The organism is Nocardia sp. NPDC050630 (assembly GCF_044457245.1).
GTDB lineage: Bacteria > Actinomycetota > Actinomycetes > Mycobacteriales > Mycobacteriaceae > Nocardia.
In genome coordinates this window covers 1170672-1632044 of sequence record NZ_JBITGN010000001.1, presented here as the reverse complement: position 1 = coordinate 1632044, position 461373 = coordinate 1170672, and the positions used below count along the sequence as shown (strand labels likewise).

Sequence of the window (461373 nt, the reverse complement as noted above, 5' to 3'; positions counted from 1 at the left end):
TCGTTCGGATTCAATCGTCCGGAGTCGAGTCCGGCCTGGATTGCGGCGAGGGCGCGCTGGTCGGCTTCGGGGACGTCGGCGGCGAAGAAGTCGAAGAATGCGCAGGCCGGGTCGTCGAAGTCGTAGTGCGCGCGCATGCCTTCGGCGACGGCACGGCAGTAGCGGCCGAATGCGGCGACATTCGCGTAGATGCCCGCCGCCGCGGCGGAGAGTTCGGCGTTCAACGCCAACCAGGCGACATAGGCGGGATAGGCCTGGCAACCCGCTCTGGGCAACTCCATGCCTTGGTCTGGCCCGACCGCCGCCACGAGCGCGTCCAACAGAGCGAGTGCCTGCCGCTCGCCCGGCGGGAGGGCGTCGAGGAATGCTCTGACGTGCGGTTCGTCCTCTCGTGCCGCCATGGCGTGGAAGCTGCGCCAGTCGCTGCTGGTGATGCGTTGCTCCTCGGCGGCGATCGCTGCGAAGACCGCGCGCGGCGCTTTGCCCACCGAGATAAGCGGAACCATGCGGTTGTCGTTGTCGTGCGGGGCCAGCTCGGCGTGGATCCCGTCGAGCAGGTCACGAGCGGTAAGGGTCATCGGAACCTCCCTGGGGAATGCTTCCATTCAAGCGCTGTTGGCCCGCCCGCGACAGGTGTTCAATCGCCGTGCTCGGCATCCCAGAGTTGGCGGGCGTCGGCGATGCGGTCCTTATGATCGCGCGACCAGTCGGCCAGTGCGCCGATCGCCGCCGCAAGGCTCTGGCCGGTCTCGGTGAGCCGGTATTCGACCTGCGGCGGAATCGTCGGATACGCGATCCGCTCCACCATGCCGTCGCGGCACAGCCGCTTGGTGGTCAGTGTCAGCATCCGCTGGGAAATGCCGGGAATCGCCCGCTCCAACTCACGGAAACGCCGCACCCCTTTACGCAATTCGACGATCACCAATACCGTCCACCGATCCCCCAACCGGTCGAGCACATCGCGAATGCCACAGTCGTCATCTCCACAGGGCCCATCGGGAATAGTGCCCGCGACCTGCGCGGTGACCGCCGTGTTCGTGACCGACATGAAAGTGCCTCCTTATGCCGCGCTCCGCGGCCGCCGATGCTGGGACGAATCCAGTAACTACAACAATCGGGAGCGTTGCGATGATCCTGGTAACCGGTATCTCCGGAGCCCTCGGCAGCCTCGTCCACCAAGGCCTGTCCACCCTCGACGGACTGACAGTAGCGGGGGGCAGCCGCTCCGGTGACGACACCACCACGCGCCGAATCGATTTCGACGACCCGGCAACGCTGTCCGCGGGACTGCGGGATGTCGATGTCCTCGTCCTGATTTCGGCCGGATATGCCGAAGACGATGTGGTGTTGGCCCGGCACGGTGCGGTGATCGACGCCGCCGCGGCAGCCGGGGTCCGGCACGTGATCTACACCAGCCTCGCGGGTTCCGGCGATCTGATGACCATTGCCCTAGCGCATCGGTGGACCGAAAAGCGCTTGGCGGCAGCACCATTCGACGTGACCGTTTTGCGCAATGGCCTCTACGCGGAGGTGCCGGTCGGGCTCGCCGTCGCCGGTGCGGCCTCGTCGGTCGAATCCGGGGTGTTCGCCGCGGCATTCGGCACCGGCCGGATCTCGGTAGTAGCGCGCGAGGACCTGGCCGACGTGGCGGTTCGGGTGGCCGCGGAGACCGAGCGCGATCTGGCCGAGGGACGGCGCAGCAGGCATGCGGGCAAGGTGTACGAGCTGGCGGGTGTGACCGCGATCGGTGGCGCGGATATCGCCGAGATTCTGACCGAATCCCTCGGTCGCCCGGTGCGATACGTGCCCATCTCGGTCGGCGAAATGCGGAATATGTTGCAGGGCAGCGGATTGTTGCCGTATCAGATCACGCACACACTCTCGTTGTTCGCCAATCTCGGTGCCGGACTCCTCGAAGCGGCAAGCACCGACCTGCTCGAGTTGCTACCGGGGGCACCGCGCGATGTTCGGGCACTCATCACCGGCGCGGTGCAGGCGGGCGGGTATCAGTCGGTATCAGTGAACGCAGCGGGCTGAGCAGGCCGCGGCCCGACTTGCTCCGCCTACGTCTATTTCGGCAAGTTCTGCGGCGCGGTCGTCCGCACGGCATCCTGGCGTGGGCCTAGGGGTGAAGATCTCGCCGATGCCGAACAATCTGCCGTCAAACGGGCTCGGCCTGCGCGCCCCGAAATTTCCGAGCACCGACTCGGCCGTGCCGGGACCCGCCGATGTCGTTCTCTCAGATGCACAGACCGGGGCGGCTCCTGCGCGCTGCCGGGCGCAGGCTCCCCCGCACCTAGAGACTCCTAATTCGGTGGCCGCGTGCTTCGGTCCCGAATAGGCTCGGGTAGATGCGCTTGCTCGTGCCGTACCACCTCGATGAATACCGGCCGGAGATGGATGTTCCGATCACTCCGGACGCGGTGGTCACGGCCGAGTTGCCGGATGTCGATGATCCATGGGCGCGGATGGCCGTGCTCTATGACGCGGTGGCGGACCGGGTTGCCGAGTCCGCGATTCGCGGTGAACGCGCGATCGTCGCATCCGGCGATTGCACCACCGCGCTCGGCACGGTGGCCGGATTACAAAGGGCCGGATCGGATCCCGCGCTGGTCTGGTTCGACGCGCACGGTGATGTGCAAACCCTCGAGACCTCCGCATCCGGCTACCTCGGCGGCTTCCCGCTGCGCATGCTGGTCGGCTACGGGCGTCACCTCATGGCCGACCGAATCGGCTTGCGCGACATCCCCGAACAGCGCGCCGTCCTGGTCGGTGGCCGCGACCTCGACCCACCGGAAGCCGAATACCTGCGCGCCGCACAGATCCGGCACCGCCCGGTGGACGACCTCGGCGACCTCCCGGACGGCCCGCTCTACCTTCATGTCGACTTCGATGTAGTTACCCCGGAGGATCTCCCGGGCCTACTCTTCCCTGCCCCCAACGGCCCCACCCTGACCGACGTCTCAGCGTCCGTACGAGCCGTTTTGGCCACCGGCCGAGTAGCCGCCTTCGGCCTCGCGTGCACGTGGCGCGACGACGCCTCCGCCGCCGCGCATGTCCGCCCTCTCGTCGACTCTGCCTGATCCCTATCCCGCGGCCTTGTACTTTCGCAGGTACTCGCCGGTGAGAGAGGTCGGGTGGGTCAGTAATTCGGCGGGAGTTCCGGTGAAGACGATTTCGCCGCCGTCCTTGCCGCCGTCGGGGCCCAGATCGATCACCCAGTCGGAATGGGCGACAACATCGAGGTTGTGTTCGATCACCACCACCGTATTGCCGCGGTCGACCAAGCCGTCCATCAGGGCGAGCAGGGTATCCACATCCGACATGTGCAGGCCGGTGGTCGGTTCGTCGAGAACGTAGACGGTGCCGGTGTTCTGGAGTTGGGTCGCCAGTTTGATGCGTTGACGTTCGCCGCCGGACAGGGTGCTCATGGCCTGACCGAGGCTGAGATATTCCAGACCCACTTCGTTCATCGTGCGGAGCTTTGCCGATAGTGCCTTTTCGGTGAAGAAACCGAGGGCTTCTTCGGCCGACATCGCCAGCACATCGGCAATCGACTTGTCGCGCAAGGTCAGTGCCAGCACCTCGTCGGAGAACCGTCGTCCGTCACAGGCATCGCAGTGCGTGGTGACCGGGTCCATGTAGGCGACCTCGGTGATGATCACGCCGCGACCCTCGCACTGTTTACACGCACCGGTCGAGTTGAAACTGAACAGGCCGGGCGACTCCCCCGTCGCCTTGGCGAACAGCTTCCTGATCGGATCCATCAGGCCCAGATACGTTGCCGGGGTGGACCGCGATGATGCCCCGATCGCCGACTGGTCGACGAAGATCGCATCCGGATGCTCCCGGACGAATACATCGCGGATCAGGCTGCTCTTACCGGAACCCGCGACGCCGGTGATCGAAGTGAGAATGCCGGTCGGCACCGCGACGGTGACATCTTTCAGGTTGTGCACATTCGCATGCTCGATCAGCAACGCGCCGGTCGACTTGCGGAAGGTCTGCTTCACCGTGAACGGCCTGCGCAATCCCGCACCCGTCGGCGTATCCGCGGTCCGCAGTTCGGCGAAGGTGCCCTCGAACACCACCTGCCCGCCGTGCAGCCCGGCGCGCGGCCCGACATCGACGATATGGTCGGCGATCTGGATGACATCCGGATCGTGCTCGACCACCAACACTGTATTGCCCTTGTCCCGCAGTGCCTTCAGCAGATTGTTCAACCTGCCGACATCACGCGGATGCAATCCGACACTCGGTTCGTCGAATACATAGGTCATCCCGATCAGCGTGCTCGACAGATGTTTGATCATCTTGAGACGCTGTCCCTCACCGCCGGACAGGGTCGATGTCGGCCGGTCCAGGCTCAGATAGCCGAGTCCGATATCGGTCACCCGCTGCAATGCGGTCCGGATCGCGGCGGCCAGTCCGAGCGCGGCCGGATCGGTGATCTCATCGAGTACCGCCATCAGATCGGTGATCTGCATTCCGGACCAGTCGGCAATATTGCGTCCACCGATCTTCGTGGCCAATGCCGCTTCGTTGAGCCGTGCACCACGACAGGTCGCGCAGACACCCTCGGTGAGGAACTTCTGCATTTGTTCGCGCGTTTTCTCGCTGAGTGTGGAGGTGTCGCGCTGCAAGCGGGTGCGGGTGAATTTGGCCGCCAGCCCTTCGTAATTCGCCTTCCAGGTGCCCTTGGCGAAGGTCAGTTCCACCTTGCCGCCGGTGCCGTAGAGCAGGTCGGTGAACTCGTCGTCGGTGTAATCGGCCAGTTTCTTATCCGGATCGAAGCGCCCGGATTTGCCGTACATCTGCCACTCGCCGCTGTCCACCGCATAACCGGGCAGCAGAATCGCACCCTCGTTCAGTGATTTGCTCCGGTCGACCAAGCGGTCGGGATCGGCCCGCACCGTGACCCCAAGTCCGTCGCAGTCCGGGCACATGCCCTGCGGCACGTTGAACGAGTAGTTGTAGACGAATCCGGCTGACGGCGAACCGAATCGGGCGAACATCGCCCGTACCATCGAGTAGATATCGGTCATCGTCCCGACGGTCGAGCGCGGCCCACCGCCGACGGGCTGCTGGTCAATGATGACCGGAGCCGTTAGATTCTCGATCGCCTCGGCGTGCGGCCGCTCATAGCGTGGCAGGAAGTTGAGCAGGAACGCGGGAAATGTCGCATACAGCTGACGCTGAGACTCGACAGCAATGGTGTCGAAGACGATCGACGATTTGCCCGATCCGGATACGCCGGTAAAGACGGTGATCTTGTTCTTGGGGATTTCCAACGAGACATTACGCAGGTTGTGCTCACGGGCACCGAGCACACGAATGACATCCGTGGCGACGACGGAATCGGCGAAAGGCATGTCGCACACCATGCCATGCATGACCGACAAAATGCCCGACGTTATGTGATGCAGATCACATTAATGTCAGATGCGCATGGACTGTCGATCGGGCCGTGACCAGCGCATTCTTCGGCTACGCCCGAGAGTTGAACGGCTCGACGGATTCCGTCGATGCTCTTGGATTTCGGCAACCTTGGGTCTCCATCTCATCTCATGAGTCGAGAAAGAGGCGTTCGCACGGAAGACGCGGATAGCGACTGATGTCGCCGAGGTCGACCGTGACCGCGTCAGCGTAATGCCGCCGCTGGTGCTCACGCGTGAATATCAGCGCGGCGGTGAGGCAGGCGACGTAGTCGAGGCGCACGCCGTGCAGGAACACACTCAGATGTACATCCGGTTCGTTGGGTCGAGGCGAAACATGTTCGGGCTCTTGATGTTGCAGGCTCACGATTCCTCGATGTCGCGAACATCGTTGGGCTGGAGGGGGATTGCGTCGGACTTGTCGAGATCGGCGTCCGAATCGGAAATCCATCCGTCCTCGTCGACGGGCATCAGCGAGCCGTCCGCACCTTGAAACAGCGGACGGCTGTCGATGGGAGCGAGGTCCAGTTTTTGCGGGGTGTTCTGGTGGAAATCGTCGAGCAGACGACGCACGGATGGAGCTATTGCCGGGCCTGCCCACTCCCGGACCGCGGCCGCGACCTGCTCGACCAGTTCGGGCGGCGCGCCCGTGTACGCGACTGGCGGCCCGGTGAACGGATCTCGTTGCGGAAGCTCTCGTTTCGGCGTGGACATGATGCAAAGGGTGTGTCAAGTGCCAACGTTCGGACAGGCGCAATTACGAACTGGCGAAACCCAACAGAAAGCGCAGTAATCCTTCCGCTGTCACAGTTACGCTCCTTCCGCCACGGAAGGAAGCTGCATCGCAAGACGGAAGGGGATCGCAAGGGGTGACCAACCACGATGACGGGCCAGAGGACAACGGATCCACCTTGCCACGTAGGCAACTGGGCCGTTTATTGCGAGAAGCACGGACGCGGGCGGGCCTGAGCTTGGAGGTGGCTGCGCGGGCACTCGGCTGGGGTAACGCAACGATTAGCAGACTGGAGAACGGCCGCAACAAAACCGTGAGGGCGACAGATCTTGACGCCCTGGGCGGACTGTACGGGGTTGACGCGGAAGACCTTGCGGCGTGGAAGGAACTGGCAGGACAGGCCCCGGTCCGGTCCTGGCTGCGAACCTACAGCGACGTACTAAGTCCGAATTTCAACACGTACGTCGAACTTGAATCTGCGGCAAGCGAATTGGCTGTATTTCAGCCGCTCATCATCCCCGGCCTGCTCCAAACTAACGACTACGCGCTGGCCATGAACCGAGCCGTGCAGCCGCGAGTCTCGGAGGCGGATTTGGAACGGTTGGCAGCCGTTCGGGCTCGACGTCAGCATCTGCTCACGCGGCCCCGGAACCCGTGCAAACTCACGGCCGTGATCCATGAGAACGCGCTCCGGACCATCATCGGCAATCCGAAGGTGATGGCTGACCAGTGCCGACATACGGCGGACATGAGTACGCTCGACAACATCGAGCTACGCATACTCAGGCAAGAGGCTGGCTTGCCAATCGGCAGGCTGGTCACCCCGTTCATTGTGATGACCTTCCCGAAGAACGCACAAGGCAAACCAGTGGAACCGTCTGTCATCTACGCAGAGAGCTACACGGGGGATGCGTATCTCGAGAAGCGTGACGACGTCGAACGCTGTCGCCACACGTTCCGTACGCTGGTTGGGGCGACGATGGATGCTCGGTCGAGCCGTGTCCTATTGAGAGAGATAGCAAGGAGTTACAACGGTGAACGCTGAAGTCGACCTGACGGGGGCGAAGTGGTTCAAATCACGCCACAGTTCGGGGGGCACAGGCGAATGCGTGGAGGTCGCGCACCTTGACGGAGGCATGGTCGGTATGCGGGACTCCAAGAACCCAACCGGCCCCGCGCTGGTATTCACTCCATCCGAATGGGATGCCTTCACTGCTGGCGTCACCGACGGCGAGTTCGACCGGGCATAGGTTGGAATAGAGCGGCCCCCACATTGGGGGCCGTTTGCGTATCCGGCAGGCGGCCCGTTCCGAACCGGTCGGCATCCGCCTGCCGCGTCTCGGACTACTTGTTGAGGAAAATGCCTGCGATATCGGCCTTTTTGATCGGGGTGTCCTGATTGACCTGCGCACCGCAGAGCAGATCCACCTGGATCATCGTGGCGTCGACCGCCGTGCCCGCGGGCTCATGATCATCCTTGGTCTGCTGCTTGATGAATTTGGTGATCGTCGTGCGCTTGCCGTCCTGATCCTGTTTGACGTAATCGCGGCAGGTGGTGTCGCCGCCCTGGTTGAGCGCCCGCTCGATATCGGTGCAACCGGCCAGCAGTGCCGCGATCGCCGCGACCCCGAGTCCGGTCCGTAACAGCGTGGCGTTCATCTAGATCCTCCTGGCACTTCGGCGGGCGACCATGCCCGCGACGACGCAAACAGCCTAGGGCAACGGGCGGTTACGGGCGGAACACGCGCAGCGGCACATTCATCTCCGCGGACGTGAGCGAACCGTGGTGGCCGATCAGCATGGATTCCAGCGGTTCGGCGCCGGTGCGTACGACACCGCGCAGACCACGGGCCGCGACCACGAGATCGCCGATGCGCTCGGCGATATGTGGTGCCACGGTGGGGCCGAACCAGCCCCGCTCGATCACCTCGGCGCGGGCGACGACATCGAAGTCGTAGCCTAAAAATTCCTGCCAGGTCGCCGCCACGTCCTCGGTGGCTCCGTCCACGGTAAAGATGTGCCGGGCGCGCGGTTCGCCGCCGAGTAGGCGTACGCCGTCGCGCAGCATCTCCGCCTTGTCGTAGTCGATGCGATCGGCGAGTTCGACCATGCCGTGATCGGCGGTCACGATAAGCGCGGCATCGGGTGGCAGATGTTCGGCGATGGTCGCGGCCAGTCGGTCGACGTGTGCGAGCTCCAAAAGCCAAGCGTCCGACGATGGTCCGCGCACATGACCGGTCGTGTCGAGGTTGCCGTGGTAGGCGTAGACCAACGAGCGCGGGCCCGCGCGCAAGGCGGTCGCGACGCCGTCGACGAAATCGCCGACAGACACATGGGGGCGGAATTCGCAACCGCGCAGCACGGCCCTGGTCAGCCCGGACCCTGCCTGCAGGCGCGGCGCGACATGGGTCACCGCGATACCATCGGCCGCAGCGCGTTCGAAAACCGTTGCGGCGGGCTGGAATTGCTCCGGCACCAGCTCGCGCAGCAGATCGATCTTCGGTCCCGCGCCGTGGAGCCGCCAGGTCAGCGCATTCACCAGCCGGTCGTAGCCGGGCACGTGGATCAGGTATCCGGTGAGCCCGTGCTCGCCGGGCGGCACCCCGACACCGAGCGAACTCAGACTGACCGTCGTCGTGCTCGGGAAGCCCGCCGTCAGCGTGCGCTGCGCCAGCGCCGACAGGAACGGCGCCACATCCGAATTCGCGACGAGCGCATCCGCGCCGAGACCGTCGATCAGCAGCACGCAGATCCGGTCGGCGGCGAGTTCGAGGCCGAGTAGGTCGACCTCGCCGGGGACACCGAACCCGGCCAGGATGGAGGGGAACAGATCAGCCAGAGAACCCGTGCCGTAATTAGGGACTACAGCGTCACGAATCGACTCCGTGGGGGGTGGGCTGAACACGAACTCAGGTTACTCAGGCCTGGCCGGTCTCGAATCGACTGATCTTGCCGTCGCGCACGATAAAGCGCCAGGCGGTGCGCATCGAGCCCCAGCGAGAATTCGTGTAGTCGGCAACCAGTTCGGTGCCGTTGTCGCCGACTGATTCGACATTCATGCGCCCATTGCTGCCGAAGATCTCGGAGTCGGTCCACTGGACCAGGTTGCGCTCCACACCGTCATCGGACATGGTCGCGTCGTCGGTGAGGAGGGCGTAGAAGCGGTCCTGGTCGCTGTCGTTGAGTGCGGCGACGAATTCCTGGACCGTGGGATCGAGCTGCTGTGTCATCAAAACATCCCTCTCGAAGAGTGCGGGTGCATCGGACAGCAAACGTTCGGTTTCACTCTAGTGGCGGGTGCGCCCGCGCACGTGTCACGCGCCGGAACCGACCAGCGCGGTGAACGTGCGCATGATGTCTTCGACGAGCGTGGGCGCGGTGGTCCCGAGCTGGATGCTGCGCTTTTCGAGCTGACCGTCCAGCCATAGCGAGGCCATGCCGTGCGCCAGACTCCACCACATGACGGCCAGTGTGTCGGCCTTATCGGCGGGCAGCAATCCGTCGGCGACGGCATCGCCGATGGTGTCGGCAAGGACATCGAAGGCCGCATCGCCCGCGACCCGCGCGTCCGGATGCTTATCGGGCTGTGAGAGTTCCGGACGGAACATCAAACGGAAGTAGCCGGGATTTTCCTGGGAGAACCGCACATAGGTTTCGGCTAGCGCGGTGAGTGCTTGCAGCGGGCTGTCGGCAGCGGCGCGCGCGTCGGCCAAATCGCTGCCCAACTGTCGGAAGCCCTGGGTGGACAGGGCGGCGAGCAGGGCCGAGCGATCAGCGAAATGGTGATACGGCGCTCCCGTGCTCACGCCCGCCTCGCGGGCCACCCGCCGCAGGCTCACCGCGCCAAGGCCCTCGGTTTCGATCAGCCGCAGGCAGGCGGCGAGGAGCGTGTCGCGCAGCGCGCCGTGGTGGTAACTGGTCCGCGTCACAAAATCGAGCGTATTCGACACCCGCTGGACAGCCTAACTATGCAGTGCTTAGATTATCTGAGCGGCGCTCAGATGAGCGGGCCGTGTTCCCTCCTTCGAAGCGGGTAAGCATATGAGCTCACGGGTACTCGTCACCGGCGCAACGGGATTCGTCGCCGGACACGTCATCGCGGAACTGCTCGAGCACGGATATGCCGTGCGTGGCACGGTTCGCGACCTCGGAAAAGCGGATAAACGCGCACATCTGGTAGCGCTGGCGGATCGCCTCGGCGGCGAGTTGGAGTTCGTCGCGGCGGATCTGAACGACGATGCGGGGTGGGCGGCGGCCGTTTCGGGCTGTGCGTTCGTACTGCACGTGGCGTCTCCGTTTCCGGTGACGCCGCCGGAGGACGAACGGGAACTGATCGATACCGCGGTCGGCGGGACCTTGCGGGTATTGCGGGCGTGCGCTAACGGCGGCGTTCATCGGGTGGTGCTCACCTCTTCGATCGCCGCGGTGACCTACGGCCACGAAACGGACGCGGTGCGCACCGAAGCCGATTGGTCGGTGGTCGAAAGCAGTGCGGCCTATCAGAAGAGCAAGACATTGGCCGAGCGGGCGGCATGGGATTTCGCGGCGAATTCGGATCTCGAACTGGTAGTAGTGAATCCCGGAATGGTCTTGGGTCCATTGCAATCCGCAGCGACGAGCACCTCACACGAACCGGTGCGCCGACTGCTCGCCCGCGACGCGCCGGGTTCACCTCAGGTGGGATGGGCCGTGGTGGATGTGCGGGATCTGGCGGTGGCGCATCGGCTGGCATTGGAGTCCGCCGCGGCGGTCGGGAATCGGTATATCTGTGCGGGCGAACATGTCTGGATGGCGGATATGGGGCGGATGTTGGCCGATGAATTCGGACCGCGTGGATATCGCGTGCCGACTCGAGTGCTTCCGAATGTTCTCGTGCGGGGGATTGCCTTGTTCGACAAGGGGATTCGATTGACCGTGCCGATGTTGGGTCGCACCGAACAGCTCAGCTCCGAGAAGGCGCGGCGAGACCTCGGGTGGTCGATGCGACCGGTGCGAGAGACCGTGCTGGACACCGCGGAGAGTCTGATCGAGTTCGGCGTCGTGCCACGGGCGGCGGGGGCATCGTCGCATCGGACAGCCGTGAATGCGTAGGGGCGGGCTGTGCTGATCGCGACACTTGTCATCGGCACCATCGGATTGGTGCGTCGCTGGTTGGGCAGGCGGACACCGGAAAGGAAATCCGACGTGCCGCAATGGCGAAATACGCTGCGGCGGACCGTGCGGACGGCCAAGCGGCCGGGCCCAGCATTGGCGGCTGTGGTGGCATTGGCCGGGATGGTCTGGGCGGGACTGCTGCTCGCGCCCTGCTGATGGGGCCTGGTAAACAGGAAGGGTGACGGCTGCGCGAGGCAAGTTCCGGTTCGGTGTCACTCTCCTTGCTCCCGCTTCGAGGGCAGAGTGGATACGAAAGTGTCGCAGAGCAGAGGAACTCGGGTACGACGTGATCGGCGTGGCCGATCACCTCGGGTTGCCCGCGCCGTTTCCGGCAATGATTCTGGCGGCCGAGGCGACCGAGCGGGTTCGGCTGACCACCCTCGTCTTGAACACACCGTTCTACAACGCGACGCTCTTGGCGCGCGAGGCCGCTACAGCCGATCAATTCACCGATGGACGCGTCGAGTTGGGGCTCGGAGCCGGATATGTCCGGGAGGAATTCGAAACGGCCGCAATCACTTTCGAGAGTGCAGGCAAGCGGGTCGAGCAGTTGGCAACGACCGCCGCTACATTGCGACGGTTGTTCGCCGATCCGGAGTTTCAGCCGCGGCCCGCGCAGCCTTCCGGCCCGCCGCTGGTCATCGCCGGTTGGGGTGATCGGCTACTGCGGGTCGCAGCCGAATATGCCGATATTGTCGCGCTGCCCGGTGCCGCACCGGCGTACAACGGCGGACCGCTGCAGTTCGCCGGGCTCGACGCCACCGACGCGCGGATGGCGTTCCTGCGAGAGTTGCTCGGTTCCCGGGCCGAGGATGTCGAGCTGAACATCCTGCTGCAGCGGGTGATTCCGCCGGAGGAGCGCTCGGCCGCACTGGAACTGTATGGGCCGTATCTCCCCGCCGATGTCGCCGACCGCCCGGAAGAGTTGCCTGCATTGCTGATCGGTACACCGAAGGAAATGGCGCGGCAGCTGGAAGAACGCCGGGAACGATTCGGATTCGGCTACGTCTCGGTGCTCGAGAGCAGTATGGAGCCGATGGGCGCGGTCATCGAGCTGCTGCGCTGAATACCGGACACGCCACGGCAGGTCAGTCCGCGACATTGTGCGCGGCCAGCCAGTCAGCGGCGCGTTTGCGCGAGGCCCTGCTGAGCCAGGCGTCCTGGATGACCTCGGCCAACTCCTGCTTGCTGAGTTCGCCGATGCGGCTGCCGCGCACCAGGACCGATAGATGCCCGTCGAAATGCGGGGTGGTGAAGAACGGTGAATCCGGATCCTGCACCAGCGCGAGTTTGTCCGATTCCGAAGGCACCCAGATCACGATCACATCCGTATAGCGTTCACCGGTGCCCGGATCGAATGCGTCGGGGCGCGGGTTGCGGAAGAAGACGAAGGATTTGCCGCCGACCTGGTACACCGCATTACCGTGTGGCCCGTCCACACGGTTGACGAACGGCATGCCAGTGGCCAATTCGTGCACGTCGGCCACCTTGGCTCGTCGTGAAGCCCTTGCCATATCAGCAGCGTAGACCGAGCTCGCGCATCAGAGTTGAATCTTCAATGGGGAACGGTCGGTTTGCCATCGGACTCTCGACTCGACCGAACGGGCACGGTGCATCCGCGGGCGGCCATCCGGTGATCGGCCAAAGGGTCCGCAGCCCCGGGCCGACACCGCGAAGCCTGGCCGTCCGCTGCACACCGGGACGACCGGCCAGGTCCGTGTCTTACCGGCCGGGCAGGAAACGGAAACCGCGGGTCAGCGACATCAGTAGCCGCTGCCATTTGTCCCGCGAAATCACCGGCGGCGCATCGAGATTCATGAATCGCGTGACCACAACAGTCTGGGGTTCGGTGAACTTCAGCAGACCGTCCGGACCGTGCCTGCGCCCGACACCGGAGATGCCCATACCGCCCATCGGCGCTGCCGTTGTACCCCACGCGGGGGCATACCCCTCGTCGACGCAGACGGTGCCCGCGTGCAGTCGCTCGGCGATCCGCTCCCCCGCCACCTTGCTTTCGGCCCAGACGCTCGCGTTCAGACCGTATTCGGTGTCATTGGCCAGCCCGATTGCCTCCTCCACGCTCTCGACCGGGTAGATCGAGACCAGCGGACCGAAGGTTTCGTTGCGACCGCATTCCATCTCGTCGGTGACATCGGCGAGCACGGTGGGTTCGAAGAACAGCGGGCCCAGATCCGGACGCGCCTTGCCGCCCACTAGCACCTGAGCACCCTTGGAGGTCGCGTCCGCGACGTGCTTGGAGACAGTCTCCAATTGGGCCTCGGAGATCAGGCTGCCGATATCGGCCGAATAGTCGTAGGCCGCACCGAGTTTCGCGGCCCGCACGGCGGCGACGAACTTCTCGGTGAACTCCGCGGCGACCGCCTTGTCCACATACAGCCGTTCGATCGAAATACACAGCTGACCCGCATTGGAGAAACAGGCGCGTACCGCCGCCTTGGCGGCCTTGTCCAGTTTCGCGCCGCGGGTGACGATCATCGGGTTCTTGCCGCCGAGTTCGGCGGAGAAGCCGATGAGCCTGCGCCCGCACTGTTCGGCCAGGGTGCGCCCGGTCGCTGAGGAACCGGTGAACATCAGGTAGTCGCAGTCGTCCACGATGGCGGTGCCGACGACGGTGCCCGGTCCGGGGACGACGGCGAGCAGATCGCGGGGCAGTCCGGCCTGGTACAGCAGTTCGGCGCTGGCCAGTGCGGAGAACGGGGTCTGACTATCGGGTTTGACGATCACCGCATTGCCCGCGAGCAGCGCCGGAATCGAATCGCCGATGGACAGCAGCATCGGATAGTTCCACGGCGCGACCACACCGACGACGCCCTTGGGCTGGTGACGCACGGTCGCCCGGTTGAGCACCGGAAAGGCGCCGGGCACACGGTGCGCGTCGAGCAGATCGGGCGCGACCCTGGCGAAATAGCGGGCCGCGAACATCAAGCCCATGATTTCTTCCTGGGCGGCCCAGCGCGCCTTACCGGTTTCGGCCTGGATCACGTCCATCAGGAATTCGCGCTGTTGGACGACCAATTCGCGGTAGCGCTCCAGTACCGCGGCACGATCCTTGGCCGAGCGCGCGGCCCATCGCGCCTGCGCCGCCCTGGCCTTGCCGATTGCGGCCGCGACGTCATCGGCGGTGCCGACCGGCACGCTGCCGAGCGGATTGCCGGTGAAGGTTTCGGCGATGGTTTTGCGCGCACGGGCATCCGGATCAGCGATGGCGGCGAGCGCACTCAGGCGGTCGAAGACTTCGGCATTCGGCGCGGGCATCGGTGCCTCCTACTTGTGTGTAACCCCCGGATACACACAACATACGCCGCATACGTTCTCCGCAGGAGCCTCTCCCCGGATGACGGCTCCTATCCCGGTCCGCTCGGCAAATCCGGAAACCGCGAGTCCTGCAAGTACACCCTGCCGACACTGTTCAGCATCTCATCGAATGGGCGCCGGAACTGTCACAGGAATGTCAACTCGAGTCCCGCTGAGCGGGACATGAGCAACGAAATGGTCACAACTGGTTTAGATTATGGCGATGTTCAGAGCGAGGCTCGGGGTCCGAACGCGGATTCTGGCGATCGCGCTCGTGCCGAGCCTGACTCTGCTCGTGGTCGGCGTGGGTGCGGCGGGATATCTTGTCGCCGAGGGAAATAAGGCCAAGGACTGGGCGGCGCAGAATCAGCAGGCCATACCCTCCACCCGCGAATTGCTGGAGGCGGTCCAGAGCGAACGTCAGCTGACGTTGGCCGCGCTGACCGGGGACGAGGCCGCGACCCCCGCGCTCGGTGTGGCCCGGATGCGCCTCGACGGCGCATTGAAGGGCCTGATCGATGCCTCCGCCGGACTGCGGGCGGTGGACGATTCGAAGATCGGCGATAACGCGGCGAACTTCATGACGCTGTCGACCTCGATGAACCAGGTCCGCACGCTCGCCGATGCCGGTACTTTGCCTGTCCCGGACGCCTACAACTTCTACAACCGACTGCTCGATATCATTTCCTTCGGCACGGAGATCGCTGAGCAGTCCGCGCCGGATGCCGCGATCGGCGTGCATATCGCCGACGGTATGCGGATCTTCCTGGTGGCCGAGGCGATGTCGCGCAGCACGGCGCTGGCGGGCATGATCGTCAATGCGAACGGGCCGACCCCCATTCCGATGGAGGAGTACCTGCGCCAGATCGGCTTCTATCACGCCGAGGCCGCCAATCTGGCGGGCGAACTGGACCCCAAGCAGCAGGAGAGCCTGCACACGCTGATGGCGAGCCAGTCCTGGCAGCAGCTGACCGCCATGGAAAACGCGCTGGCCCAACGCAATACCACGGCGACGAGCAGCAATGCCAGCTCGTCGAGTTCATCCAGTTCGTCGAGCAGCTCCACCAAACAGCCGACGCCACCCGCCCTGCCATTGAGCACCCAGGAGTGGCACGGTGCGGCCAGCGAGGTGAACCGCGGGCTGATCGATGTGTGGATCGCCCAGAACAAGTACTCGCAGCAGTTGGCCGAGGACGAGGCCGACGATGCCACCGCGCGATCGGCGTGGGCCGGTGGCGGTGTCGTCGTGGTCAGCCTGCTCGCGTTCGTGATCGCGATCGTGCTGGCAAACCGAGTCATCAATCGGCTCAAGCGGCTTCGCGGTGAAACCCTGGCGTTGGCCGATGAGCGACTGCCCGAGCTGATGCGCCGGCTCGGTGAAGGTGAGCTCATCGATCCGGCGGCCGAAGCCGCGGAACTGGATTACGGGCACGATGAAATCGGTCAGGTCGCCAAAGCCTTCCAGCACGCGCATGCCGCGGCCGTCGAGGGTGCGGTGACCGAGGCGCGCACCCGTGAGGGTGTGAAGGCGGTCTTCCTGAATATCGCGCATCGCAGCCAAATCGTCGTGCACCGACAGTTGGAGATCCTCGACAAGGCCGAAGCACGCCAGGAGGATCCGGCCTTGCTGGATACCCTGTTCCGGCTCGATCACCTCGCCACTCGCGAACGCCGCAATGCCGAGAATCTGATCATTCTCGGCGGTGGCCAGCCGGGGCGGCAGTGGCGCAATCCGGTGCCACTGATCGATCTGGTGCGCAGCGCGGTCGGTGAAACCCTGGACTACGCAAGGGTTCGTGTGGCCAGGCTGCCGGAGACGTATGTGCTCGGTGCGGTGGTGGCCGACCTCATCCATCTGCTCGCCGAGCTGGTTGACAACGCGACTTCGTTCTCCCCGCCGCAGTCGCGGGTGGAGGTGAGCGGCAATATCGTCGGCAAGGGCGTGGTCACCGAGATCAGCGACCAGGGCATGGGCATGACCCAGTCCGAGATCGACCGGGTCAACGAGATGCTGCGCAAACCACCGGATTTCGGTGTCGCGGCATTGTCTTCTGATTCCCGGCTCGGATTGTTCGTGGTCGCGCAGCTGGCCGCCAGGCACGGAGTATCGGTTCGGCTGTCGGAGTCCGACTACGGCGGCATCCGCGCCATCGTGCTCATCCCCTCGGCTCTGCTCTCCACTGAACAACCCGCTCTGGCAACGGGTTCCGAACCGCTGGAATCGGCGCGCAGGCGACGGCATCCGGTCCCCTTCGTCGACTCCTCCCCCTACGGTGGCGTCGAATCCGAGTCCGCGGTGCTCACCGCGCCACCGCTGGCGCCGCCCGCCGTCGAAGCACCGCCCGCGTTCGAGGCGCCGCAGCCCACCGCGCCCGACACCAGGCCAGCCCTGCCCCGACGCAACCGGCAGGCCAGCATCGCGCCGCAATTGGCGCAATCGACCCAGCCCGAAGCCGAAGCCGAGCAGCCGCCGGAGCGGGAACGCTCGGCGGAGCAGGCGCGAGATCTGATGTCCGCCATCGAAAACGGGACCAGGCAGGGCCGCCGCGCCGTCCCCGATGCCGTGCCGCCCGAGGTGACCGCCGCCGAGCAATTCGACACATATCAGGAACCGAGCGGTAAACACTCCGATGAACAGGAAGGCAACGGTGACTTCTTCCAGCCCCGGTGATCTCAACTGGCTGCTCGACGATCTCGTCGACCGACTCGCTGGCGTACGGTATGCGGTGGTGCTGTCCACCGATGGCCTGCTGCTCGGCCGCTCCACCGCGATGACCCGCGAGGACGCCGAACATTTCGCCGCCATGTCCTCCACCCTCTACGGCCTGGCCCGCAGCGCCGGCGCCCGCTTCGACGGCGGCGGCGTCCGCCAAGCCGTGATCGAACTCGATCGTGCCGTACTGTTCGTGACCTCCGCGGGCGACAACGCCTGCCTGGCGCTGCAGGCGGCCGAATCGGCGAATCTCGGGATGGTGGCATACGAAATGAATGTCACCGTCCAACGTGTCGGCACCTATCTATCCACCCCAGCGCGTTTGCCATGACACACGGCGGTGGGCAATGGTTCGACGAGGAGGCCGGTCCGCTGGTCCGGCCTTATGCGGTCACCCGCGGTCGGGTGATGGGGGCAGGCCATGACCTGGACATGCTCACCGTGGTCGTCACGGCCGATCCGCCGCCCACCCTGCGACGGACCGAGCCGGAATACGCGGACATCGTGCGACTGTGCCGCGCACCGCAGTCGGTCGCCGAGGTGGCGGCATATCTGAAACTTCCCTTGGCGGTGACCAAGATCCTCGTCGGCGATCTGATCGGCGAGGGCCACTTGATCTTCCGGGCGCCGGTGCAGCCGGAGGCGGGTCCCGGCGATCTCAACATATTGCGAGCGGTACTGGATGGCATCCGAAAGCTTTGACCCGACCCGGCCCGGTGTGACACCGCAGCTGGCGGCCTCGGTCAAGATTCTCATCGCCGGTGGATTCGGCGTCGGCAAAACGACCATGGTGTCCTCGATCAGCGAGGTCGCACCACTGCGCACCGAAGAACTGATCACCGAGGTCAGCACCGGCGTCGACGACCTGTCCGGCGTCGAACACAAGACCACCACCACCGTGGCTCTGGACTTCGGGCGCATCACCATCGACCAAGATCTGGTGCTCTACCTGTTCGGCACACCCGGCCAGGACCGGTTCTGGTTCCTCTGGGACGAACTCTCCCGCGGGGCGTTGGGCGCGGTCGTCATCGCCGACACCCGTCGGCTCGGCAACTCCTTCGCCGCCGTGGACTTCTTCGAACGTCGCGGACTGGCATTCCTGGTCGCGGTGAACTGCTTCCAAGGCGCGCCGGTCTACACCATCGACGAGGTCCGCGACGCACTCGACCTCGACGACCACATCCCGGTCATGCTGTGCGATGCCCGCGACCGCACCTCCTGCAAGGAGGTACTACTGAACCTGGTGCAGCACCTGATCGAACGGGCCGGGCGTTCCCCGGTCGCCAGCTGATCGCGGAGGCGAGTAGGTCGTCGACGGCTTCCTGAGCCCCCACCGATCGCGCACGTGCAGGACCGAGGTGAACAGTCTGGGCCCTATGGATTATCAGGCCGCGATGTATCGGAGCCACCTCGAAAGGTTGTGCTGCTCATGCCCCATTCAGGCTTGATGCCACCAGGAGATGAACAGCAGCACGCCACCAGCGGCCAGTAGCAGCGATACCGGAATCGGCCACCATGGACCGTGCCGACCAAGCAACCGGCGGGTCGAACGCACCTGCACCGCGCCGAGTCCGGCCAGCGCCAGACCCCATACGGGCAGTAGTCCGACCCCGAGCAGCGCGTGCACTGCCCAGGCCCCGGCCAGCGTGGGACCACCCCATGAGTGCTCGAGATCGTTGTCCGCGATGAGTGGATAGCAGATTCCGCGCACGGCGGCGATGGCTGCCAGGAAGGCCAGAAACCAGGTCAACAGGCCGACCGCACCGGCCAGCACCGAATGCACGACAGCACGCGCTGCCAGGCGGTCTCGCGGCGCGATGAAAATGCCGAGCAACCGGCGTGGGACCCGAAACCGGCTCGCTATCGGGCCGAGACCGATCACCGGTGCAACCAACGCGTATGCGGCCCAACGCAACAGTGAGCGAACCGTGGTCATGGCATCGACCGTATCCCGCCCGGCGGATGCGCGGGCACCTCAGGCCAATCGACCCGCATCGACGAGGTCGTCGAACAGCAGCTGATCGACCGGCGGCACCAGCGCGCGATCGGCGTAGCAGAACCACGCGACCTCTTCGATCTCACTGCTCGCCGCGAGGGTGCCGCGATAGTCGGCGGTGTAGCAGCTCATCCGCACGACCACATCGCTGGCCGGTCCGTGCAGTGCGGCCTCGTATGTGCCGACGTGGGCGACAGTTTCCGGAATCAGCGCGACGGTCAGTTCCTCTTCGATCTCGCGCAGCAGCGTCTGCAGATCGGACTCCGCACCCTCGCGTTTGCCGCCGGGAATGTAGAAGATTTCCTTGCCCTTAGGGCGCGCGCACAGGATCCTGCCGTCCTCGATCCGCACCCACGCGACCGTGTCGATCAGCTTCCACGCTCGCCCATTCGCCACCGCCGCAGCCTAATGGACGTATCGATCAGGAGACGTGCTGGAGGTCGGCGGGCAGTGTCGAGCGCCCGCCCGCCGCGCCCGGACCTGCTACGCCACATGCACGGTGAAACCGGTGTGGCCCATGGCGGCGGCGACGTGGTCGGCGGCGGCTTTCAGGTCGAGGGTCGGTGGCAGTGAGCCGTTGAAGGTGGTGACGGAAAGGTCGTCGGCGGTGGTCTCCCAGGTACCTGCGATGCGGCCGTCGAGGACGAGGATGGGAGAGATCCAGCCTGCTGCCCGGCTTACTCGGGAGCGATGTTCGGTGGGAAGTAGTTCGGTGTCGCCGGTGCCCGGCCCCAGGACGTATTGATCGAAGGCGCCCAACAGATGTACCGAGGTGCGTGCCGGTTTCGTGGCGGCCAGTTCGTCGGCGTGTTCGGTGCGTATGTAGGCGCGCCTGCCTTCGATATCGACCTCGGTGAGTGCGTCGCCGAGGTCGGAGAACCACCGGCGCACCGTCGTCTTCTTCAGACTGTTGCGGCTGAGCCAGGCATCGAAGGCTTCCGGGGTCGCCGGGCCGTAGGCGCCGAGGTAACCAGTAATGGCCACGGGGGCAGCGGCATCGGGTTCGGGCAGGCCGCGCCAACCGTTGATCAGATGGGCCGGGCTGGTGAAGGTGACCCGATTGCCTTGGGCGGGACCGTGACACAGCGCCCCCTGCCAGGCCAGCGGTTTGAGCAGCGCACCCCAGCCGGAGCGCAACTCCTCACCGAGCCGATGGAATGCGCGGTTGGCGACCAGTGCGTCGACCAGTTCGTCCCGGCTGAGCACCACGCCATCGAGTACCTGCCCCACCGCGTCGGCCAGGGCCGCGACCTCCTTCGGCGACGCCCCGAATGTGCGCTGCCAGGCGGGTTTCTCCCAGGTACGGGCGGAACCGATCAACGAAAGCACCGCGGCCGCCATATCGGGGGTGAGCGCGTGCAGAGTTCCGCGCATGGCCCAGGTCTTCATCAGGGTGCCCGCCATCAATTCCGGTAGTAGCGCACCGGGATCGGGTTTGCTGCGCCGCAGCGCTACCGCGAGATCCGCGGCCGCGGTCACTTGGGCTTGCACACCGCACAGGCGCTCGACGATCTCGGTGACCCCGGCATCGTTGGGCGACATGACGAATTGCCTGCGCAGCCGCCAAGTGAAAACCTGCTCCCAGGTGACCTGCACTGCCCCTCCTCTGTTCTTCCGCCAGCCAGACCCAGCCCTCACCGGATCCGGTCCGGTACCGGATTCATCCCAGCACTGTGCTGCAGAACAGTACTCCGACCGCGATCTCGAGAAGACCCACTACGGTCGCGCCCATCACGGCGAGCAATGCGGTCCGATTCGTCGCGCGCCGCAGCGCGCCGACCGGTGCGACCAAACGCTCGGCCCGATCCAGTACGGCGGTGCCCGCCGCGCTCAACGCGGCTATCGGCAGCGGTTCGGTCGCGCCGACAATCGCGAGCAAACCCCCGAGCAGCGGCTCCCGGCCGTGCGTACGCGCCGCCGTATCGTCGGCGCACATTTCGAGTAGTCGGGCGATCTCGTGCACGCCGTCGGTCACCAGACGCATCCCGGGCAGGGTGATCGCGATTCCACGCAGGAATCGCAGCAGTCCCGCATGCCGCTCGCTCAGATGTGCGTGCTCATGGGCGAGCACCGCGGCGAGCTGTTTCTCGGTCAAAGCGTCGACGGCCGCGCTGGTGACGACGATGGTGTCGGGCCGTCCGGCCACGCAATAGGCTTGGCGCTGCGGCGAATCCAGCACGACCGCACCGACGCCGGGCACGCGACGACCGACCATGCGGACGGCGCGTCCGTGTGCGATCGTTTTGCGTCGCATGTACAGCATCGCCTGCGCGGCGTGCGCCAGGAGGGCCAGCAGCGCAACGGCGACCAGCGCCGCGCAGGTCAGGGTGCCCAATTGGACCAGTAGGCCACCGTGCAGGTGCATCGGCGTGCCCAGCGCGTTGTAGCAGTCACGCAGCGTATCGGCGGGGTGCCAGTAGGTGGCGAATTCGACGATCAGCATGCCGGCAGCGATGACCCAGGCGCCCAGTGCGCCCGCGATCGCCACCAGCCAGGCAAGCACCCCGAGCCGGGGCGCGACGCCGCGCCGGGTGAGTCTGCGCAGCACGGTCGGGCCGAAGGTGGCTACCAAGCTGCCGTAGATCATCAGGCTGACGGCTACGTTCACGGCGCCTCTGGGGTTTTGCGCGAGGTTAGCCGGCGCAGTGCGGCCCGCAGTCCGGCCGACTCCTCCTCGCTGATCCGATCGACGAAATGGCTGAGCACCAGATCCGAGCGGCCACCGGAGCCGAGCGCCTCGAGCATGAGCCGAGCGCTGTGTTCCTCTCGGGTGAGCGTCGGCCAATATCGATATGCCTTGCCCGCGCGTTCGCGCGCCAACCACCCCTTGCGGTGCAAGTTGTCCATGGTCGACATGACCGTGGTGTAGGCAATACCGCGCTCGGCTGCCAGTTCGTCGAAAATTTCGCGGACCGTTGTGGTCTCCGCGTCCCGGTCCCAAATGCGGTCCATGATCACCGCCTCCAAATCCCCGAATCCACGCACGATGCCGTCTCCCTCATCAACTTCTGGACATCTCTGACGTCTCAGGGTAGCTGGCTGGGCCGGTTACTACGTAGTCATACCGTAGATTCGCTCATCAGGCGGCACACTCCGCACGAGGCAGAACACGTTCTCGGGGTCATCTCCGGCCCGCGTCTGTGGTAGCCACTCGCGGCTGGCTCCGTAGTTCTCGCGTTCGCGATCCAACACTCGTCGTCCGTTTCTCGGGGCGCTCATTCACTCAATGCTCGAAGAGGCAACTTCAGGCTATTGCGGGGTGCGTCAACTTCACAGTGGCGCAGTGGGATACGGCCAACGTAGTTTTGCTTGTCACCTGCCGCGAGATGGCCAGAATCGAGCATAGGTATGGGCCGTCGAACTGCCCGCACGGCCGCCGAGCCATTCACCTCGTCGGTCGTCGCTCTTCGCACCTTGTCCTCGCCCGGACATAGAGTGCTGCCGTGGACGTGGTGGTCGTTGTGGGAGTCGTCGTCGGTGCGGTAATCGTCGTTTTGGGAGTGGTCGGCGTGCACTGGTATCTGTGGCGACGGCTGGTATGGGATACGACGGAGCGCGGGTCGACCGCTCGCCGGGTGGGTACCGGCGTGATCGTCGCGGGGACAGCACTTTTGATCGGTGCGTTCGCGTCCGAATCGGTCGGTGTTCCGTTTCGTATCACCCAGATCATCGCCTGGCCAGGCTATATGTGGGGCGCGCTTTTCGTCTATCTCGTGCTGTGGCTGTTGGTGGGTGAGCTGGTGCGGCCGCTTTTGCGGCGTTGGATGACGCATTCGAGGACGGCCGATGACATTGCGGCAACCGTGGCCGCGGATCATCCCGCGCCGGTTTCGCGGCGACTCTTCGTCTCTCGGGCGGTAGGCGCGGCGGCGAGCCTGGCGGCGGTGAGCACGGTCGGCTACGGCACCCATAGCGTGCTGACCGGCCCGCGAGTAAAGCAGTTGACGGTGCCGCTGGCCAATCTGCCACGCGCCGCGCACGGCTACCGGATCGCCGTGGTCAGCGATATCCATCTCGGTCCGATTCTGGGCCGAGGATTCGCCGAGCGGGTGGTGGAGACGATCAACGACACCCAACCGGATCTCATTGCCGTAGTGGGTGATCTGGTCGACGGTAGCGTTGAACATCTGCGCTCGGCGGTCGAACCGCTTGCGCGGTTGCAGGCACGACACGGCGCCTATTTCGTCACCGGCAACCACGAATACTTCTCCGGTGCCGAGCAGTGGATCGAGCATGTGCAGGAGCTCGGACTGCGGCTGCTGGCGAACAGCCGCACCGAGCTGCCGTATTTCGACCTAGCCGGGGTCAACGATATTCAGGGCGAAAGCATCGGACAGGGACCGGATTTCACCGCCGCGCTCGGCGACCGTGATCTCGCGCGTACCGCGGTGCTGTTGGCGCATCAGCCAGTGCAGATCCACGATGCGGTCGAATTCGGCGTCGACCTGCAACTATCCGGCCACACCCACGGCGGCCAGTTATGGCCAGGCAATTACCTTGCTGGCCTTGCCAATCCGACCGTCGCGGGCCTGGACCGCTACGGCGACACCCAGCTCTACGTCAGCCGCGGCGCGGGCGCGTGGGGACCCCCGGTCCGCGTCGGCGCACCCTCCGATATCACCGTGATCGAGCTCGCGTCGAAACAGGCGTGACACCCAACGTGCTGCCACGCCACCGTCGACCGAGCCGAGATCAGGCGAGATCGAACCGGTCGTTGTCGACCACCTTGACCCACGCGGCGACGAAGTCGTTCACGAACCTCTCTGCGGCGTCGCGCTGCGCATAAACCTCGGAGATCGCGCGCAGCACCGAATGCGAACCGAAAATGAGGTCGTTTGCGGTGGCCGTCCACTTGGGCTGGCCGGAGGACCGGTCGAAACCGTCGTAGACGTTCTCCGCGGACTCGGACGGCTTCCATTCCGTGCGCATGTCGAGCAGGTTGACGAAGAAGTCATTCGTCAGCAGGCCCGGACGCTCGGTGAGCACACCGTGCTTGCTGCCGTTGTAATTGGCGCCGAGGGCGCGCAGGCCGCCGACCAGGACTGTCATCTCCGGAGCCGTCACGTCGAGCATGTAGGCGCGATCGAGCAGCAGACGCTCCAGCGGAGCCTTCTCGCCGGAGCGCACATAGTTGCGGAATCCGTCCGCCCGCGGTTCGAGCACCGCGAACGATTCCACATCGGTGTTGTCCTGCGTGGCGTCGGTCCGCCCAGGTGTGAACGGCACCGTGATGTCGTGGCCGGCGTCCTTGGCCGCCTTCTGCACTGCCGCTGACCCGGCGAGGATGATCAGGTCGGCCAGCGACACCTTCTTGCCGCCGGCGGCCGAATCGTTGAACTCCTGCTGGATCTGCTCGAGCACGGGAAGTACCTTCGCCAACTCAGCGGGTTCGTTGACCTCCCAATCCTTTTGGGGCGCGAGCCGAATCCGGGCGCCGTTGGCACCGCCGCGCTTATCGGTGCTGCGGTAGCTCGCCGCCGCCGCCCACGCGGTTTTGACCAGCTGCGTGACCGAAAGGCCGGAGTCGAGGACCTTGCGCTCGAGCGCCGCGATGTCCTGTTCATCGATCAGTTCGTGATCGACGGCCGGAACCGGATCCTGCCACAGCTGCGGCTCGGGAACCCATGGCCCGAGGTAGCGGCTGAGCGGTCCCATATCACGGTGCAGCAGCTTGTACCACGCCTTGGCGAACGCCTCGGACAGTTCCTCGGGATGATCCAGCCAGCGGCGGGTGATCTCCCGATAGATCGGATCTTCCCGCAGAGACAGGTCCGTGGTCAGCATGGTCGGGGTTCGGGCTGGGCCGCCGAACGGATCCGGAATGGCGCCCTCCCCCGCACCGTCCTTCGGCTTCCACTGCCACGCCCCGGCCGGGCTCTTGGTCAGCTCCCACTCGTAGCCGTACAGGTTCTGCAGGAAGCCGTTGTCCCACTTGGTCGGAGTGGCGGTCCAGACGACCTCGAGACCGCTGGTGATGGCGTCCCTACCCTTGCCGGTGCCGTAGGAACTCTTCCAGCCCAGGCCCTGCTGCTCGAGTGGGGCCGCTTCGGGTTCGGGACCGACCAGGTCGGCATCGCCGGCCCCGTGGGTCTTGCCGAAACTGTGGCCGCCGACGATCAGTGCGGCGGTCTCCTCGTCGTTCATCGCCATCCGCCCGAATGTCTCTCGGATGTCCCGCGCGGCGGCCACTGGATCCGGGCGGCCGTTGGGCCCTTCCGGATTCACATAGATCAGGCCCATCTGGACAGCGCCGAAAGGCTTCGCCAGCTCCCGGTCACCGTTGTAGCGCTCATCGCCGAGCCAAGTGTCCTCCGGGCCCCAGTACACCTCTTCCGGCTCCCAGATATCGGGGCGGCCGAAACCGAAGCCGAAGGTCTGGAAACCCATCGATTCGAGAGCGACATTGCCGGCGAACACCAACAGGTCGGCCCAGGAGATCTTATTTCCGTACTTCTGCTTGACCGGCCACAGCAGCCGACGAGCCTTGTCCAGGCTGGCGTTGTCCGGCCAGCTGTTGAGCGGTGCGAAGCGCTGTGCGCCCTGACCGCCGCCGCCGCGCCCGTCGGCGATTCGGTACGTGCCCGCCGCATGCCAGCTCATCCGGATGAACAGACCACCGTAGTTGCCGTAGTCCGCGGGCCACCAGTCCTGCGAGTCGGTCAGGACCGCGGCGACATCGGCCTTCAGAGCGTCGACATCGAGTTTTTTGAACTCTTCGGCATAGTTGAAGTCCTCGCCGAGCGGGTTGGACTTGGACGAATGTGCGTGCAGCATCGAGACATCGATCTGCTCGGGCCACCAGTCCTTGTTGGTGCGGGGGCGATGGTCGGTCTTCGGCGTCGGGGACGGGATGGCCGGGTTCTCGCTCTCGCTTGCGCTTCGAGTTCCGGTCTCAGGAGCGGGCGGGCGGCTGTCGGATGTCATGACATTCCTTCCTGATCAGGTAAGCGGGCTGCGGTCGGGACATATCAATCGGCGTGGGATGCGGCGCAATCAGGACACATGCCCCAGTAGATGACCTCGGCCTCGTCGATGGCGAAGCCGCGGTCGTCGGACGCGGTCAAGCACGGGGCCTCGCCGACCGCGCAGTCGACATCGGCGATCGATCCGCAGCCCCGGCATACGAGGTGATGGTGATTGTCACCGACCCGTGTTTCGTACCGTGCGACCGAGCCGGACGGTTGGATGCATCGAAGCAGGCCCGCGGCGGTGAGCACGCGCAACGAGTCGTACACCGCCTGGTGCGACACCGCTGACAGGCGAGATCGCACGGCGCGGATGATCGAATCCGTGTCGGCATGTGGATGGTCGTGCACCGCACTCAACACCGCGATACGCGGAGCGGTCACGCGAAGCGAAACTCCCCGCAGCAGCTGCTGGAATTCCGTGGCCGTGGACACGCCCAGAGTCTCGTCCGCTTTCTGGAACGAGTCAAGCATCGCCGCGTCGTCGGGAGTGCCAGCAACCTTGTCGCGCCGCAGAGCTGTCCTGCGTCAAGAAGTTGGCAGGGTCTCGATGCTCATGAGGTTACGCCAGAACGCGACATGCTCGAGCGCGCAATCGACGCCGCCGAGGTCTCGCCCGAACTCGGGGTCGACGCCACGCTCGATGCCCTACTCGGCCCGCTCGTCTATTGTGCTCTGACCAGGGCATCCCTCGCGCTCTCGCCAGCAGCCTGGTCGAGGACCTGCTGAAACCTCGCTCGAGATAACTCTCCGATATTGCGGTGAAATAGCTATCGAGCGGTGTATGAGCCAAGTATTTGCCCTGAAATGCGATATTGTCCGAAAGCAAGAAGGTAGCCGGGATCGATCCTGGTCAGTGTCGTTCGCCTGGGAGCATCCGAAAATGGAACGAATGGAAGTGTGGTGAAGACCAAGAAGCTCCTGGCGTCTGCGATCTTGGCCATTGCGGCCACCGGAACAACCACCGTTATGGCCAACGGCCAGGCCGAGGTGGTCTCGGACGTCACCGTCGGCGTGAATGTGCCCGTCGCCTACACCACCACCCTCGCCGCCGATCACACCAGCGCGCTGGTCCGGGTGGCCTCCGGCAGATTCGAGCTCGGCCCCGACGCGGTCACCGTGACTGCGGATGACGGCACCGTCCTCGGCACCATTCCGACGACGTTGCAGGCCCAGACCGGGCAGACGTTCAACCTCACGCCGGCGCTGGACAACACCGGCACGGAATTGACGCTGACCCCGGCGTCGGCCCCCGTGCCCGGGCTGCACCAGGCGCAGGGATCCTTCGCCGTCGTCGAGGTCGGCGAGATGATCGGTTGTGTCATCGGCATTCTCATCGGGATCTGGTTCTTCCTGGTGGGTGCCATCATCGGCTGTGCGGTCGGTGCGATCATCGGCCAGTTCATCGGCTAGGGCTGCCCCTCCGTCGGCTGGGGCCTCGCCGCCGCCAACTGAGCTGCCCGGCAGCCGGCGTCTCCTGTAGGGAACTTCCTCCCGTAGACAGACGTCAGCTGACGTCCCCACAACGCATTCCTTCGCATCGCCACGAAGCGACTCGGCGGTTCACTGTTCCGGGACGAACTCAGTGCGCAAAGGACAGTTCGGGGGTTCGAGCGATGAGAAGGCGCCGCACCTTGCCGTCGGCATCGAGCTGTGCGGTGGCGTTGAAGGAAGCTTCGAACGCCCCGTCGCGGGTTGTCCGGCCGAGTACCAACTCGTAATCACCCACGACCGCACCGGTGTCGATGTGATGGACCAGCGTGCTCTTCTCGCGCTGCGCCAAGTAGCCGATCAACCCCTCGCGGTCTCCCACGAATTCGGCGGACTGCCCGGCACCTTTGGAGAATTGCACCGACATCGCGAAGTCGCCCGAGATCATGCCGAGCACGCGATCGGGATCGTCCGAATCCATGTATTCGAACCACCTGGCCAGCACCGGTGGCGCCGCAATCATCGTCAGAGCCCTTTCTCGACGGCGAAATCTGTTGGTATCAGCGCGAATTCGGTGCTGAACGCTACCTGGTAGCGATCGATCAGCCCGTCGGCATCGATATGCATCGCGCCGACGAAGTAACCGGTCGTCGTCACGCCGTTCTCGGTGACGGCGCCGTGCGCGAACTCCACACCGTTGTCCGCGGCCACCCGCAACAGCCGGTGCTTGCGGTTCACCTTCGGCCGGCCCTCCAGGTACTCGAGCATGGCCGCGCGACCGTGTCCGAGGTTCACTCCAGTGGGCAGCAGCATCGCGAACTGGACGTCTTCGGCGAGTAGCGCCACCGCGTCGGCCAGTCGCCCGGTGTCCAAGGTTGCGTAGTAGCCCTCGATGGCCAAATTCATGAAATGAACTTAGTTCAGTATCTCCCTTCTTGTCCAGGCTTCGGCACGATACGCTCGACCTATCAAACTGAACTCAATTTAGGTAGGTGAGATGTTCGCATCCGCGATAGAACTGCCATGGCCCCGCACGGATCCACCTGCGCTGACACCCGGACCGGAGCAGTCGGAGCTGCGCGCGGCCATCCGCGGCCTACTCGCCAAACACAGCGGACTCGAGCAGGTGCGAACAGTCGCTTCCACCGAACTCGGCTATTCACCGCAGCTGTGGAAAACACTGGTCGACGAAATGTCGGTGACCACGCTGACAGTCCCCGAAGGCCGCGGCGGCCTCGGCTACGGGATGGTCGAGATGGGGATCGTGCTCGAGGAATGCGGGCGCGCGCTCGCATGCGAGCCGGTGTACACCTCGGCAGTGCTCGGCGTCCACGCATTGCTCTCGGCGGATCCCATCCAGGACGCGGACCTGCTCGCCGGAGTTCTCGACGGAAGCCTGCTGGCGACGGTCAGCGCCTTGTCCGCCGCCACTGATCACGTACATGCGGAGTCGACGCCGACCGGATGGCTATTACACGGCACTGCTACCCACCTGATGAGCGGCGGAAATACCGATGTGGCCGTTGTTTCGGCGCAATGCCCGGACGGACGCCGGCTGTTCGCTACCCAACCGGGCGCATCGCTCGTCCGAACCGAGCGTCGCGTACTCGACCCCACGCGCCGTCGAGCCGATCTCACCTTCGATCGATGTCCAGCGATCGCGCTCACCGACGTCGATGCCGCCGAGGCGACCGCCGCACAGCTGGGCGAACTGGCAACGCTGGCGCTGGCATGTGAGAACACCGGCATTGTCGACCGCCTGCTCGAAATGACCGTGGAGTACGTGCGGACCCGGCACCAGTTCGGTCGTCCCATCGGCTCGTTCCAGGCCGTCAAACATCGGCTCGCCGATCTGCTGGTCAATCTCGAACGCGCTCGATCGGCCTCCCGGTATGCGGCGGCTATTTATGCGCAGGACCCGCGATCGGCCTCCTTGGCCGTGGCGGTCGCCGGCGCCGTGTGCACCGATGCGGCGGTGCACACGGCGGCAGAAGCGATCCAGTTGCACGGTGGTGTCGGTTTCACCTGGGAACACCCCGCCCACTCCTACTTCCGCAGGGCAATGGGAAACGAAGCGCTACAGGGCGATTCACGTGCGCACAGAGCGCGAATCGCCACCCTGATCGGTATCTGAACCAACCGACGACGCCAGCGCTGCTGTTGACGTGGAGCGGTCGACTGAGTAAAACTGAATTGAATCCAGTTCAAGTTCAAGAAAGAGGTTCGAGATGGTGGACACCGACCACATCGTGTTGGAAAAGGACGGTGACGTCGCACGCGTGTGGCTCAACCGCCCGCACAAGAAGAACGCCGTCACAGTCGAACTTCTGCACCGACTCGACGAAATCATCGTCGAGGTCGATAAAGACCCGGAGCTCAAGATCCTCGTGCTACGCGGCCGCGGCAATACGTTCTGCTCGGGCTTCGACCTGGATGAACTGCTCGCCAACTACGTCGGCAGTACCAACGCGATGGATGTCGCGGTGCTCTCGGCCAAGGTGTGCGACCGCCTGTACTCGATGAACACGCCGTCCCTGGCGGTCCTCGAGGGTCATGTGACGGCCGGTGGATTCGAGCTGATGATCTCCTGCGACTTCGCTGTGGCATCCGAGGACGCGCTGATCGGCGACTTCCACATTCGCCGTGCGCTTTTCGGTGGCGCGGGTCCGATCTACCGGTTGCCCCGCATGATCGGTATCCGCAAGACCAAGGAACTGATGCTGACCGGAAAGCTGCTGTCCGGCAAGCAAGCCGTGGACTTCGATCTGATCAACGCTTCGGCGCCAGCGGCCGAACTCGACGAACTGGTCGCCGAGTTCATCGCACCGATCGTCGACAAGAGCCCGTTCACCATGAAGCTCACGAAGATGACCATCGACCGCGGTCTGGATGCGGACATCCAATCGCTCATGGTGATGGAGCATCTCGCGGTGGGCAATGCCCTGCAGTCCGAGGACGCACGCGAGGGCGTGAACGCATTCCTCGAGAAGCGCGAACCGAAATGGGTCGGTCGCTGAACGACGCCGCCGGCGTACGACTCGAAGAGGAGATCGACATGGGCGAGCACGCAACGTCGGTGCTAGAAGGTAGCCGGTGCACGGTCTGTGACACGGTCGCATATCCGGCAACCACCATGTGCGCACGATGCGTCCAGCCGACGGCCATCGCAACGGAGTTGAGCACGCGGGGCGTGGTGTGGGCCTACACCGTGCAACGGTTCCCGCCGAAGTCACCACCGTATATCCCTCCTGCCGACGGCTTTTCCCCATTCGCGGTGGGCTATGTCGAACTTCCGGAAGGTATTCGCATTCAAGCAATCCTGGAATGCGAGGACTTCACCGAGTTGGACCGGGCACCGGTGCACCTCGTCGGTACCGAACCGGTGCCCCGGTTCGCGGTCGTTCCACAGCAAAGAGAAGCGCAGTGACACAAACAGTTTCGATCATCGGAGCCGGGCTGTCGAAGTTCGGCAGGCAGCCCGGCATCACCGGACGTCAGATGGCGGTCAGCGCGATCGCCGCCGCGCTCGACGATGCCGGGGTGACCTGGCCCGATATCGAAGTGGCCTTCGGCGGCAGCGACGGTTCGGGACTCGCCGACACCCTCGTCGCCGAACTCGGTTTCACCGGAATACCTTTCAGCAATGTGAAGAATGGCTGCGCCACCGGTGGCAGCGCACTGTTCTCGGCGGTCAATGCGGTCCGTTCCGGAACCGCCGAAATCGCGCTGGCGGTCGGATTCGATAAACACCCGCGCGGAGCCTTCGATCCGACACCCGCCGAATGGGGACTGTCCGAGGGATACGGTTCGGCCGGGCTCATGGTCACCACGCAGTTCTTCGGCGCCAAGATCGGCCGATATATGCGCCAATACGGGATTTCCGGCACGACCTTGGCGAAGGTTGCCGAAAAGGCGTATCGAAACGGCGGCCTGAACCCGAATGCCTGGCGACGTGAAGCGATCTCGGCCGACGAGATCGCCGCCGCCGATATGGTGAACGACCCGTTGACGCGATATATGTTCTGCTCTCCGGGCGAGGGCGGGGCCGCCGTCATCGTCGCCACCGAGGCCGCCGTGCGGCGACTCGGCGGACGCCCGGTTCGGTTGCGCGCGATCAGCCACCGCACCCGCCGATTCGGCTCTTTCGAAGTATTCAGCCCGGCCGTCCAAGGCGGGGGTGAACCGACCAGTGTGAGCGCCGACGCGGCCGCGGCCGCCTTCGAACAGGCCGGCATCTCCCCCGCCGATGTCGACGTCGCGCAATTACAGGACACCGAGAGCGGTGCCGAGATCATGCATATGGCCGAATGCGGCTTCTGCGAGCACGGCGAACAGGAGTCGATGATCGCGGCAGGCGACACCGAGATCGGCGGACGGCTGCCGGTCAATACCGATGGTGGCTGCATCGCCAACGGTGAACCCATCGGCGCATCCGGTCTGCGCCAGGTGCACGAGATAGTCACCCAGTTGCGTGGCGAAGCCGGGGATCGGCAGGTACCCGGAGCACCGCGGGTCGGCTTCACGCACGTGTACGGGGCGCCCGGAATCAGCGCCTGCACCGTGCTTTCGGTGTGAGATAACAACACGTTTCGAGGTAAATCAGTGACCACACAGACACTTCCCGACCTCGTCCACTTCACCGATGAGGCCCTCGCCTGGTTGAGCAGTGTGGCAGTTCCCCGAGCGGAATCGGTCTGGGGTTCGGGTTCGGATTCGGTAGCCGTTTTCGAGAGTTGGAACGCCGAGGAGGAACGCGCGCATACCGACCGGATCCGCGAGTACGAGCGCGCCAAATTCGACGCGGGCTGGGGCGCACTGAACTGGCCCGAGACCTACGGCGGCCGCGGTCTGCCGCTGTCGTACGTCCTCGCCTTCCGGCGCGCCGAAGCGGCTTTCGATGTGCCGCGGCGCACCGAAATGTTCTCGGTGACACAGCAACTCGTCGCTCCCACTATCGAGCAGTGGGGCACCGACGAGCAGCGGTCACGCTATGTCCGGGCCATGCTGCGCACGGATATCATTGCCTGCCAGTTGTTCTCGGAGACCGAGGCCGGTTCCGATCTGGCCGCGGTACGGACGCGCGCCGTCCGATCCACCGATGGCACATGGACGCTCGACGGCCACAAGGTGTGGACCTCGGGCGCGCGGGTGTCCGATATCGGTGTCGCCGTGTGCCGAACCGATACCGCGGCAGCGAAACACGCCGGGCTCACCGTCTTCCTGGTGCCGATGACCACACCCGGGGTGACCGTTCGCCCGATCCGGCAGATGACCGGTGGCAGCTCGTTCAACGAGGTCTTCCTCGATGGCGTCCGACTCGACGACAGCTACCGGCTCGGACCGGTGGGCCAGGGCTGGCCGGTAGCGCTCACCGTACTGGCCGCCGAACGCCTCGACGGCGGCAACCTCGGTCTGGCGAACGCGGATCAGGCGGTGGCGCTGGCCCAGCATCTCGGACGGGAGTTGACCGAGATCGAACGCGATAAGGTCGCCGACCTCGTAATACGCAGCTATCTACAGCGAATCGGCAATATGCGGGTGGCGGGCGCGGTCGTCGCGGGCAGGGACCCGGGACCTGAGGCCTCGATCGGGAAACTACTGGCCACCGACACGATGGCTCGCACGTCCGAGGTGGTGCGCCTGCTACTCGGGCAAGACCTCACGGTGGACTCCGGTCGCTGGGGAACCTTCGCGTGGGCCGAGCACATTCTCGGCGCGCCCGGCTATCGGATCGCCGGGGGAACCGACGAGATTCAGCACAACATCATCGCCGAGCGAGTTCTCGGACTACCGAGGGAGCCACGCCCATGAATTCAGGTAGCGATTCGGCCGGGGGGCGGGCGACGGGTGGGCACGGCAACATCGAACAACGCGTCCATACCCGGTTGCAGGCGGACCTCGACGTCCTGGTCACCGCGTTCGAGCCGCTGCTCGGTGGACATTCCGGCTTGACGTACCGGGTGCGAACGACCGGCGGCGACTTTGTGATCAAGGCAGTTCCCGAAGGACAGCAGGCCATCGGCCGACACGACATGCTGCGGCAGGCCCGGATCATGCAGGCCTTGGCGCACACGCCTGTTCCCGTACCAGTAATCGTTGCGATCGACGACGTCGAACCCGCCTGGTTCGCCATGGAATTCGTAGCCGGGCAAGCATTGGAACCGGTACTGGACGATCCGGCCGTCGAACCCGGCTTGGCCGCTGCCCGGATGCGGCGTGCCGCGGAAATTCTGCCGCGCCTGCACGCGATAGATCCGAACACCGTGCCCGGTGTACAAGCACCACTCACGCCGGGCGACGAGCTCGCCCGCTGGGCACGCACCCTTGGCGCGGTCCCGCCCGACCTCGTCGCCGGTGGCGACCGGCTGGTCGAACTGCTCGGCCGGACCACCCCCGAACCGACCACACCGACACTGGTACATGGTGATTACCGCCTCGGAAACATCATCTCCGACGGCGTCGAACCGGTCGCGTTGATCGATTGGGAGATCTGGAGCGCCGGTGACCCCCGGGTCGAATTGGGCTGGTTCCTAGTCTTCGCCGACGGCAGCAACTTTCCCGGCGTCGGCCGGGACGTGCCCGGGCTGCCTTCGGCGCAAGAGTTGATCGACCTGTACGTCGGCGAGGGGCCCGCGCTCACCGATATGGCGTGGTTCGACGCGCTGGGGCGCCTGAAGATGGCGGCGATCATGGGCCACAACCTGCGCCGCCATCGCGAAGGTCGGCACTACGACCCCGATCAGGAAAAGCTGCCGGCCACCATCAACCGCCTGATCGAGACCGGAACCGCGCTACTCGCCGGTTGATATCGACCGCACCAGTTCAGGAGCCGCATCGTGGATTTCTCCTACTCCCCCCGCACGCAGGATCTGCTCGGCAAACTCGAAGCCTTCATGGACGAGTACGTCTATCCCGCGGAGCAGGTGTTCGACGCCCAGATCGCGGCGAACGACAACCCGCATGAGCAGCCGCAGGTCATGCGCGATATGCAGGTCAAGGCCCGCGAATCAGGTCTGTGGAATCTATTCATGACCCACGGCGGGCTCGGCGCCGGACTCACCAATCTGGAGTACGCGCCATTGGCCGAGGTAGTCGGTCGATCCATCATCGGCAACGAAGCCATCAACTGCTCGGCTCCCGACACCGGCAATATGGAAATTCTGGCCATGTACGGGACCGAGAAACAGCGCCAGCTTTGGCTGAAACCTTTGTTGGACTGCACTATTCGCTCCGCATTCGCGATGACCGAACCCGCGGTGGCCAGCTCCGACGCCACCAACATCACCTCCACCATCGTCCGCGACGGCGACGAGTACGTCCTCAACGGCCGCAAGTGGTACACCTCCGGCATTCTCGACCCGGACTGCAAACTCATCATCTTCATGGGCAAATCGGATCCGCAGGCACCCACATATCGCCAGCAGAGCATGATTCTGGTCCCCCGTGACACCCCCGGAATCGAAGTGCTGCGCGATCTTCCGATGTTCGGCTTCCATGACCGGCTCGGCCACGGCGAAGTCCAGTTCACCGATGTCCGGGTCCCCGCCGAGAATATGCTCGGCGCCGAAGGTGACGGATTCGCCATCGCCCAGGGCCGGTTGGGACCGGGCCGAATGCACTACGCGATGCGCGCCATCGGCATGGCCGAGCGGGCGCTCGACATGATGTGCCAACGCTCCCTGGAACGCATCGCATTCGGCGGTCCACTGGCCGATCGCGGGGTCATACGCGAGTGGATTGCCCGCAGCCGCATCGAGATCGACCAGATCCGCCTGCTCGTCCTGAAGTCGGCCTGGCTCATCGACAACTACGGCAACGCCGCCGCTCGATCGGAAGTCGCCGCCATCAAGGTTTCGGCGATGGAGGTGGCGCACACCGTCGTCGACCGCGCGGTGCAGACCTACGGTGCGGCCGGCGTCAGTGACGACACCGTCCTGGCCCGCCTGTACGCCATCACCCGGGCGCTGCAGATCGCCGACGGTCCCAACGAAGTACACCTGCGTACCATCGCCCGCCTCGAATTGAAGAAGCACAAATGAGCACAACGGAATTGACCGGAAAGGTTGCCCTGGTCACCGGCGCCAGCCGCGGCCTCGGACTGGCGATCGCGCGCGGACTGCGGGACGCGGGCTGCACGGTTATCGTGTCCAGCCGCAAACGCGACGCCTGCGAGCAGGCCGTTGCCGCGCTCGGCGACGGCGAAGGGCCGGGCAGCGCGCACCCATTCGAATTACATGTGGGCAAATGGGATTCGATCGAGCCGGCCGTGGATCGAATCATCGCCGATTTCGGCGGTCTGGATATCGTCGTGAACAATGCGGGTATCGCACCGCTGGCCGACAATCTGGTGTCGGTCTCGGAAGGATTGTGGGACAAGACCATCGAGGTCAACCTGAAGGGCCCGTTTCGCCTGATGGCGGTTGCCGGTGCCCGGATGGCCGCCGCCGGTGGCGGGTCGATCATCAATATCTCGAGTATCGGGGCCGTCCGGCCGAGTCCGCCGGAGGCGATGTACGCGGCGGCCAAGAACGGGCTCAACGCATTGACCATGGCGTTCGCACAGGAATACGCGCCCACTGTGCGCGTCAATTGCGTGATGCCGGGCGGATTCGCGACAGATATGGCCGAGAACTGGGATGAGGAGTTCGTCGGGAAGATCATCGATCGCCTGCCCGCGGGCCGGCTGGGGCGGCCGGAGGAAATCGCCGGTCTGGTCACCCATTTGGCGAGTGCCGCCGCCGGTTACACCACCGGTGCGATCATCCCGGTCGATGGTGGCCGGACCGCGGTGTACTGACATGAGAAACGATATGAGTGCCACCGGAACGACACTGGACGATCTGTTCGGGTTGTCCGGCCGAGTCGCCATCGTCACCGGCGCTTCCTCCGGCCTCGGAATGGGCTTCGCGAACGCTCTCGCCGGTGCCGGGGCCACCGTGTACGCGGCGGCCCGCAGGCTCGACCGGTTGGCCGCGCTGGCCGCGGATAACCCCCGGCTCATTCCGGTTCGTTGTGATGTGACATCCGATGAGGACCGCCGGATGTTGGTCGACCGCTGCTATGAGCAGTCCGGACGGCTCGATGTGCTGGTCAACAACGCGGGCAAGCCCGGCCCCCCGCATGCCGAAGACGAAACGGCAGCCGGGTTCGCATCGATTCTCGAGGTCAACCTCGTCGCGGGATTTCACCTCGCCACCTACGCCGCGACGCGACTGCCCGAGGGCGCACGCGCGTCGTATATCAATATTTCTTCGGTGATCGGGCTGGTTTCGACCGCACCGATCGGCGGCGCGAGCTACGCCGCATCCAAGGCCGGGATACTCGGACTCACCAGGGAACTCGCCGGGCAGTGGGGGCGCAAAGGGATCCGGGTGAACGCGGTAGTGCCGGGCTGGTTCGACACCGAGATGACCGATGGCCTGTTCGACAACGAGAAGTCGGCCGGGTGGGTGCGCCGCAACACCATGCTCGGCCGTGGTGGCAATGCCGGTGAAGTCGACGGCGCGGTCCTGTTTCTCGCCTCCGACGCGTCGTCCTATATGACTGGGCAGACGCTCATTGTCGATGGCGGCTGGACGGCTCGCTGATGCTGGCCGTCCAACTGACCGAGTGGGGTAGCGAACCACAGTTGCGTGAAGTCGCGGTTCCGGAGCCGCGTGGAGAAGAACTCCTGTTACAGGTCACCGCGGCGGGGCTGTGTCGCTCCGATCTGCACGTCATGGATGCCGCCGAATCGAGCTTCGACTATCCGCTGCCGCTCACCCTCGGCCATGAAGTCGCGGGCACGGTGATCGATGCCGGTCCCGGTGCGGACCAGTCCTGGCTCGGTGAAGCCGTTGTGGTCCATGGCATCTGGGGCTGTGGCCGCTGCCGCAATTGTGCGCATGGACGCGAGAACTACTGTCTGACGCTGCGGCCTCGTCCGGACGGCAGACTGGCTGCGATCGGCAATGGCCTCGGCTATCACGGCGGTCTGGCACAGGCCATGGTTGTGCCCTCGGCCCGATTCCTTGTTCGCACAGGTGATCTCGAACCCGCCATCGCCGCTCCACTCGCGGATGCTGGGACAACCGCTTACCACGCCGTGCGCCAGCACGCCGATGTCATCGACGAATCCGCGATCTGTGTCGTGATCGGTGTCGGCGGGCTCGGTCACCTGGCGATTCAGATCCTTCGCCACTTCGGTGCCGGACGTGTCCTCGCCATCGACAACCGGCCGGAAACACTCCATACCGCATTGCGGCTGGGCAGCGATGCGGCGTTTGCCGATCTCGCCGCGGCGCTTCCGGCACTCGACGGCGGCGCCGACCTGATCCTGGATTTCGTCGGCGCCTCCGACACGATGGAGTCGGCCGCGCGAGCACTCGCGCCAGGGGGGCGACTCGCGGTCGTTGGCAGTGCGGGCGGTCGCCTGGCCGTGGGCAAACGCATCGGCCTCGCCGCCGGGTGGCAGGTGGACGCACCATTTTGGGGTGCCCGATCGGATCTGCAGGCGGTGGTCGATATGGCTATCGGCGCGACACTCCACGTCGAGTCCACGACGTATCCCCTCACCGATGCGGTCGACATCTACCGGCGCCTTCGGGCCGGAACCGTCGCCGGACGCGCGGTACTCGTGCCGCCTCTATTGAGGAGCCGAGCACCGAAGCGAGTCGAAGCGAGTAGACAGATATCGAGCGTCGCGAGAGAAGTAGGGCGATGAAGACACTTGCACACGAATTGATCGAGCGGGCACAGCGCACGCCAGAACAGACGGCAGTTGTGGACGAATTCGGTCGCCACACCCTCGGAAAGATCGTGGCAGCGGCCCGAGCGCTGGCCGAGCGGATCGAGTCCATCGATCCGGCCCCGCCCACCGTCCTCATCCAGGCCGATAACACCTGGCACACTGTGGCGGCGGCCGTGGCGGTCGGTCTGCGTGGTGGTGTCGTCGCGGTATTCGGCGCGCATGCCACCGAATCCGAGTTCGCACTGGCTGTCGAGGATATCGCCCCGGATCTAGTGGTCGCGGCACCCGACTCGCTGCTGCGCTGGGGTGTGCGGGACAATCGCTTCCCGATTCGGGATACCGCCTTCGATGCGCGCGTGTTGCGCTCGCGAACGGGCCCGTTCGACTCGGTGGACAGATGGCACGGGGGTACAGCCATTGCGATGACTTCCGGCTCGACCGGGCGTCCCAAATGTGTTGTGCAATCCGAAGAAGCCATCCGCTATGCCTGCCAGTGCACCATCGACACCGTTGGACTGGAGCCGGATGCGGCTGTGGGAGCCTTCGTGCCGCTGTCTTCGGTAGCCGCCTTCTGTTTCGGCATGTACCTGCCTGCCTATCTCGGCGGCACAATGGTGTCGATCGGCAAATGGGAACCCGCCGCCGCGCTGGCGGCCATGGCGGAAGACCGCGTCGCATGGACGATGCTGGTTCCGACCATGGCCCTGCAGTTGTCGGTGGCCGAGGGCTCCGAAGGCATGTTGTCCGCCCTGCGGGCGATGACCGTCGGCGGTGGTCCGATGAACGAACGCGCACTGCGTGCGGCCGAGGAAAAGCTCGGTACCACGTTCCTGCGGGTTTTCGGTATGTCCGAATGTCTCGGACACACCACGCCACAACTCGACGACCCGCCGGCCATCAGGCTCGGCCGGGACGGGCGACCGTTTCGCGGCACCGTCGTACGGGCGGTCGACACCACCGGGAACGTCGTGGCCGCCGGCGAGGTCGGCGATGCGCAGGTGCAGGGCCCGTCCCTGTTCGTCGGTTACGCCCGAGGCGGTGTCGCGATTCCCCCGACGCTCACCGCGGACGGTTTCCTCCCGACCGGCGATCTGGTCGAGGTCGCCATCGATGGCTCGATCCGGGTGACCGGGCGCCAAAAGCAGATCATTATCCGAGGCGGCCGCAATATCGATATCAACGAACTCGAATCCGCCATCGCGAACGTGCCGGGCATCGTGCAGGTGTGCGTGGTCCCGGTACCCGATGCCATGCTCGGCGAACGAGCGGCAGCACTGGTGGTCACCGACGGCGAATCGCTGACATTGGCCACTGTCACCGATCAGCTTGCGGCGGCGGACTTTCCCAAGTCGAAGTGGCCCGAGTACCTGTTCACGGTGCAAGACCTGCCGCAGAACACCGTCGGAAAATTGTCCCGGCCCGACGCGGTGCGGTTAGCGACACAGCTGGCCACCGCAGTTGACCCGAGTTCACCTCAGTTCCGGTAGAGTCATGTCGAATCCACACCATCGAATGCGGGGGTATGAGAGCTGATGACCGTCGACTCGGAGGTCCGCCGCGAAAGCGCGCGCTCGAAGCGAAGCGGAATTCTCACCGCCGCCATCAAGCAATTCGGGAAAGTCGGTTACGAGCACACCAAATGGGCGTCGATCGCCGACGAGGTGGGTATCGGTCAGACCGCGCTGTACCACTATTTCGAGTCGAAGGCCCACTGCCTGCTGACGATCATGCGACTGGAACTGGCCGACTCGGCCGAAAGATTCAACGCCGCGGTCGCTGATCAGGCCGACCCGGAGCAAGCGTTGCGCGCCGCCATCGCCGCGGCGCTGACCGCCTCGCCGACCGATGCCCTGCAGCGCCGGATCCTGCAGAACCATATGGATTTGCTCGCCGCCCCGCGTCAGTCGGCCAAGGAAGAGGCCGAACGCCTGCGGTCGCGTGAGCTCGTGCGACAGATCGAGCAGAATTGGACCGGGCTGATCTCGGACGGAATCGAGGCCGGCGTCTTCACTCCGGGCGATCCACGCATGCTCGGTCGAATGGTCCTCGGCCTGGTGATCAGCGTCTGGCGCTGGTACCGGCCGAAGGGCAACGTCACCCTCGCGCAGATCACCGAGTCGGTCACCGAAGCAGCAGTACGGATCGTGCGTAACTGAGATCCCACCTCCCGCAGGGGGATCTCTACGCCCGCCGAAACTGAACAGAATTCAGTTAGGAGTCGCATGTACAACCTGATCGTCCTCGCATCGCGTCCCAGCGATTGGACCCATGAGCAGTTCATCGAATGGTGGCGGGGTGAACACGCGGAGGTGACCTACCCGCTGCCAGGCCTGCTGCGCTGGCAGCACACCGATCTCCTCGAATCCTTCGACGAGAAGTCGTCCGGCTGGGACGGTCTGTCGATTCTGAGTTTCGAATCCCGCGGGGCGCTCGACGCCGCATTGGCGAGCCCGGAATGGAAGGCCGCCGTCGAGGACGTGGGCACCATGCGGGGACGTCGCATGATCTGGTACGGCGAGGAGAAGACAATGGTGCCGCTCGCCCCGGCGGTCGAATGAGCGCCGAATGGGCCGAACCCGGGTGTTATCCGATAACCGAAGGGATCCACCGCATCCCGCTGCAGATGCCGCAGGACGGCCTGCGCGCGGTCAACGTCTACGTACTGGAAACCGACGCCGGCCTCGTACTCATCGACGGCGGCTGGCACCGACCCGACACCTACCGGGAGCTCTCCGACGCATTGGCCCGAATCGGCCGGTCGGCAGCCGAAATTCACGATGTCTTCGTCACCCATATCCACCGCGATCACTACACTTTCGCCATTGAACTGCGCCGCCGGCACGGCTGTCGAGTTCATCTCGGCGCCGATGAAGCCGGCGGACTCAACGCCATCCACAAACTGAACAGCAACGTCCCTGACAGTTCGCTACGGGAACTGCGGCGGGCGGGCGCGGACGATATCGCGCGACGAGCTCATGCGGCAGGCATCGCCGAACCGTTCGAACGCGACGATTGGGAACAGCCCGATCACTGGCTGCGCCCCGGCGCACTGCCCATCCCCGGGCTCGATCTCCATGCGGTAGCGACCCCCGGACATACCAAGGGCCACATGATCTTTCAGGATCGCGAGAGAGGGCTGATCTTCACCGGAGACCACGTGCTGCCCACGATCACCCCATCGATCGGATTCGAATTGGGCCCGTGGGAACTGCCATTGGATAACTTCCTCCGGTCATTGGTGCTGCTACGCGACGATGACGGGCAGAAGATGCTGCCCGCACACGGGCCCACCGGAGGCAGCGTCGGGCAACGCGCTCGTGAACTTCTCGCCCACCACGACCACCGGTTCGAGCAAATCGTCACCGTCGTCGGCGATCTTGGCCCGTGCACCGGCGTGGCAGTGGCCCGAGCATTGACGTGGACGCGGCGCGACCGCGCGTTCAGCACCCTCGACGACTTCAATCAAATGGTCGCGACGTGCGAGACGATGGCGCATCTGGATGTCCTGGTCGCTCGAAATATGTTGTCCGCGAAGGATGTGGACGGCGTTATAGCCTTCCGGGTGGCCGCATGATGCGCCTGAGAGCCCGCTGGGCGGGAACGCAGCGAACGTGACGAGCCGATCCCACACAGAAAGCCCGCACCTCTGATGTGATCGAGGTACGGGCTTTCTGCTGCACAGGGATCGCATCGCCATCGACGCCAACAGCTTCGCCGGTCAGGCGCAGGTCCAGCCGCCGTCCACGTAGAGTTCGGTGCCGGTGATGAAGGTCGAATCGTCGCCCGCCAGGAATGCGACGGCGGCGGCGACCTCTTCGGCGCGACCGAGTCTGCCCATCGGTGTGTTCGCGACCATCGCCCGGTGTCGCTCGGTGCCGTCGTATCGTTCGAGGAGTTGTGGGGTTTCGATGAAGCCCGGGTGGATCGAGTTGACCCGCACTCCCTTTGTCGCCCAATGCAATGCGGCGTTCTTCGTCATGCTGCGCACGGCCCCCTTCGCCGCCGCGTAGGCCACGCTGTTGCCCAGGCCGCCGACGGTGCCGAGGATCGAGCAGATGTTGACGATCGATCCGCCGCCGGTCTGCTCGATCAGCCCACCCGCGTGCTTCATGCCCAGCCAGGTGCCGGTCTGACTCACCTCGATCACCCGGTTGTATCGATTCAGATCTTCGTCCACCACCGATGCCAGGCTGCCGATGGCACCGTTGTTGACGACGGCATCCAAACTCGAGAAGCGTTCGGCCACCGCGGACATCGCCTGCTGCCACTGCGACTCCTGGGTGATGTCCAATCCGAGAACCTGATGCCGCGCACCGTGTTCCAGGCCGGCACTCAGCTTCTCGCACGCCTCGACGTCGACGTCGGTCACCACAACCGAGGCCCCCTCCTCGGCCAGGCGGCGCACGATTTCGACGCCGATCCCCCCTGTCGCACCGGTCACCAACACAACCTTGCCATCGAGCCTCGAAACACCGAGAGTCATTGCTGTGCAGTCCTTTCGCAGTCGGAGCTGGGGTCCGACTGTCAGAGCTTGCTGAGTACGTTGCGGCCGCCGACCAGCATGGCGAGCGCAACACCGATCGTGGTCACCGCGGTCATGAGCAATGCCATCGCCGCGACCAGCGGGTAGGAACCGTTCTGCCACATATCGAACAGCAGGGTCCCCATCACCTGAGTGGTGGACGCGCGCACCAGCAACGAGGCCGCGAATTCGTGGGTGAGCAGGATGAACATCAAGGCGACCGCGCTGAGGATGGTGGGACGCATCAACGGCAGCATGATCCGCGCGTTCGTCACGAATGGTGATGCTCCGCTGGTTGCCGACGCCTCGGTATAGGTGTTGCCGAGGGCAAGCATCGCAGTCATCTGCATTCGCGTCGCGAAGGGCAACATCAGTACGACGTAGACGAGGATGATCACTGTTCGTGTCCCGTACAGGATCAGTGGCGGCTCGGTATAAGTGAGCAAGAAACCGACGCCGAAGATCACCGCCGGGATGCCGAGCGGCAATGCTGTGATGAAATCACCGATGAGCGCCAGAATTTTGTGGCGTCGGCCGCGTACCAACAGGTTGGCCATCACGTAGCCGATGGGTACACAGATCGCCACCGCGCCCAGCGATGTCAGCACACTGGTGATCACCGATTCGACAATCGCTTCCGTACCGGCCAACTCTCGGAAATTATTGAGCGTGAACAGGTTCCACGACAGCGACCCCGACCAGTACCGCGTCGAGGACACGATGATCAACCCGACCAAAGGGATGACGAGGGCGAACAACGCGTAGCCGATGATCGTCACTACGGCCCAGGTAGCGCGGCCGGTGGATGGCGCGAATGCCTTGCCGCCGTGCGTGACGAAGCGAGTCTGATTGCCCAGCAAAGCCTTCTGAATCAGTACCAATACCAGCCCGAAGATCACCAGTGGCGAACCGGCCGCGGCGGCCGCGGCGAAGTCCGACGGTGATTCGGAGACTCGCCGATACATTTCGGTGGTGAGCACCTTGACGCCACTGTTCTGGCCCAGCAGCAGAGGACCGGTGAACTGGCCGAGGCCGAGCAGCAACGCGATTCCGCCGCCGTAGATCAACGACGGGCGCAGCAAAGGCAGCACCACCCGGAAGAACACTCCGAGTGTGGACGACCCGCTCACCTGTGCGGCCTCGAGATGTTCCGAGCTGATGTTCTGCATGCCCGCGCTGACGAAAAGGTAGACGAACGACGTCAGCCCCAAGGCGGTGAGAATGATGATCCACGGAACGGTGTAGACATCGATCGGTCCGGTATCCGATCCGCTCCACCACGGCAACTTCCTCAGCACCAGATTCAAATAGCCGGGCCCCGGCGACAGCAGAAAGGCCCAGCCGACGACGTTGGCGACCGCGGGCATGACGATCGGCAGGATCGGAATGATCCGCAGGAAGCCGAGTCGGTCCGGCAGTCGGCTCGCCGCGAACGCCAGCACCGTGCCGAGCACCATCGCGATCACGAGCGAGCCGAGCGCCAGCGCGATGGTGGTCCCGATCGTTTCCGCGATATCGAAGCGCCCGTACTGGTTTCGATAACCTTGCGCGCCGTTTTCGAACGACAGCGATTGCAGCCGGATCATCGGCAATACGACCAGATAGGCGAGAACTGTCAGCAAGGCCAGATATCCGATTCTGGCTCGCACTTGCGCGGGTATCGCAAGGGACCGGGTGGCCGCAGCGGTAATCGTGGCCATCACGACTGCCCTCCCGCCCCCGCCGCGGCCAGCACCGGCACATCGGCGCCTGCGGCGTCGGGCTGCGCGAATACCCGCAAACTCGCCGGCGAGAAACTGACGATCATGGGATCTGCTGGGCGGCTTCGGCGCAACATGGCGCCATGGGTGGCCGCATCGACTCGTACCGCGAGCTGTTCGCCACCCGTTCGGACGGTGACGTCGAAGTGGCGGCCGCCATATTCGTATGTCACCAACTCGGCATGCAATGCCACATCGCCCTGCGGCACTTCGGCGATCGACGAATGCACCATGACATCGTCGGGACGTAGCCGTGCGACCGCGGACGTACCTTCGTCGGCTCGTCCGCGCACCACCGCACGCGTCAGGTCGATATCGTCGCCGGCCGAGGTGATCCAGCCACCGGGACCGCGGCGCAGTTCCAGCCGGTTTGCCATACCGATGAACGCGGCCACGTACTCCGATACCGGATGCTCGAAAACCTGCTCGGGCGCATCGTACTGTTCGATCTTGCCCGCCTTCATAATGGCGACGCGGTCGCCGAGGGCGAATGCCTCGGCCTGATCGTGAGTGACGAAAACCGCTGTGAATCCGAGGCTTCGATGCAGCTGATGGATTTGTGAGCGAACCTGATCCCGCAATCTGGCATCAAGGTTGCTCAATGGTTCGTCGAAGAGCACCAGATCGGGCCGGGCCACCAGGCCACGGGCCACCGCGACGCGCTGTTGCTGTCCACCGCTGAGCTGCGCCGGGTACCGGTCGAGCAGCTCCGTGCAATCGACCATGGCGGCGGCAGTTTCGACGGCTCCGCCGGAGATCTCCTTCCGCAACTTGCGGACCTGCAGCGGATATCGGATGTTCTTGCGCACGGTCATATGTGGCCACAGTGCGTACGACTGGAACACCATTCCGATATTCCGTTGGTGGACAGGCACATTCAGCTTCGCCTCGGCGTCGAAGACGCGCCGGTCCTTGAAAGTGATCGAACCATCCTGGGGTGTCTCCAATCCGGCGAGACAGCGCAGGGTGGTTGTCTTGCCGCAGCCACTCGGGCCGAGCAGTACGAGGAGTTCGCCTTCCTCGATCGCGAGGTCGAGCTGGTCGACGACGACATTCGATCCATAGGTCTTGGTGAGACCGGAAACTGTGAACTGCGAGCTCATCTCATGCCTTCTAGGTCTGCTTCTTGGGTGTGCGGGCGCCGGCGGCGGTGCCGCCATCGACCAGCAAGTCGATCCCGGTGACATAGCTGCTGTCGTCACCGGCAAGGAACAAGATCGCCTTCGCGACCTCCATCGGGCTGCCACGTCGCTTCATGGGGATGCTCTGCACATAGGCTTCGACATCGTCTGCGGCGAAGTCGGGAACCGCGGTGATCTCGGTGTCGATGCTGCCCGGGCACACCGTGTTGACACGGATACCACGATCGGCCAGTTCGAGTGCCGCGACCTTATTCAGGGCGCGAACACCGAATTTCGACGCGCCGTAGGCACCGAGTTCGGCGGTCGCGAGCACGCCCCGCAGCGACGAGATGTTGATGACCGAGCCACCTGCGACCATCGCCGCGGCGGCCGCCCGCAGTCCGAGGAATGTGCCGACCAGATTGAGGTCGATCATCCTGCGGAACTGCTGCAGCGTGGTTTGCGTCAGTGGCGCTTTCATTGCCGCTCCGGCGCTGTTCACCAGCACCTGGAGCGGGTGTCCCGCGCGATCCATATCGGAAGTGACTGCCCGCCAATCGGATTCGGCAGTCACATCGAGTCGACGGTAATGCGCAGTCGGACCCAGTTCGTGGGCGCGGCGCTCTCCCGCCGCGTCGTCGAGGTCGGTGAGGTACACCGTCGCGCCCTTGCTCGTGAACAGTTCGGCGGTCGCGCCGCCGATTCCGCCGGACGCTCCGGTGACCAATACGTTGACTCCGCGCATCAATGCAGCACTCCCGTCCACTGTCAGCTCTGGAAAAGTTGTGACCACTCTTGGGAGTACTTCTCGATCTTCTCCGCGGTCAGATCACTGGTGTCCGGTGCAGCGATGTCTTGCGCTCGGGCTACCGCGCCGGGGATATCGGCCAACGCCGCCGCGTATCCCCCGTTGAGCGCTGTCTGTCCTTCGCGGGTGACCATGAAATCCGCCAGTACCTGTGCGGCATTGGGATGCGGCGCCACACTCGTCACCTGGCTGTACCAGGGGGTGCCCCACGGCGACGATGGCAGAGCCCAATTGACCGGGGCCCCTGCGGCCACTTCGGTCACCAAGGGTTGAACCGAAGGCGTCACGACAATTTCACCGGAGGTCAGTGCCTGGGCGACACCCAGAGCGCTCGGGTAGATCCGTGGCTTCAGAGCGGCGAGTTGCTTCCAGTAGTCCTCGCCATAGGTGCGCGCGTAGTACCGGTACAGATCGACATACGAGGCGATGCCGGACGGATTGACGATTCCGATCTTGCCCCGATAGGCGGGATTCAGTATGTCCTGGGCAGATTTCAGGCCGTTCGGGACCGCACCGGTGTTCCAGCCCAGGGCGAAAACCGCCGCGCTCGTCAGGAAGAATCGGTTGCTGAGCACACTCTTGTCCGGCTGATACTCGGGAGCCTTCAGATCCGGCCCGACCAACTCGGTGGAGTACGACCCCGATTTCGCGGCATTGGTAATCCACGCCGCATCGGTCAGCATGTGCACATCGGCGGTGCCCTTCCCGGTCTTCTTCTCGGTCTCCACCCGAGGGTTGATGTCGGCGTCGGTACCGCGCACGAAGTCCAGCTTGATCCGCGGATACTTTGCCTGGAACGCGGCCTTGAGGGCTTCGAGGTTGGCTGGCTTCTGGCTCGAGTAGAGCATCACGGCGCCCTCCCCGTTGGCCGCGGCGACCACGTCCTCCCAGCTGCCTGCGACGGGCTTCGAGGCGGACGAATTCCCGCCGCAGGCGGCCAGGCCGAATGTCGAGGCGACAATCGCGAGCGCTGCGACCGCCTTGGTCAGAGATTTCATGAGGGAATCTATTTCCTTACCTGATCGAGAAGAGCGGCCAGATCGTTCGGGATCGAGACCATCGGCATATGGCCCGATTCGAGAAATCGGGTGCTTCCACCGACGAGGTCGGCCGACCGTGATTGCAGATCCGGCGAGTAGCACGCATCTTTGGTGAGGCGAATGTAGGTTCGCGGAAGGTCGGCCGACAGACCCGAGAGATCTACTGTTTCCTCGAGCAATGCCGCCGAATCATCGATGACCTGATCGGCAGTCCATTCCGTCTGCTCGGGTGACATGTCGTTGCACAACATGGCAATCGCGGCAGCACGGTCCTGGTGATAAACCCCGCCGACGATCGACTGCCGCACGGCGGCCTGGACAGCCGGATCGATCTGGTCGAGCACGCGTGTCCCGTGCGGCGGTACGACGGCGGACAGGAACACGATGTGCTGGATGCGATCGGCCAACTCCGGTAGCACCCGCGGAACCGACACTCCGGCGAACGAATGCGCGACCATCACAATGTCGGTGAGATCGGCCGCGTCCTCGACGATCGCCGCAGCACAGTCGTCCAGGGTTACTCCGCGGACGTCCCGGTCGGACCGCTTTCCGCGGCCGGGCAGGTCGACGGCGACCGTCGGCCCAGTGAGCAACGGCAGCAAGCGATCCCAGCAGGAGGCGGCCATACCCGCTCCGTGCACGAGTAGAAACGACATCGAACCTCCGAAACTGAACTGATCTCAGTTTGAGAATCTATCCGCAGCCACTTGTGGTGTCAATCACATGGAGACAAACTTATGAAGTGAATCCAGTTCAAGTAGATCTTGTATCCGCTGGCCAGGCATCCCTGCCGCTGTGGATCGGTGCAGTACAGCTGCGGAATCGTCTGGTCGCCACCGCGCACGGATCCGGGGTGGTCGGTGGCGGCCTGGCACAGCCCGGCGACGCGGAGTACTGGCGGCGCTGCGCCGCCGGGGGTGCGGCGATGGTGATCGCGGGCGGCACGGTGGTGAGTCCGGAATCGGCGAATCGAATCGGCAATATCACCGAGGCATGGCGACCCGAGGCGATCAGCGGGCTGCGGGCGCGCGCGACCGCGATCAGTAGCGAAGGTGCCGTTCCGGTATGCCAGCTCGTACACCTGGGACGCGAAACACTCGGCGCCGAGATCTGGGAGCACCCGATCGCGCCGTCGAGCATCAGATCGCCGCGAGAGCCGGTGCGCGCCAGGACAATGACCGACACCGACGTCGATCGAATGATCGCGAGTTTTGTCGCCAGTTCCCGCCATGCTGTCGAAGCGGGGTTCCCCGCGATCGAACTGCATGCGGCACATGGCTATTTGCTGGCTCAGTTCCTTTCGCCCTCTTCCAACGTCCGGGCTGAGTCCGGCACGGTTGCGGGGCGGGTGCAGGTTCTGTACCGGCTGTATGCCGAGATCAAGGCGTCTTGTCCGGAAGTGGTGCTCGGGGTGCGTGTTTCGATCGATGGTGCGGAGGAGGCTGGTCTGGACCTGGACGGGCTGTGCGAGTTGATGCCGTTGCTCGACAGGTTCGACTATGTGAATGTGACCGCAGGGGTGCGGACGACATATGTGCGCGATATGGCGACCTCCGAGCCGCCGCTGCTCACGCACGTGCGGAGGCTGCGCGCGGCATCGGCGCGGCCGTTGCTGGTGTCGCAGGCGTTTCGCTCCAGGGCGGACATCGAATCCGCGTTGGCGGCCGGAGCCGATATGGTCGGGCTGGCCCGGCCGCTCATCGCCGACCCGCAACTGCCGCTGAAATTGCTGCGGGGCAATGACTCTCAGATCCGGCCGTGCGTATCCTGTAATGAGGACTGCCGCTCGTTCACTCCGGTACTGCTGTGCTCGGTGAATCCGACCCTGGCCCCGCCTGGCCACGATGCCCGCCCGGCATCGCCGCTCCGGTTCGGACCGTCACCGGCAGCGTCGGGGCGCGTCGCGGTGGTGGGTGCCGGACCGGCAGGCCTGGAGGCAACGCTCCAACTCACCGCGACGCACGACGTGACACTGTTCGAAGCGCGCGAGCGGATCGGTGGGCAGCTGGCCGTGGCGGCGCAGGCGCCGAACCGGGCGGGCTGGTCGAAGCTACTGCGCTTCTACACAGACAATCTCGGCAATGCCGATGTCCGACTCGGACACCGCGTAACACCCCATGAACTGGGCGATTTCGCTCAGGTCATCATCGCGACCGGCGCCACTGAGCTACCAACGCCCGATGCACTGTCCTCGACAGGTCTCATCGCCGATCGGCATGCGATAACACCGGGAGATCGGGTGGTCATCGCCGACGACGGCTTCGGCTCATGGCTTACCGTCGGCGCGCTGGAAGCCGCGCTGGCAGCAGGAGCCGCACAGGTGACGGTAGTGGTCCCGGGACCCGCATTCGCGGCCACCATCCCTCCGGAAAGCCGGGTCCAACTGATGAAACGCCTTGCCGGGAGCCCGGTGGAGTTCGTCGTCGGCGCGACGGTGACAGAGATACGAACGAACAGCGCAGGTACCGTAGCGTTCTGCCGACATGTCCTGTCTGGCAGGCCATTCGAAGTTGGATGCGAACATGCTGTTGCCGTCGGAGAAAGGATAGCCTCAGACTGGCAGGACATAAAGCAGGCCCTTCCGCTGGCACGAGTGCAGGTAATCGGGGATGCAGTAGTGCCACGGCGCGTCTCGCACGCGGTTGCGGAGGGATACGCTGCGGCGCAGGCGATCACGGACGCGGTTGTCCGATCGGGTTAGCCGGTATACCTACTCACGCCCCGCTCGGCACGGGATCCGAGCGGGGCGTGAGCTTTCCGTTGCTTACTGTCGCACTCGGCGAACTACTTCGGGGTCGGCATCGGCTGGTTGATGGTGGTGAAGTACTGGATCGCCGCACCGATCGCGACCGGCGCGGTCACCAGGATCTGACCGGCCAGGGTGCCCAGCGCACCGACAGCGACGATACCGCCCAGGCAGCCGATGGCGGCCGCCGGAATGAAGGGACCGAACAAGCCGGCGATGGTCGCCGCGGCGACCGTCGCACCGGCGATGCCACCGAGTACGCAGCCTGCCGCACCGCCGGCCAGACCACCGACCAGCGTGCCGATCGTGGCACCCGTGCTGATGGTACTGGTCAGGCGGTTCCAGGCGGCCTGCTCACGGTCATACGGGGTCTTCCACGGCGCCTGATCCTCATACGGCAACGCGACCGGCTTGTAGGTCGCGTGTGCCATATCGAACTGTGGGGCCAGGGTCGCGGTGCGGTCGTTGATCTCCGCGGCGATCGGGAATTCGAAATCATCGACACGGAACCGCAAGTCGGCACCGGCCAGGGTGGCCCCATCGGCCGCCTTGATCTTGAATACACCATCCTCGACAACCATCGCTCCCGCGCTTGTCGTAATGATCGTGGACCGGTCGGTCGCCGAAGCGGTGAAATCGACGTCACCGTGGCCGGAGGTGGGCGCGGCATGGACGGTCCCGGCGCTGATGCCCAGTCCGGTGGTCACCAGCGCAGCCGTTACCGCGAACTTCTTGAATTCCATTGCTTGAATCCTCATCGATTCTTCATGTGTCGAAACAAGTTGGCACCACTCCTGATTCTGGAATCAGGCGGTAATGCCCGGACCGCGTCCGACTGGTACGCCGGACACGACTTCTTGAGGGAGGTCGAGGCTGGGATCGATGGAGATCGTCTTCTGCAGCAGGTATTCCTGCACCGCATCGACGCCGTGCTCGCGCCCGAGTCCGGACTCTTTGTAGCCACCGAAAGGAGAGCCGAGATCCGCGGCGAATGTGTTCACCGAGAAGGTTCCCGTTCGAATTCTCCGTGCGACCTCGAAACCATGTGCGCAGTCGGCCGTGAAGACCGATCCGGCAAGACCGAAGCGACTCTGATTGGCGATCCGGACGGCATCTTCTTCACCGTCGTGCGCGATCAAAACTGCCACCGGCCCGAATATCTCGTTCTGCGCGATGTCCATATCGTTCGTGACGCCGGTGACCAACGTCGGTTCGATGTACCAGCCCTCGGAGAGATGCGCCGGTCGTCGGCCGCCGGTGCGTATCGTCGCTCCTTGCTCGACAGCCCGGGCCAGATGCGCTTCGATGCGTTCGAGATGCGACTTGGTGATCACCGGTCCCACCACTGTGTCGGCGTCGCGCGGATCGCCTACCTTCAGCGCCTCGAACGCACGCGTGAACGCATCGGCGTAGAACTCGTACTGTTGCGCGGGCACCAGGAATCGTGTCTGCGCGACGCAGCTCTGGCCGGAATTGGTGGCGACACTGGCGCCGACGAGAGTAGGGACGACGATCTGGGGATCGGCATCCGACAGGACGATCGCCGCCGATTTTCCGCCGAGTTCCAGGACCACCGGTCGAATCAGTTCGCCGCACGCCGCACCGATCTTCTTGCCGACCTCGGTGGATCCGGTGAAGCTCACCATATCGACACCGGGATGTCCGACGAGATACTCGGACTCCCCTGCTCGCGCCGCCACGATATTGATTACTCCAGCAGGGAAACCGATCTCCTGCAACAGATTCCCGAGCGTGAAGATCGCCAACGGGTTCGGCTCCGTCGCCTTCACAACGACCGTGCACCCGGCGATCAGCGCGGGACCGATCTTTTGCGCCACGGCGGGAAGAGCGAAGTTATAGGCGGGAAATACCGCGACAACGCCCACCGGCTCCTTGACGACCAGGCTCTTGCCCGCCATCGGAATGACGCCGACCGCATCCCCCGATCCCGCGAACGGGGTCAGATCGCTGACACGGAGCTCGCTGATCTGCAGCGACTTCGCTACTTCGGCGACGTAATTCAGGCTCATTACCGGCGCGACGGCCTGGTACACCTGGGAGAGCAGATGGCTGCAGCCCAGTTCGTCGGTGATGAGCTCGGCGAGTTCCTCCCCGTGTGCGGCGATCGCCGCGGCAAGTCGAACGAGGTGCTCACCGCGCTGCGCCGGACTGAGTTTCGGCCAGTCGGACCCGTCGAAAGCCTCTCGGGCGGCGGCAACGGCCGCGTCGATATCCGCTTCGGTGGCCGCGGGCACCGAACCGATCGGCTTTCCGCTGGCCGGCGAAATCACCTCGAATCGGTCATCGGAGGACGTCTTTCGCCAGGATCCCCCAATAAAGAATCCAGTGAATTCGCGATCGATCACGCGAAGCTCCTCTCGAAGACAAGGTTCCTATCGTCGACGCGCTGTCGCCGACCGAACTGAGTTGAACTCGGTTCGGGTTTCACCGTACATGCCCCGTGATCCACTTCACAAGCAAATCAAGACTTGAACTGACTTCAGTTTTAGAGTTACGGTGACCGGCACGCTGGGCAGCACCACGACGCGTGAGGAGCATCTAATGCCGCAGGTCCACACCGACGTCCTTGTCATCGGCGGCGGGATGGCCGGGCTCACCGCGGCGGCTCGATCGCTGCATCGAGGCAATTCGGTGATCGTCGTCGAGAAGGCCGCCGCCGTAGGCGGATCCGCGCAATTCGCGGGATATGCATGGACCGCCCCTTCTCACGCGATCATGGACGAGGTCAACCCGCGCGGCGATATCGAGCTGCGCCGCGCACTTGTCGACGGATTCGACCCTGGTATCGCTTGGATCCGCTCGCTCGGCGTCGAATGCGCCGATGCGGTCACCGTCCTGCGCTACGGTTCCGGCCATCAATTCGACACCAACCGGTACCTCGACGAGTGCCGCCGACGGATCCGTGCCGAGGGTGAGTTGCTGACCGAGACCGACACTCGAGCCCTGCTCACCGAGAACGGTTCCGTCGTCGGCGCTCGGGTTCGACTTCCGGACGGTACCGCCCGCGAGATTCGCGCTGGCGCAACGATACTCGCGACCGGAGGGTTCCAGGCGAATCCAGAGCTGGTCGACAAGTACATCCATCCCGATGCGAGCGCGATGCAGTTGCGGTCCAACCCGACCAGCGTCGGCGACGGACTTCGGCTTGCCGAGTGCGTCGGGGCCGCGACGGGCACGGAACGCTCCGGTTTCTACGGTCACCTCATTCCCGCCGGGGTAGAGTTGCGCGATCCGTCCGACTTCGTCGCGCTGTCGTTGTACTACAGCGAGCACGCCCTGCTGTTCAACCTCGACAACCGCCGGTTTACCGATGAAACCGTCGGCGATCACCTGACCACCATGGAACTGCTGGACCAACCCGAGTCCCGAGGATTGCTCGTCGCCGACGAGCGGGTCTACCGAGACTGGATCACCGGAAGTTACGTCAAGGGCGCGCAGGCGCTCGACAAGTTCGATCTGGCACAACGCCGCGGCGGCCGTTGTGGCATCGCCGAAAGCCTCGACGACTTCGTATATCTGCCCGCCGAATGGGGCTACGACGGCGTCGATATCTCCGCGCAGATCCGGGCTGTGAACGCGGCGGGCGCAGCCGCGCAGCCCTCGCGCACCTACGACGCGCGAGCGCTCGACCACGGCCCGTATTACGTCATCGAGGTATGCCCGGCCCTGACATTTCCATTTCACGGCATTCGCATAGACCGGTACGGCCGGGTCCTTGCCAGAAGCGGGGGAACCATCGATGGACTCTTCGCGGCGGGCGCCGATATCGGCGGTCTCTACGACCGCGCGTACACCGGCGGAATCGCCGCCGCTCTTGTATTCGGACTTGCCGCGGCCGACCGAGCGACAGCCGACCGTGCCGTCGCGGCTGGCTGACCGCCGTGGTTCACCTCCGACGTAGTGCCCGTAAGCCTGCGGCCATGAACTCCGGTGTCGCCTCGGCCGCAGCGGCCGCGCCGTTCCCGGCGTCGGCACCTTGCCGAGCCCGGTGGGCGATTCCCTCACCGATGACCGCGAGCTTGAAGTTGGCGAGGGCGAGATAGAAGTTCCACTCGCCCAAGTCTCTCCCGGATGCATCGGCATACCGCTGTGCTAGTGCATCCGCAGGAGGAAACCGCGGGCTCGTCCACGCGGCTTCGGCTCCGAGGACCTGATCGAATGCCGGAGACCGGTAGACACACATGAGCGCGACATCGGTGAGCGGGTCGCCGATCGTCGAGAGCTCCCAGTCCACCACGGCGCGGACGATATCCGGTCCAGCGAGATCGAGAATGGAGTTGTCGATCCTGAAGTCGCCGTGCACAATTGCGGCACTCGATGCCTTCGGGACACGCTCCGCGAGGGCCTGAAACAGCGTCATCGCGTCACCGAGTTCGCGCGTCTTCACCCGTTCCCATTGACTTGCCCACAACGTCACTTGACGGGTGAGGAATCCGTCGGGCCGACCGAACGATTCGAGTCCGACGGCGCGATAGTCGACAGCGTGGAGTTCGACCAGTGCCGCCACCAACGCCGAGGTGCTCATCTCCACCTGTGCGTCGGTCAGGCCGGCGAGATCGTATCGATCCCGCACCACTTGGCCCGCAACGAATTCCACGACGGTCATGGGTACGCCGAGTGCGGTGCCCGCCGCATCGAACGCCACGGTTGCGGCGATCGGCACCCGGGTGCCTTGCAAGGCGTGCGCAACGGTGTACTCGCGGGCCATATCGTGTGCGGATGGTGTCAGCCCGCTGACCGGCGGGCGACGGACCACCCACGTCGACTCGTCGTCGCGAACCTTGTAAGTCAGGTTCGAGCGGCCGCCGCTGATCGGTTCGATCACCAGCTCGCCACGTATCTCGACCCCGCTGTACACCAGGAACCGGTGCAGCGCTTCGGCATCCATACCCGGCAGCGTCATGCGGAATCCTCACGAATCGCGCGTTCGGCCGCACCGACGCTCCGTTTGGCGATAGCCCAGCGATGGACCTCGGAGGGACCGTCGTACACCCGAAACGGACGCACCTCACGTGCCAGCCGCGCCAGCGGCAGATCCTCGGCAACGCCGAGGCCACCGCACATCTGCGCCGAGCGGTCGACGATTCGGAATATCGCCTCTGCGGCAAAGGTTTTTGCGATCGATGTGGCATTGGACGCGGCACCGCCGCGGTCGAGTTCCCAGCACGCCCGCACGAGCAGCGACCGGGTTGCCGCGATATCTATCTCGTTGTCGGCGACCATTTGCTGAATCATGCCGAGATCACCGAGTTTCGCACCGAATGCCTCGCGCCGCGCCACATGGTGTACGGCGATATCGTGGCCGCGGCGCGCGGCTCCCAGCCATCGCATGACGTGCGTCATCCGGGCCGGTCCGAGCCGAACTTGCGCATACTCGAAGCCTCTATCGACTGCACCGAGCACCGCGGAATCGGGCACCATCAGATCCTCGAAGGTGACCTCACAGTGACCACCGAGCATCGAGCGGTCCGCTGTCGGGATGTGCCGCCCGACGTGCAGACCTGGTACATCGGTCGGCGTCAGGAACATCGTTGCGCCGCCACGCTCGCCCGGCTGACCCGACGTACGCGCCATGATGATGAAGAACCCGGCGCCGTCGGCCCCGGTGATGAACCATTTGCGTCCGTTGATGCGCCACCCGCCCGCTGTCCGCTCGGCCCGGGTCGTCAGCGCCGATGGATCCGAGCCCGCGCCCGGAGCGGGCTCGGTCATCGCGAACGCCGACCTGATCTCCCCAGTCGCCAAGGGCGCAAGGTATTGCGACTTCTGCGCCGGGCTGGCGACATGCGCGAGCAGGTGGACATTTCCTTCGTCGGGCGCCGCGATGTTCAATGCCATGGGACCGAAGAGTGAATACCCGGCCTCCTCGAAGACCGGCGCCCGATCCGACATCGACAATCCCAGCCCGCCGTAGTCGACCGGCGCATGCGGGGCGAACACGCCTGCGAGCTTGGCGGCCGCCTGTAGATCCTTGCGCACGATATCGCCACCGGCGGCGGTGATATCGCCACCATGCCGGTCCTCGATCGGAAGGACGACCTCGCGGGTGAATGCCCTGGTCCGTTCGACCAATGCCGCGATCTCAGCCGAATACGCCAAGTCGATCGCCATATACCTACCTATCGCCTGATCAGTACGACACGAATTGCCTTGATCTACTTGGATATTCCTTTGATGAAGTCCGCACACCGTTCGGCGATCATCATCGTGGTGGTGTTGGTCGGCACACCGACGATGGTCGGCATCACCGACGCATCGGCGATGTACAGCGCATCGAGACCGTGCACCTTGCAGTCCTGTCCGACCACCGCCCACGGACTGCCCGCTTCGCCCATAGCCGCGGTGCCCACCGCATGCGCATAGGTGTTCTTGGCTTCCAGGACCGCTTGCGTGAGTTGACCGGTCGTCACCGCCGACGGCCCGGGCCACACCTCTTCGCCGACGTATTTCGCGAGCGGTCCGGACTTCATCACCTGCCGCGTGAGTTCGATGCCGCGCACCAGGCGGCGCAGATCGTCGGGGTGATGCAGGAGATTCAGCAGGATGCGCGGGTCGGTGCCGGGATCAGCGGATCTGATCTCGGTGGAACCGATCGAGTACGGCCGAACAAGACCGACCGCGACCAGAATCGAACCGGGCTCGAGGGTGAACGGGATCATGTGCAGGTCGATCTCCGCGGAACCGCCCGGCCCGGCCGCGCTGGTCGTCAGCACGACCTGCAGCGGTGGCAGGAGTTCGCCGATGGCCTCCGCATCGCCGGTATAGGTCATGTACACGAGGGGATGATCGCGGAGATTGCGCCCAACGCCTTCCAGTGGCACTTCAACCGGGATGTCCAACTCCTCGAGCACTTCCGCGGGTCCGATTCCGGATCGCATCAGGATCGACGGCGTACCGATCGATCCCGCGCACAGCACCACCAGGTCCGCGTCGATGCGTTCGCCGTCGGCGAGCACGACCGCACGTGGTCGGCCGTCCACGATCTCGAGCCGGTCGACATCGGCGCCGCCGCGCACCGTGAGGTTCTTGCGACCACGCGCGGCCGCGAGATAGGTCACCGCGGTGCTCTGTCTTATTCCGTCCTGCTGGTTCATCGGGACCGGGCCGACGCCGAGCTGGCTTTTCCCATTGAGATCGTGGACAACCTGGTAGCCCAGGCTGGCGGCCGATTCGACGAAGGCCGCCATGAACGGCCGCAGACCGTCGCCTTCACTCCATCGTCTTATCGGGACAGGTCCGTCGGTGCCGTGCAGTGGACCGCCGACCGGATCGCGCTCGAGTCGCTTCAGATACGGCAGGACCTCGTCCCAAGACCATTTGTCCAAGCCGAGGCCCACCCACTGTTCGAAATCGCGCGGGGTCGGGCGCAGCGCGTTCGTGGCGTTGACCGAGGACGAGCCACCCATCACTTTGCCGCGCAGCACCGGAAGTACGCCCTGCTCGACAATGGCGAATGTCGGCGCATTGGCGGAACCAGGGATGTGGTCCTCCGAGACATAGCCCCAGTCGTGTGAGGTGAACCCGAAGGTGAAGGCATCTTTCACATGCTCATGCAGGTCGTCGAGCGTCGGATAGTCCGGCCCAGCCTCGACGAGCACAACGTTATTGTCTTCGTCCTCGGACAGCCGGGCGGCCATGACACAACCGCCGGAGCCTCCGCCGACCACCACTATGCGTCTTGCCATTTTTACGTCTCCTCGATGAGCGGGTGGGCATTCGGGTAGCGACAAGTCACTACGCGCCCAAGGTGATGGCCCCTTCGGGGCAGGTCCCGGCCGCGTCGGCCGCGGCCCCGGCCTGATCGTCGGGCACCTCGATCGGCTGATCCCGCATGGCGACGAAACCCTCGTCATCGCAGGTGAGCAAGTCCGGCGCCATCGAATAGCAGCGGCCGTGCCCGGTGCAGCTCGCGCCGTCGATCGTCATTCTCACGACTGCACCGCCCACGCCAGCGGCAGCCGGGTCAGCGTCATCATCGCGCCGCCGCCGCGCTCGGTCAGCTCTTCCTCGCCCGCGATATGGAAGTCCGGGATCACCCGCAGCCACTCCTCGACCGCGATCCGCAGCTCGCGCCGCGCGAGATGGGAGCCGAGGCACCGGTGCGGGCCGTTCGCGAAGCCCATGTGCTGATTGCGCTGGCGATCGATGACGAACTCGTCGGCCTGGTCGTACGCACGCGGATCTCGGTTCGCGCCGGAGACGAGCGCATAGACCATATCGCCCTGCTTCAGCTGAACACCGTGAAACTCGATGTCGCGAGTCACCTTTCGGCCGTCACCGAAAACGATCGTGTACAAACGCAGCACCTCTTCCACCGCGGACGGGATCAGCTCCGGCTGTTCGATCAGCTGCCTGCGATGCTCGGGGTGCGTAGCGAGATGGCGGAACAGGTAGCCGAGGGTGCCGCGGGTCGTGTCGAGCCCGGCCAGCACCAGCACCGTGAGCATGTCGAGCATCTCGGCGTCGGTGAGCGGACGATCGTCGAAGGTCGAATGCAGCAGGTGCGTGGCGAGATCGCCTTGACGAGGCACCGGATCGGCCCGTCGCTGCGCGAGGGCGGCGACCCAGTAATCGCGGATCCCCTCGAGCGCCTTGCCCATCGGCTCCAAACCGGCGGGGTCGCCGCCGAACCCGCCGAAGAAGTCCTCGACCCACGGCACGAACAGGTCCGCGTCGGAAGGATCGATGCCGATCACGCTCAGGAACGCCTCGGTGGGAAAGCGCAAGGCGAACTCGCCGACAAAGTTGGACCTACCCGTGGGGGCCACCTCCTCGACGAGTTTGCGGCACCGATCGCGCATCGTCTGTTCCGCCTCGTCGATCGCGTGCGGCGAGAACCACGCGTTGACGATCTTGCGGTACTTGATGTGGTCGGGCGCGTCGATCTGCGTCGGGACGAAGCGGTAGATCGGATCCGGCTCCCAAGGTGTGATCGACTCGCTCGAGAACACCTCCGGCAATTTGTAGATGTCGCGTACCGCGTCATGCCGGGTGAACACCCAATAGCCCTGGGCGAAGGTATTGAAGAAGACCGGGCTCGTCTCGCGCAGTTCGTCCGCCAGCTCCCAATGTCGGCCAGCCGCCTGCGGGGATGCGAAGTCGCGATGCATGACGGGGCATCCGCCCAGGTCTCGATCGGGTGCCTCGGAATGGTTTGTGGTCTGCGTCATGGCGACGTCTCCTCGGTCGGTTTCGACGCCAGCATACTGAACTGATTTCAATTTGACTAGCACAATGAAATGCCTGGATAGAGCCCTGTCGATAGGATCTTGATGTCAACCCATTCTCTTCGAAGCGTCAACAAACAATGTCTAGAGGCTATTAATCGACAGCTCTCTGGTAGTCCATCGGGCCCCCGAAGGACTCGCTACTGCTCTACGGATAGCGCTCGGACTCAATGGTTCTCGTGCGGGGCGGGCGGTCGCCTTCTGTGGCCCTTGGAACGAGTTCGCGGGCTGAGGCAGGACAGTTTTTGCATCTCCCCGTCAGCGCGGATGAACCCAGACCGCCGATGAGCCATCGACGGCGTAGTCATAGTTGAACTCCACCTACGGAATTCACCGCCGGAACCATGTCGACGCAATTGTTCTTGTGCCACTCCTGGGCGAGGTCCGCCTGCGGAGAGCGGGGTCGGGCAAGCCGACGCCAGACCGCCGGGTGGGCGACGCCCACGGTGGTCCGCCGAATATTCGCCCTGTTCCTGATTCCCGCCACCCTGGTCTGGATACACCCCCGGCACGGCGCGGACTGGCGCGGATCCAGCATGCCTCTAAAATAGAGGCATGACCGAAAGTCTCATACTGCGGGTGTGGCAATCGAAAAACTCCACACGACTGCCGGCCTTGCTCGCCGAGGAGGCGACCTTCTCGAGCCCGGTCGCCGATTACCACGGCCGGGCCCGCGCGGCACATCTGCTGGCCACGATCGCGACGGTGCTCGACTCGGTGCACCAGACCCGGCAGTGGACCGACGGGCAGCAGGGGATATTCGCCTTCACCGCACGATTCGCCGACCAGGAACTCCAGGGGGTGCTGCGGGAAGAGCTCTCCGAGACCGGCAGCCTGACCCACGTGACACTGTTCCTGCGACCGTATCGGGCACTGCGCGCGGCCATCGCGGAAATGGCACGACGACTGGAAGCTTCACCCCCGCCGCAGGCGGCGTGACCGTGGCAACCGAAACGCCACGCCCGGGACGCCCGGTGCGCGGATCGACCACCGGGCGCCCGATCATGGCCCTGTTCGATCTGATCGGGCGGCGCTGGGTGCTGCGGGTGATCTGGGAACTCGAGCGGGCCCCAGGCCCGCTCACCTTCCGCGAACTGCGCACCGCATGCGGCGACCTCTCCTCGAGCGTGCTGACCCGTCGGCTATCCGAGCTCACCGAGGCGCGCCTCGTCGAACATGAGGAGGGGTACCGGCTGACCCGCGCCGGGCGCACACTCGTCCAGCGGCTCGCGCCGCTGACGCAGTGGGCGGCGGAGTGGCAAAACGACGATGGATGAGTCGACGCTCCGACCGAACGTACGAACATGCCGATGGCCGAACTTCCTGGCCGACACCGATCCCGCCGCGCGTCGCCATGGCCGGCAGTCGGGCGAATAGTCCGGGGCCGGAGAGGAACATGACTGAGATATCTATCCCGTTGTGCGAAGCGGCTTTTCATGGCCTGTGCTAATGGAGTTGGCCCACTACTGACGCTGTGACCTGGGATGGGCCGTCCTCGATGGCACGACGAGTGCGTGACTTTGCCGGTGCGGGTGGTCGGTTCGACTTTCCCGTTGTGCGAAGAGGCGTTTTATGTCCTGTGCCGCTGGCCAATAACGTCGGACTCATGGAGTGGAATTTTCAGTCGGCCGAAGAACTCGCGGCCGCTTTGGATGCTGGTGAAGTGACCTCGGTGGAACTGACAGAGGAGGCGATCGCGCGCATCGAGCGTGACGACAAGGCGATCAACGCGATCTGTGCCCCGGACTTCGATAATGCGCGGGCCTCCGCACGCGCTGCCGACCAGGCGCGCGCCCGCGGCGAGAACCGGCCGTTGCTCGGTATTCCGGTGACGGTCAAGGAGTCCTACAACATGGCCGGGCTGCCCACGACCTGGGGCATGGCGCAGTATAAGGATTATGTGCCGGCCGAGGACGCGGTACAGGTGTCGCGGTTGAAGGCGGCCGGCGCGGTGCTGCTCGGTAAGACCAATGTGCCGGTGATACTGCGAGATATCCAGAGCTTCAACGAGATCTACGGCACCACCAATAATCCGTGGGATCACGCCCGCACGTCGGGCGGGTCGTCCGGCGGTTCGGCGGCGGCGCTGGCGTCCGGATTCGGCGCGCTGTCCATCGGCTCGGACCTGGCCGGCTCGCTGCGCACCCCCGCGCATTTCTGCGGCGTCTACGCACACAAGCCGACACTTGGACTGGCGCCGACCCGCGGCATGGTCGCGCCGCCCGCGCCGGCATTGCCGATCGACCTCGACCTCGCCGTCGTCGGTCCGATGGCGCGCACCGCCCGCGACCTCACCCTGCTGCTCGACGTGATGGCCGGACCGGACCCGCTGACCCACGGCCTCGCCTACGACGTCGCACTGCCGCCCGCTCGCTACGAGCGGCTGTCGGACTTCCGTGTCCTGATCATCGAGGACCATCCGCTCATTGCGACCGGATCGGCGGTGCGGGCGGGGGTGAACCGGGTCGCCGAGGCGCTCGTCGACGCGGGCGCCCGCGTCGAACGACACAGTCCGCTGCTACCCGATCCGACCGAAGCGGCGACGCTCTACATGCTGCTGATGCTGTCGAATGCCGCCACAAGTCTTTCCGTCGACGTGTACGAGCAGCTGCAGACCCACGCCGCCGCCCTGAGCGCGGACGACCGGAGTCTCGATGCGGCGCGGCTGCGCGGCATGGTGCTCAGCCACCGCGACTGGGTCGAGGCGAATAACCGTCGCGAACTCCACCGCCACGGCTGGCGGCAACTCTTCGCCGAGTTCGATGCCGTGGTGTGCCCCATCACGCCGACACCGGCCTTCCCACACGACCACAACGGGGATCTGGAGAACCGGCACATTGACATCGACGGCGTCGAGTACCCGTACTTCGACCAGCTCGTCTGGGCCGGTGTGGCCACCATGCCCGGCCTGCCCGCCACCGCCATCCCCGCGGGCCGGTCCTCCGAAGGCCTGCCGGTGGGAGTGCAGCTCATCGGTCCGATGTTCGAGGACCGCACCCCACTGCGGCTGGCCGAACTACTCGAGCAGAAGATCGGCGGCTTCCAGGCACCGAAGTAAGCCGCACCACCGGGTGCCCACCCAGGACGAAGCGCCCGCAGAAAACCGCAACCGACCACGACGACCCGAGCGTCGTTGCAGAAGTCAACATCCGCCACTACCACGGGGCGTTCTCGGCAACGCGCGGCATTGCCGCATATCGAGCGGTTCTCAGCTGCTCGCAGCCGTGAAGGCTGAGCTGTCGTCGATGGCCTGGTGTGGCCTGATCGTGTTGTAGATGACCCGGAATCGGTGAACATCCAGGTCCAGGGCATCGCCTTCGGCGATCACGCCACGAAACAGGTGCTCGTATTTCAAGGTGCCGAAGAACCGCCACACCGTTCGTCTGCGGTGACCGGACCCGGGTACGGACGTGTCGCAGTAGCGGGTCCGGTTCGGCGAACGGGGTCTTGAAGATCTCGCCGCGGAAGCATGGACCGTTGTTCGACACCACAGCGATCGGCCTCTACTCGCTAGAGCGTTGTCTATGCGAACATATGTTCGTGTCCGAGTCTGCCCGCCCGAATTCGCCGCGTCCCCGACGGCCGCGGATCGAGGCGCGGGCCGAGGCGTCGATCCTGCATGCGGATCTCGACTCGTTCTATGCCTCGGTGGAACAGCGCGATAATCCGCGGCTGCGGGGGCGGCCGGTGATCGTCGGTGGTGGGGTTGTGCTGGCGGCCAGCTATGAGGCGAAGGCGTTCGGGGTGCGCACGCCGATGAATGGTGGTGCGGCGCTGCGGCTTTGCCCGCATGCGATGGTGGTGCCGCCGCGGATGTCGGCCTATGCCGAGGCGAGTAAGGCCGTCTTCGAGATCTTCCACAACACCACGCCGATCGTCGAGGGCATTTCCATCGATGAGGCGTTTCTCGATGTGGGGGGTCTGCGCCGGATCGCGGGCGAACCCGTCGAGATCGGGCAGCGGTTGCGAGATGCGGTGCGCGAGCAGGTCGGGCTGCCGATCTCGGTCGGTATCGCGCGCACGAAATTCCTGGCCAAGGTGGCGAGCGCAGTCGCCAAACCGGATGGATTGCGTCTGGTGCCGCCGGAATTCGAACTCGATTTCCTGCATCCACTGCCGGTCGAACGACTGTGGGGCGTCGGCGAGGCCACCTCCCGCACCCTGCGCGAACACGGGATCACCCGCATCGGACAACTCGCCGAACTCGGCGAATCACCGTTGCGCGCCATCCTCGGACCCGCCGCTGCCCGGCACCTGTACGCACTGTCGTGGGCGCGCGATCCGCGTCGCGTCGAAACAGGGGTCCGCCGCCGCTCCATCGGCGCGCAACGCGCACTCGGTCGTCGGTACCGACCGCCCGACGAGATCGAGGCCTATCTGCACGGCCTCACCGACCGTCTCGGCCGTCGGCTGCGCGCGGCCCACCGGGTGACCCGAACCGTGGTGCTGCGCATGCGTTTCGACGATTTCACCCGCGCCACCCGCTCGCACACCCTGCCCGAGGCCACCGATCACACCGAGACCATCCGCTACGCCGCACGCACCTTGCTCAGCACCGCGATGCCCATGATCCAGGAGCGCGGCCTCACCTTGATCGGGCTGGCACTGGCCAATCTCGAGAACGCCGACGCCGTCCAGCTCACGCTGCCGTTGGAACCCCGCGCCACCAACACCCTCGATGCCACCCTCGACGACCTGCGCCGCCGCTTCGGCTCATCGGCCGTCACCCGAGCCGCCCTGATCGGCCGCGGCGAAGGTCTCTCGGTTCCGCTGCTGCCGGACTGATGCACTAGAACCCGGACGATGACGAAGCCTTCCTGCGCGGTCTGCGCGAACGCGCCGAGTCCCAGCGCCGCGAGGCCCGTCGCCAAGAGGAAGAGCGCCAACGCGAGCTGGACCGCCGCCGCGAGCAGGGCGATCTGTAAGCCGCAGCGCTTGCGTGTCATGTCGTCGAGGGGGGCGCGTATCTGTGCGCGACGCCGATCCAGCGACCGCTTTTCGGGTTACCTGCGTTAAAAACTCGACTTCGAGCTGTTCATGGGGTACAAGGCGCGGAAAGACTACGTGGGAGCGGTTTGCAGTTACGCGACTGAATTGATCGGCCGACAATGGAAAATGGTGGGCAAAAATCATAGGAAAGGGACATAACGGATATAGGTCAGCGCATGTTTTCGAATTCGAGCAAGACGCTGACCCCGGAAAAACTCTTCGATAGCTAGAATCTTCCGATGCCGGGGTTCGGGTCAAAGGTCCCTTGTTGATGGACACGAATACGCGGACGATGGTTGCGTAGCACAAAATGTCCGAGGCGCTCGCTTCTCGCGCTTCCTTCTTCCGCACCTTCTGGCTACACCCCACATGAGAAGAGACAATCAGATGTTTACCAGAATCGCCGGTTCCGTCGGCGCAACCGTAATCGCACTGAGTCTCGGCGTCATTGGTGCATCCACCGCCTCCGCCAGTGAGACTTCCGCTACGCCCGTAGATGGCTCGATCGGCCTGTGCTTCACGATTCCTATGCCAGGATCAGCGAACTTGGTCTGGTGCCTCTGAATATATGGCGGCCCAGTGCGGCTCGTTTGCTTCTTCTTCGCCGGAATCCGAAGCGACCACCATGGCGGTGGTCGCTTCGAGTCTCCGGGGTAGCGGGTATGACGGCAGTGAGCGCACCTGCGGGGACGAGTTCTTTGTCGAAGGCACCTGCCGCTGCGGTTTCGGCGGTCAAGCCGCGGCGCACATCGATCGGCGGCATCGCGAACATCTGCCCGTCCAGGCGACCGATGCGAGCGGGCAGCGAAGGTGTCGAGCGTCTCGCGGTCCAGCTTCCAACGCGGGGTGGTGATATCGACGAATGTCCCGTCCGATAAGACCTGCGGGAAGCGGTGGGCCAGCGGGCCCGTTGGCATCGTTGCCCCTTGAAATCGGAGAAGCGCGGCGCACCGCCGATCAGCGAGAACGCTTGGGGCGCTTATCCATCAGTCGCAGGATGAGGGGTGTGAAGATGAGTTGCATGGCCAATTCCATTTTGCCGCCGGGTACGACGATGCAGTTGGGGCGGGACATGAAGGAGTCGTGCAGCATGGACAGCAGGTAGGGGAAGTCGATGACCTTGGGGTCGGCGAAGCGGATGACGACGAAACTTTCGTCAGCGGTGGGAATGGTTCTGGCGATGAAGGGATTCGAGGTATCGACAGTGGGGACGCGCTGGAAGTTGACGTAGGTGTGGGAGAACTGGGGGCAGATGTATTTCACGTAATCAGGCATGCGGCGTAGGATCGTATCGATCACAGCCTCACTGGAATAGCCGCGTTCGGTCTTGTCGCGGATGACCTTCTGGATCCATTCGAGATTGACGATCGGCACCACTCCGACCAGCAGATCGGCGTATTGGGCGACATTCACCGAATCGGTGACGGCGGCGCCGTGCAGTCCCTCGTAGAACAGCAGATCGCTGCCTGGTGTCAGATCTTCCCACGGCGTGAAGGTGCCCGCCGGTTGCCCATAGGGTTTGGCTTCCAAATCGTCGTGCAGATACTTGCGCACCGAACCCACGCCGGTCTCACCGTAATCCCGAAACAGCGTCTCGAGCTCTTTCAGCAAATTCGCCTCCTCACCGAAATGCGAAAAGGTGCGATTGTGGCTCTGCTCCGCCTCGGCCATCGCGAGCTTCATCTCGTTGCGGTCATAGCGATGGAACGAATCCCCCTCCACGACCACCGCATTGATGCCCTCGCGCCGGAATATCTCCTGAAAGGTCCGCGTGACGCTGGTCGTGCCAGCACCGGAGGATCCAGTAATGGCGACAACGGGATGTTTCACCGACATGACATCTCCTCGACTCAGCGCCCGGACGGACGGAACAACGACCGCGACCCGAACAGTGAACTGTCGAAGCTGGGACCTGCTTCGGGCTCGCTGTGATAGCGCTCGATCCGCGCGACCTCATTGCGCGAACCGAATATCAGCGGCACCTGCTGGTGCACCTGCTCCGGCACCACCTCCAGCACCCGATCACCACCGGTGGTGGCCCAGCCTCCGGCCTGTTCGACGATGTAGGCGATCGGATTCGCACCGTAGAGCAACGACACCCGCCCCGGTCGCCGAGTATCGTGCGGATACAGGTAGACCCCGCCGCGGGTCAGGATGTGGAAGGTGTCCGCCACCAAGGACGCGACCCAGCGCATATTGAAATCCCGTCCCCGCGGCCCGTCCACGCCATCGAGACATTCGTGGACATACCGCCGCACCGGCCGTTCCCAGAACCGCTCATTGGCGGCATTGATCGCGAATCCCGATGTCTCCTCTGGAATTCGCATCCGCGGATGCGTCAACACGAATGCCCCGATCTCCCGGTCCAGGGTGAATCCATCGACACCACTGCCGGTGGTGAGCACCAGCATCGTCGCCGGTCCGTACAGCGTGAATCCCGCGCAGACCTGCCGCACGCCCGGCTGCAAGAATTCCGCGGTGCTCGGCGCAGTGTTGTCCGATGCCCGCAGCACACTGAAAATCGTTCCGACCGGCAGGTTCACATCGATATTCGAGGATCCGTCCAATGGATCGAAGGCCAGCAGATATTTGCCGCGCCGGTGTATGTCCGGCACCGGATGGATATCGGTCATCTGCTCCGACAGCAGCGCCGACAGATGCCCCGTCCATTGGGTCTCGGCCACCATGATGTCATTGGCGATGGCGTCGAGTTTGCGGTGCACCGTCGGCGGCAGGTTATCGGGTTCGGAGGCGCCCAGTGAGCCGACAATGGCACCCCTGGTCACCTGGTTGGCGATGATTTTCGTCGCGGTCGCGACGACATTCACCAGAGCGGAGAATTCACCGGACGATCCGGGATGCCGGTGCTCCTCCTCGATCGTGTATCGGGTGAGGGTCTTCAGTCCTTCTGGCATGAGTTCTCGATCTCGTCACGCGGGGGCCCTTGCGGTCGGCCCATCCGGCTGCGGTCCTGCGGTGTCCGATTGACGGCGTTCCCGGGGCCCTGCGTGCTCATGCGAGCTACCGCCTCCGGGCCTGTCGCTCACGCCGCGGAATACACTGCTGCCGTAGACATCTGCGTCGGTCAGCGTGATCAAGTCGGTTTTGGTGAGCGGTCGCCGCAACTCGACCAACCGCTTGGCCTGCCGTAACCGGCAGCGGTCCAGGGCGTTGCGCACGCTGCGCGCATTGGAGAATCGGGGGCGGGTCATCCGCAGTGTGAGATATTCATCGAAGGCGGCGTATCCGGGATCGTCGAAGCGGAAATTGTCCCGTGCCACCATGAGTTCGGCGATACGTACCAACTCGTCGTGGGTGTAGTCGCTGAATTCCAGATGATGGGCCACCCGTGAAGACAAACCTGGATTGGCGGAGAAGAATCTGTCCATCCGATCCGGATAGCCCGCGAAGATCACCACCAGACTGGTGCGCTCGCTCTCCATCTCCTGCAGCAGGATTTCGATGACTTCCTGTCCATAATCGCGTTCGTTCTCCGGCCGGAACAAGTAGTAGGCCTCATCGATGAACAGCACTCCCCCGGCTGCCTTGGCCAGCGCCTCCTTGGTTTTGGGCGCGGTGTGTCCGATGAACTGGCCCACCAGATCGTCACGAGTTACCGTGTGCACCTTGGGTTTACGGATATAGCCGAGTGCGTGCAGCATCTCGGCCATCCGCAGGGCGACGGTGGTCTTGCCGGTGCCGGGACCGCCAGTGAAGCTCATATGCATGGTCGGGCGGGATGCCTGCAGGCCGAAGCGCTGCCTGGCCCGATCGATCAGCAGCAGCGCCGCGATCTCACGCACCCGCCGCTTCACATTCGCCAGACCGACGAGTTCGGCATCGAGCCTGGTCAATACGTCCGCGACGTCATTGCCCGCGATATCGCTGGACAGATCCAGCACCGCGTCCTCGGCCAGCAGTTCTTCCGGCGGTGCGTCCGCGGGTACAGCTCGCACCGGCCTGCCGTCGTCCGCACCGGGCCGGTGCAATCGGAAACCGCCTGCCGCGCTCGACCTTTCAGCCACCATACCGAGCACCCGGCCGTTCGTCGGTGGCATACGAATGCAGACCGTAGGTCTGACGCCGGTCCGGCCCCTCGGTGCGGGTCAGCACGAATCCGGGCTCATCGACAGGACGCTGCACCAGAAAGCTCAGTGCGGTGGTCTGCCTGCCGTAGCGCGCGTCGTAGGCGAGAACCCGAATGTAGTGCCGCGGAAAGGTACTGCGGCACGCGTCGATCTCGGCGAGCACGCCGTCGGGCTCATCGAGATCGAACAGTGGCAGTCCCCACATCTCCCAGTAGGCGTTGCGAGGATGCGGATCATCGGTGTATTCGATGGACACCGGCCAGTTGTTGAGCAAGGCGTAACGCACCTGGGCGGCGATTTCGGCGTCGGTGAGTTCGGGCAGATACGAGAACGTTCCGTGACGCAGATACATGTGCGGGGTCCTGTCGTTCAGCGGCTGGCCGTCGGAACGGCATCCGGCGCGTCGGTGGAGGTGTAGTCGAAGGTGACATCGCCCCAGGTCGAAAGCGCGACCTCGAGCGGGCGGCACATCTGCGCCGCCTTGCGCAGCACATCCGGACCTTCTTCGAGCAGATCGCGACCCTCGTTGCGGGCCTTGACGACCACCTCCAGCGCCACTCGGTTCGCCTCGGCCCCCGCGGCGATGCCGAGCGGATGGCCGATGGTGCCGCCGCCGAATTGCAAGATCACGTCATCGCCGAAAAGGTCGAGCAGCTGGTGCATCTGGCCCGCGTGAATGCCGCCGGAGGCCACCGGCATGACACCGCCCAGGCTGGCCCAATACTGGTCGAAGAAGATGCCGTTGCCGGGATTGGTCGGAATATGGTTCTCCCGCAATGTGTCGTAGAAGCCGCGGGTGGTCGCCGGATCACCCTCGAGCTTGCCGACCACGGTGCCCGCGTGCAGGTGATCGACGCCGATCAGCCGACACCACTTAGCCAGTACCCGGAAGCTCACGCCGTGGGTTTTCTGCCGCGTGTAGGTGGAGTGCCCGGCCCGATGCAGGTGCAGCAGCACGCCATTGCGCCGCGCCCAGTGCGACATCGACTGCATGGCAGTGAATCCCACCGTCAGATCCATCATGATCACGACGCTGCCCAGTTGCTTGGCGAACTCGGCGCGTTCGTACATTTCCTCCATGGTCGCCGCGGTGACATTGAGGTAATGCCCCTTGATCTCACCGGTTTCGGCCATAGCGCGGTTGACGCCCTCCATGGCGAACAGATACCGGTCGCGCCAACGCATGAACGGCTGGGAGTTGATGTTCTCGTCGTCCTTGGTGAAATCCAGGCCGCCCTTGCATGCCTCGTAGATCACCCGGCCGTAGTTCCGCGCGGAGAGCCCGAGTTTCGGCTTCACCGTCGCACCGAGCAGCGGCCTGCCGTATTTGTTCAGGTACTCGCGTTCCATCACGGTGCCGTGCGGCGGGCCCTGGAAGGTTTTGACGTAGGTCACCGGAATCCGCATATCCTCGAGGCGCAATGCCAGCAGTGGCTTGAAGCCGAAGACATTGCCGATGATCGAGGAGGTGAGGTTGGTGATCGAACCCTCTTCGAACAGGTCGAGGTCGTAGGCGATATAGGCGAAGTACTCGCCGGAGCGGCCGGGAACCTCATCGATGTGGTAGCACTTGGCCTGATAACGGTCGTGTGCGGTGAGACGGTCGGTCCATACGACAGTCCATGTGGCAGTGGATGATTCGCCCGCGACGGCGGCCGCGGCCTCGATCGGATCCACCCCCTTCTGCGGGGTCACGCGGAAGACGGCCAGGACGTCGGTATCTTTGGGGACATAGTCCGGGGCGTAGTAGCCCATCGAAGCGTAGGAGTGGACACCCGGATCCCAGCGGTTGGGTTCGGTTTCGTCGGTCATCATTGCTCCGCTCGTTTTGCGGGTGATCCGCGCTCGGGATGAGTTGCGCGAGGCACCCGCGCCCGGGATATCGAGCAGGACACCTCGGCTCGGGTGTTGTGCGGGATGCTGCGCCTGAGACGTGGGGTGAACGCCTACTGAGTTCAAGGATGACGGCGTTGCCGATGACAAACAATTTGATTGTTCCTCGGAATACTCAACGGATTCATTGAGTTTGATATCGTCGGATTGTGGGCATGGTGAGTGCGACGAGGATGGAAACATTCCTGGCCGTAGCTCGACACGGCAGCATTCGCCGTGCTGCGACCCAGCTGCACATCACCGAGGCCGCCGTCTCCGCGGCCGTCGCGCACATCGAAAAACAGCTCGGGGCAAAGCTCATCGCCAAGGCGGGGCGCGGTATCGCGCTCACCGAGGCCGGGCGGGTCTACTCCGAATATTGCCGCACCATCCTCGGCCTGATGAAAGAGGCCAATGCCGCGGTTCGCCGGGCCGAAACCGGCAAGCTGCGGATCGGTGTGGTCGCAACGGCGGGTGAGTATGTGCTGCTCGGGCCGCTGGCGTCATTCCGGAATCGCTATCCGGATATCGAACTGAGTCTGTCGGTGCACCCGCGCGACGTGTTGTTCCTCGAATTGCACCACCACGAAACCGATCTCGTCATCGCCGGGCGCCCGCCACGCGACACCGGGCTGGTCATCCGTGCCCGACGGCCCAGTCAGCTCGTCGTCGTCGGCGCGCCCGGCTGCCCCGATCCGCTGCGCAGCACCTGGCTGCTACGTGGCCGCGGCTCCGGCACCCGCGACGCCACCCTCAGCCTCATCGATCACCTGGAAATCTTCCCACCCACCCTCACCCTCGGCAGCCACGGTGCTGTCCTGGCCGCCGCCCGTGAAGGTTTGGGCGTGACCCTCATTCACACCGACGCATTGGCCCAAGACTTGGAATCCCGTCTGCTGCAGGTTCTTCCGGTCGACGGCACCCCCATGGACCGTCCATGGCACGCCGTCACCACTCGCACTCCCACCCCGACCGCCCGCCTGTTTCTCGCCCATCTGCTCGATCCAACCGAAGTGGGCGCGCACGCCTTCCACCCCGGCTAGCGCCGCGGCCGGATAGCTCCTGCCGTCTCGAGCCGTGGCTCGGGGGGTACGTCGAACGCAGTCGAATGGTGGTCGCCCACGCCGGATCGACCGCTACATCACTGCGCTCGCCGAGCAGCCGAAGCGGGTGGCGCACAAGCTATCCGGATCCCCGGGCGGTGGAGTCCGGGGGCACGGCACCCGGACTCCACCCGACTGGCGATCAAAATGATCGCGCAGGTTGTCGGCGGTGAATTCGCCGCTGGAATGATTCTGAACCGAATACCAGCTCAGCAGCAGGTTTCGCTGTTACAAGCCCGTGAATATCATGTGGCCCGATTTCTCGGCCGCAATTCTATCGGATGCCCCGCGGGGGACCCTGCCCCGGCAGAGGGGCACCGCTGTGCCAGACTGGCGCGCATGGCTGGTGGGGAAGCGTTGATTTCGAATGTGTCCGATACCGCGCGCTGGGTGGCCGCCTATCGCGCGATGGAGACCGCGCGCGAGGATGCGCTCTTCCGCGATCCGCTCGCCGAACGCCTGGCCGGTGCGCGCGGATATGCCATGGTGGCGGCCGCGTCGCGGATGATGCGCAACGGCTGGCCGGTGGTCACCCGAACCAAAATCATCGACGACCTGATCGCGACTGCTATCGCCGAGGGCTGCGACCGCGTGCTCAATCTCGCCGCCGGACTCGACACCCGACCCTACCGCCTGGATCTGCCCGACGATTTCGTCTGGGTAGAGGCCGATCTGCCCGCGCTCACCGCGGAGAAGGAGGCCGCCCTCGCGGATGAGAACCCGCACTGTGCGCTGATCCGCCGTAGTGTCGACCTGGCCGATCCGGCCGCGCTCGCGACGTTCCTGGATTGGGCGCTCGGCCCTCTCGGGCCCGAAAATACGCCCGCCACAAAGGCTTTGGTGCTCACCGAAGGTCTGCTGATGTATCTGGAGGAGGCGACGGTCCGCATCATTGCCGCCGCCCTCTCGCGGCCGGAGATCCGCTGGTGGGTCATGGACGTCACCGTGGCGATGCACCGCATGCGCTCGGGTTCGATGTTCGAGAACGCACCCCTTATCTTCGAACCACGCAACGGCGTCGCCTACTTCGAGGATCTCGGCTGGCATCCGCGCGAAATCGAACATCTGCTCGTGCACGCCCGCAAACTCGACCGCGCCCCTTGGTACCTGCGCCCGTTCACCTATCTCCCCCAGCCCAACCCACGCAAACCCGGCCGCAACCCCTGGTCCGGCATCGTCCGCTTCCAGCGCGACTAGTGCCCGCGTCCGGGTCTACTTCGTTTCATCCCGACAGCCGCAACTGCGCTGGTTCGACAGTTGATCGAAAAGGAGCTGGCAGATGCCTCCCCGTCGCCAACGACTACAGCTGGCCTGCTAAGGACAGGTTCCGGGTCAGAACTGGCTGTGTTGGGAGTCGAAGGTGAGGATGCGGCCACCGAGCAGGATCTGGGCACCGGCGACCAGCGTGGTGAGCTGGTTCGGCATGGCGCGGATCCAATCCTGGTGGCCGGGCATGCGGATGTAGGTGCCGTTGGCCGAACCCTGATCGACCACCGCGACATCCCATTCGACGAGCCGAACCTCCACATGCGCCCGTGACATCGCCCCCGAACTGTCCGGCAACCGGATCGGTCGCGCGCCGCGCCGCGCCGCCTCGGCGTGTTCGGGTTCTCGTCCGAGGACGATGTCGTTATCGAGTACGAACGATGTCCCGTCATCGAGCATCAACAATCCCAGCGGAGGTCGTACTCCCTCGGTCAACACACAGGTCAGTTGATCCATCCGAATCCCACATACCGCGCAGAACGACACCCGCGGGTCGTTCAGATGCTGCCGCGAGCACATGAACCCCCGAACGACCGCCCTTCCGTTGCCGCCGACCCCATTCGGAGACACTTCCGGCACGCCGATCTCGAACTGCGTGCCCTTCCGCAGACCAACCCGCCGCCGTTCTCCGACGCTCGATACCGCATTCCTCGGCGCCATATTTCGCATGCCCATCGCGGACGCGCGCTCCCATGGCGCCGCCTTTCCCGCCGATCCGCCCCCGATCGGCGGCCGCACCGCACCGCCTTCCAGCTGCGGCTCGACCTGGACTTGCGACCTGATCGCCACCGGACCGATAACTTCGACCGGTTGACTCGCGAATTCGTGCCGGTCGGCATCCTCGACCCGCGGCACTGCTGCCACACCGTCCGCCGATGCGACGGCCTGAAGCACTCCATCTCGCACCGAGTCGACCTCAGGAGAGCTCCGCACCGCCGGCGCACGACCCGACACAGGCACCCCGAACCACAACACCGCCCCGGCACCAGGCACCGTTCCGTCACCGAGTCCGGCGATGCCGCGGCCGGGCAGCGCCGACTCGGTCATCCCGTCTTCGTCCACGAACAGCCCGATCCCGATCTCGGGTGCCGGGATCACCACGCGGTCGACCGTGAATCCGGCGTCCCTGCCGCGCAATATTTCGGTGCGGTCCGAGCTCTCCAGCACCGCGGTCACCTCGCCGTGCAGGAATAGCGCCACGCCGGTCGCGCTCGGGGTGATCACTCCGAATTCCACGTGGTCCTCGTCGTCGAGACTCATCAGCCACGTGGTGGCAAGTCGTGCGAACAGGCGTCCGCTGCGCGGCAACTCCGCGGCACCGGCCTCGCGCACCAGCTCGAGCAGGGCCGCCATCGTCCGCGCCGCAGGCGATTCGGCGTCGGCGGCAATGTCGGAACGGTGCACGACGACCAGCACAACGCCGCCATCGTTCGCGATCAGGTGTGTACCTCCCGGCAGCACTTCGAGCTGCGGACTCACAGAAATCGCCCACCCTGGAACCGCCACCGATGCAACACCACCCGCATCGGCCCGTTCACGATGAGCCAGAACACGATCCACGTCACGATGAATTGGATGAGGAATGCCGTCAGCGACGGATGCAACGCACGCGGCAGCACAATGGTGGTGTGGTCTACGAGGACCCACATCAGCGCCGCCTCGTTGATCACCGTCCAGAAGCCGAACAGCGTGGGCCAGTCCTTCTCCCACCGGAATTGCTGCAGAAAGTGGTAGAGCAATTCCCACAGTACGCCGATGAGCACGGTCGCCAGCAACACCGACAACGTCACCCGATAGGCATTGCCCAGTGACAGCGGTCCGATCGGCAGAACCGGTGTAATGATCGCCGCGACCAACAATCCGATAATGCCGAGCGCGAGTACGCGGGTCTGGATCCGCCCGTTCAAGGTAAGCAGCATCGATCAGATCTTCTTGTTCGTAGCCCACAACCACCATTGCCGAGTCGACCGCAGCGGTCCCATCCGCTCGCAGAAACCCAGTGCCGCAAGGTCGTCCGCGATCTCCTGCGCCGCGATTTGCAACCCGAGGAAGGTGTCCACTCCCGGAAACGGTCCACCCAGCGTCGCACTACCTGATGCATAGATGCGTCCGCTGCCACTTCGGGTACCGATCAACTCGAAGGTGGTCGCCACATCCATGCGTCCCACCGGATTGCGCCCGGCCCCGGCATGATCCAGCAGATCCGCCAGCAACCGATGTTCGCGCACATCGGCCTCCAGCCCGGTGCAGTCGATGATGTAATCGGCCGAAATGTCGAACGGCTGGGTCGGCGGCGGAAACGGCAGTGCCGCCGTGGGATCCGGCACGATCGTGGTGGTCACCCCGCTCTGCCCGCGCGCGGGGCGCAGATCGCGCGCACTACCCGCCATCACCTGATACCACCCCTGCTTCCGTCCGCGCCGCAGTTGCTCCTGCCAATTCGAGCGCAGCGGGGTGTTGGTCCCGCCCATCTCCTGGTAGGCCTGCGCGCGCTGCGCTCCTTGCAGTGCGCGCATTTTCGCTTTGAGCTGTCCGCCCCAAACCGACTTCGGATAGTTGAATCCCTGGTAGGACCAGCCGTCGCCGCCCCTGCGTCGACTGAAAATATTCGGTCCGTGTGCTGCGGCCACATAGTGCCGAAACAGATGCAGTATCTGGGTATCGAGCCGCAGTTTGTCTCGGTCATCGATGAGACGCTGCAATACCCGGCTGGCCACGATCCCACTACCACGGATCATCACCTTCCCCGGCCTGCGCTGTAGTGCCTGATACACGTGTTCATGCGGTTCATACGCATTGACTACCCGTGTGGGATCCCGGTACTTCTCCCGATACTCCTGCAAATCCGGCAACAACTTCAGCCCTGGATAACCGACGCCCAGGTGGACATACGTGCTGCGAAAGGCGATCCGCTTGGTCGGGGCCGCACCCGAGGGCGGGGGTGAGGATGCTGAAATACCCACCGCCAGCACGTTTGCGCACCATGCGCACATGCCCTTTGTGCAACGAATCCGCGTATCCGATCCGATGGAACTCCCGTTCCATCGCGACGAACGCCTGCCCCGCCCGGGGTGTGTAGTAATTGCTGAAGATCGGCTCGGTGAACACATTCCACAACGGCCGGACCGTTTTCTCCGCCAATGCCTCACGCACCGCATAGGACGGAAAGCCCCAGATATTGTCCGGCGTCGAAGCCGAGTCGCTGCGCAATCGCTCCCCGCGTGGAATCTGCGAGACCCGCGTCAGATACTCATACGACGACCACGGCACCTCCTGCGGGCCGAGCACCGCCATCGCTGCCGCGGGAACGCCGTAGATGCGCAGGGTGTCATAGGTGACGAAGGAACCGATCCCGCTGCCGATGGTCACGAACGGCACATCCACCACCGGAATGCCCGCCCGGCCCACCATCTCGTCGGTCCACACGTCGGTTTCGACGAGTTCGCGCGTGATATCTCCCCGCATTTTCGGGATGCTACCGGCCCGAACTGAGCTCACCCACCCCGCCGGCTGCGCCGGCTGCCATCCCCCAGGCAATCACTTTCGATCACCTTGCCCCCGCACGCATTCCACGCCCCCGTCCGGCGACAGGGTGACGCGCGCTGACCAATCTGGGCCAACCTGCCACGCCGCACCCCCGCCCCGACGTACCATCCCTGCGTGGCCGACGCGATTCGTTCCACCCCACTGCGGGTCCTGGTCTACAGCAACGACGCCGATACCCGGCGTCAAGTAATGCTGGCCCTGGGCAGAAACCCGCACCCCGAGCTGCCCGCCTTCGAATACCTCGAGGTGGCGACCGCGCCCGTGGTCATCGAGCAGATGGATGCGGGCGGTATCGACCTGGCCATCCTGGACGGGGAATCCGCCCCGGCGGGCGGGCTCGGCATCGCCAAGCAACTCAAGGACGAGATCGCCGAGTGTCCACCGGTTCTGGTGCTCACCGGACGCCCCGACGACGCCTGGCTCGCGAACTGGTCGCGCGCCGAGGCTGCCGTGGCTCATCCGATCGATCCGCTCCGGCTGACCGAGGCCGTCGTCGCGGTATTGCACAATCGCCCGGCGGCCTGACCCGATCACCGAATCTCGTGCCCGCGTCTTCTCGCAGGACGCGGGCACTTCGATGTCACGTGACGGTGCTATCACCTAGCGATCCGACGGGTCGGATTACCCCGATTCAGTCATAAATAGCAGTCCGGTTTTCGATCAAAGTCCCCAATCGAATAAACGGTCGAACCCTGGCGTCGGTTGTAGGCTGTGCCGTAGCTCACATGAGCGCGGGCCTCGATATGACAGACCCGCGCGGTGCGAGCAGGCCATGAGGCGAGTCTGACCGAGGCGGACAACGAAGTCAGCCCGCCTCGGAAGCTGCCGTCATGATTCCGACGCCGACCATCACACCCCGGCGCCGTCGGAGGACATGACGCCCACCGCCAGCTACAGCTCGCAAGGAGGGGAAGTGCAGTCGTGAATATCGAGATGCCCACTCTGGTCCTCGGCGCGGTCGCCGCCGCGTTCGCGGTGTTCTCCGTCATTCTCTCGGCCCTCGTCGGCCCCAAGCGCTACAACCGGGCCAAACAGGAGGCCTACGAGTGCGGCATCGAACCGACACCGCACGCCGTCGCGGGTGGGCCGGGAAATGTTACCGGACAACGCTTTCCGGTGAAGTACTACCTCACCGCCATGCTGTTCATCATCTTCGATATCGAGATCGTGTTCCTCTACCCGTGGGCTGTCCACTTCGATGCGCTCGGTCTCTTCGGTCTCGCCGCGATGGCGCTGTTCATCTTCAACGTCTCGGTGGCCTACGCCTACGAATGGCGCCGTGGCGGTCTCAGCTGGGACTGATCGCCCATACGCAAGGCCCACAAGGCATTTCGCCGCGTCGGGCCGCACGCACAGTGGAAGTGAGAGTTAGTCGAACATGGGTCTCGAGGAAAAACTGCCCAGCGGCTTTCTGCTGAGCACGGTCGAAGATTTCGCTGGATATCTGCGCAAGGGCTCGCTGTGGCCGGCCACCTTCGGGCTGGCCTGCTGCGCCATCGAGATGATGGCCACCGGCGCAGGACGTTTCGATATCGCCCGTTTCGGTATGGAGGCGTTTCGCGCCTCACCGCGGCAGGCCGATCTGATGATCGTCGCGGGCCGGGTCAGCCAGAAGATGGCGCCGGTGCTGCGTCAGGTCTATGACCAGATGACCGAACCGAAATGGGTGCTGGCCATGGGCGTTTGCGCGTCCTCCGGCGGCATGTTCAACAACTACGCCATCGTGCAGGGCGTGGACCATGTGGTGCCGGTGGATATCTATCTGCCCGGCTGCCCGCCGCGGCCGGAAATGCTGTTGAACGCGATCCTGACACTGCACGCGAAGATCCAGCAGATGCCACTCGGCGTCAACCGCGAGGAGGCCATCCGCGCCGCCGAAGCGGCGGCGCTGGCGTCCACGCCGACCATCCGGATGGAGGGTCTGCTGCGATGACCTTCGACTCCCCCGACAATACCGAAACCAGGACACCGCAGGAGTTCGTCGACGCCGCGGCCACCGCGGGCCCGGAAGGCACACCACCGGAGCCGGATTCGCCACCTGCCGAGGTGATCGGCGTGCGCCGCGGCATGTTCGGTGTCAGCGGCACCGGCGACACCTCCGGTTACGGCCGCCTGGTCCGACCGGTGACGCTGCCCGGCAGCACCCCGGCACCCTACGGCGGCTACTTCGACGAGCTGGTCACCGAATTGCACGCCGCACTGGGCGCGCTCGGCACCAGTTGGGAGACCGTCATCGAGAAGGTGATCGTCTTCCGCGGCGAACTCACCCTGCACGTGCGGCGCGAACATCTGGTGACGGTCGCCAAGGCGTTACGCGACTACGCCGCACTGCGTTTCGAGCTCTGCCTCGGCGTGAGCGGCGTGCACTACCCGGACGACGCGGGCCGTGAATTGCACGCGGTCTATCACCTCATGTCCATCACCCACAATCGGCGCCTGCGCGTCGAAGTCTCCGCACCGGACGCCGACCCGCATATTCCGTCGCTGTTCAGCGTGTATCCGACCACCGACTGGCATGAGCGGGAAACCTACGACTTCTTCGGCATCCTGTTCGACGGGCACCCGTCGCTGACGCGCATCACCATGCCCGACGACTGGCGTGGCCACCCCCAGCGCAAGGACTACCCGCTCGGCGGGATCCCGGTCGAGTACAAGGGCGCGCGCATTCCGCCGCCCGACGAGCGGAGGGCGTACAAGTAATGAGCGACATCGACACCCGGCCCGGCGTCCACCACGACACCGGGCCCGAACCCGCTGTGGTCACGGTCGCGGGCCAGGACTGGGACGCGGTCACCGAAACCCTCGACGGCGCGGGTGAGGAACGCATCGTCGTCAACATGGGCCCGCAGCATCCCTCCACACACGGCGTGCTGCGGCTCATCCTGGAAATCGAGGGCGAGACGGTCACCGAGGCCCGCTGCGGCATCGGCTACCTACACACCGGCATCGAGAAGAATCTGGAGTTCCGGAACTGGGCGCAGGGCACCACCTTCGTGACCCGGATGGATTATCTGTCCCCGTTCTTCAACGAGACGGCGTACTGCCTCGGCGTCGAGCGGCTGCTCGATATCGAGGATCAGATTCCCGAGCGCGCCACCATCGTTCGCGTCATGCTCATGGAGCTCAATCGCATCTCCTCCCATCTGGTCGCGCTGGCGACCGGTGGTATGGAGTTGGGCGCGCTCACCCCGATGCTTTTCGGTTTCCGGGAACGCGAACTGATCCTGGATGTCTTCGAGAACATTACCGGCCTGCGCATGAATCACGCCTACATCCGGCCCGGTGGTCTGGCCCAGGATCTGCCCGACGATGGCGTCACCAAGGTCCGTGAGCTGCTGAAGCTCTTACCGAAGCGGCTGCGCGATATGGATCATCTGCTCACCCAGAATCCGATCTGGAAGGCACGCACCCAGAACATCGGCTACCTGGACCTCACCGGCTGCATGGCACTCGGCATCACCGGTCCGGTACTGCGGTCGACCGGTCTGCCGCATGATCTGCGCAAGGCCGCGCCGTACTGCGGTTACGAGAACTACGAATTCGAGGTGCCCACCACCACCGGGTGTGATTGCTACGGCCGCTACTGGATTCGGGTCGCGGAGATGAAGGAGTCACTCAAGATCGTCGAGCAATGCCTGGACAAACTGCGCCCGGGTCCGGTGATGGTGGATGACAAGAAACTCGCCTGGCCTGCGGACCTGCAGCTGGGACCGGACGGCCTCGGCAACTCCCCCAAGCACATCGGCCGCATCATGGGCACGTCGATGGAGGGGCTCATCCACCACTTCAAACTGGTCACCGAGGGGATCCGGGTCCCAGCGGGACAGGTGTATGTGGCGGTGGAGTCGCCGCGCGGCGAACTCGGTGTGCATATGGTCAGCGATGGCGGCACCCGCCCGTATCGGGTGCACTATCGCGACCCTTCGTTCACGAATCTGCAAGCGGTGGCGGCGATGTGCGAGGGCGGCATGGTCGCCGATGTCATCGCCTCCGTCGCCAGCATCGACCCGGTGATGGGCGGAGTTGACCGATGACCGAGATCCTGTTGAAGCTGTCCACCCGGCCGCAGCCGTTCGCGGCTTTCGTGCGCGAGCGATTGGAGGTCGATGCCAAGGAGATCATCGCCCGCTATCCGGAGCCGCGCTCGGCGCTGCTGCCGCTGCTGCATCTGGTGCAGGCCGAGGAGGGCTGTGTCACCGGCACCGGCATCGAATTCTGCGCCGAGCAGCTCGGACTGACCGGTGCGGAGGTCACCGCGGTGGCGACCTTCTATTCGATGTATCGGCGCACCCCGACCGGCGACTATCACGTCGGCGTCTGCACCAATACCCTCTGCGCGGTAATGGGCGGCGACGCCATTCTCGAGACCCTGCAGCGCCAACTCGGCATCGGGCACGGCGAAACCACAGCAGACGGTTCGATCACCCTCGAACACATCGAATGCAACGCGGCCTGCGATTTTGCGCCGGTCGTGATGGTCAATTGGGAGTTCTTCGACAATCAGACCCCGGAATCGGCTGCCGCACTGGTGGATTCGCTGCGCCGCGGCGAACAGGTGACACCGACGCGCGGTGCGCCGCTGTGCACGTTCAAGCAGACCGCGCGCATCCTGGCGGGGTTCCCGGACGAGCGCCCGGGCGTGCTCGACGGTGCGGCGGGCGAGGCGACGCTGGCCGGTCTGCGCGTTGCGCAGGAACAGAATATGCAAGCGCCGCAACCGAAGCCGGGCGAGGAATGAACATGACACTGACTCCCGTACTCACCCGGTACTGGGACGACCCGCAGTCCTGGACCATCGAGCACTACCGCGGCCACGACGGCTATCAGGCGGTGCGCAAAGCCCTGCGCATGGATCCGGATCAGGTCATCCAGACCATCAAGGACGCGGGTCTGCGCGGGCGCGGCGGTGCTGGCTTCCCGACCGGGATGAAATGGAGCTTCATTCCGCAGGGGCCTGGGCCGGATGGGGTCACCAAACCGCACTATCTCGTGGTCAATGCCGACGAGTCGGAACCCGGTACCTGCAAGGACATTCCGCTCATGCTGGCCACCCCACACACCCTCATCGAGGGCGTCATCATCGCGGCATATGCGATTCGGGCCGCGCACGCGTTCATCTATGTGCGCGGTGAGGTCGTACCCGTATTGCGGCGGCTGCAGGCCGCGGTGGCGCAAGCGTATGCGGCCGGATTCCTCGGGAAGAACATTCTGGGCTCGGGCTACGACCTGGAACTCATCGTGCACGCCGGTGCCGGGGCATATATCTGCGGTGAGGAAACCGCGCTGCTGGATTCGCTGGAGGGCCGGCGCGGGCAGCCGCGACTCCGGCCGCCGTTCCCAGCAGTCGCGGGTCTGTATGCCTGCCCGACGGTGGTCAACAATGTGGAATCCATTGCGAGTGTGCCGCCGATCATTCTGAACGGCACCGCTTGGTTCCGGTCCATGGGCAGTGAGAAGTCCCCGGGTTTCACGCTGTACTCGCTGTCGGGGCACGTAGCCCGGCCGGGGCAGTACGAAGCGCCACTGGGCATTACCTTGCGCGAACTGCTCGGCTATGCCGGTGGCGTGCGTGCCGGACATGAGGTGAAGTTCTGGACGCCCGGTGGTTCGTCGACGCCGCTGTTCACCGATGAACACCTCGACGTGCCGCTCGACTACGAGGGTGTCGCCGGTGCCGGATCCATGTTGGGCACCAAGGCATTACAGATTTTCGACGACACGACCTGCGTAGTGCGCGCGGTGCTGCGGTGGACCGAGTTCTATGCCCACGAGTCCTGCGGTAAATGCACACCCTGCCGTGAAGGCACCTACTGGCTCGTCCAGTTGCTGAAGCGGATCGAAGCGGGCCGGGGAACCGAATCGGATCTGGACAAGCTGCTCGATATCAGCGACACCATCAACGGCAAATCGTTCTGCGCACTCGGCGACGGTGCGGCCAGCCCGATTATCTCCTCGCTGAAGTACTTCCGCGAGGAATACGTCGACCATCTGCGGCTCGACGGCTGCCCGTTCGATCCCGCGCGATCCACCGCCTGGGCCGAAGGAGTGAAATGAGTACAGCATCGCGCAGCGATTCGATGGGGAGCGGCAGCCGGGTGACGGGTGGGCCTGCCACTGTGCATACCAATACAAGCGGACTCGTGCCCGCCGACCTGATCACCGTCACCATCGATAACACCCAGGTCAGCGTCCCGGCGGGAACCCTGCTGATCCGGGCCGCCGAACTCATCGGCATCCAGATTCCGCGCTTCTGCGACCACCCGCTGCTCGACCCGGTCGGCGCATGCCGCCAGTGTCTGGTCGAAGTGGAGGGACAGCGCAAGCCGGTCGCCTCCTGCACCATGACCGTCACCGACGGCATGATCGTGCACACCCAGCTGACTTCCCCTGCGACCGCGAAGGCCCAGGAGGGGGTGATGGAGCTGCTGCTCATCAACCATCCCCTCGACTGTCCGGTCTGCGATAAGGGCGGTGAATGCCCGCTGCAGAACCAGGCGATGTCCAGCGGACGGCCCGAAACCCGATTCGATGGTGTGAAACGCACCTACCCGAAGCCGATTCCGCTGTCCACGGCGGTACTGCTGGACCGGGAACGCTGCGTGCTGTGCGCCCGCTGCACCCGCTTCTCGCAGCAGGTCGCCGGGGATCCGTTCATCGAACTCATGGATCGCGGAGCGCTCGAACAGGTCGGCACCGCACAGGCCGAACCGTTCGACTCCTACTTCTCCGGCAACACCGTGCAGATCTGCCCGGTGGGTGCGCTCACCGGCACCAGTTATCGGTTCCGGGCCCGCCCCTTCGATCTGGTCTCCAGCCCGAGCGTCTGCGAGCACTGCGCATCGGGCTGCGCCCAGCGCACCGACCACCGACGCGGAAAAGTATTGCGCCGCTTGGCAGGTGACGACCCGCAGGTCAATGAGGAGTGGAATTGCGATAAGGGACGGTGGGCGTTCACCTACGCGACCGAACGCGACCGGCTCACCACACCGCTGGTGCGCGGATGGGACGGCAACCTCGCCCCCGCATCCTGGTCCGAGGCCCTGGCCGCCGCCGCGGAGGGGCTGGCATCGGCCTTCGGCAGCGCGGGCGTGCTGGTCGGCGGTCGCGTGACCGAGGAAGACGCCTACGCCTACGCCAAATTCGCCCGAGTTGCCCTGGGCACCAATGACATCGACTTCCGCACCCGGGTGCATTCGGCCGAAGAGGCGGATTTCCTGGCCGCCCGCATCGCCGGACAGGGTGTCACCGTCGACTACGACGCCCTGGAGAGCGCTCCGGTCGTGCTGCTTGCCGGATTGGAGCCGGAAGAGGAGTCACCGATCATCTACCTGCGGCTGCGCAAGGCGGCACGCAAGCGCGGTGTGCCGATCTTCTCGCTCACCGCATACTCTTCGCGCGGGCTGGACCGGATGTCGGGCACGCTGTTGCAAGCCGTGCCCGGTGCCGAGCCACATCTGCTCGATGGCCTGCGCACCGGTGAGACGGATTCCGCCGCTTCGGCGACAGCAGCACAGCTATTGCGCCAGCCGGGTGCGGTCATACTGGTCGGTGAGCGGATGGCCGGAATTCCGGGCGCACTGTCCGCGGCCGTGCGGCTCGCCGATGAAACTGGTGCCGCCTTGGCCTGGGTGCCACGGCGTGCAGGTGAACGCGGTGCGGTCGAAGCGGGCGCGCTGCCCGGCCTGCTGCCCGGTGGTCGCCCGGTCGTGGATCCCCGTGCGCGCCAACAGGTTCGCACCATCTGGAATGTCGATGAACTGCCGGTCACCGCGGGTCGCGATACCGCAGCCATCCTGGAGGCCGCGCCGAACTTGGGCGCGCTGGTCATCGGTGGTGTCGATATCGCCGACCTGCCGGATCCCGAAGCGGCGCTGGAGGCGATCGACGCCGCCCGGTTCGTGGTCAGCCTGGAGCTGCGGCACAGCGCGGTCACCGAACGCGCCGATGTCGTCTTCCCGGTGGCCTCGGCGATGCAGAAATCCGGCACCTTCCGTACCTGGGAGGGCCGACCGCGGCAATTCGATGCGGCACTCGGCGATTCGATGGTGCGCCGTGAACCCGCGCCGCTATCCGATCAGCGGGTGCTGCAGGCCATCGCGAGCGAGATGAAGGTGACGCTCGGACTCCCCGATACCGAATCCGCGCGCGCCGAACTCGCCGAACTCGGCGCCTGGGCCGGTCCGGCGGCGCCCGCACCCGCGCATCGGCCGCATCCGGTGACCCAGCCCAATCCCGGCACCGCCATCCTGTCCGGCTGGCGGATGCTGCTGGATCAGGGCCGCATGCAGGACGGCGAGCCGAATCTGGCCGGTGTCGCGCGGCCGCCGGTCGCGCGCTTGTCTCCCACCACCGCCGCCGAAATCGCTGCCGCCGATGACGATCTGATCGTCGTCGCCACCAATCGCGGCGCTGTCACGCTGCCGCTGCTGATCACCGATCTGCCCGATCGAGTGGTGTGGCTGCCGCTGAATTCGCCGGGCTGCTCGGTCAACGAACAGCTCGCCACCCAGCCGGGCGGCGTGGTGCAGCTGTACCGCGCCGACGAGAGGATGAAGGAACACCGTCATGAGTGATCTCTCTCTTTTCGGTCACGACCCGCTGTGGCTCGTCATCGGGAAATCCCTGGCGATCTTCGCCTTCCTGCTGCTCACGCCGATGATGGCGGTGTATCTGGAGCGCAAGATCGTGGCCTGGATGCAGATGCGCGTCGGACCGAACCGGGTCGGGCCCAAGGGCACGCTGCAGGCCGTCGCCGACGGTGTGAAGATGGCGCTGAAGGAAGATATCGTCCCGGCCATCGTCGACAAGCCGATTTTCATTCTGGCGCCGGTCATTTCGGTGGTGCCCGCATTCATGGCGTTCGCGGTCATCCCGATCGGCCCGGAAGTATCGATCCTGGGCCACCGGACCGCGCTGCAGCTCACCGATCTGCCGGTGGCGGTGCTCTACATCTTGGCCATCACCTCGATCGGCGTGTACGGCATCGTGCTGGCGGGCTGGTCGTCGGGTTCGACCTATCCGCTGCTCGGCGGGTTGCGCTCGACCGCGCAGGTGATCTCTTACGAGATCGCGATGGCGCTGTGCTTCGCGACGGTGTTCCTGCTCGGCGGCACCATGGCTACCTCCGGCATCGTGAAGGCGCAGGAAGGCACTTGGTATGTCTTTCTGCTGCTGCCGTCGTTCCTGATCTACTGCGTGTCGATGGTCGGGGAGACCAACCGTGCGCCATTCGATCTGCCCGAGGCCGAAGGCGAGCTGGTCGGCGGTTTCCACACCGAATACTCCTCGCTCAAATTCGCCATGTTCATGATGGCCGAATACATCAACATGGCAACGGTTTCCGCGCTCGCCACCACCCTGTTCCTCGGCGGCTGGCACGCACCGTTCCCGATCAACCTGTGGGACGGCGCGAATTCCGGCTGGTGGCCCGCGCTGTGGTTCATCGCCAAGATGTGGACGTTCCTGTTCGTCTTCATCTGGTTGCGCGGCACGCTGCCCCGCCTTCGCTACGACCAGTTCATGAATCTCGGTTGGAAACTGCTGATTCCGACCTCGCTGCTGTGGGTGATGGTGGTCGCCACCGCGCGGCTGCTGCAGAACGAGGGCTACGAAGTCCAGACGCCGCTGCTGGTGATCAGCGGAATCATCATCTCTGGACTGATCCTGCTGATGTTCCTGCGGGCCGGGCGCAGACAAGCCGCGCCACCGACGGTCGAGGAACCCGCCCCGGTGGCATCCGGCACGGCGGTCTTCCTCGGATTCCCGACGCCGCCGCTGCCGGATCCATCGACACGGCGTCCAGAACCCAAAGCGGGACTGCTGGAACCGTTGATGGGCTTCGCAGTCACCTTCCTGACCATGTTCAAGAAGCCCAATACCGAGTCCTATCCGGAACAGAAGGTCCCGACCGCGCCCCGCTACCACGGCCGCCACCAGCTCAATCGGCATCCGGATGGTCTGGAGAAGTGCATCGGCTGCGAACTGTGCGCATGGGCCTGTCCCGCGGACGCGATCTATGTCGAGGGCGCGGATAACACCGAGACCGAACGCTTTTCACCCGGCGAGCGCTACGGACAGGTCTACCAGATCAACTATCTGCGCTGCATCGGCTGCGGATTGTGCATCGAGGCGTGCCCGACCAGGGCGCTCACCATGACCAATGAGTACGAGATGGCCGATGACAACCGCGCCGACCTGATCTATGAGAAGGACCGGCTGCTGGCCCCGTTGCAGCCCGGCATGACCGCACCGCCGCACGCCATGTATCCCGGTACGACCGAAGGCGATTACTACCGCGGCAAGGTGCCGGGCGGTGAAAGCGGTTCGGATAGGGAGCCCGCCGCCGCGGGCGCGGAAGGAGGCCCGCGGTGACCGAATTCATCCTGGCCGCCCAGACATTGGCCGCCGAGCCACTGACCCACACCTCCACCGGCGAGGCCGTCCAATTCTGGATCCTCGGCCCGCTCGCCGTCATCGGCGCATTCGGCATGGTATTCGCGGGCAAGGCCGTCCATTCGGCGATCTGCCTGGCCGCCACCATGATCGTGCTCGCCACCTTCTATATGGCCCAGGACGCGCTGTTCCTGGGCGTCGTGCAGATCGTCGTCTACACCGGCGCGGTCATGATGCTGTTCCTGTTCGTGCTCATGCTGGTCGGCGTCGACTCCCCCGAATCGCTCGGGGAAACACTGCGCGGTCAGCGGCTCTCGGCCGCCGCGGTCGGACTCGGCTTCGGGCTGCTGCTGATCAGCGGTATCGCCAACGGCATCCGCAACTCCGGAATCAACCATCCGGCAATGGGATTCGCCTACCAAGACGTGATCGGCCAACTCGCCGAACTGATCTTCGTCCGATATGTGTGGGCCTTCGAACTCACCGGCGCACTGCTGATCACCGCCACCATCGGCGCGATGATCCTGGCGCACCGGGAGAATTTCGGGCCGCGCCTGGATCAGCGAGAGCTCTCGCGCCGCCGCTTCCGCGGCGCCTACGATCCGGCCCGGCCCTCCGATCGCGCCACGCCGCTGCCGACACCCGGTGTGTACGCCAGGCACAACGCGGTCGATATTCCGGCGCGGCTGCCGGACGGATCCTTCGAGGAGCTGTCGGTCAGCACCATCCTGCGGCACCGCCGCACCAGGGCCCTCACCGAGGCGGCGGTCATCTCGGTCGGTACGACCCCGACCTTCGCCGCCGAGGTCGATGAGTCCGAAACCCCCGCCCGCGAGGCAGACGAGGAAGGCAAGCGGTGAATCCTGAGAACTACCTGTTCCTGTCGGCCCTGCTGTTCACCATCGGCGCGGCCGGTGTGCTGCTGCGACGCAACGCCATTGTGGTGTTCATGTGCATCGAGTTGATGCTCAATGCGGTCAACCTCGCCTTCGTCACCTTCGCCAGGCTGCATTCGAACCTGGACGGTCAGGTGTTCGCGTTCTTCACCATGGTGGTCGCCGCGGCCGAAGTCGTGGTCGGACTGGCCATCATCATGACCATCTTCCGCGCCCGCCGCTCGACCTCGGTCGACGACGCCAACCTGCTGAAGTTCTGACGTGGATACCGCAACGCTCTGGGTGCTGCCCGCACTGCCGCTGGCCGGTGCCATCGTTCTGCTGCTGGTCGGACGCTACAGCGACAAGTGGGGGCATCTGCTGGGCTGTGCCACCGCGCTGGCCTCGTTCGGCTTCGCCGCCGTCGCCTTCTTCCACATGCTCGACCGTGGCGATGCTGCCCGCGCAATCCACAAGGACTTTTTCAGCTGGGTGCCGGTCGACGGGTTGCAGGTGGACTTCAGCCTCCAATTGGACCAGCTGTCGGTGTGTTTCGCGCTGCTGATCACCGGCGTCGGATCGCTGATCCACATCTATTCCGTCGGCTATATGAACCATGATCCGGGACGGCGGCGGTTCTTCGCCTACCTGAATCTGTTCCTCGCGGCCATGCTGCTGCTGGTGCTGGCGGATAACTACCTGGTGCTGTATCTGGGCTGGGAAGGCGTCGGTCTGGCCTCGTACCTGCTGATCGGTTTCTGGTACCACAAGCCGACCGCGGCGACCGCCGCCAAGAAGGCGTTCGTGGTCAACCGGGTCGGTGATATGGGGTTGGCCATCGCCATGTTCACCATGTTCGCGACCTTCGGTTCGATCGACTTCGGCTCGGTGTTCGCGACCGCACCGCAGGCGGGTGAGGGCACGCTCACCGCGATCGGGTTGTTGCTGCTGCTGGCCGCCTGCGGTAAGTCCGCGCAGGTGCCGCTGCAGTCCTGGCTCGGTGACGCGATGGAGGGTCCGACACCGGTCTCCGCACTCATCCACGCGGCCACCATGGTGACCGCGGGTGTGTATCTGATCGCGCGCTCCGGGCCGATCTTCGATCTCGCGCCCAACGCGCGGCTCGGCGTGGTGCTGGTGGGTGCGGTGACGCTGTTGTTCGGTGCGATCGTCGGTTGCGCGAAGGACGACATCAAGAAGGCACTGGCGGCATCCACCATGAGCCAAATCGGATACATGGTGCTGGCCGCGGGCCTCGGCCCGGCCGGATACGCGGTCGCCATCATGCACCTGCTCACCCACGGCTTCTTCAAGGCCGGGCTCTTCCTCGGCGCCGGATCGGTCATGCACGCGATGGACGACGAAACCGATATGCGCCGCTACGGTGGGCTGCGCACACTGCTACCGGTCACCTACATCACCTTCGGGCTCGGCTATCTGGCGATCATCGGAGTGCCGCCGTTCGCCGGCTTCTTTTCCAAGGATCGGATCATCGAGGCGGCGTTCAACCAGGGCGGCGCAAGCGGTTTGGCCTTGGGCGCGGTGACGCTGCTGGGTGCCGGGCTGACCGCGTTCTACATGACGCGCGTCATGCTGATGACGTTCTTCGGCGATCGCCGCTGGAAGCCCGATACGCACCCCCACGAGGCACCGGCGGTGATGACCGGCCCGATGATCCTGCTCGCGATCGGCTCGGTGGCCGCGGGTGGGCTGTTCGTGCTCGGATCGTCGCTGCAGAACTGGCTCGAACCCGTTGTCGGGGCGCATCACGGCGAGGAGGTCGTGCCCGCTGGCGTGGTGACAGCCCTGGCACTGCTCGTGGTCGCCATCGGGATCGGCTTCGCCTACAACCAGTACGCGCAGCGTGAAGTTCCCGAGACCGCGCCGGAAGCCGTATCGGCATTGACCGTCGCGGCACGCAAGGATCTCTACGGCGATGCGGTCAACGAGGGCGTATTCATGCGTCCCGGCGCGTATCTGACCCGGTCACTGGTCTTCCTCGACAACCGCGGCATCGACGGCATCGTCAACGGGACCGCCGCACTGATCGGCGGACTGTCCGGGCGCATCCGGAAGGTGCAGTCCGGGTTCGTGCGGTCCTATGCCCTGTCCATGTTCACCGGCGCGGCACTGGTGGCCGCCGCCCTGCTGGCAGTGAGGCTCTGGTGAGTGACTATCCCTGGTTGACCACGCTGTGGTTGTTGCCCGTCGTCGGCGCGGTGGTGGTGCTGCTGTTGCCCGCGTCGCGGCGCACCCTGGCGCGCGGGCTGGCATTCGGTGTCGCATTGGCGGTGCTGGTGCTCGGCATCGTCTTGGCCGTGCGCTTCGAACCCGGTGCGGCGCAATATCAGTTCGTCGAATCGCACGAGTGGATTCCGGCTTTCGGCGCGGGTTACACACTCGGGTTGGACGGGATCGCACTGGTGCTGGTGCTGCTCACCACGGCGCTGGCGCCGCTGCTGATCCTGGCCGGTTGGAACGATGAGCGCGAGGTCGGCAGCGGGCGCCGGGTTTCGCACACCTATGTCGCGTTGACGCTGCTCGTCGAGGCGATGGTGCTGATTTCCTTTGTCTCGCTCGATATTCTGCTGTTCTACGTGTTCTTCGAGGCGATGCTCGTCCCGATGTACTTCCTCATCGGCGGATTCGGACCGCGCAGTGCCGATCTCGCACATCGTCAGCAGCGTTCGCGGGCAGCGGTGAAATTCCTGTTGTACAACCTGTTCGGCGGTCTGATCATGTTGGCGGCGGTGATCGGGCTGTATGTGCTCACCGCGCGGCAGGGACTCGGGTCCGGATCGTCGGGCACCTTCGATTTCCGCACCGTGGTGGCGGCGGCCAATGCCGGACAGCTCGGCGCCGGTCCTGCGGTGTTGAATGCCCTGTTCCTCGGTTTCATGTTCGCCTTCGCGGTGAAGGCGCCGCTGTGGCCGTTGCACACCTGGCTGCCGGATGCGGCGGTGGCCGCGACGCCGTCGAGTGCGGTGCTGATGATGGCGGTGGTCGACAAGGTCGGCACCTTCGGCATGTTGCGCTACTGCCTGCAGTTGTTCCCGGATGCCTCGGGAACCTATGCACCCCTGGTGATCACGCTCGCGGTGATCGGCATCATCTACGGCGCGCTGCTGGCGATCGGACAAACCGATGTGATGCGGCTGATCGCCTACACCTCGATCTCACACTTCGGATTCATCATTCTGGGTATCTTCGCGATGACCAGTCAGGGGCAGACCGGGGCCACGCTCTACATGGTCAATCACGGCATCTCGACCGCGGCACTGTTCCTGATCGCGGGATTCCTGGTGTCGCGCAGGGGAACTCGGGCCATCGCCGCCTACGGCGGGGTGCAGAAGGTGGCGCCGGTGCTGGCGGGCACCTTCTTGATCGCCGGTCTCGCCGCCTTGTCGCTGCCGGGGCTGGCACCGTTCATCAGCGAATTCCTGGTGCTACTCGGCACATTCACCCGTTACGGATTCGCGGCGGTGATCGCGACCGCAGCGTTGGTATTGGCGGCACTGTATGTGCTGTGGATGTACCAGCGGATGATGACCGGGCCGGTCAAGGAGGGCAACGAGCGGCTCTATGACCTGGTGCCGCGCGAAGTGGCGGTGGTGGTGCCGTTGATCGCGGCGCTGCTGTTCCTCGGTATCTATCCGAAACCGGTGCTGGATTTCATCAATCCCGCGGTGGGTCAGACACTCACCACCATTGGCGTCCACGATCCCGCGCCGAAGACGCCCGCGATCCCCGCAGCGGGGGCCGATCACGGAGGTGCCCACAAATGAGCAGTCTGCTCGCGGCAAGTATGCCCGCGCCGAGTATCGAATACGCAAAGTTGTCGCCGATGCTGATCGTGTTCGGGGTGGCGGTGGTCGGGGTGCTCGTCGAGGCGTTCGCGCCGCGCCGGCATCGGTATGCCATCCAGGTGCCGCTCGGGCTGGCCGGGTTGGTCGCGGCGCTGGTGGCGGTGGTGCGGTTGTCCGGGACCGAGGCGACCGTGATGGTCGGTGCGGTGGCGATCGACGGTGTGACACTGTTTCTGCAGGGCACGATTCTGGTGGTGTCGATTCTGGCGCTGCTGTTCATGGCCGAGCGCGGTGCGCAACCGCGACCGCGGGTACGTTCGGGTCCCGGGACGTGGAGTGTGGCCGCGGCCGCCGTCGGCGGTGGGGTGGACGCGTTCACCCCACAGGCTTCCGCGGTGCCCGGTAGCGCGGGTGAAATGGCCGCTGTCCGTGCGGGTGTCGCGACCACCGAGGTGTTCCCGCTGGCCATGCTCGCCATCGGGGGACTGTTGCTGTTCCCGGCGTCGAATGATCTGCTGACGATGTTCGTGGCGTTGGAGGTGTTGTCGTTGCCGCTGTATCTGCTGTGTGGGCTGGCACGGCGCAAGCGGCTGCTCTCGCAGGAAGCGTCGCTGAAATACTTTCTGCTCGGGGCGTTTTCGTCCGCGTTCTTCCTCTACGGGGTCGCACTGCTGTACGGGCAGGCGGGGACGGTGAAGCTCGGTGGGATCGCCGATGCGATAACGCAGCATCCGCAGAACAGCACCCTGGGGTTGCTCGGGGTGGCGATGTTGGCGGTGGGGTTGCTGTTCAAGATCGGTGCGGTGCCGTTCCAGTCCTGGGTGCCAGATGTGTATCAGGGCGCGCCGAGTTCGGTGACCGGCTTCATGGCCGCGGCGACGAAGATCGCGGCAGTCGGTGCGCTGCTGCGGGTGCTGCAGGTCGCGGTGCCCGGTCTGCGTGACGACTGGCGGCCGGTGCTCGCCGCTATCGCCATCGCCACCATGGTGATCGGCGCGATCATGGCGATCACCCAGACCGACGTCAAGCGCATGCTCGCCTACTCCTCGGTCGCGCACGCCGGATTCATCCTGACCGGTCTTGCCGCGGCGAACGAGGCCGGTACCTCGGCCATCCTGTTCTATCTGTTGGCCTACGGTCTGGGCACGCTCGGCGCGTTCGCGGTCGTCAGCCTGGTCCGCGATGTCGAAGGTGACGAAGCTACCGCCATGTCCCAGTGGGCGGGCCTCGGCCGCCGCTCCCCCTGGCTGGCAACGATTTTCGCGCTGTTCCTGCTCTCGTTCGCGGGCCTGCCCCTCACCGGTGGCTTCGTCGCGAAGTTCGCGGTCTTCCAGGCCGCCGCCTCCGGCGACGCTGCCTATCTGGTCATCGTCGGTGTCGTCTCCAGCGCCATCGCCGCATTCTTCTACATCCGCGTCATCGTCCTGATGTTCTTCACCGATCCACCCGCCGACGCCCCGACCGTCGCCTCGCCATTCCTCACCACCACGGTCGTCGCATTCACCGCGGGCGCCACGGTCCTGCTCGGAGTCATCCCGCAAATGCTGCTGGACTTGTCCGACCGCGCATCGACTTTCGTTCGCTGACCCCGTCACGACACTGCCGCATCCCACTCGGGTGCGGCAGTGTCGTGTTTCCAGGGATACCCGCCTATCGCGTGGTGGCGTAGAGCTGCATGTCGTGTCGAGCCTGTCGCGGTTCAGTGCAGGTATGAGGCTCCGTTGACATTCAGGACCGCCCCGGAGCTCCAGGTTGCTTCGGGCGAGGCGAGGTAGCGGACGGCGGAGGCGATTTCCTCGGGTTGGGCGACACGATCGAAGGGGCTTTGAGCGCGGACCTCGTCGGTGACGCGCGAGGCGACGCGTTCGGTTGCGACGAAACCCGGTGCCACCGAGGCGACCGCGATTCCATAGGGGGCCAAATAGACCGCGAGCGATTGGCCGAGGGCGTGGACGGCTGCCTTGCTGGCACCGTAGGCGGGGTAGTCGGGTTCACCGCGGAATGCGCCGCGCGAGCCGATATTGATGATGCGGCCCCGCACCTTGTTGTCGATCATGTGGCGGGCGGCGCAGTAGGAGATATTGGCCGTGCCGAACAGGTTGACGTCCATGGTCTTGCGCCACACGTCCTGCCAGTCCGTGTACGAAGTCTTCGCGAGGGGATGCGGAAGGTTCACCGCGGCGTTATTGACCAGCACGTGCACTGTGCCGAGTTCCTCTACCGCCGCCGCGACGATCGCTTCGGCCGTTTCCGGCGCACCGATATCACCGTCGACGAGCACATGCCCGTCGCCGGGCAACTGCCGCAATGTCTCCTCGGCATCGGCCCGCGCGGAGGAGTAATGCACCGCCACCCGATCACCGTTCTCGGCGAATGCCACCGCAACCGCCCGCCCGATCCCCCGCGAAGCCCCCGTCACCAACACACCACGATTCATCCCACCACCCTGCCACGGCCATTTCGTTCCCAGCACGATCGGGGCAAGCGAATGTGGTTGTCGTGACGTACAACGCGCCTAGGCATTTCGAGCCCACGACCGGGTCGGTGCCCTGGGCTACCATCCGGTGCGTTCGCGAAGAATTCGCGCGATGCTCACACGGCGGGGCACGGTAGCAGGGGTTCAGCGGTGGTGCGGCGAATTCCGATGGAGTGGTGGCCGCTATCCAGAACACTCCGACCTTCGGAGTGCTCGCCGACAGCGGCTGATCCGTAGCCTGTTACGGAGCACCTCCGAGCACCTCGCGCAATCGGACGGCGAATGTGGCTGGGTCCTCGACGAATCCGGTGTGTCCGCCGGGGAATATGGTCGGAGTCACCCCGATGGCTTCACCGAGCGCCCGCGATGTGCGGTCGCAGTATTGGCCGGTCGATTCGGTGCCGATGCCGATCACAATCCGTGCCGGAGTCGATTGCAGCACAGCGATATTCGGCTCCCACGTGGTCGTGCCGCGCAGCTCGTGATCGAACCAGTAGCGTTCGCTGGCCAACTGGCGCGGGTCGCGCTCGCCGCCGAACACCTGCTGTAGCACCGGTTCCGGCATCACGATGTTCGCATTGACCATGAACTTGCGCCACGCGCCGAGCGTGTCGCCGCCGCGGTAGGTGGCGATGACGTCCTCGGTTCCGGCGCGCAACTGGTCGCTGTCCTCGAGCAGTTCACCCAGCGGCGGTTCGTGCGCGATCACGGTGGTGACCAGGTCCGGCTGGGATTGGGCCAGTGCCAATGCGGTCACCGCGCCGCCGCTGGAACCGAATACCACCGCGGGGCCGATGCCGAGGTGGGTGATGAGGCAGGCCAGGTCGTCGGCGCGCAGCTGCGGTGTCGAGTCCTGTTCGGGGTCGTCGAGCACGCTGCCCTGATGGCCGCGCGGGTCGGTGGTGAGCACGGTGCGGTCGGTGGCGAGCAGTTCCGCCAGCGGCGCGAAGGCCGCCGCGTCCATTGGAGCGCCGACCAATACGACCAGCGGTCCGGTGCCACGCACCTCGTAGTGCAGTCGCGCCCCGGGCACGTCGAGGCTATGTGCGGTGGCGGTCGAAGTCGGGGTCATCAAGATCTCCTCGAACAAATAGTCATGGGTCTGCCGAGAATGTTGACCGGCTTGCCCACACGAATTCATCGGTCCGCCACCAATGCCTGCTCGAGACTCCCCGAGCCGAATTGGCGCACGGGCTCTGGTCGGAGCGGGATATCCCGAGCGAGCGTGGGTTGAGGTCGAGCTGGTCGGTGGCTTCCGGACCGACGACGCAGTCACGACAGGGTGGTGCGGCATTCCGACGCTTGCAAAACCTAGGGGTATTAGTTTATAAACTAAGCACCATAGTTTCAGGAGATGTGATGTCGCCACGCGCCGGGTTGACCACCGAGCGGATCACCATGGCCGCGGCGGAACTCGCCGATGAGGTCGGTTTCGACAACCTCACCGTCGCCGCACTGGCCAGGAGGTTCGGCGTCAAGGACGCGAGCCTCTACTCGCACATCAAGAACCTCGAAGACTTGCGCAACAGGGTGGCCATGCTGGCAAGCGACGAGAAGACCGACCGCATTGCCGCGGCGGTGGCCGGGCGTGCGGGACGGGACGCACTCGCGGCATTTGCCGACGAGTGGCGCCGCTACGCGTTGGAACATCCCGGCCGCTATGCCGCCACCCAGATGCCGATGGACCCCGCCGTCACCGCAGCTTGGACCGGCGGATGGCGGGCCGTAGACCTGACCTATGGGGTGCTGCGCGCCTACGGGCTCGACGAACCCGATGTCACCGACGCGGTTCGGCTGTTGCGCAGCACTTTTCACGGATATGCCAACCTGGAGGCGAGCGGCGGCTTCGGTCATGCCCGCTCCACCGCCGCCTCCTGGGATCGCATCATCGACGCCTTGCACGTCACCCTCACCCACTGGCCCACCGACGAGAAAGCGAATTCGCAGTGAGATCCGAAAACCTGAAAGTGCCCGGTGCCACCTTGTATTTCGAGGTGCGCGGCGACGGCCCGGTGCTGCTCCTGTTGCCGGGCAGCGGCGGCGACGCCGGGATCTTCGACCCGATCGCCGATGCGCTCGCCGAGCACTTCACGGTCGTCGCCGCCGATCCGCGTGGTTACTCGCGCAGCGTTCTCGACGCTCCCGAACCCGTGGACCAGCGGATGGAAGTGCTCAGCGATGACGCATACCGTCTGCTCGAACACCTCACGCCCGCAGGAGAATTCGCCTATGTCGCCGGGGTCAGTGGCGGCGCGGTCGTCGCGCTCGACTTGCTCGCCCATCATCCGGACCGGCTGCGCCTGGTCGTCGCCCACGAGCCGCCGTGCTTCGCGGTCCTGCCCGATGCGGACGCGCACCGGGCCATGGTCGAGGAGGTGGTCGAACTCGCCCGTGACCAAGGACCGGCCGTCGCGGGCGGGCGCTTCATGCAGGCGGTGGGCGTCACCTCGAAGCCGCTGCCCAATGCGGCCGAGGTCCCGGCTCGCACCGCCGAAATGCTCGGACGGCTGATGGGCAACGCGCCGCTGATGTTCGCTCATGAACTGCGCGCGGTCACCGATTACCGGCCCGACAGTGCCGCACTCGCCGCTGTAGCGGACCGCCTTGTGCTGGCCGCAGGTCGGGAAACCCGTGGCCAACTCCCCTATCGGACCGCGCAAACCCTTGCGACCGAGTTGCACCGACCGCTGGTGGAGTTCCCGGGTGGGCACAGTGGAGTCCGGGAAACCCCGACCGAATTCGCTCGTGCTCTGCTGGAAGCGCTGACGGTGACCGCTGATCGTTGACGCCGGTTTCCATCAGCGGAGGCCGAGCCGGAACGGAAACGATACCGAGCGTGCGCGTTTCGTCGAGATGGCAGATCGCCGGTTCCGACGGGCCGATGCACGCTCAGTATCGTCAAACCAGTCGATCCCGCTGCACCGGAACATATTCCGGCCGCCGCCGCCAAGCCGGAACCGACAAATAGGTCGCGGTGCGCAGCACCCATTCCACCGGACCATACTCATGCCCGCGCAACCACCAATGACTGGAGGCGAGCTGCGCGCCATAGGTCAGCAACGCGATCCCGATGACACCCGCCGGTGGCACATCATCGGCCAAGGCGAATCCGTAGCCGGTGTAGATCACCATCAATACCACCGACTGAATAATGTAGTTGGAGGCCGCCATCCGACCGGCTGGGGCGAGCAGCGCGATATGCCGCGCTGTGCGGGCTGATCGCGCCAGCATGACGACCCCCGCGATATAGGCGAACGTCATGAGCGGGTTGACGACTTCCTGGATCCCGTTCCAGTACGACGGCGGTTCCAGCCACCCCATCCCAGCGGAGAATGTCACCGCCGATACCGGCAGTCCGACCGCCAGCCCACCGAGGAATACCCGAGGTGACCAGCGGCGCAACATCTCCACTTCGGTGAACACCTTGCGCTTACCGGCCGCCATCCCGATCAGGAACATGCCGAGCGCCGGAACGCCCTGAGTGATCCAGATCAGGATGATCCACCACGGCGCCTCGGACACTTGCATCGTGAAGGTCTCCCCGAAGCTGCCGGTGTATCCCTCGTGCAAAGCCACCACATCGAGCAGCTCCGCGACCGCGGCAATTCCACCGGAACCCGGCAGAAACGCCCATATCGACCACACGAGATACAGCACAACCCCGGCGACGATCGCTACCCGAGGCCGCAGCCATCGCAGCAGGATCAGAAATAGACACAGAAACGCGTAGAGCGTCAGGATGTCGCCGATCCACAGCAGGAAGACATGCGCCAACCCGATCACCATCAGCGCGGCACATCGCCGCAGCAGCCGCGGATTCGCCGATACCCCGGCCCGCTGCGCGGCCGCGATCTGCAGGGTGAACGAATAGCCGAACAGGAATGCGAACAGCAAATAGAACCTGCCGCTGAACAGCGCCTCCACCACCGCGTTGACGAAATGGTCGAATGGCCCGTCGAATCCCGGTCGCGGATCGTCCGCAGTGCCGCCGAACGACCAGAGCAGCGTGGCGACGGCGACATTCACAATGAGGATCCCGAAGAGTGCGAATCCCCGGAGTATGTCTACTTCGGCTATCCGCCGCGATGCGGTTGCGGCTACGACCGATTCGGACATGATCCGAAGATTAAACGGCCGGACTTCGCGCGGTCGTCCTCCCACCGACCGATTCGCACCCTGACCGGATCCGCCCCGAGCAACTACCTCCGGCGTATTGACATCACACCAGGTCGGCGACCTCCAAGTAGAGCTGCCGCTCAATGGCGATGTCGACGAGGAAGCCCTGCTTCCCGTCGGCGGTATCGGTCGCATGGAATGCGGCCACCGCGATCTCGCCGACCCGCAACCGCTGGCCCGCGAAATCTCGCTGTCCCAGGATGATCGGCTGCGCCTGATCGAATACCAATTCGGTGACATCGACGGACAGCGGGGCACCAACCAGGTCGGTGACGGTGCCGGGGATCAGCCGGACCGAGACGATTTGATCGAAGCTGGGACGCCGTCCGATCCGGTGCGCCACATACATTTTGCCCGCCCGGCCGAAGCACAGATGAGTCAGCAATTCCGCGGTCCGCACGGGATGCGGATCGAGCTGTGTGAAGGATACGACGTTGCGCACGGTGGCCACGACATCGCGTGCGATCACGATGCCACGGCGATCCAGATGCCCACGAATCAGGTTGCCCTGGAACGTAGTTCGCGGACTATCCGCGCGCGGATCGAGCTCGGCGAGCGAAAGGTCCGCCGGTTCGAAGGCGTGTCCGCCGCGGAATCCGGTGCGCCGGTCGGCGCCGAGTGCCCGACTACCGCGCTCGTCCAATTCGACGTCGAGCAGTACCTGGAAGTCGAATGGCGAAAAGAACATGGGCCGATGGGAGAAAAAGCAGTCGGTGCCGGTCCCGAAAACCACCATCCCGTGCGTGCCGACCGTCGGTGCCGACCGATATGGACCCGCATATCTGGCCGTGTATCTGGCCGTCCTGGTGAACATCCCGCTCATGGGACGCTCCTTTCTTCATCCCCTCCCATAGCGTGGCCCGAGTACACCCCCCTGCCACGAGTGTCCGGCTACTCGAATCCCCCGACCCCCGCTACTCGACCTCCGAACCGATATGTCCCTTTTGTGTCCACGATCCTCCGATCGCGCCGCCTCGGCAATCGGTCATGACCTGGACATATGGGTCGCCGGTCAATGCCCTGGCGAGAAGACGGCGCACGGCTCGGCACCCGAGGTGTGCGCAGTGGCCCGCCACCTCGGATGCGATCTCAGTTGTAGGACTTGGTGACGCTGTCGATGAGGTGTTCGAGGGTGTCGATGGTGGGGGTGTCGATCACATCGATCACATCGCCGGCCACCGGAACGTGGTTGTCGGCGGCGACCTTGGCGAATCGGCTGGGCTCGCTGGTGCGGAATCCGTGTTCGGCGGCGAGTCGTTGCAGGTCGGGGTCGGTGGCCAGCAGGCGGCCGACGCGATCGCCGCGCGTGGTGAGTGGCACCAGGGTGTGCTGGGAGACCACGGTCGGGGACGGGTAGATCAGCATCATGCCGGGTTTGATCTGGCCGCGCACGCTCGCCTCGACGAACTGGGCTTCGTAGATCCAGACCATGGGCGTCGGGCCCATACCCGCAGCCAGGTATTCGCGGAACGGGCCGTCGGTGGAGTTCTCGGTGTAGCCCTGGCGCACGAACAGCCGCGACACCGTCGGCAGCACGGCCTGCTCGGCGGCCGGGCCCTGCACGATGGTGTTGTCATTGGCAACGTGGCTGGCGATGGCCAGGTACATGGCAGCGGAGTTGGAGGTCCGCGGATCGGTCGTGGAGACCAGGATGTTCTTGTGCACCGGGTAGACGGTGTTGTCGCGCAGTTTGTCCCATTCGACATCGTTGCGCACGAGTTGGAGGTACCTGGCCATATCGAAGGTCGGCACGGGCCCCGGACGCACCACGCCCGCCGCGGTCAGCAGATCGGCGATGGGCTGGTAGGTCGCGATCGCCATGGGTGAGGAGAACGGCGTGTACTTGGTGCTGATATTGCGTGCCCGCTGAATCCGTTCCGCCGCGGGCGCACTCGACGGAAATGCGAAGTCGTAGTTCCCGAGATCGACAGAGGTCGCGATCTGTCGCGATCCGGCCGGATCGACCCGCGCCTCGAGGCCCTTGTGGGCCAGGGCTTCCACGACGCGCGGGTCGTCGAAGAAGGCCATCTTCTCCGAGCCGACCACCCCGTGCACGGTGGTCAGCGCGGCTGTCGCGCTGGTCGCAGTGGGCTGGTCGGGCTGCCGCACCACGAAGGCGACGACCAACGCGAGAACAACGACCAGAACCGCCGCCGCGAGCGCCATGAGCCGCTTGTCCACGGCGAATTCGGCGCCAGCTGTGCGGATTCGGCTCATCCCCCGCGCCGGATCGGGCTGTTGGTTCGGGTCCCGCTGCGCGGCAACGTTTTCCGTCTCGACCTGTTTTGTCGAGGCCTCGAGTTCCCTGCGGGCGATCCGTTCGATCAGAATCGGAACGAATTCCCGCACCGGATGGCCTTCGAACCGCTGCCGCGCCGTACCCACCGCGCTCTCGACCTGATCGGCCGGGTAGTCGTCGACCAGACGGTCGGTCAACCGCGCGATTGCCTGCTCTTCGCGGACAGTAACGACACCCACCACAGTCTCCTCGGCGTCACATCGATCTCCGGTCGCGACGGATCCGCCCCGTCCGCGCCGCCGAACCCTACCGAAATTTTCGGCCGGGACTACACCGGTGAAACCCCCATCGCTGGCGGTTGGATCCCACTTCGACTGTGCCCGTGGACATCTGCCGTTGAGCGCTAGGTGCCACTGCCGTCCAGGTCAGGGCGGGATTCGCGGCCCGAATGGCGGCTCGTCGATGGTTGGCCCGAACCCGGAACATCGCCGAATGCACGTCGAAAGTTCAACGGGCCATTCACCTTTCGCTACTAAACGTTGTCCATAAGTTTCCATCTCCACCCGCGCGTCGCGTCGGATCGGCAAGTCGTTCACGAACAGGCGCGCAACGCGGTGGTCTGGTCGAGACGGATGGCGATGGCGATGGCGATGGCGATGGCGATGGCGGTGATACTGGCTGCTGGTCAGCATCGCACGGGAGCCGTGTCTCGACACTTCGGTCGAGGACGGGGTGAACTCGCGCCACTTTGCCGGGTGCTGCCGGCCACCTGGGCAATTGTCCACAGAACCAGTGCGGACAGGGAGTAGGCCGCACCGACCCAGCAGGACCCCGACCATCCAAAGATGCTGTATGCCCAGGTGGTCGTGATCGCGCCGAGGGCGGATCCGAGGGAATAGAAGGCCATGTACGCGCCTATGACGCTGCTGGCGCGGTGCGGATGTGCTGCGGTCAGCAGGTGTTGGCTACTGACATGTACTGCCTGGACGGCGAAGTCGAGTAGAACGATACCGATGATGAGCAGCCACAGGGTCGCTTCGGTCCGGGCGATGAGCAGCCAGGAGCCGGTAAGCAACGCCAGCGATGAACCGGTGATCGCCTGTGCGAGACCGGAATCGGCCCATCGTCCCGCGCGGGCCGCGCCGAGCGCTCCGGCCATACCCGCCAATCCGAATAGGCCGATCTGCGTGGTGCCGAGATTCCAGGGCTCGGTGCCGAGTGGGAGGGCGAGTCCGCTCCAGAGGGTGCCGAAGGCGGCGAAAAGGAAGAAGGCAATCAGTCCTCGGCTCAGGAACAGGCGATCCGTGCGCGCGAGCCGCCCCATCGATGCCAGCACCTGGGCGTACCGTGCGCCGGGAGTTCGGCGGTCCGGGGTGAGCATCGCGCGGACGATGAGGGCCAGGGCTATGCAGAGCACGGCAAGCAGCGCGTACACGGCGCGCCAGCCGACCGTATCGCCCAGGACCCCCGCGAGGACGCGGACGCCGAGGATGCCGATCACCACACCGGAAGTGACCGCGCCGATATTGCGGCCCCGCTCGCCCGGCGCGGAGACTGCGGCGGTATAGGCGACGATCACCTGAACCACGACCGCGAACAGACCCGCGATCGCCAGCCCCGTCACCGCGACGGCACCGTCGGGGGCGGCGGCCGCGACCGCGGCCCCAGCGGCGGTGAGTACCAGATGCACGGTGATGAGCCGACGACGATTCAGCACGTCTCCGAGCGGGACCAACAGGACCAGACCGGCGAAGTAGCCGATCTGACCGGCGGCGACCAGCACGCCGAGCGACTCGCGGGCCAATCCCAGACCGGTGCCCGCCGCTGCCAGTACCGGCTGGATCGCATAGATCGTCGACACGGCCACTGCGCACACCAGCGCCAGGACCAATCGCTGCGATCTTGTGACTCTTGCCGCCACCACACCTCCCAAAATCAGTAGCAAAATGCAACCATTTGAGCGTAGGTAATAATGGTTTCGAATTGCAACCGACTGGGAGAAGGCTCATGACCATGACGCTCGGTTCCGGCCGCGACTGGACCGATCCCACCTGCCCGGTCGCGCGCACTGTCGACCTCGTGGGCGACCGGTGGAGCCTGCTGATCGTGCGCGACGCCATGGACGGCGCGGCGACCTTCACCGAATTCCAGCAACGGCTCGGGATTGCCCGCAACATCCTCACCGATCGTCTGCGCAGGCTCTGCGACCATGGCATCCTCATCACGAGCAGCGCCCCCGGAGGCAAGCGGCACATCTACGAACTCACCGAAGCCGGGCAAGACCTGTTCACCATCGTCGTGGCATTGCGCCAATGGGGAGAACGCCACACCTTCACCGAGAACGAACCGCACTCGACACTCGTCGACCGTAACGGCAGCCCCGTCGCCGAGCTCCGCACCGAAAACCACGACGGCAAACTCGTCAGCGCGGCGACAACCCGAGTTCGCAAGGTCGGTGAATACAACGCCTCGGTGACGGATGCGTGAGCGGCGCGTCCGCTGATCTACGGGGCGATCATCGCCTGGATGTCGGGCAGGTTGCCGATCCGCTGGGTCGCGGGGCGGCCTGGAGCGTCGAGTTGGGGTGAACCTGTTGCCCGCAGTCGCGCCCGCACCTCCGCTGGTGTTTTGCGCCCGATGGCTGCGGCGGCCAAGCCTTGGTAGCTGGCGATGGAGCCGACGACAATCGGGGATGCGCTGGAGGTTCCGCTGAAAGTGTCTGTGTACCAGTAGTCTTCGTCGGCACCGCCCTGCAGGTCGCCGTATCCGGTAGTGGTCACCTCGAGGCCCCAGCCCTGTGCATCGACGCGGGATCCGTAGTTGGAGAAGGCCAGTCGTGATCGTGCGGGCCCGTGGTCGCGGCCGTGGAATCCCGGTGGCGGGGCACCCGCGCCGACCAGGATGGCGCCGGAGTCGGCGGCGCCGCCACGAAACGGATTGCGCCAGGAGGTCGGGAACTCGGCGGGGCGCGTGTCGTACAGGGCGCTGTCGAGGTCTTCCGAACCGTTGCCTGCCGCGCCCACGACAATGACACCGCGTCCGATCGCGTAGCGGATGGCCGCCCAGTCGTCGGGCCACCACTCGATCGCGATGTATCCGGCCTGGTCCTCGCGATTCTGGAAGTTGTTGCGCGGTCCGGGGCGATGCAGTTCGAGCAGGATGATGTCGCCGGCGCTCAGTGCGTCGGCAGCTGTGCGGATGGCGGCCGCGGAGCCCGCGTCGAATACCGAGACCGCGCGGATGGCGGCATCGGCGGCAATCCCGGTGATGCCGAAGGTGTTTACATCACCGCTGATCTCCCCGGCCACCGCGGTGCCGTGATTGCGCCAGCCCGCATCCGTCGACGGCGCACCGCCGATCACTCCACCCTGGTTCGCCAGCAGGTCTTCGTGGGTGAATCGCCACGCGCCTTCCACATCCACGATGCGCACGCCCGCGCCGCGACCGCCGGGTCGGGTCCAGGCCCAGCGCGCGTTCACACCTTGCGGCGCGGCCTCCAGATAACCTTGCCGGGCTTCGAAATTCGGTGTCACGGGCGGCGCGTCCTCCAGCCGACGGGCCGCGATATCGGCCAGTACGACCGGTGGCGCGATCGGCGGTTCCGCGGGCGGTTTGACATAGGCCGCCTCGACCGCGTCATCGGCGCGCAGTCGCTCCGCGACCGCCTCGAGTTCATCCCTGATCCCGCGCACGGTGAAGTAGTTCAGATATTCCGCGCCCACGCCTTCCTGAGCGGTGCCCGCGATCCGCCGCGGCAATCGATGGGGCGGTCCGAAAATGCGCACCGGCGCACCGCCTTCCGGTAGCAGTTCGACCAGCCGCGATTGCGCCGCGAGACTCTCGCGCACCGCATTCGGATCGATACCCGCCCGGGCACCGTGGGTGACGACGATCAGTTCCGAACCACTATCGGTGCGTGCCATGACGACAGTTAACCCGTCCCATGATCATCGCGCCAGCGCGATCGAACACCAACTCGGTTGTGCGCCAGTTCAGTTCGGCGCCGCCGGAATCCGCGCGGCCCGCGCGACCGGATCGGCCTCGCCGTTTCCACGCGCGACCGTGAGAATTTCCAGCATGCCGATCACGATCGCGCAGCCACCGGCCGCCATGCCGAGGACGTCCAGCGAATCGAACGGCAGGGCGATCATGATGAATCCCACCATCATGGTCAATAGGCCGAAGACCTCTTGCCAGCCACCCTCGGGCAACTCATCGGCCCAGACCGCCACGGTTGCCTGCGTGATTCCGCGCACGGCCCAGCCCAGACCGATCCATACCGCGAGCAGCAGGATCGAATCCGCGCTGTGGAATGCCATCACCGCCAACGCAATCGAGACGGCGCCGCTGAAGAGCACGAATATCCGCAGCGCCGTTCCGAACCGGGTGCCCATCGCGATGATCAGCTGCAGCGCAGCGCTCAATAGGAGATAGAGGCCGAATAGCAACTCCGCCATCGGCTCGGTCTTGTCCGGCCACACGGCGATCAGCACTCCGAGAACCACAGAGCCGATACCCGCGACCAATACCGCCAGCCGAGCCTCGTCGGCAAGCGAAACCCCTCGACCCGCACTCTCGTTTTCGGGCATAGCTTCATAGTATGGCCCGAGGATGCGGATAACCGAACGTTTGCTTTCGGGTCGCGATATTTCCACGGCGACTGAGCGTGTCGCGGTTGCGCGTGTCCTCGAGTGCCTCACCACCGCAGGCGAGATCCTCCCGAGCAGCGTCAGCGGCACATGTCGGGCAGGCAGGTTCTCGCCCAACGGGTTACGTATCAGCGGCTAGCTCGCGACGATCATCACGAACCTCTCGCAGAGCCGATACGAGCGCAGCCTCGACTGTCGGCCGCCACGCGGCGGTTCCGCTCGACCGGCCGACCCGCGCTGCCGAGCAGCGCACACCCGAATCCGATGAGCGAGGTACCGAACGCCACCGTCGGTGCGTCGACGACTCCAATGGTGGTGGCCGCGAACACCAGCAGCCCGAATCCGAGGATGCCAGCGTCCAGGACCACCGCCGCTGCTCGGATACGGTTATGCGTCGATCGCCAGAACGATGCCGCGGACAGAGGAACCATCTGCGATCTGCCACGGCACGGTTACTCGGGCGGCATCCGTGGGACCGGAACCCGGTGTGGCGGGCTCAGGACGCAGTACCCGCTCGACCCGCACGCTTCGACCACTGCTGACGGCGATCTCGGTGTGGGTCGGTGTATCAATGGCTGAGCGAAGTTCTGTTGCGGCGGAGGAGAACTGGCCCGTTGTGGCGACAATGGAGGGATCCGGGGTGTCACTTATGCCCTGCGCTTGCGGCTGGGCCTGTCCGGCCAGCAGCGCGACGATCTGAGCGACTGCCACCGGGTCGCGAGTCGCGTCGTAGATCCAGCGCTGTCCGAGCACACCGTGTATCGAGGTACCGACGAGAGCGTCATCGGCACCGTCGAGTGGTGCGCCGCGGTAGGTGAGCGGCACGTGATAGGTGATCTGTTCCTGTTCAGCGCCATCGTTCACCAGCACGAATTCGATGCCGACCGCACCGGCCGGATCGTCGAGCCGGAAGCCACCGGCCTTGCGCAGCTGCGGCGCACGTCCGTTGTCTCGATACCACGGCCGCGTCGGCAACCAAACGGTCAGCAGTTCGAGCTTGCTGGGCGACATGGTCGTACGGTGAATAACAGCCATGAGGCACCCTATCCTTCAACGGCGAGTAGAGGTTTCACGCGGCCTGAAGTTCGTGGGTGCACGATGCCCACAGCTGGACCGCCATCCACACCGCGCCCATATGAATGCCCGGGGTAGCAGCTCGGTGACCACTGTTCTGGTCTCATCGGCGACCGCGCGGGCGATCTGGCGCCCGCTCATATCCCTCGCGGTCGCCACCGCATGCGCTCGGCGGTGCGGATGCGGACGGTCAACCCGCTCATGAGCCGTCCTCCGGCCCGTAGCGGAGCCGCACATCGTGGGTGGCTTCGCCGCCGGAAACGGTGACCTGGCTGGTCACCGGGGGGTAGCCGCGAGCGACGACGGTATAGCGGCCAGCTGGCAGATCGGACACGATATAGCGGCCGTCTTCGTCGGTGCGTGCCGTCGCGGTCACCTCGCCCGCCTCATCGAGCACGCTGATGTGGATGTCCGGCGCGGCTCGGTTGTCGGCCCACGCCGATCCAGTCAGTGCTGCCAGCGGAACCAATTCGATGTCGTGGCGGGAGAGCCCGGTGTCCGGGACGGTCAGCGTGGTCGCGCTGGGGCGCATGTGCTCGGCAACCGCGACCACGGTGTAGGTCCCCGAGACCACGCCGCGGCAAACGTAGGTGCCGTCCTCAGCTGTTGTGGCCGTTGCGAGGACGTCGCCTCGCAGGTCTGTCAGTGTGATGGTCGCACCGGGCAGCGGCTCACCGTGTCCAGCCGTGCGCACCACGCCCGACAGTTCGCAGGAGCCCGTAAGGCTGAGGTCGAACTGCTGCGAGCGCTGGCCGATTGCCACGTTGACGGCCGTGGGCTGGTGCCCTGTCGCCGATACGATCAGCACATAGTGTCCTGCTTGCGGTGCGCTGAGCGCATAGCTGCCGTCGGCGTCGCTGGTTGCGCGCGCGACTTGATGGCCACGTGGGTCGATCAGCGTCAATGCGGCACTCGGCACCGGGTGGCCGTCTTCGCGGTGGATGCGACCACACACCAGCCCACCGTCGAACTCGGCCGGGGAGGATTGCCCGATGGGCGATGAGGCATCGAGATGACCGGCGGCTCGACCATTGTGTTCGACCGACTCGGGCGGCCCTACCGGCGCGGTCAGCATCGGTTCGGTCCCGGACAAGACCGGCGCTGTCGCCTTTCCCATCGGGATGCAGGCCGTCAGCACGATTGCCACCACGGCCCCCGCCATGCAGATGAAGAATGTGGTGTGGAACCCCTTGCGAGACGGTAAAATGTGCGGGCCTAGCAACATTGTCATGTGCGCCAGCACCACCCCGATCACCGCGGCGGAAACCGATGTGCCGATCGCGCGCATGAGCGAGTTCAGACCATTGGCCGCTGCGGTCTCGGTGATCGGCACCGCGCCCATGATCAGCGAGGGCATTGCCGCGTACGCCAGACCGACACCGCCAGCGACGATCACCCCTGCGATCACAATCCCCCACACGCTGTTCATCAGCAGCACCGCGCACAGGTAGCCGATGGCGATGACCGCGGAGCCGAGCGCCAAGGTGAGCTTCGGACCCCGGCTCGCCGACAGCCGCGCCGACACCGGCGAGAGCAGCATCATCACCAAACCGGTTGGCGCGAGTGCCAATCCGGCGTTGATCATGGACAGCCCGAAGCCGTAGCCGCTCTGCTCCGGCGCCATCAGCAATTGCGGGAAGGTCAGCGACATGCCGTAGAGCGCGAATCCGACCGCAATGGATGCGAGATTGGTGAACAGCACCCTGGGCCGCGCCGAGACCCGCACATCGACCAGCGGCGCCGGCCGCCGCAGTTCGTAAGCGCTCCAGCCGACAAACACCACCAGCGCCACCGCGGCGAGGACCAGAATGCGCGCGCTGTCCCAGCCCCAGTCCGCGCCCTTGGTGATCGCGATGAGCAGCGCGACCAGCGCCACCACCAGTCCTACCGCACCGCCGAAGTCGAACCGCGCGGGCGTGCGCACCGGCGACTCCGGCACGAACACGAAAACCATTGCGGCACAGATGATACCGAGCCCGGCCGATATCCAGAACAGCATATGCCAGTCCGCGTTCTGGGCGATGGCCGCCGCGACCGGCAGGCCGATCGCGCCGCCCACGCCGAGTGTCGCGCTCATGATCGCGATCGCCGAACCAACCCGCTCGGGCGGCAGCTCGTCGCGCATGATGCTGATACCCAGCGGGATCGCGCCGACCGCCGCGCCCTGCAAGGTGCGTCCGACGATCTCGGGCACCAGTGTGGAGAAGCAGGCGCAGACCGCTGAGCCGACTATCACCATAAGCAGATTCGCGAACAGGATCCGCCGCTTGCCGAACATGTCACCGAGGCGGCCACTGATCGGAGTCGACACCGCACCAGCCAGCAGCGTAGCCGTCACGACCCAGGACGCGTTGGACGCCGAGGTGTTCAGCAGCGTGGGCAACGACGGAATGATCGGAATTACCAGCGTCTGCATGAGCGCGACGACGACACCGGCACCACCTAGTGTCGCGATGAGCACGCCCGGCGCGGGAGCGCGCCGGCCGTCGGAACCGGAAACGGTCGAGGACGCATCGACAGCAACAGCCACGTATGTACGGTACATATCACGTGTAACATACACAATCGCGCAGCTCGGCGGGCTATGGCCTGTCTCGAAGTCACTCTCTGAGGCCATCATCCGGCGTCGAGCCGAGCTGAAAGGCGGTTACGGACAGTGTGGGGGTACGACTGGGCTCAATGGACGCCCCGCCAGTCATATGGACATGCTGTTCGACCCCAACGGACCGCTCGCTGCCTGTTCCATGCACAACGGACACACCGACCGCGTCTGGCCGCTTTCCGTGAAATCCCCTCCTCTCGATACATTTTCAGCCGCTGGTTCGGTTGGGCGGATCGAGGACAATCCGTCCGCCGCCCGCTCGTCAGGGCACTCGCTCAGCGACGCCTTATCACCTCACTGAGCCATGTTCGGACACAGAGCCTCGCTAACCAGATGTGCCGTCGGGCACCAATCCGGCTGGGCCGCGACGGGATTCGGCGACCAGCTGGTCGAGTTGACGTTCGGCGCGTTCGGCGCGGGCCAGGGTTTGGGCGCGGGCGTCGTCCAGTGCGGCCAGGCGTTCGGCGGCTTCGCGCCGTGCCTGCTCGAGTGCGGTCGTCGACTCGGCTCGCACTGTCGCGACCTCCGCACTTGCCGCGCGACGCACCTCGACGAGTTCGCTGCGCGTGTGATCCAATTCCGCGCGCAGTCGGTTCAACTCCTCGCGTGCCTGCGCGACGGCCTGATTGCGTTCGGCCACCGCCTGTTCGGCGCGTTCGATGGCGCGTTCGGCATCGGCCGCGCGCTGCACCGCCAGATCGCGTTCGGCTCCGGCGGCGGTGATCTGCTGGGCCGACTCGCGCCGGATCTGTTCGATTTCCGTCGCCGCCTTCCGTCGGGCCAGTTCCACATCCTCGGTGGCCTGTTGCCGGGCGCGTTCCACATCGTCGGCGGCCTCGCGACGGATGGTGCGGATCTCGGCGTCGGCCTCACTGCGCGCCGCGAAGACATCGTCGGCGGCCTGTTTGGTCACCCGCTCGACCTCACGCAGCGCATCCGAGCGCGCCGCATCCGCCTCGGCGACGAGTGATTCCGCATGTTCGGCGGCACTGGCCGCATCGTCGGCGGCCGACTCCGCGGCCGCGCGCGCCTGCTCCGCTTCGCGCCGCGCCTGGTCGGCGGCCACCGTGGCGACCTCCGCCTCCGCGATGCGTCGTGCCGCGTCCGCCTGCACGGCCTGCACCTGCGCTTCGGCGATCGCCGGATCGGCCAGCGTGGACAACTCGGCCACCGCGGCACTCAGTGTGTTCCCCAATTGATCGGCCAGTCCACGAAATTGCGTGAGCAGCTCATCCGCGCGCAGGCGAGCCACCGTCACCGGCCCCTGTTGCGTCACAGTGACAGCAGCCGCCGGTGCTTGCGACTCCTGTTGCTGCCGTTGCCGTTCCCGCCAGGCACGCCACCGAGTGTGCTCCGGATGATCACAGTATTCCGAGGGCCGCCCCGGCCCGCCCCCGCGCGTAATCGGTCGAGCACATCCGGGGTAGTTGCAAACGTTGGACACCCAAGAATCGTAGCGTTTGTTTCGTCGAATCCAACGTATTCATACGAAACGAAATCCGTGTCGGCCCAACACCTTCCGCCGCAAACCTGCTAATCCTGACCCCCGATAAGTGAACCTTATCGGCGGTCAGGATTACTTCGGTACTCGCAATCCGTCCGCGCTCGTTTCGTTTTCGTTTGGTTTGCACATACGAAACGAAACACCAATGGAACCGGTGAAAAACTGGGTACCCAATGATTCGGACAGCATCGGCCACAGTTCTGGACCGCGTGCCGCAAAGCAGCACGCGCGGGTAACCGCTGGGCGTGCTTGCGGTTTCGGCGGGTCAGGAGTCGTCGCCTCAGGAGTTGATCTGGCCGTGGACGCTGATCCGTGACGATGTCGGTACGAGGAGTTCCGGTAGTAGCCGCGCGTAAAACAACGACAATGGCTTGACCAGCATCGATGTCGTGTGTCGGTTCAGGCTGCGGGTGTGCTCGGCTGGTGGTTGGCTTGGCCGCCGATGAGGTTGGTCGGTGTGCTGGAGGTCGGGTGAACTCGTGCGCCATTCGATGCCGAGCTGGCCCAGCTCGGCCCCACCGGATACCGACCCCTACGGGTCCGCGACACGCTCTTCTGACGCGGAGGCGCGCATCGATGGGCTCGTGTAATCACCTGTCGCGAGGTCGGGGTGGCCAGGCTGATAGCGGGCCGCAGCGTCGAAGACAAGCGCCGCTCACGGCATGCTCACAGAGAGCGTACGGCCGTGGCAGGCACTTTCCACGGCGTCCATATAGACCTGGGCGACATCGGCAACCGGGGTCCCCTCAGCCGGATCCATGCCCAGGCTGAGGAGGGTCTCGCTCACCCAGCCGGGGCTGACGGTATTCAGGCGAACGCCACGCGGCATCTCGGTCGCCGCGGCATGCACGAACGCCTCCAGGCCCGCATTGACCAGATAGCCGAGTGAGCTCCCTGGGACGGGCTCGGCGAACCGACCACTGGTGAGCGTCACCGATCCACCGTCGCGGACGCGAGTGAGCGCTCGCCGGACCAGGCTCACCTGGCCGAGGAGTTTTCCGTCGAGACCGCTCCAGAATTCCTTGTCCGACAAGGCATTCAGCGGTGTCAGACCCCCGCTCGCAGCACAGCACACCACCGCGTCCACGTCCCCGACCTCCGCGAACAGGGCGTCGATCGTCGCGGCATCTGCCATGTCCACCCGCACCGGTCCACGGCGTGACGCACGCACTACCTCATGGCGCGCCGCCAAGCCATCGGCGACGGCGCTGCCGATGGTCCCCGTCGCACCGATCACAAGAATCTTCATCGCGTGTCCTTTCATCCGGTCCAGATCGTGGCTGGTCTGCCAGAAACCAGCCTGCAACAATCGACATGCCGGACCCAGACCCTTGCCGGATCTACACCTGCGGTGACTACACCTGGCAGGTGCAGGATCGACGGCTGCAGATCCGCGACACTGGTACGCATGAGCGCACACACGGAGCTGGGCGAGTTCCTGCGGTCGCGGCGGGCACGGCTCCAGCCGGACGACGCCGGGCTTCCCACCTACGGCGGACGCCGCCGGGTGCCTGGCCTGCGCCGAGAGGAGCTTGCTCAGCTCGCCGGGGTGAGCGCCGGCTACTACACCCGTCTCGAACAGGGACAAAGCCCCAATGCCTCGGACGCCGTTCTCGACGCCGTCGCCCGCGTCCTGGGTTTGGACGAGGCCGAGCGTGCCCACCTGTACTCCCTGGCCCGGCCGAAGCCGAAGACCCGCCGCCGGACCCTCAGGCCCGAGCAGGTGCGGCCGGGGGTAAGGCTCATGATCGAGTCGTTCGGGGACGTGCCCGCCCTGGTCATGGGGCGCTTCGTCGATGTCCTAGCGTGGAACCCGATGGCACACGCTCTGCTGGCTGGTCATCTCGACTTCGACGCGCCGAACCGCCCCGGCGACGACCGCCCCAACATCGCCCGCATGGTGTTCCTCGACCGCCACACGCGTGAACTCTATGACGACTGGCCCGGCAAGACCCGGTCCACCGTCGCCGACCTGCGACTGATCGCCGGACAGCACCCCGGCGCCCCCGCTCTGAGCAACCTGATCGGCGAACTATCACTCGGAAGCCCCGAGTTCGCGAAACTTTGGGCCGCGCACACGGTGGGTGACTGCGGTGGCGCCACCCGCACCTACCACCATCCCACCGTAGGCACCATCGCGCTCATGACCGAGTTCATGACCCTCCCGAACGACGAGGGGCAACGTGTGGCCGTGTTCAATGCCGAACCAGACTCACCCTCCGAAGCCGCCCTACGAATCCTTTCCGATCTGACCGCAACCACTATGCCGATCGGCAGGCCATCGGATATCCCGGCGGACCGCAGTCCTGCCCGACGCGGCTGAACCAATCCACTGGGACCCCGCCCTACGGGGCTGCACTGTTCCGTAAGCCGATCGGCCAACGAACGGAACACCACAGCCGCAAGATTCCGGCCCAGGTCAAGTGGCTCGCCGCTCGAAGCGGACGACCCGGGCGGATCAGGCGTGGATGTGCAGGCCGAAACCGCTGTGGCCCGCCGTTTCCAGTCTCTCACGCAGTCGCGCCGCGGGAATTTCGTAGTCACCGCCGTTCTGGCTGCGGTGCGGGATGGGGTCGGTGTCTTCGAGCCAATGTGGTCAAGGACGATGAGGCAGACTGCGGAGCTCGAGCGTGTTCGTGGCCGCCGGTGCGGTTGAGCGTTGAAGGTGGCGTAGGGATTCCGGCGCTCCTCGACAACTGCCGACCCTCGAACATGCTGGGTGCGAACCGATGTGGGGCGACAACGCATCATCGAAGGTGCGATGAGGAGACAATGCGGATCGTACGGACCGACCCCGTCGACGATCTCGCGTGCAGAGTCGGTCGCCATGCGGGGTAGCTGCTAATTCGCGGTCTTGTTGAGGGCGCCGCTGACGTAGAGCATGTCGCCCATGCGCATGTCGTCGTCCGTCAGGGGCGGAAGATTGTTGGCGGCGAACAGGTTTCGGATGCTGACTCCGTTCAACGCCCAGCCGCGCTCGGTCAGGTAGGGAGCTGCTTCGTTGCGCTCACCGAAATATCGCAGCCTCGCCATATCGGGATCGAAACCGTGCGCGCGCCAGTGTTCGGAAATGCGGTGCAGGCGTTGCTTGGTCTTGTCCTCCTCGCCCGGTTCCGGATTGGGCTTGCTTTCGGTCGCCACCCGGCTTCCGGGCGCGCTGAGTTCGGTCACGGTGTCCAGCAGTCGGTCCTGTGCCTCGGGTGGCAGATAGCCCAGCAGTCCTTCGGCGCTCCACGCGGTCGGCTGGGCCGGGACGAATCCGGCGGCGCGCAGCACGGCGGGCCAATCCTCGCGCAGATCGACCGCGGCCACTCTCCGGTCAGCGGTGGGCGCAGCGCCCAATTCGGTCAGTGTGCGGGTCTTGAATTCGATGACCCGCGGCTGGTCGACCTCATACACCACGGTCCCGGCTGGCCAGGACAGTCGGTAGGCGCGGGAATCCAGCCCTGATGCCAGGATCACGACCTGTGTGATGCCCGCGTTCGTCGCATCGAGGAAGAACTCGTCGTAGAACTTGGTACGTACCTTGGCTACGTCGATCCATACCTGCTCGACCAAATCCTCGGCGGGCACTTCGCCGGTGGCCAGCCGGGTGAGGAAATCGATGCCGACCGCCCGGACAAGCGGTTCGGCGAACGGGTCGTCGATGAGCGCTCCATCCGCCCGGGTCGCTATCGCCCGGGCCGCCGCGGCCGCCGTGGCGGTCGCGCCGACGCCGGATGCCAGGTCCCAGGTGTCTCCGTCGTACCTGGTGGAAGTCATCTTCGGCCCCTATCCTTCGTTCGACTCAGGTCGCGTTCGAGAAGTGGCGTACCACATGCCGCCGACATGAGGCTCTCCCGAGGCCACCGGTCCGCGGTCGTGCGGATCGGTGGCCTCGGGCTCGGACTGCTTTCAGGCGGCCGCGTCACCGGGTGACGAACTGGTGCTCCGCGGCGCCGGTTGCCATGAGGTGGCGGCGACGGCTCGGCAGCATCATGGTCGGGTGCGCGATGCTCCAAGCCGTGGACGCGCAGACGAGCTCCTTGATGCGAGCGCCCATACGCCCCGTGATCACCGTGGACGTGGGCTGATCGTCGGGGGTTACCTTCTGCACGATGCCATCGCGACGCCCGAGGCTGATGCACTGGCTGGCGTAACCGATCGGGGCGTCGGGAACCTTGCGGCCGGTCAAGCGAGCGGCGATGGCGTCGGCGCCCTGCCACGCCATGGGGGTCGCGGTGGCGCAACCCATCCGTAGTGGTTTGCCACCAACCCCTTCGGCGTACGCGGCGTCGCCGACTGCGTACACATCGGGGTGCGAGACCGAGCGGAGAGTGGCGTCGACGACGATCCGCCCGGAATCCGACACCGCAAGTGTGGTCGCGGCCGCGATCGGGTGCACCGTGAAACCCGCTGTCCAGACGGTCATTTGGGCCGGGATCTGTGCGCCCGCACCGGTGACCACGCCGTTCGCCGTGACATGGGTGATGTCGGTGTGTTCGCAGACGGTGATGCCGAACCGCTCGAAAGCTGCGCGCAGGTGGCGCTGCGCCTTCTCCTCCAGCCAATCGCCGACACCGCCACGCGCGGCGATCGAGACCTCGAGGTCCCGACGGGCCTCAGCGATCTCGGCGGCCACTTCGATGCTGGTCAGACCGCCGCCCACGACCAGCACGGTCTGACCCGGTCCCAATTCGCTCAGGCGCGCCCGCAGCCGCATCGCGGCCTGCTTCCCGGCGACGTTGTAGGCGTACTCGGCCACGCCGGGGATGCCGTAATCGGCGATGGTGCTGCCGAGGGCGTAGACGAGGGTGTCGTAGCCGAGAGTCTCGACCTCGCCGGTGAGCTCGACGCTCTTGCGGTCCACATCGACCGCGGTGACCCGCGCGATCCGGACCTGCACACCGGTGCCCGCGAACACCTCGCGCAGCGGACGAACGGGCAGATCCTGCCCGCTGGCGAGCTGGTGCATGCGCACCCGTTCGACGAATTCGGGGTCGGCATTGACCAGGGTGATCTCGACGTCGTCGCGGTGCAGCCGCTTGGCGAGGCGTCCGGCGGTGATGGCTCCGGCGTATCCGGCTCCGAGGACGACGATGCGGTGCTTCATGGTCTTGCTCCTGTCTGGATGGGTTCGCTTCCTGAACCGGACAGCGCCGCGAATGCTGACAGGAATGGACTGTGATGTGGGTCACCAGGATTCGATGATGGGTGCTCCGTGTTCCGAACTCGCCCACCCGCGGGTGGCGCGCTCGAGCTTTTCGGGATTGACCTGGGCGTGGATGGCCGCGATGCCGTCGGAGGTCACCTCGAGGCACACGATGCCGACGACCCGGTCACCGACCACCACCACCAGCGCGGGGCCGCCATTGGCGACCGCGGAAAATATGGCGGGGCTGCCGCCCAGCATGCTCCGCTTGCCGTCGGTCGGTTTGATGGCCAGACGCAGGAACCGTATGACGCGCAGCGCACCGATAAGCGGCCGGTTGAGGGTCGGGAAGAAGGCGCCGCCGTCGCCGATGCTGATGGCGTCATCGGTCAGCAGGCCGATCAGTGTCTCGGTTCGGCCGCTGACCGCCGCGGCGAGGAACTCCTCGACGATCTTGCGGGCGGCGGCCTCGTCGACCTGCACGCGCACCCGGTCGGTGGCCATATGCTGTTTGGCCCGCCGATAGATCTGCTGGCAGTTCGACTCGGTGATGTCGAGCATCTCGGCAATCTCGTTGTGCGCGTACCCGAATGCCTCCCGCAGCACGTACACCACGCGCTCTTTGGGCGAGAGCCGCTCCATCAGCGTGAGCATCGCGATCGATATCGATTCACGCTGCTCGACGGTATCGGCCGGGCCGAGCATCCGGTCCCCGGCCAAGACGGGTTCGGGCAACCATTGGCCGACATAGGTCTCCCGCCTGGCCCGCGCCGAGGTGAGCTGATTGAGGCACAGGTTGGTGAGCGCCTTGGTCAGCCACGCCTCGGGCGTCTCTATATGGTCCCGGTCGGCGCCCTGCCACCGCAGAAACGCCTCCTGGACCGCGTCCTCGGCGTCACCGGCCGATCCGAGCAGTCGGTAGGCGATCGCCTCCAGACGGCCCCTGCTGCTCTCGAACAGATCGACTTCGTACGTGCTGAGCGACATCCGCCCATGGTCGGGCATGTACGCGGCCGACGTCCAGTTTCCGGCCCGGTCAGGAAACGCTCACGCAGATAGGGAATGGTGGGACGGTGCCGAACATCAGTCTGGATCGGGTCAGCGTGAGCCACGGCGAAACGTCGATACTCACCGATATCTCCGTGACGTTTCCGGAAGGTCGGTGCACGGCGGTGGTCGGGCCCAGCGGCACCGGCAAGACCACACTGCTGCGGCTGCTCAACCGGCTCGCCGAACCCACTCGCGGCCGCATCCTGCTCGATGACACCCCGATCACCCAGTTCCCAGCACCGCAGCTGCGCCGCCGCATCGGATTGGTGCCACAGCGACCGACGCTGCTGACCGATACCGTCGCCGATGAGATCCGGGTCGGCCGTACCGATCTCACATCCGATCGCATCGATGCACTGCTCGCCCGGGTCGGCTTACCCGACTTCCGCGATCGGCGCTGCCTCGAACTGTCCGGCGGTCAAGCGCAGCGGGTGTGCCTGGCGCGGGCGCTGGCCGTCGAACCCGAGGTGCTGCTGCTCGACGAACCGACCTCCGCCCTCGACGCCGAATCCGCCGCCGCGGTCGCGACTCTCATTCGCGAGCACACCACCTGCGGTGGCGGTGTCATCCTGGTCAGCCACGACACCGCATTCGTCACCGAAGTCGCCGACGACAGCTGGATACTGCGACACGGGCGCCTGTCCCCCGGTGACGAACGGAAACCACAGTGAAAGAACAGCTTTCCGTACCCGGCTGGCCGGGTGTGGCGACCTCGCTGGTGCTCGTCGCACTCGCCGCCGCGATCGCCTACCGTCAGCGACTGCATCTGACCCGCGAGCTGCTCATCGCCGCCACCCGTGCCGTGGCCCAGTTGGTCGCGGTCGGCGCTGTTCTGCTGATCCTGTTCCGGCACACCGGATTACCGGGCGGGCTGGCCTGGGTTGTGCTCATGGTGCTGATCGCCGGACAGGTGGCCGGTCGACGTGGCGAAGGTGTACCGCGGGCACGCCGGGCCGCGACCATCGGAGTCGGCACCGGATCCGCCATCACGCTCGGCGCGCTCATTGTGCTCGGTGTGATCTCCACCCAGGCCCGGGTGGTTGTCCCGGTTGGCGGCATGATCGTCTCCGGCGCCATGCAGGCCACCGGTATCGCGCTGCGTCGACTGCACGAGGATGCCCGCCATGCGCGTCCCGCCATCGAAGCCCGCCTGTGCCTGGGACTTTCGGCGCGCGAGGCGTTCCTGCCGCATCGCAGGTCGGCACTGCGCACCGCACTGATTCCGACGATCGACGCGACGAAGGTCGTCGGGCTGATCAGTCTGCCCGGCGCCATGACCGGCCTCATTCTCGCCGGTGTCGATCCCCTCACCGCCATTCGCTACCAGATCGTGGTCATGTACATGTTGCTCGCGGCCACCGCCCTTGCCGCGCTCACCGCGGCGCGTGTCGCGGAGTCCTACCTGTTCGACGACGCCCAGCGGCTGGTGCCACTGCCCGACTGACGCGCGTCGCGGCCGCTCACAAATCCCCGGAGAACGCATAGTCTTGATCGTCGAGAGCCGGGCCGGGTGAATGGGAGCGAGCGGGTGGGCGATGCGGTGGTCGCGGTACCGGAATCGGTACGCACCGAGTTGCGGCGCGGGGTGCGCAGTGTGCTGGTCGATACCGCGGCGCTGCGGTTGGTGCGGGAGCGGTTCGATGATGATCAGGCCGGGGCGCTGCGACGGTATCTGGAGGCGTCGCAGTCGGCGAATACGTTGCGGGCGTATCGCACCGATTGGATCGCGTGGGCGGGATGGTGTGCGACCGAGGGGCGACAGGCGCTGCCCGCGGATCCGCTCGATGTCGCGGTGTATCTGGCCGCGGCAGCGGATGCGTCGCGGCACAGTGACGACGGTTCGCAGCGGTGGGCCTTCAGTGCGGCCACCCTCGAACGCAAAGCGGCGGCCATCGCGGCGGTGCACGCCGCCAACGGATTACCCTCCCCCACACGGTCGGATGTCGTTCGACTGACCTTGCGCGGTATCCGCCGCACCCGCCGCACGCAGCCCAAACGTAAACGCCCCGTACTGTTGCACACCCTCGAACAACTGCTCGCCGGACTGCCGGAGCCGCAATGGCCGACCGAGCCCGCACGCCGCCGCGACGCGCTGGCATTGCTCGTCGGATTCGCGGGCGCGTTGCGCCGCAGCGAACTTGCCGGATTGCGGATCACCGATGTGCGAGTCGATCTCGACCACGGCACCGGTGAACCGTTGCTGCTCATGCAACTTCCGACGACCAAAACCGACCCCACCGGCATCGCCGAACAGCGCGTCGCATTGCCCCGCGGCCACCGCCCGCACACCTGCCCGGTATGCGCCTTCGCCGATTGGATCCGGTTGCTCGAGGCTCACCGCGCACACGGCGATGTGCGCGCCTGGCTCGCCGACGCAGCGTCGCCGTCTCCGGACATCCACCGCTGCCACGGCTTCCAGGGCACCGCACTCGCCGAAAACGACGCCCTCCCACTGTTTCCCACCATCACCCGCCACGGCGCCATCGGCACCGAGGCCATGTCCGGTCGCGCCATCGCCGAACTCGTCAAACGCTATGCCGCACGCGCCGGACTCGATCCGGACCTCTTCTCCGGACACTCCCTGCGCGCCGGATTCGCCACCCAAGCCGCCCTCGGCGGGGCCAGCGACCGCGAAATCATGCGCCAGGGCCGCTGGTCCAACCCGCGCACCGTGCACAACTACATTCGCACCGCGAACCCGCTGGAAGACAACGCCGTCACCAAACTCGGCCTCTGATGCTGGTCGCGGGGCGCGACGATGGGATGCGCATCAGGAATGTCATTCGCTGGGAAGCGTGTAGGCGAAGACAGCGCCGATCATGCGGACGCTGCCGAACCCGTCGAATATCAGCGCGGCTCGGCAAGCGGCGGGCGATCGGTCCTCACCCACGAACGCACCAGATCGGGTTCCTCACCGCCACCGATACCGACTCGATCACCATGGCGACGACTAGGCTGGTACGGTGACGCCTTTCGCTGTGGGTCGGACGATTCTAGTGCGGGACATGATCTTTGGGCGGCCGTTCACCGAGTGGCCACAGCGGGTGGTGGCCGATCGCGGGGACGAGTTGCGGGTGTTGTTGACGCCGGGGACCGAGGGCGCGGGGCCGCAGTTGTGGATCAGGTCCATGCTGGAACGCGATCCGGCGGCGCGGGGGCGGTTGTTGGAGGCGTACGCGCGGCGGGAATGGGAGATGGGCAGGTGGGTGTGGCAGCGGACCACGCGGGTGGCGATCATGTACGCGAAGCGCTATTTCGCGATTGTCCCGACGTGGGATGAACACGGCGAATTCCTCTGGTGGTACGTCAATTTCCAGTTGCCGTTCACCCGGACCACCGACGGTGTCGACACCAGTGACCTGCACCTGGATCTCATTGTCGAACCGGATCTGAGCTACCGCTGGAAGGATGAGGACGAATACGCACTCGCCATTCGGCTCGGGCTGGTGCCCGAGCACTGGCAGCACGCGATCGAGGGCGCGTGCGAAGAGGCACTGGACTTGGTCGCGCGTCGTGCTGGCCCCTTCGCCGAGGATTGGCGCACGATTCCGGGGTAGGTCAGTCCTGGATGCGTCGCCAGGGGCGTTCGGATTCGAGGGCGAAGGCGATTTCGAGGAGGGTGCGTTCGTCCCCGTGCGCGGCGGAGAATTGCATGCCGACCGGGAGGCCGTCGCTGCAAGCACCCATGGGAAGTGAGATCGCGGGCGTGCCTGCGACATTGTTCAACGGCGTGAAGGCGACCCAGGAGATCAGGCGTGCGAAGAGCTCGTCGAAGGGGACGGTCGGGCTCAGATGGCCGAGTCGCGGAGTGGTGTGAACCAGCACCGGCGAGAGGATCAATTCGTGGTCGCCGAACATGCCCGCGTAGGCGCGACGCACTTGCGACAGGCGATAGAGGATGGCCGGTGTACGGGCGAGGGACTTGCGATACAGCGCTGCGAGTCCGTGAGTGAACGCATCCAGGTCGCCCGGCCGGAACCGCGGATCGATCGCGAATTTCCCGCCCGCCTCGATCAGGAATGCCAAAAGTCCCCAGTAGGTGGTGAAGTCGTCGACAAAGCGTTGCGAAACCGGCAAGGTGATCGGAACTACCTCATGTCCCATCTTCTCCAGGAGCGCGACGGTGTCGTCGAGCACCGCGCGGGTCTGCGGGCAGGTTCGGGTACCGGTGATGGACTCGGCGATCACCCCGATCCGCAACCGCCGCTGCGCCGGTCCCTGCACCAGACCGACCGGCGGCAACTTCGGATTGCGCCAATGCCGTTCGGCCGCAGCGAAATACGTCGCGGTATCGCGTACCGAGCGGGTCAGCACACCTTCGGAGACCAGATTGATCGGCATCGAGCGCGCCTGCGGACCATCGATATGCCGCCCTCGGCTCGGTTTCAACCCGACCAGACCGCAGCACGCGGCCGGAATCCGAATCGATCCGCCGCCGTCATTGCCGTGCGCTATCGGCACCACACCTGCGGCAACCAGCGCGGCCGCACCACCCGATGACGCACCCGGCGAATAGTCGGTATGCCACGGATTGCGCGTCGGTTCCGCCGCGGCGAATTCGGTACTCGCGTTCAACCCGAACTCCGGTAATCGACTCTTGCCCAGCACCGACATCCCGGTGCTCAGAAACTGTTTCGCATAGGGCCCGTCCTCGGCGACGGGCCGACCGACGAACGCCGCGGTGCCGTGATTTGTCGGCAGCCCCCGCACATCGGTGTTGTCCTTGACATATGTCGGCACACCGAACAGCGGCGCATCCGGATCACCCGCCGACAGCGCGGATTCCGCCGAAACCACCAGGGCGCGCAGTGTCGGATCGACCTGCGCGGCCCGCGCCCGCGCCGCCTCGGCGGCCTCGGCCGCGCCGATCTCCCCTCGACGCACCAGTTTCGCAATCGTCACCGCATCGTGGTCGGCGAGCACGTCGTCGCTGAAAGCATGGAACCGCATATCGGAATTCTGCGCGCTGCGAGAGCGACCACGCACCGTTTTGGACAAGCGACCTGTCGACGGAGGCGCCGACAGCGTTGGACGCCACCGGCCAAGGCGGGTTCACCCGCCGCGGCATTGACCCTATCAGCGCCGGCCACACATCGGGGTACGCCGATCGTGCCTGACGCACAGTGAATTCAGTTGCGCCGCAATTCGAAAATGCGGAAGACCCGGCCGCCGGACAGCTCGCACTCCATTTCGTAACCCGGCCAGAACTCGACCGCCAGATCCCAGGCGCGTTTGCGGTCCATACCGGTGACCTCGCTGACGGACACCTCGAACCGCTCACCCTCGAGCCTGACGATGGCGGTATCGGCCGCCCGCAGGTTCGCCGACCACGCCGGATGCTTGGGGCTGCCCCAGTTGGAGCCCACGAGTAGTAGATCCGCACCGCGCGGCACATACAGCAGCGATGTGGTGCGCGGGATCCCGGTTTTGCGTCCCACGACGGTGAGCTCGATCGACGGCAAACCCGCCAGATCGAGCACACCGCGCCGACCTCGGCTGACCCACCGCACGAACTTTTCCAGCCGCAGCACTATCGGCGCCGTGCGCATGACCCAGCGTTTCTGCGCGATCCGGCGAGCTACCGCGGGCAACGGATTCGACACCATAATTCGAAATCCTGACAGAAATCCCGCATCCGACCACAGCCGAGAACGTCCGTTGAGACCAGCCTCACCCGCGTCATCACGAAACCCGCTCGGCCATGGCCGGGGGGCGAACAACGGCCACATCCGGTAGCGCACCCCCGTAGAGCTCGATCTCGACCAGCGCCAATTGTCCCGCACAGCTCTGACTCAACGTCGACGCCGGACGATCCGCGGTGAGCACATTCGGGTTGCCATGCCGACAGAAGCTGGGATCGGCCGGATCCGGGTCATACCAGGCACCCGTGGACAACTGCGCGACCTGCGGACGGACCGCGTCATCGATGACCAGACCGGCCAAACAGCTGCCCCGATCGTTGAAGATCCGCACGATATCGCCATCTCCTAGACCTCGCGCCGCGGCATCGTCGGGATGCAACCGCACCGGTTCCCGCCCAGCGATTTTCACCGACTGACTGTGCGCGCCGACATCGAGCTGGCTGTGCAGTTTCGTGCGCGGCTGATTCGCGACGAGCTGCAGCGGGAACCGCGTCGCGGCACCCAGCCATTCCCGCGGCTCCAACCACACCGGGTGACCAGGGGTATCGGCATATCCGAACCCATCGATCGTTTCGGAGAAGATCTCGATCTTGCCACTGGGGGTGGTGAGCGGAAAACGCTCCGGATCCGCACGAAAATCGGCGAACAGCACCTGATCCGGGTCGGGCGGGGCAACCGTGAACGACTCGCTGTTCCAGAACTGCTCGAATTCCGGAACGGTCGGATCGTCGAGGCCGACGCGCCATTGCTCGTACAGGTGCCGCAACCACTCCTCGACGCTGCGCCCTTCGGTGAATTCCTTACCGATACCGATGTGTTCGGCCAATTCGGCGAAGATCGCGTAGTCGTCACGGGACGCACCGTGCGGCCGGGTGAGCGCCTTCATCGGGAAGAATTCGCGATCGTTGGGCCCGGAGCCGAAGTCGTCGCGTTCGATGCTCATCGTCGCCGGGAGGACGATATCGGCATGGCGCGCGGTCGCGGTCCAGAACGCATCGTGCACGACCACCGTCTGCGGCCGGGTGAACGCCGTATGCAGCCGGGCCAGATCCTGGTGGTGGTGAAATGGATTCCCACCGCACCAGTACACCAATTTGATATCCGGATACACCAACCGCATACCGTTGAAATCGAAGGGTTCCCCCGGATTCAGCAGCATATCGGCGATTCGGGCAACCGGAATGAACGTCGAAACACCGTTGCCGCCCTGCGGGAACCTCGGCACCGACTGCCCGCGCGCCGGATCACCGACATGTGCGCACGACCCGTAACTGTGCCCGAATCCCCCACCGGGCAGCCCGATCTGGCCCAGCATCGCCGCAAGCACCACCCCGAGCCACAGTGGCTGCACACCGTGCTCGGCCCGTTGCAACGACCAGCTCACATTGACCATCGTGCGCGCGCCGGCCATCTCCCGCGCCAGCGACCGGATCCGCTCGGCCGACACCCCGGTGATGGCGTGCGCCCACTCGGGATCCTTGACAACACCGTCGGTTTCGCCGCGCACATAGTCGATGAACCGCTCGTATCCGACGGTGTAGCGATCCAGAAACTCCGTGTCCGCCAATCCATCCGCATCCAACACCTGGGCCAACGCGAGCATCAGCGCTGTATCGCTACCGGGCCGCGGTGCGATCCACTCCGCCGCGGCCTCGGCCGGAATGTCATCGCGCAGTGGACTGATCGATACGAATCGGCACCCACGTGCCCGCGCGGCCGCGATCCAGGTCCTGGTGTTGTGCCGCGACACACCACCGGGCGATACCGCGGAGTTCTTCGGCGACAGACCACCGAAGGCCACCACCAACCGAGTGTGTTCCACGAGCACGCTCTTCGCGGTCGCGTGCCCCTCGAACAGCCCCATCGAGCCGATCACGTGCGGCAACAGCACCTGTGACGTGCCGAGACTGTAGCTGTGCACACTCCGGACATAACCGCCGAGACAGTTCAGAAACCGATGCACTTGACTCTGCGCGTGATGGAACCGCCCCGCACTCGACCAACCGTAGGACCCGCCGTACACCGCCTCCGCGCCGTACTCGCCGTACACCCGGTTCAACTCGCCGGATACCAACTTCACCGCGGTTTCCCAGGACACCGGGACAAACGGCTCAGCGCCGCGCCCCACCGCACCCGGACCGTGCTCCAACCATCCCTGTCGCACATACGGCTGATCGATCCGGGTCGGATGATGTTGTGCCGAAGCGACATTCTCGATCAATGCCGTCGGCTCCGGATCCCCGCGCCATGGACGCACCGCGGTCAACCGCTGTCCATCGCTGTCGGCTTCGAACACTCCCCAATGCGTCAGATGCGCGGCCATCACCCCACGGTAGCCCGGACCACCGACAGGTTCACTTGTTTATGAGCCGCGCTGGTCCGCGGCTTATGCCCGCTCGGCAATCTCAGACACAGATGCTGACGCTGAAGAAGGGACCCAGCGGGACGTTGAAGCAGAAAACGACCGAACCGAACGCAGGTGTAACCGGTTCCGCCGATGCCGCCGGAGCGGCGAGAGCGCCAACAGAGACGGTGATGGCGATCGCGGCGATCGCCGTGGCAATTCTGGTGATCATGACAACGTTCCTGACTGATCGACGATGAAGATGCCCCCGACCAGAAATCGTTACCTCTCCGATCATCCGCTGATCCCATACCACACACAAGACCGCGCATCGACTCGTCGGGAAGGCGTCGGTGTGGTGTTTCGGCCGCAACGGGTTGATGTGCGGCCGGGATGCACGCCCGACCGCACATCGAACCCGACTCAGGATTCGGATTCGATCGGCAGGCCTGCTTCGGTCCAGTCCTGGATGCCCGCACGATAGGCGCGGACATTCGTATAACCGAGGGCGCGCAGTTTGACGGCGACGATCTCGCTGTTGCGGCAGGCGTTGTTGGAACAGTAGGTCACGATGGGTGCGTGCTGGTCCGGAAGCAACCGCGCGGCTCGCGATTCCACATCAGCTTCGACGAGTGGGAACGCGCCCGGCAGATGGGCCTTCTCGTAGTAGCCCGCACCGAGGGTGTCCAGGACCGTCACCGTACCGCCCGCTATCGCGGCGGCAAGTTCGTCACGAGTAATGACTGTGTTCATGAGATTTCCTTCCTGACAGTGCACAACTTTATGTGTGTGCGCACGCTATTATATGCGTGCGGATGCACGCAAGTCGCTAGAATTGATCCGTGACCCAATCGGAGATGCATCGCGCGGCGGCCAGCAGCGCATGGTCGGCACTGCTACGGGTGCACGCGAACCTCGTCCCCCGCTTGGATGCCGAGTTGCGCCGAGACTTCGGACTCCCGCTCGCGTGGTACGACGTGCTAGTCGAACTCGATGGCGTCGAACCGCTGCGCATGACCGATCTAGGCGAACGCGTCGTGCTCAGCCGCACCCGGGTCAGCAGACTCGTCACCGAGATGGCCGCCGCGGGTCTGGTCGCGCGCGAATCCAACCCCGACGACGGCAGATCCGCATTCGTCGCCATTACCGATGCCGGTCGCGAGCGGCTGCACGCGGCCGCGCCCGGCTACCTCGCGGGCATCGACCGATACTTCGCCGACAAGCTCGATCCGGATGAACTACACGCGCTTGCCGCGACTCTCGGCAAAATTCTGGGCCCGATCGATCTCACGATCGGGCCTCAGCGGACCTCATAGCCCGCAAGTCCGCACCGGCTGCCAGTCGGCACTTTCAAACACTTTGGCAGTCAATGCAACCCGCATCACATCTCGGCACGCGGCCGCACCATTTCTGAAACACTAACACTTCACACCTGTCTGTACCTTTGACTACAGGCACATCGAGCGTGCACCCCCGGAAAGGATGCAGCCCCTTGGCGATCAGCGCGGCAGACCGACCAGCCCACCAATTTTCCCGCCCGCGAGGAGCGCGCTGATGTTCACACGATGGGGGAATCTCGTCTATCGGCTGCGCTTGGCCGTACTCGCGATCGTGGTCGGCGCACTGCTAGCACTCGGTGCATACGGCTACGGACTCGAGGATCACCTCAGCTCCGGCGGTATGGACGATCCCACTTCCGAATCCGCACAGGCCGCACGCCTCGCCGACGCCGCCTACGGACGCAATCACGACTTCGACGTCGTCGTCCTCTACACCGCACCCGACGGAAAGACCGTCGATGACCCGGCATTCAGCCAACCGATCATCGACAATCTCAACAGCCTGGCGCACAAGTATCCCAACGAGATCACCGGCGTCAACGCCTCCTACTGGCACGTCGACGGCGCGAAGATCAGCGGCGCGAAGGCGGCCACCGAAGACAAAAAGCGCGCCGTGGCAGCGATCGCCATCGCGGGCGGCAACGACACCGACTCCGTACGCAACTTCCGGAAAGTCAAGGACGCCTTCGCTATACCCGGCATCGACGTACAGGTCAGCGGCCTGCAAGCGGTGGCGGGCACACTCAACGACACCATGGCCGACGATGTACACCGCATGGAAGTCCTGGCCATCCCCGCCGTCGCGGTGCTGCTGTTCTTCATCTTCGGCGGCCTCGTCGCGGCCGCGCTGCCGCTGCTCGTCGGCGGACTAACGGTAATCGGCGCATCCGGCATCATCATGTTCCTGACCCGCTTCACCGAGGTGAACTCCTTTGTCTCCTCGGTACTGTCGATGATCGGCCTCGGCCTGGCCATCGATTACGGCTTGTTCGTCGTCAGCCGATTCCGCGAAGAACTCACCGCCGGCTACGACACCCGCGCCGCGGTGCGCCGAACCGTCGTCACCGCGGGACGCACCGTCGTGTTCTCCGCGACCATGATCATCGCGAGTCTCGGCAGCATGCTGCTGTTCCCCCAGGGCTTTCTCAAATCCATGGCCTATGGCGCCATCGCGACCGTCCTGCTGGCCGCCTTCACCGCCATCACCATTCTGCCTGCCAGCCTGGCCGCACTCGGTCCGCGCGTGGATATGTTGGGGTTCAAGCAGTTCCGAAGAGCCAAGACCACCGAAGAAATCGAGGACGGTTTCTGGGGCACGACCACCCGCTGGGTGATGCGGCGACCGCTCACCGTCGCGATCCCACTGATCATCGTGCTCTTCCTGCTGATCCTCCCAGTCAAAAGCCTCATCTTCGGCGGCTTCAGCGAGCGGTATCTGCCACCGGACAACCCGACTCGCGTCGCACAAGAACAGATCGACACCTTCTTCCCGCAGCGCCGATCCGATCCCATCGAACTGGTCTTCGTCGCCGATAACAGCACCCCGGTCGGCGAGGCCTGGCGCGCGGCCGGACACGCACCCGGGCTGGCCAGTCAGTTCGAAATGCCCTCGAAATCCTTGACCCAGGACAACGTCTACCGCTCCAAGGCAACACTGGTCAACCCCAACGAAGGCGGGGAAACCATCGAATACCTGCGCAAGATGGAACTTCCCGACGGCGTCAGCATGTACGTCGGCGGCATTCCGGCCATGCAGAAGGACAGCATCGACGCACTGCTCTACCGCATCCCGGTCATGATCGCCCTCGTGCTCTTCGTGACCACACTGCTGATGTTCCTCACCTTCGGCTCGCTGGTGCTGCCGATCAAGGCCGCACTGATGAGCGCGCTCGGCCTCGGCTCGACCCTCGGCATTCTGACCTGGATCTTCGTCGACGGCCACGCCGCAGAACTATTGAACTTCACCTCGCAGCCGATCCAGTCGAATGTCCTCGTGCTGATCATCGCGATCGTCTACGGCCTGTCCACCGACTACGAAGTCTTCTTGCTCTCCCGCATGGTCGAGGCCAGAGCCAAGGGCGCGAGCACCAGCGACGCGGTGCGTACCGGTACCGCGCACACCGGCCGCATCATCACCGCCGCCGCGCTGATCCTGCTGGTCGTGACCGGCGCATTCGCCTTCTCCGATCTGGTGATGATGCAGTACATCGCCTACGGCATGATCGCCGCACTGTTCATCGACGCGACCGTGCTGCGGATGCTGCTGGTACCGGCGGTTATGAAACTGCTCGGCGACGACTGCTGGTGGGCACCGGCCTGGATGAAGCGTATCCAGGAGAAAATCGGACTCGGCGAACCTATTCTGAACGACGAACACCCCGGCACCGAGGATATGCGCGACCCCACCGAGACCACGCCGACCACACTGCGGCCCCCCACCGTCACCGCTGGACGGTCGGACAGTTCGTAGTCGCCCCACCAAAGGGAACGCCACGCGCCGCCTCGGGAGGTACGCTCACCGCCGGAAAGCCCGCGGACCCGATCGCCGAATCGGCGACCTGGTCAACCACCGGCCAACTGGACCGAAGGACGACCGCGATGTGCAGCTACCGTCTCGATGCCGAATATGCCGATCCCACACCATTGAAGGTGCGGATCGACACCCACGAGCGCCATTCGGAGCATCCCGACGACCCCACCGCGAATGTGCTCACCGCGCTCGAACTCACCGGAACCGAACATCTAGCCGATATCGGCTGCGGCGATGCTCGATTCCTCGCCCATCTCGCCGGCAACGGTCACCTGGGTCCGCTGGTCGGCATCGACATCTCCCCCGCGATGGTCGCGGCCGCCAACGCCGTCCCCGGGGTGCGCGGCGTATTCGGCAGCGCGGACCGAATCCCGTTCGACGACAACAGCTTCGATGCACTCACCGCACGGCACATGCTCTACCACCTCGCGAATCCGGTCGCCGCGCTCAGGGAATTCCGGCGCACGACAAAGCCTGGCGGGACAGTTGCCGTGGTCGTCAATCATCCTCGAACCTGCCCGTACACCACCGAACTCGTGGCCGCGCACGCCGCGACGTACGGCCTCGGCGTGATCGAGGCGATGACCGTAAACTCCGATACCTTGCCGGAGATGATGTCCGAGGTTTTCGGCGAGGTGCGAATCCAGCGATCGGATAACGCGCTCGTCTTCGACACCCCGGATCCGCTGGTGCGCTTCGCCGAGGCGCTGTTCACGTTCTACGGCGTCACGCCGAATCACCCGCGACGGCAAGCGATCCTGAACGATCTGCGCGAGGACGTCGAGGATTGGTTCACCCACCATCCAGGGCGGACGTGGCGCGATCCCAAGGGCTACATCGTCGCCACGGCCGTGGTCGATGACCAGGGCAACACACCCTCGGCATCGACATAACTTCAGGTGGGTCCATCGGCGCCGAGCCGCGCCATGCGCACGATGATCTCCGCGCCCTGCTCGACTGGGTGCCAGTATTCCCGTTGAGATGATGTTTCAGGCGGTCGGCTGGTCGGTGGTGTTGCCAAGGAAGGCCGAGATGATCGGCAGGATAAGTTCCGGGCGGTGGACGAGGCTGATGTGGGAGGTGCCGGGCAGGATGGCCAATTGCGCTTGGGGTAGCCCAGCGGGAGTGTCGCCCTGGATATCGCCGCCGAACGTGCGGAACATCTCGACGGCGTGATCGAGGCGAACGACGTCGGAGTCACCGATGACGGTCAGCGTGGGCGCGGTGGCGGCGCGCACGGCGGCGACCGGGAAACGGGGCATCGCGTTGGTGTCGTGTTCGCGGATGCGGGCCACCAGTCGCTCGAAGTCCTGGGGGCGCGGCGCATTCTTCAGGTAGTCGATGTGGAAAGTGGTGCCGTGCAGCATTTCCGGTTTCAGCTCGGCGATGCCGTCGAGCAGGCCGGGCCGGAGCCCGTGCTCGTCGAGACTACCGGCGGCCAGGACCTGTTTGCGGACCAGCTCGGGGTGGGTGAGGGTGATCTGCAAGGCGATGCCCGCGCCCATGCTGTAGCCGAACACGTCAGCGCGCTGCACACCGATCGAACGCAGCAGCGCAACGGTGTCCTCGGCCATCTGCTCCTCGCGCAGCGGGCGATCGATATCGGCGGTGTGCCCATGAGCCTGCTGCTCGATGGCAATGACCTGACGGGTCTTGGCCAGTTCGGGGATGAGCTGGCCGAAGTCGGTACCGATCCCGGACAGCGCTCCGTGCAACAGCACCAATGGTGGTGTGCTGGAGGGTGTTCCGTGGGTTTCGTAATACATGTGCAGGCCGTTGACGTCGGCATACGCGCCGGTGGCCGGTCCGGAGGGGGATGTATCGGTGCCGGTGGCGCATCCGGTGAGGATCGCGGTCGCGGCCAGGGCGGTCGCGGTGGTGAGTAGTGCGGTGATCTTCACCGTGATTCTTCCTTCGAGGTCGGGTGGTCGTGCGGAGAGGGCAACGGGTGCGCCCTCCCCGCGAGCGCTCAGGCGGGTCCGGGTTTCAAGCTTCGGTCCGATGATCAGTGGATGACGTCGAAGACATTGAGCTGCAAGCCGTTCGCGTAGGCCTGGGATTCGACCAGCTGCAGTTTCTGGGTGTCCTTGTCGGTGGCGGAGAACAGTCGCTTGCCGGCGCCGAGCAGCAGCGGGAAGACGAGCAGGTGGTAGCGGTCGATCAGGCCGGCATCGGACAGGGCCTGGTTCAGGGCCGCGCTGCCGTGGACGATGATCGGTCCGCCCTCGGTCTGTTTGAGGGCGGCGACCTCGTCGACCGAGCGAAGGATCGAGGTTTCACCCCAGTTGGTGACCAGGTCGTCCTCGGTGAGAGTGGTCGAGACGACGTACTTCGGCATCTCCTTGTAGTCCGCGAAATCCGCCATGTCCGGCCACACAGGGCTGAACGCCTCGTAGCTGACCCGTCCCAACAGGATCGCGGTGGACTCCTTCTGCTCTCGGCCCTTGATCTCGAAGGCGTCGGGGACGAAGTCGATGTTCTTGAACGTCCATCCGGAGTTGCGGTAGCCGGGTTCGCCACCGGGAGCCTCCACGACGCCGTCGAGGGAAACGAAGGCGGAGCTGATCAGAGTGCGCATGTGGATCTCCTGTGCTCGTTTTCGATTTCAAATCTGAACGCTGTACAGAAGAGAAGATACACGACTTCTGGACGATGTCCAGTTATGATCTGAACAACGTCCAGAACAGTCGTCGACCAGGGGTAGGAACTGAAATGCGTGACACTGCGGCGAAACCGGCCCACCGAAGCACTTACCGCCACGGCGCATTGCGAGAAGCTCTGCTCGATGCGGGAGTGGCGATGGCACGCGAAGGCGGCGGGCCCCAGGCGATTGTCCTGCGCGAGGCATCGCGCCGTGCGGGTGTCGCACCGAACGCGGCCTATACGCACTTCAAGGACCGAGAAGCATTGGTGCAGGCCGTCGCTCGGCACGCGCTGGCGCGGCTGGCCGCGACCATAACTGCCGAACAGGACGCGATTCCGGACACCGAAGATTCCGCCGTCGCCGCTAGAGCGCGTTTCCGCGCCGTCGGCGCGGGCTACATCCGCTTCGCCCGCGAGGAACCCGGACTGTTCCGCACGGCATTCGCGACCCAGCACGATGTGTCCGCGGTCGCCGAACCCGCTGCCGCGGGCCCCACCGGTCGATCCGCGATCGAACTTCTCACCGAAGCTCTCAACGGCTTGGTCGAAGCCGGATTACTCCAGCCCGAAAGACGGTCTGGCGCAGAGTTTCTCGCCTGGCCCACCGTGCACGGACTGGCCTACCTCGCCGCCGACGGTCCGCTGCGCTTCCTCGAACCAGCCCAACTCGACGACCTCACCACCCAACTACTGGACATGCTCGACCGCGGAATCTGAACGACCCACCCGCAGCCAACTAACGCGCCGGAGTTGGATAAGTGCTTTGGGCGTCCATGCTGGGGTGATGGACTTGTCATTTCTTTGGTAGGTGATTTCAGGGTTTGTAGTGTTTGTGAGCTTATATAAATAGATGCGAATATCTCCATATCTAGATGTATCAGCCGTGAAAGCTTGATCTCCTTCACTTCGTCCCGCTCCCGTCGTGTCAGTGCGGATCTCGACATGAGTGAATCAAGCGATACTCCTGTGCCCCAGCTAGTTTCCGCACTCCCCGCCTTGCACAACACCCCACTCCCCCGACGCAGGCTCTCCTGTCCCGGATGCGGTCAATAACCGCATCCTCCCCGATACAAGACGACCGACCAGTTACTCTCGTCGCGTGGTCTCGCCCGACCCGGCATGCGCCGGAGGTCCACGCGCGCCCGTCACCTTCGAGGAAGCAGGAGTTCGATGCGATCCCTGACCAGCCGCCGAATCTTGATAACACTGGTGGCCAGCACCGCCGCGGTCATAGCAGGCAGTCCGATGCCCGCGATGGCACAGCCCGCACCGCCCGCACAGGTGCAGCCGCTCGGTTCGGACTTTCTCTGGGGAGTGGCCGCGTCGGGGTTTCAGTCCGAAGGCTATGCGCCGGATAGCAATTGGTCCCGGTACGTGGCCGCGGGCAAGACGGACGACCCGTATCTGGAGTCCGTGGACTTCTACCATCGCTACCGGTCGGATATCGATCTGGCCGCGCAGCTGGGCGTCAAGGTCTACCGGATCGGGATCGAGTGGGCGCGTGTGCAGCCGCGGCCGGGTGAATGGGATGAGGCCGCACTTCGCTTCTACGACAATGTGATCGCCGCGATTACGGCGGCCGGGATGCGCCCCATGCTTACCATCGATCACTGGGTGTATCCGGGTTGGGAAGTCGATCGCGGCGGCTGGTCCAATCCGAATATCGTCGAGGACTGGCTCGCCAACGCACGCACCGTCGTCGATCGATACGCCCCGGCCGACCCACTGTGGGTCACCTTCAACGAGCCCGCGGCCTACATGATGAACGAGATCTCGCACGGCGGCCTCTCCCCCGCCGTCATGCCGCTGATGCAGTACCGAATCGCCCAGGCGCACAACGCCATCTACGACTACATCCACTCCGCGCAGCCGGGCGCGATGGTCACCAGCAATGTCGCCTACATTCCGGCCGGTGAAGATGCGGTCAACGGCTCGTTCATCAATGCGATCGCCGCGAAACTCGACTACATCGGCATCGATTACTACTACGGGGTCTCACCCGACAGCGTTACGCAGCTGAGCTTCGACCAGCTCTGGAACAATCCCTTGGAGCCGGAGGGCATTTACTATGCCCTGCAACACTATTCACGCAAGTTCCCGGGCCGCCCGCTCTACATCGTCGAGAACGGCATGCCGACCGAGAACGGAATACCCCGAGCCGATGGCTACACCCGCGCCGACGACCTCCGTGACACCGTCTACTGGCTGCAGCGCGCCAAGGCCGACGGCATGAATCTCATCGGCTACAACTACTGGAGCCTCACCGACAACTACGAATGGGGTTCTTACACCCCACGTTTCGGTCTCTACACAGTAGATGTCCGCACCGACCCCACGCTGACCCGCCAGCCAACCGACGCCGTACCGGCCTACACGGCCATCACCCACCAGGGCGGCGTCACCCCCGACTACCGCCCGACCAGAGCCCCCAAACCCTGCTCCTTCGTCGACGCCGCTGCCAGCTGCGCCGATCCGGTCACCGTCCCCCACTAACGAGACTCGGGGTCGGCACCCGGGGTGCCGACCCCACCTTTCTCAGGAGCCGATGAACTGTTGCCCGGAGATCGAGCGAGACTGCTCGCCGTCGACGCCGACCGGGATGTCGCCCTCGAGGGTGGTGCGGTACAACACACGGGTGACATCGAGATGGTTGAGGTCGCCCGGGGCCAGGTGCGCGGTGGCGCGGTTGTCCCAGAACGCCAGGCTGCCCTTCTCCCAACGGAATCGGACGGTGTAGGCCGGGTTCGACAGTTCATCGAACAGCAGCTGGAGGACGGCGTCGCTCTGGGCAGGGCTCAGACCGACGATGTGGGTGGTGAAGCCGGGATTGACGAAGAGCACCTTCTCGCCCGTCACCGGGTGCACGCGCACGACTGGATGCTCGGTAACCAGCGGCGCATCGGCGACCTTCTTGGCGTAGTCGCTTTCCTCATTCCATGCCGGACGACTGCCGCCGAACCGGTGCACGGCCCGCAGGCCCTCGACGAACTTGCGCAGCGAATCGGGCAGGTTCGTGTAGGCCGCCGCGAGATTGGTCCAGCTGGTGTCCCCGCCGCGCTCCGGTGCGATCTCGGCTCGCAGCAGTGAGGCCGCTGGCGGGTTGATCAGCGCGGAGACATCGGTGTGCCAGTGGTTGGTGTAGGTGAACTTCTTGACCCCGAAACGCTTTTCGTAGAGACGGCTGTCGACGGCCAGGATTTCGGGGAATTCGGTGGGCGCGTCATCGTCGTAGGGGTGCGAGGGCGTAACGGCGCCGAACCGCCGAGAGAAGGCGATGTGTTCGGCGTGGCCGATGTGCTGGTCGCGGAAGAACAGCACCTTGTATTCGTAGAGGGCCGCGGTGATATCGGCGACCTCCTGATCGGTAAGCTCTGCCCGCAGGTCGACACCGGCGATCTCGGCGCCGATATGTCCGGCGACGGGCGTGATCTGGACGGTGGTGGTCGTGGGCTCGCTGACAGTGGTCATGGTCGTACTTTCTTCGGCGATGGTTGAGGATGGTCTGCGCGGCATGAACGACAACCACTGCTGCCCATTCGCATGAAGTCGACGGCGCGCCGCCTGGTCAGCTGGGAACTCATGCGCCGAGTTCGGTTCGGACCTGCGCGAATTGGCTTTCCACCGGCGCCAACCCGTAGTGCCCGCGCAGGGTCGTCGCGGTGTAGTCGGTGCGGAACAGGCCGCGCTGCTGCAGGATCGGGACCACCCGGTCCACGAAGTCCTCGAGTCCGCCCGGCAGGTACGGCGGCATGATGTTGAAGCCGTCCGCGGCACCGTTGTCGAACCAGGACTGCAGTTCGTCGGCGATATCGGTGGGTGTGCCCGCGAAGGTGCGGTGGCCGCGTCCGCCGCCCAACTTCCCGATGAGCTGGCGCACCGTCAGGTTCTCGCGCTCGGCGAGCTCCTTGACCAGCGTGAACCTACTCTTGCCTCCCTCGATTTCGCTCTCCGCGGGCAGCGGCGGCAGCGGTGCGTCGAGTGCGTGTTCGGTGAGATCGACGCCGAGCAGCGCGGACAGTTGCCGCAGTGCGTAATCCGGGGAGATGAGGTCGGTGAATTCCTGCTCGAGAGCCAGTGCTTCCTCGCGGCTGTCGGCGATGAACGGCACCAGGCCGGGCAGCACCTTCAGCTCATCGGCCGAGCGACCGTACTTGGGCAACCGCGCCTTCAGATCCCGATAGAACGCCTGCCCCTCCGCAAGCGAGCGCTGTGCGGTGAAGACGGCCTCGGCGTAGCGCGCGGCAAAATCCTTACCGCTCTCCGACGATCCCGCCTGCACCAGCAGCGGCCGCCCCTGGGGGCTGCGCGGCGAATTCAGCGGGCCGCGCACCCGGAACCGATCGCTGGCGTAGTCGATGGTGTGCACCTTGTCCGGATCGGCGAAAATGCCCTCGTCCGGATCGAGCACGATCGCCGAGGACTCCCAGCTGTCCCAGAGCCGCACGGTGATATCCACGAACTCCTGTGCCCGTTCGTAGCGCCTGGCGTGTTCCGGAATCGCGTCGAAGCCGAAGTTGAAAGCCTCGTCCTCGTTACCCGAGGTGACGATATTCCAGCCAGCCCGCCCGCTGCTGATGTGATCGAGTGAGGCGAATTTGCGGGCTAGGTTGAATGGTTCGTTGTAGGTGGTCGACGCAGTCGCGATGAGCCCGACCCGTTCGGTCGCCGCGGCGATGGCGGCAAGCAAGGTGACCGGCTCGAACACGGCCAGGGTATTGCGCTTGATCCGCGGTCCGACGGCCAACCCGTCGGCGAAGAAGACCGAATCGAGTTTGCCGCGTTCGGCGATGCGTCCGAGTTCCTGGAAGTGCCGCACATCCAGTACCCGGCGCTCCTCGGTCCGGGGATGGCGCCAGGCCGCCTCGTGATGTCCGACGCCCATCAGGAAGGCATTGAGATGGAATTGCTTGCGGGGTAACGACATCGGAATCCTTAACGGGAGGGTTCGGCGCGCCAGCGGGACAGGCGGCGTTCCAGAGCGACGAGTACGCCGTTGAAACCGAGCCCGAGCAGCGAGATGGCGATGATGCCCGCATACATATTCGGGATCTGGAAGTTCTGCTGGGCCGCGGTGATCAGATAGCCGAGTCCGGCACGGGCGCCGACCATTTCGGCGGCGATGAGCACCAGAATCGAGGAGGCCGCCGCCATTCGCACGCCGGTGAAGATCGATGGCACCGCGGCGGGCAGGATCACCTTCTGGAACAGCCGAATCGGTGAGAAGCCCAATGATATGGCGGATTTGATCAGCAGCGGGTCCACGGTGCGCACACCGGTGATGGTGTTCAACAGGATCGGGAAGAAGCTCGCGTACACCACGAGCGCGATCTTGGATGTCTCTCCGATACCGAGAATGAGAATGAACACCGGCAGCAGCGCCAATGCCGCGGTGTTGCGGAACAATTCGAGGATTGGGTTCAGGAAGTCGGCCACCGGTCGATACCAGGCGATGGCGACACCGACCGGAATAGCAACCGCGAGCGCGAGCGAGAATCCGGTCGCCGACCGGGTCAGGCTGGTCGAGACGTGCTCCCACATCGCACCGGTCTCGACCAGATCCACAAAGGCCTGCGCGACGGTGGAAAACGGCGGCAGGAAGACTTCGTCAACCAAGCCGAGCCGCGGCGCTGCCTCCCATATCCCGACCAGCAGGCCGATGGCGAAGGTCGGCTTGAATATTCGCCACGCCAGCAACGCGACCGCCCGCAATGCCCGCGATAGGTCGACCTTCCGTGTCGGTGTGGCCTCGGGCCGGCTGCGGACGACAACCGGCCGTGATTTCTCGATGACTTGCACTGCGCTAGACATTGACCGCCTTCCTCTCGATGCTCGTGGCCGACAGCGACTCGCGTTCGAGGCCCTGTGCCCGGGTGACTTCACTCTGCAACTGCGACCAGATCTGGTGGCGTGCCTCACGGAAGGGTTCGCTGGAGCGCACATCCGCACCGGAATCCCGGTCGATATCGATGTCGATCACGGCCTTGACCCGCCCCGGTCGTGAGGTCAGCACGGCGACTCGCTGGCCGAGGTAGACGGCCTCGTCGATGCCGTGGGTGATGAACAGAATCGTTTTGCCGGTGGCCCGCCAGATCCGTAACAGCTCGTCTTGCAGCGACTCCCGAGTTTGGGCGTCGAGCGCGGCGAACGGCTCGTCCATCAGCAGCACCTCCGGATCGAAGGCGAGGCTGCGGGCAATGGCGACACGCTGCTTCATGCCGCCGGACAACTCATGCGGATAGCGGTCGCCGAATCCGGCCAGGCCCACCAGTTCCAGGTACTCGTCGGCGATCTTCCGGCGCTCCCGACGCCGGACACCCTTGGCCTCCAGACCGAATTCGATATTGGCCCTGGCAGTGCGCCACGGCAGCAGGGCGTACTGCTGGAAGACGATCCCGCGATCCAGCCCGGGCCCGCTGATCGGCTTGCCGTCCAATAAGATCCGGCCCGCACTCGGCTTGCTGAGCCCGCCGAGCAGATCCAACAGCGTCGACTTACCGGAGCCGCTCGGGCCCACCAGCACCAGGAACTCGCCATCGCGCAGTTCCAGCGAGATATCTTCGATCGCGGTGAACTCCTTGTTCGACCCACGGACCGGGAACTGTTTGCGCACTCCGGTGAGTGCGAGTTTGACCTGGCTCATTTCGACGCGACCACCTCTCCGGTCGGTCCGGTGGTCGGACCGTAGGTTCCGTTGGCGTATGGGTTGTCCTTGTTGGTGTAGAGATCTTTCGCCGTCAGCTTTCCGGCGGGCACATCACCGTTGCGGACCAGCCAATCGATCCAGATCTGCAGTTCCTTCTCCGCGATCACCGCACCGGGGACCGGCAGACCTGGGCTGCGCCAGAATTTCAGCAGATCGGTGTTCTCATTGCGTCCGCGCTTGTTGATGATCGAGGCGAAGCGCGCGACCACCTCGTCGCGCGGGGTCACCTGCAGCCAGCGCGTCGCCCGCGCGGTCCCCTGGACGAAGTCCTTGACGGCCTCCGGGTTCTGGGCGATGTAGTCCTTGCGGAAAACGTAAGTGCCGTAGTCGAATTGACCGAACAGGTCCTTATCGGTGTAGAGCGCATGGATGCCGCCGCGCCCGACCGCGCTCTCCCGGAAGACGCCACCCAGCGCGCCTACATCGATCTGCCCCTTGCGCAGAGCGTCCTCGGTATTAGCCGGCGGCACCACGATCAGTTCGACCTGTTTTATCTCCTGGTCGGTCAGCCCCTGCTGGTGCAGCCATTCCCGGGTGATGAATTCGTGGTGTGCGCCAAGGGTATTGATGCCGACCTTCTTGCCGATCAGATCCCGGGGCGATTTGATGCCCGCATCGTCACGGACGAAGTAACCAGTGAACGACTGCTCGTCCGCTCCGTACGAGCTGAGCACCGAGGTCACGGGCGCGCCGCCCGCGGCCAACTTGACGACCGCGCCGTTGAAGGCGCTGCCGAATTCGATCTGACGGGTCGCGGCGGCCTGGATATTCGCCGGTCCGCTGGTGGTGTCACCCTCCCAGTGCAGCGCGATCTTGCTGAAGTAGCCGAGGTCGTCGGCCAGTTCGTAGGCCGAGACCTGACCGGTCGAGCCCTGGTAGCGCAGTACGGCTTTGCCGTCGGCATTGGTGCCCGGCTCGGATTTGCCGCAACCGGCGAGTACCGCGACCGCGGTGGGAATGGTGAGCACGGCGGCCACCGCACGGAAGAACCGCGGCCGGGTTTTCTGGGACAGCGTCATGGAAGTTCTTTCACGGAATGCGCGACTGCCGCAGCGCGATAAGGCTCGCCACAGCGGCAGGTAAGCGCGGAGGATTACCTGATTCGACCAATGCGGCGGCCTATTTCGGCGACCGCGGATTCAGGCGCGACAGACTCCATGGGACATGCGCATGAAATCCACCGTGCGACGGCGGATCAGCGCAATGGATTCGATCATGTCATCGACCTTCGTGGGATTGGGAGAGAAGCGGCGACCCCGCGGCTTTGTGTCCATAGTGGGGTCGAGCGGCAGGTACGACAATGCCGATTTCACATTGTGAAAATCACCGTGAGTACAACTCCGCCGGCGCATCGGTAAGGGCGGCGGTGGACTGGAACAGTGGCCCGATTCGGCCCGCGATCTGGCGCATAGCAGGCACGATGCCGCGCACCAGCTCCTCGTTCAGTCGCGCCGAGCGGGCCTGCACACCGAGCGCGCCCCACACCTGCTTATCCGGTCCGAGCACAGGCACCGCGACCGAGCGGACCGGATCCTCGCGCTCGATGATCTCCATGGCGAAACCGGTGCGCCGCACACGATCCAGATCTACCAGCGGCGTCGGTCGTCGCTCGATGCCCTCGAAAACGGGCGCGAAGGCGAGCAGAGCCTGGCCGACGGCGCTGGAGCGCAGCGGCTGACGGGCTTGCGGCAACTGGTTGGGGCAGAAGTACACCGGCGGGCGCGCCTGGAAGACAGTGACCGCGTCCCGGTCGTCGGCGACGCTCAGGCTGACGGTGATCTTGATGCCTGCGGCCAGCGCGTAGAGGTGCGGTGCGGCCGCGTCGATGCCCAGCCGCGATAACGCGGGCCGGGCCAGCGAGGCGAGCCCGTGTCCGATTCGATAGCGATCGGTCGCCGGATCCTGCTCCAGCAACCGGCCCCGTACCAAGGCCTGGGCCAGCCGATATGTGGTGCTGACCGGAAGTCCGGCTCGGTGCGCCAATTCACTTACCGACAGTTCGGGATCATCGCCCTCGAAGCAGTTCAGTACCTGAATCGCACGGTCGACCGCTTGGGCACCCGAACGGGGTTGCTCGGCGTCAGTCATGGTTCCTCCTGATATTCCGACCGATCGGGATGTGGCCAGAACTATCGCCGGATGATCCTGGCGCGGCAATGGTTCTGCGCCCGCTGCGCCGATTCCTCGCGCGGGAATGTCGGCAACGTCAAAATCGCGCTGATTCGAAGGGTTTTGCGATACCGACGACGCTCACAGAATTGAATTCCCGCGCTGACCCCGCATTCCGCCGATGATTGCCGCTTTGGCAATCCCGACGTATCAGGAGCAGACGCATGAGTGAACTCTGGCAGACCAGTACCGACGTACTGGTCATCGGCGGCGGTCCGGCCGCCGCGTGGGCGGCCATCCACGCCAGGGAGGCGGGTGCCGAGGTGACGCTGGTGGATAAGGGCTATTGCGGAACCAGCGGCGCGACAGCACCTTCCGGTACCGGCGTCTGGTACGTCGCCCCGGAGGCGACCGCCCGTGCCAATGCGAAGGCCAGCCGAGAGGCGCTCGGCGGACATCTCGCTGATCACTATTGGATGGATCGGGTCCTCGATCAGACCTACACCAACATGAATCGGCTTGCCGTCGAAGGCAAGTACCCCTTCCCCACCGATCCAGCGACCGGCGAACAGTTGCGCACCGGGGTGCAGGGGCCTGAGTACATGCGCCGGATGCGCGCGTGGGTCAAGCGCGTCGGCGTCCGCATCCTCGACCATTCACCGGCTCTCGAACTGCTCGTCGACGATGCGGGCACGGTTCGCGGCGCGGCCGGATACCAGCGTCAACTCGATCGCGACTACCGCATCGCGGCAGGCGCGGTGGTGCTGGCCAGTGGCGGTTGCGCATTTCTCTCGCGTGCGTTGGGCACCAACGTCGATACCGGGGACGGCGCACTGATGGCCGCCGAGGTGGGTGCGCGCTTCTCCGGTATGGAATTCTCCAATGCCTATGCGATCGTCCCGAAGGGTTCGACGATCACCAAGACCGCCTACTACGGCTATGCGACGTTCTTCCACGAGGACGGACGGGTGCTCGAGGGCGCGGGCTCCACGAAAGGCCGATCGGTGATCGCCCGAACATTGCTGTCGGAGAAGGTATTCGCCCAACTCGACCGCGCCGATCAGTCGGTGCAAACGCAGATGCGGCTCGGACAGCCCAACTTCTTCCTGCAGTTCGATCGGCGTGGCATCAACCCGTTCACCGACCGTTTCGAGGTCGATCTACTCGCCGAGGGCACGGTGCGTGGCACCGGCGGTATCGATGTCGTCGACGATGATTGCGCGACCACGGTGCCCGGTCTGTTCGCGGCGGGCGATGCGGCGACCAGGGAACGCATCTGCGGTGGTTTCACCGGTGGCGGCAGCCATAATTCGGCATGGGCGATGTCGTCGGGGAGTTGGGCAGGTGCGGGTGCGGCACGGTTCGCGCTCGGCTCTTCTCGACCTGACACTGCCGCTGTGCGCGGCGCGGGGCGAACCGGCCTGCGGCCCAGCGACTCCCCTACACTCGATGCCGCCGAGATTGTCGAGGCCGCGCAGGCCGAGCTGATTCCGTTCCAGAAGAACTACCTGCGCCATGGCGAGCGACTGCGACCCGCACTCGACGCGCTCGACACCCTCTGGGAGCGCGCCGGTAATGAGCTCGGTGGCCGTACCGGTGACGATCGCATCCGGGCCAGGCAGGCCGCCGCCATCACCGCGGTCGGTCGGCTCATGTACGAATCGAGCCTGGCGCGCACGGAGACTCGCGGTATGAGCAAGCGCGCCGACCATCCGGAACAGGATCCGGCACAGCGCCACCACATTCTGTCCGGCGGCCTTGACGCCGTGTGGACCGAGACCGCCGAGGTCGCGTCATGATCGAAGTCGTACTCGCCGACGCTTGCATCGGCTGCGATAAGTGCGTGGATGCCTGCCCGACCAACGTATTCGACCGCACTGAATCCGGAATCCCGGTCATCGCACGGCAGTCCGACTGCCAGACCTGCTTCATGTGCGAGGCCTACTGCCCCACCGATGCCCTTTACGTCGACCCCGAATCAACCCCGCTACCGCCCGGCAGCCCGATCGCTCAGGATCAGATCGGCCGCTACCGCGAGAAGATCGGCTGGGGCAAGGGGCGCACGGCGGGCAGTCTGGTCGCCATCGGCCCACGCTTACCGCACGGCGCACCGCCGCCCCGCCTCATCACCTGACCGCACCCCCAAGTATGTGGCTCGGTCAGCGGCGGTAGCCGATATTGCCGCATGGCGCACTCTCGCCAGCGGCGCTAACCGCGGTAGCCGAGTTGTTCGAGGAGACCGTCGAGTTGAACTTCGAACAGCTCGGCCCGATCGGTGAAGGTGTCGGCGCCGTACTGATCGAAGACATCGAAGGTTACGGCGCCGAACAGGCCGACCCACATGGTGATGCCGCGTGCGACGAGCCAGTCGGGCAGGTCGTGATCGAACGCGGCCTTGATATCGGCAAAATTAGCTGTGAGTGCGGCCGATAGCGGACGCTGCTCGGCCGGTGGGGTGAGCAGGTCGGCGCGGTAGGCGCGGGCGAAGAGGGTTTGCATGGTCGCGATGACCCGCGTGCCGGGGACGGTGGTCTGCTCGGCGGGGGCGTCGTAGCCCGGCACTGGTGTGCCGAACAGGAGTCCGTAGCGGGCGGGCTCGGCCAGCGCCCAACCGCGGACGGTACGGCCGACGATGCGCAAGCCCTCGATCGGATCGTCGGGGGCATCGGCCAGTGCCGCATCGACCGCGTCGCCGAGTGCGTTATATCCGTCGATCACCAGCAAGGTCAGCAGTTCATCGCGGCTGCGCACGTAGCGGTATACCGCAGACGACACCACACCGAGATCGCGGGCGACCGCGCGCAGCGAGAGAGCGGCCGCGCCACCGGTGGCCAGGTGTTCGCGGCCGATCCGGACGATATCGTTCATGGTCTGGGCCCTGGCCCGGGCACGCGGTGTCGTTGCCATACCAATCACCATGCGCGCTGTAGAGAGCAATGTCAACTAATGCGAGCACTGCTCTTGACTTTGGTCCGGACGGGTTGCATGCTTATTCGCAACAGAGAGCACTGCTCGCCAAAGTAGACAAGGACTCACCGTGTCGGAACTGCATATCATCACCGGAGCCGGGCCCACCGGAACCACTATCGCCGAGCAATTGGCCGCGGCAGGCAAACAGGTCCGGGTGCTGACGCGTTCCGGGAGCGGCCCCGATCATCCACTCATCGAGCGGCGCAAGGTCAATGTGACGCTGCCCGAACAGCTTTCGGGTGAGTTCGATGATGCGACGGCCGTCTACCACTGCCTGGGCGGTTCGGAATACACGGCGAAGGTCTGGCGCGCGGAGCTGCCACCGGCCGAGCGCGCCGTGCTCGATGAAGCCGAAAAGGCCGGCACAGTAGTGGTTTTCGCGGAAAATATCTATTCCTACGGCAAGGTCGACGGTCCGATCACCGAAAACCTGCCCCGCAACGCCGACTTCGGTAAACCCAGCGTCCGGACCCAGCTGGTGCGCGCTCGCGAGGCACACGCCGCCGCGACGGTGAGCGTTGCCGCCGCGGACTTCCTCGGCCCGTATGTGCGGGCGTCGCTGGCCGGGGAGCAGGTCTTCGTCCCGATCCTCACCGGCAAGCGGGTGCAGGCACTCGGCAAACTCGACCTCCCGCACTCCTACACCTATATGCCCGACCTCGCCGCCGCCATGATCCGCGCCGCCGCCGACGAGTCGGTATGGAATTCCTTCCTGCACGCTCCGACCGCGCCGCCGATCACCCAGCAGCAACTCTTCGATGCGATCGCCACCGCCGCAGGAGTCTCGGCCCCGAAGGTCTTCGCGGCACCGGCCGCCCTGCTGCGCATGCTGGGCCTCACCAACGAAACGATGCGCGAGCTGGCCGAGATGAGTTACCAGGTCACGCGGCCGCTCGTACTGGATTCGTCCGCCAGCGAGGCGCGCCTCGGCCTACGTCCGACGCCGATCGACGAGGCCATCGCGGCCACCGTCGCCTGGTGGCAGACCCAGCTCTGAGCCTTTGCTACTCGGTAGTAGTGTTACCGGTGTCACTGGCGACACGGATCGAGGAGCACCACATGGACCAGCGAGAAACGGATTTCGACGTACTCGTGGTCGGTTCGGGATTCGGCGGCAGCGTCACCGCGCTGCGGCTGATCGAGAAGGGCTACCGGGTCGGTGTGCTCGAGGCCGGTCGACGCTACGCCGATGATGAACTGCCCGAAACCAGCTGGGATCTGCGTAAATTCCTGTGGGCGCCCAAGCTCGGCTGCTACGGCATCCAGCGCATCCACCCGCTGCGCAATGTGCTCATCCTCGGCGGCGCGGGTGTCGGCGGTGGTTCGCTCAACTACGCCAATACGCTCTACGTGCCGCCGGAGCCGTTCTTCCAGGATCAGCAGTGGCGCGATATCACCGACTGGCGCGCCGAGCTGACCCCGTACTACGAGCGCGCGAAGAAAATGCTCGGTGTGGTGCAGAACCCGCATATGACACCGGCGGACGAGGTGTTCAAGAAGGTCGCCGACGATATGGGCGTCGGCGAGACCTTCGTGCAGACCCCGGTCGGCGTCTTCTTCGGCGGGCCGGGAAAGACCGTGGCGGATCCGTACTTCGGCGGTGTCGGCCCGGACCGCACCGGCTGCCTCGAATGTGGTGAATGCATGACCGGCTGCCGTCACGGTGCGAAGAACACTCTGGTGAAGAATTACCTGTACCTCGCGGAAAAAGCTGGTGCACAGGTGATTCCGATGACGACGGTGACCGCGATCCGGCCGCTGCCCGACGGCACCTGGGATGTCTCGACCGAGCGTACCGGCGCGTGGTTGCGCAAGCGGCCGCAGACCTACACCGCAGGTCAGGTCGTGCTCGCCGCGGGTACACTCGGCACCCAGAAGTTGTTGCACGCCATGCGGGATCGGGGCATTCTCCCCGAATTGTCCGACCGGCTCGGTCAACTCACGCGCACCAACTCCGAATCCATTGTGGGCGCCGCGACCCGCAAGGTGAACCCGCACGTCGACTTCACCCGCGGCGTCGCGATCACGTCATCGATTCACCCGACCCACGACACCCATATCGAGCCGGTCCGCTACGGCAAGGGCTCGAATGCGATGGGGCTGCTGCAGACCCTGATGGTCGACGGCGGCGGGCGGGTGCCGCGCTGGCTGCGCTTCCTCGGCCAGGTGGTGCGAAACCCGTTCACCCTCATCAGTTTCCTGAGCGTGAAGAACTGGAGTGAGCGCACCATCATTTCGCTGGTGATGCAGCACCTCGACAATTCGATCACCACCTACACCAAGCGCGGCCTGTTCGGCCGCAAGCTCACCAGCAAGCAGGGCCACGGCCAACCCAATCCGACCTGGATTCCGGCGGGCAACGAGGTGACCCGCAAGGTCGCCGAGGAAATCGGCGGTGTCGCGGGCGGCAGCTGGGGCGAAGTCTTCAATATCCCGCTCACCGCGCACTTCCTCGGCGGCGCCCCCATCGGCGCGGACCGCGACACCGGCGTAATCGACGCCTACCACCGAGTTTTCGGCTACCCGACCCTCAGCGTGGTGGACGGCGCCGCCGTCTCCGCGAACCTCGGCGTCAATCCGTCGCTCACTATCACCGCCCAAGCCGAACGCTGCGCCGCCTATTGGCCGAACAAGGGCGAACGGGACCTGCGTCCGGCGCAGGGGGTTGCCTATCAACAGATCCAACCGATCGCCCCCAGTAACCCTGCCGTTCCCGCCGACGCCCCGGCCGCCTTGGTCCTGCCGATCGTCGAAATCCGCACCCCCAAGTCCGCCGCCAGCTGAACGCGGACGTTTGATCCGACACCGATGCACAGCTGGATGTCGTAGTCGAGCAATAACTTCACGCGACTGTGGCACCTGCCAGGTATCGATCCGTAGATACGTCACCGTGCTTCGAGCGGGCGATTGATCGGGTCAGTTGCGGACGATCAGGACCGCGCATGCGACGACCAGGGCCAGCACGATCGCGGCGAGGCCGAAGACGAGGCGGTGGTTGCGCAGCGCCGGGATCACGCGGTCGACGGCGTAGCGGCCCGGACCGGTGAGGGCGAGCGATGCGGCGGCGAGGGTGAGGATCAGTTCGTATTCGATCCCCTTCGGGGCGAAGAAGCCGCCGCCCCATTTGACGGCGATCGCGTTGAGCAGGGTCCCAACCAGTGCCGCGGCGGCGAGCGGGGTGAGCAGGCCGATGGCGAGGGCGAGCCCGCCGAGGGTTTCGCTGAGGCCAGCGACTGCGGCCATCGCCTTGCCCGACGGGTAGCCGCTCATCGTGAAGAATGCGCCGGTGCCGTCGAGACCGCCGCCATTGAACCAGCCGAACAGTTTCTGAGCGCCGTGCGCGGCCATGGTTAGTCCGACGGCCAACCGCAGAACCAGTAGGCCGAGATCGTAAGTGTGTGTGGGCGTGGCAGTTTCGGTGTGCGCGGCAGGGGCGGCGATGGTCGCGGTCATGAGATGCCTTTCGTGGTGCGGTGGATTCAGCCGAGCTGGATGGAGCGCCGGGCCATGCCCAGCCAGAAGCCGTCGATGACGGTGCGTTGGTTGGTGAAATCGTCCGCGCCCGCACCGAGGGCCACGAACAACGGTGCGAAATGGTCGGTGCGCGGATGCGCGAGATGTGCGGCCGGGGCTTTGTTTTCGAAGTCGAGCAGGGCGTCGAGATCGTGGGCGGCGAGGGTTTCGCGGCCCCAGTCGTCGAATTCGGCGGTGAAGGTGTAGACGTGCTCGTCGTCGGTGGTGATGGCGCGCAGGTTGTGAGTGAAGAAGCCGCTGCCCACGATCAGCACGCCCTCGGCGCGCAGCGGCGCGAGCCGACGGCCCACCTGCATCAGCCGCTGCGGGTCCAGCGTCGGCATCGACAGCTGCAAAACCGGGACATCGGCCTCGGGGTACATCTCCTTCAGCGGCACGTAGGCCCCATGGTCCAGCCCACGATCGGGCACATCGACGACGACGCCGCCGAGCAATTTGCGCACCTTGTCGGCCAGTTCCGGCGCTCCCGGTGCGGCGTATCGCACCTGGTAGTAGCGCTGTGGGAAACCGCCGAAGTCATAAATCAGCGGCACCGTCGTGGTGGCGCCGAGTGCGATCGGCGCGGCCTCCCAGTGCGCGGAAATCATCAAAACCGCCGTTGGACGCGGCAATTCACGCGACCACGCGGCGAGCTCACCGGGCCACCGTGGGTGATCGGCCAGTGGCGGGGCTCCGTGTGAGAGGTAGAGCACCGGCATCTGTCCGGCCATGGCTGCCCTCCGTCCAACTAGTTCAAATTTGAATCCAGTGGCGACTATAGCGTGTTGTTCAAATTTGAACAACATCGGTAGGATGGCCGCTGTGACTGACGCGAAATGGCTGAACGAGCGGGAGATGCGCACCTGGCAGGGTTTCCTGGCGGCGGGTGCGCTCGTCGGCCGTCAGGTCGAACAGCACCTCAAACAGGAGGGACTCTCGCATACCCAATACGAGGTTTTGGTCCGCCTCGCCGCGGCACCGGAGGGCCAACTACGCATGACCGAATTGGCCGATGCTCTGTATACCTCGAAAAGCGGCCTGAACTACCAGGTCACCCAAATGGAGAAGGCCGGTCTGGTACGCCGCGAAGCCTGTCCCACCGATGTCCGCGGCGTCATCGCCAACCTCACCGCGGCCGGACGCGATCGCCTCGAGCAGATCGCCCCCGGCCATGTCGAAACGGTGCGTGGCGTCCTCATCGATGTGCTGACCCCCGAACAACAAGAGGCCATCGCCGCTGGTCTCGGCGAGGTCGCCCGACGGCTCAGCTGAGGTGCGCACCTCGGGCGATCTCCACCCCGCACCGACGTGGTGCGGCGAGAGCGGCAATCCGACCAAAGCAGGACAGCCTAGGTGACCTCTGGGTGATGTCACCGGCATTGGGAACGCCGCACAATCAGGGCCGTAAGAAATCTGTTGGGAAACTCTAAGCCCGGCCGGATTTGATGCCCAGGTACGGATGTGACGCTGATGGTCGCAGATTCGAGCCGAGAACGGAGAAGATAGTGCCGACGACGTTTCCGAGTTCCGTCACCGAGGCCGCATCGGATACGGTGCAGGACTGCCGCCGACGTGGCTGGACGGTCGCGGAAACGACCAATGGTGTCTGTCTGATCACCGACGAGCAGATCTCGGCCATCGAACTCACCGGCGCACTGGCCGCCACCGTGCGCCGGTATCTTCGGGCCAACAACCTATCCGGTCCGGTGATCGAAATCCCTGGTTCGCAACGCCGCGAGATTCATCTGGTGGTCGGTGCGGCCAAGGCGGCCATGGCGATCGGCGCACTGCGCGGCCTCGGCGCGCTCGTCCACACCGACGGTGCGAGCATCCCGCTCCCGCCGACCCGCCTGTCGGCCGGTTCAGCCTGCTGGGGGATTTCCCCGCGGGAGGCCCGCTGGGTTCCGCCGGTGGTCGCGATCGCCGCCGCGGCGCGGGCCACCGAATTCGGCCGCAAGCGGCATGTCACCGATCTGGCGAGCTGAGCGACGTCGGAACCGATTCCGCTCGACCAGTCGTCGGCGTCACGTCTTCGTTGTCGGCAACGGCTTCGCGGACAACGACTTTCCGCTCGATGCGCCACAGCCAGGCCGGTGCCCACCAGCAAGCGTCGCCGAGCAGCTTCATGGTCGCGGGGACAAGCAGCATGCGCAGCACGGTGGCATCGATGAACAGCGCGGTGACCATGCCGACAGCGATGTACTGCATCATCACCAGATCCGATAGCGCGAACACACCCGTCACCACTATCAAGATCAGCGCGGCAGCGGAGATGATCCGCCCGGTACGCGCGACACCGGTGCGGACCGCCTCCGTCGTGGACGCACCCGCCCTGCGCGCCTCGACAATGCGAGCGAGTAGAAAGACCTCATAATCGGTCGACAGGCCGTAGACCACCGACACGATCAGCATCAGCACTAGCGGCATGATCGGCTGCGGCGTGAAACCCAGCACCCCGGCCCCGCGCCCCTCGACGAAGATCCAGGTCAGCACGCCAATGGTGGCTCCGAGGCCGAGCAGATTCAGCACAGCTGCCTGCAACGGCAACACGATTGAGCCGAAGGTCAGCAACAGCAGTGCGGAGGTGGCGATGAAGACGAGCGTGAGCATCAGCGGTAGCCGGTCGAGCAGCGCGTCGATGCTGTCGCGTTGCACTGCCGGTTCGCCGCCGACCATCACCGTTGTTCCCTTGGGCAGATCCATCGACCGCAGATAGTCGATGGTCGCGTCGGCATCCGCCGAGCTGGCCAGCACCGTCTCGGTGGTGTAGACGAACGGTTGCGCCGGGCGCTGTGTCGGTTTCGGGAACGGCGCGGCCACGCCGGGGGCCTGCGAGGCGCGCGTTACCACCGTCTCGATATCCGAGCTGTGGTAGGTGGTCATGACCAGGTAGATCGGGTCGATCCGGCGCAGCGGGAAGATCTCGTCGAAATGCCGCTGTGCCAATCGAGTCGGGTGATCGGGTGGGAGAAAACGCTCGGTGATGCCACCGAACGCCAGATGCTGCACCGGCGCGATGAGTAGCAGGAGTCCGGCACACACCGGGATCGCGACGGCCAGTGGTCTTTTCATCACAACTACGGCAACGCGACCCCAGAAGTTGTCCGGTACGTCGTCGGCGGACCCGGTCTTGCGGAACCAGTCGAATCCGAGCAGGTCTACGCGGTGGCCGAGCACGGCGAGCAGCGCGGGCAATAATGTGACCGCCGTCAGCGCTGCCAGTGCGATAGTCACGATCGCACCGTAGGCGAACGACCTCAGAAACCCTTGCGGGAACAGCAGAATGCCACACGCCGCCGCGACCACGATGGTCGCGGAGAACACCACTGTGCGACCTGCGGTCGATACCGACCGACGGACCGCCACCGGTACGTCATGGCCGTCGGCGAGTTCGTCACGGAATCGGCTCACGAGGAACAGTCCGTAGTCGATGGCCAGGCCAAGGCCGATCATCGAAACCACCGGGGAGACGAAGGAATTCACCTCGGTGACGGTGGTGATGGCGCGGATGATTCCCCAGGCCGCCAGCACGGTGAGTCCGCCGACGATCAGCGGGAGGGCGGCGGCGACGATCCCGCCGAAGAGGAAGAACAGCATCACCGCGACGGCAGGGATGGCGAACAGCTCCATCCGCGCCTGGTCGTGGGCCATGGTGTCATTGAGCGCACCGGCGACCGGCTGCCCGCCCGCGATCTCCATATCGATGCCCGGTACGTCCAAACCGTCGGCGACCTTGCCGAAGTTGCGCATCAACTCGGTCTCGTCACGGCCTTTGACGGCGATGGAGGCGAATGCCTGCTTGCGGTCCTCGGAGCCGAACAGATCCGGCACTGCCACACCGGTTTCGGTAGGCCAGTATGTTCCGTTGATCTTCGCGATCTCATCGGGGAAGCGCCGCGGCAGCTCGTTCAGACTGTCGACGATCACACTGGTGAAGGTCGGATCATCGATCGTCGCACCCTCTGGCGCGTGGTACAGCAGGATGACGTCACCGCTGTGATCACGCCCGAATACCTCGTCGCGCACTCGCGCCGCGTGTGCGGATTCCGAGTTCGGATCGTCCCATCCGCCCGAACTCAGATCATCGCCGAGCCCGAGACCATAGGCACCCAACCCCAACATCGCGACCACAATTACGCCGATCACCGTGAATCGTCGCCGAACGATGACATCTGCCCACTGCGTGAAATCGGCGAACAATCGCCGCCTCCTAATGCGTGCGTGAATCGATCGGCCCGGGCCGATCAGCTGGATCGTAACGATGCCGCCGTCAGCCATCCACGAATCGGCGAGGATTCCGACAGCGCACAACAAATCAGGCGCTGCGATTGTGAGCTGGTCCGAAATACCAGGTAGCCCAAGGGTATTCAGCACTCGAGTTGGGCTACTTCACAGTCCACGAGCCGTGAATTGACGTGATCTACAGAATGTCACGGGCCCTTGTCGCAACGTCGATAGACTCGGCCCCGGTTTGTCCACTGTGTTGGACTTCGTTATGCATATCACCCTATTCGCGCGGCGACGAGCAGCCGTATTCGGGAGGAACTGCGTGTCGGATATCGCTATTGTTGGTATCGGCTGTCGATATGCGGGTGGAATCGATTCGCCCGATACGTTCTGGAAATTTGTGGTCGATAAACGCGACGGCGTCGTCGAGATTCCACCGGACCGGTGGGATTACCGCCGGTACTACGATCCGGATCCGCGCACGCCGGGCCGCAGTTACACCAAACGTGGCGCCTTCATGACGATCGATCCATGGGAGTTCGATCCGGACTTCTTCGGTATCTCGCCGCGTGAGGCGACAGTGCTCGATCCACAGCAGCGCCTGATGCTCGAGGTGACCTGGGAGGCGCTCGACGATGCCGGGATGGCAGGCCGGGCGGCCGGTGCACCGGTCGGCGTGTACGTCGGCGGGTTCGTGGTGGACCAGTCGGTCATCGGCGTGGTGGGTCCGGCACTGTTCCATACCGATATGCACACACCGGCCAGCGCGTCGTACACCATGTTGTCCAATCGAATCGCCTACGCGCTGAATCTGACCGGTCCCGCGCTCACGGTCGATACGGCGTGTTCGTCGTCGCTCGTCGCCTTCCATCTCGCGTGCCAGGCGCTGGACAACGGCGACTGCACGGTGGCTTTGGCCGGTGGCGTGAATGTGATGCTGCAGCCGGAAACGTTCGTGTTGATGTGCAAGGGCAGTTTCCTGGCCGCCGACGGCCGATGCAAATCCTTCGATGCCGCGGCCGACGGTTACGGCCGCGGCGAGGGTGCGGGCATGGTGGTGCTGAAGAAGCTCGACGATGCGGTGCGCGACGGTGACCGCATCTACGCGGTAGTCAAGGCAACAGGGTCCAATCAGGACGGCCGCACGACGGCCATCACCGTGCCGAACGCCGATTCCCAAGAGGCACTGGCCCGTTGGGTGCGCACGCGCGCCGGTCTGTCACCCGACGACATCACCTACGTGGAGGCGCACGGCACCGGAACCCTGGTCGGCGATCCGGTCGAGTTGCGTGCGCTGGGACGCGCCTTCGGTGCCCCGGCGGGACGTTCGAGCATTCTCGGCGTCGGTTCGGTCAAGGCGACCATCGGTCACACCGAGGCCGCCGCCGGCGTCGCGAGCGTGATCAAAGCGGCGTTGGCGATCCGACATCGCACTATTCCGCCACAGGGCTGGCTGGACAAGGCCAATCCGGACATCCCGTTCGACGAGCTCGGCTTGCGCGTGCAGGTGGACGCCGAAACGCTGCCGCCGGATGCCGCTCCGATGACGATCGCGGTCAATGGTTTCGGCTACGGCGGCACCAACGCCCACGCGATCCTGCAGGAGTACCGCTCGCGACCGGCGGCGTCGACCGCCGGACACCATCATGGGATCCTGCCCATTTCGGCCCGCAGCACCGGCGCCGCCCGAGCTCTCGCTGGGCGTTTCGCCGAGCTGATCAGCGCAGGCGCCGATCCGGATCACCTGGCCGAGGCCGCGTGGACGCGACTGGCCCACCATCAGTACCGCACCGGTGTCCTCGTCAGCGACACCGATGAGCTGGTCCGGGATCTGCGGGCGTTCGCAGCGGGCGAGGGCCGCGACGCGGTCCGTACCGTTGTCTCCCGCAATAGCGAGCCGGTGTTCGTCTTCTCCGGTATGGGTCCGCAGTGGTGGGGTATGGCGCGCGCATTGCTCTGCGCCAGTGGCACATTCGCCGATACCGCGCATCGGATCGATGTGGAGTTCCGCGCGGTCTCGGGCTGGTCCATCATCGAGGAGCTGCTGCGACCCGAGGAAGAGTCGCGCGTGACCAGCACCGAGGTGGCGCAACCGGCCAACTTCCTCGTGCAGGTCGCATTGGTGGACGAGCTTGCGCGGTTCGGGATTACCCCTGCCGCCGTGATCGGCCACAGTGTGGGCGAGGTGTCAGCGGCGTATGTGAGCGGGATGCTGACGCTGCCGGAAGCGGTGCGGGTCGCATATCACCGAGCCCGATTGCAGGCGACCACCGCCGGATCGGGCGGCATGCTCGCGGTCGGGCTGACGCCGGAACGGGCCCGCGAACTCGTCGGTGACGATCCGCGCGTGGACATCGCGGCAATCAACAGCGGGAATTCCCTCACCCTGTCCGGCGATATCGACCGACTCGACGAGATCGCCGAAAAGCTCACCGAGGACGCCGCTTTCGCGCGTCGGCTGCGCGTCGAAGTGCCGTATCACAGCCGGTTGATGGATCCGATCCTGGCGGAACTGCGTACCGAACTCGCGGATCTGTCACCGCGGCCGCCGCACGTACCGCTGTATTCGACCGTGACCGGCGACCTCGTCACCGATGCCGACTGGGATGGCGAGTACTGGTGCGCGAATGTCCGTCAGCCGGTGCGGTTCTACGATGCCATCGCCAAGGTGATCGCCGCGGGCAGTCGGGTATTCCTGGAGGTCGGGCCGCATCCGGTGCTGTCGGGCAATATTCGCGAGGCCCTCCTCGACGCGGACGTACACGGCACCACGGTAGCGACGCTCGACCGTAAGGAGCCGGATTCGGCGAGCATCCGTCGCACGCTGATCGGACTCTACGGTGCCGGTGTACTGAACCAGGAAGTGCTGTTCCCCGCCGACCGCCCGGCCACCGCGCACGTGCCGCTCCCTCGGTATCCGTGGCAGCGGAGGCGATTGCATTCGACGCTACCGCTTTTCGAACAGGCCAGGCTCGGCACACCGGATAGCTATGCCATGCTCGGCGATCCGGATGTCGAGGGCCGATCGGACTGGCTGTTGCAGGTCGGTTCCGAATTATTGCCCTGGTTGGCCGATCACGTGGTCAACGGGGTGAGGATCATGCCGGGCGCGGCATATCTGGATGCCGCGCTCAGCGCGACCGCGACGCGATTGGGTGTCAAACGAGTTGCGCTGGAACAGGTTCGGTTCGTCGCCCCATTGATCATGGGCGCACCGGATGTGCCGCTCATGGCACTGAGCGTCGAGGATTCCAGCGGACGATTCCTGATCAGATCGCGCAATGCCACCGGCACGGCGTGGACCGTGCACTCGTTCGGCCGGACGCTGACCGGCAGCCACGCGCCGACGAAAGCGACCGTGCCCAGCATTGATGTCGGTATCGATATCGATCCGGAGATGTTCTACTCCGGGCTGGCGGCGGCCGGCCTGCAGTACGGCCCCGCCTTTCAGCGGGTGACCTCGGTGCGGGTCGGCGAGAATACGGTGGTGGCGACGGTCGACGGCACGATCGCCGCGGACTCCGGACATCTCGCGCATCCGGCGGTGGTCGATGCCGCGATGCAGACCGCGGCGCTGCTGTTCGCCGACGAGCGGATCAATGAGGGCATTATGGTGCCCGTCGCCGTGGCGGCGGTCCGGTTGCTCGCGCCGATTCCCGACCAGATCACCGTGGTCGCGCGCCGTGATCCACGGGCGCGGCTCCGCGCCGATGTGGATCTGCTCGATGCCGATGAAAATCTGGTTCTGCGATTGACCGGCCTCCAAATCGGTGCGCTCAAACCGGGCGACGATCCGCTGCATCGCATGGCCGATTTCTACTACGCCGACACCATGGAACAGCGCGATCCCATCGACCCGGCCGCGTTGGCCGATTCCGGCCCGGTCGCCACGGTGGTCGTCGCGCTCGGAAAGAGCAACCGCGCCGAACAACTGGCGCAGGCTATCCCGGAATCGCGGCTCCACGTGGCCGATCCGGCCGGACCAGAACTGGGGACGGAGCTGGTCACGCACCTGCTGGCCGCTCGGACCGAGGACGCGCAGCGGCTGCACGTCTGTGTCATCGTCGGAACCGTCGAGGACGATCTGGCGTACCTGTGGATGCTGAAGCAGCTCGCGGTAGCCGTACACGAATTCGCCAACCCGCCGTCGACTGACGGTACGCCGCAGACAATTTTCGGCGACGGCGCCGCCCATGTCACCCTCGTGACCGAGCGCGCATTCACATTGCCGGACAGTACGATCCCGCCGGATTCCCGGCACGCGGCACTGGCCGGCGCGCGGCGGGTGCTGTTGAATGAGCAGACACCGTTGCGGTGGCGGCTGATCGATGTCGAGCCCGAAACGACCATCGCCGAACTGCTCGCGGAATTGGCTGTGCCCGGGGCATTTTCGTACGACAACTCCGATGAGGTGCTGCTGCGCGACGGCAAGCGCTGGGTGCCTGTGGTGACCAAGCCGCTGCCGGAACGTCTCGAGGTACTCGATACCCCGGAGCCGCTGACCGATCCCGAGGTCAATTTCGAGCTGGAACTCCCACGAACCCGGCTGCTGTCGGCGCTGGCCTGGCGGCAGTGCCCGCGCCAGGAACCGGGTCCCGATCAGGTCGAGGTCCGTATGCAGGTCATCGGGCTGAACTACAAGGATCCGCTCAAGGTCATCGGTCTGCTCGGCGAACGAGAGCTGGCACCAACGTATTTCGGCACGGTGCCGGGTATGGAAGGGGTCGGCACCGTGGTGCGTGTCGGCGCCGAGGTCGATGGCATCGCGGTGGGCGACCTTGTCGCAGTGGCGGCCAAGGGCATGATGCGCCGCTTCGCCATTGTCGACCGCCAGCTTGCCATTCCACTGCCGCCCGATGCCGACCCCGGATACTGCACCAGCACCATCGCTTTCGGCACTGCCGAATATGCGCTGCTGGATCTCGCCCGATTGGAGCCAGGTGAGACGGTGCTGATCCACGGTGCCGCAGGTGGCGTCGGTACGGCCGCCATTCAGGTCGCCAAGGCGCTGGGTGCGCGGATCATCGGGACCGCGAGTTCGGATGAGCGCCGGGCACATATCCTCGCCCTAGGCGCCGATCACGCCGTGAACTCGCGGTCGCTCGACTTCGTCGACGATGTATTGGCGCTGACCGACGGTAAAGGCGCCGAGGTGGTGCTCAGCAGCGCACCCGGAGAGATCCTGCGCCAGAACTTCAATGCCGTCGCCGAATTCGGGCGCATCGTCGAGGTCGGCAAGGCCGATATCTACACCGGCGGGCTGCTCGAGCTAGCCAACTTCGACAAAAATGTGGCCTATTACTCGATGGATCTGGATCGCCTGGTCGCCGTCCAGCCGCAGCGGCTGGCGAAGCTGCTGCAGCGGGTGTACGAGAAGGTCCTCGCGGAGGTCTACCGGCCGCTGCCGTATCAGATGTTCGAAGCAGACGAGGTCGGTAGGGCCTTCGAGGAGACCATCCGATCGACCCGGCTGGCCCGGATCGCACTCCGGATGGATTCGCCGCAACCGCTCGTACGACCCTACCTGCCCGAGATCGAGATCCATTCCGACGCAACCTATCTCGTCACCGGCGGATTCGGCGGATTCGGGATGGCGACCGGTCGCTGGCTGGTACTGCGCGGCGCGCGCCGACTGGTACTGCTCGGCCGCGGTGGTGCGAGCACTGAGGAGGCGCGTCGACAGCTCGAGGCCTGGCGCACGGTCGGTGTCGAGGTGATCGAGGAGCTGGTCGATGTGACCGACCCCGATGCGGTCGCCGACGTCGTGGCTCGCGCCCATAGCGCAGAACACCCGCTGCGCGGCATCTTCCACTCGGCGGGATCGGTGGCGGATAACCGACTCGACCAGATGGAACACGAACAACTGGCCAAGGTGTACCTGCCGAAGGTGCACGGTGCGCGAGCCCTGCATCGCGCGGTCACCGAAGCCGGTATTCGGCTGGATATGTTCGTGCTGTACTCCTCCGGCGGCTCGATGTACGGCATCTACGGCCAATACAATTACTGCGCGGCCAATGTCGCGGTCGAGGCGCTCGCCGAAGAGTGGTCCAGGGCCGGTGAGCGGGCGCTGTGCATCGGCTGGGGCCACCTGTCGGGAGCCACCGGCGGGATGGCCGCCGACGAAACCGCAGTGAAGTACCTGGACCTCGTCGGCTTCGGACCGATCGATATGGCCGATGCCACCGCCTATTTGGAGCAGACACTGCGCCTGGGCGAAACGCGTGCGGCGATCATCCCCACCGATTGGGCCAAGCTCACCGGTACCTTCCCGCAGCTGACCCGCACCGGCCGGACCATCGAACTGGCCAAGGCGGCCGCCAAGGACACCTCCGAAATGGCCCAGCTGCGCTCCGAACTCGTCGAAATGGAAGAAACCAAGCGGGGACCGTTCATCGCCCGCAAAATGGCCGAGGAACTCGCCGCCGTCATGGGTGTGCCGGTGGATTCGATCGATATGACGGTGCCAGTGCCCGAACTCGGGCTGGATTCGCTGATGGCGGTGGAACTGGGTGCGCGCGTCACCAAAACCCTTGGCATCGACCTGATGTCGTTGCAGATGGGTCGATCGTTCAGCCTGGAACAGGCGGGTCCGAAAGTAGCGGAATTGATTCTGGCCGCCGAACCCGGCCAGCCACAAGCGATTCCGGCGCCGATAGCCATGACAGCCGCGACCAATGGGTCCGCGGCCGGGAACGGATCGACACCGGAAGGCAGCGTGCCACCGATCGCCGTAGCGCAGCGCTGACCGCCCCTATCGACGAATCGAGGTATCGCTGTGGTCAATTTCGGGCTCATCGACGAATGGGAACCAGCCCCCGGTCGGCTGATTACCTGGGTCGCCGCACCGGAGTCGGTGGCGCGGGCCGCCAACGCACCCGTCCATCCCGCGCCGCCGTCGCATCAGCAGGAACAGTATCTGCGCCTGGCCGACCGGCACGCCGCCGCCGACTTCCGCTACTCCGGCCTTTGTCTGGTCACGGCCGAGATACCGACGGGCGATCTCGACCGGGATGCGATGACGCGCGCCATCAATGCATTCCTCCTTCGCCACGACACCTTTCGGACCTGGTTCGCCATTGATTCCGGTGGCACGGTGCGGCGACACCTGGTCCCCCCGGAAGTGGTCGACTTCGTACCGATCGATTACGGCCGCCTCGACGACGCCGAGACCATCCGCGAGCATGTGCAGAAGACGACTCCCGGTCCGTTCCACTGGGATTGCTTCACCTTCGGCGCGATCGAACACGGTGAATCGACCACGGTCTACCTGGCCGTCGACCATCTGCACACCGACGGGCTCGGACAATACCTCTCCGGTTTCGACCTCGCCCACCTCTACGCCCAGCAGGTCTTGTCGGATGTCGAGGACCTGCCCCCGGCCGCGAGCTATCTCGACTACTGCGCGATCGAACGCCAGTACACCGCCGCGATGAGCCTCACCTCGCACGGCGTACGGAAATGGCTCGAGCTGATCCGCGGCAATGACGGCGAATTACCTTCCTTCCCCTTGGATCTCGGTAAGCGCACCGACGGTTACAACCGCAGCGCCCATCGCAGCATCACTTTGATGGACGAGAACGACGCACGCCGGTTCGAAAAGGTCTGTCGTGCGAACGACGCCGAATTCGTCGGTGGTGTCTTCGCCGCCGCGGCGCTGGCCGAACGCGCACTTGTCGATAGCGACTACTACTTCGGCATGACACCGATCAGTACCCGCACGTCCCCGGCGGAACGCGCCTCGGTCGGCTGGTATGTATCCCTCGTACCGGTGGCCTTCCCGATCGGCACTCCCAGCTTCGCCCGCACCGTGACCATTGCGCAGCGGGCCTATGAGAACGGTATTCGGCTGGCGCCCACGTCATTTCACCGGGTAGTGGAATTGCTGCCGGCCGATACCGATATCAAAGCCAGGCCAGGGTGGTCGACTCCGATGATCTCCTATGTGGACGCGCGTGACTTCATCGGACATGAATTCTTCGGCGAGGTGCGCGCAGGCGTGTATGCCAATCGGGCGGCCTCCGAAGAGGTTCTGGTGTGGATCAATCGGCTACCGACGGGGACATCGTTGAGCGTCATCTATCCCGATACCCCGGTGGCGCACCGATCCGTGCAACGCTATGTGTCCGCCATGCAGGCGGTGTTCTCGTCGGTCGTCGGTACTACGTAACCAATTCCATCAGTCCGCGTGGATCGGATGGCATCGCCTCGGTCGGGAAGTTCAGCCGCACCAGCCGATGTGGCGGGGCCGCATCGAAGTGCGCGACAGATGACGGTATGAGGCCTCCGATCATCTTGTCCAAGAAGCTGTTCACGTGCGCGAAGCCGGGCCGCAGGTGCACCGGCCAGCTGGTCACGCGCCCGGCCGGCACATCTACGGTAGTCGGCTTGGCCACCCGCGCCGTCAGCGGCCAGTGCACCGAAAAGGCCAACCACAGATCGAGCGATGCCACCGCACCCTCGGCGAAATCCAGCCCGCGTAGCAATGTCAGACCGCCGATGAGTGGCATGACATTCGATGGAAAAGGGCCAATGCCGCTGCCGAATTGTAGGTGGGTGGTATCGAGGAAATGCGCCTCCTCGCGCGAGACGACCATATCGCCGGAGCGCGTTTCGGCGCGATAGTCTTGTGCGCGCAACCAGCCGTCGATCCGCCGGAAGCGCTGTTCGATCCGAATCGTCGGATCTCCGTCACCCGCACGCATTTCTACGGTCGAGTGGTAACCGTCGTCTTCGTGCGCCACCACGTTGGTCACCTCGAATCGGTGTGGCTGGTCCGCGATACCGACCGTATACACGGATTTCTCGCCATCGGGGATACCGGGATCACAGAACGCAGTGTGCACAATTCCTCCTGTCGGCGACGTTACGGAGACTATTCAAATCGCTTGCGGCACTTGCGGATGGACAAAATCGATATTCCTGCGACTATTCACAAATGTCCCGACCACAGACATGATCCACACACAACTCGCCCGAACCACTTCCTCGTCGGGTGCACATGCTGCCGTCTCGTGGGGATTCATTGCCCCAGCGCCGCACTGAGTACGGGCCACGAATTGTGCAGGTCTTCCTGCCAATACCCCCAGGAATGCGTGCCGGTGGGCCGCAAATCGAAGGCGGCCGGAATATCCAACTCCCGCAATCGATCGCGCAGTTGTGCGGTGCACCTGGCGGTGATGGCATCCAACACGCCACCGATGACCAATTGATCCAGGAGTTTCACCGGATTCGCATTGATGCCCGGTCCGTCCAGTGTGTCGAGCGGTCCCGGTTGTCCGCTGCCGGTGGATACGTAGATCGTCGTACCGCGCAGTTGGTCGGCGTGCAGATAGGGATCGTTGGCGGCCCACGCCGGATCTGTCGGCGGACCCCACATATTCAGCGGATTGCCGCGACGAGCGGTCACGATGACATTCACCATCGCCTGTCCCGGCAGGTCGCTGGTGCGCACACACCCGCTGTAGGAACCGATGGCACGGTAGAGCCCCGGCGCGGCGATGGCGAGCCGGAATACCGCCGAACTCGCCATTGAAAGCCCGGCAATGGCATTGGCTCCGGTACCGCGAAAAGCCGAATCGATAATCGATGGCAGCTCCGCGGTGAGAAAGGTGGTCCAACGCTGCCTGCCGATCACCGGATCGTCGACGCGCCAATCCGCGAAAAAGGTGCCACCACCTCCGACCGGCATCACCACGGTGACCTGCTTGTCGGCGAAGAACCGCTCGATATCGGTTTTGGTGAGCCAATTGCTGCCATCACTCCAGGTGCCGGTATCGGTACCTCCGTCGATGCCATTGAGCAGATACAAGATGGGTGCGGGTGTCGAATCATCCACCGCGGGAAGGACTTCGATGGACACGGTCCGGCCCATCGCCTCGGAATACACGGTCAGATCGAGCACCCGTCCCGGCCCGCGCGCCGCGGCGAGCAGCCGTGATCCATCCGGTGCCTGCCGTGCCGCCGCCAATGCCCGCACCGGAGTCGGCGCGTTCGGATCCGGTGCGGAGTCGGCGAGCGCGATACCGGTGGAACATGCGAGGACGGCGGCCGTGCACAGCGCGACCACACGGGGACAACACCAGAGCTCCACCCGGCACCTCCGATCGGCAAACGGCACTACTCGCGCCGAACGTAGGTCGGAATCACGCTGCGGCGGAACCGGTCGACCGGAATTTGGGCGATCTCGTCAGCTGTCGCCGAAACACCTGGTATCCGCCACAACATGCCCGCCGCAACCGACCTGCTCCTGGGCTACCGCGCGTTTGTCCGTAGCGGTTCCCCGAACTCTCGCGCATTTCATGCCGCCGCTCGCCCACACTGGATCATAGGGACCGGTCGGTGCGAAAAGGTTGGCACAACGCGGTTGTGAACGTCCCGCAACGTGAACCGGCTATCCACTCGGCAGGGGATCTGCGCCCGGTGCCGTCTGACCATCCCCTCCGCGGTCAGACGGCGGCAACTGACGCGCGAGGACATCGGCAGTCGAGATGTTGTTACCATTTGGATGATAGACGCATCCGAATATGCATGACAACGCCGAACGAGGCACGATCGCCGCGCCACCAGCTACATCTGGGCCATTCGTAGCGCCGTGCGCAAGTATCGAACCGGTACGCTGCGCGGTGCCGCAGGAAGCAAGGGAACAGCGAAGGGACCGATGGTTCGTCTGACGAGGGCACAGCAGCAGGACGCCACCCGCAGAAAGGTGTTGGCCGCGGCCAAGTCCGAGTTCGCGCAGCGCGGATTCCGCGGCGCGACGGTCGACGGCATCGCCGAGCGCGCGGATATGACACGGGGGGCGGTCTATTCCAATTTTCCGGGCAAGCGGGCGCTATACCTCGCGGTGCTCGCACACGAAGCCGAACAGGCTCCCGCGACCGTCGGCGGCGCGAAGGCGGAGACGCCAGCCGCCGCGCTCGGCGCGTTCGCGAGTACCTGGCTCGAGCAACTGCCGCAGTCGAGCCAGTACGAGTACGGCGAGGACGAACAGTTCACCTCCCCCGCGCTCAGCGTCGATTTCGTACCCGAGGTGCTGATGAGCGAACAGATCCGGCGACCGTTCGCGCAGCTGCTGGCACTCGATGCGCTCCTGCTCGCGGTATCGCTGCGGGCGATCAGCCAACCGACATCGGCACCGCTGGAAAGTTTTATCGCCAGTGCCGAATCCGTGCTGACGATCCTGTACGGGACGACCCAGCTGTCCTACGTCGCACCCGAATTCACCGATCCGGCGCGCGCCATCGCGTTGTGCGAACAGGTCGCGCTACTCGGCGGTGTGAAGACGCCCAGCCCACCGCCCCCTATCGACGCGCAGGTCACGAGGGTCGACGAGCCCTGGGAACCGCCGAGTTGCATCGACCGCGTGCGCGCCGACTCGGCCAGGCTCGACGGCAACGGCCTGATCGCCATCGTCGGCATGCACCGGATCGCCACCATCGAAGCGGCACTGTCCATCTGGCCCGAGGACACCGATATCACGCTGGCACTGGTGAGCGATCGTCCTGCCGAACTCGGCCCGCTGGCAAGGCTGGCGATCGCCGATATCTGCCGGTCATTGCGCCACGCATTCCCGACCTCGGCGCTACCTCGGCTCCAGGTCGTCGTCGATGATGCCGGAACACTCGCTGCCGCATGTGGATTCGACCGGGTCGATGATAATTCCGAGTTCGCGGTCACCATCGAGAACGGCCGCATCACGACGCGGGCCGAGGGACGGGGCGCAGGCAAGGCCGCCGCTACCGCATACGCGAGTTCATCGACTGCGGACCGAGCGTGAGTCTTCCAGGGTGCCGAGCGTTTTCGCCAGCGCCTGACAGGCACCGGCGCCCGTGGCCCGCGCCACCACCCGTTCGCCATCGATGAAGACCGCGCTCTCGGTGTCGTCGTCGACGATATCGACCCCGCATGCGCGGGCGAGTTTGCCGGACTCGTCGAGCACCACCTGCATGCCGGGCACCGCGGGGCACGGAAATGCCGCGCGCAGGGACCGGCTGATATCGCTGACCGCGAGGCGAGCCAGCTGTGCCACCTCCCGCCCGTCGGCGGTAGCCATCGCGATCGTGGTGCGTCCTCCGCTGGGCTGGTCACGCAGGATATCCGCGATGGCGCCGAGCTTGTTCATGCCCAGCACAGCAACGACGTTCGAGCCCGAAAGGTCGGCTGCCACGGTATGGACGAGGTCGAGGCACGATGGTGGGGTCCACGGTTCGTCGACGCCAGCCACCGTGACGGTGTCCGCAGTAGCCCGCGTGGTGTCGTCGATCCGGTGCTGCACCATCTGCTCACATGCGGCGATCACTTTCGCTCGGTCCACGAATTCCGGTGCCACGAAAGATAATTGGGTAGCACCGTAGAGCAGGGTGATCACCGATTCGGCGATGCCGAGCCAACGTCCGGGCAGTAAGGTCCCACTGCCGCCGTCCAGGCCCGCGAGCGCCAGACCGAGGAGGATAGCGTCCAGTTTGATCAGCTGCACGAACGAGCCGCGCAGACATTCGTCGACGACGAGTTCGGGGATGAGGTCGTGCGCCAGCATCGGAGAGCGCAGCTGCGAGAGGCCGCCCACCGGATAGTTTGCCGAACCGGGGAGCCGGTCGACCCAGGTCCGGGCGAATCGGCCGATGGCCGCTACCGGCGTCTGAGCGGGGCGACCATCCAGCAGTTCCGGCGCCCGTTCGGCTTCCGCGGCCAGCACGGCCAGGTACAACGCCCGCTTACCAGCGAAGTTGGAGTACACCGCACCGCGGGTGAGCTCCGCGCGCTCGGCGATGTCATCCACCGTCGCCCCGCGAAAACCGCGTTCGGCGAATTCCGCTTTGGCAGCCGCTAGGACCCGGTCGCGATTGCGTTGCTGCAATGCGGCTCTGCTCTGACGACCCATCGGTTCTCCACCAACCGTTCTGTTCGTTTACAGATGCGCATACCATCCAAATGTTGATACCATCTCAATGCTACGTGCGACGAGTACGAGCGAGGCGGGCATCGAAGGACGGGTAGTGGGCATTACCAGGTACGAATCCGGGTCGCGAACCGCGGCCACGGTGCTCGATGAGGCCAGGCGTCTGGTCGAGCCCGCATACCGTTCCTCCCTGGACCGCATTGCCCCACCGATCCGAATGATCGTCGGCTACCACGCCGGCTGGTTGGACGCCACGGGGCGGCCGAGCAAACAGGTCGGCAAGTCGATCCGTCCGGCACTGGTACTCGCCTCCGCCAAAGCCGTGGCGGCCGCGGAGCCGCCACAGGGGGTCACCGAGGCCGTCGCGGTCGAACTCGTGCACGATTTTTCCTTGCTGCAGGACGATCTGACCGACGGCGACGAGCAGCGGCGCAACCGCCGCTCGGCCTGGTCGGTCTTCGGCGAACGCGGCGCCCAGCTCGCGGGAGATGCGCTACTTGCCATGGCGATCAACGAGATGGTCGGCCGCCCCGGCATCACGCTGCTGTCGAAAGCCCTCGACGCGCTATGCAATGAACAGTGCTCGGATATCGAGCCCGAACAGCACGAGACCGTCGACGAATCCCTCGCGGTGATCGAATCGAAGACCGCGGCGCTGTTGTCCTGCGCCTGCGAGATGGGCGCGATCGCCGGTGGCGCCGACCCCGCACAAGCCAGAGCACTGGCCGAATTCGGACACCATCTCGGCATCGCCTTCCAATTGATCGACGATATGCTCGGCATCTGGGGAAAAGCGAGCATGACCGGTAAGCCGCTGTACCCCGACCTCGCCAACCGCAGGAAATCACCACCGATCGCGCGCGCCCTGGATTCAACCGGCCCCACCGCGGAGGCGCTGCGCGAGTTGTATCGAGCTGCCGGACGAGATGCCGAAACGCTGCACCGGATCGCCTGCCTGATCGAACTCACCGGAGCACGCGAGTGGGCGCAGCGGGAAGCCCGGCGACAGCTCGATGCCGCGATGGACTGCCTGACGGAAGTATCCGCCAGCAATGCCACCGAGGACCTTCGACTACTCGCGGAGATGATGACGAGCAGGTCCGCATGAAGAACTCGATCGAGTCGATCCCGCTAGCTCCGAACACTGTCCCGATTCTTGGTCACGGCTTCCGATTTCTCACCGACCCGATCGGATTTCTGTCCTCACTCCCCACCCACGGCCGCCTGAGCCGAGTCCAACTGGGTCCACTGCCCGTCGTGGTGGTCTGCGATCCCGAGTTGGCCCGGGTGGTACTGCTCGACGACCGCACATTCGACCGCGGCGGACCACTCTACGATCGCTCCCGCGAGGTCGCGGGGGACGGCATCGGAACCTGTCCGCACAGCAGGCACCGCCGACAGCGCCGCCTGAGTCAACCCGCGTTCCAACCGGGGCGTCTCCCGGGATACTCCGAGGCCATGATCGACTCGATCGAAGACGTGATCGGTTCCTGGCAAGACGGGCAGCGAATCCAGCTCGGCGCGGAAATGTCGAAACTCACTGTCCGGGTGGCCGTTCGGACGATGTTCTCCTCGTCGTTTCCGGAGACCTCGGTCCAGCAGGTCGCCGACGATTTCACGACCATTGCCGGGAGCATATTCCGGCGGATGGTGCTGCCACCGGTCCTCAATCGGCTGCCCACACCGGCGAACCGGCGCTACTACCAGGCGCGCAACCGGCTGCGGGCGGTGGCCGCCGCACTCATCGAACAGCGGCGAGCCGACAATCGCGACCACGGCGATCTACTGTCCTCACTGATGCGCGCCCGCGATCCGGACTCGACCGGAGCGCAGGTCGCGATGAGCGACGAGGAACTGATCGATCAGGTGTTCACCTTTCTGTTCGCGGGTGCGGAAACCACCGCGAGCACATTGACCTGGGCGCTGTATCTGCTCGGACAAAATCCGGAGCTACGACGGCAGGTGCAGCAGGAGGTCGACACCGTGCTCAGCGATAGAACGGCCCACTACCAGGACCTGGCGAACCTGCCGGTGGTCAATCGGGTAGTGACCGAAACGCTGCGGCTGTATCCGGCCGGATGGTTGCTCACGCGGGTGGTTTCGACGGACACCACCCTCGACGGCGTCCCCCTTCCGGCGGGCACGACCGTCGCGGTCAGTCCGCACGTCATTCATCGGCGCGATGAAATCTATGAGCGGGCAGGCGAATTCATGCCCGATCGCTGGATCGGCGTGGAGCCGGACCGAACGCTGTTCATATCCTTCGGTGCTGGTGCACGACGCTGCATCGGTGACCAATTCGGATTGGTCGAGGCCAGTTTGGCACTGGCGACGATCATGGCACGCTGGCATGTCGCCGCGCTGTCGACTCGGCCGGTATCGGTGTCACTCGCGCAACTGCCCGCACCGACGAAACTCGGTATGCGGGTGTGGCGTCGAGATCCAGTGGCAGTCAATATGTCCGCATCGGAGCCCGGGTAGGTCGATATGGCGGCACCCGCCGAAGCGCCCGCGTGCCGCAGGGTCGGCACGCTGACCAGCGGTCTATTGCGTGAGCTCAACATCTGCTGGTCGTTCAGCGCAGGCGACCTGACGGCAACCGTAGTGCCCGCGACGACCTTCGCCGTCGCGGCTTGGATGAGCACTCGGGCCGGTATCGCGTCACTACCACTGGTGTTGGCCGAATGTCTGGTCTATTTCTGGCTTTACATCTACACCTTCAACCTTTCCAACCAGCTGACCGGAATCGAGGAGGATCGCCGCAATAAGCCGCACCGGCCGCTCGTCGTCGGACTCGTCACCCCGCAAGGTGCCAAGTGGCGGCTGGTGTGGGTCACGGCCGCCTTCCTCGCGCTGGGTGCGGCACTGCAGGTCCTGGCATGGACGGTGCTCTGGATTGCGGCGTGGGCCTTCCACAATCACCTCGGCGGCGCCCGCGCATTGTGGGGCAAGAATGCCGCTATGGTCGCGGGCACGATCGCCCAACTCGCGGCTGCCTGGCAGATCGTGACTCCCTTGACTCCGGCGGCCTGGACCTGGATCGCGGCGATCGCCATACCACTGAGTGTGCTGGTATCCCTGCAAGATCTGCGCGATATCGATGGTGATCTGGCTGTCGGAAGACGCACCGCGGCCGTGGTTTTCGGCGAGGTGGCCTGCCGCCGGTTCTTCGCGGCCGCATTCGTGATCTATCCGATTGCCATGCATTTCCTCGTCTATCGCAACGCTGCGACCGTCACGGCACTGATCGGGGCGGCCGCTGCGCTGCTGTCCTTCGTCATCGCCTACCGCGTGCTGCGGTGGCGCGATCGCCGTGCCGATCACACGACCTACCTCCTCTACACCTACTGGTACTGCTTGACTCTGGCCAGCGCGGTCTTCGCCTTTGGAACGTGAATCATGATCATCGGCAGGACGCGCCCGCGGGCGTATTTCGATGACCATTGGGGTCATTCACATGGGCGTCGGTCACCGGTTGGGCCAGGCCCCAACTTCGCAGTAAATGGTGGGCAACATGAGTGGGGCCTCGCATACTTGCGTCTATAGGGGTTACCGCCGACCCGAGCTGTTCGAACCGGCCGACGAGAAGTGCATGAGTTGGTTACCGACATCATCGATGTGGGCGCGGAATTCACCATCGCCCGGCAAGCGCTCTGGGATCTGCTGCTCGAGCCGCAGACCTATCCACGGTTATTCGCCGGCATCGGCGGTTGCGAACGCGTGGAGTCCCGTACCGACGACGGCATTCTGGAAGTGCGGGTCGGCACGCCGGAATCCGGAATTCGCACCCATCAGGTGCGGTTCCGAGTGTGTCGCTGGTATGAGAGCTTCGAATTGGAGTGCCTGGGCACCGGCAGTTTCGCCTCGGTGCGCCTGCGCGGCGACGAGAAGCGCACCAAGATTGTCATCACCCTGTTCGCACCGGCTCGGATGCACCCATCGTTGCCGGAGCAGTCCAATGACGCGGTGATGGCCTGGGTCAACTGCGGATTACAGCACGCGGTCGATGTCATATCCGGCGCGCACACCTCGGTGGTGGTCAATGCCGAGAATTCACCGCTGCGGCGGCAGGTGGGTGTGGCCAAGCAGATCATGAGCACTGGTGTCGCGCGGCCCACCGATCCCGCGACGAGCATCAAACAGGTTCGCTCCCTGGCGAAATGGGGATTCAATCTCGCGGGCGGGTATGCGGCGGGCGCTGCGCATTCGCCGGATCGGATCGCTGTTGTCGACGACTTCGGTACCCGCACCTTCGTTCAGCTGCACGAGCGCACGAACGCGCTGGCCGGGGCGATGGCCACCCTCGGACTCGCCTCCGGTGACGCGGTCGGGCTGCTGTCGCGCAACCATGCGGGCATGGTCGAAACCATAGTCGCCGCCGGAAAACTCGGGGTCGACGTCGCGCTGCTGAATGCCGGGTTGTCCGGGCGGCGCATCGAAGAAATCGTGCAGCGCCACCGGCTTTCGGCGCTGTTCGTCGATGGCGATCTGGAGCAGCTGGTCCGCTACCTGCATGCCGATCTGCGCCGCATCAATACCGACGGCCGCCCGCCGATACCCGGGCGATCCACCATCGACGACCTGATCGCCATGGGGCAGTGCGAATTTCGCATGCCAACCCAACCCGGCAGGCTGATCGTGCTGACCTCGGGAACCAGCGGAACCCCGAAAGGCGCGCGGCGCCCCCATCCGAAGGGTTTCGGCACCATCGCCGCGCTGCTGTCGCGGATTCCGCTTACGATGGATGCGGCGATGCTCATCCCCGCCCCGCTGTTCCACACCTGGGGGCTGGCCGGGCTGCAGCTCAGTACGGCGCTGCGTGCGACGGTGGTGCTGCCGGAACGGTTCGATGCGCAGGATTGCCTGCGCCTGGTGGCCGAACACCGAGTCGAGAGCATGATCGTCGTGCCGACAATGGTGAATCGCATCCTCGACCTGCCCACCTCGGTGCGTGCTCGCTATGACACGTCCAGTCTGCGCACCGTGATCAGCTGCGGTGCGCCGCTGGCGGGGGCGACGGTCCTGCGGTTCATGGACACGTATGGCGAGATCCTCTACAACGTCTACGGTTCCACCGAGGTCTCCTGGGCCACCATCGCGACCCCCGATGATCTGCGCACCGCACCGACCACCGCGGGCCGGCCGCCGCTCGGCACCAAGGTCGCGGTGCTGGGTCCGGATCAACGTCCCGTTCCGATCGGTGTCCCCGGGCATATCTTCGTCGGCAACCACATGCTGTTCGACGGCTATGTGAATTCGGCACCACCTGCCGAAGCCGACGGCATGCTCGACACCGGGGACCTCGGCTATCTCGATGTCGCGGGCCGTATGTTCATTGCGGGACGCGATGACGAGATGATCATCTCCGGCGGTGAGAATGTATTCCCGCGGCCGGTCGAGGAGGCACTTGCACATCTGCCGCAGGTCAGTGAGGTCGCCGTGGTCGGCGTCCCGGATTCCGAATTCGGGCAGCGCCTGGCCGCCTTCGTGGTGAAACGCGAAGGCGCAGGGCTGGATTCGGATATGATCCGATCATATATTCGCAACCGGCTCAGCCGTTTTTCCGTACCGCGCGATGTCACCTTCCTCACCGCACTCCCCCGCGGCGAGACCGGGAAGATCCTCAAACGGCTGCTCATCGGATCCGAACCCGGCGAACCGTCTCCGCTAGGCACTTCCGGCTCAGCCTGAAACTATGCGGATTCCCGCGACGGTGCTGGCAACGCCAGGGTCGGAACCGCCATGGCAATCGACACGACCGCAATGGCGGCCAGCATGACCACGCTGCCGTCCAGGGTATGGGTACGGAAGAACACCACGCCGAGCAGCGCCAGCCCGACCGCATTGCCGATCTGCTCGATGGTGGGCAGCTGCCCCGATGCCTCGGCCATTTGGCGCTGCTCCAATCCCGCCAACATCAGTGGTTGTAGTTGCACGCCGAACAGCCCGACCCCGAATCCCGCGATGAAGACCGGGCCGAGCGCCAGCGCGAGATTCAGCTCGCCTGCGGTGAGCCGCAGATATGCCGCACCGATCGCCACACAGCATCCATACATCGCGATGCCGAATGCGAGTGCTCTTACTCCCCAGCGCTTTACGAGAAGCACCGAGGCGAGTGCGCCAGCGCCCGCACCCAGCGCGAACGGTGTCATCGCTGCACCGGTGCGGAGTGCGGACCAGTGCAGTTCGTCCTGCAGTGTGATCGATACGGTGAATACGAATGCGGTGAACAGGCCGAAGAAACTCGCCACCAGTGCCGCACCGATGGCGAAACCGCGATCGGCGAACAGATCCAGGCGCACCAGCGGACTGCCGCCACGCCGAACCAGGCTGCGCTCATAGGCGAAGAACACCGCACCGAGCGCGAAGGCCGCGGCGATTACCCCGAAAGGCCATGGCCGCCAACCGTTCTGCTGAATATCGGCGAGGGCGGCGAGCAGGGCGAACAGGCTCACCGTTGACAAAGCTACCCCGCCCAGGTCGAGGCGATCGCGTTGCGGTGGCCTGCCGAGGTGCAGATATCGGAGGCCGAGGACGAAGGCGAGCACGCCGATGGGCAGATTCATCAGGAATATCGAATGCCAACCCAGTCCGGCGATATCGGCGGTGACAAGGGCACCACCGAGGATCGGGCCGAGCATTCCGGCGAATCCGGCGGTCGCGCCATAGAGCGCGAATACCTGTTGGTGTCGAGTCGGTGGGAAGCTCGCGATGAGGATGGCGATCGTCTGTGCCGCCATCCCGGCGCCCGCGACGCCCTGGACAATTCTCGCGGTTACCAATTCTGTTGCGCTGGTCGACATTCCACACCACACCGAGGCAGCGGTGAACGCGGTGACCGACACCAGGAATACGGTGCGGCGACCGAAGATCGCGCCGATGCGCGCCGCGGTCAGCAGGGTGCACGCGAAGGCCAGCGAATAGCCGGAGACGACCAGCACCTGTGCCGATTGCGAGGCCCCCAGATCGGTGGTAAGCGTCGGCAGTGCGGTATTGACGATGGTCACATCGATCATCTGCATGAAGACCGCGATAAGGCAACCAGCGAAGGCGAGCCACGCGCCGAATCCACCGCTCGCCCGCTCGTCGGATCGTCGTGTCCCGATCTCCGTCATTGCTGACCCTTCCGAACGCGGGCAATCGAACGCGATGACGGTAACGAACAATCCGACCGCTACCGCGGGTCAGCGACCGAAGACTCCGTCAACACACAAGCCGACCGTCAGCCATGTTGTGAACCGGCCCAAGTCGAGGCTCGTCCTGGTCGGTTCAGGCCGACAAATCCGTCGACTCGGCTCGTGCCATTTTCACCAGCATGTCGTGCAATTCCTTCGCCAACTTCCCCGCCCGATCCCCGTGCAGCGCGAAATCGGTGAACGCATCGAGCAGGGCGAGGCTCGGATCCAGCGGGTTGTAGGCGAGATCGGCACTACCACGCAGGGATTCGGTGATCAGGCGGCGCTGCGCCTCGTGCCGGGCCCGGAAGTCGCCCGCGACATCGAGCGCACAACCGAACTCGCGCACAACCGCGGCGTACACCGGGCGATCGGCATTGCGCCGCCGCCGCAACCACCTGCGCGGCCGTGCATTCCCGGCCTCCGGAACCAGAGTCGCCAAGGCCCCACCGTCGAGCACCATCCAAATCGCCGACGAATCCGACTGCGGCAGCGCCCGAGACGCCCCGCACATCGCGGGCGCGCTATCGTCCGGATCGGTAATCTGTATGCCACGCAAGGCAATCGGGTACCTGGTGAGCATATCGTCGACCGCTGCTGTCACCTCCCGGACAACATAGGTGTCGACATTCGGCCCATCGAATCCGATGACGTCCAGACCATGCTGCGCCGCCAACTCGACAGCGGTCGTCGGTGTCACCGAATCGACGGAATCCGCACTGGGGCGTGACATCTCGACATCTGGATATGCCGGAAATCGCATCGCCCCGAATTCCTGAACGTAGACCGGCAGCGGCCCCGTCTCCGGTTCGAACCCCTCCCCCGGCGGCCGAACCACCTCGGATTCTCGAACATAGACCGGCAGCGGCCCTGCCCCGGGTGGTTGAACGTCGACCGGCAGCGATTCCGCGTCGAGTTCTCGAACATGCGCCGACTCCAGCACTGCCTCCGGCCCAGGAATGTCTGTCGGTAGCACCACGGCCGTGGGCTCAGCAGCACCCGCTGACAAAGCCACCGCTTCGGATGTCTCGCTATCCATGAGCGGTCGTGCCGTTTCGGGTTCCCAAAGGTAGGTCGGTTGCGGCACAGACTCGGGTACCCGAACGTCCGCTGGCAACAGCACCGCTTCAGGCATCTCGATATCCACCAGCGCACGTCCCGACTCGCGTTCCGAAGCATTAGCCGGTAGCGGCGGCCCAAAAACATCCACCGCCCGCGGCAGAGGCCCGTGTTCGCGAATACCCGCTGGTAGCACCTCCACCCCGGGCGCTGATGGCGACACAACCTCGGCCGCCTCAGTATCGACCGACAGTTGCTCCGACTCGGGTTCCCGAGCGCAGATCGGCAATGGCGGTTCCTCGACGGTCGCGGGTAGCGCCACCCCCTCGGGCTCCGCCATATCCGCTGGCAACGGCACTGCCCCTACCGCCTCGGTGTCCACCTGCGGATGCACCGATTCGGGATCCGAGATGTCAGCAGCTGGCGGCAGGGCCTCGAACCCCCGAAGATCCCCGGATTGCGCCTCCGTCGCTGGCTTTGCGACATCAGCCAGCAACGGCACCCCCGCCGGGGCCGCCATATCCAGCACTGTGCATACCGGCGTGAGTTCCGAACCATCGGCCCGCCGCGACACTGCGTCCGGTTCCCGGATATCTGCTGGTAGCGCCACCGCCGGGGGCTCGGCAGCATCCGGCGATGGCGGCGCGCCCCCGGGCTCGCCAACCTCCACTGGCCGCTGCTTGGCCGTCGCGAATTCCCCGACATCGACCGGCAGAGGTGCGGCCCGGCGTTCGTCGAGATCCATCGGTGGCGAAACCACCTCCGGCTCTTGGGTATCCGGCGACTGTCGAATCCCCTCCGGATTCTTGGTGTCGTCCCCGCTGATCGGGTCCGAGACGGCGAAGGGTTCCCGAATATTTGTCGGTGGCGCCACCGCTCCGCGCTCGGCTGCATCCGCAAGCAACGGCACAGTCGCGGGAACCTCAATATCCACCCGCGCCTCGGGCTCCGAGATGTCGGCCCGTTGCGGAATTGCCTCCGCCTCTCCAGAATCCGTGAGTTGTGCCTGCGCCGTTGGCTTCGCGACTTCAGCCAGTAGCGGCACCCGCGCCGGCGCCTCAACATCCGCTGGTTGTTCTACCGTCTCGGGTTCACGAACATCGACTGGCAGAAGTGGAGTCGGGCGCGTCCCAATATCCATCGGCGCCATTACTGCGACGGGCTCCGAAACATCCGACAACAGGGGCGGAGGATCTGGCGGCCGAAGATTTACCGGTGGTGAAACTACGTTCGACGATTGAACATCCGTCGGTCGAATCGCCCCCGGTTTTGCGGTGCTCGGCCGACCAGCCGCTGCCGACACGGCCGGGTCGGGGCCAGCGTAGTCCGTGGTGGATCGGCGGGCCGGGGTTCGCTGGATTATCGAGGGGATTGGCGGCGCGAGTGGCAGTGGTTCGGACGCGGTGGATTTGGAAGTCTCTGCGGGCGCATTTGGTCTGGCTGGGCGCGGGCGGACCGTGCGTTGGGACCACGGAGTGTCCACCGTGCGACGCGACCACGGAGTCGGGGCGGGCTCGCGCACGAGTAGGCGGTGTCGACTGGCGGTGGGTCGGTCTGCCGTCGGTTGACCTGATGCAATGTTCGGGCGCATCGCCGCAGATCTGATATCCGAATGCACCGCAACATTCGGAACGTCCGAGGGCGCCGCAACAGGCGCGCCATCCGACTGCGCCGCCGCGAATGCGGCGTCTGACCGTACTTTCGCCGATGCACCGACCGAATGGTCAGCCGACGCCGTCTCCGAACGCAACTCCGCGGATGGCACCTCTGAGCGCACCTTCGCCGACGCCACTCCCGAGCGCATCTTCGCAGATGCACCGACCGAAGACCGCTCAGCCGACCCCGCCTCCGGCTGCACCTTCCCAGATGCCACGTCCGAGCGCTCCTCAGCCGACGCCACGCCCGAACGCACCTCTTCGGACACACCGACCGTCTCCACTTCCGCGAATTCGATCGCGGCCTTCAATTCGACGACGGTTCGGTTGGCTTCGGCGATGAGGCGTTCCAACCTGGCGACCATCGCCCGCAGTTCGCCCGGGTCGAACCGCGACCGCTGATTCACCGAGGTCTCCTGCTGTGTCGTTACCGCGGTCAGGTGCAACCGGGTGTGCTGACCCGTAACCACGCTCCGATTCGCGAGGACCCGAGTACGGACAGTGGCACAGTCAATTTTCACTCAGGTCGTCAAACCTCCCGAGATTGGGAAGTCCACACCTTGCCCGGCTCGGCCGCTTGGGGCAGGGTGCATCGGTCGAACTCAGCGGGCGCCGCCACCTCCGATCAGCCATGGGTTGAAGCTGCAGTCCAGGTTCGAATGGTGCGCAGGATCAAGGGCCTCGAGGGCGATAGAAGCCGCTCGCGGTGAATACATCATGGTCAGGTGGTCGGACAGATCCTGTTCGCAGCCGTCCTGCAGCGTGATGTTGTCGACCGTGGCATCGGTCCCCGCCTGCAGGAAAGTCCAGTTGTAGGGATTGGTGACCTCGTCGTAGCGCGACCCGACGACCGTGTAATCGACACCGGGCACGGTATCGCCGTTCGCGTTCAACCGCGCATAGAACGAAGACCCCACCGCCTGTTCGATATTCGACAGCCCCACGATCGGCTCGTAGAAACCGAGGATATTCACACCGAGGTTATTGATGGCCCGCCCCAGCAAGGCGATGCCCAACAACGACGTGCCGTGGTGTGTCGCACCGAAAGTGACCAGCTTGCCGACCTTATCGGCACCCCCGTCGAATTTCAGGTACTGATTGGCCACCGTCCCACCCTGCGAATGACCAACGATATCGACCTTGTCCGCCCCGGTGGTCGCGCGCACCCGCTCCACGAAATCCGCCAGCTGCCGGGAGGATTCGGCCATCGGCCCGACCCCGTAGCGACCGGGCAGCAACGCACCGATTCCGCCGCCGTCCATCAGTCCCGATCGCCCGAAGTTGAACGCGAATACGCAGAATCCCGCGCGCGCCAATTGCGGCGAGAGATAGGCGAAGGTGTCGAAAGCATTGAGCCAGGTGCCATGCAAGAGCACCACCGGGTTCGGATGTTCGGCACTCGGCTTGCAGTCCCACCGGTTCGCACCCGCGGGCGCAGCGTCAGGATGCGTGAGACCGTATCCGAAAGCCGCAAGAGCGGCGGTGATTTCGGGCCCTTCACCGACGGTATTGGATGCGATGCTCTTGGCCCAGCCCGATCCACTTCCGGTATCCACGATCGCCTGCGGCTGCCGCCCGTCCGGAGCCGGCGCCAGCCCCGCGTTGATCTGCTCGACAAGGAATTGCTGATCGGATTCCGCGGGCTCCGCGCCCGCCGTACCGACTCCCAGCCCATGCGCCACGGCCAGTCCAGCGATGAGGGCGGCACCCGCGAAGGCACGGCACCCGCGTTGCTTCATTGCAAACATTTCGTACTTCCCATCCCGATCGGTTCCGCGTCACCTCGGTCGCTATGCCATGGGTCACAGATCGATCGAAATGTGATGGCCGCCATTGCAATTACGCGGTACTCGAAATCTAGGACGGTCATTAGTCCACGTCACTACACGGCAGGACGAATAAACTCCGCACCGGTTTGTCGTCGACGACAAAGTTCTGGTTGAGAAAACCGAAACGTTGAAGTGCCCACTGTCGTCGGCAACAATCGGCGCATGGCAATCGCTGCGACCTCGGCCACTCGAGACGCTCCATTGGTGACCCGACTACTGACCCGGTGGCCGCAGATCTCCGAGCGCATGCTCGCCGATGGCCTCGGCGCGACCCCGCCCGCGACCGATCTGCCCGAAGGACATTTCACCGCGGAGGTGCTGCCCGCCATCTACGCCTGCGGCCGCGCCGTATTGCAGGCCATCGGCGCAGACCGCGAATTCACTGCGGCCGAGGTCGCGGCCTTCGTGGCACCGGTCGCCGAGCGGCATGCCGAAGACCGCTTTCCGCTGTCGATCCTGATAGCGGCAATCCATGGTTCGGCGCAGTCGGTGCTTGCCGAAGCGGCCGCACTTGCGTCACCCGAGGAAATGGCCGACCTGGTTCGGGTCGGCTCACGCCTGCTCGATCTGCTGAAGCACATCAATATCATCGTCGTCGAGACCTACACGGCCGTCGAACAATCCATCTACAACGCCGAGCGGGAAGCCCGCCGCGAACTGTGCTCGGCACTGCTGCTCGGCCAACCCGCCGACGAACAGGCCGCACGCGCCGATACCCCACTCAGCGAGCGCTATACGGTGCTCGGCATCCATATCGATTCCGACGACCAGCCCACCTCGGTCGCCGATCTATTGGCCCGGCGACGGATACGGATCCTGCATCGCATCCTCGATACGATCAGTAACGGCACCGCACTGGTGACCTTCGATGGGGCCACCGGAATCGCCTTGCTCCCAGCGTATTCCGAGGAACCGGAGCCGACCCGACATGCCGGGCTGGCGGCCGAACTGGCCGAACAATTCGGCGCGGCAGCACATCTGGCCGAATGCCCGGCGATCCCGCGCGCCGAACTGCCCGATGCCGCGACGGAAGTGGCCGAACTCGCAACGCTCGCGCGCCTACTCGGCCGCCCGACCGGGACCTACCGACTCGACGATCTACTGCTCGAATACCAGCTCACCCGACCGGGCCACGCCCGCGACCGGCTGGCCGAGCGGATCATCCCGCTGCTGGGCAATCCCCATCTCCTGGAGGCATTGGAGGCACACCTGCGCTACGGCTCCGACCGCAAGGCCGCCGCGGCACGACTCCATGTGCACCCCAACACCTTCAGCTATCGACTGCGCCGCATCGCCGAACTCACCGGCATCGATCCCACCGACCCGAACAACTCGCGCCTGCTCGCCGCATCACTGACCATCCAGCGCACACACCAGCCCGATCCCCAGCGGTAAGACGTTCAGGCGCCGATCCGGGCCACCGTTTCGGCGACTCGCTCCAGGTGATCGGTCATCGCCGCACGCGCGGCCTCCGGCGCACCGGCCTCGATGGCTCGCACGATGGCCTCGTGTTCGCGGTCGGAGTCGGTGCGGCGGTCCTGGGTCAGGTTCAAGAACTCCGATTGCACGTCCAGCGCACGCCGGGTGTCCGCGACCATGGCGGTCAGCATCGTATTGCCACTGGCGGCCGCGATCGCGGTATGCAATTCGCCGTCGTAGCGCACCCATTCGTGCGCGTCCGGTGCCGTGGCCAGCTTGTCCAGGATCTCGAACAACTGGCGCACCTGCTCCGGCGTGCGGCGCTCGGCGGCGAATCCGGCGGCCGGGATTTCGACGAGCCGGCGCGCCTCGATCAGGTCGCCGGCGCCGACGCCCGCGAAGGTCGGCTGGGTATCGGCGTTCTTGGAGACGATGAAAGTGCCTCGGCCGGTGTGGGTTTCGGTGAGTCCGAGGATGGCGCAAGCATGTAGCGCTTCACGGACCACGGGCCGACTCACCCCGAACTGCTTGGCCAGCGCCAACTCCGCGGGCAGGCGATCCCCCACCGCGTAATCGTCGCTCTGGATGAGGCTCTTCAGCCGACGAAAGACCGCTTCGGTGGCGCCGATGCGCTGCACATACCCTTCCTCGACCGTCACGCGACCCAGTATGGCATTGACAGCCGCTGTGACCCCCATTACAGTCAACCTGTCTTACAGCCAGACAGCCTTACTTCTCAAGGGCTGGATCCGGCCCATGGAAGGTTTTCGATGCAACACCACGACCAACAGTCGATCGCCACCCCTACCCCCGCGCCGCGGATCGATATCGGGGACCTCGGCTACCAGAAGCGGCTGCGCAAGCGCCATATGCAGATGATCGCGATCGGCGGATCGATCGGCACCGGACTCTTCCTCGGCGCCAGCGGCCGAATGTCGCTGGCAGGGCCGTCCCTGGCCCTCGTCTACATCGTGTGCGGAATCTTCACGTTCATGGTGGTGCGTGCCCTCGGCGAGCTCGTCATGTACCGGCCTTCGTCCGGGGCGTTCGTGTCCTATGCCCGCGAATTCCTCGGTGAACGCGGTGCGTACTCGGTCGGCTGGCTGTACTTCCTCAACTGGTCGACCACGCTCGTCGCCGATATCACGGCGGTCGCGCTCTACGCGCACTTCTGGTCGTTCCTCGTCCCCGTGCCGCAGTGGGTACTGGCACTGATCGCGCTGATGGTCGTCGTCGCGCTCAATGTGATGTCGGTGCGACTGTTCGGCGAACTCGAATTCTGGTTCGCCCTGGTCAAGGTCGGGACCATTGTCGTATTCATGGTGCTGGCCATCGGATTCATCGTCACCGGCACCTCGGTCGGCGGGAACGATCCCGGCCTCTCGACGATCACCGATCACGGCGGACTGTTCCCCCGCGGTCTGGCACCGATGCTCACCATCGCGCTCGGTGTGGTGTTCGCCTTCGGCGGCACCGAGATGATCGGAGTCGCCGCGGGTGAAGCCGACAACCCCAGGCTGGTGGTACCGCGCGCGGTGAACTCCATCATGTGGCGGATCATCCTGTTCTACGCGGGCTCGGTCATCCTGTTCACGCTGCTGCTGCCATGGACGGCCTACTCCGCCAGTGAAAGTCCGTTCGTCACGGTGATGAGTTCCATCGGCATTCCGCACGCCGGTGACGTCATGAATCTGGTGGTGCTCACTGCGGCGATGTCCAGCCTGAATGCCGGGCTCTACGCGACCGGCCGCACCCTGCGGTCGATGGCGGTGGCCGGTACGGCACCGCGTTTCGCGCAGCGGATGAACCGCAATGGCGCACCATACGGCGGCATTCTGATCACCAGCGTGGTCGGCATCGCGGGAGTGGTGCTCAACCTGGTCATGCCGCAGAAGGCCTTCGAGATCGTGCTGAATCTCGCCGGACTCGGCATTGTCGGCACCTGGGCGTCGATCATGATCTGCCACTGGATCTTCGTGCGTCGAGCCGAGCAGGGGCACTACCAACGGCCCGCCTTCCGGCTGCCCTTCGCGCCGGTGCTCAATATTCTCACCCTCGGCTTCCTGCTCGCGGTGATCGTGCTGATGTTCTTCGACGACGAGATCGGACGCATCACGCTGGCGGCGTTCCTGCTGGTCATCGCCGCGATGGTGGTGGGTTGGTTCCGCGTGCGCGGACGGTTGGAACCCGACGTGCTCGCCCCGGTGGAGGGCACCGGCAGCGGATCGGAGATCTCGTGACCTCGGTCGCTACCGCGCAACGCGTTTCGCGGATCAGTGTCGACATTCTCTACACCGGCGGCACATTCGGGATGGTCGATCACGGTGACGGACTGCGCCCGCGAAAGGGCCTCGGCACCGAAATCGCGGAGGTCATCGCACGATTCGAGCGCGAGAACGGCATCGCGGTTCGGTTCGACTACACCGAACTCGAGCAGATCATCGACAGCTCCGATGCCGGGCCCGATACCGCCCGCCGGATCGCCGAACGGGTCCGGTCCGCGGTTGCGCAGCGGCGTCCGGACGGGGTCGTCGTCGTGCACGGCACCGACACGATGGCCTATATCGGCGCTCGAATGGCATTCGAGCTGCGCGATATCGGGGTCCCCGTCGTGCTGACCGGGGCGCAGATCCCGCTGGGCCTGCCTGGTAGCGACGCACGGAGCAACCTGACGCTCGCGTTGAACAGCATTGCCGCCCCATTGGTTTCCGCGACATTCATCGCCTTCGGCAAGTCGCTGCATCCCGCCGTGCGCGCGAGCAAACGCGCCTGCGACGACTACGACGGATTCACCACGGTCCAGGAATGCACACCACCGATCTCGCCGCCCCGGCTGCCGGAAATTCACTCGCGCCCCGACAGCATGCCGGTCGGCTTGTTCACCGTCTTTCCGGGTATGCATCCGGACCTGCTCGACGCGGCACTGCGTCACTATCGGGGCGGACTTGTGCTCGAATGCTACGGCTCGGGCACGTTACCGCTGCACGGTTCGGCAACGGTTCAGGCCATCCGTACGGCCACCTCACGGGGAACGCCCGTGGTCGTCATCACCCATTGTGACAGCGGCACAGTCGATCTCGACCGATATCAACCCGGCCGTGCCATGCGCGACGCCGGTGCCATCGGTGGCGGCGATATGACCAGAGAGGCGGCACTCGCGAAACTCGGCTACTTGGTCGACCTCGGGCTGTCCGGTAGCGAGTTGCACCGGTGGATGACGACGAACCTCCTGGGCGAACTATCGAATCCTCCTGCAACACAGCCGATACCGCACACATCCAACTGAAGAGGAATCCGATGACCGAAAGCACGCGCACCGAACGCGATTCCCTGGGCACCCGCGCGGTACCGCGCGAGGCCTACTGGGGCGTCCACACCGCCCGCGCACTGGACAATTTCGCTATCACCGGCGACCGCATCGGCAACTATCCGGCCCTGATCACCGCGCTCGCCGCGGTCAAACAGGCCGCCTGCCGCGCAAACCGGGACCTCGGCCTACTCGACGCCCGCCGTGCCGAGGCCATCGATTCGGCCTGCGACGAGATCCGCGGTGGCGCAATGCACGACCAGTTCCCCATCGATCCCATTCAGGGCGGTGCCGGTACCTCGACGAATATGAATGCCAACGAGGTCATCGCCAACCGCGCGCTGGAGCTGCTCGGCCACGACCGCGGCAGCTACACCGAACTGGACCCCCTCGACCATGTGAATCTGGGCCAGTCCACCAATGACGTCTACCCGACCGCGGTGAAACTCGCCATCGTGCACCATATCCACGATCTGGTCGCGGCATTGGGCCGACTGGCGACCGAATTCGACAGCAAGGCAATCGAATTCGCCGACGTCATCAAGATGGGCCGCACCCAGCTCCAGGATGCTGTACCCATGACGCTCGGGCAGGAGTTCGGCACCTTCGCGATCATGGTGCGCGAGGACCGCGCCCGCCTCTGCGAGGGCACCGCGCTGCTGCGCGAATGCAATCTCGGCGGCACCGCGATCGGCACCGGAATCAACGGCCATCCCGATTATCCGGCGCTGGCCTGCACTCATCTCGCCGAAATCACTCGGATTCCGGTGACATCGGCCGCCGACCTCATCGAAGCCACTCAGGATTGCGGCGCGTTTGTGCAGATCTCCGGCATCGTCAAGCGCGTCGCGGTCAAACTGTCCAAGATCTGCAACGACCTGCGGCTCATGTCCTCGGGACCGACGACCGGTCTGGGGGAAATCTCTCTTCCCCCAGTACAAGCCGGGTCATCGATCATGCCCGGCAAGGTCAATCCGGTCATCCCGGAGGTCGTCAACCAGGTCGCCTTCGCGGCCATCGGCAACGATATGACCGTCACCATGGCCGCCGAGGCGGGCCAACTCCAGCTCAACGCCTTCGAGCCGATCATCGCCTACAGCCTGCTCCGCACCACCGCACACCTCACCGCTGCTATCGACACGCTCGCGACCAGATGCGTAGCGGGCATCACCGCCCATCGCGAGCACCTGGAACAGGGCGTGCGCCACTCCATCGGCATCGTCACCGCCCTCGCCCCTGTCATCGGCTACGCTGCCAGCGCCCGAATCGCCAAGCAGGCCTTGCACACCGGCCGTCCGGTCGAAGAAATCGCCATCGAGCTCGGCCTGTTGCCAGCCGAAACCGTGAAATCCCTACTGGCACCGCACCGTCTTGCCGGACTGCCCACTCCGGCGACCAAAGCTGCTGTGGCCCAGTAGGGGCGCGGCATCGGGTCTACGCTTCGACATCCAACACGCCGGACACGCCGACGTCGGCGTGGCGACATAGATCTGCGCACCAATTGGGCTAACATAGCAGCGCTGTGCGACGTGGCGGCGTTCGCGCAGCGAACGGGGAAGGAACTCGCCCGGCAACACATTGTGTTGCCGGGCGGGTTAAAAAGTACCCGCCACATGGCCGCTCGATCCCGAAGGTTCAGCGCGCTGGTGTAAAACGCCGCAACCTCGCCGCGCAGAATCGAAACCCGCTTCGCCTGAGGACACTTCGAACCAGCGAACGAAGTTCGCTCGATACTCGCCGACGAATTGCTGGGCACCCCAGGTCTTTCCGTACATGATCTTGGCAGCGTGCTCTAGCATCACGACACAGCAGACTCCGATCGAGCCCGCCGACGGCGCGACGACAGCGCGAAGCGGGGCCAACGCCGCAGCACGATGTCGGACAGCAGTCCGGCCTGAACCGACTCCCGAAAGGTGCTGCGGGAGCCGATATTCGGACAAATCGGCATGTGCTACTCCCCGCCGGAAGGACCGTCGCGCACATGCAAGAATCGTCCGCGATGATCACCTATCTTGAAGCGACTGTTATCGGTGCGGTGCAGGGGGTCACCGAGCTGTTCCCGATCTCCAGCCTCGGTCACTCCGTGCTGATCGCCGCATGGGTGGGAGGTGATTGGCGGAAGTTATTGGTGCAGAACGACTCCGGTGCTGGCAATCCCTATCTGGCATTCGTGGTCGCGCTACACGTGGCGACCGCTGTGGCGTTGCTCGGGTATTACTGGCGCGACTGGTGCTCGATAGTCGCCGGTTTCGTCACGTCGCTGCGCACCCGGCGCCTCGATACCGTTCCGCAGCGATTGGCGTGGCTGATAGTGATCGCCTCCACGCCGGTCGCCATCCTCGGGCCGCTGCTCGTGCATCCGCTGCACGCACTGTTCGAGGGGCCGATCGACGCGGCCATTTTCCTGACTCTCAATGGCGTCGTACTGGTAATCGGTGAGGGACTGCGCCGACGCAACGAGCCGACGCTGGCCGAATACGGGCGACGTTTCGCCCTCACCGCCACATCACATCCAGCCCGCCAAACCGACCGGCGGCTGGCAGCTCTCGGCAAGCGCGATGCCGTCGGCATCGGATTCGCCCAAGCCGGCGCCCTGCTGACCGGATTCAGCCGCGCGGGCCTGACCATGGTCGGCGGATTGTGGCGCGGTCTCGAACACACGCACGCGGCCAAATTCGCCTTCCTGCTTGCCACTCCGGCAATCCTGGGCGCCGGTATCGTGGAAATACCAGAGCTGTTCGGACCGGAAACCGACGGCATCCGAGGACCGGTTCTGGTCGGCGCGATCGTGTCCGGGACGTCGTCCTGGCTGGCAGTTCGCTATCTCGAGCGGCACTTCCAGACTCGCACCCTGCTACCGTTCGCGACGTACTCACTGGTCGTTGGACTGCTCTCGATCATCCACTTCAGCTGAATCCAGCTTCGACAAACAGGTTTCGAACTCAGATGACAACACCGGCATATGACGAATTCGGACTGTTCGCCGAGAATGCGGCCGAGGCGGGGCTGGCCTGGTCCGGCCAGCCACAGGTGCAGCGGTTCTCGATCGACATCGGCTCCGGTCGCCACGTCAGCGGTCTGCGCTGGGGTGACGGCGAGCCGGAATTGGTGCTCCTGCATGGTGGCGCACAGAATGCGCACACCTGGGACACCGTGGCGCTGGCGCTGGATCGCCCCCTCGTCGCCCTCGACCTGCCCGGCCACGGCCATTCCGACTGGTGGCCAGATCATCTGTACACGCCACACCGGCTGGCCGATGCGGTCGCCGTCGCCGTGGAAACCGTGGCGCCGCACGCGCAGGCGGTCGTCGGCATGTCCCTCGGTGGACTCACCGCACTGAGACTGGCCGCGCACCGCCCCGACCTGGTGCGCCGCCTGATAGTTGTGGACGTCACTCCGGGCACCGGCGACAACCCGAACAAGACCGCGGCGATAGTCGCATTCGTCAACGGCCCCACCGACTTCGGCTCCTTCGAGGAGATTCTGGAACGTACCGTCGCACACAATCCGGGCCGGTCGGTCCAGTCGCTGCGGCGCGGAATTCTCCACAATGCGCGCCAGCGGGATGACGGCCGCTGGATCTGGCGCTACGACCGGCTCCGCCCCACTGCCGACGGATCGCTCGACTTCGGCCTTTTGTGGGACGACGTATCCGCCGTACAGGCACCACTGCTGCTCGTACGCGGCGCACGCTCACCGGTCGTCGATGACGCCGACGTCGCGGAACTGCTCGGCCGCCGCCCCGACGCACAGGTCGCGATCGTCGACGGCGCCGGACACTCGGTCCAGGGCGACCGCCCCCTCGAACTCGCGGCCCTCATTCGCGATTTCGCCTCCCCCACTGAATGAACTACCTCGGGTTCGACCCCGCACTGTCGGGTATTTCTGTGCCGCCGATATCGTTACCGGCGCGCCGATCGGGCGAACGCGGCGTTCAAGCGGTTCAGGAAGGGATTGCGTGGCCGGGCGTCGGCGGCGTGCAGCGCCTCGGTGAGCAGGCTGATGGGTTCGGTACAGGTGGTGTAGCGGGCGCCCGGATCCTTTGCGAGCGAACGGTGCACGATCGTGTCGACCTCGGGTGGGATCCAGTGTCGGCGCGCGGAGATATCGGGCGGCGGGTCGTGCAAGTGGGCCTGCGCGGTGGCCATGAGGTTTCCGCGGGGGAACGGCGGGCGGCCGGTGAGCAGTTCGATCGCCGTGCAGATCAGCGCGTACTGGTCCGTCGCCGGGCATACCGCGCCTGCCTGCAACAGCTCCGGCGCGGCATACGGCACAGAGACGACGACGAAACCATTACTCGCCAAGGGCGGTTCCGGCTGGTGCAGCCATCGGGCCTGGTCGAAATCCGATAGTTTCACCGTCGCGGGATCGTCCACACCGACCAATAGATTCGCCGGTTTGACGTCGAGATGGACTATGTCGTTGGCGTGCACGAAATCCAAACCCGCCGCGACCCGACCCAGCACATGCAGCACCCGCCCCAGGTCCGGATGTCGGTGCGGCATCGGCACCAATATCGAACCCGTTGTGCCGGCGACGTACTCGTGCGCCGACCACAGCCTGCCGTCGGTTTCACCATGCGTGTACATCCGCACGATATTGGGATGCCGCAGCACCGAGAGGATGTCGAACTCGTGCACGAATCGCGCACGCGCCTCGGGCGACCGGCTGTCCTCGGGGCTCAGAATTTTGAGCGAAACCGGCCGCGATCGCTCCGGATCCTCGGCCAGATACACATCACTGCTACCGCCATGACCAAGCCGAGCCTGCACAACGAATCCAGCAAACCGGTCATTCGGTTCCAGTACCACCGCCATACCGTAGTTCGCCCACGCCCGGCATCGGCGGCGCAACCTCTCGCTGCTGGGAAATCGGGTGCGGTCAGTCCTTGGGTATGCGCTCGCGCAGGGGGCAGCAGAATGTGATCGACCGTGGCGGCACTGGTCGATGTCACTCGTCGAGCAGACGCCATGCCGTGAGTGCGAGCCTGGCCCGGAGCAGTCCGGTGGGTTCGGCCATTTCGATACCCGTCATCTTTTCGATTTGTTCGAGGCGGCGGGCGACGCTGCTGTGGTGCAGGTGCAGCAACTCGGCCGCCCGACGCAGCGAGCCGGTGACACAGTAGGCATCGAGTGTCTCGAGATCCTCCGAGCTGCTCGCCATTCGGGCGATCGCGGCGACATCGGCGTTGTCGCGCACGGCGTCCTGGGGTACCTCCGCGAGCAAGGCCAACGCCCCGAGGTCGTCGTAGTGGACGATCGGGCTGCGCGCGGTGGCGAAGCGCAGTGCGATGCGGGCTTGCCGCCAGGACCTGTCGGGCCGATCTGCCGCCGCGGTGCCCGCGCGTACGCCTGCTGGGAACCCGGTCGGGTCCACCGTGGTGGCCAGGATGACGCCAGCGTCGGCCAGCGATGCCGCCTTCACCGGACGGGCCGGACAGATCAGACCACCGACCTGGTCGAGCGGAAGCTGGGACCGGACTGCCACGACGCGCACCGGCATGTCGGCGGCAAAACCCAAGAGCCGCAATGCCCGAGCCCGGGCCGCCTCATCACCGTCGGCGCTGATCACCAGCTCGACCAGGGCAGGATCGGCCATGGTCGTGCGCGCCGGGCCGTACCGCTCGATGACCGCGGCCGCCGCGATGGCGAGCCGCTCCAACAGCAATTCATCGAGCGAGCGGGAGATATCGGTGCGTTCCAGCCACACCGTGCCGATCTCCTCCTCGTCGAGGACGATCGGTCCCGTGGTGGACACGGACGGGGGCGGACCCGGCACTTCCCGGCCGTCGGGTGCGAATCGGATCACTCGGCCCGTGCCGTGCAGCCGAATCCCGGTCACACATTCGGCCAGGACCGCCGAGGCTCGGGCCAGCGCCGGGAGATCCACCCGTCGGCGCATCAGGGTGTCGTAGAACATCACGACACGCAGCGCACCCTCCACTTCCACATCCAACTGCGACAATCGGACCACCAAGGCATCCATGTCTGGAGGCTAACCGCAATTCGTCCGGTGAGATCCCGGAGTCGAGCCACCGTGGATCACCGACGAAGTAGAAGTACCCGCGGCGCAGTTGCCACGGCCACCCCGCCCGGAAGTAGGCGGACCAGCCCGGCGTACTGGATCGAGTTCGCGCACTGCGCCGGTCCCTTCGGCGACCCGCGCGTCCGCCTGCGGCGACGCGGATGGGGTCGGGCGTACGCGCGATGCCGTCGCTCCCGTCAGCGGGAACTATCCCCGGCCACCGCGGGCCGCCCGGACCGCCGCTGTGCGGCACCGGATGTGTCCGGGTTCGACCCATTTGCGGTGTTGGTGCGTATATCGCTCGGCCAGGGGTAGGCGGTACGAGCAGCTACCTTTACGAATGGAGCTTCGAAATGGACGTTCACGATAGCGGTGCGGCCCATCGCGGGCCGACTATGCGAATTCCCCGTAGCCGAGGGGCCCTCGGCGGGCTCGCGGTGCTCCTCCTGGGGATCTGGGGTGCGTTGATCCCGTTTGTCGGGCCCTCCTTCGACTTCGCGTTCACGCCGGACGAACCGTGGGTGTGGACGGCGGCGCGCGGATGGCTCCAAGTACTGCCCGGCGGCGCCGCGATTGTCGGCGGGTTGCTCATGTTGGCGAGCCGCAACCGTCTCGTGGCGAGCTTCGGCGGTTGGCTGGCGACGGCGGCGGGCGTGTGGTTCATCATCGGGCCACTACTGGCGAATCTGTTGAGCATCGGCACGGTCGGCGACCCCGTCGCCACCTCCGATCTCAAACGCGCCCTATTGCAACTGACCTATTTCTACGGTCTCGGTGCGCTGATTCTGTTCTTCGCCGCGACGTCCCTCGGCCGATTGTCGGTGCGTAGCGCCCGCGATATCGCCTTCGCGCGACGTGAGGTCGATGCCCGAACGGCGGCCAGGGCCGATGGCCGTAGCCGCCCGGTCGACGAACCAGAACCCGCCGATACCGGCTACCGGCCCGCCGCCTCGGGGCGGCCACGGCTCGATAAGCCCGGGTTCGGCGGCAGGGCGACGTAGAGTCCGGGTTCCGACGTGGAGTCCGGGTCCCACATCACGCGAGACACGACCCGACTCCAGCGCCGGTCGCTCGCCGCGCTCCCCTGGGTCCGTCCGCCAACGCACCGCTATCGTTCGGCAGTCGCAGGACCGGCTCGCCGGGCGACGCTCTCGCGCGGCATCGACGAGGCCATATGATCCCAATCTCGGCGCGGCTTGTCCGACGATCGGCGGATCACAGTGGATGAGGATATGCGGCGCTCGTCGCGGAACCGGGCCGAAATGTCCGACGGTTGGCGGGTGATCTCCGCGTGGCGGGTCGCGAGGATAGTGTCATGGATCCCGAACTCGAGCCATTCCTGTCACTGTTCCCGCCGTCGGACCTGTCCGACCCACCCACCGCGCGCAAACAGCTCGCCGAGTTGGCCGCTGCGGTACCCGTTACCGACACCGCGCACCTGGACATCGAAAACCGCAAGGTCCCAGCCGATCCCGACGTGCCGGTGCGGATCTATCGCCCACACCGGGCCCAGGGCGCCATCGTCTGGCTGCACGGCGGCGGATTCGTCATGGGTGATCTCGATACCGAACACCCTTGGGCGACGATGCTCGCCAACGGCTCCGGCGCGACCGTGATCTCCGTAGGCTACCGACTGGCCCCCGAAAATCCATTCCCCGCAGCACACGATGACATTTACGCGGTGCTGAACTGGACCGCCGAACACGCAACCGAACTCGGCATCGATCCGTCGCGCATCGCGATCGGCGGCCACAGCTCCGGCGCGGGTCTCGCGGCCGCGGTGGCGTTGCGTGCGCGCGACGAGCAGGGGCCGCCGATCCGCTTCCAACTGCTCCACCAGGCCGGACTGGATGACCGACAGCTGACGTGGTCGCAGCGGAATTTCACCGATACACCGTTCTTGACCCGCGGCAAGGTCGCGCAGATGTGGGCGTACTACCTGGGTTCCACTCCCGCCACGCCGTATGCCGCCCCGGCGCGAGCCACCGATCTGTCCGGCCTGCCACCCGCTTACATAGCCGCCGCGGAGTTCTGCCCGAACCGCGACGAAGGTATCGACTACGCACTGCGCCTGATGGCTGCCGGGATATCGGTCGAACTGCATCAGTGGCCGGGCACGTTCCATGGCTCGCAGGCGATCTTGTCCGCGGAAGTGTCACAGCGGCAGAACGCCGAACTGGCGGGGGCACTGCGCCGAGCCTTGGCCGAATAATCCGACTACGGAACGACTCCGTCGGCCAAGTGCCGGGATCCACCGCGTGGTGTGGACGGGCGCCCGAGCCGTCCACAAGTCGATCACGGGCAGAGCACGGCGACACTACCCCGGTACGGCGTGGTCGTGCACCTCGTGGACGCGGCGTCAGCGGCCGGATCGGTGCATGACCTCTCGGGCCAAGGCCCGGTATTGCTCGGCGCCGGCGGATCGTGGCGCCCAGGTGGTGATGGGTTCACCGGCAACACTGGCGTCGGGGAAGCGGACCGTTCGCGAGATCACCGTGTCGTAGACCTGGTCGCCGAACACCTCGGCGACCAGGGCCAGTACCTGACGCGCATGCAGCAGGCGCTGATCGAACATGGTGACCACGATGCCGAACAGGCTCAGCCCGGGGTTGAGCCGGTCACGGACCTTGTCCATGGTGTCGGTGAGCAGTGCGACCCCGCGCAGCGAGAAGAACTCACATTCCATCGGGACGATCACACCGTCCGCGCAGGCAAGCGCGTTCACGGTGAGCAGGCTCAAGGATGGCTGACAGTCGATGAGTATGTAGTCGTAGCGGTCTCGAATCGGGGCGAGTACCCGCCGCAGCGAATGTTCCCGGCCGACCTCGTTGACCAATCGAATCTCCGCCGCGGACAGATCGATATTGCTCGGTAGCAGATCGACATTGTCGACGTGAGTGTTGATCAGCACCTCGTCGATCAGTTTTCCCGATCCCCCGAGCAGGTCGTATACCGTCGATGGCAGATCATTGAGTACGGCACCCAACCCCGCGGACAACGCGCCCTGCGGATCGAGGTCGACCAGCAGCACCCGCCGACCGCATTCGGCCAGCGCGGCGCCGAGATTGATGGTCGAGGTGGTCTTGCCGACGCCGCCTTTCTGATTGCACATGGCGATGACCTGTGCTTCAGCACGGGTCACCGAGAGTTCGGATGCATTGACCGCACTCACGATTCGCAAACGCTTCGGCTCGTCTCCACCGCTGAGCCGGGCAGGTCAACTGACCGCAGGTAGTTTGCCAACATGTCGCCAGATTAGCGGTTCATGCCGGAGAACGAACAACGAACCCCAGATGAATCCTTGCTCATCATGGATCAAGGCATAGATCGCTGACAATTCACTGAACCGACCGCTTGGTCGAAACCGCCTCGCCGGGAAGGTATCCCGGGGAGTGCGCAGGTCCCGGCTCGATTCGGGGCAGCTTCGCGGGTTGTCCAGACGGTCGTTATGATCACCATCCTCTGCTCACGATCCTCTGCCCGCTGTCCACCACGAAAAGGAATGCCCATGGCACGCAAGGTCGTTGTGACGCTCGTCGATGACTTCGACGGCAAATCCCCTGCCGAGGAAACAGTGGCCTTCGCCCTCGACGGCGTCGAATACGAGATCGACCTATCCATCACCAACGCCGGTCAACTGCGCGGCATCTTCGAGTCCTGGACCTCGAACGCTCGCAAAATCGGCCGCGCGGCCCGGGTCAAGAGCCAGACCTCGCGCACGGCGAACGACCGCGCCCGCACTGTCGCCATCCGCGACTGGGCCCGCGCCAAAGGCATCACGGTGTCAGCCCGCGGACGGATTTCAGCAGAAGTAGCCCAGGCATACGAGAAGGCCAACGCCTAACCGCGCTTACGACACTGGAAGAGAGGTCCCGCGCCGCTCGTCGGAGCACTGCGGCGAATCGCGGATTCGCGAGCAAACAGCGGTGCGGGGCCAACCAGGTCGTCCACCCCGGGCGGCCGCGTCAATCTGTTTCTCGCCGCGCCGACCGTTTACCGCGGCCGAATCGTGGGAGCCGGCCATTCCTGTCGCTGACATCCTCAGTCGGCGGGACGTAAAGTCCCGGTTGCTGTTTGCCGTCCGAAACCATCCCGCGCGACGGTCACGAGAGCGCCTTCGCGCGGAGTCGCTGAAACCACCAATCCCTGGTGGTCGAACAGCGGCGACCGCAACCGATAGTCGAAGACCTGATCACCGGCGTATCCGCGGGCTCGGGCGGCTTCGGCCATGGCCGTCGCCTGCAATGGACCGTGCACGAGCAGACCCGGATAGCCCTCGACCTCGCGGGCATAGTCGCGGTCGTAGTGGATGCGGTGGGCGTTGTAGGTGAGCGCGGAGTATCGGAACAGCAGGGTCGGGGAGGTATCGATGGCCCATTCGTCTTCGGCCGGAGGCACTTTCGCGTTCTGGCTCGGATCCGGTTCGCTGGATCGTCGGCTCGGTTCGACGGCGTCGCGGTAGACGATATCCTGCCGTTCGTCCACCACGATCCGATCGCCCTGCAGAATCTGGTGGCCGATGGCGACGAAGGTCAACGCGCCGCTGCGTCCCTGTTTCTCTGCTGTGGACAGCACTTTCGTACGTTTCGTCGCCGGTTCACCACATACCAGCGCCCCGCGCGTGCGCACCTGCCCACCGGCCCACATCCGACGTCGACCGAGACCCGGCGGCTCCGGAACGGAATGGCGAATCGGATGACCATCGGCCCCAAGATCCGCCTGCGCGGGGCGTTCGAGCAGATAGATCCAGTGCCACAGCAGCGGTAGTCCCTTGTCCAGATCGGGCAGCGGCACACCGAGCAGCCCGCTCAAGGCCTCCGCTGGAGCGGGCAGCAGCAGTTCGCTGCGTTCGACCATCTCGGTCATGCCAGCTTCTCCTCCGAAACATGTTCTGCGGGTGTGAATTCCGCTCGTAGAGCCGCGGTGTGCTCCCCCATCCGAGGCACGGCACCCATCGCCGGTTCCCAACCAGCCACTACCGGCGGCAGCATGGCCTGCATCACCCCACCGGGTGTATCCACCGGCCGCAGGCGATCGCGGGCAATGAGCTGCGGATGCTCGGTGAACTCCGCCGGTGTGCGCAACCGCGCATTCGCGATACCGGCCTGTTCCAGCAGCTCGATGACCTCATCGGTACCGGTTGCGGCGAACACCTGCTCCAGCAACGCGGTCAACTCCCGGTCGTGTTCCACCCGATCGGTATTCGTCACGAACCGCGGATCGTCGATCAGGTCGCAACGTCCGAGCACGGTTTCGCACAGCGCAGTCCACTCGCGCTCATTCTGGATACCGAGGAATATGGTGCCGTCGCCGGTGCGGTAAGGGCCGTACGGCGAGATCGATGGATGTTTGGCCGCACTGCGGCGCGGCGGTTCGTCGCCGTAGCGGGAGAAGTAAGCCGGTTGGCTCATCCACTCCCCGAGCGCATCGATCATCGCGACGTGCAGACTCGCCCCGACACCTGTGCGCACCCGGTCGTAGAGCGCGGTGAGGATGCCACTGTAGGCATACATACCGGTGGCGATATCGGCGATCGAGAACCCCGCCTTGGCTGGTACTTCCGTTGTGCCCGTTGACATCACGAGCCCAGTCTCGCATTGCAACAACAGGTCGTAGGCCTTCTTCGACCGGTACGGGCCGTCGGGCCCATACCCGGAGATCGAGCAGTGGATCAGCGCGGGCCGGGCCGCGCGCAACGTCTCGGCATCGAGTCCGAGCCGTTCGGCGGCACCGGGGACCAGGTTCTGCACGAATATGTCCGCTCGGGCGATCATCGCATCGAGTAGCCGACGGTCGGCGCGATCCTTGACATCGAGTTCGATGCTCTCCTTGCCCCGATTGAGCCACACGAAATAGCTCGACTCTCCGTGGACGGTTTGGTCGTAGCGTCGGGCGAAATCGCCGCTACCAGGTCGTTCGATCTTGATAACGCGAGCACCGAGGTCGGCGAGCTGGCGGGTCGCGAACGGCGCGGCAACGGCCTGTTCGACCGCGACGACGGTGATGTCTTCGAGAGGGCGGCGCATGCGGTGCCTTCCGGGAAAGTCGGTGCTCAGTTGATCCGATTACGACTGATCAGCTGGCGCGCGATCACACCGCGCTGAATCTCATTGGTGCCCTCACCGACGATCATCAGCGGTGCGTCGCGGAAGTAGCGTTCCACATCGAATTCGGTCGAATATCCGTAGCCTCCGTGTACGCGCACGGCATTGAGCGCGATCTCCATGGCGGTCTCCGAGGCGAACAGTTTCGCCATACCGGCTTCCATGTCGGCGCGCTCCCCCGAGTCGTAGCGACGCGCGGCGTAGTGCACCAGCTGGCGGGCGGCGGTCAGTTTCGTCGCCATATCGGCGAGATAGTTGCCGACAGACTGGTGCTGCCAGATGGGTTTACCAAAGCTCTCCCGGTACTGGGCATAGCGAATCGAATCCTCCAGTGCGGCCTGACCGACACCGAGCGCGCGGGCGGCCACCTGAATGCGCCCGACCTCCAGACCGCGCATCATCTGCGCGAATCCCGCACCTTCGACCCCGCCGAGCACAGCCGATACGGGCACCCGCATATCGGCAAAGCTCAGCTCACAGCTCTCGACGCCCTTGTAGCCGAGTTTGGGCATATCTCGCGATACCGTGAATCCGGCGCCCTTTTCCACCAGCAGAATGCTGATACCCCGATGCGCGGGTTCGGCGGTCGTATCCGTCTTGCACAGCAGCGCGACCAGATCCGACCGGCGGGCATTGCTGATCCAGGTCTTGGAGCCGTTGACTAGGTAGTCGTCGCCGACCCGGTGCGCGGTTGTGCGCATCGACTGCAGATCCGATCCGCCTCCCGGTTCGGTCAGCGCCATGGTCGCGCGCAGCTCGCCGGTGGCCATCCGAGGCAGGTACCTGTCCTTCTGCTCCTGAGTTCCGTAGTCCAACAATAGTTTTGCGACCACGGTGTGACCGCCCATCGCCCCCGCCAGGCTCATCCAGCCCCGCGAGAGCTCCTCGGTGACGGCGGCGTAGCACGGTGTGGACACCTTGGACTCGCCCCAGGGTTCCGGGATGGCCAACCCGTAGATCCCGAGCTGCTTCATCTGATCGATCAGCTTCTCCGGGTAGGTGTTCGTATGGTCGAGTTCCTGGGCGACCGGTTTGACTTCCCGATCCACGAAATCACGCACCACCGCGACGATCGCGGATTCCTCCTCGTTCAGCTCGTCCATACGACATCCTCTCGACACTCCGCACTACCATCATGAGAGCTAATACAGGCCTGGGTGAAATGCCGAGTTCTGATATCACTATGCCAGCTCGCGATATGCAGGAGTTACGGATGGACTTCAAGCAGCTGAAGGCCATGGTCACGGTGGCCGAGGTCGGTAGCGTCACCAAGGCCGCGGAGTTGCTACACCTCGTCCAACCCGCCGTGACCCGGCAGATTCGCATGCTCGAGCATGAACTCGGTGTCGCGCTGTTCGAGCGCACCCGGCAGGGTATGCGACCGACGGACGCCGGAACCGTCATGGTCGAGCGGGCGCGACGGGCGCTGCACGAACTCGATCGTGCCCGCGCCGAACTTCGACCGGCGCCCGGTGTCGTCACCGGGGTGGTCAGCGTCGGCCTGTTGGAGAGCGCTGCCGACCTCTTGACCGAACCACTTGTCTCGGCGCTCGCGCGCGATCATCCCGGCATCGAATTGCGTGTGCTCACCGGCTATTCCGGACATCTGCAGCGCTGGCTCGACGATGGCGATCTGGACCTGAGCCTGCTGTACAACCTGACCAGCACACCGTCGCTCAATGTCGAACCGCTTGCGCGGGAACGACTCTGGGTGGTCGCGCCACCGAGCGACGACCTACATGCCGAACGTCCCGTCACCCTGGCCGAGGTCGCGACCCATCCGATGGTGATGCCAGCGCCCGGGCATGCGCTGCGCGCCCTGATCGACGGCGCCGTCGCGCAGACGCAGGTGAGTTTCAATGTGACCGTCCAGACCAATTCGCTGCGTCTACAGAAGCTGCTGGTACTCGGTGGCCACGGCTGGACGATTCTGCCCGGCGTCGGCATCGCCGACGATGTCGCCAATGGAACGCTCAGCGCCGCACCGCTGCGCGAACCGGAGGTCTGGCGACTGATCGTCCTCGGTATGCCGCGGACCGGTCGCGTTCCCGCTGCCGCCGAAGTCGTTGCGGCCGAGCTCATCCGCCAGGTACGCGCCGCCGTAGCAGCAGGGCATTGGCCTGCGGCCCAACTCATCGACCGCAGCGAACGCACCGCGGATTGATTGCGCAGCCTAAATGGCTATCCACTATGACCCGTTCGACGTCCATCACGTCCAGAACCAGCGACGTATGACGCCAGGCAATATGGGCATCAATTCTTTTTATTTCTCAACCATGTCGATCATCACCCATGATCGGGCAGGTAGGCGGTCCGAATATGGAGTCCACATCATGGGTCGGACCGGCGGCGTCGCCGACGACAACGGAGCCCGGATCGTAGTCGGCTACGCCACCTTCTGATACCGAGGTTCGCCATGCAGCAGTATCCGATGTTCATCGACGGACACGACCACGAGCCGATCGGCGGTGAATGGTTCCCCACCGACAACCCGTATCTGGGCGAACCATGGGCTCACATCGCCGAAGGCGGGACCGAGGATGTCGACGTCGCGGTGCGGGCGGCGCACCGGGCCTTTACCGGCGGCCCGTGGCCGGAACTCACCGCGAGCGCTCGCGGCGCACTGCTGCGCCGCCTCGGTGACACCCTCGCCGAGCATGCGCACCGACTGGCCGAGCTCGAGGTCCGCGACAACGGCAAATTATTCGCCGAAATGTATGGCCAGCTCAGCTATCTGCCGCAGTGGTTCTACTACTACGGCGGACTGGCCGACAAGATCGAGGGAACGGTGCTGCCGCTGGACAAGAAGGGCTACTTCGCATACACGCGCCAAGAGCCCGTCGGTGTCGTCGGCATCATCACGCCGTGGAACTCCCCACTGATGCTACTGACCTGGAAACTGGCCCCCGCCTTGGCCGCAGGCTGCACCGTGGTGATCAAACCGTCGGAATTCACCTCCGCCTCCACGCTCGAACTGGTCAGATTGTTCCATGCGGCCGGAGTGCCGCCAGGGGTGATCAACGTGGTGACCGGTTTCGGTGCCGAGGTCGGCACACCGCTCGTGGAGCACCCACTGGTCCGCAAGATCACCTTCACCGGATCCGATTTCACCGGGCGCCGGATCAACGAAACTGCCGCCCGCGATCTCAAGCACGTCAGTCTCGAACTGGGCGGTAAATCCCCGAATATCGTATTCGCCGATGCCGATCTCGACGCCGCCGTCAACGGCGTCGTATCCGGCATCTTCGCCGCCACCGGACAAACCTGTATCGCCGGCTCGCGCCTGCTGGTCCAGGACAGTATTCACGACGAATTCGTCGCGCGCGTAGTGGAACTCGCGCGCACCGCCCGCATGGGCGACCCCATGTCCGAGGACACCCAAGTCGGCCCGATCACCACACCCGCGCAATACACGAAGGTGCTGGACTACCTTCGGATCGCCGAACAGGACGGCGCCACACTGGCTTTGGGCGGTGCCGTCGCGACGCGTCCGGAATGCGGCAATGGTTGGTTCATCGAACCGACCATCTTCACCGGCGTCGACAATCGGATGCGCATCGCGCAGGAGGAAGTCTTCGGACCGGTCCTCGCCGTCATTCCGTTTCGCGCCGAAGACGATGCCGTCGCCCTCGCCAACGATGTCCGCTTCGGCCTCGGTGCGGGCGTCTGGACCAGTGATATCGGCCGTGCGCTACGCATGGCCGACCGCGTTCGCTCGGGCACCGTGTGGGTCAACACCTATCGTGCGGTCAGTTTCCTGGCGCCGTTCGGCGGGTTCAAAGATTCCGGGATCGGCCGGGAAAACGGAATCGACGCCGTCCGGGAATATCTCGAAACCAAGACGGTCTGGATCAATTCCGGTGCGCCCGCGGGGAATCCATTCGTGATCCGCTGATCCGCCAAGGCCTGTCGACGATCCGACATGGCGGCGCAGTAGAGCTGAGCTACGAGCATCTGAGCGACATAGAGATCGACCTCAGACGTGGGCACACGCGGGATCCGTATCACCGTGCCACCCATCGGTGAATGATGACGCCGGAGATGTGCCAAAGTTCTACGTAGCAGTCACGCGGGCACGGTCAAGCGTCGCCTTCGTCCTATAGCCAGACACTACTCACTCTTTGCGTTTGCCAGATAGCGAGAGGCATGCCACCTCGTCCCATCGGTATCCGCAGCCCCGCCGCTCGAGCGCAACCATTGTCACGTCGGAAACCGTGACAGCAACGCCATCGAGCGGCGCGTATATAGCAGCCGCCGTTGCAGCAGCCTCCGCCGAGAGTCCCTCATACATCGGGTAGGCAATCGTCACGTGTGGCGCGGACGACGAGTCCTTCACCGGAGCATCAGGGAAGGCGAACAGGGTTGCTGCGCGCAGTGTGTCTCGAAGGTTATTGATCTGCTCGGCGGGCGAAAGGATAAAGCCGATCGCACCACGGAGATTGGTCAGCCGCTCAATCGTCAGGGTGAACGGGGCCTGATCTTCACACGCGCTTCTGGCAGCTTCAGTGATCGAGGCTCGCTGCTCCGGTGTACTCGCACCGTCATGGGCGATCCTGTCGAGCGTGAGGTGAAGGCCGTCATCCGGCGTCAGGTCGAAGAGCCTCGTATCTATCGACTGCTGGCAGTCTTTGGCGGCTGCGTGAAGGTCCGGCGCGTGCTCAAAGGTGAGGAACCAGTAGTAGCCAAGCGGACCGATACGTCCTTCACGCGGTCGCCTATCCATGCTGTTCATCGGGAGTATTCACGCTCGTCAGCATGTCCCGGAGCATCCGCAGCTCCGAGGTGTTCCCCCACCGGACAGTCGCATCACGCACGAACTCCGAACCTCGACGTTGAACTTGAAGCATGAGCGTACCTCTGGAGGGATCGAGGGCGTCAAGCATGATGTCGGTCGCCGCGTCCAGGTCAGCGTCATCAGTCAGAACATGTGCCCGTGCCATGTCGATCATCACCAGCGAACGACCCCAGGGGGAGTTCGCCTCATTCATTTCAGCCAGGGCAAGGCGGGCATACTCTTCGACTCTTTCCGGCGCCGCCAACGACAGGTAGGCCGTGGCCGCATTACCGGCTATCTGCGCTGAGCTGTAACTACCAAGAGAAATGCTCGACGGCACTCCCTCTGATGCTCTGCGACGTGACAGCGCCTCGTGCGCCTCACTCACGGCACGATGCACACCCTCTGTATCGCCGAGTCTTCCCCTCGCCCGTGCAACACCATTGATCGCGAGACGCAACCTCGCCTCCATCCCCCAGACGAGTGCATCGTGCATCTGCAAGCCGCTTATCTACTGCTGGCCGAGGATGACTGAGTTGGCGATACCGGTCATGTGGATTCTGTGGCCCGGCTCGGTGATATTCACGGCGGTGCTCAGTGACCGGGTTGGAGCGTACTGGAGTTCGACGGACACGCTGGGACGACACCGGGCGGGGACGATGCCGAGCCAGGCCCCCTGGGACGAGGTGACGGAGTTCCCCGACGAGGACGCCTCGGAGAGCGATCGAGCGCCGGTCGGGGCTACGACTGCCCGCGGATACAGGATATTCGGCCTTTCACGCGGCACACTCCGATACGGCGGCCTCCGTGGATATGAACCACCACCTTGTGGACATGGCGGGAACTTACTCGAACCGGACCGACATCTTGCAAGACTTCGCTGAACTGCGGCAACGGATCGAGCAAAGCGGACCACGCAAGTCACGACCGTCACGAGACCGAAGAAGCAGTTGACCACTGAGGAGGCTGCCACGATCGTGGCCAAGTACGAAGCTGGCGTTTCCGATGGCTCAGCTGAAGATGGAGCACCACATGGCCAAGCGGACGGTGGCGAAAGTGCTACGAGACAACAGGGTTGCGATCCGGCCACAAGGCGGGCCGCATCGCTAGGCGGGGGGATTCTGCCGTCTGCGTCAGCAACAACGGTTCGCGGGTAGATCACTGCGGTCAACCATCGACACGGTCGACGCCTTGCCGCATGTCGTTGACGACATATACTGTACGTACTGTGGATGAACTGTTCACCATCGAAATCGAGCCAGAGGTGCGGGACTGGCTGGAGGCGCTGCCAGCCAGACACTTCCTCAAGATCGACGAATATGTCGGTCTACTCGCCGAACAGGCAGAGTCGCTCGCCGAGCCCTACGCCCGATATCTCGGTGACGGGGTCCGCGAGTTGCGCCCGACAGTTGATGGCGCCGCCATCCGCATCACCTACTGGCTCGCACCAGGACGGCGAGTGATCCTGCTAACCGTGTTCCGCAAGACCCGGATGCGAGAAGACGCCGAAGTTAAACGCGCGAAACTCGCTCAACAAGTCTGCCAAGCCGAACACGAACCCGCCCACCAAGAATTCGTTCGCACAGTAGAGAGAGGAGAACTGGACCGATGAACCACACACGCTGGAAGACCCTCCGGGAACGCAAACTCGCAGAGGGCGACACCGAACCCGACGAAGTCACCGAGGCCCGCCGCGAAATCCGACTCTCCATGGCACTGGCCCAAGCCGTCTACGACCGCCGGACCGAACTCGGACTCACCCAAGCCGACCTCGCCGAACGCGCTGGCCTCACCCAAGCCAAAATCTCCCGCATCGAAGGCTCCGACACCGTGCCAACCCTCCCCCTGCTCGCCAAACTCGCCGACGCCCTCGACGCCACCCTCAACATCGCCCTCGACGCCGACGACACCCTAGTGAACTTCACCAGTCACCACACCGACGCAGCCTGAAGTCGGCTATCTCGGGGGCCTCATCTACGTTGGATGGCTCCCGTCGTAAACCACTGGACGAGAGTTCAGCCTCGGTCAAATCATGACGCAGAAAGTTCTGCTGGCTTCGGTCAAGGGCTTACCCTCGTCCAGCGCACCCGCTGCAACATAACATCATTGGCCTTCGACTGGTCGAGCTGCTCCAGATGCTGCCCTGTACCGGCACATTCCGGCACCAACGGCTGCGGCAACGTATAGACCACGATCGGATAACGTGCAGCACTACCGATCTCAACGCAGCGAAACCGAACCACACCCGGGAGACAATGTTCTAATCGGCTTCGAAAATAACCCGGTGTGGGGTGCTGCCGGCAGGTAGACCACAAATCGTACCGTCTTCCTGGAGTCCACTACCGAGGCTGCCGACTGACAACGTACGGGATCGACTCCGAAGAAACCGTTTAATGTCGGCCTCGAACTTATACTGTCCAGCAGGATCGACCGGAGTCATGGTCCAATCTTTGTACTTGAGGTGGCCGGTCTGCTCAGCATCGTCTCTACGGTCATGGTGATTTCGATACAGAACCGCGAGATCGACGTCGCCGACTGTTTCCTTCAACTCATTCAGCATTGATCCGAACAACACCACCTTCTGCACAGTCCAAACAGAATACGGGTCTGCGTTCACCGTCCGCACTCGATCCATAAATTCAGCCAGGACCTTCTCCGCGGTAGCGCGCTTGACCGGCCTCGCTGCGCTGGCATTGGCGAAAGCGCCACCTAGGACGGTCATGCAATATTGGTCTTCATTGATGGAATTGAATATCCGTTCTGAACGTTTTTCCAAATACTTCAGCCGAACAAGTTCATCGAATACGTACCCCGGATCATCTAGGAATAGTGAACGATTCCCGTAGTCCCGCGCAGTGAATTCAGCTACGAAGCGCTCGCGCGCAATCAGATCTCGACCCGAAATGCGACGCATTACATCACGGACAGTAATCATAGCCTCGCCGGTATCCGAGAACTCATCGTTCGCGCTGATATTCATATTGCCTCTTCCACCTTAAGCAATGTTTCAGTTGCTATGGACTACCGCCAGTCTCGAAAATAACTTCCCAGGCAACGAACGACTACGCATGTCGCCGATCTCGGATTCGACGACACTGCGGACACCGCGCCAGATCTCGACAAGGATGTGCGTGTGGGGTCGGTTGGGACATCTATCAGTGCCACCACTCATCAGTGGCCGAAGTGAAGAATCACATGGCCCGAGATTCGAGGAACACGTCTCACGGCGACCGCGTCGCGACGCCCAGCCGTCTAGTTCAGACCACGTATCCTTTTTCCAGGCACCGAGTCAGGATTCAAGAGCGCCTCGAAGACCCGGTATCCGGAGTCCTTAACGCCTCCAGCAAACGAGAGTGCACCAGTCGCTGTCAACTTTGCAGCAACTCCATCCCAATATTTTGCCTCCCGATCCCAGTGGATCTGCGACAACAGAGCCAAGAAGTCCACGTAGGAGGGGAACTTCTCGGCGGCCCAGCTCATCTTCTGATGTGCCGCGGCCCCCAGCGCAGCAAGGACAGCCGGTGCTGTAATCGCGGAATGGGTGGCAAACGCATCGGTGAAGGCCTGCAAGACAGCAGAGAGGGCATCGATGACCTCGCGCGTGACCTGACCTTCCGTGAGCTCACCGGGAAGATCTTCGATCTCGACCGTTCCCGAAGTCGCACCTATTCCGCTTTTACCAAGAAGCGTCGTCACTACCATGGATCGAACTGCAGACAGTGTCACCCAGTGTGCATCGTTTGCACTAACCTGCCGCTTGCTGGAGTTGACGAAGTTACCGAATGGCTGGGAGCCATCGGCGGTCGTAACCATTATACCGTCAACGAGTTTTCGTGTGATCGTGGTTGCAAGATCCCTCTGGTCCATCGAAAGGGCGAGGCTCTTGTCAACCGACACACCCTTCAAGTTCCGATCATGGAATATCTGACGGGCGGCTAACGTCCCAATACCCCAGTAGATCTCGAAGGCACCCATTACTTCGGAAAAGTCCGTTTCGACAAGACCATAGCCTGCCTTGTTCTTCCAGATGCGATGCATCGCGGTGAGCTGAGTTTCGGCGTCAACGGCAATTATCTGATCCCGCAACGGAAGCAGCGTATTGCCGTCCGCATCGACAATAAGTGTTCGCGGACACCACAGAGTAAGCGGCGGTGTCGACCATGCATCCCCGAACTCGCCCTTCAACCCGGCAGCGATATAGTCCGCATACGGGCCAATATTCTTCGCTTTGGCGCTCGCCTTGTTGCCAATCAGCCTTTGAACCTCACCCCGAAGCGCTGCATACTCATCCAGGCCTAGATCAACCTTGCTCGATGCAGACTTCTCAACAACCTCGGGGTCGTTCACGATCGCGAGCAGGTTCTCCCAATCGAGAATTCCGATCGCAACCTTGTCGCGGAGTTGCTTGACGTTGACCGGCAAGCCAGTTCGGACAGGTGCATCTGTAGCCATTGGATTCCTTCGAAGGAACTCAGGTGCCGGTTGGTCCGGGCACGATGCTTGACGGCACTAGCCGCGGCTCCGCTTCGCAAGTACTGAAGTCGACTTCAGTACAGAATCTCATAACCGCGGCTACCGACCGTTTGGTTTTACCTGACGGCGTTAGGCGCGACACATGGCCCTCTCGCAAGGAGGACGACGGCCCGGTCCTTGTTGTACCGGGCCTTCAAGTGGACATGGCGCGAATCGAACCCGGCTGACGAACACCACCGGCTGGGCGGATTGGTGATCGCTACCAGCCGTAGATGGAAAAAGGACCATCACTGGCGATGTGCGCCATGGCCGCACGACAGTAGCCGATCATGTAATCAGGCGGTTCATTGGCTGAAAACCATTGCAGCTCTGCGCATTTGTCTGGTTCCCGGTTCCGGGGCTCCCCCTCCCAGGAACGCACCGAAAAGAAGAACGCCATTCGTCCGCCGGAGGACGAGTTGTGCATGATGTGGGCGAAGTGGACGTCCTTGGGAGCGATGCTGATCCCGATCTCCTCCTCGGCTTCGCGAATCAGGGCGTCGATCACGGATTCGCCAGCTTCCAGGTGGCCGGAGGGCAGGTGCCAGGCTCCGTCCTCGTAGCCGGTGTTCTGGCGCTGGCCGAAAAGGACGTCGCTTCCGCGGCGCAGCACGAGGTGAACATCGCCAGTGACTTTGTGTCGCCGAGTATCTGAGCCATGAGCCTTGGTGGTCGCGTCAGTCATGAAACGAAAATCCCCTCTGTCCATAATCGTTGAGCTGGGGTTTGCGCCAAGGGAGTACCGGGGCAGGATCAGCCGAACGCCGACCATGGCACCGGAAAATACGTCGGACTTATCGAACGGGCTTGGAAACGCCGAAACCCCTGGCCCGCAAACGGACCAGGGGTTCGGCGTGCCGAATTGTGGTCAGCTCTTGACCAATTCGGGGACTGCGGTGTCGACTTCCTCGGCATCCTCAGGGACCGCCGCCGCCCGGCTCGGCAGCAGCACGGCCATGACGATCACGATCAGTGCCAGAGCGGCGGAGACCAGGAAGGCCAGGCGCATGCCGTCGAGGTGGGCCGTGACGGGGTCGGTGCCGTCGGAGACGAGTCCGGTGCTGCGGGCCGACATCACCGTGACCACCAGGGCGGTGCCGAAGGCTGCGGCGACCTGCTGCAGCGTGCCGAGCATCGAGCTGCCGTGCGAGTACAAGTGCTGCGGAAGCGCGCCGAGCCCGAGGGTGAAGACGGGGGTGAAGGCGGCGGCCAGCGACACCATCAGCAGGATGTGCAGGGCCAGCAGCTGCCAGTACGGCATGGACATCGAGATCTGGGTGAATCCGGCCAATGCGGCGGCGATTCCGATCGATCCGGGAATGACCAGAACCCGTCCACCGAACCGGTCGAACAGGCGGCCGACCGTCGGCCCGAGCAGACCCATCGCCAGCCCACCCGGCATCACCAGCAGCCCGGTCTGCAATGGGCTCAGACCGCGCAGGTTCTGCAGATACAGCGGCAGCAGGATCATCGAGCCGAGCATCGCCATGAACGCGACCGACATCAGCACCAGTGCCTTCGTGTAGGTGCCGGACAGCAGGACTCGCAGATCCAGCAACGGGGTGCCGATGCGCTGCAGCCGCAGCTGACGGAAGACGAATACGGCGATCAGGGCCGAACCCGCGGCGACGATCAGGGCCGGGCTGGTGTAGTTGTCGCTCTCGAAACGGCTGAGCCCGAATACCAGCCCACCGAACCCGAGTGCGGCGAACACCACGCTGGACCAGTCGATCGCCCCGGCTTGCGGTTCACCGACATTCTCCAGCCGACGCAGGCCCAGCCAGGTGACAACGGCGGTGATCGGCAGGACAAGTACGAAAAGCCAACGCCACGAGCCGATCTGGAGCACCATCCCGGAGACCACAGGGCCGAGCGCGGGCGCCACCGAAATGGCGAGGGTGACATTGCCCATCACCCGGCCGCGGTCCTGTTCGGGCACGACGGTCATGAGTGTGGTCATCAGCAGCGGCATCATGATCGCGGTACCGCCCGCCTGGATGATCCGTCCGAGCAGCAGCACCCCGAACGACGGCGCGACGGCCGATAGCGCGGTACCGGCCAGGAACACTCCCATCGCCACCGCATAGGCCCGTCTGGTCGAAACCCGCTGCAGGAACCAGCCGGTGGTCGGGATGACCGCGGCCATTGTCAACATGAACGCGGTGGACACCCATTGCGCCGCCCGCTCGGTGACCTCGAGGTCGGCCATCAGGCGAGGGATCGCGTTGATCATGATGGTCTCGTTCAGGATCACCACGAAGGTCGCGAGTACCAGTACCCGGATGACGGTCGGCGTCCGCCCTCCCGAGGCGGGGGCGGAAAGTTCGGCTGACATCGGGTGTACCTCCAGAGCGTCTCGGTGGGATTGCGCGTGGCGCGTTGCCGATTCCTCGGACCGCGCCACAGTGGTTGAGACGGGACAGGCGGTTCGAATTCATCGGCCGCGCCAGTATTGCGGTCACCACCGACAAGTTCGGTCGTTGCTCCGATCCATTCGACACATCCGCCCCACCGAGGCATGTGAATGAGAACATGTCTCTCATATTCAGGAAGTCTGTTTCGGAAACGCAAGAACGTCCTACCGGCGGATATGGATGGCGCCCGTCGCTGCCGCGACATTCCTGTGCGGCGGCAATGTGGCAGGAGCCGAAGAGCCGAACGCAACGGCCCCGTGGCTTCCGCAGGATGCGCTCTGCCCGCGCTAGGAACCTCCCCCCGGCAATTGGTGTCGACGGGGACCGGTGAGCATCCTGGCGCAGGCGGTCGCTTGGGCGCACCCCAACGGCTGCGAGACGGAACAGCGCCAGATCGCCGCCGCGGTCGTGCTGTTCCGCTATCCATGCCCCGAATCCGGCGCTGTCGAGCTATACGCGCTGATCGGCGGCGGGCACACATGGGCGGGCTCGCCGCCCATCGCCCCCGAACCGCTGGTCGGCGCTACCCCATCAATCAGCGCTGATCAGCTCGTGCGGGATTACTTCCGAACCCATCCGCGCACCAGCCCACTCCGGTGGTCTGAGCCATCACCACCGGTACCAGCGACCGCGGGTCCCCGCGGAATCGGCGGACCGGAAAACAAAGCCGAGCGCCCAGAGCACCAGGACCACAATCGCAACCCACCATAAAGCCTTTACCGCGAACCCCACGCCGAACAAGATCAGCGCCAGCAGCAGAACCAGCAACAGAGCGACCATTTCTTCTCACCTCCTGCCGCTCGCATACCCGGCAACCAGCACAAATAACGGATATCGGCGATCGGGCCGATGGGTTCGATCCTCGGCTCCGAGTCGTGTTTCCATCGCTTCGGAAAACACCCGCTTCGCGGACCCTTTATGAAGTACGGTCAGCCCATGTCCGAGGACTGTGTGGAGCGATCCGAGGTAGCGCAATCCAACACCTACAACTGGGAGGTCGTTGGCAGCGGTCCCGCCGGGGATTCCGTTGTCGACTCCGGTGACGGGGAATTCGGAATTCCCGACGACTGCACCGGCCGCACATGCACCAACCACATCGAGGTCGGCACCGCGGTGTTCGACCGGGTCGTCGCGGACATCATCATCGAGTACCGAAACGCGGTACTCGATGCCCGCCTCGAAGACGAACCCGACCCGGCCCCGCCGCTGCACCGGGTCAGCATGCGGGTTCGTGACGGCAACGGCGCCGAAATGCTCTCGACGACAGCAGCATTGACCTACCCTGTCGTTACCGTCGCCGATACCGACACCTACCGTAAGCAGGTGGCGTTGGCCGAAAAGCGGGAGCGGCGGCGACGCGAACGCCGCGACAACGCCATTGCCGCGGGAAGATGCGCCCCACGCTCGGGACCGGCCGACCCACGACTGGCCGGACTCATCCTCAACCTGCGTGTCGAGGCCGACACCGTGCGCGAGGAAGTCCCCGACGCCGACCACTGTCGGGAACAATTGGCATTGGCACAGAACACTGTCCAAGCGGCAACCGAAGCAGCGGCACGCGCACAAATAAACGGAACGAGAGCCGAATTCGAACATGCCCACGCGTTTATCCAACGGTGGACGCCACGGATAAACCGCTGGGCCGCATTCCTCGAACTGACCACCGAGGCATATGCCGACGCGGACGCTGTCGACGCCCTCGCCGATCGCATCAGCCTGCAACCCCCACTCGAGGAGTAGCTACTCGATCAGCTTCTCGCTCTTCAGCCAGTCGTAGGCGACATCGGCGGGATCCTCGCCGTCGATATCGACGCGGCCGTTGAGGTCCTGCATCAGCTCGTCGGTGAGGTGTTCGGAAATCGTGCCGAGCAGGGTTCGCAACTGCGGGTAGCGGTCGAGGACGACGCCGCGCACGACCGCGGTACCGCTGTAGGGCAGGAAGAACTTCTTGTCGTCGTCGAGCACAACCAGGTTCAGGTTCTTGACTCGGCCGTCGGTGGTGTAGATCATGCCGAAATTGCACGGAGCGCCCTTGGCCGTCGCCGTGTAGACGACGCCGGCGTCCATTCGCGTCACATTTCCGGCGGGCACACCGTTCGGATCGTTGTAGGGGATCCCGTACTTGTGCAGCATCGGGATGAAACCATCTGAGCGGCTGAAGAATTCGTCGTCGACACAGAAGGTGCGATCGGGCACCGGGAGCGCGGCCACATCGGACAGCGACTTCACCTGTAGGCGTGCGGCATTCGGCGTCGATGCGCCGAAGGCGTATGTGTCATTGAAATTGGCCGGTGACAGCCACTCCAGATCGTGGTCGCGCTTTTCGATGTCGTGGACCCGCTGCCAGAGTTGCTTCGGATCCGAAATCGTCTCGGTCTCGTTGTGGTAGTTGACCCAACCGGTGCCGGTGTACTCCCACAGCACGTCGGCATCGCCGTTGAGCTGGGCCTGTCGAGACGATGCGGAACCCGGCGCTCCGGTCAGATCGGTGACATGGGCGCCCGCCGCGGCAAGGTAGGTCGCGGTGATCTTGCCGAGCAGTATGCCCTCGGTGAAGCTCTTCGAGGTGACGACCAGCTTCGCACCGTCCAGCGGCCGCTCGCCATCGGGCAACCGCGCGTCGTGGAATGTTCCGGACGAGCTCACCAGACCGCACCCCGCGAGCAGCGCCGTGGTCGCGACGAGCGCCGAAAGAAACGTGACCAGTGGCGATTTCATGAGACACCGCGCGGCGTCGCGGCCAGTTCGACGAGTCTGCCGAGCCAGTCGATGATCAATGCGAGCAGCCCGACGAGGATCGCGCCGGAAATGAGCAGCTTGGGTAGGAAGAGGGTGACACCGGTGGTGATCAGTGTGCCGAGGCTGGTAGCGCCGATGAAGGTACTGAGCGTCGCGGTACCGACCAGAATGACCAGCGCGGTGCGCACACCGTTGAGGATCACCGGCACCGCGAGCGGAAGTTCGACCTGCAACAGTGTCCGCGTACCCGAGAACCCGATACCCCGCGCGGCCTCGATCGTGCGCTGATCCACCTGGCGCAGCCCGACGATCGTGTTCTGCAGGATCGGCAGGATCGCGTACACCACGAGACCGACTATCGCCGTGCGGAATCCGGTGCCCAACCAGAAGGTGAACAAGACGAGTAGACCGACCGCGGGCGCGGCCTGGCCGATATTGGCGATATTGACGGCGATGGGCTCGAACCGCTGCAAAGCTGGACGGGTCAGTGCGATGCCCAGCGGAATCGCGACGACAACAACGATCACCGTCGCGACCACGGTCAGCTTGATGTGGGCGAGGATCGTGGTCTGCAGATTGGCCCAGCCGAGAGACGCCTGTTCTGTCCCCGTGAAAGTGGTCGAGCGATACCAGATGACGTATCCGATCGCGATGACACCGATGACAAGCGGTTCGAACCACACGTCGATCGGGATGCGGCGCAGGCGATTCATGAGAGCCCGGCCGATCCGGGCTCGTCGGCGGCGACCACAGGTGTCGGCGCCGAATCGGTGCCATCGATGTACGTCTCATACGACAGGTCCTCGCCATCGCCGGTTCCCTCGGCGAGTTTGGCCCGGATCACCTCGGTCACCGAGGTGATGCTGAGCGATCCGACGACCGCGCCGCGACCGTCGGTGACCAGCGCCGCGCCCTGGCTGGTCGCGAGCATGGCGTCCAACGCGTCATTGAGGGTCGAAGATCGCGCGACGACGGGCAAGCGCCGATCGAGGAAGTCGGAAACCTCGGGTTTGGTTGCGACCTCGGTGAGCGAGGGCCACGATCGCGGCCGCCCGACCTCGTCGACGACGACGATCCAGGTGTGCCCGGCCGCCTTCGCGCGTCCGATCACCTCCTGCGCCGACTCCCCTACCCGAGCGGTGATCACCTTGTCGTAGGCGACATCACGCACCCGCGACACAGTCAGATACGCCAACTTCGCGCCGGATCCGACGAACTCCCGCACAAACGGCGTGGCCGGATCAGTGAGGATTTCCTCCGGGCGCGCGTACTGCTCGACGTGACCGCCTTCGGACAGGATCAGCACCTTGTCACCGAGTTTGGTGGCCTCCTCGAAGTCGTGCGTGACAATCACGATGGTCTTTCCGAGTTCGTGCTGAATGGCGATCAGACTGTCCTGCAGGCGAACCCGGGTGATCGGATCGACCGCGCCGAACGGCTCGTCCATGAGCAGGACCGGCGGGTCGGCCGCGAGGGCGCGGGCGACACCGACCCGCTGCTGCTGTCCGCCGGACATATCTTTCGGCAGCCGGTCGGCGAAGGTGCCCGGGTCCAGACCGACCAGATCGAGCAGATACTCGGTGCGTTCGGCGATCCGCTTCTTGTCCCACCCGAGTACCCGCGGGATGGCGCCGACATTTTTGGCGACCGACCAGTGCGGGAAGAGCCCGCCGGACTGGATGACATATCCGATCGACTGCCGCAGCTTGTCCGGATCTTCCCGGGTGACGTCGCGGCCACCGATGAAGATCCGGCCTTCGGTGGGCTCGATCAACCGGTTGATCATCTTGAGTGTTGTCGTCTTACCGCAGCCGGACGGGCCGACGAAGGCGACGATATGGCCGGCGTCGATTTCCAGGTCGAGCCGTTCGACCGCCGGTTTCTCCTGGCCCTTGTAACGCTTGACAACCGAGTCCAGCGTGATGGACGCCCCGGTGACATTGCGTTCCGGTTCGGTCATGACAGTCCCTTTGCGATCGTGAGGCGTCCGAGCAGGACGAGGAGCGCGTCGAACACCAACGCGATGAGGACGATGAGAATGGTGCCGGTCAGCGCCATTTCGAGCGCGTTCGCGCCACCGAGCCGCGAAAGGCCGTTGAAGATCAGCGACCCGAGGCCGGGTCCGAGAACATAGGCCACAATGGCGGCGACGCCGACGATCATCTGGGTGGACACCCTGATGCCGGTGAGGATCACCGGCCACGCAATCGGCAACTCGACGGTCAGCAGAATGCGCCATCGCGAAAAGCCGATCCCGCGTGCGGATTCGACGACCGCGGCCGGCACCGACCGCAAACCGACGATCGCGTTTCCGATCACCGGCAATGCCGCGAAGAAGGCCAGCATGATGAACGACGGAACCACGCCGAGTCCGAATGGGACCAGCAGCAGCGCCAACAGCGCGAGCGAAGGAATGGTCAGCGCGACCCGGCTCGAGGTCAGTGACAGCGCGGACATCAGCGGAAGCCGATAGACCGCGACCGCGATGAGAACAGCGACGATAGTTCCGACCAGCACCGTCTGAAATGCCAGGGAGGCATGCTGATATGTCAGAAACGCCAGAGTCTCTCCCCGTCCTCGGATGTAGCTCCACAAATGCACGGGATTCCCATCGTCAGCCGAAGACCGGTCGGTACCTGCCTGCGCACAGTAACCGGACACGCGAATTATCAAAGACTAAACGAAACTGCCGCACGCCGCCTGATGGCGGCGGTGAATCGGCTCCCTCCATTACCGACGACTCCAGTTGCGGTCGGGCTTATCGTGCAGGGAAACCGAACGCGGCCGAACAGCGCGAGTCCCTGTGTGCCGCCGCCGTTCGGTAGCCGCACACAGGGACTCGACGTGTTCGCGGACCGGATCAGGGAGTGGAGTAGCCGATCAGCGCGCCGATGCCGGCGCCGATCGGAATGGTGACGAGGGCACCGACTCCACCGAGGAAGAAGCCGATCACCGCGCCGATGCCGGCGCCGACGAGCGCGCCGATCCCGGCGTTGTACTGCTTACGGGCAATGGTGTCGGAGGCCTCGTCGATTGCCTGTGCGGTCCGCGTGGTGTCGGATTGTGCTGTGAGGGTGAGGGTTCGGCCGTCGTTGGCGATCTCCGGCGTCAGGGCGACGGTCCCGGCTGCGGTCCGCACTCCCAGCGGTATCGAGGTCACCGCATTGCCAGCGGCGTCGGTGAGAGTGATCGAAAGAGCATCGGCGGCCACGGTGAACCGTCCGGCCTCGACGGTGGTGCTGACACCACGGCGGTCTGCTGTCGGTGCGGTGATGAAGTTGATGCCGTGATCGGTTGCCCGCACGGTGGTCTCGGTCGCTACCGGCTGGGCCTGTACGGCGCCCGCGGTGATGCCGGTCGCACCGATCGCGAGCAGGGCGGTGGCGGCGAACTTGGTGGCACTCATGGTTTTCCCCACATTTCATCGGCTGTCGCGCGCCGACACGTGCCGAAAGCCCGTGCCGGGCCACGTGATTCAGTCGACCACATCTGTGATCGAAGGTAATAGTACCGTCCATGAGCAACCCCGGCGGGATCCGATTCGGACCAGGGCGGGTTCCGATCACCTTGCCGCCCAACATCTCCGGTGCTCAAAGGTGTCAGCGGACAGCAAGTGGAGTATTCAGGCGCTCACCGATTGCGTCGACCACGCAGTATCAGCCAGGTCACCAAGGCCGCGATGGCGGCGGTGGCCCCGGCGGCGAGTGGCAGCGGGCGACTACGCGTCACGGCGGCGAATTGCACGGCGCGGTCTTGAGTTGCCGCGCCGACTTTCTCCCGCTTATCACGCACGGCTTCGGCTGCATGGTGCACCTTCGCCCGGGCGTTGTCGGCGGTCTGATGCAATTCCGCCTCGGCTCTACCCTTCACATCGAGCTTGTCGGTCAGTTCCGCCACGGTCTGTCCCAGCTCTTGTCTGGTCAGGTCGCGGTCGGCGCGCAGCAGTTGCGCCTCGGGCGATTCGAGTGCGGGTTTGCTCTCATCACTCATCGCTATCCTCCGATCTTGATTGCATGGATATCTCGCTGTACGCCGGTGATCGCCTCCTGCGGGACCGGCGGGACCGCCTTCTGCAGGTCCCTCTTGCCGATGAGGGCCAAGCCGGCGCCGACGAGCAGCAGTACCACTCCGACGATCAGTGCCGCGGCCCAGCCTGACAGCGGACCAGCGAGGGCGATGATCGCCGCCGCGATGACAGCGCCGCCGCCGTAGCACGCCGTGAGCGCCCCGGCACCGGTCACGACCGCGCCGCGCCCCAGACGTTTGCCTTTGCTTTGCACCTCCAGTTCGGCGAGCTTGATCTCGTCGCGGATCAGGTGGGCCATTTGCTCGGTCGCCTCGTTGACGAGCTCGATAACCGACCGTGTCTGCGTGGGCGAGGTTTCGATATACGACCCGGTGGGTGTTTCGGTCATGGCAATTCCTAGGTACTCGGGATAAAGCTCCGGATACGACCGAATTGGCCCACTTTGCCACTTTCAAACCCCCCGCCGGCCGAATGGTCTTGATGGTGGGCCGCGCTGCCCGATGCGGGCACCAGGATTCCATCGCGGACTCTGATCCGTGCCGATGACGACCCGCCGCAGAGCACCCTCACCAGCTCACCCGATGAGGTGATCGGCTACCGACAGCCCGGCCGTTGCGGGCAGCCTGCAGAGCTCTATGTTCCGAAATACCTTCCCACCCTTGCGCAGTGGCTCCACGCACCCGCTCCGCACGAGTTCGCTGAGTCCCTCCACCGTGTCAGTTCGAGTCGGCACGCCCAGCACTCCGATCTCACCCCTGGCGTCGAATGCCGCCAGCGCCTCGTCCGAGCGCCGTCCCAAGGCCTGGCGGACCGCCAGCGCGTTGGCGTTGCCCGCTTGTTGCAGCCGCAAGACTTCGCCGCCTGTGGTGACAACGAAGTTCGCGATCGTCTGCGGCGGAAATCTCGCCATTCCCGCCGCCGACCGTCGAATTCGAGGTGCGCCTCTCGGCACCCGGCTTCCTCGGATACGAACGAGCGACGAATTGGCAGCGCGTCGAGGACGGATTACTTCTTGGCCGCGTTGTAGGCGGCGACGATATCGGCGGAGATCCGGCCCCGCGCCGATACCTGGTGGCCGTTTTTACGGGCCCATTCGCGGATAGCGAGCGACTGTTCCCGATCCACCGGCGACCGAAAGTCTTTGCCACCTCTGGCCTTGGCCCCGGCCTTCACCCGACCGGTCCTGCGGGCCTTCTCCGCCCAAGGATCCAGGTTGGCACGCAGCTTTCCGGCATTCTTTTTCGACAGATCAATCTCGTAGGTAACGCCGTCAAGGGAGAACAGAACGGTCTCCTCGGCTTTCGACGTGCCATCCAAATCATCGACCATGGTAACGGTCACTTTCCTTGCCATGAGCCAGCCCTTCATGTGTGAGCAATTCTTCGGCATATTGATCGTACCGAATGACCCGTTTATGCGGTGTCGGGTACCACCAGAAACATGATGGGATCTCGGTTCACCACTGCATAACCGGATCGCCAGACAAGGCACGATGCTGCGGTGGCGAGACACGGACTTCGAACGAGGCCATCTCGCCGAATCCGAAGACTTGTTCCGAAGGCCGACGCAGCAGGCAATACCGACGCGATGTCCGGTATCGTGCATTGCTCGACGTGGGCAAGAATTTCGCGAGCCCGAATGGCGGTACCGCAAAGCAATCGACGCCGACGAAACCAGGATCATGAACAATTCGGGCATATCGACCCTCGAAGGCCACGAATTCACCGAAGCGGAAAACACCGACCGTGCACCGAGCAAGTTCGGTTGGCAAAGAAATTGAGACATTGCACGAGGACGGACTGTCGCCGAGGTCGAGTGTGCCTACATCTGAGCCCAAGCGATTCGGGTCCGCACGTAGGCTCGGATTCGAACCGTCCTGCGGTGAAGATTATCGAGAGGCGATGATCCGAGCACGCAGTCTACGTCGAGGCGCGCACGACGAGGCGGGCGATGTCGGTGGGCTCATGAGCCGATGGCACCTGATACCCCAACTCGGCGAGGACTGCCGCGATCGCGGCGGTGGCGACCGCGGTGGGATCGAACTCCACGGTGGTCAAAGGAGGTGAACTGAACGCTCCCATGGGGTTGGCGTCCACGCCGATGACGGCGAGGTCGTCGGGACAGCGGAGTCCGGCCTCGCGGATACCGAACAGCACCAGGCCAGCGATCTCGTCGCTCTGCGCGCACACGGCGGTCACACCGTCGCGCACCCACCCCGCCGCTACGGCGGCGACATTGTCCGGAGTGACCTCGCCGACGCTGATGGACGGCAGATCGTGCATGCGTGCCGCCCGCTCGACGCCCTCGAACCAATAGTCGCCCAAGGCACGCCATTTCGCGATTCCGGTATAGGCAAAGGCGATCTTGCGGTGCCCACGCGAGACCAGATGCCCGACACGCAATGCGCCGACCGACAGCAGCGGATCCCCGAGCGCGGGCAGCAGTCCGATCTCGATATGCGGCACCTTCGCCGCTCGAACCGCGGTGCGCACCCGGGTGCTCAGCGGAAACATGCTGACGACCGCGATCGGATCGAGATTGCCGATGGCATCGACGACCTGCTGATCGTCCTCGGTCTGGAAGATCTGCACCTGCAACAACCCGTGGCGGGCGAGTTCGGTGGTCATCCGGTTACCGGCTTCGATCGGCATGTCACCGACCGCCACCCGCGGCACCACATACAGCACCACGCCGCCCTTGCCCCGAGCCAGATTCCGCGCGGCGACATTCGGCCGATACCCCAACTGTTGGGCGGCGGCGTAGACGGCCTCCCGGGTTCGCGCCGAAATCCGCTTACCCTCGGCATTATTCAGGACATAGCTGACCGTCGCGGTCGATACCTTCGCCAGCCGCGCGACATCGGCGTTCGTAGGCCGCGCAATCCTGTCCTCGACGCTCGGCGCGTCACCCTCACCAGCGGCCATGGCCTCATGATGGCACGCCGCTCCCCGTTCATCCCCGTCGGCGGTGTTCGAAGAACTCCGCGGCTCGGCGAATCGAATTCTCGACCGGCTCGGGCTTCCACCCGAGTTCGCGCTCGGCCTTGCTGTGGTCGAGCGGCGACATCAATTCGGCCATGCGCACACCGACTGTGGCGAATGGGAGATCGCGGTTCAACAGACGGGCGGCGAGGTCGTTGCCGCGGGCAGCGAAGTAGAGCACTCCCAGCGGCAAGCCGATGCGCGGTGCGCGGGCTCCCACCGCAGCAGCGGCGATCTCGTGGACCTCGCGGCTGCTCATGTAGCGCTCGGAAATGATGTACCGCTCGCCGGGACGGCCGTGGGTGCCCGCGAGGACCATCGCACGGGCGGCGTCCTCGATGCCGACCACCTCCGAGGAGAAGTCGAGATAGAACGGGAACCGCCCGGCGGCAACCCGGGCGATCACCGAACCGTGCGGTGTCGGCCCCCAGTCGCCGGGGCCATAGGTTGTGGAGACGCACATGGCCACTGCCGGAAGGGACTTCTCCCTGACGTAGCGCATCACGAGATCCTCGGCCGCGACTCTGGCCGCGATGTAGGGACCGCCATCGTCCCAATTGTGCGGGTCTTCCTCGGTGACCGGGCGCTCGTTGCTGATGGCCAGCGTTCCGGCGGTACTTGTGAAGACGAATTTGTCCGGACCGGCCGCGACCGCGGCGTCCAGCACATGCCGTAAACCCTCGACATTGGTGCGGAACAGGGGTGCCGGATCGCGCAACCACATCCGCGCGTCCACGACACAGTAGTAGACGACGTCACACCCCTTCATCGCCGAGCGCAGTGCGACGTCGTCGAAGACGTCACCGTAAACGCGTTCGACATCGAGGTCATCGATCCCCAACGTCGAACTCGAGGGGCGCAGCATCACCCGTACGTCCGCGCCATCGGCCGCCAACCGACGGGTGACGTGGCTGCCCAGGAAACCGCTGGCCCCGATGACCAGCTTCTTCTGTGTCATAGCCGCCGACATACCTACTTCAGCATGCTGCCCGCGTCGATCGGCAAAGGTACGCCGGTCACGTAGCGGGATTCATCGGAGGCCAGGTAGAGAACCGCATTACTGATGTCGCTCGCCTCGACCCACGGCACCGGCAGGGTATGGAACATCTGGCAGATCGGCTCGAGATCCTTCGGGCCCGGATTCTCCAGGTCGGGGCGGAACAGCTTGAAAGTTCCCTCGTTCAAGAGCATGTCTGTGTTGACGTGCGTGGGATGCACCGAATTGACCCGGATCATATGCTGGCCCAACTCGACGGCGAAGGTTCGCATGAGGCCGACGACACCGTGCTTGGCCGCGACATAGTGCCCGACCTGCGGGTACGCCTTGAGACCGCCGACCGAGCTGGTGAGGATGATCGAGCCGCCACGGCCAGCCGCGATCATATGCGGCACAGCAGCTTTCACGCTCTTCCACACCCCACCGAGGTTCACTCCGATCATGTCCTCCCAGAGGTCTTCCTCGAGATCGACCAGCTGACCACCCTGGTTGGCGAGGCCCGCGTTCGCGATGATGATGTCGAGTCGGCCCAGCTGCTCGACGCCACTATCCACCGCCCCCTTCAGCGCCGCATAGTCACGCACGTCGACCTCGGCGGTGACGACGCGCCGGCCTTCGGCCTTGACGAGATCGGCCGTGGTCGCCAAGTCTTGCGGCGTCGGCATCGGAAAGGGCACCCTATCCAGCTGTTTGCAGACGTCGATGGCAATGATGTCGGCGCCTTCCTGCGCCAGCCGCACGGCGTGGCTGCGACCCTGGCCACGCGCCGCGCCGGTGATGAATGCGACCTTTCCTTCGACCCGTCCGGTCATGATTACCTCTATTCGTTGTGTTGATTCGTCGGTCAGGATGTGAAGGCGGGCAACGTTTCCCAACCGCGGACGGTCGAGGTGGGCGACAATTTGGCGCTGGCCATATCGACCTCCCACTCGGGGAAGCGCGCCAAGATCTCCTCCAGCGCGATCCGGCCCTCCAACCGAGCCAGCGCCGACCCCATGCAGTAGTGCGTGCCCACGCTGAAGGTCAGGTGTTGGCGGGTGTCGCGATGGATATCGAAAACATCGCCGTCCGCTGGGAATTGCCGGTGGTCGCGGTTCGCCGCCCCGATGAGCATCATCATGACGCTGCCCTCCGGAACCGTCCGGCCGTGCAGTTCGACATCCCGAGTCACATAGCGCGCGACGTGCGGTGCGGGGGGCTCGAAACGGAGCAGTTCCTCGACCGCGTTCGGAATGAGCCGCGGGTTCTCGACCAGTTCACGCCGCTGGTCGGGATGTTCGGCGAGAACCTTACCCGCCCAACCGATCAGCCTCGTCGTGGTCTCATTACCGGCACCGGCAACCACGTTCACGTAGATCAGCAATTCATCGCGGGTCAGTCGCCGCACGACTCCGTTCTCGTCCTCGAACTCCACGTTGAGCAGCTCGGTCATGATGTCGTCGGAGGGATGCTCGGCACGCCAATCGATATAGGCGGAGAATATGTCGCCAGTGGCCAGTCCCTCGGAGGCCGCCTTCATCGGCTTGCCCTCCTCGGTCCGCATCTGCTCGTTCGCGAAGTCGCGGATCGCTTCCTGATCCTCCTCGGGAATGCCGAGCAGCATGCCGATGGTGCGCATCGGCATCTGCGCGCCGATATCGGCGATGAAGTCCAGCCGACCGGTGCCGACCAATGGATCGAGGCTGCGGACACAGAATTGGCGAATCTTGTCCTCGAGTTCCCGGATCTTGCGCGGAGTGAACATGCGCGACAACAGCTTTCGGTGGATGTCGTGAACCGGCGGATCCTCGAAGATCAGAATTCCGGGCGGCATCTCGATTCCGGCCTTGATCAGCTCGAGGATGGCTCCACGTGCGGAACTGTAGGTGCCCGTATCGAGCAGTCCGGCATTCACATCGGCCCACCGGCTGATCGCGTAGAAGTCGTGCTGCTCGTTGTAATAGATGGGCAGTTCTTCGCGGAGCCGCTTGAACATCGGGTAGGGATCGGCATTGAGTTGGATATCGTAAGGGTCGTAGTAGATGTCGTTGATTGCACTGGTGGTCACGGAGATTCACCCCTCCTGCTCGAATTTCGATATGGCACTTTTTAGTTGGATGGCGGGGCGGACCGCTTACGGCAGTTCGACCTTGCTCGTCAGCCAGCGACCGTCGACGCGGTCCATGGTCATCAAGATGCGGTTGCGATCGACGCGTGGCGTCGGGTTGGTCACGTTGGTGATTTCGGCGTCGACGAACAGCATGATCACAGCGTGGTCCTCGGCAGCGGACTGCACGCTCGCGGCGACGACATGTCCCTTGCTGACCGACTTGGCCTGCAGCAGCATCGGCTTGAGCTGATCGGCCGACTTGCTGTACATGCTCTTGAATTCCCCGGTCGCCCCGTTCAGGACGGTCGCGAAATCGCTGTCGATATGCGAGGAATCGATGCTGGTCAGGGCTACCGCGTAGTCCTGAGCGGCCGCCAAAGCCGCCGCGCCCGCGGCTTGGCGATCGTTGCGGGTCTCGAGTTTCCAGCCGAACACCGCCGCGAGTATGACCGATACCACGACCAGCAGCATCAGGATCCCGGTCAGCGGGCGTGGCAGTAATCGGCGCCACGAGCGGCCGGATTTCCCGGTGCCCTCGGCGGCGTCCGCGACCGCGATCACGCCGTCCTCAGCGGCGCCGGCGTCGGCGTTTTCAGTTGCGTCCGCACCGGCGTCGGACGCTTCCACACCGACAGTCGATGGTGCCGAATCATCATGACTCTCATCGGGATTCGTGGCTGACACCGGGTCGGGCACCGCACTCGCGCCGTCGGACGAGACCGAGTCGTCGACCTTGTCCATTGCCATCACCGAGCTCTTGTTCATCCTTGTCTCCTGTTCACGATCGTCGTTCCCCCGATGCGCTATCCCCCTTGCACGAATGGGCCGCCGTAGGTCTGTGGCACGGTGTACGGCCCGGTCGGTGTCGGGTCCGCGCGCTGCTGCGGATCCACGCCGGGTGGGATGGTCGCCGTGTTGTCGCCGGGCGGCCGGGGCGCGTTCGCCGCGCCACGTGGCATCAGCGACGGGTCGGTATTCGTACACCGGGCGTGCAGATAGGGTTCCGGGGAATCCGGAATGGTGCCTGGGAGGCGCGGCAGGTCGTAGTCGCACGCATATTTCGGGTAGACACTCGCAATGGCCCACACCCCGCCGTCGTGCAGGGCCGAAATGATGGCATCGAGCGTCGAGCCGGTGCGCTGCTGTGGAAAGAAGAATTCTTGCAGCGCCGGCACATGTACGTAGGCCATCTGTGAGGTGGTGGCCAGGTTGCCCAGCAACTGCACCATGGTCGGCGAGTTGTCGGCGATGATCTTGTCCACCGCGGTAAGCGCGGCCGGTGTGTTGTCGACCAGGGTCTGGTAACCACCGGTCATCGATCCCACCCCGGCCATCGTCTGTGCCAGGTCGGCGGCGGTCGCCTGCAGCCCCGGAGCGGCGTCGCGCAGCGTGAAGAGCACTGACTTACTGTTGTGCAGTAGCGAAACCGTCTGCGGCAGAACCGAATCCAAGGTAGAGAGCAGGAACATGCCGCCGTCGACGATGGCGGCCAGTTTCTCGGGTGCTGCCGAACTCGCACCGAGTTCGCGCACTATCGCCTCAATCCGGGCCGGATCCAGCTGCGCCAGCGTGCCGCTCATGCTGGCGAGCATGGTGGCCAATGTGACCGGTGTGGACGTCCGCTCTTTGGCGACGACGTCGCCGTCGGCCAGATACGGCCCGTTCTCGGATGCGGGCAGGAAGTCCAGATACTGTTCGCCAGCCGCCGACAACGAGGCAACCCGAACCTCGCCGGTACGCGGGATCCGCACACCGGAGCGGAGGTCGGCAACGGCGACGACCTTCTCGGCGTCAACACCCACCGACCGCACGCGGCCAACCCGGACGCCGCGCAGCGTGACGTCCTGACCGGGCAGCAGGCCGCCGGATTGGGCCAGTTCGACCCGCACCTGGTATTGCGACCGGAACGGATCGAGTTGCAGGGAGCCCAACAGCAGGTACCCGAGCCCGAGGACCAGAACGAGCAGTAGGCCGATGCACGAAGTCAGCAGGCGGTTGCGCGACATTTGCCGCACCGTGTACACCAGCGCCCGCGCGGGTGGTTCCAAAATTACGGCTGTTTTCATCGGCCTGGCTCGACTTTTTCTCGCAAGCGGTTGAGGGTGTATTCCAGCGACCCGATGAAGTTCACCCACTCGGTCGCGTCCGGCATTCTGGCGCCGGAATCGGCGGGAGTATTCGGATCCGGCAACGCGCCGATCGCGAGCCGGGCGACATCGACATTCACGTGCGCCGACGACGCGCTCGTCACTTTCATGATCAGCGGGATAAGCCCGATAAGTGCGTCGAGGTTTGCGTCGGGATTGTTCGCTGCGGCGTTCATACCGTCGGCCAGCACATTGACCGATTCCATCAAGCTGCGGTCGTTCGTGCCGTTCACCGAGGGGTACCGGGCAATCTGCTGGGTGATCCGGTTCACCTGCCCGACCAGATCGATGATGGCGCGGGTGTTATCGCCGATGACCTGCAGAGCCGGTCCGGCCGCGGCGAGAACGTCGCTGACGTCGGCCCGCTGCGTCGCGATCGTCGCGCTCAGATCGCCGGTGGCCGCCAGGATTTCGCGGATCCGGTCGGACCGGGTCGAGAGGTTTTTCACCAATTGTCTGGTCTGCTCGATCATCTCGGCCAGCCGGTCACCGCGCCCGCCGACGGCCGCGCCGAGGCTATTGGCCAGGCTGGTGAAGTTCTCGATGGCACCACCGTTGACGAACAAGGCCGCTCTGGTGAGCACTTCCTCGATGGTCGCCGCCGCCGACGTCGACTTCAGCGGAACTCGCGCGCCGTCGGCAAGATCGGGAGCCGCAGGATCCGGCTCGGCGGGCGGGGTAAGTGCGACGAACACGTCACCCATCGGTGTGGCCGAACGCAATTCGGCGGTGGTCCCCGCGGGCAACCGCACACCGGATTTGATCCGCATCACGACCACGGCCGTGTAGTTCGCGGCCTGCATCGACTGGACCTCACCGATATCGGCGCCGTTGAGCCGGACCTTCGCTTTGGCGGGCAGGTTGAGCGCGTTGGCGAAGGTGGCCGTCAAGGAATAGCTGTCGCCGCCGATGCCCGGCGCCGGCAATGGGAGCTTGTCCAGTGTCACCGAACACGCGGTGGCCGAGCAGGCAGCGGCCGACACCGCCACCACCGCGGTCATGCGGAGAAGGCGTTGTCGCGAACCGAATTTCGTCATAATCGAGTCATCCCTGCTATTTCGGCGGTGCGCCGGCCATGACCGCGAGCATCTGGCCGATACCGAAGTCGGGACCCATATCGCGCGCGGTTCCGGTCGCACAGCCGAGCTCCTTCAGCCCCAACAGGTTGCAAACCGTCTTCAGCATCTGGCCGTCGAGGAAGAACCTGTTCAAATCGACCGTGGCGCGCAGTGCGCCGATATTCTGGTCGATAGCGTTGTAGGCGTTGTCGGTCACCAGCGGAAAGACGTCGAGAAATTCCGCCAGATTGTCGTTGTAGTCGGCCATGGATTTGGTGATCGTGTTCGAATTCGAAGCCAGCGCCCGCAGATTGCCTTGATTACGCTGCAGCAGATCGGTCATCGCGATGATGATCTGATTCAGCCTCGCCCCGGTGTCCCCGGCTCCCAGGTGCTGGTCGGCGAGAATATCGCTGAGCGTCCGCACACCGGAACCGAATTCGCGCAATGCCTGATCATTGCGGGCCGCGGCCGCGGTCAAGGCATCGAGATTCTGCACGACCGAGGTAACCGCGGCACGGGTCGCGGCACCGTTGTCCGGGCCGAGCTGCATTGCGCGCGACAGTTCGCTCATCGCATCGCGCAGATTGTTCCCGTTGTCGGCCAGGATCTGGGAGCCGACGTCGAGCAGACCACCGACCGGTCCATGGCCTTTGCCGTCCCCACCCAGCGAGGTAGACAGTTTGTCGGCCATCGCGAGCAGGCTGTCGAATTCCACCGGGGTCCTGGTTCGATCGGTGGTCAGGACAGTGTGGTCGGCCAGCGCCGGACCGTCGCGATATACCGGAGTGAGTTCTATGTGCCGGTCGGTCAGCACGGAGTCCGACACGACAACCGCCTGGGCACCGGCCGGAATCTTGACCCATTTGTCGATATCCATGGTGACGTCGACGCGCGTCGCCCGCGCCTGGATGTCGACGACTTTGCCGACCCGCATACCGAGTACCGAGACGGCGTTACCGGTGTACAAGCCATTCGCATTCGCGAACTGCGCGGTAATCGTCATGGAGGTATCGGTCAGCCCGCCGAGCGGGCCGCTGGAACATCCGGCGACCACGGCGCCGATGAGGGCGACGGTCGCCAGCTTCACTCCTCGGATCACGCTATTCATTTGCAGTCCTGGAAGTACGGTTGCTGGTTCACGTGTTTCGCGTATCCGCTCAGTGCGCACATGAAGGAATCGATGAAGGCGCCGTCGGGCGCATTGGCCGCCAGTTCCTGGCCGGACCCCGATGCGTTCGCGAACAACCGCCACGGCACCGGCAGGATCTGCAGGATGTTGCGCAACAGGTCGTCGTGCCCGGCAATCATTGCCGTCATCTGCGTCAGATCGGTGATCAGTTGCTGGATTTGCGGCCCGTCGTCCACCGCGATGGGCTTCAGCTGTTGGACCAGCGTGGTAGCGGCGTTCAGCAGTGCTTCGATGGCCTGCCGCCGAGAAATAATCTGCTCCAATATATTTCGGCCCTGACCGACCATGGCCGCCAGGTCCGCCTGCTGCTCGTGCAGCACGTCGAGCACCTGATCGGTACCGTTGAGCAGCGAACCGATCTGGGTGCGCCGATCGGCGATCACCGAGGACAGCGACCTGATGTTGCCGAGGATTTCGGGCATCAACGCGGGTGTACCGCGCAGTTGCTCGGACAAGGTATTCATCGTCTGCGCGACCCGATCGGCATCGATGCTGCTGAAGGTCGTGGTGGCATTCTGCAGCGCGGTTTGCAGGTCGTAGGGCACCTCGGTGCGTGACAGCGCGATCGAATTGCCGCGCAGGTGCCCCGTCCCGGCGGGACGGAGTTCGATATAGCGCGACCCGAGCAGCGTCGTCAGTTTGATGGCGGCCCCGGTATCGGATCCCAGCGGTAGGCCGCGGCGCAGCTTCATGGTCACCACCACGTGGTCCCCGGCCAGCCGTGTTCCGGTCACGGTGCCGACCTGGATACCGGCGAGGGTCACCGCATCGCCGGAGCCGACACCTGCGGCCTGCGCGAAGTCGGCCCGGTAGGTCTGCTCACCGAGGTGCAGTGAATTCACGAATACCGTCACCCCGACCATCACCGCGACCACGGTGACCGCGACCAGGCCGATTCCCAGTTTGCTGCGGTCCTCGAGCGGGCGGTGGCGCATCCGCTGCCATACTGTTTTCAGTCGTCGTATCATCGCTGCCTCACCTGCAGATCGCCGAGTTCTCGACTTTGCCGCCGGGGTTGCTCGACCCGAGAATCGCCGCGAGCAGCGGATCGAATCCGGGCAGCATGCTCACCTGCACATCGCAGGGGTAGGCGTCCACATAGGCGCCGTTGTCGGTAACGCGGGCCATTCCCTTCAGCAGGAACGGCAAATTGAAACCCAGCTCGGCGAACTTCTGCTTGTTGTCCATGAAGTGCTGGGCGAATCCCGGTTGCCGATCGACGAACGCATTCATCGAGGGACTGGCACCACGCACTACTTCCGCGGCGCGGCCCAGCACACCGGAGATCGAATCGACCTGCTCGAACAGCACATCACGCTGCTGGTCCAGCGCATCGAAGATCCTGCGCGTCTGCTGCAGCACCGTCTTGAGGTTGCCGCTCTGCTTGGACATATCACCCAGTACCGCACCGAGATTGTCGATCACCTGACCCAGCACCTGGTCCGGCCCCGCGAATGCCTGTGCGAGCGAGGCGGTTTCGGCGATCAAGGTGGTGATCGCACCATCGTCGCCCTGCAGCGCCCGCACCACCGCCGCACTGATGTTGTCGACCTGTTGCGGATCGAGCACGCTGAACAGTGGCTCGAATCCGTTGAGCAGCTTCGAAATATCGAACGACGGCTCGGTGTGCTCGACCGGGATCTGCCCGCCTGGCGGTAACACCTTCGGATCGCCGAATTCCCGCAGCGACAGTCCGATATAGCGCTGCCCGATGAGATTCTGATAGGTGACCGACGCTGCCGTGTTGCCGTACAACACCTGGCCGCGCTGGACCTCGAAGGTCACCTTCGCACGGGTGCCCACGAGTTCGACGGCTTTTACCCGGCCGACCCGTACCCCGGCCATGCGCACGTCGTCGCGCGCATGCAGTCCCGATACATCGGTGAAGATCGCGGAGTACGTTTCGGTCTGCCCGCTGACGTCACGTGACAGCGTCACATACATCATCCAGGTCAGCCCGACCGAGACCACCAGGAACAAGATCAGGCCGAGCAACGGTTTGCGGTAGCTCATCGCGGCTCTCCTGTCGGGGCATCCGGTGCCGGGGTGAGCTTCACGTCGTTGCCCCTGAGTAAGGGGCCGAACAGGATGTCGGCCGCGGTATTGGGCCCGCCGCCGAGAATCGCTGCGATCTGCTGCTGCTCCTGACTGCTACCGATCGGACCCACATTCCCCCCGATCGGAGACGAATAATTCGCCGGTGCCGCAGCCGCATTCGGGCCGATGATGGTGGGCCCCCCGACCGGGGCCGTGCGGCAACTCGGACCCTCGAGATCGCCATAGCGGGGGCAATCGGCGCGTGTGTACTGCCGATGCGGCGTCAGCTCGACGATGACCTTGGCAGTGACGTTCTGATCCGCGGTGTCCCACAGCCCGAGGAACGTCCGGGCCAGCCGGGTCTGCGAAGTGGTCATCTGGACGAAATTGCGACTCCCCACGGCGATAGTGCCGACCACCGGGGACAGCTTCGCGGTCATGTCGGTGATCGTCGCCGTGTTGTTCTCCAATGCCGTGCCGATCGTTTCGGAGGTCGACAGACCGCCCGTCAGCAAGGTCGCCAGCTGGTCTCGGTGCTCTGCCACCGCACGCATCGGCCCCACCGCGTTGTGCACCGCGCTCATCAGGTCCGGCGCCGAGTTGCGAAGTCCGGCAAGAGCATCCGAAAGTGCACCGAGTGTCGAAGCGGTCCCGTCGGGAGCCATCGCCGCATTGAATGCCTCCGAGATCCTGGTCAGTTCGGCACCGGCCCGAATGGCCTCGGCGCCGCGGCCGCTGGTGGCGCGTTCGACGACGGCCAGGACCCCGAGTGCCGGATCCGATTCCGAACGCCCTGCGGCGGCGACGATTCGGCTCAGCGCGGTCAAGGATGTCTGCAGCCGGACCGTATCCAGGCTCTGGTCCTCGGGAATGTGCGCGCCCGCGGCGAGCGGTGCACCGTCGCCCTGGTACACCAGCTGGACCGACGGCACCGCGAATACGTTGCTCGGCACCACACGTGCGGTCACCGTCGCCGGAATCCCCCGCACATGTTCGGGTTTCAGATCGATCTGCACGTAATTCGGGCCGCCGTCGCTGGACGGCGTCACACTGTCGACCTGACCGACCAGAACGCCTTGATATTTCACATCCGACTTCACCGGCAGGCCGTCACCCACATTGACCAACACCGCTGTGACGCGAACGGTCTGCCGGAATACGCCTTGCGATCTGGCGATCATCAGGGCCGCGGCCGTGGCGACGACCAGGAGCAAGGCAATCCCTCGCAGAAGCAACTGCCAGTCGGACAGGACCTTGCCGTCGGATTCGAACGCAATCGACATCTGTTACCCACTGATTCTCGCGCCGGCGTCGAAGCCCCACAGCGTCATCGTCATCAGCAGATTCACGAAGATCATCGCGGTGATGCTCGCGCGCATCGCACGCCCGGCCGCCACCCCGACCCCTTGCGGGCCGCCCGAGGCGTAGAAACCGAAATAGCACTGGATCGTCGTGGTGATGATGACGAAGACGACAGCCTTCGACAGGGAATAGATAATGTCGGTGCCGCTGAGCACCAGGCGGAAATAGTGTTCGTAGGTACCCGGCGACTGGCCGCCGGATAGACCGACGACGATTTCGACGGCCAGGTAGCTGGACGCGAGGCAGGCCAGGTACAGCGGAATCATCGCCACGATCGAGGCCAGCATCCTCGTCGTGACCAGATACGGTATCGGGCGGATCGCTATCGAATCGAGAGCGTCGACCTCCTCCGCGATGCGCATGGATCCCAGCTGCGCGGTGAAGCGGCAGCCCGCCTGCGCGGCGAAGGCGATCGAGGACATGATGGGCGCCAGTTCGCGGGTCACCGCCGTCGAGGCGATCATCCCGGTAGCCGGTGCCATGCCCAGCAGTTTCAGTGCGCTGAAGCCCTCGATGGCGACGATCGCCCCCGCCGCGGCACCGAGCACGAGAACGACCTGCCCGGTTCCGCCGCCCACGACGATGGAGCCGTTTCCCCACGTCACATTCGACAGAATGCGCAGGAACTCCGTGCGATAGTGCCGCAGCACCACCGGAATACCGCCCAGCACACGGCCGAAGAAGGTGACCATGTACCCCAGCCGCATGACCGGAACCGCGATCGTGGTCCCGGCTACTACGACCGGCCGGATTCCTGGCGGATAGTAGCGCGACGCCATCAGAGCGTCGTCCTTGGAAAGAGGACGGTGTACAACTCGGTGAATCCCGCATTCACCAGCATGAGCATGATGATGGAGGCGACGACGGCGGCGTTGACCGAGTTCGCGACGCCTCCTGGACCACCCTTGGTGCTCAGGCCTTTTTCACAGGCGACAACGGTGACGATGACGGCGAACACCACGGCCTTCACCATCGCCAGATAGAGGTCGCCGATCCTGGCGAAAGAGGAGAAGGTAGCCAGATAGCTTCCCGAGGTGCCGCCCTGGACATAGACGTTGAATAGATATCCGGCCAGAAATCCGACGAAGGAACTCAGAACCGTCAGCCCGAGCGCAACCACAATGCCTGCGGCCAAGCGGGGCACCACCAGCATCCGCAGTGGCGAGACGCCCATGACCTGCATCGCGTCGATCTCTTCGCGGATCGTTCGCGCTCCGAGGTCCGCGCAGATGGCGGATCCGACGGCCGCGGCCAACAGAATGGCCGTAACCATGGGCGCCGCCTGTCGGATCACCGCCAGGCCTCCCGCGGCACCAGCCAGCGAACTCGCCCCGACCTGACCGGCCAGCAGCCCGAACAGGATCGACATCGTCGCGCTGATCGGGATCGCCACGGCGATGGTCGGCACGTACGAGGTTTTGGCCATGAACACCGCCTGGAGCACGAATTCACGGAACGGGAACTTGCCCGTGACGATGTCGACGAACAGGTACTGGATCGCCCGCACGGCAAGGACAACCTGCCCGCCGACGGTCTCCAGGGACGCACCGGGATGACGACGCAGATATCCGCGTGCCCACAGCTCGATCTCACGGACGGCCGACCGCTCGGCGATCTCGCCCGAAGTCACCGGCGTCTTTGCCCGTGCCATCATGAATGCCTCTATCTCTCTGTGGTGCCGGACTCTTCGGTGATCAGCCGGGTCAAGGTGAGCGAGGCGAGTTTCCAGTCATCGTGACGTCGTACCCAGCGTTCGTGGTAGTGCCCGTATCCGGTCAGTGCCGACCCGTTGTTCCATACGACGCGGTCCTGCATAGCCCAGATGACGCGGGCCTCGTCGCCGTCCGCATCGATCAGCGGCGTGTGGACCTGGTGGGCAGTGCGAGCGCCGGTCAGCGCGGAGCGAATCATCGCGACGGCGTTGTCGCGCCCGGTGATGACGGGGACGCCGGTGATGCTGTGGCTGACGTCCAGTTCGATGTCCAGGGTCATCAGATCGGTGAGAGCCGCCCAGTCCTGGGTGTCGACAGCCAGGCAATAACGCGCTTTTACCTGCGTCAGTTGGTGGACGGTGATGAGAATGTCCGGTGTGGGCATTGATGCTTTCTCTCGGTTTGCGTCGCGAGTCACCCGCAGGTATTGTTATCGAATATTCGATAAGTTCTATCAAATACTCGATGGGTTCGACCGTAAGGCAGAGCGAGAAGGGAGTCAAGATGCGTGGTGCGATATCGGCACCGACCGCGCGTGTCATCGATGTTGTGGAGTTGCTGGCACGTCGCGGCAGCGAGCGGCTCCGCTACAGCGACATCGCACGCGAATTGGACCTGACACTGGCCACCACGCATGCGATCTTGAAGACCCTGTGCGATCGCGGATGGGTTACTCGCGACCCGGCAGGAAAGGCCTACGCACTCGGGCCCGGGCTCGCCGTGGTCGCGGCGGCAGTGAATACGCGTCCCTTCGTCGAGGCCGCCCGAGCCGCCGCGGTCGCGCTTACGGCCGAATTCGGTTATGCCGCATCGGTAACCGAGAAGGTCGCCGACTCGTTGGTGATCACCGCGTTCGAAGGCGGCGAGCGAGCCTGGCCCGGTGATCGCATTCCCTACGCGCCACCATTCGGTGCCGTGTTCGCGGCCTGGGACACCGCCGAGGAGCGCCGCGCCTGGATCCAGCGCGCCGCATCCACGAATACCGCGATCGCCGAACGCCTGAACGAGACGCTCGTCCGGATCCGCGACCGTGGATTCGATGTGGACTACACCGCGCCCGCCATCGGGCGAGCGGCGAGCCTTATCGGCACGCTCGACACCGGCACGATCGCGCTCCCATCGAATATCCAGGAGACCCTCGACCAACTGCGCGTGGAATTCACCACGCTCGGATTTCCGGACGTCACCTCCGGTCGGCCGCAACCGGTCTCCGCCATCACCGCGCCGGTCCTCGACTCGCAAGGACACGCGGCGCTGCTGCTCTCGGTCCACCCCCTCGGCGAACTCCCGCCGCAGCAGACCGAAACCATCGGCCAACACCTGATCCGGATGACGACTGCGATCACCGACGGCGCCCGGTCGCACGCTTGACCGGGCGGCGCGGTCCTCACATGCCGAACAGTTTCTCCTCGGCGATTGGGTCGAGGTAGAGGCGGGTGAGTTCAGAGCTTTTGATGCGCCAGCGGTCACCGTCGAATGCGTAGGTTTCGTGGTAGTGCCCGAATCCGACGACTCGGATATTGCCGGGAAAGATCAGCAGATCCTGCAGCGCCCACACCCCCGTCGCAGCACTCGGTGACTGCACCTCGATTTCGGGCATGTGCCCGTGATGGACGGTCCTGGCGGCACCGATGGTGGCCTGGAGATAAGCGATGAAAGCGTCCGCGCCGGTCGTGATGATGCCGGCCGAGCCAGTCGTGTCGATCACGACATCGGGGGTTACCTGCTGTTCGAGCAACTCCCAGTCCTTGGTATCCACCGCCCGGAAATAGCGCGCCTTGACCTGTTTGATCGCGGAGACAGCCGCTACCACGGTCGCGGCGTCCGGTGCCGCCGCCGCACCCGGGTCCGCGGACACACATGTCGCCCTCGCTCCCGCGAGACCGATGGCGGCGACACCGGTCCCGATGAGGAATGCTCGCCGCGTGTAACTCATGACTGATCTTCTTGCAGGCCAGTCGATTTGATGCCCGTGATCACCCATCGACCGTCACGAATGCCGTACCTATCGTGATCATGGCCGAATGCCAGCAGGCGTTTGCCGTCCGGGCGGACCAGCAACACCTGCACCGCCCACGTTCCGGTCGCCGCAGCTGCGCCGGTGATCGCGATTTCGGGCATGTGCCCGTGATGAACGGTCACCGCTGTGCCGTAATCACGTTGCAGCGCAGCAACATAATTCGACGCACCCGTGACACTGGTGCCGCCGAGCGCTGTGGTGTCCACGTCGACGTCATCGGCGAGGACCGAGCCGAGTGCCGACCAGTCCTTGGTGTCGAAACTGCGGAAATAACGCGCCTTGAGCGACTCGATCGTGTTGATCGCCTGCAATGTATCCGGATCCACCGGTGTTCCCACTCTTCCTCGTTGTCGATGATCGCGACCGCGGCACCGCCGTGAACAAATTTCAGCGTCAGACAGGCAACTATCAAATATTCGATAACTTTCATCGTATAGTTGACAGAACCATAGGCTCGCGGTGAAAACGCGTCAAGCCGAACTGTGTGTCCGCCCGATCCCTGAAACAGGGCGCCGGGAGGCACGGGAACCCACGCCACGACTCGCCCGCCGAAGGCTCGTGCTCGACGAATATCAGGCGGTGGCCGCGCTGCGCCGGGGGGTAGCGCTCTCGTTCGATCCGGGTGCGTGGATGTTGGGCACTGTGCCGCTCTGGACAGCGCCTGGTTATCACCGTTCCGCAACGGCGCTATCGTTGAGTTACGGGTCGGGATGGATGCGTGACGCGGAGGTGCCGACGAATATTCGATGGACGAGTTCGACGAGGCCGCGACACAGGGCGACCTCCCCACCGGAATCGCGGCGGAACTAGCGGCCGCTGGATTCGGCGACGCGACCGAAATCGGCCGCGGCGGATTCGGCGTCGTATATTGCTGCTACGAATACGCACTCGAACGCTACGTCGCGGTCAAATTGCTCAGATCCGAGGTCACCGGCGACGAGCGCGAGCAATTTCTCCGAGAACAGCGGGCACTCGGGCGGCTGTTCGGACATCCCCAAATCCTGCAGGTGCTACAGGTCGACATCACCGCCACCGGCCGCCCTTATATCGTCATGCCGTACTACGCCTGCGGCTCGCTGGAGAGCGTGCTGCGGGATTCGGGACCGCTGCGCTGGTCGGAGGTGCTTTCGATCGGCGTCAAGATGGCCGCTGCGCTGGCCGCCGCCCACGCGATCGGCATCGTGCACCGCGACGTCAAGCCCGGCAATATCCTGCTCACCGACTACGGTGAACCGCAGCTCGCCGACTTCGGCATCGCCCAATTCGGCGATGCCACCACCTCCGCCCTGCGCACCGTCCAGGGCACGCCCGCATTCACCGCGCCCGAGGTGCTCAGCGGTTCGACGCCCACCCCGATCTCGGATATCTACGGCCTAGGCGCTACCTTGCACTGCTTGCTGGCCGGGCGAGCCGCGTTCGCACGCCGCACCGGTGAAGCGGTGCAAGTGCAACTGGCCCGCATCGCCACCGCCGCCGCCCCCAGCCTGCGTGATCAGCACATCCCCACGGCGGTGTGCGCGGCCATCGAGGCGGCCATGGCCGCGAAGCCGGACGAACGACCGAGGTCGGCGATCGAATTCGGGGAATGGCTGCGCCGGGTGCAGCACGAAACCGGCCTGGCGGTGGACGCACTGGCCTTGCCGCACACGGTCATCGAATCCGGTTCGGCCACAGCGGTTCCCGTGGCCTCGCATACCCCGGGGGCGGCGACACCACCGCCACCGCCCAGCACGGCAACGAAATTCCGTCCACCGGCCGCACCCCATACAATGATCGCCCGCACCCGGCTGCTTGCGCTGTTGCGTGACGGTGGTGACCGGCGCCTGACACTGATCCACGGACCGGCCGGATTCGGCAAGACCACCCTGGCTCTGCAATGGGCCACCGCGCTGGCGGCCGAGGACGTCCCGGTGGCATGGCTGACCGCCGACCCCGACGACGACAATATCGTCTGGTTCCTTTCCCACCTGATCGAGGCCATCCGCCGCGTCGCTCCGGAGCTGGCGCATGAACTCGGCACGCTACTCGAGGAACGGTCGTCCGATACCGCGAGATACGTGCTGACCGCGCTGATCGACAAAATCCACTCGGCTGGACAGACGATGGTGCTCGTGATCGATGACTGGCACCGGATACATGCCGAAACCACCTGTGCCGCATTGGATTATCTGCTCGAGCACGGCTGCCATCATCTGCGGCTGGTCATCGCGAGCCGAACCAGGGCATGTCTGCCGCTGAGTCGCATGCTGGTGCACGATGAGCTGGTCGAAATAGATGTCGCGGAGCTGCGTTTCGATTCGCAGGAAACCGGTGCTTTCCTGGCCGACTCCGGCGGGTCGTCGTTATCCACCGACGATGTGAACCGCTTACAGGAAACGACCGAAGGGTGGCCTGCCGCATTACAATTGGCTTCGCTGTCATTGCGCGGCAATGATCATCCTGCCGCGTTCATCGACCAGCTCACCGGCCGCCACAGGGCACTCGCTGATTACCTCGCCGAGAACGTGCTCGATTCACTCGAGCCGCCGCTGTTGGATTTCCTGCTTGCCACCTCGATTACGGAGCGAGTGTGCGCCGATCTCGCGGTTCGGCTGACGGACCGTTCCGACAGCCAGGAACTACTCGAAGAGATTGCCGACCGAAATCTGTTCCTACGCCGCCTCGACGAAGAGGACCAGTGGTTCCAATATCACCACCTCTTCGCCGACTACCTGCGGCGTCGACTGGTGCGCCGTGATCCCGCGCGCCTTGCTCAACTGCATCGGCGCGCGGCCGAATGGTGCGATGAAAACGAGATCGTCACCACCGCGGTCGATCACGCACTGGCCGCCGACGATCCGGACTATGCGGCGGATCTGGTCGAACGACGGGCCATGGACCTCATCGAAGGGTCCCGCATGGCGACGTTCCTCGGCTTGCTGACGAAACTGCCGCAGCACTTGGCGCAGGCACGACCAAGGCTGCAGATTTGCCGAGCCTGGGCCAACGTCGGACTGCAACGCTCGGAGCAGGTTCAGCTGGCGTTGGATGATTTATCTGCCGAACTGGATGCCGGCGCGGTAACCGGTACCGAGGCGACCAAGCTGCGAGTCGAGGCGCAAACGGTCGCGGGTGCGGCACAATTCGTCACCGACCGATTCGACGGTCTGCCAGAGCTGCTGGTCCAACATCTCGAGGATGCCGACACGCCGTTCACCGCCACGAACGCGGCGAATCTCGCGTCCATCGATGCACTCAACCGTTTCGACTTCGCCGAGGCCCGCCGCTGGCAACAATGGGCAGCGCCGTATCACCGTCGCAGCAAAGGCGCGTTCGGAGTGATGTACGGCAGGTGCGTCGCCGGGCTCGCGGCCCTCGAGCAACTCGACATCGGCGCCGCCGAAGAACATTTCTATGCCGCCATCGCCCGCACCCGGCGCGGCCACGCGCAGACCTATGGTTCGCGGATGTCCGGCGCCCTTCTCGGCTCCATCCGCTACGAGCAGAACCGCCTCGATGAAGCCGAGCAGCTACTCGACTCCAGCGCTGATCTCGGCCGCCACGGCGGCGCGGTCTGGTTCCTGCTCGCCAGCTTCGGCACCGGCGCACGCATCAAAGCGGTACGCGGCGACCTCGCCGCTGCCGAACTACGCCTTACCCAGGGGGCGGAAATCGCGGAGCACGACTCATTGCCGCGCTTGGCCGCCCGCATGGTCAACGAACGTATCCGCCTCGGTCTGCCGATTCCACCCGAAACTCGCGACGCGCTCGGGCAGCTGCCGCCATATCGCAGGCATGACACAATGATTCACGCCGGTATCGCCGAACTCGAACAGGACTCCGCGATTCGGCTGCTGCTGGCCGACCACTCGGCTGATCAGGCCTGCGACCGCGCCGAGCAAATGGTGCGTGTGATCGAATCCCAGCATCGCCCAAGAGCATTCGTCCGAGCCCAACTCTTGCGAGCGGGCTGCCTGTGGGCCGCCGGACACCACCGGACCGCCACCGAGGCCGCACTACCCGCGTTGGTGCTGTGTGCTGAGCACGGCTTGGTTCGCACCGCGGCCGACGAGGGGCCGCACATCTGGGCGATCGCGACGGAAGCGCGATATGACGGCGCACCGCAGATGATGCGATTCCTGGAACTGCTCGGGGCGGCAGCGGATACCTCGCCATCGGTCCAATGACATCCACTCGGCGTCGCGTCGAAACCGCTGCACCCCAATTCGGTGATCGGCGGTCCGCGCTTGCGGCCTTAGCGAGGACGGCCCGACGTATCCACCGATCGCGGATCGACTGGGTAGCCGCCGCCGATCTGGTCGTGATCGGCGGTGGCGTCGCCGGGTTGAGCGCGGCACGCAAGGTGTCGCTGCGCGGTCTGCAAGGCCGAACCGGTTGCGGCGGAGTGGAGTTCAGGTGCGGCACAGCCCATCAGTGCGCGAGGCTGCGTGCTATGACCAATCGCTGAATTTGGTTGGTGCCCTCGAAGATTTGGGTGATCTTGGCCTCACGCATGTACCGCTCGACCCGGAAGTCGCAGGTATAGCCGTAGCCGCCGAATACCTGGACGGCGTCGGTGGTGACCTTCATTGCCGCGTCGGTGGCGAGGAGTTTGGCCACACTCGCCTGCCGCGAGTACGCCAGCCCCGCATCGCGTCGCCGCGCGGCATCGAGGTAGGTCGCGCGGGCCGAGTCGACCGCGGCAGCCATATCGGCCAGCAGGAACCCGAGGCCCTGATGGTCGATGATCGGCTTGCCGAATGCCGAGCGCTCCTTGGCGTAGGCGACGGCTTCATCGAGCGCCGCCTGAGCCAGTCCGGTCGCGACGGCGGCGATACCAAGCCGACCGGAATCCAGTGCGCTCAAGGCGATCTGGAGGCCTTGCCCCTCGGTACCAATGCGTCGCTCGACGGGCAGGAACGCGTCGTCGTAGTGCGCGGTCGTGGTCGGCACCGCGTGCAGTCCCATCTTCTGCTCGGGCTTGCCGAAGGTAAGGCCGGTGGTCGCACGTGGTACCAGGAAGCAGGAGATCCCCCGCGACCCCTCGCCCGTGCGCGCGAAAAGGTTGTAGAAGTCGGCGATGCCGCCATGGGTGATCCAGGCCTTGGTGCCGTTGACGAGATAGCCGCCATCGACCGGAGCGGCCTTGCAGGCCACCGCGGCCGCATCTGATCCGGCCTGCGGCTCGGAAAGGCTGTACGCACCGATCGTATTGCCGCCCAGCATCTCCGGCAGCCAACGCCGCTTCTGCTCCTCGGTACCGAAGACCAGCATCGGATGGCAGGCCAGGCTGTGCACGCTGACCGCGACCGCGATCGCCGCCCACCGCGCGGCGATCTCCTCGAGGACCTGTAGATACACCTCATACGGCTGGCCACCGCCGCCCCATTCAACCGGGTAGGGCAGGCTCAATAACCCAGCCTCCCCCAGTGTGGCGAACACGCCCTCGGGATAGCTCTCGGCCCGCTCGTGTTCATCGACGATCGGTGCTAGGACCTTATCGGCGATGTCGCGCGTGAGCTGGATCAACTCCCGGGCTTCGCTGGTGGGCAGCAGACGTTCGACGACCACAAGACTCCTCACCTACGAATAACAGTACTGAATTACTGTGTACAGTACTGCTGGTGCCCCAGTACTGCAAGGGCCGCATCAGTACTATTCGCTGCTATGGACCAGCTCACCCGCGCAGGATTCGCGACCCGGCGGCGTACCGAACTCTTCGACACGCTGGTCGACCTGTTTCTGAGCGAGGGATTCGCACATCTGACCCTCGACGAGATCGCCGCACGGCTGCGCTGCTCGAAGTCGACCCTCTACACCCTTGCGAGCAGTAAAGAACAGCTGGTCCGTGCCGCGACCGTACATTTCTTCCGACGCGCCACCGACGATGTGGAAACCCATATCGCGCGGATCACCGATGTCCGTGAGCGCATCGCCGCCTACCTCTCGGCGGTCGGTACCGCCCTGGCTGCCGCCTCCGACCGATTCATGGCCGACTTGGGCGGATTCGCGCCCGCGCGGGAGATCTACGAGAAGAACACCCGGATCGCCGCTCGACGGGTCCGCGAACTCATCGATGAAGGTGTCGCGGCGGGCGAATTCCGTGACGTCCACGCCGCCTTCGCCGCCGATATGGCCGCGACCATGATGGTCCGCATCCAGCAGGGCGGGGTGCGCGAGCACACCGGGCTCGATGATGCCGATGCCTACCGGGAGTTGGCCGCCATTCTCACCGCAGGGATCAGCGCGTAGCCGGCCGACACCGCTCGTAGGCGACACCGTGCATTGAACGATACGGCGGACAGGATCGACAATAGTGGGTATGGCGACGGTGCTGCTGGGCGGCGACGTCATGCTGGGTCGTGGGGTGGACCAGATCCTCCCGTATCCCGGTGATCCGACGCTGCACGAACGGTGGGTCCAGGATGCGCGGACGTATGCGGAGTTGGCGGAGCAGATAAGCGGTGAATTCGCCCGTCCCGTGGATTTCGGTCACCCGTGGGGAGAAGTCCTGCCGATTCTTGCTCAGCTCGGCCCGCAGGTGCGATTGGTCAATCTGGAAACCGCGATCACCGCGGCTGGCGCCTTCGCGTCCGGCAAGGGCATTCACTACCGCATGAACCCGGCCAATATTCCGGTGTTGACCGCAGTCGCACCGGTCGTCTGCGCACTGGCCAACAACCACATTCTCGATTTCGGTGTCGAGGGGCTTGCGGACACGGTGGAAACACTCGATTCCGCGGGCATTCAGCGCGCCGGGGCGGGCGCGGATTTCGACGATGCACGGGTCCCGGCGATCTCGGAACTCGATGATGGACGACGAGTGGTAATCGTCTCGGTCGGTGCGGGATCGAGTGGGGTGCCGCACCATTGGGCGGCTCGCCGCGATCGGCCGGGACTGTGGTGGATCGGTGATTCGCCGAATATTCGCGCCGCCGAGGAGGTGGCGGCAGAAGTGTTGGCGCACAAGCGCGACGGCGATATCGCGATCGTCTCCGTACATTGGGGGCCCAACTGGGGCTACGGGGTTCCGCAGAGCGAAAGGCAGTTCGCGCATCGATTGGTCGACGCCGGAATCGACCTCGTGCACGGGCATTCCGCACACCATCCAAGGCCGATCGAGATCTACCGGGGCAAACCGATTCTGTACGGGTGCGGTGACGTCATCGATGATTACGAGGGCATCCGCGGCTATGAGCGCTACCGCCCGGAGCTTCGCTTGCTCTACCTTGTCTCCATCGATGCCGGCGTGATGGAGACGCGAATGATTCCGCTGCGAATCCGGCACATGCGCCTGCACTCGGCCGCGCGTGATGAATCCCGATGGCTGTGCGAGACGATCGAGCACATCAGTCGCGACTTCGGCACCCGGGTCGCTCCGCGCCCCGAGGACCTACCCGTGGTGTTCAGGACCGCACGACACTGAGGTGGCGACCGAACCAGTCACGGGCCAGGTCCGCCACCTGCTCGAGCGCACCGGGCTCCTCGAACAGGTGCGTCGCACCGGGGACGACGTCGATCTCGCTCGGACACGGCATCCGCAGCTGGGCCTCTCGATTGAGCTCCAGCACGTGCCGGTCGTTACCGCCGACAATGAGCAGCGTCGGAGCGCGGACGTGAGCCAGCCGCGGACCGGCCAGATCAGGGCGGCCGCCCCGGGAGACGATGGCCGCGATCTCGGTGTTGGGTTCGGTGGCTGCCCACAGTGCGGCACCGGCCCCCGTGCTCGCCCCGAAATATCCGGTCGCAAGGCCGCTCAGACCCGGCCGCGTGCGCAGCCCGCGAGTCACCGCGACGAGACGCTCGGCAAGCAGCTCGATATCGAAAACGCGTGCGCGGTTACCCTCCTCGGCAGCGGTCAGCAGATCGACGAGCATCGTCGCGAGTCCCGCTCGGTTGAGTACATCGGCGACCAGCCGATTCCGCGGACTGTGCCGACCGCTGCCGCTGCCGTGCGCGAAGATGACCAGACCGCTGGGCTGCTGCGGGACGGCCAGTATCCCCGTCAGCCGGATGGACTCCGACGACACGATGACTTCTTCTGTCCGCGTCAGGGGATCGGATGCGGAGGGCAGCATCGAACACCTCCTGGTATCCGGACTACTCGCTCAGTCGGTGGTGTGCAAGAGGCGGTTGGGCCGGAGCTGGTCGCGACCGGGCCGCGACTGAACTCCGGGTTCCATCCGGCTACCGAGGCGCGCACAATGGATACGCGATCAATACGCTCGTGAAGACGGACTATCGGGAAGCCTCGCCGACAGCAACTGTCAACCATGCCGCAGGGACCGCCTTCGGATGAGTCCATCCACCGAATGGTCACCGTGGCCGCCCGTGATGGCATCGATATGGCTGTCGGCGATGCACTGACTCGCGGGAAAGCGGTTCAACCATGTCCATCCCCGAGAACGTTCGAACGCCGACGGTGCTCATCCTCGGAGCCGGGTTCGGCGGGCTGGAACTGGCCGCCTGCCTGTCCGAGTCACTGCCTGGTGAGGTTCGAGTGGTACTCGTCGACCGCAACGACGGGTTCATATTCGGTTTCTCGAAACTGGAAATCCTGTTCCACGACCGCACTCCGGAATCCGTGCGAATCAGCTACCGCGACCTGGTCCTTCCCGGGGTCGAGTTCCGGCAGGAGCAGGTCACCTCGATCGACCCGCAGACCCGCCACGTAATCACCGACAGCACCCATTACGACCCGGACTTTCTGGTTGTCGCTTTGGGCGCCGATTACGACCCGGCCGCTACCCCCGGGTTCGTCGCGGACGGTCAGGAGTACTACTCGATCCAGGGAGCTTGCCGACTGCGCGATCGGCTCGCCGATTTCAACGGTGGCAGGATTCTCATCGCGATATTGAGCGTCCCGTTCAAGTGCCCGCCCGCACCCTACGAGGGCGCGATGCTGTTGCACGAATTACTGAGCCGCCGCGGCATCCGTGATCGCACCCACATGCACGTGCTGACCCCGACGGACTCACCGATCCCGGTCTCCGCGGACACCTCCGCCGCACTTGTCGAGGCGCTCGCGCGACGTGGCATCGACTACTCGCCGGGACGACGGGTCCACTCGCTCGACCCGGAAAACCATGTCGTCGAAACCCACTCCGGAGATCTCCTCCCCTACGACCTGTTCATCGGCATCCCGACCCATCGCGTCCCACCCGTAGTGGAGGCGTCCGGACTCACCGTCGACGGCGGCGACGGCTGGATCCACGTCGATCCGCGAACCCTCGCCACCCCGTATCCGGGCATCTACGCCATCGGTGACTGCGCGGACGCGCCGGTGCCGCGCGCTGGAGTGTTCGCCGAAAACGCTGCCCGCACTGTCGCCGCGCACATCGCCGCGCAACTACACCGAAGACCCGCGCCGGGAAAGTATCTCGGCCAGGGCTCCTGCTACATCGAATTCGGGGACGGACTCGTCGGCAAGGTAGACGCCGACTTCCTTTCCGGGCCGAAGCCGGTCGCACCGTTCATCAGACCCTCGGTCGAATTGGCAACCGAGAAGGCCGAATTCGCTGCGACACGGATTCGGCGCTGGTTCACCGATCAGCGGACCGTGACCGGGACATCCTGAATCGAATTGTTCCCCAAGCCTAGGCGGTTCCAGAATTGCTCGGACGGTTGCACATTCCCCTGCGCATCGGTGGCGCGGCAGCTCAGTCGGTACTCGCCCGGTCGCGCATTCCAGGTGTAACTCCAACCGCGCCAACCGAATTCGGCGATGTCAGGCTCCAAATGGGCGTCCCGCCAGATGCCATCGACACCTACTTCCACCCGCATCACGGGCGAGGTTCCACACCACGCGCGACCGCGGAGCAGGACCGCACCGGCGTCGACCGTGCGCCGCCGACTCGGGTAATCGGGAACGCCGGGCGGAATCATCAACGCGCGCACCTTGATTCGCGATACGGGTATCCCCGGATCGTCGGCGTCGCGTTGGTAGCGATAGGCCACTGCCTGTTGTAACCCGGTAAAGGGCCGGTCGACGACTTCGATATTCCGCAACCATTTGACGCTCGTCATGCCATACCACCCGGGGACGAGCAGTCGCAGTGGAAAGCCGTGCTGCGGTGGCAGCGGTGCGCCATTCATTTCGTAGGCGAGCAGAATTTCGGGTCTGCGACATTCACTGATGCTCAGGGAGCGTTGGTAGTTGTGTTCCACATTGTCCTGGAATCCGCGATCGGCGCCGGTGAATACGACCTCGACCGCCTCGTCCCGGATACCGCAGTCGTCGAGAATCCCACGCAGTGCGGTGCCCGTCCACGCCGCCGTGCCGATCGCCTCGAGACCCCACGGTTGGCTGACATTGCGCGGGTCCATTCTCGTGCGCCCGTTACCCGCGCATTCGAGGGTGACCGGAATCGTCGTCGCAGGTCGCGATCTGATGTCGTCGAGCGATAGCTCCAGTCCGCGCTTGACGTATCCGGTCACCCGCAACCGCCACGACGATGCGTCGACCTCCGGGATATCGAAATGAATCAGCAAGTAATGCATGCCGATGGGCGTGATGTCGTATCGCATGCCCTCGAGTTGCATGCCGTGATTGCGCGTCGCAAGCGCGAGTTCGTCGAAGCGGACGCCTTGGGCGCGCGAGACGAATTCGGTCATCGGCTCGGGCCGATCTTCCAGTCGAGAGGTAATAGGCGGTCGGGGTCAGTATATGACTGCCCGAAATAACAGTAGGCCGACTCGGGGAGCGATATCACCCCGAGTCGGCCGACTGTTTCAGCAATCACCCAGATCAGCTGGGCAGACCTGCCTCGATGGCCTCGATGATGCGCGGGCGCAGTTCGGCGGCACGGATGATGGCATCGACCGAACCGACCTCGACGGCGCGCTGAATATTGTGCACGCGGTCGAATTCCGCTGCGACCTCACCGAGTTTCTCGGTGCGCACCGAGGAACGGACCTCGTCGCGTTCCGCCGTCAGTGCCGCACGGTCGGCACCGAGCGCGTTCGCCGCGCGCACCTCGAGATCGCGCACCCGCGGATCGGCTGCCGTACGGGCGTCGACCTCGCCAGCGAACACCACCGCCGCCGCGGGGGCGCCGCCGAGCACCGAGGCGAATGAGCCTTCCAGCGCCAGCACGGTCATATTCGGGTTGAGCAGCTTCGAGAACACCACGAAGGCGCCACCGTGATAGCGCGAGATCACGCAGAACACGATGGGGCCCTGGAAGTTGACGATCGCTCGGCCGATCTCGGCACCGTACTCGAGCTGCAACTTCCGCATCGATTCCGGCGAGCCGTCGAAGCCCGACAGATTCGCCAGCACCACCAGCGGCCGATTGCCGCTGGCCGCGTTGATCGCCCGTGCGGCCTTCTTCGAAGACTGCGGGAACAACGTGCCAGCCGTGTAGGTGTCCGGGCCGTCGGTGGACGGGTAGCCGCGGCGCGGCACTCCCCTGGACTCGATGCCCAGCAGGCACACCGGAATACCGCCGAGCCGCGCATCCTGGACGACGGCCGTCTCGGCGTCGGCCATCCCCGCCCAGCGTTCCAGCACCGGGTGGTCTTGATCGGCCACGGCTCGCATAACGGTCCGGATGTCGAACGGCTTCTTGCGATCGGGGTTGGCGCTCGCGGAGAAGATCTCGCCGACCGTGGTGAAGTCGCTGCCCGCCACGACATGCGGGAAGTCCGAGACGTCGCGATCGATGGGGTCGCTGGTGTCCGACCGCCGCGGCGACTGCTCGCCCGGCGCCACATAGGTGTGGTCGTAGTGCGACATCAGCACATCTCGCGCGGCGAGCAGGTTAGGCGCCCAGTACTGCGCCTGCCCGTTCGGGCCCATCACCCGGTCGTAGCCGCCGATACCGAAGTTGTCCTCGGCCGACACGCCGCCGGAGAAGTCCAGCGCCTGCTTGCCGGTGAGCACCATCGCCGAGTCCGGCGTCATCACCAGGATGCCCTTGGTGTGCATGAGCATCGTCGCCTCGGCATTCCAGTACGGCTGCGCGCCGACGTTGATCCCCGAGACCACGATGTTGATCTCGCCGCCGCCCTGGGTGAATTCAACGATCCGCTTCAGTGCCGCCGCCACCCAGTCCATGTTCTCGGTGCCGGACTGCATCGAGATCCGGGCGCCGGAGGACAGCGCGTACCACTCCAGCGGCACCTGCATCCGTTCGGCCAGGTCCATCGCGGCGATCACGCGACGGCACTCCGGCTCGGAAAGCGCACCGAGCGATTTCGTCGGATCACCGAGCAGCACCACCCTGCTGATGCCGTCCGGATACTGCTCGGTCGCCGTGGTGACCACGCCCACGACGATCGCGGCCTTATTGCGTCCCTTGGGCCGGTCGACCGGTACGAGCGTGTGATCGGAATCGAGGTCGTATTCGGCGAATTCACCGAGCAGAGCGGTCAGCTCGTAGGGGTACACCGTGTTGCGGCTGCTGGCCCGCAGCACCTTCTGCCGGTACTCGTCGATCGGCTCGACCGCCTCGTCGGACCGCTCGCCGATGGTCACTGTGGTGCCGCCGGTGGCATCGAAGGCGATGCGCACGGCGACCTTGATCAGCTCCCCGGTCTTCGGGTGGCGATGCCGTGCGATGAGCAGGATCTCCTCCAGCCCGGCGCCCGCGGTCGTCGGCCGCACTCGATCGATGATCGTCTCCAGCTCGACGCGGGTCATCTCGACCGGCGGCCAGATGTACATCACGACGCGGTTGGTGTGGAACCGCTTGGCCGATGGCCGCTGCGACTGCGCCCGGCGGATCGAGTCGAGGCAGGCGGCGATGGTGCTTTCGGCCGTCGGCAGCGCGAGCAGCCGACCGTCGTGCTCGCGCAGCGCGGCCAGGTCTCGTACCTGCGCGAATGCGACGAGACGCTCGTCGGACGCATTCTCCTTCGCGATGCACCGGAACAGGTAGACCTCCTCGTCCGAGGACGGGAGCCGGGTGAGATCGAACTTGCGCAGCCGCTTCATCTGCATCCGCTCCGCGATATACGGATGCAGGCCGCGGATCAACCGCTCCTCGACCATGCCGGTGGCGGACGGACGGAAGGTGAAGTGATGGTGCATCACCGCACCGCCGCTACCCGCGACAGTGGCGGTGATCCGGTGAATCTGGTTCGGCAACGGCCGCGCACCGAGCACTTCCTGCAACGCCGCGGCCATCGCGTCGAAGTCCTCCGGCTGCTTCTCCCAGCTCAGGTAGATGTCGGCCTCGATGGAGGCAGCCACGCCCGCCAGCTCGGTGAGACCGCGCAGCACGGTGTCGAGCGCATCGAAACTCACCGCCGCCGAAACCAAGCTCAGGCCCCGGCGTTCGGCGATCACGAAGGTGCACCCACCGGCCTCCCGGGTGTGCACACCGGTCAGACCCTTGTTTCCGTAGTAACGGCGGGTCAGCACCTCGAGCATGGCGGTGTTGTCGGCACTGCCGCGCACCAGGCGCTGACCGAGCAGCCGCACCAGCGGTTCGGTGCTGCGCACCATCTCGGAGATACGTTCGGCGCGATCCGGCGTCTCCGGGTGCGCGTCGAGGTGGCTCAGTTGTTTACGGACATTGGTGTAGACGCGAGCGCGGTTGCGCCGCAGCAGCGGCTGGCCGAACCAGGAGTACACCAGGCCACGGGTGAGGTCGGCGATCACAGGGAAGCGCACCTGCGTCGCGGCAACCAGCCGCTCCAGCGCCAGACCGACCGGCTCCTGCAGCGCGCGGTCCGGCACCGGCTCGCCAAGCCACTCGCGCAGCAAGGTGGTGATGACGGTGACGGTGTCGGAGGGCCGTTGCTGGGCGAGGAAGATCCGGAAGACCGCGGCTTCGAGCTCAGGGGAACGATCCAGTTCGGTGACGCCGTAATGCCCGAGCGCCTTGGCGAGTTTGGCCTGGTACGACTCCGGCAGTCCGGCGCGGTCGACATCGAGGCTCTGCAGGTAGGCGTGGAAGTACTCGCGGGCGCTGTGGACATGTCCCTGGACACCGTCGTCGTCCCACGACCGGTTGTGGCTCAGTTCGGACAGGTCGGAGAACATCTGCACGAGTTCGATCTCATCGGCGAGGGGCCTGCGGTTGTCCGCGATGGCCGCCCGGCGCACGGCGAGGTAATGGTCGAGCACCCGGCGCTCGTCATGCGGGTCGACGTCGAAGCCGAGCAGCAAGCTGCGCAGGTCCTGCAGGCTGCGGGCGATACCGTCGTGCACGCGGTCCGGTGTGGGCTCATCGGGCAGGTCAAGTTCGACGGACGTGACCTCCTCGGCGACCGCAGCCTCGTCGTCCTCGGTGATCGGCTCCAGCCGCAGCAGCGGCGCGCCGGTCTCGACCTGGGTACCGACCGAAACCGCGCATTCCTTCAACCGGGCCCGGAACGGCGCGCGCAGCACCGTTTCCATCTTCATGCTCTCCAGCACCAGGACCGGTGCGCCCGCCTCGACCTCGGCGCCGATCTCCAGCGGTGTGGCAACGACCAGCGCGGGTGCGGGCGAGCGAACGACACCACCCTCGTCACGGCTGATCCGATGCGTCACACCGTCGACATCGACCAGATGGATCGGCCCGTGCGTGCCGGTGATCACCCGATAGCGGGTGCCGTTGACCACGATCTGCCCGGTATGGCGGTCGAAACGCTCGAGATCGACATCGGCGGCACGCATTTCGCCACCCGCCTCGATGCCGATGCGGAACCGATGCGCACCGATCCGAGCCACCCGCACCCGGTAGCTGACGCCGCGCAACTTGAGGTCATGCGGTCGACCGCTCTCGTGCTGCACCTGCGGACGTCCGCCGGCCGCGGTGGACAGCAGCCGGTGCCGCTCGACGCGCTCTTCCTCTTCATAGGCATCGATGGCGGCGACGGCCACCGCGATCGCGGAGTGGCGATGCGATACGAGGCGACCCTCGGCGCGCACCCGGTCGATCCAGCCGGTGTCGGCGCTGGCGTCGATCACCTCCGGCTGGTTCAGCAGGTCGAGCACGAAACTCTTGTTGGTCGCGCCGCCCTCGATGACGACCCTGGTCTGCGCCACCGCCCGGCGCAGTCGACCCAGCGCTTGGTCACGATCACGACCGTAGGCGATGATCTTGGCGATCATCGAGTCGAAATCGGCGGGAATCGTGTCGCCCTCGCTGACGCCGGTGTCGACGCGAATACCGGGCCCAGCGGGCAGATCCAGCCGCGCGATGCGGCCCGGAGCGGGCGCGAAGTCGCGGTCCGGATCCTCGGCGTTGAGCCGGGCCTCGATCGCGTGCCCGCGTTCGGCCGGCACTTCGCCCTCGAGCTTGCCGCCAGATGCCACCAGCAGCTGCGCCCGAACCAGGTCGAAACCGGTGGTGTACTCGGTGATCGGGTGTTCGACCTGCAGACGGGTGTTCACCTCGAGGAATGCGAACAGCTCGTCACCCGGGTGGTACAGGAACTCGACGGTCGCCGCGCCGCGATACTCGACCGCGATCGCCAAGCGCTCGGCCGACGCCTTCAGCTCGGCCACCTGCTCGGGACGCAGCACCGGTGACGCCGACTCCTCGATGACCTTCTGATTGCGCCGCTGCACAGAGCAGTCGCGCACGCCCAGCGCCCATGCGGTGCCCTGGCCGTCCGCGATCACCTGGACCTCGACGTGCCGGGCGCCGGTGACCAGCCGTTCCAGGAAGACCACGCCGCTGCCGAAGGCGCGCGCGGCTTCCTGACGGGTGCGTTCGTAGGCATCGACGAGTTCGGCCTCGTTCGTGACCACCCGGATACCACGGCCGCCACCACCGGCGGTCGCCTTCAGCATCAACGGGTAGCCGATGTCGGCGGCGGCCGCGAGCGCGGCGTCCACGGTCTCGACCGAACCGCGGCTCCACGGCGCGACCGGCACGCCGACTTCCTCCGCGATCAGCTTCGCGCCGATCTTGTCACCGAGCTTGCGCATGGCCTCCGGACTGGGGCCGATGAAGGTGACGCCGATCTGCTCGCACAGCTCGGCGAATGCCGGATCCTCGGCGACGAAACCCCAACCGACCCAGGCGGCGTCGGCCTTGGTCGTCACCAGAGCGCGCTCGAGCGCCTTCAGATCCAGATAGGGACGCGCGGACGCCGGACCGAGGTCATAGGCGATGTCGGCCTCGCGCACGAATGTCGCGTTCCGGTCGACATCGGTGTGCAACGCGACGGTTTCGATCGGTCGCCCGGTCTCCGCGGCCAGATCTCGGACGGCATGGATGAGCCGCATAGCGGCCTCTCCCCGGTTCACGATGGCGATGCGGCTGAACACTCGCCGACTCCTTCCACTCCACGGTTCTGGCCCGGTCGGGCGACGGATTGCGACTACCGGTCCCGCGTAGTCTGCACCCTTACTGCGCGCAATTACACAGCGTCAGGTGGTTACCCGCGCGTATCGTCGAAAAATTCCTCATTTGTGTCTATGACACTAGTGGCGGAATTCCTCGGCCGGCAGGATTCCAGTACCGTACGCGTGATCGGGTCGTAGCCGGGCTACGTGTCGATCAAAGCAATCAACCGAGAGGGAGCGTCGATTCGCGCCCTACCATCGTCAGATGCGTTGACCTGCAACCGTTCTCTCGTCATCGTGGGCAGTAGTGGGAGGTGATCTGTGTGGCCGACATTCTCGATGTACTGCACGCGCGCTGCGCCGAGGTCGCGGGCGAGGCGATCCTCTCCGGAGACGAGCACCCGACGCTCACCCTCTCCACACGTGAGGTGGCCGACCTGCTCAACCATGTCGCCGATCTGCGCCGCCGCTGCCACGACATCGACCTCGCCTACCGCGAACTCGACCACCGGCACACCGTGCTCCACCGAGCCACCAGCGATGCCACCGCCTCGTTGGATCGGATCCGCACCACGCTGGAGCAGCGCACCGCGCACCCGGAAGCTCATATGCGCCAGGCTTGCACCATCGCCCGTTTCGCTACCGAGCACCTCACCGCCGCGCGACAAGACACGACGACCTCGGGCCCGTGATGCGTTTACCGGGCGTGCTAACACCAGTCCGAGTGCGACGACGCTGAACGACTGCGCGGTGCCCATGACTTCGGTATCGGTGAAACGGCGTCCATTCGGATGCTCGGTGATGAACTATTCGCTTGCGACCTCGTGAGCCCCACCGTGCCGAGCAACGTACACGGCGTGTGTTCGGCAGTCGCGGAATACGTGGCGAGACCGCAAACCGCGCGAGTGAGTTACATCAATACACTCCTTGTCAATCTGCCGTGGCATGTCGCGGTCGGCCCTCAGATCAGGTACCGGTCGGCCACCTCGGCGATTTCATCGAGGGCGCGCAGCGTTTCGTGTTCGGGCAGGGTCGGCACGCTGAACACCAATCGCTGCACCCCGGCCTCGGCGTAGCCGTCGACCACGGTCGGATCGATCGGGGCGAACGCGACTGTCACAGGCAGGTCATTTCCACCGAGTCGAGCCAGTTGATCTGGTATTTCGGCGGGGTCGGCCACTGCGGCGGGAAGCCAACCCAGGCCGTGGCGGATGGCGCGTTCGGCGGCCGCTTCCGCGCCACCGATGAAAATCGGCGGGTGCGGGGTTTGTACGGGCTTCGGCCAGGCGTACATCGGGTCGAAATCGATGAAACGGCCGTGGTATTCGGCGAGATCGTCCGTCCAGATCGCCCGGATGGCCTCGAGTTGCTCGTCGAGCAGCGCGCCGCGAGTGCGCGGGTCGGTGCCATGATCGGCCATCTCCTCGCGATTCCAGCCCGCGCCGACGCCGAATACGAAGCGCCCATGTGAGATTCGGTCGAGCGTGGCGATCTCCTTCGCGGTGTGGATGACATCGCGCTGGATCAGCAGGGTGACCCCGGTACCGAGGATCAACTGGTCCGTCACCGCCGCGACGGCGCCGAGGGTGACGAAGGGATCCAGCGCGCGGTAGTACTCCCGAGCCAACTCGCCACCGCCGGGAGCCGGGGACTTTCGGCTCGCTGGGATATGCGAGTGCTCGGGTAAAAACAACGATTCGAACCGCCGCTCCTCCAGCGCCACACCGAGTTTCGGACCGCTGATTCCCTCGTCGGTAACGAAGGTGGTAATACCTATCTTCATGACCCGAATACTCGAACCTTCACATGTATGTAAAGGTCAATCGGAGGCACTGTGACGTGCGGCACCTATGCCGAAGTGCACCCCTCGTCGACTCCGATTGTCTGGTCCCGAACCTTTCCACTCAGCGGAAGTTGATCAGAGATAGGCCATCGATCCGTTGGTATGAAGGTCTGCGGGCCAACCGGTCTGTGCGTCGTTCACCCAGAGCCCGCCGACTGATGAATCGAACAGATGGACAGATGCCGAAGGGGTATCTGAATCCGGGACACCGGACAACCCGCGGCGTCCGGGGGCATTCGCATCGACCGAGTACCGAGGAAACGGAGCAACTTTCGTGCCTATCCACCGCCTGAACCACGCCGTTCTCTTCGTCTCCGATGTGGAGCGCTCGGCCGAGTTCTATCGCGAGGTCCTCGGTTTCCGACAGATCGGCGCAATTCCAGGTGGGGTGTTTCTACAGGCGGCGGGTTCGGCCAACGACCACGACCTTGGTCTGTTCCGATCTACCGAACCGACCGTCGCACATCGCACCGGACGAGTCGGGCTGTACCACCTCGCCTGGGAGATGGACACACTGGGCGAACTAGGGCGGGTGCGGGATGCACTGCGGGCGGCGGGCGCGCTGACCGGCGCCTCGAATCACGCGGTCACCAAGTCGCTGTACGGGGTCGACCCGGACGGCATCGAATTCGAGGCGTGCTGGTTGGTCCCGGATGCCGCGATCGAGCAGGAATTGCGGGGTATGACCGCGCCGACCATGCCGCTCGATCTCACGGCGGAGATCACCCGATACGGTGCGGATACACCCGGTGGTCCGCGTATGGATCATGCGGTCTGGCAGCGCTTCGTTGCGGGTACGACCGCCGACTAGGCACTGCTTCGAACCGGTACGGGCGCATCGGCATCGAACATCTCAGCGTCTTCGGCCTGCCGCGGATCGAATTCGTCGACCTGGGGCGGCTCTGGGTATCCAGAACATATCGACGTCGCTGCAGAGCACCGGGAACAGCCCGCTCGGCTATCCGCACTTCTGACTTTCGACCGACAGGATCAGGCGGGCCGTCGAGGCAACTCGTGCCCTCTTGGATCGACTGATTACCGGAGGGTGAGCGACCCGCCGCGAAATCGGGGGAAGGTCTTGACTCAGGATGGCGCCTCGCGCACACTACCGAGTAGTAACCGGACAGTACAGTCCGGATAGTGAGATCGCACAGCCGCCACCACGGCCGTCGCACCCTCAACGGATTTTCGCAGCCGATCGACCGACCACCAGCCCGCGGCCGACCTGGCATCGACTATCGATCCACATGAAAGGCAACCCTCATCGCTGAGGGCCACCATGACATCATCGTTGCTCCCCCTTGCTCGGCGTTCCTTGGTGACGATCGCGGCCACGGCACTGCTGTTGCCGACCGGAACCCTTGCCGCCCAACCGCAGTCGGATTCAACCGGCAATGTTCGAGAAATCTCCGGCCTCACCGATATCGCGGTCGCGCGCGCAGAGTGCGGCCCCGGCCCCGACTCCGACCCGGAATCCGGGCACCAGGGCGACGTGCCCGCCGCCGACCGGGACACCGGCCGCAGCACTCTCGGCTACCGCTGCAATATGTCGCAGGTCGGAAATTACCCGGGGCGCGGCGGGGGTATCTCCTCGGTCAGCTTCGACCATTGCGCCTACGTCGGCACTTTCTTCCCGGGCAACCTACTGGGGCCCGAACAAGGTGTGCAGGTGCTCGACGTCTCCGATCCCGCCGCGCCGGTGCTGACCGCCACGTTGAACGAGCCGGCAATGCTGGCGGGCACCTGGGAAAGCTTGAAGGTCAACGAGACTCGGAAATTACTCGTCGGCACAGGTGCGCCCTTCCTGACCGGTGCGGGTCTGCTTTCGGTCTACGACATATCCGATTGTGCGCACCCCCGTCTGCTCAACCCTGGGACCGGGACAAGTCTGAACATGCCGCTGGCGATCACCGCACACGAGGGTGGCTTCTCCCCTGACGGCAACACCTATTGGAGCTCGGGCGCCGCGCCGGGTCTGGTCAGTGCCGTCGATCTCACCGATCCGGCCAATCCGCGCGTTATCTGGCAGAACCTGCCCGGATTATCCATGCACGGCTTCGGATTCAGTCCCGACGGCAACACCATGTATCTCGCCAATAACTTCGGCGGGCTCATGGTTCTCGATATCAGCGCCGTCCAGCGGCGCGATCCCCATCCGCAAGTGCGCCAACTGGCCAACATCGCCTGGACCGACGGTTGGGGCACCCAGCACAATATCCCGGTCACATATCGAGGCACGCCGTATGTCTTCGCCACCGATGAGGCCGGATCCGGCGGCGTAAAGCTGTTCGACGTCTCCGACGCGACGAATCCACGCCTGCGCAACACCATCAAACTAGAGATCGATCTCCCCCAGAACCAAGACATCGCAATGGCTTCCGCCTCGGGCGGCTCGCTGTTCGCCTACGACGCGCACTATTGCGCCGCGGATCGACCCACCGATCCCACCGCCTTGGCCTGCAGTTGGACCTCCTCGGGCATCCGCGTATTCGACGTCCGCGACCCGCTCGACATCCGCGAAATCGCCTACTACAACCCGCCCGCCCGCACCGGGCACAATGCCGAGCTGACGAATTCGCCGCACGCACTCGCCTCGATCATCGGCCCGCCGCTGCTCGCGTCCCCGACCGTGGTCCAGACCATATTGCAGGGCCAGTTCGATATGTCCGAGGCCGCCGGTCCGCGCACCGGCATGCTCGCGTTCGGCGATCTGTCCTCGGACTGGTGCTTCTCGGCGCCCGAATGGCGCGGCAATCAATTGTGGACCACCTGCGCTGACAATGGATTCCTTGCGTTGCAATTGGATTCGAGCGTCTACGTCCCGCCCGCCGATCAGCACTCCACCATGGGCTCATGACCCGGCAAGCCTGGATCAGGAGTGCCGCGCTGGTCAGCCTGGCTGTACTGCTGCTAGCGGTCGGCGCGGCCATCCGACCGCTGCTGATAGCCGATGACAAGCCCACGCCGCCCGTCCTCACCAGCATCGAAATCGGCTTCGCGCAAGACATGGTCGCCCACCACAGCCAGGCACTGCTCATGACACAGCGACTCGATAGCGGGGTCGATCCGACAGTACGGGCACTGGCACAACAGATTTCGGACACCCAGCGCACCGAGATCGGCATGTTGCTCGGCTGGCTGCGAATGGCCCGTGTGGTCACGATCAATCCGCAACCGATGGCTTGGATGCACACCCACCAGCCCGACCTCACCCAACACCAGCACGCGACGGCGACCAGCACCGCCGCAACCGCCGACCTCATGCCCGGTATGGCGACTCAGTCCGAACTCGATGCGCTGGCAGCGGCGCACGGCACCGACGCGCAAGCGCTGTTCCTGCAACTCATGCAGCGCCACCATGTCGGCGGCATCCAGATGGCCCAGGCTGCCGATCGCCAATTGTCCAGCGGCATCGTCAAACAGGCGGCCCGCGACATGATCGATACCCAGAGCCGGGAAGTCGGCCTGATGATGTTGTTGACGCAACGAAATACCCCGAGCTGACCGCACTGGAAACAGCACTACCGAAGTACCCGGCGGCGGCAACCGACGCTGACCACCGAGACATCCGCGATGACGCCCGCCGTTCGGTCACATGTCAGCAATGCCGCGCAGGACTGTCTGCAATCATCGCGTAGCGGGCGCCCTGCGATTCGGAGTGGCGTATTGCAATGATTCCTGATTGGTGTCGATGGGCCGGTGTCGTGGCCATATTCGCCGCGGCGACCACGGCATGCTCATCGTATAACGACGGAAAGCTGGCGTCGCAGGCGACGACGAGCGCCGCAACTTCGAGCAAGGTGTCGGACATCGGAAAGTGCGTGCCCAAATACGAGCGGGCGATGGTTTCGGACTTGCCAAAGAGGGCAAGCAGGCCAAAAGGTCAGACCACCATCGGCTCGCTGTATCGGTACATACTCCGACCCGCCGCTCGCGAACCGAGCGATGACCGTCGGAGTGGCACCGTGCCGGTGTTTCACCCATACCGAACATCATCGCGCCACCATGGCCCCGGCGCGTGCCCAACACTTCTTTCTCTGCGCTGAGCATCGGCTTTGCGCCTCGGCACAACCCGAGGTCTGAGGGTTTCCAACCCGGGGGAGGATGATCTTCCGCGCACTCTACGAGGAGAGTTGGTGTTGTTCATGTGCGGAAGCCTTCGACGGACGAGGGCGTCCCTGAAGCATTCAGTTGAAGGAAGCATAATGAAGAGCACCAAAATTCGCGCAGCCGTCGCAACGGCAGCACTCGCACCGATGATCGCACTCGGCTCAGGCATTGCTACCGCCGATCCCGCCCCGGCCAATCCCCCTGCGCCCGTCCAAGTGGCGCCCGCTTCAGAACAACTCCCCCAGGCGGCTGACCCAGCCTTCTTGTGGTGGAACCCCTTCCTATGGTGGGTCTGCTTCATTCCGCCGATCTTCCCCTTCGGAACGGGCATCTGTCTGGTATGACCTACTCGACGACGGAATAGTTGCGGCTCGAGCGATTGGATAGGACATGTTCAGGAAGCTCGCGAGAGCCGCGGCTGTGCTCGCGGCATGCGCAGCGCTGGCCGGGGTGCAAGCAGGCACTGCGCATGCGGCAGGTCCGTCGGTACTGGGCGGCGGTTCCGGCATTATCGTCAACGACCAGGGCGTCTGCACGCTCACCACGATCGGGCACGATGCCGCGGGTCGGCTGGTCGGGATCACCGCAGGTCACTGCAGTATTGCGGGTGACACCATCACTGCCGAGGCCAACCGTGACGCCGGAGTCGTCGGCACCTTCGCCTACTCGAACCTCGATATGGACTACGCCGTCATCGCCTTCGATCCGGACAAAGTAGTACCGGTGAATCGCGTTGGTAATACGACGATTACCGGATTGGGCGGTCCTGCGCAGTTCCCGGACGTCGCTTGCAAGGAGGGCTATACCACGGGCCAGACCTGTGGACTGGCCTACGGAGATCTGAACCAGACCAATACTTGGACCTGGACGCAGATATGCGTCCTTCCTGGTGACTCCGGCGCGCCCGTCGTGGTCGGAACAACGCTGGTCGGCATGGTGAACGGATACCTGCGGGTGCCGTGTCTGGGACCGGAGCTCGGAGCGAATATCGCCGCCATCCTGGACGACATCAATACCCGCGGTGGCATCGGAGCGGGTTTCCATCCGATTTAGCCGCCGAAATGCTCTCGCCCATGATGATTGACGATGACGCCGCTTTCGAGCGCGCGTTCGACCAGAAACATGCGTTTCTTGTTCTGCGGGAATGATTCGACGTCGAATATCTTGAACAGCGCACGCATGTGGGTCTTCACTGTGGCCACGCTCAGGCACAGATCGTGGGCAATCTGCCAGTTGGACGCGGGGTAGGTGAACCCGGTTCGAGCGTCGTACGGGCGACACAGTGCCTCGAGAATCAGAAATTGAGCGTCGGTCAGCGCACTCCTGGTCGGCAGGCTGCCGTGGGCAATCGTTACTTCATCTTCGGATGAGTGGTCGTCTGTGAAGATGAAAACCGATTTGCCGAAGCGGATGGTATCGCCGGACTCGAGTTTGCGACATCCGTCGACGCGCTCGCCGTTGACGAAGGTCCCATTTGTGGACAGGCCATTATCGATGACGACCCAGCAGTCGCTCACCCGCTCAATTATGGCGTGCAGACGCGAGACGGTCGCGTCGGCAGTCACGGTTATATCGGCGGCCTCCGATCGCCCGATCGTCATGCTGCGCGTGTCGCGATCCAGTGGAATCTCGCGCCAATTTCCATAGCTAATTCGGTGAGAAAGAGTGCCGCCATCGGCTGACGTTTGCCGCGCACCATCGCCTGCGTCTGGATAGTGTCCCTGACGCAGCGCCTGTTGTCCGTATGACGTGGCCATGATGCGTCGTTCCCAATCCGAGGTAGGTGATGAACTGCTGGCACCGTATGACTCAGAATGCGCCTTTCCCACAGCAATTTGTGCGAATTCAACTAACTTGATGCAATAGGTGGGGGTATGGTCGTGCTACGGGTCTGATTGTGCCGGTATTGCAGACCATCGTGCGGTTACCGGATATTGGGTTGATCGTTCGGTCGCGACTATGCCCCCAAGGACACCATGGCAGCTCGGTCTGTCGTCGCGGCTATTGCGGATCCGGCGCGGCAAGCGGCCAGCGATCCACCGTATGCAGGGTCGAACCAGCTCGGCGTGCATAGTGTTCTACGTGGAGAGCCTGGGGGTGCAGGCGGCGGGCGGCCGCCAGCCAGCCGCCTGCCTGGCGGAGTACTTCGGCACGGGTGAGCGCAGGATCGTTACCCAGCAGCAGACCACCGTGTTCGGGAGCGAGAACCACCGCCGATCCGAGGTGCTGCAAACAGCGGCCGGTACCGAGATCGTCATCGAGTTCGCGGTAGGCGGTGAGGGCGCGTTGCCAGTGCCGAAGGGCACGACGGGGTTCACCGCGGGTCCACCAGAGGGCGCCGAGCGTTTCGCGGGTCTGGGCACCGCCGGCGGGGTCGCGGCCGTCGCGGGTCAGCGATTCGGCCAATTCCAGGCGGTCCTGGGCGGCGTCCAATCGACCCTCGTGCAAGTGGACGACGGCCAGGTTGATCAGCGCGCAGACCACCCCGGCCAGATCCGTTCGCGGCAGCAACCACCACGCAGCTTCGAGTTGTTCGGCCGACTGGGTCAGCACCATCGGACTCGGCTGCTCGTTGTGTAGTCGATGTAGCGCCGTGTAGTGCGACCAGCGCGCGGACAGACTGCTGGAAAGGGCGCGTGGCCGATATTTCGGCGGCCGTCGGCGCAGGCGCCCCGCTCGGAGTCTGGCCAGCTCACCACGCAGCGGGAAATCGTCGGGATCGGTGAGATCACACAGCGCTTGCGCTACGCCGTGGGCATGCTCGGGCAGGCCCTTGCGGGCATACCAGACGTCGAGGGCGTCCGCGATTCTGGCGAGTTCGTTTACCGCCGCCGTCGGTAGCCGCGTTGCCGGAGTCGGGAAGAGTGTGCGCAGATATTCTTCTTCCGCTTCGAACCAGCGTCGCGCGCCCTTGGCGAAACGAACCGTTTCCAAGGCAATGGACCAGCGGCTCGCCCGGTCCGCGTAGTGGTGCAGCAGTGCGGGCAATGCCGCTTGCCAGTGTGGTCCGCGGATGACTTCGGCGGTGGGCGGCAGCCGCGGAGCTTCGCGCAGGCAATATCGGTCCGCGCCGAGGTAGCCGATGATCCCGCGCATCTCGAGGTCGGCCAGCACCAAAATCGCGGTGCGCCCGTCGGGCGCCGAATCCGAGGGCAACCGGCTCGGCGCCTCGAGGACCGCCGACAGCACCGCGAGCAGAGCAGCGGTCTCGAATTCCTGAACCGGCAGGTCGCGCAGTGCCGCGAGGATGGGGTTGTGATCGAGTTCGGAAAGCTGTCGCGGCGGGTCGGGTCGGCTTCTGGCGTCGACGAAACGTACCGGCTCGCCGGGCTCGACCAGTTCGGCGATCAGAGCGAGTTCCCTTTCGGTACGCACCCTTTCGCGAAAGCTGTCTATGCGCCGGTATGCCACATACGCGCCTGCGCCCACCACGGCAATGATGGCCAGCCCACGCAGCAGTCCGCCGATCACCTTGACGACATCGTTGTCGCCGAGTGAGTTGACGACGATATTGCGACCCAGTTCGAGTACCAGCGCCCACGCGACGACCTCCGCGGTGCCGAGCACTCCCTCCCAGATCGATGAGCGCGGCGTGATCTGCTGCGGTGTCTCATGTCCGCGTGGCCCCGTCACGAGCGCGTCCCGCCGGTCAATCCCGGTACCAGCCAGCGCCGCCAGGTGGCAAGCAGCAACAGCACGGGCAGCACAGCCGATAGCAACGACCCGGCCGCCAACTCCGCGGCGTTCTCGTTGAATTGCCGTGCTTCGCCCCACAGCAGCAACGACCAGGGGCTGGCACCCGCGCCGTTCATCATCAGTCCGATGAAGAAGTCGTTCCAGACCTGGATGAATTCCAGTACCGCGACCGCGACCACGGCGGGACCCGCCGATGCCAGCAGTCGCCGCGTAACGGTGCCCGGACTGGCCAGCCCGTGCAGCGCCGCCTCGGCCGGACTCTCCGGCGGGGCCAGCATCGCACCGCGCAGGATCAGGATCGCGATCGGCAATCCCGCGGCGGCGTGCACGAAGATCAACGGAATCCTGGTGCCCGACAGGTTGAACGTATCGATGAACGCATCGAGCGAACCGAGGTAGCTCTGCGCGGGCAGCACCGACAGCACGATCAGCGACACCACCGCCATCCGCGAGAACACACCCTGGCGCCCCGCGGCCAGTCGATGCGCCACGGGGAGTGCGGCCGCCACCACGACGATCGTCGCCAGTCCGGCCACCAGCAATGTCGTCTGCCACGCCGCACGGAAGGATTCGTCGTGCCACATGCCGGTGAGGGCGGAGAGCCCGAATCCCTTGGGGCCGTTCAGACAAACCGCGATCAGAACCAGGATCGGCACCAAGGCGAACAGCGACACCACGGCGATCCCGATCGCGCGCACCGGACCGATGCGGCGACTGGCATCCGTCGGCGGCGAAGCGGCGGCATGTGGGCGGGCGCCGCGCTGCCCCCGCACGCCGGTCCGGGGCAGCCAGGCCACGAAGCCGACCAGCACCGCCAACGGCAGCGCGTAAGCCGCGGCGACGCCCGCGCCGAGATCGCCGTCGGTGGCCAGCCGCCACCACTGCACGGTCGCACTGTCGAGCTGATACTGCATCGAGCCGGGTACCCCGATCAGCACCACATCGAAGATCCTGGCCGCGGCCACCCCGACGACCAATCCGAGAATCAGCAGGATCGGACGCACCAACTCCAGCAGACGCAGCAGCGGGAAACGCTTGCCCTGGCCATGCAGATAGCCCGACCGCACCGGATCTGCCTCGATGGCCCGGATATCGGCGCGTAACAGGCCGGTCAGGAAGCCGAGCCAGGTCCACAGAAAAGCCGAACCGAGCATCAGCGCGAACCAGATCCGGTACCCGCCAACGCTTTCGATGCCGAACCAGGCGGCGAGATGTTGGAAGATTATCCGGAAGGCGACACCGGATACGAACGCCGAAATTCCGAACGGCACGATCAGCGGCGCCCACAATCTGCGCGAATCCCGTGACAGCCAGGCGATGCCGACAGCGACGAGCAGCAGGACAAGACCGAAGACGACCCACAGCATGGTGAGTAGATAGGCCCATCGTCCGTCGCCGGCCAGTGCGTCGGCGAGCAGCCACAGTCCCAGCGCGGTAAGCACAGCGCAAAGCGCAAGCACCGACAGCCGCGCCCTGCTCAACGAGCCACGCCTGCGGATCAGCGTGAAGGCGACGGCGCCACAGGCAACGAGCACGCAGGACAACACGATTCGCGGGCTCGCTGGCACCGCGATCGCCACCGTCCACACTGCGGGCGTCACCAGCAACACCGCGATCAACCCGACCGCGAGCAGACCCGCCCAACCGAGCCAGCGATGCGGCCGCCCGCCCGGTATCAGTGGGCCGCGCATCCGGCGCGTCGCAAGCTCGATGCGCAATCCGTTGGCACGGAAGTCGGCGATACCCGTCATCGGCGGCTCCGCTCGAATCCGTCCAGTGCGACGATCGCGCGATCGATCGCAGCATCCGGGCGCTCGACGGCACCGTCACCGATCGCGACGAGAAAATCGGTGAGGATGCGCCACAAACCGTTACGCCCGCCCACCGCTGCCAACTGATCGGACAGATCGAATGCGCTCCATGGGCTCTGCGCACGCGCGATCGGTTCCAACAGCGCCGAATAGCGCACGGTAGTCCGGATATTCGGGGCAATGAAGCCGCCGTCGCCCTGAATCCACGGCAGCGGCGCCTCCGGCGCGGCCAGCGCCGTCACCACCTCGTCGGCGTGCGAGCCAGCGTATCTGGTCACCACCATGACATCGCCGCCCACAATCCGCGGGCGTTCACCACCGAGGCCGGTGACCGGGAACGGTGCGATACCGACCACCTCCTCCGACCGTCGTCCGGAGATCCGAAGGCTTTCGCGGACAACGGGTTCGGCGAAATCCGGTGCGATCACCATGGCGGCGCGACGGTGCTCGAACACCTCTCGAATCGCGTCCGGGAACTGACGGGTCAACGCCACGGCGACACCTCCCGCGATGGCATGGGGTCGACCCCACAGTCGCGCGAGATTCGCGAACGTTTCGCGAACGGCAGGCCGGTCCCAGACACGATCCTGTGAAGTTGTCGTCAGATCGTCGTAGGTATGCGCAGATTCGGCGCGCAGCACATTCTCGAAGACATCGGTCAGTACCCAGCCGTCCGCGGCGGCGAGCGCGAGCAACCGAATCGGCGTGCCCGCGAGCACCTCGCTCCGGTCGACCCAGTCCGCGATCGTCCAGTCGGCGGGGTCGCCGAGGTGATACTTGTCGACGGTCTGCCGGTCGTACCAGACCAACGACTTATCGGCGGCCTTGAACGGTACGCCATACGGTTTTCCATTGTGGTACAACAGCTGTCGCCACAACTCGGGATACCGCACCCCTTGATCGTCGGTCCATAACGTATCGGGGACCGGCCGAAGCTTACCGTCGTCGACGAGTGCGCGAACCTGTCCGGCCTGCGGCAGCAGCACGATATCCGGCGCCGACTTCCCGCCCGCGCTGAACGCGGTACCGACTTCGTCGCCCATCGGTATCACATCCACCGATCGCGCGAACGGCATCGGCGCCAACACCTTCCGGAAGGCCGCCAGCTCCGCACCACTCCATGACACCCCGATCCGGATCGACGCCGAATCGCCCCACAACAGTTGCGGCGCACACGCGGCAAGCGGCAGCACCCAACCCGCTTGCAGCAAAGCTCTTCTCGTCCCCATGCTCCCCCAACAGAGCGGTTGTGGTGTCGCCGAGGATTATTGCATCCTCGTCTCAGTCGGGAAGGAGCTTTCCCAAGGGGCCCAGGTCGATGTTGAGATCTTCTGGGGTGAGGCCGAAATGGTCGCGCAGTTCGTCCATGCGTTGTTCGAGCAGCATCAGGGTGGTGCCGATGCGTTCGATCTGGGTCTCGGTCAGGTCGCCTTCGTCGACGCGCCGCAGGGCCTGCCGTTCCATCAGCTGCCGCAGCAGCTCCACCAGGGTGAGCACGAGCGTGACCAGACCGCGCTCGACGGATTCGGGGTTGGTATCGATACGCGGTGGAATGCCACCGATCTCATCCATCTCGGGGCGGTTCCAGTTCGGGGTGTGCCGCCGCGGATTCGACCGAGGACGCGGACAGCGTACTGATGGATGAGATGAGGGCTCGCAGCGAGATCGCGACCAGGTCGACGTCCGCGATGGCCAGCCTGATGTCGCCGGAGATGATTACCCCGCCGGCCAGCACTCGGTCCAAAAGGTCGACGAGTGCCACCCGGCGCTCGCCGTCGACGCTCTGGTCGGCCGGTCTCATATCCGCTCCTGGTCCACGCCGGCGAACGAATACGGCGGCCACGGGCCGGTGATTTCGAGCCGGATGCCGGGCAGTTCCTTGCCGAGTTCGTCCACCGTAGCGGCGAAGTCACCGGCGTCGTCGTCATCGACCAGATAGGTGCCATTGAGCACCATCCAGTCGCGGCGTCCGCTCAGCGCCGGATCCGTCGCCGCTTGGCGACGCCCCGCCGCGGAGTGTCGAACCAAGCGCGCGTGAATCTCCTCGGCCTGTTGCGCCGCGTCGCGTTCCACGGTTGCCTGGGCGGACAGCTCCGCGCGGCGACGGGCCAGATAGGCCGTGCCCCTGCCCTTTTCGGCCCCCGCGCGCGCGGCCCTGGCATCGGCCACGGCGGCGGTGAGAGCGGCACGGTCGGTATAGGCTTTCACGCCCCACTCGGTGCGCCCGGTTACCAGGGTCAGCGCCGCGATGAAGTCCGCACGCCGCGCATCGAGCAGCTCGCGCACCCGCTCGTCGTCGAGAAAGACAGTGGCCAGGCGCAGCGGGACGGTCGGGCCACGGCGCACCAGGGCCGACACCACGGCGTCGTGGGCCCGAGCCGTCGCTGCCAGCCAGTCCAGATCCTCCAGGTTCCGGCGTAGTGGCTGCTCCCCGAAGACCGCGAGCGGCACCGATTCGACGAACGCCGCCAGCGGATCCGAGACCACTGTGCGTACCCGCTCGCCCGCTACGCCGGTGATCGGGCCGGTTCCCGCCGCGGCGTCCGTAGCGCGCGTCACCGCGTACAGCCAGACGCCGACCTCGTCAGTCACGCCGCCTCGATTCCTTGGGTTCGCGGCGGCGTTCGATAGATTGCGGGACCTCGCGTGCGGCTTCCAGTTCGGCGATCCGGTCACGCAGCTCCCTGTTCTCCAGTTCGAGGTCGTGATCCTGCCGCTCGAGCGTGCGGGCCTTGCTGTTGAGCCAGGGGTCGGTCTCCCACCAGTCGATGCCCACCGCCTTGGCCGTCTCCAAGGATGCGATTACCAGTCGCAGCTTGATCGTGAGCAGTTCGATGTCGAGCAGATTCACTTGGATGTCGCCTGCGATCACCAAGCCCTTGTCGAGCACCCTTTCGAGGATGTCGGCGAGATTCGTCGACTGATGGCCGCCTCCGAACGGCTGCGGTGCGGACGATTCGCCTCCGGGGACCACCGTCATCGTCGATTTCTTCCGCCGATATCGGTACTCCCGCGGTTGTAGCGTCTGGTTCTGCGATAGGCGAGCAGATTTCCGTCCAAATCGAGCTCGAGCTCGTAGAGCGCGAGCATGTCCGACGATGAAGGGATACGGCGATTCTCGAGCACCTCCATCTCGACCAACCATCCGTCCTCGATCGGCTCCATGGAAGTGACACCCTCTACATCCTTCGAGGTCAGCTCACCGAGGATCTCGATTGCCGCCGCCGAGGCCTGTGCCGCGGTGATGGGAGGCGGTTCGTCCGACGCCGAGTCGACATCCTCGGGGTTTTCGGGACTGGTCATGCGTGCCACGCGAGTCACCCCTTCCGGTTGGGCGCAACGGTGCCGCCAGCAGGCCGGAGTCGATCGAGAACGGCCTGCTGCTCTTGTTTGCGCTCCTCGTCGGACAGGCGACCGGCATCCGCGGCCTCATCGATCTCCTCGAGTTCGCGCCGCACTGCCGCAGGATCTTGTAGCTGCTGCTCTACCTGGTCCTGGATCAGTTCGCCCAGCCAGATCACACCGCGCACCGGAGCGAGGGGCAACGACAAGATCGCTGAGACCAGACCCATAGTCAGCTCTCGGGTGCCGGCTTGGTCACGAAGTCGTAGGCGGCCATCGGTCCGAGCAGGCTCAGGTCGACACGGTTGTCCCAGTCCGCGGCGAGGCGGCGCAACACATCCTCGAGATCGCCTTGCCGACCCCTGTCGAGTAGCACCGCGATATGGACCGCATCCTCCTCATGGGTGGGCTGGCGCTGGTTGACGAGCGGGTCGAATTCCTCGAGTTCGGAAATCACCCGGCGGGTGTCCTCGGCGCGTTTGGCTTCGATCGCCTGATTGATCATTTCGCCCAGCGCGATCCGGGCATCGCGAGTGGCGTCTTCGGGTTTGTCGCGGATCTCCTCGCGTAGCCGAGCGACTTCGGCGTTCTCGTCGACGAGTTCACGCAGGACGGCATTCTCGACGTAGCGGCCCTTGATCACGAACTGCGCACGACCCTCCAGCTCCGCCAGCGCGGCGCGGAACTCGTCCTCGTGTTCCCCGAGCAGCTCGTTCTCCACCGCCTCCGCATCGGTCAACACCGCTCCGAAGCGCAGCGGCAGCACCGGGACCACAGCCGCCGACTCGTCCAGCAGCTTGGCGTGTGCGGCGAGGTCATCGGGCTGGCCGAGCGGGCGATCGGTGGCGATGTCACTGACCAGCGCGGCGATCTCGCCGTGCCGCACCACGGCGACATCGCTCGGGGGATCGCCGATACCACTGGCATGCGGCTGCGGCTCCACATCGGCGGGCACGATTCCGTAGACGTATACGGCGTGGTCGGTAGTCATTATTCCTCCCTGCGCCTGGAAGACCGGGGTGCTGTCTGACGCCTGTCCTCGACGTCGTCGAGGAAGCCCTTCACTTTCTCGCCCGCCGCCTCGAGCGCACCCTTCGTCTTGTGCTTGCTCGCGCCCTCGGTGACGTCGCCGACGATATCGGTCAAGCCCTTGGGTTCACTGGTGGAAATTTCGAGCCGGTTCACCGCCTCGGCAAAGCGCAGATACGTGTCCACGCTGGCCACGACGACTCGGGCATCGACGGTCACCAATTCGATGCCGACCAATGACACGCGCGCGAACGCGTCGATGACCAGTCCTTTGTCCAGAATCGTGTCCACAACGTCGGCAAGGCTGGAGGAATTCGGGCGCGCCATCGTGCCGGCGCCGCCACCGCCACCGCCTGCGGGTTCGATCGTCATGTTCGTGCTCTCCTCTCGCTCGACCGGCGGGCCGCCGTGGTGCGGCGCTGCGAGCCCGATCGACGGCGGGGCCGCGCGGGCGCGGTCTGCTCGTCCTCGCCTTGCTCATCCTCGTCGTACTCGTCGGATTCGCCTTTCGGTTCCTCTTCGTCGTGATCTTCGTTGTCCGCGGTTTCGGACTCGGCGTTGTCCTGTTCCTCGCGCCGCGCGGTCTCGTCGTCCTTGACGACCTTGCTGTCGTGGATCTCGCCGTGCCAGCCCACGATGTCGTCGGGGTGTAGCACAGCCTCGGTCATGACGTGCCGCTCGAATTGCTTCAGCTCCAGGCGGCATCGGCGACCGGCCGCGCGCCACAGGTTGGCTGTCTTCTCGAAGACTCCGTGGGGTTGGTACTCGAGCACCACGATGATGCGGGTGAGATCCGGCGTGATCTCGTGGAAGCTCACCGCGCCGTCGATGTAGCCCTTGGCGCCGGAGGAACGCCAGACGATTCGCTCGAACGGCACCTGCTCGAGGATCGTGGATTTCCAAGTGCGCCTGGACCAGAACACCTTGCCGGTCCAGGTGAGTTTCTCGTCGGCGACTTGCTCGACCTGCTCGACCTTCTTGGTGAACTTCGGAAAGTCCGCGAACTGGGTCCATTGGTCGTAGGCGAGGTCGATCGGGACGCCGAGATCGAGTTGCTCGACGATATTGGTCGGTTTGCGCTTCTTGTCGCCACCCTTGCCCTTGCCGCCGGTCATGGACTCCTTGACCGATTCGACGTTGTCGCGAACGGAGTGCTTCACCTTCTCCATGCCCGCACTCATCGTCGCTCGCAGCGGCGAGGCGCCTTGGCTGAGTTTTTCCACTCCGGTTATCGCCGAAAGTAGATTTCCCCCACCGTCTTCCGCGTATTGATTCAGCCGGTCGGCGGTCTTCGATACCGTGTCCGAGAGCCCGGAGGCCGCGCGTTCGGCCAAGGTTGTGGTCAAATTCTGCACCGATTGCTGCAGCGGGCTGGTCGGGACGGCTTTTTGGGTTTTCCTCTGGATGGTCGATCCCGCCCGGGTCGCGGCTTTGGTGGCCCGGCCCGCCGTGTCGGCGGCCTTCTTGCCGACTCCGGTCGTCGCATCACGCAATGTTTTGGCCGCCATCGGCCTCATCTCCTCGTGCGTCGCACGGGCGCTTCGTCGGCTTCGTCGGTATCGACGCGAGTACGGCGCCGACGGGCCGAGGGTGTCTTACGCTCGGCGGACCCGGTCGAACGGTCCGAGGTCCGGGAGCCCGTCCGACGCATGGTCGTACGCGTCCGGCGTGCCTGCGGCCGCGTGCTGGTCGGCTCGGCTTCCTCGTCTCGGGTCCGGTCGGAATCGTCCTCGTCGTACTCATCCGCGGCGTCCTCGGCGTCCTCGTCTCGGGTCCGGTCGGAATCGTCCTCGTCGTACTCATCCGCGGCGTCCTCGGCGTCCTCGGCCGCTTCTTCCTCGGCGGGTTCTTCCTCAGCCAATTCGTCCTCGGGCCGTTCGTCCTCGTCCGAATCCCGCTCCTGCGATTCGCCTCCGACCTGCGAATCGGGTACCGCGCGCTGCTGCAACCGCGCGTTGAGCGCGTCGATGCGGTTGCTGGCAGCGGTGACCGCGGCGGAGCGCACAGCCCCCAGCAACTCACCCTTGACGGTATCGGTGATCTGGGCCAGCTCCGGCGACGATTTGAGCAATGATGTCCCCTGCTCGAGCAGTTCCCCCGACACTCCCGCCGACCGCCTCGACATCGCCGCACCCGCCAACGCCAACGCAAACCGCATCTTGCGCGTGCGCCCCAGTACGTACCCGATGCCCACCCCTATCGCAATTCTTGCTCCACCTTTCACAGCTCACTCCTTGCTCGCCTCGACATCCGAACGCATACGCGAAGCCGGGACGTCCGAGATACGACGCCCGGAGTGGGATAAATCGGGACGCAGAACATTTGGCAACTTCAGCGTATTCCTGGTTACTGGATAGGTCTATGGGTGCGGACCTCGAAAGCCGGAACTCAGCGACCACGGTCGAGACCTGCTCACCGCATCCCGCGACAGGCAACGCCGATGCTTCGATCGACTCACCGCATCCTGGCCCGAACGCGACCGCCGCCAATTCGCCGCGTACTGACAGCGCCTCGCCGACGAGACCACCCGCAACGGCGCTGAGTAGCGTCGACCGGTATGGCTACACCCCAGCATCCGGTCGCCACGGCGGGTACGCGAAAGTTGGCCGCGGCCTGCCGGGCGGAGATTCCCGTGCTGACCCGGCGGTTGCTTTCAGCGATCTTCACCGATAACCCGGAGTGGACGGATTACACCTCGGTGCCGCGCAAGGAGTTACAGGAAGGCTGTCGGCAATATCTGACCCGAATTCTGGATCTGCTCGGCGGCGCGGCGACCGATCCCGAACACGATGATGTGGCCGCGGCGATCGGTAGACATCGCGCGGCACAAGCGGTGCCGTTGGAGGCGATGTTACGCACCTTCCGCCTGGGCGGTGGGATCGTATGGGAGGCGTTGCTGGACAAGGCCGATGCGATCGACGCGCGGGAAGTCCGTGAGGCCGGTACCGCGATGTGGACGGTGATCGACGGGTTATCCTCGTCGTTGGTCACCTCGTATCGCAATGCCGAACTCGAACAGCTGCGCCGCGACGAGCGCCGCAGGCATGCGCTGATCGAGGAGCTACTCGCCGGGCGCGCCCATGATGCGTCCTTCGCCGCGCGGGTGGCGCGCGAGCTGAACCTGCCCGTCCAAGGCGCGTATCTGGTGGTGGCGGTCCGCGGCGGCGAGGGACGGCCGCTGCGCGCGGGCACCGAAGCCGCGTTGGGTGCGTTGGGGATCAGGTCGGTTTGGCATGACCGAGTGGATGCCACGATCGGGCTCGTTTCACTGGCCCGTCACGACACCGCGACCGTGCTGGCTCAGCTTCGCCCGCAGATACGCGGACTGGCCGGTGTTTCGCCCGCTGTCGCGGGACTCGCCGATGTCGATACCGCGCATGCGCTCGCTCTCATCGCGATGCGGACAATGCCCTGGGAGGCAACGGGATTGGTCGCCCTGGACGAACGCTATCCGGAGGCGCTGCTGGTCCGCTCGCCCGACCTCACCGAACTGCTGGTCACCCGGACCCTCGGCCCGGTGCTGGCGCTTCCGGTCAAAGAGCGCGACACGCTGCTGCAGACCCTTGCGGTGTGGTTGGCGCACAACTGCTCGGCGGCAAATGCCGCGCCGCGTCTGCATTGCCATCGCAATACGGTGATCAACCGGCTGCAACGCATCTCGACCCTGCTCGATCGTCCGCTCGAGGGGCAACGCTCCTACCTGGAGCTCTCACTCGCGCTCGCGGCACTGCCACTCAGCGAGTCAGGGTACCGATAGCATCCGCGGAATTGGGCGCAGCGCCCATTTTCGAGACCGATTTCCTGGGCTTCGGAGTGATTGTTTGTGCGCTGGGTGGTGACGAGACTCGTCGATGATGACTCGCGCCATACCCGTGTCGAGTCGAAATCGTTCGAGACGAGGAGCACCACGAGTGCCGGACTTCGATCTTCTGGTGGTCGGCGGCGGCCCCGGCGGCTATGTGGCCGCCATCCGCGCAGCCCAGCACGGCTTGACCGTCGCCTTGGTGGAGAAGGAACGGCCCGGCGGGGTCTGCCTGAATTGGGGCTGCATTCCGACCAAGGCCATGTTGCGGTCGGCGGAGGTTTTCCAGACCGTCAGCGCCGCAGCGGATTTCGGTGTCTACGCCGACAATGTGCGCTTCGATTTCGCCGCCGTGCGCCAACGCAAGGATGGCATCGTCAAGGAACTCACCGACGGTGTCGCGGGTCTGCTCGCGGCCAATGGGGTGACGGTCATCGAAGGCCATGCGCGCTTCATCGATCCCACCACCGTCGAGGTGCACCAGGTGGGTCCCTCCCCCATCGGCCCGGAGGGCCCGCGCTACGCCGCCGCCCCGACCGCGCCGATCCGGCAGGTAAGTGCCCGTGATGTGATCATCGCGACCGGCTCGGTGCCCGCTCGGCTGCCGATTCCGGGCGCTGATCTGCCTGGCGTGATCACATCCGATGGCGCATTCGGGTTGACCGAGGTGCCGAAGCGGCTCGTGATCATCGGTGGCAGCGCGGTCGGCGCCGAATGGGCCAGCCTGTTCGCCACCTTCGGCGCCGAGGTCACCATCGTCGAAATGCAGGACCGGCTCGTTCCCGCTGAGGACACCGATATCGGAACGGCGCTCGGCCGCTCCTTCGCCAAGCGCGGCATTACGGTGCTCATTGGTTCGACGGTGCAATCCATTGCCCAACAGTCGAATCAGACACTGCGAGTGCGGGTCGACGGTCCGCAGGCGCGCGAGCTCGATGCCGACGTGGTACTGGTCGGTGTCGGTCGGCGGCCCAACACCGCCGACCTGGGCTTGGACAGTGCCGCGATCGCTACCGACGACCGCGGATTCATCACCATCGACGAGCAGTTGCGTACCGGTACCGCGCATGTGTACGCCATCGGCGACGTCACCGGTCGGGCACTGCTGGCGCACGTCGCCTCGCATCAAGGCCTCACCGCCGCCGACGTGATCGCCGGACGTCAGGCGCATATCGCTTACACGGTGATTCCCGCGGCCACCTTCACCCATCCGGAGATCGCCAGCGTCGGACTCACCGAGGCCGCCGCCCGCGCCGCCGGGCACCAGGTGATCACCGCGCGCTTCCCGTTCGCGGCCCTGGGTAGAGCCAAAACCTTCGGCGAGACCGAGGGTTTCGTCAAAATCATTGCCGGGCAACAGCATCAGGAGGTTCTCGGTGTGCACATCATCGGCCCCTCCGCCAGTGATCTGATCACCGAAGGCGCACTGGCGATTTCGCTCGAGGCAACGCTCGATGAGCTGGCCGACACCATTCACGCCCACCCAACCCTCGGCGAGATCGGCATGGAGGCGGCACTGGCCGGACTCGGACTGCCCGTACACATCGCGCCACGCAAACGCTGAGGAGCCACCGTGACCACGACCACCGCACCCCGGAAATCCACGTCGAAGACCGCGGCCCGCAAGGCATTCGCCGGTACAGATCCCGACACCCTGCGCGGCTACTTCCGCGACATGCTGTTCGTGCGCCGCTTCGAAGAGCGCACGGCGCAGGGCTATACCCAGGCCAAAATCGGCGGCTACTGCCATCTCAACCTCGGTGAGGAAGCCACCGTCGTCGGACTCGCCGCGGCGATGCGCCCGACCGACTACCTGTTCACCAACTACCGCGAACACGGCTACGCGATCGCCAAAGGCATCGAACCCGGCCGGGTGATGGCCGAACTCTACGGGCGATCCACCGGCACATCCAAGGGCTGGGGCGGCTCGATGCATATGTTCGACACCGCGACCCGACTGCTCGGCGGTTACGGCATCGTGGGCGGCCAGTTGCCGCTGGCCGTCGGCGCCGCACTGGCCATCGACTACCGCGGCGGCGATGATGTGGTGGTCTGCCAAATGGGTGACGGCACAACGAATATCGGGGCATTCCACGAGTCGCTGAATATCGCGGCACTGTGGCATCTGCCCGTGGTGTTCGTGGTGATCAACAATCAGACCGGTATGGGCACCACCGTCGAACAATCCTCCGCCGAACCCGACCTCTACAAGCGGGCCAGTGCCTATCGGATGCGGGGCGAACGAGTCGACGGCACCGATGTACTCGCGGTGCGTGATATCGCTACCGAGTTGGTGGACGCCGCTCGCCGGGAGGGCAAACCAGCCCTGCTGGAAGCCGTCAGCCATCGACTCAAGGGCCATTCGGTGGTCGATCCCGCGAAATACCGTAGCGCCGAAGCAGCTTCGATCGCGCTCGAATCCGATCCGGTCGCCCGGCTACAGCGCGAGCTGCTCGCCGCCGGTTTCCTCGACGAGGATACCGTTGCCGCCATCGAAGCCGAGGTACGCGAAGGGGTCGACGCGGCTGTGGCATTCGCCGACGCCAGTCCGCACCCCGAGCCGACGAGCCTGTTCGACTACACCTACGCCACCCCGGTGGCCGGTGCATCCCGACGGTTACCCGCCGATCCGCTGTTCTGAAAACACTTCCCCGCAACCGCTGAGGACTCCACCGTGCCTGTCATGACCTATCGCGAAGCGCTGCGCGAAACCCTGCGCGAGGAAATGCGTCGCGATGACGACGTCCTGCTCATCGGGGAAGAGATCGGCGTCTTCGAAGGCTCCTACAAGATCACCGCCGGACTACTGGCCGAATTCGGCGAAAAGCGTGTCCGCGATACCCCGATCGCCGAAGAGGGATTCGTCGGCGCGGCCATCGGCGCGGCCATGCTCGGCCTGCGCCCGGTCGTGGAACTCATGACGATCAACTTCTCGCTGCTCGCGCTGGACCAGATCGTCAACCATGCCGCCAAGATCTACGGCATGTTCGGCGGCCAGACCAGCGTCCCGATGGTGATCCGCACTCCCGGTGGCGGCGGCCAACAACTCGGCGCCACCCACTCGCAGAACATCGAGCTGTATTACGCGTTCGTACCCGGACTGAAGGTCGTCGCGCCGAGTACTCCGGCCGACGCTCGTGCCCTCCTGCGTGCGGCGATCGAGGACGACGACCCGGTGCTGTTCCTGGAAAACCTCGCGCTCTACAACACCAAAGGCGAAGTGCCGCAGGATCTTGCGCCCGCACCGATCGGCAAGGCAGCGATCACACGTGTGGGTACCGACATCACCCTCGTCGGCTACTCGCGAATGGCCACGATCGCCACCCAGGTCGCTGAACGCCTTGCGGCCGAGGGGATCTCGGCCGAGGTCATCGACCTGCGCAGCCTGCGTCCCTTGGATCGCGACACCATTGTCGAATCGGTTCGCAAGACCGGCTGTGCCGTGGTGGCCGAAGACGACTGGCTCACCTATGGCATCGGCGCGGAAATCGCCGCCTCCATCTCCGATGGCGCCTTCGATTACCTCGACGCACCCGTTCGGCGGGTCGCCGCCGCGGAAGTGCCGCTGCCCTACGCCAAACCCCTCGAACAGATCGCGCTGCCGTCCGCCGAATCCCTGTATACAGCCGCCGCGCAAACACTCGCGGCCGTCGGCCGACGCCGCTGAGAGGACATCACATGCCCGACATCATCATGCCCCGCCTGTCCGACACCATGGAGGAAGGCGTCGTCGTCGCCTGGCTCAAGCAGGTCGGCGACAAGATCAGCCGCGGCGATATCCTCGCCGAAATCGAAACCGATAAAGCGCTGATGGAGCTCGAGGCCTACGAGGATGGCGTCCTCGAGCAGATTCTGTTCGAGCCGGGCTCGCGGGTCCCGATCGGCGACACTATCGCGTTGATCGGCGACGGAACCGGTTCCACGACGGGCGGATCGAACTCGGCTGCCGGAAACGGTACGACGTCGAGTGATACGGCCGAAGATCGTGCCGCCACTTCGCACGCACAGTCGGAAAGCGCTGGCACGCAGAATAACCCGATTGAGGCGGTCGGAACTGTGCCAGTTGCCGCGACGACAGCAGAGACTGGAACGCGCAAGAAATCCTCACCACTGGCCCGCAAGATCGCCCGCGACCTCGACGTGGACCTGGCCGCCGTGACGGGCACCGGTCCCGGCGGACGGATCACCCGCAACGATGTCGAATCCGCTTATCGCATTATTGAATCCACCCCCGCCGCACCACCGGTAGCAACCGTGACCCCCGCAGGCGACTACGACGAGACCCCGCTCAGCACCATCCAGCAGGTCTCGGCCAAACGCCTCACCGAAAGCAAACAGCAAGCCCCGCACATCTACCTGACCAGCGCGATCGATGTCACCGACCTGCTGGCCTTCCGCGCGCAGATCAACCGCACCCTCGAGCAAGTAGGCAAAACCAAGGTCAGCGTCAACGACCTACTCGTCAAAGCGGTGGCCACCACACTGCGCACCGACCCGGCCGTCAACGTTTCCATCGCTGACGACAAACTTCTTCGGCACCGCGGAATTCATCTCGGTATCGCCGTCGCGACCCCGGCCGGACTCCTGGTCCCCGTCATCCGAGACGCCGACCGCAAAAGCGTCTCCGAAATCGCCACCGAAACCCGCGATAAAGCCGAACGCGCCCGCGACCGCAAACTCCGCGCCGACGAAATGAGTGGTGGCACCTTCACCATCTCCAACCTCGGCATGTTCGGTATCGAACAGTTCACGGCCGTCATCAACCCGCCAGAATCCGCCATCCTCGCCGTCGGCGCGGCCAAAGACGAACTGCGCCTCGACAACTCCCAGGTCGTGACCCGTAGCATCCTGCGCGTCACCCTGTCCGCCGACCACCGCGCAATCGACGGCGCCACCGCCGCACGATTCCTCCAACAATTCACCGAACTGCTGGAACATCCGCTGCGCATCATCACCTGACGGGCCTTCTCGCTGAACGGAAGGAGCAGACCACCGCACCGCCCCAGCCGGATACCGTTTCCCGCGTCCACTCCAACGCGACGAAGGGACCGCGGTGAACTCACCGGTCGTATCACTTGCTCTGCCATTGGCGTTGGCCGTGATCATGTTCGGGCTCGGACTTTCGCTGAGTGTCGACGATTTCACCCGTACCGCACGCCAGCCCAGGACGGTCGTTATCGCGCTGGTGTGTCAGTTGCTCGTGCTGCCGGTCATCGCGTTCGGTCTAGTCCTGCTCTTCGATCTGCCGCCGACCCTCGCTGTCGGCATGCTGCTGCTCGCCGCATCGCCGGGCGGCACTACGGCCAACCTGCTCAGTCACCTGTTCGGGGGCGATGTCGCACTCAACGTCTCGCTCACGGCTGTCAATTCGATCATCGCGGTCATCACCGCACCTCTGATAACGAACTTCGCGATCGACTACTTCCACCCCGAAGCCGGTGCGAGCGGACTCGGCCTGCAGTTCGGCAAGGTGGTCCAGGTATTCGCGATGATCCTGATCCCGGTCATCATCGGCATGCTGGTGCGCCGGCTGTCCGCCGACTTCGCCGACCGGATGGACCGGCCGGTGCGCATCGGCTCGGCGCTGATCCTGGTACTCGTCATAGCCGCAAGCGTGATCGGCGGTGCCGCCGACCTGCCGGGATATCTCCTCGATGTCGGCGCGGTCACCCTTATCTTCTGCCTGCTCAGTTTGACTGTGGGCTACTTCGTCCCCCGATGGTGCGGCGTCGATATCGGCCAGGCGATAGCGTGCTCGATGGAGATCGGCATCCACAACAGCGCCATCGCCATCACGATCGCCATCAGCGTTCTCGACAGCACCGAAATAAGTGTGCCCGCAGGGGTTTACGGCGGAATTATGCTGCCGGTCGCGGGCGCTGTCGGTTGGCTCATCACCCGACGACACGCGGGTGTGCGGACCGCCGAGGGCGACAGTCTCAGTCGGCGACTTCGCCGTTGAGGCGGTGCAGCAGTTCGGCCAGTGTCGCCGTCGCGTTCGAGCTACGAGAGAAGCCTCCCAGCCGCGTCGACGACCGGCGTTTCAGCCGCGGTACGTCGGGGGAAATCGGCCACACCATGCAACCATGGTTTGGTTGCGCTGAAGAAGATCGATGTGTTGAGGACCAACAGCAGCAGGCACAGCGGCGGAATTGCACCCACGATCGCTTTCGCGGCCAGTGCGAGCTCCACGGGATCTGTGAGGTTGAACGCGTTTCCGCCGATGCTGGCGGCGACACCGATCACCAGCAGAACCCCGAAGTACAGCCGGATGACTCCGGTACGGTACGGCAACGTTCCGACCATCACGTAGCAGTAGGCGATCTGAAAGACCGTGAGGCCCACGACAATCGGCCAGAGCCACGCGAGGATGGACGGCGTTCCTGCCAACCGTGCCAGATGGTGTCCGAATGTGAAGGATGCGACCGCCGCCACCGCGATCAGGACCGAGGCGGACACAACGGCGACCCTGTTGACGCAGAGTCGCTCAGTCCATGGATTCATCCGTTCCTCCAAAGTGAGAAAGCGTGAAAGGGCTGGAATTCTTGTGGAGCAGTTGGCAACCAGAGTTGTCGAGTCAGTCGCATACCTGAGCGAAGAGGGCCCGCTGGCGGCGAATGTCGCCTTACCCCCGCTCTCTGAGCTCCGCAAACAGTTGCGCGCGTGGGATTTTCACACTACGAACGCAGCGGTCCGGCGTTGAACGGTTGCAGCGGAACCGGATCGCCGTTACGCGGATAGCTGTATCAGCGACCGAGCTCGCTGCACCGACGACGCAGGCGCTCGGCGCGCACAACCGGTTCGTGTTGCGAATTCGCCCATTTCGGCAACACGAACGACGATCGCTGTGGTCACAACGGCCCCTTCGGGTCTTGTCTCTCCTCGATGCAGCTTATGGCTCGCCCAGTATGCCCTCGACAGCACACCGACACGCGGAATACGACATACGCCGGCGGCGCTCGTCGCACGGCCGCCGAAATCGCCGCGAACCGACATTCGTGACCCGAAATCAGTGATGATCATTTTCAACAGGGTGCCCACCGATCCGTTCCTCGGTCGTGCGTTCGCAGATAGCCTGTGCGCCTTCGATATCCACCCAGTAACGGCCGAGTGCCGCATGAATCAACTGGTGCTCGGCGAGCGAGGCACCGCCCTGAGCGCGGGTGGCGGCATGCGCGGCGGCTTCGGCGAGACAGGCTCGCGCGATCCCGACGCACCTCCCATGCGACGGTGAACCGCCCATGGTCCAGGACGGTGCCGACGACATGGGACAGGCCGAATCCCGGCGGTGCGATCAGATGTGCGGCGGGTATGCGTACGCGGTCGAACCGAATGTGCGCGATCCTGGCGCCGCGCATGCCGAGCTGACCCTCGACCGGCTGCACGGAAAACACCGGGACGGTCGCGCTCGACGAGCGCGGCGCATAGCCCGCCGGGCACCGCGGCGAGTACCAGGAAGACGTCGGCGATCTGCCCGAACGTCACCGAGAGCACCGCAATATCATTGCGCGCCCACAAAGAAGCGAAAGTCTCACGCTCCGCATACAATTCGTGAATTAAATCTTCCACTCCGGATTACAAGGTTCTTCGCAGACGAACCAGACAAATAATCGCACCGTGCGAAGGAGATCTCCCCCGCATCATGGCGATAGGTGTTGCAGCACTCCGGGTTCAGGAAACAAGACGAGGTGCATGAGAGGCCCCAAGCATCAAATTCGCAGGCTGGGGGCAGATCGATGGCCGTAGAATATAACGCGGCGGATCCGGCATCAGAACGCCGCCGGGCACGTCACGCAATTCGGCGGAGAGTCGCGGACCATTCACCAATAATTGAACATGCATCGATTTCCGATGAGGGTGGACAAATCGACGCAAGGAGGAAAGGCTGTTGGTGAAGTGCTCGCCGGAGGATCCAATTCGCCGGGGGCTGGAAATCATCGAGCGAACCAGGCGAGCTCTCGGCCCATCTGCGCGTCGAGCTCGCATCGCGGGGCACCACCTTGATCGATAACCGCTGAACGACCTGCCATTGATCGCTGACACGACGGGGTGATATCTATGCGAACGGACGGAGACAGCTGGGACATCGTGACGAGCGTGGGTCTGACCGCCCTGGGGGTCGCCACATTTCGCGCACTCGAGACGCTCGATCCCGAACCGATGATCCACGACGAGTATGCGGCGTGGTTCGTCGAGGCGGCGGGTGAACCGCACTTTCTGCAGAAACTGGACGAACCGGCGGCGGGCACGGTCGGATTGTTCGGGCGGTTCATGGGGGTTCGGACAAGGTTCTTCGACGAGTTCTTCGCCGCGGCGTGGCAGCGGGGTGTGCGGCAGGCAGTGATCCTGGCATCGGGTCTGGACGCGCGGGCATATCGCCTGGATTGGCCCGCTGGCACGGTCGTCTTCGAGATCGATCAGCCCCGCGTGCTGGAGTTCAAGAGCAAGGTGCTCGACGAGCACGGTGCCGTGGCCAGGGCCGATCGGCGCGCCGTTGCGGTAGATCTGCGCGACGACTGGCCCGCCGCGCTCACTGCCGCGGGTTTCGATCCGCGACGGTCGGCGGCGTGGTCGGCCGAGGGGCTTTTGCCATTCCTGCCGGGTTCGGCGCACGACGCATTGTTCGAACGCATCGACTCCCTGTCCGCGCCCGGCAGCTGCGTGGCCACCGACGACTTCGGCCGCGGTATGGACCAGCGTCACTTCGACATGGAGGAAAAGTTCTTCGGCCCCAATCCGTTCGGCAACTTGAACGTGCACGACCTGTGGTACGACGACGCCCGCGCCGATCCCGGGGACTGGCTCGCCCAGCACAACTGGTCGGTCCACCGCGTCACCCCGTTCGACCTGGCCGCCACCTACGGTCGCCCGATCACCGACTTACCCGCCGAGCTTCCCGCCGAACTCCTCGACCGGTTACGGCGGGCGTCCTACATATCCGCCGAGAAGCACCGGTGATCCCGCAGGACAAGCGCGACGCGGCGCCCTAGCGAATTTTCCACGCACTCAGGCTCCAAGGCTGGGACCATCGATGGGTGCGGCACGGCAAGTACCGCGTTCTCTTCCCGTTGTGTTCAGCGATTCATCCCCGCTACACAGGAGGAACCGAGATCCATGACGACTTCGAGGAATTGTCTGCGCACCATTCGCATCGCGACCGTCTTCGCACCAACAGCGGCGGTCCTGGTCGTGACGGCTGCTCCCGCTCTCGCCGCTGCGACCATCGACATCTCCCGCGCCGGACCGACCATCGTTCAAGTCACCTACAGCTGCGACGACTCCGACGGAGTGGCCAGTATCCAGGCGATGATGGGCGAACCCACCGCCGACGGTCCTGCCGCCCAGGGCGCTCAGAACGCCGTCACCTGCGACAATACCCAACACGACGCGAGCATCCCGATGACCGAAACCCCTGGCCGGCAACCCATGCAGTCGGATCGAATCCAGGTGCGAGTCGCCCTCGTCGACCGCAACGACACGGTTGTCTCCGGACAGGCGAAGCTATTCACCGTGCAATAAGGCAACGGACTACGCGGCATCGAGACACCACGTACCCAGCAACAGGTGAGTGACCAGCCCCGGATGCAACCCATGTGACCTCACGACGCCGGTGCTTGTGATTTGATAGGTCACAAATACTCCAAAATCGATTCCTTCTCGCTGTGTTCGACACTGGTCCGCCAACGGTGGTCCGGGATCCGGCCGGGTTCGTGGGTTTCGGCTGGTCTCGACGCGAGAGGACTGCAGTACTCGAATGGATAGGGTTCGTCGCACTGTTCGGGGTCGAATTCGCCGCAGATCGAGTAGCCCGCTCTTCATGCAGTTGTTGGCCGCCGCGGTCGAATCCGCGGCCGACTCGATCGCGATCAGCTACAACCCGACCGGCGAACCGGCTGATCAGCGCGAACTCACCTACACCGAGGTGGACGAGTCCTCATCGCGACTGGCGCGGGAACTGATCGCGCGGGGCATTGGCCCCGGCGACGTCGTTGCCGTCGGCTTCACCCGCTCGATCGAATCGGTGCTGGCCGTATGGGCCATCGCCAAGACCGGTGCGGCCTACGTTCCGGTCGACCCCACCCTGCCGCCGGAGCGCAGCGCATATATCGTCGCCGACTCACGGGCGGTGCTCGGGCTCACCGATTCGACACATCGCCCGCGTCTCGGCACCGAAATCTACTGGCTCGACATCGACGATCCGCTGCATCGGGAGCGGATCGCGGCACGACCCGCACATCCGATCTCCTACGTCGACCGGGTAGGCACACCGACCGAACAGCATCCGGCGTACATCATCTACACCTCCGGCTCCACCGGTCGCCCGAAGGGCGTTGTGGTGACGCACACCGGTCTTGCGATGCTGGTCAACGCTCAGCGGGAGCGCTACGCGGTCGACGGCGATTCGCGGGTGCTGCACGTTTGCTCACCGAACTTCGATGTATCGGTGCTCGAGCTGCTGCTTGCCTTCAGTTCCGGCGCGACGCTCGTGGTGTCACCGCCGACGGTGTTCGGCGGCGGCGAACTGGCCGAGCTGCTACGTCGCGAGCGTGTCACGCACATGCTGATCACGCCCGCCGCGCTGGAGTCGGTCGACCCGGTCGGACTCGACGCGTTGCGGGTCGTTGTCGTCGCGGGTGACGCGTTCGGCCCCGGCCTGGTCGAGCGGTGGGCGGTCGCCGGGCGGTCTTTCTACAACGCTTACGGGCCCACCGAGGTCACCATTCTCGCCACGGAAAGCGCCGAATTGGCGCCTCGGCGACCGATCACCATCGGTACCGCCCTGCCGGGAGTCGGTGCGGTGGTGCTGGATTCGCGGATGCGGCCGGTACCCGCCGACGTGGTCGGCGAGCTCTATCTTTCCGGCCCTGCGCTCGCGCGGGGCTACCTCGGGCGCGCGGCGCTCACGGCGCAACGATTCGTGGCCAATCCGTTCAGCGGGGAAGCCGGAATCCCTGGCGTGCGGATGTACCGCACCGGCGATCTGGTGCGGCGCATGTCCGATGGCGCGATCGAATATCTGGGACGCTCGGATTTCCAGGTCAAGATCCGCGGCTTCCGTATCGAGCCCGGTGAGATCGACGCCGCACTGACCGGTCACCCCGATATCGAATATGCCGTGACGCTCGGCAAGCTCGCACCGTCCGGCGCGACCGTACTGGTCTCCTATGTGCTGGCGCGCAACGGCATTTCCATTGATGCCGGAGAACTCCTGCGCTTCGTCGCAGGCTCATTGCCCGGCCATATGGTGCCGTCCGCGATCGTTGTGCTCGACGCGATCCCCTTGTCCGCCAATGGAAAGCTCGACCGGCAGGCCTTGCCCGACCCGGTGTTCGAGGCGGCGGTGTCGCGTGCGCCGGTGGGCGCCGTGGAATCCCGGCTCGCCGAGTTGTATGCCCAAGTGCTCGGTGTGCGGGTCGGGGCGGAGGACTCGTTCTTCGCCGCCGGTGGAGACAGCATCCTATCGATCCAGTTGGTGTCGCGGGCACGGGCAGAAGGGATTCTGTTCACCCCTCAGGATGTATTCGAGCAGCGCACCGTGGCCGGGTTGGCGCGGGTCGCGTCGGTCGGCGCCGAACCCGCGCCCAAGCTCGCGGAGTTGCCCGGCGGCGGTGTCGGGGAAATTCCGCTGACACCAGTGCTGGCCGCCCACCTCGTCGGAGGGAGGTTGTTCGGCCGGTTCACCCAGCAGATGGTGCTGGCCCTGCCCGAGCACATCAACCGGGCGGGGTTGGTGGCCACGCTCGCCGCGTTGCTGGACCACCACGACATGCTGCGCGCACGGCTGTGGTCCGTCGACGGGCGATGGCGGCTGCACACTCTGCCACCGGGTGCGGTGGATGTGGACGCACTGCTCACCCGCGTCGACATGCCCGCGGGACTGGACACCGATGAGTTATGCGGAATTGCCAGTGCGGCAATGGATTCCGCCCTCGACGCGCTCGACCCGGCATCGACGCGGATGATCGCCTGCACCTGGCTGTCTCGACCGGACGGCCGGGATGCGCTGATCATCGCCGTGCATCACTACGTGGTCGATGGCGTGTCGTGGCGCATTCTGATCTCTGACTTGGTGACCGCATGGGCGCAACGCGCTGGTGGGCACCACATCGAGTTGCCCGCGGTCGGCACGTCGTTCCGACGGTGGGCACACGGTCTGGTCGAGGCGGCCGCGGACCGTACCAGCGAGCTGCCGTACTGGCGGCAGGTTATGACCGTGGCTGATCCGCTGCTGGGCGCGCGGGCACTGGACCCGGTCGTCGACACCATGGCAACGGTGCGGCATTTCACCGTTACGGTGCCGGCCGAGGTCGCCCATGCGGTGTTGACCGAGTTGCCGACGCTGTATCGCAGTGGAGTCAACGACGGTCTGCTCGCGGCGTTGGCGCTGGCGGTGCGCTCATGGCGGGCGAAAAGAGGAGTCGATGCCGCGGCGACTCGGATCCGGCTCGAGGGACACGGTCGTGAAGAAGCCGCCGTGGCGGGCGCGGACCTGAACCGCACTGTCGGCTGGTTCACCAGCATGTATCCGGTGGTGCTCGATCTGTCCGGCATCGACGCCGATGCCGCATGGAGTACCGCCGAAGCGACCGCGGCGATGCTCAAGACGGTGAAGGAGCAACTGCTCGCGGTGCCGGATAAAGGCATCGGTTTCGGCATGCTGCGCCATCTCGACACCGATACCTCGGGCGAACTCGACGCTGCGTTGGGCCAGATCGGTTTCAACTATCTCGGTCGGATTTCCGCCAGCGACGTGCCGGAGGCGCTCACGGATCGGAGCTGGCTGCCGACCCCCGACTGGGGCGCACCGGACGCCGACCAGGATCGGGCGATGCCCGCGGCCGCCGTGGTGGATATCAACGCGATCGTCACCGATTCCGATGCGGGCGCACAGATGAATGTGTCGTTCGCGTACGCGTCGGAGATTCTCGACGAGGCCTGCGTGCGGGAGCTGGCCGAGTACTGGGTGGCCGCACTGACCATGCTTGCCGGACATGTACACGATCCGGCGGCCGGAGGCCTGACTCCGGCGGATGTCCCGCTTGTGCGGATCACCCAAGCGGAACTCGATATCTGGCAGCGCGAGCACCCGGGTCTGGTCGATGTCCTGCCGTTGTCGCCCCTGCAGCTCGGAATGCTTTTCCTGACACAACTTTCCGACGATTCGGCAAATTCCTATCTGCTGCAGTTGGCGGTGGAGTTGTCCGGCGTGATCGATCTGGACCGCCTACGGCGGGCGGCGCAGGCGATGTTGGATCGGCATGTGATCCTGCGGGCCGCGTTCCGAACTTCGGTCGAGGGCACCCCGGTCCAGATCGTCGCCGAGGGTCTGACGGTCCCGTGGCGGATCGTCGACACATCCGACACCGATCCGGCCTCACTCCTGGCCGCCGAAGCACACCTCGGGTTCGATCCGACGGTAGCCCCGATGCTGCGATTCACCGTGTATCGCGCGAACTCCGGACGAGTACATCTGGTGTTGACCGCGCATCACATCCTGTTGGACGGCTGGTCGATGCCGTTGCTGATGAAGGAGCTACTGGTTTCCTATGCGGCCGACGGTGATTCGACGCCGCTGCCGCGAGTCAGGCCGTATCGGGACTATCTCGCCTGGCTGGCGCGCTACGACCGGGACGCTGCCAAACAGACCTGGCGCGCAGCACTGGCAGGTCCGACGCCGACTCGCCTGGCCACCATGCTGGCGCCGCCCACGACGGCCGCCGATGGCCACGGCAGCTACGCGGTCGAGCTGTCACCTGCCGAGACAGCGGAGCTGCTGAGGTTCGCCGCCGCAACCGAGGTCACCGTCAATACGGTGGTCCAGGCGGCGTGGGGTCTGGTGCTCGCAGCCTGTGTCGGAGGCGATGATGTCGTATTCGGCGCGGTGGTTTCCGGGCGGCCGCCCCAGGTCGACGGGGTCGACGAAATGGTCGGCCTGTTCGCGAATACCGTCCCGGTTCGGGTTCGGTTCGACTCCGATGCGCCGGTGCGGCAACTGCTGAGTCGGCTTCAGTCCGAACAGGTTTCGTTGCTCGACTGCCACCACATCGGGTTGGCCGAAATTCAGCGCGCCGCTGGTGCGGATGAGTTGTTCGATTCTCTGGTGGCCTTCGAGTCCTACCCCGTCGACACCGAGGGTTTGCGGCAGGCCCACGCGAGCATCGACGGGCTGGAAATCGTCGATCTCCAAGGTCGCAACTTCACGCACTATCCGGTGGCCGTCGTGATCGAGTTGGGCACCCAACTGCATATCCAGGTGCAGTACCGGCGCGACATGATCACCACCGCGACCGCGCAGGCACTCGCCGCGCGATTGCGAGTGCTGATCGGGGAATTCGTCGCGACGCCGGAGCGCACGCCTGCGCAAATCAATCGTTGCTTCGATGATCGCGGCGATCTGATCTCGCAGACGCGCTACTGGCGCACAGCACTCCAAGGACTGCCGGATGAGCTGAACCTGCCGACGGATCGCTCCCGGCCTGCGATCCCCTCCCTTGCCGACTCGTGCGTCGAATTCGAGATCGGCGCGTATCTGCGGCACCGGCTACAAGAGCTCACACGGACACACGATACGACGGTGTTCACCGTCGTACACGCGACATTCGTGGTACTGCTTGCGCGACTATCGGGTACCGATGACATCGCGGTCGCCACTCCCGCCGAAACAAGCGGATCGGTCAACACGGTCGTATTGCGCACCAGGGTACCGGGGGAAATCTCCTTCGAGGATCTGCTCGCGAACGCGAAAGACATTGCACTACGGGCATTCGCACGAGCAGACCTGCCCTTCGACGGGTTGGTGGAATTGCTCGATCCGGCCCGGTCGCCGGCACAGGTGATGTTGTCCGCCGGTGATCTGGCTCCCGTCGCACCCGAATGTTTCGATCTGTCCCTGCACATTCGGGAGAACCGAGACAGCGCCGACATCGCCGCGAGCCTCTCCTTCGCGACCGATCTGTTCGACCGCCGCACCGTGGAGATTTTCGCCGAGCGATTCCTCCGGCTGCTGGCGGCCGCGGTGCAGCACCCCGGGCATCCGATCGGTGAGCTGCCGTTGCTGAGCGACGACGAACTCGCCCTGCTGACCCGCGTCGACGACGATGACGTGCGGGCGCCCCGGTTGCTGCCTGATCTGCTGACTCGTGGAGTCACCTTGGGCCGGGAACGGGTCGCGGTGCGATACCAGGGTCGGTCGATCAGTTATGGCGAACTGGACGACCAGTCGTCGCGGTTGGCGAGAGTCTTGATCGATCGAGGTGTCGGTCCCGAACTGGCGGTCGCGGTAGCACTGCCGCGTTCCTACGAGATGGTGCTGGCGGCCATCGCGATCGCCAAGGCAGGTGCCGCGCACCTGCCCATCGATCCGGGCCATCCCGCGCATCGGGTGCGGCACATGTTGACCGATTCCGGTGCGGCCCTGGGCATTACCGCGTCCGACTATATCGATCAGCTGCCCGACGAGGTGGATTGGCTGGTACTGGACGCACCGGCGACGGCGCTGCTGTGCGCCGACAAGTCCGCCGACACGGTCACCGATGCCGAGCGGATCGTGCCGTTGCGAACGCAGCATCCGGCCTACGTGATCTACACCTCGGGCTCGACGGGCCTGCCCAAGGGGGTCGCGGTAACCCATGGCGGGTTGAGCGATCTGGTCGATCATTCGGTCGGCCAGTACAGCCTCGAACCGCACCACCGGTACCTGCATATCTGTTCGCCGAGTTTCGATCCGTCGGTGATGGAATGGATGTGCGCGTTCTCGGTCGGGGCGACGTTGGTGGTCGTGCCATCGGATGTCATGGGCGGACCGGAACTCGGCGAGTTGCTGCGGACCGAGGGGGTGACGCACACGATCATCACTCCGGCGGTGTTGAGCACGATCGATCCCGCTGGTGTGGACCGGATGGAAGTGCTGTTCGTGGGTGGGGATGTGCTGACCCCGGAGCTATTGGCCAAGTGGCAGCCGGGCCGCCGGTTGTTCAACGCCTACGGTCCGACCGAGGCGACGGTGATGTCATCGAATGTGGAACTGATCGCGGGACAGCACATCACGGTCGGTAAGCCGATTCTCGGTAGCTCGGCGTTCGTGCTCGATTCGCGATTGAATCCGGTACCGCCCGGTGTCACCGGCGAACTGTATCTGGCCGGTGACGCATTGGCGCGTGGCTACTGGAACCGTGCCGGGCTGACCGCACAGCGGTTTGTCGCCAATCCCTGGAGTGGACCGGGTGCACGGATGTATCGCACCGGCGACCTCGTGCGCTGGTACGCGGCACCGGAGCAGCGGGCCGGAAATCTCGCCGTCGCATCGGCGGATTGGCAGCTCGACTATGTCGGTCGGACCGATTTTCAGGTGAAGATCCGTGGTTTCCGTATCGAACTCGGCGAGATCGATACCGTGCTCGGGCGCCACGCCGATATCAATTTCGTGATCACGCTGGGTCGTGAAATGCCCAGTGGTGCAATGGCATTGGTGTCGTATGTACTGGCGGCACCGGGACGGGTCGCGGATCCGGCCGGGCTGCGGGAGTATGCGACCGCGACCCTGCCCGCGCATATGGTGCCGACGGCGATTGTGGTATTGGACCGGATTCCGTTGACGTCGAATGGAAAGCTGGACCGTAAAGCGTTGCCGGAGCCGGTGTTCTCGACGGCGGTGTCGCGCGCTCCGGTTGGAGCGGTGCAGTCGCGGCTTGCCGAGCTCTTCGCGCAGGTGCTCGGTGTGGAGCGGGTCGGGGTCGACGATTCGTTCTTCGCGGTCGGTGGTGACAGCATCATGTCGATCCAGTTGGTGTCGCGGGCCAAGGCGGCCGGGATGCTGTTCACCACGCGGGATGTGTTCGAGCACAAGACAGTTGCCAGGTTGTCTCGTGTCGCCGTGGTCGGTGCGAAGTCGGCGGCCCCGGTGTTGGCGGAGTTGCCCGGCGCTGGTGTCGGCGCGGTCCCGTTGACTCCGGTCCTTGCTTGGTTCCTCGCCAACGGTTCGTTCGGTCGGTTCGCGCAGACCATGCTGCTCGGTTTGCCGGAGGGGATCGATCGCGCGGGTGTAGTGGCCACGATCGGCGCGGTGCTCGACCACCATGACGTGCTGCGCTCGCGGGTGTGGCAGGCGGAAGGGGCGTGGCGGTTCGAGGTTTCGGCTCGAGGCGTCATCGAGGTCGACGCGCTGGTGGCCGAGATCGAGGTGCCCGCTGGTGTCGACGCGGCCGAGCTGAACCGGATTGCCAACGCGGCCATGGATTCCACGCTGGCACGGTTGGATCCAGCCGCGGGCCGGATGATCACGTGCACGTGGCTGCGCAGGCCCGATGCGCGCGACGCTGTCGCCGTGGCGGTCCATCACTATGTGATCGATGGTGTGTCGTGGCGCATCCTGATCCCGGATCTAATGCTGGCGTGGGCACAGCGCAGCGCCGGGCAGCCAGTGGCATTGCCCACCGTCGGCACCTCCTTCCGGCGCTGGGCGCACGGTTTGGTGGAAGCGGCTGGCACACCGGACCGTGCCGAGGAGCTCGCTTATTGGCAGCGGGTTCTGGCCACGCCGGATCCGCTGTTCGGCGTGCGCGCCCTGGACCCGGTCGCGGATACCTTCCAGACCAGGGGCGTGTTCGATATCCGGGTTCCGGTCGAGGTCGCCGAGGCCGTGCTCACCAAGGTTCCCGCGCTCTATCAGGGCGGCGCCAATGACAGTCTGCTGGCCGCGCTCGCGATGGCGGTGCGTTCCTGGCGGGCCCGGCGCGGTCTCGACGCTCCGATCACACTGCTGCGGCTCGAGGGGCACGGCCGCGAGGAAGACGCGATACCCGGTGCTGACCTGACCCGCACCGTGGGCTGGTTCACCAGCATCAGTCCGGTGGCCATCGACCTGTCCGGCATCGATATCGAGGCCGCCCGCGCCGGTGGCGAGGCGACCGCCGCGGTGCTGAAATCGGTGAAGGAGCAACTGCTTTCGGTACCGGATCGAGGCATTGGTTTCGGCATGCTCCGCCATCTGAATCCGGATACCGCCGACGCGCTCGCCGGTGAGATCGGGCAGATCAGCTTCAACTACCTCGGCCGCGTCTCCGCGGCCGCGGTGCCCGAGAACGGGTCGGATGTGGGTTGGCTGCCGACTGGAGAACTGGGAGCCGTTGCCGCGGAGCCGAATCCGGATCTGCCACTGTCCGCGGTGATCGACATCAACACGATCGTCAGCGATACCGTCGACGGCCCGCGGATGGTGGCCTCGTTCACCTTCGCCGCCGCGATTCTCGACGAGGCGGCGGTGCGGGAGCTGGCGCAGGACTGGCTGATCGCGCTCACCGCGATCGCCGACCACTCGAAGCATCCGGCCGCTGGCGGTCTGACCCCGTCGGATGTGCCACTGGTTCGGGTGTCCCAGGTCGAACTGGACCGGTGGCGGCGGAACTATCCCGGACTGTCGGATGTGCTGCCGCTGTCACCGCTGCAGGGCTCGTTGCGGGTGCTCATCGAACTACTGGACGGTTCGGTCGACGCCTACATCATCCAGCTGGCGGCGCAGCTGACCGGCGAGCTGGATATGGGGCGGTTGCGCCGAGCGGCGCAGACGATTCTGGACCGGCACGCGAACCTGCGGTCGGCGTTCGTCCCCACGGCCGACGGGACGTCGGTGCAGCTGGTGGTGGACGGCGTCGAGGTGCCGTGGCAGGTTGTCGACGGTGTGTCCGAGGCCGAGCTCGCGGACCTGCTGGTCGCCGAGCGGCGACGCGGATTCGATCCGGCGGTGGCACCGCTGCTGCGATTCACGGTGTACACCAACGACTCCGGGCACGAAAAATACAGCCACCTCGTGTTGACCGGACACCACATTCTGCTCGACGGCTGGTCGATGCCGCTGTTGATGAAGGAGCTGCTGGTCCTGTACGCGACCGGCGGCGACACGTCACTGCTCGCACCGGTCCGGCCCTACCGCGACTACCTGCGCTGGCTCACGCAGCAAGACCGGGAGGCCGCGGTACACGCGTGGTCACAGGTGTTGACCGGCGCCACCGCGACCATGCTCGCCCCTGAACTGGCCTGGCCCGAGGCGGTCGACGACGGATTCGGCGTCTGTGAATTCGATCTGTCGACCGAGCAGACCTCGGCGCTCACCGCGTACGCGGCTACGACCGAGGTCACCGCCAATACGGTGATACAGGCAGCGTGGGGTCTGGTCGTCGCCGGTAGCACCGGACGCGACGATATCGTCTTCGGCGCGACCGTCTCCGGCAGACCGCCGCAGCTCGACGGTATCGGCGACATGATCGGCCTATTCGTGGATGCCATCCCGGTGCGGATCCGGTTCGATCGCGGCACGACGGTGCGAGCCCTGCTGGCTGGATTGCAGGCCGAGCAAGCGTCGCTGTTGGACCATCACCACCTCGGACTCGCCGCGATCCAACGCCTCGCCATCTCGCTGTGCCTGACTACGCAAGCTCCGTCGGCCGCCATCCCCGGGGACGAACTGTTCGACACAATGCTGGTCTTCGAGTCCTACCCGGTCGACGCCGCGGGGCTACAGCAAGCCAGCGGCGCCATCGACGGGTTGCGGATCGAGCAAATGCGCGGGGCCGACTTCACGCACTATCCGATCACCGTGGTGGTCTTCCTGGATACCCGGACGCTGGTGCAGGTGAAATACCGGCGCGACATCGTCGCCGACGAGACGGCACGGGCCGTGGCCGATCGGCTGCGCCGCGTGCTCAGTGATCTGATCACGAACCCGGACCGCACCGCGGCCGATATCGCGCTGCGGTGCGATACCGAATCGGCCGATCCGATCACCCGATCTCGGTACTGGCGCACGGCTTTGGCGGGTCTGCCCGATCGGCTGGAGCTGCCGACGGACCGGCCACGCACGGCGGTGCGGTCCGATATCCGTGGGCAAGTCGCGTTCTCGGTGCCGAACGAGGTAGGCCTGGGTCTACGACGGCTTGCGCACACGGCGGGTGCGACATGGACCGCGGTGGTGCGCACGGCATTGGCCGTAATGCTCGCGCGGCTATCGGGCGCCGACGACATCGCGATCGGCACTCCGACGCCCGGCGGCCACCGCGCCGAGCTGGTGCTGCGTAACCGCGTGGATCGGTCCGCACGCTTCGCCGACCTCTTACCGGAGGCGTACCAGCGTGAACTGCAAGGGTTCGCGCACGCAGGTATTCCGTTCGACGAATTGGTCGATCTGCTGGACGCGCGGCGGTCGCCCGATCGGCATCCGCTGTTCCAGGTGGCTCTGTCGTTCCAGAGCCCGCCGGATGCGGTAGGGGATCTGGCACTGTCGATCTCGGCCGCGACTGGCGACTCGGACCGAATGCACGGCGAAATGTCTTTCGCGCGTGATCTTTTCGATGACGGTTCGGCGCAGCTGCTTGCCCGGCGGTTCGTGCGAGTGTTAGCCGCGGTCGTGGACGAGCCCGCGGCGCGGGTGAGCGATCTGCCGCTGTTGGTCGACGACGAGTACGAGTGGCTGACCCGGATGGGCGGCGGCGCCCCCGCTACTGTCGGGATGCTGCCGGAGTTCCTGACCCGAGGAGTCGGTTTCGGGCGTGATCGAGTCGCGGTGCGCGACGGGGGGCGGGCGTACACCTACGGTGAGCTCGACGAGCTGTCGTCGCGGCTGGCGCGCGTATTGATCGAGCGAGGTGTCGCGCCGGAGACGGTGGTGGCGCTGGCGATGCGACGTTCGTACGAGATGATCGCCGCGGTATGGGCGGTCGCCAAGGCCGGTGGCGCGTATCTGCCGGTGGATCCGAACTATCCGGTGGACCGGGTGCGGCATATGGTGGCCGATTCCGGTGCGGCCGTGGGCATTACGGTCGCTGCACCGGCCGGTCTACCCGACACGGTGGATTGGCTGGTGTTCGACGATCCCGCGCTACTCGCGCGCTGCGCCGCCCACTCGGCGGCCGCGGTGACCGACTCGGACCGGCGTGCGCCGCTGCACATATCGCATCCGGCCTATGTGATCTACACGTCGGGATCCACAGGATTGCCCAAGGGGGTCGCCGTCACCCACGCCGGGCTCGGCGCACTCGTCGGTCACACCGTCGACATGCTCGGACTCGGGCCGCAACATCGGATGCTGCATGTGTGTTCGCCGAGTTTCGACCAATCGATCGAGGAATGGTGCAGCGCCTTCTACAGCGGCGCCACCCTGGTGATCGCCGCGCCGGATATCGTCGGCGGCAGCGAACTGTATGACCTGCTGCGCGGCGAACGGGTGACCCATACGATCATCACCCCGGCGCTGCTCGGCACTGTCGACCCCGTCGGCCTGGATGACCTGGCGGTGGTGTCCGCAGGGGGCGAGGCCACCACCGCCGAACTGCTGGCCAGGTGGCAGCCGGGTCGGCGTTTCATCAACGGATACGGTCCGACCGAGGCAACGATCGGCGCGACCTATACGACTCTGCTTGCGGGACAACGCATAACTATCGGCCGCCCGGTACCAGGTGGGTCGGTGGTGGTGCTCGATGAGCGGTTGCACCCGGTGCCCGCGGGTGTCACCGGTGAGCTGTATCTGGTGGGCCCGGCGCTGGCGCGTGGCTATCACGGGCGTTCCGGCTCGACGTCGGCACGTTTCGTCGCGAGTCCGTGGGGTCCGCCGGGCGACCGGATGTACCGGACCGGTGATCTGGTCCGATGGGTCGAGGTACCGACTGCCGCGACGACCGATTGGGAGTTGGAGTATCTGGGCCGCACGGATTTCCAGGTGAAGGTCCGTGGCTTCCGCATCGAGCTCGGGGAGATCGACGCGGTGCTCGCCGCGCACCCCGACGTCGACTACGCGGTGACAGTCGGGCGCGAAAACCCCAGCGGGGCCACGATTCTGGTGTCATATGTGATGGGACGGTCGCTGGATCCGGATCAGCTGGCGCGGTGGACAGCGCGGAGCCTGCCTGCACATATGGTTCCCACGTCGGTTGTTGTGCTCGACGAGATTCCGTTGACCGCGGTCGGCAAGCTCGACCGAAATGCCCTCCCCGAACCTCAGTTCACGGCGCGCACCTACCGGGAGCCGTCGACGGAGGTGGAACGGATCGTAGCCGGTGTCTTCGCCGAAGTGCTCGGCATCGAGCGGATCGGCGTCGACGACAATTTCTTCGAATCGGGCGGCAATTCGCTGCTTGCCACGCGGGTGACGGCACGTCTCGGCATGGCCGTGGACGCCCGCGTTCCGGTACGTGTGCTGTTCGCCGCGCCGACTGTCGCGGGTTGTGCGCGGGAGGTGGCCCAGCTCACCGGTACCGGGGGCCGCCGCGCCCTGGTGGCGGGCCCACGGCCGGAACGTATTCCGCTGTCGCCGGCACAGCAACGGATGTGGTTCCTCAACAGGTTCGATCCGGACTCGACCGCATACAACATTGCTGTCGCGATCCGTTTGACCGGTGAACTGGATATCACCGCATTGACGCAGGCCTTCACCGACGTCGTTGTGCGCCACGAGATCCTGCGAACCGTATATCCGCAGCCAGCTGTGGTCGACTCGGGCATGGCGGATCCGGTGCAGGTCGTCCTGCCTCCCACGCACTCCGACGTACCGCGACTCGAGGTCAGCGACATCGGTGCCGCCGAGGTGGAATCGGCTGTGCTGGAACTGGTTTCGACGACTTTCGACGTGACTGTCGAGGTGCCCGTCCGCGCTGTGCTGTTCCGGGCCGCGGACGGCGAATTCGTACTGGGGATGGTGGTCTTTCACATCGCGGGTGACGGCTACTCCGGCGGCCCGCTCACTCGTGATCTAGCCTCGGCATACGCGGCCCGGGCGCAAGGGCGGGCCCCGGATTGGTCGCCGCTGGCCGTGCAGTACGCGGACTACACAGTATGGCAACGTGCCTTGCTCGGTAGTGCGGACCAAGCGGGTTCGCTGGCAGCCGAACAGATCACCTACTGGCGACGCGCCCTTGCCGACCTACCGGATGAGCTCGAGTTGCCGAGAGACCGACCGCGGCCGCCGGTGCAGTCGTTCGTCGGCGGCCGAGTGGAGTTTCGCATCGATGCGCGTGCGCATGCGGCGCTGGCGAAGTTGGCACGGGCCGAGGACGCCACGCTGTTCATGGTGGTCCATACCGCATTGGCGGTATTGCTGGCTCGATTGTCGGGCACTGACGATATCGCGATCGGTACTCCGATAGCGGGCCGAGGTGAGGCGGTGCTGGACGAGCTGATCGGCATGTTCGTCAACACCCTGGTGTTCCGCACCCGGGTGGATGCGGGTGCGAATTTCACGGAGTTGCTTGCGCGGCAACGTGATATCGACGTCCAGGCGTTCGCCCATGCCGATGTACCGTTCGAGCAATTGGTCGAGGTGCTGAATCCGGTGCGTTCGACGGCTCGGCATCCACTGTTCCAGGTGGGGCTGTCATTCCAGAATCTGGCCCCGGCCAGGATGGAGTTGCCGGGCTTGACCGTCACAGCATTGGAAACGGATCGACAGCTGTCGCAATTCGATCTGCATGTGATCATGGCCGACAGCTACGACCAGAACGGTGCGCCGACGGGTATCGGCGGCTTTTTCACCTACGCCGCGGATCTGTTCGACGAGTCGACGGTGCGCGGTTTCGTGGACCGCTTCATGCGGGTGCTCGATGCCGTGATCGCGGATCCGCAGGTGTCGGTCGGTGCTATCGATCTGCTCGCGACCGAGGAAAGTACACGGATCCTCACGGTGTGGAACGACACCGCGCACCAGGTGCGTACCGCTACCACGTTGGTGTCACTGCTCGACCAGACTGTCGCTGCCACCCCGGAGGCTACGGCGTTGGTCGCCGCGAATGGTACTCGGATCACCTACGGTGAGCTGGATGCGCGCGTGAACAAGCTTGCGCGATATTTGATTTCGTTGCACGTGGGCCCGGAGTCCCGGGTGGCATTGGCTATTCGGCGTTCGGTGGATCTGATCGTCGCGATGTATGCGGTGAGCAAGGCCGGTGGTGTATACGTTCCGGTCGATCCGGATCAACCCGCGCAACGGACCGCCTACATGCTGGAGACAGCGGCACCGGTTTGTGTGCTGACCAATTCCGATGCGGGTTTCGGGACCTGCGCTGCGCCGGTGGTGCTGCTGGATCGACTGGACCTGTCCTCGGTGGACGCGGCTCCGATCACCGACACAGAGCGGATCGCGCCGTTGCGCGCCGAGCACGCGGCGTATGTGATCTTCACGTCCGGTTCTACGGGCCGCCCGAAGGGGGTCGCGGTCTCGCATGGTGCGATTGTCAATCAGTTGCTCTGGAAGACAGCGCAATTCGGATTGACCGTCGATGACGCGGTCTTGTTGAAGACGGCGGCGACGTTCGATTTGTCGGTGTGGGAATTCTGGTCGGCTGCGGTCTGCGGTGGCCGCCTGGTAATTGCCGCGCCGGATGGCCACCGCGACCCGGAATACCTGAACGAACTGATGGCACGTGAGGGTGTGACCACGCTGCACACGGTCCCGTCGATGCTGGAGGCATTGCTGACGGGTCGGCTGCCGGACTCGTTACGCCAGGTGCTGGCTATCGGTGAGACTTTGCCTGTCGCGCTGGCGCGCCGATTCGCGGCGGCCGCGCCCGATACATCGCTGTACAACCTGTACGGCCCGACCGAGGCGGCGGTGTCGATCACCTGCCATCAGGTGCGCAGGTTCGATGAACCAGCGGTGCCGATCGGCGGACCGGTGTGGAACAGCCAGGTATACGTACTGGATTCGCGGTTGCGCCCGGTTCCGGTCGGTGTCGCGGGCGAGTTGTACTTGGCCGGAGGACAGTTGGCGCGGGGCTACTTCGGTCGCGCTGACCTGACCGCGGATCGCTTCGTCGCCAACCCGTTCCAGCCGGGTACCCGGATGTATCGCACCGGCGATCTGGTGGCATGGAACCGCGACGGCGAGCTCGACTATCGGGGCCGTGCCGATTTCCAGGTGAAGATCCGCGGCTTCCGGATCGAACTCGGCGAGATCGACGCGGTACTGGCCGCCCATGCCGATGTGGATTTCGCGGTCACGGTCGGCAGGGAGAATTCCGCTGGGGCAACGGTTCTGGTCTCGTACGTGGTTGCCGCCCAGGACCGGGTGATCGATCCGGATCGGCTGATCCTCTGGGCCGCAAGGACCTTGCCGTCCCATATGGTTCCCACGACGATCGTCGTCCTCGACGCTGTCCCGCTGAGCCACGTCGGCAAACTCGACCGCGCGGCACTGCCCGAACCGGAGCTCGGGACCCGCGCGTTCCGCGCACCGACGACCGCGCTCGAGACCATGGTCTGCGAGATCTTCGCGGATGTACTGGGTCTGGATCGGATCGGATTGGACGACAACTTCTTCGAACTCGGCGGCAATTCCTTGATCGCGACCAAGCTGACGGCGCGATTGAGCGAGGCGATGGCCGAGACGATTCCGGTGATGTGGATGTTCACCGCCCCCACCCCTGCGGGCATCGTCGCGGAGTTGCGTGTGCGCGGCACCGAGGGTGCCGGTGCCGATGCGGCATTCGATGTGCTGTTGCCGCTGCGGCTTTCCGGCACCGCCGAGCCGCTGTTCTGCATTCATCCGATCGGGGGCATCGCGTGGTCGTTCGCCGGGCTGGCAGCCCATCTCGATGCGGATCGTCCGATTTACGGACTACAGTCACCCGCGCTGAGTTCGGCGGACCCCCTGCCGGATTCGATTGAGGATTGGGCGCGGCACTATGTCAAACACGTTCGTGCGGTACAACCTGAGGGCCCCTACCACCTGCTCGGCTGGTCACTCGGCGGTGTGCTCGCCCATGCCATGGCCGTCCAACTCCAGGATGAGGGCGCACAGGTGGCGCTGCTCGGCATGATGGACAGTCGACTCGACAATGCCGCCGTCGCGGGGATCGAGGTTGCGGTGCCAGAACTGCTGGGTGGACTGCTCGGCGCTCGAGCCGCGGAATTCGGCCTCGACGAAACGGTGGATTTGTCTCAGCTGGCACAGCGGTTGAGCACGCTCCCCGAGCCGTTCGCATCCTTCGGGGCCGCGCGGATCGAACGGGTCGTGACCGCAGCGATCGGTTCGGCGGCCCTCAATGCGGCGTACCGTGCCCGCTCCTTCCACGGGGACCTCGTCTACTTCACCGCCGCCCACGATGATCCGACGGGTTCCGCCGGCGCCGCGACCTGGACTCCGGCAGTGGCGGGTTCCGTGCACAACCATCCGGTGGCCACCACACACTGGCGGATGACCACCGATGCGGCGCTCCGGCGCATCGCGGCGGTCCTGCACGAGTGGCTGTGACACCACACGAACCACGACAGCTCGTCATCCTGCTCTGCTGTTGACTAGGCGGGTGGCGATCCTTCGTGCCGTGGGGTGAACGCGGTCAACGGTCGGCTACCGCCTAGAGGGTCGTACCGGTCCCGAGATCGCCCAACCGGGCCGAGGTCAGCAGCAGGGCGTCGCGTCGATCACGTCGTGTCTCGGCTGTGGATTGGAGCCCGCATCGCGGGCGTGATCGCCTCGGCGGGCAGGCGTCGCGATTCGCCGAGCCGGTCCAGGTAGCTATGCTGACAATTTGCGAGCTTTCCCCTCAGCGTCTGATCTACTTTTGAGCGATACCTGATCACAAAGCGATGGCAAATGAATAAGGTATAGATCAGCAGGTCATAGGGTTTTATACGGCAGTCGGCCGCAGGGCTCCAGAACTGGCTCGAGTATCGCCACAAGTTTGCGCAATGCTGGCCGAGGCCGCAGAAGACCGGATGCAATCGCTGGGCAACCTCGTCGCGCCGGGCGCTTTGCTGTCCACACCCCAGCGCTAGATCGTCAACCTCACAACCATTAGGAGACTATCCATGCTGCTGTCCAGTTTTCGCCGCGCGTTCGCCATTCCGGTGACCTGCGTACTCGCCGCGACCGGCACGTACCTGGCCGCCGGTTGTGCCAGCGAGCCCGGCACCGACAGCTCAGCAGACAACCATGCTTCGGCTGCGACGCCTGCGTCGCCGCATCGGAGTGCCTTCACTTTCGGTGCCAGCTACGGGACGACCGTTGCTGCCGACCAGGCCGGGCATCAATGGGCACCTGCCGGCTCCGCCGTAATCACCCCTGGAATACAGACCTTTACCCAAGGTGCGGTCCAATGCACGGCGAACTACGTCTTCGTTGATGACACCGGCCATGTGTACATCGGCCAAGCGGCCCACTGCGCCACCACGGGACAGGTCACCGATACCGATGGCTGCACCGCCGGTAGCCTTCCCCTGGGAACCGACGTGGGTTTCAACCGCAGTTTCTCGCCGGTTTCCAGCCCGGCGACCACCTCCACCGGTCGACTCGCGTACAGCAGCTGGCTGACCATGCAGGAAATCGGCGAGAAGGACCCCAATACCTGCGCCTACAACGACTTGGCGTTGGTGCGGCTCGCGCCGGAGGACGTCGGTAAAGTCAACCCGAGCCTGCCGCACTGGGGTGGCCCGATCGGCCTCAACACCACCGGCACGAATGCCGGCGACCGTCTCTACAGCTACTGGAACTCCCTTCTGCGTGGCGGAATCGCCGGACTGTCCCCCCAGATCGGTGAAAGCAAGATCGACGATATCGCTGCCGGTGGCTGGACCCACGCATTTGTCGCCCCCATCCCCGGTATCCCGGGCGATAGCGGCAGCGCCTTGCTCGACCCCGATGGCTATGCGCTCGGCACGCTATCAACACTTGCCATTTCACTTCCCATCGTCAACAACGTCGGTGACATCAGCCACGAATTGGCTTACGCCCGAGCACATTCCGGCATTTCGGGCCTGCGCTTGGTGCTCGGCACCGAACCCTTCACGCCGAACCGCTGACCGGACCTGCCGAACTCGACCGCGACGACACCGGCCCAGCCGTTGGCACGGGACTCGGCTCGGCCAACGGCTTATCCTGACGCGCGATTCGCTCTAGAATTGCTGGATATTCGACGCGTCTACCTGATCGAAGGCGATGTGCACCCGGTGTGTCGAGGGTGCCGCGATCGTGCGCCGGTCCTACGACGGCCGTGCGCAGAACTGCGATACGAGGACAGCTCGCCATGACTGATGTCGACTATTGCGTGATCGGTGCAGGCTTCGCAGGATTGACAGCCGCACTGCGGCTGAAACAAGCAGGTCGATCGGTAGCGGTGCTGGAAGCCCGCGATCGGTTGGGCGGGCGCACCTGCACCGAAGTGCGCGCCGACGGATCGTGGATCGATCGAGGTGGTGCGTGGGTAGGACCGGGGCAGGACCGGATCCACGCGCTGATGGACGAGTTCGGGGTACCGAGTTATCAGCAGTACACCGACGGCGAAGCCATCATCCTGGTCGATGGCAAGCAGCACCGCTACACGGGCACGATTCCTTGGACGATGAGCCCTTGGGCGGCAATGAACCTCGGTGCGGCGTTGTTCGAGTTGGGACGTATGGGCGAGTCGGTTCCCCTCGATGCGCCGTGGGCATCGAAGCAGGCGGCCAGATTGGACCAGCTAAGTCTCGCGCAGTGGCTGGATGACAACGTGTTGTCCAGGCCCGCCCGTGACCTGCTCGAGACCGCCGTGGCCGGCTGCTACACCTCGGCCGCATCGGAGGTGTCGTTACTGTTCGTGCTGTACCAGATGGCATCGGCGGGAGGGCCGAACTTCGTCCTCGGTGTCAAGGACGGCTCGCAGGATGCTCGGCCGGTCGGTGGTATGGGTGCGATCTACCGGCCGATGGCGGCCGAGATCGGCGACTCGATCCACTTGTCGCAGCCGGTCCGTCGGATAGAGCGGGACAGTGCCGGCGTAACGGTGCGCGCGGAGGAGTTGGTCGTGCGTGCGCGTCGGGCGATCGTGGCGGTTCCCCTGGCCATCGCGAGTCACATTCTCTATGAGCCCATGTTGCCGGTCGATCGATCGTTTCTGCATCAGCGGATGCCGAGCGGCTCGATCATCAAGATTGCCGCCGTGTACGACGAGCCGTTCTGGCGCCACGACGGACTGTCCGGGCAGTCGGTCGTACCGGGGTCACCCGCGACCATCACCATTGACGCCTGCACGGATACCGGGCGACCCGGGATCCTCTGTGTCATCGTTGAGGGCCCCATCGCGCGGCAGGTCGGACAACTCGACGAGGCCGAGCGAAGGAAGACGGTACTCGGTGCACTGGTCGAGCGGTTCGGCGACAGGGCCGGCTCCCCGATCGACTACGTCGAGCACGACTGGACCGTCGAACGGTACTCCGGCGGCGGGATGCTCAGTCACGCACCCACGGGAGTGCTCACCCAGTTCGGCCATGCTCTGCGTGAGCCGTGCGGCCGTATCCACTGGGCCGGAACCGAGACTTCTGCCGTCATGTGCGGTTGGGTCGACGGAGCCGTTCGCTCGGGAGAACGGGTGGCACGTGAAGTGCTAGAGCACGAGACCGTGAGCGCCGTCTGAGGACGGAAACTATCCGGCCGGATCACCTTCCTACTATCCGGCAGCTCACCCGGCCTGTCTGTCAGTCGGCGAATTGGTATGTCGCGAAGATACCTTTGTGGTCGCTGCCCCACTGCGCGGGCGAGGCGAGGAAGTTGTCCTGGGTTGGTTCATGGCGTCGAGTACCGCGCACGATGGACCCGCGCGGGCCGATGATGCCGACGGCAGACAGGTGCAGCGCGGCACCATGAGCGAAAATGTAGTCGACACGGTCACGTTCGTCGGCCTCAGGAGCCCAGGCGAGCTCGCGGACATCCACGTCGAGGTTGTCCGAGGGCCAGGTCAGTCCGGGATGGGTGGCCGGGTCCGGATACATCGATCGGTAGGCATCGATGAAACCGGCTTGCCGCAGTCGTCGAGTGGTCTCCCACGCCATCACCACACCGTTGTGGTCGAACGACTTCGCTGTCGCGGGCGTCCAATCCAGCAGGGACGGCTCGTTCAGGTCGCCCCCCATGATGACCGAAGCCCCCTCGGCGATCTCGGCTTTCGCGTCGGCGAGAAAGTCGCTGATGACATCCGGGCGGCCCGAGGCCGCGTTGATGCGTCGGATCACGGCAAGGTCGGTCACCGGACCGTCGGGCAGCTTGTTCCACTCGTGCTCGGCGAACTCACCCGGCGCCGGGGTTCCGGGTCCGTACCCACGGGGCAGGTTACAGGCGTACCAGCGATACTCCAGATGCGCGGAATAGACGGTCAGGCGCTTACCACCGATGTTCAACCGCGCCTTGACCATCCATTGCAGATCGGCGCTGTCCTGGACCGGAAACACCGACAGAATTCCGGTGTCGTGCGAGGCAATGGCGTTGAATTCGCGCCCCCGCCGCATCAATTCGGCCGTGACGGCCGTGGTCGCTTCGGTTGCCTCCGAAAGCAGCACGATCGAGGCCTGCGTCGCGATGATGAGATCGGCGAGCAGCCCGATGCCATCGAAGACCTTGCTGCCGCTGTGCCATGTGTTCAATGCCAGCACCCGGATCTCGCGTGGCCCGGGTGCGGCAGCGGAAATCTTCGAACCAGCCGCCAGCGCTTCGCCCGCCGCTGCCCTTGCCGACCCCGAGTCATCATCGCGTCGCCTCATCAAACCATCATCGCTCCATCGAGATGCCGACCATTGTCAGCCGTGCCCTTGCCGCACATCCGGGGTCGGATGAGGGCCTACGGCGGTGAGGCCCGGCCGCGGCCTCAGTCGCGACGCCTGCCTTGTCGGTAGGGGGCTCGACCTCGACCGCTGACCTCCACCGCGCATCGACCTGTCCTTCGCAGGGTCCGGTTCGGTGTAGACCACGGTGGCGTGGCTCTGCGTCGCTTCTCCAGGCGACGACTGCACCGTCGGCGGGCGCGTCGACAATACCGATGTTTGTCGGCTACCTATTCGATGAGCATCAGGTTGTCGGCCGATGTCTGCTGCACAACCGCAACTTCCAGCTCTTATCCCCGATCGAAGGACAAAAAAATTCATATGATCGCACGCAGAACAATTCGAGGGTTTACCGTCGCATCATCGGCCGCAGCGGCCGTCATCGCTGTCCCCGCCCTGGCCGAGGCCACCATCATTCCCCCCAGCAGCGCAGCCATCACCACCGCGGGCGACACAGTCACCGCGACATTGCGTCAGATCAGCACCGATCTCGCCGGCGCCACCGTGCAATGCACTCTGATGATCGACGGTGACCAACAGCAGAATTCGCTGTCCACGCGCGAGCCCGCCCCAACGGACTTCACGCTCAACCGAACTGTGACCGTGGGCGACCATCTCGCCATCACCTATTGCGCCGACTTCCCTGCCGACTCCGATACGCCCAGCTCGTACCCAACGCTGGCCTGCGCCAAAGTCACCATGCCCGCTGGAACCGTCGAATCCCTGCCGAATGACCGCTGCTTCCTGCCCAACTGACAACCACTGCGCATCGACCCGAAACCCCTTCCGCACGAAGCAGTTTCGCAGACAGGCCGCAACCACGGGAACGGCAATCGGGATATCAGCGAATTGACGTGGCGAGCGTGGCCGGCGAGACCCAGAACCATCCCGACGACCGCCAAGACCCTTTGGCGATATTGCGGACCACCTGATGGCTGCCTTCGGCGCTTTGAACGCACCGACACAGCGACACGTCGTCATCAGTAGTCAGTACGGCACCCGCCCCGGCGCCCAACGACTGTCTCGAGTCACGATCAGGAACTAGCTGATCACAAGGTTGACGCGGGACGGCGGAACCTCTTCAGACTGCGCGCTCATGCTGAGTTCAGGGCATTCGAGCGTGTACACGATCTCGGCTGCCGATGAATTTCGGGTGCACCCGTCGTCGAGACCTTTGGATATACCGACAGACAGGAATCCAGACATGACGAAACCGTTTCGATTCGGGGTCGTTGCCCCGCTGAGAACCGACCTGCCGACGTGGCGAGATCACGTGCGCCGCATCGCCGACAGCGGCTACTCGACGCTGCTGGTGCCCGATTTCCCGCTCACGCAACCGGCGCCCGGCCCTATGCTGGCCACCGCCGCGGCCCTTACCGACCTGCGTGTGGGCACCTGGGTGTACGCCTCCCCGTTCCGCCCGGCCTGGATGACGGCGTGGGAAGCGCACTCGCTGTCGCTACTGACCGACGGTCGCTTCGAGATGGGCATCGGCACCGGCAGACCGGGAATCGAGGACGAACTCCGCGACAAGGGACTGCCCGTCGGTCCGCCGAACGAGCGGCTGGACCAGATACGCGAGACCGTCAAGGCGCTGCGGGATCTCGACGGCCCCGACCTGCACACGCCTGTGGCGATGGCCGTACTCGGTCCGAAGGCTCGGGCGCTGGCGGCCGACGTCGCAGACACGGTGACCTTCGCGCTGGGGGATCAGCCTCGGGTCGAAGTCGAGCGACTGGCACGCGACTTCCGCACTAGTGGAGACCTCGAGCTCGCGCTCGCCGTGCCGGTTATCGGCGACACTGTCGCGCCGCACATGGCACCCCCCGACACCGACCCTGCTGCGCTTCGCGCGGCGGACGCACTGACCGTACTTCCGGATGACCCGGCGGCCGCCGCCGAGGAAATCCAGCGGCGGCGCGAGGAGATCGGTTTCTCCTATTTCGTATTCGGCGCCGACTGCGCGGACAAGTTCGCTCCGGTCGTCGCCGAGCTCGCCGGACATTAGTTGGGCGGCGAGCGACGATGTGGGTGCGCCAGTGCAAAAGTGCACAGCGATACCGATGTGCGGTGGCTACCTACGACGAAACGATGTCCAGACCGTACTCCGCACATCGAATAGGAAGACAGCCATGACCAGACGCAAGGTGACCGCGAATATCAGCCTCACCCTCGACTGTCGCTACAACGGCCCCGGCGGGCCTGCCGACATGGGCGCGATCGTCCCCTACGCGACTACCGACGTCGCACGAAACCACATGAACCGCATCTGGGAGAACGCCACCACGGCAGTGCTCGGCCGTCTGAATGCCCAAGGGTTCCTTGGATTCTGGCCCTCGGTCGCCCAGGACGACAGCGCCGATCCACGCGACCGCGGCTACGCGAAATGGCTGGTCGATACCGAGAAGGTGGTCTTGTCGAGCACCCTGACCGAAGCGCCGTGGGAACGCACCCGCATCGTAAGCGCCCCCGCCGCCGACGTCGTCACCGAACTGAAGACCACCGGCGAAGGTGACATCCTCGTCAACAGCAGCGCGAGCATCATCAAACCGCTCCTCGCGGCGGACCTGCTGGACCGGCTCTATCTCATCATCTGCCCCGAGATCGCCGGAGGCGGCCAACGCCTCTTCGACAACGGCCTCCCGGCCTCGAAATGGCAGCTCGCACATCAGGAAACCGGGGACCTCGGCGAGGTCGCCCTCATCTACGACCGGGCACGCTGACCCCCGAGACCGGCGAACAGTCATGCGTCACGCAGCGCCGGCGCTACTGCCTACCGCAGTACTTCCATCAGATCCTTGCCGATGGCCGATATGGACCAGCGCGGCCTGGGCGAGACTTGCTCGATTTGCTACGAAATCGTATAGTACGAAATCGTGGTAAATGAGGATCAGCAGTTGTCTGTTCTGCTCGAACTGCAACGCGCTACGCACGCTACCCTGCAGGTGCTCACGTCCGAACTCGCGGATTCGAAGTTGAACCCGTCGGAGATCAATGCGCTCGCCAATCTCGCCGACGGCCGCAGCCGCACCGTCTCGGAGCTGGCTGCCGAGGTGGGTTCTCGGCCGACGACATTGACCAGCGTCCTGGATCGCCTGGAACGCCGCGGCCATATAGACAGGGTCACAAAGGCGGGAGACCGCCGGGTGGTACTGGTCGAACTCACGACATCTGGGCACACGGTGGCACGCGCGATCCGCCGGAGAATCGCCGATCTCGAGCGTCGCGCTTTCACCGGCCTACCGGAAGGTACGATCGCCGGTCTGCGCGCCGGCTTACGCGCCCTCGCAGAGGTCTCCGTATGAACCAGCATCGCGACACCCGTTCAGATTTCGATTCACTTGTGACGCAGATAGTTTCGGATACGGGTCGATTCGGCCACCGCGAACACCTACTGCTGACCTGGCTGACCGTCCGCGGCCACGGCGTCGCGGCAGCTATCGACCTGATCGGTGATGGCCTTCGCCGCACAACCCGCTACCAGGGAGTTCCGCGCAAGTACAACGCGACGGTCAGCCGAGCCTGGGTGGAGTCGGTCGGCTACCACATGGCCGAACACCCCGACGATGATTTTCTGGCTTTACTCGCACGGAATCCGGCCCTGCTCGACAAACGTCTCCTGACGAGGTTCTACCATCCGGCGACCCTGGCCACCGGGGAGGCCAGGACCGGTTGGGTACCACCCGACCGCGCTCGCTTTCCTTGGATGTGAGCACACGAAACCGGGGCAAGATCAGCGCAGGCCACCGCGGGCACCTCCGCGACCGCTCCCCTACTCCCCGCAGCGCGGTAGGTCTCCCAATGCTTCCCAAGGATGTTGCCGCACTTGCTCACTCACCACCAACAACTCAGGCAACTTCCCCCACGCCACCTCATCCACCGGGAGTGCATCAGGTCGTTGTGGCTGCATTTCCTCCCATGGTTTTCGCCCGTGAACGGCCATACACGATGCGGATTTCGCGGCCGTGGTGGCTCCACGAGGTGGCGGGTTCACGTCTGGTGCGCCGCGGCTGCCGCGCCGTTCGGGATCCGAGCGTCTAGGTGACCGAGTCGAGTGAGGAGAACACGACCACGTTGGATAGATAACTCTTGGCGGTCTGGTCGAACTCGCCACCGCAGGTGACGATCTGCAGTGTCGCTCCGCCGCGGGCGCCGAACACGGTCTGGTCGGGAAACTCGGTTTTCCGGTACATCCGAACGTCCGTGACCTTGAAATGCGCGGTTTTCCCGTCCGCGCGGGTCACGTCGATCATGTCGCGCGGCTTGACCTTCTTCAGATCGAAGAACACCCCGGCCCCCTGGTAGGAGTCGACGTGGCCGAGGATGACCGCCGAGCCCTGCTCACCCGGCGCGGGCCCACTCTGATACCAGCCAGCCTGCTGGTAATCCGCGGGCACCTGTACCGAGCCGTCGGAATTGAGGCCCGTCGCGATCAACGACCCCGAGGCGTTGATCGAAGCGATCTTGAATGACACCGGAGTCGACCGGCCGATCGGCGCCGCTGTCATCACACCGGTGGTCGGCGCGGCCGCAACGCTTGTGCTCGGGGTCGAGCGGGTGCCGGCAGACGACCCGCAGCCCGCGACCAGCGCCGCAGTGACCACCACTACGGCAACGAAAACGCCGTGCATCCTCCGGCGGGAGGTCAGCGTGCGCACGGCCTGTATGTCGGAGGTGGTCACTGTCTGGTCACCCCGGCCATACCGCCGGCGCCAGTTTCGGGCGCACCCTTGGGGATCACGTACCCGCCGGGCGGGACCAGGTCGGTGACTGCCGGGCCACCGGGGATTCCAGTGGTCGCGCCCACGGGAATGGCCATGCCGTACACCGTGTCCGGGCCGGCCGCACCCGCTCCAGCAGCCAAGTCGATACCACCCAGCCCGCCAGCCTGCACACCGGCACCGGCTTGCACGCCCGCTCCGAGATTCCCGCTCCCACCGGCCCCGGCGCTCGCACCGACCTGGCCGCCGCCAAAGAGGTTCGCATTGCCACCGACCTGGGTATCGCCACCCGCGCTCCCGCCAGCCTGCCCACCGCCTCCGACGTTGCCGTTACCCCCCGCTTGCACGCCCCCGCCTAGGTTCCCATTGCTGCCAGTTTGTACGTCACCGCCGCCGTTACCGCCGACCTGGACGCCGCCGCCGAGGTTCCCGTTCCCACCCGCCTGAACGTCACCACCAGCGTTCCCACCGACTTGCCCGCCGCCGCCGGCGTTGCCACCGACTTGCACACCGCCGCCAAGGTTCCCGTTGCCCCCGGCCTGGACGCCGCCACCGGTATTACCGTTACCGCCGGCCTGCGCGCCACCCCCGGCGTTGCCACCCAGTGTTGCGCCAGCACTCGGTGAAACAGATCCACCGACTTCGCCGCCGAGCCCGCCACCACCCTGGACATCGACACCCGTCCCGACGCCCCCACCGACACCGAGTCCCCCACCGAGGTTTCCGGTGCCCCCGCCTGGCGCGCCCGCGCCGATAGTCGCCGAGGCGCCAGCACCGCCGCCGATCTGTCCGCCGGCGTCGGCTCCGAGATCGATGCCCGGGGCGGGAGCCGTTGTCGTCGTAGGGTCCGCAGCAGCCGCCGATGCGCACACAACGACCGCGGCCGCGACGACCACCGCAGCCGAGAAAGTCCTTGCCGACATTGTTCAGTTCTCTTCCAGCAGTTGTTATTCGACAACCTCTCCGTCGGATGTATCCCGTCTTGCGTTACGGAAAATTGCCCATAAATCTCGAATCTGTCGCCAATTCGGTCATAACCGCCGTTCAAGCCACATGCAGAGCCGTCAACTGAAACGTAACCAGGGGTATTCGAGACCGAACGTAGGAACAAGACCCTAAACCGATTAGGGGCTGCCGAGAAATCCCCTAATCAGCCCCGCGGATATAGGAAACTCGGTGCTAATGATGTAAGTGGAATTGCTGACGCCCTCAACGGATTTCGCCAGACGCCACGTACCCGGACGGTGAAATCTCGTGGAGGACAACCGGAGTCCGTACCGGGCAGCGGCACGGCTTCTCAACCGCTGCGGCGGTGCCGGTCCCACGTGCGCTGTGCGCAGATGGGCGTCGATCCGGGACCAAAAGCTCTACGGAGTGATGTTGGGGCGCGGTTCAGTCGTGGTCTCGCCGAGCAGAGCGCACCGCCGGAACTCGCCGAACACCGATGGTTACGTTCCCGATGCCGCGGTCCGCGACCAGGCCGCGGTGGCAACGGCGCCGAACCCACCGCCGAGGAGATCGCCGCGGCCGAACGCCGTTGAAGCGAGTGGCCTTCAGAGTCCGGTTCAGGCCGATTGAGCGGTCAGCAAATGGCCGTGACGTTCGCCTGGAGTGAGCGCGCGGAAGACGCGGGTTCGGGCGATGGCGAGAAGGGACTCCAGATCGGGGGGGACGGTCCAGATTCGGGCGGTACCGTCACCGGAGGCGGTGAGGAGAGCGGCTGCGTCGGGCGACCACGCGACGCCTTCCGTCCACGCGGTATGGCCTCGAAGAATGGCGATCTCCACGGCTCGGGCGGTGTCCCACACCCGGGCGGTGCCGTCGTCGAGTCCAACGGCCAGACGGTCGTCGCCGGGCGCCCAGGCCAGATCGCGAACCACCTCCTCCTGAAGTCCCAGATCCCGGATCAGCTCCTGCGTCGACGGATCCCACAGCAGCAGCCGCCGATCACGGGAACCGGTGGCGATCGTGGTGCCATCCGGTGACCAGCCGACACCGGTAACGGAGTTGTCGTGGGCGGTGATGACGGCGAGCTCGGCACCGTCGACCGACCAGATCCGGGCGGTGCCGTCATTGGAGCCGGACAGCAGCCGGGTGCAGTCGGGAGACCAGGCCAGAGCACGGACCATGCCGCGGTGTCCTCGGAGCACGGCCAGTTGTTCCCCGGCGGCCGACCAGACCCGGATGGTGTCGTCCCTGCCGCAAGTCGCCAGCCGATCACCGGTCGGTGCGAAGCGCACGCGACGGACTCCCTCGCGATGCCCGACGAGACGGCGGACCTCATCGCCGGAAGATGTCCACAACCGCACGGTGTTGTCGTAGGAGGCGGTCGCGACCAGGAGCCCGTCGGGCGCGAAGGTGACGCCCCTGACCTCGTCGTCGTGTGCGAGTACACCGATCTGTTCTCCGGTGGCGGCGTTCCACAGGCGGGCGGTGCCGTCCCGCGATCCGGTCGCGATCGTGCGGCCGTCCGGAGACCACGCAGCGGTACGGACCCAGCCGGTGTGCCCGGAGAGCCGAACCATTTCAGGGGTCGGCGCAGCGTCCCAGACTCTGATGGTTCCGTCCCGTGAGGCACTGGCGATCCGCGAGCTGTCAGGGGACCAGGCAACATCCTCGACCCAGTCGTCGTGGCCGCGGAGAACGGCGTGCTCCTCGCCTTCGTCGGCTGTCCATACCCGGATGGTGCTGTCTCTGGAGCAACTGGCCAACCTCGAGCCGTCAGGAGACCACGCGAGCGACTCGACATTGGACTCGTGGCCGCGCATCAACAACCGTTGTTCGGCGCGGGCGACATCCCATACTCTGACCGTGGCATCCCGCGATGCGCTGGCGAGCATCGTCGCATCCGGTGACCACGTGACCGACTCGACCCAGCCGCGGTGAGCGCGCAACAGCGTCGGTGCACCGTCCTCCTGATCATCGCGGTCGTTTCCGGGCAGCGCTGCCCAGATCCGGATCAGACCATCCCCCGACGCGGACGCCACCGGCCAGCCACCGCCATCGTTTTCCGGCCTGGGACGTGGGGCGAATTCCACATCTTGAACCCAATCTTCGTGGCCGGTGAGCAGGCCGGCCGCAGATCCGTCCGAGGCCGTCCAGAGCCGGACCTGGCCATCGCGGGAGGCGGTGGCGATGAGTTCGCCATCGGCGCGCCAGTGGGCCGCTTCCAAGCGATGGGTGTGCCCGGTCAGAATGAACGCTTCGGTCCCGTCGGCGACGCTCCACACGCGAGCCGTCTGATCCTGCGCGGCCGAGACCAGACGCGTCCCGTCGGGCGACCATCGCACTTTCGACACCCGATCGGTGTGGCCGCGCAATACTCGCGACTGTCCAGGATCGGCCAAGTCCCACAACCGGACGGTGTGATCATGCGAGGCGGAGGCCAGCATCGTGCCGTCGGGGGACCATGCGATGCCCCATACCCAATCATCATGGCCGCGCAACACGATTCGCTGCCTGCTCGCCCACAGCGCCCGGTGCAGGGCCCGCAACGCCGCGACTCGGACGGCGCACTCCTCGACGGCAGCGATCGCGAGCAGAATCGCAAGCTCCGGGTCACGCTCGACGGTCAAGATGGACTGCGCGGCAAGGGAATCCGACAGCCGTTCCCGCCAGGCCAGATCGTCGTTGCGGGATGCGGCGAGGAATTCCTCGATTTCGGGTACCGCGTCGCCATGTTCGGACCAGCGCATGGCCGTCTCGAGACGTTCACCGCGCAGCAAAAACGCCTTCTGACGCCCGGACCGGACCCACTCCGTCGCCCAGCGTTCCAGTTGGGTACGGCGGCGCAGCTCGTCCGCGTGGGTCTCGACCTGCTGTTTCAGCGGCGTCCAATACCGGAACAACGCCTCGTGTGCGACGTCGAGCACCGGCCCTTCGTCGTCGGTCTTGGACGTGACCAGCCGAACGTCGACGAACACGTCGGCGATCTGTGCTTCAGCAGCGGTCAGATCCGCTTTGCGCACGCGCCGCCGAGTTGGCTCAGGTCCCTCCCACGTGACGAATTTCAGCAGTGTCCGCAACACCTCGTCCTCGCCGTGGCTGCCCGCCAGTTCGTGGAGCACTTGTTCGGCGCGGCGTGAGATGGCCCCCCGCACCCCGCCGAGGCTGACATAGTCCTCTTTGGTGATCGTGGAACGTCCGCGGGTCGCGTCGTACAACTGATGCAGCAGATACGCCAGCAGCGGCAGAGCGTCGCCGCCTCCGGTCTCGGTCAGCATGCGGCTGACCAGACCCGGCTCGAACGCCTTCCCGGCGAGTTCGGCGGGCGCTTCGATAACTTGGCCGAGCGCCTCGGTGTCGAGGACCCCGACCGTCACCGGATTGTAGGCCAGCTGTGCGAAACGGGAATTGAGCAGATCGGTGAGGAACTCCGACCGGATCGTCGCGATCACCCACAATTTCGGGACGACGTGCAGCGTCTCCTGTAGCAGATCGAGCAGTTCCTCAGCTTCTGCCGGACCGGACAGCGTGTAGAGCTCCTCGAACTGGTCGATCACGATCAACCGCCGACGTTGTCCCGCCACTGTCCGCAGCTGACGCTCCAGCGCCCGGTGCGCGTCGGCGCGCAAGGATGCCTCGATACCGTCCGCGGTGCCGGCCGGCGACAGCTCCGACAGCGCGTGCGCCAACGCGGCCACGGGCTCGGCACCTGGCTGGAACGCCGGAACGATGAGCCAGCGGCCGCGCTGACCGAGAGTCGCCATGACACCGCCCTGCACCAGCGACGACTTACCACTGCCCGACGGCCCGACGACCGTGATGAACCGGTGGGCATACACGCCGGCCGCCGGGTTCATCCGGTCCACTATCTCCTCGATCTGCAACGATCGCCCGAAGAACACCGCAGCGTCCAGAGGGGTGAACGGCTCCAGCCCGGGGTACGGCGATCGATCCGAATTCCACGAACGCCGCTTCGGCCGCTGTTTCACAAGTTCCTGGGCGACCAAGCTCGCGAACGCCACCACGAATGCGGGGATGAACGCCAGCAGCGACCTATTGTCCCCCGTGATCAGCGATAACGATGTGGCCAGTCCCAACACCACCGCTGCGACGCCCCACAGCTGGAGATTCCGCAGGAACCCCCTCGACCACGCCCTCCGCGTCCGCACCCCATCATGATTTCGGAGAACGCGTCATCTCTGCAGCGCTTTTCGGATTTTCCTGCGCGAGAACGGATCCGGCTCGTCGGTGGTTACGGTACTCCCGACCGACGAGGTGATCGGCTCGGACATGCGGATGACGACACTCTGAGCTAATCCGCCTGTCGCGGTGTAATTTTCGGCCCGAGCCTCAGCTCGGGTCGAGCAATGGCTCCGATATCGGTCGGGTGTCCATACTTCGGCGCAGCATGCCTTCGTGACCGGTTTATCGCGGATCGGTGGCCGATCCCGGCCGGGGCAGCGCTCGGCGGCTGGCTTCGACGGGGCCGACAGCGCATCAAGGTGCCGGTTCGAAGGCGGCAGGTGTCTCAGTGGGGGCGGCGAACTTTCGCATGGCAGCGGCTGCCGCGTTGTATCCGCTCATCCCGTGCGCTCCCGGCCCTGGTGGGACAGCGGCCGAGCAGATGAACATCCGGTCCGCTACGTGGTAGGGGCGCAGGGTGATGCGTGGCCCGCCGAAGAGCAGTTGGCGAATGTCCTTGTTGCCGGTGAGGATATCTCCGGCAACATAGTTGGGGTTGTAAGCCTGCATGGCGCTGGGACCGACCACGGTGGTCGCGACGATGCGGTCCCGGAACCCGGGTGCGAACCGTTCGACCGCGTCGAGCAGTAGGTCGGTGGCGTCCTCCGAATATCCTTGTGGCACATGAGCGTACAGGTCTATGGGGTGTAAGTTTCCACGTGATCGCTCGGGGTCTGCGAGGTACTGCTGTCCGACCACGATGAAGGGCCGCTCGGGCAGCCTGCCTCGATGGATCGCGCGTTCGGCACGGATCACATCGGCGGCGCTGCCGCAGACGTGCAGGCTTCCCGCTTTGCGGGCGTGCGGGTTGGTCCACGGGATGCCGCCCTCGACAGCCAGACTGACCTTGTAGGCGGCGGGCCCGTGCCGGAATCGCCGGTACGCTCGGGAGACCCGCGACGGCAGCCGGTCTCCGGCTATGTCGGCGATCGCCGCCGGGGCGAGATCGAACATCACGAGGTCGGCTGGCGGCAGTTGATCGAGCGACTCGACCCAGTAGCCGGCCTCGATCTTTCCACCCAGATCTGTCAATGCGGCCGCCATCGCGTCCGCGATGGCACGGGAGCCGCCCACCGCGACCGGCCACCCGTAACGGTGACCAGCGGTGGTGATGCCGAGACCGATTGCCGCGGAAAGGATCTGGTGCTGTGGTTGCCAGCCGTGCGCCATATTCCCGGCGAATAGCGCTCGTCCCTGCTCGGTCCGGAACAGCCGTCCGAGCGCGGCGGCGGGGATCAGGGTGGGGATGCCGAATCGTGCCAATCGCAACGGATATGACGGTATCCGCAGGAGCGGTCGCATGAAATCGGTCGCCAGCAGCTCGTATCCAGCGGCGGGGCCGGCGAACAGGCGGCGCCAGATCGAGCCGTCGGCACCCAGACCCGCGGCGGTGTCCTCGACGGATTGGTACAGCACTCCTGCTGTTCCGTCGTCGAGCGGGTGCACGCAGTCGATTTCCGGCCACGCCCATTCCAATCCGTACCGGGCCGCATCGATTCCGGTCAAGAACGGCGACCCGACGGCCATGGGGTGGGCCATTGAGCAGTGGTCGTGCAGCAGCCCGGGGAGGGTGAGCTCACCGGAGCGGGTACCGCCGCCGATGGTGGCCGCACCCTCGAGCACAGTGACATCGACGCCGCGCCGGGCCAGCGTGACGGCGGCGGCCAGTCCGTTCGGCCCGGAGCCGACGACGATCGCCGTGGTCATGGCACACGCACCGAGGGCAGAACCCGGGTGTCGTCGCGGCGGCGAGGATAGACGGGGAACGGATCGCCCGGCTCCGGCCACGGCTGGCGGGCCAGCATGTCCCCGACCAGCACGTAGCCCTCTTCGATGACCCCGGTCCTGGCATCGACGATGCGATATGCCTGACGTTGCCGGTGGATGGGCTGGGATTCGAGAACGACGATGCGCAACTCACCTTCCTCGAACTGGCAGCGACGCTGCAACGCTGCCAGCAATTGTTCATTGTGCAGGTGTCCTTCACCGAAGTTCCAGCCCAGCATTGGTCCGGCGACAATCTCTCCGTCGCGGATGGCGTAGTCGTCTTCGTTGTCGACGGCCCGGGTGATCAGACCGTTGAGCGCCCGGCCGTGGGTGTGCATCGATCGCCAGCCCATCCCGCTCTGGATCAGGATGTCGGCGATCTCGGGGCCGTACAGCTTGGTCAACTGAATGACCGGTAGTGCGGCGCTCTTGGTCACCTGCTGCTCGAGCTTCAGCTCGGCGTCCCCGCGGAAACACCAGGCGCTGGTGGCCCAGTTGCCGGCGTAGTAGCGCATCGACGTCAGGAACGAAACCCATTGCGGCCGAAGATGTCCGAGGATGACAACGAATGTGGAGAACAGGATCAGCGCGAGCACCAGCGGAGATCGAAGCCCCGAGACATGGAGGTAACCGTAGTGTCCGAACAGGTAGAACAGGCTGAAGATGAAGAAGATGTTCCATTCCAGCGGCACGCCCATCGGCACGGTGGAGATGATGTGCAGGTGGAATACCGCCATGAAGATGATCGCCGCCCAGGTCAGCGGCCCGCCGTGGCCGAGGAAGACCAGGTAGGCGGGAACCAGGTATTCCACGATCGTGCCGCCGTGGGCCAGCAGGGCCGGGAGCCGTGACGGGCGCAGGTCCTGCGGCGGGTTGCGGTACATCTTGCGCTCGAGCCATGTGATCCGCATGACCGGGCTATTGCTCATCATGACCGCTACCACGTGTCCGAAGTGATGGTTGAGCTTGGAGGTCGCCGCACCCCACCACAGTGCCAGCATGACCAGCTTGAATCCGATCATCATGTCGGCGAACGGGGCGAAGAACATCAGCAGCATCAACAGGTAGTGCTCGGACCGAGCGGCCAGAAATGCCGTCTTGTCACGCAAACCCAGCACGCCGAGGGCAACAACCAGAGCGACAACGACCGTCGGATCGAGCAGGCCTACGTGACTACCCGCTACCGGCGCAGCGCCATGACCAGGGGCGAGCAGCGCCCAGATGCCGGATCCGAGGACGACCGCATACAGGACGACGTCGATGATGCCGCGCTCGTCACCTCGGGTGAACGGCACCTTCCCCGGCCACGGCGGCAGGCGCAGGGTGCCGGGGCGCAGGAAGTACAGCAGTCCGCCGACCGGCGGCAAGAACCGCATGGTGAGCGGCCCGAACCCACACCCGAATCCGAGGATTTCGAACAGCAGGGTCCACACGACCAGTTTCTGGTAGACAATCGGCTCGGTCCACCATGAGGTGATGTCGGTGAACGCTCCGAGTCCAGGGGTCAGCGAGATCACCGCTGCCGCGCCGAGAACGTACAGGGCGCACTTGACGACATAGAGCAGGTAGACGGCGTAAGGAGTGCCGAAGCCGTGCTCGACCCAGTGTTCCGCGACCGTGCGGATCCGTTCGCCGCGCGGGCGGGTCTTCCATTCGGCGTAGTCGATGTCCGGAAGATCCGGTTTTGTGAATCCCATGGCAAATTTCTTTCGAGTGGAAACCGAGGGGTGTCAGAGGCGCGCTTCGACCGAGCGGGCGCGCAGAGTCCGTTTGTCGATCTTCCCGACGGGGTTCTTCGGGATCTCGTCGACGGTCACGATTACTTCGGGAATCTTGTACTCCGCCAAGGACTTCCGGAGATGATCGAGCATCTGTTCCGGCTCGATCCCGACCCCATCGCGATAGGACACGAAGGCGACAGGTACTTCGCCGTAAATGGAATGCGGTCGCCCGATCACGGCGGCCTCCAGCACCCGAGGATGGGTGTAGATCGCGGCCTCGATCTCCTTGGGGTAGATGTTCTCGCCGCCGCGGATGATCATGTCCTTGATACGGTCGACCAGCGTGAGGTAGCCATCGGCGTCGATGCGGCCGACGTCTCCGGTGTGCAGCCAGCCATCGACGATCACCTTCGCCGTCTCCTGGGGCCGACCCAAATATCCCCGCATCACGGTCGGGCCTTTGATCACGACCTCGCCCGCCGATCCGTCACCGAGGAAATTGCCCTCACTGTCTACGACGGCGATCTCCTGCCCTGGCAGGGCGATACCGACGGTGCCGGGTTTGCGGACACCGCCGAGCGGAGTTCCCGTGCTCGCGCACGTCCCCTCCGACAGGCCATAGCCCTCGTAGATCGGGACACCGTAGCGCTCCTCGAACCGGGCGAGCAGTTCGACCGGCATCGGAGCCGCACCGCACAGGGCGAATCGGACCGAGGAGGTGTCGGGCCGGATCTCTGCCGGCAGCGCCGACAGCATGGCGTAGATGGCGGGCACCGCCGAGAAAAAGGTCGGCCGCGCTGCCTCGACCCTGTCGAAAAAGGTCCGCGGCGAGAACCGGCCCGCGATAGTGGTCTGGCCGCCGGCGAGCAGCGGCGACAGCACGCTGACCACGATGCCGTTGACGTGGAACAGCGGCAGAATCAGCAGACTATGGTCATCAGCGGTCAGCCGCATGCCCGCGACCATCGTCTCGGCCATCGCCATGATGTTCGCGTGCGTCAGCTCGACGCCCTTGGGGCGTCCGGTGGTACCGCTGGTGTAGATGATCAACGCCAGCGCGTCATTCGAGAACTCGGTCGCCTCCGCACCACCGACGCGGCCTTCGTGCTGATTCAGCTCTGGCACCGAAAGCCGCTGCGGTGCATGGACATTGCCGGACTCACCGTGATCAAGGCAGACCAGTACGCGAGCGCGGGAATCGGTCAACTGATATTGCACCTCGGCCGGGGTCAATGACGGGGCGATCGGCGTCGCCGCGGCCCCCAGCCGCCAGGTCGCGAACATTGCCACGATCAATTCGAGCCGGTTGGGCAGCATTACGGCGACAACATCGCCGACACCGATCCCCGCCTGCGACAACCGATCGGCGTACTTCCGCACGAGGTCGAGGAACTCGGCGTTGCTGATCCGCCCCAGGTCGTCGTCGGCAAGACAGGGTTTGGTGGGGAAGATTCCGGCGCGGACATCCGGGAGGGCGGCGAAATGCATGTCGATCTCCTTGCTAACGCAGCAGCTCGCTGGCGTGCATGCCACGTTAGGAAGGTGATGTGACCTGGACCATATCGCGAGCGCATGAAGATGGCCGGAGTGATCGTGCGCACCGCACGACGGATGACTCAGTCACCCACGGGCTGCAGCACTGTCGACCCCAGCCATCGGCAGGCCAGCAGGGCGACCTCGACGTCCAGCCGTCCCTCCCGCAGTGAATGCCCCAGCACCGTCTCCGCCTTGCGGATCCGGTACTGGACCGTATTGCGGTGCAGTACCAGCAGCTCAGCGGTTGTCTGGAAGCTGCCGTTGGTTTCCAGGAAGACACGCGCGGTCTCGCGCAGCTGTGCCGTGGCATCGTCGTCACGCGCCAGCGACCCAAGGATTTCGCTGATCCACGCTCGCGTGGCGGCCAGATCAGAGCACATCAGCGCGATCGGCCCGACCTGTGCCGAACACGACACCGAGGCACGCTGCGGTTCCGGTGCCGACATCGCGACCGCCTGTGCTTGTGTCGCCTGACGATGGGTGAGTCGGAAGCCCTCCAGCCCAGCGGCGGGTCTGCCCACCGTCACCCATGTCGCCCGCGGAGTACTCACCGCCGCGGGATCCACTTCGAGTTCCGGTTGCGGGAGCCACGCCCACAGGGTCGATTCGTCGGCCGGGATCAGCAGAGGTTGTCCTTGGCAGGACACCTGCTCGGCGATTGTCGTCGCCACTTGTTTTGCCGCACGCAGTTGATCGACGCCCGCGTCGGACCAGACAACCAGGCCCAAATGGGTTCGGTCGAGCCGATATCCCAGGGCACGCTCGCTGTCACCCGGGTCGACGCGCTGCCCGGACAGGATCGAGCGCACCCGAGCGGTGCGGACGGCCATCTGGTTCTGCAGCCATCGGTCCCGCTCGTCCTGGTAGGCGGTCACAACCTGTTGGGAGACCCGATCGATATAGGCGAACGAGCGGTCGGTCATTTCGGCCACCGCCGCTGTGACCAGGTCGAGGTCGTTCGTCGTGGCGGTGATCTCACCGAGCATGTGGTCGTTGAACAGTCGCTGCCCGATGCGGTAGGCCCGCAGCAGGGCGGTGATCGAGGTGCCGCGCTGGGCCATGCGACGGGCGTACTCCAACGCCTCCGCCGGCGCATCGATCTCGTCGATGTCCAGCCCCAGTTCGTAGATATGCAACGCGATCACGACGTTGCCGGTGACGCTGGCGCGCAGCAGTGACTCCACCCGGCTGTCGCCGCGCAACTCTGGCTCGATCTGGAGCATCTGCTCGGTCAAACGTTCGGATAAGCCCAGCGCATGTCGGCTCAGTCCGCCCGCGATCCGCGCGAGCAATTCTGCGGCGTCGCTCTGCATGTGATCACCTTGCGATATTCACGATGGACCGCGCTCGGGCGGACTCGATTTCCGACCGCCCACGATTCGTAGCGCAAGCTCCGCGTAATAGTCGCCGATGTCCTCCGGTGACCAGGAGCCACCCTCGTGATACCAGCGCGCGATATCTATTCCCAGCGAAAGCAGGGCGGTCGCGGCCATGTGGGAATTCGAGTTCTCGAATACCCCGGTGGCGACACCTCGCTGGATCAAGCTCCGGACTTCTCCTTCGATCGCGCGCCGGATTTCCTTGATCTCCTGCTGATGTTCTGGGCTCAGAGCGGCGAGCTCATAGTTGATGATCCGGGCCACGGTGTGGGCGCGTGCGTGATGGATCGTGAATTCCCGCATCAACGCGATCAGTTGGGCGGCGGGGTCTTGCGCCGAAGCGATGGCAGTGCGGATTCGCTCCAGGGTGTCCAGGTGACCGGTGCGCGAGATCTCGTAGAGCAACTCTTCCTTGGAGCGGTGGTACACGTAGATCGCCCCCGTGCTCACCCCGGCGATCGAGGTGATGTCGCGGGTCGTCGAGCCGTGGAAGCCGCGTTCGGCGAAGGCAACCACCGCCGCGTCGAGCAGCCGCGCACGGGTCTGGTCCGCGCGCGAGAGGTCCTCTGTATCGGTCACCTGGACAGTATGGCTCTACACAGTGAGCACGAGTTTGCCGGTGTTGGCACCGGTGAACAGCATGTTCAGGGTTTCACCGAAGCGGGCGACACCGCCGTCCACGACATGCTCCCTGCTCTTGATCCTGCCTTCGGCCAGCCAACCGGAGATCTCCGCGACCGCCTCGCCGTAGCGGTCCGCATAGTCGAAAACGACGAAGCCCGTCATGGACGCCCGGTGAACCAGCAGCGACATATACCGTGAAGGTCCCGGAGGTAGTTTCTCCGCGTTGTATGCCGATATCGCACCACAGATGACGACGCGTGCGCCGCGCCGAAGATTGGCAAGCGCGGCATCGAGGATGTCACCGCCGACATTGTCGAAATAGACGTCGATTCCGTCCGCGGCGACCTCCCGCAGCCGCTGCAGGACGTTCTCGTTCCGATAGTCGATAGCCACGTCGAAGCCGAGTTCCTCGGTCAGCATCCGACATTTCTCTTGGCCGCCCGCGATCCCGATCACGTTCGCGCCCTTGATCTTTGCGATCTGACCAGCGATGCTGCCGACGGCACCCGCTGCCGCGGAAACTACCACCGTATCTCCGGCCTGCAGCCCACCGACCTCGAGCAAACCGAAATAGGCTGTCATCCCCGGCATTCCGAGCGTTCCCAACCAGGTCGGGCCGCCCGCCGTACTCATATCGACCTTCTGCACCCCGCGGCCATTATGGATCGCGTATTCGGTTACGCCGAAAGTACCGCTGACGGCGTCGCCAACGGCGAAGTCCGGATGCGTCGACTCGACAACGGTCGCGATATCCAGCGATCGCATGACCTCTCCGACACCGACCGGCGGCACATAGGATCGCACGTCGTTCAGCCAGCCGCGCATCGCCGGGTCGAGGGAGATGAAATCAACCTTGACCAGAATCTGGCCAGGGGACAGCGCGGGTAGCTCCTCGGTCGTCAGGTTCCATGTGCCCGCGTCGGGCAGCCCCGACGGCCGTTTCGCGAGCCGCACCTGCTGGGTTGTTGTCACGTGAACTCCTCTTCTTCGCAGAATAGACCGGGTCAGACAGCGCCGAGTTCGGGGTCGCCGGCCGGAAGCGGGTCGAAGACCGAGATCTCGGCCGGGCCGGTGAGGGCGGTGGCCAACGCTTGCCCGATCTCGCGCATTGCGGTGCCTCCACCGTGCGCACGCAGGGCCTCTTTCGATGCCCACTTCTCGATCATCACGAAATGGCCCGTTGTCCCGGTCTTCCGGTGCAACGCATACATGAGGCAGCCCGGTTCGGCGTGCACTGCCGCAGCCGCGGTCGTCAAGGTCTGCTCGACGAGTTCCTCCTGCCCCGGCTCAGCAATCATGGTCGCTACCACTACATACGGGTCGGCCACTGGTTACTCCTTTGTATTGGTCTTTCTCGGAATCGGGCAGATTCAGCCCTATTCCAATGGCAGCCCGACGAGGTCCGCCAGCACTCCCCGATGGTGGCCGGGACTTCCGAGCCCGATCTGGTCGGCCTTGGCGCGCTTGAGGTACAGGTGCGCCGGGTGCTCCCAGGTCATGCCGATACCACCGTGCAGTTGGATGGCCTCCTCGGCGGCCCGGACCGCGATATCGCTGCAATAGGACGCGGCGACAGCGGTGGCGATCACACTGTCGGGGTCGTCCGCCGCGAATGTCCCCGCCGCATACCGCGCAGCGGCCGAGGCCGACTCGACCTCGACGTAGAGGTCGGCAAGGCGGTGCTTGAGCGCCTGGAATCCACCGACCACCCGGCCGAACTGGCGGCGCAGCTTCAGATACTCGACGGTTGTCTCCAGGCACCAGGCCGCGATCCCCGCTTGCTCGGACGCCAGCAGTGCGGCACCGATCGTCAAACCGGATTGCAGTGCCGCCCAACCAGATTCGGCAGCAACGACGACCCGGCCGGGTACGGAGTCGACAGTGACGTCGGCCAGCGGCCGGGTCATGTCCAGCGAGACCACCGGTTCGATCACCGCCGCGGTAGCCGCCAAAGCGTGCACCTGCGTGCCGTTCGCCGTCTGTACGGCGGCCAGCAGCACATCGGCATCGAGCGCACCGGCGACACTGGTGACGCGGCCGGATACCCGGCCCTGCGCATCAGCCGTGAGCGCCGGGACCTGGGTCACCGACGCAGTGGAGAACGGCGTCAGCAGCGCCGCACTGCATTCACCGCCGCCGAGCTGAGCGACCAACGCGGACTCGCCCGCGAGCAGGACGGTCGCGGCGATCACGCTGCTGGTCAGAAATGGCACCGGTGCGACGAACCGGCCGAACTCTTCGAGTACGACAGCGGCGTCACGGGCGGTACCGCCGGCCCCGCCGCGGTTCTCGGGGATGAGCAGACCAGCGATCCCGAGGTCGTCGGCAATCGATTTCGATAGCACCCGGGTCAGTGTCCGATCGCCTTCGTAGGCCCGCACAACCGCGGACGGATCACATCGGCTGGTGAGCAGGTCGCGCACCGCGCTCCGCAGAGAGGTCTCGACATCGGTGTCGAGCAGCAGGATGTCGCTCATCGGCTCAGGTCCTTCCAAGCGATGTCCTTGTCCGCGCGGGGTTCGCCCGGCAGGCCGAGGACCCGTTCGGCGATGATGTTGCGCAGGATTTCCGAGGTTCCGCCCTCGATCGAATTGCCTTTGGCCCGCAGGAAGCGGTAGCCGGCGCCCCGACCGGCGAAATCGACTCGGTCCGGGCGCACCATTGTCCAATCGTCGTATCGCAGGCCGTGCTCACCGTGCAGTTCGACCTCCAGACCGGCGACCTGCTGGTTGACCCGGGCGAACGAGAGCTTGACAGCGGAGGTTTCGGGCCCTGGCTGGCCGCCGGCCACCTGCTGACGCAGCCGGGTTGCCGCCAGCCGGGAGACCTCGGCATCCACCCACAATCGCAACAACCGGTGGTGCAGCTCGGGAGTGCGCTTTTCCGGGTGTCCTCGCCAGAGGCCGGCGGCGACACCGAGTACTCCGCTCTCGCGGGGCAGTGCGCGCCCTCCGATCGAGACACGCTCGTTGTTCAGCGTGGTCGTAGCGACTCGCCAACCTTGCCCTTCCTTGCCCAGGCGGTGCGCATCGGGGATCCGGACGTCGGAGAGGAAGACTTCGTTGAATTCCGCTTCGCCAGTGATCTGCCGCAGCGGCCGAACCTCGACTCCGGGAGCGGTCATATCGCAGAGGAAGTAGGTCAGCCCCGCGTGCTTGGGGCGGCTGGGATCGGTGCGCGCCACCAGGATTGCCAACTGCGCCTTGTGCGCGACCGAGGTCCACACCTTCTGCCCGTTGACGACCCAGTCGTCGCCGTCACGCACCGCCCGAGTGGCGATCGCGGCCAGGTCCGACCCGGCGCCCGGTTCACTGAACAGCTGGCACCAGATCTCCTCCCCCCTCCACAGCGGACGCAGGAAGCGCTGCCGTTGTTCCGGGGTGCCGTGGGCGAGGATCGTCGGTGCGGCCATACCCAGGCCGATACCGTTGATCGCCGCATTGTTGTCCGGAGATCCGGCTTGCTCGAATAGGGCGTCGACGAACGGTTGCAGTTCCCGGTCGACGGCCCGGCCACCGAGCCCGATCGGAAAGTGAACCCAGGCCAGACCCGCGTCGAACCGGGCTCGGTGAAAGGTCACGGCATCGGTGGTGGCCGGATCGTGTTCCGCGAGTACGGCTTCCACCCGGCGGCGCAGATCATCACGAACCGCGTCGGGATCGGTCATCTCTCATCCTCCTGATCGGCCGTCAGGGCACCGGCACGGGCGGTGATCACGACCTTCGCCCCTCGTCGACCAAGCGCTGCGCGATGCCGCGCCCGATGCCTCGACTGACCTCTTCGAATCTGTGCAAAATAGGTCCCTTCGAAGAATGCGTGCGGTTACGACAGGCGCTCGAGCACCATTGCCATGCCCTGACCGCCACCGACGCACATGGTTTCCAAACCGATCTGCTTGTCGTGGAACTGCAGGGAGTTGATCAGCGTGCTTGTGATGCGGGCGCCGGTCATGCCGAATGGGTGACCGACCGCGATCGCGCCGCCATTGATGTTGAGCTTGTCGAAGTCGACACCCAACTCCCGTGCCGAGGGAATGACCTGGGCGGCAAAGGCTTCGTTGATTTCGACCAAGTCGACATCGTCGATGGTCATCCCGGCGCGAGCCAGCGCCTGCTCGGACGCCGCCACCGGCCCCAGGCCCATGATTTCGGGGGACAGCGCGCTGACTCCGGTCGCAATGATCCGAGCCAGCGGCGTCAGCCCCAGCTCGGCGGCCTTGGTGTCGGACATGATCACGACCGCGGCGGCACCGTCATTGAGCGGGCAGCAGTTGGCGGCCGTCACCGTCCCGTCGGGCCGGAATACCGGCTTCAGTTCGGCGACCTTGTCCAGGGTGACTCCGGGCCGCGGGCCATCGTCCTTCGAGACAACGCTGCCGTTGGGCAGGGTGATCGCAGTGATGTCACGCTCCCAGAACCCGTTGGCGAGAGCGGCCTCGGCGAGATTCTGACTGCGCACACCGAAAGCGTCCTGTTCGGCACGGGTCACACCGCACAGCTGCGCCACGTTTTCGGCGGTCTGCCCCATCGCGATATAGACGTCGGGCAGCAGACCCTCCGTGCGCGGATCGGTCCAGAACTCGCCTCCGGCAGCGAATTTCGCGGTCCGGCCGACAACGTCGGCGAACATCGGGTTCTCGGTGTCGGGCAGGCCGTCAGCATTGCCCTTGACGTAGCGGCTCACTGTTTCCACACCGGCGGAGATGAAGACATCGCCCTCTCCGGCGCGAATCGCGTGCAAAGCCATCCGGGTTGTCTGCAAACTCGACGAGCAGTACCGGTTGACTGTGGTGCCAGGCACCCGATCCAGGCCCGCCAGAATCGCGACCACTCGCCCGAGATTGAATCCCGACTCACCGGCGGGCTGTCCACAACCGAGCATCAGATCGTCGATGTCGTCCGGACCGAGGGCCGGCACTTTCGCCAGCGCGGCCTGCACGATCTGCGCCGCCAAGTCGTCGGGCCGGAGCTCTCGCAACGACCCCTTGCCGGCCCGCCCGATCGGTGACCGGGCGACAGAGACGATGACGGCTTCGGGCATGACTGTGAACCTTTCACGCAAGTTACTGAGCGCTTGTTAACCTCCCGCCACCATGCTGGACGGATGGGCGATGGTCAATACGTCACAGCGGATCGAGACTGTGACACATGGCACATTGACGAGTTGCCGCATAGTCGCCGGGCAGTCCGGAATACATGGATCTACCTGCTCGTTCGCAACTCGATTCCGAACTCGTATTCAACTTTTCAGGTGGCGGTCGGCGAGCGCAGCCAAAGCTCAGGCGGTCTGCTCGCGAACGCGCGCACAACGCGGGAACACACCGCGTGTAGCAGCGATATGGGCAACACCGGTAGGCGCCTCTATGGAGGGCATCAATGGTCGAATCGCCACGCCGTCTATCTTTCTGCCGCTTCGCTCATGCGGTTCGATGATGCGCGATCGAAACTTCTCGACATGAGTTTGTGCGGTCAGGCAATGCGACAACGGCCAAACCGAAACCGATTGGCGCATCAGTCATTTCACTGAGTACTCGCTCCGGGTTCGGCATCGAGATCGTGCGGATCTTGCGGGGCCAGCTGGTGCCACACCACCTCCGCAGCATGGAACACCTGGCAGTTCGAGTGCACGTGCAGCGTCGGCTCCAGATTGGTTCCGAGGGCTTCGAAGGCACAGGCTTTGTACTCGACTTCGGTGAATTCGCCTGGCACGAAAAAGATCCCGGTGCGGGTGTCGATGTCGACCGCGATCAGATACCGCAGGTATGCTCCGGTGACCGGCTCGAGGTTCTGCCCCGCCGCGATCCGCGATGCCAGCACCCGCCTGCACGTGGCGTGCCGCTCGGTGAGCACGTATTCCTGCGCGCCGGTCAGATCGAAGTGGTAGGTGCGCCTGCCGGGGCCCTCGACACGGTCGTGGTGGTCGGTCAGGACCCATCCGTTGCCCGACCCCAGCTCCGTCGCCGTCCAGCGCGCGTCGCGACTGCGATAGATCGCCGCGGCGAGCCACAATACAAGTGCGCAGTGGCGCGGAAAGGCCCCCTGGGCCAGTACGCGTCGGCGCGCACCTGCCAGCGCGCCGAATAACAATGTCTCACCGGCGAATCCGGCCGCCGCATCCGGATCCACGGCAAGCACATGGGCCTGGTCGCAGGCCAGCAGCCACTGCTCGGCGTCCGACGGTTCGGTGATGGCGCAGGCCTCGGCGGTGACGAGCGCGGTGACCGTGTCACACAATGGCGCGGCCGCCGCGCCGGAAAGAATCTCGTCGACGTCGGCGGGCACCTGCCGTATCCCCCACACCAGCGCGGCACGGTAGATCTGGCGCTGGGCGAGGTGGTCTCCTCCGGTGAGCTCACCGGCCAGGCTCCACACGAGCGCGGCGGCCTCGGACGCAGAGTGGTGGGCGGGCGGGTCGTAGAAGACAGCGACAGCCTGCTCGCGCAGCTGCCCGACCACATCGGGGCGGGCCGCGAAAGCTGCGGTGACGGATTCGGTCATGACGAGATGGCGGCTTTCTTCCTAGTCGCATCGAAATAAGGCTGTGTGCCTGCGGGTTTCGCGTTCGACCGAGGGCCGGATCTGATTACAGGGTGATATGCCGAAGCGACTGAGGTTCACATCAATCCGGGCGGTCACCGTGATGGGCTCGCAGAATGCCCAGCAGCGGGATTTCGCGCCACAGTCCGGCCACCGATAAGCACAGCCCCCTGATCCGCACCCCCTGTCGCAACTGCTTCTCCCCCAGCGCATTCCGTATGAACATACACTGAAACGTCTTCGCCGCGCGGGGCTTGGCTGCGCCAGATGATGGCGGCGACCGCCGCCACCGATCTACTGGCTTCCCCGTCCGAGCTACAGCCGAAGGGTAGAACGCCCTCCGCCGGGACACTCACGGACTGAGTCCACTCCAGCCTCGTCAGGAAATTCCAATCCCGCTCGAACACAAACCAATCCGAACTCGACACCACCGCACCACAGCATCGCGGCGCAAGGCCGGCCTGTTCCTGCTCACTATGAGCTGAACGCTCGAGCGAGACCCACTCTTACGCACACCGGTGCATGCAGCAATGCATTCCGCTCAGAAATCGCGACCAGCACGCGGCCCGAAATGCCGGTTCCCCGCCCACCTCCAATGCGGCGGGTCTGCTCCTCCCTCGACTGCTACAGGTCGCACTGGCCACTGCGATCGCGAAATCCAGAACTTCGTCCAACCCGGACCGGGTAATGGCCGCCGAATGCTCTCGGCGGGATCTACCCAGTAGCCCGACCCCGCCGACTGCGGTGAGAAGGCCCGCTGTGAAGGCATCGCCCGCGCCGACGGTGTCCACTACGGTGATCCGCGGGGCAACCCGCGTCACCGCGAATTGGGAAGTCAGGGCGTAAGCGCCGTCGGCGCCGAGGGTAACCACAGCGAGCGCCGGCCCCCTGGCGAGCCAGTCCCGCGCTACGGCGCGCGGGTCCGCGCCCGGACATATCCATCGCAGATCTTGTGGTCATCCTTGTGCCGATCAGGCCGCGATTCGGGTTCCGCTGGCGGGATGGAACAGATGTACTGCGTTGGGGTCGTTGACCTGGAGTGTTACCGTTTCGGCGAGTTTGGCCGGGGCCCGGCTCGCCGAGCGGGCGACAAAGGTGAACGGTTCTCCGTCGAGGCCAGTGATCGGCGCACCCGATGTGCGCGCATATACATACGATTCGCTACCGAGTTCCTCTACGAGTTCCACGGTGACGGTGAAACCTGTTCCGTCGCGGCTGAGTTCGAGCTGTTCGGGCCGGATGCCGATTGTCACGGTGTCCACGCCCGCTTCGGCAAGGCGGGTCATCTGCTCGCGCGGTAATTGCATTGTGGTACCTGCGATGTCGACGCCGCCGGCGGTGAGGGGCACCCGGAACAGGTTCATCGATGGTGATCCGATGAACCCGGCGACGAACGCGTTCGTGGGCCGGTCGTAGAGCTCGGCGGGAGTGCTGAACTGTTGCAACCGGCCGTCGCGGAGCACCGCCACCCGATCCCCCATGGTCATGGCCTCTACCTGGTCATGGGTGACGTAAACGGTGGTTGTGCCCAACCGCCGCTGCAGCGCGGCGATCTGGGTGCGGGTCTGTACGCGCAATTTGGCGTCGAGGTTGCTCAGGGGCTCGTCCATGCAGAATACCCGCGGCTCGCGCACGATGGCGCGCCCCATCGCCACCCGTTGCCGTTGCCCGCCCGACAGTTTCGCCGGTTTACGGTCCAGGTACGGCGTGAGACCGAGCAGTTCGGCGGCCTCGGCGACCCGGCGTTTGCGTTCGGCCACCGGCACTTTCATCATCTTGAGCGCGAAACCCATATTTTCTCCGACGGTTTTGTTCGGGTACAGCGCGTAGTTTTGGAACACCATGGCGATATCGCGGTCCTTGGAAGACACACCGACCATGTCCTCGCCGTCGATTCGGATGGAGCCGCCGTCGATCTCCTCGAGGCCTGCGAGCATACGCAATGCGGTGGATTTGCCCGAGCCCGACGGCCCGACCAGGACGATGAACTCGCCGTCGGCGATATCGAGGTCGAGGGAGTCGACCGCGAGCGTATCCGCGCCCGGATACACACATGATGCGGAGTCGTAATGGATTGTAGCCATGGGTTTTCCTTACTTGATGGCGCCGAAGGACAGGCCACGCACCAGCTTGTTCTGTGCGAGCCAGCCGGCGAGGACGACGGGCAGGGCGCTGAGCACCGCGGCCGCGGACAGTCGCGCCCAGTACAGGCCTTCGCCGGTGATGAAACCGACCAGGAACACCGGAATCGTCTGTGCCTGTACCGCGGTCAGGTTCACCGCGAAGAAGAATTCGTTCCAGGAGAAGATGACACAGATCAGTGCGGTAGCGGCTATGCCGGGCGAGACCAGCGGCAGGATCACCTCGCGCACCGCGGTCCACAGACTGGCACCGTCCATACTCGCGGCCTCGAGCAGCTCGCCGGGCACCTCCAGGAAGAACGATCGCATCATCCATACCGCGATGGGCAGATTCATCGCGGTGTAAAGGATTACGAGTGCCCAAATGTTGTCCAACAGCCCGATATTGCCGACGATCACATATAGCGGCACGATCGCCGCCACGATCGGCAGCATCTTGGTGCCGATGAAGAACATCAGCGCGTCGCGGGTATTGCGCACCGGACGTAGCGACAGCGCGAATGCCGCCGGAATTCCCAGGGCCAGCACGAGAATCGTCGACATCCCCGTGGCGAAGGTGGAATTCAGCAGCGTGGTGCCGATACCGCTGTCGAGGACCGCGGAGAACTGATCCAGGGTCGGCGTGAAGAATAGCTTCGGCGGATCGGTGTAGGCGTCGCCCTCTTGTTTGAACGCGGTCAGCACCATCCACAGCACAGGGAAGAACATTCCGATACCGATCACCCAGGCCAGCGCACCCCAGAGCATTCCGGCGCGGTTGTGCCGACGACGTACCGGAATCTGCTGTGCCGCAGTGGGTTTGTCGGCAAGCGCAGGCGCGTTCATGCGGCTTCCTCTTTTCCGGTGAAGGACTTGAACAGCAGTCGCAACGCGAACGTCGCGACGATGGTGGTGGCGATGACGGTGACGACCCCCATCGCCGCGGCCTGACCGATATCGAAACCGAGGAAAGCGCGCTGATAGATATAGAAGGGCAGGTTGGAGCTGGCGATGCCCGGCCCACCCGAAGTCATCATGTACACCGCGTCGAAGGTGTTGACCAAGTAGATCGCCCCCAGCACAGCCCCCAGTTCGATGAACCGGCGCAGATGCGGGAGGGTGAGCTCACGAAAGATCTGCAGTGAGTTCGCGCCGTCGACGCGGGCGGCCTCCGTGATATCGCGCGGCATCGATTGCAGCCCGGCCAGGATCAGCAGCATCATGAACGGCGTCCACTGCCATACCAGGTCCGCCATCACCGCGGGCAGCGGATACTTGCTCACCCAGTCGATCTGGCCGGCGCCGAACGGTTTCAGTAGGAAATTCACCAGCCCGAACACCGGATCCAGCATGGTGGTCTTCCAGATCAATGCCGCCGCGACAGGAGTCACCAGAAACGGTGTGATCAGCAGGGTGCGGACGATGCCGCGGCCGAAGAACGCGCGATCGAGCAGCAATGCCAGCAGGAGTCCGAGGATCACCGAGATGATGACGGTACCGACGATCATGATGACGGTGTTGAGCGCCACCTGCCGAAACTGGCTGTCGCGGAAGACATCCGCGTAGTTCTGTAATCCGATGAAATGGCGCGAGCCCGGCCGGACCAGGTTCCACGATTGCGTCGAGTAGTACAACGTGAAGACGAACGGCACCTGGGTGACCACGACCATGAAGATCAGGGCGGGTAGCAGCGGACCGCGCCTGCGCCAGCCTTCGGCTCGTGCGAGCCGGTCGCGCCGCGCGCGGATCGGCGGTGGCGCTTGTTCCGTAGTCGGTTCGGAAGCCGCTGGCGCTGTGGTGGTTTCAGACATGACTACTGGTTCTCTCGATACGACCGGCCGACCGCGTCGGCATATTGCTGGGCCTGGTCGAGTGCGTCATGGACGCTGATCCGACCTGCGACGGCGGCACTGATCTGCTGGCTTACTCTGGTTCCGAGGTCCTGGAACTCCGGAATGGCGAGGAACTGAATTCCGGTATAGGGCACTGGTGACACGGTGGCATGTTCTGGATCTGCCCCCTGCATCGACGAGAGTGTCAACGGTCCGTATGCCTTCGACGCCGCGGCGTATTCGGGAATCTGATAGGTCGACATCCGGCTGCCCGGTGGCACGTGTGACCAGCCGAGTTTCTCGCCGACCATCTGGATGTAGGGCTTACCGGTCATCCATGAGATGAATTTCCAGGCCGCGTCGGGTTTTTCACTGGATTTGGGAATACCCAGCGACCAGGTGTACAGCCAGCCCGAGTTCGGCTTCTGCATGACCGGTGCCGGCGCGTACCCGATCTTGCCGACCACCTTGCTGGATGCGGGATCTTCCAGCACCGAGACCGCCGAGGTGGCGTCGTACCACATGGCGGTGTTGCCCTGGGAGAGCTGCGTGGCGCATTCGCTGAATCCGCTGGCGGCCGCACCGGGTTCACCATGTTCGCGCACCAGGTCGATGTAGAACTCGACGGCACGAACCACTTCGGGACTGTTGAGCTGGGCGTGCCAGTTCTCATCGAACCAGCGGCCGCCGAAAGTGTTGATCACGGTATTCAACGGTGCGAGCGATTCACCCCAGCCGGGTTTACCGCGCAGGCAGATACCGGAGCGACCGCCGGCGGGATCATCGAGTTTTGCGGCGGCCTGGGCGATTTGATCCCAGGTCGGTTCGGCGGGCATGGTCAGCCCCGCCTGTTCGAACAGATCCTTGCGGTACATCAGGAACGAGGATTCTCCGTAGAACGGCACGGAGTACATATCGCCCTGGTAGGACAGGGATTTCTGCAGTGAGGGAATGAAATCTCGCGCGTCGTAGCCGGGCGTCTCGCGCTGGTAATTCGACAGGTCGACCAGCCAGCCGTTCTTGGCCCACTGCGGTGTCTCGTAGTTGCTGATCATCACCACATCGAATTCACCGCCGTGGGTGGCGACCGAGGCGGTGATCTTGGCGCGGGCCTGATTCTCCGACAGCGAGACGAATTTGAGTTCGATCCCGGGATTTTCGCGTTCGAACTCACCGGATAGGGCGATGGCGTCCTGCATCTGTGAGTTCGAAACCATCGCGATAGTGACGGTGTCGCCGCCGGAGGTGAACGATCCGGCGCCCGCGCAGCCGCACACCCCCATAACGACCGCGACAGCCAGTGCCGCAGCGGCCTTCGCATGGTGTCCATTCATCGGCCAGAATTCTCCTTTTTTTCCAGCAGCCACCGCGCGCACTCGATATCGGTGACGAGAATGGTGGCCAGTCCGCCCCGCAGCGCACCGAGGACGGCTTCGTGCTTGGACTCTCCGCCGGAAATCAGCAGCGAGGTCGGGCAGGCCCGGATGGCATCGAGTCCGACCGAAACCGTGCGTGCGGCAAGGGATCCCGCGACATCGCTGCCGTCGGCGCGGAAGAATCGGCCGCCGATTTCCCCGACCGCGCCCAGTTCGCCCAGTTCGTCGAGGATCGCGGTGTCGAGATAGCTGCCCTCGAACAAAGTGGTGGCGGTGGAGACCGGCCCGACACCGAACATCATGACGTCGGCATCTCGCCCCAAAGACATGGCGCGGCCGAGTAGTGAATCGTGTTCCAGCGCGGTCACGGTCGCCGGATCCGCGTAGAGCGGTGCGTGCAACCGAACCGGGGTGGCCTGCAGTTGAACAGCGCAGCGGCCGAGTGTGTAGTCGACGCCGGTCTGGTAGTCACCCGAGGTCATCGAACCGTCGAGCTGGACAACGGTCGCGCAACGCGCCGACTTCGTCCACAGCTCATGCGCCACCGCGATGGTGTCCGGGCCCCAGGTGAATCCGAGGGTGTCCGTCGGCCGCAGTCGACGGTTCAGGACGCCGACCGCCGCGCGGCCGAACGGAAGCAGGCTCGCCTGGGATCGATCGGGCACTTCACCGAGCACGACCGCTTCGGTGAGCCCGAACCTCGCCTCTAGTTCGCTCTCGATATCGGCGTGCACAGCCGAGCGCAGCTCGTCGGGGACATTGATCTCGATGCGCACCAGCCCCTGCGCCCGCGCGCGGGCGATGAGCCGCCCGGCGGTTGGGCGGGAAACACCTAGCTTGGCGGCGATTTCCGCCTGGGTGGCGCCTTCGAGGTGATAGAGCTGCGCAGCCCGCAACGCCAACCGGACATCGTCCGGATTTCCCGGACGGGACGCTTCGGTAGCCACTGTGCTCCTCATCGCGGTCTGATCATCTGCTCAGCAGGTGAACTATTGTTCAAGAGGCTACCATTCGTAGTGTGACGTACACAACAGTCGAGGGATCGTTATGAACGGGGCCACAACGATGGCGTTACGTGCCGACACGATCGATCGGCTCGCCCCGGACATTTCGGTGCCGACCTACGACCGCACCCAGATCCGCACCGGGATAGTCCATTTCGGCGTCGGCGGGTTCCACCGCGCCCATCAGGCGATGTACATCGATCGGCTACTGGAACAGGGCGGTCCGACCGACTGGGGTATCTGCGGAGTCGGAGTGCTGCCCGCCGATCGGCGCATGCGCGATGTGCTGGCGGCGCAGGATGGCCTGTACACCCTGTCGGTCACCGAACCGGACGGTACCTGGCGGACCCGCGTAATCGGCTCGATCATCGAATACCTTTATGCGCCAGACGATCCCGAAGCGGTAATCGAGAAGCTGGCCGATCCAGCAACCCGGATCGTCTCACTGACCATCACCGAGGGCGGATACAACTTCTCCGCGACCACCGGCGAATTCGACGCTGCGAATCCGGCGATTCTGGGCGATCTCGCGCCGGACGGTTCGCCCCGCACCGTATTCGGACTCGTGACCGAGGCGCTGGTGCGCCGCCGGGCACGGGACATCGCACCGTTCACCGTCATGTCGTGCGACAACATCGAGGGCAACGGGCACATCGCGCGAACCACCTTCGGGGCGTTCGCGCGACTGCGTGATCGCGAGCTCGGTGATTGGGTCGAACATGCGGTGCGGTTCCCCAACTCGATGGTCGACCGCATCACGCCGGTGACACCCGCCGACGCGTCCGCCGAGCTCTCGCGCCGCTATGGCCTGGAGGATCGGTGGCCGGTGGTGACCGAGCCGTACACCCAATGGGTGCTGGAGGATTTGTTCACCCTCGGCCGTCCCGACTTCGATGATGTCGGGGTGCAGCTCGTCGCCGACGTCGCACCGTATGAGCTGATGAAACTGCGCTTGCTCAACGCCAGCCACCAGGCACTCGCCTATCTGGGATATCTGAGCGGCTACCGCCTCGTGCACGAAGCGGCCCAGGATCCGGACTTCCGCCGATTCCTGTTGCGCTACATGGACCATGAGGCAACACCCACGCTGCGCCCGGTGCCCGGCGTCGACCTCGACCGCTACAAACACACCCTCATCGCACGGTTTTCCAACCCCGCGATCGGCGACACCATCGCCAGACTGTGCGCCGAATCGTCGGACCGCATCCCGAAATGGCTGCTGCCGGTCATCCGTCAGCAGCTCGATACACTCGACGGATCCGGCGAGATCGACTGTGCCGCGACGATCGTTGCCGGTTGGGCGCGCTATGCCGAAGGCGTCGACGAGCACGGCGAGCCGATCGAGGTCATCGACCGGCTCCGCGACCAGCTGATACCGCTGGCCCGCCGCCAGCGCGACGACCCCACCGCATTCCTCAGCGACAGAACAGTATTCGGCGATCTGATCGACCGACCTCGATTCCTCGACGCCTATGTCACGGCACTGCGTGCACTGCACGCTCGTGGCGCCCAGGCGACGGTGGCCGAGTTGGCACGCGACGAAAGGCAGTGACACTATGCGCTCAGCGGTCCTGGAAGCCGTCGGAAAGATCGCGATCGAGGAACGTGCTGTGCCCGAGCCTGGTCCGGCCGAAGTACTCATCAAGGTCAGCGCGGTCGGCGTGTGCGGCTCCGACGTGCACTACTTCGAGCACGGCCGGATCGGCGACCACATCGTCGGGCAACCGCTGGTGCTCGGCCACGAGGCCTCCGGGGTGGTGGTCGGATTCGGCGTCGGCACGCGACATCATCAACTCGGGCAACGAGTATCGCTCGAGCCCGGGGTACCGGACTTCACCTGCCGTCAATGCCGAGCGGGCCGATACAACCTATGCCCGAACATGCGGTTTTTCGGCACACCTCCGATCGATGGCGCATTCTGCGAGTACGTGGTGTTGCACCAGGAGTTTGCGCATCCGGTGCCGGATTCGCTGACCGACGAGGCGGCCGCGCTGCTCGAACCGTTATCGGTCGGCGTGTGGGCATGCCGCAAAGGACGGGTTGCTGCGGGCGACCGCGTGCTGGTTAACGGCGCGGGTCCGGTCGGGCTCGTCACCGCGCAGGCCGCGCTGGCTTTCGGCGCGTCCGAGGTCGTGATCACCGATGTGAACCCGCAGCGGCTGGCACTGGCTATCGAATTGGGCTGCACACGAGCGGTGGACGTCGGCCGTACTCCACTGCGCGACATCGGATTCGAACCGAACGTCCTGCTGGAGTGCTCCGGACACCCCCGGGCAATCGGTGATGCGGTGCGCACTGTTGCCAGGGCCGGACGGGTGGTGCTCGTCGGCATGGGCGGCGACGATATTCCGCTCCCCCTGCCCTACCTGCAGGAACACGAACTGGAGCTGACCGGAACATTCCGCTACGCGAACACCTGGCCGACCGCGATCGAATTCGCCGCCACTGGGCGAGTCGATCTCGACCGCCTGGTCACCGGACGCTTCGGCCTCGAGCAGGTGGCCACGGCACTGACCAGCGGCCGGGACGATCGCGGCTCGATCAAACCGATCGTGCTACCGGGCCGATAACCTGCCCGTCCGACACTGTGCGCGGAGAGAGCCTCGCGGGCAGACATCATCGAGTTCTACTCTGGGGCCTGGCCCGAGCCGTCGGCCGTTGGACCGACCCGCTTCCGGTGAGCACATCCGACGAGTGACGCCCGATCGACCGGCACGTCCGTCCTATGCGGTGTCGAGTTCCGAAGTCGTTGACGCCGTGGCGCTCTCGAATGTGCCGGGTTGCCGGCGGACGAATATCGCGACCGGGACCGCGGTGATCAGCAGCGCGACGCCGGCGACGGCGAGGGCGAGATGGGTGGCGTCGGTGAACGCGTGCTGGATGGCGTTGCGGACCGGTCCGGCGACGGCGGGCGGGAGGGCAGAGCTGTGCTCGCCCGCTGCGGCGGCGGACACGACGGCGTCGGTGAGTGGTCGAGGCAGGTCGGCAGCACGGAGTTCGTCGCGGAGGTTGTCGGCGAACCGCGTCGTCAGGATGGTGCCCAGAACGCTGGCACCCAGTACATTGCCGACCTGGCGGAACAAGTTGACCGTGGCGCTGGCCATACCTGCCTGGTGTGGTGCGACGCTGTTGACCGCCGCCGCGGTAGCGGGTGCGATGAGCATGCCGCTGCCGATACCGGCGAGCAGTAGTCCGGGCCAGATCCGGCCGAACCCGGTACCGGGTGGACTGGCGAGGAGCGCGAAGATGCCGGCGGCCATGACGACGAGGCCGAGTGTGAGCATCGTCGTGAACCCGATGCGATGCACGATACGGGCGGCGACGGCGCTGATGAGGACGAAGGGGCCGAACATCACCAGGAGCCGCACGGCGGCGGCGAGGACCGTGGTTCCCTGCACGTGCTGCAGGTAGAGCACGGTGACCAGCGCGGTGCCGGTGAATCCCAGCAGGGTGATCGCGGCCGTACCCATCACGGCGCTGAAGGATCCGGACCGGAAGAGCTTCACGTCCAGCATGGGATCGGGATGGAGGGCTTCGTACCGGATGAACGCCACGAGTGACACAGCCAGCACAGCGTAGGCACACAGGATGCGGACCTCGGTGTATCCCAGTGAGCCGCCTTCGATCACCGCATAGGTCAGTGCCGCGATGGCGAGGGTGCCCAGCACCATCCCGATGGGATCGAGTGCCCGGGTGGGGAGTCTGCTCTCACGAATCAGTGTCACCGCGCCGAGAAGGGCAACCACACCGAGTACAACATTGATCAGGTAGATCGCATGCCAGGAGAACGCACCCGCCAGCACCCCCGCTCCCAGCGGACCGATCGCCAGGCCGATTCCGGAACTTCCGGCCCAGACACTGACGGCCTCGGTGCGTTCGCGCATATCGGTGAAGGTGTGGCTGATGATGGCCAGGCTGGTAGGCAACACCATCGCGCCGCCGATTCCCATGATGGCCTGGGCGGCAATCAATACGACCGTGTTGTGCGCGGCGAATGCCACAGCACTGCCCGCCGCGAAGACGGCCGCGCCGGTCGCGAAGATCAGCCGCCGGCCGAGGAGATCCCCGACGGTCCCGCTGCCGAGCACCAGACTGGCCACGACCAGGCTGTAGGCACTGGCGACCCAGACGGCCATCGACGACGAGGGGTGCAGATCGGCCTGGATGGTGGCGAGCCCTCCGAGCGTGGAGGAGACATTGACGAAAGCCATCATCGGGCCGATGCACACCACGGCCAGGATCCACCACCGACCACGGGACGTTGCGTCGTGATCGGCGGATGCGGTCACCTCATTACATGTCACGGCATTCCTCACTGAGTCGAAATCTGCTGGTCGATGAGTGCGAAGAGTTCGTCGGCACTGGCCGCCTCGACGGCGGCGCGATCGCTTCCGGCCGAGGATTCGCCGCCGTGGAGTGCTTCGGCCAGCAGCGAGCGGATCCGCTCGGCCAGACGTGCCTTGTCCCGATCCGACGTCATGGTCGCGAACAGCGATTGCAGCGAGTCGATCTGGTCGTCGACCGCCGATGTGGTCGATGTGGCCGCCCACCGCGACCCCAGCAGCTTCGCTACCGCGGCGGCGGTCGGGTAATCGAACACCAGGGTCGACGGTAGTTTCATCGCTGCCTCCTCGGCGAGCCGGTTCCGCAGCTCGACACCCCCGAGCGAATCGAATCCCAGTTCGTTGAACGGGATTTCGGGATCGACGGCCGCAGCCGACGGATGTCCCAGGACCGCCGCGGCGAGTTCCCGCACGAATTCGAGTATCAGCTCATCTCGCTGATCCTCCGGCGCGGCGGCCACCCGTGCGGCGAACCGGCCGGTGCTGCCGCCCGGCACTCGACGCGCTCGAGCGGGTACCAGGCTCTCGAGCACCTCGGGCAACAGCCCGGTCCGGGCTTGCGCCGCCAGTGCCGCCCTGTCGAATTCGACACAGGCGGCCACCGGTTCGTTCGAGGCGATCGCGGCGTCGAACAGTGCGGTCCCGTCGTCGATGCCGAGCACCTTGATGCCCAGTCGTTCCCACCGCGTCAGCGCGGCTCGGTCCATCGCGCCGGTCATACCGACGTCTTGGTTCCACGGTCCCCACGCCAGCGAGAGCGCGGGCAGCCCCTGGGCGCGGCGGGCGAGTGCGAGTCCGTCGAGAAACGAGTTCGCCGCCGCGTAGTTGCCCTGTCCGGGTGCGCCGAATGTCGCTGCGACGGAGGAGAACATAATGAAGGCCGACAGGTCGTGGCCCCGGGTCAGCTCGTCCAGGTGCAGGGCACCGTCGACCTTGGGCACGAGCACCCGGTCGATCTGCGCGGCGGTCAGTTTCTCGAGCGTGGCGTCGTCGACCACACCCGCGGAATGAATCACCGCCGTCAATGGATGTTCCGGCGCGATCGAATCGAGCACCGCAGCGACATCGGCGCGATCACCGACATCGCACGCGGCAACACGCGTTTCTGCTCCCAGGGCGGTCAATTCCGCCACCAGGTCCGCGACGCCCGGGGCCGCTTCACCCCGGCGCGACGCCAGCAGCAGGTGCTCGACACCGTGCGTCACCACCAGATGCCTGGCCAGGACCGCACCCAGACCACTGGTGCCGCCGGTGATCAATACCGTGCCGTGCCCGAACATCGCACCCCGGTCGAGCGACTGCGGTTCGTCGGTGACCGCGCCGCCGGACAGTCGCGGTACGAATATCTGCGAGTCGCGGACCGTTGTCTGTCCCCGATCCGATTCGACGGCAGTGCGCACGACATCGGCGTCCACCATGCCGTCGTGATCGAGTAGCGCGATCCGGCCGGGATGTTCGGACTGTGCGGTGCGGACCATGCCTGCCACCGCGGCGGCGGCCACATCGACCGGCTCGTTCGCCACGGCCGTCGCACCGCGGGTCACCACCACCAGACGAGCATCGGCCAGCCGCTCGTTCGACAACCACAACCGCAGCATCGTCCAGACCGTGTGAACAGAAGCCCGCACCTCGGCGGCACGTGCGCCGGAGGACGCGGGAGCGACCCCGTCGGCGAGCGAGTAGACGACCAGATCCGGAATCTCCTCGGCCGCAGCCAATTCCGCGATGTCACGATAATGCCGGTCGATCCTGGACACCCTCGCCGACCCGACTGTAGCCATGACGGCGGTGGTGGTGGTGGTGGCAGCCCGATCCGCGCGAACCCATCGCAGGTGCAGCGGCGCCGCACGGCGAGCCGAGCTCGCGCTCGAGGCCCGGACATCGACCGGGCGCGCGGTCACGGCATCGATTGTCAGCACGACCGCACCGGTGTCGTCGACGACGACCATTCCGATCTGCCCGCTGCCGTCGCGGACCACCCGCACACGCACCGCCCCGGCACCGGAACGCCACAGCCGCACTCCCGCGAACGAGAACGGCAACGGCACCTGCCCGGCCGCCAGGTCGTCGGACAGGCCGTCGATTCCCACGTGCAGACAGGCGTCGAGCAGTGCCGGATGCACGGCGAACGCCGAGGCCGAACCGCTCACCGAGTCGTCGAGTGAGACGTCGGCGAAGGTCTGCTCGCCGCGAGTCCACACCGCGGTCACACCCTGGAATACCGGGCCGTACTCGAAACCGCGCTGCGCCAATCGATCGTAGAAGGACGCATCGCTCGACGGCACCGCACCGGCCGGGGGCCAGCTCCGCTCGTCCCACACCGGGACGACGCCGGCGGCAGCGGTCAGCACACCCCTCGCGTGCAGCACCCACGGATGCTCCGCGGCCGAGTCCCCCTCGGCGGCGGGGCGGGAGTAGATCGCGAAGGCGCGCCGTCCCTCCTCATCGGGTGCGGCGACACTCAACTGCAGATCGACCTCGATGCCGTCGGCCAGTACCAGTGGGGATTCGAGTAGCAGTTCCTCGATGACGTCCACCCGCAGTCGTAGGCCCGCGCTCAACGCCAATTCCGCGAACGCCGTCCCAGGCAACAACACCGAACCGAATACCGCGTGGTCGGCGATCCACGGATGCGTCCGCAGCGACAACCGCCCGGTGAACAACCACTCATCCCTGCCCGCTACCGGCACCGCATTCGCCAACAGCGGATGCCCGAATGTTCCGGTCACGACTCCTGCCTGTGGCTGCACCCAATAGCGCCGATGCTGGAACGCGTAGGTCGGCAATGCCACCCGATCCATGCCACGCCCGGCGAACACCAGCGGCATATCCGGCTCCAGCCCCGCCGCGTGCGCTTGCGCGAGGAGGGTGACGAACCCGACCGTCTCGTCGATCGTCCGACGCGACGACGCCGCCACCAGCATCGACTTCGTCTCCGCTCGCGGAAGCTCGGCCAAACACTCGGCGGTCATCGCAACGAGCACCGCGTCCGGGCCGACCTCCACGAACCTGCGCACACCAGCACCGACCAGGGTGTCCACACCGGGAGCGAATCGCACGCAACCACGAACCTGCGCGACCCAGTACTCCGGATCGCACACCTGCGCACTCACCTGCGTGCCCGACACATTCGACACGATCGGCAACAACGGCTCCCGATACGTCAAACCCTGTGCCACAGCACGGAATTCGTCCAGCATGGGCTCCATCAACGCCGAATGGAACGCATGCGAGACCCGCAACCGCGTGGTCTTTCTCCCCTCTTCCGACAGCCGTCGCGCGATCTCGTCGATCACATCCGCGTCCCCTGACAGCACCACCGATTCCGGACCATTCACGGCCGCCAGCGACACGTGGTCGCCGAATTCGCCGAGCACGCGCATCGCCTCGTCCTCCGGCACGGCCACCGCCAGCATCGCCCCGTCGGCCGGCAACGCCCCCATCAACCGGCCCCGCGCGGCCACCAGCGCGCACGCGTCCTCGAGCGACCACACGCCCGCCACGAACGCCGCCGCCAGTTCACCGATCGAATGTCCCGCAACGACATCCGGCGACAGGTCGAACGATTCCAGCAGCCGGAACATGGCCACCTCGAACGCGAACAACGCCGGTTGGGTGAACTCCGTCCGATCCAGCATCTGCCCCGGATCGGCGAACATGACGTCCTTCAGCGACCCACCGAGCCGGCTGTCGAACTCGGCGCACACCTCGTCCAGCGCGGCCGCGAACATCGGAAACGCCTGATACAGGCGCGAACCCATCCCTGTCCGCTGCGCTCCCTGACCGGTGAACAGGAATGCGGTTCTCCCCGACCCCGCCATGCCGTCGACCACCCCCGGCAGCGGCGAACCCGATGCCAGCGCGGCCAGGCCCGCGAGCAACTCCTCCCGATCGCGCCCGACGACGGCGCCCCGTCGGTCGAGCCGTGCGCGCGTGTCCACCAACGAGCGTGCTACCGACCACAGATCGATATCCGGGCGGTCGGCCAACCATGTCCGCAACCGGTCCGCCTGTCCCCGCAGTCCCTGCTCCGACTTCGCCGACAGCATCAGCGGCACCACGGAAACATCGGCGACCGAAGGGCTTTGCCGCACATCGGGATCACCGCCGTGCTCCGATACGCCGGCCAGTGACGGCGCATCCGGCGCTTCCTCGACAATGACATGTGCGTTGGTTCCGCTGATCCCGAACGACGAGACACCCGCACGCCGCACCCGGTCGCCGGTCAGCCACGGCTCGGGCGCGGTCAACACCCGCACCGACCCAGCCGACCAATCCACGTGCGGCGACAAGGCGTCCACATGCAGTGTCTTCGGCAACACCTGATGCCGCAGCGCCTGCACCATCTTGATCACACCGCCCACACCCGCGGCCGCCTGTGTATGGCCGATATTCGACTTCAGTGCGCCGATACGCAGGGGCCGGTCCGACCGCTCCTGTCCGTAGGCGGCGATCAATGCCTGTGCCTCGATGGGGTCGCCCAATGCCGTCCCCGTCCCGTGCGCCTCCACCACGTCCACGTCCTGCGCACGCACACCGGCATCGGCCAGCGCCGCCGCGATCACGCGCTCCTGCGACGGACCGCTCGGCGCTGTCAGGCCATTGCTCGCGCCGTCCTGATTGACAGCGCTGCCACGGACGACCGCGAGGATGTTGTGCCCCAGCCGCCGCGCATCCGACAGTCGTTCCAGCACCAGCACGCCCGCGCCCTCCGACCAGGCCACACCATCGGCGGCCGCCGAGAACGCTTTGGACCGGCCATCGGGAGCCAGACCGCGCTGCCGGGAGAACTCCACGAACACCGTCGGAGTGGCCATCACCGTGGCACCGCCCACCAGCGCGAGGGAGCTTTCCCCCTCGCGCAGAGCCCGGCACGCCAGATGCAGTGCCACCAGCGATGACGAGCACGCCGTATCCACCGTCATCGCCGGACCTTCCAGCCCCAGCGAATAGGCGACCCGGCCGGACACCACACTGCTCGCGGCGCCGGTGGCGACAAAGCCTTCCACCTCGGGCCCACCCAGGCGGGTCAGGGCGTCGTAGTCCTGGTACATCACGCCGGTGTAGACACCGGTGTCGCTGCCCCGCAACGAGGTCGGGGCGATCCCCGCATGTTCCAATGCCTCCCACGACACCTCGAGCAGCAACCGCTGCTGGGGATCCATCGCGATCGCCTCACGCGGGCCGATTCCGAAGAAGCCCGCGTCGAATTCGGCCGCGTTCATCAGGAAGCCGCCCTCACGGGCGTAGGACGTGCCGGGATGGTCGGGGTCCGGATGGAACAGCTGCGCCGTGTCCCAACCGCGATCCGGCGGAAACTCGCTGATGGCGTCCGCGCCGGAGAACACCAGATCCCACAGGTCGTCCGCGGATTCGACGCCGCCGGGATAGCGGCACGCCATTCCGACGATCGCGATCGGCTCGTCGGCTCGCACCCGGCGCGTGGTCTTGCGCTGCTTCGGCGTGGACGAGTCCCCCATCCGGGACCCGATGAAGGCGGCCACCGCCCGGGTGGTGGGGTGGTCGAAGACGAGGGTGGACGGCAACCGCAGGCCGGTGGTCGTGGTGAGCCGGTTGCGAAACTCGACCGCGCCCAGCGAATCGAAACCCATTGCGCTGAAGGGCTTCTCGATATCGACCAGATCACCCGCGGCATATCCCAGCACTGCGGCGACCTGGCCACGGACGAATTCGAGTACCGCCGCGTCGCGAGCATCCGGTGCCAGCGACGCCAGCCGCCGCGCGAGGTCGCCACCTCCGGCCGCGCGGCGCGCGGACGGCACCAGCGACCGCAACATCGAGGGCAGCATTCCCGACCCGGCAGCGACGGCCAATGCCGCCGTGTCCAGGTCGACCGCGGCGACGAACGGAGCTCCGGCGCCACCGGCCAGATCGAACAATTCGAGACCGTCGGATTCCGACAGCGGGCGAGAACCCATGCGCGACAACCGGTCCAGGTCCGCATCGGTCAGCTCGGCCGCCATTCCGCTGCGCCCGCCCCATGGCCCCCAGGCAACCGACACCGCCGGCAGGCCCGCATTGACGCGGCGGAGCGCCAATGCGTCCAGTACCGAATTGGCCGCCGCATAGTTGCCTTGTCCCGACGATCCGACCACCGCGGCAACGGAGGAGAACAGGACGAACGCCGACAGATCGGAGGTGAGCTCGTGCAGATGCAGTGCCGCATCGACTTTCGGTGCGAGCACGCGGTCGACCTGCTCGGCGGTGAGGGTGTCGACGGTGCCGTCGGCCAGCACGCCGGCGGCGTGGATGACCGCGGTCGGCGCGGGGCCGTCGGAGATGTCGTCGAGCAGCGCTGCCACGGCGGCGCGATCGCTCACATCACAGGCCGCCACCCGGGTCCGGGCCCCGAGTTCGGCCAGTTCGGCCACCAGTTCGGCGACACCCTCGGCCCGCTCACCGCGCCGCGACACCAGCACCAGTTCGCGCACCCCGTGCCTACCGGCCAGATGCCGCGCCACCAGCGCGCCCAGCCCGCCGGTGCCACCGGTGATCAGCACCGCACCCGGGCCGAGATCGAGGGTCCGCGCGGCGGCCGGATCGCGGCGGGTCAGCCGCGGCGCCAGCAGCGCACCCGCGCGCAGCGCCAGCTGCTTCTCGTCGGTCGCCATGGCCGCCGAGATCAGTTCCGGGGTCACCGCGCTGTCATCGTCGATGTCCAGCAGCACGATCCGGCCGGGATTCTCCGACTGCGCGCTCCGGAGCAGACCCCAGACGGCCGCGGCGGCCAAATCGGGGTCTTCGCCGGGCAACCCCGCACCATTGCTCGTCACCACCACGAGTCGGGCGTCGGCAGTGGGCAGGCGCAGCCAGGATCGCACCGAGGCCAGCACCGCGTGCACGCGATCTCGCACGATGGCCGCCGCCGACCGGGAACCGGCCTCGCTGTCCGCAGCGCGGCGGTCGGGACCATCGGCGAACCACACCAGCACATCCGGAGCGTCGCCGGTCTCGGCAGCCAGGTCCGGGTAGGTCCGTGCGAATCCGGGCACGGCCACCCCGGCGATCAGCAGGCCGTCCACTTCATAGGACGCGTCGCCGGAGCCGACTCGACTCCATTGCACGTCGTAGAGCCCGCGGTCGGCAATCGATCGATCACCGCGCAGCGCCAGGCTGTTCACCGGGCGCGCCCGCAGCGATTCGACGGTCAGTACCGGAGCGCCGGTGTCGTCACCCAGTTCCAGCCGCATACTGTCGCCGACGCGCCGGATGCGCACCTGTGCGGCGGTCGCCCCTGGGCGATACAACCGGACGCCGCCGAACGAGAACGGCAGCGGCACCTGTCCGGGCGGCAGATCCGCGGCCAGATCCTGCACCCCGGCATGCAATGCGGCGTCGAGCAGCGCGGGATGGATGCCGAATCGGCCGCCGTCCACGCCGACTTCGGCGGGCAACCGCACATCGGCCACCATGTCACCGCCGCCATCGCGCCAGACGCGGCGCGCCCCCTGGAATGCGGAGCCGTAATCGAATCCGCGCGCGGCCAGGCCGTCGTAGAGGACGTCGCCGGGAATCGCGTCGTCCTCCGGGTTGTCGTCGACCTTGTAGGCCGGACCCTCCATTTCCCCGCCGGGGGCGAGAATGCCACGCGCATGGGTTGTTCCACTCCCGCCCGCCGATTGTTCGCCGACGATCCGGGACGCCACGACGAATCGCCTGCGCCCCTCGTTATCGGGTTCTTCGACCGCGATCTGCACGTCGACCTCGGTCCGCTCACCGAAACGCAGCGGCGCCTCCAGCACCAGCTCGTCGACGACCTCGACACCCAGCCGAGCGCCGACCGCCAGGGCCAGCTCCACGAAACCTGTTCCCGGGAGCAGAATCTCGCCGAAGACGGTGTGATCGGCGATCCACGGATGCGACGCCACCGACAGCCGACCGGTGAACAGCCATTCGTCCCTGCCCGCCACCACGATCGACCCGCCGAGCATGGGGTGGTCGACCACCGTCACACCGGCGCGGCCGACATCGCCCCGCACGGCGGTGGGTGCGATCCAATGGCGCTGATGCTGGAATGCATAGGTCGGCAAGGGAATTCGACGCGATTTCCGGCCCGCGAACAAGGGGCTCCAGTCCACGTCCAGTCCCGCGGCGTGCGCGGCGGCCAGGAATGTGGTGAACTGCGCGACTTCCGCACATCCACGCCGGGCCGCAGCGGCCACCACGGTCCGCCCCTCGGTCCCGGGTTCCTCGGCAAGGCATTGCCGTGTCATCGCGGCCAGGACGGCGTCCGGGCCGACCTCCAGGAACCGCCGGGCCCCGGTCGCGGCCAGCGCGCGCACGCCGGGCTCGAACCGCACGGCCGCACGGACCTGGCGCACCCAATACTCCGGATCGGTCAGCTCCCGCTCCACCACAGCGCCGGTCACGTTCGACACCACCGGAACGGTCGGCTGATGATAAGTCAATCCCGCTGCCACCGAGCGGAATTCGTCGAGCATCGGATCCATCCGGGCGGAATGGAAGGCGTGGCTGACCCGCAGCCTGCTGGTCTTGCGACTCCGCTCGGCGAGCAGCCGTTGGACGTCGTCGACCGCCTCCGCGTCGCCGGACAGCACCACGGCCGCCGGTCCATTCACCGCGGCGACCGACAGCCGATCGGCGTATCCGGCCACCAGCTCGATCGCCTCGTCTTCGGTGACAGCCGCCGCCAGCATCGCACCGCCGCCGGGCAGGGCGCCCATCAGTCGCCCCCGCGCCGCCACCAGCGCGCACGCGTCCGCCAGCGACCACACCCCCGCCACATACGCCGCCACCAGCTCGCCGATGGAGTGCCCGAGCAGCACATCCGGTGTCACACCGAACGATTCGACCAGCCGGTAGGCCGCCACCTCGTACGCGAACAACGCGGGCTGGGTGAATTCCGTCCGATTCAGCAGGGCCGCACCGGCATCACCGTCGGCGGCGAACATCACGTCCTTCAGCGCTCGTCCCAGCAACGGGTCGAGTTCGGCGCATACCTCGTCCAGCGCGGCCGCGAACACGGGGAACGCCGCGTACAGTTCCCGGCCCATTCCGGGTTGCTGCGCGCCCTGGCCGGTGAACAGGAACGCCGTGCGTCCCGCGCCCACGACGCCATCGACCACGCCCTCCGACGAGGAACCGCCGGCAAGGGCCGCAAGTCCCGCCAGCAGTGCCTCCCGGTCACGGCCCACGATCGCTGCGCGCCGGTCCAACAGCGCCCGCGACGTGATCAGCGAATGGGCCATATCCCATACATCCGCATCGGGTTCACCGATTAACCACTGCCGCAGCCGATCCGCCTGCGCGCGCAGCCCGGGTTCGGATTTCGCCGACAGGAGCCACGCGACGACATCGGAGTTCGTATTCGGCGTAATCGTTTCGGCCGCTGCCTGTTCCGGAGCAGCCCCGGCGACCGGTTCGGCGGGAGCCTCCTCGATGATCACGTGCGCGTTGGTGCCGCTGGCCCCAAAGGACGAGACACCCGCACGGCGCACCCGCTCACCCGCGGGCCACGGCTGCGCCTCGGTCAGCAGGCGCACAGTGCCCGCCGACCAATCCACATGTGGCGTAGGCGCATCCACATGCAATGTCATCGGCAACATCTCGTGCCGCATCGCCTGAACCATCTTGATCACACCGCCCACCCCCGCCGCGGCGGACGTGTGACCAATATTCGACTTGAGCGAACCCACATATAACGGCAGGTGTTCACGCCGCGCGCCGTAGGCGCCGATCAGCGCGCGCGCTTCGATCGGATCCCCGAGCATCGTGCCGGTCCCGTGCGCCTCCACCGCGTCGATGTCGCCGGGTTCCAGTCCGGCATTGGCCAATGCCTGTGCGATGACACGCTCCTGCGACGGGCCGTTCGGTGCGGTCAGCCCCTTGCTCGCGCCGTCCTGATTGAGCGCGCTGCCGCGAATGACCGCCAAGACGTTGTGCCCCAGGCGTTGCGCATCCGACAGGCGTTCGACGACCAGCATGCCGATACCTTCGGAAAATCCGGTCCCGTCCGCGGCGGCCGCGAATGCCTTGCATCGGGCATCGGTGGCGAGCCCGTGCTGGCGGGCGAATGCGATCAGATGGGATGGATCCGACATCACCGTGACACCGCCCGCCAGGGCCAGCGATGTTTCGCCGTTGCGTAGCGCCTGGCACGCGAGATGCAGGGCCACCAGCGACGACGAGCACACGGTGTCGATCGACATCGTGGGCCCCTTGAAGCCGAATGTGTAAGCGACCCGGCCGGATACGATGGAGTTTCCCGCACCGAGATAGGCGTGGCCTTCCGCCTCGGCGGTCAGTGTCGGGGAGCCGACCCTAGGTCCGTAGTACTGGTGGAAAACGCCGGTGAAGACACCGGTATCGCTGCCGCGCAGCGACATCGGGTCGATGCCCGCGTACTCCAGCGCTTCCCAGGACGCCTCCAGTGCCAAGCGCTGCTGGGGATCCATCATCGCGGCTTCCCGCGGGCCGATCCCGAAGAATCCCGCGTCGAAATCGCCTGCCGAATACAGGAATCCGCCTTCACGGGTATTGGTCGTGCCGGGAACGTCCGGATCCGGATTGTAGAGTTTCTCCAGATCCCAGCCCCGGTCGGTCGGGAACTCGCCGATGGCGTCGACGCCGGAGGCCACCAGGTCCCACAGTTGCGCGGGCGATTCGACGCCGCCGGGATAGCGGCAGCTCATCCCGACGATCGCGATCGGTTCCCGCGCACGCTCCTCCAGGTCCTGGATGCGCTTGTTGGCGGCGCGCAGGTCCCTGGCGAATCGCCGCAGGGACTGGGTGAGCCGTTCCTCATTGCTCATGATCGACCGAACTCCTCGTCAAGCAGATCCAATAGTTCGCTGCCGGAATGCTCGGCAAGGTCATCGTCGAATTCCTCGTCCTGCCATCGATCGCCGAAATGCGATCGGAGGCGGTCGCCGATACCGAGCAGTGCGGTAGCGGCAGCGGGGTCGTCACCGGCCGCGGCGAGAGCCTGTTCGACCATCGCCTCCAGCCGGTCGATATCGACGGGTGCGGAAACAGCGGCCGGTGGGGCCGCAGGTGACGCCGAGATCAGCTGTTCGTGCAGATATCGGGACAGTTCGACCGGGGTCGGGTAGTCGAACACCATCGTCGAGGACAACCGCAGACCGGTGCTCTTCGACAGCCGGTTGCGCATATCCACACCGGCCAGCGAATCGAAGCCGAGCTCGTCGAATCCCTTGTCGGCCCGAATATCCCCCGCCGAGGAATGCCCCAGTACCGCGGCAGCCTGCTCGAGGACCAAGTCCAGAACCGCGCGATCCCGGTCGGCCTCCGGTAGCCGATCCAGTACCAGACCCTGCGATGGTCTTTCCGCCGCGGCGGCGGACCGAGAAGGCAGGGCGATTTTTCGCAGGACCGGGGGAACCGTTGCCATATGTGCTTCCCGCCGAAGCGCATTGACGTCGAGACGGAACGGCATGAGCGCGGATACGCCCGCCGGGGTCGATCCGATCCCCACGGCGGTATCGAACAGCCGAAGGCCGTCCGCCGGCGCCAGTGGATGCACGCCGAGGCGGGCCATGCGTGCGGCACCCACGTGATCCAGGGTGCCGCCCATACCGCCCGAGCCGGCCGCGGTGGGCTCCCACAGACCCCAGGCCAGCGCCACAGCGGGCAGCCCTTCGGCGCTGCGCCGCGCGGCCAACGTGTCCAGGAAGCTGTTGGCGGCAGCGTAATTGGCCTGTCCCGCGGCGCCGATGACAGCGGCCATCGACGAGAACAGCACGAAGGCCGAGAGATCAGCGTTCCGCGTCGACTCGTGCAGATTCCATGCCGCGTCGACCTTCGGCGCGAGCACGCGGTCCAGCTGTTCGACGGTGAGCGTCGCGATCGTCGCATCGTCGAGCACACCCGCGGCATGAACCACGGCCGTCAACGGCTGTTCGGCCGGTATCGAATCGAGCAGTGCCCGCAACGCGGACCGGTCCGCGACATCGCAGGCCGCGATGCGCGCGTTCGCTCCGAGCTCGCACAGGTGCGCCGCCAATTCCGTTGCGCCTGTGGCTCGCTCGCCACTGCGGGACACCAGGAGCAGGTGCCGGACACCGTGCTCGGCAACCAGGTGACGGGCCACCATTGCGCCCAGACCACCGGTACCCCCGGTGATCAGCACGGTGCCGGAGCCGAATGCCGGTCTCGCGCCGGCGATCACCTCCGAGTGCCGCAGCCGCGGCACCAGCATCGTGTCCGCGCGAACGGCCACCTGCGGCTCGTCGGCCGCCAGTGCCGACAACACCGTGTCGACCGACAGCGGAACGGACGTGGACTGCCGGTCGAGCAAGACGATCCGGCCGGGATACTCGGACTGCGCACTGCGAACCAGGCCCGCCACCGTGGCCGCCGCGAGGTCCGGTGTCTCGCCGGGCAGCCCGAGGCCGTTGTGGGTGACGACGACCAACCGCGACCGCTCCGACGGATCCTTGTCCAGCCACCCCTGCAGCAGGTGTAGTGCCGACCGGGCCCGCTCATGTGCGGCGACGGTGACATCGTCGTTTCGCGCTGCCGCGTCCGACCACACCAGCACAGCGGGCATCGCACGATCCGATGTCAGACTGTCGAGGTCCGGATAGCGTTCCCGCACACCGGCAATCGAAGCCGACCCCAGTGCGATGACCTCGTCGGTCACCGGCACGTCGGGTGCAGGGTGAACCTCCGCCCATTCCATTTCGTACACCCCGGCGTCACCGGCGAGCGGGCGGCGGATCTGGGTGACGTCATAGGGTCGCATCACGATCTCGTCGAAGGAGACCACCGGGTTGCCGTCGCCGTCCACCGCCGCCACGGCGAGCACGTCCTCACCTTTCGCCACGGCGATCACCCGCAACGGACCAGGCCTGCGGACATCGTGGAATCGGGCGCCGCCCCACCGGAACAGCAACATGCCGCGGCTCGGGTCGGAGCTGGGCTCCGGCCACACCAGACGGGCCATCCCCGCATGCGCGATGACGTCGATCAGGCCCGGATGCAGCAGGAAACCGTCCGATTCGACGGCCGGATCCAGCGCAACCTCGCTGAACACGGCGTCGCCACGCTGCCACGCGCGTTCGATGCCGCGGAAGGAGCGACCGTATTCGAGTCCCGACACGGCTTCGATATGCGCGGGTACCCATTCCGGGTCGATCGGGTCCGCATCCGACGGCGGCCACGGCTGCGCCCGAAGACGTTCCAGCAGCGGCTCCGCCGCCGGCCGGTCACCGGTCAGAATGCCGCTGGCGTTGCGTACCCACTCTCCCTCACCGACGCGGTAGTGCACCGTACAGTGCCTGCGGCCCGTATCGTCGGCCTGGTCGACAAGCACCTGCAGATCGATGTCGGCGCCGTCCTCGGGCGGGAAGATCGGGGCCTCCAGCGTGAGCTCGTCCACCCCGGCGCAGCCGAACCGGGGTCCCGCCGCACACAACATCTCCACCAGCGTCGTACTCGACACGACCATCACGCCGTAGCTCACGTGATCCGCGAGCCACGGATGGGTCCGGCGCGAGAGCCGCCCGGTGAGCATCCATTCGTCCTTGCCCGCGACCTGCACCACACCGGTCAGCACCGGGTGACTCGATACTCCCGGCGACGCCCCACCGGTAACCGGTTGCAGCCAGTACCGCCGATGCTGGAATGCATAGGTGGGCAATGGCACCCGCGATACCGGACGATCCGCATACAGCGGCGTCCAATCCACACCGGCACCCGCCACATGCGCTTGTGCCAATGCGGACACCAATTGCAATGGCTCGCCGACCGAACGCCGGGCAACCGCGACCACCGTCGATGCGGCCGCCACGTCCGGAATCTCGGCGAGACACTGCCGGGCCATCGCGGACAACACGGCATCCGGCCCGATCTCCACGAACCGCCGCACCCCGGCCTCGGCCACGGTGGCGATCCCGGGCGCGAACCGCACACAACCGCGCACCTGCTCGACCCAGTAACCCGGATCGGTCACCTCGGCACCGGCCACGGCGCCGCTGATGTTCGACACGATCGGGATCTTCGGCGGGTGGTAGGTCACACTGTCGGCCACCAGCCGGAACTCGGCGAGCACGGGATCCATTCGCGCCGAATGGAATGCGTGGCTCACCCGCAACCGGTTGGTCTTGCGTCCGCGTCCGGCGAGTACACGCTCGATCGCGTCGATGGCGTCCGCGTCTCCGGACAGCACCACCGACGATGGGCCGTTGACCGCCGCGATCGAGACCCTGCTGCCGTATTCGGCGACGATATCCGCCGCGTCGGTCTCCGTGATGGCCACTGCCAGCATCGCTCCGCCCTCGGGCAGAGCTCCCATCAACCGACCGCGGGCAGCCACCAGACGGCAGGCATCGGGCAGCGACCACACCCCCGCCACATACGCGGCGGCCAGCTCACCGATCGAGTGCCCGATGAGCATGTCCGCGGCGATACCGAACGACTCCAGCAACCGCGACAGCGCCACCTCGAACGCGAACAACGCGGGCTGGGTGAATTCGGTGCGGTGCAGCAGTTCCTCGGTGTCATCGAATATCACCGCGAGCAGCCCGGGCGCGGAATCCGCTCCCGGATCACGCGTCAGGAGAGCATCGAACTGGGCACACACCTCGTCCAGAACCTGCGCGAACACCGGGAACGCCGCATAGAGGTCCTTACCCATCCCCGCGCGCTGCGCACCCTGTCCCGTGAACAGCCACGCGGTCTTCCCCGTCGCCGCGACGCCCTCGACGGCACCGGAAGACACCTTGCCCGCCGCCAAATCCGCCAGACCGGAAAGGATCTCGTCGCGCCCCGTCCCGACGACCGCGCCTCGGAATTCCAGATGGGAGCGGAAGGCGCTCAGCGAGTACGCGACATCGGCGATCTCTCGCTCGGGTCCGGCCACCAACCACTGCAGGAGCCGATCCGCCTGCGCCCGCAACCCTGCCTCGGATTTGGCCGATACCAGCAAAGGCAACGGCAGGTCTGCCGGAGTTCCGTTGGGTGCCACCGGGATTCGTTGCGGCGGCGCTTCCTCCAGGATCGCATGGGCATTGGTGCCGCTGACACCGAACGACGACACGCCCGCGCGGCGAACACGCCCGTTGCGCGGCCACCGCTGCGGCTCGGTCAGCAACTCCACACCGCCGGCCGACCAATCCACATGCGGGCTGGGCACATCCACGTGCAGCGTCATCGGCAGAGTCTCGTTCCGCAACGCCTGCACCATCTTGATCACTCCCGCCACGCCTGCGGCGGCCGAGGTGTGCCCGATATTCGACTTCAGCGAGCCGATCCGCAGCGGCGCTCCCGGCCGATCCTGACCGTAGGCGGCGATCAATGCCTGCGCCTCCATCGGATCACCCAGTGTCGTCCCGGTGCCGTGCGCCTCCACCGCATCGATGTCGGCGGGCCGCAGCCCGGCGTTGGCCAGGGCCGCCGCGATCACCCGCTCCTGCGACGGTCCATTCGGCGCGGACAGACCGTTCGACGCGCCGTCCTGATTGATCGCCGTCCCCCGCACCACGGCAAGAATGTTGTGGCCCAGGCGGCGGGCATCCGACAGCCGTTCCAGCACCAGCATTCCGACGCCCTCGGAGAACGCGACACCATCGGCCGCGGCGGAAAACGATTTGCACCGCCCGTCCGGGGACAGACCACGCTGCCGAGCGAAATCGACGGAGAGATAGGGATCGGCGTAGATCGTCGCGCCGCCCGACAACGCCAGCGATGCCTCACCCTGCCGCAGCGCCTGACAGGCCAGATGCAGCGACACCAACGACGACGAACACGCCGTATCCACGGTGACCGACGGCCCTTCCAGGCCGAACACATACGACAGCCGGCCCGAGATCACGCTGCCCTGGGCTCCGGTGAGCCGGTAGCCCTCGAACTCGGGGGTCACCCGGTTGAAATAGCCCGAGAAACACGCACCCACGAATACCCCGGCATCGGTGCCACGCAGCGAAACCGGATCGATCCCGGCATCCTCCAGGGCCTCCCACGATGCCTCGAGCAACTGCCGCTGCTGCGGGTCCATCGCCGTCGCTTCCCGCGGGCCGATCCCGAAGAATCCGGCGTCGAAATCCGCTGCGTCGTCGAGGAATCCGGCGCGGCGGGCGTATACGGTCCCGGGTTTGTCCGGATCCTCGTCGAACAAACGGTCCAGATCCCAGCCGCGGTCCGATGGGTACGCACTGGTCGCATCGATCCCCGAGGCCACCAAATCCCACAGTTCGTCCGGCGATTTCACCCCACCCGGGAACCGGCATCCCATGCCCACGATCGCGATCGGCTCATCCGCCGGTGTTCGGCGCGCGACCTTCTTGCCCGGTCCGCCCGTCGTCTTCGGCTCGTGCCTCGACAGCACGTGTTTCGCCACCGCGGCGGGAGTCGGATGATCGAACACCAGGGTCGACGCCAACCGCAACCCCGTGACCTTGGCCAACCGGTTGCGGAACTCCACCGCACCCAGCGAATCGAAACCGATCTCGTCGAAAGGTTGATCGGGCCGGATATCGGCCGCCGAATCGTGTCCCAGCACGGCCGCGGCCTGCCCCAGGACCATCTCCAGCACCACGTCGCCGCGCTGCGCGTGCGGCACCCGCGCCAACCGCTCACCCAGCGAACCCGCCGCGAAACTCGCCTCCGACCGGCTCGCGGCCGGCAGCGGACGCCGCACGAACCCACCCAGCACCGCGGGGATCCCCACGGGATCCGAGACGCGCCGAAGCACACTCGGGTCGAACCGCAGCGGAGCCAGCCGCCCATCGTCGCTCGCGACCGCGAGAGCGGCATCGAAAAGGCGCACACCGTCGGCATTCTCGAGTTGCCCGAGCCCCCACCGGCCCAACCGCGCCAACGCCGCACCGTCCACCTCGCCGGCCATCCCGCTGCCGGAGTGCCACGGTCCCCACGCCAGCGATATGGCCGGCAACCCCGCAGCTCGACGCAGGCGGACCAGGCCATCCAGGAATCCGTTCGCCGCGGCGTAATTGCCCTGTCCGGCCGAACCCAGCACTCCCGCGATCGAGGAGAACACCACGAATGCCGACAGATCTCGGCCGCGCGTCCACTCGTCCAGGTACCACGCTCCGTCGACCTTCGGCGCCAGCACCCGATCCACCTGCTCGGCGGTCAGCGATCGGAGGGTGCCATCGTCGACAACCCCGGCCATATGCACCACGCCGGTCACCCCACCATCGGAGTCCATGGCGTCCAGCAGGTTCCGCACCGCGTCACGATCGGTGACGTCGCAGGCCACGACGCGCGCGTCGGCTCCGGCCCGCGCCAATTCGGCGACCAGCTCCTCCGCGCCGGGCGCCTGCGGGCCGCGCCGGGAGGTCAGCACCAGCCTGCGCGCACCGTGCTCGGTGACCAGGTGCCGGGCGAACTCCGCGCCCAGACCACCTGTGCCACCGGTGATCAGCACCGTCCCCGCACCCGACCACGGCGACAGGGGATTGTCTTTCCGAACCTCGGCGCCGGTGCGGGTCAGCCGGGGAACCAGAATCCTGGTGTCGCGCACCGCGACCTGCGGCTCACCCGAGGCCAGCACGGCCGCGATCCGATCGGCGTCCACCGCTTCGCCCGGGTCTTCGTCGAGGAGTATGAACCGCCCTGGATTCTCCGTCTGTGCGCTGCGGACCAACCCCCACACCGCGGCGGCTGCCACATCCATGGCAGCGTCCTCGCCGGGAAGACCGACACCACCCGTGGTCACCACCACCAGCGAGGCATCCGACAGGCGTTCTTCGGCGAGCCATGTCCCGAGCACGGCCAGCGTGCTGTGCACCCGTGCCCGCACCACACCCGGATCGTCGACGACCTCTCCGGCGATCGCCGGACGCCAGACGACGATATCCGGAACATGTTCCGCGGCAACGATATCGGCAATGGACCTGTGTGATGTCGCGATTCCCGGCACCACCGTGTCCGCGAGGACGGCCGACGCCGGCATAGAGCCTGGGACCGGAGGCGGGGCCGTGGTCTTCCAACCCACCCGATACAGACCGGCGTCCTGATCATCGGACAGACCGCGCCGGAACTCCTCGACGTCGTACGGACGCAGCAGCACCGAATCAACCGATACGATCGGCCTGCCCTGCGGATCGACTGCCGCGACCGACACCGTATCCGCGCCGGTCTTCTCCGAGATGATCCGCAGGGCTGTCACTTCCGCGGGCATCGGCCGGTGCAGACGCGCACCGCCCCACCGGAACAGCAGCCAACCGGTATTCGGATCGGACTCGGCGAAACGGAATATGGATTGCGCGAGTCCGGCATGCATCACCAGCTCCAACAGCGCCGGATGCAGGTCGTGGCGACCGGATTCCGATACCGCGTCGGTATTCAGCGTCGCCTCGGAAAAGACCGTGTCGCCACGCTGCCACACCGCATTCACGCCGATGAACGCCGGACCGTAGTGGAGCCCGGTATCTTTCGCGATCTGCTCGGCAAGTGCCACCCGGTCCACATCGACGAGTTCGGCATCGGCCGGCGGCCACGCCTGCTCACCGAGCCGGGATACCAAGTCCGAGTCGCCATTCCACCGTGGCGCGAGGAAACCGGTCGCATTGCGCACCCATTCGTCGCCGGACGGCCTGCGGTAGAAGAACTCGAACGAACGCCGCCCGGATTCGTCCGCGGCCGCGACCAGGACCTGCACTTCGATCTCGTCGTCACCGGGACGGATCGGCGCCTGCACGATGATCTCCTCGACCACCTCGCAATCGATCCGCCCGCCGGCGGCGAGCAGGAATTCGAGCAGCAACACGCCCGGAACCACCACGACACCATGGGCCATGTGATCGGCGATCCACGGATGCGTACGCACCGAAAACCGGCCGGTGAACAGCCACTCGTCGGTCCCGGCCACGCCGACCACACCGGTCAGGATCGGATGATCCGCCGACGCCGCCGCATCGGCACTGGGCTGCAACCAGAACCGGCGACGCTGAAATCCGTAGGTCGGCAAAGCGACCCGGCGCACCGTTCGCCCCGCGAACAGCGACGCCCATTCCACCCGCGCACCCGCGACGTGGATCTGCGCCAGTGCGGTGACGAACTGCGACACCTCGTCGACGGATCGGCGCGCCGCCGCCACGATCCGCGACACCGATTCGACCTCGGCATTCTCGGCCACGGTCGCACGCGTCATCGCCGCCAGCACCGCATCCGGGCCCACCTCCACGAATCGCCGCGCACCCGCCGAGACGAGGGTGTCCACTCCCGGAGCGAACCGCACACACCCCCGCACCTGCCGAACCCAATACTCCGGATCGGTCACCGCGTCCCCGGCGAGCTCTCCGGTTTCGTTCGACACGATCGCCAGGCGCGGCGATCGATACGCGATACTTCGTGCCACCGAACGGAATTCGGCCAGCATCGGCGCCATGAGGGCGGAGTGGAAAGCGTGGGAAACGTCGAGCCGGTTGGTCTTGACGCCGGTACCCGACAACGCGGACTCGATCGCCTCGATGGCCTCCAGGTCCCCGGACAACACTGCCGAGGAGGGGGCGTTCACGGCCGCGATCGAGACTCTTCCAGCGTGCTCGGCGATCAGTTCGACGGCCCGATCCTCCCCGACGGCGACGGCCAGCATCGCGCCGCCTTCGGGCAGCGCGCCCATCAGCCTGCCGCGCGCGGCGACCAGAGCGCAGGCGTCCTGCAACGACCACACCCCGGCCACATACGCGGCGACCAGTTCACCGATGGAATGCCCGAGCAGCACATCCGGGGCGATACCGAAGGATTCGAGCAGCCGGAACATCGCCACCTCGAAGGCGAACAACGCCGGTTGGGTGTTTTCGGTGCGCGCCAGCACCTCGGCGGAGTCGCCGAACATCAGGTCTTTCAGCCGCCGTCCCGACGTGAGGTCGAACTGGGCGCACACCTCGTCCAACGCCGCCGCGAACACCGGAAAGGCCGTGTACAGGCTCTTGCCCATACCCGCGCGCTGAGCGCCCTGGCCGGTGAACAGGAAAGCGGTTGTGCCCGCACCCGTGCGGCCTTCGATCGCGCCGGGCGAACCGGCCGCGAGATCGGCCAGACCGGCGAGCAGTTCCTCCCGGTCACGCCCCACCGCCACACCGCGCCAGTCCAGCAGCGCCCGGGAGGTCGCCAGCGAATGCGCCACATCCCAGGCATCCGCATCGGGGTCGTCGAGCAACCACTGCCGCAGCCGGTTCGCCTGGGTTCGCAGCGCTGCCTCGGATTTGGCCGAGATCATCAGCGCGACGACATCCGACGCCACGGGCTCGGCCGTGACGACCTGCTCGGAGTCGCCTGCCGACTCGGCGGCCTCCGGATCGGCAGGGGCTTCCTCCAGGATCGCGTGAGCGTTGGTGCCGCTGATTCCGAACGACGACACACCCGCACGCCGCACCTGCCCGCCCGCGGGCCACGGCTCGGCCTCCGTCAGCAACCGCATCGTGCCCGCGGACCAATCCACATGCGGCGTGGGCGCATCCACATGCAGCGTCTTCGGCAGCACACCGTGGCGCATCGCTTCGACCATCTTGATCACACCGGCGACACCCGCGGCGGCATTGGTATGACCGATATTCGACTTGAGCGACCCCAAACGCAGCGGCCCACGCTCACCCCGCGCACCGTAGACCGACATCAGCGCACCCGCCTCGATCGGATCACCCAGCTTGGTGCCTGTCCCGTGCGCCTCCACCACGTCCACATCCGACGGTCCGAGGCCCGCATCCGCCAGCGCCGCGGCGATCACCCGTTCCTGCGCCGGACCGTTCGGCGCGGTCAGCCCCTTGCTCGCACCGTCCTGGTTGATCGCCGTCCCGCGCACCAGCGCGAGCACGTCGTGGCCCAATCGCCGTGCGTCCGACAGCCGTTCGACGACCAGGATCCCGAGCCCCTCCGAAAGACCGGTCCCGTCCGCGGCTGCCGCGAACGCCTTGCACCGCGCATCCGCCGACAGCGCTCGCTGACGCGCGAAGGCGATCAGATGGGACGGTTCCGACATCACGGTCACACCGCTCACCAGAGCCAGCGACGTCTCGCCCCGCCGCAGCGCCTGGCACGCCAGATGCAATGCCACCAGCGACGACGAGCACGCGGTGTCCACGGACAACGTGGGGCCCTTGAAACCGAACAGGTAGGAGACCCGGCCGGACAGCACAGAGCTCGACACGCCCAGAACGGCATGACCTTCGGCCTCCGCCGTCAGCGCCGGGGAGCCGATGCGAGGGCCGTAGTTCTGGTGGAAGACACCGGCGAAGACGCCGGTGTCGCTGCCTCGCAACGACTTCGGGTCGATGCCCGCATCCTCGAGAGCTTCCCAGGAAGCCTCCAGCGTCAGACGCTGTTGTGGATCCATCGACGCGGCCTCGCGTGGGCCGATCCCGAAGAAGCCCGCATCGAATTCGGGAGCCGAATGGATGAACCCGCCCTCGCGCGTATAGATCGTCCCGGGCACACCGGGATCGGGGTCGAAGAGCGTGTCCAGATCCCACCCGCGGTCGACGGGGAAGCCGCCGACCGCGTCGGCACCGGAGGCAACCAGATCCCACAACTGCGCGGGGGATTCCACGCCGCCGGGAAAGCGGCAGCTCATCCCGACGATCGCGATCGGCTCGCGCGCACCCTCTTCCAATTCCTGGATGCGCTTGTTGGCGGTTCGCAGGTCCCCGGTGACTTTGCGCAGATACCGGGTGAGCTTTTCCTCGTTGCTCATGAGCGACCGAACTCCTCATCAATCAGATCGAACAGCTCGTCGGGGGAATGGGTGGCGAGGTCGGCGTATTCGTCCTCATCGCCGCGCCACCTCCCGCCCAGGTGGGACCGAAGCCGGTCGCCGATACCGAGCAGTGCGGTGACCGTGGCGTCGTCGTCTCCCGCCGCGGCCAGGACCCGATCCACCATCGCCGCCAGATGGGCGATGTCGTCGGATGTGGTGCCGGCCGCAGCCGGCGAGACGGCCACCGCCGGGGCCAATCGCTCGTACAGATAACCGGCCAGTTCGGGGGCGGTCGGGTAGTCGAAGACGAGCGTCACCGGAATCTGGAGGCCGGTGGCTTTCGACAGCCGGTTGCGAAGCTCCACACCCGACAGCGAGTCGAGCCCGATCTCGTCGAATCCCTTGTCTGGCTCGATATCTGCGGCCGACGAGTAGCCCAGTACGGCCGCCACCTGTTCGAGAACGAAGTCCACGACGGCCTGCTCCCGTTCGGCTTCCGGTATCAGGCCCAGCTCCAAGCCGCGCGAGCGCTTGTCGCTCACCGTATTCCGCTCCGAATGTCGCACCAGACCCCGCAATATCGCGGGGACCGGATCGGGCAGCGCGGTCCGGTCGAATCGCGCGGCAACCAGCGCGGAATCCTGATCCACCAGTGCCGCGTCGAACAGCGCCAGCCCGTCCTGTTCGCCCAGCGCGACGATTCCCTCCCGCCGCAACCGGGCCAGGTCGGCCTCGCCGAGAGCATCGGTCAGCCCGCTGCGCTGTTGCCACAGACCCCATGCCACCGATGTCGCGGGCAGACCGCTCAGGTGCCGGTGGTGTGCCAGCGCATCGAGGAAGACATTGGCGGCGGCATAATTCGCTTGTCCCCGAGTGCCGATCACGCCCGCGACCGAGGAATAGAGCACGAACTGCGACAGATCCAGATCCTCGGTCGCCTCGTGCAGATTCCATGCCGCGTCGACCTTCGGGCGCAGCGTCGTCGCGAGCTGCTGCGGTGTCATGTCGGCGAGCAGACCGTCGGCCAGCGCACCCGCCGTGTGGACGACCCCGGTGAGCGGGTGCTCCGGTGCAATACTCGCCAGCAGCTTGTCGAGCGCCTCCCGGTCGGCCACATCGCAGGCGACCACGTCCACCTGTGCGCCCAGCGCCGTCAATTCCTCCGCCAGGCCGGCGGCACCGTCGGCGGCGGGACCGCGCCTGCTCGCGAGCACCAGCCGCCGCACACCGTGCTCGACGACGAGATGGCGGGCCGCCATCGCACCCAGAACACCGGTACCGCCGGTGATCAGCACGGTGCCGTCGGGGCGCAGCGGGGTCGGAATGGTGAGCACGTTGCGGCCGATATGCTTGCCCTCGCCCACGAACCGGAACGCCTCCGGCGCCTGCCGCAGATCCCATCCGGTGATCGGAGGCGGTGCCAGTACCCCCGTATCGATCAATTCGACCAGGGCACTCATGATCTCGCGCAATCGATCGAGCCCGATCTCGTCGAGATGGAAGTAGCGGTAGTGCACGCCCGGGTGCTGCTCGGCGACCTCGCCGGGATCGCGCCGATCGGTCGCCACCATCTCGAGGAAGCGGCCACCGCGCGGTAGCAATCTCAGTGAGGCGTCGACGAATTCGCCTTCCAGCGAATCGAGCACGATGTCTGCACCACTGCCGCCGGTGACCTCGAGGAACTTCCGCTCGAAGTCGAGGGTGCGCGAGTCACCGATGACCGCATCGTCGAAGCCCATGCCGCGCAGCACATCCCATTTGGAACGGTCGGCGGTGACCAGCAGCCGCAGACCGAGATGACGCGCCAGTTGCACAGCGGCCGTGCCGACACCTCCGGTGGCGACATGCAACAGCAACGTCTCCCCCGGCCGGGCATCGGCGAGATCGACGAGGCTGTAGTACGCGGTAATGAACACCACGGGCACGGCGGCCGCCTGTGCGAACGACCATCGCCGCGGTATCGGAGCCAGCCGCCTGCTGTCGGTCACAACGACCGAACCGATGCCCTCGATCATCCCGAAAACCCGGTCGCCGATGGCGAATTCGGTGACGTCCGGCGCCACCTCCAGTACCACGCCTGCACCCTCCATGCCGATGGTGGCGTCCGGGTTCGGATACATACCCAAGGTGATCAGTGCGTCCCGGAAGTTGACGCCCGAGGCGCGCAGACCCACCCGAACCTGACCGGGCCCGAGCTCCTGCACAGCAGTGCGGGTTTCGACCAGAGCGAAGTTGTCACCGGTCAAGGAGCCCTTGCCGAGCTGACGCAACGCCCACGCCGGGGCCCGCAGCGCGTCGCCGCCTCCCACCACGTCGCCGCGGTCGGATGTCAGCCGCGGCACGTAGGGAACGCCGGCGCGCACCGCGACCTGGGGCTCGTCCGCCGAGGCCAAGGCCGTGGCAACGGCATCGCGACAGTCGTCCCAGCGGTCCACGTCCACAACGGTGATCCGGTCGGGATGCTCGTTCTGTCCGCTGCGCAGCAGGCCCCAGACCGCCGCGCCGACGAGATCCACGGGCTCGCCCGCGGCCGTCGCGACCGCACCTCGGGTGACCACGACGATGCGCTGGTCCTGGGCCAGCAACTCCTTGCCGCGCGCCACGACCTCGGCCAGCCGACTCCGCACCGCATCGGGCACGTCCGTGTCCGCTGCCGCCGTGGCGCCGCTCGCGAGACCATCGAGTCGAATCACGGTCGCGGGCCGGCCGTCCACGGTCACCGTCTCGCCGTCGTCCGTGCTCGCCCACCGCGTGGCCGCGGCCACGTCGTCCGGATTCGGCGCGGGCAACGGAACCCAGCGCAGACGGTAGGTGCCGTCCGGCGCCGCCGCGCCCACCGCGCCGATCTGGATCGGACGCAGGGTCAACGCCGCGATCTCGGCGATCGGTGCGCCCCGAGAGTCGGTGAGCGTGAGGGTGATTCGCTGGTCCTGCGGGTCGGTCCCGGCCGGCGCCACTCGCACCCGGGCCGACGCGGCACCGACCGCGTCCACGGTCACGTTCTCCCACGAATAGGGCACGAGGATCTCACCGGGCGCGGCAGGCGCACTCATCCCACCGAGGCCGATCGTGTGCAGTGCCGCGTCCAGCAGTGCCGGATGCACCCCGAACCGATCCGCCGACTGTGCCTGCTCCGGCAGCGCGACCTCCGCGAAGAGTTCGTCGCCACGGCGCCACAAAGCGGTCAGCCCCTGGAACATCGCCCCGTAGTCGTAGCCGCGCTCGGCCAACTCGGCGTACGCATCGCCAATGTGTACCGGCAGCGCTCCGACGGGCGGCCAGCTCGTCGCATCGGCCCCGATCGGTTCGGGAGCCGAAAGCGGCGAGGCGACAACGGTTCCCGTGGCATGGCGTACCCATTCCGAGCGCGGTGCGCCGGACGACCCCGGGCCGTCCTGGTCCGATTCGCCGTCGCTCTGCGGGCGCGAATACACCGATACGGCTCGTGCTCCCGCATCATCGGGTGCGGCCGCCATCACCCGCAGTTCAACGGCGCCATCGGCCGGTAGGACCAGTGGCGCGGCCACGACCAGCTCGGCCAGCCGGGGACAGCCGACCATCGTCCCGGCATGCAACGCCAATTCGACGAAGGCCGTCCCCGGCAGTAGGGCCGCTCCGTTGATCGCGTGATCGGCCAGCCACGGGTGATCGGCCAGCGACAGGCGCCCGGTCAACACCACCGCTTCGGAGTCCGGCATCCAGACCGCCGCACCCAGCAGCGGATGCTTCGCCTCGCCCAGCCCCGACTGGTACACATCCCGGGCGGCGCTCGGCTGCAACCAGTACCGCTTGTGCTGGAAGGCGTACGTCGGCAGATCCACCCGAGCGACGGGTCGGAGCGTACCGAGCGCCCGTGTCACGACCGGAGCCAACGCGTCGGCCGCCACGTCGACGCCGACACAGTAGGCCCGCGCCAACGCGGTGGTGACCTGCAGCGGATCGCCATGATCACGCTTCAGCGTGCTCAGCACGGCCACCCGATCGGCCAGACCCAGCTCTCCCGCCGTCGCCTCGATCCCCATCGTCAGCACCGGATGCGGGCTCACCTCGATAAAGGCATTCGTCCCCGCACGCTGCAACGCCGCCACCGACTCCGCGAACCTGACCTGTTCACGCAGCCCCCGATACCAATACCCGGCATCCAAGGTCGCCGTGTCCACGTAATCGCCGGATACCGTCGAGAAGAACGGCACCGAACCCGATACCGGCACAATCGATTCCAGCTCCGCCAGCACCCGGTCGCGAACGGCCTCCACCGCCGCCGAATGCGAGGCGTAATCCACCGGAATCCGCCTGGCCCACACACCATCGGCCGCACACCCCGCCAGAAATTCCTCGAGAGCCGCCACTTCACCGGAAACCACGATCTGGCCCGGACCGTTGACCGCTGCCACCGACAGCCGGCCGCCGAAACCCGCCAACCGCTCGGCAACCACCTCGGCGGCCGCGCTCACCGAGGCCATACCGCCGTGCCCCGCAAGGTCTTGTGCCACAACGAGAGAACGAAGCGCGACGACCCGGGCGCCATCCGACAGCGACAGCCCGCCCGCGACCACAGCCGCCGCGATCTCACCCTGCGAATGCCCCACCACCACCGACGGCTCCACACCCGCCGCACGCCACACCCGCGCCAACGACACCATCACCGCAAACAACACCGGCTGAACAACATCCACCCGATCCAACAACCCAGCCCCAGCCTCACCCCGCAACACCGCGGTCAAAGACCAACCCACAAACGGCGCCAACACCGCCTCACACTCGGCCACCGACTCCGCAAACACCCCACCCCCAGCCAACAACCCCGCACCCATCCCCACCCACTGACTCCCCTGCCCCGGAAAAACAAACGCCACCCGACGCGGCACCACACGACCCGACACCACCTCGACGGGCCCCTCGGGCGACGGCGCCTCCGACTCGATCAATCCGGCCAGGCCCGCCATCAATCCGTCGCGATCGCGACCGACAACCGCACCGCGCCACTCCAACTGCGACCGGTGACGCAGCAATGAATGCGCCACGTCCGCCGCGTCGGTATCCGGGTGGGTGCGCAACCACTGCTCGAGCCGAACAGCCTGCTGCCGCAATGCCTCCGGACTCACCGCCGACAACATCCACGACATGGCATCCGAATCGGCTGCACCCGAATCTTGTGCGGCAATGGGAGATTCGGCGCGAGTCGGGAGCGGCGCCTCCTCCAGGATGGCGTGGGCGTTGGTGCCGCTGACACCGAACGACGACACGCCCGCGCGACGAGCACGCCCGTTGCGCGGCCACGGCCGCGACTCGGTCAGCAACTCCACCTCGCCGGCCGACCAGTCCACCTTCGGGCTCGGCTCGTCCACGTGCAGGGTTTTCGGCAGCGTCTCGTGCCGCAACGCCAGCACCATCTTCATGACACCGCCCACACCCGCCGCGGCCGTGGTGTGCCCGATATTCGACTTCAACGACCCGAGCCACAGCGGCCCACTCGATCGCCCCTGCCCGTAGGTTCCGATCAGGGCCTGCGCCTCGATCGGATCACCCAGCGGCGTTCCCGTCCCGTGTGCCTCCACCGCATCGATATCGGTCGGCTCCAGCCCCGCGTTCGCCAACGCCGTGGTGATCACCCGCTCCTGCGAAGGACCATTCGGCGCCGACAAACCGTTACTCGCCCCGTCCTGGTTGATCGCGCTGCCCCGGACCACCGCCAGCACGGGGTGACCCGCGCGCTGCGCGTCCGACAGGCGCTCGAGCACGAGCATGCCGACGCCCTCGGAGAATGCCGTGCCATCTGCCGTGGCAGCGAACGACTTGCAACGACCCTCACGCGATATGCCGCGCTGCCTTGCGAAATCGATGGAGAGATAGGGATCGGCGTAGATGGTCGCACCGCCCGTCAAGGCCAGCGAGGTCTCTCCCTGCCGCAGCGCCTGACAGGCCAGATGCAAGGCGACCAGCGACGAGGAGCACGCGGTGTCCACGGTGACCGAAGGTCCTTCGATACCCAAGACATACGACAGCCGTCCCGACGTCACACTGCCCTGCGTGCCGGTGAGCCGATGGCCCTCGAACTCGGGGGTGACCCGGTTGAAATAGCCCGAGTAGCACGCCCCTACGAACACGCCGGCATCGGTGCCGCGCAACGCGACCGGGTCGATTCCCGCGTTTTCCAGTGCCTCCCAGGAGGATTCGAGCAAATGACGCTGCTGCGGGTCCATCGCCGATGCCTCGCGCGGACTGATCCCGAAGAAGCCGGCATCGAAATCACCGGCGCCGTCGAGGAATCCGGCACGACGGCTGTACACGGTGCCCGGCTTGTCCGGGTCCTCGTCGAACAGCCGCTCCAGATCCCATCCGCGATCCGACGGGTACTCACTGGTCGCGTCGATTCCCCCGGCGAGAAGGTCCCACAACTCATCCGGCGACGTCACACCGCCGGGGAACCGGCAGCCCATCCCCACGATGGCAATCGGCTCGTCGGTCCGGGTCCGGCGGGCCACCTTCTTGACCGGTTCGCTCGCGGCTTTCGGCTCCACCTTCGACAACACGAGTTTCGCCACCGCCGCGGGGGTCGGATAGTCGAACACCAGAGTCGACGGCAGCTGAATACCGGTGGCCTTGTTCAGCCGGTTCCGGAATTCCACGCCACCCAGCGAATCGAAACCGATCTCGTCGAAGCGCCGATCGGGCCGGATATCGGCCGCCGAATCATGTCCAAGCACCGCCGCCGCCTGCGCCAGCACCACCTCCGATACCACGTCGGCACGCCGGGCCTCGGGCACCTGGGCCAACCGCTCGGCCAACGCACCGGCCGCGGGCTTTCCCGCAGCCTTCGCCGGGCGGATCGAACGCGGTACGAAACCGCGCAAAACGGCCGGAACCGCATCGGGATCCGACACGCGCCGCAATACGCTCGGGTCGAACCGGATCGCGGCCGGACGCTCCTGCGAACCGGCGACCGCTTCGTCGAACAACCGCAGGCCCTCGGCATCACCGAGCCGGCCCAGCCCCAGCCGCTCCCATCGTGCGAGTGCGGTGCTGTCCAGTTCCCCGGTCATGCCGCTGCCGGAGTTCCACGGCCCCCATGCCAGCGACACCGCAGCCGATCCCGCCGCGCGGCGCCGCTGCACCAGACCGTCCAGGAAAGCGTTGGCCGCGGCGTAATTGCCCTGCCCGGCCGAACCCAGCACCCCCGCCATCGACGAGAAGACCACGAACGCCGACATATCGCGGTCACGAGTCAGCTCGTCCAGGTACCACGCCCCGTACACCTTCGGCGCCAGCACCTGGTCCACCTGTTCACTGGTCAGCGACTCCACGGTGCCGTCGTCGATAACACCCGCCGTATGCACCACAGCGGTCACACCGCCGTCGGAATCCATGGCGTCCAACAGGTTTCGCACCGCATCACGGTCGCCGACATCACACGCGACCACGCGGGCATCGGCGCCCGCCCGGCCCAGTTCGGCGACGAGCTCGGACGCCCCCGGCGCCTCGGGACCCCGCCGCGACGACAGCACCAACCTGCGCACGCCGTGTTCGGCGACCAGGTGCCGGGCGAACAACGCACCGAGACCACCGGTACCACCGGTGATCAAGACCGCGCCGTCGCCGAAAGCCGGCGCCGCGCCGGTGTCGCGCACCTCGTCGGCCTTCGATGTCCGGGTGAGCCTGGGAACCAGAACTCCCGCACCCCGCACCGCGGCCTGCGGCTCACTCGAGGCCAGCACCGCCGCGATCCGGTCGGCGCCCGACCGCTCGGCCGGATCCTCGTCGAGGAGAACGAACCGCCCCGGATTCTCCGACTGCGCACTGCGGACCAACCCCCACGCCGCGGCCGCCACCACATCCGGCACCTCCCCGGGCAGCCCCGCCCCACCGGTGGTGAGCAGCACCATCCGGACATCGGACAGTCGCTCCTCGGCAAGCCAGGATTTCACCGTGGCCAGCGTGCTGTGCACCCCGGCCCGCACCACTGCCGGACCATCCGCCGCCTGTTCCGGGACGCGCCACACCACGACTTCCGGAAGCTGTTCCGCCGCAACGAGTTCGGTGACGGAAGCGAATGACACGCCGATCCCCGGTACCGCCGAATCCGCGAGCACGGCCATCGACGGCGCCGGCGATCCGGCCGACGCTGCCGTGGCAGGCTCCCAGTGCACCTGGTACAGACAGGCCGCGTCCTCGGACAAGCCGCGCCGGAATTCCTTGGCGTCGTTGCGACGCATCATGACGGCGTCGATCGACAGGATCGGATTGCCGTTCGTATCGACGGCCGCGACGGCGATGGTGTTCACTCCCGCTTTCACCGCCATGACCCGCAGCTCCGTCACCTCCGTGGGCACCGGCGCGTGAAGACGCGCACCGCCCCACTGGAACAGCAACCACCCGGAATCGGGGTCGGGCTCCGCGGCCCGGAAAACCAAGCGGGACAGCCCGGCATGCACAACCAGCTCCATCAAGGCCGGATGCACACCGTGCCCGGACTCCGGTGCCGCGTCGGTGTCCAGCACGACCTCCGAGAAGACCGTATCGCCACGCTGCCATACCGCCGGCACACCGATGAACGCCGGACCGTACTCGAGTCCGGTGTCCTCGGTGATCTGCGCGGGAAGCGTCAGCCGATCCACGTCCACGCGTTCGGCATCGGCCGGTGGCCACTCCTGGTCCCGCAGCTGCGACACCAACGCCGAATCGTCGGCCGGCTCCGCCGCGAACACGCCCGTGGCGTTGCGCACCCACGCCTCATCGGAGGCATTCCGATAGAAGAATTCGAACGAACGCCGCCCGGACTCATCGGCCGACTGCACCAGCACCTGCAGATCGACCGCGTCCGCACCGGGCCGGATCGGCGCCTGCACCATGACTTCCTCGACCACTTCGCAGCCGATCCCGCGGCCGGCGGCGAGCAGGAACTCGAGCAACAGCACGCCCGGCACCACCACGACGCCGTAGGCCATGTGGTCGGCGATCCATGGATGCGTGCGCAACGAGAACCGGCCGGTGAACAACCATTCGTCGGTATCGGCGAGCTCGGTCACACCCGTCAGAATCGGATGACCTCCAGAGTCGCCTGCCGCCGCTTCGACAGGCTGCAGCCAGTACCGCCGATGCTGGAAGGCGTAGCTGGGCAACGAAACCCGCTGTGCACCGCGACCGGCCGACAGCGGGCGCAAGTCCACACTCATACCTGCCACATGGGCCTGTGCCAGCGCGGACACGAATTGTGTCGGCTCGTCGGCCGCACGCCGGGCCGCGGCGACCACCGTCGATGTGGCCTCCACATCCGGGATCTCGGCCAGGCACTGTCGAGTCATCGCGGACAACACGGCATCGGGGCCGATCTCCATGAACCGCCGCACCCCGGCCGCTATCGCGGTCTCGATACCCGGTGCGAACCGGACACAGCCACGCACCTGGTCGACCCAGTAACCCGGATCGGTCACCTCGGCGCCGGCCAGGACACCCGACACATTCGACACGATCGGAACGGCCGGCTCGTGATAGGTCAATCCCATTGCCACACTGCGGAATTCATCGAGCATCGGCTCGATCAACGCCGAGTGGAACGCATGACTGACCCGCAACCGGGACGTCTTGACTCCCTCGCCGGCCAGCTTGTCCTCGATCTCGGCTATCGCCGCGGCGTCACCGGACAGCACCACCGACGACGGACCGTTCACCGCGCCCATCGATACCCGGCCCTGGAACTCGACCAGCATCCCGGCTGCCCGATCCTCCGGTACCGCCACCGCGAGCATCGCCCCGCCCTCGGGCAGCGCGCCCATCAGCCGCCCGCGTGCCACCACCAGGGCGCACGCATCCGCCAGCGACCACACCCCCGTCACACAGGCGGCCACCAACTCGCCGATCGAATGCCCGATCAGCACATCCGGCGCCATACCGAAGGACTCCACCAACCGGAACAGCGCCACCTCGAAGGCGAACAGCGCGGGCTGGGTGAACTCCGTGAGGTCCAGCAGCGCCGCGTTCTCCTCATCGAACATCAGGTCTTTCAGCGACCTGCCGAGTAGCGGATCGATCTGGGCGCACACCTGGTCCAATGCCGACGCGAACACCGGAAACGCACCGTACAACTGCGCGCCCATCCCGGCTCGCTGCGCACCCTGACCGGTGAACAGGAACGCCGTCTTCCCCGGGATGACCTGCCCCTCGAGGACCGACGACGACGCCTCGCCCGAGGCGAGAGCGGCGAGACCGGCCAACACCTGTTCCCGGTCGCGGCCCACAACCGCGCCGCGCCGATCGAAGTGTCCGCGTGTCTCGACCGAGGAATACGCGATATCGGCGACACCGGCATCGGGCCGGTCGATCATCCACTGCCGCAGCCGATCCGCCTGTGCGCGCAACGCCTCGTCGGACTTGGCCGACACCAGCACAGGAACCACATCGGTCGCCACCGCGGCGGCGTCTTCGTCCGGCGACGGTACGACCGCCGGCGCTTCCTCGAGAATCACATGCGCGTTGGTGCCGCTGATCCCGAACGACGACACACCCGCACGCCGCACCCGATCGGAGACGGGCCAGGGCTCGGCCTCGGTCAGCAATCGCACCGACCCTGCCGACCAATCCACGTGCGGCGTCGGCGCATCCACATGCAGCGTTCGCGGCAGAGTTTCGCGCCGCAGGGCGGCCACCATCTTGATGACACCACCGATACCGGCCGCGGCGACCGCGTGACCGATATTCGACTTCACCGACCCAATCCGCAAGGGCTCCGCCCGGTCCTGCCCGTAGGTGGCGATCAATGCCTGCGCCTCGATCGGATCGCCCAATGCCGTTCCGGTGCCATGGGCTTCGACCGCGTCCACATCCGATGCCCGGAGCCCGGCATTGGCCAGCGCTTGCGCGATCACACGCTCCTGCGATGGACCGTTCGGCGCGGTCAGGCCATTGCTCGCACCGTCCTGATTGATCGCGCTGCCGCGCACCACGCCGAGAATGTCGTGCCCCAGCCGCTGTGCGTCCGACAGCCGCTCGACCACGAGCACCCCGACGCCCTCGGACCACGTCACGCCGTCGGCCGTGGCGGCGAACGCCTTGGATCGCCCATCCGGCGCCAGCCCTCGCTGTCGCGCGAAATCCACGTACAGACTCGGACTCGCCGACACACTCACACCGCCCGCCAGCGCCAGCGATGCTTCCCCCTGACGCAACGCCTGGCACGCCAGGTGCAATGCGACCAGCGACGACGAACACGCGGTATCGACCGTGACCGCCGGGCCTTCCAGACCGAAAACATAAGAGACACGGCCGGATATCACGCTGTGTGATGTCCCGGTCAGCCGGAAACCTTCGTATTCACCGACGACCCCGGCCGAGTACCCCGACGAGCAGGCGCCGACGTAGACGCCGGTATCGCTGCCGCGCAGCGACGCGGGGTCGATACCCGCGTCCTCGAGCGCCTCCCAGGAGACCTCCAGCATCAGCCGCTGCTGCGGATCCATCGCCGCCGCCTCGCGCGGGCCCACGCCGAAGAAGCTCGCATCGAAACCGCCGGCGTCATCGAGGAAGCCGCCCTCCCGGGTGTACACGGTCCCCGGCTTATCCGGGTCCGCATCGAACAACCGCTCCAGATCCCAGCCTCGATCCGATGGGAACGGCGCGATCACGTCCCGTCCCGCCGCGACGAGTTCCCAGAGATCCTCGGCCGATCCGACACCACCCGGGAAACGGCAGCCGATACCGACGATGGCGATCGGCTCATCGGAGACGGCCCGGTGAGTCACTCGTGGCACATCGGGATCGATCCCTTCCAGATGTGCACGCACCAGCCGCGCCACCGCCATCGGCGTCGGGTGGTCGAAGATCAGGGTCGCGGGCAACGGCACACCGGTGGCCGATGCCAGGTTGCTCCGAAGCTGTTGTCCGCTTACCGAATCGAACCCGGCGGCGGTGAACGGCAAATCGGGTGCGACGGCATCGGCCGAATCATGGCCGAGCACCGCCGCGGCCTGTTCGGCCACGACCTCGAGCACGAGCGCGTCGCGGTCACGCTCGGCCGCGGCGAACAACCGCGGCGCCAGCGGGCCCTCCACCACGGCACGCCTGCTTCGAACCGGGGACGCGGTGCGCTGCGGAGCCGGAAGCGGCTCCACGCCATCCAGCGTCCAGCACTGCCGCCGCTGGAACGCATACGTCGGCAGTTCCACCCGCTGCGCCGGTGGGGCCAGCAGTTCCGGCGCTACATCGATACCCACGCAGTAGGCATGTGCCAAGGCCGCGGCGAACTGCTGGCGGCCGCCGTGGTCGCGCCGCAGCGTGCCGACGACCGCGACCCGGTCCGCCAGCCCCATCGAATCCGCCGTCAGCTCGATCGCCGTCGACACCACAGGATGCGGGCTCGTCTCCACGAACGCATTCGTCCCCGAGTCCAGTAACGTCTCGATCGCGTCGGCGAAGCGCACCTGCTCACGCAGCCCCCGGTACCAATACCCGGCGTCCAGCTCGGCGGTGTCCATAAAATCCGCTGTCACCGTCGAGAAGAACGGCACCGAACCCGATACCGGCACAATCGATTCCAGCTCCGCCAGCACCCGGTCGCGAACGGCCTCCACCGCCGCCGAATGCGAGGCGTAATCCACCGGAATCCGCCTGGCCCACACACCATCGGCCGCACACCCCGCCATAAACTCGTCCAACGCCGCGGCCTCACCCGACACCACAACCTGGCCGGGACCATTGACCGCCGCGACCGACAACCGGCCCCCGAAACCCGCCAACCGCTCGGCAACCACCTCCGCCGTAGAACCGATCGAGGCCATACCACCCGAACCCGCCAGCACCTCGGCGACGGCACGCGACCGCACCGCCACGATGCGCGCGCCATCCGACAGCGACAGCCCGCCCGCGACCACAGCCGCCGCGATCTCACCCTGCGAATGCCCCACCACCACCGACGGCTCCACACCCGCCGCACGCCACACCCGCGCCAACGACACCATCACCGCAAACAACACCGGCTGAACAACATCCACCCGATCCAACAACCCAGCCCCAGCCTCACCCCGCAACACCGCGGTCAAAGACCAACCCACAAACGGCGCCAACACCGCCTCACACTCGGCCACCGACTCCGCAAACACCCCACCCCCAGCCAACAACCCCGCACCCATCCCCACCCACTGACTCCCCTGCCCCGGAAAAACAAACGCCACCCGACGCGGCACCACACGACCCGACACCACGGCAACCTCTTCCGAGGTCTGCGCCGCCGGATCGGCCAGCGCGGCCAGCGCGACACCCATCGCGTCGGCGTCGTGTCCGATCACCGCGCCCCGCCAGTCCAACGCCGTGCGCGAATGGATGAGCGAATACGCCACATCGGCGGCATCACCGGCCGGATGTCCGGCCAGCCACTCCTGCAATCGAACAGCCTGCTGCCGCAACGCTTCCGGGCTCTGCCCGGACAACACCCAGGTCACCGGACGGTCGGCGGCGGCCACACCCGCATCACCCGCGACCGGCGCCGGCGCCTCCTCCAGAATCACATGTGCGTTCGTGCCACCCATTCCGAACGACGACACGCCCGCCCGGCGCTGTGCCGCGCCCGGCCAGTGCTCCGTCGCGGTCTGCACCCGCAATCGCAGCGCTTCGAGTGGAATCTGCGGATTGGCGGTGTGAAAGTTCAAGCTGGGCGCCAGTTCCCGATGCCGCAGGCTCAGCACGGTCTTGATCAGGCCGGCGATCCCGGCGGCACCCTCGAGATGCCCGATATTCGTCTTGACCGAACCGACGGCCAGCGGTGTGCTCCCGGACCGCCCGGCGCCATAGATCTCGCCGAGGGCCCGCGCTTCCACCGGATCGCCCGCGGGTGTACCGGTTCCGTGCAACTCCACATAATCCACCGACGCGGGTTCCACATCGGCGGCCGCCAGCGCGGCCCTGATCACCGCGGTCTGCGCGGACACACTGGGCGCGCTCAGCACTTGACGCTCATTGCCGCTGTTGATAGCACTGCCGCGGATCACCGCGTAGATCCGGTCACCATCGGCGACCGCGCGCGCCAGCGGCTTGAGTACGACGATGCCGCCGCCTTCGCCGCGAACCGTGCCGTCCGCACGTTCATCGAAGGTGTAGCACCGTCCCGACGGTGAGTGCGCGCCGAACTGCTCGTAGCGCTCACCACCCAGCGGCGACAGGATGAGATTCAGCCCGCCCGCCAAGGCCACATCACACTCGCCGCCGCGCAACGATTCACACGCCAGGTGCACCGCGACCAGCGACGAGGACTGCCCGCTGTCCACCACGATGCTCGGACCGGTGAACCCGTAGTAATTCGAAATCCGGTTGGCGGCGACGCCGCGCCCGACGCCCGACAACGAATGCCTGCCGACGCCGGGCTTACCCCTCGACGCCTCGATTTCGGCGAAATCGGTTCCGGTGCTGCCCAGGAACACTCCCGCGCGGGCACCGTCGCGATCGCGGTAGCCCGCGTCTTCGAGGGCCTCCCAGCTCAGCTCGAGACCGAGCAGCTGCTGCGGATCGATCGCACGCGCCTCATTCGGCGCCACCCCGAAGAAGTCGGCGTCGAATTCCGATGCCGAAGCCAGGAATCCGGCCTTCTCCTCGATTCGCGGGCGGTCTGCGGGAGCGGAGCCGATAGCCTCGCGCCCATCGCGCAGCAACCGCCAGAAGCTCTCGAGATCGGAAGCGCCGGGCATCCGGCACGACATTCCGACAATGGCGATCTCATTCGCGTCGACCATGATTCCTCTATCTCGCCTTATTCGATTCCAAGCATGTGTTTTTCGCGATCACGCGGTTCATCGGTTGCTCACGACGTCGCTCGCAATCGAGTGGAGCCATCGCCGAATCCCCTCTGCCGCGGCCGGTGCCGCGGCTTCGATGAGGGAGAAGTGGTCGGCGGATATGTGGATCGTGTCGCCGCGGTGCTGCCAATCCGGCACCGGCGCAGCAATATCGAGGCCCGGTAGCCCGACAGTGGCTCGCAGATTCAGCGTGGGCGCGGCAATGGACCGCGTGCCGCGCTCGCCGAAGATCCGCACATAATTGCCCATGGCGACCAGTGCGTGGTCGTCGATATCGATCAGTTCGTGACCGCGATCGAGCACCAGGCCGAGCGCGCCGGCGAAAACGGCGCCGATGAGGTCTTCACCATCCGGCGAATAGGTGTCGAGCATCGCGACACCGACCGGGCCACGACCACGCTCGTCGAGCCGCTCGGCGAGCGCGTGCGCGACCGCTCCGCCGATCGAGTAGCCGACGAGTACGAACGGATGCTGGCCCGTAGCGTTTTCGGTGACAACGGCAAGGTGGTCGAGCAGCGCGTCCCAGGTCGGCGGCATCGGTTCACCGACTCGGGTCCCCGGCAGTCGCAACGCGGACACACCGAATTCCGCGCCGAGTTCGCGCGCCAAGCGGCCGAACTGGTGCGGTCCGTTGCCGACCAGGAACGACGGGATGCAGATCAGGTTGGGTCCGGCGCCGGCGCGCGACAGCAGCATGGGCGCCGAGTGGCCATTCGCGGCGGCCGGCTCATCGAAAGCGACGCTCAGTCTGGCACTTTCGATCAACAGCGGCATCGCCTCGGTCGCGTCCCCGCGCCGATGCGCCGCCATCACCAGCTCCGTCAACCGGCCACGTACTCCCGATGCGGCGGGCGGCGGCTCGTGCCGAACCTCGACCGCCCCCATCCGCGACCGCAGCAGCTGCGCGACCGCGGCGGCGGTCGGATGCTCGAACACCAGCGTCGACGGCAGAGACAGACCCGTGATGGCGACGAGCCTGTTACGGAACTCGACGCCGCCCAACGAGTCGAATCCGAGTTCGGCGAACGGTACATCCGCGGCCACCGCGGCGGCCGACTTGTGTCCGAGGACGACGGCGGCCAGCGAGCGTATCTCCTGGAGGATGACCTCGTAGTGATCGTCCTCAGGCAACATCTCCAAACGCTGTGCCAGCGAGCCGCGTTCGCTGCCGGGCTGCGCTGCCACGGGCGCGCGCACGATCTCGCGCAGCACCGGCGGCAGCACGCCGGAGCGAGCGAGCGATGCGAGCGCCTCCCTATCGAGCGACGCGGTCATCAGCAGCGAGTGGCCGGTGGCCAGCGCCTTGTCGAACATCGCCAATCCCGGCTCGGGGGTGATGGGTAGCAGCCCGAGCCGGGTGCGAATACGGCGGGCTATGACCTCGGTATCTTCCCGATCGAGCACGCCTGCCATACCGAGCGTCCACAGCCCCCACGCCAGCGAGTGCGCGGGCAGGCCGGTTTCGCGACGACGATGCGCGAGTGCGTCGAGGAAACGGTTCGCGGCCGCGTAGTTGCCCTGGCCCTGACCACCGAGTAGCGGGGCGGCGGAGGAAAACAGCACGAACGCCGACAGGTCGTGATCCCGGGTGAGTTCGTGCAGATGCAGTGCGGCATCGACTTTCGGCCGCATGACACGGTCGATCTGCTCGGTGGTCAGCGTCTCGACGGTACCGTCGTCGAGTACGCCGGCGGTGTGGATCACGGCGGTCAGCGGGTGTTGCTCCGGGATGGTCCGTAGCAGATCTCGCAGCGCATCTCGGTCGGCGACGTCGCAGGCGACCACCCGGACCTGCGCACCCGCGGCCTCGAGATCGCCGACCAGATCCGCGGCGCCCGGGGCATCCGGTCCCCGCCGGGAAACCAGCAGCAGGCTCCGAACGCCGTGTGCCGCAACCAGATGTCGCGCCGTCAGCGCACCCAGACCTCCGGTGCCACCGGTGATCAGAACCGTCCCACCGCCGAACGAGACCGGTGCCGCATCCGGCGCGGCGGCCCGTATCAGCCTGGGTACCAGTAGCGTGTTGTCACGCGCTGCCACCTGCGGCTCACCGAGATCCGCGGCTCGTACCACCGTGCCGGATGTCACCGCCGTGGCGTCGTCGTGGTCGATCTGGACGACCCGGCCGGGATGTTCCGACTGCGCACACGCGATCAAACCGGATACCGCCGCTGCCGCGGGATCACACAATTCGCCCGGTATTTCCGCGGCGTTGCGGGTCACGACGACCAGCGTGGATTTCTCGGATCGTTCGTCGGCGATCCAGTCCCGGACCATCGTCAGCGCCGCATCGACTCGCAGCCGGGCCACCTGGGCGGCATCACCCGTCGCGGGGACATCGTCACAGTGCCAGACGACGATCTCGGGTACGGACGGCATTGCGAGCAGAGCGTCCAGATCCGTATGTGCCTCGGCGCCCGGCATCGTCGTGGAGCCCAATATCGCTACAGCACAACGATTCACGGAGATCGAGGTGGATGCCGGAGTCCACCGGAGGGTGTAGAGCGGGTGCGAGGTTGCGCGATCACGGCGCAGGGCGCGGGCATCGACCGGGCGCGCGACGAGGGTGTCGACGGCCACTACGGGTAGACCGTGCGTGTCGGCGGCATCTACTCGGATGGTGTCGTCGGTGCGGGCGACACGCACCCGCAGGGCCGTGGCTTCCTCCTGGTAGACGCGCACTCCGGCGAACGAGAACGGCAAGGGCACCCGGCCGTCGCCGGTATCGGCGAGACGGTCGATCGCGGTGTGGAAAGCGGCGTCCAGCAAGGCCGGGTGCACCCGGAACCGCCGCGCGTCCGTGTTCTCGGGCAACGACAGCTCAGCGAACACCTCCGCACCGCGCATCCACGCGGCGCGCACACCCCGGAATGCTGGGCCGTACCCGAAACCCATGTCCGCCAACCGCTCGTACAGCCGCGCCGAGTCCACCGGTTCGGCGCCCGCGGGCGGCCACACCCGTCCCTCCCACACCGCGTTCGCCGCGCCGGCCACGGGCGCCAGCACCCCTGTCGCGTGCGCGACCCACTCCGCGCCGTCGGAATGCTCACCGGACACCCTGGAGTGCACGGCGAACCGACGCCTGCCCGCGCCATCGGCGGGCTCGACACCGAGCTGAATATCGACCGCGATGTCGTCCGGCAGCAGCAGCGGCGCTTCCAGCAGCAGTTCCTCGACGACCTCGGCGCCGAGCCGAGTGCCGGCGGTCAACGCCAGTTCCACGAATCCGGTCCCGGGCAGCAACACCGAGCCGAAGACCGCGTGATCGGCAAGCCACGGGTGGGTCCGCAACGACATCCGTCCGGTGAACAGCCATTCGTCCCTGCCCGCGACGGAGACGACGCCGGTGAGGATCGGATGATCCGACGACACCGCGCAGGCATCGGCGGCGAGCGGCTCCAACCAGAACCGCTGACGCTGAAATGCGTACGTGGGCAACGACACCCGGTGTAGCGGACGGCCCGCGAAGATCGGCTGCCAATCCACCTCGGCGCCGCAGGCGTGCAGCTGCCCCAGCATCGTCACGCACTGCGTCACTTCGTCGACCGAACGCCGCGCCCCGGCGGCAACCATCGCCCCCGCCTCGACCTCCGGATATTCGGCCAGGCACTGGCGAGTCATGGATGCCAGCACCGCATCCGGGCCCACCTCCACGAATCGCCGCACCCCGGCCGCGACGAGGGCATCGACGCCGGGCGCGAATCGCACGCAGCCGCGTACCTGCTGCACCCAGTACTCCGGATCGGTCACCTCGGCACCGGCGATACCGCCGGAGATGTTCGACACCACCGGAACGGTCGGCGATCGATATGTCAGACCCGCTGCCACGGAACGGAATTCGTCGAGCATCGGCTCCATCAACGCCGAATGGAACGCGTGACCGACCCGCAGTCGCGATGTCCGCACGCCCGCGTCGGACAGCTCGCGCTCCGCCGCTTCGACGAGGTCGGCAGCGCCGGACAGCACCACCGACGAAGGGCCGTTCACAGCCGCGACCGATAACCGATCACGTTGTACCGCAACGAGTTCGAGCGCTTCCTTTTCGGTCAGGGCGGCCGCGAGCATCGCGCCGCCCGCCGGCAACGCACCCATCAAGCGTCCCCGCGCCGCCACCAGCGCACACGCGTCCGCCAGCGACCACACCCCCGCGACGTAGGCGGCCGTCAGCTCGCCGATCGAATGTCCGGCCAGCACATCCGCGGTCACGCCGAACGACCCCATCAACCGGAACAACGCCACCTCGAACGCGAACAACGCGGGCTGCGTCCACTCCGTCCGATCCAGTGCGACATCGGCCGCGCCGACCCCCGGCGGCCGTGCCGCAGCGCTGCCGGCGAACATCACCTCCCGCAACGACCCGTCGAGATGGGGATCGAACTCGGCGCAGACCTCGTCCAACGCCGTCGCGAAAACCGGGAAGGCCGCATAGAGCTCCGCCCCCATCCCCACCCGCTGAGCTCCTTGCCCCGTGAACAGAAAGGCCGTCCCACCCGCGACGGACGCACCGGCCGCCGAGGACCCCGACGCCAGGTCCGCCAACTCCGACGCCAGCTGTTCGCGATCGCGACCCACCACCACGGCGCGCCGGTCCCATTGCGTCCTGTTCTCGATCAGCGACGACGCCACACTCCACAGGTCCGCATTCGGATTGTCGAGCAGCCACTGCCGCAACCGATCCGCCTGGGCGCGCAGCGCAGCATCGGACTTGGCCGATACCAGCAACGGCAGCACATCCGCCGCGGCAGCGGGGGTCGCGGCGGTCTCCTCGACCGGCGAAGGGACGGACGCGGGCGCTTCCTCCACGATCAAATGAGCGTTGGTGCCGCTGATCCCGAACGAGGACACCCCGGCCCGCCGCACCCGCTCACCCGGGAGCCAGGGCTCCGCCTCGGTCAGCAATCGCACCGATCCCGCCGACCAATCCACATGCGGCGACGGCTCATCCACGTGTAGCGTCTTGGGCAGTATTTCGTGCCGCAACGCCTGCACGACCTTGATCACCCCGCCCACGCCCGCGGCCGCTTGCGAATGCCCGATATTCGACTTCAGCGACCCGAGCCGCAATGGCGCGCCGCGACGCTGTCCGTATGCGGAGATCAACGCCTGCGACTCGATCGGATCGCCCAGCGGCGTTCCCGTCCCGTGCGCCTCCACCACATCCACATCCGCCGGCTCGAGTCCGGCAGCTGCCAGCGCGGACGCGATCACCCGCTCCTGCGACGGACCGTTCGGCGCGGTCAAACCATTGCTCGCACCATCCTGATTCACCGCCGATCCGCGAATGACGGCCAGAATTTCGTGTCCGGATCGCCGCGCGTCCGACATCCGTTCCAGCACCAGCACGCCCACGCCCTCGGACCAGCCCACCCCGTCCGCGCCGGCCGAGAACGACTTGCACCGCCCATCACGCGACAAGCCCCGTTGCCGCGAAAACTCCACGAACAGCGACGGTGTCGACATCACGGTCACACCGCCGGCCAGCACCAGGGACGTCTCCCGGCGGCGCAGTGCCTGGGCGGCCAGATGGATCGCGACCAGCGACGACGAGCACGCCGTGTCGACCGTCAGCGCCGCACCTTCCAGCCCCAGCGTGTAGGCCACTCGCCCCGACACCACACTGCTCACCGATCCGGTGCCCGCGTGCCCCTCCGCTGCCGGGCCGGCGGCCTTGGCCGTGTGCTCGTAGTCGGTGTACATCACTCCGGCGATCACGCCGGTGTCGCTGCCTCGCAGCGAGGTCGGGTCGATACCGGCGTCTTCCAGGGCCTCCCACGAGGCCTCCAGAAACAACCGCTGCTGCGGATCCATCGCCGCCGCCTCACGCGGGCCGATGCCGAAAAACCCGGCATCGAAATCACCGGCGCCGGAAAGAAAACCGCCCTCGCGCGTATACACCTTCCCGAACCGGTCCGGATCGGGGTCGAACAATCCCGCCACATCCCAGCCCCGGTCGGCCGGGAATTCCCCGATCGCGTCCGAGCCGGAGGCGACCAGATCCCACAGTTGCTCCGGCGACTCAACACCGCCCGGATACCGGCAGCTCATGCCCACTATCGCAATGGGCTCGACGCTCTGCTCCCGCAGTCGGGTGAGCTCGTCGCGACTCGACATGAGCTCCACGGTGACCTTTTTGAGGTACTCCAACATCCGGTCGGACGAGTCACCAGTGTTCGTGTCCACGTTCACATCCAGGGGTAGATCGGGGTTGCCGAAGACGCCGGAAGAATTCCGGCGCTATCGGCAAGGGGATACCGACGCCGTCCTCGAGCTTCGAGTGGCGCAGCGGTGATTCGGCGAATCGGCGGCAGACGGCCGGTGGCGTTACGGCTGAATCCAGCCGTCGTGACTGCCCTCGGCAACGTTGGGCGGGGGCGAAGCGACGGATCCGCCCGCAGACCGCCTGCGGTACCGGTCCCCGTCCGAGCATGCGGGCACCGATTCCCGGCCGCTCCATGACGTGCGAACGTTCGCCGAGGCCGATCGACACGAACTGGACGTTTGCTTTTTTCCGGCACACAGTGCCGCCATCGCTATGTCCCTCATCGACATACCTCTCACACTCCCGACGCCAGCCGACTCACCACAATGTCGCCGACTGCCACCGTTCATACCCTTTTGACATCGCCGCTCCGGTCAATCAATGGCCGTTAATTCGAAGCCTCATTCAGCAGAAATCGGCCACGCACCGCGATACGACCCGAGTATCATGCGTTCCCAACATTGGGAATAGATGCTGGGATTCAGCCATACCAGATCCCGCTCTCCACAGGGACAACATTGTCGGGTTCCCGCAACCGATGGGCGATCTTTTGCTGACACTTCTCCGATCGGCTATAATCGGCGGCCAGACGGCCGTTGGGCAGGCCGAAAACTCGTCGCAGTCACGCTGGAAACAGCATCGCTTCCATACCACACATCAGCGACGTCGATGCAAATGCGGTATCACAGCCAATCGTCGCTCTACAAATGTGCGCCGAAGCATCACTCGATCACGAAGAAATCAGCGATCCGCCCAACGCGTCCATGACACTAGGCATTACCCATCGAATCGAGATCCACCTCCTTCTTGCTGCCCATCGCGTCCAGCCGTTTCCGCGGAGCGCCTGAACGTCCAGACCCAGCGCCTGGATAGTCGAATGTAATGCTGCGGAGTGAACGGCTTCTACCGATGTACGTGATATTTACGAACAAAACACAACACTTTGGAATTGTAACCGTAAGATGACCAAACCGATCTTCCGTCATTCCAATCTGCAATTCCGTTTTGCTATCACAGCAACCTGACAGATTACCGGCAAGACCATTCACACAGTTGCCGAGACAGCACTCTGAAACTCATACGGCGTACCTATTTCTGGCCCCAGCGCGAATTCGATAGACTTTCGCGAACCAGCCGATGACGTCGCGCGGGTGCACCGATAGGGTGCCGACCGTTCATCGAATTCGACGGCTGAAGCGTGGTGATGGGCAATTCCGCTCGGAGCGGGCCGGATCACGATCGAGACGGCGTCCTGGAAGGGCCCGCGCCTTGTGCGCGCGGGCCTGCCGGATCTCACCACCCGCGCGCCGGGCCGCGCCTTCGGACTTTCCAAACCGAACGGCCCGCCACCCGCGGTACGGCCGGACGGTTTCGGACCAGTGGGCGGAGTTGTGATCATTCGGCCCCAAAGCTCTGGCGGGATTCAGTGTGGGTGCAGGGGTTTCGGCCCGTGGCGTATCGAGCTTCGGCCTCCATACCGGATGCTATGGCGTTGTATGTATCGAAACATCCGCCATGCCGGGCCGAAATATCCGTAGGCCAGCCAAGGCTCGCTCAACATGGTGTCCCTCGCGCTGCCGAACCCGGCGCGGCGTCGCACACTGGCCGATGGCTGGTGGAGATGAAAGGCTCGGGCTGTGCCGTGACGGGGCTACAGGCGGTGTCGACACGGGTCTGCGAATCATCGTGGGCGGGTGTACTGCATCCGCAGTACGCGCAATGACCTCCGTACGCATGATGCCGACTACATGGCCGTACAACGACCATGACGGCATGGCGAAATTCCTGTACCGGCTCGGCCGGTTCGCGTTCGAGAAGCGGCGGCTCGTCGTCGTGCTCTGGCTGGGGGTCATGGCCGCCCTGGTGGCCGGGGCAGCCAATGCGCCGACGGCTCCACCGGATACGTTCTCGATCCCGGGGACAGAATCCCAGCAGGCGTTCGACCTACTCGGCGAACGCTTCCCCGGCACCAAATCCGATGGCGCACAAGCCCGGATCGTCTTCGTAGCACCCGCCGGCCAGCAGATCGGCTCCGAGCCGAACAAGGCAGCGGTCGAGCGGATCATCACGGATGTGGCGGGCGGTGCGCAGGTGAAGGGCGTACTCGACCCGTTCCAGACCGGTGCGGTCAGTAAGAACGGCACGACCGCTTATGCGACCGTGAGCTACGGCGTGACCAGCGACAACCTCACCGACGCCAGCAAGACGGCCCTCACCGACGCGATCGATTCCGGCAAGGCCGCCGGTGTCACCGTGGAGATCGGCGGGTCCGCCCTCCAGACCAAGCCCGAAATGGGTGCAGCCACCGAGGCCATCGGTATCGCCATCGCAGCCGTCGTACTGATGGTCACCTTCGGTACGTTCGCCGCGGCCGGGCTGCCATTGCTGACCGCGCTGGTCGGGATCGGTGTCGGTATCGCCGCGATCGTGGCGATCGGCATGTCCACCACGACAACGACTCTCGCCATGATGCTCGGGCTCGCGGTCGGTATCGACTACGCGCTGTTCATCGTCTCCCGCTACCGGACCGAACGCGCCGAGGGATACAGGGCCGAAGAAGCGGCAGGCCGGGCCGTCGGCACCGCCGGATCGGCAGTGGTTTTCGCCGGACTCACCGTCGTCATCGCACTGGCTGGACTGGCCGTCGTTGGTATCCCCGTCCTCACCAAGATGGGTCTGGCCGCGGCGGGCACGGTCGCCGTCGCCGTCGCGATTGCCTTGACGCTGCTGCCCGCGCTGCTCGGGTTCTTCCAGAATGCGGTGATGCCGCGGGCCTTCCGCAAGGCCACCGCGCAGCCATCGGCTGACGGAAATACGCTCGGCACCAAGCCGCTTCAAGTGGAGAAGCCCAATATGGGTACGCGCTGGGCCAGCTTCGTCGTACGCCGCCCGGTGGCCGTGCTGCTGATCGGCCTGGTCGGTTTGGGTGCGCTGGCCTTGCCGGTGCGCAGTCTCGAACTGGGCATGCCGGGTGACGAATCGCAGTCGAGCGCGACGACACAGCGCCGCGCCTACGATGCGCTGGCCGAGGGTTTCGGCCCGGGTTTCAATGGGCCGCTTACCGTCGCCTTGGATGTCAGGGGCGTCAGTGACCCCAAGGCCGCGGTGGAGCAGGCGAGCAGGACTCTGGCGACGACCAATGGCGTGGTATCGGTAGCGCCCGCGATATTCAATCAGGCCCGTGACGCCGCCATGCTCACCGTCGTACCCGCAACGGGTCCATCATCCACCGAGACCAAGGATCTCGTGCACGCACTGCGCGCGGAGGCACGCGATCTGAAAGCATCCACCGGTGCGACCATGCTGGTCACCGGCGCGACCGCCATGAATATCGATATCTCGCAGAAGATGACCGCCGCACTGCTGCCCTATCTCGCGGTGGTGGTCGGGCTGGCGATCCTATTGCTGATGGTCGTATTCCGTTCGATCGCGGTCCCGGTCAAGGCGGCGCTCGGCTTCCTGCTCTCAGTGGGTGCGGCCTTCGGCGTGATCGTCGCGGTGTTCCAGTGGGGCTGGCTCGCCGACCTCATCGGAGTCCAGCAGACCGGACCCGTGATGAGCATGATGCCGATCTTCCTGATCGGCGTGGTATTCGGACTCGCAATGGACTACGAGGTCTTCCTCGTCACCCGGATGCGTGAGGCATTCACCCACGGCGCGAGCGCCAAGGATGCCATCGTCACCGGATTCCGGCACAGCGCACGGGTAGTAGTGGCCGCGGCGGCCATCATGATCGCCGTATTCGCCGGATTCATCGGCGGCGGTGAACCGATGATCAAAATGATGGGCCTCGGCCTGGCGGCGGCGGTCTTCTTCGACGCCTTCATCGTCCGGATGACCCTGGTCCCGGCCGTGCTCGCACTCCTCGGTAACAAGGCCTGGTGGCTGCCGCAGTGGTTGGCGAAGATCCTGCCGAACGTGGACGTGGAGGGCGAGAGCCTGAACCGCGTCGAGGCCGTCGAACCGGCCCGGGAACTCGAATCCGCCCGCATCTGAGTGCGAATGCATCGGTAGGCCGTCCCGGGTGGGCGGCCTACCGGTCGCTTCGGGATCCGGCGATTAGTGTTCTCGACGAGGAGGAACGCAGATGACCGCCGAATGGTCGCAATGGCCGCGAAGGCACAGCCGTGCCGTCGATGTGGTCATCGCAATTCTGCTGTGCGCTCTGGCCACGTATGCGAGCAGGTTGGCCGATGAAGGCCACGGACAAGGTCCGGTAGTAGTCCGTCCGGCGTCGCTGGCGGTGTTCGGATTGTCGGCAATGGCCTCGCTCACGCTGCTGTGGCGGCGGCGGTTTCCGAGTGCGGTGCTGGTGGTCACCACCGCCTGCGGTATCACGATCGGCGCTCTGGGTTTCGAGGTCTCGATTTTCACGGCGGGTGCGGCCTTCGTCGCGGCGTACTCGCTCGGATTGTGGTCCTCGGATCTGCGCACGGCGAAGATCGCGCCGCTGATCTCGGGCGGCGCATTGCTGATCACCTCCCTCTCCCACGATCTGACGCCGGTGCTGACCGGCGGACGCATCACGCTGGTCGCCGGAGTAATGGTGGCCGGCGCGTTCGCCGAAGCCGGGCGCAACAGGCGCAACTATCTGGCGGCCCTGCATGCGAGAGCCGAGTTGGCCGAACGTACTCGCGAGGAGGAGGCGCGGCAGCGAGTCGGTGAGGAAAGGCTGCGGATCGCGCGCGAACTGCACGATATCGTCGCCCACCACATGGCCTTGGCGCACGCCCAAGCCTCCACTGCCGCATACCTTTTGCGTAGCCAACCGGATCACGCACAGGAGGTGCTCGATCAACTGGCCGGAACCACCGCCGCGGCACTGCGCGAACTCAAGGCCACCGTGGGACTGCTACGCGCGGACGAATCCGACGCCCCACTGGAACCGACCCCCGGCCTGGCCCAATTATCGGAGCTGCTCACCGCGTTCGAGCGGACAGGCCTCACCCTGTCACTGTCGATCACCGGAGTGCCGCGACCACTCTCACCCGGCGCGGACCTGACGGCGTACCGAATCATCCAGGAGGCGCTCACCAACGTCACCAAGCACGCGGGCACCACGGCGGCGACGGTCCGGCTCGTTTACTCCCGGCTGCTACTGACGATCAGCGTAACCGACGACGGCAGTCCGGCATCCGAACCCCTTCACGACGAACAAAATTCGGACAACCAGGGCTACGGCCTGATCGGCATGAACGAACGAGCCGTCTCCGTCGGCGGCCACCTGCACGCCGGGCGCAGACCGGACGGCGGCTTCGAAGTCACCACCGAACTTCCACTCGAGTCACCGGAAACACCTGACCACGAGGACAAGAGATCATGACCATCCGGGTACTGCTGGCCGACGACCAAGCCCTGCTCGCGGGGACCTTCCGGCTCCTGATCGATTCGGCCGAGGACATGGAAGTCGTCGGCATCGCAGGAAACGGCCGTGTGGCAGCCGAACTGGCCCGAGCGGCCAAACCCGATGTGGTGGTCATGGACATCCGCATGCCCGGCGTCGACGGCCTGGCCGCGACCCAGGAGATCTGTGCCGACCCGAACCTGCGGGAGACCCGCGTCCTGATCCTCACTACCTTCGAACTCGACGAGTATGTGGCAGCGGCCCTTCGCGCCGGGGCCAGCGGATTCCTCGGCAAAGACGTAGGCCCCGAAGAACTCCTGCGATCCATCCGCGTCGTCGCCGCGGGCGAGGCACTGCTCTCCCCCACCGCGACCCGGACCCTGATCGCCCGCTACCTCGCCCGCCCCGAAACCCACACCGCCACAACCGAATCCCTTGAAGTGCTCACCGCCCGCGAACGCGAAGTCCTCGCCATGGTCGCGCAAGGCCTGTCCAATGAGGAGATCGCCGAGAAGATGTACGTCAGCCCACTGACCGTACGCACCCACGTCCAGCGCACCATGTCGAAATTGGGCGTCCAGAACCGCGCCCAACTCGTCGTGATCGCCTTCCAGTCCGGGCTGGTACGCGTCGAACCGCCACGACAGGACGACACCCGCCACTTTTGACAATCGCCTGCACGGAAATCCCTCGGCGGGGTCGAGCTGCTACGCCCTGCGCGGGTGAGCGGGACAATTCCTGGTTACCGCGTGTGGCCTGTTCGGGGGACCGGGCGAATTGCCGAAAAAGTCTGTGGGGCGTCGAGTTCGGCGCATATCGCCGTCAGCGTGGCGGTCAGAACCTCGACAACGCTTCGCCACCGGACTGCTGTCCGCGCACACCACACCGTGCGGAATGCATACGGGCGCTTGGTAGTTCATCACGTTGGCGGCGGGGAGCGGTCGGGCTTCGTTGGTGGTGCCGACTGAGATATTCCAGCATCCGGTGTCGGCGTCGGTATCGAGGCATATGCGGAGTTCGCCTGCGGCGGAGACGATATGGAACCTAGCGCCGTCGAAGGTGTATCGGGGCACGGAGATCACAGTATGGACGGCCTTTGCAGTTGATGAGGTGGCAGTTCGGTACCGCAGCAAGCCCCCGGCGTGCCGGTTACAGCGGCATCCACCACCGGCCGTGGCTCCCGCACAAGCCAATTCGTTCAGCCGCCTTCCGCGCGGCAGCCCGGGCGAGCACGAGCATCCGAACCGACTGGTGCGCCGTGGCCCAGGTGGGCTCCACGGGCCCCTTATCCACTGCTCGAAAGTACCCGTTACGCCGCGATACATTGAGCCAACAAGTAACGGCACGTTTAATAGTGCGTCAACGATGACGTAACCAATATGCAACCTGGCATTCCAGGCTCGCGCGAGGTGAAGCCACATGCGACAGCACTTGCCGAGACTTGATCCGAGCTCCCGTCGTCACCTGTCCAAGCGATCGGATCCGATGTGCTGGTCGCCACTGGCCATACATCGACGATGTCGGGTCTGGGCCGCCGCCACCCGCCGCCGGCGCATCACCATCCGCCTCCTCATCGGCTTGCTGACAACTCTGCTGGCGATCTGGCCCCTCTCGGGCGGTGCTGCCGTCGGGCGCGCGGACACGATTAGCGGCGGCAGGAGCACATCCGCGATCGACGGGCTGGCTTGGACGGATATCCGCGACTCGTCCGGAATTCCGTTGTCGGACTACCTGTTCACCACCGACGGAGGCAGTATTTTCAACCCGCGGGAGGCAGTGCTTACGAGCGTGCTCGGCCTGCTTTTCACGGTATTCATGGTCATCGTGATCAGTGCGATCTGGCTGACCGGCTTCGTGGTGAGCTTTCGCTGGCTCGATTGGCTCAGCACGCCGTTGAACGCAGTCGCCGACGGCCTGCGAGATCAGATCGCCACCCCGATCGTGCTGGCCGTGGCGGCATCGATCGGCGCATTATTCGTGGCTTGGTTCGTGATACGCGGATACCACGCCAAGGCCGTACTACAGGTCGTGGTCATGCTCGTGGTCGCGGTGGCCGGCGTCGGCTTTCTGGCGCATCCGCTGGCCGCTGTGCTGTCGCCGAACGGCCTGCTGGCCCAGGGGCGCGACGTCGGGATCTCGGTCGCGGCGGGGCTCAACGGCGACTCCAACCCGGACTCCAGATCCATTGTCGCCGATCTCAACAGCACCTTGGCCGACAATTTCGCTCGCCATCCACTCCAGGTATGGAATTTCGGTCATGTCATTGACGATTCGCCGAGATGTCGCACGGCCTGGTCGTCCGGAATCCTGGCGGGCAGTGAATCGCAGGTCGCACGGGGAATGCGCGACTGCGGCGACGCCTATGCCCACGCCAAGATCATGAATCCGAGCCCAGGGCAGGTCGGCACCGGGCTGACCCTTCTTATTTTCGGCACCATTCTCCTGCTGTTCATGTCCTACCTTTCGATCAAAATCTTCCTCGCCGCACTGTCGTCGGTCTTCCACGCGATCCTCACCGTTTTCGGTTTCGCCGCAGGCGGGTTCATATACGGCCCCACTCAGGCCTTTCTGGTGCGCAATCTGGCCGACATGATCGGCGATGCCGGAGCGCTGGTGGTCTACACCACATACCTCGGTTGCTACACCCTTGTGTTGGACCACGTCTTCCGATCGGCACCGGACAGCGGTATGGCCGCGATCTTCGTCGGTGGGGTCGTGCTGATCGCAGGCTTTGTACTGCTGCGACGTCTCGATCTCAGCCTGCTCGGTGGCCAGAGTCGGACCGCCGAGAAGATTCGTGCGGCGCTCGAGGGTCGGCCGGCCCCGGCTGGCGGCCCATCCACCGGAATCGGCGAGTCGAGCCTGCGCTACTCGCTGTCACCGGGCCACGCCATGGGAACGGCACTGCGTGGTATCGCCGAATTCAACGCCAACCCCGTAGCGTCCTTTATGTTCGGTCGGCCATCGCCTTTGACGTACTACTCGAAACGCATGCAAGATATGAATTATCTGAATTACGAATTGCTTCGAGGAAATGTACCGCAGCGGGCCGCCGGGAGCTGGATGGCCCGACTCACCTTGGGAAAGAATGCGCACGATGCGGCCGCCAGGGCTGCCGTGGACGACTTCGACGGCACCAACGCGCGAGCCGCTGCGGCAGCGATGACGACCATCCTCAGTCTCGGTGCCGACCGTGCCGATGCCATGGGCGCCCTCGCTGTCGCCGGCTTTCCCAGCGAAAGTCGAAGATGGGTGGCCGAGGCCCATGCCCGTACCATGCAGGCCGCCGAAGACAACCCGATGGAATACGGTCCACTGAAACGAGTTGCCGCCGCCTTGGACTTGGCCGAAAACTCCCGGCACTACGGCATTGCCGAGCGAAGCGCCCACAATGCCCAATTTGCAGAATCCGCAGCACTGTTCCACCGCCTCAGCCCCCGACCCATGCGCAATCGCAGCGATGCGGATTGGGAAACCAATCCATTGGTCTGGGATACGGTGCGGCGAAATTACGCGACATACGATGAATTTCAGAATGTCGTAACACCAAATAGATTTGCGCAAGCCGATGAGGACACCCGTAGATACATTGCGTACCGGCTTTCCAGGGATCTATCTGCAACGGGAGAACAATATTACCGAACTCCGGACGATCAAAATATTCGCGAGCAAGCGATACAGCAGAAGAATAGGGCCGCATATGTCGATCTGCGGCTGGCAGGCTCCAATATAGGTCCGTGGACAAATTAATTTCATTCGACAGGCTGGGTGATCGCCAAATGACAACATCGCAAAAAGAAGTAATCCGGAGCCTCGTTCCCGCCCGGATGGACCGGCTGCCGTGGACGAAGTTCCACTGGCTCATTGTCGTCGGTCTCGGTGTGTCCTGGATTCTGGACGGGATCGAGATCCAGATCGTCAGCAGTATGGGCGGGCCCCTGCAGCATGACGGCACCCTTCACCTGACGAGTGGGCAGGTCGGCGCGATGGCGTCGTGGTATCTGGCGGGACAGGTCGTAGGCGCGCTCGTCTTCGGCCGGCTCACCGACCGGCTAGGCCGCAAGCGACTGTTTATTCTAACCCTGGCGATCTACCTGATCGGCAGTGGTCTCGCAGGGTTCGCCTGGAGTTCCTGGTCGCTGTATCTATTCCGCTTCATCGCAGGCACCGGAATCGGCGGCGAATACACCGCGATCAACTCGGCCATCGACGAAATCATGCCGTCCAGGTATCGGGGCCGCGTGGACATCGCGATCAACGGAACCTATTGGGGCGGCGCGGCAATGGGCGCGGCGGCCAGCCTGATCCTGTTCAACGAGCGATTCGTGCCAACCGAATGGGGATGGCGGCTCGCCTTCTTCATCGGACCCGTCCTCGGACTCATCATCATCTTCGTGCGCCGCCACATTCCCGAAAGCCCGCGCTGGCTGCTCACCCACGGCCGGGCCGCCGAAGCTGAACGCACTGTCGATGAGATCGAAGCACAAGTCCGTGGGCAGGGCATCGAACTGCCTCCGGTCGACGACAGTAAAGCCCTCGATATCGTCGATACCGACCGGCTCTCCTATATCCAGATGGCTCGGATCTTCTTCGGCCGTTACCCATCACGTTCCTTCCTCGGCTTCACGATGATGGCCACGCAAGCATTTCTGTACAACGCGATCTTCTTCACCGTCGGTTTGGTGCTGATCAATTTCTACGATGTGCCAGCCGATCACACGGGATATTATTTCTTCCCGTTCGCCATCGGTAACTTGATCGGCCCATTGATACTTGGCCCGCTCTTCGACAGCATCGGTCGCCGGAAGATGATCTGCGCGACCTATCTGGGCTCCGGTTTCCTGCTTTTCGTTTCCGCGTGGGCATTCAATGCGGGCATTCTCGACGCCACCACCCAGACTCTCTTCTGGTGTGTCATCTTCTTCTTCGCCTCGGCGGGTGCGTCCTCTGCTTATCTCACAGTCAGCGAGATCTTCCCGCTGGAATTGCGCGGTCAAGCCATCTCGTTCTTCTTCGCCATCGCGCAGGGCGCTGGCGGGGTTGTAGCGCCGTTCCTCTTCGGACATCTGGTAGGCGGCGCCGACAACCCGAGTCCCGACCGTTTCCCGCTCACGGTGGGGTACCTCATCGGCGCCGGGTTCATGATCTTCGGTGGTCTGGTCGCCTGGTTCTTCGGCGTGAACGCCGAAGGTCGGTCCCTGGAGGACATCGCGGATCCGCTGTCCGTGGCGAAACCATCGGAACCTGCGCCTACCAACAGCGAGCCAATATCTGACGGCACGTCATATACCGCTCCAATGAATAGGGATCAGTGAGATGATGCAGCCAACTCCTTGGCGAGCGAGTCGAGACCGGCAGCAACACGCCGGGTCGACGCGAAGCTCCGCGGGCGGTACTCGGAGACGCCGGGTCGACTTCGCCAGACTCCGCGCGAGGGTGCAACCACTGGCGACCCTGCTCCGTGACAACTGGGGTTACCTGTGTGCCGCAGTCGGATGCGGCATCACATTCACCCTGCTGTTCAAGCCGTGGCTCGCCACGGGCGGCCCCGACGGCACGATCTGGAGCAATGCCTTTGGCCAAACTCACATCACGACCACGCTCGTGGGTCTCTGGTCGAAGAATCCACCGGCCCACTCCAACCTCAGCGGTAAGTGGGCCATCCTCGCCACCATCGCGATCTTCCTGACCATCTTCGCCACGGTGATCAATATCCGGGCGCGCACCAAGGCCCTTGCTGGTTTGACGACCGTTTCCGCGATAGCGGTGGCGCTCTTCATCACGTTCACGCTGGTCTATCTCAACGGGAGGGGACCAGAGCTGCGCTCCATGATCGGCTCCGGCCCTCCCACCGACCCGGGGACCCAAGTCGGCTACGTGATCCGATGGGCCTCGGGCAACGGACAATATCCAGTGCCAGGGCTACGGAAGGTCGAGTTCTCGACCGCGAAGCTCACTGATACCGCGCTGCTGGCCGGTGCGACGGCGATGTTGTCGGCCATCGCGGCCATCGCGCAATGGGTTCAGAGAATGAAGTCACGCCCCAGCACTCCCTGAGCAGAGGCCCCCTGCTTCTGCTCGATCACGCTAGGTGGTTGGTGCTTCTCCTCCGGTGAGTGGGCTGCCTCGAGCAGATCGTTCCGCCGAATATCGGATAGGAGGCAACAGCAGCCTCGCGATGGCCAGGGTCTTAGCCGAGTGGTGATCGGTTTACCGGGGAGAACGTGCTATCGCAGAGGTTGACCAGATCGTCGAGCGCACGTTCGAGTTCCTGCGTCATCGCACATCGTGCGATAGCGAGCACGACACCGCGCTCGCTGCTTACGTGAACGCCTGTTCAGCTACCGCGCAGCCCCAGCATTGCGAGGCGGACGCGGTTGGTGGCACCGGTTTTGGACATCAGGTTGGTGACATGGGTTTTTACCGTGGTGATGCCGACGTGGAGGCGGTCCGCTATCTCAGTGTTGGATAGGCCTTGCGAGATCAGCTCCAGCACTTCGGATTCCCGGGCGGTCAGACCCATCTCGGGTGCGGGTGGCAGTCTTTCACGGTCGGAGTGGGCTGCGACTGCTGACTTCACCACGCGGCCGAGTACATCGGGTGAGAACGTGCGCTCGCCGGTGGCTGCGCGGCGGATGCCGTCGAGCAGGTCGGCCGGTGAGGCGTCCTTGACCAGGAAGCCGACGGCGCCGGCGGCGAGCGCCGGGTAGAGGTGATCGTCGTCGTCGAAGGTGGTCAGGACCAGCACGCGGGTGGCCGGGTAGGAGGCGAGAATGGTTGCGGTGGCGCGGATTCCGTCCATGCCCGGCATGCGCAGGTCCATCAGAACGACGTCGGGGCGGGTGCGTTCGGCCACGCGCACGGCGTCGGCGCCGGTGGACGCCTCCCCCACCACCTCGAGGTCATCGGCGTTCTCGCACAGCATGCGCAGCCCGGCGCGTACCAACTGTTGGTCATCGACGAGGAGCAGGCGAATGGTCATGACACTCGCCCGGGCAGGTGGGCTGCGAGCTGCCAGCCGGACTCGGCCGGTCCAGCTGTGAGAGTGCCGCCGAGCAGCGCCACCCGCTCGGTCAGTCCGACCAATCCCAGACCCGTTGCCGCAGTGTCGGTTTCGGACATCGGTCCGGTGTTGGACAGCAGAAAGTCGACCCCGTCGTCGACACAAATCACCAGGCGGGCCGTGGTCTCGTGACCGCCATGGCGAACGACATTTGCCAGCCCTTCCTGCGTCAACCGCAGCAGCGTCAAGGCCGACATCGTGTCCACCGTAGCCACCTCGCCGATCTCGGTCTCCACCACCGGACCCAACTGCCGGGTGCGCTGCACGGCCGCCTGGATCGCCTCCGGCAGATCACCCGGTGCTACGAACGATTCCCCTGCTGCCTCCGGATCGCGCAGTATCGCAACCAGTTTTCGAAGATCGGACAGGGTTTCCTTACCGCTGGTGTGGATGTCGTCGAGTACCTCGCGCAGTGCGAGCGGTGCCTCGGGCACGGCGTGGCGCGCCACCCCGACCCGCAGCACCGTCGACGACACATGGTGAGCGATGAGGTCGTGCAATTCCCGTGCGATGGCGGTGCGTTCGGTCGCGCGAGCGGCCGTAACCTCGGCCGCGCGATGCGCGGCGAGTTCACGGGCCGCCTGCCGAGCCCGGCTCGCGCTGTCGAGCGCGCCGCGCACCAGACCGCCGATGAGCAGGGGCAGTCCCGCCATCACCACGGCCCGGTACCCGGTCGCGCCGGTCCCGCCCGCCGTATGCAGGAGGTAGGCGGCGGCAAGGGTGGCAGCACCGAGCCAGGGGCGCCAACCGCGCTGGCGCGCAGCAAGTTCGGTGAGTGCTACCGCCGCGGCAACCTTCCCGACGATCGGGCCGGTGTGCCCGATCTCGAAGCCGAGTGCCAGGAGTCCCGCGGTAGCCACGGACGTGGCCAGCGGCCAGCGCGCCCCACCGGCGGTCGCCAGCACCGCTGCGAGCCCGAGCGCCCAGTCGGTGACGGTCGGCGAATCACCCAGCCACAACAGGCATCCGATGCCCAGGACCAACCACACCCCGAGCCGCAACGGCAGCGACCGCGCGTCGAGCAACCACTCGGCACCCCACGTCACGCCCGCAGAATCCGCTGCCCGTTCACCACCGCGTGTTGTTGTCTGCGAAACAGCGCTCGCCAGCAGTGACCGCATTCCACCGGATCGTGGGTTCGGTCGATCCGTGTCCAAGCCACCCGCGGCCGACGACACTCGCCCAGCGCAGGCAGATTCCGCATCGGACGCACTGTGCCCGGCCGCGGTCGGCCGCGCCCCGATCTGCGCCGACCCGTAGACGCTCGCCACGGTGCCCCGAGCCTGTGGGGCATCGCCGCGTGATCCCGCGCTGTGCGACAAACTCATGCCGCGCAGCGCGCCGGGAAAATCAATCACCTTCACATAATGTCTGGTTCTGCCTGGATCCGTCTCCTACCCCGGCAGGAGGTGCCTCCTTCCGGAAGCCACCGGGACGGGCCCGCGGGCCGATCCGCGGCCGCCCCAGGCCCGCGACAGTAAGGGCATGACTGACGCAGAAACCATCCCCGACCACACACCCGCCCGGCCGAGTCGCCGGAAACTGCTGGGTGCTGCGGCCGCTACCGGAATCGCGGCGGGCGCCGCCGGGCTCGCTGCAGGAGTGGCGCTGGGCACAGACTCCAACCCACCGCGTTTCCAACCACCGGCGATGCGCCGCTTCGAGAACAAGGTGGTGGTGATCACCGGTGCCACCTCCGGAATCGGCGCCGCCGCCGCGAAACTCTTTGCGGCAGAGGGCGCACAGGTGGCGTTCTGCGGTCGTCGGGTCGAGCGCGGTCGTGCGGTCGAACGCGACATTCGCACCGCCGGTGGTGAAGCCACCTATATCCATGCCGACGTGCTCATCGAGGACGATGTCCGCACATTCATCGACGCTGCCGTCGGCAAGTACGGCGGCCTGCACGTCGCCTTCAACAACGCGGGCATCACCATTCAGAAGAAGCTGCACGAGTACAGCGCCGAGGAATTCGACCGGGTACTGCACACCAACCTGCGTGGCTCCTTCTTGGCGACGAAATATGAAGTGCCGCATATGATTCGATCCGGCGGCGGCACCATCGTCATCACCTCGTCCTCGAATGCCCTCGCCACCGACGCCAATCGAGCCGCTTACACCGCCAGCAAGCGCGGCCTGGTCGGCCTGGTGCAGGCAGCCGCCCTCGACTATGCCGGCGACGGCATCCGCGTGAACGCGCTCGTCCCCGGCACCACCGACACCGACCTCGTGCGCAACGCCAGCCCCATCGGAAATATCCCGGACGACGCCTACCAGGTCGCGATGAAACAGTGGGCCGAATCGAATGTGCCCGGCATGGGCCGGCTCGCCACACCCGAGGAGATCGCCTCGTTCGCCCTGACGCTGGCCTCGCCCGAACACCCATATCTCACCGGGGCACAACTGATCATCGACGGCGGCAAGACCGCACACGCGTGAGCGTCGTACCGGTGGCCGCACTCGACGCCCCCGCGATCTCGAGGCAGTCCGGTTTCAGCGTGCGAGAGGACGGAGCCCGATCATTGTCCGGGCCGCGCACGCCGACGGATCGGCTTCGCCCACTGGCAGAGGGGTATCGGATGACAGCGATCCCAACCGCCGACCGCGCGCTCCGCGCGGTGATGGTGCGTTCGGCCGGCACTCGGCCGGGCCCAGATGACCACAGCCCGTCGACCTTCGGGCGCGGCACGTGGCCGGTTCTCTCAGCGCTCTACTTCGCGCAGCTCACGTCCCGACAGAACGCACTGGAGCTTTGGTATGGGCAGTCGCCCACCGAACCGAGATATCAGCTCATTCCATCATTCTCTTACACTGTCGAACACCGCTATATGCCAAGTGACGCTTCGCTTCTCGCATCCCGGTTAGTCGTTCAGAGTCACCGTGACGGAAGCTCGACCGCACAATGCTGCAAGCTTCATGGGCAGGCCCCGTTAGGTGCGGTCGAATGCTCTCACCTCGGCACGAAGGCCCGATATCGGAGATCAGCGTGTCGAATCCATCCGAATCACGCAATCGCCTGCGGCACTGGGCGAGACCGCCGATAGTGGTTTGAGTGCATCGTGCTGTCTCCATCTATGGACCCCTGCGACGGGAGAAGTGCTGTGACAAGTCTCGACAACGACCAGACCAGCCACCACGACACGGTTACCGACAAGCCGGAACCGCCCGGCGAACGACTCACGCACCTTCTGGCTGGGCCGCACGGCCTGGGCACCGAACTCGCCGCACGCTTCTCGACGAGGACCCTGGCCGAGCCCGAACCGACAGCACCGCCCGCACCCGGCGCGATGCCAGCGGCCACACTGCCCAGCGCCGGCTTACGGCACCTTCGCAGCACTGGAACTCCCCTGGGCGAGAACGCGTTTCGGATACCGTTCCGGCACGCGACGGCCGAGATCGAGCCCTACCGAGAACTTGCCTGGGGTGACGGTTCCGCACCGCCACTGTACTGCCCGCCCGCCACCCGGATCGACGACAATCTCGCCGACCGGATCGACGATCGCCTCACCACATGGGCGGAGTCGATCGGGTTCACCGACGAGGAGCTCGAGAAGCTGCGCCGGACCGGCTACGGACGGCTGGTCATGCTGACCCACACCGATTCCGACGACCCCGACCGACTGCTGGTCCCCGCCCAGATGAACACCGCCTGGTGGATGGCCGACGACTACTACGCCGACGATTCGGCGCTCGGTGCGGACCCGACCCGGCTGCCACAACGACTCACCTTGGCGATGGCAGCCTTGGATCCGTTGCCCGACGCGGGCGAGTTCACCACTCCCCTGGAAGAGGTGCTGCGAGAAGACAAGGTACTGCGCGCATTCGGTTCCGCGATCGCGAATCTGCGCGCCCACGCCACCCCGGGGCAGGTGCAGCGCGCCTGCTACGCGACGTTCACGATGTTCGTGTCCTGGACCGCCTACGCCGCGTGGCGACACACCGGCGAATCACCTTCCGCGTGGGAATATCTGGCCGCCCGCCAGCACGACACCTTCTACACCTCGATGACCCTGATCGACCCCGTCGCCGGGTACGAGCTGCCCGCGAATCTCTTCAACGACGATCGGGTCCGGCAGGCCGTGTTCCGCGCGGGTACCGCCGCCGTCCTGGTCAACGACCTGTTCTCGATCAAGAAGGATGCCGCCGACGAAGTACCCGTCAGCAATATGGTGCTGCAGATCGCCGCCGATCGTGGCTGCTCGCTGGCCGAAGCCACCGAGGTCACCGTCGACCTGCACAACCGGATGGTGCACCAGTTCGAAGCCGACCATCGCGCCCTGCGCGCCATCCCCTCCCCCGAGCTCCAGCTGTTCATGCGTGGCGTTCGCGATTGGATGGGCGGCTCCTTCGAATGGCACAACACGAACCCGCGCTACCGCTAGGTCGGTCGCGCCCTGGCAGTAACCTCTTGATATCGCCTGGGCGACACATATCGACCAACCCACCGAATCCGCCATCACCTCACTTCGAGTGACCCTGGCGCAATGGTTCGACACGCGCCCGAGCGGACCGGTAGGACTGGTCGTCCAGCAGGCATGGGCCGACCTGTCATCGGCTACTCGAGGCTGGCGGTAGGGCTCGATCCCGGCCACGATCCGGTCCAGATACCCGGTGGGAGGCTCCCCAATCGACTCCTTGACCGACAACGATTGTCAACACCAACGGACGATCCCGGCCAATGTCCTCACGAACATGTTCGTTCGTCAGCCAGCCAGGAATTTCAGTGTTTCCGGAACGAACTCATGGTGGTACTGGAAAACCCCACCGTGGCCGGAGTTCGGATAGATTTTCAGCGTTGCATTCGGCAGGCGGGCGGCCATCGCCGCGGAGTGCGCGCTGGACACCATGAGGTCGTCGTCGCCGTTGGCCACCAGCACGGGAGCCGTGATTACCGAGAGGTCGTCCGGGGCGTGCAGACCCCCGCTGGTGATTGCCCGCAATTGCGCGACACGAGCCCGAAGCGAGATCGGCAGGTCGCGGTCTCCGGTCCGTTCGGCAAGCCGCTCGAAGTACTCGTTCGCTGCCTTCTTACCTTCGGCATTGCGTGGGAAGAACAAGAAATGCCTCGCATCCTTGCGTGTGAGGAAGGCTTTGAGGTAGGCCCCACCAACGATGAACGGCATCTTCGCGATACCACCGCCTCCGCGCGGCCCGGTTCCAGCAAGGACCATACGGCGCACCAGGTCGGGGGCTTGCAGAGCGACCATCTGGGCGACCGCGCCCCCGAGGGAGAAGCCGAACAGGTCCACCTTCTCGCAACCGAGTGCTCGGATGAACGCGATCGCGTCAGTACCCATCTGCTCCACATCGGTCGGCACCGACGAGCCGGTGGCTCCCACGCCCCGATTGTCAAAAGCGATGACGTGGTGCTGTTCTGCGATCCCGTCGATAACACGGGGGTCCCAATCATCGAGCACCGCGGTGAAGTGATGCAGGAAAACGACCGGAACGCCTGATGGCGGCCCGAGTTCACGGTAGGCGAATGGGACGCCGCCGACGTCGAGAATCTGGGTCGGTGCGTTCTTCCAGGTAGTCATGTTGTCTTCCTCCGGTAGTGACTGGGTCGATGCACGGGAGCCGCAGGCCACTGGGCAGCCCTCACGGCGCGGCCGACGTGCTCGTCGTTGCGCCGGATAAAGAACACCTACTGATTCATAATATTATGATCGTACTTTCATTGTCGAATCAGCGACACCCGGTCGAACGGAGGTGATCGGGGTGCTCATAGCCACGCACGGCAGCAGGGGGTTGTTGCTCGAGCCGGTAGCCGTCGCATGGCATAGAGCCTGCGCCATATATTGCGGTCGACCAGAACCTCACCGGGAGAAGCCGAGTCAAGTCAATCGACTGGCGATGTTCACGTAGAACCGCACCCGCCTACCCCTTCGGGCTCGGCTAAACCACCTAGTCGTCCAGCGATCTGATGGTCTCTGGTTTGGTGGCCTCGGGGAATCGCTGGGTCAGCACGAGTGCGTATAGCTCGAGTCGCACACCGAAGGACCAGCGCCTGCGGGCCATTACATCGGGCGCAGCAGCCGGATCGCCTGCAGCGCAACATAGAGTTCGGCTGCTTGTGCCGGGTCATCGCAGTCACGGCCGGTGAGGTCGCGGATCTTACGCAGCCGGTAGAGCACGGTGTTGCGGTGGTAGTGCATCTGCTGCGCGGCAGCCACAGTCGACCCTTTGCATTCGAACCACGCGTTCAGGGTCTGCAATAAAGCTGTCCGCTCCGCCTCCGGCAGGTGTATGACCGGCCCGAGGATTTGTGCGGCCGCACTGTGCGCCGCATCGGGTAGCCGGACCAGCAGTAGTGCCAATGGGGCCGCTTCGTAGCGGGTAATCGCGGTCGCGCCACTCGGTGTGCATTTCAGTGCGAGTCGCGCCTCGTCGAGCCCGGCAGCGATGCCTTGGGGGCCGATGAATGTGCGGCTGACACCGGCACGAGCTTCGATCACCGCGCCGAGTAAGGCTACGGCAGTGTCGATTTCGGCGGCCGAGTGTGCGCAGATCACCCCGTTCTGGGTATCGGCGTAGCTATCCCAGATCGAGACGATGCCACGGTCGTTGAGCTTCGTGATCGCGGCCGGCATCGTCGTCCGGGTCGGTCCGGCCTCGGCGGCGACTACCACGAACACTCCGGTCTCTGGTAGGCCGAGAGTGCGCGCCGCGTCCAATACCATCGCGGGATTCTCCGCATGGTCGTCGAACAGGGTCCGAATCACCCGGGCTCGCGACTCGATATCGGCAAGGGCGAGCAGGGTTGCGGTCTCGCGGTAGGTCTCGGCCGCGGCGTCGGAGTATCGGTCGACAATGGCCCACAACTCGGCCGGAATCTTCAGCAGCTCGCCGTCGGCGACACCGCCCGCGCGGACCAGCAACTCTTCCCAGATCAGCCGACCACCGAGCCGATAGGCGTGCAGCATCGCCGCTATCGGCAAGCCCTGCTCGGCCTTCAATCGGCCTGCCGCACGCGCGGATTCGAGTCGGACCGGATCGCGGCCCGCGAGGTAGCCGAGCATTGCGGTCAGGTTGTCCAGGCAGGCGCCGCGCAGTTGCGCACGGGTCAGCAGTTGGGAGTCCAGGTACGAACGTTCGGATGCGACGATCCGGTCGGCGAGCTCGTCGGCCAGCGAATCCACCGATTCCAGCAATTGCCTCGCGAGTTCGGTGGCCGCGATCGAATGCAAGGGGCTGGCCACCAGCGCAGCGTACCACCCGGGAGTGTGTGCCACGCCACACCTCGATTGTGCCGCCGCACAAAGTCGATCACCCACACCCGCGACCGTCGCCCATGGTGCGCGACGGCGTTGGTGCGGACAATTCGGGCTATGACCATCAACGATTCGCCAACCGACGTGCGGGGCGCCGTCGACGCCGCGCTGTCCGACCTTGCCGAGGGCGAAAAGGCTTGGGCCGCGATCTCCCTGGCCGCACGCGCCGAGCTGCTCGGACGCGTGCGGGAGCTCACCGCGAAATACGCCCGCGAGTGGGTCGATGCGGCGATCAGCTACAAGCGGCTGGATCCGCGGACGGCGCTGGTCGGCGAGGAATGGATATCCGGACCCTATGCGATGGCGGCCGGGGCCGGGGCGCTGGAGCGCAGCCTGCTCACCCTTGCCGACGGGCGCAGCCCACTCGAGAACGCACATTTCGGCACAACCGGCGGACGCACGACGGTCCGCGTGCTGCCCACGTCGGTCTTCGACTCGTTGCTGTTGAGCGGATTCAGCGCCGAGGTGTGGCTCCAGCCGGGCATCGGCCGGGCCGAAGCCATCCGAGCGGCGGGGCTGGCACAACTCGACCCGGTTCGCACTCATGGGATAGGCGTGGTGCTCGGTGCGGGCAACATCACCTCGATCGCTCCATTGGACGTGCTCTATGAACTGATCGCGCACAACCGCGTCGTCGCCTTGAAACTGAACCCGATCACCGATCCGCTATTGGAACCGTTGACCAAGGTGCTGGAGCCGTTCATCGCGATCGGCGCGGTCCGGATTCTCACCGGCGCAGCCGATGTCGGCGAATACCTGGTACAGCATCCGGACGTCGCCCACGTGCATATGACGGGCAGCGCAGCAACACACGATGCGATCGTCTGGGGGCGCGGCGAGGATGCCGTGGCACGCAAGGCCGCCGGTCGACCTCGACTCGACAAACCGATCACCAGCGAACTCGGCGGCGTCTCTCCGACCATCGTGCTGCCCGGCCGGTGGAGCAAGGCCGACCTGCGGTTCCAGGCCGAACACATCGCCACTCAGCGCTTACACAACGGCGGATACAACTGTGTCGCGACACAGGCCGTTGTGATTTCGTCCGACTGGGATCAGAAGGACGACTTCCTTCGAGAGCTGCGCACCGCCTACGATGCCGCACCGAGCCGGCCCGCGTACTACCCGGGCAGCGACGATCGCGTCGCGTCAGCCGAATCGACCTATCCGAGTGCCGAGCATTTCGGCGGTCGAGTGTTGCTGTCCGGCCTGCGCGGCGACCGCAGCGAAACTCTGTTGCAGACCGAATATTTCGCACCCGTCCTCGGCGTTGTCGAATTGTCCGGCCTCGGAGCCGATTTCGCGCGTACGGCGGCGGCCACGGCGAACGATGAATTCGTCGGCACGCTCGGGGTGAACGTCATCGCACATCCGGCGACCATCCGTGCGCTGGGCGCGGAATTCGACGAACTGATCGAGCAGTTGCGCTACGGCACGATCGCGATCAATGCGTGGACCGGCGCCGGGTTCCTCACCGCTGCGGCAACCTGGGGTGCATATCCGGGCCATACGATCGATGATGTACAGAGCGGAATCGGCGTGGTGCACAATGCATTCCTGATCGACCGGCCCGAACGGACGGTCGTGCGCGGTCCGTTCCGCCCCGCACCGCGCTCGGTGTTGCACGGCGAGTGGTCCCTGACACCGAAGCCACCGTGGTTTGTGAACAATACGACCGCGGCGACAACCGGTCGGCGGCTTGCCGCGTTCGCGGGAGCACCCGGATGGGCAAAACTGCCCGGAATCTTCGCGTCCGCGCTGCGCGGCTGATCCAGGAGCACACGTGGACACCTACGCCGATTACGTCGTCATCGGTACCGGATCGGCGGGCGCGGTCGTCGCCAACCGCCTCAGTGCCGACCCCGCCACCAGCGTCATCGTGTTGGAAGCCGGGCCCAAAGACACAAACAAGTTCATCCATATCCCCGCCGCATTCTCGAAATTGTTTCGCAGCGATGTGGATTGGGATTACCGCACCGAACCGCAGCCCGGCCTCGGCGGCCGCGAAATCTATTGGCCCCGAGGCAAAACACTGGGCGGCTCGTCCTCCCTCAACGCGATGATGTGGGTGCGCGGATTCGCCGCGGACTACGACGAATGGGCCGAGCGAGCCGGAAGCGAATGGTCCTTCGCCGAGATCGTGAGGTACTTCCGCAAGATCGAAGCAGTCGAGGGGGCACGCGAAGCCGATGAGGGTGTCGACGGTCCGCTACATATCGCGCGACAGCGCAGTCCACGCCGGTCCACTGCGGCATGGCTGGCGGCAGCGGTCGAGGCCGGGCATGCGGTGGAGCGCCCGAATCTGCCCGAGCCGAAAGGGTTCTGCGAGACCGTCGTGACGCAGAAGGGCGGCGGCCGCTGGAGCACAGCGGACGCCTACCTGCGGCCCGCGCTCGGCCGAAAGAACCTGACGCTGCACACCGAGGCCGTCGCGACACGCATCATCTTCGATGGCATGCGCGCTGTGGCAGTCGAATTCGAGTCCGGCGGCAAGCGCGCGGTCGTGCACGCCCGCCGGGAAGTGGTGCTGTGCGGCGGCGCGATCAACAGTCCGCAGCTGCTGATGCTGTCGGGCATCGGCGATCGTGAACATCTCGCCGAGCACGGCATCGCCACCGTGCACCACGCACCCGAGGTCGGCGAGAACCTGATGGACCATCTGGTCGCGATGCTCGGCTTCGACGTCGAAAACGACACCTTATTCGCCGCCGAAAAGCCACTGGAGCTCATCAATTACCTTGCCAGACACCGCGGCATGCTCACCTCCAATGTCGGTGAGGCCTACGGATTCGTGCGTAGCCACCCGGACCTGGATCTGCCCGACCTGGAGCTCATCTTCGGACCCGCCCCGTTTTTCGACGAGGGAATCGGCGAACCATACGGACATGCGGTGGTGATGGGATCTATTCTGCTCAAACCCGAGAGCAGAGGACGGATCTCGCTGCGCTCCGCGAACCCGCTGGCAAAGCCGATCATCGATCCCCGCTATCTGTCCGACGGTGGCGGAGTGGACCGCGCGGCTATCCTGGCGGGCCTGCGCATGTGCGCGGAGATCGCCGAAGCGCCGGCTTTGAAAGCCCTGCTCGGCAAGGTCGCTCGGCCCTCGGGCGCGGCGGATACCGGCCCGGAAACGCTCGAACTGGCGCTCACTACCTGTTCGCACACGCTGTATCACCCAGTGGGCACCTGCCGGATGGGTAGCGACGAAACCAGCGTAGTGACACCGGAATTGCGGGTTCGTGGGGTCGAAGGTCTGCGCGTCGCGGACGCCTCGGTGATGCCGAGCATCATTCGCGGACACACCCACGCCCCGAGCGTGCTGATCGGCGAGAAGGCAGCCGAGCTGATCCGCGGCTCATAGCCGGCCCTCGGACACCCCTGCCGGGCGGTGGCCGTCAACTGGCGCCCGTCGGGCGAACCTCATCGGTCCCGCTGACACAAATCAGCCGCCACCTACGCTGCGGGCGATTAGCGGCGTAGGTGATTGCCGACACGCGCGTTTCGTGCGGTCGTCTGCCCTGCATGCCTCGACTCCGGACGGTGGACACGGGTCGTGGCACTATCAGGATCCGAAACGGATCAGGTGAGTTCAGCGGTTTGTTGCTTGGCTGATTCGGTAGCAATGGAGAATTCAACTAGGGCGCTTCGGCGTTGTCAGGTAGCTCAGATCCTCCGGGAACGTAATCGCACTGCGTCGAGCCGTCACCGGCCGCGATATTCAGCTCGGTGATGGCGAATCGGGGCCCACCGCTCCGCGACGGCCGGCGAGCTCACCATCAGGCGTTCGATCGGCGATCTCCCACTCGACGGCCCCGACACCGCGCGGGTTGACCCACTTCCATAACTTCGTTATCCTAAGTCCATCGTCCATGCCGAGGCGCGCTGATTGCAGGGTGCAATCCATGTTGCGGACACACCTTCCGGGCAATTCCATCGGCAAGTGGCCGAGGCCATCCACACCACGCATCACCCGAGAGATGAGAAGGCAGGTGACATGAAGGCGTTCATTGTCGAGTCCTACGGCAAGGACGGGCTACGGGCCGCAGACGTTCCCGAGCCCAGCGTGGGCCGTCGTGACGTTCTGGTCCAAGTCCGCGCGGCCAGCATCAACCCGCTGGACAAGATGGTTCGCAACGGCGAGTTCAAGCAGCTGCTGAAATACAAGCGCCCGTTCATCCTCGGCCACGACGTCTCCGGCGTCGTCACCGAGGTCGGCGCGGACGTGCGGGCCTTCAAGGTCGGCGATGAGGTGTATGCCAGGCCGCGAGACCTCCGGATCGGCACCTTCGCCGAGTCCATCGCGATCGACCAAGACGATGTCGCACTCAAGCCGCAGTCCTTCTCGTTCGAGCAAGCCGCAGCCGTACCTCTGGTCGCACTGGCCGCCTGGCAAGCCCTCGTCGATGTCGCCGACGTCAAGCCAGGCCAGAAAGTCCTCATCCACGCCGGCGCGGGCGGCCTCGGCTCGACCGTCATCCAGGTCGCCAAGCACCTGGGTGCCTACGTCGCCACCACAGCACGCACCAACGACATCGAAAAAGTCCGCACCTTGGGCGCCGACGAAGTCATCGACTTCACCAAACAGGACTTCGCCGAGATACTCACCGGATACGACGTCGCACTGGACTCACTCGGCGGCACCAATCTGGAAAAGTCGTTGACCGTGCTCAAACCGGGCGGACTCGCCCTCAGCGTAGTCGGCCCACCCGACCCCTCCTTCGCCGCACAAGTCGGCCAACCGCTGCTCGCACCCGTCATGGCCCTGTTGAGCCGCAAGATCCGCAAACAAGCCAAAAAGCAGCGAGTGCGGTACTCCTTCTTCTTCATGAAGGCCAACGGCGCCCAACTCGAGAAACTGGCCACGCTATACGACAACGGCACCCTACAGCCGGTACTCGACCGCACCTTCCCCTTCGATCAAACCCTCGACGCCATGGCCTACGTCGAACAAGGCCGCGCCAACGGCAAAATCGTCATCACGCGATGAGCGAACACCCGAGATAGCTACGCGCGAAATCCCTATCGATCAGCATGCCATTGAGCGGTCATAGCCCAATGGTGCAGGTACTCGCCTCGAGTCACGTCGTTGCGGTTGCGACTCACGTGAGATCGTCGACGGGGAACGCCCGAGCCTACGGACGATTTCACGGACCGCGCCACCCCGCATGCAGGATCGAGATCTGTTCTCGCTCTGCGATATTCAGATTGCGTTCCGGCGCGACGCCCCTGGGGAGACAACCGGAAGGCCGCCGCTGACCGTCCCCGTCGACGCGGGCTCGGCGCACCGACCTCGACGTCGATCGACTCGAAGCCGAACTGCACAAGCGCCCCGCGCTTCGGATGGCGGTGGGGTGCCGTCACCCAGCGTCGCGGGATTCCGACGTCGCTGAAATCGGCGAAGTGCTCGGCCAGCTCGAGGGTGATATAGCCGTGCACGAAGCTCCACAACTGGGCGGCGACGACTTCGGGTTCCCGCTGCCCGATTCGGCCGGAGTCCAGGAGCCGCTGGCACGCTTCGACCATGTGCGCGTAGGCGTCCCGGAAGGCCGGCGACCGCCCGCTGAAACGTATGTCGGAATCCCCCATCGGCCGATATGTCGCGCGCGTGGACAGACCGAACATCAGGTCATGGAGGTGGGGGTTCTCCCGCGCGACCCGCCGGCATGTCAACGCCATCGTGAACAGATCCGCGATCGGATCCGCGGTCACCGGCATCCGGGAAAACGCCTGGTCGAGGTCCTTGAATCCCCGGTCGACGACGGCTCGAACGAGTTCGGGGATCCCACCGAAGTGGCTGTAGACCACCATCGTCGACAACCCGGTCGCCGACGCCACCGTCCGCGCCTTGATGGCCGAAGGGCCCTGCTCGGCCAGCAGGCCGATGGTCGCCTTGACGAGCCGTTCCGGCACGCTTTCGCTGGTCGAATCCTCTGACACGTTCCTCATATTTCCACCTGACTCCACAGCCCTCCCGCCCCGCGACGGGGACGACTCTTGCCACACATCCTGTAACTTCGTTATATTAGCCTTGTAACTTCGTTATTGGCAGTCGGACAGGCATCCGCTCGGCTTGCCGATCCCAATCCACTTGCAGTACGGAGGCAGAGTCGATGAGACAACACAGCAAGGGCCACCTCGATATCGAGGACCGCGGCGCAGTACTGATCGCCCGCGTTGACGGCGGCCCGCACGGATTGTTCGGCCTCGAGATCGCCAACCAACTGGAAGCGTTGGTGGACCGCGTCGACGGCGACCCGAACGTGCACGCGGTCGTCTTCACCGGGGCGCATCCCCAGCGGTTCGTCAGCCATGCCGATGTCCGCTGGCTGCAGGAGGGAGGCGCCGCGGTGCCCTCGGTCAACCGACTCGGAGCCTCCGTTCTCGCGCGTACCGCGAAGAATGTGGACCGGGCCCGCCTGGGCCCCTTGGTGAACCGGACCCCGATGGGGCCCGCGGTCGAACTCGAGCGCCTGCACACGACGTTCCTTCGGATGAATCGCAGTGGCGTCATCTTCATCGCCGCTCTCAACGGTTCGGCTCTCGGCCTCGGGGCGGAGTTCGCCTGGGCGAACGACCTTCGGGTGATGGCCGACGGCGACTTCTTCATCGGCCAACCGGAGGTCCTCCTCGGCATCATGCCGGGCGGCGGTGGCAGCCAGCGCCTGACTCGCCTGATCGGCACGCACAAGTCCTTGGTCGCAATCCTCGAAGGTAAGCCGTTCACACCCGCGCAAGCACTCGCCAACGGGGCCGTCGACGACGTGGTCCCCCAGGACCAGGTCCTCGCGCGGGCGGTCGAACTCGCAGCCCACTTCGGCTCGCGGACAAAGGGATCGGTCGAAGCCATCAAGCGAGCGGTGTATTTCGGCGGGTCGATGTCGCTGACGGACGGCCTGCACGTCGAACGCACCGAGTTCCTCGGCACCGCACTGTCGAAAGAGGGCCAGCAGCTGATGCTCGACTACATGCAGAGCACTGAATCCAACGGTGAACTCCCCCTCTACAACCCCGACATCTACAAACAAGCGCTCGAACTGGGCACTGTGCCCGGGCGTCGCTCGACGAACGGACGATGAGACCACCCATGGCCGCCAAAAAGCCCTTCACTCGTCAGGACGTCTACTTCTCCTCCGGCAGCAGCACCTGTAGCGCGTGGCTCTACCTGCCGACCGGCGTCACCGCGCCACCTGTCGTCGTCCTCGGTCACGGCCTCGGCGCGACCCGCGAGATGCGCCTGGACGCCTTCGCCGAGCGTTTCGCCAAGGCCGGGATCGCCTGCCTGGCCTTCACCTATCGGCACTTCGGTGACAGCGGCGGCCAACCTCGCCAGCTGCTGTCGATCCGGCGGCAGCTCGACGACTGGGATGCCGCCATCGACTACGTTCGGAATCGCCGGGACGTCGACGGCGCACGAATCGCGGTCTGGGGCAGCTCGTTCGGCGGCGGCCACGCCATCACCGTCGCTTCCCGCCATCCCGAACTGCGGGCGGCCGTGGCCCAATGCCCGTTCACCGACGGTTTAGCCTCCGCGCTCGCGCTGGGCCCGGTCGCATCGCTCAAACTTGCTCCGGTGCTGGTCCGAGACCTGACGGCCATGGTCCTCGGCCGCGCACCGGTGACGATTCCCCTGGCCGCACCCCCCGGCTCCCCAGCCCTGATGAACGCCCCGGACGCGCTACCCGGCTACCAGGCGCTGGTCCCCAAGGGGACGACGTTCGTGAACGAGGCTGCCGCGCGGGTCATTCCGACCATCGCCGCCTACCGACCCGGACGTTCGGCAAAGAACATCACCATCCCGATCCTGTTCTGCGTCAGCAACACCGACAGTGTCACGCCGCCCGCGCAGACCCTCCGATACGCGCGCACGGCGCCCCGAGGGGAGATCAAGACCTACGACGCGGGCCACTTCGACTTCTACCTCGGCGATGCCTTCGAGGCGTTGGTGCGTGACCAGGTCGAGTTCCTGACCCGTCAGTTTGCCTCGGCGCCCGCCTCTTCGACTCCCGAACCGGATCGCGTCACATCAAGGTAGGTACGCTCGCGATGAATTTTGCTTCTCTGCCCGACCGCCGCGCCGAGCTCGACCCGCATGGACGAGCCGTCGCCGACGGGTCCCAGTCGCTCACCAATGCCGAGTTGCTGGACCGCGTTCAAGCGGCATCTCGTCACCTTCGAGAGCTCGGGATCGGCCACGGTGATGTCGTGGCCCTTCAGTTGCGCAACCGCCTCGAGTTCGTGCTGCTGCTGTTCGCGGCCTGGCGGCTCGGCGCCACCATCACCCCGGTCAATCCGAGCCTGACCGATAACGAGGTCGTTCGACAGCTCGACGACTCCGATGCCCGCCTGTTGGTGGTGGAGGACGACATAACTCCGGTCGGCGGCATCACCACACTCGCGGTGGGTGACGTGCACACCGAGGTGGCGGATATCCCTGAACCGACGTCGGCACTGGGTCTCCTGCATCGAACGGCGCTGGAGTGGGTTCAGCAGCCACAGGTGGACTCGTCCACGCTGGCCCTGCTCATCTACACCAGTGGCACCACGGGCGTTCCGAAGGGCGTAATGCTCGACCACGCCAACATCGATGCCATGGCGCTCATGGGCGTCGAGGCACTGGAGGTGGGACCGACCGACCGATGCTTGTTGATCCTGCCACTGTTCCATGTCAATGGGATCGTGGTCAGTATCCTCACGCCGCTGCTCGCCGGTGCGAGTGTCGTCATCGCAGGCCGATTCGATCCCCGAACCTTCTTCGATCTCGTCGAATCCGAGCGTCCCACCTTCTTCAGCGGGGTACCGACGATCTACAGCATTCTTGCCGCGCTCCCGGACGGTGTCCGGCCCGACACCTCGTCGCTGCGTTTCGCCGTCTGCGGCGCGGCACCGGCCTCGGCCGAGCTACTGACCCGATTCGAGGCCCGATACGGATTTCCCCTCATCGAGGGCTACGGGCTGTCCGAAGGAACATGCGGCACAACGATCAACCCGCTCACGGGCCCACGCCGCGCCGGGACAGTGGGACTTCCATTCCCGGGACAGGAGATTCGGATCGTCGACGATTCGGGCACCGAGGTCGCGCCGGGGGTGGACGGTGAGCTCGTCGTGCGCGGGCCCAACGTCATGCGCGGCTATCTCGGCCGTCCGGACGACACCGCGCGCGTCATCGTCGATGGCTGGTTGCACACCGGTGACGTCGGCCATGTCGACGCGGCGGGCTATCTGACACTGGTCGGGCGATCGAAGGACATGATCATCCGCGGCGGCGAGAATATCTACCCCAAGGAGATCGAGGACGTCCTGGTCGATGACCCGTCCGTCCTCGAGGCCGCTGTGATCGGGGTACCCGACGAAAAATGGGGCGAGATCGTCGTCGCCTACGTGCAACCACGGCCGGAATCGGCGATCGATTCCGCCGCGCTGAAAGCTCTGTGCGCCGAGCGGCTCACGCCCTACAAGCGCCCGACCTCGTTCATCGTGATGGACGCCATTCCGAAGAACGCGGTCGGCAAGATCGACAAGGTCTCGCTACGAACCACTCATGCTCGAGCCGCCGGGGCGTGAGGCCGTCGCACACGCGGTTACCACATGACCCGCCACAAGATCCTGTGGCGGGTCATTGCTTTTGCGCGATGGCCAACAGCCCGAGGACATTCCTGATGCCCTCATCCAGCACGTCGTCGGCGAGCTGTCGGTCGGAAAGGGCGCGAGATAGCTGCAAGGTCCCGGCCATCATGGCAAAAACACTGAGCACCCGCGCACGCGCCGATTGCGGATCATCCGGCCAGACCAGGGCGGCGATGTCATCGATGACCATCAACACACCGTCGGTATACGCCCGCCTCGTAGCATCCGAACAACGCCCGATCTCGTCGAGTAGCGCCGCCGAGGGACATCCGTCCTCGCGGCTGTCGCGATGTTCCGCCGAAAGATACCAACGCACGAACTGTTCCAGTCCGACAAGGTCTCGCACCTGCGCACCAACGCTGTCCCCCTGTGCACGCAGCTGATCGGCGACCGCGTTCGCGACCAGATCCTCCTTGGACGCGAAGTGGGCATAGAAGGCGCCGTTGGTGAGCCCCGCATCCTTCATCAACGTGGCGACCCCCGAACCATCGATGCCGCTGCGCTTGAACCGGCGACCGGCCGCCTCGATGATCCGACGCCTCGTCGCTTCCTTGTGCTCACTCCCGTAACGCATCCCGTACTCCTTCGACGCCAGCACAGCCATTTTGCCTCTAGCCGCTGCCACTCTATTGTATTATGATCGTAATCCAATATGTAAGGTCGGGATCGGAGATAGTCGGGCCAGCGGCGCTCATCCACACATTCGACCCGAAACCGCAGAGGCCATCAGCGAGGCCGCGCCTCTGTCCGCACAAGAATCCGGCTCGAGACCGACCTGATCGAAAGGAAGATTTTCATGACCTCCCTGCACGACCCGCTGACATTGCCCTGCGGCCAGGTGCTCCCCAACAGGATCATGAAGGCCGCGCTGAGCGAAGCGCTGGGCAACAAGAAGAACTCCCCCGACGGCCGCTTGGAGCAGCTCTACGCGACCTGGAGCCAAGGCGGGTACGGCCTGCTCATCACCGGCAACGTCATGGTCGATCGCACGCAACTCGGCGAGCCGGGCAACATCGTCATCGAGGATGAGCGCGACCTCGACGCGCTGACCCGCTGGGCAAAGACGACCAAGGACGCGGGCGTCCCGATCTGGGTACAGCTCAACCATCCCGGACGCCAGTCGAATCCCCTCGCGCTCGGACATACCCCCGTCGCCCCCAGCCCGATCCCCATGAACCTGCCCGGCGCGACCGTCCCTCGTGAGCTGACGCCCACGGAGATCGAGGACATCATCGAACGTTTCGCCGCCGCTGCGGCCGTATGCGAGACCGCGGGCTTCGACGGCGTACAGGTGCACGGCGCGCACGGATATCTTGTGGCACAATTCCTTTCGCCGTTGACCAACCAGCGCGATGACGCCTGGGGCGGTGACCCTGAACGACGCATGCGCTTCGCGCTCGAGGTCGTCCGCCGCATCCGCGCGCGAGTGTCACCCGGTTTCGCGGTGGGCATCAAGCTCAACTCGGCCGACTTCCAGCGCGGCGGTTTCACCGAGGAAGAGTCCCGCGGCGTCGTGGCGGCACTGGCGCGCGAGGGCCTCGACCTGATCGAGGTCAGCGGTGGAAGCTACGAGGAGCCGGCCATGATGGGCACGGCCGCGGCCAGTACCCGGGCTCGGGAGGCCTACTTCCTGGAGTACGCCCGCACGGTCCGCGCCCTCGTCGGCGATATCCCGCTGGCGGTCACAGGCGGTTTCCGGTCCCGCGCCGCGATGGACGATGCGGTCCGCTCCGGTGAGTGCGACGTCGTCGGCATCGGCCGACCGACCGCGACGACGCCCGACGCCGCCGACATAATCCTCGCCGGGCGCGCGCAGACCCTCACCGCGCACCGGATACAAGCCGGTATGCGCGGCGTCCTCAGCAAGGTCACCGATATCAAGGGGCTCGACGGATTTCTCGACCTCGGCTGGCACACAGACCAATTGCACCGTGTGGGTGCCGGTCTGGAGCCGGATCTGAATCGGGGTCGTATCGCCACTGCTCTCGCGTTGCTGCGCCGCAACGGCCGGGCGTCTTTCGGATCCAAGCGCGGCCTGTAAGTAGATACCCCGACAGAGTTAGGAGTCCGCGATGACTGCGATCAAAGACGCCGTCGTCCTTGTCACCGGCGGCAGCCGCGGCATCGGCAAGGCGATGGTCGAGGAGTTGTACGCTCGCGGCGCCCGCAAGGTTTATCAGCGCCGCCGACGTCGCCACCCTCGCCCTCGACGGCATCGAGTCCGGAGCGTATGAGGTACTCGCCGACGACATCTCACGGCAGGCCGAGGCAGGACTTGCCGGGGACATCACGGCGCAATATCCACAGCTGGCGAGCTGACACCGAACGCTGCCAGGACCGCTCGACAACCTGATCGGCACCGCCGACATGACGGGGCGCAACTTCATCCCGTAGCCAACCAGTGAGGAGAGACCGCGACGATGAGCACGATATATAAGGACGCGCCCACCAAAACTATCGATGTCGGCGGAACCAGATTCTGTCACCGTTCTAGTATTCGACGTACCGGGGAAGCTGAGCGTCACGGCTGCTGATTCCGGACCGTTCGCAGGCGTGCCGCTGCTGTTGTCGCCGTTCTCGTACTCGACGTACCGGGGGGAGCTGAGCCTCGTCGGCCGCGTCTTGCTCGAACCACCCCGCCGGCTGCGACCCCGCACCACCACTACCGCACAACATCACCCACCGATCCTGGGACCTGCGCCCACCGATATACAGCGGACTCCGGACACCACATGGCCACGATCGGTCGCACTCTGGCGCGCATCGGCGCCGGTGACCACCGGGATGTGGTGGCCCGCAAGTGTTTCCGATGCGGACACCAACGTCACCCGCCTGCGACCAGCACCGCAGAAAGTCATCGGGCCACGTTGACCAGCTGGAAGCTGATGTCCATCACAACAGAGTGGGTCTTATCGCCACACGACCCGCGATCACCGTCGCGAACCACGGACCGAGAATCGCCCCAGTCAAACACAACACGAACCCGATCGCACCGGCCACTGCGGAGACAAGCCACAGGAGGCCGTCGGATCCGAACTGCCGCTTCACATCGCCGCGGCCCTACTCGGCCACCTCGATCTCGACACCACCCGCGGCTACACCAACCCTCGGGAATTGCATCAGACGGGCGAGTTTTCGCAGGTCGCCTGCTGAGAAGGGTGGGGCAATGGTCGCATGAATGGGATCAATCAGGCGGATTGACCTGAACCGATCACAGACCGCACCCGTCTGATGCATGATCCTTGCCTTGAAAGGTCGCATGATTCGGGGTGAGGAGGACTGGTGGCCCGGCGTGATCTGGAGGGTTCGGCGTACCTCGAGCTGGTTTCCGGTGTGGTCCAGCTACATCCGCAAGACGCGATGGTTGATGCGATGCTGCGGGGCTGGCGCGCTCAGCAGTCCGCACGGGGGTTGCAGGAAGGTACCGTCGCACCGCGAGAGCGGTTGGTGCGCAGCTTCATCGAGTTCAGCAATGAATATCCGTGGAACTGGCTGCCCGGCCATGTCGAGGAGTGGACGCTGTGGATGACCAGCGAGAAGCACCTGGCACCGTCGACGATCCGCGGGTACCAGACCGATCTGAGGTTGTTCAGCGAGTATCTGTGTGATGTTCGCTACGGGTGGGCGGCCGCGTGTGAAGAGCGGTTTGGTGCGGGCGTACATCCGGTGCCGATCTGCCACGAGTGGAACACCATCGTGCACCTCAACGACTACGAGGGTGATCCGGAGGCGCGCCCGTTCACTCGCGCGGAGTTACAGCGGTTCCTCGACTACGCCGACGAGCAGGTCGAGCGGGCGGTGCGCGCGAAACGTAAAGGCGCGCTTGCGGCCTACCGGGACGCGACGCTGTTCAAGGTGATGTATGGGTGGGGGCTCCGGCGAACCGAAACTTCGAAGCTGGACGTCGTCGACTGGGGCCGGAACCCGAAAGCGCCGGAGTTCGGGCGCTACGGGATGTTGCATGTCCGGTACGGCAAGGCGGTGCGCGGGCAGCCGCCGAGACGGCGCAACGTTGCGTCGGTGATGGGGTGGGCGGTGGAGGCGGTGTCCGATTATGTCGAACACCTCCGCCCGAAGTTCGGGTTCGACGAACATTCGGCACTGTGGTTGACCGAGCGCGGCGGTCGGGTCAAACCGGCCGAGATCAACGCCCGGTTCGTCACTTACCGTGATGCGCTGAAACTGCCGAAAGCCCTTTCGCCACACAGCCTTCGACATTCGTGGGTCACTCATCTGACCGAGGCCGGAGTTGATCGGCTTTTCATCCAGCAGGCCGTCGGGCATCGATGCGATACCTCCACGGCGATCTACACCCACGTGTCGAGCGATTTCATGAACACTGCCCTGCGCAACGCTCTCACACCCGCGCTGGGACAGCCCGCGTCTGATCGGAAGGATGCCTGAATGGCCCGCAAGCTCGACTACCGCTGGAACCTGCGGCAGGTCATGGCCACCCGGGAAATGTTCGCGACCACCGACTTGATCGAACCGTTGGCGCAGCGCGGGATCCGCCTGTCTTCGAGCCAGGTCTACCGGCTGGTCACCGAACGCCCGGAACGGCTGAGCCTGAAAGTGCTGATGGCGCTGCTGGACATCCTCGAATGTCGCATGGACGAACTGGTCGAACCAGTGGCCGCCGCGACGGCCCCGGCCCGCCGCAAACGTACTGCCACCGGGGAGGAAGCCGGTGTCGGCGAGTTGCGGCCCCGACGCGCCCAGATCACCGGTCTCGGCGAGTAAGCCGTGCCTACGCTCGCACCGCAGGTGATCGCCGACCCCATAGGCGTGGTCATCGAGTTGGTGACCAGGCATGACAACAGTCTCGACATCTCGGTGGTGACCGGAATCGTCGAGGCGGTATCCGGTGGCCGCGCCAAACGGCGTCGGCTGGCCCAGGCCCTGCTCGATCGGCCGCAGGTGCTCGCCGACGGCCGCTCACCGGGTCCACGGGTGGTCGCTGATCTTCTGGCGAGATTGAAACGAGCTGGCGCGGTGACGATTTCAGCACCCGTGTGCGCCAAATGCGGCAAGCCCGTAGGCCGCAGCCTGCAACGCGCCGGCCAAGACTGGTACTGCCACAATTGTTTTGCGCCCCGATACGCGCAACCGTGTGCGGGTTGCGGACAACATCGCCATGTCCACAGCCGCGACCGTGAGGGCCGCCCGCGCTGCAAGAACTGCCCACCCGAACCGGACCGCGATCCGGTCGATGTCGTCATTGCGACGGTCGCCTCCATCGACCCCGCGCTGCCGGTCGACACCGTTGCGGCGGCAGTGAAAGCGGTCGTGCCGAAGCCAGGACAGCGATGGCCGCTGGCCTGGGCAGTGGAATCGCGGCCCGAGCTGTTCCTCGGCGCCGGTGCTGAAGCACCGGTTCCGGCAGTGCTGCGGCTGATCGATCGACTCTGCGACGCGGGCTCGGCGATCATCGCTCACCCCGCCTGCCCTGGCTGCGGCCGCACGATCCACCTGCACCGCCCGATCAGCGGAAAGTGGTTGTGCCGCACCTGCACCGCCAGAAGCCGCGCACAGCAGTGCGCCCGCTGCGGGGTGATCCGAGAAGCCGCCACACGCGACGAGCACGGTCGTCCTCTCTGCCCCGGCTGCTTGATCCAGGATCCGATCAACCACGAGACCTGCATCGACTGCGGGCGCCCGCGACCGGTCAGCATCCGCACGGCCGCCGGCCCGCTCTGCGGGGCATGTGTTCCCGACGTCACCGCCGAATGCTCGATCTGCGGTCGGAACGCGACCTGCACCATCTCCGCGGCCACGGGACGACCGTGGTGCCGGATCTGCAAATCACGATGGGCCCGCTGCAGCGGCTGCGGTGAACGCCGACCCGTTCGTGGCGGCACCGTCGATGCACCGCTCTGCGCTGCCTGCACCCGCGACGAACCCGGATTCTGGCGATCGTGCCCCAACTGCGGCGAACCAGGGCGAATCTTGGCCACGGTGTGCGGCCGCTGTCGACTTGACCACCGTCTCCACGAACTGCTCGGCGACGAACACGGACAGATCCACCCCCACCTGCAGCCCCTCTACCAGGCACTCATCCGCGTCGAACGGCTACCCACGGTCGAAACCTGGCTTCGCCGAAGCGCAGCCCCCGCCATCCTCCGCGCTCTGCAGGCCAACGGCCAGAAGCTGTCGCACACAAGTCTGGATGAACTACCGCCCAGCAAGACGCTCGAGCACTTCCGCAGCGTGCTCGTCGCCACCGGCACACTGCCACAACGCGACGAGCACATGGCCTGGCTGGAACGCTGGGTCTACACCGTCATCGCCGATCGCGTCGACCCCGACGAACGAAACCTGCTGCACCGCTATGCGATCTGGCATGTCATCCGCCGACTCCGCCACCGCACGCACGGCCGCACCGTCACCCGAGGGCAAGCCGCCGCCGCACAGGCGACCATCAAAGCCGCTGGCGCACTGCTGGACTGGCTCGGCGACCGTGACCTCACACTGGCCAGCGCCACCCAGCCAGATCTCGATGACTGGTTAACGACCCAACACGTGAACGCAGGGAACTTCGTCCGCTGGGCTCGCAGAAACAAACTCACCTGCCTCGACTACACCGCCCAACGCTGGCGCGGACCCGTCAGCTGCATCGACACCGAAACCCGTTGGACTCAGGCCCGTCGACTCCTACACGATGACACCATCCGATCCGAAGACCGCGTCGCTGGCCTACTCGTGCTCCTCTATGCCCAACACGCGACCACGATCAGCCGACTCACCGTCGAAGACGTCCACATCGCCGACGACCGAACCCAGCTTCGGCTCGGTGACGAACCGATCACGCTGCCAGAGCCATTGGCCGGCCTGATCCGACAACTCACCGAAACCCGACGCGGCCACGCAGCGATCGCAGAACCCGACACCGTGACTTGGCTCTTCCCCGGAGGTCGCCCCGGACGACCGCTCAGCGCGGAACGACTGATCGAACGCCTCCACGACCTCGGTATCCGCCCCAGCGAAGCCCGCAACACCGCACTGTTCCAACTCGCCACCGAACTACCCGCCGCGATCCTGGCCCGAATGCTCGGCATCCACATCAGCGTCGCCGCCAACTGGCAACAGGTCAGCAGCGGCGACTGGATGAGCTACGCCGCCCAGATCAGTCGCCGGGGGAAATGAAACCGACCACATCGACGGAAAGCGTTGTGAATGAACACATTCCACACTCGACCCGATCCCGCCCCACCGCGAGACCTGCGGAGCTTGCCGCCCAGACACAACGAACTCGTTCTGCTGCGCCCATGGACAGCCGACGACCTGCCTGTCATCGCCGAAGCCAGCGTCGATCCATACATACCCCTGATCACGACCATCCCCGCCCACTACACACCCGACCAGGGCGCAGCCTGGCTGCAACGCCAAACTGACCAAGCGGCAACACGAAAGGGATGCCCACTCGCGATCGTCGCCACAACCACCGACGAGGTCGTCGGCTTGGCCACCATCAACACCATCGACTGGACACACCGCCGCGGCAACATCGGCTACTGGATCCTCGACCGTCACCGCGGCCTCGGCTACGCCAAAGCCGCCGTCACCCTGCTCATCGAAATCGGTACTGAACTCGGACTCATCCGACTGCAAGCACTCATCGAGCCCGACAACACAGCCTCCCAAACCGTCTGCAACACATGCGGCTTCACCCGGGAAGGGATCCTGCGCCACTACCACCGCATCGGTCACACCAACCGCGACATGATTATGTTCGCCCGAATCCTCCCGACCGATCCGAACGACTCCACTGCCGTCAGTGGATCCGCATCTGAACAGACGCATTCCGACAGTTCCAATATCTGATGTCGCCAGAGGCCGTCTTCGCTGAGGACGTCATCAGGCATCACCAGCAATTCATCACACACCGCCGCGCCCTGCGCGACAGCGACGAATACCGCCACGTCACACCCGAGGAATGGACCGAGTTCGAAAAAGCACTTCCTGCTGCACCGGGTCGAACTCGCGCCCAGATAGCAGCCTGGATCGTGGAAGAAGCCGAACAACAGAGTTGACGGGCCTGAGTTTCGAATGCCGGCTGCCACAGTCAATCACGGAGGTTATTCACACGCCAGTTTGTAGAGATGGAGTGCGATTACCCAGGAGGTCGTTTCCGGGGCAGTTGTCGCCAAACCAGCTGGATGGAGGGCGTGGGAGTACCGGCACCGGTCGTCCTGGTCCTATTTAGCACCGCGTTCCGTTCGTAACCTGAGTTGCGATACAGACCACGAACCTGGTTCGTCACAGTGGCCGCTTCAAAGGAGGGGCAACTTTGTTGCCGCCCCGGTCGCGCCACGGCCGTCACGAGAGGAACAACCAACAAATGCCCGCAACACCGACCGCCGAGGACCTGTACAAGTACATCGGCAAGGCATTCGAAGAGGCTAAGAGCGACCCGATCCTCTTCGAGAAGCTCTCGAACACGCCGGGTGTCTTCAAGGTGCTCACCACCGAACCCGACGGCTGCATGATCATCGACATACCGAACCTGAGCGCCGTTCCCGGCGCAGCGGACGACGAGGCAGATGCCATCTTACGGATGACCGGCGAATTTGCGAACCGCTTCTGGCAGGGCGACCTCAATCTGACGATGGCTGTGATGAAGGGCCACATCGGCATGGAAGGGAAAATGGCAATTATGGCCAGAGCCGTTGCGGCGCAAACGAAGCTGTTCCCGACGTACATCGAACTGCTGAAGAACGATGGACGGACGGACCTGCTCGTTAAATGATGCCGCCCGAACGATGGAATGCAACATCGTGAAAGACGACTGGGTCTCGACGAGTCAGGGCTGCGCGGACAGCGGTAATCGATAGGTCGAAATAGGGAAGTAGATCTGTTTACAGATGCGCTCGAAGTCCTCGCGGACGACCTGACACGACAGGTCAAAGCGGGTCTCGCCGCTGCCCCCGCCGCGCTGTATTCCCAATCGGCTCGACGGTAGGCGATCCGGGCAACCGGATCGCTGCACCGACCGGCTATTCGCCGATCCCTCGATTTCAGGAGCCCATGATGACAACAACACAGCCCGTAGCCTTGGTAACGGGCGCTTCCTCCGGCATCGGTAAGTCCGCTGCAATCGCGCTGGCGCAGAAGGGGTTCCGAGTGATCGGAACCGGCCGCGTCACCGCGCATCTCGCCCCGATCGAAGGGGTGACGTTCCTCGATCTCGACGTCACCGATGACGCCTCGGCGGCTGCCGCTGTCGCGGAGGTGATCGCGCAGTCGGGGCGGCTCGATGTGCTGGTCAACAACGCCGGTATCGGTTCGGCGGGTGCGGCCGAGGAAACCTCGATCGCACAAGCGCAGCATGTCTTCGATATCAACGTCTTCGGCGTCATCCGAATGACGAACGCGGCTTTGCCGCATATGCGGGCGCACGGCAGCGGGCGCATCATCAACCTCTCCTCCATCCTCGGGCTCATTCCGCAGCCGTACATGGCCGTATACGCCGCCTCCAAGCACGCCGTCGAGGGCTATTCCGAATCGCTCGACCACGAGGTCCGCGAATACGGCGTGCGGGTTCTGCTCGTCGAACCCGCTTGGACCAGTACCGCATTCGAGGCCAACAGCGTGCTCCCCGACCGACCCGTACCCGCCTACGCCCGGCAGCGGCGGGTGTTCGATGAATACATGGCCGAGTCGTTCAAGACCGGTGACGACCCCGCCCTCGTCGCCAAGGCGATCGTGGCGGCAGCTACCGACACCAAACCGAAACTGCGCTACACCGTGGGTCAAAGCGGCCGTGTGAGCACCCTGCGCCGACTGGCCCCTGCTGGGATTTTCGACAAGCAGCTCCGCAAGCTGAACCGACTGCCCGCCTGACGCCATCCGCAGAGGAGGTGGGGGCCATCCGGCCCCACCTCGCCCGCGACCGGAGCGGCATCATCGTCACCAGGCGAAGAGCACCTTCCCGACGCGGTCGGCCTGGGTGGCGTGGACCAGGGCATCCCGGTACTTCTCGAGCGGGTAGGCGGCCGCAATGGGGACCCGCAGGGCGCCTTCGGCGGCTAGGGCGGCGAGCCGGGCATAGGCAGCGGCGAATTCCGCGCGGGGAGCCGTGTCGAGCCAGCCCTTCTGCCAGAAGCCCCGGACGTGGAGATCGCGGAAAATGAGGTCGCCAGGCCGGATGACGACCGGGGCGCCGCTCATTCCCCCGTAGCTGACGAGGGTGCCGCCGTGGACGAGCCAAGGAGCGAGATCCGCGACTACTTCCCCGGCGGTCGCGTCGAGCAACAGCGAGATCCGCTCGTCGCCGAGCGCCTTCTTCGATTGCTCACCGAGATCCGGTCCACTGACGATCACGGCGTCGGCGCCCAATTCCAGGAGCTCCGCCGCGACCTCTGGCCGGCGCACCACATTGAGGGTGCGGTAGCCGGCCAGCTTGGCCAGGGTAATGACGTAGCGGCCCACGGCCGAATTGCCGCCGGTCTGACCGATCCACGCACCCGGCGGGAGATCGACGAAGCGCCGAAGCAGGAGGTCGGCCGTGAGGGGGTTGACGCCTAGCATCGCCACATGCAGGACGTCGGCCGCGGGATCGACCACTATGGCGTCGTCCTGGTCGATCGCGATCTGGTCCTGCCACGTGCCGTGCTTCAGGGTGGGCACGATCAGAACGCGCTCGCCGATGCGGACGGGATCGACAGCAGGGCCGACGGCGACGATTCGGCCGACGCCTTCGGTGCCCAGAGCGGCGGGCAGGGTCGGGCGATGGCCATAGAGACCCCGGATGAGGAGCAGGTCCGACGGGTTGATGGGAGCTGCCTCCAACGCCACGAGCACCTGTCCGGGTCCGGGTTCGGGGGCCGCCGACTCGATCAGCTCCGGAGCCGTGGTCGGCTTCCCGAATGCGCGCATGTGCAACGTCTTCATTTGTGACCTCCGGTCAATGATCGAATGAGAAAGCGCTCCTCACATGGGGCGCCTGGAGATAAAGAGGTCCCGGGGCACACTTGGGATGCTCTCGCCAGTCGCGTTCCAAGTGGGCGCCTGCTCCGCCGACGTTGTGCGGGCCCACTCCCACTCCCACGCCTCGGTCGAAGGCATCATGTTGACCGATCTTCCGATCCCCTGGGAGTGGTCCGCCGCAGGTGGCGCAGTTTCGAATAAACACCAACCTACGAATACGCGACGGCGACTCCTAGGACGATCGCGCCGCATCCCGGTACGGGTGTGACATCGCCAGGCTCCGTCCCCCTTGATCGCGGCCGGCCACCGGCCCGACAATCCGGGACCCGCACGGCTGTTGACCATATCGTCTAGACGATTTAGTCTAATCACGCATCGACGTCACTGTCGCGCACTCACTACGGACAAGGAGCCTTCATAGTCACGACCGCGAGCCCGGCGAGGTCACGTTCCACCGACGGCAACATCGCCATCATCACGGTCGAGGACAAGTCCATTGAACTGCTACACGTTGCACGTCGAAAAGGTTTAAGCACTAAACCTTTTCGACTTAGACGATAGCGAGAATTACGTGGGCTACTTTCGCCTCGGGGCCGTGGACATTCCGAAACATGCAGGCCGATCGCACTCGGCCGTTTTCGGGCCAACGTGACCGGCGGCATCACCATTCGAAGGCTCCGATCATGTTCGGCCTCAGTGACATACAACGAGAGAGGTAAGGAAATGAGCGAGAACTCACGCGGGGGAAAGTTTTACGCGCTGAATCTGTTCGACGTGGCCGACGAGGAGAAGTACCTTGCGTATTTCAGCCGTTTGCCCGAAGCGGCTCCGCCATATGGTGGTCGAATGGTGGCACTCGGTCGTTTCCGAGACAACGTGGCCGGTGACCTCGCGCCACGGCAGGTTCTATTTCTCGTTGAATGGGAGTCCGAAGAGGCGTTCAACAGCTTCCGAGACGATCCGGACTTGGCCGACTACCATCCGCTGCGGGAGAACTCGACGGCGTCCTATATCTGGCAGACATTCGATGGTCCCGATATGAGCGACCCTGACCTTTCGCTGGACGATGTACTGGCGGTACTCAAGCCTTGAGTCTCCTCAGTGGCGCGGGCGGGTTAGGTAGTCATCGGTAAATCACGTAAGCGCTCGGCTAGGTTTCCTAGCCGAGCGTTTTGCGTTAGCGGCCCTTGCCCCCTGCGCGGCGTGGTTCGCGTCGTTCGAGTGGGGACCGAAGCGGTTGGGCCACATTGTATTCGAGCTCTCCACTGGCCCCAAAGTACAACGCGCGGTAGATCGTTTCCTGCCTCAGTGGTGCGCGCGGACTCGCACGTATCGGACAATGGCCTCAGCGCGGTCGGCGGCCCGAAGCTTCCGAAGAATGTGTCGGGCGCGTGGTTTCACAGACTTCCATGATAAAAACGCCTCGCCGATGACCACCCGAGGAGCTTGTCAAGACTTCTGTGTATGTCGTTGCGACTTCGGTTATTCGACGTGGCCCGGATCGGTTCGGCGGGTGCGGCCGAGGAAACCTCGATCGCGCAAACGCAGCATGTCTTCGATATCAACGTCTTCGGCGTCATCCGAATGACGAATGCGGCTTTGCCGCATATGCGGGCGCAGGGCAGCGCGCGCATCATCAACCTCTCCTCCATCCTCGGGCTCATTCCGCAGCCGTACCTGGCCGTATACGCCGCCTCCAAGCACGCCGTCGAAGGGCGCGGCCTGTTGACCATAACGTCTAGACGATTTAGTCTAGACGCGCGTCCCACGTCGCTGACGCGAACTCACCATGGACAAGGAGCCTTCATGAGTCACGACCGCGAGCCCGGCGAGGTCACGCTCGAGACCGACGGCAACATCGCCATCATCACGGTCGAGAACGAGTCCAAAATGAACTCCTACACACCGGCCATGATGCGTCAGCTCGCCCAGCACCTGACCACGTTCGAGGAGGACGAGTCGCTGTGGGTCGCGGTGTTCCGCTCCGCCGGGAAGCACACCACCGCAGGCTTGGATATGCCGAAGTTCTTCGGTCCCGGCGCAGACGCGGACATCGACCCGGCTCTTGTCGATCCGTTCGCTCTGGGGCGGCGCGCAACCAAGCCGATCGTGGCCGTGGTTCAGGGCATCACCTTCACCGTCGGCATCGAGATGATGCTGGCCGCCGACATCGTGGTCGCCGCCGACACCGCGCAGTTCCAGCAGCTCGAGGTTGCCCGCGGCCTCGCACCCCTCGGTGGCGCCCATTTCCGTTATCTGACCCGGACCGGATGGGGCAATGCGATGTACCACCTGCTCCGGGCCGACAAATTCGACGCCCAGCGCGCCCTCGAGCTCGGCTTCGTTCAGGAAGTCGTGCCTTTCGGCCAGCACATCGAGCGCGGGATCGAACTGGCCCGCGAGATCTGCGCCAACGCTCCGCTCGGCGTGCGAGCCACCAAGGCGTCCGCCCTGAAGTACCTCGAACATGGCGAGTCCGCCGCCGTCGCCGCGATCGACGACGTCAAAGGCTCGGTTTTCGACAGCCACGACTTCCAAGAGGGAATTCAGTCGTTCATCGAGCGCCGCCAGGCCAACTTCCAGGGCAAGTAGTGACGGCGAGCAGCGGGAACGACCCCACTCCGGCACCCCGACCAGTTCCCCCAAGGCGTAACGAAACTGACATGAGTCCCGACCTGTTGCCCGTGGCCGGTAAGACCGGAAACCCGACGTGACGAATGTGAGCTTCGACTAAACCGGCCGCACCATGGTCGTGACCGGCGCTCGGCAAAGCGATCGGCACGTTGTTCGCACCACCCAATGAAATGGCTGCGGCCGTCGCCTTGCGCGCATCGGAGGAAGCCGCGTACATCACAGGCGTCGTGCTGCCTGTCGACGGCCGAATCTCGATGTGACCACGACATTTGACTCGCTCGACGATATCCGCGCAGCGGTCTGCACCGACCTCGGCGACAGCCGCTGGTTCGAGCTCACCCAGGCGGATGCGCGGCATGTCCTTTATCGCCGAACTCGCGGTTTCAGTCCTTCTGCTTCTTCCGTTTGAACGCGGTAACCGCCGACACCACCAGCGTCGAGGAGTTGGCGTGGTCCGGGAAAAGAGACTGCATGTGGGCGATCAGTTCGCGCGCGTTCGCAAGACCATCGACGTTGGCCACGAATTCCTCCAGGTAGTCACGCGTTTCGTCGATGCAATCGGCCGGGTCGCCGAGTTCGGGGCGCTTGTGTCCGGCGACCACCGTTGTGGGGTTCAGCGAGGCGAGGTAGTCGACGCCGGCGATCCAGTTCGGCCAGTCGTTCCGATTTGTCATCGCCAGCATGGGGTTGACACCGTTGTAGACCACGTCTCCAGCGATCACCGCTTGCAGGGTTGGGATATGGAGGATGGCGGTGGGGGCGGTATCGGCCTGCTCGATCTCGATGGCCACCACTTCCACGCCATCGATGGTGAGGACGAGGTTGTCGAACGGCTCGGGTGCCACGGCGTTGTCGAGAGCCAGCCCGCCGAGGAAATCCCGGACATAGGCGCGATCACTGTCGAGGTTGGCCGCGATGGCCTTGGCCACGGCCGGTACCGCCACCGCGCGGGCTTGCGGGAACCAGTTCAGCAGCCGCTCCAGACCGAAGTAGTGATCGAAGTGTCCGTGGGTGATGAAGATCGTGGTCAGCTGCTTGCCGGAATCCTCGATCAGATCGATCACCTCGTCGACATCGGCGGCGAGGAACTGCGTGTCGACGAGTATCGCTTCGGTCGGTCCAGTGATCAGGGTCGAGGTGGTGGGCGAGAACTGTCCACCGCCCGGCAAGTCGAATGCTTGGCAGGTGTAGACGTTGATTGCGAGATCGTTCATGCGGATTCGTGCTTTCTGTGTTCTTTGCTTCGAGAAATGTGCGGACGAAGTCTGCTCAGGACAGTCGTTCCAGGACCATGGCCATGCCTTGACCGCCGCCGACGCACTTGGTTTCCACGCCGAATTGCTTGTCGTAGGTCTGGAGGTTGTTGAGCAGGGTTGTGGTGATGCGGGCGCCGGTCATGCCGAGTGGGTGGCCCAGGGCGATCGCGCCGCCGGAGACGTTGAGCTTGTCTTCGTCGATGCCGATCTCGCGGGCGGAGCCGAGAACCTGCACCGCGAAGGCCTCGTTGACTTCGAACAGATCGATGTCGGACGGTTCAGACGATTTCGCCTGCACGGATGGCCTCGGCCAGGGCATGGACACGGCTGAGGTGATGAGCGCCGTAAAAGTCGGCCTCGGTCAGGCGCTGCCGGTCGGCGGTGGACAGTTCAGGGTGGGAGAGCACGGCGGTGACCATGCGGCCGTGCATCCACGCCCCGGCGAGCAGGCTGAGCAGTGTCAGGTAACTCACCGATCCGGCATACGCGTCGCGCGGGTTCGCCGCGGCCTGGGACAGCAGTGCCTGCGTGGTGTCACGTGCCGTACGCAGGGCGCGTTCGAGCCGTTCGGCGGTGCGCGTCGCCACCGGGTGGCCGCCGGATCGAAGCGGAACAAGGCTGGAGTCGATCAGTTCGAAGAACCGCCACGCCGCCGCACCATCGGCGCGAATCAGCTTGCGGCCGATCAGATCGTTGGCCTGAATCGCGGTGGTTCCTTCGTAGATCGGCATGATTCGCGCATCGCGATAGTGCTGTGCCGCGCCGGCTTCCTCGATGAAGCCCATGCCTCCGTAGACCTGAACGCCATCGGAGGCGATGCGCACCGCCTCCTCGGTGAACCAGCCCTTGAGGATAGGAACCCCGAATTCGGCCAGCTGACCGGCCTCGGGCGAGTCGGAGCGCTGCGAACGGTCGAGCCACTCGGCCACCTGCATCGAGAAGCCGCGCATCGCCGAGATCGAACTCGACATCGACAGCAGCAGGCGGGCAACGTCGGGGTGCTCGGCGATGGGGGTGCCTGCCGGGCGTCCGACCACGCTGCCCTGCACCCGCTGCTGGGCGTAGTCGCGGGCCTCCTGGTACGCGAGGTCGGCCAGACCGAGGCCCTGCAGCCCGACACCGATGCGCGCGTTGTTCATCATGACGAACATCCCCGCGAGGCCACGGTGCAGGTCCCCGACGAGATAGCCGGTCGCGTCCGCGTACTCCAGCACGCAGGTCGGACTGACATGCAGGCCGAGTTTGTGCTCCAGGGCGACGGTGGTGACGCGATTGCGCTCACCGATACCGCCTTCGCTGTCGACCAGGAACTTCGGCACCACGAACAGCGACAGCCCACCCAACCCCGCGGGCGCGTCCGGGGTGCGCGCGAGCACCAGATGCACGATGTTGTCCGTCAGATCGTGATCACCCCAGGTGATGAAGATCTTCTGCCCGGTGACCGCCCACGTGCCGTCCCCGTTGGGGCGGGCAATGGTCCGAATCGCGGACAGGTCGGTGCCGGCATCGGATTCGGTCAGGTTCATCGTGCCCGTCCACTCGCCGGACGCGATCTTCGACAGATACACGTCCTTCAACTCGGGACTCGCGGCCGAGTTCAAAGCCGCTGCCGCACCGGTCGACAACAGCCAGCACAACGAGAACGCGGGATTAGCGGCGAACCACAGCTCCGAGACCGCTTGACGGAGCAGGAAAGGCGCGCCCTCACCCCCGATCTCGGACTCGAGGCCGAACCCCACCCACCCGGCCCTGGCGACGGCCTGGTAGGCATCCTGGTAGCCGACCGGGGTTCGCACGACACCCTCGGACAGCACACTGCCGACACGATCGCCGACGGTATTGAGCGGATGCAGCTTGTCGACCGCGAATTCCGCTGCGGCGGTGAGGACTTCGTGAGCCTCACGCGCTTTGAGTTCACCGTCGGTCACGGCCTCGATAATGTCGGAGCCGAAGACTTCGCTATAGAGGAAGTCGTAGTGGGCGATGGGGGCTTTGTACACGGGCGTGGCCCTTCTAGAACTTGAGACCGATGGTTGTGGTGAGACCGCCGTCGAGCGGGATGACCGCTCCGGCAATGAAATTCGAGGCGCGAGAGCTGAGGAACACCGCCGTCGCCGCGATATCGGCGGGTTCGCCGATTCGACGGACCGGGGAGGCGGCGGTCAGCTGATCGCCGACCTCCGACAGCAGCGCTGCTGTCATCTTCGACGGGAACGGGCCGGGCGCGATGGCATTGACCAGAATGGTGGGCGCCAGTTCCGCGGCCAGATGGCGCGTGAGGTGGTGGATGGCGGCTTTGGACGCCGAGTAGGAGAAGTTGGGTACGCCCGGCACTGTCAGCCCGTCGATGGAGCCGATATTGATCACTCGGGCCGGGTCCTGTTCGGTGGACGCCTTCTCCAGTAGCGGGCGCGCCACGCGGGTCATCGTGAACGGCGCTTTGACATTGGCGCCCAGCACCCTGTCCCACGCGGCGTCGGGAAACTCGTCGAGCGGCGCACCCCAGGTGGCACCGGCATTGTTGACCAGCACGTGCAGCTTCGGTTCGCGAGCCGCGATCGCGTCGATCAACGCCTGGCACTGCTCGTCGCTGGTGACGTCGCACGGGATGGCGTGCACCGCACCGAACTCCGATAGGGCGGTCGCCGCCTCGGCACAGGCGGCCTCTTTCCGCGAGGTGATGTACACCCGGGCGCCTGCCCTCAGGTATCCCTCGGCGATCATGTAGCCGATGCCTCGGGTACCGCCGGTGACCAGGACCGCCTTGCCTGACACGGAGAACAGTTCGGGGAACATGGTGTCCTTTCCGGAGTACAGGGCCGTCGGCGGCGACCCGTTCGTCGAACGGTAGAGAGCGATCGCTATCGTAGTCAAGTCCGACGCCGACCTTAATGCAACTTGTTGCACAATGTCTACCCGAGGTCGATGATCGTTGTCGCCGGCCTGTCCCCCACGACACGGTGTTCGGACAGCTGAGCGCGGACGCATGGTCATCCGCGAATGCGTGGCCATCTACACACCCGAGCTGGGAGAGAAACGACAATGACCCGAGCAAACGATCGATCGATGACAGGCACAACCGAGGCCGAGCTGCACTCGGCGGGACTACGGTTCAGGCACAGCGGACCGATCGCCGAGATCACACTGTGCAAACCGGAACGGCGTAACACGCAGTCTCCGGCAATGTGGCGGGCGCTCGCCGGGTTAGGACAGACGATGCCAGCCGACGTTCGAATTCTGGTCGTGCGCGCCGAAGGGCCCAGCTTCTCGGCTGGTTTGGATCGCTCCATGCTGAACGCCACCGGCAACACCGAAACCATTGCCGGTCTGCTCGATGGTTCCGATGTGACCATCGCGCGGAAGATCCGTGAGTACCAAGACGGTTTCATGTTTCTGCGCGACTCGAACTTCATCTCGATCGCCGCTGTCCAGGGACACGCCGTCGGTGCCGGATTCCAGCTCGCCCTCGCGTGCGATCTCAGGATCGTGGCCGACAACGCGGTCTTCTGCATGAAAGAACCCACCCTCGGACTGGTGCCCGACCTGACCGGACTCACTCCCCTGGTTCGGCAGGTCGGGTACGGGCGCGCACTCGAAATCTGCGTTCGGGCGCGCAATCTCGACGCCAAGGAAGCAGAAGCCCTGGGATTGGCGCACTGCGTAGTGCCTGCCGACAATCTCGAGCGCGAGGTCGAGGACTGGGCTCGCGGTCTCTTACAGGCGGACACCGGTGCCGCTCGCGAGACCAAGGCGCTACTGCAGTCGGCCGAGGTCTCGGACATCGACCTGCAACGCCAACTCGAGGGTGCGGCCCAGGCGCGCCTGCTGCGTGCCCTCTTCGCAACTACGGACGGCCCCGGCCGACAGTTCTGAACCGGATTCCCGGCACATCCGTTCTGTCCGAACCATGGACCGCCATGGTTCGGACCGAACACGAATCAACACGGGCTCGACGACGGTCAGATCCTCGAGGCCAGTTCCGCGCCCTCCCGAATCGCGCGTTTGGCGTCCAGTTCGGCAGCGACCGACGCCCCACCGATGAGGTGTGTGGGTATCCCCCGTGTCAGCAACTCGTCGTAGATGTCACGCTCGGGCAGTTGTCCGGCACACACTATTACCGTGTCCACGTCCAGCGTTGTGGCGCGGCCGTTCACGGTGATATGGAGACCGTCGTCGTCGATAGCGTCGTAGGTAACTCCCGACATCATCTCAACGCCGCGGGACGCGACGTGTGCTCGGTGGATCCATCCGGTGGTCAATCCGAGGCCCGCCCCCACTTTGTCGGTCTTTCGCTGCAGCAAATAGACCCGGCGGGCCGAACCGAGTTTCGCCGGTGCCCGGACTCCGCCCGGCACGTGCGGATCGATATCCACCCCCCAGTGCTGGAAGAACTCCGCGCGAGGATCGGTATCGGAAGATTCCTCATTCGTGATGAAGGCGGCGATATCGAACCCGATGCCACCGGCACCGATGATGGCGACTCGATCACCAACCGGTGCCGTCCCGCGAAGCACATCGACATAGCTGACTACCGACCGATGCGACGCTCCAGCAATCGATATGCCGCGTGGCTTCACTCCCGTCGCGAGGACGATCTCGTCGAAATCCTCTGACAGCAGCAACTCTGCACAGGCCTGTGTCTTCCGCCGGATCGAGACGCCCGCCTCCTCGAGTTCACCCTCGTAGTACCTGATCGTCTCGCGATACTCCGACTTACCCGGAATACGCCAGGCGAGATCGAACTGCCCGCCGAGCGTGGGACGGCATTCGAACAATGTCACCTGGTGGCCCCGTCGGGCGGCGAACGAACTGAACGCCATCCCCGCCGGTCCGGCCCCCACCACGCCGATGCGTTTGCATGTCTTCGGTGGCGTGCGCAGCAGCGTGAGCTCATGGCCCGCGCGGGGATTTACCAGGCAGGTCGTGGTCTTTTCGGCCAACGTATGGTCGATGCACGCTTGATTACACGCGATGCAGGTATTGATGCGGTGCGCCCGCCCGGCGCGCGCCTTGTTCACGAACTCCGGATCCGCCAGCAGCGGACGCGCCATGGATATCAGATCCGCGCCACCGCTGGCCAAAATCTCCTCGGCGAGTTCGGGAGTGTTGATCCGGTTGCTCGCGACGACCGGAATGTGCACGGCCGCAGTAATTTTCGCGGAATAGTCCCGGAACGCGCCTGCGGGTACCGGCGACGCGATCGTCGGAACACTCGATTCGTGCCAACCGATACCGGTGCTCAGCATCGACACCCCCGCCTGCTCGAGTCGCCGCGCCAGTTCAATCGTCTCAGCGAAGGTGGAGCCCTCGGGAACCAGATCGGTGACGGAGATCCGGAACGAAATCAGCATGTCCTCGCCGACGGCCAGGCGTGTGCGGCGCACGATCTCGAGGGCGAACCGCGCCCTGTTCTCGAAGTCCCCGCCCCATTCATCGAGGCGGAGATTCGTACGGGGCGCCAGAAATTCGTTGATCAGATAGCCCTCGGAGCCCATGATCTCGACGCCATCGTAACCGGCGGACCGCGCGAGCACAGCCGCGGCCGCGAAGTCATCGATAGTCTCTTCGATCTCGGCCGGGTCCATCTCGCGCGGAACAAAGCGATTGATCGGCGCTCGCACGGCACTCGGCGCCACTAAATCGGAATGCTTGGCATAACGGCCGAAATGCAGGAGCTGCAGTGCGATTCGACCGCCCGCGTCGTGCACCGAGCGTGTCACCAGCCGGTGCTGCCGCACGTCCTCGGCGGTGGACATTGTCGCGCCCACCGCGAACGGCCTGCCGGCGTGGTTCGGTGAAACGCCGCCGGTGACAATGAGGCCGACGCCGCCCCGGGCACGCTCGGCGTAGAACGCGGCCATCGTCTCGAATCCACCTTCGACTTCCTCCAAGCCCAGATGCATCGAGCCCATCACCACCCGATTCGGCAGGGTCAGCGGCCCCACTTCCAGCGGTTCGAACAGTCTGCGGAAGGCGGTCATCGATCTCGTCCTTTGTTAGCGGCCAAGTGGTGTCTTGGCGCGAACCCTAGCTTTTATGCAACTTGTTGCAAAAGTAGAAGTGGGGCGGCGCCTGAGTAAAGTTGGCTGCGCAATACGTCGCCGAAACATCAACGGAGGTCAGCGGTCGATGTCGCTGAGGTGCGCGATCCTTACGGCGCTCATGGAGCGCCCCTCCACCGGCAAGGAGCTGACACGACGCTTCGACTCATCTATCGGCTACTTCTGGCATGCCACCCACCAGCAGATTTATCGTGAACTCGGGAGCATGACCGACGACGATCTCGTCCAGCCGCATGCCAGCCAGGTGAAAGGCAGAGGCGCACCTCGCGCGTACGAGATCACCGAAACAGGCGTGCAATATCTACGAGGATGGGTTACCACCGGGCAAGAGCCGGTGCCCCTCAGGGATCCGTTGTTGGTGCGCCTGCGCGCCGCCGCCGTTCTCGGCGACATCGACCTGAGCGACGATATCCAACAGCATTTGGACTATCACCGGTCCCTTCTCGAGACGTACCGCGATATCGAGGACCGAGACTTCAACGGCCCCGCGACGACACGTCGAGAACGCCTCCAGCACCTAATCCTGCAGGCAGGCATCGACATCGAACTGTCATGGGCCGAATGGTGCGCGAAGGCGGCAGAGCAACTGGCGATAGACCGGGCCGAGAGGCATCGTCGATCGTCCTGACCCACGACGCGGCTCGGTTGACCGCCTCTTCACGAATCCTGGCACACCCATACCAGTAGACGACGCACTCGTTCTATCAGAGTCCGGTCGTGCATTCCTACGTTGGCAGTGTCCGACACACAACCCGGCGTGAAGAGGAAAGCATATGAATCGCGAAGACATCGAGTTCAACGGCGAAGGTGGTGTCACCCTTCGCGGCTGGTTCTACCCGGCGCAGAACACCACCGCCCCGGCGCCGGTCATCGTCCTGACGCACGGCATGTCAGGCGTCAAGGAAATGTACCTGGACGACTACGCCAGCGTCTTCGCCGAAGCCGGCCTCAACGCGCTCGTCTACGACCACCGGAATTTCGGTGACAGCGACGGAACTCCTCGTCAAGAGCTCGACCCGGTTCTCCAGTACCGGGACTATCGGAACGCGATCACCTACGCCACCACCCGCCCGGAGGTCGATAAGTCCAGGGTCGGTGTCTGGGGCTCCAGCTTCTCTGGTGGAATCGTTCTGATGGTCGCGGCGATCGACAAAAGGGTGAAGGCCGTCGTCGCCCAGGTGCCCATGATCTCGGGTCCGGCCACGTTGGACCGGCTGATCCGGCCGGACTTCCTGCCCCACGTCCGTGGGAACTTCGACGCCGACCGTCTCAACCGGTTCGCCGGTGGTGAGCCCGCGATGCTCCCGGCCGTCTCAGCCGACCCGATGGGGCAGGCCGCGATGCCCCAGCTCGATGCCTACGAGTGGTTCACCAAGGTATCGGCGGACCGGGCTCCGAACTGGAAGAACGAGATGACGGCGCGCAGTCTGGAGATGGCCGGAGAATTCGACCCCGGCAGCTTCATCACCCAGATCTCGCCCACGCCGCTGCTGATGATCATCGCCGACGAGGACGCGTGTACGCCTTACGCTCTCGCGTTCGACGCCTACGAGCGGGCCCGCGAGCCCAAGCAGCTCGTCGTCACCCATGGCGGACACTTCGACTTCTACGAAGGTCCCGGCTTCGACGAATGCGCCGGAGCCGCGCGCGACCACTTCGTCAAGCACCTCCGAGCATGAGGCTCTGCCTCGTATTTCCAGGTCGAGTTGATCAGCCGAACACGACCGTGCTCGGACTCTCGATCATTTCAGCAATCCGCGGCTCCCGGGCGACAGCCCGGGAGCCGCGCGGTCAGCGGACCGGCCCAGATCCATGGCGCTCCCGTACCAACACTGGGCACGCTCGGCCTATCTGCCGAGGACCGCGCGTTCCTAACGTGAGTTGGCGACGACCACAGCCGCCGACCGATCACACTGCAACTGGAGGTTCCCTATGACGACTGACACCAACTCGCCTGCTGTACCCATCCGTGCGACGGTCTTCGTCAGTCGCTGGCCGAATGTCCCGGCCTTCGAGTTTCCCGGCATTCCCAACGGCACCTTCTCGCCGACCACCGCCGTCCTCGTGAGTGGCGCGACGGAGGTCGTTCTCATCGACGCGCTGTACCTCAAGGACGACGTCCAAGACCTCGGCGACCTGATCGAGCGCACCGGCAAGAAGCTGACCACGATCTACATCACCCACGATCACCAGGACCACTACCTGGGCATCGGACCGCTCATGGAGCGGTTCCCGGACGCGAAATGCGTGGCATTGCCGCATGTGATCGAGTCCATGAAGCAGACCATGGAGTTGCAGACCATGCAGTGGAATTTGCTGTTCGGCGACGCCGTCGTACCTTCGGGTCCACTTCCGGACCCGCTGGAGACCGACACCCTGTACGTCGACGGATCCCCCTTGCACATCATCGAGGTGAAGCAGGCCGACGTACATCCCACGACCATCGTGCACATCCCCGAGATCGACGCCGTTATCGCTGGTGATTCCATCTACAACGAGATCTACCCGATGCTCGGCCTGTCGACTCCCGCGGAATGGCAGGACTGGCTAGAAACCGTCGATGTCGTGGAGAAGCTCCAGCCGAAGATGATCGTGTGCGGACACCGCAGGCCCGACGGCGACGACTACGCGGTCGAGACCATGATCGCCCAGACCCGTTCGTACATCCAGGACTTCATCGCCGCCTTCCCGGTCGCGAAGGACGCCGACGACCTCGTGTCGATCATGAGTGCCAAATACCCCAATCACGCAAATGTGTGGACCTTGCAATTCTCTGCCATCAACGCGTTCGCGGCACGCGACGACGCGTAGTAGACCCGCGCGCCGCGCTGTGACCTGGCCGACCACGCCCGTCGGTCGTCGTCGCGCCAACCCCCTCCGCCCTCACCGCGCCCCGAAACCGATAGGTACGCCATGCATTTCGCTACCCTGCCCGACCACCGCGCCGATCTGGACCCGGATGGGCCGGCGATCTCCGATGGACGTGAATCGCTCACCAATGCCGAATTGTTGCTTCGGGTACGGGCGGCCGCACGCCACCTGCATGACCTCGGGATCGGTGCCGGTGATGTGGTCGCCGTGAAATTGACCAACCGCCTCGAGTTCGTGCTGCTGCTCTTCGCGTCCTGGCGGATCGGCGCCACGGTCACGCCGGTCAATCCGAGCATGACCGACATCGAAGTGGAACGACAGCTCCGCGACTCCGACGCACGTCTGCTGGTAGTCGAGGACGAATCGACCACACCGATCACCCAGACTCTCGCTGTCGACACGATGTACACCGACCCCGGCGGGTTCGATCCGGCACCGACTCTGGACCCGGCCGCGCTGTCGCTGCTCGTATACACCAGTGGCACGACCGGGACGCCGAAGGGCGTCATGCTCGACCACAGCAATATCGAGGCTATGGCGGAGATGATGGTCGTTGCGCTCGCGCTCGGTCCAGCCGACCGCTCGTTGCTGATTCTGCCGCTGTTCCACGTCAACGGCATTACCATCAGCATCCTGTCGCCGCTTCTCGTCGGCGGCAGTGCGGTCATCGTCGGCCGGTTCGACCCCAACTCCTTCTTCGACCTCGTCGAGCGTGAGCGACCCACCTACTTCAGCGCGGTACCGACGATCTACAACATGCTGGCCGCGCTCCCGCCGGAGGTAGTGCCCGACACGTCGTCCTTGCGGTTCGGGGCCTGCGGCGCCGCACCCGCCTCGGATGTGTTGCTGACCCGGTTCGAGACCCGATACGGGTTCCCGATCATCGAGGGCTACGGGCTGTCCGAAGGAACATGTGTCTCCACGTGCAACCCGCCCGCCGGCCCCCGGCGCGCCGGCAGCGTCGGGTTGCCCCTCGTCGGTCAGGAGATCCGGATCGTCGACGACAGCGGCACCGAACTGGCGAGCGGCGAGGATGGTGAGGTCATCGTGCGCGGGCCCAACATCATGCGCGGCTACCTCGGCCGTCCTGAAGAAACAGCTCGAACGCTCGTCGACGGCTGGTTGCGCACCGGTGACGTGGGCCATTTCGACTCGGACGGCTATCTGGTCCTGGTCGGACGGTCGAAAGACATGATCATCCGGGGTGGCGAGAACATCTACCCCAAGGAGATCGAGGACGTCCTGACCACAGAACCGTCGGTTCTGGAGGCCGCCGTGATCGGCGTTCCCGACGAAAAATGGGGGGAGATCGTCATTGCCTATGTCCAGCCGCGGCCAGGCGCGACCATCGACACGGCAGCACTGACCGAGCTGTGCGAGCGACACCTCACCGGCTACAAGCGACCGACGGCTTTCGTGGTGGATGCCATCCCTAAGAACGCGGTCGGCAAGATCGACAAGCCAACCTTGCGAAAAGCACACGCCGCAGTCTCCACCGGTGCGTAACCGGCGCAGCCATCTCGTTACATAACGCGCACGACGGCCGGATTCGGGCAGCTCGCCCGGATCCGGCCGTCGTGCGCGTTTTGCCATGCCTCGTAGGCGCGATTCTCGGGCTTTCGATGATTCTCGGCGTGTCGATCCCGTTGGGGCGCAGAGAATTTCCCGCTTGTGGTCGTGCGTGGTGTGCTGAAGTCGCCATTCGCGTTGCTGTTCCCACATCTGTCGGGTGTTCGTATCGACGGGGTCGACGCTGACGGCGGGACGATTCGACTCGACACGCAGATCGCCGCCGAATCAGCCACGTGCCCGGACTGCGGCGGTGTTTCGGATCGCGTGCGCAGCCGCTACCGGCGGCAGATCGCCGATCACAGCATCGGCCGCCGGGCAGTGTGTATTCGCGTAAAGGTCAGGAGATTTCGCTGCCCGGCACGGGAGTGCCCGCGCAGGATATTCGCCGAATAGATCACCGATGTAGCCGCACGGTATCAGCGCCGCAGCACTCTGCTGACCAAGGTCACGCTGGCGCTGGGGGTCGCGCCGGACACCGCATGACAGGGCATCTCGCGACCGAGGTGTCCTTCCGAATCAACGTGCCGTTTACACGGGCGTGGAAATACCGTCAGCCGTCGTCCTGATCCTATTGACCACCACTCGATATTCGTAATCTTGGTTGTGGCGCAGACCACAACTCAGGGTCAGCAGTTGCCAGCTTCAACGAAGAAGGAGAACCACATGCCGATGTGGAAGATTTACGTTCCCGAAGGCGCGTACAGCAAGGAGCAGAAGAAGGCGTTTTCGGACGCGATCACCGATGTCTATGTGGACTTCGCGGCGCTGCCGCGGTTCTATGTCGTGGTCGTGTTCCACGACCAGCCGGCCGACTCCATCTGGATCGGCGGGGAACCGGCAAACGATTTCGTCCGCATGACGATCGATCACATTGCCCGCCGGATGCCGGAGTCGGACGATTTCCGGGATATGACCATGGCCGCTTTCGAGGACGCCATCGCGCCCCACGTCAAGGACCGCGGTTTCCGCTGGGAGATCCATATCGACGAAACCCCGATCCAACTGTGGCGCACAAACGGGATCAAGCCGCCGCCCGGAGACTCGGAGGCAGAGAGGGAATGGGCGCGCATAAACGCCGCCATCGAGTGGGAGACGGTCTAGCGGCTCGAGCCGCATCGAGGGTGGGCGTCCGCGCAGCTATCGGCGGACATTTCGCCTACCCGATCGCGTCAACACATCCACGCCTGCCCGCTCGAGCCGTTACCAGCAGACTCGTCTAGCGCGCACGATGATGTGACCCTTGCCACAGTCAGAGCAACACTGTAGCATTTTTGTAACCTCGTTACAAATTTCATTATGAATGCATGGGCGACTTCGTTGCCGCCCGGTCGTGCCACGGCCGTCACGAGAGGAACCAACCGAATGTCCACATCCCCCAGCGCCGAGGACCTGTACAAGTACATCGGACTGACGTTCGAGCAGGCCAAGAGCGATCCGAAGCTCGTCGAGAAGTTCTCGAGCGGCGAGGGTGTGCTCAAGGTAGTCACCACCGAGCCCGACGGCGTCGTGATCATCGACATCCCGCACATGACCGCCGTCCAGGGCAGCGCCGACGCCGAATCGGACTGCACCCTCCGCATGACGGGAGAATTCGCGAACCGCTTCTGGCAGGGCGACCTGAATCTCCTCTTGTCCGTGACATCGGGCGCGATCGGCATCGAAGGGAAGATGGCCACCTTGGCCAAGGCCATTCCGGTGGCCAAGGAGCTCTTTCCGACGTACATCAAGCTACTGACGGACGCCGGGCGGGCGGACCTGCTCGCCCGATGATGTCGTTCGAACGATGGAACGTAGCACCGTGAACGATTCGGCGACGACGCTCGACCTGCACGAGGTCGAGCGTCGGGACCGCCGGGCAGCGTGGGAGCAGTTGATGGCGGGCCGTCTGCTGCCGATGGGAGTCGATTTCCCGGCCGACGCGGACGATGAGATCCACGGCGTGTTCCGGTCTTTCGATCTCAGCGATATCAAGGTCACCCAATGGGAGTGCCCCGCACTGACAGTGGTTCGCACGAAACGGCTGATCGAGGCGACGGATACCGAGGCGCTGATACTCCTCACGGCATCCTCGGGCAATCAGCTCTTCGAAATGGAGTCGGGTACCGCCCGCATGGAATCCGGAACCGCACTCATTTCGACAAGTCGAGTGGCGTACACCTCCACCGTATCGACCGGACTTCGAAAGCGGAGTGTGGTGATCCCATTCTCCGCGCTCGCCCCGTACGACACCGGCGCGGCGATCCCCGACTGCCTGATGCTCGATCAATCCGGACCGCTGGCACGCCTTTTGATCAGCTTCGTGGAGAGTATGGGTGAACACGTCGCCGCCATGAACGCCGCCGACGTCGACGCGGCACGCGAGGCGCTGCTCACGCTGGTCGCCGGGGTGATCCGAAGCAGCACGCGCGCCACCTACGACGGACCGGCGCTGCTGCCCGCGCTCCGGTCACAGCTCGAACAGTGGATCAAGGAGCACCTCCGGACCGGACCTATCCGCGTGGTCGACCTGGCCAAGGCGTTCAACGTCTCGAGCCGTACGGTGCATCGTGCTTTCTCGCTGACCGGAGATACCGTTGGATCGGTCGTTCGTATACAAAGACTTGTCGGCGCACGCCGCGATGTCGTTGCCACCAGTCTTCCCATCGGGTCCATTGCCCATCGTTGGGGATACTACGACGCCAGCCATTTCGGTCGCGAATTCAGGACTTTCATGTCCATGTCGCCGAGCGACTATCGGGATTGTTTCGGAATTTCCGGGTCGACCATGAACGAATTGGCCAGCTGAATCAACTCTGCAAAGGCTCCTCGCATGACACGAGCAACCGAAGAACTGTACGAGTGCACATTATACGCGGATGATTCCTTCAACGGCCTGGCAGCGTTGACCGGATCACTGCTCCAAGAGAATTTCGAGAACTTTCCGGAGCGGCGCAAAACGGCCGCGAAAATAGCGCGCCCGATCGCCTTGCGCGAAAGCAGCTCCCGAACAGCATGCACTGTTCTCTTCGGGTCCGATAAGGCCTTGTTGCTGAACGATATTGCCGGGCAACCCAGCGTCACCGTCATCGACACGACAGGCGATCAATTGCTGGCCGTGTCCCAACTGCGGATGCGCGCGGGCGGACTGCTCCCGACCGGCTTCTGCACCAAACAGGGCGTGTCTGTTATTCGCGCGATCCTCCGCAAGGAGCTCATCGTCAAGGGGTTGATCACCCACCCGATCACGGTGCTCCGGCTGATTGCGCTGATGTCGGTCGGGTAAGCACGTCCCGGTCCGAGGACTCCTCATGCGCACACACCGCGGCGACGAGGGAGCTGCGGGCCGACTCCGGTGTGTCACCCAGCCCGACCAATATATTGACCATCGCCGATGCCAGGACCTGGCTGACGGGATCCGGGAACTGCGCGAAGTGATCGCCCAATTCCAAGGTGATGAATCCGTGGACGCAGCTCCACAGCTGAGTGGCCACGACTTCCGGATTCTCCTCGCGCCGGATGCGCCCGCTGTCCACAAAGCGGGCGCATTCCTGTAACAGGTGCGAATATGCTGCCTGGAAGGCCTCGGATCGGGCCATGGAACCCGCACGTGAAGGCCTCAGCTGCCGATATCCACGGCGGGTCGACAGGCCGAACATCAAATCGTAGAGGTGCGGATTGGCCCGGGCCAGGCTGCGGCACGCCAGTGCTATCCCGAAGAGGTCCGCGGCGGGATCCTCGCTACGGGGAACGCGATGGAACGCTCGATCGAGATCCCGGAAGCCCTGGTCGATCACGGCTTGCAGGAGTTCGGGCAGCCCGCCGACGTGGTAGTACACCGCCATTGTGGAGACTTGCGCAGTCTCGGCGACCGTCCGAGCCTTGATCTCCGCCGGCCCCGCCTGGGCGAGTAGCGTTGTCGCCGCGTCGACCAGCCGCTCGACAATTTGCTCGGACGTCAGGCGGACGGCCGTATCCTTGCCGCGTTTCGGCATCGAAGCGATGCACCTCCCCACGTCAATGACCCCAAAGGGACCTTAAAACGAGGGTACAAGACCGTGGGACGACCGCGTGGAACCGCGCGAGATCCGTCACCAGGTCGTGGGATAGAACATTCGCTATACTGAGCCCATGGCGAAGGCGGCGAAAACCCACGACAAGGCACCTCGGGACCGCCTCATGGCCGCGGCGCAGCTGTTCTACACCGATGGCATCCGCGCCGTCGGGGTCAACCGGTTGCTCGAAGAGGCGCAGACCCCGATCATGACCCTCTATCGGCATTTCGGATCGAAGGAGGGCCTTGTCGAAGCATTCCTTCTCGACAAGGATCGTCGGGTCCGCGCCAAGTTCGAACGCGAGGTCGAACGTGCCGGTGATACCGGCAAGGAGCGCGTGCTCGCCGCGTTCGACTTCCTCGGACGATTGACCGCGGATCCTGAATACCGAGGCTGCACGTTCATCAACGTCGCGGTGGAGATGGGAGACCAACGCACCTTCGTGGACATCGCGGTGGCCCACAAGAATTTCGTACGCGAGATATTCGCTCGATACCTCACCCAGGCCGGCCTCCGGCAACCCGAGCCCCTGGCTTCACAGCTACTGATTTTGATGAATGGCGTTTTCGTCAGCGCGCAGATGCATTCGAACTTCAGGGAATCAGCAGCGCAGGCGCGCATGGCCGCGGAAGTGCTGCTCGATGCCGCGCTGGCCGCCGAGGCACGCGAGCACACCGGTCCCGAGCCTGTTGCCTCCTGATCCAGGTACTCCAGCGGTAGGGTCTTCGCGCCCGGATTTCGAGAATCGAACGGCTGGACGTCCCGTGAGTTCAATCCGCGCCCCGCGGCGGTCGAGTGTCCGGCGGGCACACCAGCTGGTACCTGATTCGCCAGAAATACCTGCGCAGACGATGAGCCGATGACGCCATTTCCCCGCCACCCGATCGCCAGAAGATGCTGATGAGGGTGACGGGAACCTGCACCGCGCAGACCGCTGCTATGAACGTCATGCCTGGGTCTCGATCGCGGCACGAACAGGCCCTACCGCGGCTTCGGCATGATGGGTTGGCACTTCTTGATCCTTTGTCAGTTCCCGATTTTCGGCAGAAGCAATGCGATGCGCAGTTTCTGATCGATCGTCTGCGAGAGGGTCAGCGTCTCGTCGAGCTTCCGACCGAGGGTCTGCGCGTTGGCGTTCGCGTCGTTGAGCGTCGCCGTGATCCCGCCGAGTGGGTCGACGGCTGCACCGGCCTGTCCGCCTGCCTCCCGGCCAGCCGCAATTGTTCCGGCAAGGGGAGCATCGGCCGAGGTCAACGTGACGTCGAGGGCGGCGAGTTGGTCACCGAGGGTGGCCAGCGCCTGATTAGCGGAGGTGAGCGAGTCGATGATGCCGACCACTTCCGGCAGCCCCTGTTGGGCGGCATCAGTTGCCGATGGCAGCTGGCGCGCCCCATCGAGCGCCTTATCGGTCGTTTTGTCGAGAGTTTGTGCTTGCACGACACCGTCTTCGAAGATGTCGCTGGTGATGCCAAGGTCCCTCGTGACAATCAGCAGGCCGGTCAGCATCGCGATGGTGAACGCCAGGGTCACCGCCCAAGACAGCCGAAACCTGTCAGCATTACGCATTATTCGCTCCGTCCGAATATCGACTCGCCGCCAGGGGCGCTCATGAATGAGGCAGTGGCGGTAACGGTGGCGCCTCGAAACCCAAGGGCGGGATGCCGAGACTGTTGAATGGTGGGCCGACGACCACCAGTAGTGGTCCGAACTCCCGGACATGGGCCGCCTCTTCCTGAATGGCGGCCAGCGTCGAGGCGAGGCCCGCCCCCTTGGGGCCGAGCGCTCGGAGGGTGCTCTGGATAGTCGCCAGAGCCCCATGGATCCCCTGCAGTTCGGTGGTAACGGAACCGACCGCCGTCGACAATCCATCCACAGCGGTCCCAGCCTCGGCGGCACGCCCCGTAACGCCTGCCACCGCATCCGGCAACGGTGCCGCGATGCGCGCGACCTTCCCCGCGTCGCCGCTCAATGTTGTTGCGAGCGGTGACAGTTCGGCGCTCCTACCTGCGAGCAGGCCCAACTCGCTCGACAGTGGCCCCAGGGCCTGGATATCCACCGCCAGCCGTGCGTGCTTCGGCTCCAGCCCCGCGGTCAGGGTGTCGAGTTGCTGGGCTGAATCGATGACCTGCTCGCTCAATGCCGATGGCCGTCCAAGCGGGTCGCTGACGTCACGGAACGAAGGAAGGAAGCCATTCACTACGCACAGGCTGAGCGCGGGTACCGCACCGGCGGCCAGCACCACCGAGGTGAAGGTTCGTTTGCTGACCATCAGTTCCCTCCCGCCGGGGCGGGGATCAGGTTTCCCTGAGCGGGGATCGGTGCGAGTTTGTCCGTCGTACGCTGGAGTTCGGCGTTGAGCTGGTCCACCAGGTCCAGTGCCGCGAGGAGTCGATTGTTCACGCTCACCACTGACGCGTTCGCCTCGTCGGAGATGCCGTGTAGCGATCCGGCCGCGCCCTGCAGCGACGAGGCGATGCCTTGGAGTTGGTTGGCGATATTGACGTCATCGCGGCCGGCAGCGACCAGCGTCCGCATGTCGGGCAGCAACACAGCGAGCTGATCGACGTCGGCTGCGGTTGCCGAATTCAGTTCTGCCAGGACAGTTCTCAGTTCGGCGAGCTCGTTGCGGGCGCGGGCGGGAGAGCCCAGGTCGGCCCGCTCGTCGAAGTACTGATTGGCTTGTCGGAAGTTGTTCACAATGGCGCGTGTGCTGTGCTGTACGCCGAGACCCTTGTGCACGGTGATGAGGACCAGCACCAGCAGTACCGCTGACATGACCGCAGCCAGTCGGCCGAGCCATTCGGTGGCTATCGAAAACCGGGTGAGTGGGTAGCGGACCGCGGCATCGTCGCGGTGAGGACGAACCGAGAGCGGGACAATACGTCCAAGGTCCGCTGTTCTTGGGGTTCGCAATGTGGGTCGCATTTCTGTCCAGTCGATCGGAGTATGGGTGGCGGCCGACGGGCTCAACCCGGCAGCGGCAGCACCTGGTTTATCGTCGCGGCCGATGCGACCGCGGCCCGCAAGTCGGTGACCAAACCCTCGATCATCACCAACAGCGCCTTGCCTTGGTCGCCGAACGTCCGAGCGGAGTCCACCAAAGGGATGACGACGTCGTGCACTTCGCCGAGAATCCGCGCGATATCGCCGAGCTGCTCGGTGGTGACCTGCGCCCCCTGCGCACTGCTCGACAGCGACGCCGCGACCGGCGTGATGGCATCGTGCAATTTCGCCAGCAGCGGCCCCAGCGCCTTGATGGAATCCAGCGCCGTCTGCGCGGTGCCGGTCAGCTTGGTCAGTTCTCCGAGCTCCCGGGTCAGCTGATCATTGACGTCGAGAAAGCCATGCGAAACACCGACGCTCGTGGCATTGACGTGTTGCTGGTTATCCAGGCTCCGGTTCAGATTGAAGATCACGAATGAGAGCAGGCCGAGCACGCCGACCGCCACCAGTGCGAGAACAGTCCGAGCCGGTCCGCCTGGTCGTCCGAAGAACATCATCGTCGGCTACCTTCCCGACAGGTCGCCAGCGGCGGATTCCGCGGAAACCCGCGTGTTGTGCACTTCGGCGGCCGTCGCCCGTACGTCGTCGAGGATTGCGGCCATCGTCGCCCGGTTGTCCGACAGCGCGGCGGCGGCACCGTTCGCCGGCGCCTGCAATGCGCTGACGCGAGTGGTCAGCGCATCGAGCGATCCGACCAGATAGGCGACGTTGACGCCGGTATGGTCCAGGGTCGCCTGTAGGTCGCCCGCGATGTGGCCGACCAATGCGTCGAGTTCGGCCGCCACCGTGTTGCCCATGGCGAGGACACCGGCCAGGCACTCGCGCATCTTGTCGAGCACAGCGAAAGCGCCCACTGTCACCCGTTCGTGGTCGGCGATCCGAACCAGCGCTGGGTTGTAGCGGTCCCCCGCCTCGACCGCATGGTGCAGTCGGTCCGGGGTCGTGGTGAGATCATAGATTCTCGGTCCCAGGTAGAACGCGCCGAGCGGGACCAGCGCCAGCACCACCGCGCCCCGGCCGATCCAGGTTGCGCGTGACACTTCGCGCCCCGACGACGTGGTCTGCGCGACCGCGTCGAGCACCGGCTCGTTGCCGTTGTGCGCCAACGCGCCGAGCCTGTACTGGAAAGCGGCCATCACGACACCACCGAGCTCAACACGAGCACGCGCGGCACTGTAATCGAGTACTCGATCAGCTCTTGCATCAACATTTTCCCGGTGGCGACGGCCCCGAGAACTCGCAATCCGCGGTTGGCGACGACATCGGCAATACCGCGCGCATCGCTCCCGCAATCGAGCGTGATGGGCTGGTCAGAGGTGACGACCGATGGCATCGATTCTCCTGAGTGTGACGGGCGGCCTGCTCGCCGTTGAATGTGGGCCGCATCACAGGAACAATAGAGATCGCTCGCTCTCATGTCAACGCGCAGCTACCGCCATCGATCGCACCCAGAATTCAGCGGAGGGTTTCGAGGAGCGACGCATCGTAAGGCTCGGCGTCGGCTAGGCGCCCGGTAAGCGCCTTGCGGGCCCACTCGGGGTCGGCGATCAGCGCGCGGCCGACTGCGACGAGATCGAACTCATCGCGTTCAGCACGGTCGAGTAGTCCATGGATGCCCGTAACGGCGGAATGCGTCGGCCTGCCATCAGGTCCAGCAAACTCCTTGTCCAGACCGACGGACCCGACCGTGACCGAGGCCTTACCGGTGAGTTTTCTGGCCCACCCGGCGAGGTTGAGGTCACTGCCTTCGAACTCCGGCAGCCAGTAGCGCCGAGTGGATGCGTGAAAGACGTCGACACCGGCTTCTGCCAGAGGCGACAGGATTGCTTCCAGCTCCGTCGCAGTGTCGGCGAGACGCGCGTCGAACTGGCCGGACTTCCACTGGGACAGGCGGAAGAAGACGGGAAAGCCAGGCGTGACGGAAGCCCGGACGGCCGCGACGACCTCAGTAGCGAAGCGGACCCGGGAGGCGAGGTCACCGCCGTAGGAATCAGTACGCTGATTGGTCCGCTCCCAGAGGAATTGATCAACCAGGTAGCCGTGGGCGCCGTGCAATTCCAGGCCGTCGAAGCCCAGTTCCTGAGCGGCTGCGGCCGCGCGGGCGAAGGAGCCGATCACGTCATCGATATCCGCAGTGCTCAGCGCGACACCATTGGGCAATCCGTCGAGGGCGAGTCCAGACGGACCCACTGGCGGCGCCGTACGGATGGGACCGGCCCCGTCGGTACGGGTAGTGCCCACGTGCCAGAGTTGCGGGATGATCTTTCCCCCGGCCTGATGCACGGCCGACGCGACACCGCGCCAGCCGGCGAGCGCCTCCTCGCCCCAGAATCGCGGGACCCGGTCGCTGGTGCCCGACGAGGGGTGATCGACCAAGGTCCCCTCGGTGATGATCAGGCCCACCTCCGCGGCGGCTCGACGAGCGTAGTACTGCGCCACGTCATCGTCAGGAACGCCGTCCGGAGAAAAGTACCGCGTCAGTGGGGCCATGACGATTCGGTTGGGCACGGTGAGGTCGCCGACACTGAAGGGGCGGCCGAGCACCTGCCCGGTCCGTCCGATACCTGCGGTGGTGGTCATCGAGAATCCTCCTGATGCTCCGACAAGCTGAAGCCGACAAGTACATACCGGCATCGCGCCTGCGAAATCGCTTGACGATCCGGTCTAGACGAATTAGTCTAGCCCACAACGGGCCATTACCGATTGGCGGCTGAATCAATCCCTACGACGCCGGCGAACCGAGCCCGACGCCGAAGGACCAACTCAGGGCACGCGAAATCCTGAAGGTCCGGCAGGAAGGCTCGGTGATCAACGGCCTCGACCGGCCCACCGAACGCGACGCGATCGACGAGGTCGTGCGGGCCGAACACGCTATCGCGTACGGCGCCGTCGACACCGACGACTCGATCCGCGCCGCCGTGCAGGCCCATCCTGAGTAGCGCCCGTCTCGCCCAACGCCAGGGCGACGCGGCCGCTGAAGCCGAACTCATCCCGACTGTCCGGAAGCGATTCGGCGCCGAGGACGCGGCTAAGCGGATTCGTCGGACGGCGAGATCGCACCCCCACTACGCCGTGTGCCTCCCCCATCGAAACGGGACAGGCACCACATATGACCGCGACAACTCTCTTAGGAATCGGATGTCTCTGATCGTCGAAACCACTGAACCTGGCGTCCGTGTTCTAACGATCGACAGATCCGCCAAACGCAACGCCTTCGACATCCAGATGTACCGTGCGCTCGCCGACGGTATTGCGGCGGCCGACCGTGATCCCGACGTGGACGTAACGGTGATTACGGGCCGCGGTGGCATCTTCACCAGTGGAAACGACCTGGCCAGCTTCCGGGATCATCCCAACTCGAGAGCACCGTTCGACCTGTTGCACGCCCTCGTCGACGCCGAAAAACCAATCATCGCGGCAGTCGAGGGTTTTGCGGTCGGGATCGGCGCGAGCATGCTCCTGCATTGCGACTTGGCTTTCGCCGGCCGCTCGACCGTGTTCTCGTTGCCTTTCGTCAAATTGGGACTGACCCCGGAGGGCGCGTCGACCCTGTTGCTGTCGCGCATCGCGGGCTACAAGACGGCCTCTGAGCTACTGCTGCTCGGCGACAAATTCGATGCGGGCCGAGCGGAAAAGACCGGCCTGATAAACCAGGTCGTGGACGATGGTCACGCATTGACAGCAGCGCTCGACACCGCCGCGGCGCTGCGGGCGCTGCCCGCCGAATCGGTGCGCTTGACCAAACGACTCCTCCACCGCGACAAGCTCGACGTGCTGCGGGTAATCGATGAGGAAGCCGAGCATTTCATCGAGCGCTGTCATTCGGCGGATGCCAAAGCGGCAATAGCCCGATTCCTCGAGTAATACTCATGGAAACGGTCCCGGTAATACTGGCTACCGGGACCGCTTCCATCTGTATTTCAGCCACTCATGTGATGAGCATCGGAATGCTCGCACACACAGAACGCAGCGACTCGGCATCCCGCGTCGACAGCGCGACTACGAATGCGCCCTGAATGAGGGCGAGAAGAGTATCGGCCAGTTCATCCGGAGTTCGATCGGTTCGAACGTCGCCCTCGTCCTGGCCAGCGGCGAGGATTTCGCGCAGCCGCGACTTCCATATGCGAAGGTCGTCATCGAGTTGACCGCGAAACGCCTCGGAAGTGGCGGCTACTTCTGTGGAGAACTTGCCGACCAAGCACGCGCGTTGAAACCCGGAGTCGACAAACCTGTCGACCATCGCACCGAAGTACCCGGTGAGCTTGTCCGCCGTAGCCAGCTCGGTCTTGGCCGCCCAGGCCGCGAGGAGATCCAGCTGGAAGTGTTGGTACCGTTCCAATACCGCCCGGCCGAACGACTCTTTGGATCCGAAGTGATGGTAGAACGACCCCTTCGGCACACCGGAAGCCGCGAGCAAGGCATCGACAGTGGTGCCACTGAAGCCATTCGCGTAAAACTGCCGTGTTCCTTGGCGGAGCAGTCGCTCCTTGTGCGAGAGTCCCGCGCGGTCGGGCTCATCCCCGGCGGTCGCCCCGCTGCCCCGCGCTTTCACCGACTCGCGCATAACGGCACCCCGACCTTCCTGATCGCATATCCTTGACGATTCAGTCTAGACGGTCTTGTCGAGCGCGTCGGGTGCGCCGATCGCCGTCGGTCTGGTGACCGCGGAAATGGCTTCGCGACGGTCCGGCGAGTGGTCAGCCGGATCGTCGCGAGATTGTGGTGCTAGTAAGCAACCTCGAACAGACCGGCACCACCCAGGCCGGTCGCGGCGCACATCGTGACGACGACGTACTTGGCGCCGCGGCGCTTACCTTCGATCAGGGCGTGTCCGGCCATCCGGGCGCCGCTCATGCCGTAGGGGTGACCGATCGAGATGGCGCCGCCGTTGACGTTGAGCAGCTCGTCCGGGATGCCCAGCTTGTCGCGGCAGTAGACGGTCTGCACCGCGAACGCCTCGTTCAGCTCCCACAGGCCGATGTCCTTGACGCTCAAGCCGAATCGATCCAGTAGCGTCGGCACCGCGTACACGGGCGCAATGCCCATCTCGTCGGGTTGGACGCCGACGCTGTTGTAGCCGCGGAAGTAGCCGAGCGGCTGGATGCCTTCGTTCTCCGCGGTCTCGCGGTTCATAACGATCACCGCGGACGCGCCGTCGGAGAGCTGGCTAGCATTGCCCGCCGTGACACAACCATCAGGGCGCGCAACGGGTTTCAGCGCCTGCAGACCTTCCAGGGTGGTGCTGGGCCGGTTGCCTTCGTCATGGGTAAGGCTGACGGTGACGAACGATTCCTCGCCGGTCTCCTTGTCCACCACGCGCTTCACCGATTCCATCGGCACGATCTCGTCATCGAAAAGTCCGGCAGCTTGCCCCGCGGCGGTGCGCTGCTGGCTCTGGAAGGAGTACTCGTCCTGGGAGTCCCGGCTGACTCCGTAACGGTCGTACACCACCTCGGCGGTCTCGATCATGTGCATGTAGTAATCGGGCTTGTTCTGCTTGATCCACGGCTCTTCGATCATGAAGTCGTAGCCCGGGACCTGAATCATGCTGATCGATTCGACGCCGCCGGCGGCAACCACGTCGACCCCCTCATTGAGCACACGATATGAACCGGCGACAATCGCCTCCAGTCCCGACGTACAGAACTTGCTGACGGTGAGTGCCGGTGTGGTGACCGGGATTCCGGCGCGTATTGCGATCTGACGCGCGATATCACCACTTTGCACTCCGGTCGTGAGCGCGGCTCCCATCACCACGTCCTGGACGCGGGAGGGCTCGAGCCCGGCCTTCTTCAGCGCGTGCTCGACAGCATGCCCGCCGAGAGTCGCACTGTGGGTGTTGTTGAACGCGCCGCGGTAGGCCTTCCCGATCGGGGTGCGCGCCGTCGAGACTATTGCCGCTTCTCTCATGATTCTGCCCTTCGTTGGGTGGATATTGCGGTGGCGGAACTCGGTAGGTTCCGGCTCAGCGACCGGTGTAGACGCCAGCCCGTCGCTCCTTGAACGAGGCGACACCTTCAGCGGCATCGCTAGTTCCGACAACCTCGGCCCGCAGCTGGGGAACGATGTCGAAGGCGGCGCGAGCCCCCGCCTCGGCAGCACGCCGGGAAACGGTCAGCGAGTGACGTACGCCCATCGGCGCCGCGGCCGCGATCTCATCGGCCAGTTGCAGGGCCCGATCGAAGAGTTTCTCCGCCGGAACGACCTCCTGCACCAAGCCGATCCGGTACGCCTCCTTCGCATCGAGGTGGTGACCGGTGAGCAGATACCGCTGTGCGTTCGCGTAGCCGACACTCTCCGCCCAACGCGCCGCGCCGCCACCGAACGCGAAGACGCCGCGCAATACCTCAGGTTGACCGAACAGAGTGCCCTCGGCTGCCACGATGAACTCACCAGCGAGAGCGAGCTCCAGCCCACCCGCGAAACACATGCCATGAACAGCGGCGATCAACGGCTTCGAGAGCCGGGCACCCTCGAGACCGAACGGGTCGTATTCCCCTTCGCCGTAGACGAGTCCGCCACCCTCGACGAGTTCCTTCAGCTGCGTCAAATCCGCGCCCGCGCAGTACACGCCGCCCTCGCCGTACAGCACGGCACAGCGCAGACTGTCATCGCTGTCGTAGCGCTTGTATGCCTCGGCCAGCGCCTCGAACATCTCTCCGGTCAGCGCGTTCTTCTTGTTGGGTCGGTTCAGGCCGATCAACAGCACGTTTCCGCGCACCTCGGTCTTGACCGTGCTGGACTGCACGCCCGCCTCGATCGTCGTTTCAGACATCGTCTGCCGCTCCTTAACTTCTGTGACGAATCGCCGCCCACACGAAGGCGAGCGCTGGTCGATGGGTGCCGTCGCCAAAACCGTTCTTGTCTACGTCGGCAACGGGGCAAGCTAGACGATAGAGATCGTTCTCACTACTGTCAACAGGCAATAGATCACCGCCTTTCTGACTATTAATAACTAAAGCCAGAGCTCTACGCTGTCGCTATGCCTAAACCTTTCACCGAGTCCGAACGCGAGGAATTTCTCGCGGGTGCACACATCGCGGTTCTGTCCGTCGCCTCGGCCGACGGCCGCCCGCCCGCCAGCGTGCCGATCTGGTACGACTACACGCCCGACGGAACCATCCGTATCAACACCGGTGCCAGCGTGCGCAAGGCCCGGCTCATCGAGCAGGCGGGTGCGGTGACGCTGGTCATGCAGCGTGAGGAACCGCCGTACCAGTACGTGATCGTCGAGGGCACAGTTGTCGACACCACGAGGCCGTCGCCGAAGGAAGCGAAGGAGGCTATCGCCAGCCGCTACCTCGGCGCGGAGGGTGGCCGCCAGTTCGCTGGCAGGACCAGCGATTCGGTCCTCTACACCATCCGCCCGGACCGCTGGTTCTCTGCCGACTTCTCCGCTGATTCCTGACGACCGACAGGGATCGGCTGGTGCCCCGGCACACCGCCGGGGCACCGCGACATCAGTCCGGCGCAGCATCGCTACCGACCCCAATTTCTCGGCCTACAACAGTTTTCGCATCTCCAGATCGCTGACGTACTTTGCGACCAGCGCCGGAGTCAGGTGTGGGATGTCGTTGTCGACACCCAGGTGCCCGGCCCGCACGGCGGCCTGGAACTTGCCGACCGGTACCACGCCACGGCTCGGCGAGCCCGGTTGCCGATAGGCGTGCAGCAACGGGAGCACCGAATGTTTCCGCTGCTGCTCGGGCAACGCTCGCAGGGCGGTCTCGAAACGAGAGAACCACTCGTCGTAATCGTCGATTCTGTCGATCCGGCACCCGGATTCGATGAGCCAGTCGATTAATTCGTCGAGGGAGATACCGTCGTCGTCGTGTGCGTTGCGCACATCGAACGTCTCGAACCCGGACGTGGCCCGGCCGCCGAGTGCGGTGATGGCCTGGGCGGTGAAATCGGCAGGCAAACCGTCGTAATGGGCGCGTTGCCGGTTACCGTCGATGTCGGTCTCGTAGAACGACTTCGGCGCCACGCCCGTCGCGAGCAGGCTCAGCAGCAACCGCGTGAACATGTCCGCGACATTCAACTGCCCGGCAAACCGACTGTGCGCCAGGATCATATCGGATCGGAACACCGTCACCGGTAAACCGCACAGGTCGTGTGCCTGCCGCAGCAACACCTCCCCCGCCCATTTGCTGTTGCCGTAGCCGTTCGCGTACCCGTCACCCAGCCGCCGCACGGCGCTCATCGCGCGAATATCACCGTCTTCCGCGAAGACCGCGGGATCAATCTGATCCTTGACACTGACCGTCGACAGATACGTGATCGGCTTGAGTCGCGCAGTGAGCGCCAGCCGAATCACCTCCGCCGTACCGACCACATTCGGACCGAACAACTGCTCGTAGGGCAGCACGTGGTTGACCAACGCCGCTGGATGCACAACCATGTCGACCGACGCCGCCAGTCGCCGCCAATCCGATTCGCTCAGACCGAGATTCGGTTCGCCGATATCACCTGCCAGGACTTCGAGGGTGCCCTCGGCGAGGGCGCGATAGTGGTGCAAGAGCTCCGGGTCACCGCTGTCGAAGACCTCGTCGAGACGGCGCTGAGCGTCGGCAGTGTCCCGGCCGCGCACCAGGCAGATCAGTTTCGCGCCCTGTTCCGACAGCCTTTGCAGCCACTCCAAACAGAGGAACCGGCCCAGATAGCCGTTGGCACCCGTCAGGAGCACCGTCCGGGGCGGCTGGGCAGTCGGTGGCAACTCCCCCGCTGCGGCCAAAGTCGTCTCGTCGATGAACTTTTCCAGCGACAAGTCCGCCGCGTGGATATCGGCGTTGGTCCCGTGCACCGACTCCGGCGTCGGCCGCTTCCTGGTCGAGTTACGTTCGGCCTCGATGTACTCCGCCAGCACCGCTAAGGTATTGGCGGAGCTGACTATCACGCCCACAGAAACTTCGACGCCGAAAGTCTCTCGCAATAGCGTCGAAAACGACAGCGCCGACAGCGAATCCCCGCCGAAGTCGGTGAAATGCGCGTCCGAATGCAACTCCGACTCCGCGGGACCGAGCAGTGCCCGCACGGCGCGGCGCACGACATCCAGCACCGGGAGGTCCTGAGCGGCGCGCCGCAACGTGAGCAGTTCGTCGGCCTGCTCGAGCTCCAGCTGGCCGTACAGCTCCTCCAGACGCTGGCCATAGCGGGCTTTCACCTTGGGCCGCAATAGTTTTCCGATTCCGGAAAGGAGACCGTCGTCGATGGTGAACGGGTCGATCTCGAGCAGGAAGTCACGCGGAATCTCGACGGAGCTGAGCTCGGCTGCCTTCGCGACCTGCCGTAACGACTCATTGATTGCGGCCTTCAGATCGGCCCGGTCGGGGTACGCGGCAACCGCGTCGACAGTCGGGACGATCACCGCGAGCAGATAGGCGCGCTCGCTCGAGCCGTAGACGTAGATCTGGCGAATCAGCGGACTGCCGGCGTAGACGGCCTCCAGTTTCGCTACCGCCACGAATTCGCCCTGCGACAGCTTGAGCACATTGTTGCGACGGTCGATATACACAAGTCGGTCCGGTTCGAGTTCGGCCATGACGTCACCGGTGCGATAGAACCCGTCGGCGTCGAAAATCTCGGCATTCAACTCGGGTCGCTTGTAATAGCCGGAAATCAGGGCCTGCGACTTGATCAGCAGCTCACCTCGCGGATAGGGCTTGTCACTGACGAAGTATCCGAGCTCGGGTACGTCGATGAGTTTGTAGTCGAGAATCGGCGGCCGTTGCAACCGGTTGTCCATCATCATCCCGCCGGCCGTCTCAGTGGCGCCGTATCCATCGATCAGTTCGGTGCCGAGCACTGACTCCATGAACTCGCGCATACCGGCCGACAGTGGCGCGCTGACAACCAGAGCGAGAAGGAACCGACCACCCAGGAAGTTTTCGCGCAGCTCGGCTTTGACGTCCTGCTCGACTCGGGCGCGGTCGCCGCCGGCGGTCACCCGTCGATCGGTTTCGCTCTGGAATCGCTGAAACACCATGTCGCACACTCGCGGAACGAAAAACAGGAGCGTAGGACGTACCAGCGCGATGTCTTCCAAGAGTGTCGACATATCGCTGCGGGCCGCGAAGTACACCGTGCCGCCGAGGGCCAGACTCATGATCATGGACTGCCGGCCGACGATATGGCTCATCGGCGTATAACTCAACCCGACCATGGGCAGCGCAGGGCCGCTGCGCCGGCGCCAAATGTCGGCCACCAGCCGATGGGAGTACATGGCGCCCTTGGGGCTTCCGGTGCTGCCGGAGGTGTAGAGCAATAACGCCAGCGCATCCGGATCCGGTGTGGTGTGCAGCGGTGCGGGCGGGAGCTCCCGTCCGCGCGCGAGCACTGAAGCCAACGTTTCGACCCGCACCAGGGTTTCGGTCAACCGGCCCTGTGCCGCATCGAGCGCGGCCCGATGATCGTCGTCTTCGGCGTGGAAGTCGAAAACGACGAGCCGGCGCACGGTATCGGACGCCAGCACCAAATCGACTGCGGCATTGAGCTGCTCGGCGTCGGCGGCAATCACGCGTGGCCCGGTTTCGGCGACAATCGAGGTCAACTGCGCCAGCGCTGATCCTGCCTGCAATGGCACGGACACCATGCCCATATAGGTGCACGCTAGGTCGACGGTCGTGTAGTCGATGCTGGTGAATCCGAGGGTGGCGACGATATCGCCAGCCCGCACCGGGTGCTCGGCATCGCGGTGCCACACCGATGCCACCGCACCTACTCGCTGCCACAGCTCGCGGTAAGTGAGGGTGTCGAACCTGGGCAACACCCGGGCACGACGCCGCCCATCGTCGTCGGTGATCAATTCGACGGCACGCTGTCCCAGTGCCGGCCGGTCGGCGTAGCCGGTCATGATTGTGGCGACGGTCTGCGCGAGCGGTATATCCCGGCCGCGCAGCACCTCAGTCAACTCCTCGTCCGGAACCGCCGCTCGAATCTGCGCATCGGATGCGACCAGATCTCGAACCCGACGTTCCAATTTCGCTTGTCGCTCTGCCTCGGACTGCACTCGATCTCCCTGCTTCCGGTCGGCGAATACCGCGCCCCGGCACCGCACGCCTTTTCGCCTGAGTAGGTCTTCTGCGGGTCCTTCTCTTCGCGCGCCGAATGGGCGAGTCGCTGAGGATGTGCCGTCACCGCGCGAGGACGGTCGGGCAAGCGCGGTGACGGCACGACGCACCACCGGGGCCGGGATTTGCATCGGTGGCGCGAACTTGGGAGGGGTAAGTCAGAGACACCGCCTCGAAGTCCCCGTGGTGTTCGGAACTCCTTCCCGACTCGCCTAAACGGTACGAATGGGCGACCGATACGTCATAGAAGAAATGCGCCAATTATCGGTATGGGACCGCCCCGGTCGTCAGCACATATGCACCGACGAACAGTTCAGTGCGCAATCACGGGCTCGCCCTCCGACGGTGCCAGAGCCGCATTCGGCACCAGGAAAGCCGCGATCACCGCACCAGCCACGAATATCCCGGTGCCCCAGGTAAAGGTGGCCGTGTAGCTCGCGACGTGGGCCTGCGCCACGGTCAGCGGGCCAGGCTGGTGTGAGGTCAGGTAGTCGGTCATCGCCGATGTGGCAACGGTGGTCAATAGCGCCGTGCTGATCGAGCCACCCACCTGCTGGCTGGTGTTGATCAGCGCCGAGGCGACACCAGCGTCCTCGTGGTGTATGCCCGCGGTCGCGCCCTGGAACGCGGTGGTCATCACGCCACCGAGGCCGATACCCAGCAGGACCAGTCCGGGCAGGACGCCGGTGACGAAGCTGCTGCCCAGCTCGAGCTGGGTCAGCCAGGCCATACCGGCTGCGGAGACCAGGAAACTAGTGCTGATCACGATCTTCGGACCGATCCTGGGGAGCAGCAGCGAGGGCACGGTGGTTGACGCGAGAACGATGCCCGCGACCATCGGCAGGAATGCCAAACCGGCCTCGATGGGCGAGTAGCCCAAACTGACCGCCAAGTAGTAGGTCAGGAAAAGGAAGATCGAAAACATCCCCATGCCCATGACGAACACCGCCAGGAACGAACCACCGCGGGTGCGATCCAACACGAGTCGCAGCGGCAGCAGCGGATGCGCGACCCGCGCCTCCAGCCATACGAAAACCGCGAGCAGTACCACGCCGCCGATCAGGCAACCGAGGGTGACCGGGTTGGTCCAGCTGGTTGATTCGGCGTGCGCGAATCCGTAGACGACGGCGAACAGCGCGGCGCTCACCACGAGGGTGCCCGGAATGTCGATCTCGGGCCGCTCGGCAGCCACATGCTTGGCCAACAGCAGCACCGCACCGACCAAGGCGACGGCGGCGAAGCCGACGTTCACGAACATCACCCAGCGCCACGACGCCCATTCGGTGAGCATGCCGCCCAGCAGCAGCCCGGTCGCGGCGCCCGCACCGGACAACGCACTGAAAATGCCGAAGGCCTTGGCCCTTTCCGAGGGTTCGGTGAAGGTCACGGTGAGCAGCGAGAGCGCGGCGGGCGCAAGCAGTGCACCGAAGACGCCCTGGCCGACACGTGCCGCGACGAGGATTTCGAAGCTGTTGGCCGCGCCACCGACGACGGATGCGCCCGCGAAACCGATCAGGCCGATCACGAAGGTGGTACGTCGGCCGAACAGGTCACCGAGTCGGCCACCGAGCAGCAGCAGGCTGCCGAATGCCAGCGCATAACCGGTGATGACCCACTGCCGGTTGCCGTCGCTGAAACCGAGGTCCTGTTGCGCTGCGGGCAGCGCGATGTTCACGACGGTAGCGTCGAGGGTGACCATGAGCTGTGCCACGCCCAGTACGACGAGCACCCACCAGCGCGCGGCATGCGAGCCGCGGCGGCCCGGGTCTGTTTTCTCGGTGGCGGGTGCACCGAGGTCGAATGTGGAAGTCATTGCCGCCCTTTGTCTCGATTCTGGATTCGGAAATGCCAACTCTGATTACTGAGTCCGCCATCCCCATAACCGATAAATCGACTTCAATTTAATCCCCTTCCGCAGTGGTATATATCTGTGAAACATGTCACCGCTATAAATCATCCGACGTTTTACATTTTACGAATAGGGCATGACTATTAGAAGCCGCGCTGATCTCGATCAGCGGACCAATCAGATACAACCTTTATCCTGGCGACCCGGGATCGATATATGCGAGATCGGTCCGTCGACTACTTCACCTTCAGGCTCGAATTCGACCGCGATGGCCATCGCCTCGGTGGCGGTATGAATCCGGGTGATTCTTTTCCGGGACGTGGTGCGACAAAATTGTCGGGCCTTGCCGATACAACACCCATCAGCGGAGATCACAATCAGACACGAGCGAATGCCTGAAGAAAGAGTTGAAGTAGGACAAGAACGATTTCGGGTGCGTTCTCGGGAGTGAAGTGGCCAGCCTCGGAGATCTCGATGACCGTCGCCGCCGGTGCAAGCGGGCCGGAACGCGGGAATCGTGCGAGGAGGAATCAGGGCGATGTCGCGCAGCCGTTGGAACCCGCGTCGCAATGTAGAGCCAAGTGCCGTCGGAGGTTTCGTCGGCAGGGATCATGCACTCATCTCCTCGGCGGGACATCGAAGCCGCACGCGGTGGACGGGCGACCATTGATCGGGTGACGCGGGTGACGTCGAGCAGCGACTTGGCGCAGGCATCTAGGACCACACTGCTAACTATGGTAGACCATAGCTAGCAATCCCTTGTAATTGCAATGCCCGCAACAAGCCGGGCAACGAAGGAAGTGTCCACCGCGAAGAAGAGGCTGACGCGTACTCGGATCTGGCAGTCGCGTCCCACATGGACTGCGGGGCGCGGACTTAGCGTCATGATCACACAACACAACCACCCTGACTATTCTATACCATAGTCAGCTGTGCTAACGTCGACACCCGACTTCGTTCCTCCGAAGTTCGAGCAAAGGAACACCCGTGGTTGAAGAAATCGAGCTCCTTGTCGAACGAAGGCAGGAGCCGCGATCGAGCCAGAACGTCAGACGCTGGTTCACGCTGGCGGTGCTCTGCGTGGGCTCGATGACGGCCTTCGTCAACGTGTCCTCGACGATCACCGGCCTAGCCCGGATCCAGGACGAGCTGCACGCGTCACCGACTGAAACTGTATGGATCACAAGTACTTACAGCCTCGTCGTCGCAAGCCTGATTCTGGCGGCCGGCACACTGGCCGATATCGTGGGCCGCAGCGTCGTCTTCATGGTCGGCGCCGCGCTCTTCACCGGCGGGAGCGTCGTCGCCTTCGCTGCGAACGACACAGCATTGCTGATCGTCGGCCAGGCGATCATTGGTATCGGCGGTGCGGCCATCCTGCCCAGCAGCCTGGCGGTGCTGGCACACACGTTCGCCGACCCACGCGAGCGCACCGAGGCCGTCAGCATCTGGGCGGGCAGCTCGGGCCTCGGCTTGGCTATCGGGCCGATCGTGACCGGCGTGCTGCTGGAGCACTATTCCTGGCACTCGATCTTTGTCACCAACATGGTGCTCGGAGTCATCGCTTTCCTCGGCGCCGTTCTCTTCGTGCCCGCGAGTCGCCAACCAGACCGCAAGCTCGACCCCGTGGGCCTCATGCTGGGCACGATCGCTGTCGCCTCATTGGCTTTCGCCATTATCGAGGGCAAGACACTCGGCTACTTCTCGACTGGAATCCTTTGCGCCTACGCCGTTTTCGTGGTCTCGCTGGTAATCTTCGCCTGGTACGAGTCTCGGCACCACGATCCGATGATCGACATCAAGCTCTTCCGATCGAGTTCATTCACCATGGTCATGGCCGTGGCCGCGACCACTATGTTCGGCTTCACCGGCACATCACTGCTCGTGGTCCTCTACTGCCAGCACGTCCAGGGTGTCACCCCGCTCGGCGCGGGTGTCCGCGCCCTCGCCATGTTCGTGCCATTCATCCTCATCAGCGCCCTCGCCGGCAAAATCGCGCACAGGATCGGTTTCAAGGTCATATTGACGGGCGGCTTGATCGTCATGGCGGCAGGGATTTTCGCGCTGCGCGCGATCGAGGCGGGGCCGGATTCTTCCCGGCTGTGGCCGGGTCTCATCATTGTCGGCATCGGGACCGGACTGCTCGTAGCCCCCTCCACCGCAGCCGCGGTCATCAGCGTCCACCGGTCCCAGGCAGGGATGGCCAGCGCGATGGTCAACATGTTCCGGCAACTCGGAAACGTGCTCGGCGCCAGCGTGACCGGAACCATCCTGACCACCAAATTTGGCGACGGACTCGGCGAGCGGCTGACCGAGCACCATCTCCCGCAGCAGACGATCGACTCCGTGGTGGACGCGGCACAGCGCGGCAACCACGATTCCGCCCGTCTCCCAACAGAACTCGCATCACTCGTCGCAGACAGCGCCCGACGGGCCTTCACAGACGCATCCCACCTGAGCGCCCTGGTCACCGCCACCATAATTGCCGCCATCGTGATTCCCACCGTGTTGTTCATCCGCCACCGGCCGGCCGAACCAACGAACATTGATACCGCGAAGACTGTCCTTCCTGGGACCGGAAAGTCTTTCGCGCCTTAGGAGAGAAGCGACCCATGCGAATCCTTATCGTCGGCGTCGGCGCGGTAGGCGGATATTTCGGCGCTGAACTCGTCGCCGCTGGGCGCGACGTAAACTTTCTGGCACGCGGCCAGCGCGTCGCTCAGCTCCGAACGCATGGATTGACTCTCATGCGACCGCAAGGGGCCACGACCACGCGGGTTCGTGCGCTGACAGCCGCTGAACTCACCGACCCCTACGATCTGGTGCTGCTGGCGGTGAAGGCAGACGCGCTTGTGCCAGCTCTGGACGATATCGCGCAGGCCGTGGCGGAGCACACGAGGATCCTTCCGCTGCTCAACGGCATTCGTCACATCGAAACAATTCGCGAGCGCTTCGGTGGACGGGCAGCCCTTGGCGGCGTTGGTCTCGTCGCAACTCAACTGGACGCGCGAGGGCGGATTCTGATGCTCGCCCCCGGTGCGCACATCACATACGGCGAGCTCGACGGAAACCGCACCCCGATGCTGGACCGGATCGCAGCGGAACTCTCGGCCGCCGAGATCGACCACGCCATCTCATCGACGATCGAGCAGGACATGTGGGAGAAATGGTTCTTCATGGCCGCCGGCGCAACCACGACCGTCCTGCTCGGCGGACCGGTTGGCCGGATCGTCGCCGAAGACGACGGTAGGGCGGCGATCACCGCGACCATCGCCGAAATCGCCGCAGTATTCGAGCGATCCGGCCACCCCATCCGCGCCGAAGCAATGTCACGCGTGACCAATATGCTCACCATGTCCGGCTCGCCGTTCACAACCTCCCTGTACCGAGACTTCGTCGACGGAAGAGGCACTGAGGTCGAGACGATCCTCGGCGATCTCCTTACGACCGCTGACCGGCTGGAGCTCCAGACCCCGCTCTTGCGTGCGGCGACGGTCCGGCTTCGTGTACATGCCACGACCCTGGCCTCCGCAACGATATCCGTACATCGCGGACTACCCGAGGACCATCACCCGTAGGAGCGCCCGCTCGGCCAGTCCGGTGTCCATTATTCCGAACTGTTTCCGCTGATAGAAGACGTGTGCATAGTGGTCAAGTGCCCCTCCGAGACATCGACACGTGAGATACTTTGCAGTGCAAAGGATTTGACGCTATCCAACTCTGAAACGGACAACCGAGCTTTCCCACCGAACAGCGGTGTCCGCGGAGGCGGGTGGAATAACCTGGACAGCGCGGACGGCAGACACCCCGATGGCCAGCGCAAACGGGATTCCGTGGCGCTCACGACCATATTCCACCTCTGCTGTTCAAGGATGTCGTTACGGCAGGGCCTTGGCGCTCGCCGAGTCCGGATAAAAGTGCCTTGTCTCGCCTTCCTCGGCGGCTCAGCCAGCCGCCACTTTCTGCAGGCGCGGATTGTTCTCCAGCGCCCACCGCACGGTCTTCGGTCGACGCCCGAGCAGGGTTTCCAGCTGGTCGGTGACGCCGCGGTACCCGCCGCCGCCCATCAGCCGGGTCAGGGTCTTGAGGTGCTCCGCTGTGTGCGGTAACTCGGCCAAGGCACTATCCACGTAGGTCTCGTTCCAGGTTTCGACGTCTTCGGGAACGTAGGTGACCTGGCGTCCCAGCGCGGCGGCGTAGTCCTGTGCGAACCCGTGCATGTCCTTCAGCTCCGGACCGGTGAGGTCGTAGGACTTCGAGAGGTGCGGTGCCGGATCGACGAGGATCTTCACGCACACCTCCGCCACGTCGTAGCCGGCGAGGGGCGCCAGCCGCTGGTGGCCGAAGGGCAGGCGCAGTTCACCATTGCCCAATGGGGCCAGCGCAAGCCAGGTCAAGATGGGGTTCTCGACGAACATGGCCGCTCGCACGTTGACGGTCGGGACGCCGGACCAGTCCAGCACCTGCTCGGCGACCCAGTGCGCCCGCTGCTGCGGCGACCAGTCTGCGATGAGTCCGCCGAGCCACGCACGCCGTTCTTCCTCCGGCGCGGTCATCTTCTCGAACGTCATGAACGACTGCTCGTACTCGGAGATATTGACGAAGACCTCGATGTCGCCCTGGGCCCGTGCCGCAGCGGCCATAAGAGCGACGGCGTCCGTGTAGTACGGCGACAGGCTCATGCTGAAGTAGATACGCCGGCAGCCCTTCAGAGCAGCCGTCACGTCGGCGATGTTGAGTCGGTCGCCGACGAAGATCTTGGCCCCGGCCTGGCGCAGCGAGTGCGCGCGATCGTCGTCTCGTCGCACGAACGCGCGCACAGGGTAACCCTGCTCGAGCAGCATATCGACCATCGTTCTGCTCACACCACCGACTTCGCCGGCGGCGCCGGTGATCAGGATGGGATTGCGCTCTGGCATTGGTATGTCTCCTCTGACTGGTTGGGGTAGGACGTCGATCCACCCGCACCGCTCCTGGTCGACAACGCCGACATCAACTCGACGTCGCAGGTTCCGTGACTCTCACTGAAAACCGATCGGGTTCACCGACCTTAAACCGCTCAGTTTTCTGATGCAACTTACCTGGCACTCGAAGAAGGCGGTGCGTCATGCCACGCCAGCCACATCGAGGAAGGAGGGCGATGGACCCGCCAGATTGCGAGTCCGGATACCCGCAGCACCGGCCTTCTCGAAGTGGGGGATGCGACCGCGGCCGGGCGATGGACTCTGCCGCTGCCGGCAGCGCATTGTCCTCTTCACTTGGCAAATTGCAACGGTTGGTTTCTTCACAACTCATGTTAAGGTCACCGAGTTGCATGAAAAAACTTAACTCGATGTGGAGTAAACCCAGATGGATACGACGACCCAACCGCTCTCAGTCCGGCGAGGACAGCACCGGATACACGCTGAGGTTACGGACGGGCCAGGAGCACCACTGGTGCTCATGCATGGCTTTCCCGACAGCATGCGTCTCTACGATCGCCTCATGCCGCACCTTGTCGGTCGCCGTCGCGTGGTGCGGTTCGACTTCCTCGGGTGGGGGGAATCAGATAAGCCGGCCGGCTACCCATACACCGCGACCAATCAGGTGGGGGATATCGACGCGGTGGTGAACAGCTTGCCGGACGAACGAGTGGTCCTGGTCGCGCACGACGCGTCCGGTCCGCCGGCCATCGACTGGGCTCTGCGGAATCCGGAGCGGGTCGAGGAGCTCGTGCTGCTCAACACCTACTACGAATGGACGATTGGGCTTCGACGGCCACATGCCATCGTGCTGTACTCGACCCCGGGGATCAATGCGATCGCTCGTAAGCTGTCGGCGATGCGCCCGGACCTCGAGCAGCGCCTGTTCCACTACCAGGTGGGCTCATTCATCCGTGACGGCGACGTACGCGCCGAACTCGTCCCACAGCTGTTCGAACAGTTTCACGCCTCACGGCCGGCGTTCTGGCGGCACACCTCCGGCATGCTCGGCCAACTGGCTTCCCGGCGGCTGAAAGCCCGCCAGCTCGAGCACTTCCACCGTCCTGTACGGATCATCTTCGGCGTGAGCGACCCTTTCCTCAATCCGCGGTTGGCGAAACGGTTCGCTGGACAGTTTCCCAACAACAACCTGCATCTGATCGAAAACTCTGGACACTACGTCCAAGTAGACGAGCCCGAACTGGTCGCGGACCTCATGACTGCCGAGTATCGTCACGCAACCGTACCGTCGTAGAATCGGCGGATGCTCAACCGCACGTACGACGGCCAGGTGTGCTCGATCGCTTCTACGCTCGAAGTTCTCGGCGAGCGATGGACACTGCTGATAGTCCGCGACGCGATGCTCGGCCTGAGTCGCTTCGACGAGTTCCAGCGCAGCCTGGGCATCGCCCGCAACGTGCTCACTGACCGGCTCAAGCGGTTGGTCGAGGCGGGCGTCCTGGAACGCATCGAGTATCAGCAGCGCCCGCCTCGCTTCGAGTACCGGCTAACAGCAGTCGGCCTCGAGCTCTGCACGCCGGTGGTCGGGCTCATGCATTGGGGTGACCGACACTTGGCGGGGCCGGACGGCTTACCGCGGCTGACCCGGCACAATGCATGCGGCGGTCAGCTGCACGCCGAGCTGGTCTGCGAGCAGTGCGGCGCGACTGTTGCCGACACCGACGTGGAACTGCAGCCGGGACCCGGACTACGAGCAGATCCCATCGCTGCCGGTTAGCGCGCACGTAACTATCTGATGGGGGAGACCGGGTGATGCCGTCCGGTCTCCTCGCCCCATGCCGATGCCGGTCAGGCCGGCAGCGACGACGAGAATATCGACGCACTCGAAGTTCACCGCAGTGCTTGCGCTCCCGTCAGGGTCTTTCCATTCGTCGGCAGGTTTGGAGGCACTGGTCGCTAACACGGCGCCATCAGGTCGACGAGGTCCGGGACAGCCGATCCCAGGACGGTCAGTCACTGAAAGCGATCGCCATTGGGCTGCCCATCGCGTGGGAGGGCCCACTCGCGCCCCTTCACCCCTTGGCCACGTTCTCGCAAGCCTGGCGGGGTCTTCCATGCTCCGTGTCAAGGCGGCGACGATCGCCTTCTTGCCCGGGCAAGAGTCGGAAGAGGTACGGCTACGTGACGCCGACACGCTTGGCAATCGCCTCGGTAGAGGTGCCGAAGCAGCCCTCGAGCGCGAACTCGGCGATCGCACGTGCGGCAACCTGCTCGCCCGGATCAGGCAAGGCGTGCGAGGCCGCTGCTGGGGGCGGGAGTGTTGAGTCGTGGTCAACATCGGACTCTTCGGTGGCGCTTCGGGATGAGATGCCAACCTACAAACGGCCGGTGTCGGTCAACAAGAACCTCCCAGTCCTGCGCGGTGTGCTGCGAGCACATCCAGTGCGCTTGAGCTCCTGTCAGTGAGAGGCGATGAATCGGGCAACACTGAGGCCCCTAGCACGTCGCACACAAGTAAAGCGGCGTGCGGTTCGGCGACTTTGATCGTTGCGGGCCGACCCCGGCACTCTCCGGCACGACGCACCTTTGCGGAACCGTGCTTTCGTGGATCCCACGGTGCGTGCTGCGGTCGTCAGACTCCTTTGCGCATCGAGAACAGCAGCAGCGCAGCCCGCTCTTTAGCGCCGTCCCACGCGAGATCGCCAAGCGCGCCTGCAATGGTTTCGTTGATGGGTCGCTACCGGCTGCTTGGTAGCGGGAGTGCTGCCCGCATCCGCAGCCGTCCTCACGCTGATCTAGGCGGATGAACCGGCGACGGTCGGTGTTGAGGACGAATGCATCCCGGCTTGTTGCGGTATTGGGCGATGTTTCCCGGGAACACTACGATGAAGAATGCGGCGATGATCCGTCCGATTTGCACCCGGTCGCGGGTCAGGACCGCCAGGCCCGCACCGAGCATGATCTCCACCCCGGCGGAGGCCATGAGGACGCCGTCAGGGTCAAGGGTATCGATCTGGGCACTTGTGCCTGGAAGTCCTCACGGCCCCGAAGAGGTGGCTCGGTCCGGCGAGGACGAGCACACCAGAGAGGGCCAGTCGGGCGACCGTGCGCAGCGCGGTGGTGGGGGGCTCGCTCAGTTCATTGGATGTCATCGGTTCTCGGTACCCGTAATCGGCGCCAAGGTCTCAGCGGCCTGGGATCCATTGCAGGGCTTTGACGAAAGGCGGCAGGATCTTCGCCCACAGCTTCTGCGGCACGCCGCGTGGGCCGCCGAGGTTCAGGACGCGGGTGGTGGCGATGGTCTGCGGTTCGGTGTATTTGGTGAGGCCTTCAGGGCCGTGGCGGCGCCCGACGCCCGAGGTTCCCATGCCGCCCATCGGCGCGCCGGTGCTACCCCAGGTGGGGCCGTAGCCTTCGTCGACATTGACGGTGCCGGCGTGGATCCGGGCCGCGATCGCCTCACCCTCGTTCTTAGTGGCCGCCCACACGCTGGCATTCAGGCCATACTCGGTGTCGTTGGCCCGCTCGACGGCCTCCTCGACGCCTGCGACCGGGTAGATCGAGACGAGCGGGCCGAAGGTCTCGTCGCGGTAGCATTCGGCGTTGGCGGGAACGTCGGTGAGAACGGTCGGCTCGTAGAACAACGGGCCGAGATCGGGGCGGACCTTGCCGCCGGCGATCACGGTGGCACCCTTGGCCACGGCGTCGTCGACGTGACGAGCCACGGCTTTGACCTGCTCCTCCGATACGAGGCTACCCATCTCGATGCCGAATTCGTAGTCAGCACCCAGCGTCATCGCGGCGACCCGTTCCCCGAAGATGCGGGTGAACTCGGGCGCGATGGACTGTTCGACGTAGATACGTTCGATGGAGACGCACAGCTGGCCGGAGTTGGAGTAGCAGGCGCGCACGGCGGCGTCGGTCACCTCGCGCAGATCGGCCCCGGCCATCACGATCATCGGGTTCTTGCCACCCAGTTCAGCGGAGAAGCCGATGAGACGGGCGCCGGCCTGTTCGGCAAGCAGCCGACCGGTGGCCGTGGACCCGGTGAACATCACAAAGTCGGAGTTCTCGACCAGTGCAGTGCCCACCACCGAACCTGGCCCAGGGACCACCGCGAACAGATCCTGCGGGAGGCCTGCCTGGTAGAGCAGCTCGACGCACGCCAGCGCGCAGTACGGGGTCTGGCTGTCAGGTTTGAGGACCACGGCGTTGCCGGCGAGAAGTGCCGCGATGGCGTCCGATACCGCGAGCGTCATCGGGTAGTTCCACGGCGAGATCACCCCGACGACGCCCTTGGGCTGGTACCGCACCACCGTCTTGGTCAGGCCGGGCAGCATTCCGGCTACGCGCTTCGGCCGCAACAGCTTTGGCGCGACGCGTGCATAGTGCCGGGCAGTCAAGGCAATGTCGAGGACCTCTTCCTGGGCGGCGGCGCGCGACTTCCCGGTCTCGGCCTGCGCCATGTCCATCAGGTCACCGCGATTTTGCAGCACCAAGTCGCGGTAGCGGTGGAATATGGCGGACCGCTCCACAACCGGACGGTCGGCCCAGTTCTTCTGTGCGACCCGGGCGCGGGTGATTGCGTCCTTGGCGTCCTGCGTGGTTCCGACCGGCACGGTGGCCAATTGCTTTCCGGTGAACGCTTCGATCACCGGCCGGGTCGGACGAGTGACTGCGTCCGGGATGGCGATCAGGTCGGCGAGCCGCATGAACGTGGCGGTGGACGGAGCAGGCATATGTACCCCCTACGGGCTGGTGGGTTGGGTGTATGCCGAGCGGCTGGGGAATGCGGTGAGGGCGCCGTTCGGGACCAATTGGTTCGCACGGTTCCGGTCATTCCTCGGACGTCTGCCATAACCTTCGGCTGGGTGCGCGGCGCCGCGAGACGCGTGCTCAGCCATGGTGGGGTCCTTGGTTCATCTCGTAGGCGCCGGACAGCGCGACGACACGCTGCCAGATGAGGTCGAACCGCTCCGCGTCAACGACGGGTCTGCCGATTGCTGCCAGAATGAGCTGCTGCTGGGCCTCGGTTGTGGAGGGTTTGTCGTGCAATCCGACTGCCGCAGCGTTGAAGTCGCGGACCAGTACGTCGAAAATCTGGTCCACTAGGTCGGCGTCGACGCCGACGATCTCGGCTTGTTCCAGGATCAGCTGCCCGTACACGACCAGCGTGAACAGTTCGGTCAGGGCGAGCCCGAAGTCGAGATCGCCCTGCTGGGCGGCATTCGGGGCGGCCTCGCTGAGCAAAGTGACCAGGTGTTCGGCCTGTGCAGTGAAGCGGGCCACGTTCGGGATAGCGGCCGATGCGGCGTATACCGCGCGCCAGTCGTGGAACCGGACCGTCGCCAGTCCGCGGGCGGGTCCCTGGCGAAACAGGAACTCGTCGTCGGCGGCATCGAGCCGGGTGGGCACTGGCGGGTAGGGCTGTGGGTCGAACAGGTAGGCGGGCATGAACTTCGCGATCAGCGCCAGGTTCACCGCGACGGTTCCCTCGAGCTTGGGCAGCCCGTCAACGTCTATCTTCGCGAGCAGCAGATACTGGTCCTTCTCGAAACCCTTGGCGGCCACGATCTCTGATAGCAGCGCGACCACCTTCTGCGCCTCGCTGGTCACCTTCATCTTGGTGATCGGGTTGAACAGCAGGTACCGGCGATCGTCGGGGTTCGCGGTGCGGAAGTAGTCCACCGCGCGGTCGGCGAACAGCCGCATCCCGATGAGTCGGGCGTAGGCGTCGACGAACTGGCGGCGTACGTGCGGGAAGTCGGTGACGGGGTGCCCGTACAGAATCCGGTTGTGCGCGTGGGTGATCGTCTCGTACAGCGCGTGGGTCGCCGTGCCGATACCGCCGAAGCACAGGTTGAACTTGCCGATGTTAACGGTGTTCAGCGCCGCGTTGAACGCATCCTGGCCGGTGTGCAGGATGTCCTGCGCGGTGACCGGGTAGTCGTGCAGGGTGAACTCGGCGACGAACATCTGCGCCGAGACGATGTTCTTGTCCACGTGGAAGTTCGGGTGCCCGGAGTCGGCGTAGAAGAACACGTATTGATCGGGGCCCTCGATTCCGGCCAGCCGCCCGAACACCGACACGATGCTGGCGCAGTTACCGTTGCCGATGTAGTACTTCGACCCGCTTGCGCGGTACCCCCCGGCACCGTCGGGGGTCAAGACCATGTCTGTGGAGTAGATGTCGGCGCCATGTTCCTTCTCAGAGAGGCCGAACGCGGCGACACCGCCATCGGCAAGGGCGCGCGCCGCCCGGGCGCGGGCCGCGGCGTTGCCGCTCTGCCACACCGGGCCCAACCCGAGCACGGTGACCTGCCACGGATACCAGTAGTTGAAACCGTAGAAGCCCAGGATCTCCGAGAGGGCCGCTACCCGCGCGGTGTCCCACCGCTTGTCCGGATCGCCGGCGCCGTCCCGCGCGGGGGTCAGGAACGTCGCGAACAGGCTCTCCTTGTCGACGAACTCCAGAAAATCGGCAAAGAAGACCTTGTCGTGATAATCCTGGGTCAGCCGCTGCTTGCCGCGGTGTTCGAACCAGTCGATCGTCGCGCGCAGCAGCCGCCGCGTCTCTGGATCGAAATGCTCCGGGGCATACTTCACCGGATTGAGCAACAACTCGTCGCATGCTGACATCGTCAGTGTGTCCTTTCTGTCGAGTCCTGGATTGTCCGCACATCGCGTGCGGTCACCCGCACATCGCGTGCGGTCACGGTGGGTCGGGGTGGGTTGGCCGGTGATCATCGGAGCCAGAGCGCGGCGCAGGCAGTCGCTGGTCGATTCGTCGGTGTTCAGGTCGATGGCGTAGCGCGGGGAGGAGTACGCATGCGGCGAACAGGCGTACTACGCTCTCGCGGCCCGGTCGGGATCCAGGTGGCGCGCGGTGCAGTCGGCCTTCGCCTTGCACACCGTCGGCGACCAGCGTGCTGCCCAGCCGCAGCAGTGCCGCGTCGTCGGCCAGACCTGCGGCGATCAACTCGCCAGACTCCAGCAGAGCCGTGCGGGAGAGGACGGGTTCGTGCGATGCGGATCGCACTGGCGAATGCCTCGACGATCTGCTCGGTGGCTGGGCACTGGCCATGGACTCCGTGACACGCGCGATAATGCGGCGGCCTTCGCGCGTCATCTTCGCGGTCACCAGAGCGTGGCGGTCCCAGAAGCGGCGGTAGCCCGTGACCCGGCTGACTTTCGCCCGGCGGGCCACCCGCTCAGTGGTCAACGTCGAACTCCTCGGTCGCGCTTCGGGATGAGATGCCAACCTACAAACGGCCGGTGTCGGTCAACAAGGCCTCCCCAGCCCTGCGCGATGTGCTGCGAGCACATCCAGTGCGCTTTGGCTACTGTCAGTGAGGCGATGAATCGGGCAACACCGAGGGCCCCAGGATGTCGCACACAAGTAGAGCGGCGTGCAGTCCGGCGACTTTGATCGTTGCGGGCCTGCCCCGGCACTCTCCGGCACGACGCACCCTTTGACCTGCACCGCCGATCACGGCGACGCCGTGCGGATACCGCGCCGCTCAACTCGCCGCCGCGGAGAGCGAGGTCAGCTTCCTGGCTCGCGGTCGGCGGGAACCTTGCCGAAAGGCGCTGTCGCATTCGGGAGTTGCTCCTCGGACCCAAGCGCTTCAACGAACTTGGCGCGAAGCTGCAGGCCGCCGGACCGAACCGCCTGACGAGTCGGCTCCGTCGGCTCCAAGGGGTCGGCGTCGTGGCGAAGACGGCCAGCGGTGCCTACGTGTTGACAGAGTTCGGTGAGGGGCTGCGGGCGCCCGTCATCGGCTTGTGTCTGTAGGGACTCGGTCTGATGTCAGAGGGCACCGACCCGGAAACGGCCCGACCCGACATGGTCGCGCTCTGCACCCTCGCCCTGCTCGGGCCCCGCACTTCGAGGCTGACACGTCGACGAAGCATCCGCAGCCGCCTCAACGAGCTCGAGTAAAGACCTGCCTTCGCAACCAGATTCGACCGAGACCCGGAACCGCAGCCCCAGTCGGAGACTTGTGCTCGCCGCACGAATCGCGGCCCGGCTTTCATTCTGTCGCAACGTTGTCCGAGACATTTCGACGCCTTTAGGGTGAGCCGCATCAACGCGGATATCCCTCGTTCAAGGAGCGTCTTCATGCACTTCGCGACCCGCACGGACATCTGTCGTCTGATGATTGCAACGACACCCCGGTCAGTGTCCATCGCCTCGGCGAGACTCTCTGCACGGCCGCAGGTCTGATCCAGCCACTCGACACTTTCTGCACCGGCGCTGAAGGCGCAGCCACGGACGTTTCCGGCACACGCCGAGAAACTCGATCTCCCCTGTCCCGGCGGCTGTCATGCCGCCGGTACCGAAAGACACACGGAGTGACCGACTTGACTTCAACTCAGCCCCGGCACGCTGCCGAATCCGGCACGGCCGACTCTGTCCACGAACGGAATCGGTGAGCGCGATGCCCAAACGCAAGCCACTCGGCGTCCTGGACGCGGCCTTCCTGACCCTGGACTCACGCGAGGTCTCCGCCCACGTAGGCATACTGGTCACGTTGTCCCGACCGGAGAACGCGGGCCCTGAATTCATCCGCGACTTGGTTGCCCAACTCCGGGAGGCCACAACCTTCACGGCACCCTTCAATTACCGACTCGCGCGTTCACCGCTGCGAAAGATTTTGCCCACATGGGACGTTCTACCCGACGACGAAGTCGACCTCGACTACCACTTCCGGCATTCGGCGCTGCCAAGTCCCGGTGGCCAACGCGAACTGGGTGTGCTTGTATCCCGATTGCATTCCCTGCCACTGGACCGCAGCAGACCACTCTGGGAATGCCACCTCATCGAAGGCCTGTCCGAAGACCAGTTCGCTCTCTACGTCAAGGTCCACCACGCACTGACGGACGGCGTCAACGGAACTCGACGCATTGCCAGGATGTTCGACGTCGACCCGGAAAGTAGTCGGCTGCACGCGGTGTGGCAGACCGAACCGGAGACGACTGAGCGGATCCGAGCGACGACAGGGCTGAGGTCGCGCGTTCGGGGGTGGTTTCATCTGGCCGGTGGACTCGGAGTCGCGGTCGGCAGGATCCTCGAGGATGCGGTCCGCCCCAGCGATCCGGCCGTCGCGGTGCCGTTTCGCGTACCGACAATGGAGGTCCTCAACGGACGCATCTGCCGAGAACGACGATTTGCCACCCAGTCCTACCCGCTCGAGCGGGTCAAGCGGGTGGCGATAGCCCTTGGGGTAACGGTCAACGATGTGTTCATCGGAATCTGTGCTGGCGCTCTGCGTCGTTATCTCACAGAATTCCATGAGCTGCCGCAGCAGAGCCTGGTGGCCGGAACGCCGATCTCGGTTCGTCGCGCGGGGGACGATCGCGGAAACGCGGTCGCCCTGATCATTGCGAAACTGTTCACCGATATTGCCGACCCGATCGACCGGATCAAACTGGTCTGCCGGTCGACCACGCTCGCCAAGCAGAAGTTCTACGATCTGCCCCAGGTGGTCGGCGATTACTACGGATTGTTGACGAACGGTCCCTTCATCCTGCAGAACATCATCGGAACTGCGGGCCGCTCCCGGCCACCCTTCAATCTGGTGATATCCAATGTCCCAGGTCCGCTCGCGCCGTTGTATCTGTGCGGCGCACAGGTGCGGGAGACCTATCCGATTTCGCTCCTGGCGCACGGACAGGCACTCAACATCACCGTGCTCTCCAGCGCCGGGCGGTTCAACGTAGGGTTCGTCGGCTGCCGAGACCGGCTGCCGCACATGCAAAGACTCGCGGTCTACACGGGCGAGGCGTTGGATGAAATTGAGGCCATGCTCGGACTCGTCGTGCCCGAACTCCAGGAAGCGAAGTAGTCCGTTGAGACGGGACGCTGCCCGGCCACAGATCGGGCAGCGTCCCGCTACTCGGAGGGCCTATTGCAATCTCTCGGCTGTCAAGGAAGCTCGGTCAGGACGGATCTGCCGAGCCAGTGGCAGGCCCGCAGTGCGATTTCGATATCCAGCCGGTGTAATTCGATACGGCGGCAGATTTCCTCCTCGGCTCGGCGAACCCGGTAGAGCACCGAATTGCGATGGAGGGCGAGTTGCTGCGCCGTGGCGGTATAGCTGCTTCCGCTCAGGAGGAATATGCGCAACGTTTCCCGAAGACGGGCGTGCGGTGGGTCATCGAGCGCGAGCCGGCCCAGCGTCTCTGCTACCCACGCCTTTGTGGCTGGGAGATCGTCGCAGAGCGGAGCGATGGCACCGATCTCGGAGAAGGTTGCCACCATGGGCGCGTCGTCCGCCGCGGCGAGCATGACCTTGTATGCCTGACGCGCCTGCTGATGGCTCCGGCGGAATGCGGAGATACCAATGCCTGCTTCTCCCGCCGCGACTGAGATTCCCGCCGCGAGCTTTTGCACCGCTTCCATCAGATTCCCACGGGTCGGGGTATGTGCGAGAGGTAGCCAGGCCCAGCCGGTTCCTTGATCACGCGGCAAGAACAAAGGGCGCTGGGCGCAGCCGAGCTCGTCGGCGAGGTCGTTGGTGAATCGGGCGAGGTTGGCGACATAC

362 protein-coding genes and 6 pseudogenes (2 of these 368 running past the window's edge) are annotated in these 461373 nt (G+C 65.1%); 168 read left to right on the top strand and 200 right to left on the bottom strand.

Annotation, left to right across the window (positions count from 1 at the left end; genetic code table 11):
* On the bottom strand, nucleotides 1-578 hold the 5' portion of the coding sequence (locus ACIBG0_RS06875; RefSeq protein ID WP_397029941.1) for a hypothetical protein. The gene continues 79 nt to the left of window position 1, outside the view; only the first 578 of its 657 coding nucleotides appear in the window; it begins with the start codon at nucleotides 576-578; its stop codon lies off the left edge, out of view.
* A gap of 59 nt (nucleotides 579-637) precedes the next feature.
* Complete coding sequence (locus tag ACIBG0_RS06870) at nucleotides 638-1048, bottom strand: winged helix-turn-helix transcriptional regulator (RefSeq protein WP_397029939.1); 411 nt, start codon at nucleotides 1046-1048, stop codon at nucleotides 638-640.
* A gap of 80 nt (nucleotides 1049-1128) precedes the next feature.
* Here ACIBG0_RS06870 and ACIBG0_RS06865 point away from each other — a divergent pair, with 80 nt between their 5' ends.
* Together ACIBG0_RS06865 and ACIBG0_RS06860 are read left to right on the top strand one after the other, a co-directional pair.
* Entirely contained in the window at nucleotides 1129-2037 is a 909-nt protein-coding gene (locus tag ACIBG0_RS06865; protein ID WP_397029937.1) for an NmrA family NAD(P)-binding protein, read from the top strand.
* Nucleotides 2038-2351: 314 nt separating this feature from the next.
* Nucleotides 2352-3083, top strand: a complete 732-nt coding sequence (locus tag ACIBG0_RS06860) for an arginase family protein (RefSeq protein WP_397029935.1) — start codon at nucleotides 2352-2354, stop codon at nucleotides 3081-3083.
* Nucleotides 3084-3086: 3 nt separating this feature from the next.
* On the opposite strand, the gene ACIBG0_RS06855 is transcribed toward ACIBG0_RS06860, so the two are convergent.
* The 3 genes from ACIBG0_RS06855 to ACIBG0_RS06845 form a co-directional block, all read right to left on the bottom strand.
* Entirely contained in the window at nucleotides 3087-5372 is a 2286-nt protein-coding gene (locus tag ACIBG0_RS06855; RefSeq protein ID WP_397029934.1) for an ATP-binding cassette domain-containing protein, read from the bottom strand.
* A 193-nt stretch (nucleotides 5373-5565) separates the two neighbouring features.
* Nucleotides 5566-5802 carry a hypothetical protein gene (locus ACIBG0_RS06850; protein ID WP_397029932.1) on the bottom strand — a complete coding sequence of 79 codons (237 nt, stop codon included), beginning with the start codon at nucleotides 5800-5802 and terminating at the stop codon, nucleotides 5566-5568.
* Nucleotides 5799-6149 (bottom strand): hypothetical protein, encoded by a 351-nt coding sequence (locus ACIBG0_RS06845; RefSeq protein ID WP_397029930.1) that lies wholly within the window; start codon nucleotides 6147-6149, stop codon nucleotides 5799-5801. The genes ACIBG0_RS06850 and ACIBG0_RS06845 overlap by 4 nt, the downstream gene beginning before the upstream one ends.
* A 155-nt stretch (nucleotides 6150-6304) precedes the next feature.
* Between ACIBG0_RS06845 and ACIBG0_RS06840 the strand changes: the two genes are divergently transcribed.
* Together ACIBG0_RS06840 and ACIBG0_RS06835 are read left to right on the top strand one after the other, a co-directional pair.
* Nucleotides 6305-7213 carry a helix-turn-helix domain-containing protein gene (locus tag ACIBG0_RS06840; RefSeq protein WP_397029928.1) on the top strand — a complete coding sequence of 303 codons (909 nt, stop codon included), beginning with the start codon at nucleotides 6305-6307 and terminating at the stop codon, nucleotides 7211-7213.
* The gene (locus ACIBG0_RS06835) at nucleotides 7203-7418 is read left to right on the top strand and encodes a DUF397 domain-containing protein (protein WP_397029927.1); all 216 of its coding nucleotides are present in this window, start codon (nucleotides 7203-7205) and stop codon (nucleotides 7416-7418) included. The genes ACIBG0_RS06840 and ACIBG0_RS06835 overlap by 11 nt, the downstream gene beginning before the upstream one ends.
* Before the next feature lie 94 nt (nucleotides 7419-7512).
* On the opposite strand, the gene ACIBG0_RS06830 is transcribed toward ACIBG0_RS06835, so the two are convergent.
* From ACIBG0_RS06830 to ACIBG0_RS06815, 4 genes are all read right to left on the bottom strand, one after another.
* A complete protein-coding gene (locus ACIBG0_RS06830) occupies nucleotides 7513-7827 on the bottom strand; it encodes a hypothetical protein (protein WP_397029925.1) in 315 nt (104 codons plus the stop codon).
* A 70-nt stretch (nucleotides 7828-7897) separates the two neighbouring features.
* Nucleotides 7898-9073 (bottom strand): alkaline phosphatase family protein, encoded by a 1176-nt coding sequence (locus tag ACIBG0_RS06825; protein WP_397029923.1) that lies wholly within the window; start codon nucleotides 9071-9073, stop codon nucleotides 7898-7900.
* Nucleotides 9074-9086: 13 nt separating this feature from the next.
* Complete coding sequence (locus tag ACIBG0_RS06820; protein ID WP_397029922.1) at nucleotides 9087-9398, bottom strand: nuclear transport factor 2 family protein; 312 nt, start codon at nucleotides 9396-9398, stop codon at nucleotides 9087-9089.
* 84 nt (nucleotides 9399-9482) lie between these two features.
* Entirely contained in the window at nucleotides 9483-10097 is a 615-nt protein-coding gene (locus ACIBG0_RS06815) for a TetR/AcrR family transcriptional regulator (RefSeq protein WP_397029920.1), read from the bottom strand.
* Between the two features lie 112 nt (nucleotides 10098-10209).
* Between ACIBG0_RS06815 and ACIBG0_RS06810 the strand changes: the two genes are divergently transcribed.
* The 3 genes from ACIBG0_RS06810 to ACIBG0_RS06800 are packed head-to-tail and all read left to right on the top strand — an operon-like array spanning nucleotide 10210 to nucleotide 12388.
* Nucleotides 10210-11259, top strand: a complete 1050-nt coding sequence (locus ACIBG0_RS06810; protein ID WP_397029919.1) for an NAD-dependent epimerase/dehydratase family protein — start codon at nucleotides 10210-10212, stop codon at nucleotides 11257-11259.
* A 9-nt stretch (nucleotides 11260-11268) separates the two neighbouring features.
* Entirely contained in the window at nucleotides 11269-11478 is a 210-nt protein-coding gene (locus ACIBG0_RS06805) for a hypothetical protein (RefSeq protein ID WP_397029917.1), read from the top strand.
* Nucleotides 11479-11500: 22 nt separating this feature from the next.
* A complete protein-coding gene (locus tag ACIBG0_RS06800) occupies nucleotides 11501-12388 on the top strand; it encodes a TIGR03621 family F420-dependent LLM class oxidoreductase (RefSeq protein WP_397029915.1) in 888 nt (295 codons plus the stop codon).
* A 22-nt stretch (nucleotides 12389-12410) separates the two neighbouring features.
* On the opposite strand, the gene ACIBG0_RS06795 is transcribed toward ACIBG0_RS06800, so the two are convergent.
* Entirely contained in the window at nucleotides 12411-12836 is a 426-nt protein-coding gene (locus tag ACIBG0_RS06795; protein WP_397029913.1) for an MmcQ/YjbR family DNA-binding protein, read from the bottom strand.
* A 208-nt stretch (nucleotides 12837-13044) separates the two neighbouring features.
* On the bottom strand, nucleotides 13045-14598 hold the full coding sequence (locus ACIBG0_RS06790) for a succinic semialdehyde dehydrogenase (RefSeq protein WP_397029912.1): 1554 nt from the start codon (nucleotides 14596-14598) through the stop codon (nucleotides 13045-13047).
* A 262-nt stretch (nucleotides 14599-14860) separates the two neighbouring features.
* Between ACIBG0_RS06790 and ACIBG0_RS06785 the strand changes: the two genes are divergently transcribed.
* From ACIBG0_RS06785 to ACIBG0_RS06770, 4 genes are read left to right on the top strand one after another with little or no spacing between them, the layout of a single operon-like run.
* Nucleotides 14861-17308: a nitrate- and nitrite sensing domain-containing protein gene (locus tag ACIBG0_RS06785; protein ID WP_397029910.1), complete on the top strand. Its 2448-nt coding sequence runs from the start codon at nucleotides 14861-14863 to the stop codon at nucleotides 17306-17308.
* On the top strand, nucleotides 17286-17681 hold the full coding sequence (locus ACIBG0_RS06780; RefSeq protein WP_364490422.1) for a roadblock/LC7 domain-containing protein: 396 nt from the start codon (nucleotides 17286-17288) through the stop codon (nucleotides 17679-17681). The genes ACIBG0_RS06785 and ACIBG0_RS06780 overlap by 23 nt, the downstream gene beginning before the upstream one ends.
* Nucleotides 17678-18052: a DUF742 domain-containing protein gene (locus ACIBG0_RS06775; protein WP_397029908.1), complete on the top strand. Its 375-nt coding sequence runs from the start codon at nucleotides 17678-17680 to the stop codon at nucleotides 18050-18052. The genes ACIBG0_RS06780 and ACIBG0_RS06775 overlap by 4 nt, the downstream gene beginning before the upstream one ends.
* Complete coding sequence (locus ACIBG0_RS06770) at nucleotides 18033-18641, top strand: GTP-binding protein (RefSeq protein WP_397029906.1); 609 nt, start codon at nucleotides 18033-18035, stop codon at nucleotides 18639-18641. Before ACIBG0_RS06775 ends, ACIBG0_RS06770 begins: the two co-directional genes overlap by 20 nt.
* 147 nt (nucleotides 18642-18788) lie before the next feature.
* Here the strand turns inward: ACIBG0_RS06770 and ACIBG0_RS06765 are convergent, their stop codons facing one another.
* The 5 genes from ACIBG0_RS06765 to ACIBG0_RS06745 form a co-directional block, all read right to left on the bottom strand.
* Nucleotides 18789-19286 carry a hypothetical protein gene (locus ACIBG0_RS06765; RefSeq protein ID WP_397029904.1) on the bottom strand — a complete coding sequence of 166 codons (498 nt, stop codon included), beginning with the start codon at nucleotides 19284-19286 and terminating at the stop codon, nucleotides 18789-18791.
* A 39-nt stretch (nucleotides 19287-19325) separates the two neighbouring features.
* On the bottom strand, nucleotides 19326-19742 hold the full coding sequence (locus tag ACIBG0_RS06760) for an NUDIX domain-containing protein (protein WP_397029903.1): 417 nt from the start codon (nucleotides 19740-19742) through the stop codon (nucleotides 19326-19328).
* 87 nt (nucleotides 19743-19829) lie between these two features.
* Entirely contained in the window at nucleotides 19830-20942 is a 1113-nt protein-coding gene (locus ACIBG0_RS06755) for a winged helix DNA-binding domain-containing protein (protein ID WP_397029901.1), read from the bottom strand.
* A 64-nt stretch (nucleotides 20943-21006) separates the two neighbouring features.
* Entirely contained in the window at nucleotides 21007-21954 is a 948-nt protein-coding gene (locus ACIBG0_RS06750) for a M56 family metallopeptidase (RefSeq protein ID WP_397029899.1), read from the bottom strand.
* On the bottom strand, nucleotides 21951-22331 hold the full coding sequence (locus tag ACIBG0_RS06745; protein ID WP_040690485.1) for a BlaI/MecI/CopY family transcriptional regulator: 381 nt from the start codon (nucleotides 22329-22331) through the stop codon (nucleotides 21951-21953). The genes ACIBG0_RS06750 and ACIBG0_RS06745 overlap by 4 nt, the downstream gene beginning before the upstream one ends.
* Nucleotides 22332-22789: 458 nt before the next feature.
* Between ACIBG0_RS06745 and ACIBG0_RS06740 the strand changes: the two genes are divergently transcribed.
* The gene (locus tag ACIBG0_RS06740) at nucleotides 22790-23998 is read left to right on the top strand and encodes a metallophosphoesterase (RefSeq protein WP_397029896.1); all 1209 of its coding nucleotides are present in this window, start codon (nucleotides 22790-22792) and stop codon (nucleotides 23996-23998) included.
* Nucleotides 23999-24038: 40 nt separating this feature from the next.
* Here the strand turns inward: ACIBG0_RS06740 and katG are convergent, their stop codons facing one another.
* Both katG and ACIBG0_RS06730 read right to left on the bottom strand, forming a co-directional pair.
* Nucleotides 24039-26270, bottom strand: a complete 2232-nt coding sequence (katG, locus tag ACIBG0_RS06735) for a catalase/peroxidase HPI (protein WP_397029894.1) — start codon at nucleotides 26268-26270, stop codon at nucleotides 24039-24041.
* A 44-nt stretch (nucleotides 26271-26314) separates the two neighbouring features.
* Nucleotides 26315-26746 carry a Fur family transcriptional regulator gene (locus ACIBG0_RS06730; RefSeq protein WP_397029892.1) on the bottom strand — a complete coding sequence of 144 codons (432 nt, stop codon included), beginning with the start codon at nucleotides 26744-26746 and terminating at the stop codon, nucleotides 26315-26317.
* Nucleotides 26747-26890: 144 nt separating this feature from the next.
* On the opposite strand from ACIBG0_RS06730, the gene ACIBG0_RS06725 reads away from it, so the two are divergent.
* Nucleotides 26891-27040 carry a hypothetical protein gene (locus ACIBG0_RS06725; protein WP_397029890.1) on the top strand — a complete coding sequence of 50 codons (150 nt, stop codon included), beginning with the start codon at nucleotides 26891-26893 and terminating at the stop codon, nucleotides 27038-27040.
* 174 nt (nucleotides 27041-27214) lie between these two features.
* The gene (locus ACIBG0_RS06720) at nucleotides 27215-27724 is read left to right on the top strand and encodes a hypothetical protein (RefSeq protein ID WP_397029889.1); all 510 of its coding nucleotides are present in this window, start codon (nucleotides 27215-27217) and stop codon (nucleotides 27722-27724) included.
* A gap of 169 nt (nucleotides 27725-27893) precedes the next feature.
* Here ACIBG0_RS06720 and ACIBG0_RS06715 read toward each other — a convergent pair whose 3' ends face one another.
* Nucleotides 27894-28265, bottom strand: a complete 372-nt coding sequence (locus tag ACIBG0_RS06715; RefSeq protein ID WP_397029887.1) for a hypothetical protein — start codon at nucleotides 28263-28265, stop codon at nucleotides 27894-27896.
* 2 nt (nucleotides 28266-28267) lie between these two features.
* Nucleotides 28268-28648, bottom strand: coding sequence for a nuclear transport factor 2 family protein (locus tag ACIBG0_RS06710; RefSeq protein ID WP_397029886.1), 381 nt, complete (start codon nucleotides 28646-28648; stop codon nucleotides 28268-28270).
* Between the two features lie 91 nt (nucleotides 28649-28739).
* On the opposite strand from ACIBG0_RS06710, the gene ACIBG0_RS06705 reads away from it, so the two are divergent.
* The 14 genes from ACIBG0_RS06705 to ACIBG0_RS06640 all read left to right on the top strand — a co-directional run bounded on the left by ACIBG0_RS06705 (nucleotide 28740) and on the right by ACIBG0_RS06640 (nucleotide 42045).
* Entirely contained in the window at nucleotides 28740-29876 is a 1137-nt protein-coding gene (locus ACIBG0_RS06705; protein ID WP_397029884.1) for an acyl-CoA dehydrogenase family protein, read from the top strand.
* A gap of 94 nt (nucleotides 29877-29970) precedes the next feature.
* The gene (locus ACIBG0_RS06700) at nucleotides 29971-30759 is read left to right on the top strand and encodes an enoyl-CoA hydratase/isomerase family protein (protein WP_397029882.1); all 789 of its coding nucleotides are present in this window, start codon (nucleotides 29971-29973) and stop codon (nucleotides 30757-30759) included.
* Nucleotides 30760-30797: 38 nt separating this feature from the next.
* Nucleotides 30798-31169, top strand: a complete 372-nt coding sequence (locus tag ACIBG0_RS06695; RefSeq protein ID WP_397029881.1) for a Zn-ribbon domain-containing OB-fold protein — start codon at nucleotides 30798-30800, stop codon at nucleotides 31167-31169.
* Entirely contained in the window at nucleotides 31166-32317 is a 1152-nt protein-coding gene (locus tag ACIBG0_RS06690) for a thiolase family protein (protein WP_397029879.1), read from the top strand. Before ACIBG0_RS06695 ends, ACIBG0_RS06690 begins: the two co-directional genes overlap by 4 nt.
* Before the next feature lie 27 nt (nucleotides 32318-32344).
* Complete coding sequence (locus tag ACIBG0_RS06685; RefSeq protein WP_397029878.1) at nucleotides 32345-33553, top strand: acyl-CoA dehydrogenase family protein; 1209 nt, start codon at nucleotides 32345-32347, stop codon at nucleotides 33551-33553.
* A complete protein-coding gene (locus ACIBG0_RS06680; protein WP_397029877.1) occupies nucleotides 33550-34548 on the top strand; it encodes a phosphotransferase family protein in 999 nt (332 codons plus the stop codon). Before ACIBG0_RS06685 ends, ACIBG0_RS06680 begins: the two co-directional genes overlap by 4 nt.
* Nucleotides 34549-34578: 30 nt before the next feature.
* Nucleotides 34579-35781 carry an acyl-CoA dehydrogenase family protein gene (locus ACIBG0_RS06675; RefSeq protein ID WP_397029875.1) on the top strand — a complete coding sequence of 401 codons (1203 nt, stop codon included), beginning with the start codon at nucleotides 34579-34581 and terminating at the stop codon, nucleotides 35779-35781.
* Nucleotides 35778-36539 carry an SDR family NAD(P)-dependent oxidoreductase gene (locus ACIBG0_RS06670; RefSeq protein WP_397029873.1) on the top strand — a complete coding sequence of 254 codons (762 nt, stop codon included), beginning with the start codon at nucleotides 35778-35780 and terminating at the stop codon, nucleotides 36537-36539. The genes ACIBG0_RS06675 and ACIBG0_RS06670 overlap by 4 nt, the downstream gene beginning before the upstream one ends.
* Before the next feature lie 13 nt (nucleotides 36540-36552).
* Nucleotides 36553-37329 (top strand): SDR family NAD(P)-dependent oxidoreductase, encoded by a 777-nt coding sequence (locus ACIBG0_RS06665; protein WP_397029872.1) that lies wholly within the window; start codon nucleotides 36553-36555, stop codon nucleotides 37327-37329.
* Nucleotides 37329-38444: an NAD(P)-dependent alcohol dehydrogenase gene (locus tag ACIBG0_RS06660; protein ID WP_397029870.1), complete on the top strand. Its 1116-nt coding sequence runs from the start codon at nucleotides 37329-37331 to the stop codon at nucleotides 38442-38444. Before ACIBG0_RS06665 ends, ACIBG0_RS06660 begins: the two co-directional genes overlap by 1 nt.
* Nucleotides 38441-39958 (top strand): class I adenylate-forming enzyme family protein, encoded by a 1518-nt coding sequence (locus tag ACIBG0_RS06655; protein ID WP_397029869.1) that lies wholly within the window; start codon nucleotides 38441-38443, stop codon nucleotides 39956-39958. Before ACIBG0_RS06660 ends, ACIBG0_RS06655 begins: the two co-directional genes overlap by 4 nt.
* Before the next feature lie 45 nt (nucleotides 39959-40003).
* Nucleotides 40004-40627, top strand: coding sequence for a TetR/AcrR family transcriptional regulator (locus ACIBG0_RS06650; RefSeq protein WP_397029867.1), 624 nt, complete (start codon nucleotides 40004-40006; stop codon nucleotides 40625-40627).
* A gap of 66 nt (nucleotides 40628-40693) precedes the next feature.
* Complete coding sequence (locus tag ACIBG0_RS06645) at nucleotides 40694-41029, top strand: EthD family reductase (protein ID WP_397029865.1); 336 nt, start codon at nucleotides 40694-40696, stop codon at nucleotides 41027-41029.
* Nucleotides 41026-42045 carry an MBL fold metallo-hydrolase gene (locus tag ACIBG0_RS06640; protein ID WP_397029863.1) on the top strand — a complete coding sequence of 340 codons (1020 nt, stop codon included), beginning with the start codon at nucleotides 41026-41028 and terminating at the stop codon, nucleotides 42043-42045. Before ACIBG0_RS06645 ends, ACIBG0_RS06640 begins: the two co-directional genes overlap by 4 nt.
* 144 nt (nucleotides 42046-42189) lie before the next feature.
* Here the strand turns inward: ACIBG0_RS06640 and ACIBG0_RS06635 are convergent, their stop codons facing one another.
* The 6 genes from ACIBG0_RS06635 to ACIBG0_RS06610 are packed head-to-tail and all read right to left on the bottom strand — an operon-like array spanning nucleotide 42190 to nucleotide 48378.
* Complete coding sequence (locus tag ACIBG0_RS06635; RefSeq protein WP_397029861.1) at nucleotides 42190-42954, bottom strand: SDR family NAD(P)-dependent oxidoreductase; 765 nt, start codon at nucleotides 42952-42954, stop codon at nucleotides 42190-42192.
* Nucleotides 42955-42995: 41 nt separating this feature from the next.
* On the bottom strand, nucleotides 42996-44693 hold the full coding sequence (locus tag ACIBG0_RS06630; RefSeq protein WP_397030242.1) for an ABC transporter permease: 1698 nt from the start codon (nucleotides 44691-44693) through the stop codon (nucleotides 42996-42998).
* On the bottom strand, nucleotides 44693-45856 hold the full coding sequence (locus tag ACIBG0_RS06625) for an ABC transporter ATP-binding protein (RefSeq protein WP_397029859.1): 1164 nt from the start codon (nucleotides 45854-45856) through the stop codon (nucleotides 44693-44695). The genes ACIBG0_RS06630 and ACIBG0_RS06625 overlap by 1 nt, the downstream gene beginning before the upstream one ends.
* A gap of 10 nt (nucleotides 45857-45866) precedes the next feature.
* Nucleotides 45867-46619, bottom strand: a complete 753-nt coding sequence (locus tag ACIBG0_RS06620; protein WP_397029857.1) for an SDR family NAD(P)-dependent oxidoreductase — start codon at nucleotides 46617-46619, stop codon at nucleotides 45867-45869.
* Nucleotides 46620-46642: 23 nt separating this feature from the next.
* The gene (locus ACIBG0_RS06615; RefSeq protein ID WP_397029856.1) at nucleotides 46643-47680 is read right to left on the bottom strand and encodes a substrate-binding domain-containing protein; all 1038 of its coding nucleotides are present in this window, start codon (nucleotides 47678-47680) and stop codon (nucleotides 46643-46645) included.
* Between the two features lie 8 nt (nucleotides 47681-47688).
* Complete coding sequence (locus ACIBG0_RS06610; RefSeq protein WP_397029854.1) at nucleotides 47689-48378, bottom strand: alpha/beta fold hydrolase; 690 nt, start codon at nucleotides 48376-48378, stop codon at nucleotides 47689-47691.
* An 86-nt stretch (nucleotides 48379-48464) separates the two neighbouring features.
* Between ACIBG0_RS06610 and ACIBG0_RS06605 the strand changes: the two genes are divergently transcribed.
* Nucleotides 48465-50423, top strand: a complete 1959-nt coding sequence (locus ACIBG0_RS06605; RefSeq protein ID WP_397029852.1) for an FAD-dependent oxidoreductase — start codon at nucleotides 48465-48467, stop codon at nucleotides 50421-50423.
* A gap of 83 nt (nucleotides 50424-50506) precedes the next feature.
* On the opposite strand, the gene ACIBG0_RS06600 is transcribed toward ACIBG0_RS06605, so the two are convergent.
* A complete protein-coding gene (locus tag ACIBG0_RS06600; RefSeq protein ID WP_397029850.1) occupies nucleotides 50507-51211 on the bottom strand; it encodes a hypothetical protein in 705 nt (234 codons plus the stop codon).
* A 63-nt stretch (nucleotides 51212-51274) separates the two neighbouring features.
* Nucleotides 51275-52834 carry an aldehyde dehydrogenase family protein gene (locus ACIBG0_RS06595; protein WP_397029849.1) on the bottom strand — a complete coding sequence of 520 codons (1560 nt, stop codon included), beginning with the start codon at nucleotides 52832-52834 and terminating at the stop codon, nucleotides 51275-51277.
* 196 nt (nucleotides 52835-53030) lie between these two features.
* Here ACIBG0_RS06595 and ACIBG0_RS06590 point away from each other — a divergent pair, with 196 nt between their 5' ends.
* Entirely contained in the window at nucleotides 53031-54365 is a 1335-nt protein-coding gene (locus tag ACIBG0_RS06590) for an FAD-binding protein (RefSeq protein WP_397029847.1), read from the top strand.
* Nucleotides 54366-54375: 10 nt separating this feature from the next.
* On the opposite strand, the gene ACIBG0_RS06585 is transcribed toward ACIBG0_RS06590, so the two are convergent.
* From ACIBG0_RS06585 to ACIBG0_RS06565, 5 genes are read right to left on the bottom strand one after another with little or no spacing between them, the layout of a single operon-like run.
* Nucleotides 54376-55392 (bottom strand): phosphotransferase family protein, encoded by a 1017-nt coding sequence (locus ACIBG0_RS06585; RefSeq protein ID WP_397029845.1) that lies wholly within the window; start codon nucleotides 55390-55392, stop codon nucleotides 54376-54378.
* Nucleotides 55389-56600 carry an acyl-CoA dehydrogenase family protein gene (locus ACIBG0_RS06580; RefSeq protein WP_397029843.1) on the bottom strand — a complete coding sequence of 404 codons (1212 nt, stop codon included), beginning with the start codon at nucleotides 56598-56600 and terminating at the stop codon, nucleotides 55389-55391. The genes ACIBG0_RS06585 and ACIBG0_RS06580 overlap by 4 nt, the downstream gene beginning before the upstream one ends.
* A gap of 44 nt (nucleotides 56601-56644) precedes the next feature.
* Nucleotides 56645-58174, bottom strand: coding sequence for a GMC family oxidoreductase (locus tag ACIBG0_RS06575; RefSeq protein ID WP_397029841.1), 1530 nt, complete (start codon nucleotides 58172-58174; stop codon nucleotides 56645-56647).
* A 49-nt stretch (nucleotides 58175-58223) separates the two neighbouring features.
* Complete coding sequence (locus ACIBG0_RS06570) at nucleotides 58224-58415, bottom strand: ferredoxin (RefSeq protein ID WP_364356536.1); 192 nt, start codon at nucleotides 58413-58415, stop codon at nucleotides 58224-58226.
* Between the two features lie 2 nt (nucleotides 58416-58417).
* Nucleotides 58418-59659: a cytochrome P450 gene (locus ACIBG0_RS06565; RefSeq protein ID WP_397029839.1), complete on the bottom strand. Its 1242-nt coding sequence runs from the start codon at nucleotides 59657-59659 to the stop codon at nucleotides 58418-58420.
* Nucleotides 59660-60271: 612 nt separating this feature from the next.
* Here ACIBG0_RS06565 and ACIBG0_RS06560 point away from each other — a divergent pair.
* The 3 genes from ACIBG0_RS06560 (at nucleotide 60272) to ACIBG0_RS06550 (ending at nucleotide 62774) form a co-directional block, all read left to right on the top strand.
* Entirely contained in the window at nucleotides 60272-60655 is a 384-nt protein-coding gene (locus tag ACIBG0_RS06560) for a nuclear transport factor 2 family protein (RefSeq protein ID WP_397029838.1), read from the top strand.
* 2 nt (nucleotides 60656-60657) lie between these two features.
* Nucleotides 60658-60993 carry a winged helix-turn-helix transcriptional regulator gene (locus ACIBG0_RS06555; RefSeq protein WP_397029836.1) on the top strand — a complete coding sequence of 112 codons (336 nt, stop codon included), beginning with the start codon at nucleotides 60658-60660 and terminating at the stop codon, nucleotides 60991-60993.
* Nucleotides 60994-61322: 329 nt separating this feature from the next.
* Nucleotides 61323-62774 carry an amidase gene (locus ACIBG0_RS06550; RefSeq protein ID WP_397029834.1) on the top strand — a complete coding sequence of 484 codons (1452 nt, stop codon included), beginning with the start codon at nucleotides 61323-61325 and terminating at the stop codon, nucleotides 62772-62774.
* Nucleotides 62775-62924: 150 nt separating this feature from the next.
* On the opposite strand, the gene ACIBG0_RS06545 is transcribed toward ACIBG0_RS06550, so the two are convergent.
* Nucleotides 62925-63209 (bottom strand): integrase core domain-containing protein, encoded by a 285-nt coding sequence (locus tag ACIBG0_RS06545; RefSeq protein ID WP_397030241.1) that lies wholly within the window; start codon nucleotides 63207-63209, stop codon nucleotides 62925-62927.
* A 41-nt stretch (nucleotides 63210-63250) separates the two neighbouring features.
* Here ACIBG0_RS06545 and dinB point away from each other — a divergent pair, with 41 nt between their 5' ends.
* Complete coding sequence (gene dinB, locus ACIBG0_RS06540; RefSeq protein ID WP_397030240.1) at nucleotides 63251-64501, top strand: DNA polymerase IV; 1251 nt, start codon at nucleotides 63251-63253, stop codon at nucleotides 64499-64501.
* Nucleotides 64502-65662: 1161 nt separating this feature from the next.
* Here the strand turns inward: dinB and ACIBG0_RS06535 are convergent.
* Genes ACIBG0_RS06535 through ACIBG0_RS06515 form a run of 5 tightly spaced genes read right to left on the bottom strand, consistent with a single transcriptional unit; the run spans nucleotide 65663 to nucleotide 70605 of the window.
* On the bottom strand, nucleotides 65663-66541 hold the full coding sequence (locus ACIBG0_RS06535; RefSeq protein ID WP_397029832.1) for a phosphoribulokinase: 879 nt from the start codon (nucleotides 66539-66541) through the stop codon (nucleotides 65663-65665).
* 14 nt (nucleotides 66542-66555) lie between these two features.
* Nucleotides 66556-67620, bottom strand: coding sequence for a class 1 fructose-bisphosphatase (locus tag ACIBG0_RS06530; RefSeq protein WP_397029830.1), 1065 nt, complete (start codon nucleotides 67618-67620; stop codon nucleotides 66556-66558).
* 15 nt (nucleotides 67621-67635) lie between these two features.
* Entirely contained in the window at nucleotides 67636-68763 is a 1128-nt protein-coding gene (locus tag ACIBG0_RS06525; protein WP_397029828.1) for an AAA family ATPase, read from the bottom strand.
* Entirely contained in the window at nucleotides 68723-69145 is a 423-nt protein-coding gene (locus ACIBG0_RS06520) for a ribulose bisphosphate carboxylase small subunit (protein ID WP_397029826.1), read from the bottom strand. The genes ACIBG0_RS06525 and ACIBG0_RS06520 overlap by 41 nt, the downstream gene beginning before the upstream one ends.
* 17 nt (nucleotides 69146-69162) lie before the next feature.
* Nucleotides 69163-70605, bottom strand: coding sequence for a form I ribulose bisphosphate carboxylase large subunit (locus tag ACIBG0_RS06515; protein ID WP_397029824.1), 1443 nt, complete (start codon nucleotides 70603-70605; stop codon nucleotides 69163-69165).
* Between the two features lie 236 nt (nucleotides 70606-70841).
* Between ACIBG0_RS06515 and ACIBG0_RS06510 the strand changes: the two genes are divergently transcribed.
* Both ACIBG0_RS06510 and ACIBG0_RS06505 read left to right on the top strand, forming a co-directional pair.
* Nucleotides 70842-71708 carry a LysR family transcriptional regulator gene (locus ACIBG0_RS06510; RefSeq protein WP_397029823.1) on the top strand — a complete coding sequence of 289 codons (867 nt, stop codon included), beginning with the start codon at nucleotides 70842-70844 and terminating at the stop codon, nucleotides 71706-71708.
* Between the two features lie 399 nt (nucleotides 71709-72107).
* Nucleotides 72108-72965, top strand: a complete 858-nt coding sequence (locus tag ACIBG0_RS06505; RefSeq protein ID WP_397029821.1) for a class I SAM-dependent methyltransferase — start codon at nucleotides 72108-72110, stop codon at nucleotides 72963-72965.
* 135 nt (nucleotides 72966-73100) lie between these two features.
* Here ACIBG0_RS06505 and ACIBG0_RS06500 read toward each other — a convergent pair whose 3' ends face one another.
* From ACIBG0_RS06500 to ACIBG0_RS06490, 3 genes and pseudogenes are all read right to left on the bottom strand, one after another.
* Nucleotides 73101-74513 (bottom strand): hypothetical protein, encoded by a 1413-nt coding sequence (locus ACIBG0_RS06500; protein WP_397029819.1) that lies wholly within the window; start codon nucleotides 74511-74513, stop codon nucleotides 73101-73103.
* Nucleotides 74510-74953: a hypothetical protein gene (locus ACIBG0_RS06495; protein WP_397029818.1), complete on the bottom strand. Its 444-nt coding sequence runs from the start codon at nucleotides 74951-74953 to the stop codon at nucleotides 74510-74512. The genes ACIBG0_RS06500 and ACIBG0_RS06495 overlap by 4 nt, the downstream gene beginning before the upstream one ends.
* A 3-nt stretch (nucleotides 74954-74956) precedes the next feature.
* Nucleotides 74957-76499: pseudogene (locus ACIBG0_RS06490) on the bottom strand (hypothetical protein).
* A gap of 270 nt (nucleotides 76500-76769) precedes the next feature.
* Between ACIBG0_RS06490 and ACIBG0_RS06485 the strand changes: the two are divergent.
* The 14 genes from ACIBG0_RS06485 to nuoN all read left to right on the top strand — a co-directional run bounded on the left by ACIBG0_RS06485 (nucleotide 76770) and on the right by nuoN (nucleotide 93239).
* The gene (locus tag ACIBG0_RS06485) at nucleotides 76770-77105 is read left to right on the top strand and encodes a hypothetical protein (RefSeq protein ID WP_397030238.1); all 336 of its coding nucleotides are present in this window, start codon (nucleotides 76770-76772) and stop codon (nucleotides 77103-77105) included.
* A 408-nt stretch (nucleotides 77106-77513) separates the two neighbouring features.
* Entirely contained in the window at nucleotides 77514-77882 is a 369-nt protein-coding gene (locus ACIBG0_RS06480; RefSeq protein WP_371856371.1) for an NADH-quinone oxidoreductase subunit A, read from the top strand.
* A 76-nt stretch (nucleotides 77883-77958) separates the two neighbouring features.
* Complete coding sequence (locus tag ACIBG0_RS06475) at nucleotides 77959-78513, top strand: NADH-quinone oxidoreductase subunit B family protein (RefSeq protein ID WP_040690435.1); 555 nt, start codon at nucleotides 77959-77961, stop codon at nucleotides 78511-78513.
* Nucleotides 78510-79280 carry an NADH-quinone oxidoreductase subunit C gene (locus ACIBG0_RS06470; protein WP_397029815.1) on the top strand — a complete coding sequence of 257 codons (771 nt, stop codon included), beginning with the start codon at nucleotides 78510-78512 and terminating at the stop codon, nucleotides 79278-79280. Before ACIBG0_RS06475 ends, ACIBG0_RS06470 begins: the two co-directional genes overlap by 4 nt.
* A complete protein-coding gene (locus ACIBG0_RS06465) occupies nucleotides 79280-80614 on the top strand; it encodes an NADH-quinone oxidoreductase subunit D (RefSeq protein WP_397029814.1) in 1335 nt (444 codons plus the stop codon). The genes ACIBG0_RS06470 and ACIBG0_RS06465 overlap by 1 nt, the downstream gene beginning before the upstream one ends.
* Nucleotides 80611-81318, top strand: coding sequence for an NADH-quinone oxidoreductase subunit NuoE (nuoE, locus tag ACIBG0_RS06460; RefSeq protein ID WP_397029812.1), 708 nt, complete (start codon nucleotides 80611-80613; stop codon nucleotides 81316-81318). Before ACIBG0_RS06465 ends, nuoE begins: the two co-directional genes overlap by 4 nt.
* Nucleotides 81319-81320: 2 nt before the next feature.
* Nucleotides 81321-82634 carry an NADH-quinone oxidoreductase subunit NuoF gene (gene nuoF / locus ACIBG0_RS06455; RefSeq protein ID WP_397029810.1) on the top strand — a complete coding sequence of 438 codons (1314 nt, stop codon included), beginning with the start codon at nucleotides 81321-81323 and terminating at the stop codon, nucleotides 82632-82634.
* Complete coding sequence (locus ACIBG0_RS06450) at nucleotides 82631-85153, top strand: NADH-quinone oxidoreductase subunit G (RefSeq protein ID WP_397029808.1); 2523 nt, start codon at nucleotides 82631-82633, stop codon at nucleotides 85151-85153. Before nuoF ends, ACIBG0_RS06450 begins: the two co-directional genes overlap by 4 nt.
* Complete coding sequence (gene nuoH, locus ACIBG0_RS06445) at nucleotides 85146-86951, top strand: NADH-quinone oxidoreductase subunit NuoH (protein WP_397029807.1); 1806 nt, start codon at nucleotides 85146-85148, stop codon at nucleotides 86949-86951. Before ACIBG0_RS06450 ends, nuoH begins: the two co-directional genes overlap by 8 nt.
* Entirely contained in the window at nucleotides 86948-87832 is an 885-nt protein-coding gene (locus ACIBG0_RS06440) for an NADH-quinone oxidoreductase subunit J (protein WP_397029805.1), read from the top strand. Before nuoH ends, ACIBG0_RS06440 begins: the two co-directional genes overlap by 4 nt.
* The gene (gene nuoK, locus ACIBG0_RS06435) at nucleotides 87829-88128 is read left to right on the top strand and encodes an NADH-quinone oxidoreductase subunit NuoK (RefSeq protein WP_194813637.1); all 300 of its coding nucleotides are present in this window, start codon (nucleotides 87829-87831) and stop codon (nucleotides 88126-88128) included. The genes ACIBG0_RS06440 and nuoK overlap by 4 nt, the downstream gene beginning before the upstream one ends.
* A 1-nt stretch (nucleotide 88129) precedes the next feature.
* On the top strand, nucleotides 88130-90016 hold the full coding sequence (nuoL, locus tag ACIBG0_RS06430; protein WP_397029803.1) for an NADH-quinone oxidoreductase subunit L: 1887 nt from the start codon (nucleotides 88130-88132) through the stop codon (nucleotides 90014-90016).
* Nucleotides 90013-91632: an NADH-quinone oxidoreductase subunit M gene (locus tag ACIBG0_RS06425; RefSeq protein WP_397029801.1), complete on the top strand. Its 1620-nt coding sequence runs from the start codon at nucleotides 90013-90015 to the stop codon at nucleotides 91630-91632. The genes nuoL and ACIBG0_RS06425 overlap by 4 nt, the downstream gene beginning before the upstream one ends.
* Entirely contained in the window at nucleotides 91629-93239 is a 1611-nt protein-coding gene (gene nuoN, locus ACIBG0_RS06420) for an NADH-quinone oxidoreductase subunit NuoN (RefSeq protein ID WP_397029799.1), read from the top strand. Before ACIBG0_RS06425 ends, nuoN begins: the two co-directional genes overlap by 4 nt.
* 113 nt (nucleotides 93240-93352) lie before the next feature.
* On the opposite strand, the gene ACIBG0_RS06415 is transcribed toward nuoN, so the two are convergent.
* Nucleotides 93353-94090 (bottom strand): SDR family NAD(P)-dependent oxidoreductase, encoded by a 738-nt coding sequence (locus tag ACIBG0_RS06415; RefSeq protein ID WP_397029798.1) that lies wholly within the window; start codon nucleotides 94088-94090, stop codon nucleotides 93353-93355.
* A 280-nt stretch (nucleotides 94091-94370) separates the two neighbouring features.
* Complete coding sequence (locus ACIBG0_RS06410; protein WP_397029796.1) at nucleotides 94371-95201, bottom strand: alpha/beta fold hydrolase; 831 nt, start codon at nucleotides 95199-95201, stop codon at nucleotides 94371-94373.
* A gap of 287 nt (nucleotides 95202-95488) precedes the next feature.
* On the opposite strand from ACIBG0_RS06410, the gene ACIBG0_RS06405 reads away from it, so the two are divergent.
* Entirely contained in the window at nucleotides 95489-96079 is a 591-nt protein-coding gene (locus tag ACIBG0_RS06405) for a TetR/AcrR family transcriptional regulator (protein WP_397029795.1), read from the top strand.
* The gene (locus tag ACIBG0_RS06400) at nucleotides 96076-96915 is read left to right on the top strand and encodes an alpha/beta fold hydrolase (protein ID WP_397029793.1); all 840 of its coding nucleotides are present in this window, start codon (nucleotides 96076-96078) and stop codon (nucleotides 96913-96915) included. Before ACIBG0_RS06405 ends, ACIBG0_RS06400 begins: the two co-directional genes overlap by 4 nt.
* Before the next feature lie 112 nt (nucleotides 96916-97027).
* Here the strand turns inward: ACIBG0_RS06400 and ACIBG0_RS06395 are convergent, their stop codons facing one another.
* From ACIBG0_RS06395 to ACIBG0_RS06380, 4 genes are all read right to left on the bottom strand, one after another.
* Nucleotides 97028-98245 (bottom strand): DUF418 domain-containing protein, encoded by a 1218-nt coding sequence (locus ACIBG0_RS06395; protein ID WP_397029791.1) that lies wholly within the window; start codon nucleotides 98243-98245, stop codon nucleotides 97028-97030.
* A 103-nt stretch (nucleotides 98246-98348) separates the two neighbouring features.
* Nucleotides 98349-99128, bottom strand: a complete 780-nt coding sequence (locus ACIBG0_RS06390; RefSeq protein WP_397029789.1) for a hypothetical protein — start codon at nucleotides 99126-99128, stop codon at nucleotides 98349-98351.
* Between the two features lie 266 nt (nucleotides 99129-99394).
* Entirely contained in the window at nucleotides 99395-100783 is a 1389-nt protein-coding gene (locus ACIBG0_RS06385; protein WP_397029787.1) for a three-helix bundle dimerization domain-containing protein, read from the bottom strand.
* A 446-nt stretch (nucleotides 100784-101229) separates the two neighbouring features.
* Entirely contained in the window at nucleotides 101230-102465 is a 1236-nt protein-coding gene (locus tag ACIBG0_RS06380) for an MFS transporter (protein WP_397029785.1), read from the bottom strand.
* Between the two features lie 86 nt (nucleotides 102466-102551).
* Here ACIBG0_RS06380 and ACIBG0_RS06375 point away from each other — a divergent pair, with 86 nt between their 5' ends.
* Nucleotides 102552-103031, top strand: coding sequence for a winged helix-turn-helix transcriptional regulator (locus tag ACIBG0_RS06375; RefSeq protein WP_397029783.1), 480 nt, complete (start codon nucleotides 102552-102554; stop codon nucleotides 103029-103031).
* 17 nt (nucleotides 103032-103048) lie between these two features.
* Here the strand turns inward: ACIBG0_RS06375 and ACIBG0_RS06370 are convergent, their stop codons facing one another.
* From ACIBG0_RS06370 to ACIBG0_RS06335, 8 genes and pseudogenes are all read right to left on the bottom strand, one after another.
* Nucleotides 103049-104467, bottom strand: coding sequence for a S8 family serine peptidase (locus ACIBG0_RS06370; RefSeq protein WP_397029781.1), 1419 nt, complete (start codon nucleotides 104465-104467; stop codon nucleotides 103049-103051).
* Nucleotides 104468-104536: 69 nt separating this feature from the next.
* A complete protein-coding gene (locus ACIBG0_RS06365) occupies nucleotides 104537-105133 on the bottom strand; it encodes a DUF308 domain-containing protein (RefSeq protein WP_397029779.1) in 597 nt (198 codons plus the stop codon).
* Between the two features lie 212 nt (nucleotides 105134-105345).
* Nucleotides 105346-105561 (bottom strand): hypothetical protein, encoded by a 216-nt coding sequence (locus ACIBG0_RS06360; RefSeq protein WP_397029777.1) that lies wholly within the window; start codon nucleotides 105559-105561, stop codon nucleotides 105346-105348.
* A gap of 19 nt (nucleotides 105562-105580) precedes the next feature.
* Nucleotides 105581-106204, bottom strand: a complete 624-nt coding sequence (locus ACIBG0_RS06355; RefSeq protein ID WP_397029776.1) for a 1,4-alpha-glucan branching protein — start codon at nucleotides 106202-106204, stop codon at nucleotides 105581-105583.
* A 262-nt stretch (nucleotides 106205-106466) separates the two neighbouring features.
* Nucleotides 106467-107342 carry a collagen binding domain-containing protein gene (locus tag ACIBG0_RS06350; RefSeq protein ID WP_397030235.1) on the bottom strand — a complete coding sequence of 292 codons (876 nt, stop codon included), beginning with the start codon at nucleotides 107340-107342 and terminating at the stop codon, nucleotides 106467-106469.
* Between the two features lie 24 nt (nucleotides 107343-107366).
* A pseudogene (locus tag ACIBG0_RS06345) lies at nucleotides 107367-108812 on the bottom strand (MFS transporter); the annotation flags it as partial.
* Nucleotides 108813-109194: 382 nt separating this feature from the next.
* Nucleotides 109195-110145, bottom strand: coding sequence for a hypothetical protein (locus tag ACIBG0_RS06340; RefSeq protein ID WP_397029775.1), 951 nt, complete (start codon nucleotides 110143-110145; stop codon nucleotides 109195-109197).
* 883 nt (nucleotides 110146-111028) lie between these two features.
* Complete coding sequence (locus ACIBG0_RS06335) at nucleotides 111029-111622, bottom strand: short chain dehydrogenase (RefSeq protein ID WP_397029773.1); 594 nt, start codon at nucleotides 111620-111622, stop codon at nucleotides 111029-111031.
* Between the two features lie 159 nt (nucleotides 111623-111781).
* Here ACIBG0_RS06335 and ACIBG0_RS06330 point away from each other — a divergent pair, with 159 nt between their 5' ends.
* Entirely contained in the window at nucleotides 111782-112696 is a 915-nt protein-coding gene (locus tag ACIBG0_RS06330; RefSeq protein ID WP_397029771.1) for a helix-turn-helix transcriptional regulator, read from the top strand.
* A 518-nt stretch (nucleotides 112697-113214) separates the two neighbouring features.
* Here ACIBG0_RS06330 and ACIBG0_RS06325 read toward each other — a convergent pair.
* From ACIBG0_RS06325 to sigJ, 3 genes are all read right to left on the bottom strand, one after another.
* Entirely contained in the window at nucleotides 113215-114135 is a 921-nt protein-coding gene (locus tag ACIBG0_RS06325; protein ID WP_397029769.1) for a class I SAM-dependent methyltransferase, read from the bottom strand.
* Nucleotides 114136-114280: 145 nt separating this feature from the next.
* A complete protein-coding gene (locus ACIBG0_RS06320) occupies nucleotides 114281-115465 on the bottom strand; it encodes an NAD(P)/FAD-dependent oxidoreductase (protein WP_397029767.1) in 1185 nt (394 codons plus the stop codon).
* An 81-nt stretch (nucleotides 115466-115546) separates the two neighbouring features.
* Entirely contained in the window at nucleotides 115547-116491 is a 945-nt protein-coding gene (gene sigJ / locus ACIBG0_RS06315) for an RNA polymerase sigma factor SigJ (protein ID WP_397029765.1), read from the bottom strand.
* Between the two features lie 86 nt (nucleotides 116492-116577).
* On the opposite strand from sigJ, the gene ACIBG0_RS06310 reads away from it, so the two are divergent.
* From ACIBG0_RS06310 to ACIBG0_RS06295, 4 genes are all read left to right on the top strand, one after another.
* Nucleotides 116578-117225, top strand: a complete 648-nt coding sequence (locus ACIBG0_RS06310; RefSeq protein ID WP_397029763.1) for an ATP-binding cassette domain-containing protein — start codon at nucleotides 116578-116580, stop codon at nucleotides 117223-117225.
* The gene (locus ACIBG0_RS06305; protein ID WP_397029761.1) at nucleotides 117222-117998 is read left to right on the top strand and encodes an ABC transporter permease; all 777 of its coding nucleotides are present in this window, start codon (nucleotides 117222-117224) and stop codon (nucleotides 117996-117998) included. The genes ACIBG0_RS06310 and ACIBG0_RS06305 overlap by 4 nt, the downstream gene beginning before the upstream one ends.
* Before the next feature lie 84 nt (nucleotides 117999-118082).
* Nucleotides 118083-119291 (top strand): site-specific integrase, encoded by a 1209-nt coding sequence (locus ACIBG0_RS06300; protein WP_397029759.1) that lies wholly within the window; start codon nucleotides 118083-118085, stop codon nucleotides 119289-119291.
* Between the two features lie 268 nt (nucleotides 119292-119559).
* The gene (locus ACIBG0_RS06295) at nucleotides 119560-120111 is read left to right on the top strand and encodes a DUF402 domain-containing protein (protein WP_397029757.1); all 552 of its coding nucleotides are present in this window, start codon (nucleotides 119560-119562) and stop codon (nucleotides 120109-120111) included.
* Between the two features lies 1 nt (nucleotide 120112).
* On the opposite strand, the gene ACIBG0_RS06290 is transcribed toward ACIBG0_RS06295, so the two are convergent.
* The 3 genes from ACIBG0_RS06290 to ACIBG0_RS06280 form a co-directional block, all read right to left on the bottom strand.
* Complete coding sequence (locus tag ACIBG0_RS06290) at nucleotides 120113-121504, bottom strand: amidase (RefSeq protein WP_397029756.1); 1392 nt, start codon at nucleotides 121502-121504, stop codon at nucleotides 120113-120115.
* 179 nt (nucleotides 121505-121683) lie between these two features.
* Nucleotides 121684-122160, bottom strand: coding sequence for a nitroreductase family deazaflavin-dependent oxidoreductase (locus tag ACIBG0_RS06285; RefSeq protein ID WP_397029755.1), 477 nt, complete (start codon nucleotides 122158-122160; stop codon nucleotides 121684-121686).
* Between the two features lie 76 nt (nucleotides 122161-122236).
* Entirely contained in the window at nucleotides 122237-124519 is a 2283-nt protein-coding gene (locus ACIBG0_RS06280; protein ID WP_397029753.1) for a molybdopterin guanine dinucleotide-containing S/N-oxide reductase, read from the bottom strand.
* A 92-nt stretch (nucleotides 124520-124611) separates the two neighbouring features.
* Between ACIBG0_RS06280 and ACIBG0_RS06275 the strand changes: the two genes are divergently transcribed.
* Nucleotides 124612-124800, top strand: coding sequence for a hypothetical protein (locus ACIBG0_RS06275; protein WP_397029751.1), 189 nt, complete (start codon nucleotides 124612-124614; stop codon nucleotides 124798-124800).
* A gap of 163 nt (nucleotides 124801-124963) precedes the next feature.
* On the opposite strand, the gene ACIBG0_RS06270 is transcribed toward ACIBG0_RS06275, so the two are convergent.
* Nucleotides 124964-125293 (bottom strand): rhodanese-like domain-containing protein, encoded by a 330-nt coding sequence (locus tag ACIBG0_RS06270; protein ID WP_397029749.1) that lies wholly within the window; start codon nucleotides 125291-125293, stop codon nucleotides 124964-124966.
* 89 nt (nucleotides 125294-125382) lie between these two features.
* Between ACIBG0_RS06270 and ACIBG0_RS06265 the strand changes: the two genes are divergently transcribed.
* From ACIBG0_RS06265 to ACIBG0_RS06255, 3 genes are all read left to right on the top strand, one after another.
* Nucleotides 125383-125856 carry a MarR family winged helix-turn-helix transcriptional regulator gene (locus ACIBG0_RS06265; protein ID WP_397029748.1) on the top strand — a complete coding sequence of 158 codons (474 nt, stop codon included), beginning with the start codon at nucleotides 125383-125385 and terminating at the stop codon, nucleotides 125854-125856.
* A gap of 238 nt (nucleotides 125857-126094) precedes the next feature.
* Nucleotides 126095-128350: an MMPL family transporter gene (locus ACIBG0_RS06260; RefSeq protein ID WP_397029746.1), complete on the top strand. Its 2256-nt coding sequence runs from the start codon at nucleotides 126095-126097 to the stop codon at nucleotides 128348-128350.
* Between the two features lie 128 nt (nucleotides 128351-128478).
* On the top strand, nucleotides 128479-129303 hold the full coding sequence (locus ACIBG0_RS06255) for a class I SAM-dependent methyltransferase (RefSeq protein ID WP_397029745.1): 825 nt from the start codon (nucleotides 128479-128481) through the stop codon (nucleotides 129301-129303).
* A 96-nt stretch (nucleotides 129304-129399) separates the two neighbouring features.
* On the opposite strand, the gene ACIBG0_RS06250 is transcribed toward ACIBG0_RS06255, so the two are convergent.
* A complete protein-coding gene (locus tag ACIBG0_RS06250; protein ID WP_397029744.1) occupies nucleotides 129400-130311 on the bottom strand; it encodes an alpha/beta fold hydrolase in 912 nt (303 codons plus the stop codon).
* A 104-nt stretch (nucleotides 130312-130415) separates the two neighbouring features.
* Nucleotides 130416-130988 carry a dihydrofolate reductase family protein gene (locus ACIBG0_RS06245; protein WP_397029742.1) on the bottom strand — a complete coding sequence of 191 codons (573 nt, stop codon included), beginning with the start codon at nucleotides 130986-130988 and terminating at the stop codon, nucleotides 130416-130418.
* A 134-nt stretch (nucleotides 130989-131122) separates the two neighbouring features.
* Between ACIBG0_RS06245 and ACIBG0_RS06240 the strand changes: the two genes are divergently transcribed.
* Together ACIBG0_RS06240 and ACIBG0_RS06235 are read left to right on the top strand one after the other, a co-directional pair.
* Nucleotides 131123-131770, top strand: coding sequence for a TetR/AcrR family transcriptional regulator (locus ACIBG0_RS06240; protein ID WP_397029740.1), 648 nt, complete (start codon nucleotides 131123-131125; stop codon nucleotides 131768-131770).
* 453 nt (nucleotides 131771-132223) lie between these two features.
* Complete coding sequence (locus ACIBG0_RS06235) at nucleotides 132224-133546, top strand: family 1 glycosylhydrolase (protein ID WP_397029738.1); 1323 nt, start codon at nucleotides 132224-132226, stop codon at nucleotides 133544-133546.
* Nucleotides 133547-133588: 42 nt separating this feature from the next.
* On the opposite strand, the gene ACIBG0_RS06230 is transcribed toward ACIBG0_RS06235, so the two are convergent.
* From ACIBG0_RS06230 to ACIBG0_RS06205, 6 genes are all read right to left on the bottom strand, one after another.
* On the bottom strand, nucleotides 133589-134521 hold the full coding sequence (locus ACIBG0_RS06230) for a TauD/TfdA dioxygenase family protein (protein ID WP_397029736.1): 933 nt from the start codon (nucleotides 134519-134521) through the stop codon (nucleotides 133589-133591).
* 109 nt (nucleotides 134522-134630) lie between these two features.
* Nucleotides 134631-135977 carry an LLM class flavin-dependent oxidoreductase gene (locus ACIBG0_RS06225; protein ID WP_397029734.1) on the bottom strand — a complete coding sequence of 449 codons (1347 nt, stop codon included), beginning with the start codon at nucleotides 135975-135977 and terminating at the stop codon, nucleotides 134631-134633.
* A gap of 8 nt (nucleotides 135978-135985) precedes the next feature.
* Nucleotides 135986-136861: an ABC transporter permease gene (locus ACIBG0_RS06220; protein WP_397029732.1), complete on the bottom strand. Its 876-nt coding sequence runs from the start codon at nucleotides 136859-136861 to the stop codon at nucleotides 135986-135988.
* Nucleotides 136854-137693 carry an ABC transporter ATP-binding protein gene (locus tag ACIBG0_RS06215; RefSeq protein WP_397029730.1) on the bottom strand — a complete coding sequence of 280 codons (840 nt, stop codon included), beginning with the start codon at nucleotides 137691-137693 and terminating at the stop codon, nucleotides 136854-136856. The genes ACIBG0_RS06220 and ACIBG0_RS06215 overlap by 8 nt, the downstream gene beginning before the upstream one ends.
* Nucleotides 137690-138775, bottom strand: a complete 1086-nt coding sequence (locus ACIBG0_RS06210; RefSeq protein WP_397029728.1) for an ABC transporter substrate-binding protein — start codon at nucleotides 138773-138775, stop codon at nucleotides 137690-137692. Before ACIBG0_RS06210 ends, ACIBG0_RS06215 begins: the two co-directional genes overlap by 4 nt.
* A gap of 304 nt (nucleotides 138776-139079) precedes the next feature.
* Nucleotides 139080-139844, bottom strand: coding sequence for an IclR family transcriptional regulator (locus tag ACIBG0_RS06205; RefSeq protein WP_397029727.1), 765 nt, complete (start codon nucleotides 139842-139844; stop codon nucleotides 139080-139082).
* Between the two features lie 245 nt (nucleotides 139845-140089).
* Between ACIBG0_RS06205 and ACIBG0_RS06200 the strand changes: the two genes are divergently transcribed.
* Both ACIBG0_RS06200 and ACIBG0_RS06195 read left to right on the top strand, forming a co-directional pair.
* The gene (locus tag ACIBG0_RS06200) at nucleotides 140090-141664 is read left to right on the top strand and encodes an FAD-binding protein (RefSeq protein WP_397029726.1); all 1575 of its coding nucleotides are present in this window, start codon (nucleotides 140090-140092) and stop codon (nucleotides 141662-141664) included.
* Nucleotides 141661-141999, top strand: a complete 339-nt coding sequence (locus ACIBG0_RS06195; protein ID WP_397029724.1) for a 4Fe-4S dicluster domain-containing protein — start codon at nucleotides 141661-141663, stop codon at nucleotides 141997-141999. The genes ACIBG0_RS06200 and ACIBG0_RS06195 overlap by 4 nt, the downstream gene beginning before the upstream one ends.
* Nucleotides 142000-142073: 74 nt before the next feature.
* On the opposite strand, the gene ACIBG0_RS06190 is transcribed toward ACIBG0_RS06195, so the two are convergent.
* Nucleotides 142074-142772, bottom strand: a complete 699-nt coding sequence (locus ACIBG0_RS06190; RefSeq protein ID WP_397029722.1) for a TetR/AcrR family transcriptional regulator — start codon at nucleotides 142770-142772, stop codon at nucleotides 142074-142076.
* Between the two features lie 130 nt (nucleotides 142773-142902).
* Between ACIBG0_RS06190 and ACIBG0_RS06185 the strand changes: the two genes are divergently transcribed.
* On the top strand, nucleotides 142903-143832 hold the full coding sequence (locus ACIBG0_RS06185) for an NAD-dependent epimerase/dehydratase family protein (RefSeq protein WP_397029721.1): 930 nt from the start codon (nucleotides 142903-142905) through the stop codon (nucleotides 143830-143832).
* A 62-nt stretch (nucleotides 143833-143894) separates the two neighbouring features.
* Nucleotides 143895-145619, top strand: a complete 1725-nt coding sequence (locus ACIBG0_RS06180) for a GMC oxidoreductase (RefSeq protein ID WP_397029720.1) — start codon at nucleotides 143895-143897, stop codon at nucleotides 145617-145619.
* 132 nt (nucleotides 145620-145751) lie between these two features.
* On the opposite strand, the gene ACIBG0_RS06175 is transcribed toward ACIBG0_RS06180, so the two are convergent.
* Together ACIBG0_RS06175 and ACIBG0_RS06170 are read right to left on the bottom strand one after the other, a co-directional pair.
* Nucleotides 145752-146288 (bottom strand): DoxX family protein, encoded by a 537-nt coding sequence (locus ACIBG0_RS06175; protein WP_397029719.1) that lies wholly within the window; start codon nucleotides 146286-146288, stop codon nucleotides 145752-145754.
* Nucleotides 146289-146314: 26 nt separating this feature from the next.
* Nucleotides 146315-147079: a dioxygenase gene (locus ACIBG0_RS06170; RefSeq protein ID WP_397029718.1), complete on the bottom strand. Its 765-nt coding sequence runs from the start codon at nucleotides 147077-147079 to the stop codon at nucleotides 146315-146317.
* A gap of 82 nt (nucleotides 147080-147161) precedes the next feature.
* Here ACIBG0_RS06170 and ACIBG0_RS06165 point away from each other — a divergent pair, with 82 nt between their 5' ends.
* Both ACIBG0_RS06165 and ACIBG0_RS06160 read left to right on the top strand, forming a co-directional pair.
* On the top strand, nucleotides 147162-147620 hold the full coding sequence (locus ACIBG0_RS06165) for a MarR family winged helix-turn-helix transcriptional regulator (RefSeq protein ID WP_397029716.1): 459 nt from the start codon (nucleotides 147162-147164) through the stop codon (nucleotides 147618-147620).
* A 233-nt stretch (nucleotides 147621-147853) separates the two neighbouring features.
* Nucleotides 147854-148333, top strand: a complete 480-nt coding sequence (locus ACIBG0_RS06160; protein WP_397029714.1) for a hypothetical protein — start codon at nucleotides 147854-147856, stop codon at nucleotides 148331-148333.
* Here ACIBG0_RS06160 and ACIBG0_RS06155 read toward each other — a convergent pair.
* A complete protein-coding gene (locus tag ACIBG0_RS06155) occupies nucleotides 148314-150548 on the bottom strand; it encodes an MMPL family transporter (protein ID WP_397029712.1) in 2235 nt (744 codons plus the stop codon). The genes ACIBG0_RS06160 and ACIBG0_RS06155 overlap by 20 nt on opposite strands.
* 349 nt (nucleotides 150549-150897) lie before the next feature.
* Between ACIBG0_RS06155 and ACIBG0_RS06150 the strand changes: the two genes are divergently transcribed.
* Together ACIBG0_RS06150 and ACIBG0_RS06145 are read left to right on the top strand one after the other, a co-directional pair.
* Complete coding sequence (locus ACIBG0_RS06150) at nucleotides 150898-157320, top strand: SDR family NAD(P)-dependent oxidoreductase (RefSeq protein WP_397029711.1); 6423 nt, start codon at nucleotides 150898-150900, stop codon at nucleotides 157318-157320.
* Nucleotides 157321-157350: 30 nt separating this feature from the next.
* Entirely contained in the window at nucleotides 157351-158742 is a 1392-nt protein-coding gene (locus ACIBG0_RS06145) for a condensation domain-containing protein (protein ID WP_397029709.1), read from the top strand.
* Here ACIBG0_RS06145 and ACIBG0_RS06140 read toward each other — a convergent pair.
* Nucleotides 158735-159418: a hypothetical protein gene (locus ACIBG0_RS06140; protein ID WP_397029707.1), complete on the bottom strand. Its 684-nt coding sequence runs from the start codon at nucleotides 159416-159418 to the stop codon at nucleotides 158735-158737. The two genes, ACIBG0_RS06145 and ACIBG0_RS06140, sit on opposite strands and share 8 nt — an antisense overlap.
* Nucleotides 159419-159594: 176 nt before the next feature.
* Nucleotides 159595-160665, bottom strand: a complete 1071-nt coding sequence (locus ACIBG0_RS06135; RefSeq protein ID WP_397029706.1) for an alpha/beta hydrolase — start codon at nucleotides 160663-160665, stop codon at nucleotides 159595-159597.
* Nucleotides 160666-161232: 567 nt separating this feature from the next.
* Here ACIBG0_RS06135 and ACIBG0_RS06130 point away from each other — a divergent pair.
* Entirely contained in the window at nucleotides 161233-162351 is a 1119-nt protein-coding gene (locus ACIBG0_RS06130; RefSeq protein WP_397029704.1) for a TetR/AcrR family transcriptional regulator, read from the top strand.
* Here the strand turns inward: ACIBG0_RS06130 and ACIBG0_RS06125 are convergent.
* Nucleotides 162328-163455 carry a TetR/AcrR family transcriptional regulator gene (locus tag ACIBG0_RS06125; protein ID WP_397029702.1) on the bottom strand — a complete coding sequence of 376 codons (1128 nt, stop codon included), beginning with the start codon at nucleotides 163453-163455 and terminating at the stop codon, nucleotides 162328-162330. The genes ACIBG0_RS06130 and ACIBG0_RS06125 overlap by 24 nt on opposite strands.
* A gap of 115 nt (nucleotides 163456-163570) precedes the next feature.
* On the opposite strand from ACIBG0_RS06125, the gene ACIBG0_RS06120 reads away from it, so the two are divergent.
* The 4 genes from ACIBG0_RS06120 to ACIBG0_RS06105 all read left to right on the top strand — a co-directional run bounded on the left by ACIBG0_RS06120 (nucleotide 163571) and on the right by ACIBG0_RS06105 (nucleotide 169164).
* Nucleotides 163571-164581, top strand: coding sequence for a polyprenyl synthetase family protein (locus tag ACIBG0_RS06120; protein ID WP_397029700.1), 1011 nt, complete (start codon nucleotides 163571-163573; stop codon nucleotides 164579-164581).
* Nucleotides 164578-165954 carry a cytochrome P450 gene (locus tag ACIBG0_RS06115; RefSeq protein ID WP_397029698.1) on the top strand — a complete coding sequence of 459 codons (1377 nt, stop codon included), beginning with the start codon at nucleotides 164578-164580 and terminating at the stop codon, nucleotides 165952-165954. Before ACIBG0_RS06120 ends, ACIBG0_RS06115 begins: the two co-directional genes overlap by 4 nt.
* A 6-nt stretch (nucleotides 165955-165960) precedes the next feature.
* Nucleotides 165961-166869: a UbiA family prenyltransferase gene (locus ACIBG0_RS06110; protein ID WP_397029696.1), complete on the top strand. Its 909-nt coding sequence runs from the start codon at nucleotides 165961-165963 to the stop codon at nucleotides 166867-166869.
* Nucleotides 166870-167070: 201 nt separating this feature from the next.
* Complete coding sequence (locus tag ACIBG0_RS06105; RefSeq protein ID WP_397029694.1) at nucleotides 167071-169164, top strand: AMP-binding protein; 2094 nt, start codon at nucleotides 167071-167073, stop codon at nucleotides 169162-169164.
* A gap of 2 nt (nucleotides 169165-169166) precedes the next feature.
* Here the strand turns inward: ACIBG0_RS06105 and ACIBG0_RS06100 are convergent, their stop codons facing one another.
* Both ACIBG0_RS06100 and ACIBG0_RS06095 read right to left on the bottom strand, forming a co-directional pair.
* Nucleotides 169167-170588 (bottom strand): MFS transporter, encoded by a 1422-nt coding sequence (locus ACIBG0_RS06100; protein WP_397029692.1) that lies wholly within the window; start codon nucleotides 170586-170588, stop codon nucleotides 169167-169169.
* A gap of 154 nt (nucleotides 170589-170742) precedes the next feature.
* Nucleotides 170743-172752, bottom strand: a complete 2010-nt coding sequence (locus ACIBG0_RS06095) for a hypothetical protein (RefSeq protein WP_397029690.1) — start codon at nucleotides 172750-172752, stop codon at nucleotides 170743-170745.
* A 532-nt stretch (nucleotides 172753-173284) separates the two neighbouring features.
* Here ACIBG0_RS06095 and ACIBG0_RS06090 point away from each other — a divergent pair.
* Complete coding sequence (locus ACIBG0_RS06090; RefSeq protein WP_397029688.1) at nucleotides 173285-173764, top strand: hypothetical protein; 480 nt, start codon at nucleotides 173285-173287, stop codon at nucleotides 173762-173764.
* Nucleotides 173765-173964: 200 nt separating this feature from the next.
* On the opposite strand, the gene ACIBG0_RS06085 is transcribed toward ACIBG0_RS06090, so the two are convergent.
* The gene (locus tag ACIBG0_RS06085; RefSeq protein ID WP_397029686.1) at nucleotides 173965-175101 is read right to left on the bottom strand and encodes an esterase/lipase family protein; all 1137 of its coding nucleotides are present in this window, start codon (nucleotides 175099-175101) and stop codon (nucleotides 173965-173967) included.
* Between the two features lie 252 nt (nucleotides 175102-175353).
* Between ACIBG0_RS06085 and ACIBG0_RS06080 the strand changes: the two genes are divergently transcribed.
* A complete protein-coding gene (locus ACIBG0_RS06080; RefSeq protein WP_397029684.1) occupies nucleotides 175354-176586 on the top strand; it encodes a PucR family transcriptional regulator in 1233 nt (410 codons plus the stop codon).
* A gap of 5 nt (nucleotides 176587-176591) precedes the next feature.
* Here the strand turns inward: ACIBG0_RS06080 and ACIBG0_RS06075 are convergent, their stop codons facing one another.
* A complete protein-coding gene (locus ACIBG0_RS06075) occupies nucleotides 176592-177269 on the bottom strand; it encodes a FadR/GntR family transcriptional regulator (RefSeq protein WP_397029683.1) in 678 nt (225 codons plus the stop codon).
* A gap of 111 nt (nucleotides 177270-177380) precedes the next feature.
* Between ACIBG0_RS06075 and ACIBG0_RS06070 the strand changes: the two genes are divergently transcribed.
* From ACIBG0_RS06070 to ACIBG0_RS06050, 5 genes are all read left to right on the top strand, one after another.
* The gene (locus tag ACIBG0_RS06070) at nucleotides 177381-178850 is read left to right on the top strand and encodes an amino acid permease (protein ID WP_397029681.1); all 1470 of its coding nucleotides are present in this window, start codon (nucleotides 177381-177383) and stop codon (nucleotides 178848-178850) included.
* Nucleotides 178847-179896, top strand: coding sequence for an asparaginase (locus ACIBG0_RS06065; RefSeq protein ID WP_397029679.1), 1050 nt, complete (start codon nucleotides 178847-178849; stop codon nucleotides 179894-179896). The genes ACIBG0_RS06070 and ACIBG0_RS06065 overlap by 4 nt, the downstream gene beginning before the upstream one ends.
* An 11-nt stretch (nucleotides 179897-179907) precedes the next feature.
* Nucleotides 179908-181335, top strand: coding sequence for an aspartate ammonia-lyase (locus ACIBG0_RS06060; RefSeq protein WP_397029677.1), 1428 nt, complete (start codon nucleotides 179908-179910; stop codon nucleotides 181333-181335).
* A gap of 563 nt (nucleotides 181336-181898) precedes the next feature.
* Complete coding sequence (locus ACIBG0_RS06055) at nucleotides 181899-182831, top strand: undecaprenyl-diphosphate phosphatase (RefSeq protein ID WP_397029674.1); 933 nt, start codon at nucleotides 181899-181901, stop codon at nucleotides 182829-182831.
* Nucleotides 182832-182863: 32 nt separating this feature from the next.
* Nucleotides 182864-183766, top strand: coding sequence for an alpha/beta fold hydrolase (locus ACIBG0_RS06050; protein WP_397029672.1), 903 nt, complete (start codon nucleotides 182864-182866; stop codon nucleotides 183764-183766).
* A 53-nt stretch (nucleotides 183767-183819) separates the two neighbouring features.
* On the opposite strand, the gene ACIBG0_RS06045 is transcribed toward ACIBG0_RS06050, so the two are convergent.
* Nucleotides 183820-184728, bottom strand: a complete 909-nt coding sequence (locus ACIBG0_RS06045; RefSeq protein ID WP_397029670.1) for a serine/threonine-protein kinase — start codon at nucleotides 184726-184728, stop codon at nucleotides 183820-183822.
* A 139-nt stretch (nucleotides 184729-184867) separates the two neighbouring features.
* On the bottom strand, nucleotides 184868-185902 hold the full coding sequence (locus ACIBG0_RS06040) for a PucR family transcriptional regulator (RefSeq protein WP_397029668.1): 1035 nt from the start codon (nucleotides 185900-185902) through the stop codon (nucleotides 184868-184870).
* A gap of 392 nt (nucleotides 185903-186294) precedes the next feature.
* Between ACIBG0_RS06040 and ACIBG0_RS06035 the strand changes: the two genes are divergently transcribed.
* Entirely contained in the window at nucleotides 186295-186942 is a 648-nt protein-coding gene (locus tag ACIBG0_RS06035) for a hypothetical protein (protein WP_397029666.1), read from the top strand.
* A gap of 314 nt (nucleotides 186943-187256) precedes the next feature.
* Entirely contained in the window at nucleotides 187257-188153 is an 897-nt protein-coding gene (locus ACIBG0_RS06030; protein WP_397029664.1) for an alpha/beta hydrolase, read from the top strand.
* A 147-nt stretch (nucleotides 188154-188300) separates the two neighbouring features.
* Here the strand turns inward: ACIBG0_RS06030 and ACIBG0_RS06025 are convergent, their stop codons facing one another.
* On the bottom strand, nucleotides 188301-189053 hold the full coding sequence (locus ACIBG0_RS06025; protein WP_397030233.1) for a ParA family protein: 753 nt from the start codon (nucleotides 189051-189053) through the stop codon (nucleotides 188301-188303).
* Nucleotides 189054-189449: 396 nt separating this feature from the next.
* Between ACIBG0_RS06025 and ACIBG0_RS06020 the strand changes: the two genes are divergently transcribed.
* On the top strand, nucleotides 189450-189785 hold the full coding sequence (locus ACIBG0_RS06020) for an Lsr2 family protein (protein ID WP_397029662.1): 336 nt from the start codon (nucleotides 189450-189452) through the stop codon (nucleotides 189783-189785).
* Nucleotides 189786-189982: 197 nt separating this feature from the next.
* Here the strand turns inward: ACIBG0_RS06020 and ACIBG0_RS06015 are convergent, their stop codons facing one another.
* Genes ACIBG0_RS06015 through ACIBG0_RS06005 form a run of 3 tightly spaced genes read right to left on the bottom strand, consistent with a single transcriptional unit; the run spans nucleotide 189983 to nucleotide 193148 of the window.
* Nucleotides 189983-190807 carry a mesaconyl-C4 CoA hydratase gene (locus ACIBG0_RS06015; RefSeq protein WP_397029660.1) on the bottom strand — a complete coding sequence of 275 codons (825 nt, stop codon included), beginning with the start codon at nucleotides 190805-190807 and terminating at the stop codon, nucleotides 189983-189985.
* Nucleotides 190804-191967, bottom strand: a complete 1164-nt coding sequence (locus tag ACIBG0_RS06010) for a CaiB/BaiF CoA transferase family protein (protein WP_397029658.1) — start codon at nucleotides 191965-191967, stop codon at nucleotides 190804-190806. The genes ACIBG0_RS06015 and ACIBG0_RS06010 overlap by 4 nt, the downstream gene beginning before the upstream one ends.
* Before the next feature lie 26 nt (nucleotides 191968-191993).
* Nucleotides 191994-193148: an acyl-CoA dehydrogenase family protein gene (locus ACIBG0_RS06005; RefSeq protein ID WP_397029657.1), complete on the bottom strand. Its 1155-nt coding sequence runs from the start codon at nucleotides 193146-193148 to the stop codon at nucleotides 191994-191996.
* Nucleotides 193149-193258: 110 nt separating this feature from the next.
* Between ACIBG0_RS06005 and ACIBG0_RS06000 the strand changes: the two genes are divergently transcribed.
* From ACIBG0_RS06000 to ACIBG0_RS05990, 3 genes are all read left to right on the top strand, one after another.
* Nucleotides 193259-194209 carry a LysR family transcriptional regulator gene (locus tag ACIBG0_RS06000; protein WP_397029655.1) on the top strand — a complete coding sequence of 317 codons (951 nt, stop codon included), beginning with the start codon at nucleotides 193259-193261 and terminating at the stop codon, nucleotides 194207-194209.
* 112 nt (nucleotides 194210-194321) lie between these two features.
* Entirely contained in the window at nucleotides 194322-194447 is a 126-nt protein-coding gene (locus ACIBG0_RS05995; protein ID WP_397029653.1) for a hypothetical protein, read from the top strand.
* 14 nt (nucleotides 194448-194461) lie between these two features.
* On the top strand, nucleotides 194462-195940 hold the full coding sequence (locus tag ACIBG0_RS05990) for an aldehyde dehydrogenase (RefSeq protein WP_397029651.1): 1479 nt from the start codon (nucleotides 194462-194464) through the stop codon (nucleotides 195938-195940).
* A gap of 219 nt (nucleotides 195941-196159) precedes the next feature.
* Here ACIBG0_RS05990 and ACIBG0_RS05985 read toward each other — a convergent pair whose 3' ends face one another.
* Nucleotides 196160-196777 (bottom strand): 2'-5' RNA ligase family protein, encoded by a 618-nt coding sequence (locus ACIBG0_RS05985; RefSeq protein WP_397029649.1) that lies wholly within the window; start codon nucleotides 196775-196777, stop codon nucleotides 196160-196162.
* Nucleotides 196761-197159: a hypothetical protein gene (locus tag ACIBG0_RS05980; protein ID WP_397029647.1), complete on the bottom strand. Its 399-nt coding sequence runs from the start codon at nucleotides 197157-197159 to the stop codon at nucleotides 196761-196763. The genes ACIBG0_RS05985 and ACIBG0_RS05980 overlap by 17 nt, the downstream gene beginning before the upstream one ends.
* An 888-nt stretch (nucleotides 197160-198047) precedes the next feature.
* Here ACIBG0_RS05980 and ACIBG0_RS05975 point away from each other — a divergent pair.
* On the top strand, nucleotides 198048-198431 hold the full coding sequence (locus tag ACIBG0_RS05975) for a type II toxin-antitoxin system RelE/ParE family toxin (protein WP_397029645.1): 384 nt from the start codon (nucleotides 198048-198050) through the stop codon (nucleotides 198429-198431).
* Nucleotides 198428-198769, top strand: coding sequence for a helix-turn-helix domain-containing protein (locus ACIBG0_RS05970; RefSeq protein WP_397029644.1), 342 nt, complete (start codon nucleotides 198428-198430; stop codon nucleotides 198767-198769). Before ACIBG0_RS05975 ends, ACIBG0_RS05970 begins: the two co-directional genes overlap by 4 nt.
* A gap of 310 nt (nucleotides 198770-199079) precedes the next feature.
* On the opposite strand, the gene ACIBG0_RS05965 is transcribed toward ACIBG0_RS05970, so the two are convergent.
* The 5 genes from ACIBG0_RS05965 to ACIBG0_RS05945 all read right to left on the bottom strand — a co-directional run bounded on the left by ACIBG0_RS05965 (nucleotide 199080) and on the right by ACIBG0_RS05945 (nucleotide 204525).
* Nucleotides 199080-199799 carry a nucleotidyltransferase domain-containing protein gene (locus tag ACIBG0_RS05965; RefSeq protein WP_397029642.1) on the bottom strand — a complete coding sequence of 240 codons (720 nt, stop codon included), beginning with the start codon at nucleotides 199797-199799 and terminating at the stop codon, nucleotides 199080-199082.
* A gap of 272 nt (nucleotides 199800-200071) precedes the next feature.
* Nucleotides 200072-201271 carry a DNA sulfur modification protein DndB gene (locus ACIBG0_RS05960; RefSeq protein WP_397029641.1) on the bottom strand — a complete coding sequence of 400 codons (1200 nt, stop codon included), beginning with the start codon at nucleotides 201269-201271 and terminating at the stop codon, nucleotides 200072-200074.
* A 280-nt stretch (nucleotides 201272-201551) separates the two neighbouring features.
* Nucleotides 201552-202016 carry an NUDIX domain-containing protein gene (locus ACIBG0_RS05955; protein WP_397029640.1) on the bottom strand — a complete coding sequence of 155 codons (465 nt, stop codon included), beginning with the start codon at nucleotides 202014-202016 and terminating at the stop codon, nucleotides 201552-201554.
* A gap of 183 nt (nucleotides 202017-202199) precedes the next feature.
* Nucleotides 202200-203666: an MDR family MFS transporter gene (locus ACIBG0_RS05950; RefSeq protein ID WP_397029638.1), complete on the bottom strand. Its 1467-nt coding sequence runs from the start codon at nucleotides 203664-203666 to the stop codon at nucleotides 202200-202202.
* 688 nt (nucleotides 203667-204354) lie between these two features.
* A complete protein-coding gene (locus tag ACIBG0_RS05945) occupies nucleotides 204355-204525 on the bottom strand; it encodes a DUF5670 family protein (RefSeq protein WP_397029635.1) in 171 nt (56 codons plus the stop codon).
* 156 nt (nucleotides 204526-204681) lie between these two features.
* Here ACIBG0_RS05945 and ACIBG0_RS05940 point away from each other — a divergent pair, with 156 nt between their 5' ends.
* A complete protein-coding gene (locus ACIBG0_RS05940; RefSeq protein WP_397029633.1) occupies nucleotides 204682-205485 on the top strand; it encodes a hypothetical protein in 804 nt (267 codons plus the stop codon).
* On the opposite strand, the gene ACIBG0_RS05935 is transcribed toward ACIBG0_RS05940, so the two are convergent.
* From ACIBG0_RS05935 to ACIBG0_RS05825, 23 genes are all read right to left on the bottom strand, one after another.
* Nucleotides 205486-206463: a glycine betaine ABC transporter substrate-binding protein gene (locus ACIBG0_RS05935; protein ID WP_397029631.1), complete on the bottom strand. Its 978-nt coding sequence runs from the start codon at nucleotides 206461-206463 to the stop codon at nucleotides 205486-205488.
* The gene (locus ACIBG0_RS05930) at nucleotides 206460-207197 is read right to left on the bottom strand and encodes an ABC transporter permease (protein WP_397029629.1); all 738 of its coding nucleotides are present in this window, start codon (nucleotides 207195-207197) and stop codon (nucleotides 206460-206462) included. The genes ACIBG0_RS05935 and ACIBG0_RS05930 overlap by 4 nt, the downstream gene beginning before the upstream one ends.
* A complete protein-coding gene (locus ACIBG0_RS05925; protein WP_397029627.1) occupies nucleotides 207194-208444 on the bottom strand; it encodes an ATP-binding cassette domain-containing protein in 1251 nt (416 codons plus the stop codon). The genes ACIBG0_RS05930 and ACIBG0_RS05925 overlap by 4 nt, the downstream gene beginning before the upstream one ends.
* Nucleotides 208441-209085: an ABC transporter permease gene (locus tag ACIBG0_RS05920; RefSeq protein WP_397029625.1), complete on the bottom strand. Its 645-nt coding sequence runs from the start codon at nucleotides 209083-209085 to the stop codon at nucleotides 208441-208443. Before ACIBG0_RS05920 ends, ACIBG0_RS05925 begins: the two co-directional genes overlap by 4 nt.
* 259 nt (nucleotides 209086-209344) lie before the next feature.
* The gene (locus ACIBG0_RS05915; RefSeq protein WP_397029623.1) at nucleotides 209345-209890 is read right to left on the bottom strand and encodes a hypothetical protein; all 546 of its coding nucleotides are present in this window, start codon (nucleotides 209888-209890) and stop codon (nucleotides 209345-209347) included.
* Nucleotides 209891-210114: 224 nt separating this feature from the next.
* Entirely contained in the window at nucleotides 210115-210474 is a 360-nt protein-coding gene (locus ACIBG0_RS05910) for a DUF3618 domain-containing protein (RefSeq protein WP_397029622.1), read from the bottom strand.
* A gap of 2 nt (nucleotides 210475-210476) precedes the next feature.
* A complete protein-coding gene (locus ACIBG0_RS05905; protein WP_397029620.1) occupies nucleotides 210477-210899 on the bottom strand; it encodes a phage holin family protein in 423 nt (140 codons plus the stop codon).
* Nucleotides 210900-211085: 186 nt separating this feature from the next.
* Complete coding sequence (locus tag ACIBG0_RS05900) at nucleotides 211086-211421, bottom strand: hypothetical protein (RefSeq protein WP_397029618.1); 336 nt, start codon at nucleotides 211419-211421, stop codon at nucleotides 211086-211088.
* 95 nt (nucleotides 211422-211516) lie between these two features.
* Complete coding sequence (locus ACIBG0_RS05895; RefSeq protein ID WP_397030231.1) at nucleotides 211517-211864, bottom strand: Lsr2 family protein; 348 nt, start codon at nucleotides 211862-211864, stop codon at nucleotides 211517-211519.
* A gap of 566 nt (nucleotides 211865-212430) precedes the next feature.
* On the bottom strand, nucleotides 212431-213435 hold the full coding sequence (locus tag ACIBG0_RS05890) for a LacI family DNA-binding transcriptional regulator (protein WP_397029617.1): 1005 nt from the start codon (nucleotides 213433-213435) through the stop codon (nucleotides 212431-212433).
* 28 nt (nucleotides 213436-213463) lie between these two features.
* Entirely contained in the window at nucleotides 213464-214450 is a 987-nt protein-coding gene (locus ACIBG0_RS05885) for an NAD-dependent epimerase/dehydratase family protein (protein ID WP_397029616.1), read from the bottom strand.
* A 14-nt stretch (nucleotides 214451-214464) separates the two neighbouring features.
* On the bottom strand, nucleotides 214465-215301 hold the full coding sequence (locus ACIBG0_RS05880) for a mycofactocin-coupled SDR family oxidoreductase (RefSeq protein ID WP_397029614.1): 837 nt from the start codon (nucleotides 215299-215301) through the stop codon (nucleotides 214465-214467).
* Nucleotides 215302-215333: 32 nt separating this feature from the next.
* On the bottom strand, nucleotides 215334-216464 hold the full coding sequence (locus ACIBG0_RS05875) for a cytochrome P450 (protein WP_397030230.1): 1131 nt from the start codon (nucleotides 216462-216464) through the stop codon (nucleotides 215334-215336).
* Between the two features lie 138 nt (nucleotides 216465-216602).
* Nucleotides 216603-217343 carry a hypothetical protein gene (locus tag ACIBG0_RS05870; RefSeq protein WP_397029612.1) on the bottom strand — a complete coding sequence of 247 codons (741 nt, stop codon included), beginning with the start codon at nucleotides 217341-217343 and terminating at the stop codon, nucleotides 216603-216605.
* A 38-nt stretch (nucleotides 217344-217381) separates the two neighbouring features.
* Entirely contained in the window at nucleotides 217382-218584 is a 1203-nt protein-coding gene (locus ACIBG0_RS05865) for an MlaD family protein (RefSeq protein WP_397029610.1), read from the bottom strand.
* A 56-nt stretch (nucleotides 218585-218640) separates the two neighbouring features.
* The gene (locus tag ACIBG0_RS05860) at nucleotides 218641-219762 is read right to left on the bottom strand and encodes an MlaD family protein (RefSeq protein WP_397029608.1); all 1122 of its coding nucleotides are present in this window, start codon (nucleotides 219760-219762) and stop codon (nucleotides 218641-218643) included.
* Between the two features lie 16 nt (nucleotides 219763-219778).
* On the bottom strand, nucleotides 219779-220894 hold the full coding sequence (locus ACIBG0_RS05855) for an MCE family protein (RefSeq protein WP_397029607.1): 1116 nt from the start codon (nucleotides 220892-220894) through the stop codon (nucleotides 219779-219781).
* Nucleotides 220891-221943: an MCE family protein gene (locus tag ACIBG0_RS05850; protein WP_397029605.1), complete on the bottom strand. Its 1053-nt coding sequence runs from the start codon at nucleotides 221941-221943 to the stop codon at nucleotides 220891-220893. The genes ACIBG0_RS05855 and ACIBG0_RS05850 overlap by 4 nt, the downstream gene beginning before the upstream one ends.
* Before the next feature lie 7 nt (nucleotides 221944-221950).
* Nucleotides 221951-222988 (bottom strand): MCE family protein, encoded by a 1038-nt coding sequence (locus tag ACIBG0_RS05845; protein WP_397029603.1) that lies wholly within the window; start codon nucleotides 222986-222988, stop codon nucleotides 221951-221953.
* Nucleotides 222985-224295 carry an MlaD family protein gene (locus ACIBG0_RS05840; RefSeq protein WP_397029601.1) on the bottom strand — a complete coding sequence of 437 codons (1311 nt, stop codon included), beginning with the start codon at nucleotides 224293-224295 and terminating at the stop codon, nucleotides 222985-222987. Before ACIBG0_RS05840 ends, ACIBG0_RS05845 begins: the two co-directional genes overlap by 4 nt.
* A gap of 3 nt (nucleotides 224296-224298) precedes the next feature.
* Nucleotides 224299-225153 (bottom strand): ABC transporter permease, encoded by an 855-nt coding sequence (locus ACIBG0_RS05835; protein ID WP_397029599.1) that lies wholly within the window; start codon nucleotides 225151-225153, stop codon nucleotides 224299-224301.
* A complete protein-coding gene (locus tag ACIBG0_RS05830; protein WP_397029596.1) occupies nucleotides 225153-226028 on the bottom strand; it encodes an MlaE family ABC transporter permease in 876 nt (291 codons plus the stop codon). The genes ACIBG0_RS05835 and ACIBG0_RS05830 overlap by 1 nt, the downstream gene beginning before the upstream one ends.
* A gap of 8 nt (nucleotides 226029-226036) precedes the next feature.
* A complete protein-coding gene (locus ACIBG0_RS05825; protein ID WP_397029594.1) occupies nucleotides 226037-226471 on the bottom strand; it encodes a nuclear transport factor 2 family protein in 435 nt (144 codons plus the stop codon).
* A gap of 80 nt (nucleotides 226472-226551) precedes the next feature.
* On the opposite strand from ACIBG0_RS05825, the gene ACIBG0_RS05820 reads away from it, so the two are divergent.
* Complete coding sequence (locus tag ACIBG0_RS05820; RefSeq protein ID WP_397029592.1) at nucleotides 226552-227457, top strand: helix-turn-helix domain-containing protein; 906 nt, start codon at nucleotides 226552-226554, stop codon at nucleotides 227455-227457.
* A 16-nt stretch (nucleotides 227458-227473) separates the two neighbouring features.
* On the opposite strand, the gene ACIBG0_RS05815 is transcribed toward ACIBG0_RS05820, so the two are convergent.
* Nucleotides 227474-228022, bottom strand: a complete 549-nt coding sequence (locus tag ACIBG0_RS05815) for a nuclear transport factor 2 family protein (RefSeq protein ID WP_397029590.1) — start codon at nucleotides 228020-228022, stop codon at nucleotides 227474-227476.
* Nucleotides 228019-228444 carry a nuclear transport factor 2 family protein gene (locus ACIBG0_RS05810; protein WP_397029588.1) on the bottom strand — a complete coding sequence of 142 codons (426 nt, stop codon included), beginning with the start codon at nucleotides 228442-228444 and terminating at the stop codon, nucleotides 228019-228021. The genes ACIBG0_RS05815 and ACIBG0_RS05810 overlap by 4 nt, the downstream gene beginning before the upstream one ends.
* A gap of 408 nt (nucleotides 228445-228852) precedes the next feature.
* Here ACIBG0_RS05810 and ACIBG0_RS05805 point away from each other — a divergent pair, with 408 nt between their 5' ends.
* On the top strand, nucleotides 228853-232272 hold the full coding sequence (locus tag ACIBG0_RS05805; protein ID WP_397029586.1) for a protein kinase: 3420 nt from the start codon (nucleotides 228853-228855) through the stop codon (nucleotides 232270-232272).
* Between the two features lie 244 nt (nucleotides 232273-232516).
* Here ACIBG0_RS05805 and ACIBG0_RS05800 read toward each other — a convergent pair whose 3' ends face one another.
* A complete protein-coding gene (locus ACIBG0_RS05800) occupies nucleotides 232517-233656 on the bottom strand; it encodes an acyl-CoA dehydrogenase family protein (RefSeq protein ID WP_397030228.1) in 1140 nt (379 codons plus the stop codon).
* 96 nt (nucleotides 233657-233752) lie between these two features.
* Between ACIBG0_RS05800 and ACIBG0_RS05795 the strand changes: the two genes are divergently transcribed.
* Together ACIBG0_RS05795 and ACIBG0_RS05790 are read left to right on the top strand one after the other, a co-directional pair.
* Complete coding sequence (locus ACIBG0_RS05795) at nucleotides 233753-234337, top strand: TetR/AcrR family transcriptional regulator (protein WP_397029584.1); 585 nt, start codon at nucleotides 233753-233755, stop codon at nucleotides 234335-234337.
* Between the two features lie 70 nt (nucleotides 234338-234407).
* Nucleotides 234408-235511 carry a CapA family protein gene (locus ACIBG0_RS05790; protein WP_397029582.1) on the top strand — a complete coding sequence of 368 codons (1104 nt, stop codon included), beginning with the start codon at nucleotides 234408-234410 and terminating at the stop codon, nucleotides 235509-235511.
* On the opposite strand, the pseudogene ACIBG0_RS05785 reads toward ACIBG0_RS05790, so the two are convergent.
* Nucleotides 235492-236145: pseudogene (locus ACIBG0_RS05785) on the bottom strand (dienelactone hydrolase family protein); the annotation flags it as partial. The gene ACIBG0_RS05790 and the pseudogene ACIBG0_RS05785 sit on opposite strands and share 20 nt — an antisense overlap.
* A 329-nt stretch (nucleotides 236146-236474) precedes the next feature.
* On the opposite strand from ACIBG0_RS05785, the gene ACIBG0_RS05780 reads away from it, so the two are divergent.
* Nucleotides 236475-237662 carry an NAD(P)/FAD-dependent oxidoreductase gene (locus ACIBG0_RS05780; protein ID WP_397029581.1) on the top strand — a complete coding sequence of 396 codons (1188 nt, stop codon included), beginning with the start codon at nucleotides 236475-236477 and terminating at the stop codon, nucleotides 237660-237662.
* Here the strand turns inward: ACIBG0_RS05780 and ACIBG0_RS05775 are convergent.
* The gene (locus ACIBG0_RS05775) at nucleotides 237635-238699 is read right to left on the bottom strand and encodes a sulfite oxidase (protein ID WP_397029578.1); all 1065 of its coding nucleotides are present in this window, start codon (nucleotides 238697-238699) and stop codon (nucleotides 237635-237637) included. The genes ACIBG0_RS05780 and ACIBG0_RS05775 overlap by 28 nt on opposite strands.
* A gap of 133 nt (nucleotides 238700-238832) precedes the next feature.
* A complete protein-coding gene (locus tag ACIBG0_RS05770; protein WP_397029576.1) occupies nucleotides 238833-244295 on the bottom strand; it encodes a carboxyl transferase domain-containing protein in 5463 nt (1820 codons plus the stop codon).
* A gap of 341 nt (nucleotides 244296-244636) precedes the next feature.
* On the opposite strand from ACIBG0_RS05770, the gene ACIBG0_RS05765 reads away from it, so the two are divergent.
* Complete coding sequence (locus tag ACIBG0_RS05765; protein ID WP_397029574.1) at nucleotides 244637-245005, top strand: hypothetical protein; 369 nt, start codon at nucleotides 244637-244639, stop codon at nucleotides 245003-245005.
* A gap of 269 nt (nucleotides 245006-245274) precedes the next feature.
* On the opposite strand, the gene ACIBG0_RS05760 is transcribed toward ACIBG0_RS05765, so the two are convergent.
* Nucleotides 245275-246096 (bottom strand): LLM class F420-dependent oxidoreductase, encoded by an 822-nt coding sequence (locus tag ACIBG0_RS05760; protein ID WP_397029572.1) that lies wholly within the window; start codon nucleotides 246094-246096, stop codon nucleotides 245275-245277.
* A gap of 334 nt (nucleotides 246097-246430) precedes the next feature.
* Between ACIBG0_RS05760 and ACIBG0_RS05755 the strand changes: the two genes are divergently transcribed.
* The 3 genes from ACIBG0_RS05755 to ACIBG0_RS05745 all read left to right on the top strand — a co-directional run bounded on the left by ACIBG0_RS05755 (nucleotide 246431) and on the right by ACIBG0_RS05745 (nucleotide 249660).
* On the top strand, nucleotides 246431-246967 hold the full coding sequence (locus ACIBG0_RS05755) for a VOC family protein (protein WP_397029570.1): 537 nt from the start codon (nucleotides 246431-246433) through the stop codon (nucleotides 246965-246967).
* Between the two features lie 468 nt (nucleotides 246968-247435).
* Nucleotides 247436-249013, top strand: coding sequence for an LVIVD repeat-containing protein (locus ACIBG0_RS05750; protein ID WP_397029568.1), 1578 nt, complete (start codon nucleotides 247436-247438; stop codon nucleotides 249011-249013).
* Complete coding sequence (locus tag ACIBG0_RS05745; RefSeq protein WP_397029567.1) at nucleotides 249010-249660, top strand: DUF305 domain-containing protein; 651 nt, start codon at nucleotides 249010-249012, stop codon at nucleotides 249658-249660. Before ACIBG0_RS05750 ends, ACIBG0_RS05745 begins: the two co-directional genes overlap by 4 nt.
* Before the next feature lie 94 nt (nucleotides 249661-249754).
* On the opposite strand, the gene ACIBG0_RS05740 is transcribed toward ACIBG0_RS05745, so the two are convergent.
* Nucleotides 249755-249967, bottom strand: coding sequence for a hypothetical protein (locus ACIBG0_RS05740; RefSeq protein ID WP_397029565.1), 213 nt, complete (start codon nucleotides 249965-249967; stop codon nucleotides 249755-249757).
* Nucleotides 249968-250361: 394 nt separating this feature from the next.
* On the opposite strand from ACIBG0_RS05740, the gene ACIBG0_RS05735 reads away from it, so the two are divergent.
* Nucleotides 250362-250610 (top strand): hypothetical protein, encoded by a 249-nt coding sequence (locus tag ACIBG0_RS05735; protein WP_397029563.1) that lies wholly within the window; start codon nucleotides 250362-250364, stop codon nucleotides 250608-250610.
* A gap of 46 nt (nucleotides 250611-250656) precedes the next feature.
* Entirely contained in the window at nucleotides 250657-251319 is a 663-nt protein-coding gene (locus ACIBG0_RS05730; RefSeq protein ID WP_397029561.1) for a S1 family peptidase, read from the top strand.
* Here ACIBG0_RS05730 and ACIBG0_RS05725 read toward each other — a convergent pair.
* The 14 genes from ACIBG0_RS05725 to ACIBG0_RS05660 form a co-directional block, all read right to left on the bottom strand.
* Nucleotides 251316-252023 carry an FHA domain-containing protein gene (locus ACIBG0_RS05725; protein WP_397029559.1) on the bottom strand — a complete coding sequence of 236 codons (708 nt, stop codon included), beginning with the start codon at nucleotides 252021-252023 and terminating at the stop codon, nucleotides 251316-251318. The genes ACIBG0_RS05730 and ACIBG0_RS05725 overlap by 4 nt on opposite strands.
* A 244-nt stretch (nucleotides 252024-252267) precedes the next feature.
* Nucleotides 252268-253899 carry a tetratricopeptide repeat protein gene (locus tag ACIBG0_RS05720; RefSeq protein WP_397029557.1) on the bottom strand — a complete coding sequence of 544 codons (1632 nt, stop codon included), beginning with the start codon at nucleotides 253897-253899 and terminating at the stop codon, nucleotides 252268-252270.
* Nucleotides 253896-255713: a hypothetical protein gene (locus ACIBG0_RS05715; protein ID WP_397029555.1), complete on the bottom strand. Its 1818-nt coding sequence runs from the start codon at nucleotides 255711-255713 to the stop codon at nucleotides 253896-253898. Before ACIBG0_RS05715 ends, ACIBG0_RS05720 begins: the two co-directional genes overlap by 4 nt.
* A complete protein-coding gene (locus ACIBG0_RS05710; RefSeq protein WP_397029553.1) occupies nucleotides 255710-257002 on the bottom strand; it encodes an ABC transporter substrate-binding protein in 1293 nt (430 codons plus the stop codon). The genes ACIBG0_RS05715 and ACIBG0_RS05710 overlap by 4 nt, the downstream gene beginning before the upstream one ends.
* A gap of 52 nt (nucleotides 257003-257054) precedes the next feature.
* Nucleotides 257055-257345 carry a gas vesicle protein K gene (locus tag ACIBG0_RS05705; protein WP_397029551.1) on the bottom strand — a complete coding sequence of 97 codons (291 nt, stop codon included), beginning with the start codon at nucleotides 257343-257345 and terminating at the stop codon, nucleotides 257055-257057.
* Nucleotides 257338-257574: a gas vesicle protein gene (locus tag ACIBG0_RS05700; protein ID WP_397029549.1), complete on the bottom strand. Its 237-nt coding sequence runs from the start codon at nucleotides 257572-257574 to the stop codon at nucleotides 257338-257340. Before ACIBG0_RS05700 ends, ACIBG0_RS05705 begins: the two co-directional genes overlap by 8 nt.
* Nucleotides 257571-258365, bottom strand: coding sequence for a GvpL/GvpF family gas vesicle protein (locus ACIBG0_RS05695; protein ID WP_397029547.1), 795 nt, complete (start codon nucleotides 258363-258365; stop codon nucleotides 257571-257573). The genes ACIBG0_RS05700 and ACIBG0_RS05695 overlap by 4 nt, the downstream gene beginning before the upstream one ends.
* Nucleotides 258358-258753 (bottom strand): gas vesicle protein, encoded by a 396-nt coding sequence (locus ACIBG0_RS05690; protein ID WP_364345837.1) that lies wholly within the window; start codon nucleotides 258751-258753, stop codon nucleotides 258358-258360. The genes ACIBG0_RS05695 and ACIBG0_RS05690 overlap by 8 nt, the downstream gene beginning before the upstream one ends.
* Entirely contained in the window at nucleotides 258750-259076 is a 327-nt protein-coding gene (locus ACIBG0_RS05685) for a gas vesicle protein (protein ID WP_397029545.1), read from the bottom strand. Before ACIBG0_RS05685 ends, ACIBG0_RS05690 begins: the two co-directional genes overlap by 4 nt.
* Before the next feature lie 14 nt (nucleotides 259077-259090).
* Complete coding sequence (locus ACIBG0_RS05680) at nucleotides 259091-259345, bottom strand: gas vesicle protein GvpG (RefSeq protein ID WP_397029544.1); 255 nt, start codon at nucleotides 259343-259345, stop codon at nucleotides 259091-259093.
* Nucleotides 259346-259347: 2 nt separating this feature from the next.
* Entirely contained in the window at nucleotides 259348-260106 is a 759-nt protein-coding gene (locus ACIBG0_RS05675; RefSeq protein ID WP_397029542.1) for a GvpL/GvpF family gas vesicle protein, read from the bottom strand.
* Nucleotides 260106-260516: a gas vesicle protein GvpJ gene (gvpJ, locus tag ACIBG0_RS05670; protein WP_397029541.1), complete on the bottom strand. Its 411-nt coding sequence runs from the start codon at nucleotides 260514-260516 to the stop codon at nucleotides 260106-260108. The genes ACIBG0_RS05675 and gvpJ overlap by 1 nt, the downstream gene beginning before the upstream one ends.
* Nucleotides 260513-261652 (bottom strand): SRPBCC family protein, encoded by a 1140-nt coding sequence (locus tag ACIBG0_RS05665; protein WP_397029540.1) that lies wholly within the window; start codon nucleotides 261650-261652, stop codon nucleotides 260513-260515. The genes gvpJ and ACIBG0_RS05665 overlap by 4 nt, the downstream gene beginning before the upstream one ends.
* A gap of 5 nt (nucleotides 261653-261657) precedes the next feature.
* Nucleotides 261658-262368 (bottom strand): hypothetical protein, encoded by a 711-nt coding sequence (locus tag ACIBG0_RS05660; protein WP_397029538.1) that lies wholly within the window; start codon nucleotides 262366-262368, stop codon nucleotides 261658-261660.
* Between the two features lie 333 nt (nucleotides 262369-262701).
* Between ACIBG0_RS05660 and ACIBG0_RS05655 the strand changes: the two genes are divergently transcribed.
* The 6 genes from ACIBG0_RS05655 to ACIBG0_RS05630 all read left to right on the top strand — a co-directional run bounded on the left by ACIBG0_RS05655 (nucleotide 262702) and on the right by ACIBG0_RS05630 (nucleotide 269908).
* The gene (locus ACIBG0_RS05655; RefSeq protein WP_397029536.1) at nucleotides 262702-263901 is read left to right on the top strand and encodes a PucR family transcriptional regulator; all 1200 of its coding nucleotides are present in this window, start codon (nucleotides 262702-262704) and stop codon (nucleotides 263899-263901) included.
* A gap of 154 nt (nucleotides 263902-264055) precedes the next feature.
* Nucleotides 264056-265510, top strand: a complete 1455-nt coding sequence (gene lpdA / locus ACIBG0_RS05650; RefSeq protein ID WP_397029534.1) for a dihydrolipoyl dehydrogenase — start codon at nucleotides 264056-264058, stop codon at nucleotides 265508-265510.
* Between the two features lie 9 nt (nucleotides 265511-265519).
* Nucleotides 265520-266587, top strand: coding sequence for a pyruvate dehydrogenase (acetyl-transferring) E1 component subunit alpha (gene pdhA, locus ACIBG0_RS05645; RefSeq protein ID WP_397029532.1), 1068 nt, complete (start codon nucleotides 265520-265522; stop codon nucleotides 266585-266587).
* 42 nt (nucleotides 266588-266629) lie between these two features.
* Nucleotides 266630-267613, top strand: a complete 984-nt coding sequence (locus ACIBG0_RS05640; RefSeq protein ID WP_397029530.1) for an alpha-ketoacid dehydrogenase subunit beta — start codon at nucleotides 266630-266632, stop codon at nucleotides 267611-267613.
* 11 nt (nucleotides 267614-267624) lie between these two features.
* Nucleotides 267625-268905: a dihydrolipoamide acetyltransferase family protein gene (locus tag ACIBG0_RS05635; RefSeq protein ID WP_397029529.1), complete on the top strand. Its 1281-nt coding sequence runs from the start codon at nucleotides 267625-267627 to the stop codon at nucleotides 268903-268905.
* A gap of 94 nt (nucleotides 268906-268999) precedes the next feature.
* Complete coding sequence (locus tag ACIBG0_RS05630; protein ID WP_397029527.1) at nucleotides 269000-269908, top strand: bile acid:sodium symporter family protein; 909 nt, start codon at nucleotides 269000-269002, stop codon at nucleotides 269906-269908.
* A gap of 41 nt (nucleotides 269909-269949) precedes the next feature.
* On the opposite strand, the gene ACIBG0_RS05625 is transcribed toward ACIBG0_RS05630, so the two are convergent.
* The gene (locus tag ACIBG0_RS05625; protein WP_397029525.1) at nucleotides 269950-270450 is read right to left on the bottom strand and encodes a hypothetical protein; all 501 of its coding nucleotides are present in this window, start codon (nucleotides 270448-270450) and stop codon (nucleotides 269950-269952) included.
* A 505-nt stretch (nucleotides 270451-270955) separates the two neighbouring features.
* Nucleotides 270956-271189, bottom strand: coding sequence for an acyl-CoA dehydrogenase family protein (locus tag ACIBG0_RS05620; RefSeq protein ID WP_397030226.1), 234 nt, complete (start codon nucleotides 271187-271189; stop codon nucleotides 270956-270958).
* Nucleotides 271190-272004: 815 nt separating this feature from the next.
* Here ACIBG0_RS05620 and ACIBG0_RS05615 point away from each other — a divergent pair.
* The 5 genes from ACIBG0_RS05615 to ACIBG0_RS05595 all read left to right on the top strand — a co-directional run bounded on the left by ACIBG0_RS05615 (nucleotide 272005) and on the right by ACIBG0_RS05595 (nucleotide 293312).
* On the top strand, nucleotides 272005-272904 hold the full coding sequence (locus ACIBG0_RS05615) for a class I SAM-dependent methyltransferase (protein WP_397029523.1): 900 nt from the start codon (nucleotides 272005-272007) through the stop codon (nucleotides 272902-272904).
* A 156-nt stretch (nucleotides 272905-273060) separates the two neighbouring features.
* Nucleotides 273061-273465, top strand: coding sequence for a hypothetical protein (locus tag ACIBG0_RS05610; protein WP_397029521.1), 405 nt, complete (start codon nucleotides 273061-273063; stop codon nucleotides 273463-273465).
* A 298-nt stretch (nucleotides 273466-273763) separates the two neighbouring features.
* Entirely contained in the window at nucleotides 273764-290176 is a 16413-nt protein-coding gene (locus ACIBG0_RS05605) for an amino acid adenylation domain-containing protein (protein WP_397029519.1), read from the top strand.
* A gap of 557 nt (nucleotides 290177-290733) precedes the next feature.
* Nucleotides 290734-291723, top strand: coding sequence for a hypothetical protein (locus ACIBG0_RS05600; protein WP_397029517.1), 990 nt, complete (start codon nucleotides 290734-290736; stop codon nucleotides 291721-291723).
* A 224-nt stretch (nucleotides 291724-291947) separates the two neighbouring features.
* Nucleotides 291948-293312 carry a flavin monoamine oxidase family protein gene (locus ACIBG0_RS05595; RefSeq protein WP_397029516.1) on the top strand — a complete coding sequence of 455 codons (1365 nt, stop codon included), beginning with the start codon at nucleotides 291948-291950 and terminating at the stop codon, nucleotides 293310-293312.
* Nucleotides 293313-293373: 61 nt separating this feature from the next.
* On the opposite strand, the gene ACIBG0_RS05590 is transcribed toward ACIBG0_RS05595, so the two are convergent.
* A complete protein-coding gene (locus ACIBG0_RS05590; RefSeq protein ID WP_397029514.1) occupies nucleotides 293374-294432 on the bottom strand; it encodes an endonuclease/exonuclease/phosphatase family protein in 1059 nt (352 codons plus the stop codon).
* Nucleotides 294433-294813: 381 nt separating this feature from the next.
* Between ACIBG0_RS05590 and ACIBG0_RS05585 the strand changes: the two genes are divergently transcribed.
* The 5 genes from ACIBG0_RS05585 (at nucleotide 294814) to ACIBG0_RS05565 (ending at nucleotide 298204) form a co-directional block, all read left to right on the top strand.
* A complete protein-coding gene (locus ACIBG0_RS05585; protein WP_397029512.1) occupies nucleotides 294814-295248 on the top strand; it encodes a hypothetical protein in 435 nt (144 codons plus the stop codon).
* Between the two features lie 448 nt (nucleotides 295249-295696).
* Entirely contained in the window at nucleotides 295697-296500 is an 804-nt protein-coding gene (locus tag ACIBG0_RS05580) for an LLM class flavin-dependent oxidoreductase (RefSeq protein ID WP_397029510.1), read from the top strand.
* A gap of 124 nt (nucleotides 296501-296624) precedes the next feature.
* Nucleotides 296625-297215 (top strand): dihydrofolate reductase family protein, encoded by a 591-nt coding sequence (locus ACIBG0_RS05575; protein WP_397029508.1) that lies wholly within the window; start codon nucleotides 296625-296627, stop codon nucleotides 297213-297215.
* 174 nt (nucleotides 297216-297389) lie between these two features.
* A complete protein-coding gene (locus ACIBG0_RS05570) occupies nucleotides 297390-297797 on the top strand; it encodes a MarR family winged helix-turn-helix transcriptional regulator (protein WP_397029506.1) in 408 nt (135 codons plus the stop codon).
* A 38-nt stretch (nucleotides 297798-297835) separates the two neighbouring features.
* On the top strand, nucleotides 297836-298204 hold the full coding sequence (locus ACIBG0_RS05565) for a hypothetical protein (protein ID WP_397029505.1): 369 nt from the start codon (nucleotides 297836-297838) through the stop codon (nucleotides 298202-298204).
* A 325-nt stretch (nucleotides 298205-298529) separates the two neighbouring features.
* On the opposite strand, the gene ACIBG0_RS05560 is transcribed toward ACIBG0_RS05565, so the two are convergent.
* From ACIBG0_RS05560 to ACIBG0_RS05460, 21 genes are all read right to left on the bottom strand, one after another.
* On the bottom strand, nucleotides 298530-299174 hold the full coding sequence (locus tag ACIBG0_RS05560) for a class F sortase (protein ID WP_397029503.1): 645 nt from the start codon (nucleotides 299172-299174) through the stop codon (nucleotides 298530-298532).
* A complete protein-coding gene (locus tag ACIBG0_RS05555) occupies nucleotides 299171-300136 on the bottom strand; it encodes a hypothetical protein (protein WP_397029501.1) in 966 nt (321 codons plus the stop codon). The genes ACIBG0_RS05560 and ACIBG0_RS05555 overlap by 4 nt, the downstream gene beginning before the upstream one ends.
* A gap of 642 nt (nucleotides 300137-300778) precedes the next feature.
* The gene (locus tag ACIBG0_RS05550; protein WP_397029499.1) at nucleotides 300779-304327 is read right to left on the bottom strand and encodes an AAA family ATPase; all 3549 of its coding nucleotides are present in this window, start codon (nucleotides 304325-304327) and stop codon (nucleotides 300779-300781) included.
* Nucleotides 304328-304655: 328 nt separating this feature from the next.
* Entirely contained in the window at nucleotides 304656-306107 is a 1452-nt protein-coding gene (locus ACIBG0_RS05545; protein WP_397029497.1) for a phytoene desaturase family protein, read from the bottom strand.
* On the bottom strand, nucleotides 306104-307864 hold the full coding sequence (locus ACIBG0_RS05540) for a DUF3556 domain-containing protein (RefSeq protein WP_397029495.1): 1761 nt from the start codon (nucleotides 307862-307864) through the stop codon (nucleotides 306104-306106). Before ACIBG0_RS05540 ends, ACIBG0_RS05545 begins: the two co-directional genes overlap by 4 nt.
* Before the next feature lie 33 nt (nucleotides 307865-307897).
* Nucleotides 307898-309376, bottom strand: coding sequence for a class I adenylate-forming enzyme family protein (locus ACIBG0_RS05535; RefSeq protein ID WP_397029494.1), 1479 nt, complete (start codon nucleotides 309374-309376; stop codon nucleotides 307898-307900).
* A 128-nt stretch (nucleotides 309377-309504) separates the two neighbouring features.
* Nucleotides 309505-310737: a PucR family transcriptional regulator gene (locus ACIBG0_RS05530; protein ID WP_397029492.1), complete on the bottom strand. Its 1233-nt coding sequence runs from the start codon at nucleotides 310735-310737 to the stop codon at nucleotides 309505-309507.
* 18 nt (nucleotides 310738-310755) lie between these two features.
* Nucleotides 310756-311382 carry a TetR family transcriptional regulator gene (locus tag ACIBG0_RS05525; protein WP_397029490.1) on the bottom strand — a complete coding sequence of 209 codons (627 nt, stop codon included), beginning with the start codon at nucleotides 311380-311382 and terminating at the stop codon, nucleotides 310756-310758.
* Nucleotides 311383-311397: 15 nt separating this feature from the next.
* Nucleotides 311398-312399 (bottom strand): NADP-dependent oxidoreductase, encoded by a 1002-nt coding sequence (locus tag ACIBG0_RS05520; RefSeq protein WP_397029489.1) that lies wholly within the window; start codon nucleotides 312397-312399, stop codon nucleotides 311398-311400.
* 32 nt (nucleotides 312400-312431) lie between these two features.
* Nucleotides 312432-312755, bottom strand: coding sequence for a putative quinol monooxygenase (locus ACIBG0_RS05515; RefSeq protein ID WP_397029487.1), 324 nt, complete (start codon nucleotides 312753-312755; stop codon nucleotides 312432-312434).
* 48 nt (nucleotides 312756-312803) lie between these two features.
* Complete coding sequence (locus ACIBG0_RS05510; RefSeq protein ID WP_397029485.1) at nucleotides 312804-313904, bottom strand: acyl-CoA dehydrogenase family protein; 1101 nt, start codon at nucleotides 313902-313904, stop codon at nucleotides 312804-312806.
* Entirely contained in the window at nucleotides 313901-315094 is a 1194-nt protein-coding gene (locus ACIBG0_RS05505) for an acyl-CoA dehydrogenase family protein (protein WP_397029483.1), read from the bottom strand. The genes ACIBG0_RS05510 and ACIBG0_RS05505 overlap by 4 nt, the downstream gene beginning before the upstream one ends.
* Nucleotides 315095-315249: 155 nt before the next feature.
* Nucleotides 315250-316467, bottom strand: a complete 1218-nt coding sequence (locus ACIBG0_RS05500; RefSeq protein ID WP_397029481.1) for an acetyl-CoA C-acetyltransferase — start codon at nucleotides 316465-316467, stop codon at nucleotides 315250-315252.
* Between the two features lie 479 nt (nucleotides 316468-316946).
* Nucleotides 316947-317924, bottom strand: a complete 978-nt coding sequence (locus tag ACIBG0_RS05495) for a hypothetical protein (protein ID WP_397029479.1) — start codon at nucleotides 317922-317924, stop codon at nucleotides 316947-316949.
* Nucleotides 317925-318045: 121 nt separating this feature from the next.
* Nucleotides 318046-318189, bottom strand: a complete 144-nt coding sequence (locus tag ACIBG0_RS05490; RefSeq protein WP_397029477.1) for a hypothetical protein — start codon at nucleotides 318187-318189, stop codon at nucleotides 318046-318048.
* A 280-nt stretch (nucleotides 318190-318469) separates the two neighbouring features.
* The gene (locus ACIBG0_RS05485; RefSeq protein ID WP_397030224.1) at nucleotides 318470-318901 is read right to left on the bottom strand and encodes a PfkB family carbohydrate kinase; all 432 of its coding nucleotides are present in this window, start codon (nucleotides 318899-318901) and stop codon (nucleotides 318470-318472) included.
* Between the two features lie 33 nt (nucleotides 318902-318934).
* On the bottom strand, nucleotides 318935-320047 hold the full coding sequence (locus ACIBG0_RS05480) for an ABC transporter ATP-binding protein (protein WP_397029475.1): 1113 nt from the start codon (nucleotides 320045-320047) through the stop codon (nucleotides 318935-318937).
* A 9-nt stretch (nucleotides 320048-320056) separates the two neighbouring features.
* Nucleotides 320057-320851, bottom strand: a complete 795-nt coding sequence (locus ACIBG0_RS05475) for a carbohydrate ABC transporter permease (RefSeq protein ID WP_397030222.1) — start codon at nucleotides 320849-320851, stop codon at nucleotides 320057-320059.
* Nucleotides 320852-320925: 74 nt separating this feature from the next.
* Entirely contained in the window at nucleotides 320926-321894 is a 969-nt protein-coding gene (locus ACIBG0_RS05470; RefSeq protein WP_397029474.1) for a carbohydrate ABC transporter permease, read from the bottom strand.
* 2 nt (nucleotides 321895-321896) lie between these two features.
* Nucleotides 321897-323249, bottom strand: coding sequence for an ABC transporter substrate-binding protein (locus tag ACIBG0_RS05465; protein WP_397029472.1), 1353 nt, complete (start codon nucleotides 323247-323249; stop codon nucleotides 321897-321899).
* A complete protein-coding gene (locus tag ACIBG0_RS05460; RefSeq protein ID WP_397029470.1) occupies nucleotides 323246-324250 on the bottom strand; it encodes a sugar-binding transcriptional regulator in 1005 nt (334 codons plus the stop codon). The genes ACIBG0_RS05465 and ACIBG0_RS05460 overlap by 4 nt, the downstream gene beginning before the upstream one ends.
* A 106-nt stretch (nucleotides 324251-324356) precedes the next feature.
* Here ACIBG0_RS05460 and ACIBG0_RS05455 point away from each other — a divergent pair, with 106 nt between their 5' ends.
* On the top strand, nucleotides 324357-325847 hold the full coding sequence (locus tag ACIBG0_RS05455; protein ID WP_397030221.1) for a mannitol dehydrogenase family protein: 1491 nt from the start codon (nucleotides 324357-324359) through the stop codon (nucleotides 325845-325847).
* Nucleotides 325848-325851: 4 nt separating this feature from the next.
* Nucleotides 325852-326865, top strand: coding sequence for an NAD(P)-dependent alcohol dehydrogenase (locus ACIBG0_RS05450; protein WP_397029468.1), 1014 nt, complete (start codon nucleotides 325852-325854; stop codon nucleotides 326863-326865).
* Nucleotides 326866-327018: 153 nt separating this feature from the next.
* Here the strand turns inward: ACIBG0_RS05450 and ACIBG0_RS05445 are convergent, their stop codons facing one another.
* From ACIBG0_RS05445 to ACIBG0_RS05425, 5 genes are read right to left on the bottom strand one after another with little or no spacing between them, the layout of a single operon-like run.
* Nucleotides 327019-328599: an MFS transporter gene (locus ACIBG0_RS05445; protein WP_397029466.1), complete on the bottom strand. Its 1581-nt coding sequence runs from the start codon at nucleotides 328597-328599 to the stop codon at nucleotides 327019-327021.
* An 8-nt stretch (nucleotides 328600-328607) separates the two neighbouring features.
* Nucleotides 328608-339431 carry a type I polyketide synthase gene (locus ACIBG0_RS05440; protein WP_397029464.1) on the bottom strand — a complete coding sequence of 3608 codons (10824 nt, stop codon included), beginning with the start codon at nucleotides 339429-339431 and terminating at the stop codon, nucleotides 328608-328610.
* Nucleotides 339428-350296, bottom strand: a complete 10869-nt coding sequence (locus tag ACIBG0_RS05435; RefSeq protein WP_397029462.1) for a type I polyketide synthase — start codon at nucleotides 350294-350296, stop codon at nucleotides 339428-339430. Before ACIBG0_RS05435 ends, ACIBG0_RS05440 begins: the two co-directional genes overlap by 4 nt.
* A complete protein-coding gene (locus tag ACIBG0_RS05430; protein WP_397029460.1) occupies nucleotides 350293-365013 on the bottom strand; it encodes an SDR family NAD(P)-dependent oxidoreductase in 14721 nt (4906 codons plus the stop codon). Before ACIBG0_RS05430 ends, ACIBG0_RS05435 begins: the two co-directional genes overlap by 4 nt.
* 57 nt (nucleotides 365014-365070) lie before the next feature.
* Nucleotides 365071-371256, bottom strand: coding sequence for a type I polyketide synthase (locus tag ACIBG0_RS05425; RefSeq protein WP_397029458.1), 6186 nt, complete (start codon nucleotides 371254-371256; stop codon nucleotides 365071-365073).
* A 1852-nt stretch (nucleotides 371257-373108) separates the two neighbouring features.
* Here ACIBG0_RS05425 and ACIBG0_RS05420 point away from each other — a divergent pair.
* The 6 genes from ACIBG0_RS05420 (at nucleotide 373109) to ACIBG0_RS05395 (ending at nucleotide 382736) form a co-directional block, all read left to right on the top strand.
* A complete protein-coding gene (locus ACIBG0_RS05420; RefSeq protein WP_397030219.1) occupies nucleotides 373109-375331 on the top strand; it encodes an MMPL family transporter in 2223 nt (740 codons plus the stop codon).
* Nucleotides 375332-375422: 91 nt separating this feature from the next.
* Nucleotides 375423-376658 (top strand): sensor histidine kinase, encoded by a 1236-nt coding sequence (locus ACIBG0_RS05415; protein WP_397029457.1) that lies wholly within the window; start codon nucleotides 375423-375425, stop codon nucleotides 376656-376658.
* Nucleotides 376655-377347: a response regulator gene (locus ACIBG0_RS05410; RefSeq protein ID WP_397029455.1), complete on the top strand. Its 693-nt coding sequence runs from the start codon at nucleotides 376655-376657 to the stop codon at nucleotides 377345-377347. The genes ACIBG0_RS05415 and ACIBG0_RS05410 overlap by 4 nt, the downstream gene beginning before the upstream one ends.
* Nucleotides 377348-378257: 910 nt before the next feature.
* Nucleotides 378258-380429, top strand: coding sequence for a hypothetical protein (locus tag ACIBG0_RS05405; protein WP_397029453.1), 2172 nt, complete (start codon nucleotides 378258-378260; stop codon nucleotides 380427-380429).
* A 29-nt stretch (nucleotides 380430-380458) separates the two neighbouring features.
* Nucleotides 380459-381994, top strand: coding sequence for an MFS transporter (locus ACIBG0_RS05400; protein ID WP_397029451.1), 1536 nt, complete (start codon nucleotides 380459-380461; stop codon nucleotides 381992-381994).
* 121 nt (nucleotides 381995-382115) lie between these two features.
* Nucleotides 382116-382736, top strand: a complete 621-nt coding sequence (locus ACIBG0_RS05395) for a hypothetical protein (protein WP_397029449.1) — start codon at nucleotides 382116-382118, stop codon at nucleotides 382734-382736.
* 280 nt (nucleotides 382737-383016) lie between these two features.
* Here the strand turns inward: ACIBG0_RS05395 and ACIBG0_RS05390 are convergent, their stop codons facing one another.
* Nucleotides 383017-383661, bottom strand: a complete 645-nt coding sequence (locus ACIBG0_RS05390; RefSeq protein WP_397029448.1) for a response regulator — start codon at nucleotides 383659-383661, stop codon at nucleotides 383017-383019.
* Nucleotides 383658-384788 (bottom strand): sensor histidine kinase, encoded by a 1131-nt coding sequence (locus ACIBG0_RS05385; RefSeq protein WP_397029447.1) that lies wholly within the window; start codon nucleotides 384786-384788, stop codon nucleotides 383658-383660. Before ACIBG0_RS05385 ends, ACIBG0_RS05390 begins: the two co-directional genes overlap by 4 nt.
* Nucleotides 384789-385227: 439 nt before the next feature.
* Here ACIBG0_RS05385 and ACIBG0_RS05380 point away from each other — a divergent pair, with 439 nt between their 5' ends.
* On the top strand, nucleotides 385228-386178 hold the full coding sequence (locus tag ACIBG0_RS05380; RefSeq protein ID WP_397029446.1) for an SDR family NAD(P)-dependent oxidoreductase: 951 nt from the start codon (nucleotides 385228-385230) through the stop codon (nucleotides 386176-386178).
* Between the two features lie 662 nt (nucleotides 386179-386840).
* Nucleotides 386841-388121, top strand: coding sequence for a family 2 encapsulin nanocompartment cargo protein terpene cyclase (locus ACIBG0_RS05375; RefSeq protein WP_397029444.1), 1281 nt, complete (start codon nucleotides 386841-386843; stop codon nucleotides 388119-388121).
* Nucleotides 388122-388442: 321 nt separating this feature from the next.
* Here the strand turns inward: ACIBG0_RS05375 and ACIBG0_RS05370 are convergent, their stop codons facing one another.
* Both ACIBG0_RS05370 and ACIBG0_RS05365 read right to left on the bottom strand, forming a co-directional pair.
* The gene (locus ACIBG0_RS05370; RefSeq protein WP_397029442.1) at nucleotides 388443-389276 is read right to left on the bottom strand and encodes an alpha/beta fold hydrolase; all 834 of its coding nucleotides are present in this window, start codon (nucleotides 389274-389276) and stop codon (nucleotides 388443-388445) included.
* 480 nt (nucleotides 389277-389756) lie between these two features.
* Nucleotides 389757-390938 carry a PucR family transcriptional regulator gene (locus ACIBG0_RS05365; protein WP_397029440.1) on the bottom strand — a complete coding sequence of 394 codons (1182 nt, stop codon included), beginning with the start codon at nucleotides 390936-390938 and terminating at the stop codon, nucleotides 389757-389759.
* Nucleotides 390939-391067: 129 nt separating this feature from the next.
* Between ACIBG0_RS05365 and ACIBG0_RS05360 the strand changes: the two genes are divergently transcribed.
* The 3 genes from ACIBG0_RS05360 to ACIBG0_RS05350 all read left to right on the top strand — a co-directional run bounded on the left by ACIBG0_RS05360 (nucleotide 391068) and on the right by ACIBG0_RS05350 (nucleotide 395994).
* Nucleotides 391068-392777, top strand: a complete 1710-nt coding sequence (locus ACIBG0_RS05360) for an aldehyde dehydrogenase family protein (protein ID WP_397029438.1) — start codon at nucleotides 391068-391070, stop codon at nucleotides 392775-392777.
* A gap of 13 nt (nucleotides 392778-392790) precedes the next feature.
* Nucleotides 392791-394368, top strand: coding sequence for a GMC family oxidoreductase (locus ACIBG0_RS05355; protein ID WP_397029436.1), 1578 nt, complete (start codon nucleotides 392791-392793; stop codon nucleotides 394366-394368).
* Nucleotides 394369-395001: 633 nt separating this feature from the next.
* Nucleotides 395002-395994 carry an NADP-dependent oxidoreductase gene (locus tag ACIBG0_RS05350; RefSeq protein ID WP_397030218.1) on the top strand — a complete coding sequence of 331 codons (993 nt, stop codon included), beginning with the start codon at nucleotides 395002-395004 and terminating at the stop codon, nucleotides 395992-395994.
* 39 nt (nucleotides 395995-396033) lie between these two features.
* Here ACIBG0_RS05350 and ACIBG0_RS05345 read toward each other — a convergent pair whose 3' ends face one another.
* Together ACIBG0_RS05345 and ACIBG0_RS05340 are read right to left on the bottom strand one after the other, a co-directional pair.
* A complete protein-coding gene (locus ACIBG0_RS05345) occupies nucleotides 396034-396174 on the bottom strand; it encodes a helix-turn-helix domain-containing protein (RefSeq protein WP_397030216.1) in 141 nt (46 codons plus the stop codon).
* Nucleotides 396175-396401: 227 nt separating this feature from the next.
* Nucleotides 396402-396953 (bottom strand): annotated as a pseudogene (locus ACIBG0_RS05340) (TetR/AcrR family transcriptional regulator); the annotation flags it as partial.
* A gap of 164 nt (nucleotides 396954-397117) precedes the next feature.
* Here ACIBG0_RS05340 and ACIBG0_RS05335 point away from each other — a divergent pair.
* The 3 genes from ACIBG0_RS05335 to ACIBG0_RS05325 are packed head-to-tail and all read left to right on the top strand — an operon-like array spanning nucleotide 397118 to nucleotide 400568.
* Entirely contained in the window at nucleotides 397118-398083 is a 966-nt protein-coding gene (locus tag ACIBG0_RS05335) for an enoyl-CoA hydratase/isomerase family protein (RefSeq protein WP_397029434.1), read from the top strand.
* A gap of 8 nt (nucleotides 398084-398091) precedes the next feature.
* Nucleotides 398092-399039 (top strand): alpha/beta hydrolase, encoded by a 948-nt coding sequence (locus ACIBG0_RS05330; protein WP_397029432.1) that lies wholly within the window; start codon nucleotides 398092-398094, stop codon nucleotides 399037-399039.
* Between the two features lie 11 nt (nucleotides 399040-399050).
* Nucleotides 399051-400568 carry a class I adenylate-forming enzyme family protein gene (locus ACIBG0_RS05325; protein WP_397029431.1) on the top strand — a complete coding sequence of 506 codons (1518 nt, stop codon included), beginning with the start codon at nucleotides 399051-399053 and terminating at the stop codon, nucleotides 400566-400568.
* Nucleotides 400569-400620: 52 nt separating this feature from the next.
* Here ACIBG0_RS05325 and ACIBG0_RS05320 read toward each other — a convergent pair whose 3' ends face one another.
* Entirely contained in the window at nucleotides 400621-401205 is a 585-nt protein-coding gene (locus tag ACIBG0_RS05320; RefSeq protein WP_397029429.1) for a TetR/AcrR family transcriptional regulator, read from the bottom strand.
* A gap of 222 nt (nucleotides 401206-401427) precedes the next feature.
* Between ACIBG0_RS05320 and ACIBG0_RS05315 the strand changes: the two genes are divergently transcribed.
* From ACIBG0_RS05315 to ACIBG0_RS05275, 9 genes are all read left to right on the top strand, one after another.
* Complete coding sequence (locus ACIBG0_RS05315) at nucleotides 401428-402672, top strand: NADH:flavin oxidoreductase/NADH oxidase family protein (RefSeq protein ID WP_397029428.1); 1245 nt, start codon at nucleotides 401428-401430, stop codon at nucleotides 402670-402672.
* A gap of 31 nt (nucleotides 402673-402703) precedes the next feature.
* Nucleotides 402704-402865: an SDR family NAD(P)-dependent oxidoreductase gene (locus ACIBG0_RS05310; RefSeq protein WP_397029426.1), complete on the top strand. Its 162-nt coding sequence runs from the start codon at nucleotides 402704-402706 to the stop codon at nucleotides 402863-402865.
* A 1126-nt stretch (nucleotides 402866-403991) separates the two neighbouring features.
* Entirely contained in the window at nucleotides 403992-405035 is a 1044-nt protein-coding gene (locus ACIBG0_RS05305) for a tyrosine-type recombinase/integrase (RefSeq protein WP_397030213.1), read from the top strand.
* A complete protein-coding gene (locus ACIBG0_RS05300; protein WP_397029424.1) occupies nucleotides 405036-405371 on the top strand; it encodes a helix-turn-helix domain-containing protein in 336 nt (111 codons plus the stop codon). It begins immediately after the preceding gene.
* Between the two features lie 3 nt (nucleotides 405372-405374).
* Entirely contained in the window at nucleotides 405375-407774 is a 2400-nt protein-coding gene (locus ACIBG0_RS05295; protein ID WP_397029422.1) for an LIM domain-containing protein, read from the top strand.
* Between the two features lie 30 nt (nucleotides 407775-407804).
* Entirely contained in the window at nucleotides 407805-408452 is a 648-nt protein-coding gene (locus ACIBG0_RS05290; RefSeq protein WP_397029420.1) for a GNAT family N-acetyltransferase, read from the top strand.
* Nucleotides 408452-408661 carry a hypothetical protein gene (locus ACIBG0_RS05285; protein ID WP_397029418.1) on the top strand — a complete coding sequence of 70 codons (210 nt, stop codon included), beginning with the start codon at nucleotides 408452-408454 and terminating at the stop codon, nucleotides 408659-408661. The genes ACIBG0_RS05290 and ACIBG0_RS05285 overlap by 1 nt, the downstream gene beginning before the upstream one ends.
* A gap of 308 nt (nucleotides 408662-408969) precedes the next feature.
* On the top strand, nucleotides 408970-409377 hold the full coding sequence (locus tag ACIBG0_RS05280; protein WP_397029416.1) for an SCP2 sterol-binding domain-containing protein: 408 nt from the start codon (nucleotides 408970-408972) through the stop codon (nucleotides 409375-409377).
* Nucleotides 409378-409658: 281 nt separating this feature from the next.
* Nucleotides 409659-410471, top strand: coding sequence for an oxidoreductase (locus ACIBG0_RS05275; RefSeq protein WP_397029414.1), 813 nt, complete (start codon nucleotides 409659-409661; stop codon nucleotides 410469-410471).
* Between the two features lie 66 nt (nucleotides 410472-410537).
* On the opposite strand, the gene ACIBG0_RS05270 is transcribed toward ACIBG0_RS05275, so the two are convergent.
* A complete protein-coding gene (locus ACIBG0_RS05270) occupies nucleotides 410538-411506 on the bottom strand; it encodes a zinc-dependent alcohol dehydrogenase family protein (protein ID WP_397029413.1) in 969 nt (322 codons plus the stop codon).
* 774 nt (nucleotides 411507-412280) lie between these two features.
* Here ACIBG0_RS05270 and ACIBG0_RS05265 point away from each other — a divergent pair.
* The 3 genes and pseudogenes from ACIBG0_RS05265 to ACIBG0_RS05255 form a co-directional block, all read left to right on the top strand.
* Complete coding sequence (locus ACIBG0_RS05265) at nucleotides 412281-412649, top strand: DUF1330 domain-containing protein (RefSeq protein ID WP_397029411.1); 369 nt, start codon at nucleotides 412281-412283, stop codon at nucleotides 412647-412649.
* Nucleotides 412650-413021: 372 nt separating this feature from the next.
* On the top strand, nucleotides 413022-414149 hold the full coding sequence (locus tag ACIBG0_RS05260) for a crotonase/enoyl-CoA hydratase family protein (protein WP_397029410.1): 1128 nt from the start codon (nucleotides 413022-413024) through the stop codon (nucleotides 414147-414149).
* Between the two features lie 194 nt (nucleotides 414150-414343).
* Nucleotides 414344-414451: pseudogene (locus ACIBG0_RS05255) on the top strand (3-oxoacyl-ACP reductase); the annotation flags it as partial.
* A gap of 123 nt (nucleotides 414452-414574) precedes the next feature.
* Here ACIBG0_RS05255 and ACIBG0_RS05250 read toward each other — a convergent pair.
* The 4 genes and pseudogenes from ACIBG0_RS05250 to ACIBG0_RS05235 all read right to left on the bottom strand — a co-directional run bounded on the left by ACIBG0_RS05250 (nucleotide 414575) and on the right by ACIBG0_RS05235 (nucleotide 418243).
* On the bottom strand, nucleotides 414575-415405 hold the full coding sequence (locus ACIBG0_RS05250; RefSeq protein ID WP_397029408.1) for an MBL fold metallo-hydrolase: 831 nt from the start codon (nucleotides 415403-415405) through the stop codon (nucleotides 414575-414577).
* A 55-nt stretch (nucleotides 415406-415460) separates the two neighbouring features.
* Nucleotides 415461-415721 (bottom strand): annotated as a pseudogene (locus ACIBG0_RS05245) (acetyl-CoA C-acyltransferase); the annotation flags it as partial.
* Between the two features lie 4 nt (nucleotides 415722-415725).
* A complete protein-coding gene (locus ACIBG0_RS05240; RefSeq protein WP_397029406.1) occupies nucleotides 415726-417447 on the bottom strand; it encodes an acyl-CoA dehydrogenase in 1722 nt (573 codons plus the stop codon).
* A 13-nt stretch (nucleotides 417448-417460) separates the two neighbouring features.
* Entirely contained in the window at nucleotides 417461-418243 is a 783-nt protein-coding gene (locus tag ACIBG0_RS05235) for an SDR family oxidoreductase (RefSeq protein ID WP_397030211.1), read from the bottom strand.
* 204 nt (nucleotides 418244-418447) lie between these two features.
* On the opposite strand from ACIBG0_RS05235, the gene ACIBG0_RS05230 reads away from it, so the two are divergent.
* Complete coding sequence (locus tag ACIBG0_RS05230; protein ID WP_397029404.1) at nucleotides 418448-419320, top strand: enoyl-CoA hydratase/isomerase family protein; 873 nt, start codon at nucleotides 418448-418450, stop codon at nucleotides 419318-419320.
* An 86-nt stretch (nucleotides 419321-419406) separates the two neighbouring features.
* On the opposite strand, the gene ACIBG0_RS05225 is transcribed toward ACIBG0_RS05230, so the two are convergent.
* Complete coding sequence (locus ACIBG0_RS05225) at nucleotides 419407-421428, bottom strand: FAD-dependent oxidoreductase (protein WP_397029403.1); 2022 nt, start codon at nucleotides 421426-421428, stop codon at nucleotides 419407-419409.
* A gap of 148 nt (nucleotides 421429-421576) precedes the next feature.
* Between ACIBG0_RS05225 and ACIBG0_RS05220 the strand changes: the two genes are divergently transcribed.
* From ACIBG0_RS05220 to ACIBG0_RS05180, 9 genes are all read left to right on the top strand, one after another.
* The gene (locus tag ACIBG0_RS05220; protein ID WP_397030210.1) at nucleotides 421577-422137 is read left to right on the top strand and encodes a PadR family transcriptional regulator; all 561 of its coding nucleotides are present in this window, start codon (nucleotides 421577-421579) and stop codon (nucleotides 422135-422137) included.
* A gap of 145 nt (nucleotides 422138-422282) precedes the next feature.
* Nucleotides 422283-423188 carry an alpha/beta hydrolase gene (locus ACIBG0_RS05215; RefSeq protein ID WP_397029401.1) on the top strand — a complete coding sequence of 302 codons (906 nt, stop codon included), beginning with the start codon at nucleotides 422283-422285 and terminating at the stop codon, nucleotides 423186-423188.
* 253 nt (nucleotides 423189-423441) lie between these two features.
* On the top strand, nucleotides 423442-424320 hold the full coding sequence (locus ACIBG0_RS05210; protein ID WP_397029399.1) for an MBL fold metallo-hydrolase: 879 nt from the start codon (nucleotides 423442-423444) through the stop codon (nucleotides 424318-424320).
* Nucleotides 424321-424422: 102 nt separating this feature from the next.
* Nucleotides 424423-425886, top strand: coding sequence for a class I adenylate-forming enzyme family protein (locus ACIBG0_RS05205; RefSeq protein WP_397029398.1), 1464 nt, complete (start codon nucleotides 424423-424425; stop codon nucleotides 425884-425886).
* Nucleotides 425887-426051: 165 nt separating this feature from the next.
* Nucleotides 426052-426345: a transposase family protein gene (locus ACIBG0_RS05200; protein WP_397029396.1), complete on the top strand. Its 294-nt coding sequence runs from the start codon at nucleotides 426052-426054 to the stop codon at nucleotides 426343-426345.
* 210 nt (nucleotides 426346-426555) lie between these two features.
* Entirely contained in the window at nucleotides 426556-427053 is a 498-nt protein-coding gene (locus tag ACIBG0_RS05195) for a tautomerase family protein (RefSeq protein ID WP_397030208.1), read from the top strand.
* A gap of 261 nt (nucleotides 427054-427314) precedes the next feature.
* Nucleotides 427315-427722: an SCP2 sterol-binding domain-containing protein gene (locus tag ACIBG0_RS05190; RefSeq protein ID WP_397029394.1), complete on the top strand. Its 408-nt coding sequence runs from the start codon at nucleotides 427315-427317 to the stop codon at nucleotides 427720-427722.
* A gap of 13 nt (nucleotides 427723-427735) precedes the next feature.
* Nucleotides 427736-428737, top strand: a complete 1002-nt coding sequence (locus ACIBG0_RS05185; protein ID WP_397029392.1) for a helix-turn-helix transcriptional regulator — start codon at nucleotides 427736-427738, stop codon at nucleotides 428735-428737.
* A gap of 96 nt (nucleotides 428738-428833) precedes the next feature.
* Nucleotides 428834-429214 carry a hypothetical protein gene (locus ACIBG0_RS05180; protein WP_397029390.1) on the top strand — a complete coding sequence of 127 codons (381 nt, stop codon included), beginning with the start codon at nucleotides 428834-428836 and terminating at the stop codon, nucleotides 429212-429214.
* Here ACIBG0_RS05180 and ACIBG0_RS05175 read toward each other — a convergent pair.
* Nucleotides 429174-429923, bottom strand: coding sequence for a TetR/AcrR family transcriptional regulator (locus ACIBG0_RS05175; RefSeq protein ID WP_397029388.1), 750 nt, complete (start codon nucleotides 429921-429923; stop codon nucleotides 429174-429176). The two genes, ACIBG0_RS05180 and ACIBG0_RS05175, sit on opposite strands and share 41 nt — an antisense overlap.
* A gap of 136 nt (nucleotides 429924-430059) precedes the next feature.
* Here ACIBG0_RS05175 and ACIBG0_RS05170 point away from each other — a divergent pair, with 136 nt between their 5' ends.
* Nucleotides 430060-430683 carry a TetR/AcrR family transcriptional regulator gene (locus ACIBG0_RS05170; RefSeq protein ID WP_397029386.1) on the top strand — a complete coding sequence of 208 codons (624 nt, stop codon included), beginning with the start codon at nucleotides 430060-430062 and terminating at the stop codon, nucleotides 430681-430683.
* Between the two features lie 326 nt (nucleotides 430684-431009).
* On the opposite strand, the gene ACIBG0_RS05165 is transcribed toward ACIBG0_RS05170, so the two are convergent.
* From ACIBG0_RS05165 to ACIBG0_RS05135, 7 genes are all read right to left on the bottom strand, one after another.
* A complete protein-coding gene (locus tag ACIBG0_RS05165) occupies nucleotides 431010-431549 on the bottom strand; it encodes a hypothetical protein (protein ID WP_397029384.1) in 540 nt (179 codons plus the stop codon).
* A 40-nt stretch (nucleotides 431550-431589) separates the two neighbouring features.
* A complete protein-coding gene (locus ACIBG0_RS05160) occupies nucleotides 431590-432252 on the bottom strand; it encodes a hypothetical protein (RefSeq protein WP_397029382.1) in 663 nt (220 codons plus the stop codon).
* Nucleotides 432252-432758: a hypothetical protein gene (locus tag ACIBG0_RS05155; protein WP_397029380.1), complete on the bottom strand. Its 507-nt coding sequence runs from the start codon at nucleotides 432756-432758 to the stop codon at nucleotides 432252-432254. Before ACIBG0_RS05155 ends, ACIBG0_RS05160 begins: the two co-directional genes overlap by 1 nt.
* Before the next feature lie 191 nt (nucleotides 432759-432949).
* Entirely contained in the window at nucleotides 432950-433483 is a 534-nt protein-coding gene (locus ACIBG0_RS05150) for a hypothetical protein (RefSeq protein ID WP_397029378.1), read from the bottom strand.
* Nucleotides 433484-433489: 6 nt separating this feature from the next.
* Nucleotides 433490-434122, bottom strand: a complete 633-nt coding sequence (locus ACIBG0_RS05145) for a hypothetical protein (RefSeq protein WP_397029376.1) — start codon at nucleotides 434120-434122, stop codon at nucleotides 433490-433492.
* Nucleotides 434122-434319: a hypothetical protein gene (locus ACIBG0_RS05140; RefSeq protein WP_397029374.1), complete on the bottom strand. Its 198-nt coding sequence runs from the start codon at nucleotides 434317-434319 to the stop codon at nucleotides 434122-434124. Before ACIBG0_RS05140 ends, ACIBG0_RS05145 begins: the two co-directional genes overlap by 1 nt.
* Nucleotides 434320-434441: 122 nt before the next feature.
* Entirely contained in the window at nucleotides 434442-435566 is a 1125-nt protein-coding gene (locus ACIBG0_RS05135) for an NADH:flavin oxidoreductase (protein ID WP_397029372.1), read from the bottom strand.
* 224 nt (nucleotides 435567-435790) lie between these two features.
* Here ACIBG0_RS05135 and ACIBG0_RS05130 point away from each other — a divergent pair, with 224 nt between their 5' ends.
* Nucleotides 435791-435925: a hypothetical protein gene (locus ACIBG0_RS05130; RefSeq protein ID WP_397029370.1), complete on the top strand. Its 135-nt coding sequence runs from the start codon at nucleotides 435791-435793 to the stop codon at nucleotides 435923-435925.
* 199 nt (nucleotides 435926-436124) lie between these two features.
* The gene (locus ACIBG0_RS05125) at nucleotides 436125-436850 is read left to right on the top strand and encodes an enoyl-CoA hydratase-related protein (protein ID WP_397029368.1); all 726 of its coding nucleotides are present in this window, start codon (nucleotides 436125-436127) and stop codon (nucleotides 436848-436850) included.
* A 64-nt stretch (nucleotides 436851-436914) separates the two neighbouring features.
* Here the strand turns inward: ACIBG0_RS05125 and ACIBG0_RS05120 are convergent, their stop codons facing one another.
* From ACIBG0_RS05120 to ACIBG0_RS05110, 3 genes are all read right to left on the bottom strand, one after another.
* Nucleotides 436915-437550, bottom strand: coding sequence for a TetR/AcrR family transcriptional regulator (locus tag ACIBG0_RS05120; protein ID WP_397029366.1), 636 nt, complete (start codon nucleotides 437548-437550; stop codon nucleotides 436915-436917).
* A gap of 161 nt (nucleotides 437551-437711) precedes the next feature.
* Nucleotides 437712-438896 (bottom strand): acetyl-CoA C-acyltransferase, encoded by a 1185-nt coding sequence (locus ACIBG0_RS05115; protein ID WP_397030206.1) that lies wholly within the window; start codon nucleotides 438894-438896, stop codon nucleotides 437712-437714.
* A 55-nt stretch (nucleotides 438897-438951) separates the two neighbouring features.
* A complete protein-coding gene (locus ACIBG0_RS05110; RefSeq protein ID WP_397029364.1) occupies nucleotides 438952-439761 on the bottom strand; it encodes a crotonase/enoyl-CoA hydratase family protein in 810 nt (269 codons plus the stop codon).
* Between the two features lie 207 nt (nucleotides 439762-439968).
* Between ACIBG0_RS05110 and ACIBG0_RS05105 the strand changes: the two genes are divergently transcribed.
* The gene (locus tag ACIBG0_RS05105) at nucleotides 439969-440394 is read left to right on the top strand and encodes a pyridoxamine 5'-phosphate oxidase family protein (protein ID WP_397029362.1); all 426 of its coding nucleotides are present in this window, start codon (nucleotides 439969-439971) and stop codon (nucleotides 440392-440394) included.
* A gap of 93 nt (nucleotides 440395-440487) precedes the next feature.
* Here the strand turns inward: ACIBG0_RS05105 and car are convergent, their stop codons facing one another.
* Both car and ACIBG0_RS05095 read right to left on the bottom strand, forming a co-directional pair.
* Nucleotides 440488-443994, bottom strand: coding sequence for a carboxylic acid reductase (gene car / locus ACIBG0_RS05100; protein ID WP_397029360.1), 3507 nt, complete (start codon nucleotides 443992-443994; stop codon nucleotides 440488-440490).
* A 374-nt stretch (nucleotides 443995-444368) separates the two neighbouring features.
* Nucleotides 444369-445868 carry an MFS transporter gene (locus ACIBG0_RS05095; protein ID WP_397029358.1) on the bottom strand — a complete coding sequence of 500 codons (1500 nt, stop codon included), beginning with the start codon at nucleotides 445866-445868 and terminating at the stop codon, nucleotides 444369-444371.
* A 1023-nt stretch (nucleotides 445869-446891) separates the two neighbouring features.
* On the opposite strand from ACIBG0_RS05095, the gene ACIBG0_RS05090 reads away from it, so the two are divergent.
* Complete coding sequence (locus ACIBG0_RS05090) at nucleotides 446892-448502, top strand: MFS transporter (protein WP_397029356.1); 1611 nt, start codon at nucleotides 446892-446894, stop codon at nucleotides 448500-448502.
* Nucleotides 448503-448516: 14 nt separating this feature from the next.
* Entirely contained in the window at nucleotides 448517-449482 is a 966-nt protein-coding gene (locus tag ACIBG0_RS05085) for a ketopantoate reductase family protein (RefSeq protein ID WP_397029354.1), read from the top strand.
* A 366-nt stretch (nucleotides 449483-449848) separates the two neighbouring features.
* Here the strand turns inward: ACIBG0_RS05085 and ACIBG0_RS05080 are convergent, their stop codons facing one another.
* Nucleotides 449849-450823 (bottom strand): NAD(P)H-binding protein, encoded by a 975-nt coding sequence (locus ACIBG0_RS05080; RefSeq protein WP_397029352.1) that lies wholly within the window; start codon nucleotides 450821-450823, stop codon nucleotides 449849-449851.
* Nucleotides 450824-451340: 517 nt separating this feature from the next.
* Here ACIBG0_RS05080 and ACIBG0_RS05075 point away from each other — a divergent pair.
* Together ACIBG0_RS05075 and ACIBG0_RS05070 are read left to right on the top strand one after the other, a co-directional pair.
* Complete coding sequence (locus tag ACIBG0_RS05075) at nucleotides 451341-452120, top strand: alpha/beta fold hydrolase (RefSeq protein ID WP_397029350.1); 780 nt, start codon at nucleotides 451341-451343, stop codon at nucleotides 452118-452120.
* A gap of 9 nt (nucleotides 452121-452129) precedes the next feature.
* Nucleotides 452130-452603, top strand: coding sequence for a winged helix-turn-helix transcriptional regulator (locus ACIBG0_RS05070; RefSeq protein ID WP_397029348.1), 474 nt, complete (start codon nucleotides 452130-452132; stop codon nucleotides 452601-452603).
* Between the two features lie 1408 nt (nucleotides 452604-454011).
* On the opposite strand, the gene ACIBG0_RS05065 is transcribed toward ACIBG0_RS05070, so the two are convergent.
* From ACIBG0_RS05065 to ACIBG0_RS05055, 3 genes are all read right to left on the bottom strand, one after another.
* Nucleotides 454012-455565, bottom strand: a complete 1554-nt coding sequence (locus ACIBG0_RS05065; RefSeq protein WP_397029346.1) for a succinic semialdehyde dehydrogenase — start codon at nucleotides 455563-455565, stop codon at nucleotides 454012-454014.
* Between the two features lie 157 nt (nucleotides 455566-455722).
* The gene (locus ACIBG0_RS05060; protein WP_397029344.1) at nucleotides 455723-457465 is read right to left on the bottom strand and encodes an acyl-CoA dehydrogenase; all 1743 of its coding nucleotides are present in this window, start codon (nucleotides 457463-457465) and stop codon (nucleotides 455723-455725) included.
* A 73-nt stretch (nucleotides 457466-457538) separates the two neighbouring features.
* Nucleotides 457539-458048, bottom strand: coding sequence for a hypothetical protein (locus tag ACIBG0_RS05055; protein WP_397029342.1), 510 nt, complete (start codon nucleotides 458046-458048; stop codon nucleotides 457539-457541).
* Between the two features lie 210 nt (nucleotides 458049-458258).
* Between ACIBG0_RS05055 and ACIBG0_RS05050 the strand changes: the two genes are divergently transcribed.
* Together ACIBG0_RS05050 and ACIBG0_RS05045 are read left to right on the top strand one after the other, a co-directional pair.
* Nucleotides 458259-458621 carry a winged helix-turn-helix transcriptional regulator gene (locus ACIBG0_RS05050; RefSeq protein WP_397029340.1) on the top strand — a complete coding sequence of 121 codons (363 nt, stop codon included), beginning with the start codon at nucleotides 458259-458261 and terminating at the stop codon, nucleotides 458619-458621.
* 646 nt (nucleotides 458622-459267) lie between these two features.
* Entirely contained in the window at nucleotides 459268-460674 is a 1407-nt protein-coding gene (locus tag ACIBG0_RS05045) for a wax ester/triacylglycerol synthase family O-acyltransferase (protein WP_397029339.1), read from the top strand.
* An 80-nt stretch (nucleotides 460675-460754) separates the two neighbouring features.
* Here ACIBG0_RS05045 and ACIBG0_RS05040 read toward each other — a convergent pair whose 3' ends face one another.
* On the bottom strand, nucleotides 460755-461373 hold the 3' portion of the coding sequence (locus ACIBG0_RS05040; protein WP_397029337.1) for a PucR family transcriptional regulator. The gene runs 608 nt beyond the window's last position; 619 of the gene's 1227 nt are visible here — the last part of the coding sequence; its start codon lies off the right edge, out of view; its stop codon occupies nucleotides 460755-460757.

Bases quoted from the DNA above. Each gene is read 5' to 3' on its own strand.
- ACIBG0_RS06870 (WP_397029939.1), bottom strand. From the start codon at position 1,048: ATGTCGGTCACGAACACGGCGGTCACCGCGCAGGTCGCGGGCACTATT.
- ACIBG0_RS06865 (WP_397029937.1), top strand. From the start codon at position 1,129: ATGATCCTGGTAACCGGTATCTCCGGAGCCCTCGGCAGCCTCGTCCAC.
- ACIBG0_RS06860 (WP_397029935.1), top strand. From the start codon at position 2,352: ATGCGCTTGCTCGTGCCGTACCACCTCGATGAATACCGGCCGGAGATG.
- ACIBG0_RS06855 (WP_397029934.1), bottom strand. From the start codon at position 5,372: ATGCCTTTCGCCGATTCCGTCGTCGCCACGGATGTCATTCGTGTGCTC.
- ACIBG0_RS06845 (WP_397029930.1), bottom strand. From the start codon at position 6,149: ATGTCCACGCCGAAACGAGAGCTTCCGCAACGAGATCCGTTCACCGGG.
- ACIBG0_RS06830 (WP_397029925.1), bottom strand. From the start codon at position 7,827: ATGAACGCCACGCTGTTACGGACCGGACTCGGGGTCGCGGCGATCGCG.
- ACIBG0_RS06820 (WP_397029922.1), bottom strand. From the start codon at position 9,398: ATGACACAGCAGCTCGATCCCACGGTCCAGGAATTCGTCGCCGCACTC.
- ACIBG0_RS06810 (WP_397029919.1), top strand. From the start codon at position 10,210: ATGAGCTCACGGGTACTCGTCACCGGCGCAACGGGATTCGTCGCCGGA.
- ACIBG0_RS06795 (WP_397029913.1), bottom strand. From the start codon at position 12,836: ATGGCAAGGGCTTCACGACGAGCCAAGGTGGCCGACGTGCACGAATTG.
- ACIBG0_RS06790 (WP_397029912.1), bottom strand. From the start codon at position 14,598: ATGCCCGCGCCGAATGCCGAAGTCTTCGACCGCCTGAGTGCGCTCGCC.
- ACIBG0_RS06785 (WP_397029910.1), top strand. From the start codon at position 14,861: ATGTTCAGAGCGAGGCTCGGGGTCCGAACGCGGATTCTGGCGATCGCG.
- ACIBG0_RS06775 (WP_397029908.1), top strand. From the start codon at position 17,678: ATGACACACGGCGGTGGGCAATGGTTCGACGAGGAGGCCGGTCCGCTG.
- ACIBG0_RS06770 (WP_397029906.1), top strand. From the start codon at position 18,033: ATGGCATCCGAAAGCTTTGACCCGACCCGGCCCGGTGTGACACCGCAG.
- ACIBG0_RS06765 (WP_397029904.1), bottom strand. From the start codon at position 19,286: ATGACCACGGTTCGCTCACTGTTGCGTTGGGCCGCATACGCGTTGGTT.
- katG (WP_397029894.1), bottom strand. From the start codon at position 26,270: ATGACATCCGACAGCCGCCCGCCCGCTCCTGAGACCGGAACTCGAAGC.
- ACIBG0_RS06725 (WP_397029890.1), top strand. From the start codon at position 26,891: ATGCTCGAGCGCGCAATCGACGCCGCCGAGGTCTCGCCCGAACTCGGG.
- ACIBG0_RS06715 (WP_397029887.1), bottom strand. From the start codon at position 28,265: ATGATTGCGGCGCCACCGGTGCTGGCCAGGTGGTTCGAATACATGGAT.
- ACIBG0_RS06710 (WP_397029886.1), bottom strand. From the start codon at position 28,648: ATGAATTTGGCCATCGAGGGCTACTACGCAACCTTGGACACCGGGCGA.
- ACIBG0_RS06705 (WP_397029884.1), top strand. From the start codon at position 28,740: ATGTTCGCATCCGCGATAGAACTGCCATGGCCCCGCACGGATCCACCT.
- ACIBG0_RS06700 (WP_397029882.1), top strand. From the start codon at position 29,971: ATGGTGGACACCGACCACATCGTGTTGGAAAAGGACGGTGACGTCGCA.
- ACIBG0_RS06695 (WP_397029881.1), top strand. From the start codon at position 30,798: ATGGGCGAGCACGCAACGTCGGTGCTAGAAGGTAGCCGGTGCACGGTC.
- ACIBG0_RS06680 (WP_397029877.1), top strand. From the start codon at position 33,550: ATGAATTCAGGTAGCGATTCGGCCGGGGGGCGGGCGACGGGTGGGCAC.
- ACIBG0_RS06670 (WP_397029873.1), top strand. From the start codon at position 35,778: ATGAGCACAACGGAATTGACCGGAAAGGTTGCCCTGGTCACCGGCGCC.
- ACIBG0_RS06665 (WP_397029872.1), top strand. From the start codon at position 36,553: ATGAGTGCCACCGGAACGACACTGGACGATCTGTTCGGGTTGTCCGGC.
- ACIBG0_RS06660 (WP_397029870.1), top strand. From the start codon at position 37,329: ATGCTGGCCGTCCAACTGACCGAGTGGGGTAGCGAACCACAGTTGCGT.
- ACIBG0_RS06655 (WP_397029869.1), top strand. From the start codon at position 38,441: ATGAAGACACTTGCACACGAATTGATCGAGCGGGCACAGCGCACGCCA.
- ACIBG0_RS06650 (WP_397029867.1), top strand. From the start codon at position 40,004: ATGACCGTCGACTCGGAGGTCCGCCGCGAAAGCGCGCGCTCGAAGCGA.
- ACIBG0_RS06645 (WP_397029865.1), top strand. From the start codon at position 40,694: ATGTACAACCTGATCGTCCTCGCATCGCGTCCCAGCGATTGGACCCAT.
- ACIBG0_RS06640 (WP_397029863.1), top strand. From the start codon at position 41,026: ATGAGCGCCGAATGGGCCGAACCCGGGTGTTATCCGATAACCGAAGGG.
- ACIBG0_RS06635 (WP_397029861.1), bottom strand. From the start codon at position 42,954: ATGACTCTCGGTGTTTCGAGGCTCGATGGCAAGGTTGTGTTGGTGACC.
- ACIBG0_RS06630 (WP_397030242.1), bottom strand. From the start codon at position 44,693: ATGGCCACGATTACCGCTGCGGCCACCCGGTCCCTTGCGATACCCGCG.
- ACIBG0_RS06625 (WP_397029859.1), bottom strand. From the start codon at position 45,856: ATGAGCTCGCAGTTCACAGTTTCCGGTCTCACCAAGACCTATGGATCG.
- ACIBG0_RS06620 (WP_397029857.1), bottom strand. From the start codon at position 46,619: ATGCGCGGAGTCAACGTATTGGTCACCGGAGCGTCCGGCGGAATCGGC.
- ACIBG0_RS06615 (WP_397029856.1), bottom strand. From the start codon at position 47,680: ATGAAATCTCTGACCAAGGCGGTCGCAGCGCTCGCGATTGTCGCCTCG.
- ACIBG0_RS06610 (WP_397029854.1), bottom strand. From the start codon at position 48,378: ATGTCGTTTCTACTCGTGCACGGAGCGGGTATGGCCGCCTCCTGCTGG.
- ACIBG0_RS06600 (WP_397029850.1), bottom strand. From the start codon at position 51,211: ATGGAATTCAAGAAGTTCGCGGTAACGGCTGCGCTGGTGACCACCGGA.
- ACIBG0_RS06590 (WP_397029847.1), top strand. From the start codon at position 53,031: ATGCCGCAGGTCCACACCGACGTCCTTGTCATCGGCGGCGGGATGGCC.
- ACIBG0_RS06585 (WP_397029845.1), bottom strand. From the start codon at position 55,392: ATGACGCTGCCGGGTATGGATGCCGAAGCGCTGCACCGGTTCCTGGTG.
- ACIBG0_RS06580 (WP_397029843.1), bottom strand. From the start codon at position 56,600: ATGGCGATCGACTTGGCGTATTCGGCTGAGATCGCGGCATTGGTCGAA.
- ACIBG0_RS06575 (WP_397029841.1), bottom strand. From the start codon at position 58,174: ATGGCAAGACGCATAGTGGTGGTCGGCGGAGGCTCCGGCGGTTGTGTC.
- ACIBG0_RS06570 (WP_364356536.1), bottom strand. From the start codon at position 58,415: ATGACGATCGACGGCGCGAGCTGCACCGGGCACGGCCGCTGCTATTCG.
- ACIBG0_RS06565 (WP_397029839.1), bottom strand. From the start codon at position 59,659: ATGACGCAGACCACAAACCATTCCGAGGCACCCGATCGAGACCTGGGC.
- ACIBG0_RS06560 (WP_397029838.1), top strand. From the start codon at position 60,272: ATGACCGAAAGTCTCATACTGCGGGTGTGGCAATCGAAAAACTCCACA.
- ACIBG0_RS06550 (WP_397029834.1), top strand. From the start codon at position 61,323: ATGGAGTGGAATTTTCAGTCGGCCGAAGAACTCGCGGCCGCTTTGGAT.
- dinB (WP_397030240.1), top strand. From the start codon at position 63,251: ATGTTCGTGTCCGAGTCTGCCCGCCCGAATTCGCCGCGTCCCCGACGG.
- ACIBG0_RS06535 (WP_397029832.1), bottom strand. From the start codon at position 66,541: ATGTCGGTGAAACATCCCGTTGTCGCCATTACTGGATCCTCCGGTGCT.
- ACIBG0_RS06530 (WP_397029830.1), bottom strand. From the start codon at position 67,620: ATGCCAGAAGGACTGAAGACCCTCACCCGATACACGATCGAGGAGGAG.
- ACIBG0_RS06525 (WP_397029828.1), bottom strand. From the start codon at position 68,763: ATGCCACCGACGAACGGCCGGGTGCTCGGTATGGTGGCTGAAAGGTCG.
- ACIBG0_RS06520 (WP_397029826.1), bottom strand. From the start codon at position 69,145: ATGTATCTGCGTCACGGAACGTTCTCGTATCTGCCCGAACTCACCGAC.
- ACIBG0_RS06515 (WP_397029824.1), bottom strand. From the start codon at position 70,605: ATGACCGACGAAACCGAACCCAACCGCTGGGATCCGGGTGTCCACTCC.
- ACIBG0_RS06510 (WP_397029823.1), top strand. From the start codon at position 70,842: ATGGTGAGTGCGACGAGGATGGAAACATTCCTGGCCGTAGCTCGACAC.
- ACIBG0_RS06505 (WP_397029821.1), top strand. From the start codon at position 72,108: ATGGCTGGTGGGGAAGCGTTGATTTCGAATGTGTCCGATACCGCGCGC.
- ACIBG0_RS06495 (WP_397029818.1), bottom strand. From the start codon at position 74,953: ATGCTGCTTACCTTGAACGGGCGGATCCAGACCCGCGTACTCGCGCTC.
- ACIBG0_RS06485 (WP_397030238.1), top strand. From the start codon at position 76,770: ATGCTGGCCCTGGGCAGAAACCCGCACCCCGAGCTGCCCGCCTTCGAA.
- ACIBG0_RS06480 (WP_371856371.1), top strand. From the start codon at position 77,514: ATGCCCACTCTGGTCCTCGGCGCGGTCGCCGCCGCGTTCGCGGTGTTC.
- ACIBG0_RS06475 (WP_040690435.1), top strand. From the start codon at position 77,959: ATGGGTCTCGAGGAAAAACTGCCCAGCGGCTTTCTGCTGAGCACGGTC.
- ACIBG0_RS06470 (WP_397029815.1), top strand. From the start codon at position 78,510: ATGACCTTCGACTCCCCCGACAATACCGAAACCAGGACACCGCAGGAG.
- ACIBG0_RS06465 (WP_397029814.1), top strand. From the start codon at position 79,280: ATGAGCGACATCGACACCCGGCCCGGCGTCCACCACGACACCGGGCCC.
- nuoE (WP_397029812.1), top strand. From the start codon at position 80,611: ATGACCGAGATCCTGTTGAAGCTGTCCACCCGGCCGCAGCCGTTCGCG.
- nuoF (WP_397029810.1), top strand. From the start codon at position 81,321: ATGACACTGACTCCCGTACTCACCCGGTACTGGGACGACCCGCAGTCC.
- ACIBG0_RS06450 (WP_397029808.1), top strand. From the start codon at position 82,631: ATGAGTACAGCATCGCGCAGCGATTCGATGGGGAGCGGCAGCCGGGTG.
- nuoH (WP_397029807.1), top strand. From the start codon at position 85,146: ATGAGTGATCTCTCTCTTTTCGGTCACGACCCGCTGTGGCTCGTCATC.
- nuoN (WP_397029799.1), top strand. From the start codon at position 91,629: ATGAGCAGTCTGCTCGCGGCAAGTATGCCCGCGCCGAGTATCGAATAC.
- ACIBG0_RS06415 (WP_397029798.1), bottom strand. From the start codon at position 94,090: ATGAATCGTGGTGTGTTGGTGACGGGGGCTTCGCGGGGGATCGGGCGG.
- ACIBG0_RS06410 (WP_397029796.1), bottom strand. From the start codon at position 95,201: ATGACCCCGACTTCGACCGCCACCGCACATAGCCTCGACGTGCCCGGG.
- ACIBG0_RS06405 (WP_397029795.1), top strand. From the start codon at position 95,489: ATGTCGCCACGCGCCGGGTTGACCACCGAGCGGATCACCATGGCCGCG.
- ACIBG0_RS06395 (WP_397029791.1), bottom strand. From the start codon at position 98,245: ATGTCCGAATCGGTCGTAGCCGCAACCGCATCGCGGCGGATAGCCGAA.
- ACIBG0_RS06390 (WP_397029789.1), bottom strand. From the start codon at position 99,128: ATGAGCGGGATGTTCACCAGGACGGCCAGATACACGGCCAGATATGCG.
- ACIBG0_RS06375 (WP_397029783.1), top strand. From the start codon at position 102,552: ATGACCATGACGCTCGGTTCCGGCCGCGACTGGACCGATCCCACCTGC.
- ACIBG0_RS06370 (WP_397029781.1), bottom strand. From the start codon at position 104,467: ATGGCACGCACCGATAGTGGTTCGGAACTGATCGTCGTCACCCACGGT.
- ACIBG0_RS06365 (WP_397029779.1), bottom strand. From the start codon at position 105,133: ATGCCCGAAAACGAGAGTGCGGGTCGAGGGGTTTCGCTTGCCGACGAG.
- ACIBG0_RS06355 (WP_397029776.1), bottom strand. From the start codon at position 106,204: ATGTCGCCCAGCAAGCTCGAACTGCTGACCGTTTGGTTGCCGACGCGG.
- ACIBG0_RS06350 (WP_397030235.1), bottom strand. From the start codon at position 107,342: ATGCTGACCGCGCCGGTAGGGCCGCCCGAGTCGGTCGAACACAATGGT.
- ACIBG0_RS06335 (WP_397029773.1), bottom strand. From the start codon at position 111,622: ATGAAGATTCTTGTGATCGGTGCGACGGGGACCATCGGCAGCGCCGTC.
- ACIBG0_RS06330 (WP_397029771.1), top strand. From the start codon at position 111,782: ATGAGCGCACACACGGAGCTGGGCGAGTTCCTGCGGTCGCGGCGGGCA.
- ACIBG0_RS06325 (WP_397029769.1), bottom strand. From the start codon at position 114,135: ATGACTTCCACCAGGTACGACGGAGACACCTGGGACCTGGCATCCGGC.
- ACIBG0_RS06320 (WP_397029767.1), bottom strand. From the start codon at position 115,465: ATGAAGCACCGCATCGTCGTCCTCGGAGCCGGATACGCCGGAGCCATC.
- sigJ (WP_397029765.1), bottom strand. From the start codon at position 116,491: ATGTCGCTCAGCACGTACGAAGTCGATCTGTTCGAGAGCAGCAGGGGC.
- ACIBG0_RS06295 (WP_397029757.1), top strand. From the start codon at position 119,560: ATGATCTTTGGGCGGCCGTTCACCGAGTGGCCACAGCGGGTGGTGGCC.
- ACIBG0_RS06290 (WP_397029756.1), bottom strand. From the start codon at position 121,504: ATGCGGTTCCATGCTTTCAGCGACGACGTGCTCGCCGACCACGATGCG.
- ACIBG0_RS06285 (WP_397029755.1), bottom strand. From the start codon at position 122,160: ATGGTGTCGAATCCGTTGCCCGCGGTAGCTCGCCGGATCGCGCAGAAA.
- ACIBG0_RS06280 (WP_397029753.1), bottom strand. From the start codon at position 124,519: ATGGCCGCGCATCTGACGCATTGGGGAGTGTTCGAAGCCGACAGCGAT.
- ACIBG0_RS06275 (WP_397029751.1), top strand. From the start codon at position 124,612: ATGCTGACGCTGAAGAAGGGACCCAGCGGGACGTTGAAGCAGAAAACG.
- ACIBG0_RS06270 (WP_397029749.1), bottom strand. From the start codon at position 125,293: ATGAACACAGTCATTACTCGTGACGAACTTGCCGCCGCGATAGCGGGC.
- ACIBG0_RS06260 (WP_397029746.1), top strand. From the start codon at position 126,095: ATGTTCACACGATGGGGGAATCTCGTCTATCGGCTGCGCTTGGCCGTA.
- ACIBG0_RS06255 (WP_397029745.1), top strand. From the start codon at position 128,479: ATGTGCAGCTACCGTCTCGATGCCGAATATGCCGATCCCACACCATTG.
- ACIBG0_RS06245 (WP_397029742.1), bottom strand. From the start codon at position 130,988: ATGCGCACTCTGATCAGCTCCGCCTTCGTTTCCCTCGACGGCGTCGTG.
- ACIBG0_RS06240 (WP_397029740.1), top strand. From the start codon at position 131,123: ATGCGTGACACTGCGGCGAAACCGGCCCACCGAAGCACTTACCGCCAC.
- ACIBG0_RS06235 (WP_397029738.1), top strand. From the start codon at position 132,224: ATGCGATCCCTGACCAGCCGCCGAATCTTGATAACACTGGTGGCCAGC.
- ACIBG0_RS06230 (WP_397029736.1), bottom strand. From the start codon at position 134,521: ATGACCACTGTCAGCGAGCCCACGACCACCACCGTCCAGATCACGCCC.
- ACIBG0_RS06225 (WP_397029734.1), bottom strand. From the start codon at position 135,977: ATGTCGTTACCCCGCAAGCAATTCCATCTCAATGCCTTCCTGATGGGC.
- ACIBG0_RS06220 (WP_397029732.1), bottom strand. From the start codon at position 136,861: ATGTCTAGCGCAGTGCAAGTCATCGAGAAATCACGGCCGGTTGTCGTC.
- ACIBG0_RS06215 (WP_397029730.1), bottom strand. From the start codon at position 137,693: ATGAGCCAGGTCAAACTCGCACTCACCGGAGTGCGCAAACAGTTCCCG.
- ACIBG0_RS06210 (WP_397029728.1), bottom strand. From the start codon at position 138,775: ATGACGCTGTCCCAGAAAACCCGGCCGCGGTTCTTCCGTGCGGTGGCC.
- ACIBG0_RS06205 (WP_397029727.1), bottom strand. From the start codon at position 139,844: ATGACTGACGCCGAGCAACCCCGTTCGGGTGCCCAAGCGGTCGACCGT.
- ACIBG0_RS06200 (WP_397029726.1), top strand. From the start codon at position 140,090: ATGAGTGAACTCTGGCAGACCAGTACCGACGTACTGGTCATCGGCGGC.
- ACIBG0_RS06195 (WP_397029724.1), top strand. From the start codon at position 141,661: ATGATCGAAGTCGTACTCGCCGACGCTTGCATCGGCTGCGATAAGTGC.
- ACIBG0_RS06190 (WP_397029722.1), bottom strand. From the start codon at position 142,772: ATGGCAACGACACCGCGTGCCCGGGCCAGGGCCCAGACCATGAACGAT.
- ACIBG0_RS06180 (WP_397029720.1), top strand. From the start codon at position 143,895: ATGGACCAGCGAGAAACGGATTTCGACGTACTCGTGGTCGGTTCGGGA.
- ACIBG0_RS06175 (WP_397029719.1), bottom strand. From the start codon at position 146,288: ATGACCGCGACCATCGCCGCCCCTGCCGCGCACACCGAAACTGCCACG.
- ACIBG0_RS06170 (WP_397029718.1), bottom strand. From the start codon at position 147,079: ATGGCCGGACAGATGCCGGTGCTCTACCTCTCACACGGAGCCCCGCCA.
- ACIBG0_RS06165 (WP_397029716.1), top strand. From the start codon at position 147,162: ATGGCCGCTGTGACTGACGCGAAATGGCTGAACGAGCGGGAGATGCGC.
- ACIBG0_RS06130 (WP_397029704.1), top strand. From the start codon at position 161,233: ATGGTTCGTCTGACGAGGGCACAGCAGCAGGACGCCACCCGCAGAAAG.
- ACIBG0_RS06125 (WP_397029702.1), bottom strand. From the start codon at position 163,455: ATGGGTCGTCAGAGCAGAGCCGCATTGCAGCAACGCAATCGCGACCGG.
- ACIBG0_RS06115 (WP_397029698.1), top strand. From the start codon at position 164,578: ATGAAGAACTCGATCGAGTCGATCCCGCTAGCTCCGAACACTGTCCCG.
- ACIBG0_RS06110 (WP_397029696.1), top strand. From the start codon at position 165,961: ATGGCGGCACCCGCCGAAGCGCCCGCGTGCCGCAGGGTCGGCACGCTG.
- ACIBG0_RS06100 (WP_397029692.1), bottom strand. From the start codon at position 170,588: ATGACGGAGATCGGGACACGACGATCCGACGAGCGGGCGAGCGGTGGA.
- ACIBG0_RS06090 (WP_397029688.1), top strand. From the start codon at position 173,285: ATGTTCGGGCGCATCGCCGCAGATCTGATATCCGAATGCACCGCAACA.
- ACIBG0_RS06085 (WP_397029686.1), bottom strand. From the start codon at position 175,101: ATGAAGCAACGCGGGTGCCGTGCCTTCGCGGGTGCCGCCCTCATCGCT.
- ACIBG0_RS06080 (WP_397029684.1), top strand. From the start codon at position 175,354: ATGGCAATCGCTGCGACCTCGGCCACTCGAGACGCTCCATTGGTGACC.
- ACIBG0_RS06070 (WP_397029681.1), top strand. From the start codon at position 177,381: ATGCAACACCACGACCAACAGTCGATCGCCACCCCTACCCCCGCGCCG.
- ACIBG0_RS06060 (WP_397029677.1), top strand. From the start codon at position 179,908: ATGACCGAAAGCACGCGCACCGAACGCGATTCCCTGGGCACCCGCGCG.
- ACIBG0_RS06055 (WP_397029674.1), top strand. From the start codon at position 181,899: ATGCAAGAATCGTCCGCGATGATCACCTATCTTGAAGCGACTGTTATC.
- ACIBG0_RS06050 (WP_397029672.1), top strand. From the start codon at position 182,864: ATGACAACACCGGCATATGACGAATTCGGACTGTTCGCCGAGAATGCG.
- ACIBG0_RS06040 (WP_397029668.1), bottom strand. From the start codon at position 185,902: ATGGATGCCTTGGTGGTCCGATTGTCGCAGTTGGATGTGGAAGTGGAG.
- ACIBG0_RS06035 (WP_397029666.1), top strand. From the start codon at position 186,295: ATGGACGTTCACGATAGCGGTGCGGCCCATCGCGGGCCGACTATGCGA.
- ACIBG0_RS06030 (WP_397029664.1), top strand. From the start codon at position 187,257: ATGGATCCCGAACTCGAGCCATTCCTGTCACTGTTCCCGCCGTCGGAC.
- ACIBG0_RS06025 (WP_397030233.1), bottom strand. From the start codon at position 189,053: ATGTGCAATCAGAAAGGCGGCGTCGGCAAGACCACCTCGACCATCAAT.
- ACIBG0_RS06020 (WP_397029662.1), top strand. From the start codon at position 189,450: ATGGCACGCAAGGTCGTTGTGACGCTCGTCGATGACTTCGACGGCAAA.
- ACIBG0_RS06015 (WP_397029660.1), bottom strand. From the start codon at position 190,807: ATGACCGAGATGGTCGAACGCAGCGAACTGCTGCTGCCCGCTCCAGCG.
- ACIBG0_RS06010 (WP_397029658.1), bottom strand. From the start codon at position 191,967: ATGCGCCGCCCTCTCGAAGACATCACCGTCGTCGCGGTCGAACAGGCC.
- ACIBG0_RS06005 (WP_397029657.1), bottom strand. From the start codon at position 193,148: ATGGACGAGCTGAACGAGGAGGAATCCGCGATCGTCGCGGTGGTGCGT.
- ACIBG0_RS06000 (WP_397029655.1), top strand. From the start codon at position 193,259: ATGGACTTCAAGCAGCTGAAGGCCATGGTCACGGTGGCCGAGGTCGGT.
- ACIBG0_RS05995 (WP_397029653.1), top strand. From the start codon at position 194,322: ATGTCGATCATCACCCATGATCGGGCAGGTAGGCGGTCCGAATATGGA.
- ACIBG0_RS05990 (WP_397029651.1), top strand. From the start codon at position 194,462: ATGCAGCAGTATCCGATGTTCATCGACGGACACGACCACGAGCCGATC.
- ACIBG0_RS05985 (WP_397029649.1), bottom strand. From the start codon at position 196,777: ATGAACAGCATGGATAGGCGACCGCGTGAAGGACGTATCGGTCCGCTT.
- ACIBG0_RS05970 (WP_397029644.1), top strand. From the start codon at position 198,428: ATGAACCACACACGCTGGAAGACCCTCCGGGAACGCAAACTCGCAGAG.
- ACIBG0_RS05965 (WP_397029642.1), bottom strand. From the start codon at position 199,799: ATGAATATCAGCGCGAACGATGAGTTCTCGGATACCGGCGAGGCTATG.
- ACIBG0_RS05960 (WP_397029641.1), bottom strand. From the start codon at position 201,271: ATGGCTACAGATGCACCTGTCCGAACTGGCTTGCCGGTCAACGTCAAG.
- ACIBG0_RS05955 (WP_397029640.1), bottom strand. From the start codon at position 202,016: ATGACTGACGCGACCACCAAGGCTCATGGCTCAGATACTCGGCGACAC.
- ACIBG0_RS05950 (WP_397029638.1), bottom strand. From the start codon at position 203,666: ATGTCAGCCGAACTTTCCGCCCCCGCCTCGGGAGGGCGGACGCCGACC.
- ACIBG0_RS05945 (WP_397029635.1), bottom strand. From the start codon at position 204,525: ATGGTCGCTCTGTTGCTGGTTCTGCTGCTGGCGCTGATCTTGTTCGGC.
- ACIBG0_RS05940 (WP_397029633.1), top strand. From the start codon at position 204,682: ATGTCCGAGGACTGTGTGGAGCGATCCGAGGTAGCGCAATCCAACACC.
- ACIBG0_RS05935 (WP_397029631.1), bottom strand. From the start codon at position 206,463: ATGAAATCGCCACTGGTCACGTTTCTTTCGGCGCTCGTCGCGACCACG.
- ACIBG0_RS05930 (WP_397029629.1), bottom strand. From the start codon at position 207,197: ATGAATCGCCTGCGCCGCATCCCGATCGACGTGTGGTTCGAACCGCTT.
- ACIBG0_RS05925 (WP_397029627.1), bottom strand. From the start codon at position 208,444: ATGACCGAACCGGAACGCAATGTCACCGGGGCGTCCATCACGCTGGAC.
- ACIBG0_RS05915 (WP_397029623.1), bottom strand. From the start codon at position 209,890: ATGAGTGCCACCAAGTTCGCCGCCACCGCCCTGCTCGCGATCGGTGCG.
- ACIBG0_RS05910 (WP_397029622.1), bottom strand. From the start codon at position 210,474: ATGAGTGATGAGAGCAAACCCGCACTCGAATCGCCCGAGGCGCAACTG.
- ACIBG0_RS05905 (WP_397029620.1), bottom strand. From the start codon at position 210,899: ATGACCGAAACACCCACCGGGTCGTATATCGAAACCTCGCCCACGCAG.
- ACIBG0_RS05900 (WP_397029618.1), bottom strand. From the start codon at position 211,421: ATGGCGAGATTTCCGCCGCAGACGATCGCGAACTTCGTTGTCACCACA.
- ACIBG0_RS05895 (WP_397030231.1), bottom strand. From the start codon at position 211,864: ATGGCAAGGAAAGTGACCGTTACCATGGTCGATGATTTGGATGGCACG.
- ACIBG0_RS05890 (WP_397029617.1), bottom strand. From the start codon at position 213,435: ATGGCCGCTGGTGAGGGTGACGCGCCGAGCGTCGAGGACAGGATTGCG.
- ACIBG0_RS05885 (WP_397029616.1), bottom strand. From the start codon at position 214,450: ATGACACAGAAGAAGCTGGTCATCGGGGCCAGCGGTTTCCTGGGCAGC.
- ACIBG0_RS05880 (WP_397029614.1), bottom strand. From the start codon at position 215,301: ATGACCGGACGGGTCGAAGGAAAGGTCGCATTCATCACCGGCGCGGCG.
- ACIBG0_RS05875 (WP_397030230.1), bottom strand. From the start codon at position 216,464: ATGTTCAAGCGGCTCCGCGAAGAACTGCCCATCTATTACAACGAGCAG.
- ACIBG0_RS05870 (WP_397029612.1), bottom strand. From the start codon at position 217,343: ATGAACAAGAGCTCGGTGATGGCAATGGACAAGGTCGACGACTCGGTC.
- ACIBG0_RS05865 (WP_397029610.1), bottom strand. From the start codon at position 218,584: ATGTCGCGCAACCGCCTGCTGACTTCGTGCATCGGCCTACTGCTCGTT.
- ACIBG0_RS05860 (WP_397029608.1), bottom strand. From the start codon at position 219,762: ATGACGAAATTCGGTTCGCGACAACGCCTTCTCCGCATGACCGCGGTG.
- ACIBG0_RS05855 (WP_397029607.1), bottom strand. From the start codon at position 220,894: ATGAATAGCGTGATCCGAGGAGTGAAGCTGGCGACCGTCGCCCTCATC.
- ACIBG0_RS05850 (WP_397029605.1), bottom strand. From the start codon at position 221,943: ATGATACGACGACTGAAAACAGTATGGCAGCGGATGCGCCACCGCCCG.
- ACIBG0_RS05845 (WP_397029603.1), bottom strand. From the start codon at position 222,988: ATGAGCTACCGCAAACCGTTGCTCGGCCTGATCTTGTTCCTGGTGGTC.
- ACIBG0_RS05840 (WP_397029601.1), bottom strand. From the start codon at position 224,295: ATGTCGATTGCGTTCGAATCCGACGGCAAGGTCCTGTCCGACTGGCAG.
- ACIBG0_RS05835 (WP_397029599.1), bottom strand. From the start codon at position 225,153: ATGGCGTCGCGCTACTATCCGCCAGGAATCCGGCCGGTCGTAGTAGCC.
- ACIBG0_RS05830 (WP_397029596.1), bottom strand. From the start codon at position 226,028: ATGATGGCACGGGCAAAGACGCCGGTGACTTCGGGCGAGATCGCCGAG.
- ACIBG0_RS05825 (WP_397029594.1), bottom strand. From the start codon at position 226,471: ATGCCCACACCGGACATTCTCATCACCGTCCACCAACTGACGCAGGTA.
- ACIBG0_RS05820 (WP_397029592.1), top strand. From the start codon at position 226,552: ATGGGTTCGACCGTAAGGCAGAGCGAGAAGGGAGTCAAGATGCGTGGT.
- ACIBG0_RS05815 (WP_397029590.1), bottom strand. From the start codon at position 228,022: ATGAGTTACACGCGGCGAGCATTCCTCATCGGGACCGGTGTCGCCGCC.
- ACIBG0_RS05805 (WP_397029586.1), top strand. From the start codon at position 228,853: ATGGACGAGTTCGACGAGGCCGCGACACAGGGCGACCTCCCCACCGGA.
- ACIBG0_RS05795 (WP_397029584.1), top strand. From the start codon at position 233,753: ATGGACCAGCTCACCCGCGCAGGATTCGCGACCCGGCGGCGTACCGAA.
- ACIBG0_RS05790 (WP_397029582.1), top strand. From the start codon at position 234,408: ATGGCGACGGTGCTGCTGGGCGGCGACGTCATGCTGGGTCGTGGGGTG.
- ACIBG0_RS05780 (WP_397029581.1), top strand. From the start codon at position 236,475: ATGTCCATCCCCGAGAACGTTCGAACGCCGACGGTGCTCATCCTCGGA.
- ACIBG0_RS05775 (WP_397029578.1), bottom strand. From the start codon at position 238,699: ATGACCGAATTCGTCTCGCGCGCCCAAGGCGTCCGCTTCGACGAACTC.
- ACIBG0_RS05760 (WP_397029572.1), bottom strand. From the start codon at position 246,096: ATGAAGATAGGTATTACCACCTTCGTTACCGACGAGGGAATCAGCGGT.
- ACIBG0_RS05750 (WP_397029568.1), top strand. From the start codon at position 247,436: ATGACATCATCGTTGCTCCCCCTTGCTCGGCGTTCCTTGGTGACGATC.
- ACIBG0_RS05745 (WP_397029567.1), top strand. From the start codon at position 249,010: ATGACCCGGCAAGCCTGGATCAGGAGTGCCGCGCTGGTCAGCCTGGCT.
- ACIBG0_RS05740 (WP_397029565.1), bottom strand. From the start codon at position 249,967: ATGTCCGACACCTTGCTCGAAGTTGCGGCGCTCGTCGTCGCCTGCGAC.
- ACIBG0_RS05735 (WP_397029563.1), top strand. From the start codon at position 250,362: ATGAAGAGCACCAAAATTCGCGCAGCCGTCGCAACGGCAGCACTCGCA.
- ACIBG0_RS05730 (WP_397029561.1), top strand. From the start codon at position 250,657: ATGTTCAGGAAGCTCGCGAGAGCCGCGGCTGTGCTCGCGGCATGCGCA.
- ACIBG0_RS05725 (WP_397029559.1), bottom strand. From the start codon at position 252,023: ATGGCCACGTCATACGGACAACAGGCGCTGCGTCAGGGACACTATCCA.
- ACIBG0_RS05715 (WP_397029555.1), bottom strand. From the start codon at position 255,713: ATGACGGGTATCGCCGACTTCCGTGCCAACGGATTGCGCATCGAGCTT.
- ACIBG0_RS05710 (WP_397029553.1), bottom strand. From the start codon at position 257,002: ATGGGGACGAGAAGAGCTTTGCTGCAAGCGGGTTGGGTGCTGCCGCTT.
- ACIBG0_RS05705 (WP_397029551.1), bottom strand. From the start codon at position 257,345: ATGGATGAGATCGGTGGCATTCCACCGCGTATCGATACCAACCCCGAA.
- ACIBG0_RS05700 (WP_397029549.1), bottom strand. From the start codon at position 257,574: ATGAGACCGGCCGACCAGAGCGTCGACGGCGAGCGCCGGGTGGCACTC.
- ACIBG0_RS05690 (WP_364345837.1), bottom strand. From the start codon at position 258,753: ATGACGGTGGTCCCCGGAGGCGAATCGTCCGCACCGCAGCCGTTCGGA.
- ACIBG0_RS05685 (WP_397029545.1), bottom strand. From the start codon at position 259,076: ATGACCAGTCCCGAAAACCCCGAGGATGTCGACTCGGCGTCGGACGAA.
- ACIBG0_RS05680 (WP_397029544.1), bottom strand. From the start codon at position 259,345: ATGGGTCTGGTCTCAGCGATCTTGTCGTTGCCCCTCGCTCCGGTGCGC.
- ACIBG0_RS05675 (WP_397029542.1), bottom strand. From the start codon at position 260,106: ATGACTACCGACCACGCCGTATACGTCTACGGAATCGTGCCCGCCGAT.
- gvpJ (WP_397029541.1), bottom strand. From the start codon at position 260,516: ATGACGATCGAACCCGCAGGCGGTGGCGGTGGCGGCGCCGGCACGATG.
- ACIBG0_RS05665 (WP_397029540.1), bottom strand. From the start codon at position 261,652: ATGGCGGCCAAAACATTGCGTGATGCGACGACCGGAGTCGGCAAGAAG.
- ACIBG0_RS05655 (WP_397029536.1), top strand. From the start codon at position 262,702: ATGGCTACACCCCAGCATCCGGTCGCCACGGCGGGTACGCGAAAGTTG.
- ACIBG0_RS05640 (WP_397029530.1), top strand. From the start codon at position 266,630: ATGACCTATCGCGAAGCGCTGCGCGAAACCCTGCGCGAGGAAATGCGT.
- ACIBG0_RS05635 (WP_397029529.1), top strand. From the start codon at position 267,625: ATGCCCGACATCATCATGCCCCGCCTGTCCGACACCATGGAGGAAGGC.
- ACIBG0_RS05625 (WP_397029525.1), bottom strand. From the start codon at position 270,450: ATGAATCCATGGACTGAGCGACTCTGCGTCAACAGGGTCGCCGTTGTG.
- ACIBG0_RS05620 (WP_397030226.1), bottom strand. From the start codon at position 271,189: ATGGGCGGTTCACCGTCGCATGGGAGGTGCGTCGGGATCGCGCGAGCC.
- ACIBG0_RS05615 (WP_397029523.1), top strand. From the start codon at position 272,005: ATGCGAACGGACGGAGACAGCTGGGACATCGTGACGAGCGTGGGTCTG.
- ACIBG0_RS05610 (WP_397029521.1), top strand. From the start codon at position 273,061: ATGACGACTTCGAGGAATTGTCTGCGCACCATTCGCATCGCGACCGTC.
- ACIBG0_RS05605 (WP_397029519.1), top strand. From the start codon at position 273,764: ATGCAGTTGTTGGCCGCCGCGGTCGAATCCGCGGCCGACTCGATCGCG.
- ACIBG0_RS05600 (WP_397029517.1), top strand. From the start codon at position 290,734: ATGCTGCTGTCCAGTTTTCGCCGCGCGTTCGCCATTCCGGTGACCTGC.
- ACIBG0_RS05595 (WP_397029516.1), top strand. From the start codon at position 291,948: ATGACTGATGTCGACTATTGCGTGATCGGTGCAGGCTTCGCAGGATTG.
- ACIBG0_RS05590 (WP_397029514.1), bottom strand. From the start codon at position 294,432: ATGAGGCGACGCGATGATGACTCGGGGTCGGCAAGGGCAGCGGCGGGC.
- ACIBG0_RS05585 (WP_397029512.1), top strand. From the start codon at position 294,814: ATGATCGCACGCAGAACAATTCGAGGGTTTACCGTCGCATCATCGGCC.
- ACIBG0_RS05580 (WP_397029510.1), top strand. From the start codon at position 295,697: ATGACGAAACCGTTTCGATTCGGGGTCGTTGCCCCGCTGAGAACCGAC.
- ACIBG0_RS05575 (WP_397029508.1), top strand. From the start codon at position 296,625: ATGACCAGACGCAAGGTGACCGCGAATATCAGCCTCACCCTCGACTGT.
- ACIBG0_RS05555 (WP_397029501.1), bottom strand. From the start codon at position 300,136: ATGTCGGCAAGGACTTTCTCGGCTGCGGTGGTCGTCGCGGCCGCGGTC.
- ACIBG0_RS05545 (WP_397029497.1), bottom strand. From the start codon at position 306,107: ATGACCACGGCGATCGTCGTCGGCTCCGGGCCGAACGGACTGGCCGCC.
- ACIBG0_RS05540 (WP_397029495.1), bottom strand. From the start codon at position 307,864: ATGGGATTCACAAAACCGGATCTTCCGGACATCGACTACGCCGAATGG.
- ACIBG0_RS05535 (WP_397029494.1), bottom strand. From the start codon at position 309,376: ATGCATTTCGCCGCCCTCCCGGATGTCCGCGCCGGAATCTTCCCCACC.
- ACIBG0_RS05530 (WP_397029492.1), bottom strand. From the start codon at position 310,737: ATGCAGAGCGACGCCGCAGAATTGCTCGCGCGGATCGCGGGCGGACTG.
- ACIBG0_RS05510 (WP_397029485.1), bottom strand. From the start codon at position 313,904: ATGAGCGACATCCTGCTGCTCGACACCGATGTCGAGACCTCTCTGCGG.
- ACIBG0_RS05505 (WP_397029483.1), bottom strand. From the start codon at position 315,094: ATGACCGATCCCGACGCGGTTCGTGATGATCTGCGCCGCCGGGTGGAA.
- ACIBG0_RS05500 (WP_397029481.1), bottom strand. From the start codon at position 316,467: ATGCCCGAAGCCGTCATCGTCTCTGTCGCCCGGTCACCGATCGGGCGG.
- ACIBG0_RS05495 (WP_397029479.1), bottom strand. From the start codon at position 317,924: ATGACCGAATCCGTCACCGCAGCTTTCGCGGCCCGCCCCGATGTGGTC.
- ACIBG0_RS05490 (WP_397029477.1), bottom strand. From the start codon at position 318,189: ATGTTCATACGGAATGCGCTGGGGGAGAAGCAGTTGCGACAGGGGGTG.
- ACIBG0_RS05480 (WP_397029475.1), bottom strand. From the start codon at position 320,047: ATGGCTACAATCCATTACGACTCCGCATCATGTGTGTATCCGGGCGCG.
- ACIBG0_RS05475 (WP_397030222.1), bottom strand. From the start codon at position 320,851: ATGCTCTGGGGTGCGCTGGCCTGGGTGATCGGTATCGGAATGTTCTTC.
- ACIBG0_RS05470 (WP_397029474.1), bottom strand. From the start codon at position 321,894: ATGTCTGAAACCACCACAGCGCCAGCGGCTTCCGAACCGACTACGGAA.
- ACIBG0_RS05465 (WP_397029472.1), bottom strand. From the start codon at position 323,249: ATGAATGGACACCATGCGAAGGCCGCTGCGGCACTGGCTGTCGCGGTC.
- ACIBG0_RS05460 (WP_397029470.1), bottom strand. From the start codon at position 324,250: ATGAGGAGCACAGTGGCTACCGAAGCGTCCCGTCCGGGAAATCCGGAC.
- ACIBG0_RS05455 (WP_397030221.1), top strand. From the start codon at position 324,357: ATGGCGTTACGTGCCGACACGATCGATCGGCTCGCCCCGGACATTTCG.
- ACIBG0_RS05450 (WP_397029468.1), top strand. From the start codon at position 325,852: ATGCGCTCAGCGGTCCTGGAAGCCGTCGGAAAGATCGCGATCGAGGAA.
- ACIBG0_RS05440 (WP_397029464.1), bottom strand. From the start codon at position 339,431: ATGAGCAATGAGGAACGGCTCACCCAGTCCCTGCGGCGATTCGCCAGG.
- ACIBG0_RS05435 (WP_397029462.1), bottom strand. From the start codon at position 350,296: ATGAGCAACGAGGAAAAGCTCACCCGGTATCTGCGCAAAGTCACCGGG.
- ACIBG0_RS05430 (WP_397029460.1), bottom strand. From the start codon at position 365,013: ATGGTCGACGCGAATGAGATCGCCATTGTCGGAATGTCGTGCCGGATG.
- ACIBG0_RS05420 (WP_397030219.1), top strand. From the start codon at position 373,109: ATGGCGAAATTCCTGTACCGGCTCGGCCGGTTCGCGTTCGAGAAGCGG.
- ACIBG0_RS05415 (WP_397029457.1), top strand. From the start codon at position 375,423: ATGACCGCCGAATGGTCGCAATGGCCGCGAAGGCACAGCCGTGCCGTC.
- ACIBG0_RS05410 (WP_397029455.1), top strand. From the start codon at position 376,655: ATGACCATCCGGGTACTGCTGGCCGACGACCAAGCCCTGCTCGCGGGG.
- ACIBG0_RS05400 (WP_397029451.1), top strand. From the start codon at position 380,459: ATGACAACATCGCAAAAAGAAGTAATCCGGAGCCTCGTTCCCGCCCGG.
- ACIBG0_RS05390 (WP_397029448.1), bottom strand. From the start codon at position 383,661: ATGACCATTCGCCTGCTCCTCGTCGATGACCAACAGTTGGTACGCGCC.
- ACIBG0_RS05380 (WP_397029446.1), top strand. From the start codon at position 385,228: ATGACTGACGCAGAAACCATCCCCGACCACACACCCGCCCGGCCGAGT.
- ACIBG0_RS05370 (WP_397029442.1), bottom strand. From the start codon at position 389,276: ATGACTACCTGGAAGAACGCACCGACCCAGATTCTCGACGTCGGCGGC.
- ACIBG0_RS05360 (WP_397029438.1), top strand. From the start codon at position 391,068: ATGACCATCAACGATTCGCCAACCGACGTGCGGGGCGCCGTCGACGCC.
- ACIBG0_RS05350 (WP_397030218.1), top strand. From the start codon at position 395,002: ATGAAGGCGTTCATTGTCGAGTCCTACGGCAAGGACGGGCTACGGGCC.
- ACIBG0_RS05345 (WP_397030216.1), bottom strand. From the start codon at position 396,174: ATGCGGGGTGGCGCGGTCCGTGAAATCGTCCGTAGGCTCGGGCGTTCC.
- ACIBG0_RS05335 (WP_397029434.1), top strand. From the start codon at position 397,118: ATGAGACAACACAGCAAGGGCCACCTCGATATCGAGGACCGCGGCGCA.
- ACIBG0_RS05330 (WP_397029432.1), top strand. From the start codon at position 398,092: ATGGCCGCCAAAAAGCCCTTCACTCGTCAGGACGTCTACTTCTCCTCC.
- ACIBG0_RS05325 (WP_397029431.1), top strand. From the start codon at position 399,051: ATGAATTTTGCTTCTCTGCCCGACCGCCGCGCCGAGCTCGACCCGCAT.
- ACIBG0_RS05320 (WP_397029429.1), bottom strand. From the start codon at position 401,205: ATGCGTTACGGGAGTGAGCACAAGGAAGCGACGAGGCGTCGGATCATC.
- ACIBG0_RS05315 (WP_397029428.1), top strand. From the start codon at position 401,428: ATGACCTCCCTGCACGACCCGCTGACATTGCCCTGCGGCCAGGTGCTC.
- ACIBG0_RS05310 (WP_397029426.1), top strand. From the start codon at position 402,704: ATGACTGCGATCAAAGACGCCGTCGTCCTTGTCACCGGCGGCAGCCGC.
- ACIBG0_RS05305 (WP_397030213.1), top strand. From the start codon at position 403,992: ATGGTTGATGCGATGCTGCGGGGCTGGCGCGCTCAGCAGTCCGCACGG.
- ACIBG0_RS05300 (WP_397029424.1), top strand. From the start codon at position 405,036: ATGGCCCGCAAGCTCGACTACCGCTGGAACCTGCGGCAGGTCATGGCC.
- ACIBG0_RS05290 (WP_397029420.1), top strand. From the start codon at position 407,805: ATGAACACATTCCACACTCGACCCGATCCCGCCCCACCGCGAGACCTG.
- ACIBG0_RS05285 (WP_397029418.1), top strand. From the start codon at position 408,452: ATGTCGCCAGAGGCCGTCTTCGCTGAGGACGTCATCAGGCATCACCAG.
- ACIBG0_RS05280 (WP_397029416.1), top strand. From the start codon at position 408,970: ATGCCCGCAACACCGACCGCCGAGGACCTGTACAAGTACATCGGCAAG.
- ACIBG0_RS05275 (WP_397029414.1), top strand. From the start codon at position 409,659: ATGACAACAACACAGCCCGTAGCCTTGGTAACGGGCGCTTCCTCCGGC.
- ACIBG0_RS05270 (WP_397029413.1), bottom strand. From the start codon at position 411,506: ATGCGCGCATTCGGGAAGCCGACCACGGCTCCGGAGCTGATCGAGTCG.
- ACIBG0_RS05265 (WP_397029411.1), top strand. From the start codon at position 412,281: ATGAGCGAGAACTCACGCGGGGGAAAGTTTTACGCGCTGAATCTGTTC.
- ACIBG0_RS05260 (WP_397029410.1), top strand. From the start codon at position 413,022: ATGTCGTTGCGACTTCGGTTATTCGACGTGGCCCGGATCGGTTCGGCG.
- ACIBG0_RS05250 (WP_397029408.1), bottom strand. From the start codon at position 415,405: ATGAACGATCTCGCAATCAACGTCTACACCTGCCAAGCATTCGACTTG.
- ACIBG0_RS05235 (WP_397030211.1), bottom strand. From the start codon at position 418,243: ATGTTCCCCGAACTGTTCTCCGTGTCAGGCAAGGCGGTCCTGGTCACC.
- ACIBG0_RS05230 (WP_397029404.1), top strand. From the start codon at position 418,448: ATGCGTGGCCATCTACACACCCGAGCTGGGAGAGAAACGACAATGACC.
- ACIBG0_RS05225 (WP_397029403.1), bottom strand. From the start codon at position 421,428: ATGACCGCCTTCCGCAGACTGTTCGAACCGCTGGAAGTGGGGCCGCTG.
- ACIBG0_RS05220 (WP_397030210.1), top strand. From the start codon at position 421,577: ATGTCGCTGAGGTGCGCGATCCTTACGGCGCTCATGGAGCGCCCCTCC.
- ACIBG0_RS05215 (WP_397029401.1), top strand. From the start codon at position 422,283: ATGAATCGCGAAGACATCGAGTTCAACGGCGAAGGTGGTGTCACCCTT.
- ACIBG0_RS05210 (WP_397029399.1), top strand. From the start codon at position 423,442: ATGACGACTGACACCAACTCGCCTGCTGTACCCATCCGTGCGACGGTC.
- ACIBG0_RS05205 (WP_397029398.1), top strand. From the start codon at position 424,423: ATGCATTTCGCTACCCTGCCCGACCACCGCGCCGATCTGGACCCGGAT.
- ACIBG0_RS05190 (WP_397029394.1), top strand. From the start codon at position 427,315: ATGTCCACATCCCCCAGCGCCGAGGACCTGTACAAGTACATCGGACTG.
- ACIBG0_RS05185 (WP_397029392.1), top strand. From the start codon at position 427,736: ATGGAACGTAGCACCGTGAACGATTCGGCGACGACGCTCGACCTGCAC.
- ACIBG0_RS05175 (WP_397029388.1), bottom strand. From the start codon at position 429,923: ATGCCGAAACGCGGCAAGGATACGGCCGTCCGCCTGACGTCCGAGCAA.
- ACIBG0_RS05170 (WP_397029386.1), top strand. From the start codon at position 430,060: ATGGCGAAGGCGGCGAAAACCCACGACAAGGCACCTCGGGACCGCCTC.
- ACIBG0_RS05165 (WP_397029384.1), bottom strand. From the start codon at position 431,549: ATGCGTAATGCTGACAGGTTTCGGCTGTCTTGGGCGGTGACCCTGGCG.
- ACIBG0_RS05160 (WP_397029382.1), bottom strand. From the start codon at position 432,252: ATGGTCAGCAAACGAACCTTCACCTCGGTGGTGCTGGCCGCCGGTGCG.
- ACIBG0_RS05155 (WP_397029380.1), bottom strand. From the start codon at position 432,758: ATGTCAGCGGTACTGCTGGTGCTGGTCCTCATCACCGTGCACAAGGGT.
- ACIBG0_RS05150 (WP_397029378.1), bottom strand. From the start codon at position 433,483: ATGATGTTCTTCGGACGACCAGGCGGACCGGCTCGGACTGTTCTCGCA.
- ACIBG0_RS05145 (WP_397029376.1), bottom strand. From the start codon at position 434,122: ATGGCCGCTTTCCAGTACAGGCTCGGCGCGTTGGCGCACAACGGCAAC.
- ACIBG0_RS05140 (WP_397029374.1), bottom strand. From the start codon at position 434,319: ATGCCATCGGTCGTCACCTCTGACCAGCCCATCACGCTCGATTGCGGG.
- ACIBG0_RS05135 (WP_397029372.1), bottom strand. From the start codon at position 435,566: ATGACCACCACCGCAGGTATCGGACGGACCGGGCAGGTGCTCGGCCGC.
- ACIBG0_RS05125 (WP_397029368.1), top strand. From the start codon at position 436,125: ATGTCTCTGATCGTCGAAACCACTGAACCTGGCGTCCGTGTTCTAACG.
- ACIBG0_RS05120 (WP_397029366.1), bottom strand. From the start codon at position 437,550: ATGCGCGAGTCGGTGAAAGCGCGGGGCAGCGGGGCGACCGCCGGGGAT.
- ACIBG0_RS05115 (WP_397030206.1), bottom strand. From the start codon at position 438,896: ATGAGAGAAGCGGCAATAGTCTCGACGGCGCGCACCCCGATCGGGAAG.
- ACIBG0_RS05110 (WP_397029364.1), bottom strand. From the start codon at position 439,761: ATGTCTGAAACGACGATCGAGGCGGGCGTGCAGTCCAGCACGGTCAAG.
- ACIBG0_RS05105 (WP_397029362.1), top strand. From the start codon at position 439,969: ATGCCTAAACCTTTCACCGAGTCCGAACGCGAGGAATTTCTCGCGGGT.
- ACIBG0_RS05095 (WP_397029358.1), bottom strand. From the start codon at position 445,868: ATGACTTCCACATTCGACCTCGGTGCACCCGCCACCGAGAAAACAGAC.
- ACIBG0_RS05085 (WP_397029354.1), top strand. From the start codon at position 448,517: ATGCGAATCCTTATCGTCGGCGTCGGCGCGGTAGGCGGATATTTCGGC.
- ACIBG0_RS05080 (WP_397029352.1), bottom strand. From the start codon at position 450,823: ATGCCAGAGCGCAATCCCATCCTGATCACCGGCGCCGCCGGCGAAGTC.
- ACIBG0_RS05070 (WP_397029348.1), top strand. From the start codon at position 452,130: ATGCTCAACCGCACGTACGACGGCCAGGTGTGCTCGATCGCTTCTACG.
- ACIBG0_RS05065 (WP_397029346.1), bottom strand. From the start codon at position 455,565: ATGCCTGCTCCGTCCACCGCCACGTTCATGCGGCTCGCCGACCTGATC.
- ACIBG0_RS05060 (WP_397029344.1), bottom strand. From the start codon at position 457,465: ATGTCAGCATGCGACGAGTTGTTGCTCAATCCGGTGAAGTATGCCCCG.
- ACIBG0_RS05045 (WP_397029339.1), top strand. From the start codon at position 459,268: ATGCCCAAACGCAAGCCACTCGGCGTCCTGGACGCGGCCTTCCTGACC.